Origin of the sequence: Aestuariibaculum marinum (assembly GCF_014596975.1) — a bacterium.
Taxonomy (GTDB): domain Bacteria; phylum Bacteroidota; class Bacteroidia; order Flavobacteriales; family Flavobacteriaceae; genus Aestuariibaculum; species Aestuariibaculum marinum.
Genome location: NZ_JACVXD010000002.1, coordinates 1 through 366,179, shown reverse-complemented (window position 1 = coordinate 366,179; position 366,179 = coordinate 1). Strand labels below are relative to the sequence as shown.

Genomic DNA, 366,179 nt, shown 5'->3' with positions numbered 1-366,179 from the left:
CACAAAAAAAGCCTCACATTTCTGTAAGGCTTAAATTTTGCTCCCCCTCTTGGGCTCGAACCAAGGACCCTTTGATTAACAGTCAAATGCTCTAACCAACTGAGCTAAGGAGGAGTGTTGCTTTCTCTATCCAGAGAGCTGCTTGTGCAAATAATGTGCAAACCTTAAACCTCGTTATAATTATTATTAAACATAATATTTTTTAAATAATAAGTAGAAATAAACCTACCCAAACAAACAATTAGCTTCAAAAACACTTTATTTTACAAAATAAACACTATTTTCAGTTAAAAAAAACTAAAAATACAATCTATTTTACAAAAAATACTAAAATAAATTCTATTTTTGTTTAATACTAATGATGAAGAACGATGATTTTACAATTTTCAATTAAGAATTACAGAACTTTTAAAGAAAAAGCTGTTCTAAGTCTTATCGCCTCTAATTACGACAAAGATACACGGGAAAATGAAAATATTGCCTACAACGAAAAATTTGGGTTAAGACTTTTAAAAAATGCTGTTATCTACGGCGCTAATGCTAGTGGAAAAAGTAAATTATTGGATGCTTTTGGTTTTATGAGACATTATGTTTTAACTAGTTCCAAAGAAAGCCAAAAGGGTGATGAAATTGATGTTTTTCCGTTTAGACTCAATAGCGCCACGGAAAAAGAACCTTCTGAGTTTGAAATTATTTTTATTTACAAAGACACTTTATATCGGTACGGTTTTGAAGTAACTAGAAAAAAAGTAATTTCAGAATGGCTTTACTACAAACCAAAAACTAAAGAAATCGAACTTTTTTACAGAGAAGATAACAAATTCGATACCCATCCTAGAAGTTTTACCAAAGGAAAAACAGTTATTAAAGAAGGACTAGTAAGAGATAATGCTCTTTTACTTTCTGTAGCAGCACAATTTAATGATAAAACCTCAATTAATGTTTTAGATTGGTTTGAGAGATTAAAAACAATTTCAGGCCTAAACGAGTCAGGCTATAGAGGTTTTACTATGAGTAAGACTGAAGATCCGGTTCATAAAGCTAAAATACTTGATTTACTTAAAGCCGCTGATTTAGGAATTCGAGATATAAATTTACAAAAACTGGATATTGACAAACTACCAAAAGATTTACCAAAAGAACTTAGAGATAAAATTCTTCGTGAAATGCATGAAGAAAAAGCTGAATTCATCTCCGACGTTTTAACTACCCATAAAAAATATGATATTAATGGTAGATCTATTGATAATGTAAACTTTTCTCTTGATGATGATGAATCTTCGGGCACCAGAAAATTCTTTGCTTTAACTGGACCAATACTGGATGTAATTGAAAATGGATACACTCTTGTTGTTGATGAATTAGATTCTAAACTGCATCCTAATTTAGTTTGCAAAATTGTTTCTCTTTTTAACTCAAAAGAATTAAATCCAAAAAATGCTCAACTTATCTTTAATACTCATGACACGAATCTTCTTAGTGCAGGATTATTTAGAAGAGACCAAATTTGGTTCACTGATAAAAACAAGTTTGGAGAAGCTAAATTATACTCTTTAGGCGATTTCAAATCTGATGAAGTTAAGAAAAATGAGCCTTATGAAGAAAATTATATCCGAGGTAAATATGGAGCTATTCCTTTTTTAGGTTTTTTTGAAAATTTAAATACTATTCTTTCTCACCATGAAAATGAAAAATAAAAAAGAAGAACAAATTGCCGCAAGAAAGAAACACAAAGAGCTCCTTAAAAAAAATAGAAGAAGTGAACCAGACTTAGAAAGACCCACTCCTAATTTAATAGAAAAACCTACTATTCTGATTGTTTGTGAAGGTGAAAATACTGAGCCCTCTTATTTTAATCAATTCAAATTAACTTCAGCAACAATAAAACCAGTTGGTGAGGGATACAATACCATTTCGCTTGTAAAACGTGCTTATGCCCTATCTCAAGAAAAGAAATACGATCAGGTATGGTGCGTTTTTGATAAAGATGATTTTGATGATAACGATTTCAATAATGCTATTCAAATTGCTTCAGGATATAATTTTGGTGTAGGCTATTCAAATCAAGCATTTGAATACTGGTTAATTCTTCATTTTAATGACCATCAGGGAGGCGGAATTGCAAGGAAAGACTACAACCAAATTATAAACGATCTATTAAAACCTTTCAATGTAAATTATGATGGAAAAAAAAGCAAACTAATAAACGATGCATTTTTTGAACTATTAGATGGTGTTGACGATAAAACAAATGAAAAAAGAATTGATTTAGCTATAAAAAGGGCCGAAAGGAATCACAAACTACACAATCAATCCAACCCTGCCAAAGAAGAATCAACCACAACTGTTTATTTATTAGTTCAAGAATTATTAAAATATGTTTAGTCAGTAGTATCAAATTTCTAATTACATTATTTAGAAAAATATCATCGATAATACAACACTTAAATATTACAGATTCAGGAATTAAAACCTAACAAAATGCTCTTAATTTATCTAACTATACCTTCTTCCATCTTACCAAAGCTATCAGCAGTATAGAGCCACTTATTTTTAGTAGGCTTGGCATCATTAATTTTATTGAATAATTCGTTTGTAACACGTTCGTGCTTTACCTTTCTGGGTAACATCTGAATAACTTTACTCCGGATTGAATTAAAAGTATTTAAAACTTACATTTTAACATTATTATCATTTAAAGACTTTTGTATGACTTACCTCTAAGGAACTCACATCAAACTAATTAACAATTTTACAAAATTCATTTGAAAAAATCGCTTTAGGCTTATACTTATTAATTATCCAAAAAAATGAACATTTAATTAAATTTAAAGTCTTATATATTTTCGTTAAATTTATAGATGCGGTTTAAATATATATTAATTCTAGCGTTATCCTGTTTTACTTTATCGAATTGTGGAAGTTCTGATGATGAAGATAAACCTGCGTCTATACTGGTAGCTGATATTAATGGCTTAAAGAAAACATGTAAATCTATTTTCATTACACCAAACCCAAATCCTTATAGTAATCCACACGATGGATTTGGCGGAGCTACACTAGAAACTCCTAATTACATTTTTGATTTTAAATTTCCAATAAATGAGGGAATCGGCTCTTATGAACTTTCTTTTGACGGAAACAACACTGGGGGTATATGGATAAGTCCAAAAAGTGATTTTTTCGATCCAGATAATAGATACTACAAATCTATTGATGGGCAAATAACAGTAACTAATATTACAGAAAAAAGTTATTCCGGCACATTTTCCTTTACTGCACAGGAAATTGATTTTGATGATATTATCACCGTTACAAATGGAATTTTTGTAGTCTTCTATTAAATTCAACAACTTAAATTTCACTATTATGTTAAAAAAAAAGCAATTTATTTGGATCCAGTTTTTATTATTATCTTTTTTATCATGCAGTAATAATGATAATGAAATTTACAGAAGTACTGGTGAAGCCAACATTAATGGAGAGAAAATTATCTTTGATGAATCTAGTGGCTCAGGTGGGACCTTTAACTTCGAAAAAAGCTGCCAAGAAGGAGAATTTGATGTAATTTCTTTGGGTTTTTATTTACCAAACGAAACTAAACATCTTATTTTCTTACATTTTACACCATCTAATGGAGCAGAACGATACGAATTAACATCTTTAGGCAATAATTGGATTTCATACACCTATTTTAATGAAGAATATTTTCAATACCCAGGAGATTTAGACGAATATTACACAACCAGAGCTGAATGTATAGAGGATGGATCTGTACCTATTAATAATGGTTATATAGAAATTACCTCTATTGATAATGATCGATATATTGGGAATTTTGAATTCTCAGCAAACCTAGTAGACTGTGGAAAAACAGTAACAGTAACCAATGGAAAGTTTGATGCTGGTCAAGAAACTGATTTTTATTGTGATTTTTAGATTGGCTTTAACAAAATTATTAATAACATATAAAACCTAACCGCTCAGTTATAAAACATAACTTATTTTGTTAACTATTGAATATTTATAACATAATAAGTTAAACGGCTAGGTTGTTATATGAAGGTTGTCTGCTGAGCAGTTTTCTCAGGAGTTTTAGTATTATAGAGCCAAAACAGTCTCAGAAAATGCTTCTATTGAGAAGCCAAAAGATACAGCATAATGCTCTTTCTAATTTATTTTGTTAGAATATCAAAATAGTACGTATGGTAGTTTTTACCTTCTATATAAAACACTACCCTTCCCAGTTTAGTAATTTTTAATTCTGTACAGAATACAATTTGATCTTTATGCAAATCTCCAATATCCTGTGATACCAATAATTTGAAAGGTGTGTGCAACTTTATAATTCTATTTTGACCATTAACCACATAAATGATGTGTGGTGAGCAATATTTCAAAAGCTCGATAAGTTCTTTATTGCTCATTTTAAATAAGATAATGTGGATTATTGCCCAGAGATAAGTTTTAATGTATTATCTCTGGATGATTTATGAAGTAGTTATCTTCCTTACGTCGGATTGCTTCTCCCAAATGATTCACAAACTCATAAGTATTACAGTTACGATCTAAGAAGTTATCAATGTAATTACTCTTTGAGCTCTCTGTAAACAGGTTATACAACTGCCACAAATTGATATACCCATCAGCATCGGCACTAAAATGTTCATCGTCTACATAATTCTTAATAATGGTGTTGATTTGAGAATCGGTAGTCTTTAGATGAAACAACTCCTGCTTTTGCTGCTTATCTAAATGCTGATATAGCTTCATTTTCCCTACCAAATGCGCAAATTGATCCTGATTAATAGTATACTCCTGCATTTGCTTCATATTTTCAATATGCTGCTGCTGATTATAACTCAAAAACAGTTCCTGAGCTTTTAATTTCAGTTCATCTATACTACTCACACGCAAATCGTCCTTTAGACCATCTGTACTAATGCCTAAATTTGTGCACACTTGGCATTTTTGGGCAATAAATATCTTAAACTTTTCAATGCTCTTTTTGGAAAACAGATTCTGCTCGGAATAGCTACGTACCCCTCCTACTGTAAGATTAAGTTTCTGATTATCAATATAAGTGTGTACATCTGGTATCTCGACCATAAAAGCCATACGTTCGTAATAAATCGTTTTTTCATGTTCCAATAACTCCTTGGCAGGTTTACCGATAGCTGAAGGAATTCTACCTTTTATAATGTGACTAGTTCTGATATTAGGCATAGTTACTGTACCTTCCGGATATAACTCTTGCGCTACAGATCTCACTGCTTCGATAAATTCAAAATGTGGGATGGTGCTTTCATTATCCTTGGCAAATACCGGGATTATGCAATCCTGCTTCAAATGAGATAAACTGACTTGTTGCGTGTTTGCTTCTATAAACCTATTATTAGTCGACATAGAGGATTCTACTACCTCATGATTATTGACTACTTGTTGTGTTATCGCTTTCAATTCCATGATTTGTATTTGTTTGAATAATTTGTTTGTTTTCTACAATTTGTGTGATGCCTTCGATTTCTGATTTCCTTTCGATAATCAAAGGCTTTATTTGTGTTTTTAAACCGTCGTATTTCTGATACAAAAGTCTTAAACCCTCTAAAGTTGTAGTTGCGTTTATTTCCTGTTTTATATCTTCTAAGGATACTCCTTGATTACACCAGTCTTTGAGTCGCTTACCAACATCACTGTTAATTACAAATTCCGGTCCTCTAAACAAATTGGTACGATCCTTACTGACCTTACACAAATGATTTTCATTAATCAGCTCAAAGTTTACGGATAGCTCATATTCAAATCCCTCAGAGGTAATTTCTTTCGTGCCGTGCTTCACCACTTTAGATTTACCGTTAGAACCTACATCCAGAGAATAATCAACTTTTCTTCGGGTAGTAGTGATAATATGACATTTCGATTGCAGAATTTTATCTATAAATTTCTGGTGACGTGGTTTAACACTTGCCCAGTCCTGAAATCTGCCACCAAGCTGTTCATGGATTTGCAGACAACCACCTTCACCTTGCCACTCATGTGTTATAGAATCTATAATTATCACTTCCATATTGGCTTTTTCACAAGTATCTATAGCCTCAATATAACGTTCCGGACTATAGGGTGGAAATAGATTTAAAACATTGAAATTTCCCATATCTGAATATAGGCTGGCTGATGCATTTTCTGTATCTATAACAACTATTTTAGACCAGTCATTAGTCATACCATAAGCTAATTTTAGAGCTCTATAAGTTTTACCAAACCCTGATGCTCCAGAGATGCCTAAACGTAATTTTACGTTATGCCGTTGTGTTTGTTGTAATTGCATGATATAATTGTGTTTAATTAATATATATAGCATAAAAAAAGAGCCTACCTCCTGAGAGATAAGCTCTTTACGATAAGGACATAATGCCTTATTAAATCACCGTAGTTTCTTCAACTACTTGTTCTTCCATTTCTAAAGCCGGATCATAATATTCCCAGCGATGACTCAGTTCAATAACTTCCCCTGTTTCTTCAATTACATATTGATAAGGGGTTGTCTGTACTTTTCTGATACCTCCTTCAAACTGTGTTCCGATTAATGATTTAGCAGTTTCTTCATCAAACGTTGTGGCAACAAAAGCTGTTTTAGCAGTTAAATACGTCCTACCTGTTTCTTGACTTTTAACAGTCATTGCTCTGGACTGCACAATCAGTCCAAAGAACTCTTCACCTTTAGAATTCTCAGCCTTTTTAATTTCTTTTACAGTTACCATAATAATATGAATTTTAGTTATTGCAGTTTTATTTAAGCGGGGATACCCCGCACCTGCTAATAAAGGGTGGGGTTGCTGCTGGCAGTAGCCTTACGTATTTGATATAAAGCTCTTTGAAAAAAAAATCCATTCAGTATTAGAATGGGTTCACAGCTTATTATTAAGGGGTGGAATTCAATTTGTAAATCAGATGCTCTATCAAGATGAACTAGGTTGTTACATGTGTATGGAACTTTGTTACATATTTTATATCTATTCCATTAAATATCATCTAGATTTAAGTATCTATTTAAATCGCTCATAACGTGTTAGTTTGCTAAACTATTTATTATAACCATTAATTCCAATAACATGAAAAAAGTTCTTTGTTTTTTAATGCTCCTTTTCATTTGTATTTCCCCTGCCTTTGCTCAAAAAGGGGGCGACCTGATTGAAAGCTTTGGAAGTGGAGGAATGGTACTTAGCCCTGATGAAAAAACAATACACTATAAGGTTTTAGTTCAATCTGACGGCAAAATACTTGTATTACGAAGCCGAGTGAAGATAAATTCAAATGGTCCAGATGAAATTATTAGGTATCATATAGATGGTAGCCGCGACAATGATTTTGCTTTTAATGGTTATATTGATTTCGTAGGTACTATAGATGATTTTGCTATTCAGCCCGATGATAAAATAGTTGTATTACAACGTGACAAGATATTTAGATTTAATGCCGACGGAAAGAGTGATACTGGTTTCGGGAATGAACAATCTAATCCTAGTCATTCTATAAAACTGGAATTATTTCCCTTTAATAATTTACGATTTAATACTATTAGTTTGGGTCTTGATGGAAAAATAACTGTAGCTGGGATTTCCTATTTTGATAGTGAGCCTTTTTTAGTGTTTTCGAGAATTAACCAAGATGGATCTCTTGATTACGGATTATCTGGAACAGGATTTAGACTGGTGACTGGAATAGGTGAATTCCCAAAAGTATTGAAATGTGAATTAGATAATAATTCTCGAACTTTAATTAGTGTTGAAAACTATACGATACTTAATTTTAATTATAAATCTACTCTTTATAGATTTAAAAACAATGGTTCATTAGATACTAATTTCAATGGCACAGGTAAGGTAGTAAGTGAAAATAAAATTGCATCTTTTGCTTCCAATAAAAACAACGGAGCTATTGCATATGTGCTTCACCCAAGAGCTAATCCCGCACCGTTAATTATGGATGATTTAAAAATTTTAGATGCTTCGGGTAATTCTTTAGCCAGCTTAGATATAAATCTTCGTAGTGATGATTATTTAATTAGATGGGTTAAAAATATTACTATACAGGATGACGGACGTATAGTTGTTAGCGGAGAAGAAAGAACCCTTGAAGATCCTGACGAATATTGGTGGATGATAAGATATGCCCCTGATGGTAGTATCGATAACAGTTTTGGACAGAATGGACTTGTAAAAACCACATATGTTGCAGGGAGACATTTCTTAAATGACATGACATTTCATAATGGTAATATATATGCAACAGGCCATGTAAATATTGACAATTATGGGAATTTCGGTCTTACAGGGGTATATTCTGGGGCAGGAATATATGTTGGCTGCCCTTCTTCTCAAACACTAAGCACAGATACGGACAACTGTTTTGCAACCGCAGGAAATCTTGACCCAGTGGTTATTCCAGCTAACTCCAATATTAAATTGAGATATGAGATTTCACGCTATCAAGTTATTGATGAGGGAATTGGTTCTGCAAGTGGAAAGCAATTTGGGAAAGGGGCTTCAACAGTAAAATATTATTATAGCGATGGAACCGAAAAATCCTGTAGCTTTTCTATTAATGTAGAAGACAATGTATCGCCCATTGCCAAAGGGAAAGATATTACTATTGCCTTAGATGGCTCTGGTATTGCAAGACTTACTCCAGAAGAAATCGATAATGGTTCAACAGACAATTGTTTAATATCGAATTATAAAATAAGCAAATCGATTTTCAACTGTTATTTTATTGGTCCGAATAAGTTAACTCTAACGGTTATTGACGATAATGAGAATTCCTCAACAACTGAGGTTACGGTTACAGTTGAAGATATTACGCCCCCAGAGGCGAAATGCAAAAATATAACCATTGAATTGGATGCAACGGGAAATGCAACATTAATGGCATCTCAAGTTGATGATGGCTCCGTTGATGCCTGTGGAATTAAGTCTTATAATCTGAGTAAATCGTCTTTTAATTGTACTAATGTAGGAGAAAATGAAGTAATTTTGACGGTTACGGATAATAGTGACAATGAAGCTACTTGTACGGCGACAGTAACTGTTGTGGATAAATTACCCCCAATAGCATCGAGTAAAAATACAAGCATACAGTTGGATGCAACAGGTTCTGCTATGATAACTGCATCCCAAATTGATAATGGGTCCTCTGACAACTGTGGTATTAAAAGTTTAGAAGTAGACAAAACTTCTTTTGGATGTGCGGATGTAGGTCCCAATACGGTAATATTAACCGTTACCGATGAAAACGATAATGTGTCGACAATAACCGCTACAGTTACGGTAGAGGATAATATTAATCCCGTTATTAATAATCTTATTGCCAACCCTGATGTTTTGTCGCCTATAAATCGCAAGATGGTTCATGTTTCTATAGAGTATTCACTTCAGGATAATTGCCCAGGTACGACATCAGAAATCACAAGTGTAGATGTTATTGATGATGGAATTGGTGGGGGCGTATCGACTACTTCACCAGATTGGGAAATTGTAGATGCCTATAATGTAAGATTGCGTGCTGAAAAACCATTTAATGGAAACGGACGATCATACTTTGTTACCGTTGAATGTACGGATGCAAGTGGAAATAAATCACAAAAGAGTGTTGAAATAAAAGTAGAAAGTAATACCAGGGCTCCAAAGGGTAACACAAATGATGAAATTGCTGTTAAACAAATTAAATCTAAAAAACCAACCAAAACTAAAAATGTCTTTGCTATGGATCAATTTGAGGTTCAATTATACCCTAACCCAAGTGATTCTAATTTCATGATCAAGGTCAATAGCAAAAATGAAATTAAAGAGGTTGAAATGTATGTTTTTGATGGCACAGGGCGACTGGTTGAAAATATAAAGACTACAAACAGATCAATTTTAAGTTTAGGAGATTATTATCAATCTGGTATATATTTTCTATATGTTGTTCAAGGTCCGCAACAGAAGGAATTTAAATTAATAAAATTCTAAACAAATATCTAGAAATTTTAAAAGTAGATAAATTTTATCTATAGAAGAAGGAAGTTAATGCTATATTATAATATTAGACCCTATTTTTAAAAATCCAGAGAAAAGCATTAAAAATGGTGTTATTTGGATACCCCTTGTATTTCTTTAATAAAAGAAATTATAAAACGTAATTCAACAAATGACTTTAAGCCACTAGTTTAATTTATTATGTTACTTTCTATTCTCTTGAATACTAAACTCTATTATAAGCTATAAAGTTTACTTTTCGGCTACCCCTGCATTACCATTAATTAAATCGATAATTTTAACGATTTTTACTATCTTCTGAGTCAAGTTTAACAAAAAAAGTTACGTTATCTAACCCTTTTAAAATTAATAAGTAATAAATATATCGCTTTTTAATTTTAAAAATTATGTTTCAAATTTTAACATAATATATTAGAAAAAATAACTTTAAAAGTTACACAATATTTTGATTATCAGTTATTTATAATGCATGTATTTGTATTGAATCCATTCAATTTAGAATGACCAGCTGCGGAAAGAATTTGATGAAAAGAATAACAAGCAGCTTAGAAGTTGGATTATTATTTGCAGCCTTGAAATAACAGGCAAAACATAGCGAGGCGGTTTTCTCCAATAGGTTCACAAGGAAAAAGCGAAAGCAATAGCTTGGAGCATAACACATAAGTAATAAGTGTCCTGAATCAACAGGAAGTGTCGGTATCCGAGGTGGGTGTAAATAGATTAAAAACCTATGACGTACAGTATTGTATAAGCTTAATCTGAAAACAGAAAAGTAAGCCAACTGTTTACTGTTTCTGTAGACCAAGAAAAAACTTGGTAAGGGGACTTTTGCGTCTTTTTGGCAAGGGTTTTAAGCCACTTCTGAAAGATATTCCAGAGATAACCAATAAGTCTTAATCCCTTATTACAAACTTTATAATTGTACTGTGCATCTTATCCAGCGTTTTATAGTTAAATCTATCAAGGTAAATATTCGTTGTTTTATTTCCGTATTCATGACCTAATGCTTCTGCAATCATCTCGTTGGAATAACCTAACTGCTTAGCTATCTGAGCAAAACTATACCGTGCTGTATAGGTGGTAATAGAAATTGGTAAATTAGCTTGCTTCGATAAACGCTTTAAGTACTTATTGGTAGTCTTTATCCATTGTAATAGAATCTTTTTAGCTTCAACACTATCCTCTGTAATAGAATTAGATAAAATAGGTAGCAAATAATCACCATTACTACAGAAATTATTTAATATTTCTTTCGCAGGACTAAAGAGCTTCATACTATAATGTTTATGAGTTTTTCGACGCTGATATTCAATTCTATTACCACAAATATTGCCGTGCTTTAGATAAGCCATATCTGTAAATGAAATACCTCTTAAATAAAAACTAAGCATAAAATACTGTAACGCCTGCCATGGTGCTGAATTTACCTCCAGATCAATTCTATTTAGTTTAATAATCGCTTCTTTAGAAATGGCTCTACTTGGTGTTTTTTCAACTTTAACAGTAATATCACTAAACGGATAGTACGCTCTACCCACAAGCTTATGTTTTATAGCCTTATTATAAATCGCTCGAATAGATCTTAGATAACTGGCTATACTGTTTTGTTTTAATCCTGATGCCTTTAAATGATGAATAAACCCATCTAACAACTCGTAATTCAGTTCTATAAATGAAATATCCTTACCACAATATTTTATTAACCTATTAACAGCGGCTTGATAAGCTATAGCATTCCCGGTACGCTTAGCGTCCAGCATTTGTTTTATTAATTTATTAGCAAACACTTCAAAAGTATCTACAGCCTTATCACTGGATTTACCGTCGAGCATCATTTTTAATTTTTCAATTGTAAATTGATCATCAAGTATCAATAACGCATGCTGAATTTTATAATGCTCCTCGAATAATTTAATGTTAATAAGCTTTGCGTTGGGGTGATTTGTGCTAACCTCCCTTTTAGTACCATCCCAAAATAATTTAGGAATTGAATAGCCCGAATTGATAGTATAAACCTTCTTGTAATGTATAATTCGGTAAATAATGTTGTAATTACCATCTGATTTTGCTCGTCTGGTATCTAAAATAGTTTTGACATTTGCCATAATGTTGAATTGTTATGGTCAAGATTGTGCAAACTATGTGCAAACTAAAGCGCGAAGAAGTAACCATTTCATTCTCTTCTCTGGAAAAAAATAGCACAAAAAAAGCCTCACATTTCTGTAAGGCTTAAATTTTGCTCCCCCTCTTGGGCTCGAACCAAGGACCCTTTGATTAACAGTCAAATGCTCTAACCAACTGAGCTAAGGAGGAGTGTTAATGCGTTGCTTTCGCTAAGCGGTTGCAAATATAAGACCCTTTTTAATATCTGCAAACATTTTTTAAAAAAATTTTAATTAAAAATTGCTTTAAAGATATCATTCCCGTTCGCAAATAATACTAACGCTATGAGAATGAAGAATCCAACCATTTGGGCGTACTCTAAAAATTTATCTCCAGGTTTTCTTCCTGAAACGATTTCATATAGTAAAAACATGACATGACCTCCATCTAAAGCAGGAATTGGTAATAAATTTAAAACACCAAGCATAATCGATAAGAATGCTGTTATCCCCCAAAACACTTGCCAGCTCCAAAAGCTTGGAAATATATCGTAAATCGCTTTAAATCCTCCAACGCCTTTATATGCCCCTGTACTTGGCGTAAAAATGGCACTTAACTGATCCCAGTACGATACAATACGTTGTTTAAACTTAGTTACACCCACAGGAACCGATTCTAGTAACCCGTATTTTTTAGTCTCATAATTATAATATCCTAGAGCCTCTAATGTTTCAGGAGTTGATCTACCGGCATAAACAAGCCCTAACTTACCTTCTTCACTAATCTTCAAAGGCAATTCCATTTCAGATTGATCTCTCAATATGGTAGCAGTGACTTGCTGGCCTTTAAATTGATCCAAATACCCTTTTACCTGATCGGCATATCTGGTTTCATTACCATTCACTTTAACAATAATATCACCTTCTTTTATTCCGCTAGCCTTATTATGAGAGGTATCAGCAACCTGAACAATCACAAACGGTTCACGAAGACTTATAAAAGACTTTTCTTTAGAATCGATTAACTGGGCTAAAAAGTCCTCAGGTAAATGCACTACAGACTTCACTCCATCACGCTCAATAGTAACATCTTTACCAAATAAAACTTTCTCAGAAATTTCAGAATAGGTCTCTATAGTCTCTCCGTCAACAGATAAAATTTTATCTCCAGTTAATAATCCCGCATTATTTGCAACCGAACTTTCAATTAAAAGTCCGTCTTTAATGTTGGTATTCGGTAAAAACATATCTCCGTAGAAATAACTCATACCTATGTAAATTAAAATAGCCAACAAGAAGTTCACGGTTACCCCACCCAACATAATGATTAAACGCTGCCAGGCCGGTTTAGAACGGAATTCCCAAGGTTGTGGCTCTTGCGACATTTGTTCGGTATCCATACTTTCATCAATCATTCCGGAAATTTTAACATAACCTCCAAGTGGCAACCACCCTATTCCATATTCAGTCTCTCCTATCTTCTTTTTAAGCAATGAAAACTTTACATCGAAAAACAAATAGAACTTTTCTACTCTGGTTTTAAATGCTTTTGCTGGTATAAAATGCCCTAATTCGTGTAATATAATAAGTAACGAAAGGCTAAGTAAGAATTGAGATATTTTAATAACAAACTCCATATAACGTCATTCAATTTTTTTATGTCGCCCAAAAGTAAGCTTTTAAACCAACTTTAAAAAGACAATTGTTTAATCGCTTGGTTTTTAACAAGAAATTAAAAGATATTCACCGAACATCTATAATTTTCAATGTATTTTTGCATGAATCAATTTATTTAAAAATGCTATCGTTTTTCAAAGGATACAAGACGTTTGCTATCGTTTTTGCTATCATTTCCGTTATCATAATATCTCTTATTTATAACACATTGAATGTTTACCAGCCGCTACCTATTTACCAGCCGGCTATGGTTAGTACAGAATTAGTGGACACCACCATTCAATACCAAAAGAAATACCATAAAATCGCAGATTTCTCTTTAATCAACCAAAACAGAAAAAGGATTACCCAAAATGATTACAAGGATAAAATTTATGTGGCCGATTTCTTTTTTACGACTTGTGGAACGATTTGTCCGATTATGACCAAAAATATGGCTGATATTCAAACGGCCATAATGAAATACAATGACGTCATGCTACTGTCACACACGGTAACACCTGAAATCGATTCGGTTGAACAACTAAAACGCTATGCCATAGCAAAAGGCGTTATAGACCGAAAATGGAACTTAGTTACTGGTGATAAAAAAGAAATTTATGCGCTGGCACGGAAAAGTTACCTTGCTGTTAAGGACGATGGTGATGGCGGACCGTATGATATGATTCATACCGAAAACTTTATGTTAATCGATAAAAAACGTCAAATCCGTGGCTTTTATGACGGCACCAACCCGGAGGATATTGAGCGCCTACTTCAGGATATAGAAATCTTAAAACAAGAGTATGAGCAATAGTTTTTTAGCCTCAATTTTTTTAGCCTAAATTTTTACATTACTTTTGCCTCTTTAAATTCAATCTAAATAAGCTTGCAATACACTTTAGCACATCTAAAACGCGGCGAAAAAGCAACCATAACCGATGTTTCGTCTATTCACATTCCGCTAAAACTTTTAGAAATGGGGTGTTTACCTGGTAATACTGTCGAGCTTGTACAATTAGCACCTTTTCAAGACCCCATGTATTTGAACATTAACGGGTCGCATTTAGCAATTAGAAAGGAAACAGCTAATCATATCTTAATTGAAAAAGTAGATGAGTAAACAAATAAATGTCGCCTTAATTGGTAATCCAAACACAGGAAAAACTTCTGTTTTCAATGCCCTTACCGGATTAAATCAAAAGGTAGGAAACTACCCGGGGATTACTGTTGAAAAGAAAGAAGGTATTTGCAAATTACCACGTGGTGTTAAGGCACATATTATTGATTTACCAGGAACCTACAGCTTAAATGCATCCTCGTTAGATGAAAATGTAGTCATTGAATTACTACTAAATAGAAACGATAAAGACTTCCCCGATGTTGCTGTTGTTGTTAGTGATGTTGAAAATTTAAAAAGAAACTTACTACTATTCACCCAAATTAAAGATTTAGAAATCCCAACCATTTTAGTCATTAACATGGCTGATAGAATGGAATACAAAGGTATTTCTTTAGATATTCCTTATTTAGAAAAAGAACTAAAAACCAAAATTGCTTTAGTCAGCACCCGAAAAAAACAAGGTATTGAAGAATTAAAGCAATTAATTACCAATTATAAAGAGGTTTCAGACGAGCCTTGTTTAAACGCTTCAGAAGTCGATGTCGATTATTTTAACAGATTACGCAAAGCATTCCCAAACCAGTTACTTTACAAGTTGTGGTTGGTAATCACGCAAGATGTTAACTTCGGAAAAATTGACAGAAACGAAATTGAAGCTTTAAACGATTTCAAAACTAAAAGCAAGGGCGACCTTAAACGTCTTCAGCAAAAGGAAACCATAAAACGTTATCAGTTTATAAATAATGTACTTAAAGTTGGCCAAACAATAGATACTTCGCAAGCCAAAGATTTACGTACCAAATTAGATAGAATCTTAACCCATAAAGTTTGGGGATACCTTATCTTTTTCTTGATTTTATTAGTAATATTCCAAGCCATTTACGATTGGTCGAGCGTACCTATGGACTTTATCGATGGTACCTTTGCTTCCCTTAGCGAATGGGCTAAAGAAAAATTACCTGACGGTGCCTTCACTAATTTATTAGCAGAAGGGATTATTCCCGGACTTGGTGGTATCGTTATTTTCATTCCACAAATTGCATTCTTATTCTTATTCATTTCTGTTTTAGAAGAAAGCGGATACATGAGCCGTGTAGTCTTTTTAATGGATCGTATTATGCGTCGTTTTGGACTTAGCGGAAAAAGTGTAGTCCCTTTAATATCTGGAACTGCCTGTGCTATTCCCGCAGTGATGGCGACAAGAAATATTGAAAGCTGGAAAGAACGTTTAATTACCATATTGGTAACACCATTTACAACCTGTTCGGCAAGGCTTCCTGTGTATTTAATTATTATATCTTTAGTGATTCCTGAAGGTCGCTTCTTTGGATTAGGATATCAGGCATTAACTCTAATGTTATTATATCTTATCGGTTTTGGAGCTGCCGTAGGTTCGGCCTACATTTTAAATAAAGTTTTAAAAATTAGAAGCAAATCTTTCTTTGTTGTAGAAATGCCTAACTACAAATTACCTTTATTTAAAAACGTTACATTAACAGTATTAGAAAAGACAAAATCGTTTGTTTTTGGTGCAGGTAAAATCATATTAGCCATCTCAATTATTTTATGGTTCTTGGCATCTTATGGACCGGGAGATAACTTTAATAAAGCAGAAGAAATTGTTACAAAAGAATATGCGTCACAGAATTTATCTGAAGATGAATTACAGCAACATATCGCTTCATTTAAATTAGAACATTCTTTTATTGGCATAACCGGTCGTGCTATCGAACCGGCAATCAGACCGCTTGGTTACGATTGGAAAATTGGTATTGCCATTGTAAGTAGTTTTGCTGCTCGTGAAGTTTTTGTTGGAACATTAGCAACTATTTACAGCGTGGGAAGCGACGATGAAGCTACTATCAAAAACCGAATGGCTGCCGAGGTGAATCCTATTTTAGGCGGACCATTATTCAACTTTGCTTCCGGAATTTCTTTACTATTATTCTATGCTTTCGCCATGCAATGTATGAGTACTTTAGCAATTGTTAAAAGAGAAACCAATAGTTGGAAATGGCCTTCACTACAGTTGGTTTTTATGAGTGGATTAGCCTATGTGGTGGCTTTAATAGCATTTCAATTTTTAAAATAACAACGAAAGGTTTTATAAAATAAAACAGCTAAACACCTATGAACACCATTATTCAAAACATACTTGTTTTTTCAGCGGTAGCTTTAGCCTTACTATTTTTGATTAGAAAATTCTTCTGGAAAAAAAAGGCATCAAAAAAAGCCTGTGGTAACGACAACTGTGGCTGCCATTAAATCTAGAATGCTTTAAAATTGATTTAATCGAGAGCCTCTTCCTTAACGAAAAGGTTATTCGCAACAGCCTGAGATATGCTTATGGTCATCGTTCCATTAATTTGAATCACCATAGAATCATCAAAATCTTCACGGGATACTACTGTTATTTCAGAACCCAAAGCTATTTTATGCTTGTCTAGGTACTTTAAAAAAGAAGACGAGGTATCTTTCACTCCAACACAAACACCTTTAGCATTCTCTGCAAGATTAAACAACAGAATTTTATCGGTTTTCTTAATATCTCCGTTTTTATCAGGGATAGGATCTCCATGTGGATCATGTGTTGGATAATCTAAAAGCTTATCTAACTCGTTAATTAGTTTTTCCGACTTTATATGCTCTAATTGCTCCGCAATATCATGAACCTCATCCCAGGTAAAATTTAATTTTTCAACTAAAAACACTTCCCACAAACGGTGTTTTCTAACCACATCAGCAGCAATTTTTTTCCCTTCAAGCGTTAACGATACCCCTTGATAGCGCTTATAATTAGCATAACCTTTTTCCGCTAACTTCTTAACCATATCGGTTACCGAAGACGCTTTAGTCTCCAATGCTTCTGCAATACCATTGGTGCTCACAGTCATCGTGCCATATCTACCCAATTGATAAATAGACTTAATATAATTTTCCTCGGTTAGCGTAATCATGATTCTGAGTTTATTTATGACAAATATATATTAATCATTATATTAAAACTATTTTTAGATTAACCTAAATTAATCTTTATATTTGCAAAAACTTAATTAATGAGACCTCTAATTTTTTTAATAGCAATAACCTCAATTTCTTTAAACGCGCAACAAATAACGGGACGAGTTTTTTCAAATAACTTACCGCTCCCCTATGTAAACGTATACATTAAAGAATTATCAAAAGGCGCTATAACAGATGACAATGGTTTTTTCACAATACTACATGTCGACACTGGTAAGTATAACATATCGGCATCTTTTACGGGCTACAAAACGAAAACCAAAGTTATTGAAGTTATTAATGCAACGAATAGCATAAATTTTCATTTAGAGGAATCGGACATGCTTGAAGAGGTGGTCGTTACCGGCACTTTAAAAGCGGTTTCCAGACTGGAAAGCCCTGTCCCTGTTGAAGTTTACACTCCTACCTTTCTAAAGAAAAATCCAACACCAAATATTTTTGAAGCCTTACAGAATGTAAATGGTGTTCGTCCACAAATTAACTGTAACGTCTGTAATACCGGAGACATTCACATTAACGGACTGGAAGGCCCGTACACTTTAGTTCTTATTGATGGGATGCCCATTGTTAGCGGGCTGTCTACAGTTTATGGCTTATCTGGAATTCCGAATTCATTAATTGAACAAATCGAAATCGTTAAAGGTCCGGCATCCTCTCTTTACGGTAGTGAAGCCGTTGGTGGTTTAATCAACATTATTACCAAACTTCCAGAAAACGCTCCACTAGTGTTTGCAGACAGTTATATTTCTGGCTGGGGCGAAATTAACACCGATATCGGTTTTAAAGCTCAACTAGGACAAAGCACTAACGTTTTAACCGGGATTAATTACTTTAACTACAGCAATCCAATAGATAATAATAACGATAATTTTACCGATTTAACCTTACAAGACCGTATCTCTATTTTTCAAAAATGGAATTTTAACAGAAAAAACAATCGGTTATTTTCTGTAGCAGGGCGCTTCTTTTATGAAGACAGATGGGGTGGTGAAATGCAATGGAATCCAAGCTACAGAGGTGGCGATGACATTTACGGCGAAAGCATTTATACCAAACGTTTTGAACTCCTTGGAAAGTATCAATTACCAATTGAAGAAAAAGTATTGTTTCAGTATTCGTATACCGATCACAATCAAAACTCCGTCTACGGAAACACCCCCTACTTAGCAACACAACGCATCGGTTTTGGTCAATTTACCTGGGACAAATCGTTATCCAATCACGATTTATTATTCGGAACAGCCGCACGCTACAATTTTTATAACGATAATACACCTGCTACAGCACATGCTGATGAAATTGTTATTCCTTCATTTTTTGCTCAGGATGAAATTGCTTTCAGCGAAAAACATAATTTACTTTTAGGAGCCAGATACGATTACGATAAACGACATGGCAATATTTTCACACCAAGGATCGCTTATAAATTTAAACCATCTAAAAACGACATCTTACGCCTTAATGCCGGAACCGGATTTAGAGTTGTAAACTTATTTACTGAAGAACACGCCGCTTTAACCGGTGCCAGAGACGTGATTATCACTGAAGCTTTAAAACCTGAACGCTCCTATAACATCAACCTAAATTATTTAACGAAACTGTACACCAAAAGCGGTGTCATGATTGGTTTAGATGCTTCAGCGTGGTACACGCACTTTAGTAATATTATTTTACCAGATTACGACACAAATCCGAATCAAATTATTTACGATAATCTAGACGGAAAAGCAGTAAGTAAAGGCGTAAGTCTTAACATAGACGCTATGTTTAACAACGGAATAAAACTACTAGCAGGAGCTACGCTTCAGGATGTTTCTAAAACTGAAAATAATATTACCGAACAACAAATGCTTACCGAAAGTTTTACCGGAACATGGGCTGCAACTTACAAAGTTTACAAATACAATCTGACTTTCGATTATACAGGAAACATTTACGGCCCAATGCGATTACCTTTATTGGGAGATTTAGATCCTAGATCACCGAAATCACCTGTTTGGAGTATTCAAAATATTCAATTGACTTTCGATGGTTTAAAGAATTTTGAAATTTATGGAGGCATTAAAAACCTACTGAATTGGACACCTAATAAAGGCAACCCCTTTATTATCGCCAGAGCTCATGATCCTTTTGATAAACAAGTTGAATTTGACAACAATGGAAACGCATTAGCCACACCCGAAAACCCATATGCTTTAACATTCGACCCTTCTTATGTTTATGGTCCTAACCAAGGACGTCGATTATTTTTTGGTTTACGATATTCTTTAAAATAAAAGACTGATTTTAGAATATTAGACGCCACAATTGAGCTACCAAAAAGGTAACAATAAATCCTAAAATAACAGGCATCACAGAAGCCACAACAGTCCATTTCACACTATTAGTTTCTTTGTAAATGGTATAAATCGTTGTACTACAAGGATTATGCAGTAAACTGAACAACATTAGGTTTATGGCGGTTAATAATGTCCACCCTCCAGCTTTTAACACATCAGCTGTGGCATTAATAGAATCCAACTCAAACATGACGCCAGCGCCTTCTCCAACTCCAACTCCTGTCACTAAAACCGTAAGCATCAAAATAGTAGGAATTACAATTTCGTTCGCCGGAATCGCTACGATATATGCTAATAAAATCACACCGTTTAATCCTAAAAGAAACCCGAAACCATCCATACCGTTTATAGCCCAGGCTGCTATACTTTCATTACCAATATGAATATTAGATATCAACCAAATCACAGCTCCGGCAGGTGCTGCAAAAACAATCGCTCGCCATAACACAATTAAAGTCCGATCTATTAGCGACGTATAAATGGTTTTCCAAAAACGTGGTGGTCTGTACGGTGGTAATTCTAAATTAAAGGTTGACACCTCCCCTTTTAAAACGGTTTTGGACAACCCCCAAGATACCCCAAACATAAATGCCATTCCCAAAACTGCAACACCAATAACAGCTAATAAAGACACCAAACTGGATGAAGATTTTGGCACTACGGCTCCAATAAAAATGGTTGCAATTAATATTTGTGTTGGCCAGCGTCCGTTACACAATGAAAAGTTATTCGTTAAAATCGCTATGAGACGCTCTCTGGGGCTATCTATAATTCTAGCAGCCACAACTCCAGCTGCATTACAACCAAAGCCCATACTCATGGTTAATGCCTGTTTCCCATGTGCACCGGATTTATTGAATAGTGCATCTAAATTAAAAGCCACACGTGGCAAATAACCAAAATCTTCTAAAAGGGTAAACATAGGAAAAAAGATGGCCATTGGTGGTAACATAACCGCGATTACCCAAGCCACTGCCAAATACACCCCATCAATTAAGAAACCATCAAGCCACCAAGGCATACCCAGACTTGCAGCTCCACTTTTTAATGCTGGATGAATTGTATCGAGTAAAAGGTTAGCTAATAAAGACGAAGGATAGTTTGCACCTTGAATGGTAAGCCACAAGACAGTTCCTAAAATTAAAAACATAATAGGGAAACCAAACCGTTTACTGGTTACAATTTTATCGATTTTAGCATCCAGCCTAAAGCGTCTTTTTGAATCATTACTGCGCACGGAATCTTTAACAATATCGGCGGCATCGGCATAAATACTTTCGGTTAAGTTATCGTGAAATTCATCACCAATTTGCCAACGCAATTCGTTAGACAACTCAATGATATTATCAATATTATTTTGTTTCATTTAAATTTTATTTTTAAACAAATTCTCCTGTTTTTAGGGCTTCAATAATTTGTTTATCTCCTTCTAACAACCTAAAGGCTATCCATCGGCTATTAGAAATATTCGGGAATTCTTTTTCAATTTCAACCGTTAAGGTTTTAACGGCCTTTTCAATATTTTCAGGGACACTTTTAATGCGGTGTGGTTTACATATAATTTTACCACTTGCAATTTCACTTATGGTTTGAATAAGCTCTGGAATACCACGATTAAATCGAGCACTAGCCGGAACCACTGGAATCCCTAAATCGCGTGATAGAGTACGTACATCTATTTCAATAGCATTACGTTCAGCCTCATCCATAAGATTTAAACACAACACAGCTTTATCAGTAATTTCTAAAATTTGAAGTACTAAATTCAGATTACGCTCCAATCGATTAGCATCGACAACAATAACCGTTACATCTGGTTTTCCGAAAAGAATAAAATCTCTCGCTGCCTGTTCATCTTCTGAAGTTGACATTAAGGAATAAGTGCCAGGCAAATCAACAAGTTTGTATTTTTTAGTATTATACTCGAAACCACCTTCTGCACGCGTTACCGTTTTTCCCGGCCAATTTCCGGTATGCTGACGCAATCCAGTAAGTGCATTAAACACGGTACTTTTTCCTGTGTTTGGATTACCTGCTAAAGCCACAACAAAATCGAAATTATCAGTACGAACACCCAATTTTTTCAATCCGTCTTTATTAAAATGCTCACAAGTTTCGCAGCCACTATTTATTTTTGTTTCCATAATCTAATCTTTTTTAATCAGGATTTTAGCCGCCTGATCGTTACGTAAAGCAATAGACGTTCCTTTAATTAAATAAGCATTGGGTTCTCCTAAGGGATTAACCAAATCAATACTCACATTGGCACCTTTTACGAAACCTAAATCCAATAATCGTCTGCGACTTTCTCCTCGACTTTCGCGGGAAATCCCAATAATTTTAGCCGTTTCATGCTCATTTAAACTAGATAATCGTGCCACATTATCTTCAACAGCAACTTCTTTCTCTAAAGGTGCTACAGTTAAATTCGCAGCCACTATTGGAGCTAATTTAAACTCTTCACCTTCGGAAAGAAACACAATACGGGTTGAGTTATTTTCAACGACTTTAATCAAAGACCCCATATGAATATTTTCAGCTAAAATCTGCTTATAAATTACTTCAGGTTCGTCTTCAATATGCGTAATTCTACCCACGGCGCCTACTTGTAACAACGGCAATTCAACACCTTTTACCTGTGCCATTTTACCAGTTTTTGTTGGAATTGGATCTCCATGAGGATCGAATTTTGGATGTCCCAAATGCATCGATAATTCTTCAACCTCATCATGATTCAATCGATGCTCCATGGATTCAGCTCTATCATGCCATTCTATTTTATGAAATCCTGTTTTATCGGCTAAATAACGCTCCCAAAGTCTATGAACCCGAACAATACGCAACGCATATTCTCTACCTTTTTCGGTTAATTTTAAAATATCAGATTCAAAGTAAATTAAATCATTAACCGTCATTTTATTAATGGCATCAACGATTCTTTTGTTGCTAAAACTCAACATATGCACTAAGGTTTTCATATCGACCTTATTATTTGAGTTTTCAAAATGATAAAGTTGCTTTAAAACATCTTCTATTATTGTTTTCTCATTACTTATAAACTGATTCTTTAAAACCCAATACCATCCTTTAGCAGGTCTGAATAAAAAATACAAAAGACCTCCAGCAACAAAAAATACAAGAAGTGCCGATATAGGGTTATATGTGTACATATTTTAAATTTATGTTTTCAATTTACTTCAAAATCACAGACAAATATACTTTAATTTACACGATGTTAAAAATATTTTTAGACAAGACTAAAAATTTAAATTAAATTAAATGAGATAAATACAATAACAAATACCTAAATTAAGACCAATTATTCAACCAAACAAGGTATGGCACAACATAATGAATTAGGTAAAAAAGGTGAACAACTAGCAGTCGATTTTCTTTTAGAGCATGACTATACCATTGTAGAACGAAACTACCGATTTAATAAAGCTGAAGTTGACATTATTGCCCAACAACAAGATATTCTAACCATAATTGAAGTAAAAACCAGATCAAATACGGACTTTGGTAATCCGCAGGATTTTGTAAAACCCAAACAGATAAAAAACTTAGTTAGAGCCGTCGATGAATATGTAACTGAAAATCAATTAGATGTTGAAGTCCGTTTTGATATTATAGCCATTGTTAAACAAGGCAAGACTTACGAGATAGAACATCTAAAAGATGCCTTTTATCACTTTTGAGACGCCTTATTCTTCCCTTTATTCTTTAGCGATTCAAAATACAATTTCAACACATCGATATCGTCTGGCTTCGCAACAATATGCTTGTCTTTATCTAAAACAAAATAAGAAGGAGTTGCTGTTACTCCATAACTGTTGCCTATTTCATTATCCCAATAGCCAGCCCCATATACATGAATAAAATTGGGAAGACGTTTCACTACACGGTTCCAGTATTCAGGTGAATCTTCCAAGCCTATAGCAATTACGGTTATGTCTTCTTTTTTCTTGCCTTTAATGAAGGCTTCCAATTGCGGAATTTCATCTAAACAATGCGCACAAGTGCTATTCCAAAAAACCAGAATATAATTTTTGACACCCGTTAACTCACTTAATTTTTTACTACGCTTTACACCGTCTTTTTCAACATCAAATGAAAAATCAGGAGCAACTTTACCAATCGATATATTCCTGTATAATGATAAGCCATCAACCAGGGCAGTATCGTTTAATTTTTTAGCAATGTTAATTAAATAGGTATCTGAAATATAATTCGCTGTCTTTTCATAATTTAAATCTCGCATTTGCTCCCATAAATCAACCAAAAGCGTACGTTTAATTTGAATAGGTGCTTCTTTCATCGCTTCGCAAAACACATTGATATTTTCTTTGTAATTCGCCTCTCTGTTAATCGAATCGGTAACCACACCAAAAACATAATTCACCATACGTTCATTCAGGAAATTAGAACTTTGCAAGGTTTTATTAGTAAAATTAACATGATCGAAGTAATGCGTTTTTACGTTCTTGCTGTAAGTTTCAACATCTTCGTAATGCTTAGGAATATATGGTTTATTCGCTTTAATAAAGGCTAATGCAATGGTATTTTTAGCTAAATCTTCAAACCCTTTTTGAGCTTCTCGCTGCGTTTTAAAAATAGAAACTAACGCCAAAGTATCCTCACTTTTATCCCTGTAGTAGTTATTTATACTATGGGTAATCATGGACATGCTATTGGTATAGGATGACATTAATTTATTCTCGGAAGATGATAAAATCTTCAATCCGGTTTCAGAATTGAACGTTAAGCTGATATCTTCCTTTTTGTTATAAATAATATCGAAGTTATAATCTTCTTCAGGAATAGCATATACAATACGATACATCCCTTTGGTTACGGTAGAATCTAAAGCGATTTCAAAATTTCCTTTTTTATCTACTTCGGCGTGAGTAATATACTCTGAAATTGTTGGTGTCACCTTATACAACACCGCTACACGATAATCTTCGGGCGGAGTAAACACGCCTTTAATGGAGTGTTGCGCCAATAAAATATTTGAGATTAAGCCGATTAGAATTAAAAACCTTTTCAAAATTCAGGGTATTTATAAATTATTTATAATCAATTACTAAGCCATTATGGGCTGTATCGCTTTTAACGCTTGGTCTACGGTTTTAATATTATCAAAAGTAAGTAATAATCTTAAACCATTACGCGTTTGTTTCTCTTTCATTTTACATGCCGAAGGATGACTTTGAACAAACTGCAGCACTTTGGTAAAGTTTTTACTCTGGTAGAATCTACTTTGCTGATCATTAAGAAAATAACCAATAAACTTCCCTTGTTTCATAATCACTTTTTCGAAACCTAATTTAGCAGCAATCCATTTAATGCGGACACTGTTCAATAAATCGTGTACTTGTTTCGGTAATTCTCCAAATCTATCGATAAGTTCACTTTCAAACTTTTGTAACTCTTCCTCGGTTTTAAAACTGTTTAACTGCGTATATAAACTTAAACGTTCGGTAATATTATTTACATAATCATCAGGAAACAATAACTCAAAATCAGAATCAATTGTTACATCTTTAACGTATTCCTTCTCATCTTCATTTTCATCATAAAGGTCCTTAAATTCGTTTTCTTTAAGTTCTTCAATCGCTTCATTTAAAATTTTCTGATACGTGTCGAACCCTATTTCGTTAATAAAGCCGCTTTGCTCTCCTCCTAATAAATCACCAGCACCACGAATTTCTAAATCTTTCATCGCGATATTAAATCCGCTACCCAACTCTGTAAATTGAGATAAGGCTGTAATACGTTTACGCGCATCATCAGTCATTGCTGAATATTCTGGTGTAATAAAATAGCAGAACGCCTTTTTGTTGCTGCGTCCCACGCGACCACGCATTTGGTGCAAGTCGCTCAATCCAAAATTATTTGCATTATTGATGAAAATGGTATTAGCGTTTGGCACATCCAAACCACTCTCGATGATTGTGGTGCTCACCAACACATCGAAAGCACCATCCATAAACGATAGCATCAACTCTTCTAGTTTTTTACCATCCATTTGTCCGTGACCAACACCTACTTTCGCATCGGGTACTAAACGCTGAATCATACCGGCTACTTCCTTGATATTTTCAATTCTATTGTGAATAAAGAAGATTTGTCCACCACGTTCAATCTCATAACTTACCGCATCGCGAATGGTTTCTTCGTTAAAACGAATCACATGGCTTTCTATAGGATAACGATTTGGTGGCGGTGTAGTGATGACCGATAAATCTCTTGCAGCCATTAAACTAAACTGAAGCGTTCTGGGGATTGGTGTTGCTGTTAAAGTTAATACATCTACATTTTCCTTAATAGTTTTCAACTTCTCTTTAACCGCTACTCCAAACTTCTGTTCTTCATCTACAATTAACAGACCTAAATCTTTAAACTTAACCGTTTTATTAGCTAATTGATGCGTACCGATAATGATATCTACCGAACCACTTTCAACACCAGAAAGGGTTTCTCGTTTTTCCTTTGCGGTTCTAAAACGATTTACATAATCTACCGTTACCGGGAAATCTTTTAAGCGCTTTCTAAAGGTTCTGTAATGCTGATAAGCTAATATTGTGGTTGGCACTAAAACGGCAACCTGTTTACCATTATCAACGGCTTTAAAAGCCGCGCGAATAGCAACCTCTGTTTTACCAAAGCCCACGTCACCACACACCAAACGGTCCATTGGGCGTTCGCTTTCCATATCAGCTTTAATATCGGCTGTTGCCGAGCTTTGATCTGGTGTATCTTCATAAATAAAGGAAGCTTCCAACTCATGTTGCATATAGCTATCCTCCTTATATTGAAATCCTTTTTCTGTTTTACGTTTCGCGTAAAGTTTTATCAGGTTAAACGCTACGTGTTTTACACGCGACTTTGTTTTTTCTTTTAAAGTTTTCCAGGCATTACTCCCTAGTTTATAAATTTTAGGAGGTTTACCGTCTTTACCATTAAACTTGGTAATTTTATGTAACGAATGAATGCTTAAATACAATACATCGCGCTCGCCATACACTAGTTTTATAGCTTCCTGTTTTTTGCCTTCTACATCTATTTTTTGAAGACCCCCAAAACGTCCGATACCGTGATCGATGTGGGTTACATAATCGCCAATATCCAGATTGGTTAATTCTTTAAGGGTAATCGCCTGCTTCTTCGCATACCCATTTTTAACACTGAATTTATGATAACGCTCAAAAATCTGATGATCGGTATAGCAAACCATTTTGCTATCGGCATCGACAAATCCTTGATGTAATGATAAAATAATGGTTGAATATTGCTTCACATCTAAATTCGAATCATCGAAAATATCGTGAAAACGCTTGGCCTGCTGTTCGCTCACGCAAGCAATATAATTGGCATACCCCTTTTCGTGATTTGCGTTTAGGTCTTCAATTAACAAATTGAATTGTTTATTGAAAGACGGTTGTGGCGTGGTATGATACTCGATAACTTCAGAAGCATTAAACACTGAAGTCCTTCCAAACTCAACTATCGTAAACTCTAACAATTGTTGTTTTAACAAAGTCGAATTACAAAACAACTCGTTTGGTTCGGCGTGCTTTATATCTGAAGACAAGGTTTTAAATGCGTCTTCAGCCTTTTCGTAAAAATCATCAATACGCGAAAAACACAAATCGGCATTCTTTAAACACACTACTGTTTTCTGCGCAATGTATTTTAAGAAACTCTGTCTGCGTTCTTCTAATAACTTATTCGCTACATTCGGAATGATATTAATCTTCTTAATCTGATCGACCGATAATTGCGATTCGACATCAAACGTACGGATACTATCTACCTCATCACCAAAAAACTCAATACGATACGGCTCGTCGTGTGAAAATGAAAACACATCAACTATTCCACCGCGAACAGAAAATTCTCCAGGTTCGGTAACAAAATCAACGCGTTTAAACTGATATTCAAACAATACCTCGTTAACAAAATCGATAGATAACTTATCATTAACAGCGATCTTTAAAGTATTACGCTCCAACTCCTTTCTGGTGACCACCTGCTCGAAAAGCGCATCCGGATAGGTTACAATTATAGCCGGCTTTTTACGTGAATTAATGCGGTTAAGCACCTCAGCACGCAATAACACGTTAGCATTATCGGTTTCTTCTATCTGATATGGTCTGCGGTAACTGCCCGGGTAAAAAAGCACATCGTCTTTTCCACAAAGCTGCTCTAAATCATTTAAATGAAATGCCGCTTCTTCCTTGTCATTAAACACCATTAAAAACGGCTTGTCACTATCTTTAAATGCATTCGATATCACGAATGATAATGCAGATCCAACAAGTCCTTTTAAATGTGTTTTACTTTGAGAATTGGCAATAGAATCTTGCAGTTTTTGCGTTTGCAAAAGCTGTTGGTAGGTTTGGGCGATATCTGTTTTACTCACCTAAGTATTGGGTTTTAAGGCTACAAAGATACAGTTTACAATCTTTTTTTTTAAAGCTTTGAGATAATTTTAATTCTTATTATCTTGTTGAAAATAAGACACGAACACCATAACCTCTTAAAGGTTATTTATTGATGAAAAAAACAGATTTTCAAACTGTTTTTTATGAGAAAATTGCCAAAAAATATGTACGTTTGCAGCACTTTAAAAACAATTAAAACATATGTCGTTTTCAGATTTATTTGATAGTGGGTTTAAAAAGCGTAACGAAGATCATTTCGCTGCTATTGTTCGCGTAGCAATGGCTGACGGATTTATTTCTTCTGATGAAAGAGCCTTTTTAGACAGATTAGCAAGAAGCTTAGATATTAGTGAAGCTGATTATAACTTAATATTACAAGATTATAAATCGCATCCTATTAATCCACCACACGATTACGAAAGACGTTTAGAGCGTTTATTCGATTTAGCTCGTATGGTTTATGTAGATCATATTAAAGGAGATCTTGAGGAGTTATTACTTCGAAAAATAGCTGTAGGTCTTGGATTTCATCCTGAAAACGTAAAATATATTGTAGACAAAGCATTAACACTTGTAGGTAACGGTGTGGACTTAGATACGTTTATGAAGGAAATTAAAAATATGAATAAGTAATTATTCTATTGTTAAAATAAAAAAAGCGAACCAAATTGGTTCGCTTTTTTTATGGCTTAAAATGACTTCACGCTATTTTTACTTCATCCATACTTTTCATTAGTTGTATTAATTATGGCATTATACTCTTCTAAACTTAAAAACTGCGGTACGTAGGTTTCTCCTAAAAACATCAACATACGAAACCCCAGTGATGAACAAAAAGACACAAAGTTTTAAGCTTATTTATGAAGCTTTAACTGAATGCGCTTTCGCGGAATATCTACCTCTAAAACTTTAACAATAACCTGCTGATGCAAACTAACGTGTGCATTGACATCGCTCACAAAACTATCAGATAAATTTGACAAATGAATTAAACCACTTTCTTTTACCCCAATATCAACAAAAGCTCCAAAATTGGTAATATTATTAACGATTCCAGACAGCAATTGACCAGCTTGCAAATCGTTAATCGTTTTAATATTTTGATTGAACGTAAATACTTTTGCCTGCTCTCGAATATCCAATCCTGGTTTTTTAAGTTCCTTTATGATATCATCAAGTGTGGGTAAACCAATAGTTTCAGTGCAGTATTGTTTTAAATCTATCGCATTTAGTACAGACTCGTTACCAATTAACGATGTTACCTCTTTACCTAAATCTTTCGCCATTTGCTCTACAATACGATAACTTTCAGGATGAACCGCCGAATCATCTAATGGATTTTTAGCCGATTTAATACGTAAAAAAGCAGCACCCTGCTGAAAGGCTTTATCGCCCAATCGTGGCACTTTTTTAATCGCTGCCCTGGATTTAAACATGCCGTGTTCATTTCTGTAATTAAAAATATTCTCCGCCAGTTTTGGTCCAATACCAGACACATAACTCAATAAACTTACACTTGCTGTATTGATGTTTACACCTACTGCATTCACACAACTTTCAACAACCGTGTCCAGTTCCTTTTTTAATTTTGTCTGATCTACATCATGCTGATATTGCCCTACGCCTATGGATTTCGCATCAATCTTTACCAATTCTGCCAACGGATCCTGCAAACGACGACCAATAGATACTGAACCACGTACGGTAACATCATAATTTGGGAATTCCTCATGTGCTATTTTTGACGCCGAATAAATACTGGCACCTGCTTCGCTCACCACAAACACCTGCATATCATTTTTAAAATGAATTTTACGCACCAAAGCTTCGGTTTCTCGGGAAGCTGTTCCATTACCAATGGCAATCGCTTCAATTTTATAAGCTTCACAAAGTGAACTCAACTTTTTAATAGCTCCTGTACTATCACTTTTTGGTGGATGTGGATAAATCGTTTCGTTATATAATAAACTTCCTTGTGCATCTAAACACACCACTTTACATCCAGTTCTAAATCCAGGATCGATTGCTAATACCCGCTTTTCGCCTAACGGAGAACCTAACAATAATTGCTTTAAATTTTTAGCGAATACTGAAATTGCTGAAGCATCAGCTTTTTCCTTTGCTAATTGTAAGGCTTCATTAGACAAGGCTGGTAATAACAGGCGTTTATAAGCATCCTTAATAGCTAATTCTATCTGTTCTGCACAGGCATTATTTGAACGAATAATACGACCCTCAATTTTTGTCAAGGCACGGTCATCGTCAATTGAGATTTTCACCTTAATAAATCCTTCTGATTCTGCGCGCAAAATTGCTAACAACCGATGTGATGGTATACGACTTAAGTTCTCTTCCCAATCGAAATAATCGCGAAATTTTTGCGTATTTTCATCTTCGGCTTTAGTCTTAACCACTTTGGTTGTAATCATAGCAAAACGCTCCATTTGATAACGGATATTGTTCCGAACATCGGTACGTTCGTTAATCCATTCGGCAATAATATGGCGAGCGCCCTCTAAAGCTTCATCAACTGAGTTAACCTCTCCTTTTACATATTTAAACGCAATCGACTCCACATCATTCGCATTCTGACTCATAATGATTTTTGCTAAAGGCTCCAACCCAATTTGACGGGCTTTTTCGGCTTTAGTTTTTCGACTTTTCTTAAAAGGAAGATATAAATCCTCTAAAGCTGTTATATCTTGGGTAATCTCAATTTTATGCTGAAGTTCTGAGGTTAATTTACCCTGTTCTTCAATAGCTTTTAAAATCGCCGTTTTGCGTTTTTCTAAAGCTTCAAATTGCTCTTTATATTTTACAATTTCTCCAATTTGAACCTCATCTAAATTTCCAGTACGCTCCTTTCTATACCGGGATATAAAAGGTACAGTACAATCTTCATTAAGTAAGTCTACCGTGTTTTTTACTGAAGATTCTGGTAATTGGGTTTGTGAGGTGATATATTGAATTAGTGAAGTCATTACTTTAGGTTTATTGCAAAAAAAATCTCGTTTTCAAAGAAACATTGAAAACGAGATTTAAGCAAACATAAGTTTATTTTTTATTCGCCAGCTTCATTTTTGGCATCTTCAATCATTTTTTCATTTGGAACAATAGCAACGTTTACACGACGGTTTTTTGCACGACCTTCAGCAGTAGAATTATCTGCAATTGGTTGTTCTTCGCCAAACCAATTTGTTGTTAATCTTCCTGAAGAAATTCCATTAGCCTTTAAATAAGAAGTAACTGCATTGGCACGATTTTTAGAAAGTGTCATATTGTACTCAGCTGCTCCGGCACTATCGGTGTGTCCAACAACCAAAATATTAGTATCTGGATACTCTTTAAATACCCCTATAAGTTTATTTAAAGTTGCTTGAGAAGCAGCATTAATATTATATTTTTCAGTATCAAAATACACACCACTCGTTTCATCGAAAGTTACAACAATACCTTCGTCTACACGTTCTACCTGAGCTCCTGGTATTTCTTCTTCAATTTGTTGCGCCTGTTTATCCATTTTATTACCAATAAGTACTCCGGCACCTCCGCCAACAACGCCACCGATAACAGCTCCTAATTCGCCATTACCTCCTTTTCCAACATTGTTACCTATAATGGCTCCTAAAATTGCTCCACCAGTCGCGCCAATAACACCACCTTTTTGTGCATTATTAGCATTTTGGATCGACTTACAGCTGGTTGCTGCTACAACCAATGCTATGGTTAAACTTAAAACTCCTATTTTGTTAATTAACTTTTTCATATTCATGTTTCTTTTTTAAAGATTGCAAGTATAAAGTTATACGTTTTAAACGATAATCGAGATATGATTACCAAGAAAATTCTTTCGATATTTTTTCCTAAAAATCAATAATTATAATTTATCGAAATTCATAGAAATAGTAAAGGGCTGATTGTCTACAATTACCGTTTGTTGCCATTGCATCTGAGTGTCTGACAATGATGTTAAACTCAATCTAAAACCCTTATTTGTTTCAGAATTACCTTTCTCATCGGTTGGTTTTAATAAAAAGTCGTAAAGTCCGGTTGTTTTATCAACCTCATCAATGGTAAAAATAAAATGACGATCGCCAGATTCGCAAGCGTATTTACCAATGGAATACACACCTGTGTTATTATTTGGAATAAACTGCCAGGTACTACCTTCAAAACAAGATTTTGAAGCATCATTTAACAAAGTGACATCATAGGTTCCTGCTTTACTATAAGTAATAGTATTTAAGCTCCAGTTCCCTTTAATTACTTTTTTAGATACTCTAACGGTTTTCGATCCACCACAGGCCATCATTGTTACGGCCACAAACAATAAAATGATTCTTTTCATATTCAATTTTTTAATAATTAATAGCGTACACTAATATACGAAAGGTTAATGGTTATAGATTATATTTTAATCAAATAACAGCTTAAACCCCCATATAAAACTACATGTTTCACCCTTTAGACCCAAAAAATTGAGTTTAGTAACATCAAAAAAATAAAAAAACAGATAACTCGAATTGAATTATCTGTTTTTCAAATATGTATAAATAAAAAATTGTTCCTAATATTTAGGCTACCTTTTTAAGCATATCGAAACAAGGGCATTTTTTACAACGCTTATTCTCTCCCTTTTTGTATTTCTTGCAACAACTGGTCTTTACCTTTTCTGGAAGAACTATACCTGCTGCCTCAAGTTTCTCTAGCTTTTTAAGTGCTTTCTTTTTTTTCTTTTTACCCAAGAGTCTATGAATAAATATTTTACCTCGAGGCAAATATATTTATTTTTATTAAATCTAAATAAGATAATATGTTAAAAATTGAACATTACATCTCATCAAAAGTATTCTTGTAAATTTTATCTTCCGTAAACACTTTTAAATTCCTATAATTTTGAGTCTACATCAAAAAAAAAGTCACATACCAGGTATATGACTCTCTCTAATTAACTTAAGATTTATTTTAAATACTAACTAATTTGTAATCCGTTAGCAACATTCGAGTCGTCAGGGTTAACAAATACCAGTTTACCTTCGGCGTTCTCCGTCATTAAAATCATACCTTCACTTTCTACACCACGTAACTTTCTTGGGGCTAAGTTTACTAAAACAGTTACCTTTTTACCAATTACTTCTTCTGCTGTAAAGCTTTCTGCTATTCCTGATACAATTGTTCTGGTATCTATACCTGTATCAACTTTTAAAACGAGTAATTTTTTAGCTTTAGGCATTTTCTCCGCTTCGATAATCGTTCCTACTCGCATATCAAGTTTCACAAAATCATCGAACGTGATGGTATCTTTTTGTGGTTCAACCGCTTTATTAGCCGCTTCGTTAGCCTTTTTACTCGCTTCTAATTTATCTAATTGAAACTGAATCGTTTCATCTTCAATCTTTGTAAATAGTAATTCTGATTTTCCAATTTGATGACCTTCAGGAAGTAATATGTCCTTTTCTGAAACCTCATCCCAACTATTTACATTTTCATTAAGAGCTAAAATACCTTTTAGTTTCTCTGAAGTAAATGGTAAAAATGGCTCACTTAAGGTTGCTAAAGCCGAAGCTATTTGTAGCGCAACGTACATGATGGTTTGTGTACGGGCTTCATCTTCCTTTACCACTTTCCAAGGTTCTTCATCTGCTAAGTACTTGTTACCTAAGCGCGCTAAATTCATTAACTCTTGTTGCGCCTCTCTAAAGCGGTAACGCTCCACAGAACTGGCAATCACACCCGGGTATGCTTTAACTGCTGCTAAAGTTTCTTCATCAATTTTAGATAACTCGCTTGGGGCAGGAACCACACCATTGTAATATTTGTTAGTTAACACTACCACACGGTTAATGAAGTTTCCAAAAATGGCTACTAACTCGTTATTATTTCTAGCCTGAAAATCCTTCCAGGTAAAGTCATTATCTTTTGTTTCCGGAGCATTAGCCGTTAAAGCATAACGTAATACATCCTGCTGCCCAGGGAATTCTTTTAAGTACTCAGGTAACCAAACCGCCCAGTTTTTAGAGGTCGATAATTTGTTACCTTCTAAATTTAAGAACTCGTTGGCCGGAACGTTATTCGGTAAAATATAACTACCCTCAGCCTGTAACATAGCCGGGAAAATAATACAATGGAATACGATATTGTCTTTACCTATAAAGTGTACCAACTTGGTATCCTTATCTTTCCAATACGGCTCCCAGTCTTTACCTTCGCGCTCAGCCCATTCTTTAGTTGATGAGATGTATCCGATAGGTGCATCGAACCATACATAAAGCACTTTTCCTTCGCCTCCTTCTACAGGCACAGGAATTCCCCAATCTAAATCGCGAGTTACGGCACGCGGACGTAAACCATCGTCGATCCAGGATTTTACTTGTCCGTAAACATTCGGTTTCCAATCTTTTTTATGTCCTTCTAAAATCCATTCTTTTAAAAACGCTTCATGCTTATCTAAGGGTAAAAACCAGTGTTTAGTTTGCTTTAATGTTGGCACATTTCCAGTTAATGCCGACTTTGGATTAATTAAATCTGTTGCATTTAAACTCGTTCCACATTTTTCACATTGATCTCCGTAAGCTTCTTCATTACCACATTTCGGACAGGTTCCGGTAACAAAACGATCAGCAAGAAACTGATTCGCCTTTTCATCGTACAATTGCTCGGTTGTTTCTTCAACAAACTCTCCTTTATCGTAAAGCGTTTTAAAGAATTCTGAAGCCGTTTCGTGATGAATTGGTGCCGAAGTACGAGAATAGTTATCAAACGAAATACCAAACTCTTCAAAAGACTGCTTAATTATGGCGTGATATTTATCTACGATATCCTGTGGTGTCACCCCTTCATTTTTGGCTTTAATAGTAATCGGCACACCGTGCTCGTCACTTCCCCCTATAAAAACTACATCGTTTCCTGTTAATCGTAAATAGCGCGCATAAATATCGGCTGGTACATAAACCCCTGCTAAATGCCCAATATGAATAGGCCCGTTAGTGTACGGTAATGCCGAGGTAATTGTATATCGTTTTGACATTGTTATTTCTTTTTTTGCAGCCACAAAAGTACACATTTTTATGCGATAATCGCACGTTTAAAGTGATTAGACACTCTTCCGCATTTAGAAAAAAAATGTACATTTACCTTATGTCAAAAATCTCAATACTAAGCCTAATGTTTTTTGCTGTCGTTTTCTTCGGAAAACTTGATATGTCAGCACAAAATAATGCAACAAATACAGCGAATACTTTGATACAACCTCCATACCTGAAACCTGGCGATACCGTTGCTATTGTGGCAACTTCCGGCATTTTAAAAAACAGAACTGACGAAATTGATAAAGCCAAAGCGTTATTAAGCAGCTGGGGATTACACGCGATTGTAGGGAAACATGTTTTTAATCAAAACAACCATTTCGCTGGAACTGATGCCGAACGCTGGAAAGATTTACAGGAAGCTATGAACGCTCCAAACATTAGTGCAATTTGGTGTGCACGTGGTGGTTATGGCGCTGTTAGAATTCTTGATAAACTGGATTTTACAAAATTCAACGAGAAACCGAAATGGCTGATTGGCTTTTCAGACATTACGGCATTACACAATTTAATGCACGTTAAAGGGTACGAAAGTATTCATGGCATGATGTGTACCAGCCTGCAAGACGAAAACGAAAACATTCCTGAAACTATTGAAACCTTTAGAAAAGCTATTTTTGGTGAATCGCTATCATATAGTATAAAAGGTTCAAACTACAATAAAGAAGGCTTGGTAACCGCACCAATTGTAGGTGGAAATTTAAGTTTACTGGCCAGTATGTTAGGTTCAGACACTAGTATTGACACTACCGGAAAAATCCTGTTTATTGAGGAAATTGGTGAATACAAATATCACATAGACCGCATGTTACAAAGTTTAAAACGTGCCGGATATTTTGACCATTGTGCCGGAGTGCTTATTGGTGATATGACCAGAGTAAAACGAAACACCACACCATGGGGCTCCTCTACAGAACAATTGATATTAGATGTGCTTAAAGACTACGATTTCCCAATCGCATTCAACATGCCTGCAGGCCACGAAAAAGATAATCGGGCGATTTATTTAGGGAAATCAGCTCAACTAATCGTTTCTAAACAAAAATCGACTCTTCAATTTTAACTAAATAAATCCGCGTTCCTTTTGCAACTGTTCGTATGCCCTTTGTACCTGACGAAACTTCTCTTCAGCACCTTTTTGGTGTTCCTCACCTAAATGAATCACACGATCTGGATGGTATTTTTTTGCCATTTTTCGGTAAGCCTTTTTTATATCGTCATTGGTTGCAGACTTATCAATTTCTAAAATTTTATAAGCATTATCAGCCGATTCGTAGAACATCGCCTTAATGCTTTGAAAATCGTAAGAACTTATTCCTAAATACCCCGCCATAGTTTGAATAACCGACACTTCACTTTCAGTAACCACACCATCAGCCTTCGCTACACCAAATAAAAAATGAATAAGTTGCAAACGCGACGGATGCTGCATCATTTGCCTAATTTGCATACACACCTGTCTTGTAGATATATTCTTCTGCTTATTTATTTCTTTAAACAACCTAAAAGCATGGTTCGCACGCTCCTTACCGTACATATTCGCGAAATGTGTACGCACATAATCCAACTCGCGCTGATCTTGCTTACCATCCGCTTTAATAACAATAGATGCTAAAATTAATAAGCTAACTTCAAAATCACCTGGCTGCGTTACCGGCCGTTGTCTGTAGCGCTGTTGTGTATCTTGATGTGTTTCCGAGCCATTTCCCATCGAGTCAACTATGCCTCCTAATGCCAATCCTATAATAGCTCCTATGGGGCCTCCAAACGACCATCCTAAGGCCGCTCCTATCCATTTTGAAAAATTCATGTAAGTATAAATATGGTTTAACGTCAAACCTACCAATCGTTTCTTTCATTTTAACAAGAAACATGTTAAAGCAGGTTCACACTCACTGTTTTAATGATTGTGAAAAAATGAGTGTAAATATAATATTTGTTAGTAGATTGAAAGTGCTAATTGTTACACAATTGGTATCTTTGCAGTCTAAATTTGTTAATTTTTAAAAATTAAAATATGTATCCAGCAGAATTAGTAAAACCAATGCGTGAAGATTTAACCAAAGTTGGTTTTGAAGAATTACATACTCCTGAGGCTGTAGATGCTGCCTTAGCAAAAGAAGGAACTACTCTAGTTGTAGTAAATTCTGTTTGTGGTTGTGCCGCTGCCAATGCGCGCCCAGGTGCTAGAATGAGTTTACAAAATGCTAAAAAACCAGATCATATCGTTACTGTTTTCGCAGGAGTTGATAAAGAAGCGGTTGCACAAGCAAGACAACATATGGTACCATTCCCTCCAAGCTCTCCAAGTATGGCTTTATTTAAAGATGGGGAATTAGTACACATGTTAGAACGTCATCACATTGAAGGTCGTCCTGCAGAATTAATTGCAGAAAACCTTGTTGATGCGTACAACGAACACTGCTAATACCACAAAATATTAGTTTTAAAAGCCACGAATGTATTCGTGGCTTTTTTGTTTATAAACTGTCATGATCCTAAAAATAACAACTGCATCGCTATTTATTAAGCATAGTTTTTACTTATTTTTGCGGCATGTTAAAATTATTATCATACCCACTAACGGCTATTTATTACCTGTGTTTTTTCTTAACACTGGTTATTTTCCATCCGATTCAATGGATTTGTTTCAACCTGTTCGGTTATCAGGCGCATAAATTAAGTGTAGATGCGTTACAGTATTGTTTAATGCTTTGTGGCTATGTATTAGGCACCCGTTTTTCGTGTATTAACGCGCATGATATTCCGAAAGATACGCCCATTATTTTCGTAGCTAACCATCAAAGTTTACACGATATTTATCCTCTAACCTGGTACATGCGTAAACACCATCCAAAATTCATTAGTAAAATTGAATTAGGAAAAGGGATTCCGAGTGTATCTTATAACTTACGCCACGGTGGTGCTGCCTTAATCGATCGTAAAAACCCGAGACAATCTTTGCCTGTACTAATGAAGTTTGGTGAATATATTGAAGCCAACAAACGCGCAGCCGTTATTTTCCCTGAAGGGACTCGAAGTAAAACGGGAAAACCTAAACCATTTCAAACAAAAGGTTTAGAAGTGTTATTAAAAAAAATACCCTCGGCTTACGTGGTTCCTGTAAGCATTAACAATTCATGGAAAATGTTAAAATATGGTAAATATCCAATGGGATTAGGGAATCATGTAACATTTACCATTCATAAGCCTTTAAAAGTTAGTACCTTTGCAAATAAAGAAGAGCTTATAAATAGTATAGAAACTACTATTACAAACAGTATTCACTAATAAAACCCTAGAAAAATGTCGTTAAAGAACGTGAGATTAGAAGTGATGCAGTTTTTGGAAAAAGACGTTGATGCTTTAATGGAAAAATATTTAATTCCGATTGAAAGCATATGGCAACCTACCGATTTTTTACCAAATTCAGAAACTACAGATGATGCCTTTTTTGAGGAGGTACGCGAAATAAGAGAATTAGCAAAAGAATTACCATACGATTTCTGGGTGGTTTTGGTTGGTGACATGATTACCGAAGAAGCCCTTCCAACGTACGAGTCCTGGCTTATGGACGTTGAAGGTGTTAACCAAGTGGATAATGGTGGAAACGGCTGGTCTAAATGGGTAAAACAGTGGACAGCCGAAGAAAACCGCCATGGCGATGTGCTTAACAAATACTTATACCTTTCGGGACGTGTAAATATGAAGGAAATTGAAAAAACCACGCAATACCTTATTGCCGATGGTTTCGATATTGGTACCGACCGCGATCCTTATAAAAACTTTGTGTATACCAGTTTCCAGGAATTAGCAACTTATATTTCACATAATCGTGTGGCAAAAATCGCTAAAAAGAATGGAAATAAGCGATTGGCTAAAATGTGTCAGATTATTTCAGGAGATGAAATGCGTCACCACCATGCGTATTCAGACTTTGTAGATCGTATATTTAAAGTCGATCCAAGCCAGATGATGATGGCGTTTCATTATATGATGAAACAAAAAATTACCATGCCGGCACACTTCTTACGTGAATCGGGAGATAAAATAAGTACTGCTTTCGAAGAATTCTCGAATACAGCACAACGTATTGGCGTATATACTTCAACAGATTACGTAGATATTCTTCAAAAACTAATCGATCGTTGGGAAATTGATAAAATTACCAACCTAACCGATGAAGCCGAAAAAGCAAGGGATTACTTAATGAAGCTTCCTTCGAGAATGTATCGATTAGCAGATAGAATGAAAGTTCCTGAAAACTCATACCAATTTAAGTGGGTTGAACCAGCAACTGTAAAATAATTACAACATATATGTTTATTTAAATTCCTTTCTTTACCGAAAGGAATTTTTATTTTTATGCTATTATGAACAACGACAATATCATCAATCTTACAAAAGCCTTTGTAAAAGACACTTTAGTGCACGCCGAAGGCGGACACGACTGGTTTCACACCTTACGCGTTTACAACAATGCCGTTCTTATAGCCAAACAAGAACCTGTAAATCTTTTTATTGTACAGCTTGGTGCTTTATTACATGATATTGCCGACAGTAAATTTCATGATGGCGATGAAACTATTGGTCCTAAAATAGCACGTGAATTTCTGTTTAAGCACAATGTAGACTCTACTATTATTGAACATGTGGTTCAAATCATTGAAAACATCTCCTTTAAAGGTGGTAATGAGGCCCAAAATTTTAAATCTCGCGAACTGGATGTGGTACAGGATGCTGACCGATTAGATGCTATTGGTGCTATTGGCATTGCACGTTGCTTTAATTATGGCGGATTTAAAAACCGTGCACTTTACGATCCTGAAATAAAGCCTAATTTAAATATGAGCAAAGAGGAATACAAAGCTTCCACAGCTCCTACCATCAATCATTTTTACGAAAAATTACTATTACTTAAGGATAGAATGCATACCAAAACAGCGCAAAAAGTAGCTACCGAGCGTCATATATATATGACTCAGTTTCTAAATCAATTTTATAACGAGTGGAACGGCCTAAAATAATAGGTTACCCTATCATCATTTTAATTTCCTTACGGTAATTCGAGGCACTTTTCCCCACAATCTCGTTAAACTGCTTATTGAAATGCGAAAAATTATTAAATCCGCATTCAAAACAAATATCTGCGATACTCATCTGGCTTTCGTTAAGCAATTTGGTTGCATGTACTACACGATACTCATTTACTAATTGCGTAAATGTTTTTCCCGTAGCTTTTTTAAAGTACCTACAAAAGGCAGGTACAGTCATGCTTACTTCTTCGGCAATTTCATCTAAGCTAATATGTCTCTGGAAGTTTTTATTCACATATTTATAAATCACATCTACCTTAGAACTATCCTGAGCCTCGGTCTCGAACGAAAAACCATCGGCGTTTAATATGGTATAATCATCAGTAGTTGCCAGGTAATCTAAAATCTCTAAAAATTTAAATACACGTTTAAGACCTTGATACTTTGTTAGCTTCTCTATTTTAGGACCAATTTTCTGTTTGGTTTCTACTTTAAAACGAATTCCTTTTTTAGCACGTTCAAAAAGCGATACAATATTCGCCATTTCGGGCACTTCAAGAAAATCGTTTCCTAAAAAGTTAGACTTAAACTGTATTGTAGTTTCTGTTCCGTTAGCGGTTAACCTATCTGTAAACCCGTTATGGGGTAAATTAGATCCGATTAATATTAACTGACTATTATTAAAATATGATAAATGGTTTCCTATATGTGTCTTTCCTTGCCCCTTATTTATATAAATAAGTTCTAATTCTGGATGAAAATGCCAGTAGGCAAAGCTCTTATCTACATTATCGACATGTTGCTTAACTAATATCGAACTACCAAAACTTGGAGTAAGCTTTCTGAATGTTGGCTTTTTATTAATCATAACAAATTGGGTTTAAAGCAAATTTACAACATATAACAGTGCAAACATATTTTTTATTATCTCAATTATGTGTTATTTTAACTTCACATTGATTTAACATTTAGTTAACAGTTAATATAGCATATAAATACGATAAATTAGTTGTTTTCTTAACACTTAACCTGTGGTATATTTGTATTGTTGATTTATGATAACAACGCGCTCTTAAAACCATTCGTAATTAAAGCGATATTTTTTAAGAACATTTAAATTTTGACATTAAGAATTTCTAAAAAAAGAAATTTCGATATACAAATAACTCGATACAAGAGTTTACAATATTCATTAATAATTAGTTTAATGTCTTATTTAGTTTAGTTGGTAAAGTGAGCTGTGGTGGCTCACTTTTTTTTGCACTATTTTAACTTCAATAATCCTATAAACTAAAATCTCATGTTAATTTCACACAGCTAAACAAACATTATATGCTTAATTAACCCTAATTTACACTAATTTTTCATATAAATAACAAAAAAGCATACTTATTGATAAAATAGCATATATATTCGTCAAAAATGTTGTTTTTCAACCTCTTACTCTACCCTATCTTTGTACCGTTGAACAATTTAAAACAACACATTATGAAAAACGCAGTAAAAATTTTAAAGAATAGTCTTTTAGCATTAGCATTATCTACTTCATTAATTAGTAGCGCTATCGAAGTTTCTGTGTCTACAATCAATGATGAAATTACAAATACAGCATTTACTCTTAATAATGTAGAGGCTGGAGATTTGTTATCTATAAAAGATGTTAATGGAGCTACCTTATATAGTGAATCTATTAAAAAAGCAGGAACGTATAAAAAAGGATTCGATTTATCTGCTTTACCAAACGGTAACTACTTTTTTGAAGTAGAAAAAGCATTAGAAATTAAAACCGTTCCTTTTACAGTAAACTTTGAAAATGTAACTTTTAACAAAAACCAAGAAACAATAACATACAAACCTTTCTTAAAGCAAGACAATGGCATGTTATTTATTTCTAAACTTGCTCCTCAGCACGAAACGTTAAAAATTAACATTTATGCAGATCATAATAGTGAGTACGAATTAATCCACTCTGAAAAAATAAAAGGAATACAATCTATAGAACGTGTTTACAGATTAGAGAAAGGTGGTAACTATAAGTTAGTCTTCATCTCTAACGATAAAGAATATACAAAATTCATTAATAATTAGTTTAATGTCTTATTTAGTTTAGTTGGTAAAGTGAGCTGTGGTGGCTCACTTTTTTTTGCCCTAATTTAATTTTAAGATCTAACCACTTATTCCATATTTAATTAATTGGCAAGCATTATTCTTCTATTCCAGACACAGGTTATTATAAATAACCTATATCACTCTTTAAATAGAACCTATTCTTCTAAACTTTACAGAGCACTATAATTACATCATCCAACCTTACTTCCATATAGTATTTTAACCTGTAGTCCGAAACAATCTAAATTCTATAAGATTTACCAGGTTAAAATAACACAGCAAAATCACGATTATATAAATATTTAACCTCAACATATGCTATTTTACCTTTACATTAATTTAACATAGGATTAATTGATAAAATAGCACACAAATACGTCAAATACGATGTTTTCTTAACCTGATATCCGTCATATCTTTGCCTTGTTGAACGTTGAAAAACACATTATTATGAAAAAGACAATTAACGTATTAAAGAAAAGTATTTTATTATTAGCTGTTTCTACATCTTTATTAAGTAACGCTAGTGATATTACCATTTCAACAAATGCAGACGCAATTTCTAAAACAGCCATTACATTAAACCATGTAAAAGCTGGTGATATTTTATCTATTAAAGATAACTACGGTGTTGTTCTTTACAAAGAACAAATTAAAGAAACCGGAACGTATAAAAAAGGATTCGATTTATCGGCTTTACCTAACGGCGAGTATATTTTCGAAATCGATAAAAACTTAGAGGTAAAAACGATTCCTTTCACTGTAAATTTTGAAGAAGTTTACTTTAACAAAGAAAAAGAAAGCACAAGCTACAAGCCTTATGTAAGACAAGACAATGGTATTGTTTATATTACAAAATTAGCTCCAAAGCAAGAAGCTTTAACCATTCACATTTACACAAACAACAATAGCGAATACGAATTAGTTCATACAGAAAGAATTAAAGGTGTTCAATCTATTGAAAAAGCATACAAATTAGAGAAAGGTAACTATAAATTAGTTTTTGTCTCTGATAACAAGGAATACACGAAATTCATTAATAATTAGTTTAATGTCTTATTTAGTTTAGTTGGTAAAGTGAGCTGTGGTGGCTCACTTTTTTTTTTGTACTATATTTAAATTTCTACAATAAAATATTCAGATTAAAATGAAATTCCAGATAGGAGTTTCATCCTTTAAATAAAAACTCACATTAAGATCTTTGGATGTTCTATTCTCACCATATACTTAAAACAAACTGTTGCTACAACACTAAAAAGTGAGAATATTTTATGTAAATTCTTGTTTTTAATGTAGTTATATACTCAATTAACTACATTATAAACCAAATTGACTTAACCTAAATTTCACGATAAAATAACGGATAATTTAGTATATAAATTCATCAATTTCAGTGTTTTACCAACAGAATTCCCGAAGTATCTTTACACTGTGAAACGTTAAAAACACCAAATCATGAAAAACGTATTAAACAACACAAGAAAAAGATTCTTAATGGTAACAATGTTTGCTACCTTGTTAAGTTTCGCGAACGACGCAGCATTATTTACAATTAAAGATGATGCTAAGAAGACTTCTGTAACGTTAAGTGATGTTAAAGCAGGCAACCTATTGTCTATTAAAGATGATAACGGAATGATTTTATATAAAGAGCTAATTCAGAAAACCGGAACGTACACGAAAGGATTCGATTTAACTTCGCTTCCTGATGGTAGTTACTTTTTTGAATTAGATAAAGATGTAGAAATTACTACTATCCCATTTACTGTAAACGACAACACAGTAGACTTTCAAAAAGAAATGGAAAGCACTATGTTTAAACCGGTTACTAGAGTAAAAGGCGAGATGGTTTATATTTCTAGATTGTCTTTAAACAAAGCTCCTTTAGAAATCAATGTATATTTTACAAGTGAAGATGGTGCACCAGTTCCAGAATTAATGCATTCTGAAACTATTACAAACACCGAAAATGTTAGTAGAATATTCAGACTTTCAGGGTTAAACAAAGGTGACTATAAAATTGTTTACAAAACTGAAGGTAAAGTTTTTACTGAAGAAATCTCAAATTAAAACACTACAAGAAAACATTTAAAACAACTAAAAAGGTGAGCTAAATAGCTCACCTTTTTTTATTAAAAATAATTTTAAAGCCCTTCTTTATAAATATCATACAGGGTATGTAACTCGGGTATCTTGCCGTTTTTAAAATATAGAAGTTTACTCTCCGGTAAAATTGGCTTTACGCTTTTCTAAAAAGGCAGTAGTTCCTTCTGTAAAATCGGCTGTTCCAAAACATTTACCAAACCCTTCTACTTCAACATCGTAACCATTAACCCCTGATTTAAAATTAGCATTTACAGCATCAATAGCAGAACTAATGGCAACCGGAGAATTATTACAGATTTTATGAGCTATTTTTTCACAAAGCGGAAGTAGTTCCTCTTGCGTAGTTACATAATTAACCAAACCATAACTCAACGCTTTATTAGCATCAATCATACCTGCAGTCATAATCATTTCCATAGCACGTCCTTTCCCTATTAACTGAGGCAAACGCTGTGTACCACCATAGCCAGGAATTACACCAAGAGACACTTCTGGAAGTCCCATTTTAGCATTATCGCTAGCGAGTCTAAAATGACAGGCCATCGCCAATTCAAGTCCGCCTCCTAAAGCAAAACCATTAACAGCTGCAATAACAGGCTTCGATAAGTTTTCAATAAAATCAAATAAAATGGTTTGTCCATTAGCAGCCAACTGTGTGCCTTCTTCCACCGAAAAATCCGCGAATTCACTAATATCGGCCCCTGCAACAAAGGCCTTATCTCCACTACCGGTAATGATAAGTACCTTTATAGCCTTATCTACCTCTGCAGCTTTTATAGCTTTATGTAACTCTTCAATGGTCTCCTTATTAAGTGCATTGAGTTTTTTAGGACGATTAATAATGATGGTTGCAATGCTATTATCTGCTTCTAAAAGAATATTATTGAATTTCATAATGTTATTATATTTTAAAACTAAGCGATCTATTCTTTAGGGAAAATCACTTTGAAAGTCGTTCCTAGTTGTTTTTCTGATGTTACGGTTATTGTTCCCTTATAAGTTTCCACAATATTTTTAACCATCGCCAATCCTAGTCCCATACCACTGCTCTTTGTTGTAAACTTTGGTTCGAATACCTTATCTAAATTCTCTTCTGAAATCCCGGAACCATTATCGGAAACCGTCATAATTACATTTGTATCGGTCGCAGAGACTTCAATTTCAATTTTAGGTTCGCGGTCTTCAGGAATCGCCTGGATACCATTTTTCACTAAATTGGTAATCACCCGAATCAATTGAGTTCTATCAAATTTAGCGATAATTTCTTCGTCTTCGGCATAAAACTGAATATAGTCTTCAGTAAAAATATCAAGTGCTAGTTTTACAATTTTAACCACATTTAAAGTCTCATTTTGCTGTGCCGGCATTTTCGCAAAGTTTGAAAAAGCCGACGCAATAGCACTCATCGTATCTATTTGCTGAATCAGTGTTTTACTGTATTCATCGAGTTTTTCATTAATTTTTTCATCCTCTGGATTAAACTTTCGTTGGAAATTCTGAACCGTTAAACGCATTGGGGTTAACGGATTTTTAATTTCATGCGCTACTTGTTTTGCCATTTCTCGCCAAGCCTGTTCGCGTTCACTTCTGGCCAACTGAATAGCACTTTCTTCCAACTCATCCACCATACTATTATAGGAAGTTACCAATGTTGAAATCTCCTCACTGGTATCATCTATATCAATTCTTTCATTTCTTCGCTCTAATCGCGTGGCATTAATTTTTTCACTAATGGTTTGTAACGATTTTGTAATGTATTTTGATAAAAGGAAAGCAATACCAATGGCTAACAACAATACAAACATAAAGGCATAAGCGATGCGTTGTAGAAACTCTAAAATCTCATTAGTTAAAAAGTCATCTTTTGTTAAATAAGGTAAATTTAAAATAGCAATAGCCTTAGATTGTTGATCGAGCAAATAGGTATAAGAAGACTGAAAAATCTCCCCATTTTCCTTATGCACATCCATGTACATGTGCTCTGCAGTATTGGATATGGCGTTTAAAATTTCAGCCTTTAAGCAACTCTCTGCTTCCTGCCTTTGTATTCCGGCACGAGAAGATATTAATAAACCACCATCAAGATCATAAAGGTTAATTTGAAGTTTATGAATATCAGCAATATTAAAAATCTCTTCTTTAAAAATAATAGGAATATTTTCTGTTTTTACCTCCCAGGTATTTTGCCGACCATTTAAAACACGCTTTAAATGCGTTTGGATATTTCGTTCTTTATTCTCTAAATTTTCATTGTGATAATCCTCACTCTGCTCTTTATATTGATATATTGCTACAGCCGATATAAGCACCGACGCCAAAAATACCAACATAATCATGGCTAAGAAAATACGAGTTCGTAAAGACAGCTTCTTTAATTTCATTTGAAGTTTTAATTGACTAAATATAGCAATAATTGAGCCAATATTTCGCTAGCCTGAAGCAGGCTCTTATGCCTCCGGATTTTTATCGCGAATATTCTTGTAGATTTTAAATCCTAAGGTAATGAGAATACCTAAAACTATAATTCCAACGACTCCAAAAATCCAGTTTAAGGCACTTTGTAAGACCACCAAAAATACTACAGCAAACAAGATAAAGGTGGCACCTTCGTTCCATAACCTCATGAAGTTAGAGGTTTTTGTCACTATTCCGTTTTGCAATTGCTTATAATACTGATGTGTTTTTAAATGATAAATGATTAGCAACACCACAAAACCCAGCTTGACGCGCATCCATGGTTCCTGTAAAAAGTCCGGTCGAAGGAGTAGTAACCAAATAGCGAATATCACAGCTAAAATAGCCGAAGGCCAGGTAATAATATTCCACAATCGCTTTGCCATTAAGGCCAGTTGTTTTCCTAAAATCTCTTTTTCCGGCGAAGGTTTTTCTGAAGCTTCAATTTGATACACAAACAACCGAGGAATATAAAACAACCCGGCAAACCAGGTAATCACAAAAATAAGGTGTAACGATTTTATATAGTAGTAATATTCCATAACGCTTATTATACAGTTTTAGCAATTAACTCTCTTCGAATTTCACGGTTTAAAAAATACCCAGTAACCAAAGTTGATAGCACATCAGAAATCGGGAAAGACATCCAAACCCCTAATTCTCCATAAAATTTTGGTAAAATTAAAATTAATGGAATAAAGAAAAACCCTTGTCTGGATAAGGTTAATAATAAGGCTGGTGTTGCCTTACCTATTGCCTGAAAATACGCAGCTCCAATTAGTTGAAGCGCTATAATTGGTGTAACTGCAAATACCCAGCGCATATCACTTGGGGTTTGCTTAATCACCTCTACATCGGTGGTAAACATTTTGGTAATAGCTTCGGGGAACATCATCAATAAAATAAAAACTAAAGTCGCCAAAACTGCAGCATATTTAATGGCTGTATTGATACTTTCTCTAACGCGATCGTAGTTTCTGGCACCGTAATTAAAACCAGCAATTGGCAAAAATCCTTGGGTAATTCCAAATACCGGAAACAAAGCAAACATAAGCATCCTTCCTACAATAGCATATGCTGTTACCGATGTCTCTCCTCCTAAATCGAAGAGAATATTATTCATAAACAAATATGTAATACTTACAACAGCTTGCCTTGCTAAGGTTACAAAACCTAATGAACCAATCTCCTTTACAATAGATAAATTCAGTCCAAAATGAATGAAATTAAGTTTCAATTCAGAATGCTTAGACAAGAAAAACCAAAGAATAAAGATGAAACAGATAACATATGAAATGGTGGTTGCCCATGCCGCACCATACATTCCAAAATCGAGAAGATTAATTAAAATATAATCTAAAATCAAATTACTTACCGATGGAATCATCATGGCGTACATGGCAAACTTTGGCTTGCCTTCTGCACGGATTACCGTGTTTCCCAACATACACAATGCCAGAAACGGCACACCATAAAGCACAATTTGATAATAAATTTTGGCTGGATCGAAAATAGCACCTTTCCCTCCAAATGACATGATAATATTATCGGCATAAGCCAAACCTAAAACCACCATCGACACAGTAAAAAGTAATGCCAAGGTAATTTGATTTCCGAAAGTTTTTAGCGCCTTTTCATAATTAGAAGCACCTAAAGCTCTTGATATAATAGACGAACCACCAACCCCAATACTCATACCTAATGCCGCAATAAAAAATGACACCGGTAATACAATATTGATCGCTGCAATGGCAATAGATCCAATCCAATGGCCTACAAAAATGGTATCGACTAAAATATTAAGCGACATCACCAAAATACCAATCGATGCAGGTACGGCCTGTTTCACCAATAATTTACTTATAGGTTGCTCGCCTAAATCTTTTGCCGATACTTTTGCCATTAAGCTTTTACATTAGGAATCGCCCAGTTATTAATCCATTTTGCCAGTAACTCAACCCATTCCTTGTCGTCATTTAAACATGGTACCGTAGTATAATTTTTACCTCCCATTTCATGAAAAATTTCCTGACCTTCCATAGCAATCTCCTCTAAAGTCTCTAAACAATCACTCACAAAGGCAGGCGTTACAATGGCCATATTTTTTACTCCACTTTTACCTAAACGCTCAATAGTTCTGTCTGTATATGGCAGTAACCATGGATCAAACCCTAAACGCGATTGAAACGATGTAGAATATGAATCTTCTTTAAGCTGAAGTTTTTCGGCCACTAAACGCGTAACTTCCAAACATTGATGACGATAACAAAATTCGTGTGCTTTGCTTGGCGTTTTACAGCAGCTACCATCTATTTTACAATGCGATTTTGTCACGTCGCTTTTACGGATATGACGCTCTGGAACCCCATGATATGAAAACAGTAAATGTTCGTAGTTTTTACCTTCTAAATGCTTCTTAATACTTTCTGAAAGCACTTCTATATAATCAGGTTTGTTGTAGAAAGCTGGTACCGATTCAATCTTTAAATTCGGAAAATCTTTCTGACGTAATTCTTCAGCTAAAACCGTAATTGTTTCGGTTGTTGCCATCGCAAACTGAGGATATAAAGGAAATAACAACACTTCTTCCACCCCTTGATCTACCAATTCTTGTAGCCCTTTTTTAATCGTCATACTTCCATAACGCATAGCTAAAGCTACTGGTACATCAACTAAGTCTTGCACTTTCTTCTTAACACGTTCTGAAATAACAATTAAAGGAGACCCTTCTTCCCACCAAATTTTCTGATAAGCAGCTGCTGAAGCCTTAGGTCGTGTTTTTAAAATAATACCTTTTACCAGAGCTGTTCTAGCTACGAGCGGAATATCGATAACGCGCTCATCCATTAAAAACTCTCCTAAATATTTCTTGACATCTTTTGGTGACGGGCTGTCTGGCGACCCTAAATTAACGAGTAGAATACCTTTTTTCATCTGTTAATGCTAAATTTCTATTTTTTCGTCAGATGGAATTCGCCTGTAAACATTTTACTTTAAAAAATGGGTGACCAAGGCTCATCTCCTATTGCAAAAATACAATAGAAATTATAATCGTAGTACTATGTTGGTATAGTATTTTCTTATTAAGAATTAAACCAAATTGATAAGAAAAGAGATTAATTCTCGGTAAAATAAACTATACGTCGTTTTCTTCAATTTTTTTCTGAAAATAAGGTTTTGGTCGTTCTTCGTTGTAATCACAATCCTGAAAAATACCACAGGAGGTTGAGGGTCTTGCTAATGCTTTTGAATTAACACTTTTTGAAAGCGCTTCAATTTCTGGGGTTAAACATTTCATAAACAAGGATTTAGGTTTTTCTAATCTACTAAAAATCATCGGTTTAAGCAATAAAAAATTCCTCCAAGTAAATGTTTTCTAAATTTTTGATCGTTATAAGACTCAATTGTATGCCCTAATCCTGTATAAAAAGAACGTCCACCATCAAACTCATGATACCACGCGATGGGATGAAATGCACCGTTTTTCCCTCCTTGGTAAGAAGTCTCATCCAACATAAGTAAGACATTTGTACTTTTATTAATGGATTTAAAATTATACCATTCATCGTAATGCTTCCATTGGTTTGGTAAATGTGCAGTAGAAGGGTGCGATCTAATAATTCGTTTAATAATTGCCGTAGACTTATCTGGATGATCCAGAAAGTAAGCACCAACCAGTTTATTAAACCAAGGCCATTCGAATTCGGTATCGGTAGCGGCATGAACCCCCATAAAGCTACCACCTTTATTTATGTACTTTTCAAATGCTTGTTCCTGTTCAGAGTCTAAAACGTCACCTGTAGTGTTTAAAAAAATTACTAAATCAAACCGTTTTAATGTTTTGTAATTGAATAATTCGGCATTTTCAGTATGAGTGATATTAAAGCCATTTTCCGCTCCCAATTCTTTTAATGTTTCAACACCAACCGTAATAGATTTATGCCTATAACCCGCTGTTTTGGTAAATACTAACACCTCACTATCTTTAGGCGGCAAAGCAAAACCAGTGAGTAGCACCAAGGAAATCAATAGAAAAATTATTCGCATAACTTAGCTTATAGATTGAAGATATTTCTTAGGCGTTGTACCATACTTCTTTTTAAATGCTGCAATAAAGTGACTTGCTGTGCTATACCCCACTTTCAAACCGACTTCATTGACATTATTTTCACCAGATTCCAATAGCTTTCGAGAGACTTCCATTTTATAATCGAATAGAAAACTATACACTGTGTCACCATAAATCTGTTTAAATCCTTCCTTCAATTTTTTAAGACTTAAGCCTATTTCATCGGCTAATTCCTGTAAACTTGGTGGCTCGGCCATATTCGCTATAATAATATCCTTTGCCTTTCGAATTTTAATAACATTGGTTTCATCAACTAAAAACGGACATTGCTCAACATTGGCATCTTCACTTCTGTTGAAATACAAACTCAACAACTCATAAGCTTTACCTTTAAAATAAAGATTTTTAATAGACGAATTTAAATTGAAGTTGATTAACTGATTTAAAACAATAGCCATGGACGGCGAAATAATACCATCTTTATAATACTTTTTGTCTTTGTTTTCAGAATTTAAAAAGGAAATATAACCGGCTTCCTGAGAAAACAAGCCGTGGAATTTTTTAATGGAAATTAGAACTGAAACAATCCATGAATTTGCGCTTACCTCAAGATTAATGGGCAAATCGCGCTGGGGATTATAAAGCAACAACGAGTTTTCTTCATGAATATTCAAAGTGTAGCGACCTTCATTAAAAAGAAATTTACTGGATCCCTTCACACAAAAGTGAAATTGTATATAATCGCAGTTAATATCTTTCACAATACACTGTTCACTACTGGTATCGTTTTTAAACGTAAACACTAAAAAACCATCATCTATTTCAGTTTCATCAAAAGCACTTATAGCGTTATTTTTAAAATCTATTTTATTATTCATCATATCTAAATTATTTAGATTAGTTCTAAACAAAAAACTATAAACCTGCCTATTTCCCTATAAAAATATGACAAAAGCTAATTTATAACTAAAATTGGACATAAATAACCACAAACGTTATTAAAAGTTCTTTCAGCGTTATTTTTTTTATTTCTATCGACATACATTTGTCATGAAATTTCAAACCAAGCATGCACCAATACAATATATCTAAGACTAACTCCTTCTATGCCATAGGGTTAAGCTACAAAAAAGCTGACGCCGAAATACGAGGACACTTCAGTTTAGATGAAGACGCCAAACAAGCGCTAATTAATCAAGCGAAAGAAAATGGCGTTGAAAGTTTGCTTGTTACCTCCACCTGTAACAGAACCGAAATTTACGGTTTTGCACAACATCCTTACCAGCTTATCCAACTGCTTTGCGACAACACCAAAGGTACTGTTGACGAATTTCAAAAGGTTGCTTACATCTACAAAAACAACGAAGCCATTGCCCATATGTTTAAAGTAGGGTCTGGTCTTGACAGTCAGATTTTAGGTGACTTCGAAATTATTAGTCAGTTAAAAGCCAGTGCACGTGTTTCTAAAAAACACAAGTTATTAAATCATTTTACCGAACGCTTGCTAAACGCCGTAATTCAAGCAAGTAAACGCATTAAAACAGAGACAGAAATTTCTTCGGGAGCGACATCGGTATCCTTTGCTTCTGTTCAATATATCTTTAACACCGTTGAAGATATTTCAAGTAAAAATATTTTACTTTTTGGAACGGGTAAAATAGGAAGAAACACCTGTGAAAACTTAGTAAAGCACACCAAGAACGAGCATATTACTTTAATTAACAGAACCAAGACCAAAGCAGAACAAATTGCTGGTAAGTTCAATTTAGTAGTTAAAGATTATGCCAACCTTCAGGAAGAAATCAACAAATCTGATATTTTAATAGTGGCTACCGGCGCACAACGCCCAACGGTTGACAAACACTTGATTCAATCTAAAAAGCCATTACTAATTTTAGATTTATCGATTCCTAAAAACGTTGATTCTAATGTTGAAACCTTAGACAATGTGACTTTGGTACATTTAGATGATTTATCGAAAATAACAGATCAAACACTTGAGGAACGCAAAAAACATATTCCTTTAGCTGAAGCTATTATCGAAGAAGTAAAAGCAGAATTTAACGGTTGGCTGGAAACACGAAAGTTTGCCCCAACTATTAAAGCATTAAAACATAAATTAATGGATTTTGCGTCAACCGAATTAGAAACGCAACGCAAAAAAACCACTGATTTTAATGAAGCGCAAGCCGAATTAATCAGTAACAACCTTATTCAAAAAATAACAAATCATTTTGCACATCATTTAAAAGATGATGCTGTATCTACAGATGAGAGTCTGGAACTCATTAAAAAAGTGTTTCAGTTAGAAACCAAAACACATGTCTAAAATAATAAGAATTGGTACACGCGATAGCGAATTAGCGCTGTGGCAAGCCAAAATAGTACAAAGTCAACTTGAAGATTTAGGGTATAATACCGTGTTAGTTCCTGTAAAATCTACAGGCGATATAGTATTAGATAAACCCCTTTACGAATTAGGAATCACAGGAATTTTTACCCGTACACTTGATATTGCCATGCTTAATCATGATATCGATATTGCTGTACACTCGTTAAAAGATGTTCCTACGGTTTTACCTAATGGCATTGTACAAGCTGCGGTTTTAAAACGTGGTAATGTAAACGACACTTTGGTTTTTAAACACAATGAAGAATTTTTAGGCGCTAGAGAAGCTGTTATTGCAACAGGAAGTTTACGTCGTAGAGCACAGTGGCTAAACCGTTTCCCAACACATACCATTGTAGATTTACGCGGTAATGTAAACTCACGTTTACAAAAATTAGCCGATAACGAACACTGGAATGGTGCTATTTTCGCTGCTGCCGGTATTGGACGTATTGGCATTCGTCCGGAAGAAGCCATCAACTTAGACTGGATGATTCCTGCGCCAGCTCAAGGCGCCATTATGATTACTGCTTTAGGCGAGGATGATTATTCACTTACAGCCTGTTCACAACTTAATCACAGAGAAACTGAAATCTGTACTTCTATCGAGCGTGAGTTTTTAAACAAGCTCGAAGGGGGTTGCACTGCACCAATTGGCGCACTAGCCACCATAAAAAATGATGAAATACACTTTAAAGGTGTGCTTTTAAGTTTCGACGGAACCAAACGTATAGATGTAACTCGCGTTAAAAAGGTAGGTGAACACCACGATATGGCTAAATACTGTGCCGATTTCGTTATTGCACGTGGTGGAAAACGTTTAATGGATAACATTAAAAACGGCCATAAAAACACGAATGTGTATTCTACAAAAGCGTTTACCGAAGATCAACGTGTATTATTTCATGACAAGGCCATCGTTGAACATAGCGATTTTATAAAAATAAGTTTAAACCGTATTCATCCGCGTTTTGTAAAAAACGAAATTGAAAACGTTATCATTACCAGTAAAAATGCTGTAGAAAGTTTACTAACTAGTTTTTCTCCTTTAGAGCTTCAGTTTAAAAACATCTATTGCGTGGGTCGCCGAACCAAACGTATGGTAGAAAACAAGATTGGTAAAGTCACCCATTTTGAAAATAGTGCTAAAAAACTGGCTCATTATTTAGTTGAAAATATAGAAGGCAATGCAATTACTTATTTCTGCAGTAATTTAAGACTGGATGACCTTCCGACTATTTTAACCGACAATAACATTAACGTGACTGAAGTTGAGGCTTACCAGACCAAATACGATGGTATTCGTGTGAATGACTCCGTAGAAAGCGTTATGTTTTACAGCCCTTCAACGGTGCAAAGTTTTGTTGAGAAAAACAATTCAGAAGTGATTGCCTTTTGTATTGGAGATAGTACAGCTAAGGAAGCTAAAAAGCATTTTAGCGACGTTAGAGTTGCTAAAGTACCTACGGTAGAAAGCGTTATAGAATTAGTTAACGAGCATTATATATAAAAATTCTATTTTTGTTATAGAATTCCACGTTTTTTAACCTGCTTAAAATCAGTGTTATTTTATAAGCATAGAGAAAACTAAATTATAACAATGAAAAGAGAATCTTTACTAAATAACGTATATCGCTTTTTTGATATCATAGTATTGCTCTTTATTGTTTTTGATTTTGGTTACGACTTTGCTGACAACTTTAATACGCCTCATGTTTTAGGCTTACTTATTCTTTCAGGCTTTTTACTTGCCTTTAATGCTGCCAAATTCTTTGTATATAAATACAAGAAAAGTAAGAAAGTTGCTCTGGTAAACATTGTTATTATGGGATCTCTACTATTGACGTCCCTTATTATGACGATAGTCTATATCGACTATAACTACCATTACATCCTGCAAAAAATAAAACCGGTATTAGAAGGTGGTCTTATCGCCTATTTCTTTTTAAGATTACTCATTTTAGTACGTCACATTTACGATGTGTATTTTAATCCCGCCATAGTGTTTGTCGGGAGTTTTATAATTTTGGCGTTATCGGGTGCATTTTTATTAATTATGCCCAGTGCAACACCCCACGGCATTACTTTTACCAATGCCCTATTTACAGCAACCAGCGCCGTTTGCGTTACCGGATTAGCCGTAGTTGATACCAGTCTGGATTTTACGCTGGTTGGGCAAACGATTATTTTAGTATTAATACAACTAGGAGGTATTGGAATTTTAACGTTCACCTCGTTTTTCGCCTTTTTCTTTAGAGGGAGTTCCTCGTTTAAAGAAGGACTAAACACACGAGATTTTATAGCACAGGAAGGTTTACAGGACGTTTTTAAAGCCGCCCTTCATGTAGTAATCTTTACATTGTCTTTAGAAATTATTGGAGCTTTCTTTATTTATTATTCTATACTTGATGTTAGTACTATAAGTAACAAGTTTTTCTTTTCGGTATTCCACTCTATTTCTGCATTTTGTAATGCCGGATTCTCGATATTTTCAGCAGGATTATTCGACCAAAGTATTCGTTTCAACTATGGTTTTCAGTGGATAATCATGATACTGGTTGTATTTGGTGGTCTAGGTCACAATATTGTGTTCAACTTTGTACAATACATTAAAACCTATGTCCTGGAATTATTCAGCAAAAAACGTATCCATAAGCGTATTCCGGTCATAACTCTGAATACAAAAATTGTAATTTACACCACTTTTATTTTACTTTTTGGTGGCGCTGGATTTCTGTTTATTTCAGAATACAACAATACGCTATTAGACCATACCTCAACGTTTGGTAAATTTACCAATGTCGCCTTTGGGTCGGTTACGCCAAGAACCGCAGGGTTTAATGTGGTGGACTATTCATCAATGGCCGTACCATCATTACTATTGGTTATTTTTTTAATGTGGATTGGAGCCTCACCAGCATCTACCGGTGGTGGTATAAAAACCAGTACCTTTGCAATTGCAACGCTTAATATTATTGCTATAGCCAGAGGAAAAAGTAGGATAGAGCTTTTTGGAAGACGCCTTTCGGCAGAATCGACATTAAGAGCGTTTGCCATTTTATGTATTTCGTTAATTGTTATTGGTATTGCCATCATGGCTTTACTCATTTTTGAACCAAAAGACACGCCATTGCTTACCGTAGCATTCGAGTGTTTTTCAGCATATAGTACCGTTGGATTGAGTTTGAATTTTACACCTACACTTTCAGACCCAAGTAAATACGTCATCATTATTGTGATGTTTGTAGGGAGAATAGGTATGCTCAACTTAATGATTGGTTTACTGAGACAGTTAAATCATCAATTCTATGAGTATCCAAAAGAAAATATTTTAATCAACTAGAAACCGTTTCTAATAAAATAAATAACTCATGAAAATAATAGTTTTTGGACTTGGGAATTTCGGTACAGCCTTAGCACTAAGCCTTACCGAAACAGGAAATGAAGTTATTGCCATAGACAAACAAATGGATAAGATTAACTTGGTGAAAGACAAGATTTCTCATGCCATTTGTATGGACTCTACCAACGAGCTGGCCTACGATGCCGTACCTTTAAACGACGCCGACAAAGTGGTGGTTGCTATTGGTGAAAATGAAGGCGCCGCGATTATCACCACGGCTATCATTAAAAAATTGAGTACGGTAAAAATCATCAGTCGTGCCTTATCACCTATTCACGATACGGTATTGGAGGCGATGGGTATTCACAGTATCATTCACCCAGAGCAGGATTCGGCAGATCGATTAACAAAACAAATCAACTTTAAGTCTACACTGGAAAACTATCAGTTAGATAACAACTTTACCATTTCAGAAGTTAGAGCCAAAAAAGAATTCTACGGAAAGACTTTAAGAGAACTAGATTCTATAGACACCTATAGCTTAACGTTGATTACCATTATTCGCGAAAGAGAAAAGAAAAATTTAATAGGCAAAAAAACAATAGTTAAAGAAACTATTGGCCGCACCAACCCAGATACAGTTGTTTTAGATAACGATATTTTAGTGGTTTACGGAAACAACAAAGACATCGAAAATTACTGTATGGGTGAAGAAGAATACGATTTAAGAAACAAAAACATTTAAGATGATAAAAAACGATCTGTTTTTAAGAGCACTAAAAGGTGAAACTGTTAACCGTCCACCAGTATGGATGATGCGTCAGGCAGGGCGCTATTTACCAGAGTTTATGGCATTACGTGAGAAATATGATTTCTTTACCCGTTGCCAGACACCAGAATTAGCAAGTGAAATTACCGTACAACCTATTCGTCGTTACGGTATGGATGCTGCAATTTTATTTAGTGATATTTTAGTGATTCCGCAGGCTATGAATGTCGAGGTACAAATGAAACCAAATTTTGGTCCCTACCTTCCTAACCCGATTCGTACGACTAAAGATGTCGAGAATGTGATTGTTCCAGATGTAAAAGAAGCTTTAGACTACGTTTATCAGGCTATTAAAGCGACCAAAGAATTATTAAACGATGAAATTCCATTAATTGGTTTCGCAGGTTCACCATGGACTATTCTTTGCTACATGGTACAAGGTCAAGGTAGTAAAACCTTTGATAAAGCGAAAGAATTTTGTTTTACCAACCCAGTAGCGGCACACACCTTACTTCAAAAAATCACCGATACCACTATTGCTTACTTAAAAGAAAAAGTAAAAGCAGGTGTTAATGCCGTTCAGGTATTTGATTCTTGGGGAGGGATGTTATCTCCAACCGATTATCAGGAGTTTTCTTGGCAATACATCAACCAGATTATAGACGCTTTAAAAGACGATGCGCCTGTCATTGCCTTTGGTAAAGGTTGTTGGTTTGCGCTTCACGAAATGGCGCAAAGTAACGCTTCTGCACTTGGTATAGACTGGACATGTTCGGCAAGAAATGCACGTTATTTAACCGGAGGAAACATCACCCTTCAAGGTAATTTCGATCCATCAAGATTATTATCACCTCCTGCCGACATTAAACGCATGGTGCACCAAATGATTAACGAATTTGGTAAAGACAAATACATTGTAAACTTAGGTCACGGTATTTTGCCTAACATCCCATTAGAAAATGCACAAGCCTTTGTAGATGCTGTAAAAAACTATAGCGCATAAATATTTGGGCGTTACCAAAGGTCGCGCTTTCGGCAGTCGCTTCCCGGTTAAATATAACCGGGAGAGCTTCAACAAAGCCTCTATCGCTAACGCAAAACAACAGCCATGATAAAAAATATAGTTTCTGGAATTAAAGCCTATTTCGGAGCGTTTGGTTTAATCTCTAAACTAAAACTCTGGAAATACTTTGCCATTCCCATGCTTATTAGTTTCATAACTGCCATTGTGATTGGTATTTCAGCCTACGGACTTTCAGACAACATTGGTGCTTTTATTTCAAAACTATGGAGTTGGGAATGGGGTAAAGAAACGTTTACAACTATAGTAAATATTATTGGTGGACTCATCATTATTATTCTTGGGTTAATTCTTTACAAACATATTATTATGGCCTTATCGGCACCGTTTATGAGTCCGGTTTCCGAGAAAATTGAAACGCATCTTCTTGGTTCCGATAAAACCTATAGAATTACCTCTTTTACCGAACAGTTATGGCGCGCCATTCGTATTAACGTTAGAAATCTGTTTATGGAAGTGCTCATCACCATTCCGTTGTTAATCTTAAGTTTTATTCCTGTAATAGGCATCCTGTTCACCATACTTATTTTCTTTATTCAGGCCTATTACGCTGGCTTTGGTAACATGGATTATACCTTAGAACGCCACTATAAATACAACGAAAGCCTTAACTTTGTAAAACGAAATCGCGGATTGGCTATTGGTAACGGTATCATATTTATATTGTTTTTATTAATTCCGTTTATCGGAGTTATTTTGGTATTACCGCTATCGGTAACAGCAGCTTCAGTAAAAACCATTGAAGCCCTTCAATTAGAAAGTCATTATGAAAAATAAATTTTACGAATACATACAACAACTCCAAGACACCATCACTTCTAAACTGGAAGCTATTGATGGCAAAGCCACGTTTCAGCAAGATCTTTGGGAACGTCCTGAAGGCGGTGGTGGTAGAACCCGTGTGATTCAAAACGGCAATGTATTTGAAAAAGGTGGCGTAAATATCTCTGGTGTTCACGGTAAATTACCAGATACCATGCAGGCGTATTTTGGTGTTGAAGACGCCGATTTTTTTGCTTGTGGTTTAAGTTTAGTGCTTCACCCGAAGAGTCCAATGGTTCCAACAGTTCATGCCAACTGGCGCTATTTTGAAATGTATGATAAAGACGGAAAAATTGTAGACCAATGGTTTGGTGGCGGACAAGATTTAACGCCGTACTATTTATTCGACGAAGACGCCGTTCATTTTCATCAAATCTGTAAAACAGCCTGCGATAAGCACAATCCGGAATTTTACCCAACTTATAAAAAGCGTTGTGATGAGTATTTTTATAACGCACACCGAAATGAAGGTCGTGGCATAGGTGGTTTATTTTTCGATTATTGTAAAGAAACCAAAGAAACCAGTATGGAAGACTGGTATAACTTTGTAACCGAAGTTGGTGACAGTTTCCTTGAAGCCTACGTGCCAATAGTTAAAAAACGTAAAGATTTACCTTATACCGAAGCTAACCGTACCTGGCAGGAAATCCGTCGTGGGCGTTATGTAGAATTCAATTTAGTACACGATAAAGGCACCTTATTTGGTTTAAAAACCAACGGTCGAATAGAAAGTATTTTAATGAGTTTACCACCACATGTGCAATGGGTTTACGACCATCAACCTGAAGCTGGTAGCGAGGAAGAAAAACTAGTTAACGTTTTACAAAATCCTGTAGACTGGGTGTAACATGAATTGCTACTGCGGAAATAATAAACCCTATACTGAATGCTGCGAAGTATTTCATAAAAATAGCGGAAAAACAGAAACTGCCGAGCAACTCATGCGTTCACGTTACAGTGCTTTTGTTTTGGCTGATGGTGATTATTTAATGCTGACTCATCACAGCTCAACCAGGCCTATAAAAGAGAAAAAAGCGATTGTAAACTGGGCCAAATCAGTACAGTGGATAAAGCTAGAAGTACAAGAAACTTTAAAAGGTATGGCTACCGACAATGAAGGCACCGTAACCTTCGATGCTTATTTTTTTGAAAATGGCAAAGTAGATGTCATTCATGAAAAATCGGCATTTGTAAAAGAAAATAACATTTGGAAATACTTAGGATTAAGCCAGTAAACATCAATTAATCCGATAAAATTACAAACCTCGATTATCGAGTAAACAAAAAAGATTATGTATCCATTAAGAAGAAATAGACGATTAAGAGCTAACGAAGCTATTAGAAGCTTGGTAAGAGAGACCATAATTACACCGAACGACTTTTTAGTGCCTTTATTTGTTGTTGAAGGCAAAGGTATTAAAGAAGAAATTGCTTCGATGCCAAACTACTTCCGTTATAGCTTAGATTTACTTGAAAACGAAGTTAAAGAACTTTGGAGCCTAGGTTTAAAATCGGTATTATTATTTGTTAAAGTACCAGAAAATTTAAAAGACAATAAAGGAACTGAAGCTTTAAACCCTAACGGATTAATGCAACGCGCTATTAAAACCGTAAAAAATGCTTGCCCGGAGATGTTGGTGATGACCGATGTGGCTTTAGACCCATACTCAACTTACGGACACGATGGAATTGTTGAAAACGGTATCATTTTAAACGACCCTACGTCTCAAGTACTATCAGAAATGGCTTTATCTCATGCTCAAGCCGGTGCCGATTTTGTAGCACCAAGTGATATGATGGATGGTCGTATTATTCAAATGCGAGAGTTATTGGAAGACGAAGGTTTTACCAATACTGGAATTATGAGTTATTCAGCAAAATACGCTTCTGCATTTTACGGGCCGTTCCGTGATGCTTTAGACTCTGCCCCTGTTGATATGGCAGATGTTCCAAAGGATAAAAAAACCTACCAGATGGATTATGCAAATCGCATTGAAGCCATAAGAGAAACCGAAATGGATATTGATGAAGGTGCCGATATTGTTATGGTTAAACCAGGCTTATGTTATTTAGATATTGTGCGTGATATTAAAAATACTGTTGATGTTCCTGTTGCCGTGTATCAGGTGTCTGGTGAATACGCCATGATTAAAGCTGCTGCCGAAAAAGGCTGGTTAAACCACGACGCCGTTATATTAGAACAAACGTACGCCATTAAACGTGCTGGTGCAGATATTATAGCTTCATATTTTGCCAAAGATGTGGTTAAGTTAATTTCTTAAAAATTTTAATAACGTTCTTAAAAGCATATTCCAAGATTATTAAATTTCGGAATATGCTTTTTTACTATAGGAGTAAATCAGATTTCGTAACTTCGTAAAAAACGATATCATATTTTATGAGCGCACTTATTTTTTGGGCAACAATCTCCATATTCTTTTCCTTTTTATGTTCCATACTCGAAGCCGTATTACTTAGTGTAACACCAACGTTTATCAACTTAAAAAAACAGGAAGGTAAAGACTTTGCTTTTACTTTGGAAGCCTTAAAAAAGGACGTCGACAAACCGCTAATATCCATATTAACCCTAAACACTATCGCACACACTTTGGGAGCGATGATGGTGGGTATCCAGGCTGAAAAACTTCCGTATAAAATTGAACTATTCGGTATCAATACTGTAGGAGTGGTTTCAGCAATCATGACGTTATTGATTTTAATTGCCTCAGAAATTATTCCGAAAACCATTGGAGCAACCTACTGGAAAAACTTATCAGGGTTTACCGCTACAACCCTGACCATTTTAATTTTCCCTTTAAAATGGACCGGAATTCTTTGGTTGTTACAACTCACTACAAAACTTATTGGTGGCACAGAACATGGCAGTGTTTTAAGCAGAGAAAGTTTTATGGCTATGACCGATATCGCTCATGAGGAGGGCGTTTTTCATGAAAGCGAAAGTAAGGTGATTAAAAACCTACTCACATTTAAAGAAGTCTTCGCTAAAGATATCATGACGCCACGAACCGTGATGAAAATTGAAGATGAAGATATGACTGTGGAAGCTTTTTTCAAGAAAAATTTAAATCTTAGGTTTTCAAGAATTCCTATTTATTCTAAAGATCACGACAATATTATAGGCTTGGTATTAAAAGACGATGTTTACAAACAAATGGCTCTAGATAACAACACTAAAAAGCTATCTGAACTTAAAAGAAATATTATTGTTGTTACTAGAAATATGCCTATCCCATTATTATTTGACAAGCTTGTTGATAGTAGAAATCATATGGCTTTGGTGGTTGATGAATACGGTTCTGTGAGTGGTATTGTAACTGTTGAAGACGTTATTGAAACTTTACTTGGTTTGGAAATTATGGACGAAAGTGATAACGTATCCGATTTACAACATCTGGCTCGAAAAAGCTGGGAGACCAGAGCTAAACGCTTAGGTATTATTGACGATTCTAAACAGTAAACATGGATACCTGTATTATTAAATCACCATTAGGTTTTACTAAAATAACTGGAGACAACATGGGGATTTCATCGGTTACCGTTTTAAATTCTGAAGAAATAATCTCTGAAACTATTCCCGAAACTTTACAAGATTGTGTCACCCAGTTAAAAGAATATTTTGAAGGTTCACGCACAACATTCAATCTAAAACTAAGCCCTAAAGGCACCGATTTTCAAAAATCTGTCTGGACATTATTACAGCAAATTCCTTTCGGAAAGAGCATTTCCTATTTAGAACTTTCCAAACAACTTGGCGATCCAAAGGCCATTCGGGCCGTGGCTAATGCGAATGGCAAAAACCCGTTGTGGATTATTGTACCATGTCACCGCGTTATTGGTACCGATGGTAGTTTAACAGGGTATGCCGGTGGTTTATATCGCAAACAATGGCTTTTAGAACACGAAAGCCCGAATAAACAACAAAATTTATTTTTAAGTTCTTAAAAATTTAAAATGAGCCCTAAAGTCGAGCCCTTTATTCCTTAAAATATTTCCTATATTTAGTTCAACTAAACCTGTCAGCATGAAATTCCTCAAAAAACTACTTAAATGGATCGTAATCACCATTGCGCTGCTTATTGCTTTACTTTACCTTTTCGATTACGGTTACATTATTCGTGGTGCCAAAATCGTTTATTTCACTGGTCATAACACGGCTTTTATTGATGATTACCCATATTTCGAAAACGACACTATAAAAAAAGGAACGAATCCTCAACCTTGGCCTATTCACAAAAATTACAATTCAGTTGAACCCACCGAAAAACTAGCAAAAGTCAATAGCGACTGGGGAACCATAGCCTATCTCATTATTAAAAATGATAGCATTTGGTTTGAAAAATATTACGAAGATTTTGGCAAAGACTCAAAAACCAATTCGTTTTCTATGTCAAAAAGTATAACCACCACGTTGCTCGGAAAAGCTATTATGGATGGTTACATAGAGAACTTAGACCAACCTGTTAGTGATTTTTATCCGCAATATAACGATAACAAAACTACGGTTGGCGACCTGGCTTCTATGGCATCAGGATTAGATTGGGTCGAGCATTATACAAGTCCGTTTTCGGTAACCGCAAGAGCAAATTACGACGATGATTTAGCCGAAACCATACTCAACCAAAAAGTAATAGAGGAACCTGGAAAGTCATTTAAGTACCTCAGTGGCAACACTCAGCTACTGGGGATGATTATAGAAAAAGCATCCGGAAAATCTCTTTCAAGTTATTTATCAGAAAGCTTTTGGGAGCCTATGGGAGCTACCGACGATGCCCTTTGGCAATTAGATGATAGCAAACACAAATTAGCTAAAGCATTTTGCTGTATTTCAAGTAACGCTCGGGATTTTGCCCGTTTTGGAAAATTATATAAAGACTACGGAAAATGGAATGGCAAGCAACTTCTCGATTCTTCTTATGCTGTAAAAAGCGTGACCCCTCGTTTTCCTGAAAGCCCACAATACGGTTACGGGTGGTGGATGAAAGATGTTGGAAGCAAACACTTTTTTATGATGCGTGGCCATCTAGGGCAATATGTTATTGTAGAGCCCGAAGACAACCTTATCATTGTTCGTTTAGGACACCGAAAATCGCCCGACGAAGGCGTTGGACAGTTTACACAAGATATTACTGTCTATATTGAAGAAGCTTATAACATGTTAGGATATGATCTCTAAAATCAACTTAGAAAACATATTATTTTTAGATATTGAAACCGTACCCGAGGTTCAGCACTTCTCAGATTTAGACGAGACTAAGCAAGCCTTATGGGAACAAAAATCACAATACCAGCGCAAAGACGATTACACCGCCGAAGAGTTTTACGATCGTGCCGGTATCTGGGCAGAATTCGGTAAAATAGTTTGCATTTCGGTTGGGTATTTTGCTTTTAAAGGCGACATGCGCAACTTTAGAGTCACTTCTTTTTTTGGCGATGAAGCCAAACTTTTAAAGGATTTTAAAAATTTACTGAATACACATTTCAACCACCCAAATCATCTGCTTTGCGGACATAATGCCAAGGAATTCGACTTTCCCTATATCGCACGTCGTATGATTATAAACGGTATTGAACTTCCACATAAACTTAATTTGTTTGGTAAAAAACCATGGGAAGTACCTCATATCGATACTTTGGAACTTTGGAAGTTTGGGGATTTTAAAAGTTACACCTCTCTAAAATTGCTTACCAATGTTTTAGGTGTTCCTTCTCCTAAAGATGATATCGATGGCAGTGAAGTCTACCGCGTGTATTACGAAGAAAACGAAATCGATCGCATTGTTATATACTGCGAAAAAGATACCATTGCCGTAGCACAAATCTTTTTACGATTACGAGGCGACGAGCTATTAACCGACGATGAAATTTTTCATATATAAATGCAGAAGAACCCCATTTTAAACATAAAAGACTTAACCATTGCCTTTGGAAAAAATGAAGTGATTCATAACATTTCGTATGAGTTATTTGAAAATGAAATTCTGGGTATTGTTGGTGAATCTGGATCCGGGAAATCGGTGTCATCGTTAGCCATATTAGGATTACTACCAAAGAACATTTCAAAGATTACTTCAGGACAAATTCTGTTTAACAATGAAGATTTAACGACTCTATCTTCAAAAGCATTACAACAAATTCGTGGCAAAAAAATAGCCATGATTTTTCAGGAGCCCATGAGTTCCTTAAATCCATCCATGACCTGTGGAAAACAAGTTCAGGAAATTCTTTTGCAACATACCAATTTATCGAAGCAAGAAGCCAAAGCAGAAACCATTACGCTTTTTGAAAAGGTAAAACTTCCTAACCCATCTAGAGTTTATAATGCCTATCCGCATGAGATTTCCGGCGGACAAAAACAACGGGTTATGATTGCCATGGCTATAAGTTGTAAACCGGATGTTTTAATTGCCGATGAACCCACAACTGCCTTAGACGTTACCGTTCAAAAAGAGATTATCAAACTTTTGAAAGATCTTCAGATTGAAACAAAAATGAGTGTGATTTTCATCACGCATGATTTGTCGTTAATCTCAGAAATTGCAGACCGTGTTTTAGTGATGTATAAAGGTGATATTGTAGAACAAGGGAATGCGCATACCATATTTCACAATCCGCAACACACTTACACGAAAGCACTAATTAATGCTCGTCCATCGTTAGACACCCGACTAAAGGTATTACCAACCATAAAAGATTATTTAGACGGTACAACCAAACATACTATTATTACGACTGAAGACCGAAAACAAAAACATGAGATTATTTACGGCAAACCACCTTTACTGGAAGTGGTTAATGTTGAAAAGGAATACTTCTCGAAAAGCGGTTGGTTTAGTAAACCAAGTACCTTTAAAGCCGTAAACGATGTAAGTTTTAAATTGTACGAAGGCGAAACTTTAGGTTTGGTTGGTGAATCCGGCTGCGGAAAATCGACTCTAGGAAACGCCATTCTTCAGCTTGATAAGGCCACTGCAGGACAAATTCTGTATAAAGGCACCGACATTACCAAACTATCAAATAAAGCCATAAAAACACTTAGAAAAGAGATTCAGATTATATTTCAAGATCCGTATTCATCTTTAAACCCCAGAATTCCTGTTGGTGAAGCCATCATGGAACCCATGCAAGTACATAAACTTTACAATTCCAATAAAGAACGTAAAGCCAAAGTGATAGACATACTGGAGCGTGTAGGATTATCGGAAGACTATTTTAACCGTTATCCCCATGAGTTTTCAGGTGGACAACGCCAACGTATCGGGATTGCCAGAACCATTGCCTTACAACCTAAGTTGATTGTTTGCGACGAATCGGTTTCGGCATTAGACATTTCGGTTCAGGCACAGGTTTTAAATCTGTTAAATGAATTAAAAGAAAGTTTCGGGTTCACCTATATATTCATTTCCCACGATTTGGCCGTGGTGAAATATATGTCGGATCAATTACTGGTAATGAATCAGGGTAAAATAGAAGAATTGGGTGATGCTGATACCATTTACAGCACACCCAATTCTGCATACACTAAAAAATTAATAAAGGCTATCCCGAAGGGATTATAACATGAACACTTTTTTAGTTAAATAGAATAAACTCTTTAAAAACCTTAGGTTTTCACGCATAGTTTCTTTGAATTTATTCTCCGTCAATGTAGGTTGGTCAGGTAGATTTGTTGCAAAATTCATAAGCGTTAAGTTTATGATAGATTTAGGTAAATCTAGTTATTAATTTGGTTTCTTTGGGATTACTAAGATGCAACATTTTTTCAATATCATCGTCTAAAAACAAATAAATTCGATGAAATGCATTTATTTTTAACATTTCATCGAATTTATCATATAGAATAAATATGTTTTCCTACAACTAAAGTGTCATTTCTGGAATAACGCCTTCAACAATTAAAGTACCTTCAGTAGATTTTTGAATCTCTTCAACAGAAACGCTTGGTGCACGTTCTAATAATTTAAATCCTTTTGGAGTAACTTCTAATACGGCCAGATTAGTTACAATCTTTTTTACACAGCCTACACCAGTTAATGGCAATGAACATCTTTTTAATAGCTTTGACTCTCCTGCCCTATTCGTATGCATCATAGCTACAATTATATTTTCGGCACTAGCTACTAAATCCATAGCGCCTCCCATACCTTTAACCATTTTACCTGGAATTTTCCAATTCGCGATATCACCGCTTTCAGCGACTTCCATAGCGCCCAAAATAGTTAAGTCTACATGTTGCCCCCGAATCATAGAAAAACTTAAAGCGGAGTCAAAAAAACTAGCTCCAGGCAACGTCGTTATGGTTTGCTTTCCGGCATTAATCACGTCGGCATCTTCTTCCCCTTCATAAGGAAATGGCCCCATGCCTAAGACGCCATTTTCACTTTGAAACTCCACTTCTATATCGTTACGCACATAGTTGGCCACCAAAGTTGGAATACCAATTCCAAGATTTACATAATAGCCATCTTTAACTTCTTTAGCTATGCGCTGTGCTATTCCTGTTTTATCTAACATAATTAATCTCTTTGTCTTACAGTTCGTTGTTCTATTCGTTTTTCGTAATGTTCACCTTGAAAAATACGTTGCACAAAAATTCCCGGTATATGAATCTGGTTAGAATCCAATTCACCAAGCGGTACTAACTCCTCAACCTCAGCAACCGTGATTTTCGCAGCACCACACATGACCGGATTAAAATTTCGGGCGGTTCCTTTAAATATTAAATTACCGGCTGAATCCCCTTTCCAAGCTTTCACAAAAGAAAAATCGGCTTTAAAGGCTTCTTCCATAACATACATTTTACCATCGAATTCCCGCGTTTCTTTACCTTCAGCGACTTCAGTTCCGTAACCAGCAGGCGTATAAAATGCAGGAATACCAGCTTGTGCCGCACGACAACGTTCTGCTAAGGTACCTTGCGGAATGAGCTCAACGTCCAATTCTCCAGATAACATCTGGCGTTCAAACTCTTCGTTTTCTCCTACATATGAAGAAATCATCTTTTTAATTTGACGTTTTTGAAGTAATAATCCCAGACCAAAATCATCCACTCCGGCATTATTAGAAATACAGGTTAATCCTTTGACGCCTAAATTTACCAATTCAGCAATGGCATTTTCAGGAATACCGCTTAAACCGAAACCCCCAAGCATAAAGGTCATATTATTGCTAACACCTTGTAACGCTTCATTTATATTAGCTACTTTCTTATTTATCATTATTATTAGTTTTAGCAATATAAATTTACGAATAACTAAAGGATAACCACAAAATAATGAGAAATAAAAAACCCGTTCAATAATTGAACGGGTTTAACACTATTATTTCACCTAACAAATTTAAAACTCTAAATCATCTGGTGTTTCTTTTTCTTCCTGAATAACAGTCTCATTTTCTACAATATTATCGCAATCCACATTGATAGATAAGTTTTCGGGAGCCTCGAAATCTTCTTTTGAAATGTTCAAGGTTTCATCGGCATAACAACTCTTCATATACATCCCCCAAATTGGCAATGCCATAGTTGCCCCTTGCCCGTAAGTAATACTTCTAAAATGCACAGCGCGATCTTCACCGCCTACCCAAACTCCTGTTACCAGATTTGGTACCATCCCCATAAACCAGCCATCACTCTGGTTTTGTGTGGTTCCCGTTTTACCGGCAATAGGATTTTCAAACTCATACGGATATCCGGTAATCACTTCTTTATACACTTGATTATTCACCGCCCAATTACCGCGTAATCTGGTACCTGAACCTCCACGAGTAACCCCTTCAAGAAGCTTAACGGTTACATAAGCGGTTTCCTCGCCTACCACATCTCTTGTTTCCGGTTTAAACTGATATAAAATAGTTCCGTTTTTATCTTCAATAGTGGTTACCATAACGGGCTTTGTATACACTCCTTTATTGGCAAATGTAGAGTAAGCTCCAACCATTTCGTAAACGCTTAAATCCGGTGTTCCTAGAGCAATGGACGGCACTGGAGGAATTTCAGAATCTATCCCTAATTTGTCTACTAAATTAATCACAGTTTCAGGCCCTACTTTATCCATTAAACGTGCAGTAACCGTATTAACAGAATTTGCAAGTGCATTTTTTAAAGTACGCATACCTCCGTAATCACCTCCTGCATTTTTAGGACACCAGTCTTCCATATTACCATATTTACCTTTTTCTATACAGAATGGTGTATCTGGAAATTCATCACAAGGCGAATAATGCAACTGGTCGATAGCTGTGGCATAAACAAACGGTTTAAACGTTGAACCTACCTGACGCTTTCCTTGTTTAACCATATCGTATTGAAAATGACGATAATTCATACCTCCAACCCATGCTTTTACATGACCGGTTTGCGGATCCATAGACATCATACCCGTACGTAAAAACGATTTGTAATAACGCATAGAATCAATTGGTTTCATAATGGTATCAATCTCTGAAGGCTGACCATCTTTCCATGCAAAAACCGACATCTCAACAGGTTTTTGAAATGATTCTTCAATTTCTTTATTCGATTTTCTTAAATCGTATTTCATATGTCTCCAACGCTCCGACTGGCGCATAGCGTTTCGCATTAACGTATCGATAGCTCCTCTTGTTAAATCTAAAAATGGTGCCGTAGGATTACGTTTTGGTGTATTTTGAACAAAAAATTCCTTTTGCAATTTAGCCATATGCTTTTGTACCGCATCTTCGGCATATTTTTGCATTCTGGAATCTATGGTGGTGTAAATTTTCAAACCGTCGTTATACAAATTCCATTTGGTACCATCAGGTTTTGGATTATTTTTAATCCAATCTTTCATAAAGGTATCTAAATAGCCTCTAAAATAAGTAGCAATCCCATCGCGATGCGATTGCGGTGTATATTTGATATCTAAATCTGTTTTTTGAAGCGAGTCTTTAACCACATCTGTGATATAGCCATACTTAGCCATTTGAGACAATACCGTATTACGCCTTTTTCTTGTTAATTCTTCTCGTTTTCTTGGATTGTATAAAGATGAATTTTTAAACATCCCCACCAACATAGCCGATTCTTTCAAGTCTAATTCCATCGGCTCTTTGTCAAAGTAAATTTTAGCTGCACTACGAATACCATCTGCATTATTTAAGAAATCGTAGATATTAAAATACTGCGCAATAATCTCTTCTTTAGTGTATTGACGTTCTAAACGAATGGCGATAATCCACTCTTTTACTTTCTGAAGAATACGTTCTACTATGTTTTTAGAACCTTCTCCGTGAAACAGCTGCTTGGCTAACTGTTGCGAAATAGTACTGGCTCCGCCACCGCTTCCCATTTTAACTACGGCTCTTAAAGTCCCAAAAGCATCAATCCCTGAATGTTGTTCAAAACGTGCATCTTCAGTAGCTATTAAAGCATTGACTAAATCCTTAGGTAAATCGTCGTAACCTACCGGTGTTCTGTTATCATTTAGATAAAATTTCCCAATAGTTTCCCCATCTGAGGAAATAATTTCTGCCGCTAAATTTGTTTTAGGATTTTCTAAAACGGTATGATCGGGCATATCGCCAAAAGCGCCCCAAGATGCTAATAAAAATATGAAGACTACCGCCAGAACTCCAGCCGTAAACAGCATCCAAAACCAACGTATATATTTAGAGAAGTTTGTAGTAGGTTCTGCTTCTTGTTTTTTTGTTGCCATGTACTTTTATTTATAAATACGTTTTTAACAATGTCTATAGATCATTTTCTACAAATACTATAGTTACTTATTACTGTTTATATGCTCTATTCTAAAACCCACATCGGTAACTCCTTCAAGCTCTTCTACACCATTTACTTTTCCATTCTCTCGCATCGCCTGTTGAATATTAACCTGATACTCTCCTGCTTCCTGAAACACCACACCTTCTTTATACCAGAGTTTATTCTCTTTGGTATCGGTAACCCCGGTACCTAATAATTTTCCTGTAGGGTCTGCCATTCTATACTCTAAAGTATCTTTTATTGTTTTACCATGTGGAAAAACCATCTCAACAATTAAAAACAAATTGTTGTATTTATAGGCATTTGTATTCCTAAGGTTTACAAATAAATTATAGGCATTAGTAGAATCTGGAGGTGTTATATTAAAGCTAACAATAGAATCTTTATGCCATTTGTTAGGAACCGATTTATACTCATCGAAAACACGTTTTGAATCGCAAGACACAAACACTAATGAAAAGATTACTAAAAATAACAACGTATTACTTCGTAACATCTTTATTTTTTTGGCTTTGGTTTTGAGGTTTCTTCTTGCTTTTAGAACGGTTATTATTTCTGTTTCTACTCTTGTTTCCTCCAGAATTTTTAGTACTATCTGGATTGTTTCCGGTAGTTTTTGCTTTAGGATTTTTAGCTCCTGAATTCGAACTCTTATCCGCCGTTTTATTGCCTCCTTTTTTATTATTTGCGTTACCTCTGCCTTTGTTGTTTTGGTTTCTATTATTCCTGTTCCTATTGTTTTTACGTTTTTTATTAGGTTTTGGATTATCGAATCGTGTTAAACTATCCTGACCTACAACGTTTTCAAACTCGGCTTTAGTATCTGCAATGGTATCTGCTATTAAATCTGAAGCATATTCTTCAAGGCTGGCAATCTTTTTATTTTTCTTATTTAGAGCAATAATTTCGTTCGCCTGATCGGTAGTAATTTTGTGCCAGTTAATCCATTCGCCTTCGTAAGCATACCACATATGCCCTTTGAAAATATCGGTTTTCTGACAAACAGCAACACCTTTTTCTGTTTGAAGTTTTATATCTGATTTTGGAAAATCTTTGAGTGCATCTAAATACGTATCTAACTCATAATTTAAACAACACTTTAATTTCCCACATTGTCCTGCTAATTTTTGAGGATTTAATGATAACTGCTGATAGCGTGCTGCCGAGGTACTCACCGAACGGAAGTCGGTTAACCAAGTAGAACAACACAACTCACGACCACAAGACCCGATACCACCAAGTCTGGCTGCTTCCTGACGGAATCCAACCTGCTTCATCTCGATACGCGTTCTGAATTCGCGAGCAAACACTTTAATTAACTCACGAAAATCAACACGCTCTTCTGCAGTATAATAGAAAGTGGCTTTACTGGCGTCGCCTTGAAATTCAATATCGGAAATTTTCATTTCCAACTTTAAATCTATTGCAAACTGTCTCGCCTTAACCTTCATCGGTTCTTCACGATCGCGTGCGGTTTGCCAAATATCTATATCTTTTTGATTGGCTTTCCGGTAAATTTTAAGAACTTCATCGGGAGATTCGGAGATATTTTTACGATTCATTTGAATTCGTACCAGTTCCCCTGTTAGGGTAACCATACCAATATCGTGCCCTGCAGGTGCCTGTGTAGCCACAATATCACCTATGCTAAGCGTTAAATGCTCTGTATTTTTGTAGTAATCTTTTCTTCCGTTTTTAAAGCGAACCTCAACCCAGTCAAACGGTTTCTCACCACTTGGAAGAGACATATTAGACAACCAATCGAAAACGGTTAGTTTGTTACAACTATCTGTTCCACAAGTGCCATTATTTTTACATCCTTTTGGTTGACCGTCTTTACCAGTTGAACAACTGTTACAAGCCATAAATTTCTATATATTGAATTCGCTAATAATTAATCTATTGCGAATGAATGTTCATATTATTATCAAAAGGTAAAGATAAGATTATTATATAGACTATCTAAATTGATAAAAAATTAAATATTTTTTACATCTATTATCTTTACCGGGCATGCTTTTGCAGCATTTTCACAGTCTTCTAAAATATTGTAATCGTTAGACTTAATGGTAAAGAAGCCTTTTTTCTCAGCACTTTTCAACAACACCGATTTTCCATCTTTCTTCGACATTTGAAACTGATTGGGTGCTAATTCCACACAGTAATTGCACCCAATACATTTATTTCGTTGTAAGGTAACAACAACCATTACGCTTCTACTTTATTTTCTACGATTTTATATAATTTGTCTGAAGGACGTATTCTAAACCCTAAGGGAATCGTTACCATATCGCCTTTTGAAGCTTTAGTTAACTGCTCGTCGTTCACCAACATCTGAGCCACCTCAACTTCCTTAGCTCCTGTAGTTGGACCCGTTACCAAAATGGTATCACCTAACGATAAATCGAAGGCTTCAATTTTAAATTCTCCAATTTGCGCCTTTGGGAAATAATGCTGGCCTTTACCTATGTAAACTTTCTTTTGGGTAGCGTGAGATCCTGTGCCTTTACTCCACTCTCCTAATTTCTGCCCTAAATAATACCCATTCCAAAAACCTCGATTGTAAACTTTTTCCAGTTCCTGCATCCAGGAGATGGTTTTCTCTTTATCGAAGGTATTATTCTCTAAACTATCGATCGCCTCACGGTAGCATTTAATCACGTTAGCAACATATTCTGGTGCACGGCCACGACCTTCAATCTTTAACACTTTAATACCAGCATCTGCCACCTGATCTAAAATATCAATGGTGCACAAGTCTTTTGGCGACATCATATACTCGTTATCCAGTTCTATTTCAAAACCAGACTCCTGATCGATCACCGTGTATTTCTTTCTACAATTTTGCTTGCAAGCACCACGATTCGCCGATGAGTTATGCGAATGTAAACTCAAATAACACTTACCTGAAACCGCCATGCATAATGCACCATGACCAAAAATTTCAATTTCTACAAGATTTCCTGAAGGGCCTTTAACTTGTTCCTTCTCAATTTGCTCGGTAATTTTCTTTACCTGGCGTAAACTTAACTCACGACTTAACACCATGGTATCGGCAAACATAGCGTAGAACTTAACCGTTTCGATATTGGTGATGTTGATTTGTGTAGAAATATGCACTTCCATACCAATCTCACGAGCCGCCATAATGACCGCTTGATCCATAGCAATTACCGCTGTGATCTTGGAATCTTTAGCCTTTTGGATAAGGGTTTTTACAATCGATAAATCGTGATCGTAAATAATCGTATTTAAAGTTAAATAGGTTCTAACATTTTTTTCCTGACAACGTTGTGCAATTTCAGGTAAATCATCTAACGTAAAATTGATAGATGCTCGGGCACGCATGTTAAGCTGCTCTACACCAAAATAAACAGAATCCGCACCATTATCTAAGGCTGCTTGCAAAGACTCAAAGTTCCCCGCTGGCGCCATTAATTCAATCTTTTGCATAACTCAACTAAGCTTCTTCTTGTTTAAAATGATCGAAAATGTTTCTTAAATCCTTTTTGTAAGGCAAGTGGTCGGCGCGACCTTTTTTAAAAATGTCATTACTATTACCTTGTCCTTTACGTAATGCCTTTTGCTCTTCGTATGGTAATCTGTTAATCTCCATACAAGCCGTAGAACAACAGTTTTCCATTTCTTCCTGACATTTTGGGCATTGAATAAACAATAAATGACAGGCATCATTTGCACAATTAGTATGTAAATCGAACGGCTCGCCACACTGGTGACAATTAGCAATAACATCGTCGCTAATACGTTCGGCACGACGCTCGTCGAACACGAAATTCTGGCCTAAAAACTTATTTTCTAAGTTTTGTTCTTTTACCTGACGGGTATATTCTATAATACCGCCTTCAAGCTGAAATACATTTTTAAACCCTTTATGTTTAAAGTAAGCACTCGCCTTTTCACAACGAATACCTCCGGTACAGTACATTACCAGATTTTTATCTTCTTTATGCTCCTTTAAATCGTCTTCAATAATATCTAACGATTCTCTAAATGTATCCACATCTGGTGTCACGGCATTTTTAAAATGACCTATCTCACTCTCGTAATGGTTACGCATATCAACCAATACGGTATTCTCGTCTTCAATAAATCTATTGAAATCTTCCGCTTTTAAATGAACCCCTTTGTTTGTTACGTCGAAGGTTTCATCGTTTAATCCGTCGGCAACAATTTTTTCACGTACTTTAACTTTCAGTTTTAAGAACGATTTATTGTCTTGCTCTACTGCTACATTTAATCGAATGTCTTTTAAGAAATCAATCGTATCTAAATGTGTCTTAAACTCATTGAAACGATCGGCTGGCAACGATAATTGCCCATTAATGCCTTCATGAGCCACATAAATTCTACCCAAGACGTCTAATTTGTCCCAGACAATAAATAACTGATCTCTAAATTCTTGAGGATTTTGAATTTTCGCGTATTGGTAAAAAGAAAGCGTTAATCGATTTTTCCCTGCCTGATCGATTAATTCTGCTCTCTCTTTAGCACTTAATTTATTGTACAGTTGCATGCTATACTAATGTTTTAAGGTTAAAGATTATATTTTAATGCCGCAAAGGTAAACAATTTAAACACAACACCCAACAACATGAAAAAAGCGCCCACATGCAGTATGGAGCGCTTTTAAAATCATTTCGAGTTAGTCTACTTAAAATGTTTCATAGGTAAATTTCATAGCAATAATTTCCCTAGTTTTCTACTAGATGCAAAATGTTCAAAAAGGTTGCGTCATAAAATTGTAAGATGATAAAAGTTATAGTATTTTAGCATACAATTTCAGATAAAAATAGATTAGGAAATGAGCAACGAAAAAGAAGCGAAATTAAAAGCGCTAAAACTTACACTAGACAAATTAGATAAGGCCTACGGAAAAGGTACTGTAATGAAAATGAGCGATCAAGCAGTTGTAGATGTTGATGCTATCCCGTCGGGTTCATTAGGCTTAGATATTGCTTTAGGTGTTGGAGGTTATCCTCGCGGACGTATCATTGAAATTTACGGACCAGAATCTTCGGGTAAAACAACCCTTACATTACATGCTATTGCCGAAGCTCAAAAAGCGGGTGGTATTGCGGCTTTTATTGATGCCGAGCATGCCTTCGATAGATTTTATGCTGAAAAATTAGGTGTCGATTTAGAAAACTTAATCATATCGCAACCAGATAACGGTGAGCAGGCTTTAGAAATCGCCGATAACTTAATCCGTTCGGGAGCTATTGATATTGTAGTAATCGATTCGGTTGCTGCTTTAACGCCTAAAAGTGAGATTGAAGGTGAAATGGGAGATTCTAAAATGGGGTTACACGCCCGTTTAATGTCTCAGGCGTTAAGAAAACTTACAGCTTCAATCAGCAAAACAAACTGTACTGTTATTTTCATTAACCAGTTACGTGAAAAAATTGGAGTTATGTTTGGTAACCCAGAAACAACTACTGGTGGTAACGCTTTAAAATTCTACGCTTCTGTGCGTTTAGATATCCGTCGTTCAACACAAATTAAAGAGACCAACGGTGATGTTGCCGGAAACAAGACTCGTGTAAAAGTGGTTAAAAACAAAGTAGCACCTCCTTTTAAAACTGCCGAATTCGACATTATGTATGGGGAAGGTGTAAGTAAAGTAGGGGAAATTTTAGATATCGCTGTAGAAAACGAAATCGTTAAGAAAAGTGGTTCTTGGTTTAGCTACGAAGACACGAAACTTGGTCAAGGTCGAGATGCCGTTAAAACACTTATAAAAGACAATCCTGAACTCATGGAAGAGCTCGAAGCGAAAGTAAGAGCTGTTGCCAAAGCAGCGTCAGAAGATGAATAAATAAAAAAATCCCGATTTTATCGGGATTTTTTTATTTCTAGACGCAACCTTTTAAGCCGCTACGCATCTTAGTAACAAAAAGCATAAAAAGAAAAGTTATTTAATTTATTATGAAAAAGTTACTATTATTTAGTTTAAGCTTATTACTCTTTGTGTCGTGTAACACCGATGATGATTACGACAACTATTACTTTGAGATTCTACCCGTAAAAAGTGTAAACATCCCGGAAGAGTTTGTTATGGGAGAAACTTACCCGATTACGGTGAGTTACGAAAAACCTTCGTCTTGCTATGTTTACAGAAACTTGTACTATGCTAAAGACAACAACCAAAGAACAGTAGCACCTATCATGACGGTTTACGACAATAATAATTGTCAACCTTTGGTAGAATTTGAAGAAGATGTTACCTTTAACTTTATCGTGACAAGCAATGGTTCTTATGTGTTTAAATTTTGGCAGGGTGAAGATGAAAATGGAGAAGACTTATATTTAACCATTGAAGTTCCGGTAGTGGAATAAACTAAGTAAGTATAAACTAATTCGGCGAATTTGAGTTTAAGTCAACTCATAGAAAAGTGTAAGAACAACAACATTAAAGCACAAAGCGAACTATACACCCTCTTTTCGGGTAAGTTGTTTGCTTTGTGCTTAAAATACTCGCGTAATTACACGGAAGCCGAAGATAATTTACAGGATGCTTTTTTAACCATCTTTAAAAAAATTAGACAGTACGAAAACAAAGGATCGTTTGAAGGTTGGTTAAAACGCATCACCGTGAATACCGTATTGCAGCAATATCGAAAAGAAAAAGTTTTTGAAATTGCTTACGATGAGAATATTGATGATGTAGACATAGATATTGATGATGATCGTATATCCATCGACTATCTATTGCAGATCATTCAGGAATTACCCGATAGATACCGACTGGTTTTTAACCTTTACGTACTTGATGGGTATTCGCATAAAGATATAGCAGACATGCTCGATATAAATGTAGGAACTTCTAAATCTAATTTGGCCCGTGCCAGACAGATTTTAAAGCAAACTATAGAAGTATATCTGGCATCACAAAATTTACAATCATTATAATAATGAGTGATAAAAAACATATAGACCGCCTGTTTCAGGAGCGCTTTAAAGACTTTGAAGCGACTCCCAACGGTGCTGTTTGGAACAATATTGAGGCTCAACTTGGTAACAAGAAAAAGAAAAGAGTCATTCCTATCTGGTGGCGCTATGGCGGTGTAGCAGCTGCATTACTGCTGTTACTGACTTTAGGTAATCTATTTTTTAACAATAACAACACCACGCCTGTTGATGTCCCAACAATTGTGAACACAAATTCTACTTTGGAATCTTCAAACAACGATGAAAATGCTATCGCTTCAGAAAACAATGAAACAATAAATCCTGAAGAGCAGTTGAATGAAAATCCATCGGAAATAACAACTCCTGTTCAACAAAACAGCAAGCCTTCTGTTACTTTCACGAAAAATTCTGTTCCAAAAAATAAAAATTCAAAAGCCAGTATTAACTCAGCTAAAAATACTATCGCTAAAAACCATACCGAAAACAACAATAATACTATAATCGCAAATAGTTCTGTTTCCGATAAAATTGAAATTTCGAAATCTGAAATCCCTGGCAACACTGAAAACCCAAATGAACCAAAAACAGAAACCACAATTGCCAGTACTAGTATTCAAAAAGAACAAAAAGATAACTTATCTATTGAAGAGGCTATTAAAAACAACAATGCTATTGCAGATAATAAAAGTAAACCAAACCGCTGGACTATTACGCCTAATGTCGCTCCTGTTTACTTCAACTCTTTAGGGGAAGGCTCTTCATTAGATCAACAATTTGTAAAAAACTCGAAGACCGGAGAAGTTAATATGAGCTACGGTATAAACGCCAGCTATGCCATTAATAAAAAAGTACGTATTCGTTCTGGAATTAACCGTGTTAATCTAGGCTACAACACTAACGATGTTGTCGTTTACGAATCTACTGCCTTTAGCAGCAGCTCAAGAATGTTAAAAAATGTAAGCTCAAGCGGTTCTAAAGAAAGTAGCCTTGCTGTTATTAGTTCTAACAATATTGCTGATGCTAATAAAGCCCCCGAAACCTTTAAAAGTTTCAACACATCTTTAAACCAATCTTTCGGGTTTATTGAAGTTCCTTTAGAAATAGAGTACGCCATTACCAATAAGAAATTAGGTATTAATGTTATTGGCGGATTTAGCTCATTATTTTTAAACAACAATGAAGTTTACTCGCAACCCGTTAATGGTTCAAGAACCTATATCGGTGAAGCCATTAATATTAACAACGTAAGCTACAGTGCCAATTTCGGATTGGGCTTAAATTATAAAGTCACTAAAAAATTAGACCTGAACTTAGAACCTATGTTTAAGTACCAGATTAACACATTCGAAAACACGTCGGGAGACTTTAAACCTTATTTTATTGGGGTTTACAGCGGATTCTCGATTAAATTTTAGATTTTTTGGTTAGATCTGGATATTGATTTTATTGTGCCCTAAATCAATATCATACAAAGGCTGCTCCGTGCCCAGAGCAGCCTTTTACTTTTATATTCTAACCCTCTATCCGAAGTTTTTAAGCTGATTAAGAATTATAGATCTTGATGTTTCATTAAGCGTTTTGGTATGTTCAACCTGCAAGTGTTCTGTTGGTAAAAAACTATGTATCTTCACACGCATTATACCAGGACCACCGCTAAAAAAAGTATAGGAAAAGCGCTTTTTATTATCGGCAAAGGTAATGGGCACCACTGGGATATCGTGGTTAATCGCCAAACGAAATGCACCATCTTTAAAATCGTCTAATAGAATATCTTCCTCCGGCACGCCGCCTTCAGGAAATATACAGATACTTAATCCAGATTTCAATCGGCGTTGTGCTCTTAAAAAAACGGCCTGTCTGCTTTTTGCCGAATTTCGATCTACCAAAATACAGGTACGCTTATAGAAAAAACCAAATAACGGAATATTAGCCAACTCTTTCTTACCAACAAATACAAACGGATTACTAACCGTTACCAGCATGAGCATTATATCTGCCATAGAGGTATGGTTGGCGATTAACATATAGCTTTTACCATATTCGGGGGTTTGTTCCCGTTCAATCTTAAAATAAAAGCCCATACCTATCAATATAAACTTAGCCCAGATACGAGCCAGCTTAAAGAAAAACGGATACCATTTTTCCTTTAAAATAGAGAGTAATAGCAAAGGAAATAACAATACAATTGGTAACGCTACAAGCACATAAAACCAAATGCGGTATAAAATCCAGAACAGATATTTAAAGACTCTCATAAAAACAAAAATAGACTATTAAATTGATTCTATTTAATGTCGGTCGAATTTTAAAAAATTAACAATTGGGTTTCAGTTTAGTTAAAAATCAGATAATATTTCCGTTAAGCTTAAAGGGCGTTTTATAATTGCTTTTTTATGTTGTCAAGTATAATTACATTTGCTCTTTCGTTTAATTTAAAGCATTTCCGCCACAGCGGAAATAACAATTATGGCAAGAGTATTAACAGGTATACAAAGTACAGGAACACCACACTTAGGAAACATTTTAGGCGCAATTCTTCCAGCTATTAAAATGGCGGAACAACCTGAAAACGATTCTTTTTTATTTATCGCTAATTTGCACACCCTAACGCAAATTAAAAATGCAGAAGAGTTACGTTATAACACCTATTCTGTCGCTGCAACCTGGCTTGCCTTTGGTCTTGATATCGAAAAAACTGTTTTTTACAGACAAAGCGATATTCCACAGGTAACTGAATTATCTTGGTATTTAAGCTGCTTTTTTCCATATCAACGTTTAACCTTAGCGCACGGTTTTAAAGATAAAGCCGACCGATTAGAAGATGTAAACTCAGGATTATTTACTTACCCGATGTTAATGGCTGCCGATATTTTATTATACGATGCCGAAATTATACCGGTTGGAAAAGATCAGTTACAGCATATTGAAATGACACGTGACGTAGCATCTCGTTTTCATGCTAAAATGGGAGAGGTTTTTGTGTTACCTGAAGGAAAAATTCAGGAAAACACCATGCTTATTCCTGGTACCGATGGCGAGAAAATGAGTAAATCTCGCAATAACTTCATCAATATTTTTGAAACCGATAAGAAGCTGCGTAAGCAAATTATGGGAATTAAAACCGATAGTACCCCTTTAGAAGAACCTAAAGATTGGGCTACATGTAACTGTTTTGCACTTTACAACTTATTAGCTAATGACGACCAAATAGCAACCATGAAAGCCAACTACGAAAATGGTAATTATGGTTACGGCCATGCCAAACAAGCATTATTTGAGTTAATTGTTGAAAAATTCGCTACCGAGCGTGAACGCTACAGCTATTACATGAACAACTTAGAAGAACTAGACAAAGTTTTAGCTTTAGGCGCTGACAAAGCAAAACAAGTTGCTGATAAAGTGCTAAATAAAGTTCGCGAAAAAGTAGGATATTAAATATAATTGCTATTTTTAGATAGATGAAACACCTTATCTGTCTAAAAATAGCAATCCTTTTTTGTGGCAACCTCATCTTTTCTCAAGTTGGGTTAGAATTTCATCCCAACAAGCAATTTTATTTAAAAGGAAATTCTGCACTTACGGGTAATAGCATTTTGAGTATTGACGCTCAAAACCCGTACCACGATACAACCGAAATTAATGATAGTTTTAGTCTTGTTTATGTAGATATCGATCAGGACAGCACAACATTTAGTTCCAGTAGCGCCGATTTATTTATTGAAAAAAATGCAAAAATTACCTATGCAGCTCTCTACTGGAGTGCCACTTACCCTTTTGAATTTGGGAACAAAGAAAAATCAAGTCGCGAAACTCTATATGAAGGCAAAGGGGGAAGAGCACAAAATATTAATGAAGTTTTATTAAAAACACCTGCTTCCAGCACCTATATTCCTATCACTGGTGAAATTATTTTTGACAGTTACAAACAAGACCGTTTTCAATCGAACTCTCCTTATGTGTGTTCTGCCGATATCACTAATATAATTCAAGAATCAAACCAATCTGGCACATTTACCGTCGCTAATATAAAAGCTTCACAAGGCCATATTGCAGGTGGATCATCTGGCGGCTGGTTACTTTATGTGATTTACGAATCTGAAAACGAATCCCTTAGATATTTTACAACCTATAATGGTCTTGTAGGGGTAGAAAGTGAACCTGTCACCATTCATTTTAAGGATTTTAAAACACCTGAAACCGATACTATAAAAGCGAATTTAACTATTGCAACACTTGATGGCGACCCCCGTATTAAATCGGATTACTGCGGCATTTTAGATTCGGACACCCAAACCTTTACCATTCTGAAAAGTAACGATAGAGAAGAAAATAATTTTTTCAATAGCGGTATCGATTTACAAACCAATAGTTCAAGAACCCCAAACAGTAAAAATACACTTGGTTACGATTTAGTAAAAATAGATATACCGAACGAAAACAACTCCATATTAAAGCCAAGTAGCACGGAAACCGCTATTCAGCTTTCAACAAAAGTCGATCGTTTCTATCCTTTTTTTATAGCTTTTCAAACTGAAATCAGCAGCGATTATTACGAATCAAAACAAGGTCCGCTAATCGCCTCTATTACAACGACAACCACGAATACGTTCAATCCGAATTCCTCTGAAAATAATCTTTCTAAAACAGAAGAAGTAATTAAAAAATCAAGCGACATACCTGAAAAAACAAAACTTGAAATTGACAAAAAAGTAAATTCGCTGACACGAGTTTCTGTTCCTGAATTAGAAAAAGGATTTTATCTGGTTACCAATGTATTTAAAAACAAAGTACACACTACAAACTGGATGACCTTTTTAAATGAAAAAGGATACAATACAAACTACTACATAAACCCCGAAAACAATTGGTATTACGTTTACATAAAAAAAGACACTGACCCCTACTATATCTTCCTTGAAAAGGAAAAACTTTCGGAAAAAGAATATTTTAAAGGACTTTGGGTAGCGAAAATCAACTACTAAATAAGCTCGAAAAGTTTACCGGGTAACGGTCTCACAACACCTTTCAATTCCATATTCAATAAAATACTGGCGACCTTAAAAATGGGTAAATTACAGTTAATGGCAATCAAGTCTAATTGCTGCTTTTCTTCAACTTTCAAATAATTGTATATGAGTTTTTCTGTATCATCAAGCTCTACAAACAGCTGCTTTTGTATTACCGGCTTGGTTTCTTCTTCCAATTGCCAATTAAGAATATATGGCACATCTAAAGGAGTTGATAACATATGTGCACGTTGTTGTTTAATCAAGTTATTGCATCCTACGCTTTGTATATCTGTTGTTCGACCAGGCACTGCAAACACATCACGGTTATACGAATTGGCAATATCGGCTGTTACCAGACTTCCACCCTTCTCTGCAGATTCGATAACAATAGTGGCTTCACTAACACCGGCAATAATTCTATTTCGCTTTAAAAAATTGTTTCTATCAAAGGTATCGCTACTCCAGAAATCGGTAAAAAAACCACCGTTTTGTTCGACCTCAACCATATATTTTTTATGAACTTTAGGATAGATTTGATTCAAACCGTGTGCTAAACAACCAATGGTTTGTAAATTATGTTTTAAAGCAGCTTTGTGTGCGGTAATATCAGTTCCGTAGGCAAATCCGGAAACAATAACCGGGTTGTATATAGCCAATTCTTCAACCAATTGCTCACAAAAAGCAATACCACTGCTTGTAATCTTTCTGGTACCCACAATACTAATTACCCGTTGCTGCTTCAATTTAATGTTCCCTGTTTCAAACAACAAAATTGGAGCATCTATGCAATGCTTTAACTTTTGAGGGTATTCTTCACCATCAAAATAAGAGACTTTTATATCATTCTCTTTAATAAACATCAGTTCTTCTTCGGCTGCCTTTAAATGTTCCTTTTCAAATAAATGCTTTAAAGTCACTGCGCCAATGCCATCAATCTTGAGTAAATTTTGTTGTTTCTCCTTCAACACTGCTTCAGCACTACCACAATGCGCAATCAGTCGTTTAGCAATAATATCACCTATATTAGGCACATGTTGCAAGGCTAAAATGTACAATAACTCGTGTTCATTCATGATACTTAACTGATTTTCAATCTACAATAAAAGAATTTTCGTACTCTTAAAAAAAATATAAAAGTATATTTTCATCGAAAGCATAATTTTTTAACTTTGTTAATATGCAATTAGAAACTTACATAAGCGATTTACTATATAGATATGAATGTGTTACCGTTCCTGAGTTTGGTTCGTTTTTAACACAACGCGTATCTGCAACGATAGATGAAACTTCGAATGCGTTTTTTCCGCCGAAAAAAATCTTATCGTTTAATGAGCAAATTCAAAAAAATGATGGCTTGTTAGCGCATTATATTGCCGATGTAGAGCAGATTTCTTTTGAAGCTGCCAACAAAAAAATTGCAAAACGTGTAGACGTTTTAAAAGCAAACTTAACACAAGGTGAAACGCTTAACTTTAAAAACATTGGAACTCTTGTTTTTAATAGTGAAGACAAAATAATGTTCGAACCATCGTATCAGGTAAACTACTTAACCGATGCTTTTGGTTTATCTCAATTTGTTTCACCATCTGTTGCTCGCGAAACTTACAAAGAACAGGTTGAAGCGGTTGAAAACGTTATTCCTTTAACCATTACTGCGGAAAAACGCAAAAACAGACCTTACTTTAAGTATGCCGCTGTTGCCGTTATAGCTTTAACTCTTGGTGGTTACTTCGCTTCCAACATGTATATTAATCAAGTGGAAGAACACAATCAAATTGCTCAGCAAGAAGCTACTCAGCAGTTGGAAAATAAAATTCAGCAGGCCACATTTAGTTTAAACCCGCTTCCTGTAGCCAATTTAAAGGTCACTAAGCAAACCGGTAAATACCATATTGTAGCAGGTGCTTTTAGAGTTGAAGACAACTGTGATGCTAAAATAGCCGAATTAAAAGCCTTAGGGTTTAGCGCTCGAAAAATTGGTGTTAACCGTTTTGGTTTACACGAAGTGGTGTATGCTAGTTACGAAGACAGACTTGAAGCCTTAAGAGCCTTAAGAACCATTAAAAAAGAACACAATAAAGAGGCTTGGTTAGATGTAAGAGTCTTAGATTAAGCATTCTTTAACTTATTTATTCCTCTTGATTTCTAAAATCCTTTTACCTTTGCGGCAAAATTAAACTAAACGCAATGAAGGGAAAGACTCCTGAAGAATCAAAAACAATCATGACCGACTTGGTTTTACCTGGTGAAACCAATCCTTTAAACAATTTGTTTGGAGGTGAATTACTTGCCCGAATGGACCGCTGTGCGGCTATTGCTGCCAGACGCCATAGTGCTCGTTTTGTAGTAACGGCATCGGTTAACCATGTGGCATTTAATAAAGCGGTACCATTAGATAGCGTTGTTACTGTTGAAGCTAAGGTTTCTCGCGCCTTTAAAACGTCGATGGAAGTATTTATTGATGCTTGGATTGAAGATCGTCAGTCGGGAGATCGCACTAAAGCTAATGAAGGTATTTACACTTTTGTTGCTGTAGATGAAACCGGGCGTCCTGTAAAAATTCCTGAACTATTACCAGAAACCGAATTAGAAAAAGCACGTTACGATGCTGCTTTACGCCGAAAACAATTGAGTTTATTACTTTCAGGTAAGATGAAGCCAAGCGAAGCTACCGAATTAAAAGCCTTTTTTATGGAAGGAGAATAATACTTCTTTTTAAAAAATTAAACATATATGAAATCCTGACCTCGGTCGGGATTTTACATTTTATAAATCCACGACGCTGGATTCTCTACGGATGCTCCTTTTGAAATTAAAAACCTAAAGTTTGATTCTCCATTTGAAGGATTGGTAAAAACCTGTCCGATTTTTTGCTTTGTAGACACCTTATCACCTGTCTTTACATATACTTTACCCAGACCTGTATATGTGGTTATATAGTTACCATGCTTTATAATTACAAATGGATTAATGTTTTTCATAGTACCTATACCAATGACCTCGCCGTTAAAGACAGCTCTAATATCGGCGCCTTTCTCCGTCGCAATTTTAACTCCGTTTCTTACTACAACAATAGATTTGTCGATAGGAGATGGTTGCTTACCAAACCGCTCTATTACATAACCTCTTGCCACAGGCCAGGGTAATTTACCACGATTAGATACAAAACTGGCTGCTAGCACCTTTTCTTCGGCTGTAAGGGCAAAACTAGATGATGTTGTAGGTTTTCCTGCCTTTTTATTAGATTTAGCAATAGCTGCCTTAATAATACGATCTATCTCAGCATCAATTCTATCGACTTCTTGTTGTTTCTTTTTTATCTGGCTCGCATAAAGACTAAGGTTACTCTTTATGGTTTTCATTAGCTCGTGATGCTGCTTTCTTTCGGCCTCAAGCGAACGCTGAACTTCTTTATTCTCAGCAATTAGTTTTTTCTTTTCTTCCTGTTGCGCCAATAACTTCGTATTGGTTTCCTGCAACTCTACCGTTTTTAGCTTTATGGTTTCACCTTGTTGCTTCTGATGGTCGGCATATTGCTTCATGTATTGCAAACGCTTATAAGCCTGCTTAAAATTATTTGAAGACAGTAAAAACATTATCCGGCTTTGCTGGTTCTTACTTTTGTAAGACTTCACTATCATGGCAGCATAATCTTCTTTTAACACCTTTAATTCGTCTCGCAAATCGGTGATTTTTTTCTGATTGGAATTAATCTGACGGGTTAAATAATTGGCCTGCTGATTGGTAACTTTTATTAAGTTATCAAGCACATTAATCTTATAATTATACCCTTCAATTAATGACAACTCCGACTTTTCTTTTGACTTATTTTCAGCACGCAGTTGATTGATTTTTTGAATTTCACGACGTAACTCCTGTCTGCGCGTCTCCAGTTCTTTCTGTTTATTGCTTTGTGCCAATACCAATGTACTGCTTAAGGTTAAAGCCAGAATAAAAAGCAGTTTATATGCAGACGTTTTATAATTCATTAAAGTTGAATTTCTTTAAAACCCGATGGTATTTTAAATGGAAATCTTAAATTTTCATTCAGGCTTACATTTTTAAATTCCAAATTTACAATTAGCTCTTCATTAGCTTCAACAGCAATAACTTTTATGTTTTCCGGAAGTAATTGTTTATCGATATTTTGATACGACAAATAATCGATTTGTAAATGTCTGAACTCCTTAGGTTGCGATATTTGTTGCGATTGCACCTTAAATTTTACAGGATCTAATAAGAAGAAAATCTCGAACAATTCACGCTGATTTTTGGGTTGAACCACATACACATTATCACTTACTTCCGAGGTATAATCGTTATCCTTTAAACTGTAAATGGTTTCACCATAGAGAAGGTTCTGAACTTTTTGAAAGTCTAACTCGGTTCCTAATAAATTACTTAAATAAGTGAAATCACCCTCAAAATACGTGTTGTCCAACTTATTATAGAAACTAACTTTTTCTGGAGTAATTAGAACTTTTACCACCGAAAACGCAGCGCTCATCCAAATGACTTTATCCTTCTCTGCGCGGAAATTCACTGAATACGTTTGCGACTTATTTCCTTCCTGATAATTGATTTTAAGTTTAGATTGCAAGGTTTTAAAATCAGCTACCTGCTTGGCATTTTCTTTTATAAGCTGGCGTGTAGAAAGCCTTAAATTGGCGTCGGTGCCAGTAACATGTTTTGAAGACTTACAATTAAACATCAAACCCAAAGAAAGGGTTAAGATGATATATTTAAGTTTGTTCATTTAATTCGAGGTTTCTAATTGTTTCGCTTTATCACTAAACGTTTTTGCCTTAGCGGTATTGTTTAACATGGTGTAGGCTTTACTTAACTGACTGTAAAAATCGTGTTCCATTTTTGTATCATCGATAATATAGTCTAATCCCATTTCTAAACTACTAACTGCTTTTTTAGGTGCATTTAGTTCGTTTAATGCAACACCATTAACCAAATAAAACAAGGGCTGCGACGGATACCTTTGTAGTACCTCACTACTTTTTTGTTCTGCTTTAGTGTACTTTTGCAAATCTATATAAAGTAGCAACGTATTACGAATGACATTAAAGTTTTCTGAATTTATTTTTAAAGACGCTTCAAAATACTCCAAAGCTTTTGCCTTATCATTTTTTGACAAATAATATTGTCCCAGTTCTTCCAGTGTTTTGCTATTATTGGTATCTCCAACCAAAGCTGTAGCTTCAACCAAGTCATCTTCATATTCCGGATGCTCACCAACGAACTGAACAAAATCGGTTAGCACTTTAAGTTTAGCTTCCGGTTTTATCTCGCTACTTTTCACTACAATTTTCATCGACTCAATAGCTTTATCAGCATTATTATCATCTAAATAAAACTTGTATAACGCCAGGTGTACCAATTGCGAATTCGGATTCACTTTTAGCAGTTCCTTAGCCGTTTCAAACGCTTTTTCTTTTTCGTTATTCTCGCTATAGCGGAAGATTAATGCCAGATAGTTAGCTTCACGATCCGGATCGTTTTCAACACGTTCTTCTAAGTTTTTTATCTGATCTTTTTTCTTGCCAGTAGCACTGTAAATCTGATTACGCATGACGTCGCGACGTGCTGAAATACCAAGCTCAGCATCTAATTCATCAAGAATTTTAAGGGCTTCCTTATAGTCTTTATTTCTAACGTATAATGAGGCTAAATCTTCTTTATAATCCGTATGATATTTAACGAGTTGTTTAACCGTTTTTATGGCTTTATCGTAATCGTTTTGTACAATGTAATACCCATACAATTCATCTAAAAACCATTCGTTATCGGGGTCTTTACTTACGGCTTTTTTAAAAGCATCTTCGGCCGCACCAAAGTTTTTAAGCTGCATGTAATTTTTTCCCAACTCAAAATACAAAACCGGCACCGAATTATCTAAGTCAACACATTTTAAAAGCGCTTCAACAGATCGATCGTAGTTCTCGATACTTTTCTGTTTTAGAGCTTCATAAAAGTTTTCCTGAAATTTATCTTCAACATTCCCCAAATCGTCATCCGGTCGTTTATTAAAATCGACTTGAGCATAATGCACCTGCGGCAGCAGAGCAATGGCAAAAGCACAGATAACGTACCTTATGTTCTTGTTAAATTTACACATTTGGGGTTTGTTTTAATACATCTTTAACCACTTCCAGTTTTTGTAGCACCTCTATTTTTTCGCAAGATGTGCGCATAGCATCTCGGTATGCATCGGCCTCTTCTGGTAAATTACTCCCAGCTTTATCGAATACGAATTGTCTTGGCCATTGCGCATAAGCGATATACTGCTGTGTTTCACTTTTATGTAAACGTGATCCTAAACTACCTTCGTGCTTATAAATTAAGTCTGTTAAGTTTGTCCAGGCGTCAACAAATATGTCTTCCTGACCGGGCTTCACCACAAAATTATATAACACAATAAACATCTTTGTCGGCTACAATTAACTTTTTATTCTAAAACAGCATAATCACCAATACTCACACTTGTAAAGTTACCATTATATTTTACATGGTTACCTATCATCGCATCATCTAAGTTAGCATTTTTTATGCTTGTATGGTTTTGTATTAAGCTATTTTTAATAATTGAATTATCGATAATACAATCGTTTCCAATAGAAACATTAGGACCAATAATACAATCTCTTAATACCACATTTTCTCCTATAAAACACGGTTCAATAATTTCAGCATTATCAAGCGTGACAGAAGGTGCTACCATTTCTTCTTCACCATCGGTTTTCAAAAACTGAAGCATTTTTCCGTTAGTTTCAACTGTAATGGCTTTGTTCCCACAGTCCATCCATTCGTCAACAGTTCCTGTTTTGAATATTTTTCCTTCTGCCATCATGCGCTTAATACCATCGTTTATCTGATATTCACCACCATTGGTTACATTTTCATCTAAAACCTCTTGCAATTTATCCTTTAAAACAGCTACATCTTTAAAGTAATAAATACCGATAACCGCCTGATTACTCACAAAGGTTTGTGGTTTTTCAACCAACTCAACAATCTCTTGGTTTTCATTAAGCTTCACCACGCCATAAGCTTCTGGGTTTTCAACTTCTTTGGTCCAAATCACGCTATCGGCAGTAGGGTCTAAATCGAATTCTGCACGAATGAGCGTATCCGCGTAAGCAATAACTGCAGGACCAGATAATGATGGCTTTGCACACATAATGGCATGACCGGTTCCTAATGGTAAATCCTGACGATAAATGGATGCCTTAGCTCCTAAACTTTGGGCAAGCGCTTCTAAACTTTCTACAACATCGTCACCAAACCAAGCCGGATCACCCAAAACAAAGGCCACCTCTTCAATAGGTTGCTTCAATACTTTTGCGATATCTTTCACCAATCGGTGAACAATTGGCTGACCAGCAACGGGAATTAGCGGTTTAGGCACTGTTAAACTATGTGGACGCAGGCGAGAACCTCGACCTGCCATGGGTACTATAATTTTCATTCTTTCATGACCTGCAAAACAGGTATCTTTTTACATTAAACGTTTTATTTTACACCGGTGCTACCAAATCCACCTTCTCCTCTATCGGTTTCTGACAAAGCCTCAACTTCAACCCATTCCGCGCGCTCATGCTTAGCTATTACTAACTGCGCAATTCGTTCGCCATTGTTAATTACAAACTCTTCATTAGACAAGTTGACTAAAATCACGCCGATTTCTCCTCTGTAATCGGCATCAACAGTTCCTGGAGCATTTAAAACTGTTATTCCTTTTTTTGCTGCCAGACCACTTCTCGGACGTACCTGAGCTTCATAACCAATTGGTAATTCAATAAATAACCCCGTACCAACAATACTGCGCTCTAAAGGCTTTAATGTTCTAGGCTCTGATAAATTAGCTCGTAAATCCATTCCTGCCGAAGCTATGGTTTCGTAATTAGGTAAGTCGTGACTTGATTTATTAATGATTTTTATTTGCATATTATCTTTTTAAAAGCTGTTTGATTTGTTTTTTTTCTGAAATATAAATGATGCTCAAAAATACTAAAACTAACAAGGTATTGATATAATAATTGCCTCTTAATCCTTGCTGAAAAGAAATAAAGCATAAACCTGTTGAAAGTATTAAATACCCTCCTATACGTTTTAAATCATATGGTACAGGGTAATATTTTCTTCCCATAACATACGAAATTAACATCATGATACCATAGGCTGCTAATGTAGCCCAAGCCGAAGCCATAAATCCCATTTTTGGAATCATAATTAAATTAAAGACAATTGTAATTATGGCTCCTAAAATTGAAATATACATACCATAACGCGTTCTATCTGTAAGTTTGTACCAAATAGCCAGATTATTATAAATACCTAAACATAGGTTTGCGAGCAAAATAATGGGAACGATACTTAATGCCTCAAAATATTCCTTTTGACCAAGTAATAAACTTGAAAACAAATCAATAAAACAAACCACAACTAGCATAAAAATGGCTCCTAAAATAGTAAACCATTTAAGTATCGTTGCATAATTCTGTTTTGCATTTACCTCTTTTGAATGATTAAAAAAGAACGGCTCTGCTCCCAAACGGAAAGCAAAAATATAAAGCGTCATAAACACTCCCAATTTGTAACAGGCTGCATAAATTCCCATTTCCTTTTTACCAACAAGATCACCTAAAAACAATTTATCTACGTTTTCATTGGTAACATACGCTAAACTACCAACCATAATAGGAAGTCCATACGTTAATAACTTTTTTAATATTTTAGGGTCCAATTCTAATTTCATTTTGAATAAAACTGGAATTAAAATAATAAAGGTTAAAAAGCTAGCTATTACATTGGAAAAGAAAATATAAATCACCTGAGGCTCTCCTCCTTCATAGAAATTTAAGACTTTTGGTAAAAATCCTTCAGACAGAATTCCATTAGGAATTACCCATAAAAACAATACATTAAAAAGTGCTAAAATTAAAATATTCAACACCTTAACAGAAGTAAATTTAATTGGTTTATTAGTTACTCTTAAATAGGCAAATGGAATAACTACAATTGTATCGAAAAAAACTGTCCAAATTAATATTTTAACAAACAGTATATCCTCAAAACCAAACATATTGGTTATCGCTTCCACATTGGTTAAAGCGACAATTAAAAACAAAAGAGTTGTTATTAATAGTGACAAAAATGAGGTTGAAACCACCTTTCCTTTTTCCTTTTCTTTACTAAAGAATCTAAAAAACGCAGTCTCTAAGCCGTACGTTAAAAGCGCATTTAAATATGCTGCGTAAACATAATAATCTGTATTTATAGCATAACTTTCTGCGCCAAATACATTTGTATGCAAGCGAACTAAAAATATATTCACAGCCCTGGGTAAGATGGCTGCAATACCATAAATTATGGTGTCTTTAAAAAAACTTTTTAGTGTACTCAATCAATTTATTTTATGGCTAAAAATACGCTTTTACCCAACGCAAACCAAAGAAACCTATTTGATGCTTAATTTACTATTTCCTAATAACATTAGAATATTTAAAATACTGGTACTCATCATTCAGTTTATAGCCAATCATGCATTCATTTTCTATTAAATTGAAAGGTATCTTTTCTGGTAATACAGGTAGCTTATTGCCATATTCAGCAAAAGGTTTATCACTCATAATTACATCTTGTTTTGCTAATGGCAGCTTTTGGTAATGTCCTATATACAACATCGAATTATCTTGGGCTAAACTAATTTTACTACCTTGATAATAAACATGATCCAATGGCTGGGAATTGGGCTTAACAACAATGTATAGCTCTCGATTTATTGAATCTAACGCTTTATAATACACCTCTTCTACATCTAAAGACTTTTCAGAATTCGTCTGTTTAGCGCCTGCACATTGAAACAAACTTAAGCTCAGTGTACAAACTGCGATACCATACGATATATATTTTAATAGCTTCATGGGTTTTCGATTAATAACGTTCAAGATAGTATTTTCAAAATTGATGCCATATTTATTTATTAAGAAAATACTTTCATGTTATTAGTTTTGATTATATCTTCACCACTCCCAAATCTTTAACCTATGAAATTAATAATTAGAACCTTTATCTATTGTTTGTTTTGTGTTTCCTGTAGCAAAACAGATATCGAACTTACAACCTATTCTTTTGAGACTGATGAAAATGTTACATTTATGTTTCAGGACGACGAAAACATTGAATATCTGACTTCCGCCGATAGAATCTATGAAATAAGTCAACTTATTCGCGTAAAACCTATTGACAATTACACCATTGAAATTGCCAATTTTGCCCCTTTCGATTTTGAAGACATCACCATTACCACAACTGTTGCAGGTATTGAAACCCCCATTAAATTATTGCAAATCGACAAGATAAAAGCACATGCTGTTCATGTTATCTCTTACCCGTTTACAAATGGCACTTCAAAATTTTTAAACATCGATAACAAAGAAGTTAACTTGTCTCAATACAGAGAAACAGGTATAAGTCCGAATGATGTTACTTTCGATTTTACAGGTGAAGGTGAGATTTTTGATAAACTAAAAGACCTTGAAAAATTAAAATGGACAGTTAAATACCATGATTTCGATCCTGACAACAATCCCGATAACAACTGGGCCGAAGATATGTCTGCTCTTGATGTTCGACGCTATACAGGTTTAATGATAAATCTGGGCGTTGTCTTTGCGTCTGATACGTTTAAAGATGCCTTCTTAAAAGAACACATTGTAGGCAATGATGGCACTACGGTATTAACACTACAAGAAAAAGAAACCATCTATCAGAACTTATTAAACAAACCACGTTTCAATTGCGGCCGATCGGTTAATGTATCTGGTTTAGGTGGAGGTGCTACTTTTGGTGTTGCAAATCATGTTTTAAGGGATTATATAACAAAAGAAACCGGATTTGTTACCGCCCACGAGATTGGCCATATGATTGGATACAATCACAATTCTAACATGACTTACCCACATAAAATAGATGACAAGAATACCGGATTTAGTACTGTTACCAGTAGAATTATGAACGTATTTTTTGAAAACGACTGGTATCCTGTAACCTTAGAAAATTATTATACACCAACAGATTTTTAAAAATAAAAAAAGGATGTCTTATAAGACATCCTTTTTTAATTACTTTTCTTCACCTTGAATATATACTGTTAAAGGAATATATCCTTTTTGATCTTTAAATTCGGCTTCAGGCACATCTATTTTAAATTGATGTTTTCCAGCTATTAAATCGCCTAACTCATAAATTCTAATCGGAATTTTATTTCCTGGACACCAATTATTCCAACGTGCCCAATCTTCCAGCTTTTTAGGTCTTTTACCATAAATGCCATTTCCCTGCGTATTTACAACTCTAAATTCTTCACAGCTTTCACCTCCCGGAGTATATTTTGCCAATTCCTCACCATCAAAATACACCATATGTTCTCTACGTATGTACTCCTCTCCGCCTTTATTAGCACCATGATTTGAAGTTATAACATACAATCTAGCATTATTTACAGGCTTTTCTAAAGTAAAATCATTCACCTTAATCGTTTCTCCTTCCACATCGCTATGCTTATAGTTATCTAGTTTATCACGAGAATACAAATGCACTAGTTTTTCATCCTTGTTGCTGTATTTAGCACTTGATGAAACTAATTTCATACTTCCGCCATAAATATCACCTCGCCCTTCACATCCAGACACTTCTTTTTGAGCGGCATCCGGTGTACCAAACAAATCAAATTGTATCCAGAAATCATAGGTATTTCGCAACTCTTTATTGTTAAGTAATCGCCCTATATTATTGATTTCATACAAATAATCAACACTATTAGGCATCTTATTTTTGTTCATAAACGGACTTACAAAACGTGCAATTTCTTGTCTAACAACAACATTCTTGTCTGTATAAGGTTTTCCCTTTTTTACAAAATTAAGTCCTACATGGCCTAAACGATCGTAATTATCACAACGTGCATGCAGGGTAACTTGAAGGTTTAAACGATCGCTAATCGCATTTAAATCGTCTTGCGTTAGCTTTTTTACATAGCTGGAATTCTTTAACCTTATAACATTTTCTGGAACAGGCTCATCAACTGTTTTTCCATAGCCATTATAAAAAATAACATGATCGAAAATTTGTCGTTCTGTAGAATAACTTTCTTGCTTTGATGTTTTACATCCTAATGCTTGCAGACATAACAGGATGGCAAATAGTTTTTTCATTGATTGAGTTTTAATAATGTCGAAAATTATGAAAACAATGCGCCCTAATAAAGCTTTTAATATAGTTTTAGCACTTTACGTTAAGGCATAAAAAAACCTCCCATAGTTATGAGAGGTTTTAATATAATGATTTTAAGAAATCTAAATCAAATCTTAGTTATTTAAAGCTTCAGCTCCACCAACAATCTCAAGGATTTCATTAGTAATAGCTGCCTGACGAGCTTTATTGTAAGTTAATTTAAGCTGATCTCTTAACTCTTTTGCGTTATCTGTTGCCTTGTGCATTGCCGTCATACGAGCACCGTGTTCAGAAGCATAAGAATCTCTGATACCTTTATAAAGTTGTGTCTTTAATGACTTCGGAATTAAGGCTTCTACGATTTCTACTTTCGATGGTTCGAAAATATAATCTAACTTCACATTTTCATCAGTCGATACTGGTACGATTGGTAAAAACTGCTCTCTCGTAACAATTTGCGTAGCCGCATTTTTAAACTTGTTGTAAACGATTTCAATTTTATCAAACTCACCAGCGACAAATTTATCCATTAACATTTGTGCGATTTCAGCAACATTGTCAAAGGTTAAGTCATCAAAAACATGACTCTCATTAGCTATAATATTGTTGGTTTTCTTAAATGCATCGTTTGCCTTTTTACCAACAGCTACATAAGATACTTCTTGATTAGCATACGTTTCAGTAGTTAACTTATTTACAGCTTTAATGATGTTAGAGTTAAATGCCCCACACAAACCTCTGTTTGAAGTAATCGCTACGATAAGCACTTTGTTTACCTCGCGTTGTGTAGAATATTTGCTCCCTGTATTTTCATCTAAAGTAGCACTTAAGCCTTGTAACAGTTCAGTTAACTTATCTGCATAAGGACGCATTGCTGTAATAGCATCTTGTGCCTTCTTTAACTTTGCAGCAGATACCATTTTCATGGCACTGGTAATCTGCATCGTTGAAGATACTGATGTAATTCTATTACGTATTTCTTTTAAGTTTGCCATAGTCTCTTTTTTGTCATTCTGAATTTATTTCAGAATCTTCTTTAACTATAATTTGAGATCCTGAAACACGTTCAGGATGACAATGGATATTATGCTCTATATTTTCCTGATAATTCTTTTGCTACAGTTGCCAATGTATCTGTAACTTCATCAGTTAATTTACCTGCTTTTAAAGTCGCTAATACATCGCTGTGCTTCGCTTTTAAGAATTCTAAGTAATCTTTTTCGAATTCTTTTACTTTGTCTACAGGAACGTCTTTTAATAAGTTTTTAGAACCAGCATAGATAATAGCTACCTGATCTTCAACCGTAAACGGATCGTTTTGAGCTTGCTTTAAGATCTCTACGTTACGTTTACCTTTTTCAATTACGTTTAAAGTAACAGCATCTAAATCTGAACCGAATTTCGCGAATGCTTCTAACTCACGGAATTGCGCTTGATCTAATTTTAACGTACCAGATACTTTCTTCATCGATTTAATCTGTGCATTACCTCCAACACGAGATACAGAGATACCTACGTTAATTGCCGGACGTACACCAGAGTTGAATAAATCACCATCTAAGAAAATCTGTCCATCTGTAATCGAAATTACGTTTGTTGGGATATAAGCCGATACGTCACCCGCTTGAGTTTCAATAATTGGTAACGCTGTTAACGAACCTCCACCTTTTACTACTGGTTTTAATGACTCTGGTAAATCGTTCATTCCTTTTGCAATCTCATCATCGTTGATGATTTTTGCAGAACGCTCTAATAAACGAGAGTGTAAGTAGAAAACGTCTCCAGGGTACGCCTCACGTCCTGGTGGACGACGTAATAATAAAGACACCTCACGGTAAGCAACTGCTTGTTTAGATAAATCGTCAAATACGATTAAAGCAGGACGACCAGTATCTCTAAAGTACTCACCAATTGCAGCACCCGCCATAGGAGCATAAACCTGCATTGGAGCTGGATCTGAAGCGTTAGCAGCAACGATAGTTGTATACGCTAAAGCGCCTTTCTCTTCTAATGTTTTAGCAATGTTTGCTACAGTTGAAGCCTTTTGCCCAACAGCAACATATATACAGTATACTGGGTTACCAGCATCGTAGAATTCTTTTTGATTTAAGATAGCATCGATACAAACGGTAGTTTTACCAGTTTGACGGTCACCAATTACCAACTCACGTTGTCCTCTACCTACAGGAATCATCGCGTCGATAGATTTAATACCTGTTTGTAACGGCTCAGTTACCGGCTCACGGAAAACAACACCAGGCGCTTTACGCTCTAATGGCATTTCATAAGTTTCACCTGAGATAGCACCTTTACCATCGATAGGGTTACCTAAAGTATCAACAACACGTCCAACAATACCTTCACCTACATTAATAGATGCAATACGATTAGTACGTTTTACTGTAGAACCTTCACTAACTCCTACTGAAGGACCTAACAATACAATACCTACGTTATCTTCTTCAAGGTTTAATACGATTCCTTCTAATCCGCCTTCAAACTCTACTAACTCACCGTATTGTGCATTAGAAAGTCCGTAAGCACGAACAATACCGTCACCAACAGTTAATACTGTTCCTACTTCGTCTAATGAAGCTCCTGCTTCAAAACCTGAAAGTTGTTGTTTTAAGATTGCTGATATTTCAGCTGGTTTAACTTCTGCCATCTTATAATTTATTTAAGATAAAACTATCTTTAGTTTAATGTAAATTCTCTTTTTAACTTGTTTAATTTATTCGCGATGCTTGCATCGTACTGCATATCGCCAACACGTAATACGAAACCACCTAAAATGTTTTCGTCTATAATATTTTGAACCTCTACTTCTTTTCCTGTAAGTTCTTTAACTTTAGCTAATACCTTAGCATTTAATTCTGCTGTTAAAGGCACGGCCGTGGTTACTTTAGCAATTTGAGAACCTTTTAACTGGTCGAATAACACACTGTATTGTTTTGCTACTTCGCCAATTAAAGCTATTCTTTTGTTGCTAATTAAAGTATCTACTAAATTTCCAGTTAATGCATTAGTATTTTTAAACACTTCCTGAATTACTGATTTTTTAACAGATGATCTTACGATAGGATTTTGAAGCACACCGTTTAAGTCTTTGCTTTCTGCAATGGTGTTCGCAATTAAAGTCATATCAGCATTTACAGCCTCGGCTGCATTTTTATCTGATGCTAAACTTAAAACTGCTTTTGCGTAACGTATCGCTGCTCTCTCTCCTGCCATAGTAATATTAGTTTAAGGTAGCTTCTCCAATTAAAGAATCTACTAACTTTTGTTGTTTGCTATTATCAGACAGTTCTTCGCGTAATACTTTCTCTGCGATTTCGATAGATAAACCAGCAACGTGACTTTTCAATTCTGCAATAGCCGCTTTCTTTTCGCTTTCAATAGCAGCATGTGCTTGCTCTATAATGCTGTTTGCTTGTGTTTCAGCTTCTGTTTTAGCAGACTCAATCATTTTATCCTTCATCTCGCGTGCTTCTTTAAGCATCGCTTCTCTTTCCGCTCTAGCCTCGTTTAATAATTTCTTATTATCTGCTTGAAGATTTTGCATTTCTAATCTTGCTTTCTCTGCTGAATCTAATGCATTTTTAATCCCGTCTTCACGAGTTTGTAAAGACTCTAAAATAGGTTTCCAAGCAAATTTTCTCATTAATACAATTAAGATTAATAAGATGATGGCTTGCATAAAAAACAATCCTGGTGAAAAATCATTTAATAACTGATCCATATGTAACTATATAATAAGTTTCGTTTTTGTGTTTTGTTTAATCTTTTAAAAACAGCTTCTGCAACCAACCGTTACAGAATGCTGTTTCTATTTTGTTTCTTTTAGGAATTATTTTCCTAAGATTAATGCACCGAATGCTAAACCTTCTAATAAAGCTCCGATGATAATCATTGCTGTTTGGATTTTTCCAGCAGCTTCTGGTTGACGAGCGATAGCTTCCATAGCGCTACCACCAATTTTACCTAAACCTAATCCAGCTCCGATTACGATTAATCCTGCTCCAATTAAATTGTACATACTAATTGATTTTAAATATTAATTAAACAAATTCTTAATTAGTGATGGTCGTGTTCTTCAACAGCCATACCTATAAATAACGATGATAACATCGTGAAAATAAACGCTTGTAAAAAGGCTACCAGTATTTCGATAACCGAGATAAATAATGCTAGTGCTAAAGAAACACCTGTTGATGCTACCGGACCAAAGGCTTCTTTCATGGTAATCACTAATGCTATTAAGCTCATAACCACAAAGTGTCCTGCAGTCATGTTAGCAAATAAACGCACTAACAGAGAGAATGGCTTAATTAATACGAAACCAATTAATTCTATTACTGCTAAAATAGGTCTTAAGATATAAGGTACTCCTGGCATCCATAACGTGTGACCCCAAAAATCTTTACTTCCGCTAAATAAATAGATAACCACTGTGAAAATTGCTAAACATACAGTTACTGCAATTTGACCTGTTACGTTAAACCCAAGTGGCGTTAACCCCAATAAGTTTAAGATCCAGATAAAGAAGAATACCGTTAATAAGAAAGACATGAACTTTCTGTATTTTTTCTCACCAATATTAGGACGTGCAATTTCGTCACGCACATAAATTACTAAAGGCTCTAAAGCGCGACCAAAACCAGTTGGGATTGCTCCTTTTTTGTATCCTTTAGCTAAAGCTCCAAACCCTAAGATCATTAAAAGACCTGCTAATAACATACCAAATACACTTTTAGTGATAGAGAAGTCTAAAACTTTGTGTGCATTTTCAGCATGGTGGTGATCGTCAAAAACAACTTCATCAGCACCTGCCTCTAATTCGTAAATTTTACTGTGAATCTTTGTTAGTTTAACACCATCTTTTTCTACGATAACATGACCTGCATCGTCGTGGTGAAATTCCGAAGACATAAACGTTCTTAACCCTTCACTAGTCCATACAATAACAGGTAACGGGAAACTTACATGCGTTCCGGTTTCGTTATTAGTATATAAATGAAAATCGTGAGAATCTTTTAAGTGATGTGCAATGTATTCTTTAATCTCTTCTGGAGTGTCAACTTTATTTCCTCCTTCATGATGCTGATTATCATGCTCTCCTTCGTTTGCAAAGGCAAAAACCGAAGTCATCATTAAAACTAAAATTGCAATAAACTTGATAGATTTTGTTGCTACCATCATATTTTCTAAACTAATGAAATTACGCTCTCTAAAATTTTGTGCAAATGTACACAATAATTTAAAAACCCAAACCCTTTTTTTAGTTAGTTTTTTTTATGTTGCAGAATTATCATTTTTCAGGAAAAATATTCATTAACTATTTGTTGTTAAGCAACTTTCCTACTGCGATAGCTTCGGTTGTTAAAAACAAGAATAAAGGCAGTACTAAAGCGTATCGTTCCACCTGTGTTAAACTATCATTTTCGAATACGGCATTTTTAAAAATCAATAAGAACAAACCAATTTTTAAAAACATAAATGCCAGATACGCATACCCCGCATTGTTGGGCATAATACTGCAAATACCCTCAATACTGGCGTACACTACTAACGATGCTACGACATGAAATAAGTAGACCTGCCACAACGGAAACGACAGTGGTTGCGATAAAATGCTTTGATGTATTGCTAATGCTATTGCAAAAAGCAACACTACAACCAGTGTAAAAAGGAGTATTCTTTTAATCATTCTTATCGTTATTGGTAATATTAAGTACTTGCCTAATAACAGAAAACATTGCCAGGAAAACTGCTAGCAATGTTACTATTTTATAATATAATTGATTGGCGTTGCCAAATTTATGGTCTAACCACTCGCCTAATTTGCTCCCCAAATAAATGGTTAACCCCATTTGAAGCGCAATAGATGTAAACCTTACATACTTATTAAGCTGTCTTTTCGGCTGATTTCGATTGTTGTCCACCCTTCATTTCTTTTACAGCACCTTTCATTAAGCAGGTTACATTAAATGCTGCACCAGGTTCTACAGCTAATTTACCTACAGAAACCTCGCCTTCAATTTCTGCTGAATTTTTCAAGGTTAATGTTCCTGATAAGGTTAACTTACCTGAAAACTTACCTTCAAAATAAGCATCGGTACCTTGCAATGTTCCTTTTATAAATCCTGTTTTACCTACTACAATTTTTCCTTTGGTAATTACATTACCTTCTACGGTGCCTTCTATTCTAAAATCACCTTCACTTGTAAGGTCTCCAACTAATTTAGTGCCTTGCGAAATATTCTGACTGGTAGGTCCTTCTGTCATTTTTTTTTCTTTTTTGTTTTCGGTAAACATAATTGCTATTAATTTAATTTGTATCTACGTTTAAAAAATCATTTAGGTTCTTATGAATCTGAATAATTTGATAATTCTTAGACGATATTACGAAATGGGGTTCTTTTATTTTCTTTTTATCTTCTTTAGCAAATAACTGCTCGAAAGTGTTCGCCACTAACTTATTAGTTATGCCATGAACGACCACAAAATTAGTATTTGTATCGTAAACATCAACTGAAGATTGTAATTTATAATATTTAACATGACTTAACACCGTATCTAATTCGGTTTTAAAGCCTTCTAATTGCTCCTTTTTAGCGTCTTTAAACGTATATATCACCTTATATTGCTGCCTGATGCTATCGCTATCTTTTACAAAATCTTTATTTGCTAAAACAGGTAATACATTGCTTTCAATATGTTGTGCTTCTTTACCCTCTGGTTTGTTTGCGTAAGTGACACTTATAAAATTAATAGCCTTACTGTAAGCATCAAAACCATATAATCGACCAGTAGCTGTTGCTTTTAACAGCTCAAACTTTGGCACAATGGCATCGCCTTCAAATCTATTAATGTAATCTTCACTTTTCGAAATCACGTCGGCATATTCCTGATTCTCATATTGCGCATACAAAGCCTGATATAAATTCTCAGGACTGTTTTCATCTTCATCAGAAACCATATCCGGATTACTTAAAATCATCGCGTAGCGCGTATCTGGATAATTATTTATAATGTCATTTTTAGCAATGGCTGCTTCACCATTTTCACCAAGCAACTCATAAATTTTATACAGATTATATTTTGAAGGTAATATTAAGCGCTCTTCTGGATTACTCTCTAACAAATCCTGAAACTTATCTTTCGCCAATTCGTATTCCTTAAACTTCTCTTTATAGATTAACCCCAACTGATAATAAGCGTAGTTACGGTCTTTAGAAATACTATCAATTACCTTTTGCTCAGTTGGAATTTTAGAGATGTAATATTCCGGATCGTATAATTCTTCTTCGGTCGCAGCGGCTACAATATTTGTCCCTCCTGCTCCTCCAATATTTCCAATAACACCTCTACTGGACCAACGCCAGTTGTCTTCTAATGCTCTATTCCCCCATTTTTTAATAAACTCATTTTTACCATATGCCACAGTGGTTGGATTGTAAAAATAGAACGTCGCTTGTGCTGGAGCTCCCACACCTTGAAACGCCGGTGCCTGTCTGCCTCCCGCATTAACCGTAGCTAACCCTTGATTACGTTCTAAAGCTTCGGCTTTTTCTTTTTCTGCTTCAGCTTTGGCTTTTAAGTCATCTATAAAACCCTGAAAATAAGTTATACGCTCAGCGTCCGGTAAGCGCACCAATCGCAAAATACTGTCGTTAGTTATTGCGATACCTTCGTAGTAAATAACATCTTCTAAATTATCGCGCTTACGTTTAATAACACGATACGGTTTGGAGTTTAATTCAAGATTCGTTAGTGTGCTATCGTAATAATTTCCAGCTTCTTTATAAACCGAATTATCAAAATTGATATCACCTAAAATCTCGTAATTTTTAGCTTTTAATAAGCGATCTCTAGAATTGGTTCGTAACGATTTGTTGTAGTATTCAATCGCTAAAGCTTCGGCATTTGTATTTTGATAATATTGACCTTTTTGGAAATAAATTTTATCGAGATACGGACGGTTCTCACGATTCTCTTCTAAATCGGTTAACAATTCTAATAGCGCCATTCTATCTTCATTTTCGTAATCGAAATTCTTCATTTTTTCCAGATAGGCACTAATCATGTAAATTCTTGGCGTCTTTCTGTTTAGTTCGATAACCTTATCAAATGCGATATTAGCACTGTCTTTATAACCTAGCTCATTGTACAACTGCCCTTGTATAAAACGGTAACGTCCGCGTTCGTCGTTACTTTTCGTAACGTTTGATGCCACTTCAAGCTGGGTAATTGCACTGTCTATAGATTTGGTATTTAAATACGCTTGCGCTAACATAGAGGTTGCATCGGCTAAATCCTGATCTTCTAACTCCTCCTGTTCTAATAAACGCTTTAAGTTTTTAATCGCCAGCTCATTATTTTCTAAACGAATATTGGTTTTCTCTCGCCAAATTCTGGCTTGATTGATTTTGTCGCTGGCTGCATATTTGTAAAGAATGTAATTGAACGCTTCTAAAGCCGGCACAAAACGCTGATCGAAGTAACGCGCTTTTCCTAATAACAAGTAGGCTTCATCCATTTGCGGATTTTTCTCTTTCCCGCCAATGTTCATACTGTGCTTTTGAATGGCTTTTACCGCCTTTTCTTCTGCCGTTGAAAAACTCTCATTTTTTGATTGTCCTGGCAAAATAACCTCATCAAAAACCTCTAGGCGCTCGATTGGAAGAACATCCCAGTAATTATCGGTATAGCTTTCATTAAGACTCGCTCTACCCTGCTCTAAAGCGTTATACCCATTGTATAGCGTGTTGAATTCTGCCGTAACTGCATGAAAATTTCGGCTGATAAACTTGTCCTTTTTTCTAGAACAACTTACAACCAAAAGAATGGAACATGCAATAATAGATGGAACCTTATATGATGCTTTCAATGTTGGTATTTTTAGTCTAATTAAATAACTGTAAACTCTTACTTATATTATGTAAGCAGGTAAAAATAAACATCTTTTTTGATTATGCGATGAAATGCCAATGAAAACTCGACTTAAGAAGTCTGCAGACCTCTTTTTACATATATTTTTGAGCAATAGCTTGCACTTCCATGCCCCAGCTCTGTCCAAACATCATGGCTTTTTGTGCTAAACCGTATTGTTTTCCTGCAAGTTTCTTACCTAAATCAGTTTTATAAAAAGCCGTTAATTCTTTAATCTCCTCACGAGTGAATTCAGCCATGTATAACCCGGCCATTTTTTCATACAACCCACCTAAAGTCCCTTTAGCTTCCTTCATATAGGCCTCCTTTTTATCTTCAGAAACCATATTTCCTATTTGAGAAATAGCTGTTTCGAAAGCGGTAGTTGAACCCGTTAGTTTAATGAATTCAATAGTTTCTTTTTTGAATTCTGAATTGTCTTGTGCTTGAACATACATTGCTGTTCCCACAACTAATAAGCAAGCAAATAAAAGATTTTTCAATTTTATTGATTTTTAATTGGTTAATACTTAGCTTTATTCTTACACAATTCTACAAATTAATATTATTTTTAATCCAAATGTTTCTAACAAATTTAATTTTTCCACGCCAAGTTCACTATTTTTGTCAAAAATTTACACATGTCATCATTTCATAATCTTACCATTAAAAATATAAAGCGTGAGACATCAAAAGCCATTAGCATTACGTTTGATGTTCCGGAAGCTTTAACCGATACTTTTTCATTTAAATCAGGACAGTATATCACATTAAAAGCTACTGTTAACGGCAACGAAATACGTCGTGATTATTCGCTTTGCGCTTCTCCAAAAAGTGGCGAATTAAAAGTCGCTATTAAAGAAGTTAAAGACGGAACGTTTTCTGCTTATGCCAACCAAGAATTAAAAGAAGGTGATGTTTTAGAAGTTGCACCGCCAAAGGGGCGTTTTACCTTTGAACCTAATGATTCTATCACAAAAAACATTGCACTTTTTGCAGCTGGTAGTGGTATAACCCCAGTTTTAAGTATTATAAAATGTGCTTTAGAAGAAGAAGTGCACAGTCATGTTATTCTGGTTTACGGAAACAAAACTACCGAAGACACCATGTTCTTAAACGAACTTTTAGAGCTTCAACATGAATATAAAGAGCGTTTCTCTATTCAGTTTGTATTTAGCCAAGCTGATGAAGACGATGCTATTTTTGGTCGTATCGAGAAAAGCACGGTAAACTACGTGATGAAAAACAAGCACAAACATATTGATGTTGATGCCTATTACTTGTGTGGACCAGAAGCTATGATTCACACCGTGAAAGATGTTTTAACGGCTAACGGTGCCGATGCAGAACGTATTCATTACGAATTATTTAAAGCTGCAAAAGTTGAAGCCATTGAAACACCAGCCACTTCAGCAACAAACGGATCAACTAAAGCAACCATTATAGTTGACGATGAAGAAACGGTGATTGAAATGTCTCAAAAACAAACCATTTTGGAAGCAGCAATCGACGAAGATTTAGATGCACCGTATTCTTGTCAGGGTGGTATTTGTAGCAGCTGTTTAGCACGTGTAAAAGAAGGCGCTGCAACCATGCGTCAAAACAGTATTTTAACCGAGCAGGAAGTTGCAGAAGGTTTAATATTAACCTGTCAGGCGCAACCAACAACCCCAACCATTACCGTAGACTACGATGATGTTTAAATTAGATTTTTAGACTAGTTCGTTTTTAAAATAAAGAAGCGGTTATTTAATAAAAACTAAAAACTGTCATTCTGAATTTATTTCAGAATCGCATTGTGTCAAATCTCAAGTGTTATGAGAACCTGAAACAAGTTCAGGTTGATACGGTTCTTTATTAAATAACCGCTTTTATTTTTTCTATAATAGTTTGTGGAGAAATACTCGCTGAAGCTTTTTCGTAACCTTCAGGATATTTGTTTCCGTAAATGGAAGTCGGCACCAATGGAAACTGATTTATATCTGCAACCAAAGCATAATCTTCCGGTTGATTGAAAGGCGCAAAACCTGCAAACGGGTGTGTTACACCCCAAATAGTAATTACTTTTACACCTTGCATAGCAGCCATGTGTGCATTACCAGAATCCATAGCCAGCATGAGATCTAAATTAGAAATCACAGCTAATTCTTCGTCAAATTTTAATTGACCGGCGGTATTCGTCACATTATCAAAATTTTCAGAAATCCCTTCAAGAATTTGAGCTTCGTCTTTTCCACCACCAAATAAAATTACACGGTAATCTTCAGCCAATTTAGCTATCACCTCTTTCATCAATTCTAAAGGATACATTTTGCCTTCGTGAGCTGCAAAAGGCGCAATACCAATCCACTTTCCAGATTTATTTTCAAAACCTTTTAAAGTTAACGAACTTGGTTTTGGAAATTCCGGCTGACTTAAATCAACTGGATATCCTAAAGCCTGAAACACGTCGGCATAACGCTGATGGGTTGTTTTTAATTGCTGAAATATGTCTCCCGAAACCAAAGCTTTCTTTTCAGTACGTCCTTTATCAATCTGAACCACTTTAGTTCCTAAAAATAAGGTTTTGAGAATGTTAGTCCGAAGCACGTTGTGTAAATCGGCCACCTGAGTAATGCCCAAAGCTTTTAATTCTTTAGATAATTTATATAACCCAAAAACACCTTTATGTTTTCCTTTTAAATCGGCTACAAACACAGAAACATTAGGAATATCTTTAAAAAAAGGCGTAAAAAAACCTCTGGTTAAAACCGTGACTTTAACCAGAGGATATTGTCTTGTAAAAGCCCGAAGTACAGGCACCGTCATTGCCACATCACCCATTGCAGAAAGGCGAATAACAAGAATATGTCCTGGTGATTTTGGCATGTATGTTTGATGAAATTATACGATTGACACTTCGACAAGCTCAGTGTGACAACATTAATATCATTGTTTTATCCTAAAACAAGTTCTGAATGACAATTATTATTTCTGACCTCTTAAAACAGGATTAAGCTCGTCGTCGTTGTACATTTTCATTTGCTTATACACTTTCATGTACTTATCGCCTTTTTCAATATCGCTTAATAAGGTATCGATAGCGGTGCTTAAATCCACTCGTTGTTCTAAAAGCACGTCTAATTTCTTTTGACATGCCGCTCTGTGCTCATCTGAAGCATCAGTACGCGTTGCTTCTTCATTCATGTGATAGATTTTTAAGGCAAGAATAGATAATCTATCTACACCCCACGCCGGACTTTCTGTATTGATTGTCGCATCGGCTTTAGCTTCAACGTCTTTGTATTTATCTAAAAAATAGCTATCAATATACTCCACCATATCGGTCCTGTCCTGATTTGAAGCATCAATCTGGCGTTTTAAGGTTAAAGCGGCCACTGGGTCGATTTGCGGATCACGAATAATATCTTCGTAATGCCATTGTACCGTATCAATCCAACACTTTCTATACAATAAATGTTCGATTAAATCGCTTTCTGGGTAAGCATTTTCGAACGGTTGATCTACTGAATCTATTTCGTGGTATTTTGCAATAACCTCTTGAAATATTTTATTGGCTTTATCTGTAAACATGATGTATTAATATTTAGGAGCACAAATATAAGTCTAATTAATTAACTTTATTGTTCAATTCTAAAATAGAAGGCATGAAAATTCACAATATCTCAACTGAAAATTCTATACTGAATAGCTTTATTGCAGAAATGCGTGATGTAAACATTCAAAAGGACAGTATGCGTTTTAGAAGAAATATTGAACGGATTGGTGAAATTTTAGGCTACGAAATGAGTAAAACATTAAGCTATTCAACCTCAGAAATCACCACGCCCTTAGGCGCCTGTAATATGAATTTAATTGACAACAACATTGTGTTATGTTCGATTTTAAGGGCCGGCGTGCCTTTGCATAACGGCTTATTAAATTATTTTGACAAAGCCGAAAATGCCTTTATTTCAGCTTACAGACATCACAAACACAACCCTGAAAGTTTTGAGATTATTGTTGAATATTTAGCCTGCCCTAGTTTAGAAGGAAAAACTCTAATTCTCGCGGACCCTATGCTAGCCACTGGCCAATCTATGATTGCAACCTACGAAGCTTTAAAGCCCTTTGGAACAGCAAAAGAAGTACATCTAGTAAGTTTAATTGGCGCGCCAGAAGGCGTAGAGTTAGTAAACAAACATTTTGATGCCAATGCTCATTTATGGATCGCAACCATTGACAAAAAGTTAGACAAAAACAGCTATATCGTTCCTGGATTGGGTGATGCTGGCGACTTAGCATTCGGACAAAAATTACAACAATAACAGAATAAAAGGAACTACTACCAAGATTGACAAAAAGACTTCTTTAAACCAGTTTTCCTCAATGGTTTCCAAATAATTGGTAATAATTATAGCCAATGGTGCAAAAGCAAATAAGAATTCGCTTCCTGTTTTATTAGGCGCCATAGCAATTACTAAAGCCGCAACCAGAAACGCAATAATAACAATTTGAAACGATGCTCTAAACGATTTCTTTTTACTTTTTAAATTCTTCAAATAAAATATTGAAGCCCAGATTCCGAAGGATAGTAGCATGGTAATCCCAACCAAATACTTTAATGAATTATACGATGTAAAATCAGCGCCAATAGTTGGATTAATATGCAGTAACTTAAAATAATCTCCTGTTACAATAATTGAGGTACAAACCGATAATATAAATACAGAAGCTACACCTGTATATGGTATAATCCAATGACGTAAATGATTGTCAGAATACAACAAAAGACTAACTATAATAAGTACGAAAAAAAGAATCGCCCAAAAGTAAAACAGTGACGCTATGGCAATCCAAAACGCAGCATCAAACAATTTTTTTTTGACGTTTTTTTCAGTTCTCAAACTCATAATCCGTCGTAACCCAAGTAAGAAAAAGAAGTTAGCAAATAGAATATTTATATCTCCTGTAGTTTGAACAAACGTGAGTAAAAACACGCTATACAACAACACATCGTAGTTATTCTTCTTGGTTAAATTATTCTTTGAAATAATAAAATTTACTACCAAAATGGTCAAGCAACATAATAAAAAAACCGATAACTGCTTAAAAATAAAAGCAATGGTTATCGGTTGATTTACCAACGGAATTCTAGCCATAGTAAAAGCTAAAAGCGTAATAAAAAGTACTACGACAAAATTTATTGGCTTAGATTTACTAAAAAGACTTGCTATCATTAACCGTTTTTGTATTTTTGCTACGTAAATATACTAACTATGAAACTGATATATTTATTTATTTCTCTTTTGAAATTTTAAATATTGAACGTGACATGAGCCTTAAAAAAATAATATAACACACTCATGAAAGACTTTTTTTACGCGATACAGGATTTATTCGTTAATGTTCTTTTTAAACCTTTAGATGCTTTACGTGCTTTAGAACTTGAAAACTGGTTCGCAGCAAGCATCATTTCTTGGATTTTTGTTGTTATCTGTCTAGTAGCTTTGGTTTACTGGATGTTACAACTTAAAAAGTTTAACGACAACAACGAAGAAGACAAAACTGTTTCTTCGCACTCGTTTTTATAAATCGAATCCTATATCTTTACGATAATACATCTTATCAAAGTTTAGTTTATCTATACTTTGGTAAGATTTTTTTATGGCCTCTTGGTACGTTTCTCCATAAGAGGTAATTGCAATAACGCGCCCTCCAGAAGTCACAACTTTACCTTCTTTTAATTGCGCTCCTGCGTGGAATGGAATAGACTCTTCAATGTCATCTAAACCTGTAATCTCTTTGCCTTTTTCATAAGCTTCAGGGTAACCTCCAGATACCATCATGATGGTTGTCGCTGCACGTTCGTCAATCTCGATGTCAATCTTATTAAGTGTTCCATTTGCCATTGCTTGTAACACTTCAACGAAATCATTCTTCAATCTTGGTAATACCACTTCTGTTTCTGGATCGCCCATACGCACGTTGTATTCAATTACTTTAGGGTCGTCTCCTACTTTGATTAATCCTATGAATACGAATCCTACGTAAGGTAATTTATCTTTCTTAAACCCTTCTATAGTTGGTTTAACAATACGGTCTTCAATTTTAGTTAAGAATTCTTCGGTTGCAAAAGGCACTGGAGAAACAGCTCCCATACCACCTGTATTTAATCCGGTATCGCCTTCACCAATTCGTTTGTAATCTTTAGCTGTTGGTAAGATTTTATAGTTTTCACCATCGGTTAATACAAAACAACTTAACTCGATACCATCTAAAAACTCTTCAATGACCACTTTAGTACTCGCCTGACCAAATTTAGCATCGACTAACATGCTTTTTAATTCGGCTTTAGCTTCGTCTAAGTCATTTAAAATAACAACACCTTTTCCGGCAGCTAAACCGTCTGCTTTAAGCACATACGGCGCATTAAGCGTTTCTAAAAAAGCATAACCTTTCTCAACTGTTTCAGCAGTAAAACTTTCATAAGCAGCCGTTGGAATGTTATGACGGTATAAAAATTCTTTAGCGAACTCTTTACTACCTTCTAATTCAGCAGCCTCTTTTTGTGGGCCTATAACTGAAATATGCTTAAGAGCATCATCATTTAAAAAGAAGTCATGAACCCCTTGTACTAAAGGATCTTCTGGCCCAACAACAACCATATCGATCTTCTTGTCTAATACTAATTCTTTAATGGCTTCAAAATCGGTTACGCCAATATTTACATTGGTCGCCACATTAGCAGTACCTGAATTTCCAGGCGCTACATATAATTCATTACATAACGGGCTTTGTGCAATTTTCCAAGCGAAAGCGTGTTCTCTTCCTCCTGAACCAAGAACTAATATATTCATTGTTTAGATGTTTTTAGATTTCCCCTTTCTCAGGGATTTCAATTTATTGTTATTTAATGCTAAGCACTAAACGTAATTTTTATGAGTGCAAAAATAAAATTAATGCCTCGAATTCACGACTTTTTTTTATTTACTTTACAAAAATAATGTGTCCTGTTGAATTTATTTAATCTATCGTTAGCTTTAAAAGGCTTTCCTGTTAAGGAAACCAATACCCTTTTGAAATCTATTCAAAATATTAGTGAGGAACATTACGCGGAATATTTAAACATACAAAAACAGACTATTGTTGCCTACCATTTAAAACATAACCCGTTTTACAAAATGTTTGCTAAAGATGCCAACCCAAACGATTGGAATAGTATTCCGGTCATGACCAAACGAGATTTACAACAACCGCTTTCAAATCGGATTTCAGAAGAATTTTCTAAAAAAAACACATTTGTAAATAAAACATCTGGTTCTTCTGGTGATCCCTTTATTTTTGCAAAAGACACCTTTTCTCATGCTTTAACATGGTCTGGCATTTTTGATCGCTATGGCTGGTATAATATTGATTTAAACACATCGAAACAAGCGCGATTTTATGGTATTCCTCTAGACAAAAAAAGCTATTACAAAGAACGTTTCAAAGATACTCTAGGGAACAGGTACAGATTCTCGGTTTTCAATTTAAGTGATTCTGAATTTGAAAAAACCCTTGATAAATTTAAAGCAACAAAATTCGACTACATAAACGGCTATACCAGTTCTATTGTTCAATTCGCAAAGTTTATTCAAAAGAAACATCTTGTTTTAAAAGATATTTGTCCGACATTAAAATTGTGTATTGTGACTTCGGAAATGCTATTTGAAGATGATCGAACACTTTTAGAAACGCAGTGTGGCATTCCTATTGTCAATGAATACGGTGCTGCAGAATTAGGAATAATCGCTTTTGAAAACCCAAGCAACCAATGGATTGTAAATAGTGACGATTTGTTTGTTGAGATTTTAGATAAAAACAACCAAGCGCTACCCTACGGCAAAGAGGGTCGCATAGTTGTTACATCTCTCTACAATAAAGCGCTCCCCTTTATTCGTTACGACTTAGGCGATATAGGAACTTTAGCAGAATCCAGCACCTTGAAAACCCCAATACTTAAACATTTAACCGGCCGCACCAACGATATTGTCAAGCTGCCAAGCGGAAAAACGGCAGCAGGCTTAACCTTCTATTATGTGACTAAAACCGTGATTGAAGATTCAGGCAATGTAAAAGAATTCATTATTGAACAAACTAAGATAAATACCTTTAAAATTAGTTATGTTAGCGATATTGCTCTTTCAGAAAAAGACAAAACAAATATTAAAACTGCTATTGAAACGTATCTGGAATCTGGACTAACAGTTCAATTTGAAAGGAAAGAACGCTTAAGTCGCGAAAAAAGCGGCAAATTAAACCAATTTAAGTCTTTAATTTAATTATTGTATTTTAAAAAACCTCTGTACATCCATTGAAACATATAATATGCAGAGCTTAATACACTTAAATTTTCAACTTCTCTATAAAATTCCCACTGATATTTAATTAATCCTTTTTTATTTCTGGAAAGCGAATGTTTCCGAATTCTATAAATAGCCTTAGGCTCTTGAATCCCGCAGGCATATGGAATATCCTTTAAATACTGAAGCCACAAACCCATATCCTGTCTTTTTTTTATTTCAGGCATATACTTTTTCCCTAAAATACTAATATCCAAAAATGCCGTTAAACAACTTATGGAATTGGATTTTAATATATCGGTATAGGTTACCTTTTCGGGAACAATAAAATCAGAATAAATAAAATTTAAATCTTCATCCGATCTTTTGTAAGATGAAAATACAAACGGAATTTTAGTACTATGAATCGTCTTGATGCTGTTTTCAAGAAAATCTGGAAACCATATATCATCGGCATCCAAAAAGGTCATGTACTGACCTTTAATTTGTTCTATGCCATTATTTCTGGCAACGGCCGGTCCTGAGTTTGTCTCTAACTCAATAAGTTTTATTCTTGAATCTTCAGCAATGTATTCTTTAATAATGTCAACTGTATGATCCAAAGAACTATCATCAACAATAATCCATTCCCAATTTTGGTAGGTTTGCTTTTGAACAGATTCAATAGTTTCAGTAATATATTTAGCCGAATTATAAGAAGGTGTTATTATTGAAACTAAACCTTCCATTAGTATGCTTTTTCTTCACCTTTAACAGCGTTTAAAAACGTTTGTATCACAATTTTTAGGTCTAATAACAGCGACCAGTTTTCTATATAGAATATATCGTATTTAACACGGTTAACAATATCTTTATCGGTTTCTATTTCACCCCTAAAGCCACTGGTTTGTGCTAAACCCGTTATACCAGGTTTTACAAAGTGACGTACCATAAACTTATCGATTCTTTCTGCATACATGTTGGTATGTTTTACCATATGCGGTCTTGGACCGACCACAGACATGTCTCCAAAAAGCACATTAAAAAACTGAGGTAATTCATCTATGCTTGTTTTTCGAATAAACGCTCCAACCTTAGTAATTCGCATATCGCCTTTAGTTGCTTGTTGCTCGTTGGCATCATCGTTAGGTGTCATAGAACGAAATTTATAGCAGTCGAATTCTTTATAATTGAACCCATTTCTGGACTGTTTAAAAAATATTGGCCCCTTTGATTCTAATCTTATAATTATTGCTAAAATTGGGGTTAACCAAGATAATAAGAAAATAATAACACACGATGAAAAAATAATATCGAAAGCTCGTTTTGCGAACTTATTAACCGGCTCCTGAATTGGTATATCTCTCATAGAGAGTATAGGTATATAGTCGTAATATTCATATTTCAATTTTCTTGAATAAATATCCTTATTATCTGGTATAAATTTTAATTCTTTCAAATTATTATCGGCAAAATCAATAAGTTTATTAATCTGCTTATTTGATAAAGCAGCTACTGAAAAATATATCTCATTTATTTCATTTTCAATAATATAATCGAAACATTTTTTTAAGGAAAATTCATCATCTTTTACTGTAAACTGCTTCTTAAACTTATAACCTAAATGAAGTTTGGTGTTAAAAATTTTGATTAATTGTCTTGCTTTTTCGGTATTTCCAAGAACAATTACATTTCTTAGATTCCCTCCTAAAACTGCTCTATACCTATTAAGCAGGAAAAAGGTCAAAATTTTAAAAAAAGACACCAAAAGAAACACCGAAATCAAATACTCACCCAAAGCCAATCTACTAATATTAGGTTGTTTAAAAAAACCTATATAAGCATACAACGCAAAAGCGAGTAACACAAATTGTCTCAGCAACAAAGCGACGATTTGGAATAAACGCGTATGTCTTTGTACCTCATAAAAATGATTATAGAACGCAATAGCTTCCCAAAAAATCACCAAATACAATAGAAAAAAATAAACATGATTGAAATTTATAGGAAACAAAAAAATAGCTCCTACCATGAGTCCTATATCAATACAGCGAGATATAGGATTAATAAATTTAGAAAATCGTCCTTTTTGGTTTGTACTCAATTTACTTTTTTATATGTTGTTTAAAATCTTTGTGTTCACTTTTAAATAACTCCTCTTCCGATAAAGTTTTAAAATAATCAAACGTCCATTTCATACCCTGTTCTCGAGTTACTTTCGGCTCCCAATGTAATAGTTTTTTAGCTAAACTTATATCTGGTTGTCGTTGTAATGGATCATCAATTGGTAGCTCTTTATAAATAACCTTCTGAGATGTATTTGTTAATTTAATGATTTCTTCAGCAAAATCTTTAATTGAAATTTCATGAGGATTTCCAATATTAACCGGATAGGCATAGTCACTAAATAATAATCGATAAATACCTTCAACCTGATCGTCTACATAGCAAAACGATCGGGTTTGCGAACCATCACCAAAAACGGTTAAGTCTTCCCCTCTTAAGGCCTGTCCCATAAATGCAGGTATAACACGACCATCATTCAATCGCATTCTTGGTCCATAAGTATTAAAAATACGCACTATGCGAGTTTCTAATCCATGAAAACGATGATAAGCCATAGTTATAGACTCTTGGAAACGTTTCGCCTCATCATAAACACCTCTTGGCCCTATGGTATTTACATTTCCATAATAATCCTCAGACTGTGGATGCACTAACGGATCACCGTATACCTCAGACGTTGAGGCAATTAATATTTTCGCATTTTTCGCTTTGGCTAAACCTAACAAATTATGCGTTCCTAAAGAACCTACCTTCAGTGTTTGAATAGGTATTTTTAGATAATCTATGGGACTCGCAGGCGATGCAAAATGAAGGATATAATCTAATTCACCTTCTATTTGAATAAACTCGGTAACATCGTGCTCTATAAACTTGAAATTCGGATGATTTATTAAATGAATAAGGTTCTTTTTGTCACCGGTAATGAAATTATCCATACCTATAACATGATATCCTTCATTTATGAAACGATCACATAAATGTGAACCCAAAAATCCAGCAGCACCTGTTATTAGAACCTTTTTCATTGATAGTTTTTTATTTAGAACCTTTTCCGATGGAGTAACACACAAATCCGATTTTTTCCAAAGCTTTTGTGTCTAAAATACCACGACCGTCAAAAACGAAAGCAGGCTTTAACATATTATTGTAAATACGTTGCCAGTCATAAGTTTTAAATTCATCCCATTCGGTTAATACCGCAATAGCATGGGACTCTTTACAAGCTTGGTAAGGATCTTTCAGCACTTTTAATAACGCTCTATTCTCTGCTTCAGTTCTGGTATTTAAATAATCCAAATCCGCATACATACGTTCTTCGCTCACCTTAGGATCGTACACCTCAATATGCGCTTGTTCGTTTAATAGATTATCGGCCACCTGAATCGCCGCAGACTCACGGGTATCGTTCGTATCTTTTTTAAACGCCCAACCTAAAAAGGTGATTTTCTTTCCGGAAACAGTATTATAGAGCGTAGAAACAATATTGTTTGAAAAACGATTCTTTTGATAATCGTTCATAATGATAACCTGCTCCCAATAATCAGCAACTTCATTTAAGCCGTAGGTTTTAGCGATATAAACAAGATTTAAGATATCCTTTTGAAAACAAGACCCTCCAAAGCCAACAGAAGATTTTAAAAACTTAGAACCTATCCTGGAATCTAATCCAATAGCTTTGGCTACTTCATTCACATCGGCACCCGTTTTTTCACAAAGCGCCGATATGGAATTTATGGATGATACCCGCTGTGCTAAAAAGGCATTAGCTGTTAATTTAGAAAGTTCAGATGACCAGACATTGGTTGTTAAAATACGTTCCTTAGGCACCCAATTGGCATATACATCAACTAAAGCTTGAATCGCCTCTTGTCCTTTATCCGAAGTATCACCTCCTATTAAAACACGATCTGGAGACAGTAAATCTTCAATAGCTGTTCCTTCTGCTAAAAATTCAGGATTTGATAGTATTTGAAACTCCACCCCATTGCCTGTATGATCTAAAATATTTTTTATGGCTGATGCTGTACGAACCGGCAATGTAGATTTCTCAACCACAATTTTATTGGATTTTGACACCGATGCAATCTGACGTGCACATAATTCAATATATTTTAAATCGGCTGCCATGCCTTTACCTTTACCATAGGTCTTAGTTGGTGTGTTCACGGATATAAAAATCATATCGGCTTCGTCAATGGCTTGGTCCACATCGGTAGAAAAAAACAAATTTCTTCCACGAGCTTCACCAACAACTTTGTCTAATCCTGGCTCAAACACCGGTAATTTATTCAAATCGGCATCATTCCATGCAGCAATTCTAGAGGCGTTAAGATCCACAACCGTTACTTTAATATGTGAACATTGTTGAGCAATCACAGCCATGGTTGGGCCACCTACGTAGCCTGCGCCGATGCAGCAAATGGTTTTAATTTTCATTTATTAAGACTATCTAACTAATTCTTTTACAAACTTATTTAAAACTTCCTGTTGAGAAAACTTTTCTTGAACATACTTTTTGGCATTTACCCCTAAAGTCTCCTTTAATTTTTTATCTTCTCTCAAGATTTTAACACAATCTATTATTTCTTTTACTGAATTACCCTCAAAATAATAGCCCCCATTAGATTCTTCAAGGACAGTTGCCACCTCACTTTTCATATTTCCTGTAACTATAGAAGGCTTACCACTAGCCATCATTCCCAATAGTTTAGAGGGCATAACGGTATCAATAACATCTGTTTTTTGAAATAACACATGCACATCTGCACTTGATAACAAAACAGGTAATTCTTCAAAAGGCACTAAATTATAATGCTTAATAAATTGAAAGTCTTGTAACGCTGAAACCACTTTGTTCTTTTCGGCACCTTCTCCAACAACAACAACCTCAAGGTTATCCATATTTTTCAATTGACTTACAAAATCAATAAAAAATTTCCAATCTTGTTTTGCCCCGATATTTCCTGAGTACAAAATTTTAAATTTAGCAGATTGTAAATACGGATGAACTTTATTCTGTAAATCATCAAATAATGAAACATCTATCCAATTGGTAAGATAATACGACTTCGTCTTAGATTTAGAATTAAGCTTATTTATCATCCCGTAACTTATGGTGGAAACTACATCGGCCTTATTAAGTAATTTTTTTTCAACCCATAACAGGGACTTAAAAATACGCTTTGCATTGCCTTTTAATAAGCCAGAATCTATTGCCGCATCAAACTCAAAATCCTGAATATGAACCCATAACTTGGATTTATAGCGAAACTTTAAAAACCAGCCTAATAAAACAGAAGTTGTAAAGGGTACTATAGCGATCACAACATCTGGTTTAGAGACTTTAAAAAGGTTTATAAAATTTCCAAAAGTAAAACTTAAAAGATGAATAATACGTTTTGAAAACGTAGGATTACTTGGTACATATTGCTTACTTCTAAAAACGGTTACGCCATTAATGGTTTCTTTAAGTAAATATGATTTCTTCTTATAATCTTCCCTAATTTCCCATTGTGGGTAATAAGGAAACCCTGTAATTACAGTGACATCAAATCCTTGACTTACTAAAAACTCTGCTTTTTGTGTTGTATACAAACCAATTGCGCTATCCTCAGGATAATAGTTTATACCTACAATGATAATTCTTTTATTCAATGTTTCTTTTCTTTAACAATTTAGCCGGAGATCCTGCATATACAGAAAAAGCCTTTAAATCTTTAAATACAGAACTTCTGGCTCCTACAACAGTTCCTTTTTCAATTAATACTCCCGGAGCAACAAAAACATCTGTGGCCAACCAACACCCCTCTTCTATGGTTATTTTCTTAGCATAAATTGGAAACTCTTTTTTTGCATAGTCATGAGACCCTGTACAAATATAACTTCTTTGAGATATAACAACATTTGAACCTATCTCAATCTCCCCAAGAGAATACAATACAACCTCATCGCCTATCCAGCTATAATCGCCAATAGATACTTTCCAGGGGTAGGTCATTTTTACTGAAGGTCTTATAACAACACCTTTTCCTATTTTAGCCCCGAAACAACGCAAAAGAAAGCGTCTCCACCCATATAAAAATTGTGGAGACCATTCAAATAAAGTGGATTGGATTAACCACCAAATCTGAACAAACCAACCTGGCTTGCCTCTAAAACCTGTAGGGTTTTTATATAAACTTAAATCCTGATTAATCACCATCCCGTATTTCCTTTTAAACTTTAATAATTCTTGTAAGATTTGATATAAAATTTCTTACTTGATAATTACGTTTGGCTACTTCGTAATTTTCATTCCTAATTTTATCAGCCACAATTAACTCATTTGATACCATCTTTATCTTTTCAACTATATCTAAAGGATTCTTTTTCTCAATATAATAACCATTTTTCCCGTTTTCGAAGATATCTGGAATTCCTGCATGATTTGTAACCAAAATTAAATTTCTAGTAGCCATAGCTTCCAAAATTGAAATAGGTTGCCCCTCCATTTCATAATACGTAGGAAGTATAAAAATATTTCCCCAATCAAGTAAACTCTTTTTATCAATACCTGAAACAACACCACAATATTCTACATTTTTTAATTTATTAAAATATTGTTCTATCACATCCTTATTTTTAACATCTATATTTCCTGCTATTCTAGCTTCATATTGAAAACCCTCATTTTCTAAAATTAAAAAAGCTTCCAAAAGATCTAAAATCCCCTTTTCTTGCATTAAATTACTTAAAAATATGATTTTAGGTTTTTCGATAGTTTCCTTTTCAGTTTCCTTTTGAGAAAACAAATAATCCTCAACAAAATTATATAATACAAAAATCTGTTTATTATCTATAAAGGGTAACATATTCCCTTTCAAGGATTCTGACAGCACAATGCCTTTTGAAGTTTTACCTAAAAGCCAACTAAATATTGCTTTTTTCACCCCTTTTAGCTGAGCATACTCTTTCACCAAATAATTTCCATGAACATGTATTATTAATTCTTTACCAAACATTTTTGTTAAAAGTATAAATATGGCATACTTCATTATCCCAAAAAACGTTTGGCCTGGGGTAATATAGACAGTATTAACTTTAAATATCTTATAAGCCTGAAAATTAAGTTTTAGAAAAAACAGAGCCTTGCTTAATGAAAACTTCCCTAAACTTTCCTCAAATTTATTATACGAAGTGTTAATAGTTTCTACCTTAAAACCATTAACTTCTAAACCATCATCAACAACTTTATTGGCTAGGGAAACACCAGTTGTAGGTTCTGGTAATGGTCCTATTAATAAAACTCTATTCATCAAATATTTTTTTTTCGGGGGTGGGGAGGGAATGATTCATGAATGCAAAATAATTAATAAATAGAGAAAATAAAATTACTCCATTCTGTCTATCTAAAATATTCTCAAACAACATAACCAACAAGAATAAAACTAAGACGGAACTTGCCATATAATCCTTTCTCCTATGAAATAATTTAAAATTTAAAACAATCGAATACATAAAAATAAACAATCCTGATACACCTGAAATTAATAATATTCCCAAGTATTGATTATGAGAATTATAATTACCATTATACAAAACCTCAGACTTGTTTTTATAACAACCTCTTAATGTTTCCTTTACATCACCAATACCATATCCAAAAAGTAAATTTTCCTTTATCAAAGCAAAATCACATTTATAAATATTATAGCGTATACTTGTTGATGAAAATTCTTGAACCTCTCCATAACTTTTGTTATCAAAAACTTCTTCAAACCTTTTTATTGTATCTAAAGAAAAAGCAAATATTATCCCCGCTATAATCCCGAAAAAAAACAAAGAATAAAACATAGTTTTTAACGATAATTTATACTTGTAAAGAAGCGTAATTAAAAAAGCAATAATAAGAGCTATTATAACTCCTTTTCTTGACATTATTATAATTGCAATTAATTGAATTATTGCCCCTGAATAAATTAAAAACTTAAATTTATTGTTATTATTATTTATTAGAAATAAAGATATTACTAATGATATAGATATAGCTAATGACAAATAGATAGGATGATCAGAAAACCAAAATAAATTTGTATCGAGTTCCTTTAAAAAAGGGTTAATTAAAACCTTATTAGTTTCAAATTTGAAAAAAAAAGTAGCCTTAAAAATTATAAAGCAGGCCAAAAAAACACAAGAACAAAAAAAAGAAATCGGAAAAAATTGACTATTCAAAAGCAACTTATATGAAATCTTTCTATTTCTAGAAATCAAAAAAAAACTTAAGGGTATTACAATTAAAGATAAATCAGTCGTTAAGAGCCCCAAACCAGATTTTAAATTAGAAGTGTATAACAGACTTAGTAAATAAGATAAAAACAGCAAAGAGTTAATTATAAATGGCTTCAAAACAAATTTATTCTCACCTCCATAGCCAGCTATTATACTAAACAATAAAAAAACAATAACCATTGCTCCTCTAAAATTAAAAGGTAATAGAGTAAACAAACCGAAAAAAATTAGTAAAACGTCAATTCCGTATGCAGTAATTATATTTGCAAGCTTTTTTAATTCCATAAAAAAACTAAATAATATTTCCTTTTATTAATTCCTGATAAATAATACTAGCATACAAATAATGACCAATCTGATTTGGGTGAATTCCATCCGGTATTATGCTTTTATAAAAATCTAAGTCTTCTGATCGAGCTAATAAACTTTTAGTAACATCAATAATTGGTAATCTATATTTATCGGCTACATTAAACCATAATTTTGAAGTTTCATCCAAAGAATCATGTTCAATTCTGTAACTAATTTGTTTTACATTATTTAACAAAATAAGAACAACTTGAGATCTAGAATTCTTTTCCTTAATTAGCTCAATCATTTGACTTAAATACAAATCAGGATTTTCTATATCATTATCATTTAGTCCAAATTCTAAAAAAACATAATCAAACGATTTATTTAAAACTTTAACATCCAAAGAGTCTAATCCATTCTTGGAATTCCAACTAGGGAAACCTAAATTAATATTCTTATATGAAATAGAATCTGAAGATTTACTCATAAAATCAGAAACAGTCCACATAAAAGCTCTCCATGGCTTATCTATAGGAACACCTGTACCTCTAGTTGTAGACTCTCCATACCATAAAATTTCATTAATTTGACTTTCTTCCTTTTGAGAGTAGCCTAAATTAACAAATAGTATTATTGTTATGTACAATATCAATCTCATATATAGTTTTTATTATTAATCATAGCCAAGCTAATCCAAAATAAAGGCATTGTCCATAAAAAAGAAGCGGCTGGCATTGAAAAGACAAACCAGGATAGAAAAAAAAGATTCCAAAAAACCTTTTGTAAATCTGAACTATCCAAAATGTTTTTAGCTGATTTTATAGCCATTATAATAAGTATGACAAATAAACATAATCCAAACAAACCGTACCTATATATTAAAGCCATTGGCAAAATATGAATATTATGAATTTTATCGGCTCCCAGTAAAGCTGAATTTAATACAGAAGAATCATTAAATACTTCCCTTCCATCAATTACACCACCTGATCCAGCACCAAAAATAAAAGTATATAAGTTAGTAGTCCAATAATCATAAACAGCTTGAGCTTCCAAAATTCTTTGAGAAATTGAAGTGAAAAAAGGATTAGAGAAATCTATACCTTCTTTAAAAACAAATAACAACTGATAAATTCGATAACCAACATTACTATGTTTATCTATAAAAAACAATAAACCTTCTAACAATTCTATCCTAAAAACAAAAAAAACAATTCCAAATATAAAAGAATACAAAAAAACTGTTTTTAAACTAAAAAATTTTCTAATGTATCTTAGAAATAGAAAAAAAACAACTAAAAGAAAAACTATTAATTGAGTTCTATTAGAAGACAACACTAAATACAAATAGGGCACTAACATAAAACATGCTAATATATAATTCTTAATTATAACATTTAAAAAAACTAAAACAATTAATATTATAGGCAACAAAGCCGGTGCATCAAGATTAAATAAAATGCACAAAAAAGTAACAAGCGAAAAAAAATAACTCAGTTTTTTAAATAAAATTCTATTATGTACTAATAACGGAACATTTATATCATTTAAAGAATTTCTTCTTTTCGTAATAAAGAATAAAAATGCTCCTAATAAAATATAAACAAAATCTGTAATAAAATAAACTATGGGATTTCTATTAAACAAACCAACAGGCAAAGAGATCAAAGCACTCAATATAAATAATTTGACAAAAAGATCTTGATACTTAATTGAACGTTTAAATCTTAAATTTAATTTTAAGTTGAGAAAGTCTTTCAAAAAAAATACAACAGTAAATAGCATTAGTCCCAGTCTAAGATATGGAACTCTTGAAAAACCAGACAAACCAATAAAGCTTAAGTTGTAAGCGAATACTATTTCGAAAATAATATAGTAAGTAAAAAAAATGTATTCTAAACTAGTGTCTTTAAAAATTTTCAATTTATACTTTTTATAAAATATTTAAAAGATAACAACTCTTTTTTTAATTACATATAACATTCTAATAAAACACATCAAAATGTCTCCGAAAACTCTAAGATAAACCAAATTCCAAAAAGTTATAGAATCAAAATAGTATAATACCATCAGAACAAAAAGATATAATACTGAAGTCCCTATCAGAGAAAAATTAAATTCTCTAAAATACCCAAAAGCAACTAACCCACAAGACCCCAAAATAAATGTTAATGCCACAAAAGGGGTTAAAAATGATAACACCTTTAGTGCAGATGTGTATTCTAACATATTATTTCCCCCAAACAAAGCTATAAAATCACTAGAAAAGAAAAATATTACAAAACCAATAACAGAACCAGCAAAAAAAGAAGCCAAAATTAATTTTTTAAGCATCCTCTTGTTTTTAGTTCTTGCTAAAGTGGGAAACACAGCTTGCTGAAGCATTTCAAAAGGTATTACGCTTACCATTATAATTTTTAAACTTAAATCAAATCCAGCTACTTGCTCTAACAAACAATACTTCCCTATTAGGAAAATTGTACCAAAATTAAAAACTAAAGACAAGAACCTACCTAAAAAGAAAGGAAATGTTTCTTTAGCATAATTAAGCAAAGTGGTTATTGATACTCTCCCAAAATTTACGTCATAATACTTAAACATATAGGATATCCCTAAAACTCCCATAATAATAGAAGAAATTGAAGTAACAATGATATAAATTAGGGCATCGCTTTCACTAACAACAAAAAACAATGTAGCTACTATTAAAAATAATCTTGAGAAAAATACAATTAATGTTGCCGGCTTTAAATTTTCCTTTCCTTGAAAGAACCAAACTGGAAACAAAACCTCTCCTATTCCTGTGAACATAAATAATAACAATAACTCCCTATATGCACGATACTCATGAAAAGCAGAAAGTATTAATATAAATAGTATAGATAAAACAAATAAAACAGTCTTAATTATCAAAATGGACGATACAATTTCATTAATTCTCAACTTATCTTCCTTATGGTCAACAATATACTTTGCAGCATAAACATTGAAACCAAAATTAATAATCATTAAAAAATATTGAATTATAGAATCTAACCACGTTACAAGTCCATAATTCTTATCACCCAATACTCTAATTAAATAAGCTACAATAAAAAATTTAAAACCTATATTGAAAAACTTCATCAAAGTTAGATAAGATAAGTTTTTCAAAATTAAAAGATGATCTCTATGAATATTTTTGAGCATTATCAAATATTTGGGTAAATAATTTTGCTGAAAAATCAGAATTTACGTTGTGAAATTTTTTCTTTATTTCATTTCGCCTTAAAATAAAATTATCATTTTTTTGGATAAACAATTCATCCATAAAACTCTTTAACTCCTTGATATCTGTGATAATCTCACCTGGCATATAGTCCAAAGGAGATTGAAAAACAAAGCCTCTAGAATTAAGATATTCTTCAAAATCGGAAAAAATAAAACCGATAGGTTTATCTAATAATAAAAAATCAACATAAATAGAAGAAAAATCTGTAAGCAATAAATCTACAGAATTTAATAAAGAATACATTGTAACCCCCTTCTTTCTAATCATTTCATCATTTATGAAATAGATATTTGAATAAGAATTAAAATCTTCAACCTTCATAAAATCCATCGGGTGTAGCTTAATAAAACATACTGTATTGATTGTTTGCAGATAGCTGTTAAGATAACTTAAACTATTATCCTCTAAAAAATCTTTAATCTTTCGTGTTTCCCCGTCATTCCTTATATCACCTATTACAGACTTTCTATAAGTAGGCATCCAAAGTATAGTATTTTTAAATTGACTATTGTCGGAAACAAGTAAATCTTTAAAACTATGTTTTAACTCAAATAAAAAATCATTTCTAGGTAATCCAGAAACTAATACACTTTTTTTATTAGTTTTAAATGCCTTAGCCATAATGTCTGCAAATAATTCGGAAGTTGCAATCAAAAAATCGGACTTTGGTATTCTTTTATTATCATCAAGATGACCTATCTTTTTTAAAGGCATTCCATGCCATAAATTAATGTTTGTTTGTTTACAAGATAATGTTACTTCATTAAATAATCCATGAGTATGCAATATGTATTTAGAAGATATAAATTCTTTTATTCCTTTAAAAGTTTTCTTTTTTATTATAACAAAATTTGTTCTAGTTGTATAATTAGAAATTAACGCTTTAAAATCTTCTTTACTATCATAACTATCAACTAACCATACATTTTCAAATGATGGATGATTATTTATTAAATAAACAAAAAACGCAAAACTATTATCTGAAACATCAGGGAAACTATAATATAAAATCTTCTTTTTGTTAATAGGTATAAAAACACGAAAAAGTTTTATAATAATAGGGATTATAAATTTCTTTAACATTATTTATCCAAAATAGATTTTAATTTAGTAGTAGAAATACCTAAAGTTCTTGGCAAATAAACAACATCGCAATATTCAGTTAAATAATCAAACTTGCCTTTCCAATCGTCACCCATAACAAATACATCAACTTCATTATTCTTGACATCTTGAACTTTTTGCTCCCATTCTGACTCAGGTATAACCAAATCAACGTATTCTACAGCTTCTAAAAATTCCTTTCGCTTCTCATATGAAATTTGACAGTTTTTTCCTTTTACTTGATTAAATTCATCCGTAGAAATTCCAACTACTAGTCTATCTCCCAATTCTTTCGCTCTTCTTAATATTTCTAAATGACCATAGTGTAATAAGTCAAACGTCCCATAAGTCAAAACCGTTTTCATTTTTTTGTTAATCAATGAATCAAAGTGAATTTCAAAAAAAGCCTCTTTATTTTCAAAAAAACTTGCTAATTTAGAAAACAATGGAAGTCTATTTTTGACTTCTTCGGACAACAAATTATTTATTAATTTAATGGTTTTTAAACCTTCTAAAACAACTTTATTCTTTTTATTACCGATTTTATAAAACCCCTTCCCTATCAACAAGCCGAGAGTCCTATTTCTACTTAAATCATTTAAAGATGTAATTCCTACATCACCATAACCACATGAAAGAAATAAAGAATCCTCTCTACCTCCAAGTTCCTTCAATAAAATTCTTATTTCCGAAAAAGACTTAGTTAAAATCATAAATCTAGTATTAGGCGAATTGTACTGAGCATCTGTAATACCAATCAGTATGGCGTAAATATTTTTGAGAACACTTAACAATTCAACACCAATAATATCTGTTGTATAATCTACATGTATATTGGTTTCTGAAATAATCTTCTCAATTCTGTTGTATTGCTCTCTGGTCTTATAACCAATTGTAAAAATTGAATGTGCTCCATTAATTAATTCAGAAGAAAAAGTAGGTCCTTTCATAGCTATCACATTATTCGTACTTAATTCCTTTTTGAGATAGTCAATTATTGTTAAACCTTCTTTTAAAATACCTTTAGATAAATTTACAATTAAGACATCCTTGCTAATAAAAAATTTTAAATTACTAATAATATCAACTATTTTTTTTGATGGAATAGCTAAAAAAATTATATCCGCCTCTGTTAAAGCTTTCCTATTCGTTGTAGCTTTTAAGCGTTTGCTTAATTTTTTATTCGGAAAATATCTTTTGTTCGTATGTAAATTGTTGACTTCCTTAGACTGTGACTCATTTCTAACGAATAATACTACATTATTGTTTAAATTTTCAGCTAACTGATTACCTATAGCGGTTCCAAACGCTCCACCTCCTAATATATAAATATCCATTTTACTCGTTTTTAAACTTAAATTTAATAAATAATATATTTAATAATTTTACTCTTTTATAAATGTCAAAATCTTGCAACATACCATTCATAAATTCTTTCTACCCCTTCACTTAGTGCCACCTTATACTTCCATCCCAAACCATTAAGTTTCGAAACATCAGTTAACTTACGCATGGTTCCATCGGGTTTTTCAGTATTAAATACTAAATTTCCTTTAAAACCAATTATTTCCCTAATCGTTTCAGCTAATTCTTTAATAGATACGTCAGTTCCTGTACCAATATTGATGTGCGTATTACGGATTTCTTTTTGGGTTGTTTCAACAGATTGCTTCATTGCATTCGCAATGATGATATCCTTAAAATCTCTCTTTTCCATCAAAAAAACACAGGCATCCGCCATGTCTTCACTCCACAAAAATTCTCGTTTTGGCTTGCCAGACCCCCAGATTTCCACACTTTGTTCGGAAACGCCAAATGTTGCCAAATAATCTTTTGCTTCCTCTATATCCGAAACACCCAAATCTTTGATTACGGCATCATATCTTGATTCAGATAACAACTTCGCTAAATGTATTTTACGAATTAAAGCCGGTAGAACATGTGATCTTTCCAAATCGAAATTATCGTTCGGCCCATACAGGTTTGTAGGCATTACCGAAATAAAATTCGTACCATACTGCAAATTATAGCTTTCGCACATCTTAATGCCGGCTATTTTTGCAATGGCATAAGGTTCGTTTGTGTATTCCAAAGTATCAGTCAACAGATATTCCTCTTTCATGGGTTGGGGCGCATGTTTAGGGTAAATACAGGTACTTCCTAAAAACAGTAACTTCTTTACATTATGAATATAACTTTGATGAATCACATTATTCTGAATCATCATGTTTTCATAGATAAAATCAGCTCTATATACATTATTAGCCACGATACCTCCTACTTTTGCTGCTGCCAAAAACACATATTCAGGCTGCTCTTCTTTAAAAAATGAAGCAACGTCCACCTGATTCGTTAAATCTAATTCCTTGTGCGTACGAGTTACAATATTATTGTAGCCTTTAACCTGAAGATTTTTTAAAATTGCACTACCGACTAAACCGCGATGGCCAGCTACATAAATTTTAGAATTTTTATTCATAAATTCTACTCTTTTAAAGAGATTACTTCAGTCATTCTTCCTTCGTAATGACGAAATGTTTTACTCAAAATAGTTCATAATTTGATAACCGCCATCTTTAAGAAATTGCTCCTTTTTCATAAGCTTGATATCACCTTTCATCATATCTTTAACTAAAGCTGGTAAATCGTATTCTGGAACCCAACCCAGTTTTTCCTTAGCCTTTGTAGCATCTCCAATTAGTAAATCCACTTCAGTAGGTCTAAAATACTTAGGATCTACAGACAACACCTCTTTACCTATTGGTAATTGATATTCTGGATTATTACAGGCTTTAACGAGGGCTTTTTCATTGACACCTTCGCCTTTAAATTCTAACTCAATACCTACTTCGGCAAAACTCATCCTCACGAAATCGCGAACCGTAGTTGTTTTGTTAGTTGCAATAACCCAATCTTCAGCCTCATCAGCCTGAAGGATCATCCACATCATTCTCACGTAATCCTTAGCATGCCCCCAGTCTCGTTGTGCATCTAAATTTCCTAGATAAAACTTATCCTGTAATCCTAATGCAATTCTTGAAGTTGCTCTGGTAATTTTACGCGTTACAAAAGTTTCCCCTCGAATAGGCGATTCATGATTAAATAGAATACCGTTACAAGCGTATATTCCGTAAGCTTCTCTATAGTTTACGGTAATCCAATACGCATACATTTTAGCTACCGCATAAGGACTTCTTGGGTAAAACGGTGTTTTCTCGGTTTGAGGAACCTCTTGTACTTTACCATATAATTCTGAAGTAGACGCCTGATAAATTCGTGTCTTTTTCTCCAAACCTAATAAACGAATCGCTTCTAATAAACGTAAGGTCCCTAAACCATCGGCATTTCCTGTATATTCCGGCATTTCAAAAGATACATGTACATGACTCATAGCCGCCAAATTATAAATTTCATCTGGCTGTACTTCCTGAATTAAACGCGTTAAATTGGTACTATCGGTTAAATCACCATAATGAAGAAAAAAGTTACGGTCTTCAACATGGGGATCCTGATATAAATGATCTATTCTATCTGTATTAAACAAAGACGATCTTCTCTTAACACCATGAACTTCATAGCCTTTTTTCAGTAAGAACTCACTTAAATAGGCCCCATCCTGACCTGTTACACCTGTAATTAAAGCAACTTTTTTTTTCATTTATCATTAAAAATTTCTATGCAAAAATAGCCTTTTAACTCCCTTTTGCAAGATTATTCATATTATTTATATCACTTAAAACACGGTATTAACATATCCACAATAAAATAACTAATCATTGCTATTTTTCTCATTGTTTTAAGAAATATATTTTTTTATTTTACTCATAAACTAAAGTAAATTTAGATAAGCCTAATTTTTTTTGAAAGGGCTTTTTCTAAACTTAAATCCCAATCAGGGATTTCTATATTTAATTTACTTCTTATTTTTTCTTTATTCAAAACACTATATGCCGGTCGTTTTGCTTTTGTTGGAAATTGCTCTGTAGTAATGGCATTTACTTTTATATCAATTCTGGTTTGCTCAAAAATAGCTTTAGCAAAACCAAACCAGCTAACACTTCCCCCCTCATTACTATAATGATATATTCCGAAATCCTTTGATTTTTCAATAATTATTTCAAGTATTATCTTAGCCAAATCTCCAGCATAGGTTGGTGTACCCATTTGATCAGAAACGACTGAAATCTCATCTCTAATTTCTGCCAAGCGCAACATGGTTTTCATAAAATTATGACCATGCTCAGAATACAACCAAGACGTTCTAATAATAAAATGCTCCTCCAGTATATTTTGAATTTCAATTTCGCCTTGTAATTTAGATGCCCCATAAACACTTATCGCATTAGATTGATCCTCTTCAGTATAGGGTTCTGTTTTAGTTCCGTCAAACACAAAATCTGTCGACATATGAATTAAAACAACATGATGCTCCTTACAAGCTAAAGCTAAATTTTTGGCTCCTTCGGCGTTTACTTTAAATGCCAACTCCTTCTCCTCTTCAGCTTTATCGACCGCCGTATAAGCGGCACAATTGACGCAATAATCAATATCATGTGATTTAAAAAAAGATTGTACTTGGTTTATATCACAGATATCCAAGGCTTGTGAATCGGTATAAATAACGTTTAAATTTTCATATTTGACTTCAACATCCTTGATACAACATGCTAACTGCCCATTTCCTCCTGTTACTAAGACATTAATCATAGCTTAGCATCTTTTAATGTTGGTAGTACCAAGTCTTTCTCTGAAATCAGCAACTCTTCTTCTGGCAACTTCCAATCAATATTTAAATGGTTATCATTATAAATAATTCCGTCTTCAGACCCTTTATTATAAAAGTTATCACATTTATACGAGAATATAGCGGTATCACTTAGCACCACAAATCCATGTGCGAAACCTCTCGGGATAAACAACTGCATTTTATTGTCTTCTGTCATCTCTAAAGCTTCGTATTCTCCAAAGGTATCAGAACCTCTTCTAAGATCAACCGCAATATCTAAAACACGCCCTTTGATGACTCTTACCAATTTAGCCTGAGCGTCGTCTCCTGTTTGATAATGAAGTCCTCTAAGCACCCCTTTTGAAGAAAACGACTCATTATCCTGAACAAAATTCACCTTTTGATTCGTAAGTTTATTGAAGGTTTTTTGATTAAAACTCTCAAAAAAATAGCCTCTACTATCTTTAAAAACTGTAGGCTCAATAATAAAACAGCCTTTCAATTTTGTTTCTTTTACTATCATTGTGTTTTATTCAATAAGCCCAATAAATTCTTTCCGTAACCACTCTTCAATAAAGGTTCTGCCAAGGCTTCAAACTGCTCTTCATTAATATAACCCATTTCATAGGCAGCCCCCTCAATAGCCCCAATTTTCAGACCCTGACGTTCTTCTATCACTTCTACAAATTGAGACGCCTGCATCAACGATTGAAAGGTCCCTGTATCTAGCCAAGCGGTACCACGGTCTAAAATACTAACATGCAATTTCTTTTGTATAAGATAGGCTTTATTGATATCGGTTATTTCCAATTCTCCTCTTTGACTCGGTTTTATATTCTTAGCGATTTCGACTACCGAATTATCATAAAAATAAATACCCGGAACCGCATAATTGGACTTTGGCTGTTCCGGTTTTTCCTCAATGGAAATCGCCTGACCTGCATCATCAAATTCAACGACACCATAACGTTCCGGATCATGAACTCTATATGCGTAAATAATGCCGCCATCAGGATTATTATTCGCCTGTAACAGCTTTGTTAGACCTGTTCCATAAAATATATTATCTCCAAGAATTAACGCGACTTTATCATCTCCTATAAAGTCTTCTCCAATTAAGAATGCTTCAGCTAAGCCGTTGGGTTCTTCCTGCACAGCATAATCAAATTTACAACCATACTTTTCACCATCACCCAATAAGTCTTTAAAAAGTGGTAAATCTTTAGGTGTTGAAATAATCAATACTTCACGAATTCCAGCATACATAAGGGTCGATAGCGGATAATATATCATGGGCTTATCGTAAATAGGCATCAACTGCTTACTTACCGATAAAGTCAACGGATGTAATCTCGTACCAGAACCTCCTGCTAAAATTATCCCCTTCATTTAACTTTACTGCTTTTTATAGTAGTTCTTATATTCTCCACTAGTGACATTATTCAACCAATCTTCATTGTTTAAATACCAGTCAATAGTTATTTCCAAACCTTCCTCAAAAGTTACTGATGGTTTCCAGCCTAATTCGGTATTTATTTTAGAAGCGTCAATAGCATATCTTAAATCATGTCCAGGGCGATCTTTAACATAAGTTATCATTTGTTCTGAAGTCCCAACAGGTCTTTCCAATTTCTCGTCCATTTGTGCACATAACACCTTTACCAAATCGATATTTTTCCACTCGTTAAACCCTCCTATATTATAGGTTTCTCCATGCTCCCCTTTGTGAAACACCAAATCAATAGCTAAAGCATGATCCTTTACATAGATCCAGTCCCGCGTATAATTACCATCTCCATAAACGGGAAGCGGTTTGTTATTCATAATATTATTTATGAATAAGGGAATGAGCTTTTCAGGAAACTGATTTTGTCCATAATTATTCGAACAGTTTGTTATGATGTACGGCAGACCATAGGTTTCTCCATAAGCGCGAACAAAATGATCGGAGCTTGCTTTTGAAGCAGAATATGGTGAATTAGGATCGTAAGCCGTCGTTTCTTTGAACAGACCTGTTTCTCCTAATGTTCCATAGACTTCATCCGTACTGACGTGATAAAATAACTTATTATCCAGATTATTTACCCAAATCTCTTTAGCTGCATTTAGTAAATTCACCGTTCCGATAATATTGGTTTTCACGAATGCTAAAGGATCACTAATGGACCTATCGACATGTGACTCGGCTGCCAAATGAATCACCGCATCAAATTGATAGTCTTGAAAAAGTTGATTTATAAAACCGGAATCATTGATATCACCTTTAATAAATGTATAATTAGGAAATCCTTCAACATCTTTAAGATTCTCCAGATTACCAGCATAAGTTAATGCATCCAAATTATAAATATTATAATCCGGATACTTTTCAACAAATAACCGTACCACATGAGACCCTATAAATCCAGCACCTCCTGTTATTAATACATTCATTATCCTTTTTCTAAATTTTATTTTGTTTGCTCTTTTAAATATTGGCCCAAACCTAAGATTATAAAACTCAACAATGTTACCCCTAAGAAAATTAAAGGCAATAAAAATTTCATTTTATCTGTCCACTCTCTGATATCATACCCTGTCTTTGGAAACCCTGCTAACACGTTAACCACATTTTTTTGCTCTACCAAATCCTCATAAACGGCACGTCGTTGTGCTTCCAATTCCAAGCGTTTATCAACAAGTTTAGATTCATCAACAATCAATCCGTTAGACTCCGCATTACCCATATACAAATTAGTACCAGAACCTTGTACTGGTTCCTTATCAGATTCCTTCAAACGTATTTTTAGATATGCATCTACTAACGAATCATTCTTTTTAACCTGAGTTGATAGTGTCTGATCTTTTCGCTTTAAGTTTTGCGTATTAACCTCTAATAATTCCTCTAAATAAGCATTATTACTCAACTCATTTACAAAATGCTTTTCTATTTTTTGATATAAGCCTTTATCTGTGGATGCTACACCTATTCTGTGAATTTTAAAATTATAAGATGTTAATGACGATTTATATTGTTCATAGCTCATTTCAGTTCTTGACAATGAATCTAAATGCAAATAAAACTCAGAATACATTTCCACGACTTTATTCTCATCAATATCGGGCTCAATATAAAAGCCTTTAATTTTGGCAGCTTCCTGAGATGTAATTCCTAAACGACTCCCTAATTCAACCGAGTCTTGATCTATAAACGCTAATTCATGTAATTGCTTAATGTTTTCATACACCTGACGCGCAGAATTAAAATTCGTTTCAATAAACAAATTCGCCCCATAAAGCTTATCAGAATTCTTATCTATAATGAAACCAACAACAACGCCTACAACAACAGCGCCTACATACCAAACAAAACGCTTATAAAAGTGTATTAACAGCATCAAAACAACACGAAATAGACCTTTAAAAATAGAAGCTATAAACTTAAAAAAGCGGTCGAAAGCATTCCCGATTAACTTAAATAACTGCCCTAAATCGACTTCTTCCGATGATTGCTCTGGCTTTTGCAATTCTTTACTCATAAATTAAATTATTAATTGAAAATTTGTTCTAATATGTTCCTTGTAATTAAATATGTTGGCTTTACTCCGGACGTCCCTAAACCTCCGGATGCAAGTGTTGCTCCTGTTTCTAAAGGATTATCACTGGCGTAATAGGCATATCTCACCTTTACATCTTTACTTATGCTTCCGCGTACTTTTGAAGCTGCCTGAATGGCTTTTTGATAATGTGCGCCTTCCATTTCCAAACCTATAACTTTCCAGGTCGAATTATGGAAAAACTTTAAAATATCTTTATTCTGTAAAGATGTTCCTAAAACTGTAATCATAGCACCTTCATAAACATCAACACCTTGATTTTTCAAATCCTTCTTGTTGAGTTCATTTTCAAACGGATAATTATCTGCAGTCCCTTCAAAAATATGCGCCGATGGAATCATGATATCGCCTTTACCTCCTTGTAAGATTCCTGCTTTCCCCATAATAGAAATTGAATCGACATCTAAAAGCATATCTTGATCCTTAAAACTAAAGGGCTTTAAAAGTTCGTCTATGGTTTCATAAGCTTGCTCTCCAAACGCATAATCCATAACTAAAATCACAGGCTTATTATCTTTTAAATATTCTGATTTTAAAGGAATATCAATTTTCGAAACATCAATTTTACTAGTGTCAAAAATTTGAACATCTATATTTGTTCCGGAAGTATCTTTAACATAAATCATTCCTCGTTGTATAGCTTCTTTACTTACCTTGGTTCGAAGTGATTCGTTCTCTTTATTACTTAAATCTTCATAAACGCCAAATATATCCTTTTTAGGAACTAAAGACGCTAAAGCATTGGGAGCAAATAATGTGTTCATCACGCTATGCATATTAGCACTAATGATATGAATTGGACGCTCAATAAGTCCTTCTTTATAAAGAATCTCCTTAATATTATCAGACCAGATTTCTCCGTGGATATGATGCCCAATGCGTTCTCTAAGCATCGGACTAAAAGTTATGGTTCGCTTATTATTCGTCGTTTGCTCCTCGATAGCTAATTTACCCAGCCAATAAATGATATGTAAAAAACGTTCCGGTTGATTTTCAGTTGCGAATTGATTGTAAATCGTCATCAATTCGTTAAATGTTCTTCCTAAAATATTCGCTGTATGCGTTATGGCAACCTCACGCTCTTCTTGAGTTAACTTCTTATTTCCTAAAACCGCCTTTTCTAGTTTAATCCAATCACGTGTTGTTGCTCCCGATTCATTGATAACGACACGTCGACTAATTTTATGAGACTCGACAAACAAAAACGTTAAATGCGTTAAAATGTCATAGATCTCAGAACGACCTCGCGTAATTTCGATATTCATTTGTTCGGCATCTATTCGGTAACAATTACGACGTCGTTTTGAAGGAATTATAGGTTTAAAATGTGAATTCAAATACCCTTCATCGCTGGTTAAATTGATGAACATACATTCTTCAATTCCCATAGGAAGCCGATCAATCACATAAAGTAAGCCTTCCAACTCTGCTTTTTCATCACCAATAGAACCATAAATCTCAGGACGTAAAAGCAATAACGATTGCCTTAAGGTTTCACCAGAAACTCCCATAGGCTTATAAAACCCACGGTTAAATAAATGACGCATAGTAATATACATCCGCTCAATGGCGTTCGAACTCTCCTGAGCGCGCGTTCTTTCGTGATGTTTTCTATTACTCATACGTCTTAATATTCGGCCAAATATACTATTATTTCCATTAATCAACATGAGGGAAACCCTCAACAATGCTTCTGTCGTTCGATAATCTCGGTAACTTATTCTGCCCCCCTAATTTACCAATCGATTTCATATAATTTTTAAATCCATCTTTTTTAACTTTTCTAATAACAAGAGGTCTTAAAACTTTACCTTCTATTAAGTCAAAATAATAAACATTTTGCTTTTGAAGCGATTCATCTAACTTTTGTGCTAATAGTTCTAAATCATCTGGCTCATTCTCAAACTCTATAAACCATTCATGATACGGCAAGCCTTCTTCCGGATTAATTTGTGGTGCTACGGTAAACTCAGAAACCCTGATTTTTGTTTCCAAAATAGCCTCCTGCATGGCTTGCTCTACTTCTTTTCCAATAACATGCTCGCCAAATGCTGAAATAAAATGCTTAATCCGCCCGGAAACAATAACGCGATACGGTTTTGTAGATGTAAACTGAATCGTATCACCGATATTATACCCCCAAAGTCCGGCATTGGTTGAAATAATCATCACGTAATTTACTCCTATTTCAACATCTTTAATAGTAATACGCCTCGGGTTTTCATTAAAAAACTCATCTGTCTTGATGAACTCATAAAAGATTCCTGAATTCAACAGAAGGAGCATGCCTTTTTCATTCTGCCTGTCCTGATACGCAAAAAAGCCCTCACTGGCCGGATACAATTCTATACTATCAACTTTACGACCGATAAGATTTTCAAATTTCGCACGATAAGGTTCATAATTAACCCCTCCAAAAATGAATAAATTAAAATTCTTAAATACATCTCCAACCTTCTTGCCTGTTTTCTGCTGAAGTTTTTCAAAATACATCTGCACCCACGACGGGATTCCAGAAATCACTGTCATATTCTCAGGCAAGGTCTCTTCAACAATAGCATCCACCTTCGTTTCCCAGTCTTCAATACAATTGGTTTCCCATGAAGGCAATCTGTTTTTCTGAAGGTATTTAGGCACATAATGCGCCACAATACCAGATAACCTTCCCAACTGAATCCCGTTTTGTTCTTTTAAAATCGGACTTCCCTGAAGAAAGATCATTTTACCGTCGACAAACTTACTGTTTCCCGTTTCCTGAATGTATAGCAAAATGGCATTACGAGCAGCCTCGACATGATAGGGCATGCTTTCCTTGGTAATAGGAATATACTTCGCCCCTGAGGTTGTTCCTGAAGTTTTAGCAAAATATAAAGGCTTTCCTTTCCAAAGCACGTCGTCTTCGCCTGCAACAACACGTTCCACATAAGGCTTTAAACCTTCATAATCACGAATAGGGACACGTTTTACAAAATCTGAATGATTATTAATGCTTACAAAATCATGATCTTTACCAAAAGCTGTTTCCGCAGCATCAGCAATTAAATTCTGAAATACCTTTTCTTGAGTTTCAATAGGGTTATTAGCCCACTTTAAAACACTTTTATATATACGTTTGGCAAACGGTTTTGCCAATGCCGATTTTAATGAAATCATATACTAGTTAAAATCTATAAAATTTGTTGGATTAACAGGATACCCGTCATTCCAAAGCTCAAAATGTAAATGTGGTCCGGTAGACAACTCCCCTTCGTCACCAGACGTCGCAATAACTTCTCCAGCCTTAACCAAATCGCCTTGTGCCTTGGTTACCGAAGCATTATGTTTATACACCGAAATCAAACCGTAACTATGCTCTATAATTACAACGTACCCTGTGCCTGCCGTCCACTCGGCAAAAATTACTATACCATCGGCAACCGACTTTATTGGTGTATTTTTGGCCACTACAATATCTACTGCATAATGCCTGTCCTTAACATTATAAGCTTCACTTATTGTGCCATTAACCGGAGAAAACAAGATGAAATTTGAAGCAGATGTTGCCGACTCAAACAAATTATATTTATCCTCTTTATCTACTTTTTCTCTTAACAAAGAATCTTCGGCGCTTGGTGTAAAATCAACCTGACTGGCTTCTAACTTAACGGCTTGAATAATGGAATCTTTATTCACATCTGATACGCTAACATCTCCTTTTAGCACCTGTTTTATGGATTCAAAATAACGGTCATTCAAAGCTAATACGCGCTGCAATGAATCGGTTTTATAATTGAGTTCCGTAGCTTTCTTTTTTAAAGCAGCAGAGGAATACCCCGGAATATACTCCCTTAAAGGTGTGTAAGCTATAATTAAACAGGTTACAACCATTAAAAATATGGCAGATAACGACGCTATAACAAACACATTTAATCGCGTTAATTTTAAAGATAACCGCTCCTCAAACGTGTTTTCATTTAGAATAACTAAACGGTACTTATCGAGTAATTTGCGTTTTATTTTTTTAGGTCTTTTCTTTTTATCCTCCATGACAAAAACAAAAATAATTAAAATTATAGTGTAATAGCTTTGCTTTATTCTAAAGTTATTGTTAATAACGATTTTATTAAACTTTAATTATTAACTTTGCGAAACTAAATTTTTAATTATGATCTCATCAAGTATATTCTTAGGCGCTATTGGACCATTACAAATAGCTCTAATAGTTATAGTAGTTTTATTATTATTTGGAGGTAAAAAAATCCCTGAATTAATGAGAGGACTAGGAAGCGGAATTAAAGAATTTAAAGACGCTAGTAAAGACGAAGACAAAAAAGAAGATAAACAATAAGTATCATCTTTTATACATAAAAAAAAACCAGCTGAATCAGCTGGTTTTTTTTATGTATTTAAATATCGTTTTTACTCTATTTTAACCGATTTTATTATAGACTCTAATTCTAACATATAATCGCGTTTCTCAACCGATGGCGCAAACGCAAAGCCTTCAATCACCACCCACCGGTCATGCGTTTTATCTTCTATAGTATAACTTAAAAAGGGACCTCCCATAAAACCATTTTTCAAATCCCAAATACCTTTAACCTCAAAAGCTGGTTTATTGTCTAATATCGTTTCTTCAAAAAATGGTGTATAAGCGTTTTCGGTTACCATATACGTTCCTTCAACAGTTCCTTCTATATGAGTTTGACCAATTGAATCTCTAATTTTAATGATTTGCCCAACTACACTATCGTTTCTTTTAATAGCTGAATGCGGCAATTCGTAAATCATTAAGTTCGTGGTTCCTGTGGTAATATCTTTTCTAATCCAAAAGAAATTATCTGTTTCCTTGGCAATACGATAAGCTGAAGCAAATTTTAGAGTTAAGTCTAATTTCATTTCTATAGATTCAAAATTATGAGGTGATTTAGCCATTTGGCGTTGTCTTTCCTTTAACTCCATGGCTCTAAACGTTTGCACTATAGCATCACCATTTTCATGAATTAAACCTACAATCTCTTCTCTATCTTTCCCTGAAACAACGATTACTTTCTGAGGCTGAGCATAAACATTATCCTGAAAGGTTATACCCGGCTCCTTATTCATTTCAATTTTTAAAATCGTTCTGTTCTTGGTTACAAAGCCTGAAAACACCGATGGAGGTATCTGACTCAAAGTAAAAGTAGGTTCATCTTGAGGAAGTCCGTAAATAGGCGCGGCAAGTACATTTCTTATGGCGTCTCCAATTCTACCATCCCATAAATCATTTTCTAAAATCACTGAAACATTATTGATATTTCCAGATGAATCTAAAATGATTTTTTTATCCGACGACTTTTTATCGCCGCATGACACCATAAGTAATAGAGTTAAAATTGAAACAAAAAGAGTTCTCATAGTTCGATAAATTTAAGGAATTATCCTTTAGATATTTTAAGTTTCATTCCTGGTTTTAAAGTATTACCGCGAATACCGTTCCAATCTTTAATATTTTGAACAGAAACTCCAGGAAATTTTTGAGAAATACCCCAAAGTGTATCTCCACTTTTAACAACATAAGTCGTTGCGTTACCAGACACAACTTTTGTTGTAGCATTATTAGCAACAGCCATATTAGGGTTTCTAGGGTATATCGTTAATCGTTGACCTATTCTTAAATCGTTACTTCGCAATCCGTTCCATTGCTTAATCTGACTTACTCTAACACCATACTTTCTAGCAATCTTGCCTAAGAAATCACCCGATCGAACTCTGTAAATGGTTTTAGCATCAGCATCAAAAAACTGAGGTAAAGGCTTTTCTCGTTTATCAAATTCGGCTTTGGCAAACGCATAAATCTGCTCTTCGTTGGTAACGAAATCACCTATTACCGTTCTTGGTAAACGTAAGGTGTAATTTTCATCTTTAATAAACGGAATAATATCTAATTTATACGATGGGTTTAAAAACTGAAGCTCCTCAATAGCCACACCTGTTACTTCGGCAACCTGATCTAAAGTAATCATTTGCTTTACACGAATAGTGTCAGTTTCAAAGTACGCCACTTCCGGTTTGGGCTTGGTAAACCCATGTTCTTCGGCGTATTCAAAAATATACATATTGGCTAAAAATGCCGGAAGATATCCCGCTGTTTCACGTGGTAAATTATGTCTTATATTCCAATAATTCTGATAGCCTCCAGATCTTCTAATCGCTTTTGTTACGTTACCAGGGCCAGAATTATAAGCCGCCAAAGCTAAATCCCAATCACCAAAAATTTCATAAAGTTTAGATAAATATTTTGCAGCTGCCTCAGTAGACTTTATTGGGTCGCTACGTTCATCGACATAACTGCTTACATCTAAACCATACATTTTACCGGTACTAAACATAAACTGCCATAAACCAGTCGCTCCTACTCTAGATTTAGCCCTAGGTTTTAACGCTGATTCAACAACTGCTAAGTATTTTATCTCTAATGGCAAATTGTAATTATCCAATTCGCGTTCGAACATTGGAAAGTAAAAGGCGCTTAAATTAATTAAGCGTTGTAATAACTCTCTACGGTTTTTTAAATACCCTTTAATAACACTCTCCAAACTTGGATTGTATTCTACATTAAAAGGTGTTCTAGCATTTAATAAGGCTAACCTAGACTTTAGAGTATCGGTAGGTAATTCAGGATATTCGACTTCCTCAAAATTCATTTGAGCAACCGAATTGTAAACCGTATCGTAAAGCGAATTACTATATAATTCTTCTAACCATTTTTCATCGACACCAGCCGCTAAAAAATTATCTTCAAATTTTTGAATTAAAAGTGAGTCGTTTTGAAATAGAACTTGGGTTACTTTAGGCTTTTTTCCATCCACTAAAGAATCCTTTAAAACGACATTATTTTGAGAAACATCAGTCTTTTCTTCTACCTCAACACCATTTGTTTGCGAGAAAGCACTCGTAAACGACACAAAACATACAACTATAAAAAAGCGAAAAGCCATAAAATCAATTCATTACGTTATTGAACGATAATATGGCTAAAATCGTATTTTTTAAGCTAAATTAAAAACTTAATTAGGTTTATTCCTGAATTGCAGCGATCCCAGGCAACACAATTCCTTCTAAACTTTCAAGCATAGCACCACCTCCGGTACTTACGTAGCTTACTTTATCTTCAAAACCGAATTGCTTAACAGCAGCTACGGAATCACCTCCTCCAACTAATGAGAATGCTCCATTTCTAGTCGCTTCAGCAATTGAATTCCCTAACTCAATTGTTCCTTGGGCAAAGCTTTCCATTTCAAAAACACCTAATGGACCATTCCAAAGAATTGTTTTACACTGCATTACTACATCGTGGAATTGTTTTCTTGATTTAGGTCCGGCATCAACCCCTTCCCAACCATCAGGAATCGCATCAATATCTACTTCCTGAGTATTAGCATCGTTACTAAACGCATCGGCAGCAATAGTATCTACCGGAATATGAACCTGAACATTTTTCTCCTTCGCTTGCTTTAAGATATCTAAGGCTAAATCCATTTTATCATCCTCACAAATAGAATTCCCTATTTTCCCGCCTTGAGCTTTAACAAATGTAAAGGCCATACCACCACCTATGATCAAGTGGTCTACCTTATCTAAAATATTTTCTATGATAGTGATTTTTGAAGATACTTTAGCACCACCAAGAATAGCTAAAACAGGCTTTTCTCCCGTTTTCATCACTTTATCTATACTTTCAATTTCCTGAGCTAGTAAACTTCCGAAACATTTATCTTCAGGAAAAAACTGAGCTACAATAGTTGTTGAAGCATGCGCTCTGTGTGCCGTACCAAACGCATCGTTCACATAGATGTCTCCAAGTTTTGCCAATTGACCGGCAAAGTCTTTATCTCCTGCTGTTTCTTCTGCACGAAAACGTAAATTTTCAAGTAACAATACTTCTCCTGGTTGTAAATCTGCAGCGGCAGCTTCAGCTTTTGCTCCTACACATTCTGAAACAAATTTCACTTCAATTCCTAAAACTTCAGAAACCTTTGCTACAATATGCTTTAATGAAAACTCATCCTGTACCCCCTTTGGACGCCCTAAATGAGACATTAAAATACAACTCCCGCCATCTTCTAAAACCTTTATAATGGTTGGTTTTGCAGAAACAATTCGTGTCGCATCTGTTACATTAAAATTTTCATCTAAAGGCACATTAAAATCTACACGGATTAGTGCTTTTTTATCTTTGAAGTTAAAATCGTTTAGCGTTTTCATTCTTATTCTTAATTAATTTGTTTCACAAATGTAACTAATTAAATAGAGCTTTAAAACGCCTTTTTTTACGAAAACGATGTAACCGGCGTATAATTTTAAAAAAAATAAAATCCGAACCACTAATACAGTAATTCGGATTACATTTATTATTGAATTTAGGCTTATTTCTTAATTACTTTAATGCTTTTAGACGTATGTCCTGATGTCACTTTTGCAATGTAAATACCGTTAGGCAGATTCGATAAATCTAAATTAACTTCGTTTCTTTTAATACTCTTACTCAACACCTCTTTTCCTAAAACATTGTAAATTGACACCTCATCTAGAACAACATGAGCTTTAATTTTTAAATAATCTTTGGTTGGGTTTGGTCCAAAAGAAAATCCTTCCATACTTAAATTATCTGGGGACAAGGTTTTCATAGTTAACTCAAAATCATCAAAACCTAAGTAAGCATTTCCATTTTGGTAAATTACTAATCGCATGCGTACGTATTGATGCCCAGATGGCACATTATACATTAGATGTTTCCAACCGTTAGAATTAAACCTGCCTGACAGAGCCGTTTTAAATATATCTTCGTGAAAATCATATCTCGTCCACTCGGTTTCGTTATCGAAAGCTATTTCAAAGAAGATATAATCAGAAGATTTTAGATTAACATATTGTGCTCGAAACGAAATATCGGCAGGAACGCCATTCAATTCAATCGGATCAAACAACAACATATGCTCTGGAGAAGCTTTCCCTGTTGCTGCTTCAGAATATTCATTATCTAAATCACGCCCAGCAATATAACTTGTTCCTGAAAACGCTCTGGGAATCCTACCATTAGCCTGGGAAGTTCTTCCCCATACATCGGTTCCATTTTGTTCTGAATAAAACGGAATATTAGTTGTATATGCCCAATTGTCTTTATTACTGGCATCGAAACCCTGCTTATAAGCCTGAGCCCTAAGAATAAATGAACAGGCCACCAAAAATAGAAAAGCGATTGTAGTTTTGTTCATGACTCTTAATTTTAAACAACTAAAAATGAATAGATTAAAAGGGTTTTTCAAATCTAATAGAAAAATATAAAACCCTGTCACAATTTCGACAATCTGCCTGTTAATTAGTCTTATTGCAAGAGTTACTATGAATTCTTTTGTGAATTCGGTTATATTTGTCTCATGCTATTTTCAGAAATTTTAGGTCAAGACTATATTAAATCCCATTTAACACAAAGTGTTGATAATGGACGAATTCCGCATGCCCAATTATTCGTTGGACCAGAGGGGTCGGGCACTTTACCAATGGCCATTGCATACGCTCAGTATATACTTTGTAAAAATAATAACGGGGAAAATAACACTGGCAATGAATCTTGCAACCTAAAGTTTAACAACCTATCACATCCCGATTTACATTTTGCCTTTCCAGTAACAACTAGTGAAAAAGCCAAAAGTCATCCCGTTTCGAGTCATTATCTGGAAGAATGGCGTCAATTATTAAAAGAACAGCCTTACGGAAACCTTTTCGATTGGTATAAACTTTTAGGGGTAGATAACAAACAGGGTCAAATTGGTGTAGATGAAGCTCAGGATATTGTAAAAGCCCTTTCGTTAAAATCGTATGAAGGTGGTTATAAAGTGATGATTATATGGATGGCTGAAAAGATGAACATTGCAGCCGCTAATAAGCTTTTAAAGCTTATTGAAGAGCCACCAACTAAAACAATTTTCTTGCTTATCGCAGAAGATGAAGAGCAAATTATAAATACGATTCGCTCTCGCTGTCAAGTATTGCATTTTCCACCGTTAGCCGAAGAGGTTATTAAAGAAACACTTAAAAACAAATACGATTTAAACGATGCTGCAGCCACGAAAATTGCACATCAATCTAACGGAAACTATAATAAAGCTTGCGATTTAGTTTATCAGGATTCTGAAGATATTCAGTTTGAAACCTGGTTTATTCTCTGGGTACGTAGTGCATTTAAAGCTAAAGGAAATAAAGCAGCTATTCACGATTTAATTTCGTGGAGTGAAGACATCTCTAAAACTGGTAGAGAAACCCAAAAACAATTTCTTAAGTTTTGTTTAGATTTCTTCAGACAAGCCTTGTTGTTAAACTATAGCGCAGACAATTTAGTCTATTTAGAGCCAAAAATCGAAAAGTTTAAACTGGAAAATTTTGCGCCTTTTATTCACGGTAATAACATTATGGAAATTAGTGATGAGCTACAAGATGCTATTTACCATATTGAACGTAACGGGAATTCAAAAATCATTTTAACCGATTTATCGATTAAACTGACTCGTTTACTTCATAAAAAAGAATAACCATTTAAAAATCTATTCTAAACACAACATTAGGGGTAAATCCTAATGAATTCTTATTGATTTCGCGTAGCACAAGACTATCATCTTCTGTGCTTTGAGCAATTTCGTATTTTCTACTCAACACATTTTTTTGATTATAAACATTCAAAAACGATACACCGAGTTTTCCTTTCCAGCGTTCATTTTTAGAAAAATTAAAGCTATACGTGGCAGAAATATCTAACTTATGATAGTTTGGTAATCTTGCACCGTTAGTTTCTTCAAAATCAATTATGGGATCCCCCGAGGTTTCTATTAAGCCATTCGCTTTTGTATAAGGAATACCCGTCCTGATATTCCAGCCTAAAGAAAACTCTAAATGTTTCCATTCGTAAGTATGCGACCAAGTAAAATGATGTGTAATGTCTGAATTACCTGGAAAAGCATAACCATTGTTGATGGTATTAAACGTAAAATCATTATTCATTAGTGAATAACTCATCCAGGTCCGGTAATTGTGTATTTTCTTTTTTACCAATACATCAAGCCCTAAAACCTTACTTTTTCCTTTTGAGAAGAAGTCATCGATATTATCAAAACCTAAGGTAAACGATGTTAAACCATCGATGTCTTTATAATACCCTTCAACATCAAAATACCAGCCCGATTTATCAAAAACAAAACCGGAAGTCACCTGAAAACTTCTCAAAACAGGAATGTCTTCGCCATCAGATAATACCCATATTTGATTTTCCAAACCGAATTCCTGTGTGTTAAACTCAATAACCTGACTAACCGATTGGTGTAAATTTTCAATTGAACTTTTAAATTTTATATTTGGTAAAAGTCTAGTTTCTAACTGAAACCTCGGTTCAAAAAAGAGTTTATCTACTACCGAAAAATAGTTGGCTCTTACTCCGAAATTCAATAACCATTTATCCAAAACACAATACTTATAATCACCATAAACAGCATGGTTATTATTAGTTTTAAAATTAAACTCGGTATAATTATCCTCCGGACTTTCACTGTCTTCAAAACTCAGTGCGTAATTAACTTTATTAGACGAAAATTGATACCCAAAACCTAATGTCGAAGCACTATCCAAATTGTAATTACTATCGAAAGCTAGTCCCAAATCTTCTACTCTATTTTGTTTATTAAGTCGATTACTAAATTCTTCTGGAATAGAATTTATACCGGTATATTCAAAATCATAATTTGAATAATATGCACTAAATTCATGTGTAAAAACATCATTATAACAATGCTTCCATTTCACGCTTGACCCTTGATTTTTAATATCTAATTTATCTTGTGAAGCTTCGTCGTAGGCTTCTATTAAAAACCCATAGTCCAGTTTATTTTTTGTAAATAAATTACTAACCAAAAACGTGTTATTTTCATTAGGTTTAAGAATTGCCTTTACCGTGAAATCATTAAAATAAAATAAATCTTTAGTCGTAGTTACCTCATCATCTTCGGTCACTTTATTTCCCTCCGATATTTTGGTTTCCTGAAATACTCTATTAGACAAATTTCTAAAGGTTTCCGTTTCAAAAACATCAGCTAAGGAGCGCCTTGCAGACACCATAGCTGCAGCCTTTTCCCCTAATGGTAATTTTAAATTCGCATCGGTATGGGTCATATTAAAGCCTGTACTACCTGTTATTTTTTGAGGAATATCTTCATCTGATGTAATATCAATAACCCCTGAAATTCGATTACCAAATCGCGCTTTCGTTCCGTTTTTATACAACTTAATATCTTGCGTTATATAAGGATTTAACGCTGAAATGGTTCCGAAAAAATGTCCTGAATTATACATTTTAATACCATCCCAAAGCACTAAATTTTGATCGGGAGTCCCTCCTCTTATAAATAAACCTGAAGCCGTTTCTGTAGGACTTTGAACACCAGGTAATAATTGAATACTTTGTAACACATCGGGCTCAGTTAAACCAGGTAATATTCCCAATTTTTCTGGAGATAACATGATTGAAGTATCGTCATTATTTTCATTAATTCCAGAAGTAAGATATTCCCGAACTATCACCTGCTCCAGATGCTGCGTGTCGGTTACACTTCGGTTTTTAATTTTTTGAACCGTATAATAGCGTTCTGTTTCCTTTTTAAACCTAATATCAATTAATGCTTCAATATCAAACAAAACCTCTTCTAAAGTAATCTCTTTTGCCTCGAAGGTTAATAATTGCTCACCTATCAACTTTGAATTATACGAGAATTTAACATTGAATTTCGATTCTAAATCAAGAAAAACATGAGCTATTGGAATATTTAAATAACTTACCGATGCTCTCTCTTGTGAAAGCATAGAAAAGGAAACTAACAGAAAAAGTAACGTTAATTTATGTTTCATTTATGCGGTTAAGTTCATTCAAATAACACCTTAAATTTAAAATAATATTATTAATCTAATTTTAGTTACTTGATTCTAAAACTATAACGCGCTTTTCAGCATTAAAATTATAGGTAAGATCCATTGGTATTAAAACCGTTCTTAAAGCAAGATTTAAATCTTTATGGGTAAACCCACCGGTATATCTTTTGTTTAAATCTATCTGAGACGCATCAACTGTTATTTGATACTGATTCTCTAAGGCAATTAAAACCTGTTTAATGGGGGCGTCAAAAAATGTACTTTCACCAATAACCCAGCTTGGTTCTTTGGCATTAAATTCCCAGGGTTCCAGTTTATTATTTACAATACGCACGGCATTACCTGGAAGTAACACCGTTTGATTATTAGCAGGTTTACTTGTTACAAGCACTTTACCTTCACGGCATTGCACTTCAAAATAACCATCTCTGGCAATAACATTAAACTCCGTTCCAAGAACTTCTACTGTCCCTTGAGATGTTAGCACTGTAAACGTTTCTCCTTTTTCAACCTCAAAAAAAGCTTCCCCTTTAAGGTTTAAGGTTCTATTGTCTAACCAATTGTATTTTTTAAACTCTAACTCTGAATTAGCATTCATCTGTACTTTAGAATCATCAGGAAGTATAATAGCTAATTGCTCTGAAAAGTCAGTCGTATATTCATTTGTTGCTGATGTAAAATAAAATAAACCAAAAGCGATAACAATTGCTGCAGCGGCGGCATAACTCCAAAGCGGAACAAGTTGTTTAACTTTAGGATTTAAACCCGTGTTAATCGTGCTGGCTTGGATTTTATTAAACGTTTCGGTTTTATTAAACTCAGGAGTTTTTAAGGTTTGAGAGGCTTCGTTAATTTTACTGTACAGCGCATAGTCTTCAGAATTTCTGAAATTCTTAAGCTCCTCATTGGTTAATTCACCAGCAACCCAGCGCGCTAAAAATGATTCATCTTTATTAAACCCCTCCATGAAAAAATAAGTTATTATACTTCTAAAACAGTTAATTACGGTTTTACCCTACTTTAAATTTCAACTATTTGCTTTCGCAACAATTCCAAGGCCTGACTCATGCGTTTTTCTACGGCCTTTATAGAGATGCCTACAATCTCTGAGATCTCACTATATTTCTTCTTATCAATCCTGCTTAACAAAAAAACTTCACGTTGTTTTTCAGGCAAATTCGCTATCGCTCTTTTTAATTTTTCCATGAATTGCTGCTCTTCTAAAAGAAATTCTGGCGTTTCAATATTGTTTTGTTTTATTTGTTTAGACTGGTGATCTAAAACAATTTTTTGATGCGCCACTTCATTTAAAAAGAGATTACGTGATACCGTATAGAGATAAGATTTTGCTTTTTTAAAAAGTACTTTTGAACAATTATTCCAAAGTTTTATATAGGCTTCCTGGACAATGTCTTCGGCTTGGTTCTGATCACCACATTTATAATATATGAAGTTATACAGTGACTCCGAGTGTATATTGAAGATCATTTCATAGGTTTTCTCCTCACAAACAGATTGATTTTCATTGTCCATAATTTGCTAAAATTCTTAGGGCCTGACAACCAAATTTAAAAAAATTAAAATAAAAAGTAGGGTAAATCTACTTTCGACTGTTTTAATATAAACGAGAGATTTTAAATGAACTAGATAGAGCTAGTGAGTTAATCCTTTTTTTGTTCCCAAAATCTTAACCTCCAAGACTGGTTTAATAGCTAAAACTTATGCTGGGAGTATTTTAAGTGAGAAGAGTGAAAAGCGAATTTGTCACAACGTTTTCTGCTATTAGACACTGTTTCAAATTCGCAAACTTTTCACTATTTCTTTTATCTATTTATTCAAACGTATAGCTTGTTTTTACAACCTGTGTGGCTCTAAAATAGCCATATGGATAATTTTCTGCGTTCGTGGTATTGATACAATTTCCTTTTAATTGAACACCATTTGAAGAAAAAGGATTACCTCCTGAATAATACTGCTCTATTAAAATACGCATGTAATTATAGTAGCCTTCTGAAATACCATATAGATTAATATCGACAGTATCTCCCGGTTGAAATTCAGCTTGATCATTATCATCATCTTCTTGTTTTTCAAAGAAATCATGAATTTCGTTTCCGTTAGAAAACTCATCTGAATAATCTTCAAAATATGGAAATAAATCACCGTCTTCATAATATCTAAACAGGTAGAAATTATCTTCATCAGCGGGATCATCAAAATACACATTTACTTCCAATAAATCCGGATCTAAACCACCATCTTGGGACTGATTAACGGCATTGATATCTGGCACAGGAATTAAAGTCTCGATAGCGGTGTATGTTTCGTTATTATAAACCACATCTAATTGATATTGGTTATTTTCAACCGGTACAAAAACTGTAGTTGTATAAGTGCCATCGTTTTGATTTGTAAAATCAAAAACTTCGTTTGTATCTAAATTTGTTACCGTTACCGTCGCATTAGTTACAGCTGTATTGTTAGTGGTTTCAAAATACGGTGTTGATGTACTTAATTTTATAGTTTGATTGTTTCCTGAAGTTCCTTTTTCCCAATCTAAAGAAGCTTCAATTACTAATCTAATTTCCCCTGTTGGCACCTCTACTTCTATTACATCTTCGCAAGCTAATAACCCTAAACTCGCCATGATTAGTACCACTATGTTTTTTATATATCGTTTCATTCTGTTTAAAATTTAAAATTATAAGCTACTGAAGGAATGATTCCGAAAATCGAAATACGAGACGCCTCATTTAAGCCTGTTTGATCGTTTTGATTAAACGAAATAGAGGCTGCATTCTTTCGATTATAAACGTTATAAATACCAAATACCCATTCACCCTTCCAACGGTTGTCTGGCTTTCTATTTGGCTTATATGTTGCAGATACATCCAATCTATGATAACTTGGTAAACGATCTTCATTTCTATTGGCATAAGTGGCCACCGAAAGTCCCTCGTAATTGTACTGTCCGTTTGGATAGGTTACCGGTCTCCCGGTTTGAAATATTAAATTCGAGCTGAAATTCCATTTATCATTCAGTTTATAACTTCCAGTAACCGAAATATCATGTGTTCTGTCGTAAGGCGTATTATACCAATTCCCATTGTTTATGCCCGGCCCTCCTGCTTTTCCTCCTAAGGTACGTTGCTCTGACTTTGATAAAGTATAAGCAAACCAGCCTGTAAATTTTCCTTTGTTTTTTCTTAGTAACAATTCTAAACCGTAAGCACGGGCTTCCCCGTTTAAAATTTCGGTTTCTATGTTATTATTTCCTATTAAATCTGAACCGTCTATATAGTCAATTCGGTTATCGATAGTCTTGTAATAGGTTTCTAACTCTAATGCATAAGTATTATTCTTAAACTTTCTGAAATACCCCATCGCATACTGATTTGAAATTTGCGGTTTTATATACTGTCCACTAGGAGTCCATACATCTAAAGGCGTTACTGAAGAGGTGTTTGACAATAAATGCAAATACTGTGACGATTTGGTATAACTTGCTTTCAATGCCGCATTACTATTCAGTTGATAAGACAAGCCCAAACGCGGTTCGAAATTGCTGAAATTTTTAATGCTTTCCCCTTTTTTATAGTAAGTTTCATCTGAAGCCTCACCGCGCTCATAAATATCTAATTCCGGATTGTAAACTACTGGCTGGTCATTAACGTAATTCGTCATACTCTGTCCGCCTAATCTTGAAAAGGTACTAAAACGCAAACCGTATTGCGCCGATAGATTTTTAGTAATTTCATGCTCAGCACTTACGTATAAACCACCTTCAAACGCCCGTTTATCATCTAATTTTAAATAATTAATAGAGGAACTTTCGGAGCTTGGTTTGACTTCTCCCGGATTTAAATTATAAGTTATTCCGCTTACACCAAAATCCAAATTAATCTTATCGTTTAAATAGTACTTTAAATCGTACTTAAGGTTGTAGTTTTTAATATCGGCAATCCAATCTAACTCGATAAAATCAAGAATAATTTGATAGTCGTATTTACTGTATATAAGCGATAAATTAGAGAACAACTTATCGTTGAAAATATGATTCCACCTCACGTTTCCAGTGGCATTTCCGTAGTTATTTTCAATGATTGTAGACAAATTAAATACATCGCGACCAAAATATCCAGATAAATAAATTCGGTTATTATCATTAATCTGATAATTGGTCTTTAGGTTTAAATCGTAAAATGAAATTTTATCATCTTTTAAATCATCAATAGCTTTCATTAACAAATGCGCATAAGATGTTCTTCCTGCAATTAAAAAAGAACCTTTATCACCAAACACAGGTCCTTCAGCTGCCAGCCTACTTGATATTAACCCAACACCACCATTTAAACTAAAATCCTTACTGTTACCGTCCTTTTGTCGAACATCCAACACAGATGACACCCTTCCACCAAAATTGGCTGGAATATCGCCCTTATAAAGCTTAATATCTTTAATGGCATCGGCATTGAACACTGAAAAGAAACCAAAAAAGTGGGATGTATTATAAATAATAGCTTCATCAAGAAGTACTAAATTCTGATCGGCTGCACCACCACGAACATTAAAACCTGATGAGCCTTCGCCATTATTTGTAACCCCAGGCAATGTTTGAATGGACTTTAATACATCTACTTCACCCATAACCACCGGAATCTGTTTAATAGTCCCAGAATTTAATTTGGATACACTCATTTGTGGTTTTCTAATAGCAATCTGTTCAGATTCTTCAGCGGTAATAACAACTTCATTTAATGACATGGCAGATTCTTCCAATTCAAAATCTAAGGTCATGTCAGCCGTTAAACTGATGGTTTTTGTAATGGTGTTATATCCTAAATACGATACAGAAACCGTATAATCGCCTTCAGCCACCGTTAATGAATAAAAACCATATTCATTGGTTATGGCACCGTTAGAAGTACCTTTTAAAAAGACTGTAGCCCCTATAATGGTTTCGCCATTGGCTTTATCTTTTAATGTACCCCTAATGGTATATTTATCCTGCGCAAAAATCACACAGCTAAACAATATACATAAGCTAAACACAACGTGCTTCATAAAAATTAATTTACTTTAAGATTAAACGTTTTATATAAGTCCGATTTTAAAACTGAATTCAAAATCAATTTGGGTTAAAATTTTACTAGATAATCGAGAATAAAAACTCAATGTCATATCTCGAAATTAAATTATAATTTCATTTAATACCTCTTGGGCTTGCCTCGAGGCTGTTTACTCTGTCAACGAACGAGACTTAGAATTGTTTCTGATATCCTGTAATTTAATCGACAGAAATTTCTTATAATTAAATTACATTTTATAAAAAAAGCTCAGAAAATTAAATCTGAGCCTAAATTATATATAAAACTGAAACTATTTTTACTTTTTGTATGCTTCATTCAAAGCATCAGTAATCGTTTTAGTTAAATCATCTTCTTCAGAACCGTACATTACAGTGGCAGCAGCTTCACTGGTTCCTAAAATATACGTGTAGCCATTATTTTTTCCGTAATCTTTAACAAACGCTTTTACACGATTAATTACAGAATCAATATCTGTTTGAAATTCCTGTTGCATCATCTGTTGCTCCATTTGCATTTGCTGTTGCAACTGCTGCTGTTTTTTTTGCAACGTAGTCATTATTTCCTGAGCTTTTGCCTGAGAGGACTTTTGAGCTTCGGCTTGCTTAGACTGAACTTCCATTTGGAAGGCTTGACCTATACTGTCTGCTCTTTTTCTAAACGCCGCTTCTTTATCTTGATATTTTGTTTCTACATCTTTTTTCTCCTGGTAATCATTAATCACCACCCCATTATCTACAAATCCAATTTTTGCCTGTTGCTGGCAAGATGTTAAAGCCACTGCAAGAGCAGCGAAGTAAAATATTTTCTTCATGTTTTGTTCGTTAATTTAATTAAGCCAAATGTAGCAAAGTAATCTATAAATCGATAAAAATTAAGTTTTATTTAAATAATAAATAATTCTTATCTATAAAATAAATGATGATAAGAAAGACTTATAAAAAACAACCCGTTTTTAAGCGATTTAAGACACTTTAAAAATTAAGACAGGTGTTTTATCATCATAAAGGTATTAAAAAGCAAATAAAGCCTTAAAACTATTTTTTAGCGTTTTTAAGTATATAAATAAGTGACGACGCTTCTTTTGTGGTTAATGCTTTTATATTTGATTGTAGCCCCACAAAAAAACCTTTTATAAAATTCATTTTTCCTGATTTATATTTTTCAGAAAGTAAGCTTACATAAAACGCATCAAATAGCATGGGGTTAATTTTTTCAACTTCCATTGCAACGGTTGCAAATAACTTAGAAATAGAATTTGCATCAAAATGCCATAGATGTCTCGGGACATCGAAAGCAGCCCAAAACGATTTATAATATTTGGCATCATAACTTTTAAAATTTGGAACAGCAATTACCAAAGTCCCATTTGGTTTTAAAAGTGTTTTAAAAACAGAAACTTGTTCTTCTAAATTTGGCAAATGCTCTAAAACATGCCAAAGGGTAATCACATCGAAACTGTGCGGTTCAAATTTTAAAAGTTGATCGATATCAAAAACGGAATCGTTTGTTTTTTGATTTGCCACTCCCCTCGCCTCTTTGTTTGGTTCCACTCCAAAAATGGTCCAACCATTGTTTTGTGCAGTTTGCAAAAAATCGCCTGTTCCGCATCCAACATCTAAAATAGTTTTAGATTCCGATTGAAAGGAATTTATTAATTGTAATTTTTTATTTAACGCATACGAACGAACCAGATGGTATACTTTTTCAAAAGCATTTCGTTTGGCATCAGTATGTGAAATATAATCTTCACTTTTATAATAATCTGGTAATTTTTCTAAACTGGGTTGAGGCACGGTTTCTAAAAAACCGTATTCTGAATTTTGAACTAAACTAAATTCTTCTCCTGTAACGGAATGATCTTTTACTTTTAAATACACTTTAGTTTCGTTTTCTTTCACCACGAATGCTCAACTATTTTTAGAAAATTAATATTGAAATGAATATAACAAGATGTCTTTTTGAGTAAAAAAATAAACGTTCCACGTGGAACGTTTAAAAAATTATCTTCCCATGTAAACCAATAATACGGAAATATCGTTAGGAGAAACACCACTAATTCTTGACGCTTGCGACACCGTTGTTGGTTGAATCTTTTTTAGTTTTTCGCGTGCTTCAAAACTCATAGATTTAATTTTTGAATAATCGAAATTCTCTGGGATTTTCACATATTCTAATCGACTTAATTTATCGGCATTGTTTTTTTCTTTGGCTATATATCCAGAATATTTGACCTGAATTTCGGCCTGTTCGATAACCTCTCGATCTAAATTATTATCTTGAATATACTGTTCTACACTATCCACTTTTCGAACATCCTCCATCTCAATATTAGGACGTGCAAAAATTTTAAATAGCTTCCCAGACTGTTTAACCGCTGAGGAATTTTTACTCTCTAATATTGGGTTTATCTCCTCAGGCTTTACACTTGTTTCTTCAAAAAAGGTTACAAATTTTTCTGCAGCCTCGTGCTTTTCTTCCATACGTCTTAAACGCTTTTCAGAGGCTAAACCAATCTCGAAACCTTTTGGTGTTAATCTTAAATCAGCGTTATCCTGTCTTAGCAATGTACGATACTCAGCACGCGACGTAAACATACGATATGGTTCTTCGGTACCTTTGGTAATTAAATCATCAATTAACACCCCTATATAAGCTTCATCTCGTTTTAACGTAAAGGCTTCTTTCTCTTGTACCTTTAAACTGGCATTTATACCAGCCATTAAACCTTGAGACGCTGCCTCTTCATATCCAGTTGTTCCATTAATTTGTCCAGCAAAATACAACCCACTAATTAACTTCGTCTCTAAAGTATGCTTCAATTGCGTTGGTGGAAAATAATCATATTCTATAGCATAACCTGGTCTAAAGAATTTCACATTTTCAAATCCAGCGACTGAACGCAACGCTTTAAACTGAACATCTTCAGGTAAGGATGTTGAAAAACCATTTACATACACTTCACAGGTATTCCACCCTTCTGGCTCAATAAATAACTGATGACGATCTTTATCTGCAAAACGATTAATTTTATCTTCGATAGATGGACAGTAACGAGGTCCTAAACTTTTAATTCTACCATTAAACATAGGTGATCTATCGAAACCTTCACGAAGTAAATCGTGAACCAATTCACTGGTATAAGTCATATGACAAGATCGCTGTTTCGCCAACGGTTTTGTAACATCTAAATAAGAGAATTTCTCAGGATTCTCATCACCGGGTTGCTCAGTCATTTTAGTATAATCTAACGAACGACCATCAACACGTGGTGGTGTTCCAGTTTTCATTCTACCCGAATCAAAACCTAAATCAACCAACTGCTCAGTGATTCCTTTTGCAGCTTTTTCACCAGCTCTACCACCTCCGAAATTCTTATCTCCAATATGAATCAATCCATTTAAAAATGTTCCATTAGTAAGCACAACAGATTTAGCCTTCACTTCTACACCAAGTGATGTTTTTACACCTACAACCTGATTTCCTTCTATTAGTAGACCCGAAACCATTTCCTGGTAAAAATCCAGATTAGGAGTCCCCTCTAAAAGCATGCGCCAATCTTCTGCAAAACGCATACGATCACTCTGCACTCTCGGACTCCACATAGCAGGCCCTTTAGATTTATTTAGCATCTTGAACTGAATAGCCGAGGTATCGGAAACAATTCCACTATACCCTCCAAGCGCATCAATTTCACGAACAATTTGTCCTTTTGCTATTCCTCCCATTGCAGGATTACATGACATTTGCGCGATGTTTTGAAGGTTCATTGTAATAAGTAATGTTTTACTTCCCATGTTGGCAGCAGCAGCAGCAGCTTCACTCCCTGCATGACCAGCACCAACAACTATAACATCATATACATCACTAAACATAACTTTACTTTTTAAGATTGTTCCACGTGGAACACAATACAATTTTTAAATTTGAGTTTGCAAATATACACTGATTTCCTGAATATTAAACCAGCTGATTAATATAGAAGTCTTCCTTCTCTCTCATCAACTTAGACTCATCATCAGTTTTGTCTTTATAACCACAATAATGAAGCACACCATGAACAATAACCCGTTGTAATTCCTTATCAAAATTTTGTTCAAAATCTTTAGCATTATCCTTTACTCGCTCAACCGAAATAAAGATATCTCCTTGAATCAGTTTACCCACCGTATAATCAAAACTAATAATATCAGTAAGCGTATCGTGATCCAGAAACTCAACATTTAACTTATGTAAATATTCATCATCACAAAACACATAATTTATCTCTTCTAACTTAAATCCTTCATTAGAAATAACCCCGGTTAACCAGGTAGCCAATTGGTCTTCATTCTCGATATTGAAATCGGTTTCGTAATTGAAATTAATCATTGTTTTGCTTAAAATAAACTTGAACTTTCTTTTTATAATCCGGCTGCAAAGGTAAGGTTTGTTTATTCAATATTTCGGTAGTATTGAAATATTGTTTAGCGTTTGGTAATGGATTATTTGAAGTATTCTGAAACGTCTTATTATTAGATTCAGATTCACGCTTATTATTTTCTCCTTGCTGTAAGGTAGCGTTTTCTAATTTTAATAATTGATGTTTTAAATTCATCATCCTTTGAAGGGTTTGATTAGTAAACCCTTTATTTAATAATTCCATTTCAACACGCTCCATAGACCTAACTAAACGCTCTGTGTTAGCATCTTTACCTTCTTTAGCCATACGCTCTTCAAGCGCGTTTCTAAGCTCCTGCTGTCGTTGATAAATTTCATATAACATTCCATTAAGTTCTTCACTATTTCCTTCTCCATTTTCATTATTCTTCCCTTTCTCCCCAGGCTTACCTTGCTCACCTTTTTCATTTTCCTTATCCCCTTGTCCATCTTTAGGCTGCCCTTGTTCATTATCGTTTTTCGGCTTTCCTTCCTCACTTTGTTTCATGCCTTTTTCCATCATTTCATTCAATTGCTCCTGGCTCATAATAATATCAGGCAATTGCATTTCACCCTGTCCACTAGAACTCTGTGACATGTTTAATTGTTCCTCCATGTTATCTAAAACGGAACTTAAAAAATTAGCTAAATTATTAGCAGCTGTAACAGTGAAATGTTGGTTGGAAATCCCCTGATACAATTGTCCTTCCGCAAAATAATTTAAAGCCTTATCGACATTATAATACACTTCTGTAATTTCCTTATTGACCTGTTCTGATAATTTTGGTTGACGTAAAGACAAAGCAAACAAACTATCGTTAATATGCTCAAAGTGTTCTCTCAAATTATTCTGGGTTTTAAGATAATTAGCATATTTACTATGCCCTTCTTCAATTGCCTTAAACTGATTCATAAGCGCCTCTTCATCAAAAGAAAATAATATTAAATTATCTAAAATCTGACGAAGCATATCTACATCTTCCTGCATCTGCTCACCTCCACCCGCTTGCATAGAAGCCTGCATTTGTTCGCTCATTTGTTTCATTTTTTCAGCAGCTTTGTTTTGACTTTTCTGAGCATCTTGCATATTCTTATTTGGTTTAGAATCTTTTGGTGAATCATCAGTATTTTGTTCTTCCTGTTCTTGCTCCAACGCTTCAGATGCCGATTGCTGTTCCTTTTTAATTTCGTTTTCCTCCAATTTATCCTGAGGAATATCCATCGGTTTTTTTAATCCTTTACTTTCCTTTTGTAATTCTTCTAATTCCTGAGTAAAATCTTTAAACTCCTTATTTAATCTATCTTGTTTTTCTTTAGTGTTTTCTTCTGGTTTTTGTTTGGATAATTCATCCTGTTCAATGGCCATTTGCATTAAATCTTCTTTTAATTTATCCAATTTTTGTTGCACATAAAAACGTTTGGTTAATTCCAAAAGCTGCTCCAAACTACGTTTTTTATTTTTATTTTGTTTACCTAAATCTTCAAGGCGTTTAGCTAATTGCTCTTTGGTAATTTTATCCTTAAACTTTTCTAACTCTTCAAGTAATTGTTCGTCTTGTTTTAACTTTTCTTCGTTCTCATCTAACCGCTTTTTTAGATCCTCCTTAAACGGATCTTCTTTTTCATCTTGGGGAAAATTTTCAATATTATCTTTTAACTTTCTATTGAAGTTTTTCATCAACTGATCCTGCTGCTTTTGGCGTTCTAAAAAAGATTCAAGTTTCTTTTTATCATTAAAATTTAGAATCTCCTTTTCCTTTTGCGTATTGGATAATTGCTCTAATTGTTTTTCTTGTTCCTCAAAATTCTTTAAGGATTTATTCAGATCTTTTATAGTTTCCTTCTGCTCATTTAAATTTTTTTGAGCCTCTTCATCTAAAGTTCGTTTTCTATAACTAAACGTGTTGGATTTTACTGTTTTAAAACGGTTAACTACATCATTATCAGAGACTTGAAAATACAATTCATAAGATATACCATCCTGAATATCAATATTATAAGGGAAAGATGTAATAAATTCGTCGAAATTTGAACCGGACACTTTTATATCAACAGTTTTAACATCAGATACGTCATCAGCAGGATAGTACACCATCTCTAATTTACTAAATCCATAGTCATCACTAATCTGCCCGTAGAAATATAAAGTCTGCAAATCAAGACTATCTTTTTCCATTTTAATATTTAATTCAGGATAAGCATCTTTAATTACGTCGATTGTAAAACCAAGGTTTTCATAATTCTTTAAATTCTCATTACTTGTACTTAAACTATAATTCAAATTATTAAACACCTGCTTGGATGTTTGGAATGCATCATTATCTTTAGAAAATAAGATAGTATCTGTAGCATACAGATGCACCTGCGTGGTGGATTTTGCTTTTAATTTCCAACTCACATTAGTTCCTTCAGGAACAACAGCATTACCGGTACTCTTTAACACTTCATCCTGCTTTTTGGTATACGCAGGATAATCTAAAATCATTTGAAAATCTAACAAGGAAGGCACCTCTATAAGCTTTACGGTATAGGGTTTTGAAGTAACATCATTAGCTGCTAATCGAAATGTAATTTCATCCTTTGGTTTAGAAAATACATATTCAAACTCCCCTACTCCAGTTTGCTGTAAATAATACGTTTCGTCATTATAAACTATTTGCGCATTTTCTGGAACAATACTACCAGAGGTTCTAACTAAAAGCTTAAAATCCTTGTCCTCTAAAGCGTTTAAATTTTCATTAACCACAAAAAACTGAAACGGTGCTGGTGGTTCATAAGCTGTTTTATAATGCACAACACGTTTATAGCTATCACTAAACCAATTTATATTTCCGGTAAAAAAAACAACCAATAAAATTACAACAGGAATAGCAGCATATTTTAAATACTTGAGGTTGCTTTTAAAATTCACAGCCAACTTAAAAGGGATGGGTGAAAGTTCGAAAGATTTCTGATCTATACTCGCCAACAACAATTCACTTTTATCGCTGTTCTCATATAACTGAAGTACATTCAATAATTTGTCATTTACCTCCGGAAAATGTGTGCCAATAATTTTACTAGCCTGTTCGTAATTAATGCCATTCTGAAGTTTAAATAACTTACTTAACGGCCAAACTATAAACTTTATAAGTAACCCTAACTCAACAAGCACAAAGCCCCAGAATAAAGTTGTACGCGCCGTAGTATTTAACCACAACATATATTCAACCAACAAGGTGCCTAAAAAAAACAGTAATCCTATAGCAAAAAACAGGATAGCTCCTTTGAGTAATTCATTATAATAATACCGCTTTATAAACCCTTCAAGCTTTAATTGTATGTTCTTAAAATTCGTCACAGTTATTAGCTTTATAACTTATAAAGCTACAATTTTATTTTTTAGAGTCTTTATAATAATGTGTTAATTGTATCTTTGCAGCAAATTTTTCAAACATGACTAAAGATGTTCGTGTGCGTTTTGCACCAAGCCCAACCGGCCCACTTCACATAGGTGGAGTTCGTACTGCTTTATTTAACTATTTATTTGCCAAAAAACACAACGGTACTTTTATTTTAAGAATTGAAGACACCGATCAAAACCGTTATGTTGAAGGCGCAGAAAAATATATTATCGACGCTTTAAACTGGTGTGGTATCCCGTTTGATGAAGGGGTTGATAAAAACGAAAAATTTGGACCTTACAGACAAAGTGAACGCAAGCATTTATATAAGCAATACGCTGAAGAATTAATTGCTAAAGGCAAAGCCTACTATGCTTTTGATACTGCCGAAGCTTTAGATGCCCATAGAAAGGACCATGAGGAAAAAGGAAAAACCTTTATCTACAACTGGCATAACAGACTAAAATTAAGCAACTCATTATCGCTTAATGCGGAAGAGGTGAAAGCGAAATTAGATGCTGGCGAGGACTACGTGATTCGTTTTAAAAGTCCACAAGATGAAACCCTTCATTTAAAAGATATTATCCGTGGTGATATTAAAATAGACACGAACATTTTAGACGATAAAGTTCTATTTAAAAGCGATGGTATGCCAACATACCACCTCGCAAATATTGTGGACGACCATTTAATGGAAATCTCACATGTTATTCGTGGTGAAGAATGGTTACCAAGTTTAGCTTTGCACTATCAACTTTACGAAGCTTTTGGATGGGAAGCTCCGGAGTTCGCGCACTTGCCATTAATTCTAAAACCTACCGGAAAAGGAAAATTAAGTAAGCGTGACGGGGACAAATTAGGGTTTCCTGTATTTCCATTAAAATGGACCGATCCTAAAACCAACGAAGTATCTCGTGGTTATAAAGAAGATGGCTATTTCGCAGAATCAGTGGTGAACTTCTTAGCTTTCTTAGGATGGAATCCTGGTACGGAGCAGGAAATTTTTAGTTTAGATGCATTAATTGAAGCCTTCGATTTAGAACGCGTAAATAAAGCGGGAGCACGTTTCGATCCGGATAAAATAAAGTGGTTTAATCACCATTATATGCAAGAGCAATTTAATGAAGACTTAGCTGAAGCTTTTAAAGCACAACGTTGGGAATTAGCCGATATTGATGTGAATTATATTGCCATGGTTATTGACTTAGTAAAAGAACGCGCAACGTTTGTAAGCGACTTTTGGGACCTAAGCCACTACTTCTTTACAGCTCCAACAGAATACGACGCAAAAGCCTCTAAAAAAGCTTTTAAAGACGGTACTAAAGATATTTTAACTCAAGTGGCATCAATTATTGAAGCCAATGAAGATTTCACCGCAGAAGCGCTTCAAAACGAGATTAAAGGCTGGATTACGTCTAACGAAATTGGTTTTGGACAAGTCATGATGCCATTACGTTTAGCTTTAGTAGGCGCTTTACAAGGCCCTGATGTTTTCGATATCATTTATATGATTGGCAAAGAAGAAACTATTAAACGTATTCAAAACGTTATCGCAACACTGTAACAACAGATTTACCATCATAAAAAAGGTCTAAAAAGTAGTTTTTTGTGAACCTGAACTTGTTTCAGGTTCTCTTTATTTGAGAAATATAATATGAGATTCTGAACTAAATTCAGAATGACAGTTTTAAATGCCTTTTAGACCTTTCTATTTTATATCATTTCATTTTAGAAAGACACATTCAACCCTAAAACCAACATGGTTTGGTTGCCTTTAAATGTTGACTTCCCTCCTTCTGTATTTAAATCTTTAGAGTTTAAACGTTTCAAAATATTAGTAGCTCCATAAATGTATTGGGCCCGTAATTTCACATATTTATAACCTGCTGTTATACCAGCAACACCGTTCAAATTAAAGTTTGAAATACTTCCAATTTCAGAGGCTTGCAAATTGATATAATTATTTACATAATAACTTTCATAATCTTTATTCTTCATTTCCAAATCACTGTTGTATTGAAACATCGGACCTAAATCAATCGTCACATCCGGCGTACCTAATTTAATATGCCCCAACAAAGCAATTTGAGCAACAAACATTTTATAATCTACGAAGGTTTCCTCCGAAACAGTTTGAATTTCTCTAGCTGAAATCCCCATTTTACTTTCGGAAAGCTGCATACCAAAACTTACATTATACCAACGGTGTGGAATATCGACCGTAGCCCACATACCTCCAAGAAAACCCCATTCCTTACTGGTGGTAAAATTGTCTGTCGTGATATCTAACTGAGTCATTCCACCAAAAATGGAAAACCCATTAGTAATGCGATAATTTCGATGTTGAGAAAAACTTTTTGTAACAAAACATAGCATAAATGCTACTAATAGTAAAGATTGCTTAAAATTCATCGGTTAGTGGTTTGTAACCAAATATAACATATAATTTTAGTATCTTAATTTATTCTAACTTATTAAATAACACATTATGTCATTCTCATTGCCCATTATTCTGTTTTTAGGAATTGTCCTTCTGATATTTTCCTTCTTTACTGTAAAACAACAAACAGCAGCTATTGTTGAACGCTTTGGCAGGTTTAAAAGCATCCGACACTCTGGTTTGCAACTAAAAATTCCATTGGTAGATAAAATTGCTGGAAGACTCAGTTTAAAGATTCAACAACTCGATGTTATTATTGAAACCAAAACGTTAGATGATGTTTTTGTTCGTTTAAAAGTATCGGTACAGTACAAAGTCATTAAAGATAAAGTGTATGATGCTTTTTATAAACTCGATTATCCGCACGATCAAATTACCAGTTATGTTTTCGACGTGGTTCGTGCCGAAGTCCCTAAAATGAAATTGGATGACGTCTTCGTAAAAAAAGATGATATCGCTTTAGCTGTAAAAGCCGAATTAAACGACGCGATGCTGGATTATGGTTTCGATATTATTAAAACCCTGGTAACGGATATCGATCCAGACCCACAGGTAAAGGCAGCCATGAACCGTATTAATGCTGCCGACCGTGAAAAAACAGCCGCACAATACGAAGGGGATGCTCAACGTATTTTAATAGTTGAAAAAGCAAAGGCCGAAGCAGAAAGTAAGCGTTTACAAGGACAAGGTATTGCCGATCAGCGTCGTGAAATAGCGCGTGGTTTAGAAGAATCGGTAGACGTTTTAAATCGCGTTGGTATTAACAGTCAGGAGGCTTCTGCCTTAATTGTAGTCACTCAGCATTACGATACCTTGCAGGCCATTGGTAGCGAAACCAACAGCAACCTGATATTACTTCCAAACTCACCACAAGCCGGTAGCAACATGCTAAACGATATGGTAGCAAGTTTTACGGCCAGTAACCAGATTGGTGAGGCTATGAAAGAAAACAAAAAGAAAAAAGACTCATAAACTCAACATAGTTCTATAAAACAAAAAAAGCATTTCAAAATTGAAATGCTTTTTTTATCCTAATTAACTAAAAAATTATGACGCTGTTAATGCTCTCTATTCATTCGCAGCGACAATACTAACCTCTTTCTCTTTATTTGGCTTGTAGTTTTTATAAGCCGGCCCCATTAAGTTAGCCTTTTTATTTTCAACCACAACTTGAGTATAAGATGCCTCTTCAGACTTTTTCCATACTTTGCGGTTTTTATATTCTGGTCCTTTTAAATCTGTTTTTGTATTTGAAGTAAAAACAGGTTTAGCTTCTGTTTTGTGTTTCCAAGGCTTGTAATTCTTATATGCAGGTCCTTTTAGATCGCTTCTATCTTGTGAAAATGCACTAAATGAAACAAACACGAATGCTAGGATAAATAATAAATTTTTCATGATATATAAAATTTAATGTTCGCTACAAAGTTACAGGCAAACTCAAGGTTTTACATATATGAGAAATCACGTAATTTATATCCGTATAAATACGGATACGTTCACTTTATATTAAATTTAAAAGGGTGGCTTTTTTTATTAATTCGGCAGTGTTTTTTACTTCCAGTTTCTTTAAAACATTAGCTCTGTGGGTTTCAATAGTACGGCTACTTACAAATAATTGAGCTGCAATTTCTTTAGTGGTGAGCCCTTCTGCAATGAGCCCTAATACTTCCTTTTCTTTTTTAGAAAGAATATTTTCACTCACATTTTGTACCGACATAAAGTTGATCATCTTCTCTGTAATAGCAGGACTGAAATACTTTTTCCCCTGATGGACAATACGAATGACTTTAATCAGTTCTTCCTGGTCTGTATTCTTTAATAAATAACCATATGCGCCACTTTTAGCACACTTTGCAATATAATTACCATCGTTATGCATAGAAATGATTATAGGCTTTACATTGGTATTTAAATCCTTTATTTGCTTTAAAACCTCAAAACCATCCATATTAGGCATAGTAATGTCTAACAAGACAATATCTATATCATCATCTTCTTTAATAGCTTCAATAAATTCCTTTCCATCAGCTACACTTTTAACCACAGAAACATCGTCGTATTTCTTCAATAATTCTATTAAACCATTTCTAAATAGTTCGTGATCGTCGGCTATAATAAGTTTAATTTGTGTCATGATTAATGGGTAATTCTATTTCAAACGTTGTTCGGCCTGCTTTGGAATTTATATCAATTTCTCCATTACAAATTTCAACACGCTCTTTAATATTGATAATTCCTGAACCTAATTTTACGGTATTTAAATCGAAACCAATACCATCATCAAAATAAAAAAAGGAGATGAAATTTTCGAATTCTGATAAGGTTAACCTAATGTGTTTTGCTTGTGCGTGTTTTAAGGAATTATTGATGAGTTCCTGACCAATTCGAAAAATATTGATGGCCTGATTTTTTGTTATTTTACTTTGTTCCGGATTGGTTAAATCTTCAAATTCAATATCGATATCAGAGAATTGCTTTACACTATCAACAAAATTAGATAATGCCGCACCAACCCCAAAATCGTCTATGGTGGATGGCATTAACGCATTAGACATCGTTCGGATTTCGGTAATTGTCGTATCTAAAAGTTGTTTCATTTCAGTACGTTTCTTTTTACTTTCAATACGATTTTCAATGTAAAATTTTAAGGAGGTTAACAAAGGACCAATTCCATCGTGTAACTCTCGCGATAAGCGCTGCCTTTCGTTTTCTAAACCATCAACCAGTAAACGCTTAGTATTAATACGATTCTTATTTTCGTTATTCCTGAACTCAATAAGTTTATCTCGCATTTTTAATAAACTTTTTCCTAATAAATCATTATCACCTTTTGGAACATATTCTGAATTGAGATTCATCTCCCCCATTTCGTTAGAAAACTTAACAGCACCTTGAAGCGATTTTTTAAGATTATCTAAGGCATCAAACATTTCCTTAATTTCGTTTGAATTCTTACTAAAGGTGTTGGTTTTATTATAATCGCCAGCAGCCATAATTTTAAGGCTCTTCTGCATGTTTATAATCGGTCTGGTGATAATTTTAGTTAAAAACAAAGATAGAATAACAGCGATAAGCATGGTAATCACAATCAAACCGGTAAGCCTTACTTTTAACTTTTTTAATGGTGCATTTACTTCGCTGGTATCGATTTCTGAAAGTATAGCCAGATGAAGATTAGAAATTTCAATAGGGCTGAATAAACTGTACACATCAACCCCACGATAATCTTGTATAATCGCCCGACCTTCGTTTCCAGAAAGGGCATTTATCACACCTTTGGTTTCCACCTTTATCGTAGTTGGCCGCTTATCGGGATAAAAACGCGATGGCGATCGCATATAAAAATCCTCTCCCACCAAATACGATTCACCGGTATTCCCCATTCCTGTACGCTCCAATAAAATGGATTTTATTTTATTGTAATCTACAATCTTAAAAACAGGAGTACCATTTTTATTAAGAATTAACCCAATAGACGTTTTACCTGATGTGCTATAAGGAGTTAAATCGTAAATTCCGGACTTAAAATGCATCCCTTTTGGTAAAACAACGTCAGATGTATCGTTAGGGATATAACTTTCTACTTCATTATTAAAGACCAACCATTCGTCGTTAATTAATTTTTCAATCTGAACCTTTTTAAGGGTTTTTATAGAATTTAACTGCAGTAATATTCTATCATCTAAAACCTTTGAAAACTGATGATAAAAAGTAATAGATAACACCAGAACCACTAAAAAAATTAAGCTATTCATAATAACTAATATCAGGGTTCTAATACTCATTCTAAGGTTTTGTGGAATTAAAATCTAAAAATAGGAAAGCTTATTTACCTACGAAAGTTAATCCTTTAAAAAGACAATAAAAGGACATAAACGATTCCGCATGTTTTACTGAAGAAAAAACATGTTGCTTTTAAACAAAGTAACTATTACAAGTACAGAGAATAAAATAATGTTATGACGCAGCAATAATACCTTTTTCAAGCTTGTAATTATGTAATATACTTTTGAGGGTTTCTAAATAATTTTGCATCGAATCGGTATCCATCTGCGCTCCCATATGACTGGAAAGTGTTACTGGGGTTTCATCAAGATGCTGATACAATTCCGGATAATCGGTTTCAATATAACGGATAAGATGCGAAATTTTTGAAAGTGTTTTCGTTAAAGGTTTCATGACTCATAAATTAAAAATAAACTATAGCTATAAGTTATTAATTTTAAACCATTTAACAAAGCACTTTAACACTACCTGAACGGGTGTCTGGGCTGCCAGTCCTGCTTAGGGTTCATTAAACCGAAAATCTCTTTTAAAAGTGCATTTAAAACAGAATTAGTATGCTTTAAATACATGACCATAGGTTTAGCTTCTGCTCCTACCGAACTCTTAATTTCCATGGCTGTTCTGGCGTACACAATATTCTTAAAATGATTATTAATGCCGTATTCCGCCATATCGTAAAGCATATTTAAATACAATTGATTAGGATATTGATGTTCGCAGTCATAACCCAGAAAATAAGTCTCCAAATCGTTACCATTTAGTATTAACGTATAAAACCCGACCAACTCGTTATTTAAATAATACCCAAAAACTTTAAATCGTTCTTTAAGCTGAAGTTTTAATTGATAAAAATGATTTTGAGAAAGAATAAACGTATTGAACTTGGCATTATCTGAAACATTTAAATACAGTGCATAAAGTTGATTTTGATTGTTTTCAATAGCATCAAGATGTAATTCCTGACTTTTAATACCGTTAAACTTTTTTCTGGCACGTTTATAACGCGTTCTATATTTTTTATTTAACTCTGAAATATAATCCTGAAAGTTAGTCCATCCAGACCTTACCTCCATAATCATATTCGGTTGTACAGCGACTTGATATAACCCATGTGATTTAAAAAAATCAACTTCAGAATGTATCGTATCCTCTAAAAAGTAATCCTTAAACACGACCGCTCGAATGGTTTTATTTTCGTCTTGTTTAATTTGGTTTTCTATATCGTTTAAAGCCTCAAAAATTAATTTTAAATATTCTGATTGACTGATATTCTCTTTTATAAATAACATACCGTGTTGCCCGGTGTGCATCAAATTTCCAACCACAAGAATATTCCCTTTTAAAATCCTTGATACCTGATCCTTTAAAAAGTCTTTCACACAAGATACCTTTGAATTTCGAAACATATCTTTTAAATACAACTGAACCCGTTGTATTATCGCTATACCAACTAAGTTGTCGGCTTTAAAAATACCTACATAATAACACTTAATATTTTCCGGAGCAGAAACTTCTAAAGCTTTTAGATAATCCGACTGAAAAAAAACATCCTGTTTAACTAAACCATCCCAGGAATCGGGTAAATCGGAAACTGTATTATAGATGTGATACATATATCTCAAGGCAAAAAAAAGACTGAAGATTAAATCGCTTCAGTCTTTAAATATCTATAAAAATTACAACATTATTGCCATGCACAGATAATTCCTCCCATTAAAGCCAAGGTTACAATCCAATACCCAGAATTAATTAAAATGTATTTTCCGCTTTTGCGTTCAAAAAGTGCATTGGTACCAAGAATGGGAAGTGCTATAAAAATACCCGCTATAACACCATGTAACACACCATGTTTAAATGTTCTGAACGCAGTTCCATAATCATCCATAAAAGCGTGAAATGACGGTAAGGCATTCTCAACATCGCCACCAACCATACTTATGGCTCCGGTTTGATGAATAGTCAAAATCTGAAGTGCAAAAGCTAAAAAGAATGCAAACAACAAGGCTAATCCAAAGATTTTACCCATGTTAGCGCCTTTCATTTTTTCTTCGGTCATCTCTGCAGCCTGCATCCAGGCAGTGCCAAATACTTTTGGGTTATACCAAACAGCCCCGACAACCAAAGCTGAAATTGCGGCAACAATAATTGCTAATAAATTAAATTCCATAATTATTTTAGTTACAGTTAGATACTTTAAATATAGCTAAAATAATTATGGAATTTACAAGTTATAATCGAATAGCAAAATACCGATTATAAGGTCTGTGCCTCTGCTACTAGAATATCGTTTTTATCTTCTAAGGCTTTATCAATGAATTCCTCAACATCTGTATTCTTTTCTAAACCTTGTTCTAATAACACTCCTAAAACCAAAGCCACAGCAATTCGCGTTCCTACTTTTTTAACTGCCGTATTAAATAAGGGTTGAAGCTCTTCGTAACTTATTTCTTTAGCTAATTCTAAAATTTCAGCCTTTACCTTTTGCTGTTTAGCCTCAGGTAAATTGGTATATTTTTTACCTAATTGCTGAATCACATCAATCGCCTTTTTCTTAGGAGGTTGATTTTTTTGTTGTGGCTTCTGTGTAGTATTTTGTGTATTTACAGGCTTTTGCTTAGCCCAGGTATCACGTAAACCAACGGTTTTATTAAATACTAAATGATCTGAAGTTGCATCGTTATCGACATTAAAATAGCCCAAACGCTGAAACTGGAATCGGTCACCAACTTTGGCTTCAACCAGACTTGGCTCAACATAGGCTTCAATAATCTTTAATGAATCCGGATTTAAAAACTCCATGAAATCTTTATCCTGATGACTATCCGGAGCCTCGTCCATAAACAAGCGGTCGTACTCACGAACTTCAGCTTTAACGGCATGCTTAATCGATACCCAGTGTAAGGTACCTTTTACTTTTTTAGAGGTGTCTTCAGAATAGGTACAATGAATTTCTGTAATCTCTCCGTTAGCATCTTTTATAACATCGTTGGCCTGAATAATGTATGCATTTTTTAGACGCACTTCGCCACCTAATTTTAAACGGAAAAACTTATTACCAGCTTCCTCTTTAAAGTCCTCTTTTTCAATATAAATTTCTCTTGAAAACGGTACTTTTCTTGAACCAGCCGTTTCATCTTCCGGATTATTCTCAGAATCAAACCACTCTTCTTTTCCTTCAGGGTAGTTTGTAATTACCACTTTTACCGGATCTAAAACCGCCATAACACGAGGCGCGGTTTTATTTAAATCTTCACGAATACAGAATTCTAAAAGCGATACATCTATCACATTATCGCGTTTAGCCACACCAACGGTTTCAACAAACTTTCTAAGGGCTGCAGGCGTATAACCACGACGACGTAAACCTGAAATTGTTGGCATACGCGGATCGTCCCAACCAGCAACAACCTTATCATTTACCAATTGTAACAACTTACGCTTACTCATGATAGTATAACTTAAGTTTAAACGGGCAAACTCACGTTGTTTTGGCAATAATGGATATTCAGTTTTACTGTAATCGTACACCTGATCTTTAAACCAGTTATATAGTTCACGGTGCGGTTTAAATTCTAATGAACATAAGGAGTGTGATACTTGTTCTAAATAATCACTTTCACCATGTGTCCAGTCGTACATTGGGTAAATACACCAATCGTCACCAGTACGGTGGTGGTGTTTTTTTAAAATACGATACATAATAGGGTCACGCATCAACATATTAGGATGTTGCATATCTATTTTAGCACGTAATATATGTTCGCCTTCATTGAACTCACCCGCCTTCATACGTTCGAATAAATCAAGATTTTCTTCTACCGTACGGTTTCTGTAAGGTCCATCAACACCAGGTTGCGTAGGTGTACCCTTTTGTTCGGCCATCGCTTCACTACTTTGCGAATCGACATAGGCTTTTCCATCTTTTATTAATTGAACAGCCCAATCGTAAAGCTGCTGAAAATAATCTGAAGAATATAATTCCTTATCCCATTTATACCCCAACCAAGCGACATCTTCTTTAATAGCATCAACATACTCCTGCTCTTCTTTAGCTGGGTTAGTATCGTCGAAACGAAGGTTTACAGGTGCATTATATTTTTCACCTAAACCAAAACTAATACCAATAGCTTTAGTATGACCAATGTGCAAATACCCATTTGGTTCTGGTGGAAAACGAAATCTTAAGTTTTCTTTTGGCATGCCATTAGCCAAATCCTCTTCTATAATTTGCTCTAAAAAATTGAGCGATTTTCTTTCTTCAGACATACGTGAAATTTATTTCAACTAAATAAGGCTCAAAATTACATAAAAACAAGTTATTATAGATGAATATACTTCTAGAAGCGTAACAAAATTTAAGGAAACGTTACTAATCATTTAAATCTTGTAAAACACCTTATAACAATGAAAAATACTAACTACATTTGCCCTAAATGTGCTAATACCACTTTTGAAGTTGGTGAAATACGTGCAACCGGCGGCACCTTATCGAAAATTTTTGATGTTCAAAACAAAAAATTTACCTCGGTAACCTGTTCCAATTGTACTTATACCGAATTCTATAAAGCCAGTACCAGCGCGTTGAGTAATATTTTTGATTTATTCACATAAACTATGGGCATTATTAAAGTTGAAAATATTCGGGTATTTGCTTACCACGGATGTTTAAAAGAAGAAACTAAAATTGGTAGCGATTACCGTGTAGATTTAGAAGTTAAAGCCGACTTACAACCATCGGCTAAATCTGATCATTTAAAAGATACGGTAGATTACGTGTTACTAAACCGAATTATAAAAGAAGAAATGGCTGTGCCTTCGCATCTATTAGAAACGGTAGCCCGTCGTATTTTAGATCGTATTTTTAATGAAGATCAACTGGTTAGAAAAGCAACAGTTTGGGTTAGTAAATTAAACCCGCCTATTGGTGGCGATGTGGAGAAAGTAACCATTAAAATGATGGACAGACGTAAAGACTATAAAGGTTAAACCAATAAGACGTTAATTAATAACTGATTTTTCATTCCGAGAAAGAAACTTAAATCTATAAATCTCGATTATCGCGTAAAAATTAATTTTAAGTTATTGTAAAGTCTTATTTTTTTTTACATTTGCAACCGCTTAACGGCAGTTGTCATATTTTTTGTAGATTTACTTTGAAATCGAAATTAATATAACTGTTATTAAAATTAATGGCGTCGTGGCCGAGGGGCTTAGGCACAGGTCTGCAAAACCTGCTACAGCGGTTCGAATCCGCTCGACGCCTCAAAAAAACCTTCAAGAAGTCTTGAAGGTTTTTTTATGCTTTTATTTTAGGTTGTAAGAAAAATGAGTAAATTGTTTAGTCTATTAAATAGACATAAAACAAAACTATTAAGGTCCATTTAAAAAAAGCCTAAAATATATGACTAGATCGGTTTTTAGGGAAAAGGAGTATTTTGATGAATACATTTCCGCAAAAATTAGAACATTCGAAAAACAACAACTAAAAATTCAAGAAGGTGAATTATCTGGTAATAAATTAGCTTATGCGAAAAAAGATCAGTTATATAATTTATATCATCAGTTAGTTGCAAAATATTCCAGAGGTGATAAAATTATTGAACTAAAACCAATTTTTGAAAAAATTGTTGATGGACTAACAGGTGAAAAATGGGAAGAAAATTTTGTAAAGTTTACTTATCCAAAACACAAAAAAGTAATAGTTACAAATCAATTAAGTCTTGATTTCCATAACTTAATGTTAAACATTCTATCAATTGGAGTTTTAATAAATGGAGATATAATATATTTTACATCTTTGAGTAAATTTCTGGAATTTTATAATATTGAATATAAATTATTTGATATTTTCTTAAACTTTAAAATTAAAAATCATTCAATTAAAGAATCAAAATATAGTCTAAAACAGTATAAAAAACTTGAAGATTTAATTAACTCAAAAAAAATAACAACCGACAATTTATCTACTTATCATAATAAGTGGTTTCAATCTTTAAGTCCTTCATATTTTAATATTATGTCAACAACTAAGAACGGTATGTTTGATGGTTATTGGTGTTTTGAATCTGCAGCATTAGCCAGAATAAATTTATTAAATATTGAACAATTATTTGATAACGTATACTTTCCAACTGATTTATTCAACAACGATGAAACTTTTTTTAAATACCAAATTAGTTTAGAAATTAAACTATTAAATAGTATCGATAAAACTATGCGAGATGTTGGGAAAAACTGGGGAATTAGAAACCCATCAAACGAGATTTTAATTTCAAGAAGAATTCTTCAGAGGTATAATAAAAAAAGATATACAGAACTTGAAGAACAAATAGGTAGTTATTTTAAACTATTAGAAAATTCTGCTTTATCAAAAAATAAAGAACAAATACTTTTAAACAAACCAATTGTCATCACAAATCTGATAAATCTTTTAAAACACTATAAAATTGAATTCTCAGTACTTGAATCAAAACTTCAATCAAATAATAACTCAGACAAAACAATAAGCTTTTGGTTTAAATTAAAAAATATTTGGTCGTCAAGTTAACCTTTACCTATTCACAGGATTTATCTGTTCCAGTTTTTCTTTAATGAGTTCCTTTTCTTTTGGGAAGAACCCTTGGGTAAGTAATAATACGCCAAATCCTAAAATAACTAAGGCAATAATTTTTTTGGTTTTGAATATTAAACGTGGTGTTAAGTGATGACGTAATTTTTTTGCCACCGCAATTTTTATTAAATCGATTAAAAAGTACACAATTAAAATCGTTGATAAGAAGACAATAACACCATCTTCAGAGGTGGTTAATGAATTTCCTAAAACTATAAACGCTACCCACCCCAAAAGCACACCTATATTTATAAAATTAAGAAGGAATCCTTTTAAAAATAATTTTCCGTAACCCTTTTTAATTTCCACTTTGTGATATTCGCGAACAATGTCTCTAAATGATTTGGAGGTTTTTACAAACGAAATAATTCCATAAGCCACTAATAGCACACCACCAAAAATTAAAAAGTTAGGATCGTCTTTAATTTTATCGAGTAATTTACTGGTACTAAAAAAAGCTACCAAAATAAAAATAACATCGGCAAGCATCACACCACAATCAAAAATTAAGGCACTTTTAAAGCCTTTGGTTATGCTGGTTTCAAGAAGTACAAAAAATACCGGACCTATTGTAAATGCCAATACAATGCCAAAAGGAATAGCCGCTAAAATATCATCAAACATAATCGTGCGAGAGTTTCAATACAAAGTAAAGGAATATTTTAAAATTAAATTATTACAATTAACAGTATAAAAACTAAAGTTTAATATAAATCATTAGCATTTTAATAAAAAAAGATGATTTCTTCGATTTAAAATAACAGATAAGCTAATATTTACCTGTTTATTTTTATAATTTACTATTTTAAGGTGCTTATCGGTTTTGCCTTACCCGAAAAACTATTATTAACTAAATTAAAATTAATCATGAAAAAAATTATTCCCTTATTTTTATTAGTACTAACTATTTTTGCGTGTGACAATAATGCGGAAGACACTTTTGATAATGAGGCTGCTTTTAAAATTAATCTTAATACAATTGAAATTATAGAAAATCAAGGTGTAGGAAATATTATTACCTTAGGCATGAGTAGAAATGATATTCATACTGCTCTAGGCGGTAATATTTGTGGCACTGCTTCTGAATGTTCTTTTAGGTTAACTCCAGAAACTGGTGTAATAACAGTTACTTTTAACAGTGACGACTTAGTAACAAATATAGATATCAATCAAAATAATATATTAGATGAAAATAAATGGTCTACTACTTCTGGTGCAACAGATAACATGACACCTAATGAAGTGGCTGCACTATATCCAGGGTCTGTAATAAAATCTGAATATCCTTATACATATGTTCTTGCTTCAAAAGATGGATATACTTTAGAATATTATGAATCTTGTACTTATGCAGGATGTACAACCAGTATTACCCATCATATTTATTCAGCAGGTAATACAAACACCGGAGATAATAGAATAATACTTGGAGACATTGTTGTAGAAAATCCTTCCAAAAAAACGGCTTCTTACACAGTTAACATTGATATAACCAATCCTGATAATCAAACAACATCAAACGCATTCCCTTTAACAATATCTGGTAGAAGCTCCTATACGATAGATCCTGCTACATTAGTAGATATCGATGGTACATTAGGTACTTACACCTATGTTGCAAAATTATTAAATAACAAGGGTCGTGTAAAAGGAAAATTTACCGGAACTTTTGAAATTACAACAGAATAATATTATTTAAAAACATAAAAAAGGGTTGTGTAAAATTTTACACAACCCCTTTTTATTAAATTACTTTACTTAATTCATTCGATGTACTTTCCCTCCAATAACAGTAGTTTCGTTAATGGTTGTTGGTTTTCCATAAACATACACATTTCCACCAGCACGCACTGTAGCATCAACCTGATCTGATGCTCTTACATAAGCTTCACCCCCTGCGTTAACCGTTACATCTGTATATTTTGTTTCTAAATTGGTGGCTTTACAAATACCACCAGTTCTAAGTGCAATAGTTTGCTCCTTTGCTGTTCCTTTAGTTTCAACAATACCACCGGTAACCGATTTTATATTTATTACTGAAACATTAACCGGTACATTAATAATACCTCCTTCCTGAGCTCGTAAATTAACTTCAAATTGTTTTATCTCGTCTTCACTCTCTACTTTAGCACCTTCATTAACGTCGATGATATCGAATGAGGTGTAATATAAAACCACTTCGGTAGCATCACCATCAAAGATCTTTTCGAATTCCATTTTAATTTTAAGCACGCCGTTTTTATTAGTCAGCACCACATTGTTTTTATTCTTTCCGGAAACAACTGCTTTATTCTCGTTAGACTTTACAAGTTTCACCTGAATTAAATCGTAAACTTTTAATTCGTTAAATTCTTCAAGATTTGTTTCTACTGGATCTTGTGCATAAATTATAGTAGTTATAAATAGAACACATATTTTTACTAAGCTTTTCATTTCTTAACTTTTTTGAATTTAAATGTAAAATTATCAATAATTATACCGTTGTAAATTTGCTTTTGGATTTTTTTAAGAGATAATAATTAAGAAATGTTTTTAGAAAATGAATTTAAAAACGTTCTCGATACAATTTTCTAATTCATCGAAAATCAATCGAACTGACGGGTTAAAAAAATAACGTCATTACGAATGAAACGTAGTGAAATGAAGTAATCTTAAATAAGGAACTCCTAGTAAAAAGATTACTTCGTCATACTTCCTCGTAATGACGTTAAATTAATATTTTAAATATACTATCCTTCGTATTTCCCAATCAGGTTAAAGTCGAGATGTTTTTTAACTAAATCGGTATTTTTAACTTTTACTACAACTTCGTCTCCTAACTGGTACATGTTTTTTGTGGAGCGACCAATCATGGCATATAAATCCTGATCGAACGCATAATGGTCGTCGTTCATATCGCGAACACTTACCATTCCTTCACATTTATTATCGATAATTTCGACATAAATACCCCAGTCGGTTACGCCTGAAATCACACCAACAAACTGTTCGTCTTTATGATCTTCCATAAAACGAATTTGCATGTACTTGATAGAATCACGTTCGGCTTTAGTGGCTAAATTTTCCATATCGCTGGAATGTTTACATTTATCTTCGTAAGCTTCTTCGTTTGCCGATTTTCCGCCATCGAGATAATGTTGCAACAATCGATGCGCCATCACATCAGGATAACGACGAATTGGTGAGGTAAAATGACTATAATAATCGAACGCTAATCCGTAATGACCAATATTGTGCGTGGTATATTCAGCTTTGCTCATACTTCGAATCGCTAAAGTATCTACAAGATTTTGTTCCTTTTTACCAACAACTTCGGTTAATAAATTATTTAATGACGCCGACGTTGTTTTTCGGTCTTTAAAATTCAGTTTGTATCCAAACTTCGAAACAATGCCTTGTAAATTGGCCAGCTTACTTACATCCGGTTCATCATGTACACGATATACAAATGTTTTTTTCGGTGATTGTTTTCCAATAAATTCAGACACTTTTCGGTTGGCTAATAACATAAATTCTTCAATGAGCTTATTAGCATCTTTACTGGTTTTAAAAAATACACCAATTGGATTTGCATTTTCATCCAAGTTAAATTTCACTTCAACTTTGTCAAAAGAAATCGCTCCAGACTTCATACGTTTGTTTCGCATTTTTTTCGCAAGTTCATCCATTTTTAAAATCGCATCTGCAATTTTTTGATCGGCTTGATACGCTTCACCAGTTAAAGAAACCTCTTGCGGAATGTCATTTGTTTTCGATTCGATAATCGATTGTGCTTCTTCGTAAGTAAAACGCGCATCACTGTAGGTTACGGTTCTACCAAACCATTCATTTTTAATTTCGCATTTATCGTTCATTTGAAAAACAGCAGAAAAGGTATACTTCTCTTCATGCGGGCGTAATGAACAAGCATTGTTAGATAAAACTTCCGGCAACATAGGCACCACACGATCCACTAAATACACCGATGTTGCACGCTCGTAAGCTTCATCATCTAAAACCGTACCTTCTTTAACGTAGTGCGACACGTCTGCAATGTGTATTCCAATCTCATATAAGCCATTTTTAAGCACAGTGAAGGATAACGCATCATCAAAATCTTTGGCGTCCTTAGGATCGATAGTAAAGGTTAAATCGTTACGCATGTCTCGACGCTTGGCAATTTCTTCAGCTGTAATCGACGTATCTAAATTATTAGCATACTTTTCAACTTCATATGGAAATTCAAACGGTAAACCATATTCGGCAAGAATGGCATGAATTTCAGTATTGTGTTCTCCTGGTTTACCTAAAACCTCAATCACTTTCCCGTAAGGTGAATCGGCTTTCTCTGGCCAGTCTTCTAAACGGACTAAAACTTTATCCCCATCTTCAGCTTTATTAACCTTGTTAATCGGGATAAAAATATCTTTATACATTTTATTGCTGTCGGCAATAACGAACGCATACTTCTCATGAAGCTGTATAACGCCCACGTATTCGTTTTTCTCTCGTTTTATGATATTGACTATCTCCCCTTCCATTTTACCGCGTTTACGGCGCTTATAAACGTAAAATTCAACTTGGTCTCCATTCAGGGCTTTGTTGATATTATTTGAGGCGATAAAAACATCGTCATCGAAGTCGTCGCAAATTACATATCCGGTACCTTTACCAGACAGATCTAAAATACCCGTGTGGTACTCGGTGTTAATAACAGCTTTGAATTTTCCGCGATCAACTTCTTCAATTTCATTCTTTCCTTGTAGGTCGCGTAATTTTTTTATAATTTGATTTCTGCTGCTCGCATCATTCACTCCTAACTTAGCAGCAATTTGTTTATAGTTAAAAGCCTGGTTTCTTTCTTTTTTTAAAATACTAAGAATTGTATTTGATAGGTTGGAAATGCCATTTCTTGATTTCCTTTTTTTCTTTTTACTCATGTAATTTCTGTGATCATTTTCATTTCCTAAGATACAGGAAAATCTGTTATAAAAATAGCTTGTGATAAAAGCGGAAGTGACAGCTATTTCTTTTTCAAAGTTACAATTAAAAATTGAAACAAGGTTTAGAGAATGTTAATTATCAAAAAGAACCTGTTTAAACCAAATGAAAACTTCTAATAACTAAAATATCAAAAGCCTTTTTAAAAACCGAACTTTAAACTTAGGTTCTTTGAAATTATGAATACGCCATAACCATCAAATCAAAAATTAAAGCAAGAAATGAAAAACAGAGTTATTCACAATAGATATAATTATCATTTATCTTCTTTTAAAAATTAAAAAAAAAATACTTGTTATTATAGTCTGTTAATATCTGGAATAACTTTTTTAGAGATGATTAGGAATATTCGTTCTTTACAAGCTATTAGATGGTTGTTAACAGATATAAACATTGTAAATGCTTAATATTTAATTGATTTTATAGGTCTATTAACAGCTGTTGATAACCAATACTAACAGCTATTTTTTGATATTTAATTTTAATATCTCTGTTTATATCCGTTATTTTTGTGTCTAATAATTTTGCTAAAAAAAGTAGAGTTATTTTTTGGAGATGTGCTTGCTGTTTTTGTTTGGAAAAAAAATTGAAAGAACAATGATTTTTTTTTGAGTTAGTATTAACACCTATTAACAAGTTGTTAATATACTAATCGACAACTCTTGTAAGTCATTTTTAGTTAGTACTTTTGCAGTATATTTTACTTTAATACATAAACAATGAATATTTCTATAGGAAACGATCACGCTGGAACTGATTATAAATTCGCTATCGTAAAGCATTTAGAATCAAAAGGCTATACTATAAAAAACTATGGTACAGATAGTAATGATAGTGTAGATTACGCCGATTTTGTTCACCCGGTAGCTACCGATGTTGAAAATAAAGATGCCGATTTTGGAATCTTAATCTGTGGTAGTGCTAATGGTGTGGCTATGACTGCTAATAAACACCAAAAAATACGTGCCGGTTTATGTTGGAATAAAGAGATTGTACATTTAATTCGTAGTCATAATAATGCCAACATATTATGTATACCAGCCAGATTTACAGCGATTCAGCAAGCTGTTGAAATGGTCGATGTTTTTTTAAGTACAGAATTTGAAGGTGGCAGACACCAGACTCGCATAGATAAAATTCCTGTATCTTGTTAAATGTCACACGAGCACTCGCATAACCACGCGCATGCGCACAACGATTTAAAGGGCCGTAATCTTTTAATATCTATAGTATTAAATATTGTTATTACGGCCTCTCAAATTATTGGTGGTTTAGTGTCTGGTAGTTTAGCATTACTTAGTGATGCACTTCATAATTTTAGTGATGTTCTTTCATTAATAGTTAGTTACGTTGCTAATAAACTTTCCAAAAAGCAAGCTTCTATTGACAGAACCTTCGGATATAAACGGGCTGAAATTCTTGCTGCTTTTATAAATGCTTCTACTTTAATAATTGTTGCTATTCTTTTAATTATTGAAGCTATTAAACGTTTTCAACACCCTGAAGAAATCAAAACCGGACTGGTAATTTGGTTATCGTTAATTGCTATTATCGCTAACGGTGCCAGTGTGTTACTATTAAAAAAAGATAGTGAATCTAACATGAATATGCGTAGTGCTTATTTACACTTATTAACAGACATGTTAGCAAGTGTTGCGGTGCTTATTGGTGGCTTGTTAATGAAGTATTACCAGATTTTCTGGGTAGATAGTGCTTTAACATTAGCGATTGCTATTTATTTGATTTATATGGGGTACGATTTATTAAAATCGTCTACTAAAGTGTTGATGCTCTTTACACCAGATCATGTGCCTATTCAAAAAATTGTAAATGAGATTTCTGCATTCGATGCTATTAAGAATGTACACCATGTGCATGTGTGGCAGCTTAACGAAGATGAAGTTCATTTAGAGGCTCACATCGATTTTCAAGAGGATATTACCCTGTCGCAGTTCGATGAAGTTTTGCACAATATAGAAGATTTAGTGTTAATAAGGTATCATATCAATCATGTTAATATTCAACCAGAATTCAGAAAATCAGATGATAAGCATATTATTGTGCAAGATTAAAAAATTTAGTATCTTGTTAATAAGTGTAGAGGTTAATTATTAATATCTGAAATATGCTGCAAATACAAGTCAAAGCTTTTGATGAATTATCAGTTGATGAGTTATACAATGTTTTACAATTACGCTCGGAAGTTTTTGTGGTTGAACAGGATTGTGTGTATCAGGATGTGGATGGAAAGGACCAAAAAGCACTTCATATTTTAGGGTTTAAAAATGGAAAAATAGTAGCTTATTCACGTATTTTTAAGCCTGGAGATTACTTTGAATTTTCGAGTATCGGGCGTGTAGTTGTACATTTAAATGAACGTGATTTTAAGTATGGATACGATATTATGAAGGCGGCAATTTCAGCTATCAAAACACATTTTAATGAAACTACTATTCGACTTTCAGCACAAGTTTATCTCAAGAATTTTTATAAAAATTTAGGTTTTGTAGAAGTGGGAGAAAGCTATCTGGAAGATGATATTCCGCATATTGCTATGGTAAAAGAGTAACTTGATTATTCTAAAATTTTACGTTTTTAACAACATAAATTAACAGTACAGTAAGAGCAGTGCTCACAGCTATAGCGGTAGTCCAATAATACATTTTAGAACCCCATTGTTTCCAAAGTGGTTTTCCGTATAGTTTTTTTACATAACCATTAGTTAATTTCCAGTATAAAAAAGTGATTAAAACAAAGGCTAAGAGGGTTATTAATACTGTTAGAAACGTATTCATTTTATGAAGTTTTAACTTATTATATTATTTACTTTCTTCTCGTCTGTTTGGTCTGTCATCAATATAATTAATGACAATTTCTACGCGACGATCGTATTTTGGGTCGCCGCCTAAAGGAAATTTTCGACGCATACCTAAGTAACGCATACGCTTTTTACTCACCCCTTTTTTTGCAAAATAATCATATACGTATTTGGCTCTGGCAACAGATAAATTACGTTGTTTCGTTTTACGATCTATGGCATCTCTGCTAAACTGTGTACAGCATACATGACCTTCAATAGTAAAGTAAATATCTTCACGTTCTACCAAGACATTCGCAATATCGTTAAGTATTTTTTTTGAGTCAGGATTAATCACACTATACCCTGTTTTAAATAGAATATTTTCAAAGCGAATTTTATCACCAACCTTTACTTCTCCTTTTAAAATTTCGGCAGTTTCTAAGGGTGTTTCTTCAACAGGAACTTCAATTTTTTTCTCTTCTTTTTTTGGAAGAATAGGTGGTTTAGGATTGATTATAATTTCTACTTTTCGGTTGAGACCTCTAATTTTTGCGACGTTGGTTTCGTTTACAATTTTTAGTAAAACCTCACCTTTTCCATCGACATTTGTGATGACATTTTCACTAATTTCATGATTAGAAAGAATACCTTTAATCGCTTCAGCGCGTTGTTTTGAAAGTTTTAAATTATAACTATCGGCGCCGACATCATCACAAAAACCAAAGATGGCAATAGACTCAATATCGATGTCTGCTAACCCTGAAATGAAAAGTAATAACCTGTTTTCTTCGGTTGGAATCACTTCATATTTATCTGTTTCAAAATAAACTTCGTGAGTAATATTATTTTGAGCATAGGTAAGGTTCCCTAAAAATATGAGTATAAAGGTTACTAGTTTATTCATAATCTGCGGCAAAAGACAGGATTATAAATATACTATTTTAAATGAATTTTTTTTAAAATTCCCTAAGAACTAATGTAAATAATCGTTGTAAGTTGAAGGATTACTAAGAATTTCGGTCGCCTTCTTAATTTTCGTATCGTGTGTTTTATAATAATCGTACAAGCCTTCACGGTATACATAACGTTTAACAATCTCTTCAGTTAATAACTCTAATAAATAATCTTTATTAGCGTCGATAATACTGGTTTTAGACTTATTTAAATTCGTTAGAAGGGTTTTATAATCCTTTTCTATATTATCGTTTAATTCTTCCTTTGTAGCGGTTTCGAAGGCTTTATTTAAAGCTTTTTCGGTTTCGGTTTCGAATGAGAAATTATTAGCCTTTAAATAGCTTTTAAAATCGTTAAAATCGGTATCTGTTAATTTAAAATTATCGACGTTATCTAATTTATGATTGTAGTAGTAGTCTGTTGCATAATCAAACACCAAATCGTTGTTTACAATAGCGCTGGTAATCGCAGAATTGTTCGAAGCATCGAAACTGGCATCTGGGAAAATGCCACCGCCATCAAATACTTTTCTACCGTTTTTAGTTTTGTATTCGTTATAGTTCTCCTGTTTTACTCTTACAGCTTCGCCTTTGTCGTTACGGTGCCAATAATCTAAGGCCTGAATGCAACGACCAGAAGGCGTGTAATACCTTGAAATGGTAATCTTAACCTGAGTCCCGTAAATAAGCTCTTTAGGGCGTTGTACCAGTCCTTTTCCAAAACTTCTGGAACCAACAATAACCGCACGATCTAAATCCTGTAAAGATCCAGAAACAATCTCACTTGCCGAGGCACTGCCACCATCAATTAAAACCACTAAAGGAATTTCTGTATCGATAGGATTGCCTTGTGTGTAATAAGTTTTATTATACTTTTTAACCTTCGATTTTGTAGTAACCACCAACTGCCCTTTAGGTACAAACAGGTTGACAATTTTAATGGCTTCGTTTAACAGTCCTCCAGGATTTCCTCTTAAATCTAGAATAATTTTTTGAGCGCCTTGTGCTTTTAAATCACGTAAGGCATAATTTGTTTCGGCTGCTGCTTTATTATTAAAACGCGATAAAACAATATACCCTGTCTTGTCATTTATTAATGAAAAATAAGGGACTGCTTTAATTTCTACTTCGGCGCGGTTTATAGTGGCTGTATTGGTTTTTCCCTGGCGTTTATAAGTCACTTCAACAGAACTTCCGGTAACACCTCTTAAGAGTTCTCCGGTATCTTCTTTATAATCTTCAATAAGGTTATTACCTACTTTTATAATTTCGTCGCCCGCTTTTAAACCCGCTTTATCTGCTGGATAATCTTTGTAGGGTTCAACAATAATTAACTTATCTTTTAAGGTTTTTACTTTAGCTCCAATACCCGTGTAATCGCCTGTATTATTAATTCTGACCGCTTCAACATCTTGCTCGTTCATGAAGTTGGTATACGGGTCTAAATCGGCTAACATGCTTTTTATAGCTGTATCCATTAAGTCCCCTGGATTGGTTTCGTCAACATAATTCATGTTGAGTTCTTTAAACAAGGTGGTAAAGATTTCCAGCTGTTTTGCAATCTCAAAAAAATCATTTTGAAAGGCCGTTGTGGTAAAAAATAAACCACAAGCCAGTATCGGAATAATAATGCGTTTTTTAAGTACTTTTTTCATCATGAGACTTGTTTTCAGTTTCAGAAACCTTGTTTAAAAACTTCTTAAACAAGTGTTGCATTCTGTTTTCAATTTGGGATAAAGTAGGTTTGTCTTTGCCAATGTACAAAATCATAAACGCATATTGTGTAGAAATGTTGTTAAAAAATACACCCTTATTCAGGCGGTAAGCTTCTCTTAACAAACGTTTTATTCGGTTACGATCTACGGCGGTTTTAAACTGACGTTTACTTACAGAAACTCCTGTTTTAGCAATAATATCTTCATTAAAAGCTGTAGGCATATACACTAAACGTAAAGGGTAAGCCGAAACAGATTGGCCTTCGCTAAAGAGCTGATCAATCAGTTTTTTACTTTTTAGTTTTTCGTTTTTATTGTAAGTAAATTTCAAGATGTGTCATTTAATTTTTCAAAGGTACGGAAATAAAAAAATCACTTAATAAATAAGTGATTCTTGTAAATTGATTTCTATGTTTTTCTGTATTATTGATTACTCTCTTTTTTGGCTTTCATTTTATCCACATAGTTTTTATACATTTTTCGCCAGTTACGACCATTATTGTTTAAAAACTGTTCGTTTTTAGTCTTATAGATTTCGAAAATAGCTGAAATCTGTTTCATACTTTTAAAATCAATTGCCATTTCGCGAGCTTCTTTTAGGTTTTTAATGAGCTCAGCTTCTTCGTAAGGCTTTAGATAAGGAACGATTTCACGATAGGCTTTCATAGTGAAATCGACTTTTCCAATGGTATATTTATCTAGAATAAATTCTACCTGATCTTCAGTTAAATTATTATTTAAACCTGTCATTAAATCGGTATGAACATTATCTGGCATGGCTGAATCAGCAATAATAGAACGGTCTAAATCTGATAGTTTTTCTCCGGTCCTTGGGTTTATTCCTGCTGGAACTTCTTCAAACGAATGACTGTTATGCCAGTTGCGAACGGCCGTTAAATGCGATGTAATTAAAGAGGTAACTGTGGTTTCCTTCGATTCGTCATTTAAGTTTAATTCCTTAACCCAACCACTTGCTTTATCCCATAAACTTTCGGTTTGTGCAAAACCTGAAGTTGAAGATAGAATAAGGGCAAGAATTAATGTTTTAAAGGTTTTTGTTTTAATTGAATTTAGCATGCTTTTAGGTTGAAAATTTTAAAAGTATAAAGGTACTTTAAATGTTATGCAATGTCAAAATTCTACTCGATAATCGAGATTAAAATACTATAATTTACCAATTGTTTTCCCAGTCTTTCCAAACAGGTTCCAAACCATTGTTCTGAAGCATTTTAGCAATAGTTTCGGTAGGGCGTTCATCTGAAATTTCAAATTGTTCTAAGGATTGTGGTTCTACAACATAACCACCCGGATTGGTTTTCGATTCGGCACTTAATGAAGTTACTCCAAGGTGCACAATGTTATTTCTAAAGGTTTCACTTTCTCGTGTACTCATCGATAATTCCACATCTTCATCTAACAATCTAAAGGCACAAATGGTTTGTACTAAGTCGCGATCGGTCATTTCTACTTTGGGTTCTAAGCCACCGCTATGCGGTCTTAATCTAGGAAAAGAAATTGAATATTTTGTTTTCCAATACGTCTTTTGAAGGTACTTTAAATGTAGTGCGGTAAAGAAACTATCGACACGCCAGTCTTCCAATCCGAACAAAGCGCCTAGTCCAATTTTATGAATTCCGGCACGACCTAAGCGGTCTGGTGTTTCTAGTCGGAAGTCGAAATTTGACTTTTTCCCTTTCGGGTGATGTTTTTTATATTCAGCTCTGTGATACGTTTCCTGATAGACTAAAACGGCATATAAATTAGCTTGAATTAGTTCTTCATATTCATCTTGGTGTAATGGCTGAACTTCAATAGTAATATTCGAAAATTGATCTTTAATCAATTCCATCGCATGTTTTATATACGGCACGCCAACCGTTTTATTGGCTTCACCAGTAACTAGTAAAATATGATCGTAACCTTTTTCTTTTAGGAAAGCGACTTCCTTTAAAATTTCGGCATCGGTTAAGGTGCGACGCGGAATTTTATTGGTCATACTAAAACCACAATAGGTACAAATGTTTTGGCATTCGTTAGATAAATACATAGGCACATACATTTGAATGGTATTTCCAAAACGCTTTTTAGTAATTAATCGGCTTTGTTGCGCCATTTGCTCTAAATACGGTTTAGCGGCAGGTGAAATAAGCGCTTTAAAATCTTCTAAATCACGCTTGGTTTTAGCCAGTGCAAATTCAACATCCTGTGATGTTTTAGCATTAATACTGGCTAAAGTATCATCCCAATTATACGTATCGAATAGGGTTTGAAATGAAGTATTCATAATGAGTTTTTAGTTTAAAAAACTGGTTAAAGGGCTGCTCGCTTCAGCATGGTGTTTCACAGAAGCCAATTTGGAATTGTAAGCCATACGGCCAGCTTCAACAGCCATTTTAAAGGCTTTAGCCATAATAACAGGATTTTGAGAAACGGCAATAGCGGTATTTACCAAAACTGCATCGGCACCAATTTCCATGGCATAAGCCGCATGCGATGGACTCCCAATTCCAGCATCGACAATAACAGGTACATTACTTTGTTCTATAATAATTTCTAAGAAATCAAGTGTCTTTAAGCCTTTATTGGTTCCTATTGGAGCGCCTAATGGCATCACACATTGGGCGCCAACATCTTCTAATCGTTTGCATAAAACGGGATCGGCATGAATGTATGGCATCACCACAAATCCTAATTTTACTAATTCTTCAGCTGCTTTTAATGTCTCAATAGGATCAGGTAATAAGTATTTTGGATCTGGGTGAATTTCTAGTTTAATCCAGTTGGTCTCTAAAGCTTCACGAGCCAATTGGGCCGCGAAAATAGCTTCTTTAGCATCGCGAACACCTGACGTATTTGGCAGTAAATTAATGTGTGGACGCATAATACTTTTTAGCATTTTGTCTTGTTCATTATTCACGTCTACACGTTTTAAAGCAACGGTAATCAGTTCACTTTCGCTTTCTATTAAAGCATCAGACATGAGTTGGTTGGAACTGAATTTTCCCGTTCCGGTGAATAATCTGGATTGAAATGTTTTATCGGCTATGTGTAATAAATCGTTCATAATTAAAAAGTGTGTCGTTGTTCAAAAGTTGCTGATGCGTTTAGTAACTTGTTGAAGGTTGAAATGTTATTGAAATTTTCTGTAATAGCACCAGACATGGCAATACCGTAAATTCCGGTTTGTAAAAGTTGTGGAATATCCTGTTCAACAATACCACCAATGGCAATTATTGGAGTTGTAGATTTTAATTGCTTAACTATCGACTGATAGCCTTCAAAACCTAAAATCGGACTTAAATTGTCTTTGGTTTGAGTGAATCTAAAAGGACCTAAACCAATATAATCGACTTTTTTATTAATTAGATTTTGGCAATCTTCAAGGGTATTTGCGGTGCCTCCAATTATAAACCACTTACCTAAATGCTCACGAGCTTCTAAAGGACAAGCATCGGTTTTTCCTAAGTGAACCCCATCAGCATTCACTGTTTTTGCTATTTTATAATGGTCGTTTATGATTAATCGTGTTTGAAAATGTCCAGTAATTTCTCGTGCTTTTTCAGCAGTTTTTAGTAAGGTGTTTTGGTCTGTGTTTTTTAGACGAAGTTGTACCAGTTCGGCGCCATAAGTACAGGCTTTTTGGATATTATGCAGATGTTCTTCTGGCGTTTGTCCTTGTGATATATAATGTAATTTAGCGATGTTCATAATATTATGTTTTTGTTTGATAGGCATGTTCTCCAAGTAAACTAGAGTTAGAATTTAAGAATCGTTCTGTGTAATATTTAGCAAGTTTTGAGGCGTCTTCCAAAGGAATATCTAAAGTCAAATTAGAAGCTAAAGCCGACGATAATACACAACCACTACCATGTTTTTCAGAAATAGTTTCTGTATTTGGTGGAATGTTTACCATAACAATGCGGTTATAATATAGCTCGTCCCAGCCTTTTTTGTCTTTACGATGACCGCCTTTTAAATAGATATTTGTAAAAGCAGAAATGTGTTCTATAGTTTCCTCAATGTTTAATTCGGGGTATAAACGTTTAATTTCATCGTAATTTGGAGTGATGATATTGCAATATGTCCAGATAGCATCCAAAGTAGATTGATGGTCTTTAGAATGAAAATCGAAACCTGCACTAGCTTTTAAAATAGGGTCTAAAACAATTTTTATGTCAGGGTTTAGCTGTTTTAATTGTTTTAAAATATGGAGCAAAATCTCCCAGGATTCTACAATACCGATTTTAACAACTGATATTTCAAAACGTTGAAATAAGGTGTCAATTTGAGCTGAAATGATTTCAGGGTTTGTCCAGATACATTGTTTAAAATCCACATCATTCTGAACGGTTATAGCCGTAAAAACTGATAAGCCATAAAGTCCATGAGCCTCAAAAGTTTTAATATCCTGAGTAAGTCCTGCTCCGCTACTCGGATCAAATCCGGCTATTGATAATATGTAAGTATTGGTATCCAAATAATTAGTTTTTGTAATGCTTTTGCATGATTTTAAAATCTTCTACAGGCGTTTTACTTTGCCAAATGCCTCCTAAAACACCAACGCCCTTATAACCTAACTTATCAAATTCAGATAGGTTTTTGGTGGTAACACCACCCATGCCAATAATGGTTTTGTTAATATGATTTACCTTGAAGCCTTGCCCTTGATAGCCTTGTTTTGAAATTGATGAAAACACCGGACTCAACAAGTGATAATCAAAATTAAATTTGCAATCGGCAAGTTCTTCAGGTGAGTGAAATGAACTGCTTATTGAAATCTTATTTTCTTTTCTTAACTTTTGAAAAGCTTCCGTTGAAGTTTCTCGTCTTTTAGCTTCCTGAAAATGAATGCCTTTTAAGTTATAATGTTCTAAAAGCTCATGAAATTCATGAACCACTACTCTATTGTGATATTTTGTCTCTATTTGATTCAGGTAATCACTATAAAATTGAAAATCTTGATGCGGTTTACGTAAATGAAAGTATTGTAATCCTTCACGAAATAATTCATGAAGGATTATGATTTCATTATCAAGTATATGTTCAGGGGCAATTAGAACAATCATATTTTACTTTTACAGGTAAACTTCAGAACCTTTTTCTTTAAATTCTTGTGATTTCTCTTTCATCCCTTTTTTAATGACCTCGTTTTCTACAATGTCATTTTCTTTAGCAAAATCACGCACTTCCTGTGAAATCTTCATTGAGCAGAATTTTGGTCCGCACATCGAACAGAAATGAGCAATTTTAGCACCTTCAGCAGGTAAGGTTTCATCGTGGTATTCGCGCGCACGCTCAGGGTCTAAACCAAGATTAAACTGATCTTCCCAACGGAACTCGAAGCGCGCCATACTTAAAGCATTGTCACGATGTTGAGCACCCGGATGCCCTTTGGCTAAATCGGAAGCATGAGCAGCTAATTTATAGGTGACCACACCTACTCTAACATCTTCTTTATTTGGTAAGCCTAAATGCTCTTTAGGTGTTACATAACACAACATGGCACAGCCGTACCAGCCAATCATAGCAGCCCCAATACCAGAAGTAATATGGTCGTAACCCGGCGCAATATCTGTGGTTAAAGGTCCTAAGGTATAGAAAGGCGCTTCATCACAAACCTCGATTTGCTTTTCCATATTTTCTTTAATCATGTGCATTGGTACGTGACCTGGACCTTCAATAAAACATTGTACTTCGTGTTTTCTCGCTATTTGAGTTAATTCGCCTAGAGTTTCCAGTTCAGCAAACTGCGCTTCATCATTAGCATCGGCAATAGAACCCGGACGTAAGCCGTCACCTAAAGAGAACGCCACGTCGTATTGTTTTAATATTTCACAAATCTCTTCGAAATGAGTATATAAGAAACTCTCTTTGTGATGCGCCAAACACCATTTAGCCATAATGGAACCACCACGAGAAACTATACCAGTAACACGTTTAGCCGTCATAGGCACATAACGTAATAGTACACCAGCGTGAATTGTGAAATAATCGACACCTTGTTCGGCTTGTTCTATTAAGGTATCGCGGAAAATTTCCCAGGTTAAATCTTCGGCAACACCGTTTACTTTTTCTAAAGCTTGATAAATTGGTACGGTTCCAACAGGAACTGGTGAGTTACGAATAATCCATTCGCGTGTCTCGTGAATGTTTTGTCCAGTAGATAAATCCATGATATTATCGGCGCCCCAACGACAAGCCCAAACAGCTTTTTCAACCTCTTCTTCAATAGACGAAGTCGTGGCTGAGTTACCAATATTTGCATTAATTTTCACTAAGAAATTGCGACCTAAAATCATAGGTTCGGCTTCCGGGTGATTGATGTTTGATGGAATCACCGCACGACCGCGAGCCACTTCTTCTCGAACAAATTCTGGCGTAATTTTATTAGGAATAGCAGCTCCAAAATCTTGACCAGGATGTTGTTTTCTAATCTCAGTCATTTCATCGATACGCTGATTTTCACGAATCGCAATGTATTCCATTTCCGGCGTAATAATCCCCTGTTTAGCGTAATGTAATTGCGTTACATTCTTTCCTTTTTTGGCACGTAATGGCTTTTTTAAATGTGAAAAACGCATGTGATCCAAGCTTGAATCGTTTAAACGCTGGTTACAATATTCAGATGAAAATTCATTTAATTGTTCAACATCTCCGCGATCTAAAATCCATTGTTCACGAATGCGTTCAATACCATTGTGCACATTGATATCTTTATTTGGATCCGTATATGGTCCTGAAGTATCGTAAACTGTTACGGGTTCGTTTGGCATTAATTTTCCAGTGAAGGTATCTTTGGTATCACTCAAAGAAATTTCACGCATCGCCACTTTTATTTGAGGATGAATTTTTCCTGAAACGTAAATCTTTCTAGAGTTGGGAAATGGGTTTCTTGTAATTTGCTCTTGCTTTGGAGCGGTATCTTTATTTTTCATGAGTTGTGGTTTTTCAAAGTTTAATTATCCCCCTTGGGTTGCCTGAATAATGAGGATATTATCGCCATCCTGTAGCAATTGATTTGCCCAGTTGGTTTTGGAAATAATTTGTTGATTGATGGCTACAGCAATGCCAATTTGTGGATAGTTTTCCTGAATCAGTAATTGTGAAACATTGACATTGGCATCAATATTTAACTTACGTTCGTTAAGTTGAATGGTTATCATTTACAATACATTTTATATTGTAAACCATAGAGGAAAATAAAGACTTTGAAAAAAGACACTTCGCGATTTGAAGTGTGTTTATGAAAAGGTGTGCTAGTCTGTATTGCAACAGGCTATTCAACTTTTCCCTTCGACGGTACTAACCGTATCAGGTTCAAAGGGTATGTCTCAGTTCTAAATATTAGAACACCCCTAAAGTTTACAACACGAAGGTATTAAAAAATAAAGTGTTGGCACAATCATTTTAAAATTATTTGATTTTATAGGAAACAACAAAAGGCCTCTTTTAATAAAAAAGAAGCCTTTTGTTACTTAAAATAAAATGAGGAATGAATTTACATTTTATTGTTTTCTTTATTAATGTCTGCCATCAATTCTTTAGGGTCGATTTGTACAGATTTTACAGCTTTATTTGCTTTTAACGTGTAAACCGGGTATGCCCAGGCCCAATCTGGGGCAATAGTTGCTGTAGTTGGCTTTTCACCACGCATCATTTGTAACGGAATGTAGAAATCTTCAGTAGTTCCGTCGGTGTAGGTTACAGTTAAATCTAAAGGCATTGGCATTAGGCCAATACGCTCAAGGGTAATATTTTCACCATTTATAACTTTAACACCGTAATCTATGGTGTTTGTTGTTTGTGTAAAATCGATTAAATACCAATCTAACTCTAAACCAGATACTTTTTCGGCAGAGCGGATAATATCAATAGGTCTTGGGTGTTTAAATGAAAAATCATTAAAGTATTTCTTGATTGTTTTTTTCAAGTTTTCTTCGCCGATTACATACCCTAATTGAGATAAGAACACTTCACCTTTACTATATGCCGAAATGCTATACGCTTGATTAAACTGGTAGCGATCGGCTTGCGTAGAAAGTGGTTGTTCTTTGCCAGATTTAGCTAAATAAATATAGTTTTTGTATGCTGCCGCTGTCGGGTTTTCTTTTCCTTCATTCATGATCTCATTCATAGCGAAATCACTAATATAGCTGGTAAACCCTTCGTCCATCCATTCGTGTTTTGTTTCGTTAGTGGCTAATAAGAACTGAAACCAGGTATGTGCCATTTCGTGAGCAGTAACGCCTACCAGACTACCAAAACTTCTGTCTCCCGTAATTAATGTACACATGGCATATTCCATACCGCCATCGCCTCCTTGAATAACAGAGTATTGCTTATATGGATACGTTCCTACGTGCTCACTATAATACTGAATTAATTCTGCTGCTTTTGGCTGGAATTTTTTCCAATAATTAAGTTTTTCCTTATCTAAAGTCTTTTTGTATAAAAAGTGTAATGTAGGTCCATTTGACGATTTTAAAGTATCGTGAATATACTCTGGATCGGCAGCCCAGGTAAAGTCATGCACATTAGGCGCCACAAAATGCCAGGTTAGTTTTTCTCCATCAGGGCGATTTACAGTTGATGTTTCGTAACCATGACCTACTTCATTAGGGTTTTGAAGGTACCCTGTCCCTCCTACTACATAAGTTTTATCAATGTGAAGTGTTACATCGAAATTACCCCAAACACCGTGGAATTCACGACCAATATATGGGTCGGTATGCCAGCCTTCAAAATCGTATTCAGCTAATTTTGGGTACCACTGAGTCATAGAAAGTGCAACTCCCTCTTTATTATTTCTTCCCGAACGACGGATTTGTACCGGTACCTGAGCATCGAAAAGCATATCGAAGGTTACACGCTCTCCCGGTTGAATAGGTTTTGCAAGTTCGACTTCTAAAACAGTACCAACAGTATCGTAAGTTAGTGAAGTACCATTTTGTTTCAATGAGTTAATTTTAATATATCCGATTTCATCAGGACTAAGTTTACTTATGCGGTCGCCTACACGAGCGTCTGGGTCGGCAATAGTGCGCGAACGTACGTCCATTTCGCTACCCGGTTGGAAGGCATTAAAGTATAAATGGTAAAATACTTTGTTTAAAACATCCGGTGAATTGTTGGTGTAAACCAGCGTTTGTTTTCCTTGATATTGATAGTTGTTTACATTCATATCAATATCCATAGTGTAATCTACATGTTGTTGCCAGTAGGTTGATGCTGCCGGTGTATTAGGAATGACCGGAACTGTTGGCGTAATTGTAGTATATTCTTTAGAACCACCACAAGATGCCAATAATGACAGACTTAAAATAGAGATAAAAAATTGTTTCATCTAAGGGATTATTAGTTTTGTTAAACGTAACGCTCTTGGAGTAAAATACCAAAAGTCTATAATTAAAAAAAGAGGCATATGCCTCTTTTTTTAATAGAATATCATCTTTTATTTGGCTGAAGATTCTTTAGCAGCCATAATTAAAGCATTGTAAGCATTAACTATTCTACCTGAAGTAGTTAACTCGCTAAATGGTCTAACATCGTTAGTGTCACCAGCAACAACAACTTTAAGGTTTAAGGCTAGACCAGAATCTAAAATAATTTGTTTTACTTGACCAGCGCTTAAATCAGGGAAATAAGAACGAATTAAAGCGGCAACACCAGCTACAGCAGGAGCAGCCATAGATGTACCTCCTTTAGTATCGTACTCGTTTTCTGGAGTTGTTGAGTAAATTTTAGCTCCTGGAGCAAATACATCTACATTCTTTTTACCATAGTTAGAAAAACTAGCTAATAATCCTGAACCGTATTTAGGTTCTAAAGCACCTACTCTAATGTAGTTATTAGCGACTTCAACGTAGTTTACGTTATCGTCTGGGAAGTTAGGTTTCACATCAACATCTTTACTTTCGTTTCCAGCAGCGTGAACAAAAATCACATCGTTGTCAGCAGCATATTTAATTGCTTCACGTACCCAATCGCTGTGTGGAGAATAGCTTTTTCCAAAACTTCCGTTAATTACTTTTGCACCGTTATCTACAGCGTAACGAATAGCTAATGCAATATCTTTATCATACTCATCACCATTTGGTACCGCTCTTAAAGACATAATTTTAACGTTGTTAGCAACACCATCTACACCTTTTCCATTTCCACGTTCAGCAGCAATAATACCAGCTACGTGTGTACCGTGACTTTCTGATTTTTTTACTGGTTTAACGTTTCCGTTTCCGTAGTATTTAGTCGACATATCGTCTGGGTTATCTCCAGTTACACGACCATTAAAGTTCAAGTTTAGGTTGTAGTTTAAACGTTCAGCGAAGTGCTCTAAACCACTGTTAATTTCTTCTTTAGCATCTTGAAGAGAGTCTAAACCGTTGCTGAACATAAACTTAGCCATTTGCACCGCTTTGTTTAAATCTTCATCAGTCGTTGCTCCAATAGCGTTAATTTCTTCTTTGGTATAATCTGCTTTTCCGAAGTGTTTCGTAAATGTTTCATCGGCAGATTTTAATTGCGCATAGATTTGCTCGTAACGCATTTTTCTGTCATTCCATGTTTGAAACTCTTCATCGTATTCCGCTTTAGCAGCTGCATATTGAGGATTGCTTGTATCTCCTTTTGCAACAATACGAGTAAGCTCTAATTGCTCGTCGTAACCATCACCTAAGAAATTCCATCCGTGGACATCATCAACATAACCGTTTTTATCATCGTCAATACCGTTTCCTGGAATTTCATCTTCGTTTGTCCAAAGCACATCATTCAAATCTTCATGATCGATATCAATACCAGAATCGATTACAGCTACGATAACGCTAGCTCCTTTTTTGTTTTTAAGTAACTCTTCGTATGCTTTTTCAACACTCATTCCAGGAATGGTGTCTTTTACTAAATCTAAATGTCCCCAAGTTTGTTTTTCTCTCTCGGTTAATTCAGAAACTTTTAATGGCGAAGAATCGATATTTTCAACAGGTGTTGATATGAAACTAGAGCCACCGCAACCAGATAATAGGGCAGTTGCAGCCACTGTTAATGATAATCTTTGAATTGTTTTCATTTTGATTGTAATTATTTTAATCTAATTTTTATTTGAACATGTCCTCGGCAGTAAAAACGTCTTTTAATCGAACGCCTTTTTCGGTATGCTGAACCGTGATAATCTGGTTATGTGCATCGTGTTCTAAAAACAAATAGAAGTTTTGGTCTGCTGCGAGGTTTAAGAATTTTTCCTTTTCATCTAACGTTAATAATGGGCGGGTATCATAGCCCATAACGTATGGTAAGGGTAAATGTCCTGCTGTTGGCAATAAATCGGCCATAAAAGCTATGGTATTACCTTGATATTGAATCAGTGGAATCATTTGTTTTTCCGTGTGGCCATCGGCAAAAAAGATATCGAAACCTAATTCCGATTGTTTTAAAAGATCTCCTTTAGGAAGCGCCGTAAACTTTAATTGTCCACTTTCTTCCATTGGCAGTAAATTTTCCTTTAAAAAAGAAGCCTGTTCTCTACGATTAGGTTGTGTCGCCCATTGCCAGTGGTTTTCATTACTCCAATAATGCGCATTTTTAAAGGCAGGCTCGTAACCGGTACGGTCTTTATTCCATTGAATGGCGCCTCCACTATGGTCGAAATGTAAATGCGTTAAAAAGACATCGGTAATATCATCACGATGAAAACCGTATTGTTTTAACGATTTATCAATGCTATCATCACCCCACAAATGGTAATATCCAAAAAACTTATCTGATTGTTTATTACCCATGCCAGTATCAATTAAAGTTAATCGATCACCGTCTTCAATAAGTAAACAGCGAGCAGCAATATCAATCATATTGTTAGCATCGGCAGGGTTGGTTTTTTGCCATAATGATTTTGGAACAACGCCAAACATAGCACCACCATCCAGTTTAAAATTACCAGCGTTTATAGGGTATAACTTCATAAGTGGTGCAAATTACTAAAATTAGAGTAATTGCCTTAAAACGTTAAGAATATATTAAGAAGAAAATAACAATAGGTTATATTTACTAAAGTAGGTTTTTTAGTTTAGAATAGCTTCTTTTATTGTGTGTGTATTATTCAATATAAATAACTATTTCGTTAGCTTCTAAGGTATCATTATATCCAAATGGACGTTTGTTGCCGTTAATGTCTAAAATAACAAGCGGTAGAACTTGGTTGTTTTTTTGTAGTTGAGATTTCACCCATAATCGGGTAGTGGTTTCTTTGGTTATTTTGGTTTCCACTTCATTATAATTCGAAGATTGAATTTTTTCTATCCAAGGTTTTATGTCCGTTCGGCTTGCAAATAGGGTAGATGCTGCGCCTAAAAGGTTAACACCTGCCCCTTCGTTATTTTCATTTGGAGAGATAACTACATATTTTTCAGGGACGTAAAAATTGTCGTTTGCCAATTGAGAAGCTAATAGATTAATCTCTGTATTTTCGGTTAAAGCAATAAATGTTCTGAAATCTTTAGCAGAGGCCTCGAGTAATGTTGCTTCTTCCAAAACATTACCATGTATACATTTAAACCCTTTGCTTTCGGCTTGTTCAGATAAGGTTTTATTGGCGTCTATAAAGATTATTTTCTTTTAAATGTTTACCTACAAGAAGTCCTAATGGGTTTGCTCCTAATATAATGCATCCTTTTTTAGAAAATTGTTTAACCAGTTCGCCGCGTTTTTTTAACCAGTTAGTAGACCATGTTAATAATAGAGGCACAGAAAGTGTTGTTATAATAGCCATGAATACCAAGATTGAAAAAATTTCTTGGGTAATCACCCCTTTTTGTAAACCTATCCCGGCAATTACTATTTCTACAGCACCTCGACCATTCATTCCTGTTCCTACGGCTAACCCTTCTCGCCAGCCATGTCCACTAGGTAAATAAAATAGTATTGTACCAAATATTTTACCAATAAATGCAGCACCTAGTATTAGAATCAAAAGATTTAAATCGGATTGAAATACATCAAGGGAAACATGAAATCCGGCAGTAACAAAAAAGATAGGAGCCATAAAACCTACCGATACATCGTGAAAAACATTAGAAATATTTGTGCTTATTTTTTTAGGAAATAGATCATCTTTTATGAAAAGACCAGCCATAAAAGCACCTAAAATACCATGAAGTCCAACCAATTCTGATAATTCTGAGAGTCCAAAAACGATGATTAAAAGTAGAGAAAAATAAAATGTACGATTCTTAATGTTTTTGTCTTCAAACCATTTGATAAGTTTAGGGAGAAGGTAAAGTCCGAATACCGTTGCGAATAAAAAGAACAGAATTATTTTACCGCTAATCCATATGATTTCATTCAAATTTACAGAGCCAGCGTCTATAAAACTTGATAGTCCGGCAAAAATAATCAACGCCATAGTATCTGAAAATAGGGCGCCTGCCATTAAAACATAGGCAATACGGGTATCTAATAAGTTTAAATCTACTAAAATCCGACTTTTAGTAGCTAAGGAAGTAACGCCAACAGCAATACCAACAAAAAGCCCTGCTATACTTGTACCGCCAGATAATGTTACTACATAATACCCTAAAGCAAACGGCACCACAAAGCCACCAATAGCCGCAAGAAGTCCTGCCCAAGAGGCTTTTCCTAAATCTTTAAAATTAATTTCCATGCCAATGTAGGCCATAAGGAGGATAACACCGGCTTCAGATAGGATTGTTAAGGTGCTTGAGGTATCTACAAGACCTAGCAATGGCGGACCTATAATTATTCCAATAAGTAATTCTCCTAAAATGGCAGGGTATCCGAAACGTTTAATCAAGGCTCCAGCACCCCAAGCAGAGAGCAGGACGAGGAACAGGTTTAAAATATCAAATCCTTCCATAATAGCCTATTTAGTTTAAACGGTGTATTCTAAATATCTGAAATTTTTTTAAATATCCCTAATAAGATAGCCATTTAGTAGTCAATTTTTAATATTTTGCTATTATCTAAGTAAAAGAATTTGTACATGATTGAACTTTCGGGTATTGTTATTTTAGGAATATTGTCACAATGGGTTGCTTGGCGGATGAAACTCCCCGCAATTTTGCCGTTAATCCTTATAGGGCTTTTTGTAGGTCCTATTTCAACATTGTTTTCTGCAGATGGTAGTAAGTGGATTGAGCCTGTTTGGAATGGCGAAAAAGGATTATTTCCTGGAGACAGTCTTTATAGTTTTGTATCCTTAGCCATTGGTATTATTCTTTTTGAAGGAGGATTAACCTTAAAGCGAAATGAAATATCGAAGGTAGGCCCAGTTATAATGAAGCTAATCAGTATTGGCGGACTCATTACTTTTATAGGGGCTGGTTTAGCAGCACATTTTATATTTGACTTAAGTTGGAAAGTGTCCTTTTTGTTTTCGGCTCTCATTATAGTTACAGGGCCTACGGTTATAGCTCCTATTTTGAGAAATATTCCTTTAAAAAAGGAAATTTCAACCGTGCTTAAATGGGAAGGAATTTTAATCGACCCGATTGGTGCTTTAGCAGCCGTGTTAATGTTTGAGTTTATTAGTATTGACGAAACCAATGGGTATACTCTTCAGGCTATTATAGAATTTGGTAAAATTGTCGTGGTAGGTTTGTCTTTTGGTACTACGGCAGCGTTGGTGCTATATTTTTCAATTAAGAAAAAGCTCATACCACATTACCTGCTTAACGTAACGGCCTTGTCTGTAGTGTTATTAGTTTTTGTAGAATCGGACATCTTTGCACATGAATCCGGACTTTTGGCGGTTGTGGTGATGGGAATGGTATTAGGAAATAGTAAGTTGCCCAACTTAAAAGAGCTTTTATATTTTAAAGAATCGTTGAGTGTTTTACTAATATCAATATTATTCATTTTACTGTCGGCGAATATAAATCTTGAAGATCTACTAATTGTTTACAATTGGAAAACCGTTTTACTCATGGCTATTATCATATTTGTTTTAAGGCCATTGGGTGTTTTCTTAAGTTGTTCAAACTCGGGACTTAAGTTCAATGAAAAAGTATTTATAAGCTGGGTAGGACCAAGAGGTATTGTAGCAGCGGGAATCGCCTCTTTATTTGGTACAAAACTGGCATTTAGAGGCGAGCCTTATGCCGAATATATTACACCATTGGTTTTTACAACCGTTTTGGTAACAGTTCTTTTAAATGCAGCATCTGCACGTTATGTAGCCAAATGGATAGGGGTGTATCTTAAAGCAAGTAATGGTATTTTAATAATTGGTGCTTCTGAAGCATCGAGAATTATTGCAAGGTATTTGAAACAAAATGCGCGTCATGTGGTGTTAATCGATAATAACCTGGATAATATAAACAAAGCAAAAAACATAGATTTAGATGCCATGCAGGCGAATATTTATTCTGAAGACTTGACTAACGATGTCGAGTTAAGCGATATCGGTTATTTATTAGCGTTTACGGGGAGTGATGAGATTAACAAATACAGTATTAATAAGTTTAGAGATCATTTAGGAGAGCGAGGATCGTATAGGTTGATTTCGTCCCAAGAAATAAAAAACCAGGAAGATATGTCATTAGATACGATTTTCTCTACCAAAGATGATTTCATTAATTTTAGTGAAGTGGCCAGAGATTATCCTATTATCCATGAAGTAGATATCAATACAAAAGAGGAATACCTCAAGAAGATTGATAAACTTAACAGAGAGCAAAAGGCCATTCCTTTATTTGTTAAAGATCGCGACGGAGAGCTTCATATTATATGTACCCTTACCAAAGAGTTTAAAATTGAAAAAGAGTTTAAACTAGTGTATTTAGGAAAACCTTTCGATAGTATAGATGTTTAAATTGATTAATAAAAAAAGCGCTTGTTAAATACGAGCGCTTTTTTGTTCAACTTGTTTTTGTGTGGAGTTTATAAAATATGTAAGTCGGTAAAGTCTTTATTAATGATAAAAGAATTATTCCCGTTAAGCTGAATATCTTTAAATGAATATTCTACTTTATCGATAATCACTTTTTTAATTTTAAACGGTAAACCGTGTAACTGTAGTTTAAACGTATCATAAGGTGTGGTGTATTTACCAGATTTATGTTGTTGTATAACAAGTTCTGTTGTTTTACCGGTTAAGCTAAAGTTTCTTAGGCTATATCTACCTTTAATGTAATCGTAACCATCGTGGGCATCTTCATAAACTTCGGAGGTTTCTTTACCAATTTTAAAATAAACGTCCAGTTTTAACTCGTCAATTTCTTTTTCTCCTACAAACTGCTGTACAGGATATTTAGGTATTAATGCACCCGATTTAATGAATATAGGCATACTATCTAAATCGGCATCAACCCATAACTCCTGACCACCTTCAACAATTTCGTCGGTCCAGTAATTATACCATTCCCCAGTCGGGAAATACATGCGTCGTCCTTTAGCATTAGGCTCTAAAATAGGGCAGGCCAGTATTTTTTCACCACATATAAATTCATCACTTCTGTAATGGGTATGGGTATCTAACTGATCGTATAATACCAACGATTTTAAAATAGGAATACCTTCTTCGGCATAACGCCAAAAAGCAGTGTATAAATAGGGTAGGAGCTCATATCTTAACTCGATAAATTTACGAACCACATCCGTTATATTTTTTCCAAAAGTCCATGGTTCCTGATCGCCATGATCGCCGGAAGAGTGTGTTCTACAAAACGGATGAAAGATACCTAACTGAATCCAACGTGCGTAAAGTTCGCCGTTAGGTTGTTCTGCAAATCCACCAATATCCGATCCGATAAACGAGAATCCAGACATACACATACGCTGTGCCTGAATATTGGCAATCGATAGGTGTTCCCAGGACGCGACATTATCACCTGTCCAGCTCGATGTGTAACGCTGGGTTCCTGAATAAGCTGCACGTGTAATGACAAACGGACGCTTAGGGTAGGCAAACTTTTTCAAGCCTTGATAAGTGGCTCTTGCCATTTGCATACCGTATATATTGTGGGCTTTCCTATGTGAACAGGGGTTACCCTCGTAATCGTGTCTTACATCGTCTGGAAACGATTTTCCAGGTACATCCATTACAGCAGGCTCATTCATGTCATTCCAAACGCCTTTAACGCCTATTTCTTCAATTAATTCTTGAAAAAGGTTAGACCACCACTCGCGTACTTCCGGATTCGTAAAATCAGGGAAATAACACTCACCAGGCCATACTTTACCTTTCATATAAGGGCCATCTGCACGTTTACAGAAGTAATCGTTATCTAAGCCTTCCTTGAACACCGAGTATTCCTTGTCGATTTTAATTCCCGGGTCAATGATAACAATGGTCTTAAAGCCATCATCTGCCAATTCCTTAACCATACGCTTCGGATCTGGGAAATATTCTTTACTCCAGGTAAAACATCTAAATCCTTCCATATAATCGATGTCTAAATAAATAGCATCACATGGAATTTTTAGTTCTCTGAATTTATTGGTGATTTCTTTTACTTTCGCTTCCGGGTAATAACTCCATTTACACTGGTGATATCCTAAAGCCCAAAGCGGCGGTAATTGATGTGGTTTTCCGGTTAAATCGGTGTAGTTTGCAACCACTTCCGACATTTCTGGTCCGTAAATGAAATAATAATTCATTTCACCACCCTGCGCCCAGAAGCTGGAAATATTACGTCGCTCCTGACAAAAATCGAAATACGATCTGAAGGTATTATCAAAGAAAATACCGTAAGCTTTTTTATGATGAAGTGCCGTATAAAACGGAATGGTTTTGTAAATAGGGTCGGTATATTTTCCGTAGGCGTAAGAATCGGTTACCCAGTTTTCAAAGCGCTTGCCTTTTAGGTTTACATCGGCAGGTTTGTCGCCTAAGCCATAGTAGCTTTCACCTTCCTGTGCAACTTTAGACATCTTTACAATATCGCCACCAAACTCGTAACTTTCCTCCCAGTGAAAACCTAATTCATCTTCACAAATCAAGTCATTGGTCTGTGCATCATAAATAGCGGTTCTTAAATCGGCTTTATTAACGTGACATTTAAGTTTAGCTGTAATAATGATATATTTATCTTCTTCCTCTTCAACTTCTAAATGGTTATAACCTCGACTGGCGTATTTGGTAATAGCATATGAAAAATCGTTTTCAAAGATACCTGATGTTGTAAATCGAAAACGTAGTACACTATCGCGCTGTACGGTTATTTGTAAAATCACACCATTTTCTGTGGTGAAATTTAGAGTGTCAAGATTTTTTTCGTAGGAAATTATATGGGAAGGAAACAAGTTTCCTTTATACTCTAATTCTGTATTTAAAATCATAAAATTATAACTTTAGTATATGCATCATTAAAAGTACTAAAACAATTAATTTTTAATGCGCTATTATTGGCAAAAATACAAGAGACAAATTGCGTAAAGCGCAACATATCAGTTATATAATTGCGTAATGTATAACAAAGCCTTCTTGCTAGTTAAATTTGAAAATAGAAATGCCTAAAGGAGGTAAAGTAATTTCCGCCGAATAGTCTTTACCATTATAAGGCTTGTCTTTTATAGTGATAGCTCTTGAATTTAAAACGCCACTGCCACCAAAGGCTTCGTCATCACTATTAAAGATCTCCTTAATTTTTCCAGATACAGGTAAACCAATACAATATTTTTTATGAATGGTTGGTGTTAAATTACAAACAACAACGACGTTGTCTTCTGGGTTTTCGCCTTTTCGTATATATGAAATCACAGAATTTTCATGATCACCGTAGTTAATCCATTCGAACCCGTCATAAGAAAATCCTTTTTCAAATAGTGCTGGGGTAGTGGTGTATAATTTATTTAAGGCCTTATAATAATTTTGGAAATTTTTGTGCGGATCAAATTCTAACAGATTCCAGTTTAAACTCGCCTGAAAATCCCATTCGTTATACTGACCAAATTCGCCACCCATAAACAGTAGTTTAGTGCCTGGGTGAGTAAACATATAACCAAAAAGCACGCGCAGATTAGCAAAGCGCTGCCATTCGTCACCTGGCATACGCCCTAAAATAGAATTTTTACCATAAACGACTTCGTCATGCGATAGGGGTAACATGAAGTTTTCTGAGAAGGCATAAGCCAAACTAAAGGTAATATCGTTTTGATGGTATTTACGGTATACAGGATCTTTAGAAAAGTATTCTAAGGTATCATGCATCCAGCCCATCATCCATTTCATACCAAAGCCTAGTCCTCCCATAAAAACAGGTTTAGAGACGCCTGTAAATGCTGTTGATTCTTCAGCAATTGTTTGTACATCGGGGAAGGACGCATAAATTTCTTTATTGAGCTCTTTCATGAAGTCAATCGCTTCCAGATTCTCTCTTCCACCGTAAATATTTGGTTCCCATTCACCGTCTTCACGAGAATAATCTAAGAATAGCATTGAGGCTACGGCATCGACACGTAAGCCATCGGCATGGTATTGTTCTAGCCAGAAAATGGCATTACTAATCAGGAAAGATTTAACTTCATTACGACCGTAATTAAAGATTAAACTCTTCCAGTCCTGATGATAGCCTTTACGTTTGTCTGGGTGCTCATATAAATTTGAGCCATCGAAAAACCCTAGACCATGGGCGTCTTCAGGAAAATGTGAAGGCACCCAGTCTAAAATAATACCTATATCATTTTGATGTAATTTGTCTACTAAATATTTAAATTCTTCCGGATAGCCGTAACGTGAGGTAGGAGCGAAGTATCCTGTAATTTGATAACCCCAAGACGGATCGTAAGGAAACTCCATAACAGGCATTAACTCGACGTGTGTAAAGTTCATGTCCTTAACGTAGTTTACCAATTCATCTGCCAATTCAAAATAAGATAGCGATCGGTCTTCTTCAATGTTGCGTTTCCAGGAGCCTAAATGGACTTCGTAAACCGAATATGGTGCATTTAAAGCATTGTACTTTTTACGCTTTTTCATCCAATCGGTGTCTTTCCATTTGTAGGTGTCATCCCAAACTATCGATGCTGTTTTGGGAGGGTGTTCACATCGTCTGGCGTATGGATCGGCTTTTTCAGTTTTAATACCGTTATTATGACTTTCAATTTTGTATTTGTATAGGTTGCCTTTGCCAACAAAAGGAATAAAGCCTTCCCAAATACCACTGCTGTCCCAACGCACATTTAACTCATGTTCGCCTTCGGCCCAGTAGTTAAAGTCGCCAATAACCGAAACCCGTTTAGCACTTGGTGCCCATACAGCAAAGTATGTGCCTTCAATGCCATCGACGGTTACTATATGAGAGCCAAATTTTTCGTAAAGCCTATAGTGTTTACCTGCTTTAAATAAATTGATATCGAAGTCTGTGAACAGACTATAAACTTTAGTTTGAGCCATAAATTATATTACAAATCCGTTAGGTATAGTTGCACCGCTTTTTACTACTACAATGCCATCTCTTACTGCGTACATGTCATTTTCGGTGTCTTCTAAATGACTGCCACCATTAATTCTTACGTCGTCTCCAATGCGACAGTTTTTATCGAGAATAGCATTTTTAATAAAGCATCGTTCGCCAATACCCATTAATATTTTGATATGTTTTTCTTCTATTTCCTGAAGGGTTTCGTAAAAGTCGTTACCCATCATATAGGTTTTTATTACGGTGGATTCTTTACCAATGCGGGAACGAATACCAATAACCGATTCTTCAATCTTTGCTGCTGCGATAATACAACCTTCAGAAATAACGGCTTTATCTAAATTGGTTCCTGCCAGTTTGGTGGTTGGCAGCATTCGGGCATGCGTATAAATACGTCTGTTTTCGTCGTATAAATCGAATTTAGGAATGTTAGCTGTTAAACTAATATTGGCTTCAAAGAAGGATTCAATAGTTCCGATATCGGTCCAGTAACCTTCGTATTGATAACTTAAGGTTTTATGTTTGTTGATTGATTGCGGAATGATTTCTTTTCCAAAATCTATGGTCGATTCGTCATTCATTAATTCAACTAATAAATCCCGATTAAAGATATAAATCCCCATTGAAGCCAGATAGTTTCTACCTTCAGCTTTCATTTCATCACTTACTTCCGAGGTCCATTCAGGTAATAAACTAGCATCTGGTTTTTCAATGAACGAGGTAATGATACTTTCTTCGTCTGATTTTAAAATTCCAAAACCGGTAGCATCTTTTGCATTAACTGGAATGGTTGCAATAGAGATTTCGGCACCGCATTTTTCGTGGGCCTCAATCATTTTATCGTAATCCATTTGATAAAGCTGATCACCAGATAAAATTAAAATGTATTCACAATCGTGCCTTAATACGTGGTGCATACTTTGTCGCACGGCATCTGCTGTTCCTTGAAACCAACCTTTATTTTCAGGTGTTTGTTCTGCTGCCAATACATCGACAAAAGCACTACTAAAAAAACTAAAGTGGTACGTGTTTTTAATGTGGCGGTTTAACGAAGCAGAATTGAATTGTGTTAACACAAACATACGCTTAATGTCTGCGTTAATACAGTTAGAAATAGGAATATCGACCAACCTGTATTTTCCGGCAATTGGTACTGCTGGTTTTGAGCGTTGTTGCGTTAATGGGTGTAATCGAGATCCCTGTCCACCACCAAGTATGATGGCTAAAACCTTGTTGTTAATCATTGTTGGCTAGATTTTAATGTGTTATATAAATTAATGTATTCTCCAGCAGAAGCGTCCCAAGAATGGTCTATAGCCATAATCTGGCGCCTAATGCCTTTATAGGTTGGTTGGTCTTTATATAGGGTTATAGCTCTATCGATAGCTTCGGTTATTTCGGAAACGGCTGTATTTGGGTGGCAAATACCAAAGCCGCCTTCTTCATTAATATCAGTTACGGTATCTTTTAAACCGCCTATGCTTCGTACAATAGGAATAGTTCCATATCGCAGGGCATACATTTGATTTAAGCCACATGGCTCAACACGCGAGGGCATGAGTAAAAAATCCGCCCCGGCATAAATAATATGTGATAACTTTTCGTCGTAGCCTATAAAGGCATTATAGGTTCCAACAAAGTCTGATTTTAGATCTTGTAATTGGCCTTCAACCATTTTATTTCCTGATCCCAATAATAAAATGGAAAGGTTATCTTTTTCGAGTGCCAGTTTAAACACTTCGGGAAATAAATCCGATCCTTTTTCATCAACCAGTCTACCAATAAAAGCAAACAATGGTTTTTTAAAGTCCAGATTAAAAGTGTCGCATAGATATTTCTTGTTAGAACTAGCGCCTTTATCAACGGTTTCTATGTCATAGCTTTTTACGATATAGGTATCGGTTTCCGGATTCCATACTTTCCAGTCTATTCCATTTAAAATACCGGTGCATTTTTCACTTTCGGCACTTAACAAGCTTTCTAAACCATTGGCAGCCTGTTTAAGTTCTTCCATATAACTTGGCGAAACGGTAGTTACACTCCAAGCGCATTTTATACCTGCCGCTAAGGGGTTAATCTGGCTGCCCCAATCCAATAATCCAACATGGTCAAAATTAAACGGAGGAATTAAACCAACCTTTTCATGCGAAAACCAGCCTTGATATTGCGCATTATGAATGGTAATGATATTCGGAATATTTCTGAAGGCTTCATATTTATAACTTTCCTGAAGCATGAATGGGACCAACCCAGTATGGTGGTCGTGGCAATGGATAATATCCGGGTAATCATGCCAGGTTAGTAACCAGTCTAAAGCGCCTATTTGAAAGGCTAAAAAACGCTCGGTGTCATCGAAAGAATATACATAATCTTTAAATAACAAATCCGGAACATTTACGAAAAAGACATCAAAATCTAATGGCTTATCTTTTAATACTAAAATTTGAAAATCGTAAACGGAATCTCCTAATTTTAGCTGTGCATCGTAAACTGAAGAAAACGTGTTTTCCTGAGTAAATTTGTTATCATAAAATGGCATGATAACCTGAGATGTGGTGCTTGAGCTGTTTTGGTATTTTGGTAAAGCTCCAACGACATCAGCTAGCCCGCCTACTTTTGCTACGGGATAACATTCTGCACTTATATGTAAAATAGTCATTAAATATTTTTGCTTTGTTATAAACTTACAAAAATATTGTCCACTTTTTTAACATACGTTCATTTTTAAAGAAAAAATTACATTATCGAAATAATTCAAAAATATCAATAATAATTTCTTATAAAAACGCCTGCTGATTATAAAAATGTTAGTCGTTAAGCTTTAATACCGCCATAAACGCTTGCTGAGGGATTTCAACGTTACCAACTTGTCGCATACGTTTCTTACCTTTTTTCTGTTTTTCAAGTAATTTACGTTTACGAGAAATATCTCCACCATAACATTTTGCTGTTACGTCTTTACGTAAGGCCTTGATGGTTTCACGAGATACAATCTTGGCACCAATAGCTGCCTGAACAGGAATATCGAATTGCTGACGCGGAATAAGTTCTTTTAACTTCTCACACATTTTTCTACCAATAGTTTGTGCGTTATCGGCGTGAATTAATGCAGAAAGCGCATCGACAGGTTGTGCATTCAATAAAATGTCTAAACGTACCAGTTTAGATGGTTTCATTCCTATTGGGTGGTAATCGAAAGAAGCATACCCTTTAGAAACCGTTTTTAAACGATCGTAGAAGTCGAATACAATTTCCGCAAGAGGCATTTCAAACGATAATTCTACACGCTCAGGAGTTAAATACGTTTGATTGGTTACAATACCACGCTTTTCAATACAAAGCGACATGACATTACCAATAAAGTCCGATTTGGTAATAATGGTGGCTTTAATATATGGCTCTTCAACACGATTTAAAGTTGAAGGATCCGGTAAGTCGGATGGGTTGTTTACAATGATGGTTTCTTCAGTGTTTTTATTGGTGTAGGCATGGTACGATACGTTGGGTACGGTGGTAATTACCGTCATATCGAATTCACGCTCTAAACGTTCCTGAATGATTTCCATGTGAAGCATTCCTAAGAATCCACAACGGAACCCAAAACCTAATGCAGCCGAGCTTTCCGGCTGGAAAACCAGCGAAGCATCGTTTAACTGTAGTTTTTCCATAGAAGCACGAAGGTCTTCGTAATCTTCGGTGTCTACAGGGTAAATTCCGGCGAATACCATTGGTTTTACATCTTCGAAACCTTCTACAATGTTTTGTGTTGGCTTTTCAAAATCTGTAATGGTGTCACCAACTTTTACTTCTTTAGCCGTTTTAATACCGGTAATAAGATAGCCTACATCTCCGGTTTTAATATCTTTTTTTGCAACCTGAGTTAGTTTTAACGTTCCAACTTCATCGGCGTAATAATCTTTGCCTGTTGCTACGAATTTAATGTGCTGTCCTTTTTTAATTTCACCATTAAACACTCTAAAATAGGTTTCAATACCTCTAAAGGTGTTGTAAACTGAGTCGAAAATTAAGGCTTGTAATGGCGCATCCGGGTCACCTTTAGGGGCAGGAATACGCTCGATAATAGCTTTTAAGATGTTGTCTACACCAAAGCCTGTTTTTCCACTGGCGTGAATAACATCCTCAGGATCACAACCTAATAAATCAACAATATCATCGGTTACTTCTTCAGGGTTGGCACTCGGTAAATCTACTTTATTAAGAACAGGAATAATTTCCAGATCGTTCTCTAAAGCTAAATATAGGTTAGATATGGTTTGTGCCTGAATACTTTGCGCGGCATCAACAATAAGTAGGGCCCCTTCACATGCGGCGATAGATCGTGATACCTCATAAGAGAAATCAACGTGACCAGGAGTGTCAATAAGATTTAAAACGAAATGTTCACCTTCGTGAATGTAGTCCATCTGGATGGCGTGCGATTTAATAGTAATACCGCGCTCGCGCTCCAAATCCATATTATCTAATAGCTGATTTTGTTTTTCCCTTTCGGTAACCGAACCAGTATAGTCTAATAAGCGGTCTGCAAGTGTACTCTTCCCGTGATCTATATGTGCAATGATGCAAAAGTTTCTAATATTCTTCATAAAACTGATCTAAACCTAGATATAATTTGCAAATATAGATGTTTTCAAATTGTATCTCTCTAAAATATTACTTGGAGTTATAATTCAGATGAATAATTAGTTTTTTTAATAAGAAAAGTGACATGGAATGAAGCTTGCTAGCTTAAAACATTAAACTTTTACTTACATTTAGTGTCTATTGTTTTACTGCTAACTCATTACAAACTAAATATGCTAACCCGAATATCTACAGATTTTAAATGGTTTTTAACCGGTATTTTTGTTTTACTAATAGGAGGTCTACAGGCTCAGGAAAGTGGAACCGTTGCGAATATAGAAAAGGTTTACGTGCATACCGACAGGTCGTGTTATACTGTGGGAGAGTCGTTATGGTATAAAGCCTATTCGGTATTGGCATATAATCATTTGTTGTTCGATCAAAGCAAAATTCTTTATGTAGAGTTAATTTCACCAGACTCCAAAATTATTGCACGAAATAAAACCAAGTTAGATCAAGGTTTAGGACATGGCGATTTTAAATTGTCAGATTCTTTAGGTGTTAAGCAACCCGGAGTTTATCAGTTACGAGCTTATACCAATTGGGATCGAAATTTCGGGGATGACTTTGTGTTTGAAAAAGAGATTGAAATTATCGATGTTTTTAAAGATAACTCCAATGAATCTGAAGCTAAGAGAAAGTCAAATTCAAGAAAAAAGGAGAAAGAAGAAGCGGCAACAGAAGTTAAGCAGCCTTTTCAATTTCAGTTTTTTCCTGAAGGCGGAAATTTAGTTGATGGTGTTGTTAGTACAGTGGCTTTTAAAGCGTCAGATGAGAATGGAAACCCTGTAAAAGTTAAAGGAAGAATTGTGGAACCTAATGGTAATTTGGTGACACTTTTTGCCAGTTTGCACGATGGTATGGGGAAATTTCAAATTCAGCCCAATTTAAGTTCTAATTTAAGAGCAGAAATAACTTCAGAGCGCGGAAAAACTATAGATATCCCATTACCTAAGGTGAGTGAAACAGGGGTATTGATGGGGATTTCTAAGGTTCAAGGAAGAGATATTGTTACGGTTAAAACAAACGATAAAACATTTAAGGGACAAAAAGGTGATCCTGTGGCTATCGTTGCCAGAGTTCGAGGCATTTCTTATTTCCAAGGTGAAATTCCGTTTAACGCCAAAAAGGTGGCTTTTGAAATTCCTAAAAATCAAATTCCAGAAGGCATATGCCAAATAACCCTTTACGATAAAAATGCTGTTCCGCAAAGCGAACGGCTGTGGTATAATGATAAAGGTTCGGAAGATGATTTAGATATAAGACTAAAGACCAATAAGGCTAGTTACAAACCAGAGGAAAAAGTGGAAATTAGTGTGGTTTCAAAAAGTAAGTCAGGGCAACCATTACCTGCTAGTTTTTCTATGGCTAGTATTGATGTGAGTAGTGTGAGTGAGAATTCTAAATACGCAAGCAATATCTGTTCTTATTTTTTAATGGAATCCGATATTAAAGGACAGGTGTACAATCCCGGGTTTTATTTCGATAAGAGTAATTCGAAACGATTGGTCTGTTTAGATTTATTGCTATTAACCCAAGGATGGCGCGATTTCTTATGGAAAACACTACCTCAGGCGCCTAAATTACCAAAATATAATATCGAGACAGGTCTTCCGGTATCGGGCAGGGTTAAACAACTTTTTGGAAATAAACCAAAACCGGACAACAATATTACTTTGGCGTTATTAAACGATAAGGAAGGGATGCAGTTATTTACCGAGGTTACCGATTCGTTAGGGCGCTTTCGTTTTAAAGACATTAGTTATACTGGTAAAACCACGATGTTGGTAAATACTAAAAATGATAAAGGAAAGGGGAAAGGAGAGTTGTTACTCGATAGTTTATCATCTAAACCTATGCCAACAAACTTTAAATATAAACCGGTTATCGCTGATACGTTAAAACTGGAGTCTATTAAAAAACATGTCTATAATAAATTTATTGCTTACGGTGTTTCTCCGGAAAACGTTTTAGATGAAGTTGAAATTATAGCCAAGAAAAAGGATGAAACGCCTAGTTATTATGGCAATCCGGAATATAAATATTATGTAGATGAAGATACACCGCCTTACAGTAGTATTTATCAATTGATTCAATTTCTGGTTCCTGGAGTTTTGGTTACGAACGATACCATTAGGTTTATGAGGTTTAATGGCCCCGCACATATTATTCTAGATGGGTTTCCTGTGTTTTCTTCAGCAGATATTAGCTACATCATGCCTGAAAATGTCGATCGGGTGGAAGTATTTAAAGGGCCTAGCGCTGCTATTTTTGGACCAGATGGAGGTAACGGTGTCATTTTAATTTATACTAAGATAGGATCGGTGAATAATAAACCTAAAAAGGAATTCCATTCTATTTCTAAAACTGTTGAAGGGTATTATGATGCTCGTGTGTTTTATACAGGAAGTTATGGTGAAGATGCCGAGTTCGATTTAAATAATAACGATGCGATTCGAAATACCTTGTACTGGAACCCTTATGTGCATCCTGATACTAATGGTATAACAACTCTGGAATATAGTAATAGCAAGGTGGAGACCAAGGTAAAAGTCACTTTAGAAGGGCTAACCTTATCGGGTATTCCAGTAATTAGAACAACAGAATATTCCATTGAAAAGTAATAAACTTATCATTTCCCTAAATAACGATTCTAAAACATCCATAACTACAGGACGAACGTATAATGAAATAATTAAAAAATGGATGGGTATTTAAAAAGTAAAGCCTGCTAATAATACAGGCTTTGCTTTTTGTGGGTATTAAATCTTTTGTTTTTAAGTAAAAAGTTTGGTTAATAATCCTTTCTTTTTGGTTTGCAAACCATTTTTTGTTCTATACTTTCTGAATTCAATGAGTTGTTTGTCTAGTTTTTTTTCCAAACTTTCTAAAGACATCTTGTTTTTCATAGGTGGTAAATTTGGGTTTTCTTTTTGTAAATATAAATATATTAACCAAACAGGAAAAATTTAACAAAATACATAAAAATATAGGAGTTTTTATGTTAAAAAACATTTTGTAGTCAGTCTCGGACTCTTTATATTTGAAAACCCCTAATCTTAAAACCTACAACCTATGCCTAAACCAATAGATTTAGATGCGTTAATAGAAGATATTGACGTAGAGTGTGGATTTATCTTTGATTCAGATGGCGTTTTAGAGGAATCCATGTATTTAGATTTATCCGAAAATTTTGCTGCAATGTCAAGTATGATTACCACAATGTGCAGGGAGATCGCGGAAGACTTCGAATTAGGAGAAATAGACAACATCATTCTTAATGCCCAATCAGGACTATTTGTTGTTAAAAAGGTAGAGGAGGATAGGTACTTAGGCGTGGTCACTTACGACTCTAGTAAGTTAGCCCTTATTCATAGAAGATTACAAAGCTTATTTCAAGAAACCGAGGCATAATGCCTCACCTAATACAAACCCAAAATAATTATAAACTTAACCATTAAAAAACTATGGCAGATTTTTTGAACACATTCGTAAATGATTTAAAAAGTAACTTAAGCGGATTCGTAGCGGTTGCTGTAACAGAAGTAAAAACAGGAATGTCTTATGTTTCTAATACTTTAGATCCGAGTTTCGATCCTGAGTTAGCTTCAGCATATAACTTAGAAGTTGTAAAAGCAAAGTTAAACGCGATCCGCGCTTTAAAGTTAAACGAAAAAATAGACGATATCTTAATCACACTAAACTCTCAGATTCATATTATTAATTTAGCTGAAAACGGTGAGTACTTTGTGTATTTAGCTGTAGATTCTAACAAGGCAAACTTAGGTATGGCAAGAGCTACCCTAAGGAAATATACGGCCGATATTGCAGCTAAACTATAGAAAATTAGTATCTTTGCACCAAATAAAGCTGTATTTAATACAGCTTTATTTGTTTTTAGGATATTAATTTTTGAAGCATATGCCCAAAATTGGCGATATAGTTTTACCAGAGTTTCCATTGCTTTTAGCGCCAATGGAAGATGTGAGTGATCCACCATTTCGTGCCCTTTGTAAAGAACAAGGAGCCGATGTTGTGTATACTGAGTTTGTGTCGAGTGAAGGTTTAATTCGTAACGCTGCGAAAAGCGTTATGAAGCTGGATATCTATGAAAAGGAGCGCCCGGTAGGGATTCAAATTTTTGGTGCCAATCTGGATAGTATGCTGCAAACCATAGATATTGTAGCCGAATCGAAACCAGATATTATTGATATTAATTTTGGTTGTCCGGTTAAAAAAGTCGTGAGTAAGGGCGCCGGAGCGGGTATTTTAAAAGATGTGTGCTTAATGGAGCAACTTACTGCCGAAATGGTAAAGCGTACTAATATTCCGGTTACAGTAAAAACCCGTTTGGGCTGGGATCACGAGTCTATTCGCATCTTGGAAGTGGCCGAGCGTTTACAGGATGTAGGGTGTAAAGCTATTTCTATTCATGGTCGTACCAGAGCGCAGATGTATAAGGGTAATGCCGATTGGAAACCTATTGCTGAAGTAAAAAATAATCCAAGAATGCATATTCCAGTGTTTGGTAACGGCGATGTCGATACACCCGAAAAAGCTATGGAAATGCGTGATAGTTACGGACTTGATGGCGCTATGATTGGTCGGGCGAGTATTGGTAACCCATGGTTTTTTAAACAGGTAAAGCACTTCTTTAAAACAGGTGAACATTTGGCGCCTATTTCTATAGAAGAGCGTGTAGAAGCCGCTCGCAGACACCTGCAAATGTCTATCGACTGGAAAGGCGAAGTGCTTGGTGTTTTCGAAACCCGTCGCCACTATACTAACTATTTTAAAGGCATTCCACATTTCAAGGAATACCGCACTAAAATGGTAACCAGCGATGACCCGAAAGATGTATTTGCAGCTTTCGATGAGGTTTTAGAGAACTTCGGCGACTATCAGTTTACACATTAATTTTTAGGGCAAATGGCAAGCCACCGTGCTATACGCTGTAGTTTTGTAAAATTTGTCACTTCGAGTGGGGTTTCCAATTGAAATGAGGAAAATTTGTATCGAGAAGTTAATTTTACAAAAGCTGCCGCTGCTATCACTTTTGCGTATACTTTGTCATTCTAAGTGTACCAAGGAATCTCATCCTTAATTAAGCAGATGTTTTTATAAGTCTTAAAACTTAAGTGCAAAACTGGCTAATACCGCTTTATGGTCTGTAGGCCAGGCGTTAAGCGGTTCTATAAAAATATCTTCGGTGGGTTGTAAAACACGTTTGTTTTTGGAAACATCGCCTTTCGGTCCCAGAATTTTAGTGTCTATAAGTTGTAATTTTTCATCTGGATAATAAAAGATAAAATCAATACGATCTCTATCATCAGCTTCAGGGCTCCAGGCTAATTTATTAATAGGAACCAAAGGATTATCTGCCGGATAGGTAAACCCCGGATGCGTAACCGGATTTGGAAATATTTCCCGATAAGCATCTTTAAAACCGTGTTTTTCTAATTCAGCGGTGTTTCTCCAGTTTATTACAACCCCGTTATGGTCGTATAAATTCTTGTTAGCTTCAATCCAGTCTAAATGTGAAGGTTCATTGTTATCCCCTCCATAAATAACTAAGCGGCCTTGTTTGATTTCGTTTTCCGCGTCAGCGATAAAAGTATCGATAGCCTCATCACGCATCGATTCTAAGTTGTTTTTTTGAATCAGTTTAACATCTGTTACTACACTATCTAATTTTTTCCAAGTCGATCCGTCGTAACCGCGAGGTAGGTACAAAGCACAATTTAAATAATCTAAATGTCCGCTATAAAAGGCCACTTCAACTCCAAGGACATTAATGATGGCTTTGGTAATAGAACCATGATCGTTTTTAACAGGGTATAATGCGGTTTGTTCAATAATAGGGTATTTAGACAGTATTCCTGTATCCTGACTTGGTTGTGCGTAATAGGTATGCCCTTTGTCTTTTAAAGCTTCAACAATATGTTTGCTAAAATCAATATTGTTGTAATTTCTAACTTCACTAAAGGCAATTAAATCGGCATCGGTTCTAATAATTTCATTAACAACAGCATCAAATCCGTTTTTAACCACCGTGCCTTCCTGCCAGATATTAAACTGAAGGACTTTTAGTTTGATAATTCTTTCATTTTTGCAATTGAAAGCAATCAGGCAGCAGGATATGACACCTATAAAAAGCCATAACTTTTTAAGGTTTATTCGGTTTTTATTTAACATAGTTTAGTTGGGTTAGTTGGTTTTTACTAAAGATTCTGTAATACGTACGGAGGCAATTTTTGAGGCAATAACACCTAATACAGAAATGGTTAAAAAGGCAACAAAAAAGTTTTCCCATTTAATGGCTACCGGATAAGGTAACGATGGTGTAATCATAAGTAAGGCATAACGTTGCTGAATAATTACAACGATAACACTAATGATAAGTCCTAAAAGTCCGCCGATAATACTCATTAGGCTGCCTTGATAAAAGAAAATTCTACGAATGTCTTTTACTGTAGCTCCAATATTAAACAGGGTGTTTAAGCTTTGTTTTTTATCTAGCATCATCATGATTAATGAGCCTACAATATTGAAAAAGGCAATGATTAAAACCAGCGTGAAAATAAGGTATACTGCAAGATTTTCAGTGTTCAGCATTTTGTATAAGGCATCATTCAGCTGTTCACGATTTTTAATAATAACCTTATCACCTAAAATAGAACCAATTTCCTGTTTTACAGATTCGATATCTGCATTTGGTTTCAGTTTGAATTCAATTGCCGTAATTTGATTTTGCTGATAGTTTAAAAGGTTTTGAGCTAAATCTATAGGTGCAAAAATATAATTGTCGTTTAAATCTTCATTAATATAGAAAATACCAACATTATTTGCAGTTACGGTATTGAAGGCATTTTTGGTAGATGTTATTTGTCCTTTTCCTGGTTTAGGGACATAAATATTTAAGGGTTTGGTGTAATCTAAAAGCCCTAAAGAAAGCGTGTTTGAAAGTCCCCAGCCCACAACAATTTCTCTTGTGTTCTGGTCTAGCCAGCTTCCGGTATCTAAAATGGAATCGACCGCCACAATCTGTTCAAAATTTTGGTCAACACCTTTAATAGTAGCAATCGTATTTTTATTGTTTGATGAAATGATAACGCGTTCTTCAACTATTTTTGAATACGAAGCTACACCTTGAACAGTATCTAATTGAGATATTTCGGAGTCTGAAAGTTCAAAAGATTTACCATAAGTAGTTTCGGCTTTTAAATCGGGATCTACAATGCTTGAAAACTGAAGTGTAAAATCTTTAAGCCCCGCAAAGCCAGAGAGCACAATAAATAAAGAAGCGGCACCTAAAATAACGCCGATAATAGCAATATAGGTAATGAAATTAATAGCATTGTTGCTGCTTTTAGAGCGCAAGTAACGTTTAGCTATATATAACGGAAAACTCAATTACGATTTTTTTCTTTTATCTAAAATACTAGGATCTTTAATAGGGTTTTCTTCGCCTTTTAGTGAACGATCTATTTTTTCAATGTATTCTAAAGAGTCATCAATAAAGAACTCTAAATTAGGCATACGTCTCAACTGGTTTTTGGTACGTTGTGCTAATTCATGACGAATTAAAGGGGTGTTCGACTTGATGCCTTCTAATAATTCTTTGGCTTTAGCATTTGGGAAAATGCTTAAATATACTTTTGCAACACTTAAATCTACCGTTACCTTAACTTTAGATACCGATATAATCACACCCTGCATACCGCCTTGAGTAGCTGCTCCCTGTAATACTTCAACCAAATCGCGTTGTAAAACCGATCCTATTTTCTTCTGTCTTTGACTTTCCTCTACTATGCTCATGTTTATACCTGTTAAAGGTTACTCACTAAGTGAGTTTTAAATATACCGAGATTTATCTCGAAATTAAAATTTATGTCTACCAAAGTCTTGATTTATAAAACTTAGGTTGTTTACCGTGCAAAAATACAGGATATTTAAAGATAATCTTACTTTTGATTTACAAATTTTGTATCTTAATCTAAACTGATATTTAATGAATAAAGTAGAACATATAGGAATTGCGGTTAAAAACCTTGAGAGCTCTAACGAATTGTTCGCTAAATTACTTGGATCACCAAGTTATAAAACCGAAGAGGTAGAAAGTGAAGGGGTGAAAACGTCGTTTTTTAAAGTAGGAGAGAATAAAATTGAACTTTTAGAAGCTTTAAAGGTTGATAGCCCAATAGCAAAATTTATAGAAAAAAATGGAGAAGGTGTACATCACATCGCGTTTGATGTCGAGGATATAGAAAAAGAAATAAAAAGATTAAAAGCCGAAGGATTCACGGTTTTAAACGATATACCAAAGAAAGGTGCTGATAATAAGTTAGTTGTTTTTTTGCATCCTAAATCGACTAATGGTGTTTTAATAGAACTTTGTCAAGAAATGAATTTTAAAGAATAATTTTCTTGTGGGGTTATAAAAATAGTCTTAAATTCGCAGCCGATTTCGGTCCTATAACTCAGTTGGTTAGAGTATCTGACTCATAATCAGAAAGTCCCTGGTTCGAGCCCAGGTGGGACCACGATTTGAAATCGTAAAGCCTTGTAAACATTGAGTTTACGAGGCTTTTTCTTTTTAAGGGGGCAACATTGGGGGCAACGTGCGTTCATTGTGTTTTATGTTGCTGTAAATAAGCTGTTTACGATGTAAAATGTGAGCAAATTAAGTGAAATTAGCAATAATTTGGATATAATTTTTATTTTAACCCATCACTCTCTAATTTCTATATGAGCTAAATAAATTTAAAATATAGCTCAAAATTTAGTCATATTTGAGCTATAAACCATCATTTTATAGCTCATTATACGATAAATATGGAATTCCTTCAAGTTTCTAAATAGCCTTCCAAAACTTGTTTAGATTGCCTATGGACAACCAAAGCTTGCTCAAAAATTTCATTTATGAAATAGGTGTCTTGAGCTTTTGACTTCTCTTCAATTTTCAACAACAATTCACTCAAATTAGTCAATCCCATATAAGTTATCTGTGGTTTAAGAGAATGGACATTCGCACAAACCTTTTCCCAGTCTTCAGCGGCAATCCCTTCACCAATGGAATTGAATAGTACAGTTGCTGTATCTAGATAAAGCGCAATATACTTCTTCATCTTTAAACGATCTCCCCCTGTAAACTTCTCTAAAATAGATAAATCAATAGACATCATTTCTTTTTAAATATTCGCCTTAATAATACTATTTACCTTTTCAAACGCTTCTTCATCTTTTATCACATAGTGCAACGCTCCTAAACCAATAGCTTTAGCAGCCGTGTAGTAGCTTTCCTGGCCAGAAAGCATTAGAACTACAGGATTACTTTTCGTCTTCTTTATTTCACTCAACATATCCAATCCATTTAGATGCACTGAAGTATTGGAGCTTAAGTAATGATCCAAAATAATAAGAGCTGGATTTTCATATAGAGCCTCTAAACAAGCCTCTCCAGACATAAAACTCTTCACCTTCAACGAAGGATTATGCTGCATCAAATAGTCGCTAAGCATCGTAGAAAACAAAGGCTCGTCATCTACAATAAATATTTTGTTTTTGTATTGATTCATGATTTTAATACTTTATGTTCTTTCCCAGTTACTTTATATATTTTCTGAAGCAAATCTGCCACATCAAAAGGCTTGGGAACAAAATCATTCATTCCCGCTTCAAAACATCTTACCACTTCTTCCTTCAAGACATTTGCTGTCATAGCAATAATGGGAATATGGCCTACAGAATCCTTCAGTTGACGTATGGCTTTTGTACACTCAAAGCCATTCATAACAGGCATTTGAATATCCATTAAAACAACATCAAACAATTCATTTTGCAATTTATCCAAAGCCACTTCTCCATTTTCGGCAATCCTTACTTCAACACCTTGGATATTGTCCTCTAATTCTTCTTTTGCCACAACGGCATTAAAGGCATTATCTTCAACCAACAATACTTTAAGCCCCTTCAATTGATCTTTCAAAAGATCAAATTCATCTGTATGTGTCTTGCCATTTAAATTTGAAGGAATAATAAATGGCTCATATGGAATCACAAAATGAAATGTACTCCCCTTACCTTTTTTACTCTCCGCCCAAATTTTTCCTCCATGCAGTTTAACTATCTTCTTAGATATACTTAAACCTAATCCGGTGCCACCAAACTTTCTATTGGTATCTGTTTGGGCCTGTTCAAACGATTTAAAAACATTCACAAGTTTATCTTCTTCGATTCCAATACCAGTATCTAAAACAGAAAAATGAACTTCAAGATTTCCTCCACTTTCCTCTATTTTACGATCTAATTTTACAACAACTTGCCCAGCAGATGTAAACTTAATAGCATTCCCAACAAGATTTAAAAGCACCTGTCGTAACCTAACGGAATCCCCCTTTACCATTGGAATATGTTGATCAAAATCGACATTTAGGGACACTCCTTTCTCTTCCGCTTTATATTTCATTATTTGGACTACTTTATATACTTCTTCTGAAATTGAAAAGGGAATTTTCTCCAACTCGATTTTACCGGATTCAATTTTGGACAAATCCAATACATCATCAATAATTACCAAAAGGGAATTCAACGATTCTTTAATGGCATTTAAATAATCCAATTGTTCCTTTTTGGGGTTTCGTCTTAATAAAATATCCGTCATTCCCTTGATGGCATTCATTGGTGTCCTTATTTCATGACTCATATTGGCCAAAAATTGATGTTTTGCACGCTCTGAGGATTTTGCCTTTTCCTTTTCAGCTTCTATAACACGATTTTTTTCCTTTAAGACACGTTGGGTCTTTTTGATAAAATTCAAACGGTTATACAGGCCCAAAGCTACCAATAACGCTAAAATTGCAGCCCCAATAACTAAATTTCTAAAGGTTTGCTCCTTTCTCAATTGCTTCTCAAATTTCAACTCTTTTTCCAAGACTGTCTTTTCTACAACCAAGCTATCCCTAAACCGCTCCTGTCGAAAAGCATTTTCAAGCTCCAAACGTATTGTTTCCTGGCTATTTCTAAATTTTGTAATGGAATCATTTGCGGCAACAAACTTTTCATAAGCCTCAAGCGACTTTTGATAATTACCAAGCTCCTTATAAGATTTAGCTAATATTTCGTAATTCCGTTTATCATCAAGCAAGGTTACATGAGGATATGCCATTCCTTTTTCAATTGAAGAAATAGCTTGTTTAAACTCACCAAGTCCTACATAGGCCTTCCCTATTTCCTGATACAATAATGGTTGTACTCTACTAGCTAAATTATCTTTGTAAAAGGGCTCTAAATCCAACAACTGACTCAAAGCTTCCCGGTAGCGAGCAAGTCCATTAAACACTTTAGATTTCACCAATAATGCATAATTCATACATTGCTCACAAGTCTTATCTTCACTGGCTCTTGGAGCCATCAACACTACTGCAGAGTCTATGTATTTAAATGCCATTTCTGGCTCTTTCATTTCTGTTTTAACGGAAGCCATCGATAAGTAGATTCTGGCTAAGTTCCTACTTTCCTCTTTTTGCTTAGCTATTTCCAAGCCTTTTAGAGTGTACTTTTGTGCTTCTTCAAAATTTTCAATATTTGAATGAATTTCCCCCATAGACACCCAAACATTCTCCAAATTATCAATTTCAAAATGTAATTCCTCAGAAAGTTTCAATGCTTTTTGAAATGCCTTCAAAGCTTCCGGATATTTTTCATTCAACACATAAAATTCCCCTAAACTCAAGTACATCGGAGTCAATTTATCACGAGCCTCTGGCACATCCAATGCCGTCTCAATCCGATTAAAAAGAGGTCTTGCTATTTTGGAATCTAAATTTCTTAATACCTCTGAAAAGAACCCCTGCAATTTATAGTTTCTTACAGTTTTCGATTTTAACGTTGCGGGAAGATTCTTGAACAAAATGGATTTAATAGAATCATTTACTATAAATCGACTCATGGAACTATATAAATTCAATTGCTCCTCTGCCGTCAGATCTTTTGAATTTAAATCCAACATGAGTTGGATGGCTCGTTCTTTCGAAAGGTTTTTGCAATTAAAAGTCAATAAGCTTTCTAAAGCACCTCCTATAACCACATAATCCTGCTCCTCCATGCCTACCTCCAAGGCTTTCATCAAATAATCACAATCCATAGACTGATTATTATTGATAAAACTATAAGATCCTTTTAGCAGATATACTTTTCCTCTATTAAAAGTTTTGCTTGATTTATTACTTAAATCAAGAGCTGTATCGCTTCCAAAATTCAATTTATCCACAATATCGAATAAATCCTTAGGTGCCATTCCTTTATTTTTTTCAGGATCCACGAGGTAGCTATAAAGCTCGTCATAAGCCTTCAATCTCATTTCTGGAGTTTTGGAAGTGTCCTTAAAAACCTGAAAAAGAGAATCTATAGGAGCTACTTGTCCTTGTACTGAATTGGCAAAGAGAAAAGCAAAAAAGAATAATGTAATCAAATGTTTCATCTTAGTAAGTTACTAATTTTAACAATTAAAAGGTTAACATGACTGAGCTACTGCTGTTTAAGCTGCTCCAATTTTTCCCTGGTAAGTGGGTATTCCTTTAGTTCTAGAGCCTTTTGGTAGCTTTCAGCAGCCTTTTCCTTATTGTTTGTTGCCAAGTAGTAATCACCAAGGGAATCAAACACATTAAAACTATCCGAATGGATCTTTGCATTAAATGAGAAGAACTGCCTCGCCCTTTCATATAATTTACCATTCAACATACCATATCCCAATCTATTTATCAAGCTTTCATCTGGCTTAACTTCATAACCCATGTATCTTGAAACATTTTGATAATGCCCTGCAATTTGCGCCACCATATCAACATCCATATTTTCAAAATCCTTTTCATTAATTTCAATTCTATGGAATTCAAACAAAAACCGTAACCCATCATATTCCGTTATCAACGGTACGGATCCATGTGTATCATTTTCGTAAAATTGACTTTTGTATCTAAACTCTTCTATTAAATTATCCTTTAAATAGCTGTCAAGGGACAAAATAGATCGTATATGAAGCGTCTCCTCTGTTGTGTCTTTACTTACTGTTGAAATATCGTAACCTTCTACCAAAGTATTGGCGTAACCGAGGTAAAGAGATGTTCCTTTTAAATCATTTAAGTTTGGACGGTTTTGGATTTCTTTTAAGATTTCTTGATTGTTCCACCATATCGATGGGTCAATGGCAATATAACTTTGAAACATTTGAGGTCTTTGGAACATGGTGTAAATGGCCATCATTCCTCCAAGAGAATGCCCTACCAACATACTATAGGGAGCCGTAGGATACTTTGATTCTATATAAGGCTTCAGTTCCTTTTCAATAAAGTCCAAAAACAAATCACCTCCACCTGTATTTTTTCTCATATCATCTGGGGTATACCCTGATTTTTCAATCATTTGTGTTGGTGATAAATCTCTAAATCTATTTGTATTGTGTATTCCCACAATAATCATTTCAGGCAAAACCGTATTACCATTTGCAGTGCTTAATTGCTTTATCATACCTACAACGGAATGGAAATGTGTAGGACCATCCAACAGGTACAAAATAGGGTACACCTTATTAGATTGATAGATACCTGATTTCTTTTCTGGATTATATAACCAGACTTTTCTGTGCTCGTTCAACACTTTAGAGAATATACTATCCTCAACTCCAAAGTCTACTGTCTTTTGCTGTTGCGCACTCACCAACAAAGTAAAACATAACACAATTGATGTCATTAAAGTTTTCATAATTTGGAAGTATTATTAGTTATTTTTTTACTTAATGGAAAAATTTCTCATTTTTAAGGTTGTATAAATTTAGAAACCAGCTCTTTTTAATGATGCTTTTGAATTATCGAGCGGCCTTAATTATTATCAAATGGTAACTATTTTATGGTTTATGCATACCCCTATTGGGATAATTCCTGTTTAAAATGAGTATTAAAACCTTACTAATAGATGATAACCCCTTCATTTTGGAGCTACTGAAAGATCATTTAGCTGAAAACCATAAACATTTAAATGTGGTAGGTATAGCTACCAATGGCGTAGAAGGCATTGAAATGATACATTCTCTAAAACCCGAATTGCTATTCCTTGATGTAGAAATGCCAGACATGACAGGGTTTGAAATGCTTAACACTGTTACCAATATTGACTTTAGAACCATTTTCATTACGTCACATAGCCATTATGCCATAAAAGCCATACGGTTTAATGCATTGGACTATCTTTTAAAACCTTTTGATACCGAAGAACTAAAAAATGCCATCAATAGGTTTTCCAATCAAAAAAATGGAATCTTAAATCAAGAAAAGGTAAAAAATGCCTTATCGAACCAAAAGGTAAAACACATTAAAGACCAAACGCTATTATTGCCTACCCATTCGGGAACCTTACGTTTAAAATTAAAGTCTATTAAATACATTCAGGGCGATAGAAACTACAGCAAATTGATTTTACACAGCGGAAACCAAGAATTGTCATCGAAAAATTTAGGCTATTTTGAGGATATTTTAGGTGATTTTGGGTTCTTTAGATGTCACCGATCAATGTTGATCAACCAACATTTCATAGAAAAAATGGAAAATCAAACATTTTTTTTTCAGGACGGCACTTCAATTGAAATCTCTAGGAGAAAGCTTAAATCTGCAAAAGAATGGTTTCATCATTTTCGAGAAGACAGGCACTAAAGTACTCACCCTTAATGCAAATACAGGTCTTAAGGTGGGACCACGATTTTAAATCTTAAAGCCTTTCAAGAGATTGAAAGGCTTTTTGTATTGTAACTACCTGAATAATAAAGTTTTTTGTGTTTCTAGTCGAGTTTAATTTTGTTAAATCAACAAAACATTTAAATTTGTAAGCAATGAAAATACAAAACAAGAACATACTAGCCTCAATCTTATTTGTATTACTAATAAGTTTTGTTTGTGTCGCAGAAGAGAAATTGCCACCAGAACCAAGTGCGAGAGCTGTTTCTGCAATGGGAACGCCTCCTCCTGGGGCTTCAATTAATGGAGGTGCTGCAGTGGTTTTTATTTTAGGATTGTTTTTTGGTGTAAAGAAAATCCTATCTCAAAAAAACTAGATTATGTTATTTAAACTAACTAATCTAGAAACATACTTTCCTAAAACATCAAATTCTAGATTTACTGTAGTGCCTATTTTAAAGGTGTTAAAATTGGTGTGCTCGTATGTGTAAGGAATAATGGCTACGCTAAACGAATTTCTTTTCGAGTTTACTACTGTTAAACTGGTGCCATTTACTGTAATAGAACCTTTTTCAATGGTGATGTTATTTAGAGATGAGTCATAGCTAAATGTAAATATCCAACTACCATTAGATTCTTCTATATTTTCACAAGTCGCTGTTTGGTCTACATGGCCTTGAACAATATGCCCGTCTAATCTGTCCCCTAGTTTCATTGCACGTTCAAGGTTTACGTTGTCACCTATGTTTAAAGTGCTAAGGTTGGTTTTGTCTAGAGTTTCCTTTATTGCAGTTACAGTGTATTCCTTGTCATTAATATTAACAACAGTTAAACAAACACCATTATGAGCTACACTTTGATCTATTTTTAATTCAGAAGTAATATTACTTTTTACGGTAATATGAAGATTGTCAAATTCTTTTTTTAAGTCGGTAATCACTCCAATATCTTCAATAATTCCTGTAAACATATCTATGGTTTGTTTATTTAACTAAATTTGTAACGTCAAAATTACAAACAAAAGTTATCATTTTTAATGAAGAAATCAGAAAATATAGTAGTAGGAATCTCAATAGGGGATTTAAATGGTATTGGAGGCGAAATTGTTTTAAAAACATTTGAAGATTCCCGAGTATTAGATTTCTGCACGCCTGTAATTTTTGCTTCGGCTAAAGCGATGAATTTTTTCAAGTCGCATTTTAAATCTGAAATCAATTTCAATATTACCAACAATCTTAATCAAATAGTTCACGGAAAGGTAAATGTATTTAATAGCTGGAGTGAGCCTGTAAATATTGAATTCGGTAATGAAGACCTTAAAATAGGAGCTTACGCTATTAAGTCCCTTCAATCAGCAACCAAAGCTTTAAAACATGGGGATATCGATGTTTTGGTAACCGCACCAATTAATAAACATAACATACAGTCTAAGGATTTTAAATTTCCGGGCCACACCGATTATTTAGCTCAGCAACTGGAAGGTGAAAGTTTAATGTTTATGGTAACCGATGATTTACGAGTAGGCTTGTTAACAGATCATGTTCCAGTTAAAGATGTAGTGAATCATATTACTGAAGATTTAATTATTAATAAAATTAATACTGTTTATAATTCATTAAAAGTCGATTTTAATATAGTAAGGCCTCGTATTGCAGTGTTAGGAATTAATCCGCATACTGGAGATAATGGTGTGATTGGAAACGAAGACGATACCGTTTTAAGACCTACATTAAAAAAACTTAAAGAAGAAGGTAAGCTGGTTTATGGACCATATGCTGCCGACAGTTTCTTTGGGTCAAATAATTATAAAAGTTTTGATGCGGTTGTGGCATCATATCACGATCAGGGATTGATTCCGTTTAAAACCTTATCTTTTGGTCAGGGCGTTAATTTTACAGCTGGATTAAACAAGGTAAGAACATCTCCAGACCATGGTACGGCTTATGAAATAGCAGGAAAAGGTGTTGCAGACGAGAGTTCTTTCAAGGAAGCCGTGTTTACAGCAATACATATTTTTAGAAATAGAAATGAATATGAGGAACTTACAGCTAACCCATTAAAAAAATCCTCAAAAAAGATATAAACAAAAAAATGTTTATAAGTAATGCTGCTTAAATAAAAATTTATATATTTGCAGGCTCAAAATAGATTTGATAATGAAGCCATTAAAAGAGTATACAATTCCATTTGTAGGGCTAAAATTAGCAAAGCACCATTTTGAGTATGAAATTGAGCAAGCGTTCTTTGATTATTTTGAGTATCAGGAATTTAATGATGTGAAAGTAAAGGTCGATCTTCAGTTAGAGAAGAAAACAACTTTACTAGAGTTGCACTTTAAAATTTCAGGATTTGTTAATGTTAATTGCGATTTAACTAACGAACCTTACGATCAAAGCATCGAAAATGAGTTCGATTTAGTAGTTAAATTTGGTGACGAGTATAATGATGAAGACGTTAATATTTTAATTGTACCGCATGGTACTTACGAAATTAACGTTCAGCAGAATATATACGAGACCATTGTGTTAGCGGTGCCAATTAAGCGCGTGCATCCTGGAATTGAAGACGGAACATTAGATTCAGATATACTTAAAAAGTTAGAAGAATTAAGCCCGAAAGGAAAGAAAGAGAACAAAACCGAGGACGATATAGACCCTCGTTGGAATACATTAAAGAAACTATTAACGGATAAATAACGATAGAAAATGGCACATCCTAAGAGAAAAATCTCGAAAACAAGAAGAGATAAAAGAAGAACCCATTACAAAGCAACTGCGCCACAGATTGCTACATGTCCTACTACAGGAGAGGCTCACTTATATCACAGAGCTCACTGGCATGAAGGAAAACTTTATTACAGAGGTCAAGTATTAATTGACAATTCTGAAGCAGTAGAAAACATAGCATAATAGTTATGCGTGCATATAAAAAAACGCTCACATGTGAGCGTTTTTTTTATGATATGCTTTTTCTAAAGCGTAAAAACACGTAATTTGCGAGTTATTAAGCTAGTTTTTAGTAATTTTCACAAATTTTGACGTGTTTTTGATCAATTTTAGTGATTTTTCGGTCAATTTAACTATAAAGTTATGAGTAAAATCTCAGCGGCTATAACGGCTGTTGGCGCTTATGTGCCAGAATATGTATTAACCAATCAAATTCTTGAAACGATGGTTGATACAAATGATGAATGGATAACTTCACGAACAGGAATAAAGGAGCGTCGCATTCTTAAAGAAGAAGGAAAAGGGACGTCCTACTTAGCTATTAAAGCTGCGCAAGACCTTATCAATAAGAAAGGCATCGATCCAAAAACTATAGAACTTGTTATTGTTGCAACTGCAACACCAGATATGAAAGCTGCTTCTACAGCTGCTTACACTGCGTCTGAAATTGGAGCTATTAATGCATTCTCTTTCGATATGGATGCGGCTTGTTCTAGTTTCTTATATGGTATGTCGGTAGCAGCTAGTTATATTGAGTCAGGTCGATATAAAAACGTATTGTTAATTGGTGCCGATAAAATGTCATCAATTATTAATTACGAAGACAGAGCTACATGTATCATTTTTGGAGATGGTGCAGGAGCAGTGCTATTCGAACCTAATGAAGAAGGATTAGGATTCCAAGATGAATATTTAAGAAGTGACGGTACAGGTAGAGAGTTTTTACAAGCTACGTATGGTGGTTCGTCATTCCCAATCACCGAAGAGGCTATGGCCAAAGGTGGTCAGTATGCATTTCAAGAAGGAAGGACTGTATTTAAAAATGCAGTATCTAACATGGCAGATGCCACTGTAAAAATATTAGAACGTAATAATTTAGATAAAGATAGCGTTGATTGGTTAGTAGCACATCAAGCTAATAAACGTATTATTGATGCTACGGCGCAACGTATTGATTTAGCCGAAGAAAAAGTATTGGTAAATATCCATAGATACGGAAATACAACATCGGCTACATTACCTTTATTACTAAGTGATTTCGAGTCTAAACTTAAAAAAGGAGATAATTTAATTTTTGCCGCTTTTGGAGGCGGATTCAATTGGGGTTCTATTTATTTAAAATGGGCCTATAATTCATAACCCAATAATTAATTAATACAATTATGGACATTAAAGAGATTCAAAACTTAATCAAATTTGTAGCAAAATCAGGTGCAAGTGAGGTTAAATTAGAAATGGATGACATTAAAATCACCATTAAAACAGGATCAGACGAGGCAACTACAGTACAGTATGCCCCTATGCCAGCAGCACAAATTCCACAAGTAGCAGCGCCAGCTCCGGCAGCAGAAGCAGCACCAGCGGCTCCAGCAGCAGCTACACCAGCAGCTCCAGCAGCAGAGGAATCAAAATATATCACAATTAAGTCGCCAATCATTGGTACATTTTATAGAAAACCATCTCCAGATAAGCCATTATTTGTAGAGGTAGGTCAAACTATAGCTGAAGGTGATGTACTTTGTATCATTGAAGCGATGAAGCTTTTTAACGAAATTGAATCTGAAGTATCAGGTAAGATTGTTAAGATTTTAGTTGACGATTCTTCTCCGGTAGAATTCGATCAACCGTTATTTTTAGTAGATCCATCTTAATTTGAAGTTTAAAGTTTAAAGTTCAGTCGAACTTATAAACCCTAAACTCTTAAACTCATAAAGATATGTTTAAAAAAATACTGATTGCCAACAGAGGGGAAATAGCACTTCGTGTTATTAGAACCTGTAAAGAAATGGGCATCAAAACGGTTGCAGTATATTCTACAGCCGACGCAGAAAGTTTACACGTAAAGTTTGCTGATGAAGCGGTTTGTATTGGACCTGCTTTAAGTAGCGAATCGTACTTAAAAATGTCTAATATTATAGCGGCTGCTGAAATTACAAATGCAGATGCTATTCACCCAGGATACGGGTTCTTGTCAGAAAACGCTAAGTTTTCTAAAATCTGTGAAGAACACGGTATCAAGTTTATCGGTGCATCTCCCGAGATGATTGATAAAATGGGAGACAAAGCCAATGCGAAAGCAACTATGAAAGCCGCTGGAGTACCATGTGTACCTGGTAGTGATGGCGTTATTAACTCTTATGAAGAGTGCGAAAAAGTAGCGAAAGAGACAGGATTCCCTGTAATGCTTAAAGCTTCTGCCGGTGGTGGAGGTAAAGGTATGCGTGCAGTTTGGAAGAAAGAAGACTTAAAAGCAGCATGGGATTCAGCGCGTCAGGAAAGTAAAGCAGCTTTCGGAAATGACGATATGTACATGGAAAAACTTATTGAAGAGCCAAGACATATCGAAATCCAAATTGTTGGAGATGCAACAGGAAAAGCTTGTCACCTTTCAGAAAGAGACTGTTCAGTACAACGTCGCCACCAAAAGTTAACCGAAGAAACACCATCTCCGTTCATGACCGATGAGTTAAGAGAGGAAATGGGAGCTGCAGCGGTTAGAGCGGCAGAATACATTAAGTACGAAGGTGCTGGAACGATTGAGTTCTTAGTTGATAAGCACCGTAACTTCTACTTCATGGAAATGAACACACGTATTCAGGTGGAACACCCAATTACAGAGCAAGTGATTGATTTCGACTTGATTCGTGAGCAAATATTAGTAGCGGCAGGAGTGCCAATTTCTGGTAAAAATTATTTACCAAACTTACACTCTATCGAATGTCGTATTAACGCCGAGGATCCTTATAACGGATTCCGTCCGTCTCCAGGAAAAATTACGGTATTACATGCTCCGGGAGGACACGGTGTGCGTTTAGATACTCACGTTTACGCGGGGTATACTATTCCACCAAACTACGATTCTATGATTGCCAAGTTAATTACAACAGCGCAAACCAGAGAAGAAGCCATTAGTAAAATGAAACGTGCTTTAGATGAATTCGTAATCGAAGGTATTAAAACCACGATTCCTTTCCATCGTCAGCTTATGGATAATCCCGATTATGTTGCGGGTAATTATACCACCAAGTTCATGGAAGATTTCGTTATGGAAAAGCCCGTTGAAGAAGAATAAAACAGTAAAAGACTCCGGAAGTAATTTCGGAGTTTTTTTATGCTGTTACTTTTCCTTATTAAAGAAGGCGATGTTTGCTCTATTCGAGAGTTTATATTTTAAATTAATGAACTCATGAATATTAGTATTTCTCAAGTCGCTTTTTAGTTAAAGATAATTGCTCGACGTTTGTGTCGAGGTTTCCGTTAAAATTGTTATTCCCCTGTCAATGGGAATCATAATAAAAGAGCTCCAACAATGGCGTGATCCTAAACACGAAATCACTATTTTTACTAAAATCAAACCATCAAAAAATAGTGAACCTCTCCTATTGGGAAATAAAATCTTGGCTTTGTAATACCGACTTTACTATTGTGGGAAGTGGTATTGTAGGTTTAAGTTGTGCTTTGCAATTAAAAGAGCGATTTCCTAAATCAAACATTTTAATTTTAGAGCAAGGATTCTTGCCTCAGGGAGCTAGTACAAAGAATGCTGGGTTTGCGTGTTTTGGTAGTTTAAGTGAGGTTATAGAAGATTTAAAGACACATTCAGAAGAGGAAGTCTTGCAGCTTGTAAAAATGCGTGTAGATGGTTTAAATCTTTTAAAACAAACTTTAGGAGAAACATCCATAGGTTATAAAAATTACGGTGGTTACGAGTTGTTCTTGAAACATGATGATTTGTATGAATCGTGCTTGACTCAAATGAATTCAATTAACCAGCTGTTAAAACCGGTTTTTAATGCTCCGGTTTACAGTAAAAAATCAAATGTTTTTAAATTTGATAATATTAAAGAAGATTATGTATTCAATCCTTTTGAAGGACAAATAGATACAGGTCTTTTGATGGTAAGTTTGCTTAATAAAGTGCAGTCTAAAGGCATTAAAATTATAAATAGTTGTCGTGTTGAAAGTTTTACCGAAAGTGGGAATTCAGTAAAAATAAAAACCAATTTATTTGAGTTTTCAACTTCAAAACTGTTAATTGCTACCAATGGTTTTGCCTCACAGCTAATTGGTGAAGAGGTTAAACCAGCAAGAGCGCAAGTGCTTATTACCAAACCCATAAAAGATTTACATATTAAAGGCACATTTCATCTAGATAAAGGCTATTATTATTGTAGAAATATAGACAACCGAATTTTGTTTGGTGGCGGACGAAATTTAGATTTTAAAGGTGAAGAAACAACCGAATTTGGTGAGACAGAGCAAATTCAGAATAGGCTGGAAGAACTATTAAAAACGGTTATTTTGCCTAATAAGCCTTTTGAAATTGAACATCGTTGGAGTGGAATTATGGGTGTTGGTGGCCAAAAAAAAGCCATTGTAAAACAATTGTCTAATCACGTGTTTTTTGGTGTTCGTTTGGGAGGAATGGGAATCGATATGGGGAGCTTGGTAGGTAAAGAACTTGCCGATTTGTCTAGCTGTTAATTTCAAAATTAGATTTAATATTACATGAAAAAACTGTTTCGGTTTTTATTTAAAATAGTTGTGTGGTTTGTTGCCATCACGATGGGTTTTGTTGTTTTATTTAAATGGGTTCCGGTACCGGTTACGCCATTAATGGTTATACGCTATTTTGAACAGGATAGTGAACAAAGAACCTTTTGGAAACACGATTGGGTATCTATAAACGAGATTTCCAAAAACATGCAATTGGCGGTCATTTGTAGTGAAGACCAAAACTTTTTAAACCATAATGGTTTTGATATAAAAGCTATTGAAAAGGCTATAGAATACAACAAAAAAGGCAAACGCGTTAGAGGTGGTAGTACGATTACTCAGCAAACCGCAAAGAATGTGTTTTTATGGCCAGAACGCAGTTGGTTACGTAAAGGGTTAGAAACCTATTTTACGGGATTGATAGAGCTTATATGGAGTAAAGAGCGTATTATGGAAGTGTATTTAAACAGTATTGAAATGGGGAAAGGGGTTTATGGAGCAGAGGCTGCTGCTCAATATTGGTTTAAAAAGCCAGCAGCTAAATTAACGCAATATGAGGCTGCTGCAATTGCAGCAGTATTACCAAGTCCACAACGATATAAGGCTAATCCAGCATCGGCTTATATTCAGGGGAGAAAAGCTTGGATTGTTAAACAAATGCATTTTTATGGTCCGTTTTCCTATGACAAAAAATAGTATAGAAATAAAACAGGCGCTTTACAACCAGTGTGAGATTTTAGTGTCTAAACGTTTAGACGTGGTAAAACAACAAATTGCTCAAATTCAGGAATCGTTAACATCGGAAACAAAAAGTACGGCAGGCGATAAACATGAAACGGGAAGAGCCATGCTTCAATTAGAACGTGAAAAAGCCGGACAGCAATTAGCAGAAATCAATAAAATTAAGCAGGTGCTTTCTAAGATTGATATTAAAGCTTCAGCCACTAAAGTGAGCTTAGGAAGTGTTGTTTTTACTTCTCAAGCTAATTATTTTATAGCTGTTAGCTTAGGTGAGCTAAAAGTTGATGAAGATGTGTTTTATGCCATATCACCAAGTACACCAATAGGTCAATTACTATTGGGAAAAGCTGTACATGATGATATTAACTTTAGAGGAAATGGGTTTACCATCCTCAATATTCTGTAGACTTATTTTAAGACAGATAAAAGGATCTCTTCATCATTACTCAAAGCATGTTTGTGTTCAAACAGTATGGAATTTCCATTTAAATCGGCTTCTATCAAATACGAAGTTCCTCTGTAATAAGCTTGTTTTACAGTTGCTTTTAAAGTCCCTTTTTCACTGACTTGTAATTGGTGTGCGTATACAATACCATGATTTTCAATTTCATTATACTCTCCAAAAAAAGCAGCTATTAATTTGTTTTTCGGATTATTGAATAGGCTTTGTGGTGTGTCTTGAGCCATAATTTTCGCATCGTGTAACACAATAATCTCATCTGAAAAAGATAGCACATCATCTTTATCATGGGTCGCAACAATACAAGTAATTTGATGATCTTTTAAATATTTAAAAAGGCTACGTCTTAGCGATTGTTTTTTAAAGTTATCTATATGACTAAAGGGCTCATCTAACAATAAAATTTCGGGCTCCTTTGCTATAGCTCTGGCAATGGCTACACGTTGTTTTTGTCCGCCACTTAATTCTTTCACTTTTACATTTGCATAGGGTTCTAATTCTACTACTTTAAGAAGTTCATTAATGCGGTCCTGTTTTTCTTCAGGATAAAAATTAGATAAGAAAGCGCCTATATTTTCAGAAACAGAAATGTAAGGCATTAAGTCGAATTCCTGCGCCACGTATTTCATAAAATCATAGCCAACAACCAAATTATAATCCGGACCCAGAATTTGATTGTCCTTCCAGAAAATTTCACCTTCAGGTAAATCGTAATAGCCGTAAAGTAATTTTAAAAGTGTGCTTTTTCCAGAGCCACTTTCACCAATAATTGAGATGTGTTCTCCTGGTTTGGCGGAAAAAGAAATATTATCTAAAATAGCCTGTTTCTTATAGCGAAACGACAGGTTTTTTATCTGTAACATATTGTAAAAGTAGGTTAAAAAATGTTTGAAAAGAAAGGGTTTGGGGTTTATAATGTGCTTACATCTTCTAAATTTTCTTCAATCGAATTGGGAAGAATTTTAAAACCCATATTGTAAAGCGTAAAACCAAAAATATCGGCATATTCGTCTATAGTTTTGCTTATAGGGGTTCCGGCACCATGGCCAGCATTGGTTTCAATACGAATAAGTGTTGGGTTTATTCCTGACTGTTTACATTGTAATTCAGCCGCAAATTTAAAACTGTGGGCAGGCACCACACGATCGTCGTGGTCGCCTGTAGTAATTAAAGTTGCAGGATATTCAACATCCTGTTTTACATTGTGTAATGGCGAATAGTTTTTTAAGTATTGGAACATGACTTTGTTGTCTTCGGCAGTTCCGTAATCGTAGGCCCATCCCGCACCTGCGGTAAAGGTATGATAACGCAACATGTCTAAAACACCAACGGCAGGTAAAGCTACTTTGGCCAAATCAGGACGCTGAGTTATAACTGCACCAACTAAGAGCCCTCCATTAGATCCTCCTCGTAGTGCCAGATATTCAGAGGTTGTATATTGATTGTCGATAAGATATTCAGCGGCAGCGATAAAATCATCAAATACATTTTGTTTTTGTAGTTGAGTGCCCGCATCGTGCCATGCACGACCGTATTCTCCACCACCACGTATATTGGGCACAGCTAAAATGCCACCTTGTTCCAGCCAAATAGTGTTTGTGATGCTAAAAGCAGGAGTTAAACTAATGTTGAATCCGCCATAACCATAAAGAATAGTCGGGTTTTTTCCGGTAAGTTGAATATTCTTTTTATAGGTAATGAGCATGGGGACTTTTGTACCATCTTTTGAGGTATAAAAAACCTGTTTACTCTCGTAGTTTTCCGGATTAAAATCTATAGCAGGCTGCCAATAGGTTTTGGTATTTCCTGTTTCGGGATTCAATTCAAAAATACTAGTAGGTGTTTTATAATTCGTAAAACTAAAATATAATTTAGAGGCTTCTTTTTTACCTGAAAACCCACTGGCAGTGCCTAACCCTGGTAGTTCGATATCTCTAATGTGTTTTCCTGACCAATCGTACTGTTTAACCTGAGAAATGGCGTCAATCATATAATGTGTAAACAAATAACCGCTACCTTTTGTCGGGGTGAGTACGTGCTCTGTTTCAGGAATAAAATCTTCCCAATATTCCGGAGTTGGGTTTGAAGCATCTACTTTTACGATACGTCGGTTTGGTGCATCTAAATTAGTGACTAAAAATAGTGTTGAACCTTCATTATGTATCACAAAAGTATCACTGTAATCTTCATCTAAAATGGTAATGAAATCGCCGTCAGGAACATTTAAATCTTTAATTAAAAGTTTGTTTCCAGATGTTGATATTCTTGGAATAATAATTAAATATTGGTTGTCTCGAGTGACATGCGCATTGATATAGCGATGCTTTTGCTCTTTTGTTCCACCGTAAATAAGGATATCTTCCTTTTGAGAAGTTCCTAATTTGTGATAGTATACTTTATGTTGATCCGTTTTTGCTGAAAGCTCACTGCCCTCAGGCTTATCGTAACTTGAATAATAAAAGCCTTCGTCTTTGTACCAGGAAATGGCGCTGAATTTTATATTTACCAATGGAGCTTCTAAAAGACCTTTAGTTTCAGCATCTAGAACCTTGACTTTGCGCCAGTCACTACCACCTTCAGAAATAGAATAGGCTACAAGTTTACCACTTTTTGAAAAACTTAATTCGTCTAAAGAAATGGTACCGTCTTTTGAAAACGTATTCGGATCGAGGAAGATTTCAGGTTGTTCATCTCCCTTTTTTCTGTAAACGACACTTTGGTTTTGTAAACCATTATTTTTTGAGAAATACGTGTAATCCCCCTCGGTATAAGGCGCACCAATTTTTTCGTAATTCCATAAATGCGATAATCTATTTTTTAAGATATTTCGGAAAGGAATTTTCTCAAGGTAATCAAAAGTTGTTTTATTTTGTGCTTTTACCCAGGCTTCTGTTTCAGAACTTCTATCGTCTTCTAACCAACGATACGGATCTTTTACTTCAACATCAAAATAAGTATCTACAACATCAACAGTTTTTGTTTTCGGGTATTTCACAGGCTATAATTCTCGAGGGTTTACTTTGCTAAATATTGAAAAATCGTTTTGAAAAAACAACTAAAAATAACGAAAATACCCTGGTTTACGTTGTTCGTCTTAAAAGTTTATATTTTCGTTTTTAAAACCCTTACTTTATTTTTAATTACAATTGTTTTATGAAATGCCATTATCAAAATGTTTAATATCAATTGATATGTTAATTTGGGCATTTTATCTAACAACTAAATTTCAATAATATATTAGCAGATGAATAAATTCTTATTAGCGTTATTAGTTTCAGCCGGTTCGTTATCGGTGTTTGCTCAGGATGAGGTCACTGAAAAGGAAATTGAAAGCCATATTAAATTTTTAACCTTAGAGAAAAATGGCGGACGTTATCCAGGGACAAAGGCCAACAAACGAGTAGTGAAGTACATTATAAAAGATTTTAAATCTTCGGGCATACAGGCTTTCGAAACAGGATATAAGCAACCTTTTGAAGCTAAGTTACGTGTAGCCGAAGGAGAGCCAGAGAAGCCACTGGCGTCTACCTGTAATGTTATTGGTTTTATTGAAGGTAATGATCCTGAATTAAAGAATGAATATATTGTATTGGGTGCCCATTACGATCATTTAGGATTGGGTGGACCATCGTCGAAATCAGATAAAAAGAATGCCATTCATTTTGGTGCTGATGATAATGCCAGCGGTACAGCCGCTTTATTGGAGATATCTGAAAAACTGGCGGCCCATAAAGATGAATTAAAGCGCAGTGTTATTTTTATTGCCTTTGGTGCTGAAGAGCAAGGATTATTAGGAAGTAAATATTTTACAGAACATCCGTTAGTGCCACTCGAAAATATTAAGTTGATGATTAATATGGATATGGTTGGAAGGTTGAATGATAAAAAACAAGTGTATATGGGAGGCGCAGGAACCTTTCCTGGAGGTGTCGATTTTATGAAAGACCTGGGCGTTTCGTTAGGCTTAAATCCGGGAGTGCATGCCGGTGGTGTAGGTGGCTCAGATCACGTGTCGTTTTATAAAAAAGGGATTTCTGTTTTAGGAATGCATACCGGCGGACATCCGCAATATCATACTCCTGAAGATACTTTAGAATTCATTAATTTACCGGGAGAGAAAATGGTATGTGAATATATTTTTCAAACCATTTTAAAGAAGGCGTCTTCAGCAGAAGAGCTATATTTTATCAATCAGGATTAATAATATAATAGTTGGTCTATCGTAATTGTTATTTAAGTGACTTTAAATTAGTTGTTTGTTAAGGTCTCTAAAAGTTCCATAATTTTTTCTTTTTTGAGAATATGCATGCCTAATCTTTCATTGGATATTCCGTTTTTTAATTTATAATTATAATTTGGTATATCATTATTTAGTTCGGAATCAAAATATTTGAATTTAATGTTTTTATTGTTGATGAGTTTTTCGGCGACTTCAGTAACGTGTGTAGAGATAAAAAAAGTACTTTCGGAGATGTTGGCAAAGGATTTTGTTATTAATAAAGAGCCATCAAAAGCATCTTTAACGTTAGTTCCTCTAAACAATTCATCAAATATTATAAACAAGTTTTTTTTCTGTTTGATTTTTATGAGTGTTTCTTTAATACGGTTGACCTCGCTATAAAAATGACTATGTCCTAAATTTATATCATCTGATAAGTTTATGGTTGTAATAATTCCATTATAAATTGAGGTTGTCATTTTTGTTGCGGGAATAGGAAAACCTATATGAGCTAAATAAATAGATAAGCCAACTGACTTTAGAAATGTTGATTTACCTGCCATATTAGGACCTGTTAAAAAGCATAAGTTTGTTGGGCTTTTAATGTTAATTGTATTAGGGATTGCTTTTTCTAATAAAGGGTGATAAAGATCTTCAACGTATAGACAGGAAACTTTTGAATTTGAATAAGTTGGAAAAGCTAAATTTTTTAGTTTTGAAATTTTAGCAATTGAAACGAAGGCGTCTAAGGAATAAACAATTTCTATAATTTTACTTATTTCATTTTTATATTTTTTACGGAATAGATTATCTAACTTATTTGTTTTTAAGGGTTTTTTTATGGTGCTTTTGTTGTATATTGGTTTAAAGTCATGATTGTTTATTATCTCTAAAATGTATTCTTGGTAAGAATTGAGTTCATTAGGTAAGTTATTTTTATTTAATGAAACCATTTTCACTTTGAGTTCAACTAATAAATTTATTAAATGTTGAATTCCTGTTTTTATTATATAGTAGTCATTTGTTGGTTTGATACGATAAGATAAATCCTGAAAAAGAGCATCTAAGCGAGTGTTTGGTAAAGGAGCGATGCCTAATCTTTTATAGTGCTCAATATAGTCTAATTGACTATAATTAAGTTTTAAATCAAAATCTGTATCTGCTAAGAACTTAATTAGTTCGGTTCTTTGATTCAACTTATTGATATCCGCAATGGGATTATTCATAAGGTCAATTAAAAAATTCTTTCCGCCAAGTGTTTTAGTTTCATCATAAAAACTTAAAATCGAATTAGTATTTCTACTATTAGAAAAAATCCCTAAGTCTTTTTTTGTTTGTTTATCTAATTCGAATTCAGTCATCAAGAACATTTTTAATTTTACATAAATGTAAGATAATAATGTTTTGTAATAAATGCCTACAAGTTAATTTAAAATAAAAAGCTCCTGTAGAATTACAGGAGCTTAATATAATATCTGGTTATACTGTTATACCAGGTTGTTTTCAACTAAGTATTCAGCAATTTGAATTGTGTTTGTTGCAGCACCTTTACGTAAGTTATCGGCAACAATCCACATGTTTAATGTGTTTGGTTGAGATTCATCGCGTCTTAAACGACCAACAAAAACCTCATCTTTATCGTGTGCTAAAATTGGCATTGGGTACGTGTTTGTAGCTGTATTATCTTGTAAAACTACACCAGGTGTTTCGGTGATTAACTGTCTTACTTCAGCTAAGGTGAAATTATTCTCAAACTGTACGTTTACAGATTCACTGTGCCCACCAGCCGTAGGAATACGAACGGCAGTTGCAGTTACAGCGAAAGAACTGTCACTAAAGATTTTTTGTGGTTCTTTAGCTAATTTCATTTCTTCTTTAGTATAGCCATTTTCCATAAATACATCACAGTGTGGCAATGCATTTCTACCAATTGGGTAAGGATACGCCATTTCACCTTCAACTCCAGCAATCTCATTTTCTAATTGTTGTACTGCTTTAACCCCAGTACCAGAAACCGATTGGTAAGTTGAAACAACGATACGTTTCATTTTATAAGCTTCGTGAAGTTTCGATAAAGCTAATACCATTTGAATGGTAGAACAGTTAGGGTTCGCAATAATTTTATCGTCTTTGGTTAACTCATCAGCGTTAATTTCAGGAACGATTAATTTTTTTGATGGATCCATTCTCCAGGCAGAAGAGTTATCTACCACAGTAGTGCCTGCTTCAGCAAATTTGGGAGCCCATTCTAATGAAGTGTCTCCACCTGCTGAAAAGATAGCGATTTGCGGTTTTGCAGCAACGGCATCAGCTAAACCAATAACGGTTAATTCTTCGCCTTTAAATGCTATTTTCTTTCCTACAGAACGCTCTGAAGCGACTAATAATAATTCTGTAACAGGGAAGTTACGTTCTTCTAATACTTTTAGCATCACTTCGCCAACCATACCAGTGGCACCAACAACAGCTACTTTCATCTTTTATAATAGTTTAAATCTTGTACTTAAATTTTTCGAGTGACAAAACTAACTATTAATTCCATTTTAAAAATAAAAAAAAGCCTTAGATTCTTTAAAACCAAGGCTTTTTAACAACAAATAACACTTTGTTATTTATTTAACATGTAGTTATTTTTTAAGCAAATCTCTTATTTCTGCTAATAAATCTTCTTGTGACGGACCTTTTGGAGGCTCTGGAGCAGGTTCTTCTTTCTTCTTCATTTTGTTTACGCCTTTTACAATTAAGAACATTACAAAAGCTACAATAATGAAGTCGATAACATTGGTTAGGAATGCTCCCCAAAGTACTGATACTTCACCTTCTATAACGCCATCGGCATTGGCCACGCCTTCTGAGATGACCCATTTTAAATCTTTGAAGTCTGCATTGAAGATTAGACCAATTAACGGCGAAACAATACCACCGGTAAACGACGTAACTACTTCTTTAAATGCAGCACCCATTACAAAACCGACAGCAATGTCGACTAGGTTGCCTTTCATGGCAAATTCTTTAAACTCTTTTAACATATGAAGTTATTTTATAGTTAGTGAGTTACTAAAGTAGTTAAAATCTTTAAAAGATGTAAACGATTTATTTCAAAAAAACACGTTTTACACGTTGAGAAACAGAGGTTAACAATTCGTAGGAAATGGTGTTTGCAGTTTCGGCAAAATCTTCGGCAGTTGTATTAGCATCAAACAAGATAGCTTCATCTCCTTCTTTACAAGCTATATCGGTAACATTAACCATAATCATATCCATACACACATTACCAACAATAGGGGCTTTTTTACCATTGATAATGGCGTAGCCTTTACCATTGCCGTACTGTCTGCCAATACCATCGGCGTGACCCAAAGGTAAGGTGGCGGTTCTAACAGGAATTTTACTGGTGAAAGCTCTATTATAGCCTACCGATTCTCCTGGCTCAATATCGTGAATTTGAGAAATAACGGTTTTTAAAGTGCTAATAGGCTTAAAGTTTTTATTTTCCTTTTCAGAATTTCCATAGCCGTAAAGTCCGATGCCACTTCTTACCATATCGAAATGCGCCTCCGGGTAATTTAATATTCCCGACGTATTACACATATGCATTATGGGTTTAAACCCGATAGCTTTTGTCAAGGTTTCAGCAATACGTTTAAAGCTATTGATTTGATTTAAAGTGAATTCACGTTCGTTTAAATCTTCACTGGCTGCTAAATGTGAAAAAATAGATGTTAAATGAATAGCCTCAGTCGATTTTAAGGTTTCAGCTAAATAATCCACTTGATGTTCAGCAAATCCTAATCGGTTTAATCCGGTGTTAAACTTAACATGTATCGGATAGTTATTATAGTTTAAAGCAGAAGCCACTTCTATAAATTCCTCTAAAATTTTAGGACTGTATAAATTAGGTTCCAGTTGGTGTTTTATTAATGTTGTAAAGCTTACCGTTTGCGGGTGCAATACCAAAATGGGTTTGGTAATGCCTTCTTCACGAAGTTGAACGCCTTCATTGGTATAAGCTACAGCAAAGTAATCGACATTTAAGCTTTCCAGGTGTTTGGCAATTTCACAGGCATCGCTACCATAAGCAAAAGCTTTTACCACAGCCAAGAATTTGGTGTGTTTTGGTATTCTTGACTTTAAATGATTTAAGTTGTGTTCCAGCGCTTTTAAATCGACTTCTAAAATGGTCTCTTCCGCTTTAGGCATTGTTATCGGTATCTTTGGGTTTGGGAGTAAGTTGTTCAACATCGTTTACCTTAATATTTCGCACTTTATCGCGCATGGTAGCCTTGTAATAAGCAGCACGGCTTAATGGTTCGTACTCGTCGGTTTCACCTAAAAGTACCAGGCTGTCGTTGGTAGATTTTCTATAACTGTATTGGGCTAAATTTCCTGTTCGGGTGCAAACGGCGTGTACTTTGGTAACATATTCGGCTGTAGCCATAAGGTTTGGCATGGGGCCAAAAGGATTGCCTTTAAAGTCCATATCCAGACCAGCGACAATAACACGAACCCCTTTGTTGGCTAAATCGTTACAAATACGTACTATTTCATCATCGAAAAATTGTGCTTCATCAATACCTACAACATCGCAGCCGTCGGCAAGAATAGGAATATTTGCAGCCGCAGGAACAGGTGTCGATCGAATTTCATTATCGTCATGCGAGACTACCATTTCATCATTGTATCGCGTATCGATGGCCGGTTTAAAAATTTCGACTTTTTGTCTTGCAAACTGGGCACGCTTTAATCGGCGGATGAGTTCTTCGGTTTTACCGGAAAACATTGATCCACAGATCACTTCTATCCATCCAAATTGTTCTTTATGATTTACTGTATTTTCAAGAAACATTTCGTAAATTTAACACTAAAATAAAGCGATTATATGTTTGTATAAAGGTGAACTAAATTTATTAAAAATCAAAAACCTTAATCACATTAATTTTAATATTGTAGCTATGAAGAAGAAACTAGAATCTGAGTTGGTCAGTATTGCACATAGAATTTTAAAACTAAAAGGAAAGGAAGATGTACTTAAAATGCATGCCGAAGCAACACTTCTTCTTGAAAAGTTATCGGTGTTAAAGTTTTCGTATGAACATTTTGATGGTGAAATGCCTGTTATAGGTGAAGATGCTTCTTTTTATGGTGTAATTGATTCATCTTATAACGATAAGATTAGCGATAATCGCGAAATAGACGATAGGTTATTTGTTAACCTTGATGAAAAGGAAGATGATGGCATTATGGAACCTGCCATTGAAAAGATAAAAAATATGGTGGCATTTATGCCAGATATAGCTCAGGAGCCTAAACAAACCGTGGAGGATATTTTGCCAAAAACAGAATACCATAAAAACGATTTGGAAGATCTTACCGCAGATTATAAAGATATGCCTATTTTTGACCCCGTTCCTAAAGAACAGAATGGTCAATCTAACGATAAGAAATCGTTAAACGATAAGCTTAAAAATGGAGGCTTAGCCATAGGGTTGAACGATAAGTTGGCATTTATAAAACATCTGTTTGAAGGTAATGGCGCCGATTACGATCGTGTCATTTCACAAATCAATACTATTGGGTCTTTTGCCGAAGCTAAGGAGTTTATAGAAACCATGGTAAAGCCAGACCATCAGGGTTGGGCTAACAAAGAAGAGTATGAGGCACGATTTATGGAGATTATTGAAGGTAAATTTAATTAATGAGTAAACTTTACATAGTACCAACACCCATTGGGAATTTAAAAGACATGACCTTTAGAGCGATTGAAGTTTTAAAGGAGGTCGATTTAATATTAGCTGAAGATACCAGAACTTCAGGCAAACTATTAAAACACTTCGAAATTTCAACCCATATGCAGTCGCATCATATGCATAACGAGCATAAAACCGTTGAAACTATTATCGAGAAATTAAAAAGTGGTACTTCGGTGGCTTTAATTAGTGATGCCGGTACACCTGCTATTTCCGACCCCGGATTTTTATTAACCCGTGCCTGTATAGAACACAATATTGATGTGGAATGTTTACCTGGTGCCACAGCCTTTGTACCTGCTTTGGTGAATTCAGGAATGCCAAACGATAAGTTTGTATTCGAAGGGTTTTTGCCTGTAAAGAAAGGACGTCAGACGCGATTTTTATTGCTTGCCGAAGAAACCCGAACCATGATTTTTTACGAAAGTCCGCATAAACTGGTGAAAACTTTAGGGCATTTTTGTGAGTATTTTGGTGAGGACAGACAGGTGTCTGTATCTCGTGAGCTTACTAAGTTATATGAAGAAACCGTTCGTGGAACCGCAAAAGAGGTTTTAGAGCATTACACCAACAAACCACCAAAAGGTGAAATTGTAGTTGTAGTTGCAGGAAAAGGAAAATAAATTGAATTAAGAATAAAGAAAAATGACATTAGAAACGTTTAAAGCTAAATTACAAACAACACCTGAAACAGTGGCGTTTAATGATACTATGGCAACCATTGAAGCTAATTTTGAATTTACACCAACCGCATTCAAAAATGGAGAATTGCAAAATGAAGCCGGGCAAAATTCAGGGTCTTGTAAATTATTTGCTTTTGCAAAGCAACAGGGGTTTACAAAAGAAGAAACCTTAGCTTGCTTTGGTAAATTCTATTCAGAAGAGGTATTAAACGATCCAGAAGGCACAGGGCACCAAAATATTAGAAACTTTATGAAAACCGGTTTTGAAGGTTTATCTTTCGAAGGCGAGCCTTTAACAGCGAAATAAAAGGTTTTAAAATTTTATATATTTAAAACGTTTTAGTGTCTTAGTGATGCTAAAGCGTTTTTTTGTTTTAATTATTTATTATAAATGCAAGAGGTTTTACAAAATATAAAACAATGCACGATCTGTAAAGATGTTTTACCCTTAGGGCCAAGACCGGTTGTGGTAGCACACCCGGAGTCTAAAATTGTTATTGTAGGTCAGGCGCCAGGAACCAAAGTACATGAATCAGGCGTTCCTTGGGATGATGCCAGTGGTAAACAATTACGAAGCTGGTTGGGTGTGACTCCAGAAGTGTTTTATGATGCAAAGAAGTTTGCTATTATACCAATGGGGTTTTGTTATCCCGGAAAAGGAAAAACCGGTGATTTGCCTCCACGACCCGAATGTGCCCCGCAGTGGCATCAACCTGTATTTGATCATTTGAAACAAGTTGAGTTAGTACTGCTCATCGGTATGTATGCTCAAAATTATTATTTGAAAAATCAAGTCAAGAAAACCTTAACCGAAACGGTAAAAAACTATAGCGAATATCTGCCAAAATATTTACCCTTACCACATCCGTCACCACGAAATCGGTTTTGGTTAACCAAAAATCCGTGGTTTGAAGCCGAGGTAGTGCCAGTGCTTCGAGATCATGTTCAGAATATACTTTAAAGTTCTCTAAAAAGCATTTGGTATTTCATAACCTCTTGTGGATTCTCTTTAACATTAATACGTTTTAGTTCTTTACCATTTTCGTCTCTTTCAATAATAAAGGCTTCGTCACCTTGTGTCTTCATTTGTATAAATAGTTTCAACGAGCCATCTTCATTATAAAGTTTAGTCGCTTCAAAATTGTCGTAGGTTGATGATATTTGTTCGGAGAAAAGAATGCCATTTTTTAGATGTTGTGTTATTTTTTTGCCATCTTCAATAAACATCTGCGCTACCATTTCCCCAATACTGTTATAAGTTATAGACTCTATAACATTTCCGTTTTTTATTTTAAGTTCAGTTTGAATGTCTCCGTTTTCAAAGTATAAATAAGATTTACCATATTTTACATCGTTTCTGTAGTGGTTTAGGGTTGTTAAGTTTCCAGAAGGGGAATAGAGACGTTCTTCTCCGTGGCGCCTTCCGTTCTTGTATTCCGTTTTAGAAAATATATTACCATTATTATGGAAAACGATGTTTTCTCCGTTCAGTATGCCTTTTATAGTATTAAATTCTTCCCATTTCGATATTTTATTGCCAACAACAAAATAGCCGTCCAGAAACTCATGTGTTTCGCTATTTCTATAGTAGGAAATTCCGTCATAAGCATCAACGTAATAATCACTTCTTCCAATAAGTTTAAAATCTGATTCAGATGGGGTGTTTTTGCAATTAGTCAATGAGCTAAGAATAAGTAATGTTATTAATTTTAATGTGTAGTATGGTGTTTTCATGTAAATGAAGTTGCGATGCTTTATACGTGTTTTCCCTGATTCCAACCGTGTTTACCTAAATAGTGTGTGCCGCTTTCAATGGCACCGCTCTCAATGGTTGTGGACATACTATCATTCCAACGGTTTAAATAACCAAACAGAGAAATAACACCTAACATTTCAACAATTTCACCTTCATTCCAATATTCATATAATCGGGTTTTAATAGCATCGTCTACGGCATTCGGAATTTGTGATGCTGCTAAACTAAAATCTAAAGCCGCCCGTTCGGCTTCACTAAAAGCAGGATGAGTACGGTACTCCCAAATATTATCCAGTTGTTCTTGCTCGGCACCATAGCGTTCGGCAGCCCGAATGGCATGTGCCTGACAATATCTGCAACCTGCGGCATTGCTGCTAACCCAGGCAATCATGCGTTTAAGAGCCGATGTGAGACGTCCTTTATTTGCCATAACTGCTTTATTCAGGTTGATAAACGCCTGGCTTATTTCAGGGCGATGTTGCATCGTTAAAACCGAGTTTGGGCAAAAGCCAAGCGTTTCATTAAAGAACTCAGCCAGTTGTCTGGTTTCCGAATCGTGATTGGCAGATAAAGGCGAAACTAAAGGCATAAATTTATTTTTTAGTAGTATTTTTGATATCTACAAGTAACAAAAAATATTTCACAAACTATGACAAATCATATTACTACAACCTGGCTTGGAAACATGAAATTCGAGAGTACAAATCCGTCTGGACACAATTTGTTTATTGATGCAGGTCCTGAAAACGATGGTAATGGAGAAGGTTACCGTCCTAAGGCTTTGATGTTATCTGGATTGGCAGGTTGTTCAGGTTTAGATGTCGCTGCTTTAATTAAAAAGATGAAACTTGAGGTGGCCAATTTTAAAATTGAAATCAACGCAAATTTAACGGAAGAACACCCAAAATATTACGATAAGGTAGAGATGAATTTTCATTTTTTTGGTGATAATTTAGATGAGAAAAAGTTGCAAAGAGCGGTAGACTTATCGGTTGAAAAATATTGTGGTGTTATGGAAATGTTTCGCCAATTTGCCGATGTACAAGTCAACACGTTTTTTAACAACTAAAATTACCACCATTGAATACTATTAAACTCTTTTTCTGTATTGTTTTTATTGGCTTTTTAGGCCAGTCACAGGAGCAAACCCACGTTATATCTCATGATGAAGAAACGATAGTAACCGATCCATCTAAAGGAACCAATAGTTATAAACGCACTGCGGTATTCCCAAAAGCTTCAGAAGACATTCGAAGCATTATTTTAAATTTAAAATTCGAGTGTCCAGACAAAATGCGTTGTGCCGACTGGGATTATGTCGATCATATTAAAGCACGTCAAAAAAATGATACCACGGTTTACGAAATAGCAAGAATGCTAACACCTTATGGTGGGTTTTTTCAAAAAGACTGGGGTTTTGAATGGCGTGTAGATGTTACTGATTTCAGTTTAATTTTAAGAGATGAGGTTGAAATTGATTATATCCACACGGGTTATGAAGACAATAAAACCCGTGGTTGGAAAGTCACTGTAGATTTTGAAATTATTTACGGAACACCAGTGGCCAATCTGTTAGCGATTCATAAAGTATACGATGGAAATTTCAAATATGGTTATAAAGACGATCCTATTGAAAATTATTTGGTGCCGGTAACATTCAGTGCACATGCTAATGCTGGGTTTTCTAAAATGAAAATACTTCAAACTGGTCATGGTATGGATGCTAATGGTTGTGGTGAGTTTTGCAGTAAGTACCGCGACATTGTATTTAATGGTAAGGTTATAGATCATAAAGATTTATGGATGGAATGTGGCGATAATCCGTTATTTCCACAGGCAGGAACATGGATTTTCGATCGTGCCAATTGGTGTCCGGGATATTTACTACAACCCGATGAGATGATGCTAAATACCGAAGCAGGAAAACCATATACCGTTGATATAAATATGGAAGCATATGAAACCGAAAAACCAAGCGCCAACGAATTGCTATCGGCTGTCGTAGTAGAGTATGAAGCACCAAATGCAAAAAATGATGTCACACTTGTTGATATTGTGCAGCCGTCTAAACGATTAATTCATAGTCGAAAAAATCCGTTTGGAGGATTTCCGGTTATTCAGGTGAAAAATAATGGGAGTAACCCGTTAAAGAAAATGACCATTCAGTATTTTATAGAAGGTGAAAAACCGAAAAAATATGAGTGGACAGGACATATTAATTTTGGAGATGAAGCGGCGATTACTTTGCCAACAGAAGTGTTCAGTAAACAGAAATATGCCAAATTTCATGTAGAATTGTCAAAACCAAATGGTAAACGTGATGCTTTTAAAGCTGATAATGCATTAGAATCAGATTACGAACGTCCGGATATTTTTCCAGACACTATAGTGGTTCGTTATAAAAGCAACAACAAACCTTGGCAAAATACGTATAGCATTCAAAACAGTTTTGGAGATGTCGTTTTTACAAAAGATAGCATTAATGTGAAACCAAGTACAGTAATTCAAGATACGATTGCCTTAAAGCCGGGGAACTATAATTTTAAATTTGATGATACTGAAGGTGATGGATTGGAATTTTGGTATAAAGCTAAAGACGGTCGTGGTGAAGTTAAATTATTAGATGCCAACGGTAAAGCCATTAAGCAATTTGCCTCCGATTTTGGTAGTGGTATTAATTATTATTTCTCTGTTCAGACTGATATGTCTTACGAATTGGATAATGAACCTTCAGTAGGGGTGTTTCCTGCGCGTACTCAAGGACCTATCACTTTGGATTACTTCTGCAATACGCCATCGGAAGTGAAAGTGCTTCTTGTGGATCAGGAGAATGAATCTGATGTTGTAGAAAGCCATTCATATAAAAACTTCAGTAAAGGATCACTGTCCTACGATTTGTCATATTTACCTGCGAAACGTTATTATATTAAGGTGTATGTGAATGAGAAGGAAGTGTATAAAAACAGAATACGTTTAAAAGAATAAAAGAAATACATGCGCTGGACGATTAAGCCAAAGCCAGAAGCCGATAAACTAGCATCTTTAAAGGAAGCTTTACAAGTAGATGATATAACCGCCACGTTGTTATTGCAGCGTGGTATTGAAACGTTTGATGAAGCGAAAGCCTTTTTTCGCCCCGATTTAAACCAATTGCATAATCCATATTTAATGAAAGATATGGATAAAGCTGTTGCTCGAATAGAACAGGCCTTTGCTAATAACGAAAATATTCTGGTGTATGGCGATTATGATGTTGATGGAACAACCTCGGTAGCCTTGATGAGTTTATATCTTAAAACGCGAAGTGATTTGGTGGCCACTTATATTCCCGATCGTTATGATGAAGGTTACGGCGTTTCCTTTAAAGGTATCGATTTTGCCAGCGATAACGATTTTACGCTTATTGTCGCTTTAGACTGTGGTATTAAAGCGATTGATAAAGTGGCTTACGCAAAAGAAAAGGGCATCGATTTTATTATTTGCGACCATCACAGGCCTGGCGATACCATTCCGGAAGCCATTGCTGTTTTAGATCCAAAACGTAATGATTGTGAGTATCCGTATAAAGAGTTATGTGGTTGCGGTGTTGGTTTTAAACTCATTCAGGCTTTATCCGAACGGGAAGGAAAAACCATTAAAGATTTAGTCGGGTATTTAGATTTGGTAGCGACAGCTATTGGGGCTGATATTGTTCCGATTACGGGAGAAAACAGGATTCTTGCTTTTTACGGATTGAGAGTGATTAATGGGTTTCCGCGTCCGGGAATTAAGGCGTTGCTCAATCAGGTGAATAAGAAAAACGAATTGACTATTACTGATGTCGTCTTTACCGTAGCTCCTCGAATTAATGCTGCCGGACGTATGAAACACGGTAATTATGCGGTGACCTTATTAGCAGAAGAAGATGAAGATTTGGCTACCAAATATGCCGAAGAAATTAATGCTTACAATGAAGACAGACGTGAAACCGATAGGCGCATTACAGAAGAGGCTTTAGAGCAAATTAAAGAAAACAAGGAAGAAGACCGAATCACCTCGGTGGTATACCATGAAAGCTGGCACAAAGGAGTTATTGGTATTGTAGCTTCGCGTTTAACCGAAACGTATTATCGTCCAACATTGGTGTTTACTAAAAGTGGTGATAAACTAGCCGCATCTGCGCGCTCTGTTGTAGGCTTCGATGTGTATAATGCTTTAGAAGCCTGTAGCGAACATATTGAACAATTTGGAGGACATAAATACGCCGCTGGATTAACCCTTAAAAAAGAGAACTACGAAGCCTTTAAGCAAGCTTTTGAAGATGAGGTGACTAAAACCATAGACAGAAGTCTGTTGGTTCCTGAAATTAGGATAGATTCCCAAATTAATTTAAACGATATCACACCTAAATTTTATAGAATATTAAAGCAGTTTGCGCCATTTGGGCCAAGTAATATGACACCGGTTTTTATGACTAAAAATCTAATGGATACGGGTTGGGGAAAACGTGTTGGAGCCGATCAAACACATTTGCGTGTTACCGTAAAACAATCCGATTCTAATCCAATGGTTGGTATTGGTTTTGGCTTGGGCGATAAAATGGATATCATTTCAAGTCAGGCACCTTTTGATGCCGTGTATTCGGTTGATGAAAACGAGTGGCAAGGCAATGTATCTTTACAACTTAAGTTAAGGGATATTAAATAACCTCTTAATTTATTTGTTTACTGTGGAAACACCTTTTTAGCATTTGATACAAATCGGGATGCTTTACTTTCATACGTTCAGGTTGTTCAAAGAAGTATTCTGAAGCAACAGCTAAAAATTCAGCTTCGTTGGTACCACCATAATGCCTAATGTCAGACCTGTTGTTGTTTATGGCTTCCATTTCTTTATGAATGGTTTTTAACCAGGGAATAACATAAGGATATTGTATTAAGGCTTCTGGCACACCATCGGTTATACCGTCTGTATTATCTATTAAATGAATAAATTCATGGATGCCAGTGTTGAAATTATCACGTTTACTATCAAATCCTTCGTGAAGTGCTTTTCGTGATAAAATCATTTGGTTTTTTAAGCGGCCGTTGCCAACTACACCGGCAATTTGTCGTTTTTTATCGGTTTGTTTGTATCCAAAGTCTTCATTAAAATGATCGGGATAAATTAAAACGGTACTTAAATTATTATAATGCCATTCAGGAAAGTAAAATACGGGAATAACAGCGCTTGAAGCAACCAGAATTTTATCTAGGTCTTCCAGCTGAAAACCAACAGATTCAACAAAAACCTCACTTAAAAACAACATCATTCTGTTTTTAAATCGTTGTTGTTCGTTTGGTTTTAAAGCTTTATAAAATTGCACATTTTGAAGTAATAGATTGTGCCAGGATTTAGGAAACGGATTTGGCTTTTTTCGTCGTGTTGAAACAACAGCATAAATACCAAAAAGTACAATTAGGACAAATAGAATACCGAACATAAATTGTACTGTTTTGAACGTTTGTTTAATAATTATTTAGGATTGAAAACTTTTAATTCCAATTGATTTCCATCAAAAACACCATAGGTGTAATACGAAATCCAATCACCTAAATTAACGTATTTCGATTGCTCATTTAAATCAATTTCTAAAGGTAAATGGCGGTGACCAAAAATAAAATAATCGCGGTGTTCGGTTTCTAATTTACGTTTGCAGTATTGTACCAGCCATTCGTTGTCTTCACCAAGAAATTTAGCATCGTCGTCGCCAGAAATAAGTTTGTTTTTAACCGACATATATTGCGCTAACTTAACGCCTAAATCGGGGTGTAACCAGCGAAATAACCATTTTGAAAACGGATTTGTGAACACTTTTTTCATGCGTTTATAGCCCTTGTCCCCAGGACCTAAACCATCGCCATGACCAATAAAAAATATAGTGTCGTTAAAGGTGAATTCCTGTGGTTTGTGGTAAACCGGAATGTTAAGCTCTTCTTCGAAATAGCCGTTCATCCACAAATCGTGATTACCAACAAAAAAGTAAACCGGAATGCCGGAGTCTGTTATTTCGGCGAGTTTACCTAAAGTTCTTGTAAAGCCTTTAGGAACTACGGTTTTGTACTCAAACCAGAAGTCGAATAAATCGCCTAATAGAAAAATAGCCGCAGCATCTTGCTTTACGTCATCTAACCAGGCAACGAATTTTTTTTCGCGTGGTAATGAGTCTTTTGCAGTTGGTGCGCCTAAGTGATTATCGGAGGCGAAATATATTTTTTTTCCTTCTGGAATTTGCATGTTGTAAATATAATAATTCCTGCGACTGCAGAAATCTCATTATGTCGTATTTATTTGCGGTTTGCGTTAGCGATTGCAGCGGCATCCTTTTTTTAAAAAGATACAGCGTAAAGCGCGACCCGAAACGTAGTGAAGGGTGACGCCCTATAAATTATCGTTAGCATACCACTCGGCAAACGAACTATCGGTTTCCTGAAGTTTTAACGAGTGTAGGGTGATATGCTCTGGTAAACGTTTCATAATCTTTTTAGCAAAGTCGATAACCATCATTTCACTGGTTGGTTGATAGTCTACTAAAAGCACATTGTGACCGCGATCTTCAAGCTCTTTGGCAAGCTCGACATGAGGTGTGTTTTTGTTAAAAACTGTAGCGTGATCGAAGACATTTACAATCTCTTCCTTTACAATTTTTTTAAGGTCACCAAAGTCTATAACCATACCATATTTCACGTTATTTTTGTCTGAAATAGGTTTTCCAAATACCGTTACCGATAGTTTGTAGCTGTGTCCGTGTACGTTTTTACACTTACCGTCGTACCCGTAAAGGGCATGTCCAGTTTCGAAAGAAAACTGTTTCGTTATGCGGATATAGGTCATCAAAATGAAAATATTTTATACAAAGATATTCATTTTGTAAAAGCAATTGGATTTTAGTTTACATTTGCGCGCTTTTATCCACTCAGGATTAATAGTTTTTATCGCTTAGTTATTTATGAGTCAACTTTTTGAAGCTATTGATTTTGTTGAAAATCCGTTATACGAGCAAATTATTTCGGATATCTCAACCCAGCAATTTAGTATTGTTGAAAGCTTTTTCACTAATGAAGAAGTAGAACTTTTAAGACAGTCGTTAATCGATAAGCATGAAGACCATGCTTTTAAAAAGGCTGCCATTGGAAATCGTGTTAATGAAACCATTGAAAAATCGATTCGAGGTGATATGATTTTGTGGATAGACGAGGCCAAAGCAGATGTTGTTGAACAGGTGTTTTTTAATAAGATAAACGATTTGGTCGGGTATTTAAATAAAACCTGTTTTATGGGGATTTTGCATAAGGAGTTTCATTATGCTGTATACCCGCAGAATACGTTTTATCAGCGCCATATCGATACCTTTCAAAATGATGATCGCCGAAAATTATCGGTGGTGTGTTATTTAAACGAAGATGGCTGGCTACCTGAAAATGGAGGAGAGTTGGTGTTGTATTTAAATGAAAACGGACAGGAAACTAAAAAGGTGATTTACCCGTTTCCTGGTCGCGTGGTTATTTTTGAAAGCCAGATTATAGAACATGAAGTAAAAGTGGTTAATACCGAACGTTTAAGTATAACTGGCTGGTTAAAAACACGATAATTAGCGTCTTTTATTACGATTGTAAACGTAAATAATTACGAGTACTACGGCTAATATTAAGAAAAGTGTATTTCCTCCCATAATGTACGGTGTTTAAGATTAGAGGTTAAAGTTACATTTTTTGTAACAGAAGCGTGAGGGTTATTGATTCTTTTTTTTGTTGTAACGGTATATAGCGTAGGCAATAATTACCAGTACAATAAAAGGTAACATGGTACCAATAAACACCCCGATTTCGTAACCTTTGTCCGGGGCATTTTTTATTTTTTCTTCAATATCTACCTGAAGAAATAAAAGTGTGTTGAGTAAAGTCATTCGATATGCGCTTGTAAAACAAATTTAATGGTTTTGCGATAGCGTCAAGAATTTTTTTCTGAAAAATATAATTAGTGGCAAGCCTCTAGCTATCATCCAAAGCGTCATGGCAAAGAAAATAGCATGGAGTTTATAATCGAAACTATCTAGCAGAAAAAGTATGGGGATAAAGATTAAAAACGTTGAGAACAATAAAATGTTTCTCAAAAATTTCATCATACCGAGACCTTTAAACATACCATCAAAAATAAAAGCCAGTGCACAAATTGGTTGCATGACGAGGACTATCCAGAAGGTGTTGTAAAACAAGTTAAGAACTTCGGGGTCCTGAGAAAACAATCGCCCAAGCGGGAAATAGCCAATGCCTCCAATAATGGCTAAAGTAATACCAACAACAATACCGTATCTCATGAGTTTATTGCTTAATGCAATTAGCGCTTTATAATCTTTAGCTCCATAAAGTTTGCCCGATAATATATTACCAGCACTGGCATACCCATCGATAAAAAAGGCTCCAAAAAACCATAAATTAATGGCAATGGTGTAGGCAGCGATGTAAGCAGTTCCGTAACCTGTTGCAAATCGCGTAGCAAAATACAGGGTTGCATTAAGAGCTAGGGTTCTAACAAACAAATTTAGAATCATGATGATGAACCGGTTGATTTCTTTATTAAAGGGGAAACTTAATTTTAAAGGAATATCGGTTTTTTTTAAAAGGTAGTATGCCGAAAGGATAGCCATGATACATTGCGAAATGAGACTCGCCCAAGCAGCACCTTTAATATTCATAGCAGGAAGAAAGCCCTCGATACCAAATACCAAAACAATATCTAAAATAATATTGCTTAACGCCCCGATAATAGCAATAATCATGGGATAATAGGTGTTTTGTAATCCTCTGAACGTTCCAAATACAGCAATTGAAAATAAGGTAAACGGGAACCCAAAAACCCTGATTTTATAATATTCCGAAGTATAATTTAAAATTAACCCAGAAGCATTATACAGTTTGAATATGGTGTTTGTAAACGGAAAAGTAGTGATGATGATAATGATACTTAGCGATGTGATAATGAATATAGCCTGTGCCGGAAGGTTTTTAATTTTATCGACTTTATTAGCGCCAACATATTGTGAAACAATTGAAGAAATGGCGCTTCGCGTTTGTCCTAAAACCCAAATGAGCATGGAAATAAATGTGCCTACAATACCAACCGCAGCAAGCGATTCGGTGGCGTTAACCTCCATATTTCCAACTATAGCCGTATCGGTAATAGAAAGAATAGGTTCTGAGATTCCAGCAATTAAAGCGGGAATAGCTAATTTATTAATGTGTTTAAAGCTTAAGGTTCGATTCATAAATTTGCAGCTAAGCGAATGGCAAAGGTCGTAATTTTTAATGGTTTAGATTATTTGCATTTAAAACCTGTCTTAATGGAATGTTATAATTTTATCTACTATGGTGTAAAATGTTTTACATTTACACTCGTTTTTCAATAATTATCTTAAATTTAAGTTTCAAAAATCATCAATATGAAAAATATTTTGGTTCCCGTTGGGTCGTCATCAAATGCGTTGAGTAATTTACAATATGCTGTAGATTTTGCAGATGCTTTTGGGGCTAAACTTTACGTGGTCCAGGTGTATAACGTATATACCAAGGCGGGAACGATGCTTAAAGTTGATGATATTATTGAGCGTGAAAGTAAAGCGTATTTAAGCAATTTAGTGTCTCAATTAGATACTAAAAATGTTGAGGTTGTTATAAAAACCTTTAAAGGAAAATTAATAGATACCCTTGAGCTGGCTTGTAAAGTCGGAGATATCGATTTGATTATTGTTGAGCCAAGAACAACTTCTATAAGTGATGAGGTGTACTTAGGAAAAACATCGGGGAAAATTATTAAGCAAACACAAATACCAGCTTTAATTGTTCCTGAAGGTTATACATTCAAACCGCTGTCTAATGTATTGTTTGCGGTGAAATCAGCGATTATTAAAAAAGAAGATGTCTTAAATCCTTTAAAGTCGGTAAAAGAGCAATTTAAATCGGCCGTAAACTTACTATTAGTAAAAACGCCGTTTTACGGCGAAGGGGATTTTGTTGTAAACGAAGAGTTATCGGCTTTGGTCGATTCGACATCGGAAACGGTAAATGCAACAACGTACCAAGGTGTGTTAGAACATTTTCAGGCGAACCAACCAGATATGTTATGTGTGGTAAGACGCAAACGTGGATTTTTTGTAAAAGCCTGGGAAAAAAATATTATCTTGAAAAAAGAATTTTATAGCTCGATACCAGTATTGGTATTAAGTGGGTTAAAATAAATGTCGGGGGATTAGCTCAGTTGGCTAGAGCGTTTGGCTGGCAGCCAAAAGGCCACCGGTTCGAATCCGGTATTCTCCACGAAACTCCAAGGATCATTCTTTGGAGTTTTTTTTATGTTTGAAATTTAAATTTTATAGATAGTTAGCATTTTACTTATATTTGAAAGTGTTTAAAGAACACTTTATATTTTTTTGTCCCTAAATCAATTTTTTCAATATAACTTGGCTAACTTTAATAAAGTTGTATCAATAAGGGATTAATAGTTATGTAAATGCATAGTATTAGCTTAAAGGAATTTAAGGAGTATTTTGATAATCAGTACATGTCTTTGTGTTTGTTTGCTAATAAGTATATTGGTGATATGGAAATAGCAAAAGATATTGTACAGGATGTGTTTGTGAAAATATGGGAAGAAAAAATTACCTTTAAAAATGAAAGTAACATTAAGACGTATTTGTATACTTCTGTGAAAAATAAAAGTCTTGATTTTCTTAAAAGCAAAACTTATAAAGCTACCAATAAGCTTACCGATTTAGACATTCAAAAATTAGAAACAGAGCCCTTTTTCTTGCGAGAAGTGGTGGTTCAGGAAACTTCAAAAATAATACATGAGGCTATTGCTACTTTACCTAAAAAATGTGCAGAAATACTATTGTTAAGTATTCAGGATTATAGTAATCAGGATATTGCTAACGAGCTTCAAATTTCAATAAATACTGTTAAAGCACAAAAGAAAATAGCCTACAAAAAGCTTAAACCCATCCTTAAAGAGTATTTTCTGTTTATTGCTTTTGCTTTAGAATAAGCATTTTATAACAACGATAATTTCAAGGATTTTTTTATTGCAAATCAATAATTTATATAGCTTTTATAACTTCATATTTTAATATTTCTTAAAAAAAGTTAATTTTTTTTTAACCCCTAAAGCAAGTTTTGTCGTCTTATGGTTAAATAAGCATATAATAAGGTTAAAAAAACATATTTAAATGTCGGTTTTCAATAAAATATTTAAACTTTCAAAAAAGACAGCAAAATCTTTATTGAATAATAAGCCACCGAAAAAGTTGCTTAAAACAGAACTTTTTTCAGAAGAAGATAAGGCCTATATATTAAAAGAGTTAACCAATAAAGAAGCTATTGAGCGTCGTGAATCCTTAGCAAATCAAATAAATACTGAAGATGATTGGCAATTAGTTAAAAAGGAAATTACCAAGCCTGTTATAAAGCTAAATCGGTATTATGCTGCTGTAGCGGTGTTGGTTGCATGTTTAGCTGTAGGGTATTTAATAAAGCAAAATTATACTTCAGTTGACGCACCTCAAATTATTGTAAATAATATAGAAGTGGGGTCTGATAAGGCGACATTAACTCTGGAGGATGGTTCGCAAGTTGAATTAGGAGAAGGCACCTCCTTTGAAAGTGAGAATGCTAATAGCGATGGTGAAAATTTAATTTACAAGAAACCAAATCCTAAAAATTCGCAAATCGCTTACAATTATTTAACTATTCCTCGTGGCGGTCAGTTTTTTGTAGAACTTTCCGATGGTACTAAAGTGTGGTTAAATTCAGAATCTCAATTAAAATATCCGGTAAGTTTTGTTGAAGGCGATACCCGAAAAGTAGAGTTAATTTATGGCGAGGCTTATTTTGATGTGTCTCCAAGTACTGAGAATAAGGGATCTAAATTTAAAGTGTATAACAACAATCAGGAAATAAAGGTTTTAGGGACCGAGTTTAATGTAAAAGCCTATAAAGAAGAATTTAACGTATACACGACTTTGGTTGAAGGTAAAGTTGAGGTTGGTATAGACGACAAAAAAGAGGTTTTAAAGCCAAGTCAGCAGTCTAATCTTGATTTACAAACGAAAAAGTTTAAAGTGTATGAAATAGACGTGTATAATGAAATTTCATGGCGCGAAGGCATTTTTAGTTTTGAAAATAAAAACTTAAAAGATATTATGGCGGTACTGTCCAGATGGTATGATACCGATGTGATTTTCGAGAATAAATCTATTGAAAAAGAAGAATTTATTGGAGTTTTAGGTAAAGATCAGGATATTGTTGAGATTCTTAAAACCATCCAGAATTTCGGAATTATTTCCGATTACCAAATAAACGATAAGACCATCATTTTAAAATAAAAAAAGAGAGCGAAGTTTTGACATTTAGCGGTATCGAACTTCGTCTCTCCCTAACTAAATTAATTAAAACTAATGTTTAACTAATCCAACAACTAAATTATGAAAATTAAATTAATTACGGACCGTTCGCGTATGCGAAAAAGGCTGCTATTGTTTATTATGAGAACATTTATCTTCTTATTTTGTACGGCTGTATTCAGTTTGAATTCGGTAAACGTTTTTTCTCAAGAAGAAGTATTTATTACCAAGGACGAGGTGGTGAGTGTAGATCGGGTCTTCAAAATTATTAAGGAGCAAACCAGCTATCATTTTATTTATCCAAAGGACTTATTTAAGGATACCCCTAAAATTCATTTAAAAAAGGGAAATATTAAAATACAAGATTTGTTAAATGAAAGTCTAGAAACAAGTAATTTAAATTTTCAAGTATCGAAAAATAATACCATTGTTATTAAGAAGAAAGAGCAAACGGAATTAGATGACGATCAGGGTATTCAAATTTCTGGGTCTGTTGTTGATGGCGCTGGAATGCCACTTCCAGGGGCGAATATTATTGTTAAAGGAACCAATACTGGTGCTCAGGCCGATTTTGATGGAAAATTCTCTTTAACAGTAGCTAATGCCGATGCCGTATTGGTGGTGTCTTATGTAGGCTATACTACCAGAGAAGTTTCTTTAGAAGGAAAAACGTCTTTAACCATTATGCTAAGAGAAAATGCCGCTGCATTAGATGAAGTTGTGGTAGTAGGGTATGGAACTAAAAAGAAAGAAAACTTAACAGGATCGGTTAGTGTTGTAGATGTTGCTGATGCCAAAAAAACCATAACATACGATGTGGCTAAAATGCTTCAGGGGCAAGCACCAGGAGTAACCGTGCAATCATCGGGAGAACCAGGAGGGTTTGTAAATATTAAAATTAGAGGGATTACATCTTTTAGAAATAATAATCCGCTGTTTGTAATCGATGGTGTTATTGTAGACGATCCTTACGACTTTGCTACAGGTGATATCGAGTCAATTCAGGTTTTAAAAGATGCCTCTTCTGCTGCAATTTATGGAGCTCGTGGAGCTAATGGCGTGGTAATTATTACAACAAAAAAAGGAAAACAGGGAAAACTTGATATTAGTTATAAAACTACTATTGGTTTTCAAAACGTTGCTCAAAACAGATGGTATTCTTTAGCAAATAGAGAACAGTACCAAGAGCTTGTTAGAACTGCTGAAACTAATGCTAATAATCAAGGTTTAAATGTTCCGACCTCTCCAGGAGCGTACCCAAACAGCGATTTGTTTATAGATGATGTAGACACTAATTGGCAGGATGAAGCTTTTAGAACGGGAACTTTAGAGAATCATAGTTTAAGCTTTAACGGTGGTGCTGAATCCTTGAGTTATAATGTAAACTTAGATTATTTTAAAAACACGAGTTACTTCGAAACGCCTCAGGCTTACGAGAGATACTCTACAAACATTAATTTAAGTGGACACAAAGGGAAATTTAAATATGGAGCTAAAGTGGCGTATTCATTATCAGACAAGGAGAATTTTAATGAGTATTTAGCTGGAACAAGTTCTATAATTAATTTATTAACGGCAGTTCCTACAATGCCAGTTTATGATGAAAGTAGATTAGGTGGCTATGGAGGTACAGATGGAATTGCACAAAGAGTGATTTCGTTAAATGTAATTGGTTATAATAATTTAATTACCAACGAGAATAGACGAAATCGTTTTGTGGGTAATGTTTGGGGAGAATATGAAATTTTAGACGGTTTAAAATATAAATTAAATGTGAGTGGAGACCGCACCAATTGGGACACTAGATATTTTAACCCACCAAGCGATTTAGGTTGGTATTATGTTACTGAAGAAGCAGAATCTCGATTAGAGATTAATACAGGTAATACTACCAGAACAATAATCAATAATTTATTAACCTACGATTTTAATATTGGAGAAAAACATAACTTTAATTTATTAGGGGGTATGTTACAAGAGCGCTCAGATTACGCAAACTTGCTTGCCAGAGGAACAGGTTATGAAGTTGGAGAGATTGCTCAGTTACAATATGCCGATAATAGAGATGCTATTGAAAGAATGACTACCGAGACGTATAAATCTTATATCGGGCGTTTTAATTACTCTTTCGATGACACCTATTTAATGGAGTTTAATTTCAGACAAGATAAATCCTCGAAATTTGCTCCTAGAAATAATACAGGTAATTACTTTTCGGTGTCTGGAGCTTGGAAAGTACATAACGTTATAACCTTGCCCGAATGGTGGAATACTTTTAAAATACGTGGAGGTTATGGTCAGTTAGGAAATAATACCATCGGTGTATATGAATTTGCTTTAACTACAAATGATTTTGCGAGTTATCTTTTTGGAAATGAATTAGCACCAGGTTCTACCGTTGTTAAAATAGTAGATCCAGATATTAAGTGGGAGGATACAGAATCTTCAAACATTGCTGCTGAGTTAGGAATGTTTAATAACAGGTTGCTATTTACAGCAGAATACTTCAAAAAACAATCTACAGATTTATTAGCCGATGTGCCTATTCCTTATTCATCAGGATCTTTTCCTATTAGATTAACAACCAATGCTGGAACAGTACAAAATACAGGAATGGAATTCACCTTAAGTTATGGGGATATGAAGAAAGATTTTAGTTATAACGTTTCAGCCAATTTAGGAACTTTAAAAAATAAAGTATTAAAAATAGGTAACGACGATACTCCAATTCAAGAGGGGGTTGGAAGAACTGAAGTGGGACGATCTGCCGGAGAGATTTATGCTTACGAAGTAGAAGGAATTTTCCAAAATCAGGAAGAAATAGACAATCACGCCTATCAAACAGGACAGACGGCCCCAGGGGATGTTAAGTTTAAAGATATTAATGGAGATGGGTCTATTACAGATGATGACAGAACCTTCAAAGGAAGTGTTATTCCTAAAATTACATATGGATTAAATTTAAGTGCTTCTTATAAAAACTTTGACTTTTCATGTTTTTTCCAAGGTGCTGCTGGACATAAAATATACAATGGAACTTACCAAGCTTTAATGGTTGGTGATTTAGGTAACAGCCATACAGATATGTTGAATTATTGGTCACCAGAGAATACAAATACTAATGTTCCAAGACCTGTAATTGGAGATCCAAATGCAAATAATAGAGCTTCAGATAGATTTATAGAAGATGGAGACTTTGTTAAATTACAAAGTTTAGAGTTAGGGTTTAATATACCTCTTGAAACCAAGGTGTTTTCTAAAGCTAGAGTATTTGCTTCTGCTCAAAATCTATTTGTAATTACAAAGTATAAAGGGTATGATCCTGACTTTATAAGTGATGGACTTTTTAATAGAGGAACCGAATTTGGATCGTTTCCTAATCCAAGAACATTAGCGTTAGGTTTAAAGGTTGACTTTTAATACTCAAAATTTTAAAAATTATGAAAACTAAATATATAATATATTCAATAGCTGTAGTTACTTCTTTATTTGCATCAAGCTGTGTAAGCGATGATGATCTAGACCAGGTGTCTCCAAATTTTGAAACTGCAGATTCTTTTTGGCAAGATGAAACTGATGCGATAAAGGGAGTTAATGCGGCATACGCGAGTTTATTAACAGATGGTACTTATATGCGAAGTACTCCTTTATTGTTAGACTTAAAAGGAGATGGAACAAGAAGTAACTCTCCGTGGTCAGCTATGGCGAATGTAGGGAAGTTTAATACCAGTATCTCCGATGCGTCGATATATGGTTGGGCTTTTGAAACTTATTACCAAGGAATTTATAGAGCAAATCAGGTATTAGAGAATGTGCCAGGCATAGAAATAGAAGATGCTAATTTAAAAAATAGAATTATTGGTCAGGCTTATTTTTTGAGAGGCTTGTATTTATTTCATGCTGTAAATATGTTCAAAAACGTTCCTTTACCATTAACAAGTTTAGAAATATATCATGAACAAAAAACGCAGGAAGAAGGTTGGGCTCAGGTAAAGTCAGATTTTCAAATGGCGGTAGATTTATTGCCGGTATCTTATAATAACGTTTCAGGTCCTGATGCTGGTCAAAAAGGAAGGGCGACCAAAGGAGCGGCATTGTCATACTTAGGGAAAGCACACTTGTTTAATCACGAATATGCAGAGGCAAGAGCTGCTTTCGATGAAGTTATTGGCTTAGGAGTTTATGATTTAGTTCCTGATTATAGACAAAATTTTACTAAAGAAAATGAAAACAATATAGAGTCTATTTTCGAAGTTCAATTTAACAGAGAAGTTGGAGGAGTAGATCTGGGATGGGGAGGAGAACCCTCATCAGCCTGGGGTAAAACCTCTGCCAGAGCTATTACGTATGGCCCGCCAACCTTTGGCTTTTCAGATGTTCAACCAACTTGGGCATTGTTTAATGAATATCAAGAAGAACTTACTGTTTCTGGAGAAATTGATCCAAGATTAGATGCAACAATGTTTTATAACAAACCAGGAATGATGCTTTATGGTGTAGAGTTTTCTGCGCATTATGCTGGAAATGCCTCTTATTTAAATGAAATATTTTGTGCAAAATATCAAAATTCAGACGGAAGCCAGGCAAATGAATATGATTGGAGATCAGGTATCAATGAAAGAATCTTACGTTATGCAGATGTTTTGTTAATGTATGCAGAATGTTTAAACGAGTTAGGGCAAACAGCATCGGCTTATCCGTACATTCAGCAGGTTAGAGACCGAGTTAATTTACCGGATTTAGCTACGGTTAAACCGGGTATGACTCAGCAGGAAATGCGTGATCAAATTGCGCATGAACGTTTCTTAGAATTTTCATTAGAAGGCCATCGTTTTGATGATATTCGTCGTTGGGGATGGTTGCAAGACCCTGCAAAATTAGAATGGCTAAAATCTAGAGATCCTGAATTTAACAGTTATGTAGCAGGTAGAGAGTATTTCCCAATTCCACAATCAGAAATGGACAATAACCCATTGGTTACTGATCAAAATGATGGATACTAAAAAATTATAGGATTTATTATTTGAGTTAGAGTTTCTTCATATGGCAAGTTAGTATAAACTTGCCATATGATTTAAAAACGTGTTACATGATACAATGCTTTGTTGTTAAATGATGAAGGATTAATTTTTAAATGTTAATATTACAGTTATTTACCTTTCTGTCTTGGATATATTAACTTTTTTTAATTTATTTGTAAGTGTACATTGAACACTTATCGTGTTTGTAGAGATAAATGTATAAAATTTATACCAACAACTAATGACAACTATTAAAACTAAACTATTAAAACCCCTAGCCTTATTTGTAATGGTTACTTCGGGTTTAAATGCACAAGATAATACAACCTCAATAGACATTCAGGTAGATGAAAATGCCCCTGTAATTAGCAAACATATTTACGGGCATTTTGCAGAGCACTTAGGGCGCTCTGTTTACGATGGTTTTTATGTAGGAGAAGATAGCGAAATACCTAATACAAACGGTATTAGAAACGATATTGTTGAAGCACTTAAAGGATTAAAGATTCCTAATTTGCGTTGGCCAGGGGGCTGTTTTGCAGACGAATACCATTGGAAAGATGGTGTTGGGCCAAAAGCCGACAGACCTGTGATTGTTAATACCCATTGGGGCATGGTAGAAGAAGATAACAGCTTTGGAACTCATGAGTTTTTAGAACTTTGTGAGTTACTTGGTGCAGAGCCTTATCTGGCTGGAAATGTAGGTAGCGGAACCGTTGAAGAACTTAACGATTGGGTAGAGTATTGTAATTACGATGGTAATACAAGTATGGCGCAATGGAGAAAAGCCAACGGACAAGAAGAACCTTGGCGCGTGAAATACTGGGGTATTGGAAATGAAAGTTGGGGCTGCGGTGGTAACATGACACCAGAGTATTTTGCTAATTTGTACAGGCAATATGCTACGTATGCCAGAAACTATCCTGGAATAGATATTAAAAGAATAGCTTCGGGTGCCGATGCTGACAATTATCGCTGGACCGAAGTAATGATGAGAGATGTATCGCATCATATGATGTGGGGACTTTCGGTACATTATTATACGCGTACAGGATGGCCGCCTTCAGGTTCGGCGACAAAATTTGATGAGTCAGATTATTTCTCTATCATGAAAACCTGTCTAAAAACCAGTGAAATTTTAGATAATCATATTGCTATAATGGATAAATATGATCCTAAAAAACGAGTGGCTTTAGTGGTTGATGAATGGGGAAGTTGGTACGCTGTTGAAGAAGGAACAAATCCAGGGTTTGCCTATCAGCAAAATTCAATGCGCGATGCCATGATTGCTGGAATTACACTAAACATGCTTCATGAACGAGCAGACAGAATTAAAATGGCGAATTTGGCGCAGGCGGTTAATGTATTACAGGCAGTGATTTTAACGAAGGATGAAAAAATGTTGTTAACGCCTACCTATCACGTTATGAAAATGTATACAGCGCATCAGGATGCTAAATTGTTACCACTTTCATTCGAGTCGCCAAAGTACACTTTTAACGGAGAATCACTTCCGGCTATTTCTGCCTCAGCTTCAAAAGATAAAGAGGGATTAGTGCATATCTCTTTAGTAAATATCGATTCTAAAAAAGAAAATACAATTGAAATTGATTGTGCTAATTTAGATGTAAAAGATTTTACCGCAAATATCGTAGCATCTAAAAAACTTCAAGACCATAATACATTTGATAAGCCTTCAACAGTTAAAGTTGAGGCCTTCAAAGATTTTAAATTAAAAAAGAATAAGCTTACCGTAACCATTCCTCCGTTCTCTGTTGTGATGCTAGAGGGGAAATAATACCTAAAGCTTATGAAAAATAATGTATTGAAAATTAAAGCTCTAAGAATTTTAGTTTTAGTGGCTTTGACGTTATTGAGCTGTTCCAAAGATGATACTGAAAACTATGAAAAGGCAGGAACAGTGATTAGTAAAGAATGTAACGGAACGACTCAAATTATAACCTATGCCGATGGTAATGGAGGAATTTATACCACTTCTGTAGAAAATTCTGTTGAATGTGGTTACGAACCTCCTATAGTTGAAACGTTTGATGGACCTACTTATCCGGATAATTACACATCTATTGCGTCGTGGAGTAGCCGCTCGCAATGGAATTTGGCAAATGTGCATGACCCATCGGTGGTAAAAGATGGTGAGTATTATTACATGTACCAAACCGATGCGTCTTACGGTAATGCGCATGATGGTAACGGTCATTTTCATCACAGACGATCGAAAGATTTAATAAACTGGGAGTATCGAGGGAGTACAATGCCTTCCGCCCCAACTTGGGTAAAAGACACTTTGAATAGTATGCGTTCTAAAATGGATCCTGCTCTACCGCCTATCGAAAACCCACAGTATGGCTATTGGGCGCCTTGCGTTAGAAAAGTCGGCGATATATTCAGAATGTATTACAGTATTGTGGTTGTAGAGCCTATTGTTGGTTCCGATTTTGATACATCATGGACAGAGCGTGCGTTTATTGGTTTAATGGAAACCGACGATTTGGCCTCGAATAACTGGACTGATAAAGGTATGGTGGTTTGCTCTGTGGCAGATGGAATAGAAACCTATACAAGAACGAGCGGAAACGATTGGAGTGGGTATTTTAAATTCAATGCTATCGATCCAACATTTATTGAAACGCCTCAAAATGAACAGTACCTAATTTATGGGTCCTGGCATTCGGGTATAGCAGCTTTAAAGTTGAATTCTGAAACAGGTAAACCTGATAAATTAGAAACTTTAGATGATTACGGAGTTACTATCGCGAAACGAGGAAATAGCCGTTGGCAAGCTTCAGAAGGCCCTGAAATTCTATATAATCCAGATACCGATTATTACTATTTGTTTATGGCTTACGATGAATTGTCTGTTGCTTATAACACTCGTGTTGCGCGTTCTAAAACTATTACCGGACCTTATTTAGGTATTAATGGAGCAGATGTTTCAGCTGGTGCCGATTGTTACCCGATGTTGACACATCCGTACAGTTTTAAAAACCATACAGGTTGGGTTGGATTTTCACATAATGCTGTTTTCCAAAATCCAGATACACAAGAATGGTTTTATGCGTCGCAGGCGCGTTTACCAGAAAATGTTTCAGGTATTAATGTTTCTAATGCTATAATGATGGGACATGTACGTGAAATTCAATGGACAGACGATGGTTGGCCGGTTATTGCACCAGAGCGTTATGCTGGTGTACCAACAACAGAGATTACTGAAGCTTCTTTTATTGGAAATTGGGAACATATAGAAATGAATTATCAGTATAAAATCATTCAGACATCAAAAACCTTAAACCTCACAACCGATAAAAAAGTAACAGGAGGGGTTTCAGGAACATGGTCTTACGATAGTTCTGCGAAAACATTAACCATAAATGGCGTAAAATGTAAGGTGAAAGATGCCTGGGATTGGGAAGCAAGTACCAGAAAAGTAACTATTACTTATTCAGGTTTAACAGCAGGTGGATTGCCAGTTTGGGGTAAGAAAATATAATACTGAAGTATTGTTCTTTAAAAAATAAATATTTAAACATGAAATTAAGTTATGTATGCTTGGGAGGACTTTTAGTCTTTACAGTAGCTTGTAAATCAACAAAAATAAATACAGCTTTAAAGGCAGTAGAGCAATTTAATAACCCGATTATTACAGATAAATATACCGCCGATGCTGCAGCTATTGTACACGACGATAAAGTGTATTTGTATGCAGGACATGATCAGGCGCCAAACGATGTGAATGCCTATCGTATGCATGAATGGTTGGTATATTCATCTTCAGATATGGTACATTGGGAAGAGCATCCAGTACCATTAAAGCCTACAGATTTTAAGTGGGCGTCGGGTAGTGCATGGGCATCTCAGGTTATAGAACATAACGGCAAATTTTATTGGTATGTTACTGTAGAGCATGGCAGTATTCATGGTAAAGCCATTGGTGTTGCGGTCTCTGATAGTCCAACAGGACCTTTTAAAGATGCTATTGGAAAAGCCTTAATAACAAACGATATGACCACACAAACTAAAATTAGCTGGGATGATATTGATCCCACTGTTTGGGTGGATGATGATGGTCAGGCATATTTATTCTGGGGAAATACCGTTTGTAAATATGCCAAGCTTAAACCAAATATGATTGAGTTAGATGGCCCGATAATGACGGTCGATTTACCAAATTTTACCGAAGCGCCTTGGATTCATAAAAAAGGCGATTGGTATTATTTATCGTATGCGTATCAGTTCCCTGAAAAAATTGCTTATGCGATGAGCAAATCCATCACTGGTCCGTGGGAATTTAAAGGGATTTTGAATGAAGTCGCTGGAAATAGTAATACGAATCATCAGGCCATTATTGAGTTTAAAGGCAGGGATTATTTCATTTATCATAATGGAAGTATCCCAACACACGGCGGAAGTTTCAGACGTTCTGTTTGTGTAGATCGTTTGTATTATAATGAAGACGGCACGATGAAACGCGTAATAATGACTTCTGAAGGTATTCAGGAATAAAACAAATATTATGAAATCACTTATATCAAAATTAAGTCTAATGGCATTGTTCTTCGGAACGCTGGCGTTTGCGCAAGACATTCGCGTACACGACCCAGTGGTGATTCAGCAGGATGATACCTTTTATTTGTATTGTACAGGGCGTGGCATTAGCTGTTTTAGTTCTAAAGATTTAAAAGATTGGAAAAAGGAACCTTCGGTGTTTTCTGAAAAACCAGAGTGGACAGATGAGGTGGTTTCAGACTTTAAAAACCACATTTGGGCTCCGGATATTTCTTTTCACAACGGGATGTATTATTTGTATTATTCGGTATCAGCGTTTGCTAAAAATACTTCGGCTATTGGCGTGGCAACCAATAAAACATTAAACCCTTCCCATGAAAATTATAAATGGGTCGATCATGGTATTGTTATCCAATCGGTACCTAATCGTGATTTATGGAATGCTATTGATCCCAATTTAATTTTTGATGAGGAGAATACACCGTGGTTATCGTTCGGGTCTTTTTGGGATGGTTTAAAAATGGTGAAACTAAATCCGGATTTATTGTCTATTGCTGAACCTCAGGAATGGTATACCATTGCCAGACGAGAGCGTTCTTTCGATTTGGCGGATACGAATCCTGGTGATGCTGCTCTTGAAGCGCCTTTCATTTTTAAAAAGAATGACTATTATTATTTATTCTTGTCTTGGGATTTATGTTGTCGAGGTGAAAAAAGTACCTACAAAGTCGTGGTTGGCCGTTCTAAGAACGTCACAGGACCTTATGTAGATAAAACCGGAACATCTCTTTTTGAAGGTGGCGGAACGTTGCTCGTTGAAGGGAATAAAAATTGGTATGGTGCCGGGCATAATAGTACGTATACGTTTAACGGTAAGGATTATATGTTTTTCCATGCCTATGATGCAAACGATAATGGTGCACCAAAGCTTAAGATTGCAGAGTTAGTTTGGGACGAAGCTGGCTGGCCGAGTTTAAAAGAAAATATTTTGGATTAGTATATGAGAAGATTGGTTATAGGTTTATTTGCTTTAGGTAGTTTTTGTATTCATGCCCAACAACAAGTTGAGGTATTTCCTTTAGATCAGGTTTCTGTCACTACTGGGGTGTTTAAACAAGCTTCTGAAACCGATTTTAATTACATTCAAAAACTTAATGCAGACCGATTATTAGTGCCTTTTTTACGGGAAGCCGGATTAAAACCTAAAGCGGCGTCTTATACCAATTGGGAAAATACAGGGTTAGATGGTCATATTCTTGGGCATTATGTATCGGCATTGTCTATGTATTTGGCATCAACTAACGATGCTAAAGCCGAAGAGTTACTAGATTACACGCTTTCTGAATTACAAGGTGTTCAGGAAGCTAATGGTAATGGGTATATTGGAGGTATTCCAGGAAGTTCAGACTTATGGCAGGAAATTAAATCTGGAAAAATTGAAGCAGGAAGTTTTAGCTTAAATAGCAAATGGGTACCGCTTTATAATATTCATAAAACTTTTGCAGGATTGAAAGATGCCTGGGTGCATGCCGGAAAAGGAGACGCAAAGGATATGCTCATTAAATTAACCGATTGGTTTGTTGATGTTACAAAAGATTTATCCGATGCTCAGGTTCAGGATATGTTACGTTCAGAACACGGCGGATTAAACGAAGTCTTTGCTGAGGTTTATAAGATTACAGATGATAAAACCTATTTAGAATTGGCAAAGCGTTTTTCCGAAAAGGCATTGTTAAATCCGTTGTCTGAAAATAAAGATATTCTTACCGGTATGCATGCCAATACGCAAATTCCGAAGTTTATTGGTTTTGAAAGAATTAGTCAGTTAAGTCATGATTCAATTTATCACAATTCGGCATTACATTTTTATAATAATGTTACTCAACATCGTTCGCTAAGTATTGGTGGTAATAGCGTGCGTGAGCATTTCAACCCTATCGAAGATTTTAGTTCCGTTTTAGTAGGCGAGCAAGGTCCTGAGACCTGTAACACCTACAATATGCTTAAATTAAGTAAGCTGTTGTATGAAGACACAGGAGACAATAAATACATTGAATTTTACGAGCGAGGACTATATAACCATATTTTATCATCGCAAAATCCTAATGGTGGTTTTGTGTATTTCACACCGATGCGCCCGGGACATTACCGTGTGTATTCGCAACCTGAAACCAGTTTTTGGTGTTGTGTGGGTTCTGGTTTAGAAAATCATACTAAGTATAACGAACTTATTTATGCTAAGAAAGAAGATACGCTTTATGTGAATCTGTTTATTCCATCAAAAGTTAACTGGAAAGAAAAACAAGCAACATTAACTCAAAATACAAACTTCCCGGAAGAGGCTAAAACGGAACTGGTTTGGCAAAGTAAAAAGAAAACAAATGCCACTTTAAAATTGCGCTATCCCACATGGGTAAAACCGGATGAGTTAAAATTATTCATCAATAAAAAATTATTAACCATCGAAACCCAACCGGGACATTATATTTTCATAACACGTAAATGGAAAAAGGGTGATACCATTGAAATGCAATTGCCTATGCATTTAGGTGTAGAGCAAATTCCGGATAAGTCAGGTTATGTGTCGGTTAAGTATGGGCCTATTGTTTTGGCTGCTGTAACAGGAGAAGATAATCAGGTGGGTTTATTTGCCGATGATAGCCGTGGCGGACATATTGCAAATGGTCCGTTTTTACCATTAACCGAAGCGCCAATGTTTGTGTCTGAAAACCTTCAAAGTATCTTAAAAAATATAAAACCTGTTGAAGGAAAGCCGTTAACCTTTTCAACGGGAGATATGGTGTATCCAAATCAATTTAAAGGTTTGGTTCTTCAGCCATTTTATAAAATTCATGAGAAGCGATATGCTATTTATTTCAAAAATGAAACACCTAAAAGTTTAGCTAAAATGCAACAAGCTCTTGAAAAAAAACAAAAAGCCGAAGCGTATTTAAGAGCTATTACTATCGATTATGTTGCTCCAGGAGAACAGCAACCAGAATCTGATCATGGTATAGAATCAGAGCAATCAAATAATGGTGTGCATCAAAATCGTCATTGGCGTGATGCTTCAGGTTGGTTCAGTTATAACATGAAAAATAAAGAACATAAGGCAAAAGCGTTACGTGTCACTTATTTTGGTGGAGATACAGGGAGAACGTTCAATATTTTAATAAATGGAATGCAGATATCTGAAGTAACATTAGATGGTTCTAAAGGCAATGTGTTTTACGATGTAGACTATGAAATTCCTAGTGATTTAACTAAGGAGAAAGATATTTTAAACGTACGTTTTGAAGCCAAAGCAGGTTCTGTAGCGGGAGGCATTTATGGCGTACGATTAATTAGTGAAACTAAAAATTAATACAACAACTAAACTAAATATTATGATACAACAACGTTTAACAAAAGCTATTGGTTTATCCCTGATGCTAAATGCATTTTTGGCGGTTGGGCAAACCGATTTGGAGGTAGATATCAATAATAAAATAGCAGAGATTCAACCAACGATGTACGGTGTGTTTTTTGAAGATATCAATTTTGCTGCCGACGGTGGTTTGTATGCAGAAATGATAAAAAACAGATCGTTCGAGTTTACGGTCGATCCGTTTTTAGGTTGGATACAACCTAACAGTGACAGGCATTCCTTTAATAATAATTCCGGAATTGGATCTATCGTGAAATATGCAGATAACCCTGGAAACACTAATTTTATTAGAGTTAAAGTAAATAACGATCAAGGCTATCAATTGATTAATGAGGGCTTCCGTGGCATGGGAATCAAAGAAGGCGAAAGCTATAACTTGTATTTATCAGCAGCTAAGCATAGCGGAAATATCAGTAAAATTAATGTTCAGTTTATTGGTGAAAATAATGTGGTTTTAGGAGAAACTTCAGTAGATGTAACATCATCAGACTGGACCGATTATACCGCACAAATTACAGCTAACAAAACACTGGCAAAAGCGAAACTTAAATTCACGTTTGAAGGTACCGGAGAAATAGATTTAGATATGATTTCTTTATTTCCTGTTGATACCTGGAAAGGAAGAGAAAAAGGATTACGCAAAGATTTGGTGCAGTTATTATATGATTTAGATCCGGGGTTTTTAAGATTTCCTGGAGGTTGTATTGTAGAAGGTCGCACGCTGGCAAGACGTTACCAATGGAAAAAAACGGTAGGCCCAATCGAAAACAGAGAGGTTTTGGTAAACCGATGGAATACCGAGTTTAGTCATCGATTAACACCCGATTATTACCAGAGTTTTGGTTTAGGTTTTTTCGAGTATTTTCAGTTGTCAGAAGATTTAGGCGCAGAGCCGTTACCAATTTTGAGCTGTGGTATGGCTTGTCAGTTTAACTCTGGCGAATTAGTACCTATGGATGAGCTAGATCCTTATATTCAGGATGCCATAGATTTAATTGAATTTGCTAACGGGTCTATAGATACACCTTGGGGTAAATTAAGAAACGAGATGGGGCACTCGGAGCCATTTAATTTAAAATATATTGGAGTTGGTAATGAACAATGGGGACCAGATTATATTGATCGTTATAAAGTGTTTGGACAAGCTATAAAAGCTAAATATCCGGATATGATTATTGTATCTGGAAGTGGTCCGTTTCCGGATGGCGATTATTTCGAATATGGTATGGAAGAGCTTAAAAAATTAAATGCAGAAATTATTGATGAGCACTATTACCGTAGCCCAGAATGGTTTAGAGAGAATGCAACACGTTATGATAGTTACGACAGAAAAGGGCCTAAAATTTTTGCAGGTGAATATGCAGCTCAAAGTGTAGCTATTGCAAGTCCTGAAAATAAAAATAACTGGGAGTGTGCATTCTCCGAAGCTGCATTTATCACAGGTTTAGAGCGTAATGCTGAGGTAGTAAATTTAACCTCATATGCACCGCTTATGGCTCACGAAGAAGGCTGGCAATGGACACCAGATATGATTTGGTTTAACAACTTACAGTCATACGGAACAGCCAACTATCAGGTGCAAAAGTTGTTTTCAACCAACCGTGGAACCGATTTAATTTCGGTAACCAGCGCCGGTAAAGATCTAACAGGACAAAACGAATTATATGCTTCAGCAGTAACCGATTCAGGAACAAATGAAGTGATTGTAAAAGTGGTTAACACGTCAAATCAATCACAAGAGGTTGCTATAAATTTAAAAGGGAAAAAAGTTTATAAGAAAGGAGAGTTAATCGTTCTAAAAAGTGAACACTTAGAGGATGAAAATTCATTTGAAAACCCAGATAAAATTGTTCCTGTAACTGCTGAAATTCAAAATAGAGGAGGTAAGCTTAGTGTTGAGTTGCAGCCTTATTCAGTATCTGTTTTTAAATTTAAGATAAGATAAGTGTGAATTTAACAATTTTAAAGCTAATTTTATATCCTGTTTCAAGAATAACTAAATAAAGATAAAAATGAACAATACATTTAAAAAAGGCATTTACACGTTTGCTTTGCTAGGAGTAGCTTTACTAAGCGTGCAATGTAAAAGTGATAAAAAGAAAGCGGTAGAAGATGTGGTTGTTACAGAACCAACTCCGGTCGTTACCATATCAAAGAAACCGTTCGGAATGACTTCCGATAGTATTGCTGTAGATCAATATACTCTTAAGAATGAAAAGGGTATGGAAGTAAGCATTATCACTTTTGGTGGCATTATTACACACTGGACAGCGCCAGATAAAGACAACAATTATAAAGATATTGTTTTAGGGTACGAAACCTTAGCGCCTTACGAAACAAATCCAACCTTCTTTGGAGCATTAATTGGGCGTTATGGAAATCGCATAGCTAAAGGTAAATTTTCTTTAAACGGAGAAGAATATACCCTTGCTACTAACGACGGCCCAAATCACTTACATGGTGGTAAAAAAGGTTTCGATAAAGTAGTTTGGACAGCTTCTGAAACTCAAACCGATAGCACAGCTTCTTTAGTGCTAACCTATTTAAGTAAAGATATGGAAGAAGGTTACCCAGGGAATTTAGATACAAAAGTGTTTTACACACTTAATAATAATAATGAATTGGAAGTGGCTTATGAAGCAACAACCGATAAACCGACCATTGTAAACTTAACGCAACACTCCTATTTTAACTTAACAGGAGATGAGTCTCAGACTATTTTGGATCATGAATTAATGATTGATGCTGACCAATTAGTTCCAGTTGATGAAACCTTAATTCCAACAGGAGAGTTAACAGATGTTGCAGGAACACCGTTTGATTTTAGAACGGCGAAACCAATAGGTCAGGATATTAATGCAGAGGATACGCAGTTAAAGCGTGGGTTAGGTTACGACCACTGTTGGGTATTGAACAATCAGGATGAAGGTATGCGTTTAGCGGCATCAGCTTACGAAAAAACTAGCGGTAGAGTGTTAGAAGTTTACACTGATGAGCCAGGCATTCAGTTATACACTGGTAATTTTCTTGATGGAACATTACCTGCTAAAAATGGAGGAACCTATGGCCATAGAACAGGCTTTTGTTTAGAGACGGAACATTATCCGGATTCTCCAAACCAACCAGAGTTTCCATCGGTTACTTTGAACCCAGGCGAAACCTATAACACAACAACTATATTTAAATTTACTACTAAGTAATTTAAAGTTGTAACGAATCACAAATCCCGATAAGTACCAACTTATCGGGATTTTTTATGTTGAATTGTATTATTTGAATATGGAGAAATTAAAACCTTTTTCCTCTAGTTTTTTATACTTTTTATAATCGAATTTATAAAGGTAAGCGCCCTTTTTAGATCCAGATTTATCCTTTTTATTTAACGGAATAAGAAGTTTAAGCGATAATACCTTCTTCCTGAAATTCCTTGGATCTAATTCTTTTTGATGAATGACTTCGTATAACTTTTGAAGCTGTGGAATAGTAAATTGTTTCGGTAATAATTCGATACCTATTGGGTAGAATCTTGATTTCAATTTTAAACGTTCTAAAGCATCCTGAACCATATCGCCGTGGTCGTAAACGAGTTTAGGTAGTTTATCGACTTCAAACCAATGCGCACCATGTTTTTCAACCAGTTCTTTGTCGTATTCTCCGATGCGGATTAAAGCATATTGTGCTATAGAAATACAACGAGCACCATCATCTCTGCTGGTGTCAGAGTAACATTTAAGCTCTTCCATAAAAATGTTCTCCAGACCTGTAATTTCTTTTAAAACACGTTGTGCTGCTTCGGTAACACTTTCATCAGGGCTAACAAAACTTCCAATAAGAGATAATTCACCTTGCTTAGGTTTTACACGTCGTTCAAAAACTAAAAGTTTTAAAATACCATCGTCGAAACCGAATATGATACAATCGGTAGCAACATAGATTTTCTCTCCGTTTTCGTAAGTGTGTGTTTCTTGTGTGGTGGTCATGTTAATCATTTAAAAAGTTTAAAATCTCTTGAATTACGGTGTTTAGTTGAGGTGGTAGTTCGTTATGTTCCCAAGGGTGCTTAGCACCGAAAACGTGGTCGGCATTTTCGATGGTTACAAATTTACTGTTTGTATTCCAACTATGGATATGTTTAGATTCTTTTATAGAAACACTAGTGTCTGCATAGCCATGTATAATAAGATGTGGGATACGTATAAGTTTTGCTGCACGTTCAATATTAAAACGGTCTTGGTTAGCCATGAAATCTTCGTAAAACTGGTAGTAATGCTGCATTTGCTGTTTGGTTCTGCCGTTTTCTACAAATGTAACACCGGTTTCTTTCCATTGATTGGCATCGCAAAGATTCATCATTCGGCTTTCAAAATCGGATACACTTGCCAGACTAACAAGTTTTTTAACTCTTGAGTCTTCAGCGGCTTTTACTAAGGTAATGCCTCCCCCACGACTATGGCCTATTAACGTAAGGTTGTTCGGATCAGCAAACGATTGTATGTTGGAATTATTGAAAATCCAGTCCATAACGCTTTTTAAATCATCTAGCTCTTTCGAGTAGTTATTATTTCCGAAAGCTTCTAAATCTGGGAAATCTATAGGTTGTTCTATTGTTCCGCCGTTATGCGAGAAGTTAAATTTTAAGAAGTAAAATCCTTGTTGGGCGAAAGCTTCAGCCATTAAGTTCCAGGCGCCCCAGTCTTTAAAACCTTTATAGCCATGACAAAATATAATAACGGGCTGATTGGTTTTAGTTGATGTGTAAGTTGCATCAATTAAAATAGGTTTCTGGTGTTGACCATCAATAACGGTTTGCTTTCTGGTTAGCATTTAAACGTCTTTTTCTGTAAACGGAATGTTAGCGTTGCAAATCTCTAAAATAAGATTTTTTAACTCAACTTTAAAATTGTCAAGGGTTTCACTAGTAATTAAAACATCTTTTTTAGCGCCATATCCCGATTTATCTTTTTTAGCAAATTTTAAAACCCCTGCACTTAAGTTTTTAAAGGAAATGATACCGGCCTCAACAGGTAGATTTATTTGATTCATAAGTTGCATCATGTAGGCATAGGTTAATACTTGAAAACTTTTGCTGTACTTTTTGTAATCGGTGGTTAAATCTTCCCAATTTATAATTTCAACCTGGTTCTGGTCTACACGGCCAGTTTTATAATCTATAATTCGGGTAATGCCATTGTATTCATCCACGCGGTCTACTTTACCAACAAGCTTTACGGGGAAGTCTAATTCGGGAATGTCTGTTATCTCTACTTTGTTATCGGCTTCAATGGCTACTATTTTTATTTCATTTCCAGATTTTAGATCTTTAATTTCGAAATCTAAAAAGTTGGACACGTAGCGTTTGGCGATTTCGTAAATAATTAGGTTTTTACCTTTGGTTATATCTCCTTCTTTATATTCATTTTTAAAATGATATGTAACTCGCTCGTCAATTTTAGATTTTAAACCTTTAATAATTTCAACAGAAATAAACGTGCCTTCCAGAGGTTTGTAGAAATCTTCGAGGGTGTTATGTACCACGGTTCCTAATGTGTTGGCCGCAACGGTTTCCTCAACATCGTCATGTTCTTTGATTTTTAATATTTTCTGATAATAAAAATCCATCGGATTTCGAATGTACGAAGTTAATGATGACGGCGAGAAGCCTTTTTCAGCGACAGCTTTTATTTCATTAACCAGTTGTTCCGTTTTTTCAACAATATGTTCTTCCGATTTTAAAACAGGAACTTTTGGAGCCAGAATTTGATGGTTGATGTTATGAATATCTTCTAGTTCTAATTGGGTTATAAATCGGCTTTTTTCTCCTCCTGTCAGGACATCTGCTTCGGTATTGTAAAGGATGTATACGTTTTTAGCGCGTTGTAATAATCGGTAAAAGTGATAGGTATAAACCGCATCTTTTTCTTTATACGTTGGCAGTTTATTTTCAATTTTTAAATCGAAAGGAATAAACGAATTATTGCTCTTTCCGGAGGGTAGAACGCCTTCGTTAACCGAAGAAATAATCACAGTTTCAAAATCTAAAACACGCGATTCTAACATTCCCATAACCTGAAGTCCTTGTAATGGCTCTCCTTGAAAGTCTAAAGTTTCAGAACTTAGCAGTTCTTTGTATATACCAAAAAGGGTTGAAATATCGTTTATATGCTCGTATTTTGAATTTAGGTTCTCTAGTTCATTGAATAACTCATTAAAGCGATAGAGGTACTCTAAAGCCAATAAATTAGCATCTTTGTCCTGATCAAGATTGTTTTTAATGTGTAGAATTAAATCAGAACAATTTTTTAAAGCTAGATTTATAGATTTATGCCAGTTAGAAAATAATAAATCTATCAACTCAACAGATTTTGGTGCAATGGCCTTAAGGCGTTCCGTAGTCAGGTAAATAATATTATTGCCATCAATAGTTTCAATAAGTTTTGAAGCATAGTCTATATCATCAAAGAAAAACAATGGTCTGATGAACTGATGTGAAATAATGTTAATCACATCTTTGTAATAAAAGCTTTTAGCTGGAGTTTTATGAATGTAAAATAGCGATTCAAATAACCAGGCCAGTGGAATGGATTTTAAGGGAAATCCCATGGTTATATTCAAGGCATTAATTCCATCGGGAATGGAATTTAATACCGGAATTAATAAATCTTCATCGCCTAAAATAACCGCAGTGTTTTCAAGATTCGGATTGTCTTGTTGTAAATCTTTTAAAAGCGAACCTATGTATTTGGCTTGTCCGATATTTTTTGGAATACCAAAAGTGGCTATATTTTTCTTCTCGGTGTAATTATTAGTTATCCATTTAAAATTATGTGCTTTAAAATGAGGCCAGTTCTTTTTGTGTTGTCGCGTAAATAAAGACGCATCATGATAGGTGTTATTGAAAAACGACGCATCGATGTCCCAATAAATATCTGCTAATCCCTCTTTAAGTAAGGCTTGAATAATGGTTTCCTCACAGGTATTTAAGGCGTTAAACCCTAAGAACAAGTGTTGTTTATTAGGATTGGTTTCAATGTAATTTGAAATACTATTGGCAGCTTCACGATAAAGTAAACCTTGATATCCTATGTTTTTGTGTTTTAATGCGTCAGAAAAGTGATCGTAGTAGCTATGAAGTTTATTCCAGAACGCTAAATAGTTTTTAATAAACTCGGTTTGGTTTTCTTCTAGTGACCAATGATGATGTTCAATCTCTTTAATATCACTCAAATAATCGAAAATCTTTTTTTGAGGAATATAATATCTGTCTATCTCATTAAAGTCTTGTAACAGAATTTGTGCCCATTTAGTAAACACTTCAAAAGAATCGGTTTCTTCTTTGGGAGTTAATGCCAGATAGGTATCATAGAACTCAAAAAGTAATTCGGTATTAGATACGGTTTTTAACCCGGATAATTCTTCAACAAACTCTTCGATGCTGATGATTTCAGGAGCAAAAATAGTTTGATTGCACACCTTATGAAGTTGGTGTTTTAAGAAAAGCCCAGCTCTCTTACTGGGTAAAATAAAGGTTATATCTGAAAGATTTTTGTTAGTGTTCTGTAAATCTTTTAGAACATCGAAAATAAACGTCGTCATTGGATAAAAATAAAAAACGCTCCGGACATCCGAAGCGTTTTTACAAAACTTATTTATTAAAAACTAGTCTCTAGTTTTTTACTCTTTTACCAAGTTAATTTCAACACGTCTGTTGTTTGCTCTACCTTCTCTTGTAGAGTTAGTGTCAATTGGTTTAGACTCACCAAATCCTTCAGCAGAAAGTCTGAATTCATCTACACCATTTTGTACTAAGTAATCTTTAACAGAAAGTGCACGTGCATCTGATAATTTTTGGTTTAAAGATTCGCTGCCAACACTATCAGTATGTCCTTCAACTGTAAATTTAGCATTAGGGTATTCTTTTAAGATAGCAACAATATCGTCTAATACTTGAGCTGATTGAGATTTAATTGTTGATTTACCAGTATCGAATAAGATAGTTTTAGCGTAATCGTTAAGTGCTTTTTGTACTGCCTCAGTTACTTCTGGACAACCGTTATTAGCAACAGTTCCTACTTTGTCTGGACATAAATCATCTTTATCTAATACACCGTCACCGTCAGAATCAGCGTAAGGACAACCGTTGTTAGATGCAGGACCTGCTTCGTTAGGACAGTTATCTTCAGCATCTGTAACACCGTCACCATCAGCATCAGGACATCCGTTTAATGATGCTAAACCTGCTACTGTAGGACATTTATCGTCTTTATCAGCGATACCGTCACCGTCAGTATCAGGACAACCATTCATTTCAGCTGAACCAGCTTCGTTAGGACAATCGTCTTTGCTGTCTTCTATACCGTCACCGTCAGTATCAGGACATCCGTTAAATTCTTCTGTACCTGCAACTTCAGGACAAGCATCATCTTTATCGTAAACACCATCACCATCGCTATCAGCTCCACCAAACTTGATAGAGATACCAGCAGTATGTTGGAAGTGTGTTTGTAAATAATCTTCGAAAGCGTGTTTGTAAGAAGATTGGAAAGTTAAACCGATATTTTCGCTAAACCAAATGTTGAAACCAAGAGTTCCATTTAAAGTTCCAGCTCCGATTTCATCTATCCAAGTATAACCACCACCAACACCAAGGAATGGATCGATAGTTGTTCCTTCTAAGAAATTGTATTTAATTGTACCATCTACACCGTAGTATGATAAATCGTCAACATCATTTACTACCTCTGGGTCAGATCCAGGGACATCACCCCATTTTTCAATTTTGTTTAAAGATCCAGCAACACCAAAAGAGAATCCTCCTCCTATATGTTTCGATACCGAAATTGTAGATAATGAAGGTAAGATATTCCAGTGATCATCTACATTAAAAAATTCATCAAAAATGGTTTCACCAAATTGAGCACTGCCTACAACGCCATCTCCAGAAGGGTATGCGTCTACGCCATTTGCACCAATAGTAATCTGCCAAGGATTGTTTTTGTCTTGCGCATTCATGTTGCTGTAGCCTAGCACTAACAACATAGCGAACAATAATCTGCTAAGATTTTTCATATTCAAAAGTTTAATTTTTAAGTGTTAATCGTAAACAAATTTAAGTTGTTAAAATTTATTAACAAAATAAATATAATAAAAAAAGCCTCACAATATGAGGCTTTTAAAAAAAATATGTAAGATTTTTTATTTAGAAACAAGTTTGAATTTAACTTCACTTCTTCTGTTTTCAGCTCTACCTTCTTTAGTTTTGTTATCGGCAACTGGGTTAGTTTCTCCGAAACCTACAGTAGAAACTTGAGTAGGCGTTACTCCTGTTCTTGTTAAATAATCTGAAACAGCTTGAGCTCTTTGTTCAGATAATTTTTGGTTGTAAGCTTTAGGACCTACGCTATCAGCATAACCTTCAATAGTTAAGTGATAATCCATATCTGTTTTCTCAATTAAATCTGCAATCTTGTTTAAAGTAATTTGATTTTCAGTAGTTAATTTAGCACTGTCGAATTCAAAGAAAATAGTTTTAGCAAGCGCATCGATTAATTCTTGAGTGTTATCAACTTCAACTGGACATCCGTTGTTAGATGCAGGACCAGCTTCGTTTGGACACTTGTCATCGATATCAGCAACACCATCACCATCAGAATCAGGACAACCGTTTAATTCTTTAGAACCAGCTTCGTTAGGACATCTATCATCTTTATCAGCAACACCGTCACCATCAGAATCAGGACAACCATTGAACTCTTTTAAACCAGCAACTTCAGGACACTCGTCTTCGCTATCTTGAACACCATCGCCATCAGAATCAGGACAACCATTAAATTCTGGTAAACCAGGAACTTCTGGACAAGCATCTTCGTTGTCTTTGATACCATCTTTATCAGTGTCTTTAGATCCAAATTTGTAAGCGATACCTACGTTATGTTGGAAGTGTGGAATTAAATAATCTTCGAAAGCGTGCTTGTAAGTAGACTGGAAGTTTAAAGCAACATTTTTCTTTCTTGTAAACCACCAGTTAAAACCTAAACCTCCGTTTAAAGTTCCAGCTCCAATTTTATCAATCCAAGAGTAACCTCCACCAATTTTAATAAATGGCTCGAATTTACCTTCAGTAGCAAAGCTGTATTTGAAGAATCCGTCAAAACCATAGTATGAGAAATCGTCAATTTGTTTTCCTAAGTAAGTAGAAGCATCACCAACTTTAGTAATTTTGTTTACAGATCCAAAAACTCCGAAAGAGAAGTTACCACCTAAGTAACGAGAAACTGTTAAAGAAGATGGGTAAGGTGCTATATTCCAGTGGTCTGTAGCGTTAAAGTATTCGTCAGTCCACCAGCTTTGTCCTGGGAAATTAGAATCACCAACATTTGTTGGATAAGTATCCACTGCATTTACACCAATACCAATTAACCAAGGGTTATTAGCATCTTGTGCTTGTAGGTTGCTTAATCCTACAACAACTAAAGCGAAAAATAAAATAATTTTTTTCATGTGTCAGATTTGTTTGAACAATTTTTTAAGCTAACAAAAATAATGCTTTATAAAGTTTCTGAAACATGAATCGTTTTTTTTCGATAAAGTGCATAAAAATCGTTTAAAATGTGTTTTTTGTTCGTTATGTAGGAATTAAACTTCTTTTATTGTGATTTCTTTGTTAGTGTAAATTAGGATTTTTTTCATGACTGAAATGTCCATTTCGTTTAATACATCCTGATAAGTTTGTAATTGTTGGGCGTGTTTTTTGTCTTCCATTCCAGTTTTGTAATCAATAATTACGGCTTGATTATCAGGTAGTAAAATGATTCGGTCAGGGCGTAATATAATACCTTCTTTCGATATAATATCTCGTTCGTTATATACAGTTAGATTGTCTTGAAAATAAGGTTCAAGGCTTGGATGATTAACAATTTCAAAAATAGTGTCTTTTAACTGGCTAGCTTGAGTTTGATTGATTGTTCCTACAGATAAGAATTCTGATAGTGCAGAATTAATATCATTTTTAGAAATAATTTTAGACATGATATTGTGAACAAGGTTTCCTTTTTCAATGGCTTCCTCCTGATTAGTGTCCCAAAGCATCCCTGATTTTGTAACCACATTAATATTATGGTCTTCCTTGGCAGTAGATATAAAGTCGTTAACTGTTATTGTTTCTTTTGTTGCGCTGTCTTCATGTGTTGTTTTTTCAGGTGATCCGAAACTATAAGTGGTTTGGTCGTTATTCCAAAGTGCAATATGCTGAAGATAGTTTATAAACAGACCAGAATATTTATTACTGTTGGTTAGACCTTTTGCATTAAGGTCTTTAGTAGAAAGGATGTAAAGTTGATCTACCGGACGCGTTAAAGCAACGTATAAGAGGTTTATATTGTCTAATTCCTGCTCTGAACGATGATTATTATAAATGTCTAAGCCTATATCTCCAAAATATTCAAAGTCTTTGTTGAAATTTAACAAAGTGTGAGAGAAGCCTTGATACACCTCATTATTAATAGGAAACCATTCCTTAGGCTCAATTTCTCTGTAAATGTCTAAATCGGCATAGGGGAAAATAACTACCGGAAACTCTAACCCTTTAGATTTATGAATGGTCATAATTTGAACGGCATCTTGCCCTTTGGGAGATACAATGCTTAATGTCTCTTTTTTGGTATCGAAGTAGTCCAGAAAGCCACCTATGTCAGATCCTTTTTTGTGAGAAAAATCCAGAACAATATCTAAATAAAATTGAATATAAGCATTAGAGTTTTCAACTAGATTAAAACTTCTCACTAGTGTTTCAACTAAATCATATAAAGGCAATTGAAGCAAATAATTGCTATTCACGTAAACATTATAGTCTTCAAAGCTTTTAAAGAATTCTGGTAATTCGAATTTTAAATGTTGGCTAAAGAAGTCGTGTTTATTTTCAATATGAAATAAATCAACCAAATAGTTTAATACAGCAATTTTTACTTCGTTATTTTTGGGTTGAATGAGTAGTTTTAATACATTGTTTAAAAAGACGACTTCTGGTGCATTATGTATTAGTAAAGTTTCCGAAGATATTATAGGAATATTAAACTGACTTAGATAGTTAGCCACAGCCACACCTTCTTTTTTCTTTCTAACCAGAACACAAATATCTTCGAGTTTAAAATTGTTGTCTAAACATCGGTTAATGGTGTTTAAAACCTGTTCGCAAAAACGCTCGTCTCGATCGTCTTCTTTATCAAGGTCTAAAAAGGATAATTCAACATAACCATTTTCATTTTTACTAATATCCTGGTGTCCTTTTTCGTAAAGGTTTTTATAGGTGATGTTACTAAACACTTGATGTGCTAGAAATTCGAAAAAATTATTGTTGAAGTTTACCACTTCTCTAAAACTTCTGAAGTTCGCCGGTAGGTTTTTTAATGCTTTTTCAACATGAAACGGATTTTTATCAAGAAATAAATCTATAAACTGTTCGGCTTTTCCGCCGCGCCATCTGTAAATGGCTTGTTTCGCGTCTCCAACCAACATTGTGGTTCCTTTGTCTGCCGAAAGCGAGCTATCTAATAGCGGAATTAAATTCTGCCATTGCATAACCGAAGTGTCTTGAAATTCATCGATAAAATAATGGTTGAATCTTTCACCTAAGCGTTCGTAAACAAACGGTGTTGGCTGATTGCTTATTTCCTGACTAATTATGGTGTTAAACTCTGAAATAAGCATTTTGTTCTGATCTAATTTCAGTGATTTTAACTCTTTGTTAATGGCGTTTAAAACCGATAAAGGTGTAATGTTTTTATAAAATGCTTTTAAAAATTTCACATGAAAAATAGCTTGCTTCGTTAAATTAAAAGCAGAGGCTATTTGTGGTTGAATCGATTCTATGGTTGAAGCGATATCGCTACTTACCTTTTTAGGGTAAAGAGTTCTCGTTTCTATATCTTCCTGCCATTTCGAGGTAAAAGCAACATCAAAATTACCATCACTAATTTTTTTGAAGTGTTTGGGTAAATAACTCCCTGAAAAATCTCCAAACTCTAAGCCAGCACCTTCAATTAACTCTAATATGTTTTGAGCGCCTTCAATAATAGCTTCTTCGGTGCTTTTAATGTCTTTTTTAAGCTGAGATTTTAAAGTGTTGAAATCGGCTAACGTTTTATCTTTTAAGGTTTCTATATAAGGGATGTCGTTCTCGTTAACGAGTAATTTGGCGATTTTATTGAAATCGAAAGCAATGTCGAAGCTTTTATCATCGTCTGCTTTTTCTATGGCAAATTCAACCAAAATATTGGTTAGAGTTTTATCGTTTCCGGCTTTGGCAATTAAACTATCTACAGCCTGATTTAGTAGTGTATCCTGATCGAGTTCGACTTCAAAATTAATAGGTAGTTTTAAGTCGTAGGCAAAGGTTCTAATTAGTTTATGTGTAAACCCATCAATAGTCGAAATGTCGAATGCGGCATAGTTATGAATGATGGTGTTTAGTAGTTTAATCGATTTTTCATGAAGTGCTTCAGGTGCTATATTTAAATCTTCAGAAATTAGATTAAACATCGTATTCGGCTTTTCTAAAATTTTAGGTTCAGAAAATTGTTTTAACACCTCAATAATACGTTCTTTCATTTCAGCAACCGCTTTATTGGTAAAGGTGATGGCTAAAATGCGTTTGAATTGATCCGAAGTCTCGGATTTGAACAAGATTTTTAAATATTCCTTAACCAGTGTAAAGGTTTTTCCACTTCCTGCAGAGGCATTGTAAATTGTAAACGGCGGAGTTTGCAACATGAAATTGTAATTTGAACACAAGATAGAAACAATCAATCATTTCATAACGATTTATTATTTTTAATTGAGGTCATTTATCCGTAAATTTGAAAAACAAAATATTTATTAATAGTTAAAACAAAAAAATTATGGCTTTCGAATTACCTGAATTAGGTTATGCTTACGATGCTTTAGAGCCTCATATGGATGCTCGCACAATGGAGATTCATCATACTAAGCACCATCAAGGATATACAAACAATTTAAACGCTGCAATTGCAGGAACAGATTTAGAAGGAAAATCTATTGAAGATATCCTTACTAATTTAGATTCAAATAATACAGCTGTTAGAAATAACGGAGGTGGGTTTTATAACCACTCTTTATTCTGGACAGTAATGAATCCTGAAGATAGAGGGTATTTATCTGGAGAATTAAGAGATGCTATCGAAGCAGAATTTGGCTCTAAAGAGGCTTTTATTGAAGCGTTTAGTAAAGCTGCTGCAACACGTTTTGGATCTGGATGGGCATGGTTATGTGTTCATAAAGGAGGAAAATTAGAAATCTGTTCTACAGCAAACCAGGATAACCCTTTAATGCCTGGCATTGGTTGTGGAGGTACTCCAATTTTAGGTCTTGATGTTTGGGAACACGCATATTACTTAAATTACCAAAACCGTCGTCCTGATTACATTGAAGCTTTCTTTAAAGTGGTAAACTGGAACGAAGCTGAAAAACGTTACGCTGAAGCTAAATAATTAGCATTAAGCTTATTAAAATATAAAAGTCGTCTGGAGAGTTATTCAGGCGATTTTTTTATGTCTTAACGTTAGATGAGATGTGAATAAAAATGAAAAAGGTGGACGGAATGTCCACCTTTTTGCCCCAAATCTACCATAAACTTAACCTACTTATGTTATGGTAAGGGCAAATATATCGTGGTAAAAATTTGTGATAAAATATTTTGGGTGAACTACCAATAATTTGGCTTAACCGAATTCAGTTAAATTTAAGTTTTTGTAAAGGTTCTGATTTTTAAGGAACTAAAACGCATAAAAAAAGGCGAACAGATGTTCACCTTTTTTTGCCCCAAATCTACCATGAACTTAACCTACTTATGTTATGGTGATTCAAATATATATCAGTAAAATATTGTGGTAAAAAATTTTAGTTTAAAGTACAAAAAAATGGTTTAAAGGGGTTTAGGTAAGATTTTTACTCTTCTATGTTAATTTTTGTTTAAGAAACTAAAACGCATAAAAAAAGGCGAACAGACGTTCACCTTTTTTTGCCCCAAATCTACCATGAACTTAACCTACTTATGTTATGGTCTTACGAATGTAGGTGGTATTCAGGTAATTATAATATTTATTAGATAAAGTGCATTTTTTTCAGTTAAAATGTATTTTATCTGCGATGAAATGAGATTTATATATTTTTGGCTATCATCTTTTAAGAAGTGCTTAATTAATAAGCACGTTCTTTGTTGCCTTCGTAAAAATTAATAAACGCTCTATTCACAACACGGTTGCCTCCAACAGTTGGATAATCTCCTGTAAAATACCAGTCTCCTAAATTTTTTGGACATGCTTTATGTAAATTTTCTACCGGTTGGAAGATGATTTTTACATCGGCATTAATGCCTTCAGGACTTAATAGTTCGGCTATTTTATCAGAAATTTGTTCGTCTGTAAACGGATCGTAAATTTCTTTAACAAAATTTTGAACGTATTTATCGGCTAATTCTGTTTGTTCGATACACTTGTTGTAAACTTCTTCAACAATATGGTATTGACCATTATCCTTTAATAACTCTAAAGCTGCTCTAAAAGCTATTAAACTTTCTAGGTTAGCCATATCGATGCCGTAACAATCAGGGTATCTAATTTGTGGCGCCGACGAAACGACTACGATGCGTTTAGGACCTAAACGATCTAACATTCTTAAGATACTTTTCTTAAGTGTGGTGCCTCGTACAATACTATCGTCAATAATTACTAAATTATCTTCTGGTTTAATAACCCCATAAGTAATGTCGTAAACGTGCGCTACTAAATCGTCTCGGCTGCTATCTTCAGTAATAAAGGTTCTTAATTTAGCGTCTTTAATGGCGATTTTTTCAACTCGAATATGTTCAGAAAGGATTTCTTTAATTTTATCTGAAGATAAAGAGTGCTGTCCTTCTAATATAGCGGCTGTTTTTCTTTCATTTAAATATAAATCCGCTGAATCTACCATACCGTAGAATGAGGTTTCAGCGGTATTAGGGATGAATGAAAAGACCGTATTTTTTACATCGTAATTAATAGACTCAAGAACTTTAGGCATGACCAGATTTCCTAGTTTTTTGCGTTCTTGGTAAATTTCGGCATCACCACCTCTCGAGAAATAAATACGCTCAAAAGAACATGATTTTCTTTCTAACGGTTCTAAAATTTGTTTGAAACGAACTTCTCCCGATTTTTTAATGATGATGGCTTTTCCTGGATCTAATTCATGAACATCATCAAATTTTACGTTGAAAGCAGTTTGAATAACCGGACGCTCTGAAGCGATAACTACCACCTCGTCGTCTTGGTAGTAATATGCCGGACGAATTCCTGCAGGATCACGTAAAACAAAGGCATCACCATGGCCTATTAACCCAGCCATAGCATAACCACCATCCCAGTTTTTAGCAGCACGTTTTAATATTTTACCAACTTTTAAGCGCTCTGCAATTTTAGGAGATGCATCTCTTTTGTTGTACCCTTCTTTTTTAAGGTCTTTGTATACTTTAGCAACGGCATCGTCTAAGAAATGACCGATTTTTTCCATAATAGTAATGGTATCGGTATATTCTTTAGGGTGCTGTCCTAACTCAATTAAATTTCCGAATAACTCCTTAACATTCGTCATGTTAAAGTTACCGGCCATAATTAAGTTTCTGTGCATCCAGTTGTTTTGTCTTAAAAATGGGTGAACACTTTCTACACTGTTTTTACCAAATGTTCCATAACGCACGTGACCTAATAAAACTTCACCTATGTAAGGAATATTTTTTTTCTGAGCTTCAACATCGTTTGCGTATTCCGGATGTGCCGTAAGTTCGGTGTTGATGCGATCGTTAATTTGAGCAAAGATGTCCTGAATAGGTTGTTGTGCAACAGAACGAACTCGACTAATATAACGTTCGCCAGGTTTCATGTCTAATTTAATACTTGCGAAACCAGCACCGTCTTGACCACGGTTGTGCTGTTTTTCCATCATCAGGTACATTTTGTTTACCCCGTAAAATGCACTTCCGTATTTTTCTTTGTAGTACTCAAGTGGTTTTAATAACCTAACCATGGCTATTCCACATTCGTGTTTTAAAGCATCACTCATTTTAGATCTATTGTGTTTGTCGCTTTTGCGTAAATAATAACGTTTATAATTTAAAAACGCGCTCTTTTTCGAGCGCGCGATTTTATGCTAATTCTATTTCAAATTGTGTTAACTGCTTAAACTGTAACAAGCGCTTATGGACTTCGCCTTCGCTTAAATTCTGCATGCGTTCTGTTCCGAATTTTTCAACACAGAAGGAGGCTAAAGTGGAACCGTAAATTACAGCATTCTTCATATTCTCGAATGAGGTGTCTCCAGTTTTTGCGATATATCCTGCAAAACCTCCGGCAAACGTATCGCCAGCTCCTGTTGGATCGAAAACCTCTTCCAGTGGTAAAGCCGGAGCATAGAATACGTTATCGTTATGAAACAATAAAGCTCCATGTTCTCCTTTTTTAATCACTACGTATTTAGGTCCCATTTCGTGAATTTTTCTGGCAGCAACTAACAACGAGTACTCTCCGGTTAATTGTCTAGCTTCTTCATCATTGATGGTAATCACATCAATTTTCTTAATCACTTTATGTAAATCGTCTAAAGCACAGTCCATCCAGAAATTCATCGTGTCCAGAATAACCAGCTTAGGCTTTTCTTCCATTTGTTCTAAAACACTTAGTTGGACGATAGGATGTAGATTTCCTAACATCACGACTTCTGCATTTCTGTAATCTTGAGGAACTACTGGATTGAAGTCTGCTAATGTGTTAAGTTCTGTTACTAACGTATCACGGCTATTCATGTCGTTGTGGTAACGACCACTCCAGAAAAATGTTTTTCCTTCTTTAACGATTTCAACACCTGAAATATCAATATTTTTATTAGACAATAGGTCTAAATATTCTTGAGGAAAATCGCCACCAACAACCGATACGGCTGCAGCGTCTACGTTAAAATGTGAAGCAGATAATCCAATAAAAGTGGCTGCACCACCAAGTATTTTGTCGGTTTTTCCGAACGGCGTTTCAATAGCATCAAAGGCTACTGTGCCAACAATTACTAATTTACCCATAAAGGTTTTTTAATTTTGGTGCAAATATACGTCTTTTAAGTGCTAAAAAACGAATTTATTTTCGTCCAAAATCTGCCGGGATTTCACCCCAAGCTTTTGTTTCCCATTTTACTATGGTTGTGGTGTAGTTGTTGGTCTTTAACCAGTTAACGGCACGGTCGACTAATTCAAAAAGAGCTTTGTTTTTTTCGTTACGCTGTAATTTGGTATTGCAGTTTTTTTTCTTCACCCAGCTTATGGCAGTCCGTGAATCGGTATAAATAATTCGGTTGCTGTTTTTCTTTTTAAGAAGCGCCAAGCCATGAACAATAGCTAAAAATTCACCTATGTTATTAGTACCTTCTTGAAAGGGACCTTGAATAAAAAGTTGTTGTTTGGTTTTTGTGTCGACACCTCGATATTCCATAACGCCAGGATTTCCGCTTGAGGCGGCATCTACCGAAATTGAGTTGTAATTAGGTTGCCCGATTTTTTTTAATTGTTCAGGAGATAACGAGCTTGAGAAAGATTTGTTTTTACCAATATAGTCTTTGTAATTTCCGTTTAAAGCGTTTTTAGCGGCATCAAAAGTTTCAAACGATTTGTATTGAGCACCTTCGTAATTGGTTATTTGAGCTTTGCAATCGTTCCATGTTTCAAAAACACCGGTTTTGTGGCCTTTCCAAACGGTATAGTATTTTTTCTTTTTTTTAGACATGGATTGTTGCTAAAGTATAACTATTTATATATTGTGCATTATTCTGTGATATCTCGATATTTTCCACAAACATTGTTTGTTCCGTTTAATTTCAAATGCTCGATATTATATTTTTATTTTAATAAATCTTCAACCACTTTAGGGAAATGCTCCATTTCCAGTTTATGAATTTTTGCAGCAACATCTTCGGCTGTATCAGTAGGAGTTACATCGCATTTGGCTTGAAAAATAATAGCGCCTTCGTCGTAGTTTTCGTTTACGTAGTGAATAGTAATTCCGGTTTCAGTTTCCTTATTATCAACCACGGCTTTATGTACGTTCATACCATACATGCCTTTACCACCAAATTTGGGTAATAGAGCCGGATGGACATTAATCACTTTATTCGGATATTCATTAATAATGGCTTCCGGGAATTTCCATAAAAACCCCGCTAAAACAATTAAATCAGGTTTGGTCGCATTTAACAGGTTTAAAACATCGTTTGTTTCGGTAAGTGCAACCTTGTTGAATGAAAGGGCGCTAACTTTTAATCGTTTCGCACGATCTAAAACTTTGGCTTGTGGGTTATTGGTAAGTATTTGAACAACCGAAGCAACATCGTTGTTATTAAAATATTCTACGAGATTCTCTGCGTTAGAACCGCTTCCGGAAGCAAAAATGACAATACGTTTCATTGAATGGCTGACGTTTTAAATTTGTATGGAATGTAATGTGCTTCCAAAAATATTAAAGTATTTCAAAATTAAATTTTTAAGCACAATTTAATCACACTCTTATAGAGTTGTGATTATTTGGGCAAAAAAAAGAATAATTATTAACAATTAATAGGTTAAATTTAAATTCTTAAAAGGAATTTAGTAAATTAGAAACACTTTTTTAACACTAAAGGTGTGTTATAAAATAAAGTTTTTTATTTTTGCCAACTAATTAAAACTTAAAATTAAAAGATTATGTCAGACATTGCATCAAGAGTAAAAGCGATTATCGTAGACAAATTAGGAGTTGATGAAAACGAAGTTGTAACTGAAGCAAGCTTCACTAACGATTTAGGAGCAGACTCTTTAGATACTGTAGAATTAATCATGGAGTTCGAAAAAGAATTCGATATCCAGATTCCAGATGACCAAGCAGAAAACATTGCGACAGTAGGTCAAGCTATATCATACATCGAAGAAGCAAAATAAGCCAAATACTTTATGGAATTAAAGCGAGTTGTAGTCACAGGATTGGGCGCTTTAACACCGATAGGTAATACCAAACAAGAGTATTGGGATGCCTTAATCAGTGGTAAAAGTGGTGCTGCGCCTATAACATATTTTGATACCGAAAAATTTAAAACCAAGTTTGCTTGTGAGTTGAAAAACTTTAAAGCAACAGACTTTATAGACCGTAAGTTAGCTGGTAGAATGGATAAGTTTACGCAGTATGCTATGGTTGCTTCAGACGAAGCTATTGCAGATGCGAATTTAAACTTAGACGAAGTAAACAAGCTACGTGTTGGGGTTATATGGGGTGCTGGTATTGGAGGTTTAGAGACCTTCCAAGACGAGGTTTTAAATTTTGCGAAAGGTGACGGTACGCCAAGATTCAATCCGTTCTTTATTCCTAAAATGATTGCAGATATTGCACCAGGAAATATTTCCATTAAACATGGATTTATGGGGCCTAACTATACAACGGTTTCAGCCTGTGCTTCTTCAGCTAATGCTATGTTCGATGCTTTAAACACGATTCGTTTAGGACATTGTGATGTAGTGGTTACAGGAGGAAGTGAAGCAGCAGTAACAATTGCAGGAATGGGAGGTTTCAATGCTATGCATGCCTTATCAACTAGAAACGAAAGCCCTGAAACAGCTTCTCGTCCGTTTGACGGTACAAGAGATGGTTTCGTATTGGGGGAAGGTGCAGGCGCACTTGTTCTAGAAGAATATGAGCACGCAAAAGCAAGAGGTGCGAAAATTTACGCAGAATTTATAGGTGGAGGTCTATCTTCTGATGCTTACCACATGACGGCACCACATCCGGATGGAAAAGGCGTAGTAGCCGTAATGAAAAATTGTTTAGAGAATGCAGGTCTAAACCCTGAAGACGTAGACCATATTAATACACATGGAACATCTACACCATTAGGAGACGTTGCAGAACTTAAAGCAATTTCAGAGGTGTTTGGCGATCACGCAAAACACATAAATATTAATTCAACAAAATCAATGACCGGGCATTTATTAGGTGCAGCCGGTGCTATTGAAGCGATTTCGTCTATTATGGCAATGGAAAACGGTATTATTCCGCCAACCATTAACCATACAACAGTAGATGAAAATATCGATCCTGAATTAAATTTAACTTTGAATAAGGCTCAAAAGCGAGACATTAAAGTGGCTATGAGTAATACATTTGGATTTGGCGGACATAACGCTTGTGTATTATTCAAGAAATTAGACTAAATCCCGAATGAAAAACATTCGTAACATATTAAATTCCCGTTTTAAACGTAACGGGAATTTTTTTATGCAATTACATAAGATTCTCGGGTTTAAACCTAAGAATTTAAAATACTTCAAAAAGGCATTTACACACCGCTCCATGAATATTAAAGACAGCAAAGGGAATGCTGTTAATTACGAGCGATTGGAATTTTTGGGTGATGCCATGTTAAGTGCTGTTATTGCTTCTCACCTATATTTAGAGGTTCCTAGTGGCGACGAAGGTTATCTTACAAAAATGCGATCTAAAGTTGTAAGTAGAGAGCATCTTAACGAATTGGGTAAGGAGCTTAAGTTAATCGATTTGGTAGAGAGTAAAATTCCACCGGGTCAGTTTGGAGATAATATTCACGGAAATTTATTCGAAGCCTTGGTAGGTGCAATCTTCTTAGACCGAGGGTATAAACACTGTGAAAAATTTATTTACAATCGAATTATTACACCTCATGTCGATATCGAGCGATTGGAAGGAAAGGTAATAAGCTATAAAAGTTTACTGATTGAATGGTGTCAAAAGGAGAAAAAAACATTTAATTATAATGTTTATGACGACACTGGAATTGATGAAGTAAAACACTTCTCGGTTAAGCTTTCTATAGACGACAAAGTCGTGGCTAAAGCCAGAGCAACATCTAAGAAGAAAGCCGAAGAAAAAGCATCAAAACGTGCATTTTTTGTATTCCAGAATAAAATATCAAAAATGCTGTAAAACTTATCAAACAAAGCTATTAACTACAACGTTTTAGTTAAAATTCTTCTAAATATTAATATAAAGTTATAACAATTGAACGTTTATAAATACTATATTTACAACGTTTAATATAAGTTATGGCTGTTCACAAACTTATTCTGGATGATGTTTTTAATGAAGTGTCACACACTTTAATTGCGATACATTGTTCTATTGACGATTACCGATTAGCCTATCTGTTAAACAAACACTTAGGAATAAGTCTGTCTCGAAAAAATGCCGATATCGATGTTAATGTAGACCAGTCAGCTTATTCTATTTTCGAGTGGAAGGACGAAAAACAGTTAACCACATGGAACTTGGTTTCCAATGCGTGTAAGACTGAAGTTTTTCAGCAAAATACAGGTAAATCATTGTTCGATTTACAGGAAAAAATAACAAGGGTATCACATTTAATACCAGAACACAAGGCCGTTAATTATTTTTTAAAAATAGATAACGAGTTTAGTACAAATAAGGAGAAATATATACTGCAAAGTATCTTAAGTATTCCTAAAGTAGCAACAGCCTTTAGTGTAGATATTAATAAATTGAAATCAAAAGAAAATTTAATTTTTTAGCTAATGCCATTAAATAAGAAAACCAAAATAGTAGCAACCTTAGGTCCTGCTACAAGTACAAAAGAAGTTCTAAAGGAGATGCTTGAAGAAGGAGCTAACGTATTTAGAATAAACTTTTCTCATGCCGATTATAAAGATGTTGCCGAGCGCATAAAAATGATACGTGAACTGAATGATGAATTTGGTTTTTCTGCAGCGATATTAGCCGATTTACAAGGACCTAAACTTCGCGTTGGGGTTATGAAGGAAGAAGTTGTTGTAAACCCTGGCGATGAAATTGTTTTTGCTACCGGAGAACGTTTTGAGGGAACTAAAGAGCGTGTTTACATGACTTATGAAAGATTTCCACAAGATGCAAAACCAGGTGAGCGCATTCTTTTAGATGACGGTAAATTAATTTTTGAAGTCGTATCTACAGACGGCGAGTCTGAAGTTAAAGCAAAAGTCATTCAAGGCGGACCGTTAAAATCTAAGAAAGGTGTTAATTTACCAAACACAAATATCTCACAACCAGCGTTAACAGAGAAAGATATTGAAGATGCTATTTTCGCGATTAGTCAGGATGTCGATTGGATTGCACTTTCATTCGTGCGTCACGCTGAAGACTTACAACAGTTACGCGATTTAATTGCTAAACATACAGAGCATAAAATTCCGATTGTAGCAAAAATTGAAAAGCCAGAGGCGGTTAAAAATATTGATGCTATTGTAGCCAATTGTGATGGTTTAATGGTGGCTCGTGGAGATCTAGGAGTTGAAGTTCCTGCTGAAGAAGTGCCAATAATACAAAAGCAATTAGTATTACGTGCTAAGAAGGCAAGAATACCAGTTATCATTGCAACCCAGATGATGGAGACCATGATTAGCAGTTTAACGCCTACACGTGCCGAAGTGAATGACGTTGCAAACTCTGTAATGGATGGCGCTGATGCTGTAATGCTTTCAGGAGAAACTTCTGTTGGTCAGTATCCGGTACAGGTTATTAAACAAATGGCGAACATTCTTAAAAATGTAGAAGATTCACCATTAATTCAAGTGCCTCAATTGCCACCACATGTGCGTACAAAACGTTATATAACAAAATCAATTTGTTATCATGCCGCATTAATGGCCAATGAGATTGATGCACAAGCAATTTCAACTTTAACAAACAGTGGGTATACGGCATTTCAGATTTCAGCCTGGAGACCGTCTTGTCATATTTTAGTGTTTACACCAAACAAGCGAATCTTAACGCAGTTAAGTTTATTATGGGGTGTTAAAGCTTTCCATTACGATAAGTTTGTGTCTACTGATGAAACTGTAGGTGATATTAATAGAATGGCTAAAGCCGAAGGTTTTGTTAAGAAAGGGGATTTTGTAGTGAGTTTAGCTTCAATGCCAATTGCTGAAAAAGGTATGGTAAATACCCTTCGTGTACGAGAGATTACGAAATAGTTTATAATATATTTAGATATAAAAAAAGGGAGAAATTTAAATTTCTCCCTTTTTTGTTAAATAGAAAGGTGTTGTTACCAGGCTCCAATAAAATGGCTTCCTGCTACATTGACTAACTCAGCACCTTTAGTTACTTCACCTGTTTCGGTATCAATAACGTAGATATTTCCATTTTGTCCCACAGGAGCTGCTGTTAAGTAAATCTCATTTCCTTCAACAGCGTACCCTTGGTATTGAAATAAATCTAAATCAACGGTATAAGGAATTTCATTTATTTTAGTAGCTGTTTGTGCTTCTAAATCTACTAAAGCAAAAAACGATTCTGGTCGTCCTGAAATTCCATCTTGAGATCCGGCATGACGGTATGCTAATACGGCTTTTCCGTTAGCTGCAGGTCTCCAGGCTAAAATATAAGCATCCTCGATACCTAAAGCATCGTCTAAGCTAAAAGTATAAGAATCATCGTATTGATTGTTGGCATCAATTTTTAAAATATGTGAACCGTTAGGGTCGCCTTGATTGGCCTGATAAACACTACCGTTATAAAGGAATGTATTAATACTGCGGTAACCATTGGTGTTTCCGTGCCCTACGGTAGAACTAATAATTGTTGGGTTTAATAATGATGGGTAATCCAAAACAATAGTTTTTGAACCTAAAATTTCATAGTCATTATCTCTTTCAGCTGTGGCAGGGTCTACTTTGCTTAAACGAGCACCAATATATAATTTGTCTCCTGCAGCATTTAATACCGGCATATCAATTCTTGAAATGTAATATCCTTGTGCCTCTTCTTCAGCAGTTAAAGGAATACTGGATTCTTCAAAGTTTTTAATCAATGAGTTTTCTAAGTCTAATGTCACAATACCCATAGTGGCTTCGGTACGTGTATAGGTGTCATCTGAAGTATCTTCCGGAGTTCCGTTATCATCAAATTGATGTTCTGTTGAAACATATACAGCGGCACCTGTTTTATCGCCATCAAATAATTTAATCCATCTTGGAGCAGACCCTACATAAGGTGCAATACTAACTTCAGATCCTGTTTGAACAAAATTTTGTCCGCCGTTAACAAGGTATTTAGAGTAGTTACCACCTGTATCTCCAGCATAGCTAATATTAAAAATAGTATTACCATCTTCTGAAGCTTGTAAACGCGCTGTTCTGTTGGAAGGAACGATAAAACCATTATCGAATGGTGCTATTGATTTTGTAGGGTCTTTAGCATCATCACTACTAATAGAATAAATTAAGGTTCCACCGTTGCCATCACCAGGGTTGTCTCCCATTTTTGCAGCAGCAACAGTTATCCATCGGCTGTTTTCTTCTTTTTCTTCGTCAATTATGTCGTTAGAATCATCACTACAACTTACAGTAAGTAATAATGCGCTTAGTGCGAGACTTAAAGTATTAAGGTTAAGAAATCGATTTGTCATTTGATTATATTTAAGATTTATTGATAAAATAATTTAGTTTTAAATAAAAGGCTCTCCCAGGTTTCTGTACTCTGAGGTTATCGTAAAGTGCTTCGTTGAAAATATTTTTGACATCGAAGCTCACCACAAATTTTTGGTTAGGAAAAGCATAACTGAACCCGAAGTCTTGAGCTAATTGTTGTGGTACATTAAAGAATTCGTTTCCCGTAGTATTGTTACCTTGTGGAGGGATGTATGAAAACTCGTCTGTAAAGTAAAGGGTATAAAAGAGGTTTAAAGCACTATGTTTTTGAAACATATTGTTTAATGAATACCTAAGGTTGCTATTCATTGTAAAAAACGGGGTGTTAGGTACATCTATTTCCACACCTCGGTTAACAACTTTTAAATCGAAACGTGATAGGTTAAAATTAAAAGCAAAGTTCTTGTTGTAGGTATAGTTGAATTGTGCGTCGATACCCTTAGAAGTTCCGTGTCCTTGATTCTCATATAAAATAAGAACTTCATCAGGTGTTCTTTCAATAGGTAAACCAATTCTATCTTTAATATTTCGGGTAAATAAATTGGTAGCAAAAGTGAAATCGTGTTTTTTCAGACTAAAGGTACCCAGTCGGAATCCGAAATTATAGTTTTTACTTTGTTCGGGATTAATGCTCGGATTTGCCACAACGTTGTCGCCGTCATTACCAAATACTTCTGTTTCGTTAGGTAAACGAATGGCTTTTTCAGCCGATGTTAGTATGGTAATATTTGGGTGAATGGCGTATGAAAAGGCAAAACCATAACCTTCATTTATTGTATTAGCGCGTGTTATGTCGTCTTGAATTTCGCCTGTGCTCTGGTCAACATAGGGGTCTATATTTATGGTTTTTTGTTGGTAATATTTTCCAAATACACTCGCTTTTAATTTGTTTTCAAAAGCACTTAGCTCATAAGTGGCAGAAAATATATTTTTACGTAACTCTCTTGTTCCTGTGAAGGTATTTTCTAAATCAGAGGCATAGTCATCGCGGTCTTTTCTATCAATACTACTATATACATGGTTTAATAAGACTTTATGATGTTTGTTTAAAGCATATGATGCACCAGTTCTAATAGAGGCAACATTTCTGTTAATATGATTTAAAATAGAGCCGTATTCTTCTTTTTCCTGCTGAGATCCCCAAGAGTATTGATATTCATTGCCTTCATAATCTATAGCTCGTTCTCCATTCCAGGCATAAGCCCAGGCTAAGGTGTCACTTACAACACGATTGCGTTTACCGTATAAACCGTTTATGCTAACATCTAAACCTTCAGTGAAAAGATTCTCTTTTTTATAAGTTAAATTCGATAGCATGGCATCAGATTCCATATACCTGTTTTTATATGGCATGATGGTCATAAAAGCCCCGTGTTGAATCTCCTTATAATCGTCTGAAGCTGTCATTCCAATAAAAAACTGGTCAGCCCATGTCACATTGGTAAAACCAACTTGAGCCATACCACCCGTAGACCGGTAAGCATCGTTAAATCGTCTCGCTGTTATTGGCGTTTGTACACCACCAAGTCCAGTCACTTTAACTTGTCCACCCCAAACTTTATAATCGTTATCTGAGTAATTATGAAACCCGGAAGCCTTAACCGTAAAACCGGATTTATCAAAACGGTATAGACCATTAACGCTGGTTTGTAGGGTATTGAAAGAGCCATAAGATACCGAAGCGTTAAAGTTGGTTTTTGTAGAATTATGAAGTACAATATTAATGGCACCTCCTAACGCATCATCGGCTAGATGACCAGGAACCACCCCTTTATAAACTTCAATACGTTTTATCATGGAAGGTGGAATACTGTTTAAACTAAAGGAAGAACCATATGTAGAAATGGGAATACCATCAATAAAAATACGTACGGCACTACCCGATAATCCATTTAGGCTATACTGTACATTTGATCCTAAACCACCGTTTTGTCTAATTTTTACACCAACCGTTGTGTTTAAAAGTTCGTTGGTTTGAATATTTCTAATACTGGCTTCTTTCGTTTCTATTACATTAACGGCAAAACCTTCATCTTCAATTTTTCGTTTTTTAGTTTTGGTTTGTACCAAAACCTCTTGCAAATCCTGATGATCTGTAAGCTCCAAAACGACATTTATGGTGTTTGTATTGGCATCGACTTTAGTATAAACTGTCTTGGGTTTTGCATTTAAAGAGTGTATTTCTAAAGTATAATCACCATAATCGAGGTTTTTAAAAATGAATTCACCACTTATACCTGTTGAGATATCTTTTTTCATGGTTTCATTTGATAGAACAATAGAAGCACCTAGGGCAGGGGTATTATTATCGAATAGAACATAACCAGAAAGGTTTCCATTTTGTCCTATAGCAGAAAAGCTTATAAGTAAACCAATAAGAAGAGGTAAAGTTGTTCTCAAAACATTAATTTTTTTGACAAAACTATATCTTATTTAGAATTAGTACAAATAAAAATAAGGGATTTATCAAAAATTCATCAATGCTTAAAATGTATTAATGAATTGTATTTTTTGTGAGGTAAATATTATTAAAGTGATATTTATTTATAATGATTATAAATAAAAAACAAATGGAGATAGGAGAGTGCGCCGCTAAAATCCGAATTTTAACTGTACGCTAACACTTTTTTGCTCCGGTTCTTTTTTGGTTTCGGTATTTAAATTAGACAGTGAAATACCCAAAAGGCGTACCGAGTTTTTTAGTTTTTCCTGATAGAGTAAGTCTTTAGCTGTATCCAGGATAAGGTGTTTGTCGTTAATAAAATAAGGTAGCGTTTTACTCCGTGTTTGAAGCGAAAAATCGCTGTATTTTATTTTTAAGGTTACCGTTTTTCCAGAGACTTTACTTTTTAATAAACGTCGTGAAACTTCATCGGCGATATGTTCCAGTTTTTCAAGCATGAAGACTTCACTAGACAGGTTTTCGCTAAAGGTACGTTCGGCTGCCAGGCTTTTTCTAATACGATTGGGTTTTACTTCGCTGGTATGAATCCCTCGAACCACATAATAATAGTACTTACCTGATTTTCCGAAGTGCTCTTCCAGATATTCTATAGATTTTTGTTTTAAATCCATGCCAGTAAAAATACCGAGTTGATACATTTTTTCAGCAGTAACTTTCCCAACACCGTAAAATTTTCGAATGTCCAGGTCTTCTAAAAATTCAATGACTTCTTCCGGGTTAACCGTTTTTTGTCCATTAGGTTTATTGTAATCACTCGCTACTTTGGCAATAAATTTATTGATGGAGATGCCTGCAGAAGCTGTTAACCCCACTTCATTTAAAATGCGCGCTCGAATTTCTTTAGCTATCAGAGAAGCACTGGGGTTTCCTTTTTTATTATTGGTCACATCTAAGTAAGCTTCATCTAAAGATAGAGGTTCTACCAAATCGGTATAATCGTAAAATATGTTACGAATTTGTTTAGAAATCTCGGCGTAGCGTTCAAAATTGTGTTTAACAAAAATTAAGTCCGGACACAGTTTAGCCGCTAATGTTCCAGACATAGCACTTTTAACACCAAATTTTCGTGCTTCATAACTGGCAGCACTAATAACGCCGCGTTTACCACCACCGCCAACAGCAATAGGTTGGCCTTTAAGTTCGGGGTTATCCATTTGTTCCACCGACGCGTAAAAGGCATCCATATCCACATGAATAATTTTTCGTATTGGTAAATCGCTAAACATAGTGTAAATTTAAGCATTAATAGCTGTAATTTTATTGTGCATTTAAGCGGAATTAATGATCGAAATAGAACGTAAATTTTTAGTAACATCGGAAAGTTTTAAGGCTGAAGCTTTTAAGGATACCAGAATCATTCAGGGCTTTTTAAATACGGATAAGTGCAGAACTGTTAGGGTACGATTAAAAGGAACACAAGGGTTTTTAACCGTTAAAGGACCGTCATCTCAAGATGGTTTGGAACGTTTTGAATGGGAAAAGGAAATTTCTAAAACTGAAGCGGAGGCCCTTTTAAAGTTATGTGAAGAAGGGGTAATTGATAAAACACGTTACGAGGTAAAAGTTGGAGAACATGTTTATGAGATTGATGAGTTTTATGGTGATAATGACGGGCTTGTTGTTGCAGAAGTCGAGTTACAAACTAAAGAAGAAGATTTTGAAAAGCCGGAATGGCTTGGTGCCGAAGTTACCGGCGATATAAAATATTATAATTCACAACTAAGTAAATACCCATTTAAATTATGGAAATAGTAAAAAAAATAGCATTGGTTTTGGTTTTAGCACTTGCATTTGTAGCATGTAAAAACGAAACAAAGGAATCTGAACAAATAACAACAGAAGTTGTTGAGGAAATTGTTGATACTATTGAAGTTGTCGATAAACCTGAGGTTAAAACCACAAAACAAATTAAAGAAGAATTGACGGCCAAAGGTTTTAAGACTTTTGATTATGTTGACGAAAAGACTCAGGATACCATTTTAATGCAGCAGTATTTTATGGCCTTTTTAAAAAGCGGACCAATCCGTTCGCAAAACGAAGAAGAAGCCGAAATGTTGCAGGAAGCACATCTAGCCCATTTGAAAAAAATGTATGAATTAGGTTATGCAGATATTTCAGGTCCTTTTGGTGACGATGGCGATATTCGAGGCATCACCATTTATAATGTACCAACTCAAAAAATGGCCGATAGTTTAGCAAATTCAGACCCCATGGTTAAAGCCGGACGTTTAATTATCGAAATCCATCCGTGGTGGGCTGCTAAAGGGTTCTCGTTAAGATAATATCTATTTTACAACGGTAATGAGGTAGTTGCCGTTGTAATCTTCAATGGTAACTGTATTACCATTGTAAGTAGCTGAGTTGGGAGTTGCTATTTTAATTCCGCAAGCGCCTTCCTGAAATGATACATTTAAATTTAAAATATCAGTTTCTGTTTCAGATAAGTTGATTTTATATTCTCTTTCTATTTCGAAGCCGTAAAGCGGAATATTTATAAGATTCTTTAAATTTTCAACTTTTTGATTTACAACATTATTATATAAATCATTATTAAATTCTATTGTAATATCATTACTAATAAAAGTTTCGTTTTCGATTAAATTATCACCAGTTACATTTGTTATTTTCAATAATATAGATGGAGGTACAATAGTTATAGACGAACAGTCAATTCCGTTTTCATCAGAATCTGAATTACAAGATAATAAAATAAACAGGCTTAATAGAAGACTTGAAATTTTCATAACGTTTGTATTTTATAAGTAGATACAAAAAGTAAGAAAAGGTTGTGTTTAATTTCCGTAAATTCCAATATATAATTCGCCGTTATCATTCATAGTGGCTCTGTACATGCCAGCTGTATTGAATTCCATAGCAATATTGCCGTGTCTGTCAACGCCAATAATACCGCCATCGCCACCTAAAGCCGGTACTTTATTTTGAATAACTTCTTTGGCAGCTTCTTCAATTGATAAGCCTTTATATTCCATAAGCGCAGAGATATCGTGTGCTACCACCGAACGGATAAAAAATTCACCCCATCCGGTGCATGAAATAGCACAGGTATTATTGTTAGCATACGTGCCCGCACCAATAATTGGGGAGTCGCCAATACGTCCCCAGCGTTTGTTAGTCATGCCACCCGTAGAAGTTCCTGCTGCCAGATTACCGTTTTTATCGAGCGCAGCACAACCTACAGTCCCGAATTTAGAATCCTTAATAGTGTCATCGTAAAATGCAACCTGTTCAGAAGCTTTTACTTTTTGAAGGGAATTAAATCTGTTTTCCGTGTAAAAGTAAGTTGAGTCTACAATATGTAAACCTTGCTCGGTTGCGAATTGTTCTGCTCCGTTTCCGGAAAGCATCACATGAGGTGAATGTTCCATAATAGCTCTGGCTAAATTTATAGGGTTTTTAATGGTTTTTGTTCCTGCTGATGCTCCGGCATTTAAGGTTTTACCATCCATTATGGAGGCGTCGTGTTCATTGGTGCCGGCATTGGTAAACACGGCGCCTTTTCCAGCGTTAAAGAGGGGAGAATCCTCTAAAACATTAATTGTTTTTTGCACAGCATCTAAACTGCTTCCACCATCTTTTAAAATATGATAACCAACTTTAATAGCTTCTTCAAGCTTGGCTTTATAATGTGCTTCTTTTTCAGGCGACATGTTTTTTTTCAAAATAGTACCTGCACCGCCATGAATAACAATGCTAAAAGTAGGCGCTTCGGGTAATGACGGTTTGATATTGTTCGTTTCGTTTTTGCATGAAAAACAAAGGATGATAATAAATAAATTGGAAAGAAATTTAGCCATGTTAAAAGAATTTATGGTTTTAAAGGTAGTTGTTTTTTATAAATTTTAGTTTTGCTATAACTGTTTCGTTCTAAACTTGATAATTGTCATATTATGCAGGGCGTGTAATTTGTATCTTGACCATCAAAACAACTAATTATTACAATGAATAAGATTATAGACCCTATTAACCGTTTTATAAAATCTTCAAATTCAGGAAGTTTTTTATTGTTGTTCACAACGGCGTTGGCATTAATTATAGCGAACTCCCCTTGGAGTTCTATGTATCATGATTTATTAAAAAGTGAATTTACTTTCGGGTTTATTCATAATGGTTTTGAGCTTACAGAACCTTTTTACCTTTGGATTAATGATGGCTTAATGGCCATTTTCTTTTTTCACGTTGGGCTAGAAATTAAACGTGAAATCTTAGATGGTGAATTGTCATCTATCAGAAAAGCCTCTTTACCCGTCGTCGCAGCGTTGGGTGGTGTTATTATACCAATAATCATATATTTTAGTATGATTTCAAATCCCGAATTAAAATCTGGTTGGGGGGTGCCTATGGCTACCGATATCGCATTCTCATTAGGAGTTTTAAAGTTATTTGGTAAGCGTGTTCCTTTGGGGTTAAAAGTTTTTTTAACAGCCTTTGCCATTGTCGACGATTTAGCAGCAGTAGTGGTTATTGGCTTATTTTATGTAACTGATATTAATTTAATGCTCATTTTATATTCAGCTATTATACTATTATTAATGGTGATTTTGGGTATGAAAAAATACTTTTCTAAGTTTATCTTTTTTCCATTAAGTGTTGTAGTTTGGATCCTGTTTTTAAAATCAGGAATACACCCAACAATAGCTGGGGTATTATTGGCGTTTACCATCCCTGCAACAAGAACGACAACTTTAGATCGTTTTTTTGAAAAGATAAAAACTTCTTTAAAACGATTTTCTGAAGAGCGTGAGCATATTTCGGAGCACCATATTTTAAAAGAAGAGCACGTGCATGCAGCGATAGATATAAGAACAGCTTCAGAAAATATCAATTCACCATTACAAAAAATCGAGCACGATTTACACCCGTGGATAATGTTTTTTATCATGCCTGTGTTTGCCTTTGCTAATGCAGGGGTTACCTTAACCAGTGATTCAGAGATTGATTTCGGATTGGCCGTTCCAATTGCCGTGGCCTTAATTTTAGGTAAATTTATTGGTATAAGTTTGGCGTCTTGGTTAGCTGTTAAAGCACGAATTGCAAATTTGCCCGAAGGGGTGAATTTTAAACATATTCTAGGTGCTGCTTTACTTGGAGGGCTTGGTTTTACCATGTCGCTGTTTATTGCCAATTTAGCATTTACAGATGAGGTGTTATTAAATTCAGCTAAAGTCGGAATTTTAGGAGGGTCCTTGCTTTCAGGTGTTCTAGGGTATTTGGTGATTAGAAGTTTGGTAGGCAAAAAACGTGCAGATTAATCATTTTAATTTGACGAGTTGTTTATGGATGAATAATCGGTTATGCCGCTTTTTATTGTTATATTCGTAAGGAATTTTAAAAATAATAATAAATCGATAATATATGCAGGCAGAAACTGTAAGTTTTGGTATAGACAAAGCTCTTGAAGTTTTAGGGGTTAAAGATATAAACGAAGGAACATCGACAGGCTCGAATAATTTTGGTTCGGGAGACTTAATTGAGAGTCGTTCTCCTGTTGATGGTCAACTTATTGCTCAAGTAAAAACAACAACAAAAGCAGATTATAATCAGGTATTAGAAACAGCAACTTCAGCATTTAAAAACTGGAGATTAGTGCCAGCACCACAACGTGGCGAAATTGTTCGACAGTTTGCTGAAAAGCTTCGTGAGAAGAAAGAAGCGCTGGGTAAGCTGGTATCTTACGAAATGGGAAAATCGTACCAGGAAGGTTTAGGCGAGGTTCAGGAGATGATAGATATCTGTGATTTCGCCGTGGGGTTATCACGTCAGCTTCATGGTTTGACTATGCATTCCGAACGTCCGGGGCATCGCATGTATGAACAATACCATCCGCTTGGTGTTGTGGGAATTATTTCAGCATTTAATTTTCCGGTGGCTGTCTGGTCTTGGAATACGGCTTTAGCCTGGGTTTGTGGCGATGTTTGTATTTGGAAACCTAGCGAAAAAACACCGCTTTGCGGAATTGCCTGTCAGAATATCGCAGCCGAAGTATTTAAAGCTAATAACTTGCCGGAAGGCATTTCGTGTTTAGTAAATGGCGATTATCAGGTTGGTGAATTTATCACTAAAGATAAGCGCATACCATTAGTTTCGGCTACAGGTTCAATACGAATGGGTAAGATTGTAGCTCAGGAAGTCGCGGCGCGTTTAGGAAAAAGTTTATTAGAACTCGGTGGAAATAACGCGATTATTGTAACTCCAGATGCCGATATAAAAATGACGGTAATCGGTGCAGTTTTCGGAGCTGTTGGAACAGCGGGACAACGTTGTACCAGTACACGCCGATTAATTATTCATGAAAGTATTTACGATAAGGTAAAAACAGCTATTGTTGATGCTTATAAACAATTACGTATTGGTAATCCGTTAGATGAAACCAATCATGTTGGGCCGTTAATTGATACCGATGCGGTTAAAAATTACCAGAATGCATTAGTGAAAGTGGTTGAAGAAGGAGGAAACATAGTTGTTGAAGGTGGTGTGTTAACAGGTGAAGGATATGAAAGTGCTTGTTATGTAAAACCGGCTATTGCTGAAGCGCAACCTGAGTTTGAAATTGTTCAGCATGAAACTTTTGCACCGGTACTTTATTTATTGAAGTATTCCGGTGATGTAGAAAATGCTATTGATATTCAAAATAGTGTGGTTCAAGGGTTGTCATCTGCGATAATGACTAACAATTTACGAGAAGCAGAACGCTTTTTATCCGTTGCCGGCTCAGATTGTGGTATTGCCAATGTGAATATCGGAACCTCGGGAGCAGAAATAGGTGGTGCTTTTGGTGGTGAAAAAGAAACTGGTGGCGGACGAGAATCTGGTTCTGATGCGTGGAAAGTATATATGCGCCGTCAAACTAATACCATTAACTACACGACCGAGTTGCCGTTGGCTCAAGGTATAAAATTCGATTTGTAATATTTTTCTTTTAAATAAACGCAACCTTTTAGCAAAACACGTATCTTAGATTAAAATGCTTATGCATATGAAGAGATACGTGTTTTTGTTGTTAGGGCTTATGGCTTTTGTTAATTGTAAACCTCCCGAATTTGAGAGGAATACAAGGGTTTTAATTAAAGGAAAGATGATTGATGAAAATAATCAGCCTATTTCAGAAGTCGATATTAGTGTATATACTTATAGGTTTAGTGGTTATATTTTTGATGCCATCGAGGATGAGTATCTCTTGGGTTTAGGTAAAAGTAAAACTGATGGCTCCTTTGAAATTATTTCCCTTTTCGATAAGGATGAGGATTTTGCAATTGTAATAAATGGAAATGAAAAATATACTAATTATACATATCTATCAAGTACAACAGATCATACTCCTGAAGATTTAGTTTTCGACTTAGAAGATAAACAGTTAAAAAGCGTCTCAAAAGTTAATTACTCCATTAACAGAACAAGCCCGGAGGGAACCACTTTTCGGTTTTCATTTCAATACAGCGATATAAATTGTATAGAGTATTTTAATGAAGGCGTATTAGAGCCCGAGTTAAGTCGTTGCTTTTTCGAAATCAATTCGGGATCATTTTTAAACGATACTTACCCGGATTATTCCAATTCATTTTTAACTCCAATAGGAACTGTGGTTGAATTTCATTATTCAATAAATGATCAATCCGAAATTATAGAAACCTTCACTGTAGATCAAGAAAATTATGAATTTGAATTCTCGTATTAAGTTTTATTTTTTCTTTTTATTTATTGTTTTTACTAATGTTTGTTTGTCTCAAAACAGCGATATAACAAAAGAACAAGATAGTGTTATTAATAAACAAAGTCTTGGGTATTATGCATACGAATTTTCTTTGCCTATTACTACTGGCGATAAATTTGCAGGACAGGGACTAACGGGGAAAGCTGGATTTAATATGAAACTGCATGCGTTTGTTTACAAAGGGCTTTTTGTTTCAGGAACGTTTGGAGCCAATTATTTTAAGGTTAAAAATAGGGAGGTAGTTGGTAATTACGATAAAACCACTTCAACTCATCAGTATTTAAGTTTAGGTTATGAAATTTCTCCCTGGAACAAATTAAGAATGGGATTAAGCGCTTCTGTTTTGGGGGCTTCCTATTTTAAGAATAAAAGTGGGTATGATTATGATGAAGCCATTCAAAGGGATAGCGGACGAATTAGAAGTTACGATTTCTATGTGAATTATATGCTTACTAACGAGCTAGCTCTCTTTTTAAATTATGCCTATCGTAACGATAAAATGAATATTAAAGTTCCAACTGAAATTCAGGAACAGTTTAGCAACGCTAATTTTCATAATATTGGTTTTGGAATTAGAGTCTGTTTTGGGAAAAAAGATATAATTTCAGCTATGTAAGTATAGAGCTATAATCTTATAATTTTGCAGATCATTGAAAGTTAAATTTAATTTGAAAACCCCTGTAAACTAAAAGACCTCGTTCCAGTTTGAGCAAGCTCATTTAGAAACAAGGTCATATCTTAAAAAGATTAATAGCAGTTCAAATATAATGAATTTTCTTATACGATGTGAATTTTTTAAATTAAATTAAAATTAAGAAAGTTTTTATTAACTATATTTTACTTTTCTTAAAATTTTAAAGGTTGTTTGATAAATATGAAAAGCTATTATTCTTTTGTTTTCATAATCCTGTTATAGGTTAGTAGTAGGTTTAATTTAATGTTACTAAAAATTCACCGGCTATAGCTCCTTCTACTGCGCCTTCACCATAGTACCAATCTCCTTCATAAGTTGCACTATTTGTACTTTGCGTAATTGTCCCTAAAGTTGAATAATAATAAGAATTGTCATAAGAATAATCAATAGATAATTCGTTACCATCTAAAGTATAGGTGCCAGTGCCGACATTAGGAGAGGTTTCATCACCGGATCTTACTTCAACTGTGCCATCTGTCGAAAATTCCATTTCATAAAAATAAGAGTCGGAATAAGTTCCAGTAAATGTACCTTGAAATGAGTTGTTTATAGTGTGGTTTACAACAGTTTGTCCTGCACTATTTGAAACAATAACTTGAAAGGTTTGAGAACCTGGTTTAAGCATGTTTGTCCAGCTTATAACTCCAGTGGTACTATTTATATTTAATCCTTGCACGGTTGAAGCTAAAGAAAAAGAGCCCTGATTACCGTTCCAGTTAATAGTTGGTCCTGTAGAATTTCCAGATTCAAAGAAAATAGCTTCTAATATAGCGTCAGGATAAGAGACACTTGGAGCTTCTACATTGTCGTCGTCACTACTACAAGAGAAGAAAGTTAGCAGAAAAAAAATACTTAAAATGGGTAAGTTGATAGTTTTCATAATAACATGGTTTTAGAATTTGGTTATTACAAATGTATAGGAAAATTTTCAATAAAAAAAACCTAATGTATTCTATTTCAACATTTTATGTGTTTTTTGTGGTCATCAACTATATTTTACTTTTCTTAAAATTCTAATGGTTTCTTTGTAAAGTTGGTATAACGATTCACTATAATTTCTCAAATAAGGTTTAGCTTCATTAAGTTTATCAATGGCGTCATGAAATGAATTAAAATAGCAAATTAAGTACGTAACAGGTAAATTGTTTAAATCGGCTTCTTCATTTTTTGTAAAGGACAGTCCTTTTTTTAATTTCTCTAAAATGGTGTTATTGGTGTTGTAAATATGGTAGAGTACTTTTTTATCATATTGAGGTGGTTCAAAAAGTAATTTCGTATCGATTGTATAGCTGGCACTATTATCAAAATGAATTATGGTTTCTTCCAGTTGATAATACTTGTTTGCATTTTGAAACCCAAGGTTTACATACTCAACAATTTTAAAAGAGTCTTCGCTTATGGTTATGGCAACTTCATCTAAAGCAGAGAAAAAGAGTAATACCTGTTCGTTGATGAGTTTAATGTCTACTCTCGAATAGAAGATTTCATCCTTAACGATTTTCTTTTGTCCGGACCAGCAGACAACAAAATACTCTTTAAAAACTTTATACTGCGGATTGTAGTCCTTATGAAGATTCATAAAGTCGATTACCCCATTTAAAGTGTGCTCAATATTGTTTTGTGCGTTGTTTTCAATGGCTTCAACAATTTTAGAGTTGATATCTTTTATTTCAATATCGAACACTTTAGGCATACTCATGCTACCGTCTCTAAAAAAGACCGAACCGCCATAATATTTCCAGATATTTTTTCTTAGTGAGGTTATTTTGCCTGTAGGTCGAATGGTAACCAGTCCAACTACCTTATCATCAGGAAGGTGTGGAAATGAAATGTTTTCGTATTGTACAATTGGCGGGTTGGTTAAATACGCATTAATTAAATTCTGAATTTTACTATCATCAAAAAAATCGACACCAACAATTTTGTTATCATGGTCTTCAACGCCAATTAAGATATAAGAATTGTTTTTAGGATTACTGTTCGATAGGGCACAAATATGCTTTAAAAACTTCGCCTTACCTTCTTTAAAGCTAATATTAACCTTGCGCTTTTTGTCGTAAAAGCTGTTTTCATCATTGTGGGCTAATAAATGCTTAATAAGCAGGCGTTTGTTAATCATAAATTAAAAATTTTTTTTAACGGTCACGCTATTGGCTTGTGCTTTTGGAAAGATAAGCATATCTGCAATATTTACATGGTCGGGTCTTGAGACTACAAAATAGATAATTTCGGCAATGTCTTGGGCTTGTAAGGCTTTAAATCCTTTGTAAACCTCGTTGGCTTTTTTATCACCTTTAAAACGAACCTGAGAAAACTCGGTTTCTACCAGTCCTGGGTTTATGGCACTGACCTTTATACCAAACGGATTTAAATCAATACGCATCCCTTCGGTAACCGCTAAAACAGCATGTTTACTGGCGCAATACACATTGCCTTTTGGGTATACTTCTTTTCCTGCTGAGGAACCTATATTAATAATATGCCCAGACTGGCGTTCTGTCATTTGAGGAATTATGGCCTTACTCACATAAAGTAGTCCTTTTACGTTAATATCCATCATGGCATCCCAATCGTCAATACTTCCATCTTGAATGGGGTCTAGACCGTGCGCATTTCCGGCGTTATTTATTAAAATATCGATAACCTTAAAGTCTTCCGGAAGACTTTCTATGGCTTTAGAAGTTTCTGTTTTATGACTTACGTCAAAGTTTAAAATGTAAACATCGGTTAGCAAGCTTAATTCGTTTTGTATAGTTTTTAAGCGTTCAAGACGTCGTCCGCATAAAATTAAATTAATGCCGTGTTTTGCAAATTCACGCGCGGTTGCAAGTCCAATACCGCTGGTAGCTCCGGTTATTAAGGCTGTTTTTGTCATTATTTATTCTTAGTGTAATATAGGGTGCAGTTTATATCAATTTATCTGTAATTCATATATAAAAGTACTCAAAAACAACTTCAAATGCTTAAATTGATGATCCGAATTTTAAAAATGAAAAAGAAATAAAACCTTATTTTCTCGAGGCATATTATTACTTGTAAAGTGGTTTTGGATTCAGGAAATGTGGTTTGTATATAGTCCGTATTCAATTTTGCTACGTATATATACAATAGTTAATCTAAAAAAATTACCCTTATGAAAACTTTAAAACAGCTAAAATTTATTTTACCACTGTTACTATTAACTTTCGTGTTTGGATGTAAAGACTCTGATTCTGATGGAGTAAGCACCGAAGCACCAAAAATTTCAGTTAGACTTGTTGATGCCCCTGGTGATTATGCAGGCGTTAACGTAGAGATTGTTGACGTTATGATTAAAATGAATGACGACAGCGATAGCGAAGAAGGTTGGATGTCACTAGATGCCGAAGGCGGTATGGTTGATTTGTTAGACTTTACAGGAGGTTTCAGTAAAGTATTGGTAGATCGTTTCCCAATTCCGGCAGGAACTTTAAGCCAAATGCGTTTGGTTTTAGGTGACGGAAACACCATCGATATTGAGGTGGATGAAGAAGGAACCGTTGAAAATTACCCACTAAAGACGCCTAGTGCACAACAATCAGGATTAAAAATTAAAATTGATGCTGTTATTGAAGAAGGTTTTACTTATGATTATGTCTTAGATTTTGATGTAGAGAAATCTATTGTAATGGCTGGGAATTCAGGTAATATTATTTTAAAACCTGTTATCTACGCCAGTGCAGAAGTGAGTTCAGGTATTATTGAAGGAATGGTTGAGCCAATGGATGTACCAGCAATGGCATCTGTATTGGTAGACGACATGGGAACAGAAGAAACAGATGATGATTTTGTGATTTCTGCATATACCGATGAAAATGGAGCATTTGCATTATGGGGTGTTCCAGCAGGAACTTACGAAGTTATGGTGGCTCCAGTGGATGAAGCATCAGTTTACGGTATGGCTAGCGCTATGGATGTTGTAGTTGTTAATGGTGAAATTACTACTATTGAAGCTCCAATCGTAATGATGTTAAAACCAGGTTCTATTTCAGGAACAGTTTCTGGTTTAGCTGAAGGTATGGAGGCAACAATTTCTGCTTTAAATGATATGGGAACAGAAGATACAGAAGATGATATTGAGTTTACTGGAGCTTCAGTAGATGGCGCTTTCTTATTAGAAGGAGTTACTCCAGGAGACTATGTAGTTACAGCTTCAGCTGAAGGTTATACCTCAGGCGCTGTGAATGCTACAGTTAATCCGGATGCAGATACAGCAGTTGGCGATATTGTATTTACAGCAGCTGAGTAAATCTTAATAAAATCCTTAAAAATTTAAAAGCAATGCAATTCGCATTGCTTTTTTTTGTTTTAACCTATTATTAACTTCTTAAAATATTTATTTTAACCAATTGTTAACAGGCTTCCAAGAAAAAAATTAACAATTTGCATTGCTCGAATATGCGTATTATATTCGGCTTTTAAAAATTCTAATAATGATGGAAGATACAGGTACAATTGATATTAAGACAATTAACGAAAAAATAGAAAAAGAAAGTGCTTTTGTAGACTTGCTAATGCTTGAGATGAACAAGGTCATTGTCGGACAAAAACACATGGTCGAAAGATTGCTTATCGGATTACTTGGTCAAGGGCATATTTTATTAGAAGGGGTGCCTGGTCTGGCAAAAACCTTAGCTATTAATACCTTGTCACAAGCCGTTCACGGTACGTTTAGCAGAATTCAGTTTACACCAGATTTATTACCTGCCGATGTTACAGGTACATTAATCTACAATATGAAAGAGAACGATTTCTCTATTAAAAAGGGACCTATTTTTGCGAATTTCGTATTAGCTGATGAGATTAACCGTGCACCGGCAAAAGTTCAGGCAGCCTTGCTTGAAGCGATGCAGGAAAAGCAAGTAACTATTGGCGACGATACCTTCCCGTTAGATAAACCTTTCTTAGTAATGGCAACCCAAAACCCGGTAGAGCAGGAAGGAACCTATCCATTACCAGAAGCTCAGGTAGACCGTTTTATGCTTAAAACGGTTATCGATTATCCAAAAATTGCTGAAGAGCAGTTAATCATGCGTGCCAACTTAAAAGGCGCTTGGGAAAAGGTAAATCCTGTAGTTAGCTTAGATCAAATATTAAAAGCACAAAAAGTGGTGCGTGAAGTATATATGGATGAAAAAATTGAGAAGTATATTCTTGATATCATCTTCGCCACACGTTACCCGGAAAAATATAAATTAGCCGATTTAAAACCATTAATTTCCTTTGGTGCATCACCTCGTGGTAGTATCAGTTTAGCAACTGCCGCTAAATGTTATGCATTTATCAAACGTCGTGGTTATGTCATTCCAGAAGATGTTCGTGCCGTGGTTTACGATGTGTTAAGACACAGAATTGGTATTACTTACGAAGCTGAGGCAGAAAATATAACTTCAGTAGATATCATCAATAAGATTGTAAACGAAATCGAAGTGCCATAATTGTCATTCCTGTGTAGGCAGGCAGGAATCGCATTGTTATTTGATAGGAATTTAATCAGATAGATTCCGCATCAAGTGCGGAATGACAAATTAAAAAATGGATACAAAAGATTTACTAAAAAAAGTACGGAAAATAGAGATTAAGACACGCCGGTTGTCTGATCATATCTTCGGAGGAGAATACCATTCTACCTTTAAGGGGCGTGGTATGACGTTTAGTGAAGTTCGTCAGTATCATTTTGGTGATGATGTTCGTAATATCGATTGGAATGTTACCGCGCGTTATAACGAGCCTTATGTAAAGGTTTTTGAAGAAGAACGCGAACTCACCATGATGCTAATGGTTGATGTTTCAGGTTCAGAACTATTTGGTACCGACCAGCAGTTTAAAAACGAAGTGGTTACCGAAATCGCGGCGACCTTAGCTTTTTCGGCAACGCAGAATAACGATAAAATCGGATTGATTTTATTTTCTGATAAGGTTGAACTTTATATTCCGCCTAAAAAAGGGCGTTCTCATGTGCTGCGTATTATTCGTGAATTAATCGAGTTTGAGCCGGAAAGCAAACAGACGAATTTAGCTGAAGCTTTAAAGTTCATGCAGAACGTCATGAAGAAAAAAGCAATTGTGTTCGTATTGTCTGATTTTATCGCTGACGATTATCATCAAACTATGAAAATTGTAGCGGGTAAACATGATGTAACCGGAATACGTGTGTATGATAAACGCGAGGAAGAGATTCCTAATCTGGGTGTCGTGCAAATGCAGGATGAAGAAACCGGTGAATTTATGCTGGTAAATACATCCTCAAAAAAAGTACGACTTAACTATGCGAAATACTATCGTGAGAAAGTAGGTTATTATAAAGAAAGCTTTAACAAAGCAGGAGCAGGAACTATAGATTGTCGCGTTGATGAAAGCTATGTTAAAAAAATGTTGGGCTATTTTAAAAGAAGAGGATAAACAATATATGAATTACAAAAAGAACATTATGAATCCTAAATCTAAAGGACCATACCTTCCGATTTCAATCTTGTTTTCTGTATGTTTTGTATTGTTTTCATTTGTTGCCAGTGCGCAGGTTAAATCTGCAATAGATTCAACGTCTGTAAAAATCGGGCAACAAATAACGTATACGGTTTCGGTGGAAACCGATTCTACAAACTTGGTGGTATTCCCGGAAGGGCAAACGTTTAATCCTTTAGAGGTTATCGATTCTTACGATGTTGATACCTTAAAGAATAAGGATAAATTCAACCTGATTAAAAAATACGGATTAACGCAATTCGATTCAGGGAGCTACACCATTCCACGACAAAAAATACTTATTGGAGATAAAACCTTTTTTACCGATTCGTTACAAGTTGAGGTAAGAAATGTGGTTATCGATACAACAAAGCAAGGCCTTTACGATATTAAACCTATTATCGAGGTTGAAAAACCAGCAAGCAATTGGTGGAAATATGTATTGATTGCTTTAGTGATTATTGGAGCCGTTGCCTTTTTAATTTATTGGTTTATCTGGAGAAAAAAACCATTAACCGAAGAAGAGGAAATTGCTTTATTGCCACCATACGATCGTGCGAAACTGGCATTAAAGAAATTAGATGAAAGTCATTATTTAGAAAATGATGAAATTAAAGATTATTATTCAGAGTTAACGTTTATCATCAGAAAATACCTTGACGAAAAAGTTTACGATCGTGCTTTAGAAAGTACCACAGATGAATTAATTAGTCGTCTAAAATTACTGAAAGAAGGCAATCAGGTTGATCTTAGTCAGGAGGATATTAAAAACCTTGAAAGTATTTTAAAGCGTGCCGATTTGGTGAAATTTGCGAAGTCTGCTGTCGATGTCGAGTTGGCAAAATTAGACCGAAATACTATCGATGTAGAAATAGATCACGTAAAAGAAGCACTTCCGGAACCAACCGAAGAAGAAAAGCTTTTAGATGAGCAATACAGAGCCGAGCAGGAGCGCAAAAAGAAACGAAACAAAATTATACTAACTGTAGCGATAAGTTTGTTCTTATTAACAGCTACGTTTGTAGGTTTCGGTATTAAATATGGTTTCGGATATGTTAAGGATACCATTGTCGGTCATGAGAGCAAAGAACTTTTAGAAGGCGAATGGGTAACCAGCGATTATGGTGTGCCACCGGTTACAATTTCAACACCTAAAGTGTTAAAACGAACCACCCCGGAATTACCAGAGCAACTGGCTCAACAAATTGAGCTGACTCAGTTTACTTATGGTAGTTTAATCGATCGTTTTTATGTTGTAGTAACTACGACTAAGCTTAAAAATTTAGGTCAAAACCAAGGCCAAGAAAATAAAATTGACTTACAAAAAGCTTTAGATAATAGTTTGAAAGTTTTAGAACAAGCTGGAGCGCAAAATATAGTCACAAAAAGCGAAAAGTTTACTACACCTAATGGTGCTGAAGGATTGAAAGTATTTGGTACGTTAGATATGCCAGTACAAAATACTGACAGATACGAAACAGCAAATTATGCTATTTTAGGTTTCACGACAGGAAGTGTGATACAGCAAATAAGCTTAACGTGGAAACAAAATGATACTTATGCCGATGAAATGGTAGAGCGTATTTTAAACTCAGTTGAACTTAAAAAATCAGAAGAATAATGTTTGAAGGAATAGAGTTTTTAAACAAAGAATTTTTCTGGTTACTATTAGTGTTACCGCTAGTCATATTGTGGTATGTTTTTAAGCATAATAAACAAACGGCGGAATTAAAAATATCGAGTATTAAAGGGTTTAAAGTCACAAATTCGGTGCTGCCGAAATTAAAACACGTGCTTTTTGCATTGCGATTATTGGCTTTAGGGTTATTAATTATGGCTTTAGCGAGACCACGAACCGTTGATGTGTCGACAAAAACAAAAACAACGCGTGGTATCGATATTGTTATGGCAATTGACGTTTCGGCGAGTATGTTGGCTAAAGATTTACGTCCTAACCGTTTGGAAGCACTTAAAAATGTAGCTGCCGAATTCATTAAAGGGCGCCCAAATGATCGTATTGGTTTGGTGGAATACGCCGGAGAAAGTTATACCAAAACACCAATTACCAGCGATAAATCTATTGTATTGCGTTCCTTAAAGGAGATAAAGTACAATACGGTTATTGAGGGTGGAACCGCCATTGGTATGGGGTTAGCCACTTCGGTCAATCGTTTAAAAGATAGTAAAGCGAAGAGTAAAGTTATTATCCTGTTAACCGATGGGGTGAATAATTCCGGGTTTATAGACCCTAAAATAGCTAGTGAATTAGCCGTTGAATATGGCATTAAAGTGTACACCATTGGGTTAGGAACAAATGGTATGGCATTATCTCCTGTGGCAATAGATCCAAGAACGGGAGATTTTCAATATGGACGTATTCAGGTGGAAATAGATGAAGTATTGTTAAAGGAAATTGCTAAGGTAACCGGAGGGGAATATTTTAGAGCAACGAATAATAAAAAGCTTGAAGATATTTACGAAGAAATTAATAAGCTGGAGAAAACAGAAATAGAAGAATTCAAGTATTATAACTACGATGAAAAGTATCGTCCGTTAGTTATTTTAGCAGGATTAATGTTGCTTTTAGAATTTCTGTTACGTAACACTATTTTTAGAAGTTTTGTTTAATTCGTCGAAACAATTCCTAGAAAAATAAACAGAGAATATGTATCAATTAGAAGAAAAAATATGGTTTTGGGTATTAGGTATTATTCCGGTAATAATCCTATTCTTTTTGGTGCTTCAAATATGGAAACACAAGGCACAGCGCAAATTTGCGGATAAAGCATTGCTTAAGCGTTTAAGTCCGAATACATCATTATTTAAATCCGTTTTAAAAGTCATTGTTTTAAGTTTGGCTTTTGCCTGTTTGGCCATTGCTTTAGTAAACCCAAAAGTAGGATCTAAATTAGAAACCGTAAAGCGTGAAGGCGTAGATGTGGTGTTTGCAGTCGATGTGTCTAAAAGTATGTTAGCTGAAGACATTGTGCCCAACCGATTGGAAAAAGCAAAGCAATTAGTAACGCAAATCATTAATAACTTAGCAAGTGACCGTGTTGGTATTATTGCTTATGCAGGAAAAGCGTTTCCTCAGTTGCCAATTACTACCGATTATGCTTCGGCAAAAATGTTTTTGCAAGGCATGAATACCGATATGTTATCGTCGCAAGGAACAGCCATTAACGAAGCTATTAAATTGGCAACCACTTATTTCGATGACGAAGAGCAAACCAACCGTGTCTTAATCATTATTTCCGATGGGGAAGATCACAGTGAGCAAGCCGCTGCCGTAGCCGAGCAAGCTAACGAACAGGGCATTCGTATTTTTACCATTGGTGTTGGAGATGTTAAAGGTGGTCCGATTCCTGAAAAGCGAAATGGTGTGCTTTTAAACTACAAGAAGGACAGTAGTGGTGAAACAGTAATTACAAAATTAAACGAAGAAACCCTTAAAACCATTGCCAGCGAGGCGAATGGGGTGTATATAAATGGAAGGAATACCAACGATGTAGTAGAAAGTATTCGAGACATTTTAAACAACATGGATAAAAAGGAATTTGAAACCAAACAGTTTGCCGATTTTAAAGATCAGTTTCAATGGTTTTTAGGTTTTGCAATTTTCTTTTTATTACTTGATATTTTCTTATTAGACCGTAAAACCGCTTGGTTAAAGAAATTGAATTTATTTAACGAAAACCTTTAAAAACTTAGGGTTTCACAAAAGGTAGATGAATATTTTATATAATTTTTAACTAACAAAAACATAGGGTTTTATATCTTAGAAATTATAAAATTGAAGATGAAGAACGTATTATTAATCATATTATCATTATTTGTAGGTAATGTTTTTGCTCAGGATGAAGACGCGCAAAAGCAGGCTTTGTTGGCTCAAAAAAAAGCAGATGGCTATGTGTATGAAGCCAATAATTTACTTCAGGATGACGATTTTGTTTCAGCGGAGATGGCGTATAGAAAAGCAGTCTCTGAACAACCGTCGTCGGTTGCTGGGATTTATAATTTAGGAAGCTCATATATTAAAAAAGGAAGTTTTGATGAAGCCCTTTATCGTTTAGAACAGGCGGCTAAAACGGCAACTTCAAAATCTGAAAAGCATAAAGCATTTCATAATATTGGAAATGTGTTAATGGAGAATAAGAAGTGTAAGGAAGCTGTTGAAGCTTACAAAAATGCACTAAGAAATGACCCTTCCGACGAAGAAACACGTTATAATTTAGGATTGGCCAAGGTATGTGCTGAGCAACAAAAAGATCAGGATCAACAAGACCAAAACGAAGACGATCAGGAGAATAAGGATAATCAAGATCAGCAGAAAGATAAAGATCAGGAGAATAAAGAAGATCAACAAAACAAGGACGATCAGGACCAAGGCGACGATAAAGACGACCAGAATCAAGATAATAAAGACGAAGGCGATCAGGATCAAAAAGACGGCGACGATAAAGAGAATGAAGATGGTAAGCCTAAGGATGAGAAAAAAGATCAAGGCGAAGGTGATGAAAAAGAACAACCACAACAGCCTAGAAAGGGGCAAATGTCTCCGCAACAAATAAAGAACTTATTAGAAGCCATGAATAACCAAGAGCAAAAAGTTCAGGAAAAAATGAATGCTGAAAAGGTTAAGGGCGTAAAAGTTAAAACAGAAAAAGACTGGTAAACGAGTAGACGATTTTCGGTTTACAAATTGAAATTTCAAACGAAATCCTATGGGTAAACAAAAGATCTAATATCGTATTTATGATGAAACTGATAAAGCACATAACCTTACTGTTAGTTATACTTAGCACAAGTGTATTAACAGCTCAAGTTAAATTCGAAGCAAAAGTTAGTAAGCAAACTTTAGGAGTTAATGAGCGTCTGCGTATCGATTTTGAAATGAATCAGGACGGCGATAATTTCAACCCTCCCGATTTTTCAAATTTTACGGTTGTTGGCGGACCAAATCAGTCGGTAAGTAATTCCTGGATCAATGGGGTGCGTACTTACAAAAAAACATATAGTTACTTTTTAGCGCCAAAAAAACGCGGCACATTTACCATAAATCAAGCATCGATTACTATAGATGATGAGGTGTATAAAACTGTGCCGATTAAAGTTGAAGTTACAGCGGCTGTTGATATTCCAAAGGACCCCAATAACCCGGATTATATTGCTTCCGAAAGTGTGCATTTGGTAGCCGAGATATCTAAAGAAAATCCGTATTTAAATGAAGCTATTACGGTGGTGTATAAGCTTTATGTATCCCCTACAGTGTCTGTCGTTAACTGGAATGAAATTGATACCCCACGTTTTAATGATTTCTGGAGTCAGAATATCGATACCCAAGGGCAAAAAGTTCAAAACGGAACCTATAAAGGTGAGAATTATCGTTTTTTAGTGCTGCGTAAAACGGTATTGTATCCGCAGAAGACAGGCGAATTAACCATAGAACCTTTAACACTGGATATTGCTTTGCGCGTGCCAACAAACCGACGTGATATTTTTGGTGGTATGTTAATGACGCGCACAAACAGAACCGTGTCGGCAGGAAACAGAACCATTAATGTAAAAGCACTGCCAGAAGCTGGTAAGCCATCGGATTTTACCGGTGCAGTTGGGGATTTTAGTTTTGATGTTACAGCATCGAAAAAGGAGTTAAGTGCTTCAGAATCACTTCAATTAAAAGTAGCGGTTCGCGGTAGCGGTAACCTGAAATTATTTAAACTGCCTAAGGTGTCTTTACCGAGTTCGCTTGAGGTTTATGAACCAGAATACAACGAAGATGTTAGAACCAATTTATCGGGTATGCAGGGAAGTATTTCCGATAGTTATACGGTGGTACCACAATACAAAGGTAAATACCCGATTCCAAGCATTTCATTTTCATATTTCGATTTAAAGACTAAAAGCTATAAGCGCTTGTCATCAGAGGAAATCGTGATTGATGTCTTGGAAGGCCCGACAAATAATGCTTCAGCCAATACTGAAGGTCCTGCAAGTACAGTTAAACAAGCAGTGACTTTAAACAACGATCAGTTTGCGTTTATAAAAACCGATACGACGTTTGAAAGTATGAAGCGCACTCAGTTTTTCAAAACCAATTTATTCTGGAGTTTATTATTGTTGCCATTTTTAGCGATTCCTATTGCTATTGTTATTAGAAAGCAGAAAGCCGTTCGAGATGCTGATGTTTACGGTAATAAAATACGTAAGGCCGATAAGCTGGCAAGGAAATATTTAAGTCATGCTAAGAAATCTTTAGGTAAAAAAGAAGAGTTCTACATTGCTTTAGAAAAAGCGTTACATAACTACCTTAAAGCTAAATTACACATTGAAACCAGTGAGTTGAGTAAAGAGAATATTACGGAGTTACTTACAGAAAAACAGGTAGAGCAGGATGTGGTTAAAGACTTTAATAGCATTTTAGAAAGTTGTGAATTAGCGCGTTACACCCCAATCGATATTGTAACCATGCAGGAAGATTACGATAAGGCAGCGAAGACCATTTCTTTAATTGATAAACAGGCACGATAAGATGAAAAAGTTATTAGTTACACTTTTGGTATTGATGAGTTTTGGAGTGTTTGCGCAAAATCAGGCGCTGTTCGAACAGGCAAACGCTTTATATAATGACGGAAAATATGCCGAAGCAATTGATAAATATGAAGCTATTTTAGCAACAAAAAACGAATCGGCAGAGTTGTATTTCAATTTAGGAAATGCCAATTATAAACTTAATAATATTGCGCCAAGTATATATTATTACGAGAAGGCTTTACAATTGTCGCCAAATGATAGTGATATTCAGAACAATTTAAGTTTCGCCAGAAACATGACCATCGATGCTATTGATGTGTTGCCAGAAGGAGGTGTTTCAAAATTAGTTAAAAAAATTACGAACACGATGAGTTTCGATGGATGGGCGAAATTAGCTATTGTTTTTGTATTGTGTTTTGTGGTATTGTTTTTAGCTTATTATTTTGCTTATTCCACTATGAGAAAGCGCCTTGCTTTTGTAGGTAGCTTAACGGTGCTCGCTTTTATTTGCATTAGTGTGTCCTTGGCATTTCATAAATATACTTTAGATAAAAAGGACCGACCAGCGATTGTGTTTGTTCAGGAGAGTAAAGTAAAGAGCGAACCCAACAACAGAAGTGAAGAGTCTTTCAGACTACATGAAGGGACTAAAGTACAAATTTTAGATACCGTTGAAGACTGGAAAAAAATAAAACTCGCCGATGGTAAATCTGGTTGGATAGCTAACCAAGATATTAAAGCCTTGTAACGTTTTTTAGATTACCTTTAATCTGTAATTATTGTGATATGAATTTAGAACGTGTTTTTAATAACAATAAGAAATGGATTGAAAGTAAACTAGAGGTCGACCCTCATTATTTCGAAGCCTTAGGTGAAGGGCAGAATCCTGAATTATTATTTATTGGGTGTTCCGATAGTCGTGTAACAGCAGAAGAACTTATGGGCTTAGGGCCTGGTGAAGCTTTTGTACATCGCAACATTGCTAATATGGTTACGGCGACCGATTTAAATGTCATGTCGGTAGTGGAATACGCTGTGGTGCATCTTAAAGTAAATCATGTGGTGGTTTGTGGTCATTATGCTTGTGGCGGTGTAAAAGCGGCTATGCAATCGGCCGATTTAGGGATTTTAAATCCCTGGCTTCGCAATATACGTGACGTATACCGGATTCATAAAAAGGAGTTGAATTCTATTGATAATGAAGAGAAAAAATACGAACGACTTGTAGAGCTAAATGTTCAGGAGCAGTGTGTTAATCTTATTAAAACTGCAGCCGTTCAAAAGGCGGCACGTGAACGAGGTTTAAAAGTACATGGTTGGGTATTCGATATTCACACAGGAGAACTTATTGATCTAAAGATAGATTTCGAAGCCATTCTTGAAAAAATACGAGAAATATATCACTTAGATTAATTTTAAGTGGTTTCGGTTTTCATTGCAGGTTCTTCTTCAGTTTCGTCATCATCCAAAATATTCTTTTTATTTAAAATGCTTGGGAAAATCATTGGTGCAAGGGATTTTACGGGCTCATAAAGAACAGAATCTTCTAAATTTTCTTCACTGGCAAAGGGTAGTGTCTTATTCATAGTATCAAAAACAATAAGAATAACACTTAAAATTAATCCAATTTTTAAAGCGCCAAAAATACCACCAAGTACTTTGTTAATAATCCCTAATGCAGCAAAATCGGCAAGTCGTGTTAAGGCTTTTCCAGCCAAGGCTATCACGAGAACAATCACTATAAAGGTAATAGCAAACGACACGATGTTGACGTATTTTTCATCCCAGTCTACGTTGTCTTCAACAAAAGACCCGGCATAATCACTAAAGTGAATGGCACCGTAAACTCCAGCAATTAATGCAACTAAAGAGGCAATTTCAACAAATAAACCTTTCATAAACCCTCTAATTAGTCCAAATAACAGCAAGGCTAGTAAAACGATGTCTAATACACTCATAATCTATAAGATTTTTAACAAATATAAATTAACTTTGCGACTTCGTAGTATAGACTACAAAACACAATACAAATGGCGAGAGACGAACAATTAAAAGAACGATGGGATTTAGTGGTAGATAAGCTTTCTAATCAATTTGCCGATGGTGATCGGTTAGATTTAGATTCCATTATCTACCTTATTGGTGTTCAGGAATTAGGGCAACCGCACCTAAAATTTAAAAAAGACCACAAGTTAGATTTAATGCATATTGCTATTTGTCGACTGTTAGAGCCTTATGGGTATTACGAGTTCGATTATTTCGACGACGATAAATGGCCTCACTATAAAGTAAAAACACAGTTACCACATTTAAAAGCCGGTGAGCAAAGTGTACTGATGAAAGAGGCTATTGTAAACTATTTTCTTGAAGCCGAATATATCGATTAGTTTTTGTGTGTTACCTTGTGGGGCGAGCTTGCAATTTATCTTGAGCGTAGTTGAAAGGTTTTAATCTTTTGTAAAAACAAAAGGATTTACACTGCAATCCCTAACGCAACTAAACAAAAAATAGTAAATTTGCCATCATTTTAAGGATGTTATGATAGATAAGATAAAAGAACTTATAGCCGAAGCCGAAGCGTTTAAAGCGCAAACTAAAGAAGAAGTAGAGGCATTTAGAATTCAATATTTAGGAAAAAAAGGATTATTAAACCAGTATTTTGCAGAGTTTAAAAATGTAGCAAACGAGCAAAAAAAAGAGTTTGGTCAAGCCGTTAATGCCCTAAAGAAAACAGCCGAAGATAAAGTAAACGCCTTAAAGGAGGAGTTAGAGAGTAAAGAAGAAGTAAAAGGTGTTTACGGTGATTTATCACGTCCGGGATCACCTATTAATTTGGGAGCACGTCACCCGATATCTATTGTAAAAAATCAAATTATCGATATCTTTTCAAACATTGGATTCAACGTAAGTGAAGGTCCAGAAATTGAAGATGACTGGCATAACTTTACGGCATTAAACTTACCGGAATATCATCCGGCTCGCGATATGCAGGATACGTTCTTCATTCAAACCAATCCAGATGTGTTGTTGCGTACACATACCAGTTCGGTACAGGTGCGTTATATGGAAAAGAATCAGCCGCCTATTCGTACTATTTCACCAGGTCGTGTGTATAGAAATGAAGCGATTTCGGCACGTTCTCATTGTTTCTTTCATCAGATTGAAGGATTATATATTGATAAAGAAGTGAGTTTTGCTGATTTAAAACAAACCTTACAATATTTTACTACGCAGTTATTCGGAAAATCGAAAATCCGTTTACGTCCGTCGTATTTTCCTTTTACTGAGCCAAGTGCAGAGATTGATGTGTACTGGGGGTTAGAAACCGAATCTGATTACCGAATTACTAAAGGAACCGGTTGGTTAGAAATTGGCGGATGTGGTATGGTAGACCCAAATGTACTTGAAAACTGTAATATCGATTCTAAAGAATATTCAGGTTTTGCATTTGGTGTGGGTATCGATCGTATTGCGATGTTATTGCACCAAATTAACGATATTCGTTTATTAAGTGAAAACGATGTGCGTTTTTTAGAGCAGTTTAAATCTGCTTTATAAATTTAGTTAACTTTTAGAATAAACCTGTCTGAAGCCAAAGGACGCCAAGCTTGTGCGTGAGGGTATTCAGATAGGTTTGTTGCTATATAAAAGGCTTTTCCTATTTTATGCAAGTCGTAAACCTTAGCGGTGATGTTAAAAATATGATAACCTTTGCCTTTATTAATTACTTTCGAGACTTCAGTTACCAACCTATGTGAATTAGGTTTTGTAGCGTTATTGTAGCCTATATTTAATATGCCTTCTTCAGTAGTTACAAGATTGTAAACTACAGCTATCGTAAAAGTATAACTATTCTCATGTTTTAGGTCTTCAATAGGTGAAACAAAACCAATTTTTAAATTGTCTCTTTCAGACCGATCTATGTTTTCTAATTCTTTTATGAGTTTGTTTTTTAGTTCTAATTCCAAGTTATTAGCAGGAACAGAATCAATATTAAAGTCATTATTTATAGTGTTTTTTTGAGCAAAAAGGCTTGATGCAAAAGTTAAAAAGAAAACAAAAATAAGAAGTCTATTCATTGGTTTAGTGGTTTGATTATTGAAAAATAGCTAATTTTTCTTTCAAAAAAATGCTTTTAATAAATTTTAACTTCGTTTAGTTCGGTTTGTTCCGAACTAAACTATATCTTTGCACAAATTTTTAAAAGAAATGATGACGTGTAAAGAAAGAAGTACCCTAATTGAAAAGTTAGGCGTATTTTTAGAGAACAAAGAACAGCTTGCGCCGGTTGCTGCCCGCATTATGGCTTATGCTATTCTTAAAGGAAAGGCAGGAACAACTTTTGAAGATTTGGTGGTAGATTTATGCGCTAGCAAAAGTACCATCTCGACGCACTTAAATCATCTACAGGATTTAAAGAAGATAGAATATTTTACGAAGCTAGGCGATAGAAAGAAATACTTTATAATAAAAAAGGATACCATTTTAATTAGCATTGATCAAATGGTAGAGAGTTGGAATACTGAGAAAGAAGTACATCTGGAAATTCGAGATTATAAAGAAAAGGTGAATAAATCGGGAAGTTTAAATGAAGATGAGGAGTTTGATTTAGATTTTCACGACGATTACCTTCAGTATTTAGAAGAAGCAACCAATTCCATATTAAGACTAAAAACAAAAATAATAGAGAGAACCAATTAGAAAAATCAATACACTGAAAATGATAAAACATAATTATTTTATACTATCGTTGATAGCATCAACGATGTTATTCGTAGCCTGCGGAAAAGATAAAGGTCAGGCTGCTCAAGGGCAATCACAGGCATTACCATTTACGGTAACAACCTTACCTCAAAAGGACGTTACTTCATTTATAAAGTATCCAACTACCATTGAAGGAACTATAAGTAGTGAAGTTCGAGCAAAAGTGTCGGGGTACATTCAAAAAGTATTAATTGACGAAGGGCAAAAAGTAAAAAAAGGGCAGGCCCTTTTTAAATTAGAAACGCAATCGTTAAGTCAGGATGCCGAAGCAGCTAAAGCTAATGTTAATGCAGCTCAGGTTGAGGTTGATAAATTAGTACCACTGGTTGAAAAAAACATCATTAGCGAAGTCCAGTTAGAAACGGCTAAAGCTCAATTGTTACAAGCCAAAAGTAACTACAATAGTATTGTAGCAAATATTGGTTACGCAACAGTAACTAGTCCGGTTGACGGGTATGTGGGAGCTATCCCTTATAGAGAAGGAGCGCTGGTTAGTGCTACCAGTGCAAAACCGTTAACTACGGTGGCAAGCATAGATAAAATGTACGCGTTCTTTGCGATGAATGAAACCGAGTATTTAAACTTCATTCAAAAGACTGAAGGAAAAACACTTCAGGATAAAGTAAATAACTTTCCTAAAGTGAGTTTATTGTTGGCTAACGGACAGGAATATGACGAGCAAGGAACAATTCAAACAGTTACTGGTCAAATTGATCCAACTACAGGAACGGTAAGTTTTAGAGCGCTTTTCGAAAATCCTAATTTATTACTCGCTAACGGTAATAGTGGAACTATAGAAATTCCTACTAATTATAAAGATGCTGTGGTAGTGCCACAATCGGCAACCTACGAGCAACAAGGTCAAACTTTTGTTTATAAGGTTAATGAAGACAATACAGTGTCTGCAACGTTAATTACAATTAAAGATAAGACCAATGAGCTTTATGTGGTAACATCTGGTGTAAGTACAGGAGATAAAATTGTAGTGAAAGGTATTGGTAAATTAAGAAATCAAATGCCTATTGTGCCACAAGAAGTTGCATTCGATAGTGTTGTAGAGCCTATTAAACCATTATTCCAGTAAGAGTTAGAAACAAAAAATATTATGTTAAAAACATTTATAGAAAGACCGGTTTTATCAACCGTAATTTCCATTATCATAGTTATTTTGGGGATTTTAGGCTATGCGGCCTTACCGGTTGAGCAGTATCCAGATATTGCTCCGCCAACCATTCAGGTAACGGCTACTTATCCAGGGGCCAGTGCCGAAACCATTTTAGAGAGTGTTATCATTCCTATTGAAGAACAGATTAATGGGGTAGAAGGGATGACGTATATGACCTCTTCTGCAGATAACAATGGTACTGCAAACGTAACAGTATACTTTAATCAAAATATTGATCCGGATATTGCTGCGGTAAACGTACAAAACCGTGTGGCGAGAGCTAATCCGCTTTTACCTCAAGAGGTGAAACAAACCGGTGTATTAACCAAAAAACAACAAACATCAGCATTGATGTTCTTCTCGGTGTATTCTGAAAATGAAGATTACAATGCGACCTATGTTCAGAATTATTTAAAAATTAACGTGATTCCTGCCATTCAACGTATTGACGGGGTAGGGGATGTAAACGTATTTTCTAATCAGGATTATGCGATGCGTATTTGGTTGAAACCAGAAAAGTTAGCAGCATATAATTTAATTCCGGCTGAAGTAACTGCAGCTTTAAATGAGCAGAGTTTAGAGGCTTCGGCGGGTTCATTAGGTCAGAATGACGGTCAGGCATTTACCTATAATATTAAGTATAGCGGACGTTTTAAAACTGAAGAGCAATATGAAGATATCATCATTAAAGCTTTAGATAATGGTGAGTATTTACGCTTGAAAGATGTGGCGACTGTGCAAATGGATGCGCAGGGTTATGAATCTTACGGATTTACAGAGGGCTTCCCGAGTGTGAATATGGGGATTTATCAAACAGCAGGATCTAACGCTCAGGAAATTATTACTGCTATTAAAGCAGAGTTAGAGCGTTTATCAGCTGATTTCCCTGATGGTGTTAAGTATGTTATTAATTATGATACTAACGATTTCTTAACGGCATCGATGAATAAAGTAAAACACACCTTAATTGAAGCCTTTTTATTGGTATTCTTAGTGGTGTTTATCTTCCTTCAGGATTTCCGCTCTACGCTAATTCCAGCTATTGCCGTACCAGTAGCGATTGTCGGTACCTTCTTTTTCCTGAATTTATTCGGGTACTCGATTAACTTATTAACCTTATTTGCATTAGTACTAGCGATTGGTATTGTGGTAGATGATGCGATTGTGGTAGTTGAAGCGGTTCACGCAAAAATAGATCAAGGAGAAAAGAATGCGAAGAAAGCGACATTAGGAGCGATGCATGAAATATCGGGTGCGATTATTTCTATTACCTTAGTTATGGCGGCGGTATTTATTCCGGTAACCTTTATTCAAGGGCCAACGGGGGTATTTTACGAGCAGTTTGGTGTAACCTTAATTGTAGCCATTTTAATTTCGGCGGTTAATGCCTTAACGTTGAGCCCTGCATTATGTGCACTTTTCTTAAAATCTCACGACGAAGAACATAAAAGTAAAAGCTTTTTACAACGTTTTTATGATGCCTTTAATGCAGCTTTCGAAGCGACTACAGAGCGTTATGGAAAATCATTAAAATTCTTATCGCATAATAAATGGGTGACTGTTTTTGTGCTTATTTTATCGGGTGTGGGTATTTATTGGGCAGCCAATTCTACCCCTACAGGATTTGTGCCTTCAGAAGATAGAGGTATTATATTTATGAATGTTGAGTTGCCAGCAGGTGCTTCTATGGACCGTACCAATATGGTGACGCAAGAGCTTTATAATAAAGCAAAACAAATTCCAGGCGTTAGAGGAGTTACTGTAATTAACGGTAGAAGTTTAATTAGTGGAGCAGGATCTAACTACGGTTTAGGATTTGTTAAATTAAATGATTGGGAAGAGCGTGAAGACGAAAGTCAATCGGCAAATGCAATTATTGGACAATTGTTTGGTATTGCTGCGACTATTCCAGATGCGAATATTATTTTCTTTGCGCCGCCAAGTATACCTGGTTTCGGTTTGTCTGGAGGTTTTGAGGTCAACTTATTAGATAAATCAGGAGGAAGTTTTGAGGAGTTAGATAAAACTACTCAGGAGTTTATTGGTAGTTTAATGAAGCATCCTGAAATTCAATATGGACAGTCATCTTTCAATACAAAGTATCCTCAATATGAATTGGAAATCAATGTGCCGTTAGCTAAGAAATATGGCGTTTCGGTAAGTAGCATTTTCTCCACCATGCAAGGATATATTGGAGGGGTTTACGCGGCAGACTTTTCTAGATTCGGAAAACAATATCGTGTGTATGTTCAAGCGCTTCCAGAAGATCGTTCAGATAAAAGTTCACTTAACGAATTGTACATAAAAACAGGAAGTGGAGAGATGACACCAATTACACAATTCGTTAACTTAAAGCGTGTGTATGGTCCTCAGTCGGTAACCCGTTTTAACTTATATAACTCTGCAAAAATTAGTGGGGCTTCAAATCCAGGATTCAGTACCGGTGATGCGATTGCCATTGTAAATGATGAGATTAAAAATCTACCAAGTAATTATGAGGTAGCTTACTCAGGTTTATCACGTGAAGAGGTAAATGCTGGGAACCAAACGGTAATGATTTTCTTGTTAGTAATTGTTTTCGTTTACTTCCTGTTATCGGCTCAATACGAGAGTTACTTATTACCACTTTCGGTAATATTCTCGCTGCCATTAGGGGTATTCGGAGCCTTTTTCTCCACAAAAATGATGGGGCTTGAAAATAACATTTACTTCCAGATTGCATTAATTATGCTTGTAGGGTTATTGGCGAAGAATGCCATCTTAATCGTAGAGTTCGCATTACAGCGTAGACGAAATGGCGAAAGTTTAATTGATGCAGCAATCCATGGAGCTAAGGCGCGTTTAAGACCAATTTTAATGACGTCGTTTGCCTTTATTTTAGGGTTGATGCCATTGGTATTAGCCAAAGGTGTGGGTGCTGAAGGAAATAATTCTATTGGTACAGGTGCTGCAGGAGGTATGTTAATAGGGACCATTTTAGGGGTATTTATTATTCCGGTGTTGTTTATCGTATTCCAGTGGTTACAGGAAAAAGTATCGAGTAAACCTGTTGTTATAGAAACTAAAGTAGACTAATTATGAAATTACATATAAAAAATACTATGGTACAAAAAGCTTTGGTTTTAGCTGTAGCAGCAACATTTTTACAGAGTTGTTTTGTAGCTAAAAATTATGACAGACCAGAGTTTGAAGAAACCGAGAATTTATATAGAACCGATGCGCTGCCAACCGATAGTTTATCGATGGCAGATGTATCGTGGACGGATATGTTTACCGACTCTTACCTGAATCAATATATTCAGGAAGGTTTGGAGAATAATATTGATATTCGAGTGGCTATTCAGCAAATGGCTGCCGCCGAAGCGTATTACAAACAAGGTAAAGCCGGTTATTTTCCAACTTTGGGAGCTACGGCTTCCATGACGCATCAGGAATTGGCTGGTAACAGTCAGTTCGGGTCGTTCTTTAATGGTTCGATAGAACAGTTTGAAATCTCAGGTAATTTATCTTGGGAAGCTGATATTTGGGGTAAAATTAGAAGTAACAAACGTGCAAGTGAAGCCAGTTATTTACAAAGTGTAGCGGCTCATCAGGCAGTGAAAACACAACTCGTATCTAGTATTGCTTCGGTTTATTATCAGTTGTTAGCTTTAGATGCACAGTTAAATGTAACAAGAAAAACAATTGAAACCAGAGAAAGCAGTGTAGAAACTATTCAGGCTTTAAAAGATGCTGGTCAGGTAACTCAGGTAGCGGTAGATCAAAATATAGCACAGTACAACAATGCCAAAGCACTTGAAGTCGATTTAAGAGCGGCTATTTTTACAACTGAAAACACTCTGAATTTACTCTTAGGTCGTACTTCGGTTGTTATTGAGCGCAGCGATTTAGAGAGTCAGCATTTAGACTCTGAAATTAAACTAGGTATACCATCTTTATTGTTAAGTAACAGACCAGATGTAATGGCGGCAGAATATGGTTTAATTAATGCTTTTGAAATGACTAATGTGGCACGTAGTAATTTTTATCCGTCTTTAACCATAACAGGTTCCGGAGGGTTGCAGAGTTTACAGCTAGATCAGTTAATCGATACGAATTCATTGTTTGCAAATATCGTGGGAGGCTTAACACAGCCAATCTTCAATCAGCGTAGAATTAGAACGCAAAAAGAAGTAGCCGATGCCCAGCAAGAACAAGCGTTGTTAAACTTTAAGAAAACGTTACTGACAGCAGGAAACGAGGTGTCTAATGCGCTTTATACATATAACGCTGAGACCGAAAAGTTTCAATACAGACAAAAGGAAGTAGAAGCTTTGCGTAATGCAGAAACTAATTCTGAAGAGTTACTACAAAACGGTTATGCTACGTATTTAGACCTGCTAACAGCTAGGGAAAGTGCGTTAAATGCCGAACTTAATGTTATCGATAATAAGTTACAACAGTTGTTAAGTGTAGTAAATATTTACGAAGCTTTAGGTGGCGGTTGGAAATAATACAATGAAAAAGAAGAACAATAAGTACCGATTGACGTTGGCAGAAGTATCTTTAAAAGATGCTTCTGCTCCAACCCAATCTTTAGATTTTGAATTCGAAAACCACGATAATATTTTCAATATTATTGAAAAAGTAGAGTCGAAAAATATCTTTGAAAATGCTAAAGATGCGAAGAAGTTTGCTGTAGGTTTAAAATTATTTGGTGAAGTTCTTCTTAGAAATAGGAATCATGAAATTTTTTCAGATTTACAGACTCATTTTAAGGGTTTTATGGTCAAATTAAAATCTTATAATGGTTAATTAATATGACTACAAAAAAGGAGGTTTTAGAGTGTTCGGTTGCTAATTTCACTAAGTTTGGAAGTAAGCGCTTTACTATGGATGAGCTAGCGTCATCGTTAGGAGTTTCTAAAAAAACCATTTATAAATTCTTCGAAAATAAAGAAGATTTGGTTATCCAATGTGTAGAATTATTGATTCAAAATTACAAAGACGAAATAAAAAGTATAGACGAGGACCCTATAACTTCTATTATTTTAATCTATAAAAAGGCTTTTCAGCACGTTTCACATTTTAAGCCATCATTCATTTTCGGACTTAAAAAATACTACCCAAAAGCCAATTTGGTTTTCGATGAGTTTAGAGATTATACCTTAAACACGCTTATTTTTCCACTTTTAGTTGTAGCGCAAACCGATGGCATTATAAGGCCAGAGGTAAATTTAAGACTGTTCTGCGATCTTTATTTTGTGCGGTTTGAAGAAATTGCTTTAAAGAATAACATATTTTTTGATAATTATACTAACGAAGAACTTTTAAGGCATTTCATTATTTACAATTTAAAAGGAATTACTAAAGAAGGTTATAAAATAGATTTTGAATAGTTTATTACTTTTGCAGCACAAATTAAGTTAGGAGATAAATCAAATATGAAAAAAGATATTGAAATTCCAAAGGTAGAGGATGTCTATGTAGCAATTGTAAATGAGTATAATGACATTTATAAAACTCAGGATTGGAATGCATATATTATTAATGATAAGGAGGTTGATTTAGACGTGGTTCTTATTGTTACTAATGGATACAATGATGAAAAAATAACATCTGTCTTTAGAAAGAAATTAGATAAGTTACCAGCAAAAAGTTATGCTAAAATTGAATTGATGCAGGAGGCTTTATTCGCATTAAATAACCAGTTTAAGGTGACGTTTTTTGAAGGAAACCAAATGTTTGAAAAAACATATCTGTTTAGAAAAAACACCATTAACCTAAAGGCTTTGCAACCGGTACCTTTAATGAAGGTTAAAGGGGTTGTTGTAAAATAGAATTGCGTAATCTATAATTTTATAAAAAGGGCATCAATTATTTGATGCCCTTTTTTTTTGTTACATAAAAATTAACCTTGAATTGGTTCTATTTTATAATTATTTTTTGAGTAACTCCTTCAGATCTTAAAATATATAATCCAGAGGAAAGGTTTGAGATGTTTAATTCATCTTTAAGTCCAACGGTTATATGCTTTTTAGTAATTAAGGAACCTGTTAGGCTGTAGATTTCTACTAACACTTCGCTTTTGTTTATTTTGTTATCTATTAAAACATTTAAAGTGTTTGAGGCTGGGTTAGGATAGAATTTAAAATATTCTGCATTGGTTTGTAATGGGGTGTTTGTTGAAAGGGTTTCATCTACAAGTGTAAATGTAAATTGTTGGCTTGTAGTACCCGAATAACTATTTAAAGTAATGTCTGAACCACTGATTGTTCCTGTAGCTTTTAATCCTTTATTAGCGTTACTGTTAATTATGCTATATTTATTTTCGCCTACTAAAGAAATGGTCCATTGTTGTCCTTCTAAACCATGAGTTCCGTATGTGCCAATACTTGTATCTTCGTTTACGCCATAGCGATCTAGGGCATCACCATTTTCAACGTTTGTTAAAATAAAAGTATTGGTGGTGTTTTCTTTAAGAGTAATTGCCCATTGCTGATTTTTATTTGTACTTGGTGTAGCTAATTCAACATTACTACCATTAGCCGATACAGCTAAGTCGCTTTCAACTGAAGTTATGGTGTAAGTACCTTCGTCTAGAGGCTTAATGACATCAAAAGTAAATAATTCGCTGGCATGACCACTAAAATTACTCAGGTCAACATCAGCCCCGTCTGTAATTCCTGCTGCTTTAGCTACTTTACCTCCTTGACCTACACTAGCTAATTTGTATTTGCCATCTCCCGCATGGGTAATGTACCACTGCTGGTTAGGTTGGCCATGATAGCCGTAAATACCTACTTTATTTACGCCAGCAAAGGCATCCATAGGTTGGTTGTATCCTGTGTTAATGAGTTCATATTTACCATCACCAATACTTGTTATTGACCATTGGTGGTAAGGCGAATAATTATAGGTGGCTAAATTGGTTTTAGTGTTGGTTGTGGTAGGCGCAATAACCTTACCGCTTTCAACACCTGTAATTTTATAGGTTCCGTTGGCTAAAGTATAATCAATAGCAACAGGGTCGTCAATAGTTCCTGCTGAAATTGTAGAGCTAACAGTTGAAGTTCTACCTAAAATATCTTCAAGAATAACTTCTACGCTATCGCCTTCAGACGCCGATAAATTAAAATGTCTAACTTCTGGTTCAATTTCAGAGCCTACAGTAATATTATTTATTTTTACTGTAAATTTAAATTGAGGTGTAGATGAGGTTGGTACTTCCCAAATTACGTTATTGGTTGCTGCGCCTGTAATAGAAAAACTAATAGCAGCATTTTGTGGTTCGGAAGCGTAAGTAGATGTTGTTAATGTTTTAGAAGTACCAGCAAACGATGGAGATGTATTTCCTCCTATTTGCATAGCAAATACACCATTGTTTTCATCGGCATCATATGCAGTTGCATAGTTTTCGGAACGACCTCCAGAATTAATATCACCACTGTTTACACTAAAATTTCCTTGAGTCATTGGTAGCCAGGTGCCATCAAGTTTTCTTTTAAAGGCATCTTTCATTTCAAAACGACGGGTATTTGCACCAGACGACAACCAGTCTTCTAAAAAGGCGTTTGTGCTACCATTAAAAGTAACGTTGGCAACTGGATAATCCATGGTTACCATATGGTACCATTTGTTTTGGGAATCACGACGAATCCAGAATCCGAAAAAGGTATGGTCGCCTACATCCCAGCGGCGGGTTACTACAGTATTCCATTCATTTAAATCCCAGCCTATAATCTGGTTTTCAGATTTTAGTCCCGTGCCTTCTCCTCCAAAATTTTGTACAATTGTGCCATCCGGTCTGTAGGCAGCTGTAATGGTTTCGTCGTTACTTGGATCCCAAATAGAGTAAATAAATTGATGCCCTTTGTCTGGTGAATCTTGAAATCCGCAATAGGCACCGCCTTCACCTCCGGCATTCCATTGCATGGTACAATAATAAGTTGCATTTGTAGTTATTGTAGATCGAACGGTTTTCATGATGATGTCTCCACTACTGTTGTCGTTCGATCCCATATGAGTAGATGGTGCAGCATCTTGTCCAAATGAAATCAGGCATATAAAAAATGCCCAAAAGTTTAGTAAAACTTTTTTCATAATTGTTAAAAAATTGAGTTATTGAATAGTTTTGATTAAAACTAGTACTTATAAGTCAAAACAAAGGGTGATAAATTGGTCTATTAGGTTGATTTAATAGTCAGTGTAAGTGATGTGAAAATTGTTGTTATAAAACTTGAAACCTAATAAAATAGGATGTTTAAAATTTTTAATTATAAAATATGTTCTTTGTTAATATCTGTAGTCTAATTGAGAATTTTTATTTTTTAGAAAGTTTTGTTTTGAGTTTATTACAAAAAAAACTCTTGAAATTTCAAGAGTTTTTAATGCTATGTTTTTCTAAAAATTAGTCCAATTTTTCGGTTAGCTTTTTAAAGACTTTTTTAGGGTCTTTGTTTTCATAAAGCACTTCATAAACGGCGTTGATAATCGGGAGTTTTGTTTTTCGTTTATTTTTTTCATTCAGTAGGTGAGCACTTTTAGTGGCGTAATATCCCTCTGCAACCATGCTCATTTCCATTTGTGCCGATTTCACAGTATACCCTTTCCCAATCATATTACCAAACATGCGGTTTCTAGAGAAGATGGAATATCCTGTAACCAGTAAATCTCCTAAATAAGCCGAATTATTAATATTACGTTTCATCTTATGCATTTTTTTAATGAAACGTTTCATCTCTCTAATCGAGTTACTCATCAAAACCGATTGGAAGTTATCGCCATACCCTAAACCATGGGCAATACCGGCAGCAATGGCGTAAATGTTTTTCAGCATAACGGCATATTCAACCCCAACAACATCATCATTAACTTTAGTTTTTATGTAGTCGCTGGATAAGTTTTTAGCAATAGCTTTGGCTTTACTAAGGTCAAAACATGAAATGGTTAAATATGATAAACGCTCTAAAGCGACTTCTTCGGCGTGACATGGACCAGCAATAACGGCTATGTTTTCAAAAGGAATATTATAAAAATCATGAAAATGTTCACCAACCAGTAAGCCACTTTCAGGCATAATACCTTTAACTGCCGAAACAATAATTTTATTTGAAATATCGATGTTTAATTTTTCAAGTTCACTGTGCATAAATGCCGAAGGAATGGCGAAGATTAAAACGTCGGCATAATCGGCAATGTCGTTAATATCATTACTGATGTTTAACTGCTCTAAATGAAACTCAACCGAACTTAAATAATTAGGGTTATGTTGCTCTTTTAGTAAGTGTTCTTTGGTGTACACGCTACGCATATACCAACCAATTTCATCTAAATTTTCGCAAAGCATTTTAACAATAGCCGTTGCCCAGCTTCCAGCGCCAAACACCGCATATTTTAAAGGTTTTTCCATGAAAAGTTTAAATGTTTAATACTGAGCAAAAGTACATAAAATATTCATTGTAGTGGTGTGAAGAAATTATTAAACAATTTTTTTGGCACGCGTTTTGAAACTCTTAAGTCAGTAACTCAAAAAACGAATGACTATGAAGACTGTAAAATTACTTTTAAGCGTGTCGCTAATAGCAACCCTTTTCACATCGTGTTATCAGGAAACTGTAATTGTTGAAGAAGAACCTGGAATATCATTAAATCAGCTACTGCGTTCTTATGAGATTTGGTATGTAGATATAAATAGTACGGTTGGTTACGGAACAACACCATTTTTACAAAAAGCTTTTACTATGTCGTTTTTAAATGGTGTGGTGTATGCCAATAATAATATTGTGGGTTTAGGAGACAGCGGCAATGGTTTTGGAATTGATATCGGGGAATACGATGCTTATGAGATGATTTTAGATGTGTATCACGATATTGATGGATTTTCAACTTTTGATGTATATCAAATAGATAACAATACCATTGAATTGTATAACCCAAAAAATGATACATCCTATTTCTTAGATGGGTACCAACGCAACAATTTCGATTACGATTTTGTGTTTTACGATAACATTCATTATTTCTTACAGGAATACGATGCCTGGGAAAAGACCTATACCAGTGATTTCGGCGCTTTAAATGAATTTGATAATGAAAACTTTTTACAGTTTTTAGCTGGTGGTAATGATTCTGAATTTAGAAGCTCTCAAGATTATTCAGGCACCAGTGTTAATAATTTAATCTGGGATTACACAGGTGTATATGGTGTAGGTGATGTTGCCGGTGATATGTATCTGAAAACTTTAACATTAGATTATGATTATTTCGACAATGAATATTTCGAATTGAGCGTTATAAATGACAGTAAGATAGAATTGTATCACCCGTCGTCGCAATCGGTTTACCAGTTTACAGGGCGTGGATACATTCAATATTTAAAAACAGCAGATACAAAAGGCAAAACAGCAACGTCTGATACGACAGATAAAATGCGTAAGCCCAGAAAAGATAAAGTAGAAAACCCGAGAACAAGTATAAGGGTATAACGATTTTTTGGTTGGTTATTTAGTAGTTAAGAGACCGCTTTAAAGAGACTTCTTTAAGCGGTTTCTTTTGTTTTAATATTGAAAAAGTTTAGGAATTAAACGCCGAACAATCTTATGTTTTCTAAGGTGGCTTTTATTGTACATTGACTTAAAATTAAATAAGATGATAAAAACAAAACAACAATTAATAAAAAAAGCTATGCTGTTTGGCTTTTTAATGGCATCAAATTTCACAATGTTTTCTCAAACCAATCTTCCTGAACAAGGGCAAATTCCACCACATCCAGCCCGATTACCTGAAGGAGTAATACCTGCATTTCCAGGTGCTTGGGGAGGCGGTATGTTTACCTCAGGAGGTCGTGGAGGTAAAGTTTTAACGGTAACGAATTTAAATGATAAAGGAGAAGGAAGTTTAAGAGAAGCTTTAGAAGCTGAAGGTGCTAGAATAGTTGTCTTTAAAGTTGCAGGAACCATAAAGATTAATGAAGATATTAATATTAATCATCCAGATATTACTATTGCTGGGCAATCGGCTCCTGGAGATGGTATTTGTCTTGCAGGAACATTAAATATAAATACGCACAATGTAATTATAAGGCATTTAAGGGTGCGTCGAGGTGTTCCTGCTGGAGGTCAGGGAGATGATAATATAGGAGGAAACCCAAGTCACCATATTATTATAGATCACTGTTCAACTAGTTGGGGAATGGATGAAAATATATCATTGTATAGACATATGAGGAATTCTTTGGATGGAACCACAAGAATTAAAGATCCAGCTGAAAATATAACTATACAATGGTCTATTTCCAGTGAAGCTTTAGATGCTAAAGGACATGCTTTTGGCGGTACTTGGGGAGGCAATCCATCTACTTTTCATCATAATCTTTTTGCATGTAATACAGCAAGAAATCCCTCTATTGGTATGTCGGGACCATTTGATTTTAGAAATAATGTGATATTTAATTGGCGTCACAGAACTATGGATGGGGGCGATGAAACCTCGACAATAAATGTTATTAATAATTATTACAAATCAGGCCCTGCAACTAACGAGAATATGTTGGCTGTTTTTGCCCGAGTAGAAGAACGCAGTATGTATTCGCCTGGAAGTGCATGGGCAGATGGGGGTTGGTATCCAAAGGAGAAAAACAGACCTGGAAAATGGTATGTCGCAGGTAACGTTATGTTTGGTAATGATGAGATTACAAATAATAACTGGGCAGGTATAAAGGGACCAGAAAATTTGGCACGAGTTAACACCCCTTTTGTGGGTTGGCCAGTTGCTCCGCATCAAACTGCTAACGAAGCTTATAAATCTGTTTTAAATAAAGTAGGAGCTACATTGCCAAAGCGAGACGCTGTAGATTCGAGAGTTGTAAATATGGTACAAACAGGAATACCAACAACAAAAACAGGAATTTTAAAAGACATAGCTGAAGTAGGAGGTTATCCTAATTTAACGTTTAAAGCTACAGATGTTGAAAAAGACTCAGATAACGATGGTATGCCGGATACCTGGGAAAATAGGCATGGTTTAAACCCTAACAATGCTAATGATGCAGCTCAAGATAAGGATGGAGATGGATATACCAATATTGAAGAATTTCTCAATGGAACAAATCCTACAGAGAAAATTAATTACAGAAATTTGGGAAACAATATAGATACAATAAGTTAATTTAAAGATTCTTAATTAAATGTATGAATGGTTTTTTGTATAGGATATTACAAAAAACCATTTTTGTTTTTTCTGGGATGAAATTTATCATTTATAAAAAAGCATATCATCAATATGTTCCCAAACGTGTGCCGGTAACATGGGTTTTACATTTTTTCCTGCTTTAATAGATTTTCTAATAAAGGTTGAAGATAATTCCATTATAGGCGCATCGATATGATGAATTTTAGGATGGTTATCGAAAATCGTTGTTTGCTGTTCTCCCGAAATTCTTGGATACACATAAATATGATGATGCTCTAAAATCACCTGATAGTTTTTCCACTTATGGAAGCTTTTTAAATTGTCTTCACCCATAAGTAATGCAAATTCATGACCAGGATATTTTTCCTGTAAATGTACCAGTGTATTAATCGTATAATTTGGCTGTGGTAAGTTAAACTCAATATCGCAAGGCTTAAGCTTGTCGTAATCTTTTGTGGCACGGTGTACCAGTTCTAGCCGGTCGAAGTTATCGAGTAAAGTACTTTTCTTTTTAAACGGGTTATGCGGTGTTACCACAAACCAGACTTCATCTAAATCACTGTATTCTGCTATATGATTGGCAATAATTAAATGCCCAACATGTATGGGGTTAAAAGAGCCAAAATACAATCCGATTTTCATGAGTTATGTACAGTGTTTATAAGTTTTAAAAACGCCATAACTACTAAGTAATTATGGCGCACTATTTTATTTTTAAGAGTTTATAAAATCTCTTACCAGGGTTTCAGCTTCTTCTAAAGCATGTTCTAAGGTGTCGTTCACTACTATTTTATCGAAAAGCGGTGCCGTTGCCAATTCGGCTGATGCTTTCGATACACGCATGCTTATTTTTTCTTCGCTTTCCGTTTTACGGTTTTTCAAGCGAATTTTAAGTTCGTCAATACTTGGGGGTTTTACGAAAAGCGCCAGCGTTTGCTCTGGGAATTTTCGTTTAATGCGTAACCCGCCAGACACATCGATATCGAAAATAACATGTTTACCCATCGCCCAGATGCGTTCTACTTCACTTTTTAAAGTACCGTAGAAATTATCTCGATATACTTCTTCCCATTCTAAAAAATCTTCATTTTTAATGTGTTTTTTAAAATCTTCAAGTGATAAAAAGTAGTAGTCTTTACCGTCTACTTCCGTGCCGCGTTTTTCACGTGATGTCGCCGATATTGAAAATTCTAAATTTAAATCCTCAATACCTAATAAATGTCTTACTATGGTTGTTTTTCCTGAGCCCGATGGTGCAGAAAATACAATAAGCTTACCTTGATTCAATGTTATAAGGTTTTTGGTATTATTATAATACGTTTAATAATTGTTCTTTAATTTTTTCCAGCTCGTCTTTCATCTGTACGACTAACTGTTGCATTGGTGCATAGTTGCTTTTAGAACCAATGGTATTTATTTCACGGCCCATTTCCTGAGAGATGAAGCCTAATTTTTTTCCGTTGGAGTCTTCAGAATTGATAGATTCCATAAAGTAGTTTAAATGATTTTTTAAACGCACTTTTTCTTCGGTAATGTCGAATTTCTCGATGTAATAGACTAATTCCTGTTCGAAACGGTTTTCGTCGTATTTCTCCTTTAGTTCTTCAACGCCCTTAAGTAAACGCTCGCGAACCCCTTGAATACGCTCTGGATCCATAGCAATGACTTGCTCAAGAATGTTATCGATAGTTGAAACTCTGGCGTTAAAATCTTGTTCTAAAACTTTACCTTCGTCTAATCTGTGATTGTTTAGGTCGTTTACAGCTTTGTGAATTTCAGCCTCAATAAGTTGCCATTCGTTTTCGTCGATTTCTTCACGAACGGTGTTTAAAGCATCAGGAAAACGCACCGCCATTTTTAATAACTCAATGTCATTACCGTCAACCACTTGACGTAATTGTTCAATATATTGTTTAACAACAGGTGTATTAATTTGCGTTGAGGTGTCTTCTGCAGTGGCTTCTACATAAATTGAAAAATCGACTTTACCTCTTACCAGTTTATCGGCAAGAAGTTTTCTAATGGCCAATTCTTTTTCTCTGTATATAGACGGCATTCTCGCATTTAAATCTAAATTTTTGCTGTTAAGTGACTTTAACTCTATGGTCACTTTCTTAGTAGGCAATTGCAAAACCGATTTACCGTAGCCTGTCATTGAATATATCATAAACAAAGTGTTTTAAAGGGTACAAAGGTAATATTAAAACCTAAAGTATAGAAAAACAGGATATAAATACGTGTATAAATCTTTACAATAAGGTTTATGAGCAGATTAAAATGGAAAAAGCTTCACAAATGTGAAGCTTTTCATGTACTCAAGGTGGGAATCGAACCCACACTTCCGAGGAAATCGGATTTTGAATTTAATAGAAAGTTTTATTTCGTTGCAACTAATTGATTTTCAGGTGTTTAAAATTGTTGAATTGCTATATTTTGTTGTTTTTTTACACTGTTTCTTACACTGTTTTTTGCTTTAATGTGCTGATTTTTATGGTATTGGATGGTGTCTTTTTGAGGCTTTTTTGTCATAGACAGAACGAAGCAGTTGGCAATAATTCGAAACACTATAACATCGGAAGCATAATGAATAGTTTTATTTATTTATCAACTATTATATTTTGTAAGATAAATATGTATATTTATGCAATAAAGGAATGATGAAGAATGTCATTTAATTAATTTAGTAATTATCAATAATCAAGAAAATAAATAATAGATGACACAAAATCCTAAAATATACAGGATTGATAAATCTCATAGGCTTTTAAAAAGTTATCTACTTGCGAGCAAGTTATTGAAAAGATAATAAATACTTCTTTTTCTAAATTGGGTTTTAGAGGTATTTTTAACTCTGCAACTTTAAAGGAAATTACAAAAGATCAAATAACATACTTTCTTTATGTCTATAATTCAGATGAAACTGTCTCTGATTGGAAGGAATTTTTACCATCTGAATTAACAAAAGGAGAAGGTTTTATACAGCAAAATTGTCTTTAGTATTATTTGCAGAAACTGAGTTTGATATTTTTTGTGTTATTGGAGGAAATGCATTTCAAATTATTCTTCCATTTATAGATAAGTCTTTTGGTTTAAATATCTATTCTAGAATTATTCAACCAGAATATGATGAATTGCCTCTATAAAGTCAAGAGGGATAACTGGCTCTAGAGCTGGTATGAGTGAACAGTTTAGAGAGAACTATAAAATTATTGATTACATTTGTTTGGTTAGCTAGGAAGAACCTAAGGCTGCTATAATCGGATTAAACTTTAATAGAAGACATGAAAAACTTAGTATTGCCCATTTTTGCCATTGGAATTTTTATCAGCTTCTGTAAATCGGGTCAAAACACTACCGAAGAGTTGAATGCCCAATCACACTATGGGGAATTGAGTACACTTCCCTTTGGAGCCATAAAGCCAATCGGTTGGATACATGACCAAATTCAACGAGATTTGGAAATAGGTATCCTCGGCCATTTTGATGAGTACGGCGAAACCGTTACCCACAATCTATTTGTAAGCAAGAATCGTGAGTCAACAAAAAAATACGGTGGTCTAAAAGGTTGGTGGAGCGGAGAGCACGAAGGATATTGGAAAGATGCCGTGCTAAGGTCTGCTTATTTGGTAGATGACCCAGAATTTAAAAAAAGGGCCGCCCAATGGATGAACGATATTCTAAAAAGTACCGATGACTCAGGGTACATTGGTATTTATGCTAAGAACAACCGGTTTCAACACACAGGCGAAAACGGGGAATTATGGACGCAGAGCCGTATACTCCTGCCCATGATCGCCTATTATGAAATTACGGATAACGCTACAATATTGGAGGCCGTGGAAAAATCAGTTCAGCTTACCATGACAGCCTATAAGGACAAAACCCCTTGGGTAAAGGGCGAAGGCGGTGTGGCACATGGTGTTGGGTATTTTGAAATCCTAGAATGGCTATATGCAAAAACGGGCAAAGAGGGATATGCCGATTTTTCAAAACGATTGTACGATGAGCTTGATGATCACGAAATTCGCGATGATGACCTGATCCAGTCCAACCTACTTGATCCCGAAAAAAAATTCACCAAACATGGGGCACACGTGGCCGAAGGGTTTTTAATCCCAGAATACATATTTGAAATTACGAAAAAGGATACTATGAAACGTGCCGCCAAGCTGGCCATGGATAAACTTAATTACGCTTCCACACCAAGTGGAGCTATGGTCTGTGACGAAAACGTTAGAGGCTTAAAAGGATCCGCCAATGGACATTATGAATATTGTACTACTACGGAATTCATCAATCCTTTAGGAATTGTCCTATCCCTTAACGGTAACCTCAGTATCGCCGACCGTATTGAAAAAATGGTTTTCAATGCATTGCAGGGAGCCAGACTACCCAATTTAAAAGCTTTGGCATACCTCAGCCTGGACAATCGTACGCATATGGATCCGACAGCACATGGTGCTCGCGAAACGTATGACGCCTGTCATGATGCCGCTGCCTGTTGTACCCTCAATGGAGGCCGTGTCATGCCCTATTATATCCAGCATAGTTGGAAAGTGGACGCTGATGACAATACGCTTTTAGCGGTCTTATATGGGCCGAACGCTTTAAACACTGAAATAGCAGGTACAAAAATCAGCATTCTGGAAAAAACGGAATATCCGTTTTCGGACCTCATCAATTTTGAAATGAAATTGGAAAAAAGCACGCCTTTCAGCTTGGTACTGCGCAAGCCTTTTGGTTGTAAAAAAATTGATATTAAAGGGATAAGCCCAAAAGATATCCAGGACAAGGGAGACAGGTTGGTCATTTACCGTACCTGGGAACCCGAAAGTGAATTTAGCGTACAATTCAATTTTGATGTACTGGAGAAAAAAGATAACGGTAACTACTATTTTCAGAGGGGAGCGTTGGTCTATGCCAAGTCTTTTACGTTTGAATCGGATACTCTAAGAACATTCAAAAATCTAGATTTCCATCAGTTGACCATGAAGGTAACTGACTCCACTGGGTTTAATTACAAACTACCTTCCAACAGCAACTTCACTTTTGAGACGACTGAGAATGTTAATTTCGATTTTCCATTTGACAAACCCTTGGTCAAACTTGTGGGTACCATGGTAGACGAAAGTGGGGCTAACAAGGAGGTAGAGTTGATTCCCGTGGGAAATACCGTGATGCGAAAAGTATCATTTTCAAAACTGCCATGATTTAGAAAATCATGAAATCCTAAACTTACTATCAATAAACATTTTACAATGAAATTCATAAATCCTTATAATTAGTATCAGAATTGAACTTTTTTTAATGGTGTTTGACTTCAGCAAAAAGTGAACTTTTAGAGGTATACTGCGGGTTTTGCGGTGTGCGTCGGATTTTAGTATAGAGTGCGTCGGACTGTAAACTTAAATCAAGTTTCATTTAAAACATAAACAACTTAAAATCATATGCTTATGTTTTTGTGAAAAATTGGTTTTACCCTTTTGTTTACCCTATTGGAAAGTTTTTCCTACTTATTAAAAAAAATAAGGCTTCCCAAAACGCTGGGAAGCCTTGTATTTACTGGGTTTGTACTCAAGGCGGGAATCGAACCCGCACTCCGAAGAATCGGATTTTGAATCCGACGCGTCTACCAATTCCGCCACTTGAGCGTTTTATCGAAAGCAAAAATATATAAATTTTTCATAATTATGATAAAAATACGGTGTAATATACTTTTTAGGTGAAAATAAATGTCTAAATTTGCACCTCGTTAAAAACAAGCCGCGCTTTTGCGCTAAAAAACAACAAGTTAGCTATGCCGACAATTGTAACCGAAGCCAAGATTTTTGCATGTACCCAAAGTCAGGTACTGGGAGAGAAAATTGCTAAGGCTTTTGGAACAGAATTAGGAAAAGTAATTATGTCGACTTACAGCGATGGAGAGTTTCAACCATCGTATGAAGAATCGATTAGAGGGACTCGTATTTTTATCATTGGATCTACCAATCCTGGACCGGAAAACTTAATGGAAATGTTATTAATGATTGATGCTGCTAAACGTGCATCAGCAAGACACATTACCGCGGTTTTACCATATTTTGGATGGGCAAGACAAGATAGAAAAGATAAGCCTAGAGTGCCAATTGCAGCAAAACTTGTTGCTAAAACCTTAGAAGCTGCGGGAGCAACAAGAATTATCACCATGGATTTACATGCTGATCAAATTCAAGGGTTTTTCGAGAAACCAGTTGACCACTTATTCGCATCAACTATTTTCTTACCATATTTAAAGAGTTTAGGTCTGGATAACTTAACAATCGCTTCTCCAGATATGGGAGGTTCTAAACGTGCTTATGCTTATGCAAAAGCTTCAGGAAGTGATGTGGTTATTTGTTACAAGCAACGTGCTAAAGCCAATGTTATTTCTCATATGGAATTAATTGGTGATGTAACCGGGAAAAATGTAGTATTAGTTGATGATATGGTAGATACTGCAGGAACCTTAACTAAGGCAGCCGATTTAATGATGGAGCGAGGAGCATTAAGCGTTAGAGCGATTTGTACGCATGCTTTATTATCTGGTAAGGCTTACGATAATTTAAATAATTCAAAACTAGAAGAACTTATAGTAACAGACTCTATTCCTGTTAAGCCATTAAGCGATAAGATTAGAGTGTTAAGTTGTGCCGATTTATTTGCTGAGGTAATGGAAAAGGTACACAACAACCAATCTATAGCTTCTAAATTTGTAATGTAAAAAGACATGAAAGCACATATGTGCTTCCATTATAAACAAGTATTAATAAATAAATAATTATGAAATCAATTACAATCAACGGATCTCAAAGAGAAAGCGTGGGCAAAAAAGCAACAAAAGCCTTACGTAATGCTGGTCAGGTTCCTTGCGTATTATACGGAGGAGATAAACCAGTTCATTTCTCTGCAGATGAAATTGCATTCTCTAAACTTGTATACACGCCTAATGCGCATACAGTTGTGATTGCTTTAGAAAATGGTGAAACTTACAATGCGGTATTACAAGATATCCAATTTCACCCAGTAACAGATGCTATCTTACACATCGATTTCTACCAGTTATTCGAAGATAAAGAAATTACTATGGAAATTCCTGTAGTATTAATTGGTAACTCTCGTGGTGTTAAGAATGGTGGTGTTTTACGTAAAAACAAACGTAGCTTAAGAGTAAAAGCTCTTCCAGCTAACTTACCAGATTTTATTGAAGCAGATATCACTCCTTTAAAAATTGGTGGTAAATTATACATCACTACTTTAGAAAACGATGCTTACAAATTTATGCACCCAGATAACACGGTTGTATGTCAAGTAAGACGTTCTAGAACTTCAGTAGATGTTGAAGACGAAGATGAAGAAGAAGAAGTAGAAGCAGCTGCTGCAGAATAAGACTTTATTCTAAATTGAATACGAAAGCATCCTGAATTCAGGATGCTTTTTTATTTTTACAAAAGATTTTAAGACGACACATATTTTATGAAGAAATACTTAATCGTAGGTTTAGGAAATATTGGAGATAAGTATGAGAATACGCGCCATAATATAGGGTTTAAGATTTTAGATTTTTTCGCTAAAAAGGAAGAGCTAACATTCGAAACTCAAAAATTAGGTGACGTAACGGAGTATAAATTAAAAGGAAGGACTTTTATTTTTTTAAAGCCAAGCACTTATATGAATTTAAGTGGTAAGGCAGTGCTGTATTGGTTGACGAAAGAGAAAATTCCCTTAGAAAACCTTTTAGTAATTACCGACGATTTGAACTTGCCCTTTGGAAGTATTCGTGTTAAAGCTAAAGGAAGTGATGGAGGTCACAACGGTTTAAAAGATATTCAGGATAAATTGAATACCACCAAATATAACCGTTACCGATTCGGAATTAGTGATGCCTTTAGTAAAGGACGTCAAGTCGATTATGTGCTTGGCGAGTGGACGGAAGAAGAAAATGATAAATTAAACGAGCGTTTAGAAAAATCGGTAGAACTAATAAAATCATTTGGTTTGGCTGGACTATCAAATACCATGAATATTTTTAATGGGAAGTAAAAAAAGCAGAACTCAATTCTGCTTTTTTTATTTATTTAATGATAATTTTTTTACTCGATTTTCGCATACCATCACTAACAGTTAAAAGGTAAAGCCCGGTTTGAACTAGATTTAAATTAATGTCCTGTTCAAAGTCACCAGGGTTTTTATACCTGTTTTTAAAAATCGTTCTACCTCTTAAGTCAACAATATCTACAGTAATTTTGCCTTCCAGTGATCCATTTAATTTAATAGTAAAAGTTCCATTATTAGGATTAGGGAAGACATTGAAGTTGTCAAAACCAAATTGCTCAACGCTAAGTGTAGGAATGATATTTAAGCTGTAATCTTCAACTTCTCCATCAAAACCATTTTCGCAAAGTATTGGAGAACCTTCACCCGCAAACTTAGTAGCTATTCTCATAGTGGTATTGCCTAATACGGCATTACTCGGAACTGTAATAGAAAACGGAGAATTACTTGTAGGACCATTAACAACATTGGTTGCCGACCCTAAGATATAAGTTTCACCATCATCATCAAAACTACAATTTTGATTCCAGTCAATCCAAACAACTGTATTGGTGCTGTAATCACCATCTGTATTTACATTAACCGTTAAGTCAAATGTGTTAGATCGATTGACATCTGTAGAAAGATTGGTGTAATCTGAATAGCCAGAGGGTTTTTCATTATTTAGATTATTGATGGTGTTAAAAATAACTCCTGTGATACTGGTTTCGTAGTTGTCGTTTGCAATAGATTTACAAACACCATTGTAAAATGGAAATTCAAATACTTTATCTTTGGTTAGGGAGTTAGAGGTTCCGGTAACAGTGATGGTATAGTCATCATTAGGGATGTTGTCTAGGTCGTTAATCGTCATTGTTACAATTCCATCTGAATCTAAGCTTGTTGGAGAAAATGATACCGATGATCCTGCTGGGATGCCTGTTGCGCTAAATGTTGTATTGTCTGTATAACCGTTAGCAGTGGCATAGTTAAAATGAAAAACAGCAGAAGTGCTCTTACAAGCTATTGGATCCAGAGTTTCATCTACCATAAAGAATTCTGGGTCATTTGATATCGAGAAATCGAAGTCTGAAACATCATAAAAAATATTGTCGGCAGCTTCAATTAGTATTCTAGCAGTTGTTGTATTGGGTAGGTTGGGTACAGTGTAATTGTATGACCCATTATTCAGTACATTGGAGGCTATAGTTGTATTAAATGTAAGTCCGCTATCGGTAGATAACTTTATGTTTACATTTTGACAATTAATAGTACCATTATTAGTTTCACCGACTTCCCATGTTATTTCCTGTGAAGTTCCCTGTGCCCAGGATATAGGATTGGTAACAGTAAATGGAGTAACATCTTCAACGGTTATTTCCATTGTGTCGTAACTGGACTGTCCAATGCTGCCATCTCCAGGCGATCTGTCGCGCACAGTTAGAGCCCAGTTTAGCGTTCTGCCTACATTAGAAACTGTTTCCCAGTCGCTAAAAATATTGGGGTCCGTTTGAGCAATTTTTCCTTCTAAAACACTACTGAAATTAGGGATATACCGATCACTTGAATTTGAAGGTGGCAATGAGCGATTCATAGAACCCGTAGCTAAATCGGGCCCGAAATTTAAATAGTTTGTTGTGCCGCTATCTATTTGTTCCCAGCAATAGGTTAAGTTATCTGCCCTATTGGAATCTGTCGCATTTCCTTTTAAAACATAAGCGGTACCCGCAGGTATAGTATAATCAGGACCGGCATCGGCAGCAGGTGGAAGGTTATTAATGTTTTCAGTAGTTTGGCATTTACCAACAATATTGTCTAGAATTTGTTTTATACTGTGATAGTGAAAATAAGCATCACTGCTATTTTCTACATTGTCTGGACCTACAATTCCAGCATATCCCATTATTGTGGACCCACTACCTGGTTCAGAGTTTACTCCAGTACTCTCAGATTCAAATGCGAAGGTGTGGTTTGCTCCCATTTGGTGACCAATTTCGTGAACAACAAAATCTATATCAAAAGTATCGCCTTCAGGTATTCCGTTAGAGGGAGAGGTAAAGCCACTACCTTTATGCATATCGTTTGATGCAGGAGTGTCGTCTTCACAAACGCAACCTATGCAACCTGCATTTCCGCCCCCACCACTAGCACCAAACAGATGTCCTATATCATAGGCGCTGTTTTCTATTACAGATGTTAAAGTGTTTTGTAACTGTAAATTCCAACCTTCTGGTTCACCGGCATAATCTTCACTTGCCCCTATATTGGCATCCGAATAAGGATCGGTGGTTGCATTGGTATAAATAAGTTGGGGCGCATCAACCAATTCGAAAGTAATAGCCATATCGGTTTCAAAAATTTCATTAACACGGCCAATAGTTGTGTTTATGGCTGCTAAGGCATCGGCAACGGCATTTCCGTTACCTGCAATGCCATCGTTATGGTAAGCGGTATATTCAGCGGTGGTAGAAATAGCTATTCTAAATTTTTGAAGGGTTTGATTATTAGCGCCGCCTTCGTCTACGGTTGTTTTTAAAGATGAAGTGCTTTTAAAAGATGATTTATCGAGGTTCTCAAGTGTTTTACATAGAAATTCATATTTCAAATCATTTTTATCAGCTTTATGGTAAAGAACATACTCGTCTGAGTTTTTCTCTACCGGCTGCATAAAAATCATTCCTTTGTTCATGGATGTAACCATGGTGTATACACCCTGTGGAGAAATAGACATTCTTAGTTTTTTACCGGAATTAGTCAAGGAATAGCCTACATAGGTTTTTATATCAGGGTATTTATTTGCTAACGATGGAGCAAAAACAGAAGATTCATAAATTTTGAATGTTTCAATGGTTCCATTATGTGATGGAATGTCTAATAAGGTTTCCGTTTTTTTAGATTTAGCGTATCTCGATGTTGCTCGACCTATATTCTTTTTAAGAGATGTTATGTCTAGTTTAAAAAAATGAACTTTAGATCTATCTAAATGCAGTTTCGATAGTTTTTTAGAATCTTTAACACGTTCTAGTTTTTTCCATGAAGAATTTTGACCAAAAGCTGAAAAGATAAATAAAAGCATTGTTATTGATAAAACATAATGTAGTTTTGCTTTCATAAAACTGATTTAGAACGAGATTATTAAAACGCTAATAACAAATCTAACTTTTTTAAATCAAATTAGCAATTAATAGCTTTTATGTGCAAGATTGAAAATATTACGGCTTACAGCTCTGATACGCCATCAGTTGTTACCATAGGAACTTTCGACGGAGTTCATATTGGGCATCAAAAAATAATTAACCGTTTAATTAATACAGGGAAGCTATCGCACTTAAAATCGGTAATCCTTACGTTCTTTCCGCATCCGCGAATGGTGTTGCAAAAGGATTCTAATATTAAGTTGATTAATACCATAAATGAACGCCGTGCCATTTTAGATGGCTTAGGTTTAGATTATTTACTTATTAAAAAATTTACCAAAGAATTTTCACGTTTAACTGCTGAAGAGTTTGTTAAAGAAATTCTAGTTGATACGCTTCACGCTAAAAAAGTTATTATTGGTTATGATCATCGATTTGGCAGAAACCGAAATGCCGATATAAACGACTTGAAAAAGTATGGCGAGCTTTACGGATTTGATGTTGAAGAAATTTCTGCTCAGGATATAGATGATGTTTCGGTAAGTTCTACGAAAATAAGAGTGGCTTTAGGTGAGGGAGATATCGACAAGGCAAATGCTTATTTGGGGTATAATTTTATGCTCACAGGAACGGTAGTTGAAGGGAAAGCCTTAGGGAGACAAATAGATTACCCAACAGCCAATATTAAAATAGAAGAAGATTATAAATTAATACCTAAACAAGGTGCTTACGTAGTAAAATCGATTATTGATGGAGCAACAGTGTTTGGTATGATGAACATCGGAACGAATCCAACGGTTAAAGGAAACAAAGAAACGATTGAAGTGCACTTTTTCGACTTCAATGAAGATATCTACGGAAAACAAATTCAAATAGACTTACTACACCGTATTCGAGATGAGAAAACCTTCGAATCTATAGAGGCTTTAAAAGAGCAATTACAAAAAGATAAAGAAACCTCACTAACTTATATAGCCTCGCACTTTTAATTGGATTTTTAGTTTTAAAAAGCCAACTAAATATCGTGCAATTCATTAAATTTGTCGCTTAAATTTTATATTCATGTTACAAGTTCCTTTTATTAGAGAAAACAAAGATTTGGTAATTAATCGCTTAGCAAAACGTAATATTGATGCTGCTGAGATGATTAATAATGTTATTGCATTTGATGAAGACAGACGTCGAATTCAAACAGAATTAGATAACACTTTAGCTGAATCCAATGCCTTATCCAAGGAAATAGGAAACTTGTACAAATCTGGTAAGGCACAAGAGGCAAATGCGTTAAAGGAAAAAACGGGTCAGTTAAAAGAATTATCTAAAGAACTTACCGAAGCTTTAAACACAAAGTCAACCGAGTTGAGTGAGTTACTTTATAAAATTCCTAATGTGCCAAACGATATTGTTCCGACTGGTTCAACAGATGAGGATAATGAGGAAGTTTACAGAGAAGGCGACATTCCTAAATTACATGAAGGGGCCTTGCCACACTGGGAACTGGCTAAGAAATACGATATTATCGATTTCGAATTAGGGAATAAAATTACTGGAGCAGGTTTTCCGGTGTATAAAGGCAAAGGTGCTCGATTACAACGTGCCTTAATTGCTTACTTTTTAGATAAAAATACAGCAGCAGGTTACACCGAATTTCAGTTGCCGCATTTAGTAAATGAGGCATCAGGGTTTGGTACTGGACAGTTGCCTGATAAAGAAGGGCAAATGTACCATGTAACAGCCGATAACTTATATTTAATTCCAACAGCTGAGGTTCCGGGAACTAACATTTTTAGAGATGTGGTGCTTAACGAAAGTGAATTGCCAATAGGTATCACAGGATACACACCATGTTTCCGTCGTGAGGCGGGAAGTTACGGTGCCCACGTTAGAGGTTTAAATCGTTTACACCAGTTCGATAAAGTTGAAATTTTACGTGTAGAACATCCAAGCAAATCTTATGAGGCTTTAGACGGTATGGTAGAACATGTAAAAGGAATTTTACAGGAACTTAAATTACCATACAGAATTCTTAGATTATGTGGAGGCGATTTAGGGTTTACATCTGCGTTAACTTACGATTTTGAAGTGTTCTCTACAGCACAAGACCGTTGGTTAGAAATCTCATCGGTGTCTAACTTTGAAACTTTCCAGGCTAACCGATTAAAACTGCGTTTTAAAAACAGTGATGGTAAAAACGAATTGGCTCATACTTTAAATGGAAGTTCGTTAGCCTTACCTCGTGTTTTAGCGGGAATTTTAGAAAATTGCCAGACGGAAGAGGGTATTGTTATCCCTGAAGTTTTACAGCCATATACAGGATTTAAAATCATTGATTAACAGAACAATAAAAATCGGGTAAAAAACTTACAAATTACCCGATTTTTAAATTTTAAAATCGACAAAGTGTTAATTAACAGCGTTTTTAGTCGATTTGTTGCCTTATTATTTTGCGTTTTTAAATAATTTTTCGAAGTTAGGAGCTCCAAAACTGAAAAACCTGACCTACCATGAAAAATGTTAAACGCCTACTCATTCTTATCACGTTAATTTTTGTAGCATCGAAAGTTTTATTTTCAGATTTCGATATTTTTCATTCTGAACATAAAACTGAAAATGTAATTACTGCAGAATAACATTTTACAGCAAGAATTTAAATTCTAATTTTTATAATTAAGTGTTCAATCTAAACTGTCTGTTATCGCTTATGCGGTGCAATTAAGACTGTCCCCAATCGAGTGTTACTTTCATTTTAGGAGGTAGTTAATAGAACATTAATTTTGGTTGGTTATGCCCGGATGTTATTCGGGCATTTTTTATTTCAGTAAGATGCTACATCTACACATGGCATTTATTATATTTACGGTATGAGACGTTTATTTGTTATTTTTCTATTGGTGAGTTCAGCTGCATTTGCGCAAAGCGATATGCTAGCTCGCGAATATTTTAATAATGGTGATTTCGAGAAAGCCTTGTTCGAGTACAAAAAACTATATGCCGAATCACCTTCCAACGTCAATTATATAAATCAGATTGTTTCAGCACATCAGGAACTGGAGCAGTACACCGAGGCAGAAACTTTGCTATTGAAACTAATTCAACGTGTTAATTACCCCGCATTTAAAGTGGATTTGGGTTATAATTACCAGCTTAAAGGAGATTTGGAACAAGCCACTTTATATTATAATGAAGCCCTTAATAGCATAGAAGAGCGCCCAAGTAATGTGTTTGCAGTTGCTAAGAGTTTTCAAGGTCATACACTTTTAAATGAAACCATACAGGCCTATGAAAAGGCTATGGCATTAAAACCTGATTTTAATTTCAATTTGCAATTGGCACAATTAAATGGAGAATTGGGGAATATTGAAGAGATGTTTATTGGTTATGTCGATTTCGCCGAAGCCAATCCTATAGCCTTAAGTAATGTAAAGCGATTTATAAGCGACTTTATAAGTGAGAATGGAGAGAATGAAAATAATATTCTGTTCAGAAAGATTTTACTTAAAAAAATGCAACAAGAACCTCAGGTCTTGTGGAACCAGTTGTTGAGTTGGTTATTTATTCAGCAGAAAGATTACAATAAAGCCTTTGTGCAGGAGAAAGCTATTTTTATGCGCCAACCAGAAAGCCTTGATAGTATTGAAGACCTTGCAGAAATAGCGATGAATGAAGGTGAACTTGATATAGCAAAAGATATTTTAACTTTCGTAACCGAAACGGCTCAGGATACCGAAATGTTGCTTAACGCCCATTATAATCTAATTCAGATTGAAACGCGACAAACACCCAAGAAAGAATACGCAATCATAAATGAAAAGTATCAGGAGTTGTTTTCTGAATTCGGTCTGTCCTCATTAACATTTAAATTGCAATTGGGGTATGCCCACTTTTTAGCGTTTTCAAATGACCAACCGGATAAGGCGACAAAGTTTCTAGAGGATACCTTAAAATTACCTTTAAATCAAATGCAGCAGGCGGAGGTAAAGCTTGAGCTTGGCGATATTTTAGTCTTACAGGAAAAATTTAATAATGCCTTAATTTACTATACACAAATTCAGCGGAACTTAAAGAATAGTACCATTTCTCAGGAAGCGCGCTTTAAAGTGGCGAAAACAAGTTATTACAAAGGAGATTTTAAATGGGCAGAATCTCAATTAAATATCTTAAAAGCCTCAACATCGCAATTAATAGCTAATGATGCTTTAGATTTAAAACTCCTGATAACGGATAATAAATATGATGGCGATTCTTTGCAAACCGCTTTAAAAATGTATGCAAAGGCCGATTTGTTGGCATTTCAAAATAAGGAAGAAGCAGCTATAGATTTGCTTAATAAAATATTGAGTGAACATAAAACCGAAGCGATTATTCCTCAGGCCTTATTCAAACAAGCACAATTATTTGAAGCCCGTGAACAGTTTGACCAGGCAAAAGCCAATTATGAGAGTATAATAGAAAATTTTAGTGATGGCATTTTGGTTGATGACGCATTATTTAGTCTGGCTGATATTTATGAAAATATCCTGAATCAGCCGGAAAAAGCTAAGCCTTTATACGAGCAAATTATTTTTAATCATGCCGATAGTATTTACTTTGTAGATGCCAGAAAGCGCTATCGTGCTTTGCGTGGCGATTTTATAAATTAGCCTCAAATATACCGAAAACATTAGGTTTTGACACTTATGACGTAAACATGTCGTTCTAAAGACGTTATCAAAATGAAGCTCTGAGACATAATTTTAGTCAAAATTAAAACCTATAAAAAATGAGTGAATTGAATTTAGCACAACGTGTAAAAGAATTAAGAAACAGAAAAGGATTATCTCAGGAAGATCTAGCTGAAGCCTCCAGTTTAAGCCTGCGAACCATTCAAAGAATTGAGAATAGCGAAACCGAACCTAGAGGTGATTCCTTAAGAAAATTGGCTAATGCTTTAGATTGTACTCCTGAAGATATCATTGATTGGAAAATTCAGGAAGATAAAGGGTATTTAACTTTTATGAGTATATCATCCTTAAGCTTTTTGTTCTTTCCCATTTTAGGAATCATCATCCCTCTTGTTTTATGGATATTGAAGAAGGATAAATTAAAAGGCGTAGATAAATTAGGAAAGTCAATTATGAACTTTCAAATCACTTGGGTTCTGGTATTGTTTACTTTTTATTTATTAATAATGTCAAGCTTTTTAGGTTTTTTTAGAACATCAGGCAGCTTAGGAATATCTGTAGGCCCCTTTGGGATAATTAAATTTATATTTATCACCTACGGTTTTAATATTTTAGTTACTGTTATTAATACCATTAGGGTTTATCAAAATAAATCGTATAAATATGTTCCAGCTATTCCAATTTTACGCTAAAATACTTTGATGCTGTTGCAGAACTACGGTACTTTGCAAAAACACTTTCATTATGTATATATATAACGTTACTTCAAATGTAGAGGAGTCAATTCACGAGCAGTGGTTAGTATGGATAAAAGATCACATTCCGCAGGTGTTATCTACAGGAAAGTTTAAAACAGCGACTTTAACACGTGTGTTGGTAGAGGAAGATATGGGAGGCGTTACCTATTCGGTGCAGTACAGAGCAACATCTCGTGAGGCTTTAGACGACTATTTAAGAGATCATGCCGGTATTTTAAGAGAAGATGTGGTGAAGCGTTTTGGTGATAAAGTGTTGTCGTTTAGAACCGAACTTCAAATAGTAGACGAGTACACGGTAAACTTTAAGTAGGTGTCGTTTTATTGAATAAGTTGCGAATCCTTGAGAAATGCAGCTATTCCAAATTATAAAACTTACTTTTGCATTTAAAATATTCAATATTCTGTGGCAAATAATTCCAATCAACATCAGGTAAAGGCAAAAAAACATTTAGGACAGCATTTCTTAAATGATGAAAGTGTAGCACAAGATATTGCAGATACACTTACTTTAAACGGTTACAAATCGGTTTTAGAGATTGGGCCTGGTATGGGTGTGCTTACCAAATATCTTCTTAAAAAGGATATTACTACATATGTGATTGAAATAGATACGGAGTCGGTAGAGTATTTGCAGTCTAATTATCTGAATTTAGCACCGCGAATTATTGAAAAAGATTTTTTAAAGTACGATTTAAACGAGGTTTTTAAAGGAGAGCCTTTTGCAATCATCGGGAACTTTCCTTATAATATTTCAACGCAGATTGTTTTTAAAATGCTGGAGATGCGTGACCAGATTCCTGAATTTTCAGGGATGTTTCAAAAGGAAGTTGCCGAGCGTATTTGTTCAAAAGAAGGCAGCAAGGTGTACGGTATTTTGTCCGTTTTGGCTCAGGCGTATTACGATGCCGAATATTTATTTACAGTACCGCCAGATGTGTTTAACCCGCCACCAAAGGTCGACTCTGGAGTGATGCGATTAATTCGTAAAGCCGATTACAGTTTGCCTTGTGACGATGCCTTATTCTTTAAAGTAGTCAAGGCGGCTTTTCAGCAACGTCGAAAAACTATTCGTAACAGCTTAAAAACATTTAATTTAAGCGATAGTTTAAAAGCAAATAGTATATTTGATAAACGCCCGGAACAACTCAATGTTCAGCAGTTTATAGAACTTACACAATTAATAGAAAACGATATTAAAGCATAACATTTGGCAGAAGAAACAGAAAACATACAATTTGAGTTGACAGACGATTTAGTTAATCAGGTAGAAAGTCTTATCCGCTTAAACCGTGATAAAGATCTTAAAAACCTGTTAGACGATTTTCATTACGCCGATATTGCCGAGATTCTTGATGAGCTGGATCTTGAAGAGGCCATGTATGTGATTAAACTTCTGGATTCTGAAACGACGGCCGATATTTTAATGGAGCTCGATGAGGACAATCGAGAAAAAGTCCTGAGAAATTTATCGACCAAAGAAATTGCCGAAGAGATTGGTGAATTAGATACCGATGATGCTGCCGATATTATTGCTGAGTTACCACAGGAACGCCGCCAAGAGGTTATCTCTCAAATTGAGGATGAAGAGCACAAGGCTGAAATTACCGAGTTACTTAAATACGACGAAGATTCTGCTGGTGGATTGATGGCTAAAGAGTTGGTTAAGGTTTACGATACCTGGACGGTAGCTGGGTGTTTACGTCGTATTCGTGGGCAAGCCAAAGAAGTTACCCGCGTACATTCGGTTTATGTGGTCGATAAACAGGAAAAGTTAGTGGGGCGCCTATCTTTAAAAGATTTAGTTGTTGCTAAAAATGAACAAAAAATTTCAGATATTTATATTTCAAGTGTCGATTATGTTCATGTAAAAGATCATGCTGAAGATGTGGCAAGAGTCATGCAAAAATATGATTTAGAGGCCATTCCTGTTGTAGACGACGATATGAAATTGTTAGGTAGAATTACCATCGATGATATTGTCGATGTGATGAAAGAAGAGGCTGAACGCGACTATCAGTTAGCGGCCGGTATTTCTCAAGATGTTGAAGCCGATGATAGCATCTGGAAGTTAACCAAAGCCCGCTTACCATGGTTACTTATTGGTATGTTTGGAGGTATTGGTGCTGCCAGTATTATTAACGGATTTAGTGATGCTATGGAAAAATTTCCAGCATTATTAATGTTTATTCCATTAATTCAGGCAACTGCAGGTAATGTTGGCGTGCAATCTTCAGCAATTGTGGTACAAGGTTTAGCAAACGATACAATAGATGGTAAAATTTTTAGTCGTTTACTTAAAGAGTTCGCATTAGGATTGGTTAACGGATTGGCTATAGCTGCTATTGTGTTGTTAATAAGTCATTTTGCTTTTAAAACAAGTTATTACGAGTCGTTAACCATATGTGTTGCGCTCATTTCGGTTATAATTATGGCTGCTCTTATAGGTACTTTTATTCCAATTTTCCTTGATAAACGCGGCATCGATGCTGCGGTGGCTACAGGGCCTTTTATTACCACCAGCAACGATGTGTTTGGGATTTTTATCTATTTTTTAATAGCAAAACTTATTTTAGGGTTTTAAAGGTATTGTTATGTCCTCTAACCCGAAACTTCGTAAATTTGCAGTCTAATTTTTTACCATGAAAATTCTTCATTTAGACACCAATCACGAGCTCATGCTAAATCAGTTAAACGATTTAGGATTTACTAATCATGAAGATTATACATCATCGAAAGAAGCTGTCGAGGCAAAAATTTCAGATTATGATGGAATTATTCTTCGTAGCCGATTTACCATCGATAAACCCTTTCTGGATGCTGCTACAAATCTTAAGTTTATTGGACGCGTGGGTGCCGGTTTAGAAAATATTGATTGTGAGTATGCCGAACAAAAAGGTATAACACTTATTGCTGCCCCAGAGGGGAACAGAAATGCAGTTGGTGAACATGCCTTAGGGATGTTGTTATCGCTATTTAATAAATTGAATAAAGCAGACAAAGAAGTACGACATGGACAATGGCTTCGTGAAGCCAATCGTGGTATTGAATTAGATGGCAGAACGGTAGGTATTATTGGTTATGGTAATATGGGAAAAGCCTTTGCAAAAAAGTTAAGAGGCTTTGATGTTGAGGTATTGTGTTACGATATTAAAGAAGGGGTTGGTGATGCGAATGCCAAACAAGTAAGTTTAGAAGAGTTTCAAGAAAAAGTGGAAGTAGTGAGTTTGCACACGCCACAAACCCCGTTAACTTTGGGGATGATTAACACCGATTTTATTAACGGTTTTAAAAGCCCGTTTTGGTTTATTAATACCGCACGTGGTAAAAGTGTGGTAACTCAGGATTTGGTTGATGCTTTAAAATCAGGTAAAATTCTTGGTGCAGGTCTTGATGTGTTAGAATACGAAAAAGCTTCCTTCGAAACATTATTTTCTTCAGAATTACCCGAAGCGTTTCAGTATCTAATCGATTCGGAACATGTGTTACTCACACCTCATGTTGCAGGCTGGACGGTAGAGAGCAAGGAAAAATTAGCACAAACTATTGTCGATAAAATAAAAGCTAAATTTTGTTAAACCGTGTAAAGCTTAATTTATAGCTGGGTTGCCTACTTTACCCATAAAACAAATAGAACCAGTTTCTTTTTCAGTAATTGTAAATAAAAAGGTTTTATTTAGCACAAGTTGTTTGGGTTGATTTCCAACAGAAGTTGTTTCAATTTCAATAACCGTTACCGCCGCAGCTTCGGTTCCTTCTTCGTTAACCTCAATAAATGTTTTTTGTAACACAGAAGATATCTTCGTTGGTATATCGCTAATGCCACTAAAATCAGCATAATCAGAAAAAGCTATACCAAGTCCAAGATTAGTAAGCGAATTATTTAATTTTTTTCCGTAACTAAATTTAAATTTTGGAATCGAGAGTTTTATCTCTTGCGGTTGGTAATTATTTTGCCATGTTTCCCAGTTTTGGCTATTCATTTCTATTATTACATCATTTATCTGTTTATCCGTGTTTGGAAGTATTAGGGTCATAATGTATTTGTCATTTTTATAGGGAAGTTGAACAGCAGAAAATAAATCGTTAGTTAGGTATTTTAAGTCATGTTGAGTAGTCATCATGTCTACTAACGTTTCTGTATTATCGTTTAAATAAAATGCTTCTGGTTTGGTGTTTTCTTTTTTAAATTCATGTTTCCATGTGCTTTTAAAATAAAGGGCATTTATGGCATACATAGCTGCTTGCGGAGAAATGACATCTAAGGCGTTAGGGATTTTACCATTAGTTTTATTAGAACACCAGTCGCTTATAGCTTCAAGTGTTTTTGGGTTATTAAAATCTTTGTTTTGTACTTCGGCATAGTAAAAGGTTTTGTTTACATCTATAAAGGAAGCATGTACAGGAAATGTATTGTTTACCCATAATGAATTGGCAATGTTAAATGTAGAGCTAGAGGTTGTTTCGGTAATGTAGTTTATAATATTTTGATTAACAACGTTTGTTTCTTCAAGAGTGGTATTACCATAATTAAAAATATTCGAAAATGCTTGTTTAGTATCTCCATTGGCTCCGTTGTAAACCATGCCCAAGGCTAATGATGCACTTACCGGTGAAATCATTACATTCGCTTTTTCTTCATCTTGTAAAACTTCTTTAAATAAAGAAAATGCAAAAGCGTTATTTGATGAAACAACTTCTTTGCTCTTTGTAATAGAGTTAAATGGCTCAAGATTATTTTCATCGTTAGTACTACATGAAATGCATAGCATAGTTATAGTTAAAATGGATGGTAAGGCGAGCAAGTTGGATAATAATTTCATGATCTAACAATTTATAATTTAAAATTCTTACACATTATAGATGTGTAAACTTTCAGAAGGTTGCGTTGAATTATATAAAATCTATTTCGAAGTTAATATCATTTAAATTCTTAATTTTAGGAAACTAAAGCAAACAAAATGCAATATCAAGCCGAAACGCCTGAAGATTATATTACACAAGTTCCTGAAGAACGTCAGGAGGCGTTGACTAAACTTCGTGAAGTCATTAAAGAAAATCTTCCGGAAGGGTTTCAGGAAGGCATTCAATATGGGATGATTGGCTATTTTGTACCTCATAGTTTATATCCCGACGGATATCATTGTAACCCAATAGAGCCTTTGCCGTTTATGAGTTTTGCATCCCATAAAAATTCTGTCAACCTTTACCATATGGGTATTTATGCAGTTTCCGAGATTTACGATTGGTTTGTTGCTGAATACCCAAAGTACTGTAAGCGTAAACTTGACATAGGTAAAAGTTGTATTCGTTTTAAGAAAGTAGAAGAGATCCCTTATCAACTCATTGCAGAATTATGCAGGAAACTTACCCCTGAGCAATGGATTACTATTTACGAAACTAATATTAAAAAGAAATAATTATGAAGAAACGGGTTACAGGTATTGGCGGTTTGTTTTTTAAGTCGAAAGACCCCAAGGCGTCGAAAGACTGGTATAAAAAGTATTTAGGCTTCAATACCGATGATTACGGTTGTACGTTTTGGTGGAAGGATGCAGACGGGAATGATTGTTCTACACAATGGAGTCCGTTTCCAGAGGATACCAAATATTACCAGCCTTCTAAAAAAGACTTCATGTTTAATTACCGTGTGGAAAATCTCCCCGTATTGTTAGAAATCTTAAAGCAGGAAGGGGTTACTGTAGTTGGTGAAATGGAGGAGTATGAATACGGAAAATTTGGTTGGATTTTAGATAATGATGGGAATAAAATAGAACTTTGGGAACCCGTAGACAAAGCTTTTTTGTAACTTCATCTTAAATTTTAAAATCATTTCTATTGGGGTATTTAGAGAGTCTTTATGCATATCAATTAAGTTTGTTTCAATGGATGGCTATTGCTTTTGCGGCTTTTGTTTTAGGGCTTTCAAAATCCGGTATTAAAGGCATCGGCATTATTATTATTTTGGTTCTGGCCTTTGTCTTTGGCGAAAAAGCATCGACAGGTATTTTACTTCCCATGCTTATTGTTGCCGACATTTTTGCGGTGGTGTATTATAACAAACATGCTAAATGGAATTATATCTGGAAACTGATGCCAGCCATGGTGGTTGGAGTATTGGTAGGCGTTTGGGTAGGTAATGATATTTCCGAAGAATTGTTTAAGTGCATTATGGCCATTATTATTATAGGTTCGGTAATTATCATGTTTTATACCGAAAGAAAACCGCTTAACGATGTCCCAAATAATGTAGGGTTTGCAATTTCAACAGGATTTTTAGCAGGCTTTTCTACCATGGTTGGTAATTTGGCAGGACCAATTGCTAATATTTATTTTCTGGCTACCCGATTACCAAAGAATGAATTTATAGGTACTGCCGCTTGGTTATTTTTCATCATTAATCTTTTTAAATTACCGTTTCATTTTTTTGTCTGGCATACGGTTAGTTTCCAATCGCTGGCACTAAACTCTGTTTTGGTTCCTTTTGTAATTATTGGTTTTTTTCTGGGGGCGTTTATGGTTAAACGAATTTCGAATTTGAACTACAGACGTTTTATACTTATCGTAACGGCTATTGGTGGGGTTGTGATGTTATTCAGGTAATATATTTGTTTCAGTTGAATAGAATTTTATTAAATTTAGAGAGACTAATCAATTTATAACGTTTTACCTATGTCAGAAGATAAAAATTTAAACGACGATTTTAAAGAAAAAGCAAAGGAGTTTGCTGAAGAAGCTAAGGAAACTGCTAAAGAATTTACCGAAGGCGCACAAGAAACTTTTGAAAGTGACAACAAAAAGGTGTTGGCTGGTATTTTAGCAATACTGTTGGGTTATTTGGGGATACATAAGTTTGTTTTGGGCTATACCAAAGAAGGTATTATTCAATTAATTGCTAGTGTGGTGACGTGTGGTATTGCCAGCATTATCCCTTTTATAGAAGGGATTATTTACTTAACAAAATCGGATGATGATTTTTACAATACCTATCAGGTTGGAAAGAAACCTTGGTTTTAATTAAGCCAAAGAGAGATATAAAAAAAAAGAGAGCAATTATTCGTTGCTCTCTTCTTCGTTATTACCATTCATAAACTTGCGTTCCAGTTCCGCCTGAAATTCTTCCATAACCGGTTTTACGGTGCTTTCGGGTAAATCGGCTATTTTAATGTACATCAGCCCATCAACGGAATTGTTAAACAGCGGGTCGACATTAAAGGCGACCAGACGCGCATTTTGTTTAATGTATTTTTTAAGGAGTACAGGTAAGCGTAAGGCCCCTGGTTCTACTTCATCAATAATTTTATCGAATTTATTTAAATCGGCTTCGGTTTCATCAAAGACAAAGTCTTTATCGGCATCTTTCAGCTTCACTTTAAATTCCTTTTTCGGGCGTACATATTGCGCGATATACGGATCGTAGTAATGAGATTTCATAAACTCAATCATCAACGATTTCGAGAAATTTGAAAATTGATTACTAATACTTACACCACCAATCAGGTATTTGTGTTCCGGATAACGCAATGTAATATGTACAATACCTTTCCACAATAGGAACAAAGGCATGGGCTTTTGCTGGTATTCTTTAATAATGAAGGCGCGCCCCATTTCTATAGACTGGCTCATCATTTTATATAATTCCGGCTCGAATCTGAACAGGTCCTGTAAATAGAATCCGTTGATACCGTATTTTTCAAAGATTTGAGCCCCTAATCCCATACGGTAAGCGCCTACGATTACTTTAGCATCATTATCCCACAAGAACATATGATGGTAATAGGTATCGAAATTATCCAAATCGATAGATTCGTTTGTACCTTCTCCAACTTCTCTAAAGGTAATTTCGCGTAGACGACCAATCTCCCTAAGTATGTTTGGTATTTTAATAGGCTCGGCCAAAAACACCTCGTAATTTTTACTTTGTAGCAGTCGGCCGTCATTTTCCCGCAGTGTATCAACCTCTGCAGTCATTAACGCTTTATCTACAGGTGTTACAATGTTTTTAGGAAGTTTTGCCGTTTTTAATGTTGATGATAAATTATCTAATATTTTCGATTTATGTTCGAATGCATTAGATAGGATATAGGTTTTTCGTCTTAAAAATTCTGAGAAATCATCAAGAGAGGTATATTCTTTTTGATCGGCAACCGATATAGGTCTACCAATACGCACCTTAATAGTACGGCGTTTTTGAGTTAATAGTTCTGAAGGTAATTTTGCCGTTCTTAAAGTGTCGCTAATTTTTGAAAGTTTGTAAAAAAGTTTACTGTTCTTGGCATGGAAATATATTGGTACGACCGGAACTTCGGCTTTTTTAACCAGTTTCATGGCAGCTTCTTCCCAAGGGCGGTCTACAACCAGTTTACCATCGCGATAAGTTGAAACTTCACCGGCGGGGAAAATACCAAGCGGATGCCCTTCTCTTAAATGTAGAATGGCATTTTTAAAGCCTGCAATGCTTGATTTAGCGTCTTTTCGGTTTTCAAAAGGATTTACCGGCATAATAAAGGGTACTAACGGCTCAATTCTATGCAGTAAAAAGTTGGCGATAATTTTAAAATCTTTGCGTTGTTCGAGCATTAATTTTAAAAGTAAAATACCATCAATCCCACCAAGCGGATGATTAGACACCGTAATATAAGCACCGTCTTTTGGTAAGCGCTTTAAATCCTCTTCTGGAATTTCGAATTTTATTTTAAAATCGTCTAAAATAGCATCCAAAAAGGGGAGTTCTTCCAGGTGCTTATTTCTGTTGTATATTTTATTAAGTGTTGAAATTTTTAAAACTTTCATAAGTAGCCACCCTAAAAAGGTGCCTATAAAACCGTATTTCGCTACATGAATTACTTTAGCGACTTCTTTGGCAGTTACCAGCCCTGTATTTTGCTGTTTAGTCATGAGTGTAAATGTACTAAATTGTTTAGTTACTTCTTAGTGAGATTTAATAGCCAACAATTTGTACAGTTTCTTGAGTTAATTGTTTTAATAATACCGTTTTACCTTTTTCAATTTGATTTATTGCCGATTGATTATAATGTCTAATCGTGTAAAGCGAAACGTTTTCGTGGCATGTTACCTTAAATTTTGCTTTTAAATGAAGCAGTAATTTTTCCAGATTATTGTAATTATCGTCTATACAAACCGAAAAACTAATTGCTGAATTTTGAATAACATCTACCTTCATCTTGTGCAAATGCAGTAAATTAAAAATCTCGCTAATGTTTTCCTCTACGATATACGAGAAATCCAGAGATGATAGCGATATCAACACCTGATTTTTTTTAACAATAAAGCAGGGAATAATAGGGTCGAGGGTAATGTTTTTACCAATTCGTGTTCCCGGAGCTTCCGGATGCAAAAACGATTTAACGTACAACGGAATTTCCTTAGCTTGCAGTGGCTGTAAGGTTTTAGGGTGAATTACAGAAGCCCCGTAAAAAGCTAGTTCGATAGCTTCGCGATAACTAATTTTGTTTAGTAACTGCGCATTTTCAAAATATCGAGGATCAGCATTTAATACGCCGGGCACATCTTTCCAGATGGTGACACTGTTGGCATTTAAACAGTAGGCATAAATGGCAGCCGTATAATCACTGCCTTCTCTGCCTAATGTGGTTGTAAAGTTGTTGGCATCGCTTCCTAAAAAGCCTTGCGTAATATTTAAAATTTGAGTGTTGAATTGTTTTGAAATGTGTTCCTGAGTAATGCTCCAGTTTACGTGAGCACGCCGGTAATAATTATCGGTTTTTATTTGATTGCGAACATCAATCCAATTATTGTATATGCCAATAGAGTTTAAATATTCGGTAACAATAGTTGTGGAAATGAGTTCTCCAAAACCAATAACTTGGTCGTAAACAAAATTGTAATCTGGCGATTTGTTACTTTTTAAAATGCTTTTAAGTTCGTCGAAAAACGATGTTACTTTGGTATAAACCTGGTGCGAATCATCTTCAAAAAGTGTTAGTAATATTTGGTTATGATATTTTATAACCTCCTGAAGCGAGCTTTGTAATTCGGCCTTGTTATCAAAATAGTTTTTAATAACAAGTTCTAAGGCGTTGGTTGTTTTACCCATGGCCGATACCACAATTAGGGTATTTTTATACCCCGTTTTTTGGAGTACCGATGCCATATTTTTTACACCTTCGGCATCTTTAACCGATGCGCCACCAAATTTAAATACTTGCATATTATAAGTTCGCTATATAATCCTTTATACCTTGTTCGCTTAAATGTACAACATTCCAATCTCTTAACACATTGGCACCTTTTTTCTCATATAAATTAATAGCAGGCGTATTCCAGTCAAGTACTTCCCAATTGATGCGTCTGACGCCTAAGTCGTATCCGAATTTAACCACTTCGTCAAGTAAAGCTGTTCCGATACCAGCACCGCGCATGTCTTCGCTAACTACTAAATCTTCAAGGTGTAAAATGCGACCTTTCCAGGTGGAGTAACGGTGAAACATAATGGCAGTACCTTGTACTTTTCCGTTAACTTCGGCAACCAAACACTCAAAGGCTGGACGATTTCCAAAGCCATCTTTTTCAAGGTCTTCAAGGGTAACTTCTACAGCATCGGGTTCTTTTTCAAATACAGCGAGCTGGTTTATCAGTTCCAGAACGCGTGTCATATCTGCTTTTTCAGCTTTTCTAATTGTGAAATTCATAATACTTTAATAATTATTTCAAAGATAGTTTAAACTGGAATATTTAAATTGTTTTCTTACTCGAAAACGTTGTAGTTATTTAAAAAATAACGGATATTTGTATAAACTAAACCTTCATTTCATGGCGCATAAAAAGCAAACCTTAGGAGAATTTATAATCGAAAATCAAGCATCTTTTAAATATTCTTCTGGTGAATTATCCAGTCTTCTTAATTCATTACGTTTGGCGGCTAAAATAGTAAATCACGAAGTTAATAAAGCCGGATTGGTTGATATTATTGGGGCTGCTGGAGATACAAATATTCAAGGAGAAGATCAACAAAAGTTAGATGTATACGCTAACGATAAATTTATTCAAACGCTTACCAAGCGTAATATTGTTTGTGGTATTGCGAGTGAAGAGGAAGACGATTTTATTACTATTAATAGTATTGATGAAAGTCATGGTAATAAATATGTGGTATTGATTGATCCTTTAGACGGGTCTTCAAATATTGATGTTAACGTGTCGGTGGGGACTATCTTTTCTATTTATCGTCGTGTGACTCCTGTAGGAACGCCTGTGAAGATTGAAGATTTTTTACAAAAGGGAAGTAAGCAGGTTGCGGCCGGTTATATTGTTTACGGAACATCAACCATGTTGGTTTACACTACCGGAGATGGCGTAAATGGTTTTACACTTAACCCGGCCATTGGGTCATTTTATTTATCGCACCCTAAAATGGAGTTTCCTGAAGATGGTAATATTTATTCGGTGAATGAAGGAAATTATATTCAGTTTCCTCAAGGTATAAAGGATTATATCAAGTACTGCCAAAAAGATGAAGGCGACAGACCTTATACGTCAAGGTATATTGGCTCTTTAGTTTCCGATTTCCATAGAAATATGATTAAGGGAGGGATTTATATGTATCCGCAAAGTTCTAAAAACCCTAAAGGTAAATTACGTTTGCTATATGAATGTAATCCTATGGCATTTTTGGCTGAACAGGCCAATGGAAAAGCGAGTGACGGATTTACACGAATTATGGATATTCAACCAACCGAGTTGCATGAGCGTGTACCGTTTATTTGTGGTAGTAGAAATATGGTAGATAAGTGTGAAGAGTTTATGAAGAATGCTTAGAATAACATTTTTTAAATATTGAAAAAGCGAGCTGAAAAGTTCGCTTTTTTTGTGGGTCATTATTTTTATTTGGGCGTTCCCCTTCGTTTTTCTTCGGGTTGGGCTATCCATTATATCTTTTTATGCTACTATATATAATAGAGTAATAAGTGGTATTTAATTATACATATATATAACAAAGAAAGTAGGATGCAAGCATAAAAAGGATGTCATTACTCTCCCTAACGCAGAAATCAACTTTAATATAGTATATGGTAGAGACGTTATTATATAATAGATACTATAAAGCTGAAGGTTTTGCATTTAAATAGGGCATTTAAAAAGCATAACTTAAAAATAATTCGGTTATAACCTCTTGATAATAAGCTTATGGAATAAAACTTCAAAAAAAAGGTTTAAAAAAGTTTGTTAGTTAGAGAGAAAGGGTGGTATATTTGCAGCCCGTTAGCGGCGAAGCTGCTAGGGTAAGTTCATAAAAAGATAGCGATACGAGGTTT

General features: G+C 34.9%; 329 protein-coding genes, 6 tRNA genes, 1 pseudogene and 1 riboswitch. Of the genes and pseudogenes, 151 read left to right on the top strand and 185 right to left on the bottom strand.

Annotated elements, in window-relative coordinates; translation table 11 throughout:
* Nucleotides 1–40 precede the first annotated feature (40 nt).
* Nucleotides 41–114, bottom strand: a tRNA-Asn gene (locus ICJ85_RS05545).
* Between the two features lie 257 nt (nt 115–371).
* Between ICJ85_RS05545 and ICJ85_RS05540 the strand changes: the two genes are divergently transcribed.
* Nucleotides 372–1,697, top strand: a complete 1,326-nt coding sequence (locus tag ICJ85_RS05540) for an AAA family ATPase (protein ID WP_188222782.1) — start codon at nt 372–374, stop codon at nt 1,695–1,697.
* Nucleotides 1,687–2,385 (top strand): RloB family protein, encoded by a 699-nt coding sequence (locus tag ICJ85_RS05535; protein WP_206688029.1) that lies wholly within the window; start codon nt 1,687–1,689, stop codon nt 2,383–2,385. The genes ICJ85_RS05540 and ICJ85_RS05535 overlap by 11 nt, the downstream gene beginning before the upstream one ends.
* A gap of 107 nt (nt 2,386–2,492) precedes the next feature.
* On the opposite strand, the gene ICJ85_RS05530 is transcribed toward ICJ85_RS05535, so the two are convergent.
* Entirely contained in the window at nt 2,493–2,630 is a 138-nt protein-coding gene (locus ICJ85_RS05530) for a hypothetical protein (RefSeq protein ID WP_188222780.1), read from the bottom strand.
* Nucleotides 2,631–2,861: 231 nt separating this feature from the next.
* On the opposite strand from ICJ85_RS05530, the gene ICJ85_RS05525 reads away from it, so the two are divergent.
* Both ICJ85_RS05525 and ICJ85_RS05520 read left to right on the top strand, forming a co-directional pair.
* The gene (locus ICJ85_RS05525; protein ID WP_188222779.1) at nt 2,862–3,344 is read left to right on the top strand and encodes a DUF6252 family protein; all 483 of its coding nucleotides are present in this window, start codon (nt 2,862–2,864) and stop codon (nt 3,342–3,344) included.
* Between the two features lie 25 nt (nt 3,345–3,369).
* On the top strand, nt 3,370–3,939 hold the full coding sequence (locus ICJ85_RS05520) for a DUF6252 family protein (protein WP_188222778.1): 570 nt from the start codon (nt 3,370–3,372) through the stop codon (nt 3,937–3,939).
* 236 nt (nt 3,940–4,175) lie between these two features.
* Here the strand turns inward: ICJ85_RS05520 and ICJ85_RS05515 are convergent, their stop codons facing one another.
* From ICJ85_RS05515 to ICJ85_RS05500, 4 genes are all read right to left on the bottom strand, one after another.
* Nucleotides 4,176–4,427: a hypothetical protein gene (locus tag ICJ85_RS05515; RefSeq protein ID WP_188222777.1), complete on the bottom strand. Its 252-nt coding sequence runs from the start codon at nt 4,425–4,427 to the stop codon at nt 4,176–4,178.
* A 40-nt stretch (nt 4,428–4,467) separates the two neighbouring features.
* On the bottom strand, nt 4,468–5,466 hold the full coding sequence (locus ICJ85_RS05510; protein ID WP_188222776.1) for a DUF3871 family protein: 999 nt from the start codon (nt 5,464–5,466) through the stop codon (nt 4,468–4,470).
* The gene (locus tag ICJ85_RS05505) at nt 5,429–6,328 is read right to left on the bottom strand and encodes an AAA family ATPase (RefSeq protein WP_188222775.1); all 900 of its coding nucleotides are present in this window, start codon (nt 6,326–6,328) and stop codon (nt 5,429–5,431) included. The genes ICJ85_RS05510 and ICJ85_RS05505 overlap by 38 nt, the downstream gene beginning before the upstream one ends.
* Nucleotides 6,329–6,419: 91 nt before the next feature.
* The gene (locus ICJ85_RS05500; RefSeq protein WP_188222774.1) at nt 6,420–6,761 is read right to left on the bottom strand and encodes a hypothetical protein; all 342 of its coding nucleotides are present in this window, start codon (nt 6,759–6,761) and stop codon (nt 6,420–6,422) included.
* A gap of 351 nt (nt 6,762–7,112) precedes the next feature.
* On the opposite strand from ICJ85_RS05500, the gene ICJ85_RS05495 reads away from it, so the two are divergent.
* On the top strand, nt 7,113–10,010 hold the full coding sequence (locus ICJ85_RS05495; protein WP_188222773.1) for a T9SS type A sorting domain-containing protein: 2,898 nt from the start codon (nt 7,113–7,115) through the stop codon (nt 10,008–10,010).
* Between the two features lie 920 nt (nt 10,011–10,930).
* Here ICJ85_RS05495 and ICJ85_RS05490 read toward each other — a convergent pair.
* From ICJ85_RS05490 to rseP, 3 genes are all read right to left on the bottom strand, one after another.
* The gene (locus tag ICJ85_RS05490; protein WP_188222772.1) at nt 10,931–12,142 is read right to left on the bottom strand and encodes a site-specific integrase; all 1,212 of its coding nucleotides are present in this window, start codon (nt 12,140–12,142) and stop codon (nt 10,931–10,933) included.
* 134 nt (nt 12,143–12,276) lie between these two features.
* A tRNA-Asn gene (locus ICJ85_RS05485) sits at nt 12,277–12,350 on the bottom strand.
* 79 nt (nt 12,351–12,429) lie between these two features.
* Entirely contained in the window at nt 12,430–13,776 is a 1,347-nt protein-coding gene (gene rseP, locus ICJ85_RS05480) for an RIP metalloprotease RseP (protein WP_188222771.1), read from the bottom strand.
* Nucleotides 13,777–13,937: 161 nt separating this feature from the next.
* On the opposite strand from rseP, the gene ICJ85_RS05475 reads away from it, so the two are divergent.
* From ICJ85_RS05475 to ICJ85_RS05460, 4 genes are all read left to right on the top strand, one after another.
* Complete coding sequence (locus ICJ85_RS05475; protein ID WP_188222770.1) at nt 13,938–14,612, top strand: SCO family protein; 675 nt, start codon at nt 13,938–13,940, stop codon at nt 14,610–14,612.
* 72 nt (nt 14,613–14,684) lie between these two features.
* A complete protein-coding gene (locus ICJ85_RS05470; RefSeq protein WP_188222769.1) occupies nt 14,685–14,918 on the top strand; it encodes a FeoA family protein in 234 nt (77 codons plus the stop codon).
* The gene (gene feoB, locus ICJ85_RS05465; RefSeq protein ID WP_188222768.1) at nt 14,911–17,010 is read left to right on the top strand and encodes a ferrous iron transport protein B; all 2,100 of its coding nucleotides are present in this window, start codon (nt 14,911–14,913) and stop codon (nt 17,008–17,010) included. Before ICJ85_RS05470 ends, feoB (ICJ85_RS05465) begins: the two co-directional genes overlap by 8 nt.
* 38 nt (nt 17,011–17,048) lie before the next feature.
* A complete protein-coding gene (locus ICJ85_RS05460) occupies nt 17,049–17,183 on the top strand; it encodes a FeoB-associated Cys-rich membrane protein (RefSeq protein ID WP_188222767.1) in 135 nt (44 codons plus the stop codon).
* 23 nt (nt 17,184–17,206) lie between these two features.
* On the opposite strand, the gene ICJ85_RS05455 is transcribed toward ICJ85_RS05460, so the two are convergent.
* The gene (locus tag ICJ85_RS05455; RefSeq protein WP_188223131.1) at nt 17,207–17,872 is read right to left on the bottom strand and encodes a metal-dependent transcriptional regulator; all 666 of its coding nucleotides are present in this window, start codon (nt 17,870–17,872) and stop codon (nt 17,207–17,209) included.
* 102 nt (nt 17,873–17,974) lie between these two features.
* Here ICJ85_RS05455 and ICJ85_RS05450 point away from each other — a divergent pair, with 102 nt between their 5' ends.
* Entirely contained in the window at nt 17,975–20,218 is a 2,244-nt protein-coding gene (locus ICJ85_RS05450) for a TonB-dependent receptor (RefSeq protein ID WP_188222766.1), read from the top strand.
* A gap of 10 nt (nt 20,219–20,228) precedes the next feature.
* On the opposite strand, the pseudogene feoB (ICJ85_RS16685) reads toward ICJ85_RS05450, so the two are convergent.
* Both feoB (ICJ85_RS16685) and ICJ85_RS05435 read right to left on the bottom strand, forming a co-directional pair.
* A pseudogene (gene feoB / locus ICJ85_RS16685) lies at nt 20,229–22,425 on the bottom strand (ferrous iron transport protein B).
* Between the two features lie 3 nt (nt 22,426–22,428).
* Nucleotides 22,429–23,451, bottom strand: a complete 1,023-nt coding sequence (locus ICJ85_RS05435) for a metal-dependent transcriptional regulator (RefSeq protein WP_188222763.1) — start codon at nt 23,449–23,451, stop codon at nt 22,429–22,431.
* A 168-nt stretch (nt 23,452–23,619) separates the two neighbouring features.
* On the opposite strand from ICJ85_RS05435, the gene ICJ85_RS05430 reads away from it, so the two are divergent.
* Nucleotides 23,620–23,979, top strand: coding sequence for a YraN family protein (locus ICJ85_RS05430; protein ID WP_188222762.1), 360 nt, complete (start codon nt 23,620–23,622; stop codon nt 23,977–23,979).
* Here ICJ85_RS05430 and ICJ85_RS05425 read toward each other — a convergent pair.
* Complete coding sequence (locus ICJ85_RS05425) at nt 23,970–25,331, bottom strand: TlpA family protein disulfide reductase (protein ID WP_188222761.1); 1,362 nt, start codon at nt 25,329–25,331, stop codon at nt 23,970–23,972. The genes ICJ85_RS05430 and ICJ85_RS05425 overlap by 10 nt on opposite strands.
* Nucleotides 25,332–25,367: 36 nt before the next feature.
* Nucleotides 25,368–28,709 carry a transcription-repair coupling factor gene (gene mfd / locus ICJ85_RS05420; protein ID WP_188222760.1) on the bottom strand — a complete coding sequence of 1,114 codons (3,342 nt, stop codon included), beginning with the start codon at nt 28,707–28,709 and terminating at the stop codon, nt 25,368–25,370.
* A 223-nt stretch (nt 28,710–28,932) separates the two neighbouring features.
* Here mfd and ICJ85_RS05415 point away from each other — a divergent pair, with 223 nt between their 5' ends.
* Complete coding sequence (locus ICJ85_RS05415; RefSeq protein ID WP_188222759.1) at nt 28,933–29,364, top strand: TerB family tellurite resistance protein; 432 nt, start codon at nt 28,933–28,935, stop codon at nt 29,362–29,364.
* A 221-nt stretch (nt 29,365–29,585) separates the two neighbouring features.
* Here the strand turns inward: ICJ85_RS05415 and ICJ85_RS05410 are convergent, their stop codons facing one another.
* The 4 genes from ICJ85_RS05410 to metG form a co-directional block, all read right to left on the bottom strand.
* Nucleotides 29,586–31,712, bottom strand: coding sequence for a Tex family protein (locus ICJ85_RS05410; RefSeq protein ID WP_188222758.1), 2,127 nt, complete (start codon nt 31,710–31,712; stop codon nt 29,586–29,588).
* An 80-nt stretch (nt 31,713–31,792) separates the two neighbouring features.
* Nucleotides 31,793–32,497 carry an OmpA family protein gene (locus ICJ85_RS05405; protein ID WP_188222757.1) on the bottom strand — a complete coding sequence of 235 codons (705 nt, stop codon included), beginning with the start codon at nt 32,495–32,497 and terminating at the stop codon, nt 31,793–31,795.
* A gap of 111 nt (nt 32,498–32,608) precedes the next feature.
* Nucleotides 32,609–33,079 (bottom strand): lipocalin family protein, encoded by a 471-nt coding sequence (locus ICJ85_RS05400; RefSeq protein WP_188222756.1) that lies wholly within the window; start codon nt 33,077–33,079, stop codon nt 32,609–32,611.
* Nucleotides 33,080–33,703: 624 nt separating this feature from the next.
* The gene (gene metG / locus ICJ85_RS05395; RefSeq protein ID WP_241739492.1) at nt 33,704–35,758 is read right to left on the bottom strand and encodes a methionine--tRNA ligase; all 2,055 of its coding nucleotides are present in this window, start codon (nt 35,756–35,758) and stop codon (nt 33,704–33,706) included.
* A 110-nt stretch (nt 35,759–35,868) separates the two neighbouring features.
* Between metG and ICJ85_RS05390 the strand changes: the two genes are divergently transcribed.
* Nucleotides 35,869–36,879 (top strand): S66 peptidase family protein, encoded by a 1,011-nt coding sequence (locus ICJ85_RS05390; RefSeq protein WP_188222754.1) that lies wholly within the window; start codon nt 35,869–35,871, stop codon nt 36,877–36,879.
* On the opposite strand, the gene ICJ85_RS05385 is transcribed toward ICJ85_RS05390, so the two are convergent.
* Nucleotides 36,880–37,626 carry a TerB family tellurite resistance protein gene (locus ICJ85_RS05385; protein ID WP_188222753.1) on the bottom strand — a complete coding sequence of 249 codons (747 nt, stop codon included), beginning with the start codon at nt 37,624–37,626 and terminating at the stop codon, nt 36,880–36,882.
* Between the two features lie 207 nt (nt 37,627–37,833).
* Here ICJ85_RS05385 and ICJ85_RS05380 point away from each other — a divergent pair, with 207 nt between their 5' ends.
* The 4 genes from ICJ85_RS05380 to ICJ85_RS05365 all read left to right on the top strand — a co-directional run bounded on the left by ICJ85_RS05380 (nt 37,834) and on the right by ICJ85_RS05365 (nt 40,843).
* Complete coding sequence (locus ICJ85_RS05380; protein WP_188222752.1) at nt 37,834–38,244, top strand: BrxA/BrxB family bacilliredoxin; 411 nt, start codon at nt 37,834–37,836, stop codon at nt 38,242–38,244.
* A gap of 128 nt (nt 38,245–38,372) precedes the next feature.
* On the top strand, nt 38,373–39,107 hold the full coding sequence (locus ICJ85_RS05375; RefSeq protein WP_188222751.1) for a lysophospholipid acyltransferase family protein: 735 nt from the start codon (nt 38,373–38,375) through the stop codon (nt 39,105–39,107).
* Nucleotides 39,108–39,122: 15 nt separating this feature from the next.
* Nucleotides 39,123–40,124 carry an acyl-ACP desaturase gene (locus ICJ85_RS05370; protein ID WP_188222750.1) on the top strand — a complete coding sequence of 334 codons (1,002 nt, stop codon included), beginning with the start codon at nt 39,123–39,125 and terminating at the stop codon, nt 40,122–40,124.
* A gap of 65 nt (nt 40,125–40,189) precedes the next feature.
* Nucleotides 40,190–40,843: an HD domain-containing protein gene (locus tag ICJ85_RS05365; protein ID WP_188222749.1), complete on the top strand. Its 654-nt coding sequence runs from the start codon at nt 40,190–40,192 to the stop codon at nt 40,841–40,843.
* A 4-nt stretch (nt 40,844–40,847) separates the two neighbouring features.
* Here the strand turns inward: ICJ85_RS05365 and ICJ85_RS05360 are convergent, their stop codons facing one another.
* A complete protein-coding gene (locus ICJ85_RS05360) occupies nt 40,848–41,720 on the bottom strand; it encodes an AraC family transcriptional regulator (protein WP_188222748.1) in 873 nt (290 codons plus the stop codon).
* Between the two features lie 620 nt (nt 41,721–42,340).
* On the opposite strand from ICJ85_RS05360, the gene ICJ85_RS05355 reads away from it, so the two are divergent.
* The 3 genes from ICJ85_RS05355 to ICJ85_RS05345 all read left to right on the top strand — a co-directional run bounded on the left by ICJ85_RS05355 (nt 42,341) and on the right by ICJ85_RS05345 (nt 45,031).
* Nucleotides 42,341–42,940, top strand: coding sequence for a hypothetical protein (locus tag ICJ85_RS05355; RefSeq protein WP_188222747.1), 600 nt, complete (start codon nt 42,341–42,343; stop codon nt 42,938–42,940).
* Between the two features lie 471 nt (nt 42,941–43,411).
* On the top strand, nt 43,412–44,008 hold the full coding sequence (locus tag ICJ85_RS05350) for a hypothetical protein (protein ID WP_188222746.1): 597 nt from the start codon (nt 43,412–43,414) through the stop codon (nt 44,006–44,008).
* Between the two features lie 408 nt (nt 44,009–44,416).
* Nucleotides 44,417–45,031: a hypothetical protein gene (locus tag ICJ85_RS05345; protein ID WP_188222745.1), complete on the top strand. Its 615-nt coding sequence runs from the start codon at nt 44,417–44,419 to the stop codon at nt 45,029–45,031.
* A 147-nt stretch (nt 45,032–45,178) separates the two neighbouring features.
* Here the strand turns inward: ICJ85_RS05345 and ICJ85_RS05340 are convergent, their stop codons facing one another.
* The 8 genes from ICJ85_RS05340 to ICJ85_RS05305 all read right to left on the bottom strand — a co-directional run bounded on the left by ICJ85_RS05340 (nt 45,179) and on the right by ICJ85_RS05305 (nt 52,471).
* A complete protein-coding gene (locus ICJ85_RS05340) occupies nt 45,179–45,961 on the bottom strand; it encodes an enoyl-CoA hydratase/isomerase family protein (RefSeq protein ID WP_188222744.1) in 783 nt (260 codons plus the stop codon).
* Between the two features lie 29 nt (nt 45,962–45,990).
* On the bottom strand, nt 45,991–47,448 hold the full coding sequence (locus ICJ85_RS05335; protein ID WP_188222743.1) for a sensor histidine kinase: 1,458 nt from the start codon (nt 47,446–47,448) through the stop codon (nt 45,991–45,993).
* Nucleotides 47,449–47,514: 66 nt separating this feature from the next.
* Nucleotides 47,515–48,063, bottom strand: a complete 549-nt coding sequence (locus ICJ85_RS05330) for a CopD family protein (RefSeq protein ID WP_188222742.1) — start codon at nt 48,061–48,063, stop codon at nt 47,515–47,517.
* An 8-nt stretch (nt 48,064–48,071) separates the two neighbouring features.
* A complete protein-coding gene (locus ICJ85_RS05325) occupies nt 48,072–49,424 on the bottom strand; it encodes an MATE family efflux transporter (RefSeq protein WP_188222741.1) in 1,353 nt (450 codons plus the stop codon).
* Entirely contained in the window at nt 49,424–50,455 is a 1,032-nt protein-coding gene (gene hemH, locus ICJ85_RS05320; protein ID WP_188222740.1) for a ferrochelatase, read from the bottom strand. Before hemH ends, ICJ85_RS05325 begins: the two co-directional genes overlap by 1 nt.
* 202 nt (nt 50,456–50,657) lie before the next feature.
* Nucleotides 50,658–50,819: a hypothetical protein gene (locus ICJ85_RS05315; protein WP_188222739.1), complete on the bottom strand. Its 162-nt coding sequence runs from the start codon at nt 50,817–50,819 to the stop codon at nt 50,658–50,660.
* A 35-nt stretch (nt 50,820–50,854) separates the two neighbouring features.
* Nucleotides 50,855–51,568 (bottom strand): ThuA domain-containing protein, encoded by a 714-nt coding sequence (locus ICJ85_RS05310; RefSeq protein ID WP_188222738.1) that lies wholly within the window; start codon nt 51,566–51,568, stop codon nt 50,855–50,857.
* Nucleotides 51,569–51,571: 3 nt separating this feature from the next.
* Entirely contained in the window at nt 51,572–52,471 is a 900-nt protein-coding gene (locus ICJ85_RS05305; RefSeq protein WP_394354406.1) for a helix-turn-helix transcriptional regulator, read from the bottom strand.
* Between the two features lie 188 nt (nt 52,472–52,659).
* Here ICJ85_RS05305 and hemA point away from each other — a divergent pair, with 188 nt between their 5' ends.
* From hemA to ICJ85_RS05235, 14 genes are all read left to right on the top strand, one after another.
* Nucleotides 52,660–53,919 carry a glutamyl-tRNA reductase gene (gene hemA, locus ICJ85_RS05300; protein ID WP_188222737.1) on the top strand — a complete coding sequence of 420 codons (1,260 nt, stop codon included), beginning with the start codon at nt 52,660–52,662 and terminating at the stop codon, nt 53,917–53,919.
* Nucleotides 53,912–55,489: a hydroxymethylbilane synthase gene (gene hemC / locus ICJ85_RS05295; RefSeq protein WP_188222736.1), complete on the top strand. Its 1,578-nt coding sequence runs from the start codon at nt 53,912–53,914 to the stop codon at nt 55,487–55,489. The genes hemA and hemC overlap by 8 nt, the downstream gene beginning before the upstream one ends.
* Before the next feature lie 90 nt (nt 55,490–55,579).
* Nucleotides 55,580–57,322 (top strand): TrkH family potassium uptake protein, encoded by a 1,743-nt coding sequence (locus ICJ85_RS05290; RefSeq protein ID WP_188222735.1) that lies wholly within the window; start codon nt 55,580–55,582, stop codon nt 57,320–57,322.
* 28 nt (nt 57,323–57,350) lie between these two features.
* Entirely contained in the window at nt 57,351–58,067 is a 717-nt protein-coding gene (locus tag ICJ85_RS05285; protein ID WP_188222734.1) for a potassium channel family protein, read from the top strand.
* Between the two features lies 1 nt (nt 58,068).
* On the top strand, nt 58,069–59,094 hold the full coding sequence (gene hemE / locus ICJ85_RS05280; RefSeq protein WP_188222733.1) for a uroporphyrinogen decarboxylase: 1,026 nt from the start codon (nt 58,069–58,071) through the stop codon (nt 59,092–59,094).
* Nucleotides 59,095–59,199: 105 nt separating this feature from the next.
* Nucleotides 59,200–59,949, top strand: a complete 750-nt coding sequence (locus tag ICJ85_RS05275) for an EI24 domain-containing protein (protein ID WP_188222732.1) — start codon at nt 59,200–59,202, stop codon at nt 59,947–59,949.
* A complete protein-coding gene (gene hemF, locus ICJ85_RS05270) occupies nt 59,939–60,841 on the top strand; it encodes an oxygen-dependent coproporphyrinogen oxidase (protein ID WP_188222731.1) in 903 nt (300 codons plus the stop codon). The genes ICJ85_RS05275 and hemF overlap by 11 nt, the downstream gene beginning before the upstream one ends.
* 1 nt (nt 60,842) lies before the next feature.
* Nucleotides 60,843–61,229, top strand: coding sequence for a YchJ family protein (locus ICJ85_RS05265; RefSeq protein WP_188222730.1), 387 nt, complete (start codon nt 60,843–60,845; stop codon nt 61,227–61,229).
* 57 nt (nt 61,230–61,286) lie between these two features.
* Nucleotides 61,287–62,276: a porphobilinogen synthase gene (hemB, locus tag ICJ85_RS05260; RefSeq protein WP_188222729.1), complete on the top strand. Its 990-nt coding sequence runs from the start codon at nt 61,287–61,289 to the stop codon at nt 62,274–62,276.
* Nucleotides 62,277–62,392: 116 nt separating this feature from the next.
* On the top strand, nt 62,393–63,472 hold the full coding sequence (locus tag ICJ85_RS05255) for a CNNM domain-containing protein (protein ID WP_188222728.1): 1,080 nt from the start codon (nt 62,393–62,395) through the stop codon (nt 63,470–63,472).
* 2 nt (nt 63,473–63,474) lie between these two features.
* Complete coding sequence (locus tag ICJ85_RS05250) at nt 63,475–63,957, top strand: methylated-DNA--[protein]-cysteine S-methyltransferase (RefSeq protein WP_188222727.1); 483 nt, start codon at nt 63,475–63,477, stop codon at nt 63,955–63,957.
* Between the two features lie 79 nt (nt 63,958–64,036).
* A complete protein-coding gene (locus ICJ85_RS05245) occupies nt 64,037–65,188 on the top strand; it encodes a serine hydrolase domain-containing protein (RefSeq protein ID WP_188222726.1) in 1,152 nt (383 codons plus the stop codon).
* Complete coding sequence (locus tag ICJ85_RS05240; RefSeq protein ID WP_188222725.1) at nt 65,178–65,891, top strand: 3'-5' exonuclease; 714 nt, start codon at nt 65,178–65,180, stop codon at nt 65,889–65,891. The genes ICJ85_RS05245 and ICJ85_RS05240 overlap by 11 nt, the downstream gene beginning before the upstream one ends.
* On the top strand, nt 65,892–67,571 hold the full coding sequence (locus ICJ85_RS05235; protein WP_188222724.1) for an ABC transporter ATP-binding protein: 1,680 nt from the start codon (nt 65,892–65,894) through the stop codon (nt 67,569–67,571).
* A 301-nt stretch (nt 67,572–67,872) separates the two neighbouring features.
* Here ICJ85_RS05235 and ICJ85_RS05230 read toward each other — a convergent pair whose 3' ends face one another.
* The 8 genes from ICJ85_RS05230 to trhO all read right to left on the bottom strand — a co-directional run bounded on the left by ICJ85_RS05230 (nt 67,873) and on the right by trhO (nt 76,286).
* On the bottom strand, nt 67,873–68,526 hold the full coding sequence (locus ICJ85_RS05230) for a 3-oxoacid CoA-transferase subunit B (RefSeq protein WP_188222723.1): 654 nt from the start codon (nt 68,524–68,526) through the stop codon (nt 67,873–67,875).
* A 2-nt stretch (nt 68,527–68,528) separates the two neighbouring features.
* A complete protein-coding gene (locus ICJ85_RS05225) occupies nt 68,529–69,230 on the bottom strand; it encodes a CoA transferase subunit A (protein ID WP_188222722.1) in 702 nt (233 codons plus the stop codon).
* Between the two features lie 120 nt (nt 69,231–69,350).
* Nucleotides 69,351–71,687 (bottom strand): penicillin-binding protein 1A, encoded by a 2,337-nt coding sequence (locus ICJ85_RS05220; RefSeq protein ID WP_188222721.1) that lies wholly within the window; start codon nt 71,685–71,687, stop codon nt 69,351–69,353.
* 63 nt (nt 71,688–71,750) lie between these two features.
* On the bottom strand, nt 71,751–72,248 hold the full coding sequence (locus ICJ85_RS05215) for a gliding motility lipoprotein GldH (RefSeq protein WP_188222720.1): 498 nt from the start codon (nt 72,246–72,248) through the stop codon (nt 71,751–71,753).
* Nucleotides 72,235–73,617 carry a PSP1 domain-containing protein gene (locus ICJ85_RS05210; RefSeq protein WP_188222719.1) on the bottom strand — a complete coding sequence of 461 codons (1,383 nt, stop codon included), beginning with the start codon at nt 73,615–73,617 and terminating at the stop codon, nt 72,235–72,237. The genes ICJ85_RS05215 and ICJ85_RS05210 overlap by 14 nt, the downstream gene beginning before the upstream one ends.
* Before the next feature lie 113 nt (nt 73,618–73,730).
* On the bottom strand, nt 73,731–73,961 hold the full coding sequence (locus tag ICJ85_RS05205; RefSeq protein WP_188222718.1) for a ferredoxin: 231 nt from the start codon (nt 73,959–73,961) through the stop codon (nt 73,731–73,733).
* A complete protein-coding gene (locus tag ICJ85_RS05200; RefSeq protein WP_188222717.1) occupies nt 73,961–75,205 on the bottom strand; it encodes a peptidase U32 family protein in 1,245 nt (414 codons plus the stop codon). Before ICJ85_RS05200 ends, ICJ85_RS05205 begins: the two co-directional genes overlap by 1 nt.
* A 7-nt stretch (nt 75,206–75,212) precedes the next feature.
* Entirely contained in the window at nt 75,213–76,286 is a 1,074-nt protein-coding gene (gene trhO / locus ICJ85_RS05195; protein WP_188222716.1) for an oxygen-dependent tRNA uridine(34) hydroxylase TrhO, read from the bottom strand.
* A gap of 288 nt (nt 76,287–76,574) precedes the next feature.
* On the opposite strand from trhO, the gene recA reads away from it, so the two are divergent.
* From recA to ICJ85_RS05175, 4 genes are all read left to right on the top strand, one after another.
* Entirely contained in the window at nt 76,575–77,588 is a 1,014-nt protein-coding gene (gene recA, locus ICJ85_RS05190; RefSeq protein WP_188222715.1) for a recombinase RecA, read from the top strand.
* A 110-nt stretch (nt 77,589–77,698) separates the two neighbouring features.
* Nucleotides 77,699–78,109 carry a hypothetical protein gene (locus ICJ85_RS05185; RefSeq protein WP_188222714.1) on the top strand — a complete coding sequence of 137 codons (411 nt, stop codon included), beginning with the start codon at nt 77,699–77,701 and terminating at the stop codon, nt 78,107–78,109.
* 30 nt (nt 78,110–78,139) lie between these two features.
* Nucleotides 78,140–78,682 (top strand): RNA polymerase sigma factor, encoded by a 543-nt coding sequence (locus ICJ85_RS05180; protein ID WP_188222713.1) that lies wholly within the window; start codon nt 78,140–78,142, stop codon nt 78,680–78,682.
* A 2-nt stretch (nt 78,683–78,684) separates the two neighbouring features.
* Complete coding sequence (locus ICJ85_RS05175) at nt 78,685–80,097, top strand: hypothetical protein (RefSeq protein WP_188222712.1); 1,413 nt, start codon at nt 78,685–78,687, stop codon at nt 80,095–80,097.
* A gap of 105 nt (nt 80,098–80,202) precedes the next feature.
* Here the strand turns inward: ICJ85_RS05175 and ICJ85_RS05170 are convergent, their stop codons facing one another.
* Complete coding sequence (locus ICJ85_RS05170) at nt 80,203–80,937, bottom strand: lysophospholipid acyltransferase family protein (protein WP_188222711.1); 735 nt, start codon at nt 80,935–80,937, stop codon at nt 80,203–80,205.
* A gap of 211 nt (nt 80,938–81,148) precedes the next feature.
* On the opposite strand from ICJ85_RS05170, the gene trpS reads away from it, so the two are divergent.
* Together trpS and ICJ85_RS05160 are read left to right on the top strand one after the other, a co-directional pair.
* Nucleotides 81,149–82,117, top strand: a complete 969-nt coding sequence (gene trpS / locus ICJ85_RS05165) for a tryptophan--tRNA ligase (RefSeq protein WP_188222710.1) — start codon at nt 81,149–81,151, stop codon at nt 82,115–82,117.
* Between the two features lie 23 nt (nt 82,118–82,140).
* Complete coding sequence (locus ICJ85_RS05160) at nt 82,141–83,664, top strand: hypothetical protein (RefSeq protein WP_188222709.1); 1,524 nt, start codon at nt 82,141–82,143, stop codon at nt 83,662–83,664.
* Here the strand turns inward: ICJ85_RS05160 and dprA are convergent.
* Nucleotides 83,661–84,764 (bottom strand): DNA-processing protein DprA, encoded by a 1,104-nt coding sequence (gene dprA / locus ICJ85_RS05155; RefSeq protein WP_188222708.1) that lies wholly within the window; start codon nt 84,762–84,764, stop codon nt 83,661–83,663. The genes ICJ85_RS05160 and dprA overlap by 4 nt on opposite strands.
* 104 nt (nt 84,765–84,868) lie before the next feature.
* On the opposite strand from dprA, the gene ICJ85_RS05150 reads away from it, so the two are divergent.
* Entirely contained in the window at nt 84,869–85,804 is a 936-nt protein-coding gene (locus tag ICJ85_RS05150) for an HU domain-containing protein (protein ID WP_188222707.1), read from the top strand.
* A 74-nt stretch (nt 85,805–85,878) separates the two neighbouring features.
* Entirely contained in the window at nt 85,879–86,397 is a 519-nt protein-coding gene (locus ICJ85_RS05145) for an acyl-CoA thioesterase (RefSeq protein ID WP_188222706.1), read from the top strand.
* A 53-nt stretch (nt 86,398–86,450) separates the two neighbouring features.
* On the opposite strand, the gene ICJ85_RS05140 is transcribed toward ICJ85_RS05145, so the two are convergent.
* From ICJ85_RS05140 to ICJ85_RS05105, 8 genes are all read right to left on the bottom strand, one after another.
* Nucleotides 86,451–87,680 carry a murein hydrolase activator EnvC family protein gene (locus ICJ85_RS05140; RefSeq protein WP_188222705.1) on the bottom strand — a complete coding sequence of 410 codons (1,230 nt, stop codon included), beginning with the start codon at nt 87,678–87,680 and terminating at the stop codon, nt 86,451–86,453.
* The gene (locus ICJ85_RS05135; protein WP_188222704.1) at nt 87,680–88,447 is read right to left on the bottom strand and encodes a DUF4292 domain-containing protein; all 768 of its coding nucleotides are present in this window, start codon (nt 88,445–88,447) and stop codon (nt 87,680–87,682) included. The genes ICJ85_RS05140 and ICJ85_RS05135 overlap by 1 nt, the downstream gene beginning before the upstream one ends.
* Nucleotides 88,448–89,818: a tetratricopeptide repeat protein gene (locus ICJ85_RS05130; protein WP_188222703.1), complete on the bottom strand. Its 1,371-nt coding sequence runs from the start codon at nt 89,816–89,818 to the stop codon at nt 88,448–88,450.
* Entirely contained in the window at nt 89,811–90,116 is a 306-nt protein-coding gene (locus ICJ85_RS05125) for an antibiotic biosynthesis monooxygenase family protein (protein ID WP_188222702.1), read from the bottom strand. Before ICJ85_RS05125 ends, ICJ85_RS05130 begins: the two co-directional genes overlap by 8 nt.
* Before the next feature lie 32 nt (nt 90,117–90,148).
* On the bottom strand, nt 90,149–91,168 hold the full coding sequence (locus ICJ85_RS05120) for a sugar phosphate nucleotidyltransferase (protein ID WP_188222701.1): 1,020 nt from the start codon (nt 91,166–91,168) through the stop codon (nt 90,149–90,151).
* Between the two features lie 44 nt (nt 91,169–91,212).
* Nucleotides 91,213–91,647, bottom strand: coding sequence for a dUTP diphosphatase (dut, locus tag ICJ85_RS05115; RefSeq protein WP_188222700.1), 435 nt, complete (start codon nt 91,645–91,647; stop codon nt 91,213–91,215).
* A 1-nt stretch (nt 91,648) separates the two neighbouring features.
* On the bottom strand, nt 91,649–93,106 hold the full coding sequence (locus ICJ85_RS05110; RefSeq protein WP_188222699.1) for an MATE family efflux transporter: 1,458 nt from the start codon (nt 93,104–93,106) through the stop codon (nt 91,649–91,651).
* A gap of 73 nt (nt 93,107–93,179) precedes the next feature.
* Nucleotides 93,180–93,626, bottom strand: a complete 447-nt coding sequence (locus ICJ85_RS05105) for a hypothetical protein (RefSeq protein WP_188222698.1) — start codon at nt 93,624–93,626, stop codon at nt 93,180–93,182.
* Nucleotides 93,627–93,749: 123 nt separating this feature from the next.
* Between ICJ85_RS05105 and ICJ85_RS05100 the strand changes: the two genes are divergently transcribed.
* The gene (locus tag ICJ85_RS05100; protein ID WP_188222697.1) at nt 93,750–94,787 is read left to right on the top strand and encodes a zinc metalloprotease; all 1,038 of its coding nucleotides are present in this window, start codon (nt 93,750–93,752) and stop codon (nt 94,785–94,787) included.
* 39 nt (nt 94,788–94,826) lie between these two features.
* Here the strand turns inward: ICJ85_RS05100 and ICJ85_RS05095 are convergent, their stop codons facing one another.
* The 12 genes from ICJ85_RS05095 to ICJ85_RS05040 form a co-directional block, all read right to left on the bottom strand.
* Entirely contained in the window at nt 94,827–95,918 is a 1,092-nt protein-coding gene (locus ICJ85_RS05095) for a peptide-N-glycosidase F-related protein (protein ID WP_188222696.1), read from the bottom strand.
* A 153-nt stretch (nt 95,919–96,071) separates the two neighbouring features.
* Nucleotides 96,072–96,932 (bottom strand): ATP synthase F1 subunit gamma, encoded by an 861-nt coding sequence (gene atpG / locus ICJ85_RS05090; RefSeq protein WP_188222695.1) that lies wholly within the window; start codon nt 96,930–96,932, stop codon nt 96,072–96,074.
* An 89-nt stretch (nt 96,933–97,021) separates the two neighbouring features.
* Nucleotides 97,022–98,602, bottom strand: a complete 1,581-nt coding sequence (gene atpA, locus ICJ85_RS05085; protein WP_188222694.1) for a F0F1 ATP synthase subunit alpha — start codon at nt 98,600–98,602, stop codon at nt 97,022–97,024.
* Nucleotides 98,603–98,631: 29 nt separating this feature from the next.
* Nucleotides 98,632–99,168, bottom strand: a complete 537-nt coding sequence (gene atpH, locus ICJ85_RS05080; protein ID WP_188214334.1) for an ATP synthase F1 subunit delta — start codon at nt 99,166–99,168, stop codon at nt 98,632–98,634.
* Between the two features lie 7 nt (nt 99,169–99,175).
* Entirely contained in the window at nt 99,176–99,676 is a 501-nt protein-coding gene (locus tag ICJ85_RS05075) for a F0F1 ATP synthase subunit B (protein WP_188222693.1), read from the bottom strand.
* A 108-nt stretch (nt 99,677–99,784) separates the two neighbouring features.
* Complete coding sequence (gene atpE, locus ICJ85_RS05070; RefSeq protein ID WP_057782517.1) at nt 99,785–99,973, bottom strand: ATP synthase F0 subunit C; 189 nt, start codon at nt 99,971–99,973, stop codon at nt 99,785–99,787.
* Between the two features lie 38 nt (nt 99,974–100,011).
* A complete protein-coding gene (gene atpB, locus ICJ85_RS05065) occupies nt 100,012–101,136 on the bottom strand; it encodes a F0F1 ATP synthase subunit A (protein ID WP_188223129.1) in 1,125 nt (374 codons plus the stop codon).
* 136 nt (nt 101,137–101,272) lie between these two features.
* Nucleotides 101,273–101,644 carry a DUF6168 family protein gene (locus ICJ85_RS05060; RefSeq protein ID WP_188222692.1) on the bottom strand — a complete coding sequence of 124 codons (372 nt, stop codon included), beginning with the start codon at nt 101,642–101,644 and terminating at the stop codon, nt 101,273–101,275.
* The gene (locus ICJ85_RS05055; RefSeq protein ID WP_307882721.1) at nt 101,637–101,879 is read right to left on the bottom strand and encodes an AtpZ/AtpI family protein; all 243 of its coding nucleotides are present in this window, start codon (nt 101,877–101,879) and stop codon (nt 101,637–101,639) included. Before ICJ85_RS05055 ends, ICJ85_RS05060 begins: the two co-directional genes overlap by 8 nt.
* The gene (locus tag ICJ85_RS05050; RefSeq protein WP_188222690.1) at nt 101,842–102,252 is read right to left on the bottom strand and encodes a bactofilin family protein; all 411 of its coding nucleotides are present in this window, start codon (nt 102,250–102,252) and stop codon (nt 101,842–101,844) included. Before ICJ85_RS05050 ends, ICJ85_RS05055 begins: the two co-directional genes overlap by 38 nt.
* Nucleotides 102,253–102,265: 13 nt before the next feature.
* Nucleotides 102,266–104,827 carry a type IX secretion system periplasmic lipoprotein PorW/SprE gene (gene porW / locus ICJ85_RS05045; protein ID WP_188222689.1) on the bottom strand — a complete coding sequence of 854 codons (2,562 nt, stop codon included), beginning with the start codon at nt 104,825–104,827 and terminating at the stop codon, nt 102,266–102,268.
* 136 nt (nt 104,828–104,963) lie between these two features.
* Nucleotides 104,964–105,371 carry a DUF2059 domain-containing protein gene (locus ICJ85_RS05040; RefSeq protein ID WP_188222688.1) on the bottom strand — a complete coding sequence of 136 codons (408 nt, stop codon included), beginning with the start codon at nt 105,369–105,371 and terminating at the stop codon, nt 104,964–104,966.
* A gap of 138 nt (nt 105,372–105,509) precedes the next feature.
* Here ICJ85_RS05040 and ICJ85_RS05035 point away from each other — a divergent pair, with 138 nt between their 5' ends.
* Complete coding sequence (locus tag ICJ85_RS05035) at nt 105,510–106,571, top strand: ferredoxin--NADP reductase (RefSeq protein ID WP_188222687.1); 1,062 nt, start codon at nt 105,510–105,512, stop codon at nt 106,569–106,571.
* A 154-nt stretch (nt 106,572–106,725) separates the two neighbouring features.
* On the opposite strand, the gene ICJ85_RS05030 is transcribed toward ICJ85_RS05035, so the two are convergent.
* Together ICJ85_RS05030 and ICJ85_RS05025 are read right to left on the bottom strand one after the other, a co-directional pair.
* On the bottom strand, nt 106,726–107,736 hold the full coding sequence (locus ICJ85_RS05030; protein WP_241739490.1) for a glycosyltransferase family 9 protein: 1,011 nt from the start codon (nt 107,734–107,736) through the stop codon (nt 106,726–106,728).
* Nucleotides 107,737–107,835: 99 nt separating this feature from the next.
* The gene (locus ICJ85_RS05025) at nt 107,836–108,441 is read right to left on the bottom strand and encodes a DUF4254 domain-containing protein (protein WP_188222686.1); all 606 of its coding nucleotides are present in this window, start codon (nt 108,439–108,441) and stop codon (nt 107,836–107,838) included.
* A gap of 74 nt (nt 108,442–108,515) precedes the next feature.
* On the opposite strand from ICJ85_RS05025, the gene upp reads away from it, so the two are divergent.
* Nucleotides 108,516–109,175, top strand: a complete 660-nt coding sequence (gene upp / locus ICJ85_RS05020; RefSeq protein WP_188222685.1) for a uracil phosphoribosyltransferase — start codon at nt 108,516–108,518, stop codon at nt 109,173–109,175.
* Here the strand turns inward: upp and ICJ85_RS05015 are convergent.
* Nucleotides 109,164–110,087, bottom strand: coding sequence for a DUF6427 family protein (locus tag ICJ85_RS05015; RefSeq protein ID WP_188222684.1), 924 nt, complete (start codon nt 110,085–110,087; stop codon nt 109,164–109,166). The two genes, upp and ICJ85_RS05015, sit on opposite strands and share 12 nt — an antisense overlap.
* Before the next feature lie 126 nt (nt 110,088–110,213).
* Between ICJ85_RS05015 and ICJ85_RS05010 the strand changes: the two genes are divergently transcribed.
* A complete protein-coding gene (locus tag ICJ85_RS05010) occupies nt 110,214–110,441 on the top strand; it encodes a DUF6341 family protein (protein ID WP_188222683.1) in 228 nt (75 codons plus the stop codon).
* On the opposite strand, the gene purD is transcribed toward ICJ85_RS05010, so the two are convergent.
* Nucleotides 110,436–111,707 carry a phosphoribosylamine--glycine ligase gene (gene purD / locus ICJ85_RS05005; protein ID WP_188222682.1) on the bottom strand — a complete coding sequence of 424 codons (1,272 nt, stop codon included), beginning with the start codon at nt 111,705–111,707 and terminating at the stop codon, nt 110,436–110,438. The two genes, ICJ85_RS05010 and purD, sit on opposite strands and share 6 nt — an antisense overlap.
* Before the next feature lie 156 nt (nt 111,708–111,863).
* On the opposite strand from purD, the gene ICJ85_RS05000 reads away from it, so the two are divergent.
* On the top strand, nt 111,864–113,171 hold the full coding sequence (locus ICJ85_RS05000; protein WP_188222681.1) for a phenylacetate--CoA ligase family protein: 1,308 nt from the start codon (nt 111,864–111,866) through the stop codon (nt 113,169–113,171).
* Here ICJ85_RS05000 and ICJ85_RS04995 read toward each other — a convergent pair.
* From ICJ85_RS04995 to ICJ85_RS04885, 23 genes are all read right to left on the bottom strand, one after another.
* Nucleotides 113,168–113,920: a glycosyltransferase family 2 protein gene (locus tag ICJ85_RS04995; protein ID WP_188222680.1), complete on the bottom strand. Its 753-nt coding sequence runs from the start codon at nt 113,918–113,920 to the stop codon at nt 113,168–113,170. The two genes, ICJ85_RS05000 and ICJ85_RS04995, sit on opposite strands and share 4 nt — an antisense overlap.
* Nucleotides 113,920–115,203 (bottom strand): undecaprenyl-phosphate glucose phosphotransferase, encoded by a 1,284-nt coding sequence (locus tag ICJ85_RS04990; protein WP_188223127.1) that lies wholly within the window; start codon nt 115,201–115,203, stop codon nt 113,920–113,922. The genes ICJ85_RS04995 and ICJ85_RS04990 overlap by 1 nt, the downstream gene beginning before the upstream one ends.
* A gap of 73 nt (nt 115,204–115,276) precedes the next feature.
* The gene (locus ICJ85_RS04985; protein WP_188222679.1) at nt 115,277–116,263 is read right to left on the bottom strand and encodes a UDP-glucuronic acid decarboxylase family protein; all 987 of its coding nucleotides are present in this window, start codon (nt 116,261–116,263) and stop codon (nt 115,277–115,279) included.
* Between the two features lie 10 nt (nt 116,264–116,273).
* A complete protein-coding gene (locus ICJ85_RS04980) occupies nt 116,274–117,674 on the bottom strand; it encodes a UDP-glucose 6-dehydrogenase (RefSeq protein WP_188222678.1) in 1,401 nt (466 codons plus the stop codon).
* A gap of 9 nt (nt 117,675–117,683) precedes the next feature.
* Nucleotides 117,684–118,892, bottom strand: a complete 1,209-nt coding sequence (locus tag ICJ85_RS04975; RefSeq protein WP_188222677.1) for a WcaI family glycosyltransferase — start codon at nt 118,890–118,892, stop codon at nt 117,684–117,686.
* The gene (locus tag ICJ85_RS04970; protein WP_188222676.1) at nt 118,885–119,439 is read right to left on the bottom strand and encodes a putative colanic acid biosynthesis acetyltransferase; all 555 of its coding nucleotides are present in this window, start codon (nt 119,437–119,439) and stop codon (nt 118,885–118,887) included. Before ICJ85_RS04970 ends, ICJ85_RS04975 begins: the two co-directional genes overlap by 8 nt.
* Before the next feature lie 13 nt (nt 119,440–119,452).
* Nucleotides 119,453–120,532 carry a glycosyltransferase family 4 protein gene (locus ICJ85_RS04965; protein WP_188222675.1) on the bottom strand — a complete coding sequence of 360 codons (1,080 nt, stop codon included), beginning with the start codon at nt 120,530–120,532 and terminating at the stop codon, nt 119,453–119,455.
* Nucleotides 120,525–121,790 carry an O-antigen ligase family protein gene (locus tag ICJ85_RS04960; protein ID WP_188222674.1) on the bottom strand — a complete coding sequence of 422 codons (1,266 nt, stop codon included), beginning with the start codon at nt 121,788–121,790 and terminating at the stop codon, nt 120,525–120,527. The genes ICJ85_RS04965 and ICJ85_RS04960 overlap by 8 nt, the downstream gene beginning before the upstream one ends.
* Nucleotides 121,791–121,797: 7 nt before the next feature.
* Nucleotides 121,798–122,457, bottom strand: a complete 660-nt coding sequence (locus ICJ85_RS04955; protein ID WP_188222673.1) for an SGNH/GDSL hydrolase family protein — start codon at nt 122,455–122,457, stop codon at nt 121,798–121,800.
* On the bottom strand, nt 122,454–123,722 hold the full coding sequence (locus ICJ85_RS04950) for a hypothetical protein (RefSeq protein ID WP_188222672.1): 1,269 nt from the start codon (nt 123,720–123,722) through the stop codon (nt 122,454–122,456). Before ICJ85_RS04950 ends, ICJ85_RS04955 begins: the two co-directional genes overlap by 4 nt.
* A 21-nt stretch (nt 123,723–123,743) precedes the next feature.
* Nucleotides 123,744–124,988: an oligosaccharide flippase family protein gene (locus tag ICJ85_RS04945; protein ID WP_188222671.1), complete on the bottom strand. Its 1,245-nt coding sequence runs from the start codon at nt 124,986–124,988 to the stop codon at nt 123,744–123,746.
* Nucleotides 124,969–126,153, bottom strand: a complete 1,185-nt coding sequence (locus tag ICJ85_RS04940) for a CDP-glycerol glycerophosphotransferase family protein (protein WP_188222670.1) — start codon at nt 126,151–126,153, stop codon at nt 124,969–124,971. Before ICJ85_RS04940 ends, ICJ85_RS04945 begins: the two co-directional genes overlap by 20 nt.
* A complete protein-coding gene (gene tagD / locus ICJ85_RS16535) occupies nt 126,153–127,511 on the bottom strand; it encodes a glycerol-3-phosphate cytidylyltransferase (RefSeq protein WP_188222669.1) in 1,359 nt (452 codons plus the stop codon). Before tagD ends, ICJ85_RS04940 begins: the two co-directional genes overlap by 1 nt.
* A 65-nt stretch (nt 127,512–127,576) precedes the next feature.
* A complete protein-coding gene (locus ICJ85_RS04930) occupies nt 127,577–128,653 on the bottom strand; it encodes a GDP-L-fucose synthase family protein (RefSeq protein ID WP_188222668.1) in 1,077 nt (358 codons plus the stop codon).
* Between the two features lie 60 nt (nt 128,654–128,713).
* On the bottom strand, nt 128,714–129,832 hold the full coding sequence (gmd, locus tag ICJ85_RS04925) for a GDP-mannose 4,6-dehydratase (protein ID WP_188222667.1): 1,119 nt from the start codon (nt 129,830–129,832) through the stop codon (nt 128,714–128,716).
* A gap of 182 nt (nt 129,833–130,014) precedes the next feature.
* Nucleotides 130,015–130,881: a dTDP-4-dehydrorhamnose reductase gene (rfbD, locus tag ICJ85_RS04920; protein WP_188222666.1), complete on the bottom strand. Its 867-nt coding sequence runs from the start codon at nt 130,879–130,881 to the stop codon at nt 130,015–130,017.
* Nucleotides 130,878–131,423: a dTDP-4-dehydrorhamnose 3,5-epimerase gene (gene rfbC / locus ICJ85_RS04915; protein WP_188222665.1), complete on the bottom strand. Its 546-nt coding sequence runs from the start codon at nt 131,421–131,423 to the stop codon at nt 130,878–130,880. Before rfbC ends, rfbD begins: the two co-directional genes overlap by 4 nt.
* Nucleotides 131,420–132,289: a glucose-1-phosphate thymidylyltransferase RfbA gene (gene rfbA / locus ICJ85_RS04910; protein WP_188222664.1), complete on the bottom strand. Its 870-nt coding sequence runs from the start codon at nt 132,287–132,289 to the stop codon at nt 131,420–131,422. Before rfbA ends, rfbC begins: the two co-directional genes overlap by 4 nt.
* A gap of 6 nt (nt 132,290–132,295) precedes the next feature.
* On the bottom strand, nt 132,296–133,333 hold the full coding sequence (gene rfbB / locus ICJ85_RS04905; protein ID WP_188222663.1) for a dTDP-glucose 4,6-dehydratase: 1,038 nt from the start codon (nt 133,331–133,333) through the stop codon (nt 132,296–132,298).
* 17 nt (nt 133,334–133,350) lie between these two features.
* Nucleotides 133,351–134,418: a hypothetical protein gene (locus ICJ85_RS04900; protein ID WP_188222662.1), complete on the bottom strand. Its 1,068-nt coding sequence runs from the start codon at nt 134,416–134,418 to the stop codon at nt 133,351–133,353.
* A gap of 11 nt (nt 134,419–134,429) precedes the next feature.
* Entirely contained in the window at nt 134,430–136,118 is a 1,689-nt protein-coding gene (locus tag ICJ85_RS04895; protein WP_188222661.1) for a DUF6909 family protein, read from the bottom strand.
* A 37-nt stretch (nt 136,119–136,155) separates the two neighbouring features.
* Nucleotides 136,156–137,649: a GH3 auxin-responsive promoter family protein gene (locus ICJ85_RS04890; protein ID WP_194420815.1), complete on the bottom strand. Its 1,494-nt coding sequence runs from the start codon at nt 137,647–137,649 to the stop codon at nt 136,156–136,158.
* Between the two features lie 3 nt (nt 137,650–137,652).
* On the bottom strand, nt 137,653–138,522 hold the full coding sequence (locus ICJ85_RS04885) for a M23 family metallopeptidase (protein WP_188222660.1): 870 nt from the start codon (nt 138,520–138,522) through the stop codon (nt 137,653–137,655).
* Nucleotides 138,523–138,640: 118 nt separating this feature from the next.
* Here ICJ85_RS04885 and tatA point away from each other — a divergent pair, with 118 nt between their 5' ends.
* Nucleotides 138,641–138,823, top strand: a complete 183-nt coding sequence (gene tatA / locus ICJ85_RS04880) for a twin-arginine translocase TatA/TatE family subunit (RefSeq protein WP_188222659.1) — start codon at nt 138,641–138,643, stop codon at nt 138,821–138,823.
* Nucleotides 138,824–138,894: 71 nt separating this feature from the next.
* On the opposite strand, the gene ICJ85_RS04875 is transcribed toward tatA, so the two are convergent.
* From ICJ85_RS04875 to ICJ85_RS04860, 4 genes are all read right to left on the bottom strand, one after another.
* Nucleotides 138,895–139,872 (bottom strand): DUF4837 family protein, encoded by a 978-nt coding sequence (locus ICJ85_RS04875; RefSeq protein ID WP_188222658.1) that lies wholly within the window; start codon nt 139,870–139,872, stop codon nt 138,895–138,897.
* A 20-nt stretch (nt 139,873–139,892) separates the two neighbouring features.
* On the bottom strand, nt 139,893–141,455 hold the full coding sequence (locus tag ICJ85_RS04870) for a LysM peptidoglycan-binding domain-containing protein (protein WP_188222657.1): 1,563 nt from the start codon (nt 141,453–141,455) through the stop codon (nt 139,893–139,895).
* A 79-nt stretch (nt 141,456–141,534) separates the two neighbouring features.
* A complete protein-coding gene (locus ICJ85_RS04865) occupies nt 141,535–142,722 on the bottom strand; it encodes a phosphoglycerate kinase (RefSeq protein ID WP_188222656.1) in 1,188 nt (395 codons plus the stop codon).
* A gap of 161 nt (nt 142,723–142,883) precedes the next feature.
* Nucleotides 142,884–143,732 (bottom strand): T9SS type A sorting domain-containing protein, encoded by an 849-nt coding sequence (locus ICJ85_RS04860; protein ID WP_188222655.1) that lies wholly within the window; start codon nt 143,730–143,732, stop codon nt 142,884–142,886.
* Between the two features lie 162 nt (nt 143,733–143,894).
* Here ICJ85_RS04860 and holB point away from each other — a divergent pair, with 162 nt between their 5' ends.
* On the top strand, nt 143,895–145,046 hold the full coding sequence (holB, locus tag ICJ85_RS04855) for a DNA polymerase III subunit delta' (RefSeq protein ID WP_188222654.1): 1,152 nt from the start codon (nt 143,895–143,897) through the stop codon (nt 145,044–145,046).
* A 4-nt stretch (nt 145,047–145,050) separates the two neighbouring features.
* On the opposite strand, the gene ICJ85_RS04850 is transcribed toward holB, so the two are convergent.
* The 10 genes from ICJ85_RS04850 to ICJ85_RS04805 all read right to left on the bottom strand — a co-directional run bounded on the left by ICJ85_RS04850 (nt 145,051) and on the right by ICJ85_RS04805 (nt 160,272).
* Nucleotides 145,051–147,405 carry a TonB-dependent receptor plug domain-containing protein gene (locus ICJ85_RS04850; protein ID WP_188222653.1) on the bottom strand — a complete coding sequence of 785 codons (2,355 nt, stop codon included), beginning with the start codon at nt 147,403–147,405 and terminating at the stop codon, nt 145,051–145,053.
* 61 nt (nt 147,406–147,466) lie between these two features.
* Nucleotides 147,467–148,393, bottom strand: a complete 927-nt coding sequence (locus ICJ85_RS04845; RefSeq protein ID WP_188222652.1) for a FecR family protein — start codon at nt 148,391–148,393, stop codon at nt 147,467–147,469.
* A gap of 53 nt (nt 148,394–148,446) precedes the next feature.
* The gene (locus ICJ85_RS04840; RefSeq protein ID WP_188222651.1) at nt 148,447–148,959 is read right to left on the bottom strand and encodes an RNA polymerase sigma factor; all 513 of its coding nucleotides are present in this window, start codon (nt 148,957–148,959) and stop codon (nt 148,447–148,449) included.
* Between the two features lie 298 nt (nt 148,960–149,257).
* Nucleotides 149,258–150,109, bottom strand: coding sequence for a DUF4249 domain-containing protein (locus tag ICJ85_RS04835; protein WP_188222650.1), 852 nt, complete (start codon nt 150,107–150,109; stop codon nt 149,258–149,260).
* 5 nt (nt 150,110–150,114) lie between these two features.
* Nucleotides 150,115–152,490 (bottom strand): TonB-dependent receptor, encoded by a 2,376-nt coding sequence (locus tag ICJ85_RS04830; protein WP_188222649.1) that lies wholly within the window; start codon nt 152,488–152,490, stop codon nt 150,115–150,117.
* Between the two features lie 321 nt (nt 152,491–152,811).
* On the bottom strand, nt 152,812–153,327 hold the full coding sequence (locus ICJ85_RS04825) for an OmpH family outer membrane protein (protein ID WP_188222648.1): 516 nt from the start codon (nt 153,325–153,327) through the stop codon (nt 152,812–152,814).
* Between the two features lie 223 nt (nt 153,328–153,550).
* A complete protein-coding gene (locus ICJ85_RS04820) occupies nt 153,551–154,417 on the bottom strand; it encodes a class I SAM-dependent methyltransferase (protein WP_188222647.1) in 867 nt (288 codons plus the stop codon).
* 99 nt (nt 154,418–154,516) lie between these two features.
* Nucleotides 154,517–156,388, bottom strand: coding sequence for a tRNA uridine-5-carboxymethylaminomethyl(34) synthesis enzyme MnmG (gene mnmG / locus ICJ85_RS04815; protein WP_188222646.1), 1,872 nt, complete (start codon nt 156,386–156,388; stop codon nt 154,517–154,519).
* 85 nt (nt 156,389–156,473) lie between these two features.
* On the bottom strand, nt 156,474–156,884 hold the full coding sequence (ybeY, locus tag ICJ85_RS04810) for an rRNA maturation RNase YbeY (RefSeq protein WP_188222645.1): 411 nt from the start codon (nt 156,882–156,884) through the stop codon (nt 156,474–156,476).
* Nucleotides 156,877–160,272, bottom strand: coding sequence for a DUF4175 family protein (locus ICJ85_RS04805; protein WP_188222644.1), 3,396 nt, complete (start codon nt 160,270–160,272; stop codon nt 156,877–156,879). Before ICJ85_RS04805 ends, ybeY begins: the two co-directional genes overlap by 8 nt.
* A gap of 95 nt (nt 160,273–160,367) precedes the next feature.
* Between ICJ85_RS04805 and gltX the strand changes: the two genes are divergently transcribed.
* Complete coding sequence (gltX, locus tag ICJ85_RS04800; RefSeq protein WP_188222643.1) at nt 160,368–161,879, top strand: glutamate--tRNA ligase; 1,512 nt, start codon at nt 160,368–160,370, stop codon at nt 161,877–161,879.
* A gap of 164 nt (nt 161,880–162,043) precedes the next feature.
* Here the strand turns inward: gltX and ICJ85_RS04795 are convergent, their stop codons facing one another.
* Nucleotides 162,044–162,727, bottom strand: a complete 684-nt coding sequence (locus tag ICJ85_RS04795) for a hypothetical protein (protein ID WP_188222642.1) — start codon at nt 162,725–162,727, stop codon at nt 162,044–162,046.
* A 76-nt stretch (nt 162,728–162,803) separates the two neighbouring features.
* Here ICJ85_RS04795 and ICJ85_RS04790 point away from each other — a divergent pair, with 76 nt between their 5' ends.
* The gene (locus ICJ85_RS04790) at nt 162,804–163,727 is read left to right on the top strand and encodes an SPFH domain-containing protein (protein ID WP_188222641.1); all 924 of its coding nucleotides are present in this window, start codon (nt 162,804–162,806) and stop codon (nt 163,725–163,727) included.
* A gap of 96 nt (nt 163,728–163,823) precedes the next feature.
* Here ICJ85_RS04790 and ICJ85_RS04785 read toward each other — a convergent pair whose 3' ends face one another.
* The 7 genes from ICJ85_RS04785 to ICJ85_RS04755 form a co-directional block, all read right to left on the bottom strand.
* A complete protein-coding gene (locus ICJ85_RS04785; RefSeq protein WP_188222640.1) occupies nt 163,824–164,150 on the bottom strand; it encodes a hypothetical protein in 327 nt (108 codons plus the stop codon).
* Nucleotides 164,151–164,256: 106 nt separating this feature from the next.
* Nucleotides 164,257–164,889, bottom strand: a complete 633-nt coding sequence (locus ICJ85_RS04780) for a response regulator (RefSeq protein WP_188222639.1) — start codon at nt 164,887–164,889, stop codon at nt 164,257–164,259.
* Nucleotides 164,876–166,540, bottom strand: coding sequence for a sensor histidine kinase (locus ICJ85_RS04775; protein ID WP_188222638.1), 1,665 nt, complete (start codon nt 166,538–166,540; stop codon nt 164,876–164,878). The genes ICJ85_RS04780 and ICJ85_RS04775 overlap by 14 nt, the downstream gene beginning before the upstream one ends.
* Nucleotides 166,541–166,712: 172 nt before the next feature.
* Nucleotides 166,713–166,934: a hypothetical protein gene (locus tag ICJ85_RS04770; RefSeq protein ID WP_188222637.1), complete on the bottom strand. Its 222-nt coding sequence runs from the start codon at nt 166,932–166,934 to the stop codon at nt 166,713–166,715.
* A gap of 71 nt (nt 166,935–167,005) precedes the next feature.
* Nucleotides 167,006–168,154, bottom strand: a complete 1,149-nt coding sequence (locus tag ICJ85_RS04765) for a peptidogalycan biosysnthesis protein (protein WP_188222636.1) — start codon at nt 168,152–168,154, stop codon at nt 167,006–167,008.
* A gap of 71 nt (nt 168,155–168,225) precedes the next feature.
* Complete coding sequence (locus ICJ85_RS04760) at nt 168,226–168,708, bottom strand: DUF1761 domain-containing protein (protein ID WP_188222635.1); 483 nt, start codon at nt 168,706–168,708, stop codon at nt 168,226–168,228.
* Nucleotides 168,709–168,794: 86 nt separating this feature from the next.
* Nucleotides 168,795–170,807, bottom strand: a complete 2,013-nt coding sequence (locus tag ICJ85_RS04755) for a glutamine--tRNA ligase/YqeY domain fusion protein (RefSeq protein ID WP_188222634.1) — start codon at nt 170,805–170,807, stop codon at nt 168,795–168,797.
* A gap of 138 nt (nt 170,808–170,945) precedes the next feature.
* Here ICJ85_RS04755 and ICJ85_RS04750 point away from each other — a divergent pair, with 138 nt between their 5' ends.
* From ICJ85_RS04750 to ICJ85_RS04735, 4 genes are all read left to right on the top strand, one after another.
* Nucleotides 170,946–171,152 carry a zinc ribbon domain-containing protein gene (locus tag ICJ85_RS04750; protein WP_188222633.1) on the top strand — a complete coding sequence of 69 codons (207 nt, stop codon included), beginning with the start codon at nt 170,946–170,948 and terminating at the stop codon, nt 171,150–171,152.
* Between the two features lie 3 nt (nt 171,153–171,155).
* Complete coding sequence (folB, locus tag ICJ85_RS04745) at nt 171,156–171,527, top strand: dihydroneopterin aldolase (RefSeq protein WP_188222632.1); 372 nt, start codon at nt 171,156–171,158, stop codon at nt 171,525–171,527.
* Between the two features lie 205 nt (nt 171,528–171,732).
* Nucleotides 171,733–171,804, top strand: a tRNA-Cys gene (locus ICJ85_RS04740).
* Between the two features lie 138 nt (nt 171,805–171,942).
* Nucleotides 171,943–173,088, top strand: a complete 1,146-nt coding sequence (locus ICJ85_RS04735; RefSeq protein ID WP_188222631.1) for a PoNe immunity protein domain-containing protein — start codon at nt 171,943–171,945, stop codon at nt 173,086–173,088.
* Between the two features lie 3 nt (nt 173,089–173,091).
* Here ICJ85_RS04735 and ICJ85_RS04730 read toward each other — a convergent pair whose 3' ends face one another.
* Nucleotides 173,092–173,775: a LysE family translocator gene (locus ICJ85_RS04730; protein WP_188222630.1), complete on the bottom strand. Its 684-nt coding sequence runs from the start codon at nt 173,773–173,775 to the stop codon at nt 173,092–173,094.
* Between the two features lie 243 nt (nt 173,776–174,018).
* Between ICJ85_RS04730 and ICJ85_RS04725 the strand changes: the two genes are divergently transcribed.
* On the top strand, nt 174,019–174,840 hold the full coding sequence (locus ICJ85_RS04725) for a hypothetical protein (RefSeq protein ID WP_188222629.1): 822 nt from the start codon (nt 174,019–174,021) through the stop codon (nt 174,838–174,840).
* Nucleotides 174,841–174,909: 69 nt separating this feature from the next.
* On the opposite strand, the gene ICJ85_RS04720 is transcribed toward ICJ85_RS04725, so the two are convergent.
* Both ICJ85_RS04720 and rnr read right to left on the bottom strand, forming a co-directional pair.
* Entirely contained in the window at nt 174,910–175,584 is a 675-nt protein-coding gene (locus ICJ85_RS04720) for a head GIN domain-containing protein (RefSeq protein ID WP_188222628.1), read from the bottom strand.
* 296 nt (nt 175,585–175,880) lie between these two features.
* Nucleotides 175,881–178,070: a ribonuclease R gene (gene rnr / locus ICJ85_RS04715; RefSeq protein WP_188222627.1), complete on the bottom strand. Its 2,190-nt coding sequence runs from the start codon at nt 178,068–178,070 to the stop codon at nt 175,881–175,883.
* Nucleotides 178,071–178,850: 780 nt separating this feature from the next.
* Between rnr and rpiB the strand changes: the two genes are divergently transcribed.
* From rpiB to ICJ85_RS04700, 3 genes are read left to right on the top strand one after another with little or no spacing between them, the layout of a single operon-like run.
* The gene (rpiB, locus tag ICJ85_RS04710; RefSeq protein ID WP_188222626.1) at nt 178,851–179,285 is read left to right on the top strand and encodes a ribose 5-phosphate isomerase B; all 435 of its coding nucleotides are present in this window, start codon (nt 178,851–178,853) and stop codon (nt 179,283–179,285) included.
* On the top strand, nt 179,286–180,203 hold the full coding sequence (locus ICJ85_RS04705) for a cation diffusion facilitator family transporter (RefSeq protein ID WP_188222625.1): 918 nt from the start codon (nt 179,286–179,288) through the stop codon (nt 180,201–180,203).
* 53 nt (nt 180,204–180,256) lie between these two features.
* Entirely contained in the window at nt 180,257–180,700 is a 444-nt protein-coding gene (locus tag ICJ85_RS04700; RefSeq protein WP_188222624.1) for a GNAT family N-acetyltransferase, read from the top strand.
* A gap of 10 nt (nt 180,701–180,710) precedes the next feature.
* Here the strand turns inward: ICJ85_RS04700 and ICJ85_RS04695 are convergent, their stop codons facing one another.
* The 17 genes from ICJ85_RS04695 to ICJ85_RS04615 all read right to left on the bottom strand — a co-directional run bounded on the left by ICJ85_RS04695 (nt 180,711) and on the right by ICJ85_RS04615 (nt 197,463).
* Nucleotides 180,711–180,926 carry a hypothetical protein gene (locus ICJ85_RS04695; protein WP_188222623.1) on the bottom strand — a complete coding sequence of 72 codons (216 nt, stop codon included), beginning with the start codon at nt 180,924–180,926 and terminating at the stop codon, nt 180,711–180,713.
* A gap of 24 nt (nt 180,927–180,950) precedes the next feature.
* Nucleotides 180,951–181,835 (bottom strand): OmpA family protein, encoded by an 885-nt coding sequence (locus ICJ85_RS04690; RefSeq protein WP_188222622.1) that lies wholly within the window; start codon nt 181,833–181,835, stop codon nt 180,951–180,953.
* Between the two features lie 69 nt (nt 181,836–181,904).
* On the bottom strand, nt 181,905–183,539 hold the full coding sequence (locus tag ICJ85_RS04685) for a S41 family peptidase (protein ID WP_188223125.1): 1,635 nt from the start codon (nt 183,537–183,539) through the stop codon (nt 181,905–181,907).
* Complete coding sequence (gene rnpA, locus ICJ85_RS04680) at nt 183,523–183,930, bottom strand: ribonuclease P protein component (protein ID WP_188222621.1); 408 nt, start codon at nt 183,928–183,930, stop codon at nt 183,523–183,525. The genes ICJ85_RS04685 and rnpA overlap by 17 nt, the downstream gene beginning before the upstream one ends.
* 92 nt (nt 183,931–184,022) lie before the next feature.
* Nucleotides 184,023–184,676, bottom strand: a complete 654-nt coding sequence (locus ICJ85_RS04675) for a DUF3826 domain-containing protein (RefSeq protein ID WP_188222620.1) — start codon at nt 184,674–184,676, stop codon at nt 184,023–184,025.
* 94 nt (nt 184,677–184,770) lie between these two features.
* On the bottom strand, nt 184,771–185,883 hold the full coding sequence (gene thiH / locus ICJ85_RS04670; RefSeq protein WP_188222619.1) for a 2-iminoacetate synthase ThiH: 1,113 nt from the start codon (nt 185,881–185,883) through the stop codon (nt 184,771–184,773).
* A gap of 9 nt (nt 185,884–185,892) precedes the next feature.
* A complete protein-coding gene (locus tag ICJ85_RS04665) occupies nt 185,893–186,663 on the bottom strand; it encodes a thiazole synthase (protein WP_188222618.1) in 771 nt (256 codons plus the stop codon).
* Between the two features lie 2 nt (nt 186,664–186,665).
* Entirely contained in the window at nt 186,666–187,307 is a 642-nt protein-coding gene (gene thiE, locus ICJ85_RS04660) for a thiamine phosphate synthase (protein WP_188222617.1), read from the bottom strand.
* 4 nt (nt 187,308–187,311) lie between these two features.
* Complete coding sequence (locus ICJ85_RS04655) at nt 187,312–188,076, bottom strand: hydroxymethylpyrimidine/phosphomethylpyrimidine kinase (protein WP_188222616.1); 765 nt, start codon at nt 188,074–188,076, stop codon at nt 187,312–187,314.
* 4 nt (nt 188,077–188,080) lie between these two features.
* Nucleotides 188,081–188,665, bottom strand: a complete 585-nt coding sequence (locus tag ICJ85_RS04650; protein WP_188222615.1) for a thiamine phosphate synthase — start codon at nt 188,663–188,665, stop codon at nt 188,081–188,083.
* A gap of 9 nt (nt 188,666–188,674) precedes the next feature.
* Entirely contained in the window at nt 188,675–190,534 is a 1,860-nt protein-coding gene (gene thiC / locus ICJ85_RS04645) for a phosphomethylpyrimidine synthase ThiC (protein ID WP_188222614.1), read from the bottom strand.
* A 24-nt stretch (nt 190,535–190,558) separates the two neighbouring features.
* Nucleotides 190,559–190,762: a sulfur carrier protein ThiS gene (gene thiS, locus ICJ85_RS04640; protein WP_194420811.1), complete on the bottom strand. Its 204-nt coding sequence runs from the start codon at nt 190,760–190,762 to the stop codon at nt 190,559–190,561.
* 108 nt (nt 190,763–190,870) lie between these two features.
* A riboswitch (TPP riboswitch) is annotated at nt 190,871–190,966 on the bottom strand.
* A gap of 131 nt (nt 190,967–191,097) precedes the next feature.
* On the bottom strand, nt 191,098–192,942 hold the full coding sequence (locus ICJ85_RS04635; RefSeq protein WP_188222613.1) for a M1 family metallopeptidase: 1,845 nt from the start codon (nt 192,940–192,942) through the stop codon (nt 191,098–191,100).
* Nucleotides 192,943–193,050: 108 nt separating this feature from the next.
* Nucleotides 193,051–194,664, bottom strand: a complete 1,614-nt coding sequence (locus tag ICJ85_RS04630) for a S8 family peptidase (RefSeq protein ID WP_188222612.1) — start codon at nt 194,662–194,664, stop codon at nt 193,051–193,053.
* 28 nt (nt 194,665–194,692) lie between these two features.
* Nucleotides 194,693–195,553, bottom strand: coding sequence for an MBL fold metallo-hydrolase (locus tag ICJ85_RS04625; RefSeq protein WP_188222611.1), 861 nt, complete (start codon nt 195,551–195,553; stop codon nt 194,693–194,695).
* 133 nt (nt 195,554–195,686) lie between these two features.
* Complete coding sequence (locus ICJ85_RS04620) at nt 195,687–196,190, bottom strand: NAD-binding protein (RefSeq protein ID WP_317173059.1); 504 nt, start codon at nt 196,188–196,190, stop codon at nt 195,687–195,689.
* Complete coding sequence (locus ICJ85_RS04615) at nt 196,177–197,463, bottom strand: cation:proton antiporter (protein WP_188222610.1); 1,287 nt, start codon at nt 197,461–197,463, stop codon at nt 196,177–196,179. The genes ICJ85_RS04620 and ICJ85_RS04615 overlap by 14 nt, the downstream gene beginning before the upstream one ends.
* Nucleotides 197,464–197,589: 126 nt before the next feature.
* Here ICJ85_RS04615 and ICJ85_RS04610 point away from each other — a divergent pair, with 126 nt between their 5' ends.
* Entirely contained in the window at nt 197,590–199,419 is a 1,830-nt protein-coding gene (locus ICJ85_RS04610) for a cation:proton antiporter (protein ID WP_188222609.1), read from the top strand.
* A 68-nt stretch (nt 199,420–199,487) separates the two neighbouring features.
* Here the strand turns inward: ICJ85_RS04610 and ICJ85_RS04605 are convergent, their stop codons facing one another.
* The 5 genes from ICJ85_RS04605 to lepA all read right to left on the bottom strand — a co-directional run bounded on the left by ICJ85_RS04605 (nt 199,488) and on the right by lepA (nt 208,572).
* Nucleotides 199,488–201,887 (bottom strand): glycoside hydrolase family 31 protein, encoded by a 2,400-nt coding sequence (locus tag ICJ85_RS04605; RefSeq protein ID WP_188222608.1) that lies wholly within the window; start codon nt 201,885–201,887, stop codon nt 199,488–199,490.
* A 148-nt stretch (nt 201,888–202,035) separates the two neighbouring features.
* The gene (gene glgB / locus ICJ85_RS04600) at nt 202,036–203,943 is read right to left on the bottom strand and encodes a 1,4-alpha-glucan branching protein GlgB (RefSeq protein ID WP_188222607.1); all 1,908 of its coding nucleotides are present in this window, start codon (nt 203,941–203,943) and stop codon (nt 202,036–202,038) included.
* A 3-nt stretch (nt 203,944–203,946) separates the two neighbouring features.
* Nucleotides 203,947–205,212, bottom strand: coding sequence for a glucose-1-phosphate adenylyltransferase (locus ICJ85_RS04595; RefSeq protein ID WP_188222606.1), 1,266 nt, complete (start codon nt 205,210–205,212; stop codon nt 203,947–203,949).
* Nucleotides 205,209–206,627, bottom strand: coding sequence for a glycogen synthase (locus tag ICJ85_RS04590; RefSeq protein ID WP_188222605.1), 1,419 nt, complete (start codon nt 206,625–206,627; stop codon nt 205,209–205,211). The genes ICJ85_RS04595 and ICJ85_RS04590 overlap by 4 nt, the downstream gene beginning before the upstream one ends.
* A 148-nt stretch (nt 206,628–206,775) precedes the next feature.
* A complete protein-coding gene (lepA, locus tag ICJ85_RS04585; protein WP_188222604.1) occupies nt 206,776–208,572 on the bottom strand; it encodes a translation elongation factor 4 in 1,797 nt (598 codons plus the stop codon).
* A 210-nt stretch (nt 208,573–208,782) separates the two neighbouring features.
* Here lepA and ICJ85_RS04580 point away from each other — a divergent pair, with 210 nt between their 5' ends.
* The 4 genes from ICJ85_RS04580 to dusB all read left to right on the top strand — a co-directional run bounded on the left by ICJ85_RS04580 (nt 208,783) and on the right by dusB (nt 213,526).
* Nucleotides 208,783–211,233: a Plug domain-containing protein gene (locus ICJ85_RS04580; protein ID WP_188222603.1), complete on the top strand. Its 2,451-nt coding sequence runs from the start codon at nt 208,783–208,785 to the stop codon at nt 211,231–211,233.
* Between the two features lie 451 nt (nt 211,234–211,684).
* Nucleotides 211,685–212,023: a roadblock/LC7 domain-containing protein gene (locus ICJ85_RS04575; protein WP_188222602.1), complete on the top strand. Its 339-nt coding sequence runs from the start codon at nt 211,685–211,687 to the stop codon at nt 212,021–212,023.
* Between the two features lie 53 nt (nt 212,024–212,076).
* Entirely contained in the window at nt 212,077–212,451 is a 375-nt protein-coding gene (locus ICJ85_RS04570; protein WP_188222601.1) for a hypothetical protein, read from the top strand.
* A gap of 79 nt (nt 212,452–212,530) precedes the next feature.
* Entirely contained in the window at nt 212,531–213,526 is a 996-nt protein-coding gene (gene dusB, locus ICJ85_RS04565) for a tRNA dihydrouridine synthase DusB (protein ID WP_188222600.1), read from the top strand.
* A gap of 210 nt (nt 213,527–213,736) precedes the next feature.
* On the opposite strand, the gene ICJ85_RS04560 is transcribed toward dusB, so the two are convergent.
* From ICJ85_RS04560 to rbfA, 3 genes are read right to left on the bottom strand one after another with little or no spacing between them, the layout of a single operon-like run.
* Entirely contained in the window at nt 213,737–214,804 is a 1,068-nt protein-coding gene (locus ICJ85_RS04560; RefSeq protein ID WP_206688028.1) for an endonuclease/exonuclease/phosphatase family protein, read from the bottom strand.
* Nucleotides 214,805–214,816: 12 nt separating this feature from the next.
* On the bottom strand, nt 214,817–216,022 hold the full coding sequence (locus ICJ85_RS04555; RefSeq protein WP_188222599.1) for an FtsX-like permease family protein: 1,206 nt from the start codon (nt 216,020–216,022) through the stop codon (nt 214,817–214,819).
* Entirely contained in the window at nt 216,023–216,427 is a 405-nt protein-coding gene (gene rbfA, locus ICJ85_RS04550) for a 30S ribosome-binding factor RbfA (protein ID WP_188222598.1), read from the bottom strand.
* A gap of 193 nt (nt 216,428–216,620) precedes the next feature.
* Here rbfA and mce point away from each other — a divergent pair, with 193 nt between their 5' ends.
* On the top strand, nt 216,621–217,031 hold the full coding sequence (mce, locus tag ICJ85_RS04545) for a methylmalonyl-CoA epimerase (protein WP_188222597.1): 411 nt from the start codon (nt 216,621–216,623) through the stop codon (nt 217,029–217,031).
* Between the two features lie 47 nt (nt 217,032–217,078).
* A tRNA-Ile gene (locus ICJ85_RS04540) sits at nt 217,079–217,152 on the top strand.
* Between the two features lie 303 nt (nt 217,153–217,455).
* Here ICJ85_RS04540 and ICJ85_RS04535 read toward each other — a convergent pair.
* The 4 genes from ICJ85_RS04535 to ICJ85_RS04520 are packed head-to-tail and all read right to left on the bottom strand — an operon-like array spanning nt 217,456 to nt 222,370.
* On the bottom strand, nt 217,456–217,794 hold the full coding sequence (locus ICJ85_RS04535; RefSeq protein WP_188222596.1) for an Hpt domain-containing protein: 339 nt from the start codon (nt 217,792–217,794) through the stop codon (nt 217,456–217,458).
* A gap of 6 nt (nt 217,795–217,800) precedes the next feature.
* Nucleotides 217,801–218,187: a response regulator gene (locus ICJ85_RS04530; RefSeq protein ID WP_188222595.1), complete on the bottom strand. Its 387-nt coding sequence runs from the start codon at nt 218,185–218,187 to the stop codon at nt 217,801–217,803.
* Nucleotides 218,184–221,090 carry a tetratricopeptide repeat-containing hybrid sensor histidine kinase/response regulator gene (locus tag ICJ85_RS04525; protein ID WP_188222594.1) on the bottom strand — a complete coding sequence of 969 codons (2,907 nt, stop codon included), beginning with the start codon at nt 221,088–221,090 and terminating at the stop codon, nt 218,184–218,186. The genes ICJ85_RS04530 and ICJ85_RS04525 overlap by 4 nt, the downstream gene beginning before the upstream one ends.
* 47 nt (nt 221,091–221,137) lie before the next feature.
* Nucleotides 221,138–222,370, bottom strand: coding sequence for an alpha/beta hydrolase-fold protein (locus ICJ85_RS04520; RefSeq protein WP_188222593.1), 1,233 nt, complete (start codon nt 222,368–222,370; stop codon nt 221,138–221,140).
* Nucleotides 222,371–222,555: 185 nt separating this feature from the next.
* Here ICJ85_RS04520 and ICJ85_RS04515 point away from each other — a divergent pair, with 185 nt between their 5' ends.
* Nucleotides 222,556–223,314, top strand: coding sequence for a LytR/AlgR family response regulator transcription factor (locus tag ICJ85_RS04515; RefSeq protein WP_188222592.1), 759 nt, complete (start codon nt 222,556–222,558; stop codon nt 223,312–223,314).
* A gap of 176 nt (nt 223,315–223,490) precedes the next feature.
* Entirely contained in the window at nt 223,491–223,712 is a 222-nt protein-coding gene (locus tag ICJ85_RS04510) for a hypothetical protein (RefSeq protein ID WP_188222591.1), read from the top strand.
* On the opposite strand, the gene ICJ85_RS04505 is transcribed toward ICJ85_RS04510, so the two are convergent.
* A complete protein-coding gene (locus tag ICJ85_RS04505) occupies nt 223,709–224,305 on the bottom strand; it encodes a riboflavin synthase (protein ID WP_188222590.1) in 597 nt (198 codons plus the stop codon). The two genes, ICJ85_RS04510 and ICJ85_RS04505, sit on opposite strands and share 4 nt — an antisense overlap.
* A gap of 66 nt (nt 224,306–224,371) precedes the next feature.
* On the opposite strand from ICJ85_RS04505, the gene pdxA reads away from it, so the two are divergent.
* From pdxA to ICJ85_RS04460, 9 genes are all read left to right on the top strand, one after another.
* Nucleotides 224,372–225,418: a 4-hydroxythreonine-4-phosphate dehydrogenase PdxA gene (gene pdxA, locus ICJ85_RS04500; protein WP_188222589.1), complete on the top strand. Its 1,047-nt coding sequence runs from the start codon at nt 224,372–224,374 to the stop codon at nt 225,416–225,418.
* A gap of 73 nt (nt 225,419–225,491) precedes the next feature.
* Nucleotides 225,492–226,031: a YceD family protein gene (locus tag ICJ85_RS04495; protein WP_188222588.1), complete on the top strand. Its 540-nt coding sequence runs from the start codon at nt 225,492–225,494 to the stop codon at nt 226,029–226,031.
* 9 nt (nt 226,032–226,040) lie between these two features.
* Nucleotides 226,041–226,244 carry a 50S ribosomal protein L32 gene (gene rpmF, locus ICJ85_RS04490; protein WP_027138009.1) on the top strand — a complete coding sequence of 68 codons (204 nt, stop codon included), beginning with the start codon at nt 226,041–226,043 and terminating at the stop codon, nt 226,242–226,244.
* A 180-nt stretch (nt 226,245–226,424) separates the two neighbouring features.
* Nucleotides 226,425–227,420, top strand: coding sequence for a beta-ketoacyl-ACP synthase III (locus tag ICJ85_RS04485; RefSeq protein WP_188222587.1), 996 nt, complete (start codon nt 226,425–226,427; stop codon nt 227,418–227,420).
* Between the two features lie 23 nt (nt 227,421–227,443).
* Nucleotides 227,444–227,932: an acetyl-CoA carboxylase biotin carboxyl carrier protein gene (gene accB, locus ICJ85_RS04480; RefSeq protein ID WP_188222586.1), complete on the top strand. Its 489-nt coding sequence runs from the start codon at nt 227,444–227,446 to the stop codon at nt 227,930–227,932.
* Between the two features lie 65 nt (nt 227,933–227,997).
* A complete protein-coding gene (gene accC, locus ICJ85_RS04475) occupies nt 227,998–229,353 on the top strand; it encodes an acetyl-CoA carboxylase biotin carboxylase subunit (RefSeq protein ID WP_188222585.1) in 1,356 nt (451 codons plus the stop codon).
* A 296-nt stretch (nt 229,354–229,649) separates the two neighbouring features.
* Nucleotides 229,650–230,765, top strand: coding sequence for an NAD(P)/FAD-dependent oxidoreductase (locus ICJ85_RS04470; RefSeq protein WP_188222584.1), 1,116 nt, complete (start codon nt 229,650–229,652; stop codon nt 230,763–230,765).
* Between the two features lie 24 nt (nt 230,766–230,789).
* Entirely contained in the window at nt 230,790–231,473 is a 684-nt protein-coding gene (gene mtgA, locus ICJ85_RS04465) for a monofunctional biosynthetic peptidoglycan transglycosylase (RefSeq protein WP_188222583.1), read from the top strand.
* Nucleotides 231,460–231,924, top strand: coding sequence for a GreA/GreB family elongation factor (locus ICJ85_RS04460; protein ID WP_194420809.1), 465 nt, complete (start codon nt 231,460–231,462; stop codon nt 231,922–231,924). Before mtgA ends, ICJ85_RS04460 begins: the two co-directional genes overlap by 14 nt.
* A 2-nt stretch (nt 231,925–231,926) precedes the next feature.
* On the opposite strand, the gene ICJ85_RS04455 is transcribed toward ICJ85_RS04460, so the two are convergent.
* Together ICJ85_RS04455 and ICJ85_RS04450 are read right to left on the bottom strand one after the other, a co-directional pair.
* On the bottom strand, nt 231,927–232,841 hold the full coding sequence (locus ICJ85_RS04455; RefSeq protein ID WP_188222582.1) for an ABC transporter ATP-binding protein: 915 nt from the start codon (nt 232,839–232,841) through the stop codon (nt 231,927–231,929).
* A gap of 47 nt (nt 232,842–232,888) precedes the next feature.
* Nucleotides 232,889–234,973, bottom strand: a complete 2,085-nt coding sequence (locus tag ICJ85_RS04450) for a prolyl oligopeptidase family serine peptidase (RefSeq protein WP_188222581.1) — start codon at nt 234,971–234,973, stop codon at nt 232,889–232,891.
* Between the two features lie 249 nt (nt 234,974–235,222).
* Between ICJ85_RS04450 and ICJ85_RS04445 the strand changes: the two genes are divergently transcribed.
* Nucleotides 235,223–236,179 (top strand): M28 family metallopeptidase, encoded by a 957-nt coding sequence (locus ICJ85_RS04445; protein WP_188222580.1) that lies wholly within the window; start codon nt 235,223–235,225, stop codon nt 236,177–236,179.
* Nucleotides 236,180–236,226: 47 nt separating this feature from the next.
* Here the strand turns inward: ICJ85_RS04445 and ICJ85_RS04440 are convergent, their stop codons facing one another.
* The 5 genes from ICJ85_RS04440 to ICJ85_RS04420 all read right to left on the bottom strand — a co-directional run bounded on the left by ICJ85_RS04440 (nt 236,227) and on the right by ICJ85_RS04420 (nt 241,043).
* Nucleotides 236,227–237,558: a MutS-related protein gene (locus ICJ85_RS04440; protein WP_188222579.1), complete on the bottom strand. Its 1,332-nt coding sequence runs from the start codon at nt 237,556–237,558 to the stop codon at nt 236,227–236,229.
* Between the two features lie 126 nt (nt 237,559–237,684).
* Complete coding sequence (locus tag ICJ85_RS04435) at nt 237,685–238,674, bottom strand: aspartate-semialdehyde dehydrogenase (RefSeq protein WP_188222578.1); 990 nt, start codon at nt 238,672–238,674, stop codon at nt 237,685–237,687.
* Between the two features lie 150 nt (nt 238,675–238,824).
* Complete coding sequence (gene mscL, locus ICJ85_RS04430; RefSeq protein WP_188222577.1) at nt 238,825–239,226, bottom strand: large conductance mechanosensitive channel protein MscL; 402 nt, start codon at nt 239,224–239,226, stop codon at nt 238,825–238,827.
* A gap of 64 nt (nt 239,227–239,290) precedes the next feature.
* Nucleotides 239,291–240,397, bottom strand: coding sequence for an alanine racemase (gene alr, locus ICJ85_RS04425; protein WP_188222576.1), 1,107 nt, complete (start codon nt 240,395–240,397; stop codon nt 239,291–239,293).
* Nucleotides 240,390–241,043: a thymidine kinase gene (locus tag ICJ85_RS04420; RefSeq protein ID WP_188222575.1), complete on the bottom strand. Its 654-nt coding sequence runs from the start codon at nt 241,041–241,043 to the stop codon at nt 240,390–240,392. The genes alr and ICJ85_RS04420 overlap by 8 nt, the downstream gene beginning before the upstream one ends.
* Nucleotides 241,044–241,149: 106 nt before the next feature.
* Between ICJ85_RS04420 and ICJ85_RS04415 the strand changes: the two genes are divergently transcribed.
* The 4 genes from ICJ85_RS04415 (at nt 241,150) to ICJ85_RS04400 (ending at nt 243,588) form a co-directional block, all read left to right on the top strand.
* On the top strand, nt 241,150–241,893 hold the full coding sequence (locus ICJ85_RS04415; protein ID WP_188222574.1) for a hypothetical protein: 744 nt from the start codon (nt 241,150–241,152) through the stop codon (nt 241,891–241,893).
* Nucleotides 241,893–242,567, top strand: coding sequence for a 16S rRNA (cytidine(1402)-2'-O)-methyltransferase (gene rsmI / locus ICJ85_RS04410; protein WP_188222573.1), 675 nt, complete (start codon nt 241,893–241,895; stop codon nt 242,565–242,567). The genes ICJ85_RS04415 and rsmI overlap by 1 nt, the downstream gene beginning before the upstream one ends.
* Before the next feature lie 22 nt (nt 242,568–242,589).
* Entirely contained in the window at nt 242,590–242,934 is a 345-nt protein-coding gene (locus tag ICJ85_RS04405) for a HopJ type III effector protein (protein ID WP_188222572.1), read from the top strand.
* A gap of 84 nt (nt 242,935–243,018) precedes the next feature.
* Complete coding sequence (locus ICJ85_RS04400) at nt 243,019–243,588, top strand: uracil-DNA glycosylase family protein (protein ID WP_188222571.1); 570 nt, start codon at nt 243,019–243,021, stop codon at nt 243,586–243,588.
* Here ICJ85_RS04400 and ICJ85_RS04395 read toward each other — a convergent pair.
* Both ICJ85_RS04395 and ICJ85_RS04390 read right to left on the bottom strand, forming a co-directional pair.
* On the bottom strand, nt 243,585–244,307 hold the full coding sequence (locus ICJ85_RS04395) for a toxin-antitoxin system YwqK family antitoxin (protein ID WP_188222570.1): 723 nt from the start codon (nt 244,305–244,307) through the stop codon (nt 243,585–243,587). The genes ICJ85_RS04400 and ICJ85_RS04395 overlap by 4 nt on opposite strands.
* A 74-nt stretch (nt 244,308–244,381) precedes the next feature.
* Complete coding sequence (locus ICJ85_RS04390) at nt 244,382–244,972, bottom strand: carboxymuconolactone decarboxylase family protein (protein WP_188222569.1); 591 nt, start codon at nt 244,970–244,972, stop codon at nt 244,382–244,384.
* Between the two features lie 60 nt (nt 244,973–245,032).
* Between ICJ85_RS04390 and ICJ85_RS04385 the strand changes: the two genes are divergently transcribed.
* Genes ICJ85_RS04385 through recJ form a run of 3 tightly spaced genes read left to right on the top strand, consistent with a single transcriptional unit; the run spans nt 245,033 to nt 249,069 of the window.
* Nucleotides 245,033–245,452, top strand: a complete 420-nt coding sequence (locus ICJ85_RS04385; protein ID WP_188222568.1) for an OsmC family protein — start codon at nt 245,033–245,035, stop codon at nt 245,450–245,452.
* Nucleotides 245,453–245,463: 11 nt separating this feature from the next.
* Entirely contained in the window at nt 245,464–247,368 is a 1,905-nt protein-coding gene (locus ICJ85_RS04380; protein WP_188222567.1) for a peptide-N-glycosidase F-related protein, read from the top strand.
* 9 nt (nt 247,369–247,377) lie between these two features.
* Nucleotides 247,378–249,069, top strand: coding sequence for a single-stranded-DNA-specific exonuclease RecJ (recJ, locus tag ICJ85_RS04375; RefSeq protein ID WP_188222566.1), 1,692 nt, complete (start codon nt 247,378–247,380; stop codon nt 249,067–249,069).
* 4 nt (nt 249,070–249,073) lie between these two features.
* Here recJ and ICJ85_RS04370 read toward each other — a convergent pair whose 3' ends face one another.
* The 3 genes from ICJ85_RS04370 to ICJ85_RS04360 all read right to left on the bottom strand — a co-directional run bounded on the left by ICJ85_RS04370 (nt 249,074) and on the right by ICJ85_RS04360 (nt 251,235).
* Nucleotides 249,074–249,844 carry a M90 family metallopeptidase gene (locus ICJ85_RS04370; RefSeq protein ID WP_188222565.1) on the bottom strand — a complete coding sequence of 257 codons (771 nt, stop codon included), beginning with the start codon at nt 249,842–249,844 and terminating at the stop codon, nt 249,074–249,076.
* A gap of 32 nt (nt 249,845–249,876) precedes the next feature.
* On the bottom strand, nt 249,877–250,638 hold the full coding sequence (locus ICJ85_RS04365) for a UDP-2,3-diacylglucosamine diphosphatase (protein WP_188222564.1): 762 nt from the start codon (nt 250,636–250,638) through the stop codon (nt 249,877–249,879).
* Nucleotides 250,639–250,782: 144 nt separating this feature from the next.
* Nucleotides 250,783–251,235 (bottom strand): 6-pyruvoyl trahydropterin synthase family protein, encoded by a 453-nt coding sequence (locus ICJ85_RS04360; protein WP_188223120.1) that lies wholly within the window; start codon nt 251,233–251,235, stop codon nt 250,783–250,785.
* Between the two features lie 115 nt (nt 251,236–251,350).
* On the opposite strand from ICJ85_RS04360, the gene ICJ85_RS04355 reads away from it, so the two are divergent.
* Nucleotides 251,351–251,992 carry a 2OG-Fe(II) oxygenase gene (locus ICJ85_RS04355; protein WP_188222563.1) on the top strand — a complete coding sequence of 214 codons (642 nt, stop codon included), beginning with the start codon at nt 251,351–251,353 and terminating at the stop codon, nt 251,990–251,992.
* A 141-nt stretch (nt 251,993–252,133) separates the two neighbouring features.
* On the opposite strand, the gene ICJ85_RS04350 is transcribed toward ICJ85_RS04355, so the two are convergent.
* Complete coding sequence (locus tag ICJ85_RS04350) at nt 252,134–252,307, bottom strand: hypothetical protein (protein ID WP_188222562.1); 174 nt, start codon at nt 252,305–252,307, stop codon at nt 252,134–252,136.
* Nucleotides 252,308–252,331: 24 nt separating this feature from the next.
* Entirely contained in the window at nt 252,332–253,666 is a 1,335-nt protein-coding gene (locus ICJ85_RS04345) for an MATE family efflux transporter (RefSeq protein ID WP_188222561.1), read from the bottom strand.
* Between the two features lie 174 nt (nt 253,667–253,840).
* Here ICJ85_RS04345 and ICJ85_RS04340 point away from each other — a divergent pair, with 174 nt between their 5' ends.
* From ICJ85_RS04340 to ICJ85_RS04280, 13 genes are all read left to right on the top strand, one after another.
* The gene (locus ICJ85_RS04340; protein WP_188222560.1) at nt 253,841–254,635 is read left to right on the top strand and encodes a universal stress protein; all 795 of its coding nucleotides are present in this window, start codon (nt 253,841–253,843) and stop codon (nt 254,633–254,635) included.
* Nucleotides 254,636–254,640: 5 nt separating this feature from the next.
* Nucleotides 254,641–254,714: transfer RNA gene (locus ICJ85_RS04335), tRNA-Ala, on the top strand.
* 193 nt (nt 254,715–254,907) lie between these two features.
* Nucleotides 254,908–255,441: an RNA polymerase sigma-70 factor gene (locus ICJ85_RS04330; RefSeq protein ID WP_188222559.1), complete on the top strand. Its 534-nt coding sequence runs from the start codon at nt 254,908–254,910 to the stop codon at nt 255,439–255,441.
* Nucleotides 255,442–255,622: 181 nt separating this feature from the next.
* A complete protein-coding gene (locus tag ICJ85_RS04325; protein WP_188222558.1) occupies nt 255,623–256,777 on the top strand; it encodes a FecR family protein in 1,155 nt (384 codons plus the stop codon).
* 99 nt (nt 256,778–256,876) lie between these two features.
* On the top strand, nt 256,877–260,215 hold the full coding sequence (locus ICJ85_RS04320) for a SusC/RagA family TonB-linked outer membrane protein (protein WP_188222557.1): 3,339 nt from the start codon (nt 256,877–256,879) through the stop codon (nt 260,213–260,215).
* A gap of 20 nt (nt 260,216–260,235) precedes the next feature.
* Nucleotides 260,236–261,798, top strand: a complete 1,563-nt coding sequence (locus tag ICJ85_RS04315) for a RagB/SusD family nutrient uptake outer membrane protein (protein WP_188222556.1) — start codon at nt 260,236–260,238, stop codon at nt 261,796–261,798.
* 259 nt (nt 261,799–262,057) lie between these two features.
* A complete protein-coding gene (locus tag ICJ85_RS04310; protein WP_241739487.1) occupies nt 262,058–263,614 on the top strand; it encodes an alpha-N-arabinofuranosidase in 1,557 nt (518 codons plus the stop codon).
* Between the two features lie 12 nt (nt 263,615–263,626).
* Nucleotides 263,627–265,324, top strand: a complete 1,698-nt coding sequence (locus tag ICJ85_RS04305) for an arabinan endo-1,5-alpha-L-arabinosidase (protein ID WP_188222555.1) — start codon at nt 263,627–263,629, stop codon at nt 265,322–265,324.
* Between the two features lie 38 nt (nt 265,325–265,362).
* The gene (locus ICJ85_RS04300) at nt 265,363–266,337 is read left to right on the top strand and encodes a glycoside hydrolase family 43 protein (RefSeq protein WP_188222554.1); all 975 of its coding nucleotides are present in this window, start codon (nt 265,363–265,365) and stop codon (nt 266,335–266,337) included.
* Nucleotides 266,338–266,347: 10 nt separating this feature from the next.
* A complete protein-coding gene (locus tag ICJ85_RS04295; RefSeq protein ID WP_188222553.1) occupies nt 266,348–267,337 on the top strand; it encodes an arabinan endo-1,5-alpha-L-arabinosidase in 990 nt (329 codons plus the stop codon).
* Between the two features lie 3 nt (nt 267,338–267,340).
* On the top strand, nt 267,341–269,704 hold the full coding sequence (locus ICJ85_RS04290) for a glycoside hydrolase family 127 protein (RefSeq protein ID WP_188222552.1): 2,364 nt from the start codon (nt 267,341–267,343) through the stop codon (nt 269,702–269,704).
* A 22-nt stretch (nt 269,705–269,726) separates the two neighbouring features.
* On the top strand, nt 269,727–271,712 hold the full coding sequence (locus tag ICJ85_RS04285) for an alpha-L-arabinofuranosidase C-terminal domain-containing protein (protein WP_188222551.1): 1,986 nt from the start codon (nt 269,727–269,729) through the stop codon (nt 271,710–271,712).
* Nucleotides 271,713–271,779: 67 nt separating this feature from the next.
* Entirely contained in the window at nt 271,780–272,967 is a 1,188-nt protein-coding gene (locus ICJ85_RS04280) for an aldose epimerase family protein (protein WP_188222550.1), read from the top strand.
* 69 nt (nt 272,968–273,036) lie between these two features.
* Here ICJ85_RS04280 and ICJ85_RS04275 read toward each other — a convergent pair whose 3' ends face one another.
* The 6 genes from ICJ85_RS04275 to ICJ85_RS04250 all read right to left on the bottom strand — a co-directional run bounded on the left by ICJ85_RS04275 (nt 273,037) and on the right by ICJ85_RS04250 (nt 283,531).
* Complete coding sequence (locus ICJ85_RS04275) at nt 273,037–273,747, bottom strand: NUDIX hydrolase (protein ID WP_188222549.1); 711 nt, start codon at nt 273,745–273,747, stop codon at nt 273,037–273,039.
* A 1-nt stretch (nt 273,748) separates the two neighbouring features.
* Nucleotides 273,749–274,591, bottom strand: a complete 843-nt coding sequence (locus ICJ85_RS04270; RefSeq protein WP_188222548.1) for an alpha/beta hydrolase family protein — start codon at nt 274,589–274,591, stop codon at nt 273,749–273,751.
* The gene (locus ICJ85_RS04265; protein ID WP_188222547.1) at nt 274,592–277,360 is read right to left on the bottom strand and encodes a PD-(D/E)XK nuclease family protein; all 2,769 of its coding nucleotides are present in this window, start codon (nt 277,358–277,360) and stop codon (nt 274,592–274,594) included.
* 78 nt (nt 277,361–277,438) lie between these two features.
* Nucleotides 277,439–278,833, bottom strand: coding sequence for an OmpA family protein (locus ICJ85_RS04260; RefSeq protein ID WP_188222546.1), 1,395 nt, complete (start codon nt 278,831–278,833; stop codon nt 277,439–277,441).
* A 126-nt stretch (nt 278,834–278,959) separates the two neighbouring features.
* Nucleotides 278,960–280,264 (bottom strand): OmpA family protein, encoded by a 1,305-nt coding sequence (locus ICJ85_RS04255; protein ID WP_194420808.1) that lies wholly within the window; start codon nt 280,262–280,264, stop codon nt 278,960–278,962.
* A 135-nt stretch (nt 280,265–280,399) separates the two neighbouring features.
* Nucleotides 280,400–283,531 carry a UvrD-helicase domain-containing protein gene (locus tag ICJ85_RS04250; protein ID WP_188222545.1) on the bottom strand — a complete coding sequence of 1,044 codons (3,132 nt, stop codon included), beginning with the start codon at nt 283,529–283,531 and terminating at the stop codon, nt 280,400–280,402.
* 128 nt (nt 283,532–283,659) lie between these two features.
* Here ICJ85_RS04250 and ICJ85_RS04245 point away from each other — a divergent pair, with 128 nt between their 5' ends.
* The gene (locus ICJ85_RS04245) at nt 283,660–284,268 is read left to right on the top strand and encodes a superoxide dismutase (RefSeq protein ID WP_188222544.1); all 609 of its coding nucleotides are present in this window, start codon (nt 283,660–283,662) and stop codon (nt 284,266–284,268) included.
* A gap of 709 nt (nt 284,269–284,977) precedes the next feature.
* Here the strand turns inward: ICJ85_RS04245 and ICJ85_RS04240 are convergent.
* The 4 genes from ICJ85_RS04240 to purN form a co-directional block, all read right to left on the bottom strand.
* On the bottom strand, nt 284,978–286,876 hold the full coding sequence (locus ICJ85_RS04240; protein ID WP_188222543.1) for an amidophosphoribosyltransferase: 1,899 nt from the start codon (nt 286,874–286,876) through the stop codon (nt 284,978–284,980).
* An 82-nt stretch (nt 286,877–286,958) separates the two neighbouring features.
* Nucleotides 286,959–287,885, bottom strand: coding sequence for a PfkB family carbohydrate kinase (locus tag ICJ85_RS04235; RefSeq protein WP_188222542.1), 927 nt, complete (start codon nt 287,883–287,885; stop codon nt 286,959–286,961).
* Nucleotides 287,886–287,940: 55 nt separating this feature from the next.
* The gene (locus ICJ85_RS04230) at nt 287,941–288,582 is read right to left on the bottom strand and encodes a ribonuclease H1 domain-containing protein (RefSeq protein ID WP_188222541.1); all 642 of its coding nucleotides are present in this window, start codon (nt 288,580–288,582) and stop codon (nt 287,941–287,943) included.
* A 113-nt stretch (nt 288,583–288,695) separates the two neighbouring features.
* The gene (gene purN / locus ICJ85_RS04225) at nt 288,696–289,259 is read right to left on the bottom strand and encodes a phosphoribosylglycinamide formyltransferase (RefSeq protein WP_188222540.1); all 564 of its coding nucleotides are present in this window, start codon (nt 289,257–289,259) and stop codon (nt 288,696–288,698) included.
* A gap of 276 nt (nt 289,260–289,535) precedes the next feature.
* Between purN and ICJ85_RS04220 the strand changes: the two genes are divergently transcribed.
* The 5 genes from ICJ85_RS04220 to pyk all read left to right on the top strand — a co-directional run bounded on the left by ICJ85_RS04220 (nt 289,536) and on the right by pyk (nt 293,819).
* On the top strand, nt 289,536–289,769 hold the full coding sequence (locus ICJ85_RS04220) for an acyl carrier protein (RefSeq protein WP_008269813.1): 234 nt from the start codon (nt 289,536–289,538) through the stop codon (nt 289,767–289,769).
* Between the two features lie 12 nt (nt 289,770–289,781).
* Nucleotides 289,782–291,032, top strand: coding sequence for a beta-ketoacyl-ACP synthase II (gene fabF / locus ICJ85_RS04215; protein WP_188222539.1), 1,251 nt, complete (start codon nt 289,782–289,784; stop codon nt 291,030–291,032).
* Between the two features lie 7 nt (nt 291,033–291,039).
* Nucleotides 291,040–291,780 (top strand): ribonuclease III, encoded by a 741-nt coding sequence (gene rnc, locus ICJ85_RS04210; protein ID WP_188222538.1) that lies wholly within the window; start codon nt 291,040–291,042, stop codon nt 291,778–291,780.
* A 119-nt stretch (nt 291,781–291,899) separates the two neighbouring features.
* Entirely contained in the window at nt 291,900–292,382 is a 483-nt protein-coding gene (locus tag ICJ85_RS04205; protein ID WP_188222537.1) for an IPExxxVDY family protein, read from the top strand.
* A 3-nt stretch (nt 292,383–292,385) separates the two neighbouring features.
* On the top strand, nt 292,386–293,819 hold the full coding sequence (gene pyk / locus ICJ85_RS04200) for a pyruvate kinase (RefSeq protein ID WP_188222536.1): 1,434 nt from the start codon (nt 292,386–292,388) through the stop codon (nt 293,817–293,819).
* A gap of 74 nt (nt 293,820–293,893) precedes the next feature.
* Here pyk and ICJ85_RS04195 read toward each other — a convergent pair whose 3' ends face one another.
* The 3 genes from ICJ85_RS04195 to dinB form a co-directional block, all read right to left on the bottom strand.
* Nucleotides 293,894–295,255 (bottom strand): hypothetical protein, encoded by a 1,362-nt coding sequence (locus tag ICJ85_RS04195; protein WP_188222535.1) that lies wholly within the window; start codon nt 295,253–295,255, stop codon nt 293,894–293,896.
* 10 nt (nt 295,256–295,265) lie between these two features.
* Entirely contained in the window at nt 295,266–297,677 is a 2,412-nt protein-coding gene (locus ICJ85_RS04190; protein WP_194420806.1) for a TonB-dependent receptor, read from the bottom strand.
* Between the two features lie 192 nt (nt 297,678–297,869).
* Nucleotides 297,870–298,967, bottom strand: coding sequence for a DNA polymerase IV (dinB, locus tag ICJ85_RS04185; protein ID WP_188222534.1), 1,098 nt, complete (start codon nt 298,965–298,967; stop codon nt 297,870–297,872).
* A 55-nt stretch (nt 298,968–299,022) separates the two neighbouring features.
* Here dinB and ICJ85_RS04180 point away from each other — a divergent pair, with 55 nt between their 5' ends.
* Nucleotides 299,023–299,493: a CYTH domain-containing protein gene (locus ICJ85_RS04180; RefSeq protein ID WP_188222533.1), complete on the top strand. Its 471-nt coding sequence runs from the start codon at nt 299,023–299,025 to the stop codon at nt 299,491–299,493.
* Nucleotides 299,484–300,023, top strand: a complete 540-nt coding sequence (locus tag ICJ85_RS04175; protein ID WP_188222532.1) for a YciI family protein — start codon at nt 299,484–299,486, stop codon at nt 300,021–300,023. Before ICJ85_RS04180 ends, ICJ85_RS04175 begins: the two co-directional genes overlap by 10 nt.
* A 3-nt stretch (nt 300,024–300,026) precedes the next feature.
* Here ICJ85_RS04175 and ICJ85_RS04170 read toward each other — a convergent pair whose 3' ends face one another.
* Nucleotides 300,027–300,485 carry a hypothetical protein gene (locus ICJ85_RS04170; protein WP_188222531.1) on the bottom strand — a complete coding sequence of 153 codons (459 nt, stop codon included), beginning with the start codon at nt 300,483–300,485 and terminating at the stop codon, nt 300,027–300,029.
* Nucleotides 300,486–300,533: 48 nt separating this feature from the next.
* Nucleotides 300,534–301,556, bottom strand: a complete 1,023-nt coding sequence (locus tag ICJ85_RS04165) for an isoaspartyl peptidase/L-asparaginase family protein (protein ID WP_188222530.1) — start codon at nt 301,554–301,556, stop codon at nt 300,534–300,536.
* A 144-nt stretch (nt 301,557–301,700) separates the two neighbouring features.
* On the opposite strand from ICJ85_RS04165, the gene nhaA reads away from it, so the two are divergent.
* From nhaA to ICJ85_RS04145, 4 genes are all read left to right on the top strand, one after another.
* A complete protein-coding gene (gene nhaA / locus ICJ85_RS04160) occupies nt 301,701–303,011 on the top strand; it encodes a Na+/H+ antiporter NhaA (protein ID WP_188222529.1) in 1,311 nt (436 codons plus the stop codon).
* Nucleotides 303,012–303,114: 103 nt separating this feature from the next.
* Entirely contained in the window at nt 303,115–304,668 is a 1,554-nt protein-coding gene (gene amaB / locus ICJ85_RS04155; protein ID WP_188222528.1) for an L-piperidine-6-carboxylate dehydrogenase, read from the top strand.
* Between the two features lie 67 nt (nt 304,669–304,735).
* Nucleotides 304,736–305,434 (top strand): hypothetical protein, encoded by a 699-nt coding sequence (locus ICJ85_RS04150; RefSeq protein WP_188222527.1) that lies wholly within the window; start codon nt 304,736–304,738, stop codon nt 305,432–305,434.
* Nucleotides 305,412–306,086: a hypothetical protein gene (locus ICJ85_RS04145; RefSeq protein ID WP_188222526.1), complete on the top strand. Its 675-nt coding sequence runs from the start codon at nt 305,412–305,414 to the stop codon at nt 306,084–306,086. Before ICJ85_RS04150 ends, ICJ85_RS04145 begins: the two co-directional genes overlap by 23 nt.
* Before the next feature lie 313 nt (nt 306,087–306,399).
* On the opposite strand, the gene ICJ85_RS04140 is transcribed toward ICJ85_RS04145, so the two are convergent.
* The 3 genes from ICJ85_RS04140 to ICJ85_RS04130 form a co-directional block, all read right to left on the bottom strand.
* Complete coding sequence (locus ICJ85_RS04140; protein WP_188222525.1) at nt 306,400–307,044, bottom strand: hypothetical protein; 645 nt, start codon at nt 307,042–307,044, stop codon at nt 306,400–306,402.
* 105 nt (nt 307,045–307,149) lie between these two features.
* Nucleotides 307,150–308,283 (bottom strand): ATP-binding protein, encoded by a 1,134-nt coding sequence (locus ICJ85_RS04135; protein ID WP_188222524.1) that lies wholly within the window; start codon nt 308,281–308,283, stop codon nt 307,150–307,152.
* A gap of 3 nt (nt 308,284–308,286) precedes the next feature.
* Nucleotides 308,287–309,039 (bottom strand): SDR family NAD(P)-dependent oxidoreductase, encoded by a 753-nt coding sequence (locus tag ICJ85_RS04130; protein ID WP_188222523.1) that lies wholly within the window; start codon nt 309,037–309,039, stop codon nt 308,287–308,289.
* Between the two features lie 258 nt (nt 309,040–309,297).
* Here ICJ85_RS04130 and ICJ85_RS04125 point away from each other — a divergent pair, with 258 nt between their 5' ends.
* The 10 genes from ICJ85_RS04125 (at nt 309,298) to ICJ85_RS04080 (ending at nt 320,594) form a co-directional block, all read left to right on the top strand.
* Nucleotides 309,298–310,431: a DUF4382 domain-containing protein gene (locus ICJ85_RS04125; protein WP_188222522.1), complete on the top strand. Its 1,134-nt coding sequence runs from the start codon at nt 309,298–309,300 to the stop codon at nt 310,429–310,431.
* 187 nt (nt 310,432–310,618) lie between these two features.
* On the top strand, nt 310,619–311,620 hold the full coding sequence (locus ICJ85_RS04120; RefSeq protein ID WP_188223117.1) for an AAA family ATPase: 1,002 nt from the start codon (nt 310,619–310,621) through the stop codon (nt 311,618–311,620).
* Between the two features lie 97 nt (nt 311,621–311,717).
* A complete protein-coding gene (locus ICJ85_RS04115; protein WP_188222521.1) occupies nt 311,718–312,584 on the top strand; it encodes a DUF58 domain-containing protein in 867 nt (288 codons plus the stop codon).
* Between the two features lie 7 nt (nt 312,585–312,591).
* On the top strand, nt 312,592–314,268 hold the full coding sequence (locus ICJ85_RS04110) for a hypothetical protein (protein ID WP_188223116.1): 1,677 nt from the start codon (nt 312,592–312,594) through the stop codon (nt 314,266–314,268).
* Nucleotides 314,268–315,275 (top strand): vWA domain-containing protein, encoded by a 1,008-nt coding sequence (locus ICJ85_RS04105; RefSeq protein ID WP_188222520.1) that lies wholly within the window; start codon nt 314,268–314,270, stop codon nt 315,273–315,275. Before ICJ85_RS04110 ends, ICJ85_RS04105 begins: the two co-directional genes overlap by 1 nt.
* A gap of 37 nt (nt 315,276–315,312) precedes the next feature.
* Nucleotides 315,313–316,350 (top strand): vWA domain-containing protein, encoded by a 1,038-nt coding sequence (locus ICJ85_RS04100; RefSeq protein ID WP_188222519.1) that lies wholly within the window; start codon nt 315,313–315,315, stop codon nt 316,348–316,350.
* Nucleotides 316,351–316,446: 96 nt separating this feature from the next.
* Nucleotides 316,447–317,322 (top strand): tetratricopeptide repeat protein, encoded by an 876-nt coding sequence (locus tag ICJ85_RS04095; RefSeq protein WP_188222518.1) that lies wholly within the window; start codon nt 316,447–316,449, stop codon nt 317,320–317,322.
* Between the two features lie 83 nt (nt 317,323–317,405).
* Nucleotides 317,406–319,178: a BatD family protein gene (locus ICJ85_RS04090; RefSeq protein ID WP_188223115.1), complete on the top strand. Its 1,773-nt coding sequence runs from the start codon at nt 317,406–317,408 to the stop codon at nt 319,176–319,178.
* A 1-nt stretch (nt 319,179) separates the two neighbouring features.
* A complete protein-coding gene (locus ICJ85_RS04085) occupies nt 319,180–319,929 on the top strand; it encodes an SH3 domain-containing protein (protein ID WP_188222517.1) in 750 nt (249 codons plus the stop codon).
* Between the two features lie 38 nt (nt 319,930–319,967).
* Complete coding sequence (locus tag ICJ85_RS04080) at nt 319,968–320,594, top strand: carbonic anhydrase (RefSeq protein ID WP_188222516.1); 627 nt, start codon at nt 319,968–319,970, stop codon at nt 320,592–320,594.
* Nucleotides 320,595–320,596: 2 nt separating this feature from the next.
* Here ICJ85_RS04080 and ICJ85_RS04075 read toward each other — a convergent pair whose 3' ends face one another.
* Nucleotides 320,597–321,139, bottom strand: a complete 543-nt coding sequence (locus tag ICJ85_RS04075; RefSeq protein WP_188222515.1) for a CvpA family protein — start codon at nt 321,137–321,139, stop codon at nt 320,597–320,599.
* A gap of 72 nt (nt 321,140–321,211) precedes the next feature.
* Here ICJ85_RS04075 and ICJ85_RS04070 point away from each other — a divergent pair, with 72 nt between their 5' ends.
* Together ICJ85_RS04070 and pheS are read left to right on the top strand one after the other, a co-directional pair.
* Nucleotides 321,212–321,568, top strand: a complete 357-nt coding sequence (locus ICJ85_RS04070; protein WP_188222514.1) for a hypothetical protein — start codon at nt 321,212–321,214, stop codon at nt 321,566–321,568.
* Nucleotides 321,569–321,719: 151 nt separating this feature from the next.
* On the top strand, nt 321,720–322,739 hold the full coding sequence (gene pheS / locus ICJ85_RS04065; RefSeq protein ID WP_188222513.1) for a phenylalanine--tRNA ligase subunit alpha: 1,020 nt from the start codon (nt 321,720–321,722) through the stop codon (nt 322,737–322,739).
* Between the two features lie 2 nt (nt 322,740–322,741).
* Here pheS and ICJ85_RS04060 read toward each other — a convergent pair whose 3' ends face one another.
* Nucleotides 322,742–323,260: a hypothetical protein gene (locus ICJ85_RS04060; protein ID WP_188222512.1), complete on the bottom strand. Its 519-nt coding sequence runs from the start codon at nt 323,258–323,260 to the stop codon at nt 322,742–322,744.
* Nucleotides 323,261–323,390: 130 nt separating this feature from the next.
* On the opposite strand from ICJ85_RS04060, the gene ICJ85_RS04055 reads away from it, so the two are divergent.
* From ICJ85_RS04055 to ICJ85_RS04025, 7 genes are read left to right on the top strand one after another with little or no spacing between them, the layout of a single operon-like run.
* Nucleotides 323,391–323,882, top strand: a complete 492-nt coding sequence (locus tag ICJ85_RS04055; protein ID WP_188222511.1) for a GbsR/MarR family transcriptional regulator — start codon at nt 323,391–323,393, stop codon at nt 323,880–323,882.
* 19 nt (nt 323,883–323,901) lie between these two features.
* Nucleotides 323,902–325,029, top strand: coding sequence for an efflux RND transporter periplasmic adaptor subunit (locus ICJ85_RS04050; RefSeq protein ID WP_188222510.1), 1,128 nt, complete (start codon nt 323,902–323,904; stop codon nt 325,027–325,029).
* A gap of 21 nt (nt 325,030–325,050) precedes the next feature.
* Nucleotides 325,051–328,185 carry an efflux RND transporter permease subunit gene (locus tag ICJ85_RS04045; protein ID WP_188222509.1) on the top strand — a complete coding sequence of 1,045 codons (3,135 nt, stop codon included), beginning with the start codon at nt 325,051–325,053 and terminating at the stop codon, nt 328,183–328,185.
* A gap of 2 nt (nt 328,186–328,187) precedes the next feature.
* Nucleotides 328,188–329,603 carry an efflux transporter outer membrane subunit gene (locus ICJ85_RS04040; protein ID WP_188222508.1) on the top strand — a complete coding sequence of 472 codons (1,416 nt, stop codon included), beginning with the start codon at nt 328,188–328,190 and terminating at the stop codon, nt 329,601–329,603.
* Between the two features lie 4 nt (nt 329,604–329,607).
* Nucleotides 329,608–329,904, top strand: coding sequence for a DUF3861 domain-containing protein (locus tag ICJ85_RS04035; protein WP_188222507.1), 297 nt, complete (start codon nt 329,608–329,610; stop codon nt 329,902–329,904).
* Between the two features lie 5 nt (nt 329,905–329,909).
* Nucleotides 329,910–330,488, top strand: coding sequence for a TetR/AcrR family transcriptional regulator (locus tag ICJ85_RS04030; RefSeq protein ID WP_188222506.1), 579 nt, complete (start codon nt 329,910–329,912; stop codon nt 330,486–330,488).
* A 45-nt stretch (nt 330,489–330,533) separates the two neighbouring features.
* Nucleotides 330,534–330,929, top strand: coding sequence for a hypothetical protein (locus ICJ85_RS04025; RefSeq protein ID WP_188222505.1), 396 nt, complete (start codon nt 330,534–330,536; stop codon nt 330,927–330,929).
* Nucleotides 330,930–331,017: 88 nt separating this feature from the next.
* On the opposite strand, the gene ICJ85_RS04020 is transcribed toward ICJ85_RS04025, so the two are convergent.
* Together ICJ85_RS04020 and ICJ85_RS04015 are read right to left on the bottom strand one after the other, a co-directional pair.
* On the bottom strand, nt 331,018–333,192 hold the full coding sequence (locus ICJ85_RS04020) for a DUF3472 domain-containing protein (protein ID WP_188222504.1): 2,175 nt from the start codon (nt 333,190–333,192) through the stop codon (nt 331,018–331,020).
* 307 nt (nt 333,193–333,499) lie between these two features.
* The gene (locus ICJ85_RS04015) at nt 333,500–334,501 is read right to left on the bottom strand and encodes an NAD(P)H-dependent glycerol-3-phosphate dehydrogenase (RefSeq protein ID WP_188222503.1); all 1,002 of its coding nucleotides are present in this window, start codon (nt 334,499–334,501) and stop codon (nt 333,500–333,502) included.
* A 133-nt stretch (nt 334,502–334,634) separates the two neighbouring features.
* Between ICJ85_RS04015 and ICJ85_RS04010 the strand changes: the two genes are divergently transcribed.
* Together ICJ85_RS04010 and ICJ85_RS04005 are read left to right on the top strand one after the other, a co-directional pair.
* Nucleotides 334,635–335,576: a nicotinic acid mononucleotide adenyltransferase gene (locus tag ICJ85_RS04010; protein WP_188222502.1), complete on the top strand. Its 942-nt coding sequence runs from the start codon at nt 334,635–334,637 to the stop codon at nt 335,574–335,576.
* A 163-nt stretch (nt 335,577–335,739) separates the two neighbouring features.
* Nucleotides 335,740–337,257: a polysaccharide lyase gene (locus tag ICJ85_RS04005; RefSeq protein ID WP_188222501.1), complete on the top strand. Its 1,518-nt coding sequence runs from the start codon at nt 335,740–335,742 to the stop codon at nt 337,255–337,257.
* A gap of 87 nt (nt 337,258–337,344) precedes the next feature.
* Here the strand turns inward: ICJ85_RS04005 and nadD are convergent, their stop codons facing one another.
* From nadD to ICJ85_RS03990, 3 genes are all read right to left on the bottom strand, one after another.
* Entirely contained in the window at nt 337,345–337,923 is a 579-nt protein-coding gene (nadD, locus tag ICJ85_RS04000) for a nicotinate (nicotinamide) nucleotide adenylyltransferase (protein ID WP_188222500.1), read from the bottom strand.
* Between the two features lie 72 nt (nt 337,924–337,995).
* Nucleotides 337,996–338,568, bottom strand: a complete 573-nt coding sequence (gmk, locus tag ICJ85_RS03995; RefSeq protein WP_188222499.1) for a guanylate kinase — start codon at nt 338,566–338,568, stop codon at nt 337,996–337,998.
* A 22-nt stretch (nt 338,569–338,590) separates the two neighbouring features.
* A complete protein-coding gene (locus ICJ85_RS03990) occupies nt 338,591–339,448 on the bottom strand; it encodes a YicC/YloC family endoribonuclease (protein ID WP_188222498.1) in 858 nt (285 codons plus the stop codon).
* A gap of 820 nt (nt 339,449–340,268) precedes the next feature.
* On the opposite strand from ICJ85_RS03990, the gene ICJ85_RS03985 reads away from it, so the two are divergent.
* Together ICJ85_RS03985 and ICJ85_RS03980 are read left to right on the top strand one after the other, a co-directional pair.
* Complete coding sequence (locus ICJ85_RS03985; protein WP_188222497.1) at nt 340,269–340,424, top strand: hypothetical protein; 156 nt, start codon at nt 340,269–340,271, stop codon at nt 340,422–340,424.
* A 138-nt stretch (nt 340,425–340,562) separates the two neighbouring features.
* Nucleotides 340,563–342,491 carry a beta-L-arabinofuranosidase domain-containing protein gene (locus tag ICJ85_RS03980; protein WP_188222496.1) on the top strand — a complete coding sequence of 643 codons (1,929 nt, stop codon included), beginning with the start codon at nt 340,563–340,565 and terminating at the stop codon, nt 342,489–342,491.
* A 361-nt stretch (nt 342,492–342,852) separates the two neighbouring features.
* Here ICJ85_RS03980 and ICJ85_RS03975 read toward each other — a convergent pair.
* Nucleotides 342,853–342,932: transfer RNA gene (locus tag ICJ85_RS03975), tRNA-Leu, on the bottom strand.
* A 146-nt stretch (nt 342,933–343,078) separates the two neighbouring features.
* Between ICJ85_RS03975 and ICJ85_RS03970 the strand changes: the two genes are divergently transcribed.
* The 3 genes from ICJ85_RS03970 (at nt 343,079) to pth (ending at nt 345,339) form a co-directional block, all read left to right on the top strand.
* Nucleotides 343,079–344,020, top strand: coding sequence for a ribose-phosphate pyrophosphokinase (locus ICJ85_RS03970; RefSeq protein WP_188222495.1), 942 nt, complete (start codon nt 343,079–343,081; stop codon nt 344,018–344,020).
* A gap of 59 nt (nt 344,021–344,079) precedes the next feature.
* Nucleotides 344,080–344,685: a 50S ribosomal protein L25/general stress protein Ctc gene (locus ICJ85_RS03965; RefSeq protein WP_188222494.1), complete on the top strand. Its 606-nt coding sequence runs from the start codon at nt 344,080–344,082 to the stop codon at nt 344,683–344,685.
* 87 nt (nt 344,686–344,772) lie between these two features.
* A complete protein-coding gene (gene pth, locus ICJ85_RS03960) occupies nt 344,773–345,339 on the top strand; it encodes an aminoacyl-tRNA hydrolase (protein WP_188222493.1) in 567 nt (188 codons plus the stop codon).
* 31 nt (nt 345,340–345,370) lie between these two features.
* Here the strand turns inward: pth and ICJ85_RS03955 are convergent, their stop codons facing one another.
* Nucleotides 345,371–348,442 (bottom strand): reprolysin-like metallopeptidase, encoded by a 3,072-nt coding sequence (locus ICJ85_RS03955; RefSeq protein WP_188222492.1) that lies wholly within the window; start codon nt 348,440–348,442, stop codon nt 345,371–345,373.
* Nucleotides 348,443–348,523: 81 nt separating this feature from the next.
* Here ICJ85_RS03955 and ICJ85_RS03950 point away from each other — a divergent pair, with 81 nt between their 5' ends.
* From ICJ85_RS03950 to ICJ85_RS03915, 9 genes are all read left to right on the top strand, one after another.
* A complete protein-coding gene (locus ICJ85_RS03950) occupies nt 348,524–349,456 on the top strand; it encodes a bifunctional riboflavin kinase/FAD synthetase (RefSeq protein ID WP_188222491.1) in 933 nt (310 codons plus the stop codon).
* 73 nt (nt 349,457–349,529) lie between these two features.
* Nucleotides 349,530–350,801: a serine--tRNA ligase gene (gene serS / locus ICJ85_RS03945; protein ID WP_188222490.1), complete on the top strand. Its 1,272-nt coding sequence runs from the start codon at nt 349,530–349,532 to the stop codon at nt 350,799–350,801.
* Between the two features lie 170 nt (nt 350,802–350,971).
* On the top strand, nt 350,972–351,097 hold the full coding sequence (locus ICJ85_RS16645) for a hypothetical protein (protein WP_262891395.1): 126 nt from the start codon (nt 350,972–350,974) through the stop codon (nt 351,095–351,097).
* 231 nt (nt 351,098–351,328) lie between these two features.
* A complete protein-coding gene (locus ICJ85_RS03940; protein ID WP_188222489.1) occupies nt 351,329–353,107 on the top strand; it encodes a tetratricopeptide repeat protein in 1,779 nt (592 codons plus the stop codon).
* A gap of 119 nt (nt 353,108–353,226) precedes the next feature.
* Nucleotides 353,227–353,820, top strand: a complete 594-nt coding sequence (locus tag ICJ85_RS03935) for a helix-turn-helix domain-containing protein (protein ID WP_188222488.1) — start codon at nt 353,227–353,229, stop codon at nt 353,818–353,820.
* Nucleotides 353,821–353,872: 52 nt separating this feature from the next.
* Nucleotides 353,873–354,196: a DUF4286 family protein gene (locus ICJ85_RS03930; protein ID WP_188222487.1), complete on the top strand. Its 324-nt coding sequence runs from the start codon at nt 353,873–353,875 to the stop codon at nt 354,194–354,196.
* A gap of 93 nt (nt 354,197–354,289) precedes the next feature.
* Complete coding sequence (gene rsmA / locus ICJ85_RS03925) at nt 354,290–355,090, top strand: 16S rRNA (adenine(1518)-N(6)/adenine(1519)-N(6))-dimethyltransferase RsmA (protein WP_188222486.1); 801 nt, start codon at nt 354,290–354,292, stop codon at nt 355,088–355,090.
* A gap of 3 nt (nt 355,091–355,093) precedes the next feature.
* On the top strand, nt 355,094–356,467 hold the full coding sequence (mgtE, locus tag ICJ85_RS03920) for a magnesium transporter (RefSeq protein WP_188222485.1): 1,374 nt from the start codon (nt 355,094–355,096) through the stop codon (nt 356,465–356,467).
* Nucleotides 356,468–356,525: 58 nt separating this feature from the next.
* Complete coding sequence (locus tag ICJ85_RS03915; protein WP_188222484.1) at nt 356,526–357,461, top strand: 2-hydroxyacid dehydrogenase; 936 nt, start codon at nt 356,526–356,528, stop codon at nt 357,459–357,461.
* Nucleotides 357,462–357,473: 12 nt separating this feature from the next.
* On the opposite strand, the gene ICJ85_RS03910 is transcribed toward ICJ85_RS03915, so the two are convergent.
* Nucleotides 357,474–358,706 carry a serpin family protein gene (locus ICJ85_RS03910; protein ID WP_188222483.1) on the bottom strand — a complete coding sequence of 411 codons (1,233 nt, stop codon included), beginning with the start codon at nt 358,704–358,706 and terminating at the stop codon, nt 357,474–357,476.
* A gap of 138 nt (nt 358,707–358,844) precedes the next feature.
* On the opposite strand from ICJ85_RS03910, the gene ICJ85_RS03905 reads away from it, so the two are divergent.
* From ICJ85_RS03905 to ICJ85_RS03890, 4 genes are all read left to right on the top strand, one after another.
* The gene (locus ICJ85_RS03905; protein ID WP_188222482.1) at nt 358,845–359,303 is read left to right on the top strand and encodes an iron chaperone; all 459 of its coding nucleotides are present in this window, start codon (nt 358,845–358,847) and stop codon (nt 359,301–359,303) included.
* A gap of 2 nt (nt 359,304–359,305) precedes the next feature.
* The gene (locus ICJ85_RS03900) at nt 359,306–359,692 is read left to right on the top strand and encodes a VOC family protein (protein ID WP_188222481.1); all 387 of its coding nucleotides are present in this window, start codon (nt 359,306–359,308) and stop codon (nt 359,690–359,692) included.
* Nucleotides 359,693–359,721: 29 nt separating this feature from the next.
* Nucleotides 359,722–360,486 carry a sulfite exporter TauE/SafE family protein gene (locus ICJ85_RS03895; protein WP_241739485.1) on the top strand — a complete coding sequence of 255 codons (765 nt, stop codon included), beginning with the start codon at nt 359,722–359,724 and terminating at the stop codon, nt 360,484–360,486.
* A 69-nt stretch (nt 360,487–360,555) separates the two neighbouring features.
* Nucleotides 360,556–360,900 (top strand): TM2 domain-containing protein, encoded by a 345-nt coding sequence (locus ICJ85_RS03890; RefSeq protein ID WP_188222480.1) that lies wholly within the window; start codon nt 360,556–360,558, stop codon nt 360,898–360,900.
* A 36-nt stretch (nt 360,901–360,936) separates the two neighbouring features.
* Here the strand turns inward: ICJ85_RS03890 and ICJ85_RS03885 are convergent, their stop codons facing one another.
* From ICJ85_RS03885 to ICJ85_RS03875, 3 genes are read right to left on the bottom strand one after another with little or no spacing between them, the layout of a single operon-like run.
* Nucleotides 360,937–362,781 (bottom strand): GNAT family N-acyltransferase, encoded by a 1,845-nt coding sequence (locus tag ICJ85_RS03885; RefSeq protein WP_188222479.1) that lies wholly within the window; start codon nt 362,779–362,781, stop codon nt 360,937–360,939.
* 43 nt (nt 362,782–362,824) lie between these two features.
* Nucleotides 362,825–364,075: an aspartate kinase gene (locus tag ICJ85_RS03880; RefSeq protein ID WP_188222478.1), complete on the bottom strand. Its 1,251-nt coding sequence runs from the start codon at nt 364,073–364,075 to the stop codon at nt 362,825–362,827.
* Nucleotide 364,076: 1 nt separating this feature from the next.
* Entirely contained in the window at nt 364,077–364,556 is a 480-nt protein-coding gene (locus ICJ85_RS03875) for a GNAT family N-acetyltransferase (protein ID WP_188222477.1), read from the bottom strand.
* A 121-nt stretch (nt 364,557–364,677) separates the two neighbouring features.
* Between ICJ85_RS03875 and fbp the strand changes: the two genes are divergently transcribed.
* The gene (fbp, locus tag ICJ85_RS03870) at nt 364,678–365,682 is read left to right on the top strand and encodes a class 1 fructose-bisphosphatase (RefSeq protein ID WP_188222476.1); all 1,005 of its coding nucleotides are present in this window, start codon (nt 364,678–364,680) and stop codon (nt 365,680–365,682) included.
* The last annotated feature ends 497 nt before the right edge of the window (nt 365,683–366,179 follow it).

Coding starts and splice junctions, on each gene's coding strand:
- ICJ85_RS04405 (WP_188222572.1), top strand. CDS start 242,590: ATGACATTAGAAACGTTTAAAGCTAAATTACAAACAACACCTGAAACA.
- ICJ85_RS04835 (WP_188222650.1), bottom strand. CDS start 150,109: ATGAAACGATATATAAAAAACATAGTGGTACTAATCATGGCGAGTTTA.
- ICJ85_RS04985 (WP_188222679.1), bottom strand. CDS start 116,263: ATGAAAAAGGTTCTAATAACAGGTGCTGCTGGATTTTTGGGTTCACAT.
- ICJ85_RS04750 (WP_188222633.1), top strand. CDS start 170,946: ATGAAAAATACTAACTACATTTGCCCTAAATGTGCTAATACCACTTTT.
- ICJ85_RS04580 (WP_188222603.1), top strand. CDS start 208,783: ATGCTAACCCGAATATCTACAGATTTTAAATGGTTTTTAACCGGTATT.
- ICJ85_RS04010 (WP_188222502.1), top strand. CDS start 334,635: ATGAAGACTGTAAAATTACTTTTAAGCGTGTCGCTAATAGCAACCCTT.
- ICJ85_RS04095 (WP_188222518.1), top strand. CDS start 316,447: ATGAAGAACGTATTATTAATCATATTATCATTATTTGTAGGTAATGTT.
- thiE (WP_188222617.1), bottom strand. CDS start 187,307: ATGAACATCGCTAAATTACATTATATATCACAAGGACAAACGCCAGAA.
- metG (WP_241739492.1), bottom strand. CDS start 35,758: ATGTCAAAACGATATACAATTACCTCGGCATTACCGTACACTAACGGG.
- ICJ85_RS05355 (WP_188222747.1), top strand. CDS start 42,341: ATGAAAAACGCAGTAAAAATTTTAAAGAATAGTCTTTTAGCATTAGCA.
- ICJ85_RS04240 (WP_188222543.1), bottom strand. CDS start 286,876: ATGAGTGATGCTTTAAAACACGAATGTGGAATAGCCATGGTTAGGTTA.
- ICJ85_RS04290 (WP_188222552.1), top strand. CDS start 267,341: ATGAGAAGATTGGTTATAGGTTTATTTGCTTTAGGTAGTTTTTGTATT.
- rfbC (WP_188222665.1), bottom strand. CDS start 131,423: ATGATAGTAAAAGAAACAAAATTGAAAGGCTGTTTTATTATTGAGCCT.
- rnr (WP_188222627.1), bottom strand. CDS start 178,070: ATGAGTAAAAAGAAAAAAAGGAAATCAAGAAATGGCATTTCCAACCTA.
- ICJ85_RS04440 (WP_188222579.1), bottom strand. CDS start 237,558: ATGACTGAATTCGAATTAGATAAACAAACAAAAAAAGACTTAGGGATT.
- ICJ85_RS05145 (WP_188222706.1), top strand. CDS start 85,879: ATGAAGGGAAAGACTCCTGAAGAATCAAAAACAATCATGACCGACTTG.
- ICJ85_RS04170 (WP_188222531.1), bottom strand. CDS start 300,485: ATGAAAATTTCAAGTCTTCTATTAAGCCTGTTTATTTTATTATCTTGT.
- ICJ85_RS04280 (WP_188222550.1), top strand. CDS start 271,780: ATGAACAATACATTTAAAAAAGGCATTTACACGTTTGCTTTGCTAGGA.
- ICJ85_RS04250 (WP_188222545.1), bottom strand. CDS start 283,531: ATGTTGCAAACTCCGCCGTTTACAATTTACAATGCCTCTGCAGGAAGT.
- recA (WP_188222715.1), top strand. CDS start 76,575: ATGAGCAACGAAAAAGAAGCGAAATTAAAAGCGCTAAAACTTACACTA.
- ICJ85_RS05130 (WP_188222703.1), bottom strand. CDS start 89,818: ATGTGTAAATTTAACAAGAACATAAGGTACGTTATCTGTGCTTTTGCC.
- ICJ85_RS04330 (WP_188222559.1), top strand. CDS start 254,908: ATGCATAGTATTAGCTTAAAGGAATTTAAGGAGTATTTTGATAATCAG.
- ICJ85_RS04965 (WP_188222675.1), bottom strand. CDS start 120,532: ATGAATAGAGTTTTATTAATAGGACCATTACCAGAACCTACAACTGGT.
- ICJ85_RS04790 (WP_188222641.1), top strand. CDS start 162,804: ATGTCATTCTCATTGCCCATTATTCTGTTTTTAGGAATTGTCCTTCTG.
- ICJ85_RS04980 (WP_188222678.1), bottom strand. CDS start 117,674: ATGAAAATTAAAACCATTTGCTGCATCGGCGCAGGCTACGTAGGTGGC.
- ICJ85_RS03875 (WP_188222477.1), bottom strand. CDS start 364,556: ATGAATTTCACAATTAGAAAAGCTGAAAAAGCAGATATGACACGCGTT.
- ICJ85_RS04035 (WP_188222507.1), top strand. CDS start 329,608: ATGAAAAAGAAGAACAATAAGTACCGATTGACGTTGGCAGAAGTATCT.
- ICJ85_RS05120 (WP_188222701.1), bottom strand. CDS start 91,168: ATGAAAATTATAGTACCCATGGCAGGTCGAGGTTCTCGCCTGCGTCCA.
- ICJ85_RS04090 (WP_188223115.1), top strand. CDS start 317,406: ATGAAACTGATAAAGCACATAACCTTACTGTTAGTTATACTTAGCACA.
- ICJ85_RS05535 (WP_206688029.1), top strand. CDS start 1,687: ATGAAAAATAAAAAAGAAGAACAAATTGCCGCAAGAAAGAAACACAAA.
- ICJ85_RS05380 (WP_188222752.1), top strand. CDS start 37,834: ATGTATCCAGCAGAATTAGTAAAACCAATGCGTGAAGATTTAACCAAA.
- hemF (WP_188222731.1), top strand. CDS start 59,939: ATGAAAAATAAATTTTACGAATACATACAACAACTCCAAGACACCATC.
- ICJ85_RS05510 (WP_188222776.1), bottom strand. CDS start 5,466: ATGGAATTGAAAGCGATAACACAACAAGTAGTCAATAATCATGAGGTA.
- pyk (WP_188222536.1), top strand. CDS start 292,386: ATGCCATTAAATAAGAAAACCAAAATAGTAGCAACCTTAGGTCCTGCT.
- ICJ85_RS05035 (WP_188222687.1), top strand. CDS start 105,510: ATGTCATCATTTCATAATCTTACCATTAAAAATATAAAGCGTGAGACA.
- ICJ85_RS04420 (WP_188222575.1), bottom strand. CDS start 241,043: ATGTTTCTTGAAAATACAGTAAATCATAAAGAACAATTTGGATGGATA.
- hemH (WP_188222740.1), bottom strand. CDS start 50,455: ATGAAAAAAGGTATTCTACTCGTTAATTTAGGGTCGCCAGACAGCCCG.
- ICJ85_RS05385 (WP_188222753.1), bottom strand. CDS start 37,626: ATGAATTTTTCAAAATGGATAGGAGCGGCCTTAGGATGGTCGTTTGGA.
- ICJ85_RS05050 (WP_188222690.1), bottom strand. CDS start 102,252: ATGTTTACCGAAAACAAAAAAGAAAAAAAAATGACAGAAGGACCTACC.
- ICJ85_RS05335 (WP_188222743.1), bottom strand. CDS start 47,448: ATGAAATTAAAGAAGCTGTCTTTACGAACTCGTATTTTCTTAGCCATG.
- ICJ85_RS04220 (WP_008269813.1), top strand. CDS start 289,536: ATGTCAGACATTGCATCAAGAGTAAAAGCGATTATCGTAGACAAATTA.
- ICJ85_RS04890 (WP_194420815.1), bottom strand. CDS start 137,649: ATGATTTCATTAAAATCGGCATTGGCAAAACCGTTTGCCAAACGTATA.
- ICJ85_RS03980 (WP_188222496.1), top strand. CDS start 340,563: ATGAAAAACTTAGTATTGCCCATTTTTGCCATTGGAATTTTTATCAGC.
- ICJ85_RS05530 (WP_188222780.1), bottom strand. CDS start 2,630: ATGTTACCCAGAAAGGTAAAGCACGAACGTGTTACAAACGAATTATTC.
- ICJ85_RS04735 (WP_188222631.1), top strand. CDS start 171,943: ATGACTAGATCGGTTTTTAGGGAAAAGGAGTATTTTGATGAATACATT.
- ICJ85_RS04245 (WP_188222544.1), top strand. CDS start 283,660: ATGGCTTTCGAATTACCTGAATTAGGTTATGCTTACGATGCTTTAGAG.
- ybeY (WP_188222645.1), bottom strand. CDS start 156,884: ATGATTAATTTCAATTACGAAACCGATTTCAATATCGAGAATGAAGAC.
- ICJ85_RS05520 (WP_188222778.1), top strand. CDS start 3,370: ATGTTAAAAAAAAAGCAATTTATTTGGATCCAGTTTTTATTATTATCT.
- ICJ85_RS05140 (WP_188222705.1), bottom strand. CDS start 87,680: ATGAATTATAAAACGTCTGCATATAAACTGCTTTTTATTCTGGCTTTA.
- ICJ85_RS04595 (WP_188222606.1), bottom strand. CDS start 205,212: ATGATTAACAACAAGGTTTTAGCCATCATACTTGGTGGTGGACAGGGA.
- ICJ85_RS05495 (WP_188222773.1), top strand. CDS start 7,113: ATGAAAAAAGTTCTTTGTTTTTTAATGCTCCTTTTCATTTGTATTTCC.
- alr (WP_188222576.1), bottom strand. CDS start 240,397: ATGCCTAAAGCGGAAGAGACCATTTTAGAAGTCGATTTAAAAGCGCTG.
- ICJ85_RS04845 (WP_188222652.1), bottom strand. CDS start 148,393: ATGGAGGGGTTTAATAAAGATGAATCATTTTTAGCGCGCTGGGTTGCT.
- ICJ85_RS05015 (WP_188222684.1), bottom strand. CDS start 110,087: ATGATAGCAAGTCTTTTTAGTAAATCTAAGCCAATAAATTTTGTCGTA.
- ICJ85_RS04495 (WP_188222588.1), top strand. CDS start 225,492: ATGAAGCCATTAAAAGAGTATACAATTCCATTTGTAGGGCTAAAATTA.
- ICJ85_RS03940 (WP_188222489.1), top strand. CDS start 351,329: ATGAGACGTTTATTTGTTATTTTTCTATTGGTGAGTTCAGCTGCATTT.
- ICJ85_RS04825 (WP_188222648.1), bottom strand. CDS start 153,327: ATGAAGAAAATATTTTACTTCGCTGCTCTTGCAGTGGCTTTAACATCT.
- ICJ85_RS04275 (WP_188222549.1), bottom strand. CDS start 273,747: ATGACCACCACACAAGAAACACACACTTACGAAAACGGAGAGAAAATC.
- ICJ85_RS05365 (WP_188222749.1), top strand. CDS start 40,190: ATGAACAACGACAATATCATCAATCTTACAAAAGCCTTTGTAAAAGAC.
- ICJ85_RS04100 (WP_188222519.1), top strand. CDS start 315,313: ATGTATCAATTAGAAGAAAAAATATGGTTTTGGGTATTAGGTATTATT.
- ICJ85_RS04730 (WP_188222630.1), bottom strand. CDS start 173,775: ATGTTTGATGATATTTTAGCGGCTATTCCTTTTGGCATTGTATTGGCA.
- fabF (WP_188222539.1), top strand. CDS start 289,782: ATGGAATTAAAGCGAGTTGTAGTCACAGGATTGGGCGCTTTAACACCG.
- ICJ85_RS04165 (WP_188222530.1), bottom strand. CDS start 301,556: ATGGCTAAATTTCTTTCCAATTTATTTATTATCATCCTTTGTTTTTCA.
- ICJ85_RS04305 (WP_188222555.1), top strand. CDS start 263,627: ATGAAAAATAATGTATTGAAAATTAAAGCTCTAAGAATTTTAGTTTTA.
- atpA (WP_188222694.1), bottom strand. CDS start 98,602: ATGGCAGAAGTTAAACCAGCTGAAATATCAGCAATCTTAAAACAACAA.
- ICJ85_RS04615 (WP_188222610.1), bottom strand. CDS start 197,463: ATGGAAGGATTTGATATTTTAAACCTGTTCCTCGTCCTGCTCTCTGCT.
- rfbA (WP_188222664.1), bottom strand. CDS start 132,289: ATGAAGGGGATAATTTTAGCAGGAGGTTCTGGTACGAGATTACATCCG.
- ICJ85_RS05025 (WP_188222686.1), bottom strand. CDS start 108,441: ATGTTTACAGATAAAGCCAATAAAATATTTCAAGAGGTTATTGCAAAA.
- ICJ85_RS05160 (WP_188222709.1), top strand. CDS start 82,141: ATGAAACACCTTATCTGTCTAAAAATAGCAATCCTTTTTTGTGGCAAC.
- ICJ85_RS04520 (WP_188222593.1), bottom strand. CDS start 222,370: ATGAAAACTTTAATGACATCAATTGTGTTATGTTTTACTTTGTTGGTG.
- ICJ85_RS05500 (WP_188222774.1), bottom strand. CDS start 6,761: ATGGTAACTGTAAAAGAAATTAAAAAGGCTGAGAATTCTAAAGGTGAA.
- ICJ85_RS04725 (WP_188222629.1), top strand. CDS start 174,019: ATGAAAAAAATTATTCCCTTATTTTTATTAGTACTAACTATTTTTGCG.
- ICJ85_RS05225 (WP_188222722.1), bottom strand. CDS start 69,230: ATGATAAATAAGAAAGTAGCTAATATAAATGAAGCGTTACAAGGTGTT.
- ICJ85_RS05150 (WP_188222707.1), top strand. CDS start 84,869: ATGCAATTAGAAACTTACATAAGCGATTTACTATATAGATATGAATGT.
- atpG (WP_188222695.1), bottom strand. CDS start 96,932: ATGGCAAACTTAAAAGAAATACGTAATAGAATTACATCAGTATCTTCA.
- ICJ85_RS05235 (WP_188222724.1), top strand. CDS start 65,892: ATGCAGAAGAACCCCATTTTAAACATAAAAGACTTAACCATTGCCTTT.
- ICJ85_RS04870 (WP_188222657.1), bottom strand. CDS start 141,455: ATGGCTTTTCGCTTTTTTATAGTTGTATGTTTTGTGTCGTTTACGAGT.
- ICJ85_RS05100 (WP_188222697.1), top strand. CDS start 93,750: ATGAAATTAATAATTAGAACCTTTATCTATTGTTTGTTTTGTGTTTCC.
- ICJ85_RS04130 (WP_188222523.1), bottom strand. CDS start 309,039: ATGACAAAAACAGCCTTAATAACCGGAGCTACCAGCGGTATTGGACTT.
- ICJ85_RS04345 (WP_188222561.1), bottom strand. CDS start 253,666: ATGAATCGAACCTTAAGCTTTAAACACATTAATAAATTAGCTATTCCC.
- ICJ85_RS05075 (WP_188222693.1), bottom strand. CDS start 99,676: ATGGATCAGTTATTAAATGATTTTTCACCAGGATTGTTTTTTATGCAA.
- ICJ85_RS05215 (WP_188222720.1), bottom strand. CDS start 72,248: ATGTTACGAAGTAATACGTTGTTATTTTTAGTAATCTTTTCATTAGTG.
- ICJ85_RS04175 (WP_188222532.1), top strand. CDS start 299,484: ATGGAAATAGTAAAAAAAATAGCATTGGTTTTGGTTTTAGCACTTGCA.
- ICJ85_RS05175 (WP_188222712.1), top strand. CDS start 78,685: ATGAGTGATAAAAAACATATAGACCGCCTGTTTCAGGAGCGCTTTAAA.
- ICJ85_RS04385 (WP_188222568.1), top strand. CDS start 245,033: ATGACAAATCATATTACTACAACCTGGCTTGGAAACATGAAATTCGAG.
- recJ (WP_188222566.1), top strand. CDS start 247,378: ATGCGCTGGACGATTAAGCCAAAGCCAGAAGCCGATAAACTAGCATCT.
- ICJ85_RS04795 (WP_188222642.1), bottom strand. CDS start 162,727: ATGAATTTTAAGCAATCTTTACTATTAGTAGCATTTATGCTATGTTTT.
- ICJ85_RS04635 (WP_188222613.1), bottom strand. CDS start 192,942: ATGAAACAATTTTTTATCTCTATTTTAAGTCTGTCATTATTGGCATCT.
- ICJ85_RS04940 (WP_188222670.1), bottom strand. CDS start 126,153: ATGTTAAAGAAATTTATAATCCCTATTATTATAAAACTTTTTCGTGTT.
- purN (WP_188222540.1), bottom strand. CDS start 289,259: ATGAAACGTATTGTCATTTTTGCTTCCGGAAGCGGTTCTAACGCAGAG.
- ICJ85_RS05220 (WP_188222721.1), bottom strand. CDS start 71,687: ATGGCAACAAAAAAACAAGAAGCAGAACCTACTACAAACTTCTCTAAA.
- ICJ85_RS05255 (WP_188222728.1), top strand. CDS start 62,393: ATGAGCGCACTTATTTTTTGGGCAACAATCTCCATATTCTTTTCCTTT.
- pheS (WP_188222513.1), top strand. CDS start 321,720: ATGATAGATAAGATAAAAGAACTTATAGCCGAAGCCGAAGCGTTTAAA.
- nhaA (WP_188222529.1), top strand. CDS start 301,701: ATGAATAAGATTATAGACCCTATTAACCGTTTTATAAAATCTTCAAAT.
- ICJ85_RS04105 (WP_188222520.1), top strand. CDS start 314,268: ATGTTTGAAGGAATAGAGTTTTTAAACAAAGAATTTTTCTGGTTACTA.
- ICJ85_RS04320 (WP_188222557.1), top strand. CDS start 256,877: ATGAAAATTAAATTAATTACGGACCGTTCGCGTATGCGAAAAAGGCTG.
- ICJ85_RS03935 (WP_188222488.1), top strand. CDS start 353,227: ATGAGTGAATTGAATTTAGCACAACGTGTAAAAGAATTAAGAAACAGA.
- rfbD (WP_188222666.1), bottom strand. CDS start 130,881: ATGATTAATGTCTTAGTAACAGGAGGAAATGGGCAGTTAGCATGTTGT.
- mce (WP_188222597.1), top strand. CDS start 216,621: ATGAATAAAGTAGAACATATAGGAATTGCGGTTAAAAACCTTGAGAGC.
- ICJ85_RS04885 (WP_188222660.1), bottom strand. CDS start 138,522: ATGGAGGATAAAAAGAAAAGACCTAAAAAAATAAAACGCAAATTACTC.
- ICJ85_RS04700 (WP_188222624.1), top strand. CDS start 180,257: ATGCTGCAAATACAAGTCAAAGCTTTTGATGAATTATCAGTTGATGAG.
- ICJ85_RS04125 (WP_188222522.1), top strand. CDS start 309,298: ATGAAAACTTTAAAACAGCTAAAATTTATTTTACCACTGTTACTATTA.
- ICJ85_RS04485 (WP_188222587.1), top strand. CDS start 226,425: ATGAGTAAAATCTCAGCGGCTATAACGGCTGTTGGCGCTTATGTGCCA.
- ICJ85_RS04590 (WP_188222605.1), bottom strand. CDS start 206,627: ATGACTATTTTACATATAAGTGCAGAATGTTATCCCGTAGCAAAAGTA.
- ICJ85_RS04180 (WP_188222533.1), top strand. CDS start 299,023: ATGATCGAAATAGAACGTAAATTTTTAGTAACATCGGAAAGTTTTAAG.
- pdxA (WP_188222589.1), top strand. CDS start 224,372: ATGAAGAAATCAGAAAATATAGTAGTAGGAATCTCAATAGGGGATTTA.
- thiC (WP_188222614.1), bottom strand. CDS start 190,534: ATGAAAAATAAAGATACCGCTCCAAAGCAAGAGCAAATTACAAGAAAC.
- rfbB (WP_188222663.1), bottom strand. CDS start 133,333: ATGAATGTATTAATAACAGGAGGTGCTGGATTTATAGGGTCTCATGTG.
- ICJ85_RS05245 (WP_188222726.1), top strand. CDS start 64,037: ATGAAATTCCTCAAAAAACTACTTAAATGGATCGTAATCACCATTGCG.
- ICJ85_RS04930 (WP_188222668.1), bottom strand. CDS start 128,653: ATGAATAAAAATTCTAAAATTTATGTAGCTGGCCATCGCGGTTTAGTC.
- ICJ85_RS04755 (WP_188222634.1), bottom strand. CDS start 170,807: ATGTCTGAAGAAAGAAAATCGCTCAATTTTTTAGAGCAAATTATAGAA.
- ICJ85_RS05400 (WP_188222756.1), bottom strand. CDS start 33,079: ATGAAAAGAATCATTTTATTGTTTGTGGCCGTAACAATGATGGCCTGT.
- ICJ85_RS04255 (WP_194420808.1), bottom strand. CDS start 280,264: ATGAAAAAAATTATTTTATTTTTCGCTTTAGTTGTTGTAGGATTAAGC.
- ICJ85_RS05390 (WP_188222754.1), top strand. CDS start 35,869: ATGTCAAAAATCTCAATACTAAGCCTAATGTTTTTTGCTGTCGTTTTC.
- ICJ85_RS04675 (WP_188222620.1), bottom strand. CDS start 184,676: ATGCTAAATTCAATTAAAACAAAAACCTTTAAAACATTAATTCTTGCC.
- ICJ85_RS05340 (WP_188222744.1), bottom strand. CDS start 45,961: ATGAAATTCAATAATATTCTTTTAGAAGCAGATAATAGCATTGCAACC.
- ICJ85_RS04060 (WP_188222512.1), bottom strand. CDS start 323,260: ATGAATAGACTTCTTATTTTTGTTTTCTTTTTAACTTTTGCATCAAGC.
- ICJ85_RS04140 (WP_188222525.1), bottom strand. CDS start 307,044: ATGAAAACTATCAACTTACCCATTTTAAGTATTTTTTTTCTGCTAACT.
- ICJ85_RS04055 (WP_188222511.1), top strand. CDS start 323,391: ATGATGACGTGTAAAGAAAGAAGTACCCTAATTGAAAAGTTAGGCGTA.
- ICJ85_RS04110 (WP_188223116.1), top strand. CDS start 312,592: ATGAATTACAAAAAGAACATTATGAATCCTAAATCTAAAGGACCATAC.
- ICJ85_RS05310 (WP_188222738.1), bottom strand. CDS start 51,568: ATGCGAATAATTTTTCTATTGATTTCCTTGGTGCTACTCACTGGTTTT.
- ICJ85_RS05505 (WP_188222775.1), bottom strand. CDS start 6,328: ATGCAATTACAACAAACACAACGGCATAACGTAAAATTACGTTTAGGC.
- lepA (WP_188222604.1), bottom strand. CDS start 208,572: ATGAAGAATATTAGAAACTTTTGCATCATTGCACATATAGATCACGGG.
- ICJ85_RS04865 (WP_188222656.1), bottom strand. CDS start 142,722: ATGAAAACGCTAAACGATTTTAACTTCAAAGATAAAAAAGCACTAATC.
- ICJ85_RS04460 (WP_194420809.1), top strand. CDS start 231,460: ATGACAAAAAATAGTATAGAAATAAAACAGGCGCTTTACAACCAGTGT.
- ICJ85_RS03885 (WP_188222479.1), bottom strand. CDS start 362,781: ATGACTAAACAGCAAAATACAGGGCTGGTAACTGCCAAAGAAGTCGCT.
- tagD (WP_188222669.1), bottom strand. CDS start 127,511: ATGGATATTTATATATTAGGAGGTGGAGCGTTTGGAACCGCTATAGGT.
- ICJ85_RS05415 (WP_188222759.1), top strand. CDS start 28,933: ATGTCGTTTTCAGATTTATTTGATAGTGGGTTTAAAAAGCGTAACGAA.
- ICJ85_RS04050 (WP_188222510.1), top strand. CDS start 323,902: ATGATAAAACATAATTATTTTATACTATCGTTGATAGCATCAACGATG.
- folB (WP_188222632.1), top strand. CDS start 171,156: ATGGGCATTATTAAAGTTGAAAATATTCGGGTATTTGCTTACCACGGA.
- ICJ85_RS04415 (WP_188222574.1), top strand. CDS start 241,150: ATGAAGAAGAAACTAGAATCTGAGTTGGTCAGTATTGCACATAGAATT.
- ICJ85_RS05475 (WP_188222770.1), top strand. CDS start 13,938: ATGCTATCGTTTTTCAAAGGATACAAGACGTTTGCTATCGTTTTTGCT.
- atpE (WP_057782517.1), bottom strand. CDS start 99,973: ATGTACAATTTAATTGGAGCAGGATTAATCGTAATCGGAGCTGGATTA.
- ICJ85_RS04530 (WP_188222595.1), bottom strand. CDS start 218,187: ATGAATCAATACAAAAACAAAATATTTATTGTAGATGACGAGCCTTTG.
- nadD (WP_188222500.1), bottom strand. CDS start 337,923: ATGAAAATCGGATTGTATTTTGGCTCTTTTAACCCCATACATGTTGGG.
- ICJ85_RS05010 (WP_188222683.1), top strand. CDS start 110,214: ATGAAAGACTTTTTTTACGCGATACAGGATTTATTCGTTAATGTTCTT.
- ICJ85_RS04760 (WP_188222635.1), bottom strand. CDS start 168,708: ATGGAATTTAATTTATTAGCAATTATTGTTGCCGCAATTTCAGCTTTG.
- gmd (WP_188222667.1), bottom strand. CDS start 129,832: ATGAAAAAAAAAGTTGCTTTAATTACAGGTGTAACAGGTCAGGATGGG.
- trpS (WP_188222710.1), top strand. CDS start 81,149: ATGGCAAGAGTATTAACAGGTATACAAAGTACAGGAACACCACACTTA.
- ICJ85_RS04230 (WP_188222541.1), bottom strand. CDS start 288,582: ATGTCTAAAAAAAAGAAAAAATACTATACCGTTTGGAAAGGCCACAAA.
- ICJ85_RS04990 (WP_188223127.1), bottom strand. CDS start 115,203: ATGGTAGGAGCTATTTTTTTGTTTCCTATAAATTTCAATCATGTTTAT.
- ICJ85_RS04015 (WP_188222503.1), bottom strand. CDS start 334,501: ATGGAAAAACCTTTAAAATATGCGGTGTTTGGCGCTGGAAGCTGGGCA.
- ICJ85_RS04340 (WP_188222560.1), top strand. CDS start 253,841: ATGAAAAATATTTTGGTTCCCGTTGGGTCGTCATCAAATGCGTTGAGT.
- ICJ85_RS04045 (WP_188222509.1), top strand. CDS start 325,051: ATGTTAAAAACATTTATAGAAAGACCGGTTTTATCAACCGTAATTTCC.
- hemB (WP_188222729.1), top strand. CDS start 61,287: ATGTATCCATTAAGAAGAAATAGACGATTAAGAGCTAACGAAGCTATT.
- ICJ85_RS04145 (WP_188222526.1), top strand. CDS start 305,412: ATGAATTTGAATTCTCGTATTAAGTTTTATTTTTTCTTTTTATTTATT.
- purD (WP_188222682.1), bottom strand. CDS start 111,707: ATGAATATATTAGTTCTTGGTTCAGGAGGAAGAGAACACGCTTTCGCT.
- ICJ85_RS05265 (WP_188222730.1), top strand. CDS start 60,843: ATGAATTGCTACTGCGGAAATAATAAACCCTATACTGAATGCTGCGAA.
- ICJ85_RS04695 (WP_188222623.1), bottom strand. CDS start 180,926: ATGAATACGTTTCTAACAGTATTAATAACCCTCTTAGCCTTTGTTTTA.
- ICJ85_RS03905 (WP_188222482.1), top strand. CDS start 358,845: ATGCAATATCAAGCCGAAACGCCTGAAGATTATATTACACAAGTTCCT.
- ICJ85_RS04390 (WP_188222569.1), bottom strand. CDS start 244,972: ATGCCTTTAGTTTCGCCTTTATCTGCCAATCACGATTCGGAAACCAGA.
- atpB (WP_188223129.1), bottom strand. CDS start 101,136: ATGATGGTAGCAACAAAATCTATCAAGTTTATTGCAATTTTAGTTTTA.
- ICJ85_RS04785 (WP_188222640.1), bottom strand. CDS start 164,150: ATGAAAAATTTATTATTTATCCTAGCATTCGTGTTTGTTTCATTTAGT.
- dinB (WP_188222534.1), bottom strand. CDS start 298,967: ATGTTTAGCGATTTACCAATACGAAAAATTATTCATGTGGATATGGAT.
- ICJ85_RS04525 (WP_188222594.1), bottom strand. CDS start 221,090: ATGAAACATTTGATTACATTATTCTTTTTTGCTTTTCTCTTTGCCAAT.
- ICJ85_RS05105 (WP_188222698.1), bottom strand. CDS start 93,626: ATGAAGCTATTAAAATATATATCGTATGGTATCGCAGTTTGTACACTG.
- ICJ85_RS04515 (WP_188222592.1), top strand. CDS start 222,556: ATGAGTATTAAAACCTTACTAATAGATGATAACCCCTTCATTTTGGAG.
- glgB (WP_188222607.1), bottom strand. CDS start 203,943: ATGGCTCAAACTAAAGTTTATAGTCTGTTCACAGACTTCGATATCAAT.
- ICJ85_RS05525 (WP_188222779.1), top strand. CDS start 2,862: ATGCGGTTTAAATATATATTAATTCTAGCGTTATCCTGTTTTACTTTA.
- ICJ85_RS05305 (WP_394354406.1), bottom strand. CDS start 52,471: ATGATGAATAATAAAATAGATTTTAAAAATAACGCTATAAGTGCTTTT.
- thiH (WP_188222619.1), bottom strand. CDS start 185,883: ATGAATACTTCATTTCAAACCCTATTCGATACGTATAATTGGGATGAT.
- ICJ85_RS05285 (WP_188222734.1), top strand. CDS start 57,351: ATGAAAATAATAGTTTTTGGACTTGGGAATTTCGGTACAGCCTTAGCA.
- ICJ85_RS05030 (WP_241739490.1), bottom strand. CDS start 107,736: ATGCCAAAATCACCAGGACATATTCTTGTTATTCGCCTTTCTGCAATG.
- ICJ85_RS05095 (WP_188222696.1), bottom strand. CDS start 95,918: ATGAAAAAACTATTTGCCATCCTGTTATGTCTGCAAGCATTAGGATGT.
- trhO (WP_188222716.1), bottom strand. CDS start 76,286: ATGCAACTGTACAATAAATTAAGTGCTAAAGAGAGAGCAGAATTAATC.
- ICJ85_RS04025 (WP_188222505.1), top strand. CDS start 330,534: ATGAAAAAAGATATTGAAATTCCAAAGGTAGAGGATGTCTATGTAGCA.
- ICJ85_RS05325 (WP_188222741.1), bottom strand. CDS start 49,424: ATGGCAAAAGTATCGGCAAAAGATTTAGGCGAGCAACCTATAAGTAAA.
- pth (WP_188222493.1), top strand. CDS start 344,773: ATGAAGAAATACTTAATCGTAGGTTTAGGAAATATTGGAGATAAGTAT.
- ICJ85_RS04995 (WP_188222680.1), bottom strand. CDS start 113,920: ATGGAAGGTTTAGTTTCAATAATAACACCTTCTTATAATTCGGCTAAA.
- ICJ85_RS04875 (WP_188222658.1), bottom strand. CDS start 139,872: ATGAGAACTCTTTTTGTTTCAATTTTAACTCTATTACTTATGGTGTCA.
- ICJ85_RS05170 (WP_188222711.1), bottom strand. CDS start 80,937: ATGAGAGTCTTTAAATATCTGTTCTGGATTTTATACCGCATTTGGTTT.
- feoB (WP_188222768.1), top strand. CDS start 14,911: ATGAGTAAACAAATAAATGTCGCCTTAATTGGTAATCCAAACACAGGA.
- accB (WP_188222586.1), top strand. CDS start 227,444: ATGGACATTAAAGAGATTCAAAACTTAATCAAATTTGTAGCAAAATCA.
- ICJ85_RS04560 (WP_206688028.1), bottom strand. CDS start 214,804: ATGTTAAATAAAAACCGAATAAACCTTAAAAAGTTATGGCTTTTTATA.
- ICJ85_RS04900 (WP_188222662.1), bottom strand. CDS start 134,418: ATGAGTAAAGAATTGCAAAAGCCAGAGCAATCATCGGAAGAAGTCGAT.
- ICJ85_RS05200 (WP_188222717.1), bottom strand. CDS start 75,205: ATGCAAAAGATTGAATTAATGGCGCCAGCGGGGAACTTTGAGTCTTTG.
- ICJ85_RS04365 (WP_188222564.1), bottom strand. CDS start 250,638: ATGCAAATTCCAGAAGGAAAAAAAATATATTTCGCCTCCGATAATCAC.
- ICJ85_RS04850 (WP_188222653.1), bottom strand. CDS start 147,405: ATGAAACATAAATTAACGTTACTTTTTCTGTTAGTTTCCTTTTCTATG.
- ICJ85_RS04775 (WP_188222638.1), bottom strand. CDS start 166,540: ATGAGTATTAGAACCCTGATATTAGTTATTATGAATAGCTTAATTTTT.
- ICJ85_RS04685 (WP_188223125.1), bottom strand. CDS start 183,539: ATGAAAAAAGTACTTAAAAAACGCATTATTATTCCGATACTGGCTTGT.
- ICJ85_RS04650 (WP_188222615.1), bottom strand. CDS start 188,665: ATGATTGTTCTAATTGCCCCTGAACATATACTTGATAATGAAATCATA.
- ICJ85_RS04570 (WP_188222601.1), top strand. CDS start 212,077: ATGGCAGATTTTTTGAACACATTCGTAAATGATTTAAAAAGTAACTTA.
- ICJ85_RS04325 (WP_188222558.1), top strand. CDS start 255,623: ATGTCGGTTTTCAATAAAATATTTAAACTTTCAAAAAAGACAGCAAAA.
- ICJ85_RS05410 (WP_188222758.1), bottom strand. CDS start 31,712: ATGACTTCACTAATTCAATATATCACCTCACAAACCCAATTACCAGAA.
- ICJ85_RS03965 (WP_188222494.1), top strand. CDS start 344,080: ATGAAATCAATTACAATCAACGGATCTCAAAGAGAAAGCGTGGGCAAA.
- ICJ85_RS04860 (WP_188222655.1), bottom strand. CDS start 143,732: ATGAACAAAACTACAATCGCTTTTCTATTTTTGGTGGCCTGTTCATTT.
- ICJ85_RS04780 (WP_188222639.1), bottom strand. CDS start 164,889: ATGACACAAATTAAACTTATTATAGCCGACGATCACGAACTATTTAGA.
- rpmF (WP_027138009.1), top strand. CDS start 226,041: ATGGCACATCCTAAGAGAAAAATCTCGAAAACAAGAAGAGATAAAAGA.
- ICJ85_RS05430 (WP_188222762.1), top strand. CDS start 23,620: ATGGCACAACATAATGAATTAGGTAAAAAAGGTGAACAACTAGCAGTC.
- ICJ85_RS04955 (WP_188222673.1), bottom strand. CDS start 122,457: ATGAGATTGATATTGTACATAACAATAATACTATTTGTTAATTTAGGC.
- accC (WP_188222585.1), top strand. CDS start 227,998: ATGTTTAAAAAAATACTGATTGCCAACAGAGGGGAAATAGCACTTCGT.
- ICJ85_RS05490 (WP_188222772.1), bottom strand. CDS start 12,142: ATGGCAAATGTCAAAACTATTTTAGATACCAGACGAGCAAAATCAGAT.
- ICJ85_RS04315 (WP_188222556.1), top strand. CDS start 260,236: ATGAAAACTAAATATATAATATATTCAATAGCTGTAGTTACTTCTTTA.
- ICJ85_RS05375 (WP_188222751.1), top strand. CDS start 38,373: ATGTTAAAATTATTATCATACCCACTAACGGCTATTTATTACCTGTGT.
- holB (WP_188222654.1), top strand. CDS start 143,895: ATGCTATTTTCAGAAATTTTAGGTCAAGACTATATTAAATCCCATTTA.
- ICJ85_RS05450 (WP_188222766.1), top strand. CDS start 17,975: ATGAGACCTCTAATTTTTTTAATAGCAATAACCTCAATTTCTTTAAAC.
- ICJ85_RS04355 (WP_188222563.1), top strand. CDS start 251,351: ATGAGTCAACTTTTTGAAGCTATTGATTTTGTTGAAAATCCGTTATAC.
- ICJ85_RS04770 (WP_188222637.1), bottom strand. CDS start 166,934: ATGAAACCTTTAACGAAAACACTTTCAAAAATTTCGCATCTTATCCGT.
- ICJ85_RS04535 (WP_188222596.1), bottom strand. CDS start 217,794: ATGATGTCTATTGATTTATCTATTTTAGAGAAGTTTACAGGGGGAGAT.
- ICJ85_RS05540 (WP_188222782.1), top strand. CDS start 372: ATGATTTTACAATTTTCAATTAAGAATTACAGAACTTTTAAAGAAAAA.
- ICJ85_RS03955 (WP_188222492.1), bottom strand. CDS start 348,442: ATGAAAGCAAAACTACATTATGTTTTATCAATAACAATGCTTTTATTT.
- ICJ85_RS03910 (WP_188222483.1), bottom strand. CDS start 358,706: ATGAAATTATTATCCAACTTGCTCGCCTTACCATCCATTTTAACTATA.
- hemE (WP_188222733.1), top strand. CDS start 58,069: ATGATAAAAAACGATCTGTTTTTAAGAGCACTAAAAGGTGAAACTGTT.
- ICJ85_RS04295 (WP_188222553.1), top strand. CDS start 266,348: ATGAAATCACTTATATCAAAATTAAGTCTAATGGCATTGTTCTTCGGA.
- ICJ85_RS04505 (WP_188222590.1), bottom strand. CDS start 224,305: ATGTTTACAGGAATTATTGAAGATATTGGAGTGATTACCGACTTAAAA.
- ICJ85_RS04005 (WP_188222501.1), top strand. CDS start 335,740: ATGATAAAAACAAAACAACAATTAATAAAAAAAGCTATGCTGTTTGGC.
- ICJ85_RS04265 (WP_188222547.1), bottom strand. CDS start 277,360: ATGACGACGTTTATTTTCGATGTTCTAAAAGATTTACAGAACACTAAC.
- ICJ85_RS05460 (WP_188222767.1), top strand. CDS start 17,049: ATGAACACCATTATTCAAAACATACTTGTTTTTTCAGCGGTAGCTTTA.
- ICJ85_RS05405 (WP_188222757.1), bottom strand. CDS start 32,497: ATGAAAAAGTTAATTAACAAAATAGGAGTTTTAAGTTTAACCATAGCA.
- ICJ85_RS04310 (WP_241739487.1), top strand. CDS start 262,058: ATGACAACTATTAAAACTAAACTATTAAAACCCCTAGCCTTATTTGTA.
- ICJ85_RS04260 (WP_188222546.1), bottom strand. CDS start 278,833: ATGAAAAATCTTAGCAGATTATTGTTCGCTATGTTGTTAGTGCTAGGC.
- ICJ85_RS04945 (WP_188222671.1), bottom strand. CDS start 124,988: ATGCTCAAAAATATTCATAGAGATCATCTTTTAATTTTGAAAAACTTA.
- ICJ85_RS05315 (WP_188222739.1), bottom strand. CDS start 50,819: ATGAAATGTTTAACCCCAGAAATTGAAGCGCTTTCAAAAAGTGTTAAT.
- ICJ85_RS04665 (WP_188222618.1), bottom strand. CDS start 186,663: ATGAACGATTTATTACACATAGCCGATAAAACATTTCAATCCAGATTA.
- ICJ85_RS04115 (WP_188222521.1), top strand. CDS start 311,718: ATGGATACAAAAGATTTACTAAAAAAAGTACGGAAAATAGAGATTAAG.
- ICJ85_RS04080 (WP_188222516.1), top strand. CDS start 319,968: ATGAATTTAGAACGTGTTTTTAATAACAATAAGAAATGGATTGAAAGT.
- ICJ85_RS05185 (WP_188222714.1), top strand. CDS start 77,699: ATGAAAAAGTTACTATTATTTAGTTTAAGCTTATTACTCTTTGTGTCG.
- ICJ85_RS04605 (WP_188222608.1), bottom strand. CDS start 201,887: ATGATTTTAAATACAGAATTAGAGTATAAAGGAAACTTGTTTCCTTCC.
- ICJ85_RS03900 (WP_188222481.1), top strand. CDS start 359,306: ATGAAGAAACGGGTTACAGGTATTGGCGGTTTGTTTTTTAAGTCGAAA.
- ICJ85_RS04040 (WP_188222508.1), top strand. CDS start 328,188: ATGAAATTACATATAAAAAATACTATGGTACAAAAAGCTTTGGTTTTA.
- rpiB (WP_188222626.1), top strand. CDS start 178,851: ATGAATATTTCTATAGGAAACGATCACGCTGGAACTGATTATAAATTC.
- gltX (WP_188222643.1), top strand. CDS start 160,368: ATGACTAAAGATGTTCGTGTGCGTTTTGCACCAAGCCCAACCGGCCCA.
- ICJ85_RS04625 (WP_188222611.1), bottom strand. CDS start 195,553: ATGAAGTTATACCCTATAAACGCTGGTAATTTTAAACTGGATGGTGGT.
- ICJ85_RS05205 (WP_188222718.1), bottom strand. CDS start 73,961: ATGGTTGTTGTTACCTTACAACGAAATAAATGTATTGGGTGCAATTAC.
- dut (WP_188222700.1), bottom strand. CDS start 91,647: ATGCAAATAAAAATCATTAATAAATCAAGTCACGACTTACCTAATTAC.
- ICJ85_RS04235 (WP_188222542.1), bottom strand. CDS start 287,885: ATGGGTAAATTAGTAATTGTTGGCACAGTAGCCTTTGATGCTATTGAA.
- ICJ85_RS04435 (WP_188222578.1), bottom strand. CDS start 238,674: ATGAAAGTAGCTGTTGTTGGTGCCACTGGTATGGTTGGCGAAGTGATG.
- ICJ85_RS04020 (WP_188222504.1), bottom strand. CDS start 333,192: ATGAAAAAAGTTTTACTAAACTTTTGGGCATTTTTTATATGCCTGATT.
- ICJ85_RS04895 (WP_188222661.1), bottom strand. CDS start 136,118: ATGAGTAATAGAAAACATCACGAAAGAACGCGCGCTCAGGAGAGTTCG.
- dprA (WP_188222708.1), bottom strand. CDS start 84,764: ATGAATGAACACGAGTTATTGTACATTTTAGCCTTGCAACATGTGCCT.
- ICJ85_RS04510 (WP_188222591.1), top strand. CDS start 223,491: ATGAAAATACAAAACAAGAACATACTAGCCTCAATCTTATTTGTATTA.
- ICJ85_RS04120 (WP_188223117.1), top strand. CDS start 310,619: ATGGAAGATACAGGTACAATTGATATTAAGACAATTAACGAAAAAATA.
- ICJ85_RS05135 (WP_188222704.1), bottom strand. CDS start 88,447: ATGAACAAACTTAAATATATCATCTTAACCCTTTCTTTGGGTTTGATG.
- ICJ85_RS05435 (WP_188222763.1), bottom strand. CDS start 23,451: ATGTACACATATAACCCTATATCGGCACTTCTTGTATTTTTTGTTGCT.
- ICJ85_RS03915 (WP_188222484.1), top strand. CDS start 356,526: ATGAAAATTCTTCATTTAGACACCAATCACGAGCTCATGCTAAATCAG.
- ICJ85_RS04610 (WP_188222609.1), top strand. CDS start 197,590: ATGATTGAACTTTCGGGTATTGTTATTTTAGGAATATTGTCACAATGG.
- ICJ85_RS04970 (WP_188222676.1), bottom strand. CDS start 119,439: ATGGTGATTAATCAGGATTTAAGTTTATATAAAAACCCTACAGGTTTT.
- ICJ85_RS04075 (WP_188222515.1), bottom strand. CDS start 321,139: ATGAGTGTATTAGACATCGTTTTACTAGCCTTGCTGTTATTTGGACTA.
- ICJ85_RS04705 (WP_188222625.1), top strand. CDS start 179,286: ATGTCACACGAGCACTCGCATAACCACGCGCATGCGCACAACGATTTA.
- ICJ85_RS04085 (WP_188222517.1), top strand. CDS start 319,180: ATGAAAAAGTTATTAGTTACACTTTTGGTATTGATGAGTTTTGGAGTG.
- ICJ85_RS04400 (WP_188222571.1), top strand. CDS start 243,019: ATGCAAGAGGTTTTACAAAATATAAAACAATGCACGATCTGTAAAGAT.
- rbfA (WP_188222598.1), bottom strand. CDS start 216,427: ATGAGCATAGTAGAGGAAAGTCAAAGACAGAAGAAAATAGGATCGGTT.
- ICJ85_RS05290 (WP_188222735.1), top strand. CDS start 55,580: ATGAAAAGAGAATCTTTACTAAATAACGTATATCGCTTTTTTGATATC.
- ICJ85_RS03890 (WP_188222480.1), top strand. CDS start 360,556: ATGTCAGAAGATAAAAATTTAAACGACGATTTTAAAGAAAAAGCAAAG.
- ICJ85_RS03950 (WP_188222491.1), top strand. CDS start 348,524: ATGTGCAAGATTGAAAATATTACGGCTTACAGCTCTGATACGCCATCA.
- ICJ85_RS04575 (WP_188222602.1), top strand. CDS start 211,685: ATGCCTAAACCAATAGATTTAGATGCGTTAATAGAAGATATTGACGTA.
- ICJ85_RS03970 (WP_188222495.1), top strand. CDS start 343,079: ATGCCGACAATTGTAACCGAAGCCAAGATTTTTGCATGTACCCAAAGT.
- ICJ85_RS05370 (WP_188222750.1), top strand. CDS start 39,123: ATGTCGTTAAAGAACGTGAGATTAGAAGTGATGCAGTTTTTGGAAAAA.
- ICJ85_RS04030 (WP_188222506.1), top strand. CDS start 329,910: ATGACTACAAAAAAGGAGGTTTTAGAGTGTTCGGTTGCTAATTTCACT.
- amaB (WP_188222528.1), top strand. CDS start 303,115: ATGCAGGCAGAAACTGTAAGTTTTGGTATAGACAAAGCTCTTGAAGTT.
- thiS (WP_194420811.1), bottom strand. CDS start 190,762: ATGATAACCATTCAACTTAACGAACGTAAGTTAAATATTGATGCCAAT.
- serS (WP_188222490.1), top strand. CDS start 349,530: ATGTTACAAGTTCCTTTTATTAGAGAAAACAAAGATTTGGTAATTAAT.
- ICJ85_RS04070 (WP_188222514.1), top strand. CDS start 321,212: ATGGCGAGAGACGAACAATTAAAAGAACGATGGGATTTAGTGGTAGAT.
- mscL (WP_188222577.1), bottom strand. CDS start 239,226: ATGTTAAAAGAGTTTAAAGAATTTGCCATGAAAGGCAACCTAGTCGAC.
- atpH (WP_188214334.1), bottom strand. CDS start 99,168: ATGGCAGGAGAGAGAGCAGCGATACGTTACGCAAAAGCAGTTTTAAGT.
- ICJ85_RS04205 (WP_188222537.1), top strand. CDS start 291,900: ATGGCTGTTCACAAACTTATTCTGGATGATGTTTTTAATGAAGTGTCA.
- ICJ85_RS03990 (WP_188222498.1), bottom strand. CDS start 339,448: ATGATATATTCAATGACAGGCTACGGTAAATCGGTTTTGCAATTGCCT.
- ICJ85_RS05060 (WP_188222692.1), bottom strand. CDS start 101,644: ATGATTAAAAGAATACTCCTTTTTACACTGGTTGTAGTGTTGCTTTTT.
- ICJ85_RS05250 (WP_188222727.1), top strand. CDS start 63,475: ATGGATACCTGTATTATTAAATCACCATTAGGTTTTACTAAAATAACT.
- ICJ85_RS05275 (WP_188222732.1), top strand. CDS start 59,200: ATGATAAAAAATATAGTTTCTGGAATTAAAGCCTATTTCGGAGCGTTT.
- ICJ85_RS04150 (WP_188222527.1), top strand. CDS start 304,736: ATGAAGAGATACGTGTTTTTGTTGTTAGGGCTTATGGCTTTTGTTAAT.
- mtgA (WP_188222583.1), top strand. CDS start 230,790: ATGAAAAAACTGTTTCGGTTTTTATTTAAAATAGTTGTGTGGTTTGTT.
- ICJ85_RS05330 (WP_188222742.1), bottom strand. CDS start 48,063: ATGGAATATTACTACTATATAAAATCGTTACACCTTATTTTTGTGATT.
- ICJ85_RS04445 (WP_188222580.1), top strand. CDS start 235,223: ATGAATAAATTCTTATTAGCGTTATTAGTTTCAGCCGGTTCGTTATCG.
- ICJ85_RS04300 (WP_188222554.1), top strand. CDS start 265,363: ATGAAATTAAGTTATGTATGCTTGGGAGGACTTTTAGTCTTTACAGTA.
- rseP (WP_188222771.1), bottom strand. CDS start 13,776: ATGGAGTTTGTTATTAAAATATCTCAATTCTTACTTAGCCTTTCGTTA.
- mnmG (WP_188222646.1), bottom strand. CDS start 156,388: ATGTTTAGTGATGTATATGATGTTATAGTTGTTGGTGCTGGTCATGCA.
- hemC (WP_188222736.1), top strand. CDS start 53,912: ATGTCTAAAATAATAAGAATTGGTACACGCGATAGCGAATTAGCGCTG.
- tatA (WP_188222659.1), top strand. CDS start 138,641: ATGATCTCATCAAGTATATTCTTAGGCGCTATTGGACCATTACAAATA.
- ICJ85_RS16645 (WP_262891395.1), top strand. CDS start 350,972: ATGAAAAATGTTAAACGCCTACTCATTCTTATCACGTTAATTTTTGTA.
- ICJ85_RS04285 (WP_188222551.1), top strand. CDS start 269,727: ATGATACAACAACGTTTAACAAAAGCTATTGGTTTATCCCTGATGCTA.
- hemA (WP_188222737.1), top strand. CDS start 52,660: ATGCACCAATACAATATATCTAAGACTAACTCCTTCTATGCCATAGGG.
- ICJ85_RS03930 (WP_188222487.1), top strand. CDS start 353,873: ATGTATATATATAACGTTACTTCAAATGTAGAGGAGTCAATTCACGAG.
- ICJ85_RS04195 (WP_188222535.1), bottom strand. CDS start 295,255: ATGACAAATCGATTTCTTAACCTTAATACTTTAAGTCTCGCACTAAGC.
- ICJ85_RS04960 (WP_188222674.1), bottom strand. CDS start 121,790: ATGGAATTAAAAAAGCTTGCAAATATAATTACTGCATACGGAATTGAC.
- ICJ85_RS04135 (WP_188222524.1), bottom strand. CDS start 308,283: ATGATTAACAAACGCCTGCTTATTAAGCATTTATTAGCCCACAATGAT.
- ICJ85_RS04360 (WP_188223120.1), bottom strand. CDS start 251,235: ATGACCTATATCCGCATAACGAAACAGTTTTCTTTCGAAACTGGACAT.
- ICJ85_RS05230 (WP_188222723.1), bottom strand. CDS start 68,526: ATGTTAGATAAAACAGGAATAGCACAGCGCATAGCTAAAGAAGTTAAA.
- ICJ85_RS04765 (WP_188222636.1), bottom strand. CDS start 168,154: ATGTATCACATCTATAATACAGTTTCCGATTTACCCGATTCCTGGGAT.
- ICJ85_RS04840 (WP_188222651.1), bottom strand. CDS start 148,959: ATGGACAATGAAAATCAATCTGTTTGTGAGGAGAAAACCTATGAAATG.
- ICJ85_RS04350 (WP_188222562.1), bottom strand. CDS start 252,307: ATGACTTTACTCAACACACTTTTATTTCTTCAGGTAGATATTGAAGAA.
- ICJ85_RS04830 (WP_188222649.1), bottom strand. CDS start 152,490: ATGAAGCACGTTGTGTTTAGCTTATGTATATTGTTTAGCTGTGTGATT.
- ICJ85_RS05345 (WP_188222745.1), top strand. CDS start 44,417: ATGAAAAACGTATTAAACAACACAAGAAAAAGATTCTTAATGGTAACA.
- ICJ85_RS05240 (WP_188222725.1), top strand. CDS start 65,178: ATGATCTCTAAAATCAACTTAGAAAACATATTATTTTTAGATATTGAA.
- ICJ85_RS04690 (WP_188222622.1), bottom strand. CDS start 181,835: ATGAATAAACTAGTAACCTTTATACTCATATTTTTAGGGAACCTTACC.
- ICJ85_RS05360 (WP_188222748.1), bottom strand. CDS start 41,720: ATGATTAATAAAAAGCCAACATTCAGAAAGCTTACTCCAAGTTTTGGT.
- ICJ85_RS04270 (WP_188222548.1), bottom strand. CDS start 274,591: ATGCTAACCAGAAAGCAAACCGTTATTGATGGTCAACACCAGAAACCT.
- ICJ85_RS05515 (WP_188222777.1), bottom strand. CDS start 4,427: ATGAGCAATAAAGAACTTATCGAGCTTTTGAAATATTGCTCACCACAC.
- ICJ85_RS04720 (WP_188222628.1), bottom strand. CDS start 175,584: ATGAAAAGCTTAGTAAAAATATGTGTTCTATTTATAACTACTATAATT.
- ICJ85_RS04370 (WP_188222565.1), bottom strand. CDS start 249,844: ATGTTCGGTATTCTATTTGTCCTAATTGTACTTTTTGGTATTTATGCT.
- ICJ85_RS05350 (WP_188222746.1), top strand. CDS start 43,412: ATGAAAAAGACAATTAACGTATTAAAGAAAAGTATTTTATTATTAGCT.
- fbp (WP_188222476.1), top strand. CDS start 364,678: ATGGCGCATAAAAAGCAAACCTTAGGAGAATTTATAATCGAAAATCAA.
- ICJ85_RS03880 (WP_188222478.1), bottom strand. CDS start 364,075: ATGCAAGTATTTAAATTTGGTGGCGCATCGGTTAAAGATGCCGAAGGT.
- ICJ85_RS04455 (WP_188222582.1), bottom strand. CDS start 232,841: ATGTTACAGATAAAAAACCTGTCGTTTCGCTATAAGAAACAGGCTATT.
- dusB (WP_188222600.1), top strand. CDS start 212,531: ATGCCCAAAATTGGCGATATAGTTTTACCAGAGTTTCCATTGCTTTTA.
- ICJ85_RS05210 (WP_188222719.1), bottom strand. CDS start 73,617: ATGGCTTGTAACAGTTGTTCAACTGGTAAAGACGGTCAACCAAAAGGA.
- rnc (WP_188222538.1), top strand. CDS start 291,040: ATGAAAAACATTCGTAACATATTAAATTCCCGTTTTAAACGTAACGGG.
- ICJ85_RS04630 (WP_188222612.1), bottom strand. CDS start 194,664: ATGAAAACAATTCAAAGATTATCATTAACAGTGGCTGCAACTGCCCTA.
- upp (WP_188222685.1), top strand. CDS start 108,516: ATGAAAATTCACAATATCTCAACTGAAAATTCTATACTGAATAGCTTT.
- rsmI (WP_188222573.1), top strand. CDS start 241,893: ATGAGTAAACTTTACATAGTACCAACACCCATTGGGAATTTAAAAGAC.